A 461,373-nucleotide genomic window follows, 5' to 3' on the forward strand; every position below is an offset into this window, starting at 1 on the left:
GGAATAGGTGAGGATGAATTTTTTATTGCTAGCGATGCTTCTCCTTTCATAGAATACACTAAAAATGCCATTTATTTAGAAGACGAAGAAATGGCTATTATTAGATTCCATAAAGGCATAAAGGTTAGAAAAATAAAAGATGATTCTTTAGTAGATCCTTACATTCAAGAACTTCAATTAAATTTAGAACAAATTGAAAAAGGAGGGTATGAGCATTTTATGCTTAAAGAAATACATGAGCAACCTAAAGCTATAAATGATACTTATAGAGGGCGATTATTAAGAGATGAAGCTATTATAAAAATGGCTGGTATTGAGGATAACATGAAAAAATTCTTAAATGCTAACCGTATTATAATTGTTGCTTGTGGTACATCATGGCATGCTGGTTTAGTTGCTGAATATATCTTTGAAGATTTAGCACGTATACCTGTTGAAGTTGAATACGCATCTGAATTTAGATATAGAAATCCTGTTATTACTGAAAACGATGTACTTATCGCTATTTCCCAATCTGGAGAAACAGCTGATACTTTAGCAGCTATTAAAATGGCAAAATCTAAAGGTGCTTTTGTTTTTGGTGTATGTAACGTTGTTGGATCTTCAATAGCCAGAGAATCCGATGCTGGTGCTTATACACACGCTGGCCCTGAAATTGGAGTTGCTTCAACCAAAGCATTTACCACTCAAATAACAGTTTTATCTTTAATAGCTTTACGCCTTGCTAGAGCAAAAGGAACTATTTCAAGTTCAGACTTCCGCCATTATTTATTAGAGATGGAAATGATTCCAGAAAAAGTAGAAAAGACTCTAGAATCAGACGCTCATATAAAGGAGGTTTCTAAAATTTACAAAGATGCTGCTAACTTTTTATATTTAGGAAGAGGTTATAATTTCCCTGTTGCTTTAGAAGGTGCCTTAAAACTAAAAGAGATATCATATATTCATGCTGAAGGTTATCCAGCAGCTGAGATGAAGCATGGACCTATTGCTTTAATAGATGAAAACATGCCAATAGTAGTTATAGCTACAAAAGCAGAACACTATGATAAGGTAGTTAGTAATATTCAAGAAATTAAATCTAGAAAAGGTAAAATTATTGGAGTTATTACAGAAGGAGACACTATAGTTAGAGAGTTAGCAGATCATGTTATTGAAGTGCCCGAAACAATAGAAGCACTATCTCCACTACTAACAACCATACCTCTTCAATTGTTATCTTACCATATTGCAGTAATGCTAGAGAAAAATGTGGATCAACCCAGAAATCTTGCAAAATCTGTAACTGTAGAATAATATTTTAAACAGGGATTTTAAAACTAAAATCCCTGTTTAGTTTTCAATATTCTTTAATTTTATAACTATTTTTTGTTAAAAGCGTAAATTTTATCGCTTTTTTTTATGAAAATATACTATGCATGCATAATTTTTTCATATTTTTATTGCCAATCAAATGGTAAACCCCATTATTAAATAAACTAATTCAGATAGATGAAAACAATTCTTAAATTAATTTTATTGTTGTTTAGCGTAAGTAGTTTTGCCCAAACAACAATTAAAGGAACCGTTAAGGATGATAGCGGTCAACCTATCCCTGGAACCAATATCATAATATTAGGTACTACTGTAGGAACAGTTACAGATTTTGATGGTGGTTTTACTTTAACTACTAATCAAAACCCTCCCTTTTCCATTCAAGTAAGTAGTGTTGGTTTTGAAACAGCAACTCAAGAGATAACATCAAACAATCAAAACGTTGATATTATTTTAAAAGAAGGTAATGAACTTGATGAAGTTGTAATTTCAGCATCACGTACACCTGAGCGTATTTTTGAATCTCCTGTAACCGTGGAAAGATTTGGCATTAAAGCAATAAAGAATACTGCTTCAGCTGATTTTTATGGCGGACTAGAAAATTTAAAGGGTGTGGATATAAACACCAATAGTCTTACATTTAAATCAATAAACACAAGGGGGTTTGCAACCTTTGCTAATACACGCTTTATGCAATTAGTAGATGGTATGGACAATTCTGCTCCTGCACTTAACTTTCCATTAGGTAACCTTTTAGGAATGGTGGAAACCGACGTACAAAGTGTAGAGCTTTTACCAGGTGCATCATCTGCACTTTACGGTGCCAACGCTTTTAACGGGATATTATTTATGACTAGTAAAAACCCTTTTGACCATGAGGGTGGTGTAAAAGGTTACATCAAGCAAGGTATTACATCTCAAGAAGCAGCAGGAAATAACGATTATACTGATATAGGTATAAGTGTTTCACATAAATTTAGCGATCATTTTGCAGCCAAGGTTAACTTTGGATATTTAAAAGGAACTGATTGGTTTGCCACTAACTATGACGATAAAGATACTCCTGGTGGCACGCGAGAATCTAATATTAATTATGATGGAGTTAACGTATATGGAGATAATGTAACTACAAATATTAGAGATGCAGCACCAGCAAGTATAAAAGGTATAATACCAGATGTAAATGTTAGTAGAACTGGTTATAGAGAAATAGATTTAACTGATTATGATGCTGAAAGCGTTAAAGCTGATTGGGGGTTATACTTTCGCCCGTGGGGTAACGATTTTGAAATCCAATATGTTGGAAAAGTAGGAACTGGATCTACCATTTATCAAGGAGCGCAACGTTATAGAATAGATGGATTTTCATTACAACAACATAAATTAGAAGTTAGAACTGATGATTTTTTCATAAGAGGTTATGTGACATCTGATAAGGCTGGCGACACTTATGTAATGGATGTTGCAGGTCCAAATTTATTACAAGCATGGAAATCTCATCAAGATTGGTTTGGAGATTATATTGGCACCTATGCTGCTTCTGTTTTAGGAGGTGCTACTGATGCACAAGCCCATAATGCTGCAAGAACAGCTGCTGAAGAAGGAAGACCTGATCTAGAATCTGATGAGTTTCAACGTCTTTTCAATCAAGTCACATCAGACACTGATTTCTTGACAGGTTCTGCATTTAAAGATAATTCTAAAATTTATCACGGAGATTTAAATTATAATTTCAAGGATAAAATAGATTTTGCCGAAATACAAGTTGGTGGCTCATATAGAACATATCGTTTAAACTCATTTGGTACTATTTATGCTGATGCTAATGGTCCCATTACATATTCAGAACTAGGAATTTACACCCAACTACAACGTTCTGTTGACTTAAATGAAAGTTTGGAACTCAAATTAACAGGATCTATCAGATATGATAAATCAGAATTGTTTGACGGTTTCTTCTCTCCTAGAATCTCAGCTGGATTAACAGTCAACGAAAATCATAACTTCAGAGCTTCATTCCAAACTGGATTTAGAAACCCAGATACACAATCGTTATACATTGGATTAAGAACTGCTTTAGGAACTTTAATTGGTGGTGCAACCGATATCGGAGAACGCTATTCTAGAGATTATGACGTAAGTCAGTTTGCACAAAACAATCTTGGTCAACCATCTAGTATTACCCAAACAGGAGCAGCAGCTTACACTAATTCTCTTTTTGCTTCAATTGCCAATGGTTTAGGAACCCATGACCCATCATCTAACGGCAGTAATTTTATTGGTAACTCAAGTTTTTCGGAACCTGAGCAGGTTAGCTCTTTTGAGCTTGGATATAGAGGAAAAGTAAGTGGTTTTATAATAGACGCATCTGCCTACTATAGTACCTACAACGACTTTCTCGCCAATGAAACTGTAATTGCACCACTTTATGGTAATGTATCTAACTTTGACCTAACAGGCTATGATCCAAATAACCCAGCTTCAGTAGCTGGTCTTAATGCAGATACCCAACAAATATTAGCAGCTTTGAGTAATGGAGATGTAGTAGGGTACCAAACATATACAAATACTGAAGAAACAGTTAACTCCTATGGTGCCGCTATTGGAGTATCAACAAAAGTATTTGATGATTTTGACTTAAGCGCCAACTACACATGGGCTCGACTAGACTTTGACGTTGCTGGTAATCCAGATTTTAGAACCAATTTCAATACACCAGAACATAAAGTAAAATTAGGCTTTGGAAAAACAGAGTTATTTAAAAACTTTGGATTTAACCTTGCTTGGAGATGGAGCGACAATTACTTCTGGGAAGCTTCCTTTGGAGATGGAGAAATACCTGCATTCAATGTATTAGATGCACAAGTTAACTACAGGATACCAAACTTAAAAACGACTATTAAGGCTGGAGCCACTAATCTATTAGCGGATGAATACTTTACTGCCTTTGGAACAGGTTTCATAGGATCTCAGTATTATGTAGCGTTAACCATCAACAATCTTTAAAAATTTAAGCAATGAAAAATATAAAATACATCATTTTATCAATATTCGCACTAAGTTTTTTAGCTTGTGAAAACGAAGAGTTAGAAGAACTAAGAAATAAAAATAGTACCGAAGAAATAATACTTCCTGAATTAACTTCTGGATCTGCAGATTTTTCTAACTATGTAGCGGTAGGCGCATCATTTACAGCAGGTTTTACTGATGGCGCATTGTTTATAGCTGGTCAAGAAAATTCTTTTCCAAACATCCTGTCGCAACAATTTATGAAAGTTGGTGGTAACGAACTTACGCAACCTCTAATGAACGATAATATTGGAGGTTTACTTATAGGAGGAATGCCAAACCCTCAATTCTTACCAAGATTATTTTTTAATGGTACAGGACCTCAAAGATTACCTTCTACGCCAACAACTGAAGGTGCTGCAAATTTAGGTGGTACTTTTACTAATATGGGTGTGCCAGGAGCCAAAAGTTTTCATCTATTATTTGACGGTTATGGTAATCCTGCAAATTTATCCCTAGAATTAGCAAACCCTTACTATGTACGAATGGCATCTAGTCCAACAGCTACTGTTTTAGGTGATGCTTTGGCTCAAAACCCAACTTTCTTCACGCTTTCAGAAATTGGAGGAAATGATGTTTTAGGTTTTGCTACTTCTGGTGGAGACGGATCAAACCCTATTACAGATACCGCAACTTTTGATGCCTCTTTTAATGCTTTAGTAGGTGCTTTAACCTCAAACGGAGCTAAAGGCGTGGTAACCAATGTGCCTTATGTAACAGATTTACCGTTTTTTACAACAGTACCAAATAATGCACTTGAATTAGATGCTGCTACAGCTGCACAATTAACTGGTGTATTTCAAGCAGTAAGTGGTATTTTTCTACAAGGAGCTGTTTTGCAGGGGGTACCTATTGAACAAGCGCAAGCATTGGCTGCACAATATGCCATTACATTTAATGAAGGTCCGAACAGATGGATAATAGATGTACCAGTTACACAAACAAATCCGTTGGGCTTTAGACAAATGACAGAAGATGAGTTACTAGTTTTAACCATAGATCAAACTGCATTAGCACAAGGTTATGGTACTGTAGCTTTAACCCCTGAAGTTCTTCAAGTTTTAGGGCTATTACAACAAGGAGGAACTCCAACACCAGAACAAGCAGGATTAGTTTTAGCTGCTGTAAACGGTATTGATGATAAAGACGCTTTAGATAGTGATGAACTATCTGAAATTATAACTGCAACTGATGCGTTCAACGCCACCATAGAAAGTGTGGCTAATTCTAATGAGAGTATTGCTCTAGTTAACCTAAATACAATCCTTAGTCAAGTGGCCAGTACTGGAATTAGTTTTGATGAATTTACCTTAACGGCAGGTTTGGTTACAGGGGGTGCGATAGGCTTAGATGGTATACATCTTAATGCAAGAGGATACGCCCTTATGGCTAATAAGTTCTTAGAAGCCATTGACGAAGCTTTTGGTTCTAACTTTGTGGCATCTGGTAGTCTTGCAAAGGCAAGTAATTATCCCGTAAATTATCCCTTTTCATTACCCTAACAAATAAAAACACATTGTAACTAACCCTAAAAAACACCTTTAATTTAAAAGGTGTTTTTTTGTTCCTTAAATTTTCAAACCATTTATATGAAAATCTCTAAAATTTTAACGGTTATTTTAGTGGATTTGTTAAAACATCTCAAAGCTTTTACAAATACTTTGAAACACCTATCTTTTTTTTCTAAAAGTTGTATTTTTGAAGAATGTTTTTTCAACAAGCGATAGGATACTATAACCATGGATAAATATTCCTTCTTAAATGCTGCACATACAGCATATTTTGCAGACTTATACGATCAATATTTGCAAAACCCTGATAACGTAGAACCTAGCTGGAGAGCTTTTTTTCAAGGCTACGACTTTGGTTCAGAAAATTATGGATTAGATGGCGAGATTATTGAAGGTGTTTCAACTCAGATTCCAGAACACATTCAAAAAGAATTTCAGGTAGCCAGACTTATTGATGGTTACAGAAGTAGAGGACATCTATTTACCAAGACAAATCCTGTTAGAGATAGGAGAACTTACACTCCTACACTAGCTTTAGAGAACTTTGGCTTATCAGAAAATGATTTAGATACAGTATTTAATGCTGCCGAAGTTTTAGGTAATGGGGCACAACCTTTAAGAGAAATTTTAAAGCGCTTAAATAGTATTTACGCAGATTCTATAGGGGTTGAATATATGTATTTACGAAACCCTGAAGTTATAAAGTGGTGGCAAGACAAGCTAAATACAAATGATAATAATCCATCATATTCTCCAGAAACAAAAAAGTATATCCTTTCTAAGTTAAATCAAGCGGTTACTTTTGAGAACTTTTTACAAACCAAGTATGTTGGCCAAAAACGTTTTTCACTCGAAGGAGGAGAATCTTTAATTCCTGCCATAAGCAACGCTCTCTATATGTCAGTTGAAAAATATGGTGTTAAAGAATGTGTTTTAGGAATGGCGCATCGTGGACGCTTAAGTACACTTGTAAATATCTTTAGAAAACCGCTTCGAGAACTTTTTAGTGAATTTGACGGCAAGGATTTTGAAGATGAAAATATTGATGGAGATGTTAAGTATCACTTAGGTTTAACTTTAGATAAAACCTATCAAAACGGTAAGTCTATAAAGATGAATCTGGTACCTAACCCATCGCATCTAGAAACTGTGGGGCCTGTTGCCGAAGGTATTACACGTGCCAAAATAGATGATGACTATGATGGAGACGATTCAAAAATATTACCAATTTTAGTACATGGAGACGCTGCAGTTGCTGGGCAAGGTATAGCATACGAAGTTGGACAAATGAGCCAACTAAATGGATACAAAACTGGTGGAACAGTTCATATAGTAGTAAATAACCAAATAGGTTTTACTACAAATTACTTAGATGGACGCTCAAGCACATACTGTACTGATGTAGCAAAAGTAACCTTATCTCCTGTAATGCATGTAAATGCTGATGATGCGGAAGCTGTGGTTCATGCCGTTGAAATGGCATTGGATTATCGTATGCGTTATAAAAAAGACGTATACATTGATTTATTGGGATATCGTAAGTACGGACATAATGAAGGAGATGAACCTCGTTTTACACAGCCTAATCTATATAAGAATATTTCAAAACATCCCAATCCATTCAAAATATATTCTGATAAATTAATCGCTGAAAACACCATAGATAGTGGATATTCAAATGCGATAGTTAAAGAATTTAAAGATACTCTAGAAAAAGAATACGAAAAATCTAAAGAAGCAGAATCATCAAAAGTTCGTGAATTTATGCAGGAACGCTGGAATGGTTTTGAGCGTAAAGGCATTGATGCAATGCTTCTAAGAGAAGATACAACATACCCTGAAGAAAGTCTTAAGCATATCTCTAAAGTAGTATCTACCGTACCTGAAGGACAAAAGTTTTTACGTAAAGCTGAACGTATTCTTGAAGGAAGAGCCAAAATGGTTTTTGAAACTGATAACTTAGATTGGGGAATGGCAGAAACTTTGGCTTATGGAAGTTTGATGGAAGAAGGTTATAACATAAGAATTTCAGGTCAAGATGTAGAACGTGGTACATTTAGTCACAGGCATGCTATTCTACGCGATATCATTTCTGAAGAGCGTGTAAATTTACTTAACACCAATCCTAATAACAAGGGTAATATGGATATCTATAATTCATTTTTATCTGAATATGGTGTTCTTGGTTTCGATTATGGTTACGCCATGGCTAATCCAAATACTTTAACAATTTGGGAAGCCCAGTTTGGGGACTTCAGTAATGGAGCTCAAATTATATTCGATCAGTATTTATCTGCAGCCGAAGACAAATGGAAAGCACAAAACGGAATTGTTGTTTTATTACCTCATGGATATGAAGGTCAAGGCTCCGAACACTCATCAGCTAGAATTGAGCGTTACCTTCAATTATGTGGTAATGACAATATGATTCTAGCTGATTGTACGACACCTGCCAACTTTTTTCACTTACTGAGACGTCAGATGAAACGTGATTACAGAAAGCCTCTTATCGTTTTCACTCCAAAAAGTTTACTACGTCATCCAAAAGCTATTTCGTCTATCAATGAATTAGCTACTGGAGGTTTTGAAGAAGTTATTGACGATACTATAAATTCAGACAACATTGAAAAACTCGTTTTCTGTACTGGTAAGTTTTATTACGACCTTTTGGCAAAAAGAGAGGAATTAAAATCTACCAATATTGCATTAGTAAGAATTGAACAATTATTCCCATTACATTTAGATAAAATCCAAACCGTTATAGACCGCTATAAAAATGTTAAAACTTATGTTTGGGCACAAGAAGAACCAGAAAATATGGGCGCTTGGAGTTACATGCTACAGCGTATGCGATTAGTACCTCTTGAAGTAAATTCCAGACCTTTTGCTTCAGTACCTGCACCAGGTTCGAGCACAAGAGATAAAGCAAGACAACAACGTGTTATCAATACTGTTTTCGATATAGAATAAAAATAAATTAAAAATAATTAAAATTATTTACACATGATTTTAGAAATGAAAGTACCGTCTCCAGGAGAATCTATTACTGAAGTAGAGATTGCTGAATGGTTAGTAGAAGATGGAGATTATGTTGAAAAAGATCAAGCTATTGCTGAAGTAGATAGTGACAAAGCTACATTAGAACTTCCAGCTGAAGCTAGTGGTATTATTACATTAAAAGCTGAAGAAGGTGACGCTGTAGCTGTTGGTGCAGTAGTTTGCCATATTGATACAAGTGCAGCAAAACCAGAAGGAGGAGACACTCCAAAAGAAGAGAAAAAAGAAGAAGCACCAAAAACTGAAACAAAAGCAGCACCTGCTCCTGAAGCAAAAACGTATGCAACAGGTAGTGCTAGCCCTGCAGCCAAAAAGATTCTTACTGAAAAAGGTATAGATGCCGCATCAATAAACGGTACTGGTAAAGATGGTAGAGTAACAAAAGAAGATGCTGTAAAGGCTGTACCTTCTATGGGAACACCCTCAGGAGGTAGTCGTGGTACTTCACGCAGCAAGATGTCTATGTTACGTCGTAAAGTAGCAGAACGCTTAGTTGAAGCTAAAAATACAACGGCAATGTTAACTACATTTAATGAGGTTGATATGTCGCCCATTTTTGAGCTTAGAAAAGAATATAAAGAGACTTTTAAAGCAAAACATGGTGTTAGTTTAGGGTTTATGAGCTTTTTTACTTTGGCAGTTGTAAGAGCACTTAAAATGTACCCTGCTGTTAACTCTATGATTGATGGTAAGGAAATGTTATCTTATGATTTTTGCGATATTAGTATTGCAGTTTCTGGGCCTAAAGGGTTAATGGTTCCAGTAATTAGAAATGCTGAAAACCTAAGCTTTAGAGGTGTAGAATCTGAAGTAAAACGTTTAGCAATTCGTGCCAGAGAAGGACAAATCACAGTTGATGAAATGACGGGAGGAACATTTACCATTACAAATGGTGGTGTATTTGGAAGTATGTTATCCACACCTATTATTAACCCTCCACAAAGTGGAATTTTAGGAATGCACAATATTGTCGAGCGCCCAGTTGCTATTGATGGCAAGGTTGAAATTAGACCAATAATGTACGTTGCATTGTCTTATGACCATAGAATTATTGATGGAAAAGAAAGTGTTGGTTTCTTAGTTGCTGTTAAAGAAGCTTTAGAGAATCCAATTGAATTATTGATGAATAACGATGTTAAAAAGGCTTTAGAACTTTAAAAAAGATAATCTAGTTATAATTAAAAAGGCGAAATATTTATTGTATTTCGTCTTTTTTATATTCATTAACCACTACTATACTTTTTTTATCACATTAGTTACTATACCCCAAATGATAAAATTGTTCTCTTCTGTTATTTGTATTGGTGTATAATTAGGGTTTTCTGGTTGTAACCAAACATTGCCTCTATCCACTCTTAATCGTTTTACGGTAAATTCCCCGTCTAAAAAACATACAGCTATTTTACCATGTTCAGGTTCCAAACTTCTATCTATAACTAACAAATCGTTATCGTCTAACCCTGCTCCTATCATAGACTGTCCACTTACACGTGCAAAAAAAGTAGCTTCTTTATTTTTAATAAGTTCTTTGTCTAAAGATAATCGTTGTTCTTTAAAATCATCCGCAGGAGAAGGAAACCCAGCAGATATACCCATATCAAAAAAAGGAGCTCCCGAGTTGCCTAAAATTCTAGGGTTAAAAAAAGTAAGCTTTTCAGACTTATGTAATAACATTTGATATTGATTACGAATAAAATTATTTTATAAAGTTAACAAATATTGTATCTATTAACTAATAGTTATATATCTCGTACAAAAAAAGTCAAGATATATCTTGACTTTTTTTATAAAATATTAAGATTACTATTCTTTTATTCCATATTGGTAAGAGCATCTCCAGTACCTGTGGTGTAGTTTATTTTTAAAGCATTTACTTTTCTCAGCTCTTGCTTAACATCACCAACAATTCCCATGTTTGCATCTTTATCAACTTTAAGCGAAACCGTTAAAAAAGGAATAAGTTCTTCTCTTAACGCTGCTCGTTCAGCTGCAATAAAAGCTGCAACATCACTTACTGATGCAAAATCATCATTAAGCTGAATTCTAGCTTCTGTTCCATATTTCTTGTAGTTTTCACTAGGTTTACCCATATAAATATAACTAACAGGGTTTTTCTTATCCAACTTTTCAACTTGATCTGCAACTGGTAATGTATTCTTTATCTTAAGTGTATCTTCTCTCATTACAGTAGCTACCATAAAAAAGAATAATAACATGAAAACAATATCAGGCAAAGACGCAGTATTAATTGGCGCAAGCCCTCCATCTTTTTTCTTCTTAAACTTAGACATATTTTTAAGTTTTATTTATTCAACTACTTCCGAAAGCTTTTGCGGAATTTCAACTTTAATCTGATCGATAAGTTTCTTCAATTTTGTTTTATTTCCACTCCATCTTACATCTTTATGTAATGCTTGCATCTCTTGAAAATTCATTTTAGGAAATCCTTGAGAAGCCCCTACTTCTAGTGCTCTTCTATTCCTTAATTCATTGTAAGCAGCTACCAACTCATTTTGTACTGCTATGTATGCTGCATAAGACGTCTCACGATCGTTTTTTAAAGAAATAATTGCTTTATCTGGATTATCAGATGATTTTGGATCTTTCTTACCTTGACAAAACCCACAAGAACCATCTCCATTATTATCCAAAAACTCTATAGCAGCTTTTCTCAAATCCTTAATTTCCATAGGTTCGTCTTCAACAAGTAATCGATCTTGTTTATTTACTAAAACCGTGAAAATATTTTTCTGCTTAATGATAGGTGGTTCAGTATTATCTTCAATTGGAGGAAGTTTTCGGTTAATTCCCGAATCCTTCTCAATGGTTGTGGTTACCAAGAAAAATATCAATAATAAGAAGGCAATGTCGGCCATAGAGCCTGCATTAACTTCAGGTGCTGCTCGTTTTGCCATAATTATTTAATCATTTTTTTAATTCCGTAAAACAACATTGATCCTCCAGCAATTAATATAAGAGCATAAAATAAATATAATCCTGCTCCTAATAATTTTGACCCACTTGCAGATAATGTACCTCCATCTTTTAGTGGAGTATCTACACCCTTAGCGAGACCAAAATAACAGATAATCGCCAACAGCACAAATATCCCTAAACTTCTCAATGTGCTTTTAAGGACATCAGGGTTTGTTAAAATATTTTTTAAACTAAATATAACAACAAACGCAACAATCAATCCTAATATTATGTAGGCAATGAACATGATAGAATCAACCGATCCACTTGCTTCTCCTCCTTTTACTGCTTCATCACCTGCTGATATTATCATTGCCAGAAATGCTATAGAAAGAACTCCAACAATTGCTAATACTATGGTTAATATTTTTTTCATAATAGTTACAATTTTAAATTATTACTTTTTGTGTTTGATAAGCATATCCATTAAAGAAATAGAAGAATCTTCCATATCATTAACGATGCTATCTATTTTAGCAATAATGTAATTGTAAAATATTTGAAGAATAATTGCTACTATAAGACCAAATACAGTTGTTAAAAGTGCTACTTTAATACCTCCTGCCACAAGTGAAGGGTTCATATCTCCAGCAGCTTCAATTTTATCAAATGCTTGAATCATACCTATTACCGTACCCATGAAACCAAGCATTGGTGCTAGTGCAATAAATAAAGAAATCCAAGACACATTCTTCTCTAATTGTCCCATTTGAACACCTCCGTAAGCTACAACTGCTTTCTCAGCAGCTTCAATACCTTCATCAGTTCTATCTAAACCTTGATAAAAGATAGAAGCAATAGGTCCTTTAGTGTTTCTACAAACTTCTTTAGCAGCTTCAACACCGCCAGAAGCTAATGCGTCTTCCACGTTTTGAGTTAATTTTTTAGTATTTGTTGTAGACAAGTTTAAAAAGATAATTCTCTCTATAGCAATTGCTAATCCAAGAATTAAACACAACAATACAATACCCATAAATCCTGGGCCTCCTTCAATAAAACGCTTTTTTAATCCTTGATGAAAACCAAGTTCTTCAGCAGGTGCTGCTTGCTCGGTCTCTTGAGTAGTTACAACTGTTGTAGCTGCAGTATTTACCGTTGCGCTAGTAGTTGCATTTGCTGTTCCAAAAACCATCATTCCTGTAATGGCAAGGATAGAAAATAATCTTTTCATGTTCTAAAATCTTAATTTTATTAGTTAAAGTGTTAAAGATATAAAAAATACAATTAAATATTAAATATAATTGAGCAGAGAGGAAGGGATTCGAACCCTCGATACCCTTTTGAGGTATACACACTTTCCAGGCGTGCGCCTTCGACCACTCGGCCACCTCTCTGTGGCTTAATCGTAATTTTTAAGGGAGAGCAAATAACAAAAAAAAAACCAAACAGTAAAACCTTTCTGGTTAATTTTAGGCTATTTCTCCTCTAAGTGATGTTTCAAACTTATTTTTAAACAATTCTGCAGATTCTAACTTGCCCAACAAGTACATTGTTTTAGCTATTGCAGACTCTGTAGTCATATCTTTTCCAGATATTACACCTATCTTCTTTAAATGGCTACTTGTTTCATATTGTCCCATATTAACTCCTCCACCAATACATTGTGTAACATTTATAATATGTATATTATTGGATACTGCATCCTTCAACGCATTAAGAAACCATTCTTCTGTTGTACAGTTCCCAGATCCATAGGTTTCTAAAATTAATACTTTCAAATTAGGTATACTTAGTATATTGTTTAAATAGGATGATGTGATGCCTGGATATAATTTTAGTAACGTTATATTATTATCGAGTTTTTTATGAACTTTTAAATCGTTATTAAGTGTTGGTTTTAACAAGTAATCGTTTTTAATTTTTAAATGCACTCCAGATTCTGCTAAACAAGGATAGTTTAAGGAATTAAATGCTTGAAAATGTTCCGCATTCATTTTAGTAGTACGATTACCTCGATAAAGCTTATATTCAAAATACAGACACACTTCTTTAATTATTGGTACATTGTTCTCTTGTAATGAAGCAATTTGAATTGAGGTAATTAAATTTTCTTTAGCATCTGTTCTTAAATCTCCTATGGGTAATTGTGCTCCTGTAAAAATAACTGGTTTTGATAAGTTTTCTAACATGAAGCTAATTGCAGATGCTGTGTAGCTCATTGTATCACTACCATGTAGCACTACAAAACCATCAAAAACAGCATAATTCACTTCAATAATTTCGGCAATCTGTACCCAATAGTCTGGATTCATATTACTAGAATCTATCGGATTCTTAAACGACATAGTTTCAATATCACAATCTAACAATTGTAATTCGGGAATTTGTTTTAAAAGATTATTAAAATTAAAGGCATGCAACGTCCCTGTTTCGGCATCTTTAACCATCCCTATAGTACCACCTGTGTAGATTAATAATATATTAGGTTTTATATCACTCATATTTTAAAAACATCTTTTGAGTTTTGCGTGGTTATTTTGGCAATGTCATCTTTCGAAACTCTATATATTTCAGAAAGCTTTTCTAATACGTTGATAATATGTGCACTTTCATTACGTTTTCCTCTATATGGTACAGGGGATAAATAAGGTGCATCAGTTTCTAATACGATATGACTCAAATCTATTTGACTTAAAAACTGATCTATTTTACCATTCTTAAAAGTAACTACACCTCCAATTCCTAATTTCATATTAAAAGAGATAGCCTTGTGAGCTTGTTCTATTGTCCCAGTAAAACAATGAAAAATGCCAAACAAATCATCATCCATTTCAGCCTCTAAAACCTCAAAAATTTCATCAAAAGCATCTCTACAATGAATTACAATAGGTAATTGGTACCGTTTAGCTAGCTTTATTTGATACTGAAATGCTTTTTTTTGAATATCTAAGGTTGATTTGTCCCAATACAAATCAATACCTATTTCTCCTACTGCATAAAACTGTCGCTTTAAAAATAACGCTTCAACATGCTTTAACTCATCCATATAATTATCCTTTACATGTGTTGGATGTAATCCCATCATTAGAAAAACATGCTCGGGAAAATCTTTTTCTAGCTGTAACATAGCCTCTGTATACGTAGAATCTATAGCAGGGATAAAAAAACGAGACACCCCAAGTTGTAAAGCACGTTTAATTACACTATGTCTATCTTCATCAAATGCTTCACTATAAAGATGTGTATGTGTATCTGTAATAATCAATTCAGTAAAATGTTAAAAAAAATTATTTGTAAAAGTAATTGTTTTTATAAATTATATTTGTCTAAAACCATGACTTATGGACATCTCTCTTCAAAATTTTCTTTTAGACAAAGGATATACCAAAATAAAGCTAAAGTTTACAAAAACCAACCATTTTGAAATTAAGGCTACTATTAATGGTATAAGAGGAAATTTTATTCTCGACACTGGTGCTTCAAGTTCTTGTGTTGGCTTTGAAGGTATTGAAACTTTTAAACTTAAAGTTAAAGATTCAAATATTCTAGCTGCTGGTGCTGGAGCCACCGATATGGAAACCAAAATGTCTAAAAAAAATAAAGTAAAAATTGGCAAATGGCATCACGATAAAGTAGTTTTGGTTTTATTCAATTTAGTTCATGTGAATACTGCCTTAACAAATCATAATTCAAAACCAGTTGATGGTATTATTGGTGCAGACATTTTGAAAAAAGGAAAAGCTGTAATTGATTATGAGAAAAAATATTTATATTTAAAATTGTAATTTTATAAAATTACGTAGTTAACTAATAGCAAATTATATCCTAAGACTAAATGCATACATCCATAGTAATAGCAGATGATCATCCGCTAATGCTCAGAGGCTTAACAGATTTTCTTACTTCCAAAGGTTATAATATTTTGGGAAGTGCTGAAGATGGTAAAAGTGCTTATAATCTTATTGTAAAACTTAAGCCAAAGATTGCTATTCTCGATATTAGAATGCCACTAAAAACTGGGTTAGAGATTGCTGAAGAAGTTCAAAAAAACGAGTTACCTACTAAAGTTATCTTAATTACATTTGATAAAGAAGAAGAACTATATGATAAGGCTTTAAAATATGGCGTTTATGGCTATATTTTAAAAGAGTTTGCTATTGAAGAAATAGAAACTTGTATTGCTCATGTACAAAATAACCAAGCTTATTTCAGTGAAGAAATTGCAGAGTACCTAAATCATAATCAAAATAACAAACCCGAGCAACTTGATTTACTTACAAAATCTGAGCTAAAAATTGTAAAATTAATATCTGAAAGCAAGACATCTCAAGAAATAGCTCAAGAACTATCTATATCACCAAGAACTGTAGATAAGCATAGAAGCAATATCGTATCAAAACTAGAACTAGATAACAAACCAACTTCATTATCTATTTGGGCTAATTTAAATAAGCCCTTTCTATAAAATACGTACAACTACGTATTTTTTAATATTCAAATATAAATTACTTTTACAGGGCTATTAATTAGTTCTTAGGGAGAATTATTGAAAGTCCTAGATTGTAAAGTCTAGGGCTTTCGCATTTTATAAGCATAGCTAGTATACCAGAAAAAATACGTACAACTGCGTATTTTTTTTTAAAACTCTAACATATACTTTTACACAAGCTATTAATCAAATTCTTTTGAGAGAGAATTACCAAAACCTTGTGTTACAATAGCACAAGGTTTTTTAAAAGAAACCCTTACTTAATTATTAATCCATATGAAAACTACAGAATCCATTTTGGACACCTCATTTGCAATTGGTCTTGCAATTTTAGTGGTTGCCACTATTATTATAAACCTACTAGTTATAATCTTTTAACTCAGTTTCATTTTAGTTAGTTGAAATGAAAAACCCCGAAACGTAATGTCTCGGGGTTTTTATATTAAGTTTTAAGATACTTTTTAATCTGCTAAGACAATAATTTTGTTGTCTTTCATCTCAATGGTTCCAGAATTTATAGGTAACCAAAATCCTTTATCAGACTTTGTGAATTTTGATTCTACTTCTTTGTCTAAAGTTATGCTTCCAGACACCTTAACATTACCTTCTTTAAGTAAAGATACAACTGGCGCGTGGTCTTTAAGCATTTCAAACTCACCATTCACACCAGGAACAGCAACAGCATCTACTTCTCCACTAAATAATGTCGCTTCAGGCGATACAATTTCTAAATACATAGTTTTTCAGTTTCAGCATTCAGTATTCAGTACAGATTAGCAATGCCAACTGCGACTGTAAACTGCTTACTAATTTTAAGCTTCTGCTAACATTTTTTCTCCTGCTTCAATAGCATCTTCAATAGTTCCTTTAAGGTTAAAAGCTGCTTCAGGAAGGTGATCTAACTCTCCATCCATTATCATGTTAAATCCTTTTATAGTCTCTTTGATATCTACTAATACACCTGGAATACCTGTAAATTGTTCTGCCACGTGAAATGGCTGAGATAAGAAACGTTGTACACGTCTCGCTCTAGATACAGCTAATTTATCTTCTTCAGATAATTCTTCCATACCAAGAATAGCAATAATATCTTGTAATTCTTTATAACGTTGCAATAACTCCTTTACTCTTTGAGCACAGTTGTAATGGTCATCTCCTAAAATATCAGCAGTAAGAATTCTGGATGTAGAATCTAATGGATCTACCGCAGGGTAAATACCAAGCTCAGCAATTTTACGAGATAATACTGTTGTAGCATCTAAGTGAGCAAAAGTTGTAGCAGGTGCAGGATCCGTTAAATCATCTGCAGGTACATATACCGCCTGTACAGACGTAATAGATCCTTTCTTAGTAGAAGTAATACGTTCTTGCATTGCTCCCATCTCAGTTGCTAATGTTGGTTGATAACCTACCGCAGATGGCATACGACCTAATAATGCAGACACCTCAGAACCAGCTTGTGTAAAACGGAAGATATTGTCTACGAAGAATAATACATCTTTTCCTTGTCCGTCTCCTGCTCCATCACGGAAATACTCAGCAATAGTCAATCCAGAAAGTGCTACACGAGCACGTGCTCCTGGAGGCTCATTCATCTGTCCAAATACGAAAGTTGCCTTAGAATCTTTCATAGATTTCTTATCAACCTTGGTTAAATCCCATCCACCTTCTTCCATAGAATGGATAAAATCATCTCCGTATTTAATAATACCAGACTCTAACATTTCTCTTAAAAGATCATTCCCTTCACGAGTTCTTTCTCCTACACCAGCAAATACTGATAAACCACCGTGACCTTTTGCTATATTGTTAATCAATTCCTGAATTAATACTGTTTTACCTACTCCAGCACCACCAAATAATCCAATCTTACCACCTTTAGCATAAGGCTCAATCAAATCAATTACTTTAATACCTGTAAATAAAACTTCAGTAGAAGTTGATAATTCTTCAAATTTAGGTGCTTGTCTGTGAATAGGTAAACCTGCTTCGCCAGCTTTAGGTAAATCGCCTAATCCATCAATTGCATCTCCAATTACATTAAATAAACGACCATAAACATCATCTCCAATTGGCATTTGAATAGGAGCACCAGTAGCAACAACTTCAGTTCCTCTACTTAAACCATCCGAAGAATCCATCGCTATGGTACGTACTGTATCCTCACCAATGTGAGACTGTACTTCTAATACCAAAGTTGAACCGTCTGGTCTTTTAATTTCTAATGAATCGTAAATTTTTGGAAGTTCTGATCCTGCAGCGAATTCAACATCGATAACTGGACCTACTATTTGTGCAACTTTACCTGTAACTTTAGACATTACTTATGTGTTTAATATTATGCGATTTAATTGAGCGAAATACGTTTTAATTTCGCGCTGCAAAGATATATTTTTTAATTTAAAATAAAAGTCGATTTCAAAGGTTTTTCCCAATAAAAAAGCACCTCCAAAATGGAGGTGCTTTTTTAGTTTACTTTACAAAAAAAATTATTCTTGAGAAGCCTCTGCTGCTGGTGCTTCAGCTCCTTCAGCTGCAGCTTCTGCTCCTTCAGTTTCTTCTTCATCTTCGTCATCATCAAGAACAGCAGTTCTTGCAGTTTTAATCTGGCAAACTACCATATTATCTGAGTGTAAGAAAGAATACCCTTCTGTTGGTAAATCACCAACCGCCACTTTATCCCCAATTTTAAGAGGCGTAATATCTATCTCTATAAAATCTGGAAGATTAGCTGGTAATGCTTTTATACGTAGTTTTCTATTATTTCTTCTTAAAACACCACCATTTTTAACACCTCTTGAGTTACCAACAAGTTGTACTGGTATGTTTAATGCAATTTCCTTGTCCTCGAATAACTGATAAAAATCTACGTGTAAAATTCTATCTGTTACAGGATGAAATTGAATATCTTGAAGTACTGCGTTAAGAGTAACTCCATTATCTAGGGCAATCACAACTGTATGCGCATTTGGCGTGTATACAAGTTTAGAGAAAGCCAATTCTGGTGCAGAGAAATGCACTGGCTTGTCCCCTCCGTATAATACGCAAGGTACCTGTCCAGCATTACGTAAGGCCTTTGTTGCTTTTTTGCCCACGCTTTCTCTTTGAGATCCATTGATTGTAATTGATTTCATTCTATTTATATATAATTAATTATTAATTTACATTACAAATTTTGAACTGATAGAACGATTATGGTGTACTTTTTCCATAACTTCTGCAAATAAATCTGCACAGCTCAATACTCTAATTTTATCGTTTTCTTCTTTTAAAGGAATAGAATCTGTTGTTATTAATTCTTCTAGTTTAGATCCTGACAACCTTTCGTAAGCACTCCCAGATAATATAGGATGCGTACAAATAGCCCTAACACTTAAAGCCCCTCTTTCTATCATCAAATCTGCTGCTTTGGTTAACGTTCCAGCTGTATCTACCATATCATCAACCAACACTACATTTTTTCCTGTAACATCGCCAATTAATTCCATATGGGATATCACATTGGCTTTGGCACGTTGCTTGTAACAAATAACCACATCACTTTCTAATGCTTTAGAATATGCGTACGCTCTTTTAGAACCACCCATATCAGGAGAAGCAATAGTAAGGTTTGGTAAATTCAAACTCCTTAAATAAGGCAAAAATATAGTGGAGGCAAATAAGTGATCTACTGGCTTTTCAAAGAACCCTTGAATTTGGTCTGCATGCAAATCCATAGTTATAATTCTGGTAGCACCAGCAGATTCTAACATTTTAGCTACTAATTTTGCAGCAATTGGCACTCTAGGTTTATCTTTTCTATCTTGTCTTGCCCAACCAAAATATGGCATTACAGCTGTAATATGTCTAGCTGATGCACGTTTTGCTGCATCAATCATCAACAACATTTCCATTAAATTTCTCGGGCTAGGATGTGTAGATCCTATAATAAAAATCCTAGTACCCCTAATAGATTCTTCATAAGACGGTTGAAATTCCCCATCACTATAAGTAGAGGTTATAACATTACCAAGCTCCGCTCCAAAAGCTTTGGCGATCTTCTCGCCCAACACTGTACTTTGCGTACAAGCAAAAATTTTTGCTTCAGTATTTACAACGGCCATGGTTAACTAGTTGTTTTTTAGGATTTAAACTATTAGGTTTTTAAAACGAGGTGCAAATTTATACATTTATTTCAACCTAAAAAGTATATTGCATAGTATTTTTAATTGAAATTCAATAAAAAAAATTATTTTTGCAGTCCGAAATTGCTCAAGTGGCGGAATTGGTAGACGCGCTGGATTCAAAATCCAGTTTCTTCGGAAGTGTGGGTTCGATTCCCACCTTGAGTACTTAATTAAAACCGTAATACTTTTCCAAAAAAGTTGTTACGGTTTTTTATTTGTACTTTTCTCAATCAATAAAAGCATCAACCTCCAAACTAATGAAAACCAAAATCATTATTCTATATGTAACGTGTATCTTTTTTTCTTGTAAATCAGAGAAAAAACCACCTTTAAATAACACCAATTCTGAAACATGGATATCCCTTTTTAACGGAAAGGATTTATCAGGTTGGACGATAAAATTCACTGGAGAAGACTTAAACACCAACTATAACGAGACGTTTAAGGTTAAAGATAGCATGCTCAGAATCACCTACGATAGCTATGAGACATTTAACAATAAATTCGCCCACATATATTACAACACACCATTTTCATATTACAAACTAAAATTCGATTACAGATTTGTTGGAGAGCAGATAGATGGTGGTGCGCACTGGAATGTCCGTAACAGCGGGGTTATGTTACACTCGCAATCGGCTAAAAGCAACACATACAACCAATACTTCCCTGTATCAATAGAATTACAACTTTTAGGAGGTTTAGAAGACAAAAATAAACGTCCCACGGGTAACGTATGTACACCAGGTACGGTAGTTGTAATGGAAGACACCATTAATTACAAACACTGTATTAGGTCTAACTCTAAAACTTATTTTGGAGACCAATGGATACATGCTGAAGCCATTGTTCTTGGAGGGCAATCCATGGCTTTTATAATAGAAAAAGATACCGTTCTAAATTTTAAATTACCACAAATAGGCCCAACAAAACCTAGTAAAGATTATGAAGGCGAGAACTGGGAGGCTTGGAACATAAATCAAGAAACATGGGGAAATAGAGCAGGACAAATTTTAACCGAAGGTTTCATTGCATTGCAAGCAGAAAGTCACCCCATAGATTTTAAAAATATAGAGCTACTAGATTTGTGTGGTTGTATGGATAAAAATGCAAAAAACTACAAATCATATTACGTTAAAAATGAACCCGAATCTTGCGAATACTAAAAGGGTGACCTATACATTTCTGTTGTCAAGTTTTAATTACCTTTGCATAACTAAAAGCATGCGTTTATGATTTATTCAATGACAGGTTATGGAAAATCTGTTTTACAACTACCAACAAAAAAAATTACCATAGAGCTAAAATCTCTCAATAGTAAAAATTTAGATTTAAATGCTCGTATGCCATCCATATATAGAGAAAAGGAGCTGAGTATTAGAAAACTTTTAGCTGATAAACTAGTAAGGGGAAAAGTAGATTTTTCAATATTTGTTGAAACTACTGCAGAAGATACTTCTACTCAAATAAATACTCCTGTTGTTAAGCAATACATGTCTCAATTAAAAACTATAGCTGATGCAGAAGATGTAACCCTTTTAGAAATGGCTGTACGTTTTCCAGACGCATTAAACACGGTAAGAGAAGAAATAGACGAAACTGAATGGAATGCAATCCAAGGCGGTATAAATGATGCTGTTGAAGCGTTAACTAGCCATAGGTTAAATGAAGGCAAAGTACTTGAAAAAGATTTTAATAATCGCGTTAAAAACATTGATACTATTCTTGAAAAAGTAATTGAAATGGACCCTGAACGTGTTGATGGTGTAAGAGAACGTCTTAAAAAAGGGGTTGAAGAACTCAAGGAAAAATACGATGAAAATCGTTTTGAACAAGAACTGGTATACTATATTGAAAAGTTTGATATAACAGAAGAAAAAGTACGTTTAGAAAACCACCTCAATTACTTTATCGAGAGTATAAACTCCAAAGATTCTAACGGAAAAAAACTAGGGTTTATCAGCCAAGAAATGGGACGGGAAATAAACACCATTGGTTCCAAAAGTAATTATGCGCCAATGCAACAACTGGTGGTCCAGATGAAAGATGAACTAGAAAAAATTAAGGAACAGTTATTGAATGTACTCTAATTTAGTTAGCAGTCTCAGTATTCAATACGATTAAGTATGATTAAAGATAAAAAACAAGGTAAACTTATTGTGTTTTCAGCACCTTCTGGTTCTGGAAAAACTACCATTGTGAGACATTTATTAGGTATTGAAGATTTAAATTTAGAATTTTCTATATCTGCCACTTCAAGAGACAAACGTGGCACAGAAGAAGACGGGAAAGATTATTACTTCCTTTCAGCAAAAGCCTTCAAAACAAAAATTAAAAATGATGCGTTTTTAGAGTGGGAAGAAGTGTACCGGGATAATTTTTATGGTACATTAAAAACCGAAGTGGAGCGTATTTGGGACAAAGGAAAAAATGTAATTTTTGATATTGATGTTTCAGGTGGTTTACGTATTAAAAGAAAATTTCCAGAAGAAACACTAGCTGTTTTTGTAAAACCCCCAAGTATCGACGAATTAAAAATCAGGCTTAAAAAACGAAAAACTGAAAGTGAGGATAAAATAAATATGCGAGTAGCTAAAGCTTCAGCTGAATTAGCTACAGCACCTCTATTTGACACTATTATAGTTAACGACAATTTAGAAAACGCCTTAGAGGAAGCCGAAGAAAAGGTTAGAAAATTCATAAATTCTTAAGTATACCAAATGAAAATTGGTTTATATTTTGGTTCTTTCAACCCCATTCATATTGGGCATTTGGTTATTGCTAATCATATTGCAGAACACAGCGATTTAGACCAAGTTTGGTTTGTAGTAACACCACATAATCCTTTTAAAAAGAAAAGTTCCCTTTTAGACAATTACCAACGGTTAGAAATGGTATATCAAGCTACCAAAGATTATAAAAAATTAAAACCGAGTGATATTGAGTTTAATTTACCTCAGCCTAATTATACAGTACATACTTTAGCCCATTTACAAGAAAAATATCCTAACAATACATTTGCTTTAATTATGGGCGAGGATAACTTAAAGAGTTTTCATAAATGGAAAAACTATGATGTTATTTTAGAAAACCATCATATTTATGTGTATCCTAGAATTTCAGAAAACACTATAGAAACCCAATTCCATAACAACTCCAAGATTCACTTTGTAGATGCGCCTATTATGCAATTATCTTCTACATTTATTAGACAGTCAATTAAAGAAGGTAAAAATGTGCAGCCTATGCTACCTCATTTGGTTTGGGAATATTTGGATGAAATGAATTTTTATAAATAACCAAAAAGCTTTAAAATAGAAATACGTTAGCAACCTATTTTTATCTAAATGCACTGAATTATGAAAACAAGAAGACATTTTTTAAAAACTGCAGCTTTAACACCACTTTTATTAACTGCTAATAAACTTCTAGCATTCCCTAAAGAAAAGCCTACTATACAGAGAAACAGATTACAATACAGTGTAAATGCATACTCTTTTAATACAGAACTCCGCAGCGGAGAAATGTCTTTTTTTGATATGATGGAATTTTGTGCAGAACTAGGCATGGACGCAGTAGACTTAACAGGTTATTATTTTTCTTCTTACCCCGAAACACCATCAAACAAAGAATTATTTGCTCTAAAAAGAAAAGCATTAGATTTAGGCTTAGATATTGCTTGGACAGGTGTAAGAAATAACTTTGTTACGCCAAACATTTCTTCCCGAAACGCTGACAAAGCTCTTATAAAAGATTGGCTAGAAGTATCCTCAAAACTTGGAGCTACCATAATGCGGGTTTTTACTGGTAAAAATAAAAGCAAAGATTTCACAAAAAACGATATAAAAGAATGGCTAGTTAGTGATTACAAAACATGTGCTAAATACGGAGAAGAGCATGGGGTAATAGTAGGATTACAAAATCATGATGAATTTTTATTTACTAGTGATGAAATCATCGATATCATAAAACGAGTAAACTCTGATTGGTTTGGTTTGGTATTAGACTGTGGCAGTTTGCCATCTGAAGATCCTTATGAGGAAATGAAAAAACTGGCACCTTATGCTAATTATTGGTTTGTAAAAGAACATGTAAAAACTAAGGATAGTACTAAAGTTCCTGCAGATTTAAAACGTATAGCTAAAATTATACAGGATTCTAACTTCCAAGGCTACGTTTCTTTTGAAAGCCTTCAAGAAGGTAATACAAAAGCAATACTTAAAGATATGTTTAGTACCTTTAAATCAGCACTCTAAACTAAATAAGAGCATTATTCACACCTTTCTCATATAAAACAAAAACCCAGTTCGTAAAAACTGGGTTTTATCATAACATAACTATTTATAGGTCTTCTTTAGTCTAAGGCAGGAATACGCAATACTTGTCCTGGGTAAATTTTATCAGGATCAGTAAGCATTGGCTTATTAGCTTCAAATATCTCTGGATATTTCATGGCATTTCCATAGTAGGATTTTGCAATTTTGCCTAAAGTATCTCCACTAACTACAGTATAAAATTGTGATTCAGGCTCAATATGTTCCACTGTCATTTGGTCATCAACAAATGCAATTCCATTTGAGTTTCCAACTACTAAAATTACTTTTTCTTTAGTTTCTTGATCATAAGCAGCACCACTTATTGTTGCAATTTCATCATCTATAAATACTACTAGGTTTTCCACTTGTAGCTGTAAATCATTTATGGTTTCTTCAAGTTTTTGTCCAGCCAATTGTTCTAATTTAAGCTCTTTTTCAGCAGCCTCTGCAGCTTCTTCCGCATCAGTCTTTCCTATTCCAAATACTTTTGCTCCTGCATTCTTAATGAATGAAAATAATCCCATCCTATATTTATTTTTAAGGGTTAATATTTATTTAAGTAGTTTTTTAACTATACATTTTTTAGACACTAATTTAGCTTTAGCGTCACATTATTATTTAACTAAAAACAGAAACCGCCTAAAGCAAGTTGCCTTAAACGGTTTCTAAACTAAATAACCAACCAAAAATTTTAGTGAGACTCAAATTTGCATGGTTTGAAAAACCAATTGCAAAATTGTTTAGTTGAACTAGTCCCGCCCCAAGGCGGGATCTCACTTCATATATTTTCATATTACACCCTTGAACTCTCTCTAGGGTTTTCTACTTTTTCTTTTTTAAACTTACGCCTCTTCTCTTTATTAGTAGTAGACTTATCTTTTGTACTACCAGACTTCAAGTACTGAATATATCCTCTACCTTGAAACTCATATATTGTTTCAGAAGATGGATGGAACAACTCTATGGTTCCGTCATCTATAACGGTCAATTCAAAGAATTCATTGTCAAAGAAATCATAATCTAATGTTAAAGTTTTTAGATTCAAATTATTTGCAACATCTCCTATACCATAAACCCCCGTATAATCCCAAGTTAAATTAATTGGGTTAAATCCTAAATCATCTTGAGAGCTTCTAAATGTAGAATCGTTGCCTCCAGCTAAAAACTGTAAATAATTCTCGTTATCAAATTCATTTAACACACCCATTTCACTCGTATAGGTCTTTTCCCAAGCCTCATATTCTTGTAAGAAATAGTGAATATTATCATAGAACACAAAATCGTAATCAAAATTTCTACGCTGGTACCCCTCTAAAAAGTATGACGTATCAGTTTCAGGGTTATACAATTCTATAGTATCTCCATCAACAACAAATACATCAAAGGTTACAAATCCATCAACATCATGGTTAACATCCAAAATCATTCTGTAAGCATCATAAGTTGCAACATCTATCCCAAAACCATCACCACTACTTCCAATTCCTACTAAGTTATTGTTAGCATAAACAACCCCGTTAATAAATGAAATAGTAAATGCTTTTTGTAAAAAAGGAACTTCTCCAAAACCTAAAGTTTGATTTATATCTACATACCAAAGTTCGTGCGAATTCAATACTTGGTTTACGTTTATTACAGGTTCTTCAACAAAGTCATCCACAACAACCTCTGTGTAACACGATGTAAAAAGAGTTAATACCAATACAAAGCCAAAAAGTAATTTTACAGTCCTCATAATCATTCATTTTAAGATTTCTAATTATATGTTTTCAAACAGCGTGCCAAAAAACATATTGAAAATTTTCAACGTTTAGTTTTTCTTTATTTTACTTACTTTTGAAGGATAAATAATTTTTATGCTTACATGAGTAAATCTTTAAAATATGCAGTTTTTGGAGCAGGAAGTTGGGCTACAGCAATTGTTAAAATGCTTAGTGAAAACTTAGATGACATTGGATGGTATATGCGAAGTGCATATACTAAAGAGCATTTATTAAGGGAACAGCATAACCCTAATTATTTAAGTTCTGTAGAATTTCACTTAGAACAGCTAAAATTAAGTAACAACATTAATGAAATGGCAGATTGGGCTGATGTACTTATTTTTGTAATCCCCTCAGCCTTTATTCAAACAGAACTTGACAAGTTAACTATTGATATTTCGAGTAAAACTATTGTATCTGCAGTAAAAGGCATTGTTCCAGAAACAGGGTTATTAGTAGGCGAACATTTTAACGAACATTACAATGTCCCTTTTGAAAATATAGCTATTATCGCTGGTCCCTGTCACGCCGAAGAAGTAGCACTAGAGCGTCTCTCTTACCTCACTATTTCTTGTTGGGATTCCAAAAAAGCACAACATATCGCCAACAGTTTATCAAGCGATTACATAAACACTAAAATAAGCGACGATGTTATAGGTATAGAATACGGAGTAATGTTAAAAAACATTTATGCTATTGCCGCAGGTATAGCACACGGATTGGGGTATGGCGATAATTTTCAAAGCATTTTAATGAGTAATGCTATAAGAGAAATGAAACGCTACATTAAAAAAGTGCACAAAATGAAACGCAATATCAATAATTCTGCATACTTAGGTGATTTATTGGTTACAGGCTACTCTACATTTTCTAGAAACCGTATGTTTGGCAATATGATTGGTAAGGGTTATACCGTAAAATCTGCTCAAATGGAAATGAGCATGGTGGCAGAAGGGTTTTATGCCACAAAGAGTGCCTATTTTATTAATGAAAAAAACGAAAAAAAAGCAGATACTCCTATTATTGACGCTGTTTATGCCATACTTTACGATAACAAAAACCCAAAAAAAGTATTTAAAAAATTAACTGAAAAGTTAGATTAATTTCTTTTGGGCGTTACCACGCTTTAGCGTGTGGTCGGGCCTGCCTACCAACAAATTACTTTACCAAAACGCCCTTAACATCCAGTAAAGGTATTGGCTGTAATGCGTTTATATTAATAGTATTTTTTCTAAAAACATACGTTTTATCAAACATAGTATTTCCTTCAAAAAAAGACACTTTAAAACTGTTATTCAGTTTAAATAGGGCTTCTTGCATTAGCTCAATTTTAGCATAACTCTTAGCAGGAAGTTTATCAATGCGTTTTCTAAAAACAGCTGTTTTCTTTGTTTCAGAATACCCTTCAGAAACAATAATTACCATCTCTAAATCAGTATCCTTTTCATTTATAATGTACACATTCCAATCTTGCGATTTATATACTTCGTTATATTCGTTCACAACAGCAATATAAACACCATCCACTTTTGGAATTTCAATATCCTTTTTCAATCTCAAATAATTTTATGATACAAAAATAATCTAATTCGTAAAGTTTATGTAATTTTCACAAAACTTGATGTATTACCTATGCAAAAACAATCAACTATATCAATATGTACAGTTATTCTGTTTTTAAATTTTAGCATTTTTAGTCTAATAGCTCAAACCACAGATAACAAAGCCATAACAATAGCAAACAAAATAATAGACGCTATGGGTGGGCAAGACAATTATAACAATACTAAATTTATACAATGGGATTTTGCCAAACGTAAATTGTACTGGAATAAATGGACAGGAGATGTTCGCATTGAAAGCCCAAAAGATTCATTGATTATTTTAGTTAACATCAACACACTTAAAGGAAAAGCATACAAAAAAGGAAAGGCCGTAACAGACGACAAAAACCTAAAACAGCTTTTAAATAAAGGCAAAAACTGGTGGATTAACGACTCGTATTGGCTAGTAATGCCTTGGAAATTACAAGATCCAGGAGTAGCATTAAAGTTTCTTAAAACCAATACCTTAGAAAATGGTAATGTAGCCGATGTGTTGCAGCTCACCTTCAATGCTGTTGGTGTAACCCCAGAAAACAAATACTACGTATATGTAGACCAAACAGATAACCTTATTAAACAATGGGCCTTTTTTACAAAATTTAATGATAAAGAGCCTAGGTTTACCATGCCTTGGGATAACTACCAAAAAGCGGGGGACATCTTGTTATCCTTTAACAGAAGTAAATTCGGTCCAAAAAATGTTAAGGTAAAACAAGAGTTTAATGCAAAACTATTCACAGATTTAAATTATGAATAGCGACATTAAAAAATATATTAAGCAAAGTGTACTGTGTTGGTTAGCCACAGCTTCAAAAGACAACATACCCAATGTATCTCCTAAAGAAGTGTTTACGCATTATGATAACAATATTATTATTGCAAATATAGCCTCGCCTCAATCTGCAAAAAATATCGAAGCCAACCATAATGTTTCTGTAAGCGTACTCGATGTACTGGTTCAAAAAGGATATCAAATAAAAGGTAAGGCAGAAATTATTAGAAAAGACCATTCTGAATTTGAGGCTCTGGCACAACCATTATTAACAATTACAGAAGGTAAGTTTCCATTTTCTTCAATATTTAAAATTTCAGTGGATAGTACAAAACCTATTATAGCTCCAAAATATATTTTGTACCCAGAGACTACAGAGAAAGAACAGATTGATAGTGCTAGAAGGGCTTATGGAATATAATAATCTATCAAACACTCTTTTATCTATACCCTACATACTTTTTAGGCGGTAAACGATTAGAGTGTTTTAAGTTTAGTAAAGCTAGTCTTTAGTTCTAAAATAGATAACAACAAACTGAACAAGGCCTATAATCCAATACAAAGGAAACCTTAAATAGGTGTATAACAAATTAAATGCATCATCTCCAGAACTTGCATGTAATTTTATTTCTATAAACATTGATATCGACGGAAGCAGAAAACCAAAAAGAAAGAAAAATAAAATTGGAAAAATACAACTCTTAGAATTTGGGAATTTTTTAACTAAACGATTAGCTATAATTAGTAATAAAAAAATTACAATATCAAAATACCCAAAATAGATATGAAAGTCATCCACTTACAAAGCACTCTTAAACTGCTCTAAGAAACGTACATCATTTTCACTTAATAAACGAATATCACTTATTTGATGTAGCAAAAGTGCAATACGATCTATACCCATACCAAAAGCAAAACCGGAGTATTCTTTAGAATCAATACCACAGTTTTCTAAAACATTTGGGTCTACCATACCACAACCCATAATTTCTAACCAACCTGTACCTTTAGTCATTTTGTAATCAGTTTCGGTTTCTAAACCCCAGTACACATCTACTTCTGCACTTGGCTCTGTAAATGGGAAGTAAGACGGACGTAAACGTATTTTACTTTTCCCAAACATCTCGGTCGTAAAATGTTGTAACGTCTGTTTTAAATCAGCAAAACTTACATCTTTATCTATATACAAACCTTCTACCTGATGGAAAAAACAGTGCGAACGTGCCGAAATTGCTTCATTTCTATATACGCGTCCAGGAGAAATAGTTCTAATAGGAGGCTTATTGTTTTCCATGTAGCGCACTTGTACCGAACTGGTATGCGTACGCAATAAAATATCTGGATTGGTTTGAATAAAAAACGTATCCTGCATATCGCGTGCTGGATGATGCTCTGGTAAGTTTAAGGCTGTAAAATTATGCCAATCATCCTCTATCTCTGGACCTTCGCTTACGTTAAATCCAATTCTAGAAAATATATCAATAATTTGATTTTTAACAATAGAAATAGGATGACGTGCACCAATCTCTATAGATTGCCCAGGGCGTGACAAATCGCCGTAAATACCTTTTACCTCTTCTTTACTTTCAAGTTCGGTTTTTAAAGTATTTACTTTTTCTTCAGCTGTTTTTTTAAGCTTATTAATGGTTTGACCAAATTCTTTCTTTTGGTCGTTAGCTACATTTTTAAATTCAGCAAAATATTGATTTAATAATCCTTTTTTGCCTAAGTATTTTATACGGAATGCTTCTACCTCTTCTTTAGTTTGCGCTTTAAACGCTTCGGCTTCAGCAATGAGTTCTTGAATCTTGTCTATCATAATAGCATCAAAATGATGGCAAATTTAATCAAATTATTGGGATTAGCGTTGAGGGTGGAAGTATAGTTGAAGCTTCACTTAGAAAGTAACTAATTTGATTCTACAAGGAACGTATCATATTACAGGTTTATAAAATTTAGCTTTAATTTTATCAACTATGGTTTGCGCCAATTTTTGTTTGCTTTCTATAGTCCATCCCGCTACATGGGGAGATAATAGTACATTCTCTGCTGCTATTAAAAATTGAAATGCCTCTGGTATTGTTTTGGCAAATAAACTTTCAAACGATTTTTTTTCATACTCCAAAACATCAAGTCCTGCTCCTAAAATTTTTCTAGATTTAAGTGCAGACACTAAATCGACAGTAACAATACTTTTACCTCGGGCAGTATTTAATAACCAAAATGGTTTTTTAAATTGATTGATAAATTGGGTATTTACCATGTTTAGCGTTAATGGTGTTTGTGGCGTGTGTAAACTTAGTACATCTACTTTTTCTTGAAATTCTTGAAGTGATACCTGGGTAGCGTTTTCGTCTCCAACATTGGGTTTAATATCATAGCATAATACCTCAACATCAAATCCTCTAAGTTTTTTAGCAAAGGCTTTGCCCATATTACCATAACCTATTAACCCAACGGTTAAACCATCTAACTCAATACCACGGTTATCTTCACGTAACCATTTACCTTGTCGTACTTCTCTATCTGCTTTATTAAGTTTATTAAAGAGCGATAATAGCATCCCTAATGTATGCTCACCTACAGCATTTCGGTTTCCCTCAGGAGCAGAAATTAAGTAGACTCCTTTTTGCTCCGCATAATCACAATCAATATTTTCTAGCCCCGCTCCTACACGTCCTATAAACTTTAAGTTTTTAGCAGCATCTAAAAATTGTTTATCTATGGTAAATCTACTTCGGAGCACAATACCTTCATAATTAGCAATTTTTGCTTCAACCTCATCTTTAGATGATGTATAGTCCTCATGATTTATATAACCTAAATCGTTAAGTTGATTAATTAACAATTCGTGATTTGTATCTAGGTGTAATATTTTCATTTATATTTTAGGGTATTCCGTCTGTGTTATTTCATGTTGTTCATTTCCTGTATGCGCTGTACTTAGTTTCTCGAATAATAACACATGAACCTCTTCATTATTCTTTGTGCAAGGGTTATGCTCTACGCCTTTGGGTACAACTATAATTTCGCCTTCATTAACCACCTCTGTTCTATCTCTAAATTGCATATACAATGTGCCCTTTATAACTTGAAATAGTTCGTCCTCATCATCGTGACTATGCCATACAAATTCTCCTTTTAGTTTTGCTAAAATAACTTGCATATTGTCTACCGTAGTAATTTGATGTGGATGCCAGTTTTTACTGAACTTAGATAGCTTTTCCTTGATATTTATAGATTTCATGCTGTAAACTTACAAAGTTTTATGACTTGTATTGATGTTTTGATATGAAGTATAGCGATTTTTGACTTAAACATACGGAATCGCGTTAGGGATTGCAGCGGCATCCTTTTATGCGAAGCTTAAGAATTACTTATGTTACTTAAAAAAACCAAATAGGCTTAAATGACGAGATCCCGAAACTAGTTCGGGACTGCTTCGCAGAAAAGATATAGCGGAAAGCGCGACCCCTTGTGGGTAACGCCCAAATTAACTATTAAACCAACTGGAATATTTTATGTAGGCCTCTGCAATGCGATTAATTTCGCCAGATATCAATTCCTCGCTTATATCTTTTATTTTTTTGGCAGGTACACCTCCATAAATTGAACCTGACTTTACTATTGTATCTTTAGTAATCACAGCACCTGCTGCAATAATACAGTTAGACTCTACAACACATCCATCCATGATAATACTGCCCATGCCAACCAAAACATTATCGTGAATGGTACAGCCATGCACCAAGGCATTATGCCCTATTGAAACATTATTGCCAATTGTTGTTGGCGCTGTTTTATAAGTACCGTGGATAACTGCGCCATCTTGTACATTAACTTTATTTCCCATTTTTATGAAGTTAACATCGCCACGAACTACTGCGCTAAACCAAACACTACATTGGGTTCCCATGGTTACATCTCCAACTATGGTTGCGTTTTCGGCAACAAAACAATCGTCTGGTATTATAGGGGATTTTCCTCTTACTTTTTGGATGACTGGCATTTTAATATTAATTTTTTAGAATTATTTACTTTACTCTGGCTAATAGATTATTTGAAAAAAGATAGCAAATCAGCCTTTTTGGATGCAGAAACCATAATTTCTTTTCCATTACTTAATATTACGCTACCACCTTTTCCCTTTTGGTATTTTACTACCTCATTTACATTTACCAAATAGGATTTATGCACACGGGCAAAACTAGAAGCCTTTAATGCATCTTCAAAATATTTTAAGGTTTTACTCACTATTTTTCTCTTGTCATTATTGAGGTAAATTTCGGTGTAATTATCATCTGCTTTACAGTACAAGATATCTGCAGTGTTTAACACCTCAAAACCAGATTGTTGTGGTATAGTTATTTTACCATTTACGCTCTGAGTTTTTGGCACTAAAACTTCATCTTGTAGTGCATTTTCTTTGGTTTTTATATCAGTAACATAATCTACCGCCTTTATCAATTCGTCTATAGATATTGGTTTCATTAGGTAATATGAAGCGTGTGCATTTAAGGCATCAATGGCATAATGGTCATAAGCAGTTACAAAAATAGTTTCAAAATTAACATCGCCAACTTTCTCCAATAAATCAAAAGCGTTACCATAAGGCATTTCAACATCTAAAAACACCAGATCTAAATCGTTATTTCTTATAAGAATTAGAGCTTCATCAATATTAGCTGCCTCGCCTAATATTTCTACATTAGGGCAGTATTTCTGTAAATAATTTTTTAGAATTTGCCTACTGGTTTCTTCGTCTTCTACTATGATTGATGTTAGTTTCATGCGACTATTTATTATTCGTTATCCGTATTATTTATTATTTACTCAAAACGTTTGAGAGTGAATTACATTATATAGACTTCTAATCTTTCTTTAAGGTTACCACAACTTTTGTTCCTGTGTCTTCTTCATCTTTAAAATCATCCACAAACACATCTACCTTATCTTTATACATATCGTTTAAAATAGCAACACGCTTTTTAATGTTCCCCATTCCTTTAGAGTTTTGCTTCTTCTGATTCTTGGTTTTAAGTGCCTTTGATTTTTTACGACCAATACCATCATCAGTAATCATAATTTGTATTTCGTCTTCTTTTTCCTGAGTAATAGCAATATTTAAATGCCCTTTGTCTTTTTTATAGCGCAACCCGTGCCACACTGCGTTTTCAATATATGGCTGTAAGAGCATTGGAGGAATTACAAAATCTGCTACTTCTATTTTCTCATCTACATGAATTGTATAATCAAACTTATCTTGAAATCTAAAATGTTCTAATTGTGTGTACAATTGCAGTAATTCTATTTCTTTTTCTAACGGAATAAAATCTTCTTCGCTATTTTCTAAAACTGCTCGCATTAGCTTGGAAAAGTCTGTTAAGTATTTATTTGCTGTGCGCTCATCATTTGATGCAATAAAACTGTTTACCGAGTTTAACGCATTGAAAATGAAATGAGGATTCATTTGACTTCGTAATGATTTTAAAGCTAACAGATTATTTGCCAATCGTTGTTGCCGAATGTATTTAAACATTAAAACTGCTACGAGTAACGACAAAAACAACCCTCCTATTAATGAATAAATAATTATTTTTTGTTTTTTAGATTGCTCTGTTGTTAAAAGATATTTGCTTTCAGATAGTGCTCTATCACTTTCTAAACTAGTTATCCTATTTTGCTTAGCTGATAAGTCTTTGCGAAAACGTGTTGCTTGAGATATTTCTTGTTCTTTTTTACGTACTATTTTATCTACTACATCTACATAATTTTGGTATGCTTCTAATGCTTTTGTGTAATCTCCTGTTGTTTTAAAAACCTCTGAAAGTTTTCTAGTAGCATCCTTTTGAACAATTAAATCTTCTTTTGTTTCTGCTTCTTCAATACTCTCCTTTAAATAACCAATAGCATTTCCAAAGTCGTTTTGTTGCGCATAGGCTTTTCCTATTTTATATTTTTGTTTTTGTGGCGTAAGCGGGCTTTCATTATCTAAAACTGAGTCTGTTTCTATATCTTTAATATCTTCTAAGGCTTGTTTACGTAATACAATTTCATCGGTAAAGTTGCGTACAGTATTTTGAAAATCTGCTACCTTAACCTTTTCTTCAATTGCTCTCTTTTTAGGTTGGCTATTTGCTAATTTCAACGACTTATCAAAATACACTTCTGCTTCCTCAACTTCTCCACTATTACTTAATGCTTCGGCTATTTTAGAATTTAAATCTGTAACTTTTGGTGTAATTAAATGCCTTTTAGCTATACTTAGTCCTTTATTATAGGATGCAATAGAAGCATCAAATTCATTAATACTTTTGTATGCATCCCCTAAGCCTTCATAAAGCGATACTAATTGATAATTTGATAATACATTTTCATCTATGTTTTTATACGTTTTAATACTTTCCTGATAATTTTCGTTTAAACGATAGGCTTTTGCTAACTTTAAAAGCGTTTGGTTACTGGTTTTACTTTGAAGGCTTATTCTATAGTTTGAAACTGCTAAATCATGCTGTTTCCAATACATGTAAATATCTCCGAGTACTTCATAAGCATCTCCATTTTGCTTTTTAGACACACTTGCTTCTAAAGCATCTCCAACAAATTGAATACTTTTTTGAGCATCTTTTTTAAGATAAGTTTCAGCAGAATCTATATACCAATTAAAAGATACTCCTCTAGATTTTTTAGAACGTTTATTATTAAAAACCTCTTTGTCACTTTGTCTTACCTCAACAAGAATACGTTCATTACTTTGTATGGTATAATATATGGTTTCAAAGTCTTTATGTTTAATTATAAGCTCATCTCCTTTTCTAACTTCAATCCTAAAATCTCCAAAAGTATCTGTAGTAGTGTATGCACCTCCATTTACCATAATATTTACATCTGGCACACCATCTCTTGTATCTTGTTCTATTACAGAACCACGTACAGTAAATCTTGGCGAATTATTTAAAAGGTCTATTTGCGCTTTTGAAGTCAGTACAAAAAACAAAAGACTAAGACATATTATGTATTTAATTTGCATCTCTCTATTTAGAATAGCTAAACTTACGCACTTTAGTTGTTATATTAAAATGGGATATCTCTAAAAACTTACTTATTACTAGTAAAATATAATGCTTTACCCATTTCTATAATTCATTTACTCAATGAACTGTATGGTTTACTCATTCGCCTTTTTTTTAGAAATACTTTGGATTTAGTTTTATAGCATAAACCTCAAAAAACGAAAAAAGATCATGAAAACATTATTTAAATATTTAACACTTGCTATAGTTATTTTAAGCTTTACTGCCTGTAATGCAAATAACAAAAAGCAAAATCTTGCGGTTCATACAATTGAAACACAACACCATGAGCCCAACAAACAATTTATAAAAGTCGCACTTTTATTAGATACAAGTAACAGTATGGATGGTTTGATAGACCAAGCTAAAGCCCAACTTTGGGAAATTGTAAACGAACTTTCTTATGCAAAATGTGGTAATGGCAAACCTAATTTACAAATTGCATTATACGAGTATGGTAATGATAGATTGAATAGCGAAGAAGGACATATACGACAAGTGTTAGCCTTTAGTGACGATTTGGATGAAATTTCAAAAGAGCTATTCTCCTTAACTACTAATGGTGGTAATGAGTATTGCGGGCAAGTTATTCAAACCTCATTAAATCAATTAAACTGGGGTAAGAATCCTGATGATTTAAAATTAATATTCATTGCAGGAAACGAACCTTTTACTCAAGGTAGCGTAAACTATAAAGATGCTTCTACAAATGCTAAAGAAAAAGATGTTACAGTTAATACCATTTTTTGTGGGGATTATAATCAAGGTGTTTCTACATATTGGAAAGCTGGTGCAGATTTAACACAAGGCGATTATATGGCAATTAACCACAATAAAGCTACCGTACATATTGCTTCTCCCTATGATGATGAGATTCTTCAGCTTAATATTAAATTAAATAAAACTTACATCGCCTATGGGAGTAGAGGTAAAGAAAAGCAAATGATGCAAGCAAAACAAGACATGAACGCTAGTGGCTACAGTAAAGCCAATGCAGTAAGTAGAACAGTGAGTAAAAGTTCGCATTTATACAGAAACTCTAAATGGGATTTGGTTGATGCCGTGGCTGATGACAACCTTGAAATTAATGATCTGGAAGAAGAAGCATTACCAGATGTACTTAAAAATAAAACGCCTGAAGAGATTAAAATCTATGTTTCTAAAATGAAGCAGGAACGAGAAACTGTTCAAAAACAAATTCAAGAATTGAATAAAAAACGTAAAGCTTTTATTGCAGAAAAACAGAAAGACACTGATAATGGTTTAGAAAATGCAATGACAAAAGCTATCAAAACTCAAGCTAAAAAGAAAAAGTATACGTGGTAATTTAGCTTACAAAAACAATTCAATAAAACATAAGGGGTTGTTTATATCAATTGAATTCTATATAAGAAATGATATATAGCATGAATGAAAAAATTAACATATATGTGTTTGTAATTCCGACAGAACGAGGTACGAGCGACGAGAAATTACATAAATACAAGATTCCTCCTCATACTTTATTCTGAATTTTCAAGTCGAACTAAGGTTATATTTGTACAAATAGCCCCTTGGTTATTTTAATAGATTAGGCAATAATAGCTAGATATTACTTTTTTTAGTAACCCAAATATTAATTGTTTTACCTTCCAATTTATTTCTGGAATCAGGTTTAATTAATTCAACTTCCACAATACTATTGGTGGCTATTTTGTAGTCTTTGTCCTCAATTAAATAACCATTTAAGTAAACTTGATTATCTTTATGAATCCCAAAAAACTCATTTAGTTCAGCCTGAGTTTTAAAAGCGGGTGTTTCCTTTAATGTGACAAAAACGATTCCACCTTCGCTCAAGTTGAAGAATTTATGTTCCTTTCTATTTGGTTTTAATTTCATAACACTCATTCCAGTAATCAACGCTTTTGAGACTTCGATAGTGCTTTCGTTTGCAATAATATCTTTCTCTATAATAATTGTTGGAGAGTTGCTTTTTGCATATGGTAGTTTTACATAATCTTCTTGAGAATATGTGTTCAAAATAAAGAACATGAAGATGGATATTGATAAAATCTTTTTCATAATTGAGTTTTATATATGTTAAACAATGGTCCTTACCGTGGCAGTTATTTTTTAGCTGTATTTTTATTTTAAAATGAAAACTTTTACAAAATTGATAAGAACAAATCTAATAAGGTCTAAAAAAGGTGGCTTGATTTTTGTCTTTTATTAATAAACTGAATGATATAATCTTTGTCTGATCCTCATTTAATAAAAAGTATTGTAAAATTTCTTCTTTATCAAAATCTAACAAAACATATACACGATCTTTCAAAGAACTTATTTTATTAATTTTTAAATTATTTATATGTTCATACTTCTTATATGAATATATTACTGGCTTTTTAATTAGTTTAATCTTATTATTTGGAATCAACCAATTCCCTCTCACATTAGCATCAATTGGCTTTCTTATCTCTTCTACAAAATCTTTAGCTGCTTTCGTTCTTATATCTGTATTCATTGAATCTTTAAGTACTTCTATATATTTTGAAACGACGTATTCAGGCATTACATTATCATCAAATAAATCAACAACAAACTGCTCAATAAATTTTTCTCTTGAGGAATCTTTACAGGAAATTATTAGTAAAATATTTAGAAGAATTAACAGCAAGATTAAATAGAGGTTTTTCATTATCTTTATTATTTTTTTAACTTGAGCAGTCTCCCTTTCTATTTGGAGATTTTCCTTTTTTAGTTGTAATTGTTCTAGTTGGAGTGGATTCCATAGCTCTTATTTCTTGCCCCAACTGTCCAGGACTCCTTCCCTCAAAAAGTAAACTCCCCACAGTTGTTGAAGGTAATTTCATACCTCCTTTATTACCAACAGCTATTGCAAAATCTGTACACGCATAATCATTTGTGTTATATGTAGCAGGAAAATCTATTATATAATTTACAATACTAGTTAACTGATCTTTTGATATATCTTGCGAAATACTAACATGATACAAATAATCATAATTAGTTTTAATGGCAGAATTATAGTCATCTCCAACCCCCGTTAGACCAACTTCACTATCAGGATAAAACCCAACTTGTCTAACAATTTCTCCTTGTTCTATACCTATAAAAGCGTGACCGACTTCATTTGGACCAACGATAGCATCTGAGTTCTCCCTTGGCTGTTGTACATAAACAATAAGTTTTGCTCCTTGATTTAAATCAAAACATTCTAGTTCCTTTTCAGGGTCAATTTTTGGTTGACCAGCATCCACAATTACAATATTCGCTTTCAAAAGTGCTTCTTCAAAAGACAAACCTGTATTTTCTCTAAAAATATCAATCAATGCTTTAGCTATATTAATAGATTCATTTGAAAAATTATTATCCTTTAAAAAAAGCTGAATTCCATTTCGTATTTCAAAATTAGCAATGAGGAAGTCTTGTTCTCCAATATTCAATCCGTTCATAAAGTCCCCAAAATCACCTGAAAAGCTAATTCCAGCAGATCCTACATTCCAGCCATTAACTCCGCTACTGTTTCCGCCTCCAAGAATAGGTGGTATCACAAAGTAGTTTATCATAGGGATATCTGGGTCGCTACCACTTATAATAATTGTGGCCAGATCACATAAAGCACAATCGGAGAAAGGACATTCGTTATCACATGCCAATTTGCTCGTTGCACCTACTTTTTTTGCCTTGCCGTTTTCTGGTAAAACATATTCGCTTTTTATAAACCCATTTTGATATGTATAGGCCTTTATAAAATTACCTTCCATATCTGTAATTAATACATCGCCATCATAAGCCTCGGTATCAGGACTCTTATCGGGCATCATACCAAATACAACACTTTCTATGGCACCGTTGACCTCCAAGAGTAGTATACGACTGTATAGCTTACTGCGTACGGTAGTGGCAGGTATTACAGTAAGCAGTACATTGGTGTCAGTTAAGGGTTCATGTCTTATCTCGTCAGATATATTGGTAATGTATATACCTGTTTTATTACTTTTAGCTGATGTGTTTCTATTGGCTATTGTCTTATTATTTAAATAACTTAATGCGTCATTAATTGATACCGTTTTAATATTAGAAGTATCTTGAATACTCTCTTCATTTGTTTGACAAGAAAAGAAGCATAAAAAAAGAACAAGGATTAAAAAAAAATTGTGTTTCATAACTAGATATAAATTTAATAATTATGAAGCAACATTAAGGCTTAACAACAAACAAAGAGTACAAAATCTTTCAAATTCAATAATTTTGTACTGATTTTTTGTATTCATTAGGCGTTTTACCTGTGTGCTTTTTAAATATGGAATAAAAACTAGTTTTGGTATTAAAACCCGATTCTAGACCTAACGCTGTAATAGTATAATTTGAATACTCCTTATCCAGAAGTAGTTTTTTAGCATATTCTACTCGAAGTTCGTTAATGATAGTGCTATAGTTTTTGCCCGAATTTTGATTTATAATTTGAGATAAATAACTTTCACTAATATTTAATTCCTTTGATAAAAGCGAAAGGCTCATTTTTGAGTTAAGAAATAACCTTTTTGAAATAATTACATCGTAAATATCTTGATATTTGTCTTGATTGGTTTTTCTTTTTGCATTGCCATCATCATTATGCAAAACATGCCTTTCCCTAATTAGTAGGCGTTCTTTATAAATATTGCTCTGAAATATTGAAGCATAGGCTATCCAGTATATTAAAACGGATACACCTATCCATAATGGATAAAATTTATAATAACCACTACCAAAGATATCTCCAAAAACGTTTAGAGATACAAACCAAAAACAACAAAGCAAAATACCTATGAATAAAAGTCTCTTTAGCCAACCTATTTTGATGGGTACTTTTTGAGATTGATAGTTGAATTGTGATTTTTCATGGGAAAGCAAAATTTTAAATATTAAAACAATAATAGCAATAGTAAAAAACAACGAAACATATTCCACAATTAAATTAAATAACTTAATTACTGATATTGAGTCACTAAAATTATTTCTAATCAATACATATGTTAATGATAAGATAAATGGTAAGAACAGGAATATAACTTCATCCTTCCTGATACTTTTATTTATATAAGCTCTAACAAAAAGATAGAAAAAAGGAAGTATTAAAAATTCAAAAGGTATAAATATTAATGAATTATCATCGTATTGACTTCTCAATATCAATCCTGTATCCAAAAACCAGTACTGTAAATTACTAAAACATAGCGAAAGCACTGTTAATGCCAAGAAACTATTGACTCTAGATTTTAATTTTGGGTTTAAGAATAACACTAAGCTGAATATTATTCCATGAACAACCCCAATTAATATTACGATATTGTAAAAATTTAAATTCAACCTAGTTTTTGGAATAAAACTAAGAAATTCTAATTTATTTACAGAAAAATTTTACATGTATAATAATGCTACCCCTGAGGTATAGAATATGGGTTAATTCACCGCAGGACAATTACAATCGTAACGTTCTCTTCTACAGCTAAAGTTATAACCTAAAGTAAGTTGATGAAACCCACCATTGGTAAACACAACAGAGTTGGATTGATACGTATATGTATAGGCAAACATAAATTGATTATAGTTTATGCCTAAAATTGGTGTAAACTGTTGTAACCTTTGGCTAGTTACATTACCAGAATTATTTAAAAATTCTGCTCCATCTAAACTTTGCCTGTATGATAAACCTCCCCATAGTGTACCAAATTCCATTTGTTTGTAGGCTTTGGCGTTAAAATCCACCATAGATTCTTGCGTACCATCTCTGTATTGAAACATTACAGAAGGCTCAAAACTCCACTCACTACCATACTTACCAAAAACACCACCAACTGATAATAAATAACGTCTTAAGTTATTCGTAATTAAAATATCGTTATTAATTCCAGCGTTTTTAAGTACATTTTTTATAGTACCATGCGCATAAAAATCTAAGTAGTGGTATGAAAACCCAAAATCTATATTAAAGTTGGTAGCACTTTGTACAACTCCTTGCACTATAGGATCTTGTCCGTCAAATGGAAATGTAGTTTCATCCAATTGATATTGTATAAAACCAGCACTTAAACCAAACGACAACATATTTAAATCTACCTCACTTCTTGAAAACAATAAATGGTGCGCATAGGTTAGATATGCACCTGTTTGTGAATGAAATCCATTTTTATCTGCATATAAAATACCTCCAATACCCGATGGAGAATCGCCTATACGTCCATTAACGCTTAATGTCATTAATCTCGGCGCATCTTCATGTCCAAACCATTGTTGCCTCCCTGTTAACCGTACCTTAGCACAATTCGCAGCGCCCGCCATGGATGGATGAATTAGGTAATAATTATCCGTTAAATAATCTGTATATATAGGAAGGCCCTCTTGGGCTTTGATATTTGGAATGCATAACACACCAACCAGTAGTAAAAAAATATGCTTCAATTTCATAGGTTACAATCTAGGTAAACTGGTTTGTAGATAAACGTAGGCTTTCAAAAAAAATTACATGAAAAACGTTTAGTCTGAATCAAATATATGCATATCTCAGTTTTCTTTTAGTATTTTTGTAAAAAAATAGCTAAAATGAGCAATTTCAAGGTTTCTGTGCAAGAAACATCAAACAATACCATAGTTAAATTTGAGGTAAACCAGTTTATAACAAAACATCAAAGTTTTGAATTTAATAATATTGACGAGGCGAAACCTTCTCCTATAGCACAACAATTATTTTACCTTCCTTTTGTTAAAAAAGTATATATTTCTGGAAATTTTATAGCTGTAGAACGCTATGATATTGTAGAGTGGAACGATGTACAAGATGAAGTTGCACAGCAGATTGAAACCTACTTAAACGACGGGGGTTTAGTAATTACTGAGGAAGCTACTCCCAAAAAACAAACACCGATTACTGTTTATGCTGAAGCCACACCAAACCCTGCAGTAATGAAATTTGTTGCTAATAAAAAGATTGCAACCGCTATGTTTGAATTTACATCTATAGATGATGCTAAATTATCTCCCTTAGCTACAGAATTATTTCATTTTCCATTTATAAAAAGTGTATTTATTGAAGAAAATTATGTTTCTCTTACTAAATACGATAGAGCTGAATGGCAAGACATTACTGTTGAATTAAGAGAATTCATTAGAAATTTTATAGCAGATGGCAAAGACATCGTACTTCCAGAAGCTGCTGAAAAAATGGAAAAATCAGCACCTCAACTAGACAAAAAATTTGAAGGATTGGATGACACCTCTAAAGAAATTGTGAACATTTTAGAAGAATATGTAAAACCTGCTGTGGCTAGTGATGGAGGTAATATTCAATTCATTGGATATGATGCCGACGTTAAAAATGTAAGCGTGTTACTTCAGGGGGCCTGTAGCGGCTGTCCATCATCAACTTTCACTCTAAAAAATGGTATAGAAAATATGCTTAAGCAAATGCTTCCAGGGAAAGTTGAGACTGTTGAAGCTATTAATGGCTAAACCATTTTATCCTATCAAGATACACTTGGTATTTTAAAAATTCTTTACTCTGAAAAGTTTCAACTTTTCTCGAACAATTATTGGTTGGTTTTAAATAACATTTAAATCCATCTGAACGGTATTATTGCAATGCAAGTATTATCACAAAATATGCTTTAAATTTTACAATTCATACATAGAAAAAAGTCTAGTTTTAAAATTATAATCTACACTGTCCAAAAATATTTATGATTAAATTTAGGTGTTTTTCTAAAAGATTAAAACCAAGTACTATCATAGAGCGGCTTCAATAAAACTATAGATTTTGAATATAATTACACCTTTTTTAAAAGAAAGCACAACTCTAATTATAGAAAAAAAATACCCTAAAACTATTCTTGAAGAAGAGAAAGGTGTTATATACCAGTATATCCATTTGTTGATATTTTTTGTATGCTTGAGTCTTCATGCTCAAAATAAAGTGCAAAAATTTGATTTTATCAACGTAAATAATGGAGAATCAAAGGTTGCTGTTACTTCAATAATTCAAGATCATGCAGGTTTTATTTGGTTTGGGACAACGGGTGTAGGTATAAACCGTTTTGACGGTATCAACTACAAAAATTACAAGCACGCTTTAAACGACAGTACTTCTTTAAGTAACAACAACGTATACTGCTCCTTTTTAGATAATAAAAATAGATTATGGTTTGGTACTGAGGAAGGCCTAAATCTTTACAATAGAGATTTAGACCAGTTTATTAGAATCCCATTAGTTAGCCAGGATACAACTCAACAAATACTATCAATTAGAAGTTTATCTGGAGATAATAATAACAATCTTTTTATAGGAACTTTTGGGTTCGGCTTATATAAACTAAATCTAGACACTTTAAACGTCCAAAAAATTACCACTTCAGTCAACAATCCTTTTTTAATCATTTATGCTTTGGCTTGTAACTCAGAAGGAAAGATTTTTGCAGGCTCTAATTCTGGACTATTAGAATTTGATGCTAAGAAAAGCCATCTAAGCCCCACTAAAGTAAACACTATAATAAGCACTATTAATAACCCTATTTATTCACTACGAATTGACAACAATGATATATGGATTGGAACAGAATCTGATGGTTTAATTGTTTTAAAAGACAAAGGGAAAAGCTTAGAGGGATACAGAATTAACTATGCCGAAATCACTAAACAACGTATCTTTTCAATTGTTGAATTATTAGATGGTAGTTTTCTATGCGGCACCGAAAATGATGGTTTGATACATGTTGATGATGAAGGTAACCTATTAAAACGCTATTTATACAATAAAGAAGACGAAAACAGCTTGTTATCTGATTCTGTTTGGTCTTTATATAAAGATAAAGATAATAGAATATGGCTAGGATACTATAATAGCGGCGTAAGCATATACGATGAGTTTTACGATAAATTTTTAGACTTAAAAAGCGAACGCAACAATAAAAATTCATTATCCAGTCCATCTGTTACCGGTTTATTAAAAGATTCTAAAGACAATCTTTGGGTTTGCATGGACGGTGGCGGAGTGGATATTTATAATTTTAACACTCAAAAATTCACTCATATTAATTCATCTATTTCAAATTCCTACAAGGGTCTATCTAGCGATTATTTAGAATGTATGTTTTTAGATAGTAAAGAAAATATTTGGTTAGGTAGCTGGAATGACGGGGTATATATGCTACCAAAAGGATCTAATACATTTATAAACTACAATAAAACAAATAGTAATCTTGCTTCCAATACAATTTTAAGTATTACTGAAGATACTGAAGGTACAATATGGATAGGCACCTTCTTTAAAGGCCTTCATACCTTTAATCCAAAATCCAAAAAAATAACACGCCATACAAGTAAGTCTTTTGAAGAAAGCACCCTAATAAAAGTAGATATTAGAAAGGTTTTGGCAGACTCTAGACACAACTTATGGGTAGGTACAACACAAGGACTATATAAAGTAGTAAAAGATTTAGATGGTGTTTTTCATGTTGTATCATTTAGAGATAAAATGTCTGAGAAGTATAATAATGAAATTACAGCTAATCACATATTAACACTTTACGAAGCTACTGATAAACAAACTATTTGGATTGGAACCAGAGGCGCAGGACTATGTAAATTAGATATCACTAAAGAAATTTTTACTTGGTATAATAAAGATAACGGTCTGGATGGAGAAAATATCACAGGAATTATTGAAAGCAATGAAGGGAATTTATGGGTAAGTAGTAACTCTGGTATATATCAACTTGATGCAAAAACACAAGAATTTAAGCACTACTCCCAAAATGATGGATTACTATCTAACGACTTTAATGTAAACGCCACTTTTAAAGACAAAAATGGCAACCTGTTTTTTGGCAACTATCAAGGTGTAGATTATTTTAATCCTAATTCAATAAATACCAATACTACAGAACCCTTAGTATATCTAACTAATTTTAAACTGTTTAACGACCCAGTAATTCCTAATACTAAAAATAGCCCTCTAAATAAAGTAATCTCAGAAACTGAAGAAATCACACTTACTCATAAACAATCTGTTTTTACTATTGAATTTACGGCAATAAACTATACAAGACCAGAAAAAAATCAGTTTGCCTATTATCTTGAAGGATTAGAGAATTCATGGAATTATGTAGGAAATACTAGAAATGCCACTTATACAAACTTAGATTATGGTACATATACCTTTAAATTAAAGGCTGCAAATAATGATGGTATTTGGAATGAAGTACCAAAAAATTTAAAAATAACTATTTTACCACCATGGTGGAGAACCAAGTGGGCATTATTCGCTTATGTACTTTTATTCTTAGGAGTTTTATACTATTTAAATAGAATTACTCGTGAGCGCCTAAAGGAAAAACAACTAATTGCCTATGAGAGAGAGACAAGAAAACAAAAGGAAGCTTTAAATGAAAAAAAGTTTCAATTTTTTACCAATATTTCACACGAGTTTAGGACACCTCTAACGTTAATCATGAATCCGTTAGAAGATATATTAACAAGCAAGACGCAACAGATACCCGAACTTGTAAGAACTAAACTTAACACAGTACATAAAAACACAAGTAGATTACACAGGCTTATTACAGAACTTTTAGACTTTAGAAAGTTAGAATTAAACAAAGTTCGTATTAGAGCCCATCAATTTAACCTAGTTGAATTTATTCAAGATATTATCAGTCATTTTAAAGAAGAGGCTATCTCAAAAAATATATCCTTATCTCTTGACACTACTTTTTTAAATATTCCTATTTGGGCAGATAAAAGCATGTTGGAGAAAATAGTATTCAATTTGCTATCCAATGCTGTGAAGGTTACACCAGAAGGGGGCACCATAAACATAGATGTAAACATTCTTAAAGAAGATATTGTTTTCCCTTTAATTAATCAAGAAAAGAAATATAAAGCTATTGAAATTAATATTTCTGATTCTGGACCTGGAATTGATAAAGATCAAGTTGATAAAATCTTTGAAAGGTTTTATCAGGCAGAAAATTTAAACAAGGCGTATTACGGTGGCACAGGTATTGGTTTAGAAGTAGTAAAAAACTTTGTACATCTACATAAAGGAAATATTGATGTTAAAAGTGATTCAAATAAAGGTACCACCTTTAAAATTCAGTTACCCGAAGGACAGGTACACTTTAGTGAAAATGAGATAATAAGTGAAATTCCTGATATCAAAATAAAAGAAGAAACTTATGTAAAGGAAGAAGTGTATCTTCAATCAAAAAATCCTTCATCAATAGTTAAAACTATAGAAAACGAGCCTAAATCGCAACCTAACACCCTATTAATAGTTGAGGACAACCTAGAACTTCAATCTTACCTTTCGCAAGAACTTAAGGGAGATTACATAATACATATTGCCAATAACGGTATTGAAGGTTTAGAAATAGCAAAGAAAGTACTACCAGACATTATTATTACCGATGTAATAATGCCAGAAATGGATGGATTTGAGTTTTGTAAAAACATAAAAAGCGATATAAAAACCAGTCATATTCCTCTGCTTATGCTAACAGCAAAAGCTAGAATTGACAACCGAATGGAGGGAATTAAATTAGGTGCAGATGCCTACATGATAAAGCCATTTAATTTAAGACTTCTAAAACTTAGATTATCGCAGCTTATAACCAGTAGAAAACTAATATTCAACAAATACTTTAGTGTAATTAGTGATTTGCCAGAAAATGTTAAAACAACATCTATTGACAAAGAGTTTATTGAAAAAGTACTTAATTACATAAACGAAAATATTAGCGATCCTAACTTAAGCGTAGAGGTACTTGCAAGTCAGCTAAACTTAAGTAAGAGTCAATTTTACCGAAAAATTAAAGCTTTAACCAATCAAACTGCAAACGAATTCTTAAGAAATATTAGGCTACAAAAAGCAAAACAAATACTAGAACTTGGCAGCGCTACTGTAGGAGAGGTCTCTTATAAAGTTGGGTTTTCGTCGCATTCTTATTTTACAAAATGCTTTAAAAACTATTATGGTGTGCTTCCTACTAGTATAGAAATTAACACCAAACAATAGTGCCATTTACCCAGGCTTTACACACATTACAACTTTTATTGCTCTAAATGTTCTAATGAATGCTTAGCATTTACCAAACAAAAATTAGTTACTTATATAGTTTTGTTTGTATGGAATTTAAATATATCCGCAGAAAATCATTAATCGAAATTATTCTTATTCTCATAATTATAATTCTGATTTTATTCTTTTTCACTTTCCTAATCTAATATATCTAAACAAATAACTTAAATTAAAAATGAAATTAATCTTGTCATGTAAAGCATACCTTATAATAATCATAGGAACTATGCTTTTATTTTCATGTAACTCAAAAAACCAAACATACGCTTACAAATTCCAGAACCATGAAGTAAATACAGAAGAAAGAGTAAAAGATCTTATAGCACAAATGACACTAAAAGAAAAGGTCTCCCAAATGCGTTACGATGCTCCTGCTATCGAAAGACTTGGTATTCCAGAATACAACTGGTGGAATGAATGTTTACATGGTGTTGCAAGAGCTGGAGAGGCTACTGTATTTCCGCAAGGAATTGGTATGGGTGCTACTTGGAATGCTCCATTAATTTTTGAAATGGGAGAAGCTGTATCTGATGAAGCACGTGCAAAACACCACAAAGCAGTTTCAGAAGGGAAAAGAGGTATTTACCAAGGTTTAACATTTTGGACACCCAATATCAATATTTTTAGAGATCCACGTTGGGGAAGAGGACAAGAAACTTATGGTGAGGACCCCTATCTTACCAGTCGTATTGGTGTTAATTACATAAAAGGACTTCAAGGAGATGACAATAACCACCTTAAAGTAGTAGCAACTGCAAAGCATTTCGCAGTCCATAGCGGACCAGAAAAGTCACGCCATGAAGATAATTATCATACATCAAATAAAGATTTATATGAAACATATTTACCTGCTTTTGAGGCAGCAGTAAAAGAAGCTAAAGTGCACTCTGTAATGTGTGCTTATAACAGGTACAGAGATGAAGCTTGTTGTGGTAGTAATTTATTATTAAATAACATTTTAAGAAACGATTGGGGTTTTAACGGTTACGTAGTGTCAGACTGCTGGGCCATAAATGATTTTTGGGAACCAAATAAACATGGCTTAGTTGAAACACCAGAAGAAGCTGCAGCTCTCGCCGTTAGTCGCGGTACAGACTTAAACTGTGGTAGTGTTTACGACCCAAATTTAACCGAAGCTGTACTTAAGGAATTAGTTGATGAAAGTAAAGTAGATTTAGCATTATCACGTCTATTTACAGCACGCTTTAAATTAGGGATGTTTGATCCTGATGAGAAGGTAAAATGGTCTAAAATACCTTACAGCGTTGTAACAAGTAAAGCGCACTATCAGCTATCTGAAAAGGTAGCAAAAGAGTCTATGGTACTTTTAAAAAATGAAGGTAAAATATTACCCTTAGATGAATCCATCAAATCCATAGCAGTCATTGGACCTAATGCTAATTCAAAACAAGCATTATTAGGTAACTATCACGGCACACCAAAAAATCATATTACACCTTTAATCGCCATTCAAAAAAAGCTTCCAAATGCAAAGATTCATTATGCTTTGGGAAGTGATATTGCTGTTGGTTGGCCTAAGCTTGATGCTATTCCTTCAGATGTACTTGAAAACAATGGCATCAAAGGCTTAAAAGGCGAATATTTTAAAAACATAGATTGGAAAGGTAAGCCAGAATTTACAAGAAACGATAAAAGTGTTGACTTTACCTGGGTATCTAAAAAACCTTTAGATAGTTTAAATAAAGCTATTTTTTCGGTACGATGGACAGGGAAACTTATTCCTAAAGAAAGTGGTAGTTACCGTATTGGTTTGAGAGCTAGTAGTGGAGGGAAGATCTATTTCAACGATTCGCTTCGCTTTAAGTTTAGCGATGATCATGAACCTAAAACACGTTATTTTGATATAGATTTAATAAAAGGAAAACCGAATGATATTAAAATAGAATACTACAATTATCATGCAGATCCTCAAGCACAATTAGTTTGGGCTAAAACAGATGCAGATTTAATAACACCTGCACTAGAAGCAGCAAAAAAATCAGAAGTAGTTGTATTATGTTTAGGACTTTCTCCGTCAATAGAAGGCGAAGAAATGCCTGTACTATTAGAAGGGTTTGATAAAGGAGATCGCTCAGAAATCACATTACCAAAAACCCAAATAGAACTAATGAAGAGAATACATGCACTTGGCAAACCAACCATCTTAGTTTTAATGAATGGTAGTGCATTAGCCGTAAATTGGGCGGCAGATAATGTTCCCGCTATTTTAGAAGCATGGTATCCAGGAGAGTTTGGTGGAAACGCAATAGCTGATGTACTTTTTGGAGATTATAACCCTGCTGGACGATTACCAGTAACATTTTATAAATCTACTAACGACTTACCTCCATTTAAAGATTATAGTATGGAAAATAGAACCTACAAATACTTTAATGGGGAACCGCTATTTCCATTCGGTCATGGCTTGAGCTATACTAATTTTAAATACTCAGATTTAAATATTCAAAAAAACTCAACACCCAATGACCCAATAAAGATAAGTGTAAACGTAACAAATACAGGGAAAATGGCAGGCGATGAAGTAGTACAACTCTATTTATCTCATAAATTAACATCATCAAACCCACGAAGATCTTTAGTTGGTTTTAATCGACTTCATTTAACCCCAAACGAAACTAAAACAGTAACCTTTACTGTTACATCTAAACAGTACAGTATAATAGCATCAGATGGAACATATTCTCTGCCGTCAGAAGTATTGAGCTTTTGTGTTGGTGGAAAACAACCTGGTTTTAATGGAACCTCAGATGCAAAAACTACTAATACTTTAGAAAAAGAAATTACATTAAAGTAATTAAGATTAATAATACATGAAAAGAAAAATTAAACTAATAACATATACCGCATGTATACTTCTTACGACCTGTTTTTACGCATGCTCTAATTCAAATGAAGATATAGAAGTTACAAAAATTGAAAAAGAAGACCCTACAGATGATTCTGAAGATACTAACAACGGAGAAGATATAAATAATGCAGAATGGAATTTAATTTTTGAGGAGGAATTTGACACTAATTTAGACAAATGGAATATTTGGCTAGGTGGTGCATTTAACAATGAAATTCAACTATATAACCAAGAACAATTAAGTCTTCAAAATGGCTTACTAACCATAAATGCAGAAAAAAGGGCAGTAACTGGAGATTCCAGTCCTTTTGATGCTACCCCTAAAGATTTTAATTATGTTTCTGGTAGAATAGAATCTAAAGAAAAGTTTGGTCCTTCTGATGCAGAAGGCGAAAAAGAATATAGAATTGTATCTCGTATAAAACTACCAAACGGCAATGGTATGTGGCCAGCATTTTGGACCTACACAGACCCTTGGCCTACAAAAGGTGAGATAGATATACTGGAAGCTCGTGGTAATCAAGTTACCAAGTTTCAATCCAATATATTCTATGGAACTGAAACAGGTGTACCTCTAACTAACAATGATGACACCTCAAAATCTCATGAGCTAGGTGTTAATCTTACATCTAATTTTCATGTTTATGAACTTATCTGGAAATCTAATGCTCTAGAAATTTTATTTGATGGACAACTTTTACACACTTACAATGCTGATTCAAAAAACTTTGTAGCAGAACTATTTGGTAACAAACATCAAATTGTATTAAACCTAGCTGTAGGTGGAGGATTCTTTGAAGGCGTAAACCCTGATAGTTTTATTAACTCCTCTACAATGCAAATTGACTGGATAAAAGTTTACAAACGCTAACAATAACGCATAACACTAATAAAATCAACCTATTGCATAAAAAATACTAAATATTGCTTCAATTGTTTTAACCACAAAATGAGATTAAAACTAAATTTGATAGACAAGTATGTTTTTTCTCATAATAAAATTAACAAGACTAACTAAATTCAACTAAATTATGACATTACATTGCTCAAAAAGACTACTCTTTGTAGTTGTTTTAATGTTCACAAACCTTATAATGGCTCAAACCATTACTGGTACTGTTTCAGACGGAGTTTCGCCTTTACCTGGAGCTAGTATCATAGAAAAGGGAACAAATAACGGTACCACGGCAGATTTTGACGGTAAGTTTTCTCTAAACCTAACATCCAAAAACCCAGTGATTTCAGTTAGTTTTCTAGGATATATCTCTAAAGAAATTACTGTAAACGAAAAAACCGTGATAACTATTAAGTTAGATGAAGACTTACAAGCATTAGACGAAGTTGTTGTTATAGGGTATGGTTCTCAGCAAAGATCTACTCTTACCACTTCTATATCATCTGTGAAGTCTGAAGAACTAAACGAAATTCCAGTAGCAGATATATCTCAAACACTTCAAGGTAGAGCTGCTGGTGTTAGTATTTCAGCTGGAGGAGCTCCAGGTTCTAGAACCTTGGTTAGCATACGAGGTTTGAACACGTTTGGAGATGGAGAACCTTTATATGTAGTAGATGGTGTTTTTACTAACAGTATTAATAATATTGATCCTGCTAGTATAGAAAAAATAGATGTATTAAAAGATGCAGCAGCGGCGGCTATTTATGGTTCTAGAGGATCTAATGGTGTAATAATTGTAACTACAAAGCAAGGTGTGGTAGGTAGAACATCATTTACGTTTAGTACATACACAGGCTTTCAACAGTCTAATCAAAGATACGATCTACTAAACACAGAACAGTATGTACAATATATAAAAGAAATAAATGCACAAGATGAAGGTGGAACATTAGTAAGTGTTATCAATAATAACCCTTTATTTGATGGTAATGGTATTGAGACCGATTGGCAAGATGCATTATTTAGAACCGCTGCTTTAACAAGTTATAACTTTGGAGCTAATGGTGGTACTGAAAAAGCAAAATATAACTTCTCATTCTCAGCATTTGATCAAGATGGTATATATATAGATACTAATTTTAAACGTTATACTTTTAATGCTAATAGTGAAGCAAAAATAAATGATAACTTTAAAATTGGAGAAACATTTGCTTACGGTTACACAGAAACTATAGCACCACAAACAAGTGGTGGTCGTGTACCATTATATAATATTATTGCAGCTGCTCCATACATTCCTGTAAGAAATCCTGATGGTAGTTTTGCTGGTCCTAATGCGGGAGACGTTAATAACTCTAGAAACCAAGTTAGGGTACAAGAAACTGAGGATAACCTTAACAGAGCCACTTCTTTAATTGGAAGTTTATATGCTGAATTTAAACTACTAGAAGGTTTAACCTTAAGGTCTCAATTTGGTTTAAATGCTAGATACGACTATCAAGATAATATCTCAAGAGCATTTGTAACTACAGGTCGATTTGGACAACAAAATACTGTTATTTCTAAGAGAAGAACCAACTCAATTTCTACAATTTTAACTAATACCCTAAATTACAGTAAATCATTTGGCAATCATTATTTTAATGCAACATTAGTTGCAGAACAGCAAAAAGATAAAACTGAAGTTTTAACAGGCGATTTGTCTACCGATGTTACCTCAGAAATTCCAGAGGTGCAAAACGGTATCTCAAATAGTTTCACTATACCTGTTAAACTAGTGTCTTATTTAGGACGTTTAAGTTATAACTACAAAGAAAAATATCTTATACAAGGGTCTATACGTAGAGATAAATCTTCCTTCTTTGCACCAGAAAACAGTGTAGGATGGTTTCCAGGAGCATCTATTGGATGGATAGCATCTAAAGAAAAATTTCTTGAAAATAGCGATGTAATTAACAATCTAAAATTTAAAGCAAGTTACGGTATTACAGGAAATAATAGACTACCAAATTCAGGTTCTAGAGTAAACCAATTTCAACCATCTGTAGCCCCTAGCTTTAACTTCCCTATCGATGAGGCAAGACAAAACGGTTTTACTGTAGTTGGAGCCAACAATCGTGATTTAGTGTGGGAACAAGGTATAAATCAGAATTACGGATTCGAATTGGGCTTATGGAACAATAAAGTAACATTTGCAGCAGATTACTTTAATAACAGAAGTGATGGTTTAATAGTTGGAGAAGCTCAAAGACCTTCAGCAGGTATTCCTGGAGACGGATTAACAGGTGTAGTATTACCTAAAAATGTTGGAGATGTTGAAGTAGAAGGCTTAGAATTAACTCTAGGCTATAATGATTATGAAGGTGACTTTAAATGGAGTTTTTGGGGTAACGTATCACGATCAGAAAGTAACGTAATTACATTGGGGTCTGTGACTCAACAGTTAAGACAAGCCTCATTCAACCCACCTTTTTCAGAACAGCTAAGTAGATTAGCCCCAGGAGAACCTATATTCCATTTTTATGGTTTAGAATTTGAAGGTGTGTATTCTGATGAACAAGCTATAATTGATCACTTAGGAGCTGATAACTTAGACTCAAATTCTGGACAAGTATTCTTACCAAGACCAGGAGATGTGAGATATAGAGATGTTAATGGGGATGGTGATATTGATGAACAGGATAGATTCGTTATAGGAGATCCTAACCCAGATTTTACATTCGCTGCAAATATTAAAGCCAATTACAAAAATTTTGATTTAAGCATGTTAATTACTGGCGTTTATGGTGTAGATGCTTTAAACGCAAATATATGGTTTCTACAAGGTCAAGAAAACGTAACCAACCATAGTGTAGATGTTCTTAGGCGTTGGCAAAATCCAGGAGACATTACAGATATACCTCGATTTAGATTTGAAGGTAATAATCCTAATAATTTTATATCTACAAGATATTTACAAGATGCTTCTTATGCTAGATTAAGAAATATAACATTAGGGTATAGTTTTCCTAGTGATTTATTGAATGATACTTTTAAAGGTGTTCTGTCAAAAGCACGTCTTTATCTACAGGGACAAAATTTAGTAACTCTAACAGAATACAGCGGATTAGATCCTGAGATAGCCCCATTTTATGGTGCAAATGGTCTTCTACAAGGTACAAGTATAGACCGAGGTGAGGCACCAAGACCACAAACTTTTATAATAGGATTGCAATTAGAATTTTAAAAAAATGAGAGATATGAAAAAAACAGTTAAACTTAACACCGTTATTGTTATAATAGCATCATTATTCATGTTGTCTTGTAACGATAATGTTGAAGTAAAAAACACAAATGAGTTGTCTCCTGATAGCTTCTTTGAATCACTTGCACAAATTGAGGCAGCAGCTAATGCCGCTTATGCTCAATTACAAAACTCAGGTCTATACCAAAGGTATGGATATATTTTACCAGACACTTTTTCTGATGAATCTGAATCTGGTGGAGATCCAAATTTTATAACCTCATTCAATTTCTCAATGACGCCTTCTTTAGAGCAAACAACACGCTTCTGGAATAACTGCTACAACGGCATAGGTGCATGTAATTTTGTACTTGAAGGAGAAGAAAACATGAGAGCGAGATTAGCCACATCTAATTTTACAGAAGCAGATGTAAAGGATGCAATTGGTCAAGCCCATTTTCTTAGAGGTTTGTATTATTTCTTTTTGGTAAAGCGTTATGGAGGTGTGCCATTATTGTTAAAATCGCAGCCTACTATTACACCTCAACCTAGAAATACAGTAGATGAAGTATACGAAGCTATTATTGATGATTTTAAAATGGCTTCAGAACTTTTATTCCCTAAGGGTTCAACAGAAAATGGCAGAGCAACTAGTGGTGCTGCTCTTGGTATGCTAGGCAAAGTATATTTACACAGAGAAATGTATGACGAAGCTCAAACTACTTTTGCACAAATAACAGATTACTCGCTTTTACCATTAGAAGACTATACTGATAACTTTAATGATTCAGGAGAATACAATGATGAATCTTTATTTGAAGTATCGTTTAATGGAGATGCTACAGAACAAGATTTATGGTCCCAAACAGGTATAGGCGTATCTGAGGTTACTTTTCATGCGCAAGAATATACAGGTTGGGGTAACCTTAACCCATCAAATAAACTATTAGCTGAATTTGAAGATGACGACCCACGTCTTAATTTAACTATTCTTCAAAATGGTGTTACCTATGGACCAAACAACGATTTAATTTGGAATCAAGGTAATATTAGATGGTTTAAATTTTCACAACTTTATGATAATGCTCAAGTCGTACAAAATGGATCTACAAATGCCAGAATACTACGCTATGCAGATGTAGTGCTGATGCAAGCTGAAGTTGAACTAAGATTAGGAAATGATGCAGCAGCTTTAGAATTCTTAAATCAGATAAGAGAACGGGTAGAAATGCCATTATACGGCACACCTGAAATGGATGCTGCTGGATATCCTGTTGATACACCATCAGGAATATTTAATGCCATAGTACACGAGCGTATGATAGAACTATGTGGTGAACAGGTAAGATTTGATGATCTGGTCAGGTGGAATTTAGATGCTCAAGAAATCACAACAAATGACTCTGGACAATCCAGAGGATACAACCCTAATGTACATAGACTCATGCCTATACCACAGGTTGAAATAGATACAAATGATGGCATTGGGCCTGAGGACCAAAATCCAGGATATTAACTTTAATAGATAATTAGTCAAATTTTGAGTTGTTTGTTATAGCCAGTAAGAAGTAATGTTTATAACTGTGCTTCTTACTGCTATACTTTTTAATAAACTTTAAATTTAAACCTGATAATGAAAAGAACCTTAATAGTATTATGTAGTATGGTGTGCACTGTTTTGTTGTCTTGTTTAGATGATGCAAAAACAAAGGCGCAACCAATCACATCATATAATCAGGTTATTTTCAATGAGCTATTAAGTGATACTACTAATATTGCATTCGCAAATACACTTACCGAAAGTGATACCTTAAACTATTTTACTTACCCTTATTTATATATGGGAGGAGGCGTTTCTGCTGGAGATATTAATAATGATGGACTTACAGATCTTTTCTTTACTGGAAATATGGTAGACAATAAACTGTATTTAAATAAAGGTAATTTACAGTTTGAGGATATTACAGAGTCTGCAGGAATCTCAGGAGATAACAGATGGTACACAGGTACAACAATGGCAGATGTTAATAATGATGGGTACCTAGATATTTATTGCTTAGTTGGAGGCCAATCTACACCAAAAGAGAACCAATTATACATAAATAATGGAGACAATACATTTTCTGAACATGCTAAAACATTTGGATTAAACGACGTTGGTAATAGTGTAGATGCATCCTTTTTTGACTACGACAACGATGGAGACCTTGATGTTTTTGTAGCAAATTACCCAATTACACCATTTAATTACAATAGTTACAACTACAAAATGAGAATGGATAGGGTTACAGATGTAGAAACCGACAACCTTTATCGTAATGATGGCGGAAAATTCACTAAGGTAACTGATGAAGCTAATGTAAAAATGTACAGTTTATCACTTAGTGTTACAGTTTCAGATTTAAACAATGATGGATGGACAGACATATATGTATCTAACGATTTTGGAAGCCCTGATTGTATGTACATTAACAATAAAGACGGTTCATTTTCAGATAAAATAAAAACATCAACAAATCATACTTCATTTTATGGAATGGGAGTAGATATTGCAGATTTCAATAATGATGGATTATTAGATATTCTTCAAATGGATATGGATGCCGAATCCAATAGGCGCTCTAAAGCAAATATGGCTAGTATGAATCCTCAAATTTTTGATAACATCGAGAAAGTAGGCTTTCAATACCAATACATGCAAAACACACTGCAACTAGGCCTTGGCAACCAGGAAGATGAACTTCCTAAATATAGTGATATATCTAGACTTGCCGGGTTATCATCAACAGATTGGAGTTGGGCTCCCCTATTTGCAGACTTAGATAACGATGGATGGAAAGATGTTTTTATATCTAACGGTACTCGAAGAGAAATTAATAACAAAGACTACTTTATAGGGCTTAAAGGACAGAAAAAGCAAAAAGATAGTCTACTGTCCAAGAGTTTAAATATTCCTTCTGAAAAAATTGATAACTATGTTTTTAAAAACAAAGGCGACTTAACCTTCGAAAAGGTTAATAAAGCTTGGGGGTTACAAAAAGAAGGCTTTTCTAATGGCGCCATATATGTAGATTTAGATAATGATGGGGATCTAGAAATAGTTACCAACAACATAGATGATAAAGCTACAATTTTTGAGAATACAAGTTCAGAAACCAACAACTACTTAGTATTTAATTTTAAGGGACATTCTAAAAACACTTTCGGTTTAGGTGCAAGAGTAGATCTAGAATTAGACACTCATAACCAAACACAAGTTTTAACACTTAGCAGAGGCTTTCAATCTTCTGTAGCACCAGAATTACATTTTGGACTGGGGAAAACAAAATCTGTAAAACAAGCTAAAGTGACTTGGCCTGATGGTAAAATTCAAATTTTAAAAAATATTGATGTTAACAAGCATATAGCTATAAACTACCAAAATGCTAATACCAACCAAGAAACAGCGTCAGCTAAAACAAACACACTTTTTGAAAATGTAACAGATACTTTAGTTGTTTACAAACACAAAGAAAACATTTACGATGATTTTAAATATGAAATATTATTACCACATAAAACATCTCAATTTGGTCCGGGAATTGCTGTTGGCGACTTAAATGGAGATGGTTTAGACGATCTTTATGTTGGTGCTGCATCAAAATATCCAGGAGGTATGTTTTTTCAAAAACCAGATGGTTCTTTTAAACAGCAAAAAACTAAAGTACTCATACAAGACAGATTTCATGAAGATATTGGAGCTTTAATTTTTGATGCCGATAACGATGGAGATAATGATCTTTATATTGTAAGCGGTGGTAATGAGTTTAAGTATAACTCTAAAATGTTAAAAGACCGTCTTTATATAAATCAAGGTAATGGTAATTTTATAAAAAGTAAACTAGCGTTACCACAAATGCTTTCTAGTGGCAGTAGGGTAATTGCGGAAGATTATGACAAAGATGGGGATCTCGATCTTTTTGTAGGAGGTAGATTAATACCAGCTAACTATCCCTATCCTGCCAACAGTTATCTATTAGAAAATGTAGGAAGAAAAGGCAGTCCAAAATTCAAAATAAACACTAAGGAATCTGATCATTTCTCAAAAATGGGGTTAGTTACAACAGCATTATGGTTGGATTATGATAAAGATGGCTGGAAAGATTTATTTGTTACTGGAGAATGGATGCCAATACGAGTATTTAAAAACAATAAAGGAAGCCTAGAAGAAACCACTACTAAATTAGGATTAGACGATACAGTAGGATGGTGGTTTAGTTTATCCAATGGAGATTTTGATGGTGATGGCGACCAAGATCTAATTTGTGGCAATCTTGGTTTAAACTACAAATACAAAGCTAATACTGAAGAAACTTTTGATGTTTATTTGAATGATTTCGACGGTAATAACATCAACGATATAGTATTGAGTTACTACAATAATGGCAAAAAATATCCTGTAAGAGGTAGAGAATGCTCATCGCAACAAATGCCAAATATCAAAAAGAAATATGAAAGCTATGATGTGTTTTCTACCGCCACCTTAACTGATATTTATGATCCAAAAAAACTTAAAAATGGTATTCATTATCAAGTAAAATCTTTTGCAAGTGTTTATTTAGAAAACACGGGTAACGGATTTAATCAGCATAAACTACCTAACCCTGCACAGATAAGCCCTCTAAATCAAATATTAGTGGATGATTTTGATAAAGATGGGCATTTAGATGCCCTAGCTGCAGGAAATTTATATGCATCTGAAGTAGAAACACCCAGAGCAGATGCGGGACATGGTGTATTTCTAAAAGGCAATGGCAAGGGTAATTTTAAGGCTGTACCATCAAAAAGCAGTGGTTTTTTCAGTAGTGGAGATGTAAAAGATATTGCTGAAATAAAAATAAAAAACGATACATATATCATATCAGCTAAAAATAATGACTTCTTGCAATTTACTAAGTTAAATAAAAGCTAGTCAAGATCTAAATAATAACATATAATTAAAACCAAAACTAATCTAATAATGAAAAATCTTCTAACACTTTTAATTTCTTTCGCCCTTGTTTTGGCTACTACTTCATGTGAGGACGAAAATGATTTCAATTATGTACTATTTGCTGATGAAGCACCTACAGAAGTTCAGGCTATAATAACTGTTGCTACTGACAACTCTGGGGTTGTGACTGTATCACCAACAGCTAAAGGGGTATCTTCCTTTAGAGTATTTTTCGGTGACCCAAGCAATAACCAAGCTTTAATTGGCAGAAATAAAACTATAGAAAACGTTTATCCTGAAGGAGAGTATACTGTTAGAATAGTAGCTATATCTCCAAATGATAAAACTACAGAAACAACACAAAATATATTTGTTGAGCGCACAGCTATATTAAATATTGAGAGCGGGCTTCTGGTATCTGAAACAGCTAAAGAAGTGGAACTTACTCCTGTAGCAGATAATGCAACACAATTTGTAATTAATTTTGGTGATGGCACCCAAGAAACTGTAAATGCTGGAGACAGTATAAGACATATTTATGCAGAAGGAGGCGATTTTCAAATTAATATTGAAGCTAGTAATCCTGACACTGGAAAATCTAACCAAATTACAGAGTTTACATCAATACAAGTTGGTCCCTTAGATTTATTGTTAACGTTTGATGACCCAATAACAGATTATACTTTTAATCCTTTTGGTGGTGTATCTACAGAAATAGTAGCAAACCCTAATCTGTCTGGAACAAATGAAGAAGAAAGTAATGTTGCTGCCATAACCAATTCAGGTAATTCATTTGAAGGTTTTGTGTACGACTTACCAACACCAATAGATTTTAGCAGCAATAAAAAAACAATGTTCGTTAAGGTGTTTAACGATACAGGTAACACGATTCCTATCACATTACAATTTGTAAACGGTGTTAACGGAGAACGCGGAGTAGAGGTAGTTACTAACCATACAGGTTCTGGTTGGGAAACATTAGAATTTAATTTCTTTAACGCATCTAAAGTTTTTATTCCAAACGATCCTGAAAATTTTCAATCCATAACACCAACAGGACAATACGGTACCATTGCATTTTTTATTGACGGCCCCGGTAGTACACAAGGAACATTCTTTTTAGATGATTTTGTACAAAGCCTTGGAGACGCTCCTGCAGGACCACAATATGTATTTGATTTTGAAGATATTACATTAGAAGGCTCTTTCGACTTTGGTGCACCAATTCAAATTGTAGATAATCCATTCCCAAATGCTGTAAATAGTTCCTCTAAAGTTCTAGAAATACAGAGAGGTCCGGGTTTATTCCAAGGTTCAGGTTTTGATATTCCTCTTTTAGATTTAACAACAGAAGATAAGATTATTACAATAAAACTATATTCAGAAATACCTGCTTTACTTTCTGTAGATTTAAAAGTTTCTCCTACTGGAGCAAGGTCTGCCAACGTACAAGTTAATCATACAGGTTCTGGTTGGGAAGAACTAACGTTTGATTACTCAAACGCTACAAAAGCTTTTGAACCAAATGATCCTGAGAATTTTGCACCGCTACCAGCCAACCAAGTTGGTGCATATACACAAATTGTGTTTATAGTTAATGGGCCCAACGAAGATACAGGTACATTTTATATGGACGATATTATTAAACCTTAAGAAGGTATTAGATAAATAAAACAATTATTTAATCCAAGCTTTATTAAGATGGTATTTCTTAATAAAGCTTGGGTTTTTAAATGAATAACATTCTTCTTTTTAAACAAAACTCTTTTCACTAGCACTAGTATTTCTAGTTAAATCTGTAGCTAGAAACAGTTAATTTAATTCGTCGACAAAAAAGAATCCATATTGTGTTAGAATAATGATTGTAAAGACATCTTATTTACTTTTACTTAGATCACTCCAAATTCTAAATTGTGTCTATATAACGAAACAGCTTTTTATAGAACATACATCAAATTAAAACTGTATAGTGGGCGTCTTTTTATGGTTTCATTTATAGATAATATTAAAAAGCTCAGGATAAAATTTCATCCTGAGCTTTTTAAACTATATAATTATGTAATCTTTAAATATTAAATCTGTTATTTCTGTTTAACGTTTATGTTTATGGTCTTATCAATATTGTTTGAAGCATTACCTACATATATAATATAACCGCCTGTTTCAATACTCCAGTCTGAGGCAGACACATCATAATATGCCAAAGATGAAACAGGAACACTTATACTTACATTTTTAGATTTTCCTTTTTCAACAAAAACTTTTTTAAACCCTTTAAGCTCTTTTAATGCTCGCTTAACCTTAGAATTTTTCTTGCCAACATACACTTGAACCACCTCAGAACCGTCGATGTTGCCTGTATTACTAACATTACAAGACACTAGAATAGTTTCATCAGAAGTGTTTTTTTTCTTGTTAACAGCAATATTAGAGATACTAAAATCAGAATAGGATAACCCATATCCAAAAGCAAACTCTGGCTCTATCTTTTTAGTATCAAACCATCTATAGCCTACTAAAATATCCTCTTTGTAATATTGATTAACACCATCGCCAGGATATGATAATTCTCCATAAAAATGAGCACCATTATCCTTTAATTGTTTGGGAAATGAAAATGGAAGTTTCCCTGAAGGGTTAATATCTCCACTTACTACGTCTGCAATAGCATGCCCAGCCATACTACCTAAATACCATGTTTGAATTAAACCGTCAACTTTAGACAGCCATGGTGTTGCTACAGCATTTCCTGTAACAAGTAGCATTCCTAAATTAGAGTTAACTGCCTTCAGCTCATTAATAAAACTTTCTTGATTATATGGAAGCTCATAAGACTGCCTATCATCACCTTCACAATCTTGTAAATGGCTTTTATTTAGTCCACCTACGTACAAAACAATATCTGCCTTTTTAGCTATTTCTATAGCTTGTATTCGTAATGAATCTTGATTCAATTTAGACGGGATTATATTATCATAAACAGATGGGCCTGTATGGTATCCCATAGCATGAATAATTTTAGCCTTTTTGTAGCGTTGTTTAAGCCCCTCAAGAGGAGAGATTTCAAATTGAGGTTTTAATTCAGAAGAGCCTCCACCAGCAGTCATAGAGCGTGTTGCATTTTCTCCAATCACAGCTATAGTAATCCCTTCTTTATCTTCAATAGGAAAGAAATTATTTTTATTTTTTAAAAGTACAATGCCTTCTTGAGCAACTTTTCTAGCAACATCATGGTGTTCTTTATTATTAATTCTACCAAAGCCTCTATTTGGTTTTAATGTAGTACGATACATTAATCTTAAAATACGTCTAACTTTATCATCAACCACTGCTTCATCTATATCTCCATTTTTTAAGGCTTTCAAAAACGGAGACGCTAAATAATAGTAGTCGTAATGATTTGCTGTTGTTGTTCCTAATCCATCTGTACCTGTTCCCATTTCCATATCTAATCCGTTAAGAGCGGCTTCCATCGTGTTATGCGTAGAACTCCAATCACTAATTACAACACCATCATACCCCCAATGATCTTTTAGAATGGTTTTAGTTAATAATTCGTGATGTGTAGTATACTGTCCTCTAAATTTGTTATATGCACCCATAACAGCCCATACACCAGCTTCTTTTACAGCAGCTTTAAAGGCCGGTAAATAAATTTCATATAAAGCTCTATCACTAGCTTCAACGTTAATTGTACTTCTCCAATGCTCTTGATTATTTAATGCAAAATGTTTCACACAAGCTGCTACATTATTTGCTTGTACACCTTTAATATAGGGCACTACCATTTTTGAAGCTAAAAAAGGATCTTCTCCCATATACTCAAAATTCCTACCATTAAGTGGTGTTCTATATATATTAACTCCTGGTCCCAGTAATACATCTTTTTCTCTATAAAGTGCTTCTTCTCCAATACTTCTTCCAAATTGAGCAGATAAATCTGGATTAAAACCTGCCGCTAAACAAGTTAGTGCTGGAAATGCCGTAATAGAATCATTAGTCCAGCCAGCATAGTTCCATGAATCCCAGCCTATTTCTGCTCTAACGCCATGAGGACCATCGCTCATCCATACTTCCGGAATCCCAAGTCGTTCAACTCCTTTTGTACTAAATTTTGATTGTGCATGACACATTGCAACTTTTTCTTCTAAAGTTAGCAACTGTAAAATACTATCAATTTTTTTATTTATCTCTTTATCGTTATCAGATAAACGATCTTGAGCTAGTGAAAAATTGAATAATACGAATGAACATAAAAGTGTGAGGGTATAATACTTAATAGACATAAATGATTAATGTTTAATTTTTTTCTTTTTTATGAATGGGCATAAAATTACTTTAAGCTATTATGAGTACTTAGAACTAATTAAGCAATTATTAGAATATTTAAGCCAACCAATCATTTAAGTTTTGTAACACTAGCCTACTCAATTAAATAAGTGACCTTATTATATACCCCGTGTCTTATAAAAAAACTATTTATTAACTTAAATCTAATATATATATATATCATGGCAATATTAAAAGTTATTGAAGTATTAGCAAACTCAGAAAAAAGTTGGGAAGATGCTACTAAAAAAGCAGTAGCACAGGCGTCAAAAAGCGTTAAAAATATTCGTTCTGTTTATGTTCAAGATCAAAGCGCAAGTGTTGATGGTGGGGAAATAACAGATTTTAGAGTAAACGTAAAAATTACTTTTGAAGTGAAGTAACATAAAGCGGCACAAAATTTACCAGCGTTCATTATTTTGAACGCTTTTTTTATGCCCTTTTTTAACTAACTTTGAGTTATGAAGTATACACTACTATTATTTCTGGTAATTCTTATGAATTGTAAAAGCCAAAATCAGGAATCCAAAAATCAACATAAATACACAAATGCTTTAATAAATGAAACTAGTCCTTACTTACTACAGCATGCCCACAATCCAGTAGATTGGTACGCCTGGAATAATGAGACTTTAGAAAAAGCCAAAAAAGAAAACAAATTAATGCTAATTAGTGTTGGTTACTCATCTTGCCATTGGTGTCATGTTATGGAACATGAAAGCTTTGAGGACAGCTTGGTTGCTCAAGTAATGAATAAGGACTTTATAAATATAAAGGTAGATAGAGAGGAAAGACCAGATGTAGATCAAATTTACATGAATGCTGTTCAACTTATGAAAGGTAGTGGTGGATGGCCCTTAAATGTAGTAGCGCTACCAGATGGAAGGCCTATTTGGGGAGATACCTACTTACCAAAAGAACAGTGGATAAGTGTTTTAAATCAAATTTCTAAACTCTACAGCGAGGAACCTAACAAGCTTATACAGCAAGCAGAGAACATTCAAAAAGGGATAAACTCTATATCAGTTGTAGACGTAAATAACGATGCTCCTATTTTTGAAAAAACATTTATCTCTGAGGCTGTTGATAACTGGTCTAAACAATTTGACTACAAATTTGGTGGTACTAATCGAGAGCCTAAGTTTATGATGCCTAATAACTACCATTTTCTATTGCGTTATGCATACCAAACTGATGATAAAAAGCTTTTAGATTTTGTAAATCTTACACTTAAAAAAATTGCTTTTGGAGGTGTTTATGATCATGTTGGAGGTGGATTTTCGAGATATTCTACTGATGGTAGATGGCACGTACCTCATTTTGAAAAAATGCTGTACGATAATGCGCAATTAGTCAGTTTATATTCAGATGCATATTTACTAACTCATAATAATTTATATAAAGAAGTAGTTGAAGAAACACTAAATTTTTTAAAATCTGAAATGACAACCAGCGAAGGTGCTTTCTATTCTTCTTTTGATGCAGATAGTAAAACTCCTAAAGATGAATTAGAGGAAGGTGCTTTTTATGTATGGCAAAAAGCAGAATTAAAAACAATACTAAAAGAAGACTTTCAATTATTTTCTGATTACTATAATATTAACAATTATGGATTATGGGAAAAAAGCAACTATGTACTCATCAGAAAAGATGATAATATTAGCTTTTTGAAAAAACATGACATATCACAAGAACTACTTAATGAAAAAAAATCTATATGGAAATCTGCTCTTTCAAAAGCTAGGAATACAAGACCTAAACCAAGAATGGATGATAAAACCTTAACATCATGGAATGGCTTGATGCTCAAAGCTTATGTAGACGCCTATCGTGCATTGCAAAATAAAGCTTATTTAGATGCAGCAGAAAAGAATGCCGATTTTATAGTGTCTAAAGTGCTACGAAATGATGGTGGGTTAAATCACACCTACAAAGAAGGTAAGAGTAAAATTAACGGTTACCTTGATGATTATGCTACAGTAATTGATGCTTTTATAGCGCTTTATGAAGTTAGCTTAAATGATAAATGGTTAAAAATAGCAAACGATTTAGCAAATTATACATTCAAGCATTTTTATGAAGAGCGTAGTAAATTATTTTACTATACCTCAAACGAAGATGCTTCTTTAGTTTCTAGAAATATGGTATATCATGATAATGTTATTCCTAGTAGTAATTCCATGATGGCTAAAAACTTATTTAAGCTATCGCATTATTTTGACAACACATTATTTGCCTCATCAGCAATAACAATGTTAAACAATGTAAAACCAGAAATGTTGAAGTACCCCACTGCATATTCTAATTGGTTTGATTTGATGTTGAATTATACCAATCCGTTTTATGAAGTTGCCATTGCAGGACAACAAGCCAAAGAAAAGATTTCTGAATTAAATCAAAACTATATTCCCAACAAACTAATAGCTGGAAGCACTTCTGAAAACAACATGCCTTTACTAAAACATAGGTATACTCCAAATAAGACACTTATTTATGTTTGTGTGAATAAAGCCTGCAAATTACCAGTAGATGAAGTAGATAAAGCCATTAATTTATTAAACAAATGAGTACAATAGCAATTATTTTTACCTCAATTGTTGCATTAGAACATCTTTACTTTTTAGTGCTAGAAATGTTTTTATGGACAACCCCAAAAGGCATTAAAACCTTTGGTTTAAAATCTAAAAAATTTGCCGAAGACACCAAAGTATTAGCAGCAAATCAAGGATTGTATAACGGATTTTTAGCTGCTGGATTGGTTTATTCTAGTATTACTAAAAATAAAGAAATAGCTGTATTATTTCTAATCTGTGTGACCATAGCAGGTATTTTTGGGTCTTATTCAACAAAGCAATTAAAGCTATTTTTAATACAAGCTGTTCCTGCTATAATAGCTCTTGTTTTTTGCTTTATTTAGAATTAATTAATCATTTAATCACATAAAAACTAAGCAATAGTTTTTATTTTAGTAACTACTAAAAACTAAAAAAATTATGGAAAACGTAGACAAGTATCTTGAAATGGCACAAGGTTTCATTGTAGAATATGGTGTTAAAATTATCGGCGCAATCGCTATATGGATTATCGGTTCGTGGATAATCAAAAAAATTAACAAAGGTGTTGCCAAAGTAATGTCCAAAAAAAACTATGATGAAAGTTTACAAAAGTTCTTGCTTAACCTCATCGGTTGGATTTTAAAAATCCTTTTATTCCTTGCGATTTTATCTCAATTAGGTGTGGAAACCACATCCTTTGCTGCAATTTTAGCTGCTGCTGGTTTAGCTATAGGTATGGCTTTACAAGGATCTCTAGGAAATTTTGCTGGAGGTGTTTTAATTATGATATTTAAACCTATTAAAATTGGTGATTTAATAGAAGCCCAAGGAGAACTTGGTGTTGTAAAGGAAATTGAAATTTTTACAACTAAAATAGTATCTCCTACGAACAAAGAAATTATTATTCCTAATGGTGCACTTTCCAACGGAAATATTACAAATTATTCTACAGAAGGCAAGTTAAGAGTAGATTTAACAATAGGTGTAAGTTATGATGCCGATATAAAACAAACTAAAGATGTTTTAATGAAGGTATTAACAGATAATCCTCAAGTATTAAAAGATCCTGCACCTTCTGTAAATGTATCTGAACTTGCTGATAGCTCTGTAAACTTTGCGGTAAGACCTTATGCTACAGTTGCAGATTATTGGGATGTATATTTTGGTACTATTGAAAAATGTAAATTAGCTCTTGATGCTGCTGGCATTGAAATTCCTTACCCACACAGTGTTGAAATACATAAAGATGCTTAAAATTAAGATTTAGGCTTAATAGCTACAAAGTCTTTTAAATAATAAGGTTCAAAATAAGCGACATCTTCGGTGTCGCTTATTTTGTGCTTATCATAAGCTAAAGCTCCCATTTCATTAGCAGATGGTAACTTGTTTTCTATAAAAACAGCGTTTGGATACTCTATAATTTCTTTAGTTTTCTCCACACCACTACCAATAAAATATACGTTTCCTTGTTTTAGGAATTCACTAAAAGAGCTTTCATCCAATATTTGGGCTTGGGTATCTCTTGTTTGATTGTATTTTGCATCAAAAATAGCAGAATACACCTCCATCCGTCGCGCGTCCAACATAGGTATAATCACACCTTCTTCGATAGAAACTTGCTGTGCTAAAACCTCTAATGTAGGCAAGGAAATTAATGGTTTATCTAGAGCAAAACACAACCCCTTTGCAGCTGAAACACCAATACGCAAACCCGTATAAGAGCCAGGGCCTTTACTAACCGCAACAGCATCTATATCAGAACGCTTAACATTAGCTTCTTTTAAAACTTCATTGATAAAAACATGTAATTTTTCAGCATGGGAATAACCATTTCTAGCATCTTCTTTTAAAGCAATGGTTTGTCCATGCTTTGATAATGCCACCGAACAGTTAGTAGTAGCTGTTTCTAAACTAAGTATTATAGACATTAAGAGCTGTATTTTTCAATGATATCTTTTATAACTTCTGATGTTAATTCAAAGTCTTTTAAATCTGGCCAACCTTCCCAACGTACTATCCCATTAGGATCTATAAGTACACAATGTGGAATACCTTTTACCTTATATTTTTGTTCTAAGCGTTCTTTGGTATCTATGGCACTGTAATACTCCATCACAGGCGTTTTCATTGTTTCTACTTTAGCTTTGGTTTCATCACTTATACCAATAATCACTAAATGCTCTTTGAATTCTTTTTGGTAGTTATTAAGCTTTGGAATTGCCTTTCTGCAAGGTCCACACCAAGTGGCCCAAAAATCTAAAAGGATAAATTTTCCCTTAGTGTCTGGAGCATCGGTAAGCCATTTCTCTACAACTAATTCGGGTGCCTTTTTATTAAGAAAAGACTTCGCCCAAATTTTCTTTTTTTGTGCGTTTACAACAAAACAAGATAGGCACACAAAAACCAATACAATTTTTCTCATAATTAGAGTTTCACAGGATCTCCTAATTGGTAAGAGACTTTCCCATGTAAAAGTCTAAAACTTTTGTCTTAAAAACAAAATCATATTTAGCATTAATTAAGGCAGACTCCGCATTAATAAATCTTACCCTAGATTGCTCCAACTCAAAAGCATTCATAACACCAATATTATAACGTTCTTGAGCATTTTGGAATGCCAACTCTTGCGACTTTAGAGATTTTTTAGCTGCGTTGTATGCCTTAAATGCTGCTTGGGCATCTGTAAAAGCACGTTGGATGTTAGATTCTAAATCTAATTTTGCCTGCTCTAGGCCTAATTTTGCCTGTTCTTCTTGAATTCTAGATCTGGCAACTGCTGTTTTATTTTGAAATCTAGAAAATATAGGGATGCCTAAATTCAAGGTAAAAGCATGTGCTTTTTGGTTATTTAATTGAGAAATAAAATCTGCTTCGGTATCCAATACGTTGGTAAAAAAAGCATTTGACCCAAAACCATAATTAAACGTCAATGATGGATAATATCCTGACTTTGAAATTTCTGTACCTAATTCAGCATTTTCAATTCGTTTTTCAGCTACTTTAATCTCATTTCTATTTTCAAAAGCATGATCTACAATTGGGGAAACATTATCGTATAATAAGGTTTCTGATGGGTTATCTATTTCAATAATCTCAACGTCAAATCCGTTAAAAGGCAATTGTAACAATTGCGATAATGTAAGCAACGCTAAATTATAATTATTCTCAGCAATAGTTAAACTCTGTTCATCTGTACTTAAAGTTGCCTCGGCATCATAAATATTAACTTTTGGCTGCGTGCCTGCATCTACCAACTCTTTTACTTGTTCTACTTGCTTTTTTGAAAACTCATATTGCGCCTTAGCAGTTTCTAAACGTTCTTTATTAAATAAAACATTGAGGTATGAATTTACTACATTTAAAGAAATATCATCCTTAATTCGGCTCAGTTCCAGTTTACTGGTTTCTAAATTTAATTCTGATTGTTTATATAAATTGGTCAATCTGAAACCATTAAATATAGTTTGATTTGCACTTACTCCAATACTCGTGCTATTATCAGTTCTATCAACAAACTGTCCAGGAAACAGCTCCCTATTACCAATAGATAAATTATGCCTAATGTTACCTCCTAGAGAAGGTAAAAATTGTCCTTTAGCTTCAATAACATCTTGTTCGTTAAGAAGAATAGAATTTTCATTTTGAGATACTGTGATATTATTCTCTAAAGCATAATTAACACATTCTAGAAGTGTCCATTTTTTTTGTTGAGAAAATACAGAGATTCCAACAAAACATATACTTAATATAATTGTATTTCTAATTAACTTTTTCATTATTAATTATCGTTTTCTTCATCTTCCTTATCATCAGAAGCTTTATTCCATACTTTAATTTTATCCCCTTCTTCTATACCATCTAAAATTTCAACATTAATACCATCAGAAATTCCAATTTTCACATTTTTTCGTTTGAATTTTCCATTTTCATCCTGAATTTCTACATAAGGTTTATCACTAGATCTTTTGTATTGTAACAATGCTTCTTTTATGGCGAGTATACTGTCTTTACCTTCTAAATCTATTTCTGCATTGGCACTATACCCTGCCCTGATATTTGAGATACTATCAAGCTTTACATTAGCTTTAATGGTAAATTGAACTGCTCCATTTTCCTCTATACCCTTTGGTGCTACAAAAGTTAATTTGGCTGGAAATTCCTTATCATTAATTGCACCAAGCACAACTTTTATATCCTTACCTTCTTCTAGTTTTCCAACCTCAGCCTCATCAACCTTTCCTTCAAAAATCATGTTACTCATATCTGCTACTGTTGCAATGGTTGTACCCGCATTAAAGTTATTACTCTGAATAACTTGATCTCCTTCTCTTACAGGAATCTCTAAAATGGTTCCAGAAATTTGAGCTATGATATTGGTATTGGCGGCACTACCACCAGATATAGAGCCACGTTTTATAATTTGATAATCGTTTTGTGCTTGTCTTAGGTTTTCTAATGCTTGCTTATAAGTTAACTCGCTATTTTCAAAAGTTTGAATGGAAATAACCCCTTTTTCAAATAACTTTTTATCTCTTTGAAATTGAGTTGTAGCATTGTCTGCTGATAGTTTTGAGGTAGCGATTCTACTTTTTGCATTAGCCAAACTTTGTTCGTTGGGCACTACCCTTATTTGGGCTATTAAATCTCCTTTTTTAACCTTATCTCCCTCTTCTACAATAATCTTATCCACAATTCCTGTGATTTGAGGTTTTAACTCTATCTCTTCTTCTGGATTTAACTTACCTGTTGCTACAGCTTGTGAGCTAATAGTTGTATAAAATGGTTGAGCCACATCAAACTCCTCTATATCTTTTGAATTAGCATCCATAAAATACCTTAATACAAAGACTAAAGCGACGACCGCTAATAGAACTAAAATAATTTTTACTGTTTTATTCATTTTTTTGATTGTTTATTCTTCTCTTAATGCTTCTATGGGTTTTACACTATTTGCTTTAAAGGCTGGTATTAAACCAATTAACACGCCCAGAACTACTAAAATTATAAGTGCAAAGCCTACTACAGCAATGGAAACTGATGGATTAACTAAAGTAGCATCTGGCCCTTGACCCACTGTGGCATTTATTAGCATTAATGTTAGCCCTCCAAAGATAATCCCAATAACACTGGCTATTAAGCATAGTACTATTGCTTCGAGTATTACTTGACTCATTATTTCCAAGGGAGTAGCTCCTATGGCTCGTCTTAAACCTATTTCTTTTGTACGCTCCCTTACTGTGATTAACAAAATATTACCAATCGCAAATACACCTGCTATTAATGTAGCTATACCCACAAACCATGTTAAAAATTGCATTCCGGTTAAAAACCCTGTAACTTTTCCAAATTCTTTCCCTGCGTTTGCACTCCCAAAAGCTCTTCGATCATCAGGATGAATATTATGCATATTCTTAAGCAACAGTTTACTATCTTTTTCTACTTGAACAATATTAAATTCTGGTTTTGCGGTTATTACCATCCAACCAATTCTTCCTCCTTGATTAAAGATTTGCTGAAAAGTTGTAAATGGTATGTGCATATTAATGCGAGGCCCCATATTTATATTAGACACTTTAAATACTCCTACCACCTTAAAGTTTATACCGTTTATTTCTATATATGCTCCAATTGCTTTTTCATCTTTTTTAAATAGCTGTTTGTATACATCTTCAGAAATAACGGCTACTTTTCTTTTATTTAGCATGTCGTTTTCATTGATAAAACGGCCATGGATTAATTTTTTCTTTTCAACTTCATCTAAAAGTGGATAATCTCCGCCTATTTGAAAACTCCCAGATAAAAAACCTCTATTAACTTGGGAACCTCTTTGATTTCTAGGAACTACAAATTCTACTCCCGGAATATTCTCTTCTACCCTGTATGCATCTGTTAGTTTTAATTGCACTCTTCTTCCTTCCTGAAACCCTTTAAAAGGCTTGCTGGTACGTTGCCCCCAAATAAAAACAGTGTTCGTGGCAAAATCGCCAAACAACCTATTAAAGCTATTCTCCATCCCTTTGGCTGAACCCAATAATACTATTAACAAAAATATCCCAAAGCCAACACCAAAAATGGTAACAAGCGTGCGTAGTTTATTCTTCCGAATACTATCGTACAACTCTTGCCATGTATCACCATCAAATAAAAACTTTATCATTCTATTCGTTTCTTAATGCTACTATTGGTTTTATTTTTGATGCCTTATTCGCAGGTAAATATCCTGCTAGTGCTCCTGAAATAATTAGTAAAATTGTTGCTCCTATTACAACTGATGTATCTACTCCTGGATTAGTAATAAAATAATCTTTTAAACCAGGGCCCATAATTTTTAAAACTGCTGCTCCTATTAATAGCCCAACATAGCCTGCTAAAGATGTTATCAGGATAGATTCCAATAATATTATAGATACAATAGATCTTGGAGAAGCGCCTAAAGCTTTTCTAACACCAAGTTCTTTGGTGCGTTCTTTAACAATAAACACCATTATATTACTTATTCCCATGATGCCTGCTATTAAAGTTCCTAGTCCAACAAACAATACTATAAAGTTTAACACAAACATCATCTGGCTCACGCCTTTGGTGCCTTCTGCAAAGTTTCTTACCCTAATAGCCCTTTGGTCATCTCTTGCTACATCAAACTTCTCTTTCAATTTTAAGGTTAGTGAATTACCAAATGCAATGGCCTGATCGTAACTTAATTTTGGGTTATAGGTAAGATGAATAAAATCTATATAATCATTATTACCATAAACACGTTGTGCCGTTGTAATTGGTGTATAGATAACGTTTTCTTCACTGTCTCCTTCGTCATCAGAAAATATCCCTACAACTTTATACGGGATTCCGCTTAAGTTAATATACTTTCCTATAGCTTCTTGGTTTGCAAATAAATCTTCACTTATGGCCTCTCCAATAACTGCTACTTTAGTTCTATTCTCTAAATCGGAATTATTGATATATCGTCCTTTTTCAACAATATTATTCTCAATGTACATGTGCTCTGGATGTACCGCTCTCACTTGATAAGAATTTTTTTCTCCTTTAAAAGACGCTTCTACATTTCTATTTACTTTAGATGTGATAAACTCAACGTCGTCTCCAAACTCCTTAATTATATAGTCATAATCCTCATTTTTAAACCTTATTCTACGTCCAGATTGTAATCCTTTGTGAGCTTTACTGGTTCTACCTGGAAATACAACAATGGAATTTCGGGCATCGGTACCAAATAATTCAATAAATGTGTTTTCAAGACCATTGGCAATACCAAAAAGTATGGTAAACAATAAAATAGCAAATGCAATAGTGAAACCTGAAAGCAAACTACGCGTTCTGTTTTTATTTATACTTTGAAATATTTCCCGCCAAAGGTCTAAATCAAACATACTGATTGGCTCTTACTTGGGTTACTTTTTTATCCTCCATTATAACACCGTCGCGCAATCTTACAATACGCTTACACATATTTGCAATATCCTCCTCATGGGTTACCATTAAAATGGTTTTTCCTTCATCATTAAGCTGTTGGATAAACTCCATAATTTCGTATGACGTTTTGGTATCTAATGCCCCTGTAGGCTCATCAGCAAGAAGTAACTTAGGGTTTGCGGCTAAGGCTCTGGCAATGGCTACACGTTGTTTTTGCCCGCCAGACAGTTCTTTAGGAAGATGGTGTGCCCAGTCTGCCAAACCCACTTTCTCTAAATGAAACATCCCCAGCTCTTGACGCTTTTTACGTTTTAAACCTTGATAATATAATGGCAATGCTACATTCTCTAGTGCATTTTTGTAGTTAATGAGGTTAAAGGACTGAAATATAAACCCTAGAAACTTATTCCTATACACTGCTGCTTTTTTTTCGGTAAGATTATCAATTGGCAAACCATCTAGAATATATTCTCCAGAATCTGCAACATCCAACATTCCTATAATATTTAATAAGGTAGATTTTCCTGAACCTGAAGATCCCATAATAGCTACCATCTCACCTTCTTCTACAGATAAATCTATACCTTTTAAAACATGTAAACTGGAATCACCTATAGCATAGGACTTGTGTAATGCGTTTATTTTTAACATTTTTTGATTGATTGAGAACGTTCAATTAGTCACTTTTAACCAATGCGCTTTGCAATAAGACTAACATTACAAAGAAATGTTACAAAAAATGTGTGAAAAAACTTTTATTACTTTTTTAACTTATAGAACTTCCTGTAAATCAGGTAACCAACACCAGCAACCAATATATAAGGGATAGCCATTAAATACATAATACCATTATTAATACCCTCAGCTGCAGTTTGCCCTTCCTCACTCTCTAATACTGCGCGACACATCGCACATTGCGCATTACTTTCTAAGAACAAGAAAAAGGAAACAAGCAATAAGACAACTTTAGACTTCATCTTTTTAAAAGCATTAGGTATAGTAAGGAGAAATCATAATGTAAACCACCACACCAGTTATAGCTACATACAGCCATAAAGGAAATGTAATTTTGGCTATTTTTTTATGCCGTTCTATATTATTGGTAATAGCCCTAACGTAAGTTATCAAAACAAAAGGTATAACTGCTACAGACAATAAAATATGTGAGATCAAAATGAAATAATAGATATATGCAACTGCACCTTCGCCTCCAAATTTAGTAGAATCGCTAGTCATATGATAAGCTACATACATTACTAAAAACAACACAGATAAAACGATAGCTAACTTCATTAAGCGCTCATGTAGTTTGATCTTTTTATTTTTAATTGCTATTAAGGCTGCTATTAAAACCCCAGCAGTAACCGCATTGATAGCTGCATATATTGGCGGTAAAAATACAGGTAATGTCGCATCAATCTTAACACCAAACAAAACAGCTACTACAACAGGAATAGCTATAGACAATACAACAATTAAGGTGTTATACTTTTTTTCATCGAGTAACTTTTCTGAATTATTCATTTAGCAACTTTTTTATATCCTCTTTTAAAATACCAATTTGCTCTTTTTCTCCATTATCATCAACACCTTCCTCTTGGGAAGCAATACCTCTATAATAAATTATAGGATTTCCAAATGTATCTTTTCGCGAACGGATAAAGCCATTTTTATCTATCAACGCAAAGTTTCCAGAATGCTCAAAACCTCCTTCTACAGCACTGTTTTCGGCAGCATATATATAAAACCCTGCGTTTGCCAACTCGTATATGGTTCCTTTATCCCCAGTCATCAAATGCCAGTTAGGGTTTGTAATACCATAGGTTACGGCATATTCATTTAAGACTTCAGGAGTATCGTATTCTGGATTTATGGTAAACGATGCTACACCAAAATTCTGTAAATCCTTAAACTCGTTTTGAATTTTAACCAAGTTATTATTCATTCTTGGACAAATGGTTGGGCAGGTTGTAAAAAAGAATTCTATAACATATACCTTTCCTTCATAATCCTTATTGGTAATTAACTTACCGTTTTGATTTGTAAAACTAAATTCTGGTACTTTACGCTTTTGACCATTATTTTCAATAAATGCCAAATCAGAAGCAGTAGACGTTTTCACTTGTTCTCGTTTTTGATCGCTTCTGCTTTCGTTGCGCGACACGTCATTATTAGTTATCCTATCTACAATTCTTGGCACAAACCATATACCAAAAACAAGAATCACAAATGCTATACCTATGTAAGAGTAATTATTCTTTTGTTTCATCTCTTCCTTTTAAATCCTCTGCTCTTCGTGTATCAGAATTAAATTCGCCTTTGCGTTTTTGCCTATATTCAGTAAACAAGATACGTAAGTCCTCACTCATTTTATTTTTAATGGTAGCCACCTCTATGCAGTTGTATGAATTAAGCCCATAGATAGGTTTATCTTTTTCTATTTCACGGTCTTCCCTATCATCAATACGCCCACGTTGGCTCAAATCTTTATCAATAATAAAAACATCATCTGTGGCGTAATTTGCATCTAAAGATTGGGTATATTTTATACTATTAAACAGCTTAGTTATTTGCTGTGGTGTACCATATACTAGATGTAAGAAACGTAAATCTTCGTAAAGGCTAATCTCCTTTCGTAATTTTTCAGCATCCGCTTTACTTGCTAGAGGTGCAATTAAAACTATTTGAAACTTCTTAAAGCCCTTAAACTTATCATATACTAACTCCTTTAAATTAGAAGTCGCTGTTAATCGTTCCATAGGTTTAGCACCCAAAAAACTTAATACGGTAATATGATCTTTTAGAACAATTCTATCTTCGGTATTAGAATTAAAATCGTTTAAATCTAGCACATTTTCATTTACAATATCAAGGGGTGTATAATTATGAGTTGCTGGATATAAAAACAATAAGAAGGTAACTGGAAGAAAAAAAAGAATTCCTAAAATTGCGTATATACCTGCTTTTTTATATTTCATAAAACTTTAGATTACCCTTTTAGTAAATACTTTTGCAAAAATAAAAAAGGTGGTTCTTAAAAACCACCTTAGCTGTATATTTTTAACACTAAATTGTGCTTAAAAATCTCTTTTTATATATCCATCGTCATATACATCAAACACATAGCCTCCTTCTTGTAATAAAATGAATATTAAATATAAAATCAAGAATATAGTAGTCCAAACTACCATACGTCTTAGTGCTTTGGTTTCGTCACGCATGTGCATGAAATCCCATGTAATGTAGTAGGCTTTTACGATAGTAAGTATAATGAATATCCAGTTTAAAATCTTCATGCCTAAAAATTTAGCCATTAAACTTTCTGGTTTATAAATACCCAATATAACCTCAACTGCAGTTACTAAACTTAAAAAAACTAAAACACCCCAAATTTTTTGAGTATTAGATTTAAATTTAAGTAAACCTTGAAATATTGCTAATTTATGTTCGTGTGCCATTTTTAAAATATATTTTCATTTAATCCCAATGCCTTGGGAGATAATTTTTTTTTAAACTAAGTAGAAGAATGTAAATACAAATACCCAAACTAAATCTACAAAGTGCCAGTATAATCCAACTTTCTCTACCATTTCGTAACTGCCACGTCTTTCATAAGTACCTAACACCACATTAAAGAAAATAATAATGTTTATAACAATTCCTGAAAATACGTGAAACCCGTGAAATCCTGTTATAAAGAAAAAGAAATCAGCAAATAATGGTGATCCGTATTCATTTACATGAAGGTTAGCACCCTCAACATAAACTTTACCATTTTTCATAATTTGGTTTATAGACTCTTCTCTAGTTAAAACAGTTTTTTCGCCTTCGTCATTTATTATTTGTGTTCTTACCAAAATATCTTTGTTAGCTTGTAAGCCATGAATCACTTCATCCATAGTAAAACTCGGTAAGCTACCTTCGCTAACAAACCACAACCCATTCTTTCTCTCATGCTGTGTTCTATCTTGATGAGCTGCAGAAACAGCAAAATCTCTTACAGCAACACGCTTAAACACTTTCTCTCCATCATTATCAACGTAGTGTCCAAATTGCAAAATGTTACCACCTCTAGTTTGTACAGCACCATAATCACCTTTAATAAATGTATTCCATTCCCAAGCCTGAGACCCAACAAATATTATTCCTCCTATAATAGTAAGGAACATATATAATGTAACCTTAGCCTTATTCAGGTGGTGCCCTGCATCTACTGCCAGTACCATAGTTACAGATGACATAATAAGTACAAACGTCATAAAAGCCACGTAATACATCGGTGCATCTACACCATGTAAAAACGGAAAGTGTGTAAACACCTCATCTGCAATAGGCCATGCATCTATAAACTTAAATCTTGAAAAACCGTAGGCTGCCAAAAACCCAGAGAATGTTAATGCATCAGAAACGATGAAAAACCACATCATCATTTTACCATAACTTGCCTGTAAAGGTTTATTTCCTCCGCCCCAAGTTTTGCCTTCTGCTACTGCTGTACTCATATATAAAGGTTGTTATTTAAAAGTTGCACAAAAATAATCATTTTATTCATCTAACGAAATATCGCACTCTAAAAATAGACCTAGATTTTTTCTTTTATTGGCATTACCCTCCTTGAGTCGCGTCGGGCTTTCACTACTCAATCCCTCCTAACGTCGGGGATTTCAAACATGCCGTTCTATCCCTAATGCAGGCTTACCCGCCATCTACCAGTTAAAACACACACCATCTTACTGTATACAAGCACTTTACCCTACAAAATAGAGGAATAAAAACAAGTAAATCCACAGTATATCAATAAAATGCCAAAACGTAGCTGCTAACTCAAAGCCTAACAAATTCTCCGAATTATACTTTTGTTTAAAATGATTATAAATTACCACTAAAACACAAATCAATCCAGCCACTACATGTAAAATATGCACAGCAGCAATTAGATAAATGTAAGACATGGTAACGTTACTGGTAGGTCCTGTAAAATTATAACCCAAATCAATAATCTGGTTAAAACCATTTACCTGGTTTATAATAAACAACACACCCAACACTAAAGTAATTAACAATAAAACTGTTGCAAGAGCACGGTTACCCTTTCTTATAGCTAGCTTTGCTAAAATAAAACTAATACTGCTCAGCACAATTACCACTGTGCTAATAACAAAAGCATTAGGCAACTCAAAATCAGTAACCCAATCTGGCCTTGATCTACTTACTAAAAACGCACTCGTCCAGCCTCCAAAACTCATTATTAAAGACACAATACCAAACCAAAGCATCATTTTCTTTGCTCTGCTATTTTTATCTTTAGGTGTTCCTTGAGTTAAATCCATGTTAACTTAAAAATTTATCAATTACATAAACTATTTGCACCAATGTAATATAAGATACACTTACCAACATTAATTGTTTAGCTGCCTTTTCCGTCATTAATCTAAACAACCTTACAGCGTAATAAATCATCCATAATCCTAATCCAAAAACAATAATTGCAGCAATAATGGATAAATGTAATCGCCCCGTAAATCCAAACACGGGGATGATAGAAATTATTACTGTCCAGATACAATACATTATGGTCTGTACTGCTGTTCCTTTATCCTGTTTTCCTGTAGGCAACATAAAAAATCCACCTTTTTTATAATCATCATACAAAAACCAGCCAATAGCCCAAAAATGTGGGAATTGCCAAAAAAATTGAAGCGCAAATAAAGTTCCTGGTTCAATTCCAAAATCATCCGTTGCAGCTACCCACCCTAACATAAATGGAATAGCACCTGGTATAGCTCCTACAAAAACAGCTAAAGGTGTTTTTGTTTTTAAAGGTGTATAGGCACAGGTGTATAAAAAAATAGAAATAGCACCAAACATAGCGGTTTGCTTATTGATACTGTACAAAATAATAATACCTAAAAGCGTAAAAATAGATGAGATAATAAATGCTGTAGTAACCGACATACGACCTGCAGGTATAGGCCTGTTTTTAGTCCTACTCATCAACGCATCCAAGTCCTTCTCAATAATCTGATTAAAACCATTAGAAGCTCCCACCATAAAATAACCGCCTAAAGCAAGTAAGGCAAGTATTTTAAAATCGACTATATCAACACCCAACAAATAACCTACAAGCGAAGAAAACACAACACTAATTGATAAGCGCATTTTTGTAATTTCTTTAAAATCTGAAATTACCGAAGGTGCTGCTACTGAAGTTTTTGTGTTACTCAAGGCTATCCTATTAATCGCTTTTTATTTGCGAGTGCAAAGATACGCCTTAAAACTAATTTGAGCAATGGAAGACAAACTTTTAATATCTTTAATACACGCTCTTAAAAAAAACAAAAATCTATGAAATCTGCAACACCATACACATTTCTTTGTTTCTTCCTAATTACCCTTTCAACTTACGCACAAGGACGATTTGATAAAGTAACTATTACAACAACACAGCTTACTAATCACACTTACATGCTTGTTGGTGCAGGTGGTAACATTGGGGTTTCAATAGGAGAAGATGGTGTTTTAATAATAGATAACCAATTTGCACCTTTAACTAAAAAGATTGTGAATGCCCTAAAAAAGCTAAGCGACAAACTTGTAAAATATGTCATGAATACCCACCATCATGGCGACCACACTGGTGGCAACGAAAATTTTGGCAACATTGGAGCTACCATTATGGCACATGATAATGTAAAAAAACGACTTAAAGAAAAAAGCCCTGAAGCTGCAATACCAGTGATTACTTATAATGATAAATTAACCGTACAAATAAATGGTGAAGAGGTTATCGTAATTCATGTAGATAATGCACATACTGATGGGGATTCGCTACTGTATTTTACCCAAAGTAACGTGCTACACACAGGCGACACTTATTTTAACGGACGCTACCCTTACATCGATTTAAAATCTGGAGGCAGTGTAAACGGATACATTAATGCTGTAAAAACAGGTTTAATGTTAATAGATGAAAACACTAAAATTATCCCAGGTCATGGCGAGTTATCCAATAAAGCCGAGTATGAAACTTTTTTAAATATGCTAAAAAATGTAAAAACAAAAGTTTTAGCAGAGATAAAAGCTGGAAAAACCGAAGATGACGTTGCTGCTAATACTTCAATAACAAAAACGTATGATGATTTAGATTATGGATGTTGCTTTATTAATTCAGAAAAGATAGAAGGACGTTTTATAAGAGTTTGAAGAGGTAAACATTACTTTTTAATATCTGGATAGTTAAAAATAAATTCCTGCTTTCGCAGGAATGACAGCTACTGAGATGCTGAAAACCAGTACAACAAAACAACCCTAGTTGTCGAAATACCAATTAAACAAATCGGTTCTTAATCCAAAATTTAACCAAACAGTATTGTTTTTAAAGGTATCTATTGTAGTGACATCGGGATTAAAATTTCTAACAGTTAAATCGGTAAATAGTTTAAGGTTAGACGCTGGGTTTATTAAATATCCCACTTGTAAATTACCATAAAAGGTTTTTGTTTTTATACCTTGTCCTATTTCAATGCCTGTGTCAGCTGGTCTATCGCCTTCAACGCGATAAATATTACCACCGTAATTAAAGTTGTCTGTTCCATCTAAAACATCAAAACCTCGAGTCCCGAAAATAAGTCTTGCATCTCCAAACCAACGCTGTTTGCGATAACGCCCAATTAATATAACTTCACTAAAATTAGCACCCCATAAATGTGCTACAGGTTGATTGTTGTGCCCGTAATTTAAAACGATGGTATTGTGCGAGTAAGTATAGGGTCTTACACGGTTTAACTCCAATTGCAACAACAAGTTATCTACATTAAAAGCATTGTAGTATTTAACACCTAGCTGGTATCCAAACTTATTTTTCCAACTTTGGTTACCTGCCCTAACGTCGCCTAGGGAAAATTCATCTAGAATAAATTGTCCATAAGCATTAACATTATCACTAAATTTATATTTACCTGAGGCTCCCAAAAGTGCATTACCTGCATCTTGCCCTGTTTCAAACTCTATGGCACGGTAAAAAATAATAGGATTTAAATAATTGACGTCAAAGCCTCGGTTATTACTGTTAGTCCATAATACCGATTCAAAAAAACCTAAATTTAAACGTTTAGATACATTCCAGCTTAAATAATGGTTGGCTATATATTTAGTTAAAAAAGCACCATCTTCTTTAACTTCCGGTCTTACATCGCGCATCCACATAAAGGTGTTGGTATATTTAATCTTCCAAAAGTTGGTGTTTAATTTTAAAAATGGATGCGGACTGGTAACATCGCTTAAAATTAAGGAACGATATCCATCTCCAATAAAATTTTTACCATGTCCAAATTGAACATTTAAAAACTTTGCTGGCGAATACGACAGATATGCTTCTGCTGCTGGGTAATCGTAGCTATCGGTTTTAAACCGTTTTGAAACACCTCTCCCTGGCACTATGGGCTCAGAACCTGAGGCTCTAATACTTTCAATGTATCTATTTACATAATCAGCAAACCGCCCTTGGCTTTCAAAAATCGTAGTGTAAAAATTAAATTTTTTACCTAAACCGCCTTGAACCCAAATACCTCTGGTGTTATTGTAAGTACTTCCTCCTTCTGAGTCTGTTCCTGTTTGTAAATCAAAAATTGGGTCTATCGTGAACCAATAATCTTTACCTTCAATCTGTACCAAATGTTCATTCCATATTTTTTTTCCTGCCCAAGTCTCGGCATCCTTTGTCAATGTTTTTCTCTCTGCTTCAAAATCATAATATTTGGAAACGTTTTCATACAAGAATGGCTTTTGTGCTGTATGGCTATTCGTCCCTACAAGGTTTATTGCTCTATCAAATCTTGCATAATCACTATGTGTAAACTGAATATTTAACTGGCTCCTTAATGCTTTATTTGTATAGGATTTTAATGTACTATTTACACTATCAAATTCTTGTTTTGTTGCTAAAGCTTCTTGTTCTATTTGATTGACTTCTTGCGTGTTTTTTGAACTTGACAGCTTAAAATCTTCAATTGGGATTTGAATTGGAATGGAATATTGTCTAAAAGTCTTACGTCCACTATATGTTGCGGGTGTTATTTTTGGAAATAAATCAAAAACCCGTTGGGTTTCTTGCTTTAATTCATCATACAAAGCATCAACATACATCACTTTAAATGTACCTATAGTATCAACCTCAAAAAGCACTACTATTTTGCCTTTATAATCTTCATCAATTACATTTTGAGGCACTTTAAAATTATCTTTTACGTGCTGAAATACATGTTTATTAAAACACTGTTGCAGACTATCAATGGCTATATTAGAACATTCAGGAAAAACAGGCGGTTTTTCGTAAATGTCTTCATTTTGAGAAAAGGCAGTATGGTAACAAATAAAAAGTAGAAGGGCTACAAATTGTTTCATCTGATAAATTTTATTGTTTTTAAAAGGTCAGATGTAATTCGCTATTGGATATTTTGGCAAAAAAATCAACGTATTGCAATAGCTCATTTCATATTATAGATATGATTACATTTTGGACTGAAAGATAGTATATTTTATTAAGATGATTGAATATTCTTTATTGATATAAAAAAACCGTTATCTTAAAAGATAACGGTTTTATGCATGCTAAATTATAATTATTACTCTGCTATAAATATAATAGGGAGTGTATAGCGAACCCCAACTGGTTTATCACGTTGTTTTCCTGGTTTCATTTCTGGGATTTTATTAACTACTCTTCTCGCTTCAGCTTCTAATTTTTCGTGTGGTGCTCTAGTTTTTATATCAGAAACCTTTCCAGTTTTATCTATTAAGAACTGTACACTTATCCTTTGTTTTCCTTCTAATCCATACCTAGAAGCTATATCATACCCATTGAATTTACGTTGTACCAATTTTGTAATAGCATCAGACATACATTTTTTTCGAGCTTTGTTTCCAACTTTATCTTCGCAACCTGGATAGACAGGAACATTCTCAATTAAAATAAAATCTACTTCATCTGGAATATCTGGCTTTTCAATATTGTCTACTCCGTCTGGATTGAATAGCTGATCTGTTGTTTTCTTTGTTGGTGTTTCAACAAAATCTTCAGGTAAATCATTATCATCTTTAACTTCCTCAAATTTGTCAACAAACTTCTTGGTCACTTTTTCCTGCTTCTTTATTTGTTTTTTTTGCTCTGGTTTCACATAATGCTTATAATTAATAGCCTCCATATCAAAGACATCATTAGGATCCTCATAGTTATAAGCAACATCTACAGGTTTAGTTTCAAATCGCATTTCCAATAAACCTAAGGTTGCCAAAAGACAAACAATAAGGCCTACTTGAAAAAAGAGGGTTGAGTTTTTTTGTAAATTTGCATCATGCCGATGTGATTTTTTCACGCTATCATCGTTTTGCCGAACGATGTCGTGAGATTGTTTTGAATTTTTCATTTGTTGTGATTTTTCTAAAACTACAATGAAAAAAATTCATAAGATTAAGAACTGTTAGCATGCAAAAAACAGTGAATTGGTCTTATTCATTTCATTATCATAGTTGTGATGTTAATATTATGATAAAATCACAAGAAGCATACCAAAACAAGAAATCCCGCTACAAATAATGTAGCGGGATTTTATTTTTTATGGTTTCTGCTATGGCAGAACCAATTTAATCTTGTACTTGGAAAACGATAGGTAAAGAATAAGGCACAGTAACTGGTTTACCTCTTTGCTTTCCTGGTTTCATTTTAGGTAATTGACCAATAACACGTTTAGCTTCTTTTTCTAAGCCTGGGTGTGGTGCTCTTGCACGAATACCAGTAATATTACCCGTTTTATCAATTTTAAAAATAACATTGATACGCTGTCTTCCTGACAACCCGAGGTCACCTGCTAATTCTGTATTAAATTTTCTTTGAACAAATTTTTGAATCTTATCAGACATGCATTTCTTCTTCTTTGCATTGTTACCTTTTTCACATCCTGGGAAAACTGGAACATTTTCAATTACTGCAAAAGGTACTTCAACATCCTCTTCAACTGCATCAACTTCAATCTCTTCAACCTCTACAATTTCAGTTTCTTGATCAACTTCAGTAGATTCAATAACTGTTTCTTCAACTTCTTCTTCATCTTCAACTACTTCGATTACTTCTGGAGCTGCTGGAGGTGGAGGTGGAGGTGGAGGTGTTACAATTTGTTGTGTTAATGGTATTTCCTCTTCTAACTCTTCTTCTAGGTTTAATTGTCCTATATCAATATCAGCCTTATCGTAGGTTTTGTAATTGATAGCGGAATATGCTAAAAATAGCATTAATGCTAAACCTATAGCAAAAAACAAACCACTGTTTCTGCCTACGTTAGCTTTTGGATTTTTTTTAGGTTCCATAATTTTATTGTTTTTCCAGATTGCTAAAATAAGTACTTATTTAGGAAAAAAGCAAGTCTTTATTAATTTTTAACTTGTATCCTTCCTTTCATCAACAAAAGCGCTCCTGCCAACAATGCTCCTAAGCTATTAGCTAGGGCATCGTAAACATCAAACGATCTGTGAGATGTTATTGTTCCTTGTAATATCTCAAGAAGTATACCAAAAATTATTGACAATACTATTGCTCTTAATATTGCTTTCTTTTTGGGTAGATTTTGTTTAAAATAAAATACTATATACCATAACCAACAAAGCAGTGCATAAGCTAAAAAATGGAAGATTTTATCACCATAATCAACTTCCACATCAGGTAATTTTCCACTTAAATTAATTAAACTTACTGTTGCTAAAGCAATGGTGTAAGAAATTGCAAGGAAAAGCGCTACTTTTTTAAGCACCTATTAATGCTTTATAATCTTCATCAGATAGCAAACCTTCTATTTGTGAAGCATCAGAATACTTGATTTTTATCATCCATCCACTACCATAAGGATCTGAATTCACACTTTCTGGTTCGTCTTCTAAGGCTTCATTAAACTCAACGATTTCTCCTGATAATGGTAAAAATAAATCGGAAACTGTTTTTACAGCTTCAACTGTACCAAAAATTTCATCAGCATCCAAAGTTTCGTCTAAAGTTTCAACTTCAACATAAACAATGTCTCCTAGTTCGCTTTGTGCAAAATCGGTAATACCTACGATGGCTATGTCTCCTTCAATTTTTACCCACTCGTGGTCTTTAGTGTATTTTAATTCTGATGGTATGTTCATTATGAAAAATTAAAAATTGTTTTCACAAATGTATCTATTCGAAATTAGATTTCAAATAGGTTTGTGTTAATTAAAAAACTGTTTGATCGCGCTGTTATATCATCATTAACTCTTCTTGTCTAAATGATATTTTTATTTTATTAACTCAAAAACACCCCTAAAGCCCCCTCAAGGGGACAATCTTGTAAAAAGTACGTTCGGAGTTTATTTATAGTCATACACCTCCCTTACTCCCTCCTTTTTAGGAGGGACACTGTTACGGATATAGTTAAAGCCCGTAGGTTTAATTACCAAAATTATATCTTAGGGTAAATCCTGAACGTATGGTGGTTTGTGGAAATGCAGTGGAAATAGCATAGTCTGCAAAGGCATAATCAAAATAGAAAATGGCAGTTAGGTTTCTACTAAATGCGTAGTCTGCGGAATATTTAAGTCCCCAAATGGTTTGCCCTGAGGTTACTTGATTATTTTCTAAATCTAAATAACGTACTATGGTTTTATTATCTCTTACCGAGATATCGGCTTTCATATTTAAATCACTTACTATACGTTTTTTTGGCCCCGCTAAATTAGACTTTATCCGTACATCTTTTATACGATACCCTAAGCCTATGGCATATTCATTACCTATAACTTCGGTTAATAAATTATTGTCAAAACTTAAAGATAATAGTCTGTCTTTTCTAACCTCAGCAAGGATCTTCATGGAATTTTTCATTTCCATATCAATTCTAACCAATGGACTAAACATTTCTGTTAAGTTAATATTACTAAACAAACGCTCGTTTTTAAAATTCCCTGACTGGTCTTTAGTATCAGGATCTTGACTATCATAATCCAAATTAAAATCTGGGGACGTGAAATCTAAGTTTGTTTGAAACTGATTGATATTATAACTAGAACGATACCCATGAGTTACTGAAAAACGTCTGAAATTCTTTTTAAACCAAGCGAATTTCATAAACCCTGTGTATTTTAAATCCCAGTTTGGGATAGGTACGCTTCTAAATGCGTCTAGTTTTACATTATTTGCATCTTGCCCTGAGTAAGCTGCTAAAAATGCAGGTAATAATACAGCTTGACTATTTTTACCAAAACCTCTAGGAAAACCTTCGGCATCTACATCATTTACATCTGTACCTCTTGCGGCTGCAACTCGTCTTGCTATTGTGAGTCTGTTTGCCCTAAAATCGTTAAACGCATCAGAGCCTGTTTCGTCACTTTTACCAAAGGCTGTCTTTATTAAAACAGTAGAGATATTAAAGTTACCGAAAGTATTAGGTGTTAGCGCTATATAATCCAATGTTGCTGGATCAACTCTAAAGTTTTCAGCAAAATTCTCAAAATAGGTTTTGTTTCCTGAGATATCAATTTTCAAGTCTCTTACTGGCTCTAAACTCGCCGAGATATCTAACTGTTCACTATGGGTTTGCGTAAATTGCTGATTAAACTCTTGGAATGTTGTTAACCAACCGCGTCTCGCTGCTTCTTGCCTTATATCATTTTGTGAACCAAAGGTAAAACCAAATGATGGTTTTAATGTACCTACAAAACCAGGAGTCCTTGTGTAACCAGGTAAAAACGTACCGTTATTTTCTGAATAATTAATTTGTATACGCTTTACACTGGTTAAAATATCTATTCCTGCATTTAATAATTTTGTGCCGGGTTTATTTTTACTTCTAGTTTTTTTTGCATCATTATCTTTCGTTCCTGGAGGTCCTCCAGTACTTCTAGTGCGGGTTCTAACAGTACGTGTTGGCTTCTTCTGCAAACCAATATATTTATATAACCGCCTCATATCCAAACTTGTATTTAAGTTATGGGTATTAGAGTTTTGAACGGTATGCGCTGGTCCTCCTATACCGCCATCTTCTATTTGTCTTTCAAAAAAGTCTGAACCCTTTTGCCATTGAAAATCTCCATTGTACTGGTATGTAGCATCAATAAAACTAAAGGCTGGTATTTTGTTTAAAGGCAGTTGGTAGTTGACACCTAAACTTTGGGTTTGCCTATTGGGGTCTCCAATATCTAAAAGTCCGTCCCATACATCTAGTCTAGGGTCTTGTTCTCCTGCAATTAAATCATCGCCTAGAAAATAATTTCTAACTATATTATTATTTGCTGCTGTAAAATTAAGCTGTAATGCTTTGGTTAAGTTGTAGTTAATGGTATACTGAAAATCAAATGTGTAGTTTCTACGAAATAATTCTTCTACTCCAATATTGCCGCCCGATAAATCTATTTCTCTAAATTTTTGACGATTAAACTGTCTGTTAAGATCAGTGTTTATAGCAAAACTCGTAGGTAACAAATTCACGTTAAATTCTTTCAATAATTTCCAGTATTTCCCTGTAAATAAGGAATCGTTCTTTTTAAAAGGTTCTACTGTAATTGGATTGAAGTTGAATGCGTAATTTGCACCTGCTCTTAAGGTTTTATTTACTGAATTTTCAATTTCAAAATCACGGTGCTCCACTTTATTATAGGAATAATTAAAGGTAAAGTTTTCAACATCGTAAAACCTTGGTGTTTTATCTGTAGTTCTGTTCTTTCTTACGCCTATTAAGTTGATACTTTGACGCCTTGTATAATCTTCTGACTGTTCTTTTACACGATCTTTTCCTTCTTGAGTATCTTCTGCATCAATACGGTCTTGCAATTTTAAATCTTTATAAAACTGATCGAATTTTGGCGTCACTAATTCTTCACTTTGAGCATAATTAAAAGGAATTTGCACACCCCATTTCTTTGGTAATAACTGTCCTGCATTTATATTGGTTACTACATCATATTGCTGAACATCTTCAAGTGCGCGCTCACTTGGCCCTTGCTCTAAAGCACCAAACCCAGATGTACTTTGTCTACCTGTGGCACTTATATTTGCAAAATCTGCTATATTGGTATCCATACTTACCACTGCAGCCCAACCTCCTTCATTATCTAAATCTGACAAGCGTAATTCGTTAAACCACACATTAGCACATACATCACTGTTTGTAGCGTTTTTAACCCCTACCATCAATGTTCTTACATCCCCGAAATTTGGATTACCCTTTATGGCTACACGATGTTGCCCAGTAACATAACCTGTAAGTTCATTTACAACTTCTACTATGTTATCTCCAATAACGTCATAATATGTTGGTTCTCCATCGAGCAAAGTACCATTTGCAATACCTTCAGCTTTAATTTTGCCTAAAATATCAAGAGGTAAGTTAATTTCATTTTCTAATGGCCATACATCTTCTCGTCTTAAAGATCCATTTGGGGATTTTACTAACGGTATCTCAATTTGATAGTAGTTATCATTTAAATCATTACCAATTCTCATGAATCCCACTAAACGCTCAGCGTTAGTATCAGTAAATCCATAATCATCATCTTGAGCGTGTAAAAACATTCTTAAACGTTTATACTGACGCATATCTATATTAATATTTTTAAATACCGCTCGAGAATCTTCAGATTCTAAATCACATACATTAACCACTAGAGCTTGCTCATTTTGACGCACTACTGTATTATTATTAAATAACTGCTCTGGTTCAATCCCTGGAGGCCGTACATAAGACCCTTCGTTATCAATAGTCCCTACAATACCTACTGAAAAATCAGTATCATCATCAGTTGGGTCGTCATTATTGGCTTGTAAGGTTTGGTTATAGCGTCTCCAATCACTTCGTACTAAATCTAATGTTCCAAAACGAAATACTGTATTTTGATTAAACTCTTTCAAATAAGTTCTTACAAAACGAACCGATCTAAAATCTGTAATACCTCCAACGGCTCTAGTACTTTTTGTTACAGGAATCCTGAATAGATACCATTTTGGATATACTACTTCTCCATTTTCAAGTAAACGTCTATTGTCTTCACTTTGTGCTTCCACGTTTTTGGTGTCCACAATAAACTCATTATTAATATTTAATGTAGCTGGTGTAATATCTAGTTCATATTCAAAATAGCTATCAATAGTATTCATAGTGTTATCTCTATTGATATCCTCTACATCTGGTTGTGGATTATTTGCTCTTTGGGTATCTGTAAATACGTCTGGTGTATTCCCTTCAACACCGTTGAATTTTTTATAACGTTCAAAAATACCACCTTCGGCATCTAGGAAAAAGGTATAGTTATCGTTTGAAGGGTCATCCCCAAAAGCGGTTCCAAACTCTTGAATTTCATTAGCATCACTGTACCCGTCGTAACCTACATCTTGATTAGTTCTTTCTTGTCCAGTAGTATCAAAAGCATAAACCAAAGATTGATTTAAAGGCACTACTGTTCCCCAATCTGTTTGAGGTAATAAACTAATATCCCCATCTTCCGGTAAACCATTTTCATATAACTTCCTTCCATCTTTTACTACGTCTTCAGAAATATTCCCTAAGTTAAACACTAGTTTACCTCCTGGATTTGCAGGGTTTTCCTGGAACGGATCTTGTAACCAAAACTCGATATACTCTACATTGGCTTGTTCCAAATCTGTGGAGGTTAATTGACGTGTAATTCCCGCCCAACTCTCTTCTGGATTATCCAAAAACCCATCATTGTTAGCATCTGATTCGTTTAAAGGCTCAAAATTATATGGTCCACGTTCTTCTGGATAATAGGCTAAATCTAAAGTAAATAGAATAGAGTTTTGCCCTTGCACTAAATCTTGTTCTGGAAATAACTCATTGATAAATACACGACTGGTATACAAACTGGATAGGTCTTCATCTGATACGCCGCTTGGTCGTCTTGCACTGTAAAAAATGGGATCTACAGTATACCAATTTAGCATTCCCCTACCATAACCATTTTGGATACCAGCTTGATCTTCAATTTCATTCTCATTACCATTACCATCAACATCCACAGGTCTACTCGATAAAAACCAAGATTGTTGTGCTTTTAAATCAATAGCATTTTGCGTGCCTTCAAAGTCATCAATATACGATGTAGCTTCTCCATTAAGGTCTGTACCTTTTGGTGCACCTGGTGCTAAATAAGCAAATTCTCCACGTAACGAAATATTAGATGGTACATCTGTATCAATATTTGGTAACTTATTAACCATTCTCGTTAGGAAAGGCACTTCTGATGAAAAGTTACCATTAAATCCAAAAATAGTATTATTTATAGGTTCTGACCCAAAATTTGCCTTTTGTGTGATGGGGCGTTCGTTCAAATTTAAAAGTGTACCTGCGATTACGAAATTATCATTGAATTTGTGTTCTACATTAATCCCAGTGAAACGCCTGGTTTGTTGTCCAAATACCGCATTATTTTCAGTAGAAACCTGAATTGGGGTATTAGATGCTTTAAGTGCTTCATCTAAAATTTGTACACGTCCTAATTGATAATTTACCGTATAATCTACACCTTCAACCAGTACACGACCTCCTGCTGTAACTCTTACTGAACCTCGCGGCACATTGAATGCCCCAATAGGGATACCATCTCCGCCACCACTAGAGCTATAGCGCCCTTTTAGCTTAAACTTGTTTTTATCTGCTTCTTCTAATGCTGCAATTTTTGTACTCTTATATAAAATATCATAAACGTACTTTTCCTGATTTGGATTGGTATATACATCTGCTTCGTAGTCCGCATCATTATTATTTGGGTTATCATCATCATCTAAAACATCAAATAAGTAACGACCAAATGGTTCTACTTTAGTAAAAATAATTTTTCCATTTTGTGGTTGTACTGTGATTCCAGGAACAAAGTCAAAAAAACCATCTCCATTGCCTTGAGGGTCATTATTAAAATTCAATTTATCCCAATTAAATAGGCGTATTAAAGTAGTTTCTTCAATTTCTCTATCATCCCCTGGTGTAGTTGGTGTATGGTTATCAAATAGTGGAAACGTTGTACCTTCAACGGGTGTAATGAAATTTAACGGCGAGGCTTCATTATAGAAAATATTTAAGGAAAAATCGTCTTGACTTAAATTAAAAGCACCTGTATCGTAGATGTTTTTCATCATTAAATCCCAGATAGGATGATCAACATTGGTTACACTACTCTTCAACATTTTTAACACCAATGCTTTGTTGGTTACTTGGGTAACTTGTCCTTGGTTATTGGTATCAACTTCATTAGGATTTACACCATCATTAGCAAACTCACCAACTTGGAATACTTGTCCGCCCACTGTAAATTGATAGGCTACTGCTAAAACCTCATCGGCGGTTAAGCGTTGGTTTAATGAAATATAACCTAAATCCGTATTAAATGTATATTCTTGCCCGTTTTGTAGTTTTCTAGCATTTTCAATTTTACCGTAATCAGATCCTTCATTTACATTATTTTGTATGGCTCCAAATCCTTGTTGTGCTGTTGCAATATCACGAATGGCTTCTGTTAAAACAGATCCACTACCAATGGCTGTTGGATCTAGATTATTATTGCTGTTATCTGGAAAAGCACCGGGGCCAGTAGTAACATTTACAGATGCAGAGAACAACTTATCGCTCTCTCCTAAATCCTGTAACGCTACCACATTTCTTACATTATCTGTTCTATTACTTCGGTTAGTAATATATACTTCTAAACGCGTAATTTGTAACCCTCTATTATTGATAAAGGGATAGTTTCTTAATGCTTCATCATAAGTATCTCTAAAATATTGCGCTAAAAAGAAGTGTCGGTTTTCATCATAATCTCTTATGAAAAAATCAAATTCTTCTAAAGTACCTCCACCTTGCGCTACTACAGTATTACCTTGAGATTGTTGCTCAGAAAACACTCCTGTTACTGTTGTTCTACCAAACTGTAATTGTGCTTTTACACCAAATAAACTTTGAGCTCCTGTTATTAAAGAACTGTTTAATGGCATATTTACATTACCAACTTCTATTTTTTGAATGATATCATCCTCAGTTGGCGTGTAATCTAGTTTTATAATATTTTGAAAATCGAAAGTAGATTGCGTATCGTAATTAGCATTTACTTGAAGTCTTGTACCTACTTTACCTAAAAGGCTTAAACTGATACGTTGGTCAAAATCAAACGTAAAATTGCTACGGTTTCTTGGAGAAAAAGACGGATTATCTTGCCTTGAAAACAATACACCTAAATCCATTTCTACAGAACCTTGAGGTACAACTTCAATAGTATTACCTCCAAAAATAGTTTCAAAAAAGCCTGAGTTTACATAAAACTCTGGTAATAAATTTTTCTGTTCATCTTCAGCTCCTTTCTTTTTACCATCAAAAGCATCAATTTTTTCTTTATAATAGTTTTTCAGATTTTCTTTGGCAACTAAATCCTTAAACTCTTTTGGTGTTAAAATTATAGGGTAATTAATATTGAACTCACCAATTTTTTCGGTATAAATATACCTGTCAGTTATAGGATCATAAGTGTATTTAGACTCAATTCCGTTAAGTTTTGGAAACTTAATTTTACCTAAACTAAAACCTGTTTTTGTTGAATCTTGGGTAGGTTGTTGCGCCCATCCTGATACTGAGATAAGTAGGAGGGCTATTAGGGCAACATAGGTTTTAATCGATTTATGACAGCTATGGTTAGTTATGTTCAAAATCTCTTATAAATTTTTTAAGGCTTGTTTTATAATAGTTTCTACAGTAGCATCTGGCTGAGATATCATAATTTTGTCCACAACCCGTTCTGCCTGCTTTTTTGCAAAACCAAGAACTTCTAAAGCAGATAACGCTTCATTCTTGTTGGTATTGTCTTTAGAAACCGAAACTTCGTCAATATCGTATATTTTCAAAATTTTATCTTTTAAATCTATGATGACACGTTGTGCTGTTTTAGCCCCTATACCTTTTATGGACTGAATTAATGCCACATCTCCTGAGGCGATACCTTCTCTAACTTGTTTTGGGGTTAATGAAGATAACATAGTTCTTGCCGTACTAGCACCAATACCACTTACTGAAATTAATAGCCTAAATATTTCGCGTTCTGCTAAAGATGAAAAACCAAATAGTGTATGCGAATCTTCTTTTACTTGAAGATGCGTATACAACTTTAAATGTTCTTTATCTGGAATTTGAGAGAATGTATGTAGCGAAATATTTAACAAATACCCAACACCATTACAATCTATAACAACGTCTGTTGGGTTTTTCTCAATAAGTTTTCCTTGTATATGCGTAATCATATTAAAATCACTCTTAACCAGCCAAATGTAATGAATTTATTTACGTTTTAGCACCTATGAAATATCTTTTTCAAGCTCCCACATTTCCTTATTCTGAGCATCAATAACTGCTATTGCAGTCATGTTTACTATTTCATCAACACTTGCATCTAATTGTAATATATGCACCGGTTTTCGCATACCCATCATGATAGGGCCAATAGAATCAGCCTCATTTAACTCTTTTAATAACTTATATGTAATGTTTGCAGAATCCAGATTAGGAAAAATTAAACTATTCACTTTTCTGCCTACTAATTTTGAAAAAGGAAACTGATCTCGCAACATTTCATCATTTAAAGCAAAGTCTGTTTGTAATTCGCCATCTACCACCAAATCGGGATATTGACGATGTAATATAGCCACCGCTTCTCTTACTTTTGAAGCTCTTTCATTATCTGAGGAACCAAAATTTGAATATGACGTTAATGCCATAACTGGCTCAAAACCAAAAGTTTTTATCACTTTTGATGTCATCACTGCTATTTTAGCTAAATCTTTAGCTGTAGGATCTATATTTATGGATGTATCACTTAAGAACATAGGTCCTCTTTTTGTCATCATCACATTTGTAGTTGCGATTCTAGTTGCACCTTTAGCCATACCTATTAACTCTAACATAGGCTTAACTACTGAAGGGTAATTTCTTGAATATCCTGAAATTAAAGCATCTGCATCTCCTTCATTAACCATCATAGCAGCAAAATAATTTCGCTCACGCATCAAACGTTGAGCTGCATAATAGGTAACACCGCGCCTTTTGCGCTGTTCCCAATATACTTTGGCGTAACGGTTTTTTCGATCGTTTTCTTCTTCTGTCTTTGGATCAACAATAGTAATATCTGCTTCAAAGTCTATTTGCTTCATCAACTCTTCGATAGTTTCTCTTCTACCTAATAATATAGGAATAGCAATGCCTTCCTCATGAGCAATTTGTGCAGCTTTTAAAACAGCTAATTGATCTGCTTCTGCGTATACTACACGTTTAGGGTTTAGTTTTGCACGACTTAAAAGTAATCTTACCAGCTTGTTATCTGAACCCAAGCGTTCTCTTAGTGAATCTTTGTATTTGTCCCAGTCTGTAATTTCAAATTGAGCTACACCACTTTCCATTGCTGCCTTTGCTACAGCAGGAGGAATTTCTGCTATAAGTCGAGGATCAAATGGTTTTGGAATAATGTATTTTCTACCAAAAGCCAAACGTGTTTGCTCGTAAGCTACATTTACTTGTTCGGGCACCGGTTCCTTAGCTAAAGCGGCTAATGCTTTAACCGCAGCCATTTTCATTTCTTCATTAATGCAAGTGGCACGAACATCTAGTGCGCCTCTAAAGATAAATGGAAAACCTAAAACATTATTTACCTGGTTAGGATGATCACTACGTCCAGTAGCCATAATAATATCATCTCTTGTATCTACAGCAAGTTGATATTTTATTTCTGGATCTGGGTTAGCCATAGCAAAAACTATAGGATCTTTTGCCATAGCTTTAAGCATTTCAGGAGAAACAATGTCTGCCATTGATAGTCCTATAAATACATCAGCATCCTCCATTGCTTCATCTAAAGTATCTATTTTTCTGTGCGTGGCGAATTCTGCTTTTTGAGAGGTAAGGTTATCTCTATCATCTCTAATAACACCTTTGCTATCTAACATTACCATATTTTCCCGCCTTGCACCACAAGATTGATACAAACGTGAGCAAGAAATTGCTGCCGCACCTGCACCACTGATCACAATTTTTACATCCTCAATGTTTTTATTAGCAAGTTCTAAAGCGTTTATTAAGGCCGCTGCAGAAATAATTGCTGTACCATGTTGGTCATCGTGCATTACCGGAATATCCAGTTCTTCTTTGAGTCGACGCTCTATTTCAAAAGCTTCTGGCGCTTTGATATCCTCTAAATTTATACCTCCAAAAGTAGGCGCTATATTTTTTACCGTTTCAATAAAAGCATCTACATTTTTAGTATCTACTTCTATATCAAACACATCAATATCTGCAAAAATTTTAAAAAGCAACCCCTTACCTTCCATAACGGGTTTTGATGCTTCGGGACCAATATCGCCAAGACCTAATACTGCTGTTCCATTAGAAATTACAGCTACTAAATTCCCTTTGGCTGTGTAACGATACGCATTGTTTTTGTCTTTTTCAATCTCTAAACAAGGCTCTGCTACACCTGGAGAATATGCTAAAGACAAATCTCTCTGACTTGCGTATTTCTTGGTAGGAACTACTTTTATTTTTCCTGGAGTGGGTTTAGCGTGGTATATTAGTGCTTCTCTTCGCTTACTTTCTTCGCTCATAATAATGGATTGTCAACTAAACCAACAAATATAACAATCCTACGAAGTAAACGCCTAATCTTTTAAGAAATTGATATTTCTTTTTAAACCTAAAAAACACAACTTAGAAAGCATAAAATTTACTTTCTCCTAATTCAGTATAATCTATTGTGAAGTTATACGTGTTAAGATTTACCTTAAGGTGGGCAAACTCATTTTCATTAACCCATTTGATATCGATGATTTTGTGTGAAGACGTATTGATTTCCACAGACCCTGAAAATGCTTTTGATGTATTTCTTAACCTCAACAATTTTAACTGATTTAAAACCACATCTTTTTTAAGCCCTTCTTCTATATCTTCTACCGAAAGCGTTGTTCTGTTAATTTCCTTATGTCCACCACTGCCTGCATTATCTGCAGCTTTATAATCATTTTTACCCGCAAAAATATCCAAGTACCAAACTTGTGGTATTCCTGGCATAAACATTTGAATAGCTCTTGCCAATAATAATTTTTGCTCACTTTCTCCTAATGCACTGAAAAACGTAGCATTAACTTGGTAATAGGATATTTTTTTACCATTTGGTCCGTATAAATTTTTAACTCTCCCGCCCCGTTCAATAATAATATCCATGATGTCTTCTATATCTTCATCCAAGAGCAGCCCTTTATAATATACGCTATCTACTTCTTTTCCTTTTAAATCTAAAACAGGTATACCATCATGACACCCTAACATATTAACTGTTTTATAGCCTTTATCAATAATCTCGTTAGCCCAATTTAACAACGCATTGCTATCTTTTTTTTCGATAGTATGAATCATTAAACCTGGTAGAAAAAAATCATATATTTGATAGCCTTTTTTTGCTACCTCATCATGCAAATATGTACCATATTCTGCATGTATTTCTGGTAAAAGCGTTAAATTATTTTTATCTGCAATTTGCTTGATACGCTCAAGATAATCCCAAGTTCCTGGTTTATTAAAAAAGTTTGATGCCCCAACAGCTTTATGCAAATATGCAAAAGCATCCAGTCGCAATATTTTGCACCCGTAACTACTAACTTTTTGCAGGGTGTCCTTGTAAAAATCCCAAACCAGTTGAGATGTTGCATTAACATCCATCTGCCCCAAAACACTGTTATCTGCATTTGTCTTTTGGTAAAACGTATTCCAATAAGGCTCTTCTGATCCATCAGGAAAAGGCACTTTTAAAACTGGCAATCCTGATTTTCGCATAAATAATTTGTCTAGAAATTCTTTTTTAGGAATGACGATGCCATCCTCTCCCATAGCACCATTACCCTCCCAAAAGGTATTCCAGTTGATAAAAAAATCCTTGTATTTTGATTGATTTCCGTTTTTAAGCAGGTCTTTAAATTGAGGGGATGCCACCGATAAGTGATTTAATACAATATCCAACTTTAGTTGAATATTGAGCTGCTCTAAATCTTCCAAATCAGACTTTGACACTAATTCTTCATTACGATTATAATCAATTATAGAAAATCCCCTATCTAAATCACTATTAAAGAATGTTGGCAATATGTAAAATAACGAAAATACATCTTTAAACTCTGAGCGTTTAAGCATATTAATAGTATCGCTAAGTGTTCTGCCAATACTATCTGGGTATGCATTTAACATAACACCGTTTGCAATATTAGAGTCTTTCAACATCGTTTAATTTTATAAAAGTTCTGATAAAATATTAATGTTATCTGGTAATCTACCTACATTTTGAAGTTTTAACGCTGCCAGCTGTAGTGCTACTTCCAAGCATTTCTCTATAGGGCGTTTTTTTATGTAAGCAAACAAAAAACCAGACCAAAAGGCATCTCCAGCTCCTGTGGCATCTTGCACAACATCAATTTGTATAGCTGGTAATTGGATAATATCTTTCCCTTTTTCTGATAGCTTTACGCCTTTACTCCCTAGAGTTAAACATATCGTATCAACCCCTTCTGAATGAAAGAAATTAAAAATATCCTCATGTGGAAGTTGTTGCCCAAAGAGCCTTAACATATCATCTTCACTAATCTTTACTAAGGGATTAAATTTACAGTACGATTTTATTACCTCAATGGCTTCTTCTTGGCTGTTCCATAATTTTTCAGCGTAGTTTACATCGATACTTAATTTACAACCTAAATTGAACGCTTCTTCAGCCTTTTTTAATATGGTAACTTTCGCTGGGTTTTTACTTAAAGCAAAACATGTAGTATGAAATATGTTTGTTTTTAAAAGTAAATCTGCGGAGATTTGATGTTCAGCAATATATGCATCTGCTTTTCTAAAAGGTATGAAATCTGGTGTACTGTCGGTTTTTGATACAAAAACGACACTCGTAGGTTTGTCGTTAATTGTTGCAATGTAACTTGTGTTGACACCAACACCCGTAAGTCGCTCAAAAATATATTCTCCAAAACCATCATTGCCCACAGTTGCTACTAAAACAGACTTTAAACCTAATCTCGCTGAATTCATAGCTACATTTGCTGGCGAACCCCCTAAATACCTATGATAGTCTCTTGTATCATTTATAAGTACACCTGTTTGGTGCCCTATAAAATCTACAAGAACCTCACCTACACATAAAATGTCTATATCTTTTATATTCTCTTCCAAAATTATTTTTTCAAAAAATTAATGTCCACCACTTCCCGAAACAATTATATCTTCATCGCCTCCAATAGACTTTGGTTGTTTTAACCTCAACGCCAAAATCCCAGCTATTATGAAAAACACTCCACCTAATAGTATGGCTTTAACCGCACTATTATCTAGTAGATGTTTTACTATGGGACCAAATGTTACCGTTTGGATTCCCATTGGAATTACTATCATCATGTTTAAAATCCCCATATATACCCCACGTCGTTCTTGAGGCACAATTTTAGACACCATAGAATACGGAATACCCATCATTGCAGCCCAACCAACACCAAATAATATCATAGGTAAGATTACCAAAAGCGAATCTTGAATGTATGGAATACTTAGCATTGCTATTCCTGTTAAAAACAGACTAAACACATATACTTTTTTACCGCCAAATTTTAAAGCTAGTGGCACTAGGGCTAGCGCAAAAATTATTGTTGATATATTGTATGTAGTATTCATTTTAGCAGCCTGACTTAGGGCTTCAGAACTGTTTAACCCCATACTTTCTTTAAACATTGGCGCTATAAATTGCCAATACACAAACAAGGCATACCACTGAAATAAATATACACCAGATAACTTCCACATAAACTTGGGCATATCTTTTATAGCACTAACTATCTCTAAAAATGGTGTTTTTATCCTTTCTGAAAAGGATAGTCTATTATGCTTTTTAATAGCTTCCAATTCTTCTTCAGATGGTGGTATTTCTGGTGTTTTTAGCACTGACCATAGAATTGTTGAAATGGACAAAACAGCCCCTATAAAAAAGGAATAGTACAACCATTTTGGTATTGAGGTTACACTTTCGGTAACTTCTTCTACTCCACCAAACCAATCCTGAAAAAGAAAAATAGAGGCGTTTGCCAATACGATACCTGCACCAACAAATAAACTCTGCATTTGGTAGCCAAAACTTAATTGACGATTTGGTAATTTATCTCCTACAAAAGCTCTGTATGGCTCCATTGCCATGTTGTTCCCTACATCTAGAATCCACAGTAACCCTACCGCAAACCATAATGCCGGACTAAACGGAAAAGCGAATAAACATAAACTCCCCAACAAAGCTCCTATTAAAAAGAAAGGCTTACGTCTTCCCCATCGTGGCGACCATGTTTTATCTGAAATTGCCCCAATAATAGGCTGTATAATTAAACCTGTTACAGGGCCAGCTAAATTTAATAATGGTAACTGGTCGTGCTCTGCACCTAAAAATGAAAAAATAGGATTTACAGCTGTTTGTTGTAAACCAAAACTATACTGAATCCCCAGAAAACCGACATTCATATTAAAAATCTGCCAAAAGGATAATTTTGGTTTTGCTATTTTCATCTTATTTTGTTTTTTCTATTAAACTTTTTAGAAAGCCCTTAAAATTAGTTACATCATTCATCTTTAAGCTTCTTCCATTTATATCTACTACGGGAAGTGATATAGCATCTAGAGGTATTCCTGCATTTTGCAATTTTTCCACCATCTCTTTTTGCTTTTCTAGGCGCACATCTACATCATAATACACAAATTCTACATGCTGTTCTTTTAAAAACACTTTAGTGTCTGTGCAATAATGGCACGTATCACTACCATACACAATTACGGTATCCTGTTTTACTACTTCTTTATCTGTACGTTTATCTTGACCAAAACCTATTAAACCAAAAGTTAAACTAAATACTACACACAACACAAAACCTCTCATATTTTAACTTTTTTATTTGGATGACAAAAAGAGTTGGACCTTATTTAACTCCAACTCTTTTATTAACAACCTGAAATCAAACTAAACTAACCCATTTTTTAAAACTTATACTGTAACGACAGTGTAGTGGAACGACCACTAATTGATCTTGCTCTTACTAAACGATTTGAACCAAAAGCGCCATCTCCATTTCCTTCAACTTCTGTGATACCAACTGTATCAAAGAGATTGTTTACACTCAATACAAGAGAAAGCCCATCTGTTAAACCTGCTCTACCTATTAAGTTAAAGTAAGCATAAGCTGGCATTACTAAATCGTTATCATCTTGTGCATAAGATTTTGTTGTACCTAATATGCTTAATGCCAAACCATGCTGACTGTTTTCTCCAAAATTATATGATGGCGATAAGTTATAAACCAAATCTGCTTGTCTTCTAGGTTTGTTCCCTTTATTGTCTCCACCATCTATTTCGGCTTTTGTCCAAGTAAACGAACCATTAAAGTTGAAGTTTTCTCCAAAGGCAAGTGCTGTTTCTGCTTCAATACCTAATGCTTTAAATGGATTACCTACAGATCTGTTTAATTCATTACTCAACCCTTCATCAGTATTACTCATAAATCCTGTAAGGTTAAGCACTCCATTGTTTAATCTTTTCTTGAAACCAACTTCTAATTGTGATACTTCATCGTACTGCACATCTGCCTTACCATCTGTACCATAATTATTTCTATCTGGAGCTCTTCCTGATGCACCAGAACTATATCTTGCAAATACAGCTGATCCTTGATTCAATTTATAATTTAAACCTGCTGAGAAAGACACAAAGTTATAATCGTCATTTATTATTTGTCCCGCATTACCTGCAATTACCGGTACCACTTGCTCTATCCCTTCTATTGTACCATTTCCATCATAATCATATGAATCTTGGCTACTAGGTCCATTAGCTATTGTTCCATTTACATTTACGTTTTCAAAACGTATACTTCCATCAAAATTTAATTTTTCGGTTATCTCTGCATCAACACCTACATACGGCGAATTCACATTGTGTACAGTATTATATCTACGCTGGCAACAATTACCCCATACTGGCGTACCATAAGAGTATTGTCCGTTTCTTGAGAAACCATCAAAATCTGCCAATCTTGCTTCTCCACCACCTTTAACTTCAGAAATAAATGAACTCCATTGCCATCCTATTTTTGTGTTTTGAGTTGCCGTAAACAATCCTGCAGTTACGCCAACATTATCACTTAATTTTTTTGAGATTTTTACATCACTAAAAAAGTTACTTAAGTCATCTACCGTTACATCAAACATGTGTATAATTTGAGCCAAACCATTTGATGGGTTAAATACTTCTCTATCGCCATCAGCATATACCAAAGTACCTGTAGCATTTGAAGCGTCTCTGGCTGTAGTTTCAATTTCAGAAACTGTACCTACTGCTGCTGTAAATGGCGATACCCATTCTCCGCTATTATTAGAGTAACGCGCTTTACCTGCTATTTTCCAATCGCTTCCCAAGTCAAAAGAAAACTCAGTCCCTAATGATTTAGACACAGGATTGTTTCCATTTCTAACATCATTTACATGTCTTCCACCTCCATCAAAAGGATTTGTTCCAGCACTTTGTTGTAAGTATGCTGAGTGTTGAGAATCACTAGTAATATCAAAACCTGGTAAATTTGAAAATGTTGGATCATCATTGTTTCCTTCCAATAACATTGGCATAGGTAAATACATCACAGATCTATCATTTAATAGTTTAGCATAAACTCGCACATAACCCGCATCAAATCTTTTTGTAAGATTTGCTTTAAATTGCCCTCCTTTATTACCTTGATACCCTATATCTCTAGGACCTTCTCCTGTTCTAATAAAACCACCGAAGTGATAAGACATTCCATTTTCTAATGGTGCACCATACTCGAAATCCAACCTACTTGTTTGGTAATCTAACCCAAAAGTTGTCCCTAAAGAACCTCCTTCTGTAGCACCAGTTTTACTAATCATATTAATAATACCTGCTGGACCATTAGACGTTTGCGTAGATGCTGAACCCCCTCTAATAGCCTCAACTCTTCCTATGTTAGAATCTATTCTTAAAAAATTATCCGCATTTCCAAAAGACGTATCTCCAAATAAATTTAATGGTAATCCATCTTCTTGAATTTGAAAATATCTTGATCCCCCTGAAGAAATTGGCACACCACGTACATTAAAGTTTGCATTACCCTCACCTCCTGAAGACTCTGCACGAATACCAGGAATATTTCTAAAAAGTTCACCCGAACTCCTTGGTGCAGCCTGTTCTATCAACTCTATATCCATAGTTGAAACAGATACACTGGATTCTATTTTAGATTTAGGATTAACAACACCTGTTACAATGATCTGATCTAAAGATTGCGCATCCTCTTTCATAATAACATCTACTGTAATATCATTACCTTGTACAGTAACCTGTTGCGAAAACTTTGCGTACCCTAAAAATGTAGCAGATAATGTGTAATCGCCATTTTCTATATCGTTAATAATATAATTTCCATCAAAATCTGTAACTGCTCCTTTAGTAGTACCTTCTAAAATAACATTTACACCTGGCAATGGCACTCCTGCTTCGTCTTTAACGTTTCCCGATATTGATTGTGCGATTAATGCGCTTGTAGATAACAGCATCAATACCAATAAAAACGTACTTTTTTTAATTGCATTCATTTTTGTCTTTTTTAGTTATTCGATAAATAATTGAGTTGATTTTTGTCAAATCTATATTTATAAGCCATATAAAATATGTTTTTATTAATCGAAAACGTTTTCGAAAATAACGAAAACGTTTTCGATTTTATATTTTTAATATATTTATTACCTGAAATTAAACTCATTTTTAATGAAAATTGTTACTCTAAGAGATATTGCAGAACAATTAAACATTTCTGTAACCACAGTTTCTAAAGCACTAAAGGATTATCCTGATGTTAGCAAAAAAACTAAATTGCAGGTACGAGAACTTGCTAAAACCCTAAATTATAAGCCCAACGCTTTTGCTGTTAACCTAAGAACTAGAGAATCTAAAACCATTGGTCTAATTATCCCTGTGATTGTGCATCATTTTTTTTCGAATGTTATTAAAGGTATTATTTCCCAAGCTGAAAAAAAAGGGTACCTGGTTATTATTCTTCAATCGGATGAATCTTATGAATTAGAAAAAAAGCAAGTTGAATTATTATTAAGTCAACGTGTAGATGGTATTATTATCTCTTTAGCTAATGGCACTGCTAAGTATGATCATTTAAATGAAATTATCGCTCAAGGAAAACCTTTAGTAATGTTCGATAAAATTGCTAAAATGGTAAAGTGTTCAAAAGTTATAATAGACGATAGAAAAGCGGCTTATACCGCAACGCAACATTTAATTGATATTGGTTGTAAACGCATTGCCCACTTTAGAGGAGCTCTGTTACCACAAAACTCTATTGATAGGTTTTTAGGCTACAAAAAAGCTTTGTTAGATAATGACTTGCCTTACGATCCGTCCTTGGTGTATATCTGTGAATGCGGCGATATGAGTTTTGAAGAGGGTAAAAAAAATGCAAAACAATTGTTAGAAGATCATGATGATGTAGATGGTATTTTTATAAATACTGATTTGGTTGCTATAGGTGCCATGACTGCATTTCAGGAAATGGGCGTAAAAATTCCTGAAGACATTAGTATTGTTGGGTTTAGTAATTGGTTTATGTCGTCTGTAATATCCCCAAGTCTTACCACTATAAATCAACCAGGGTTTGAAATGGGAAAAAGGGCCTTTAAACAACTTTTTAAAGAAATTAAAGCCCGCAAAAAAGAGAAACCTTTTGAACCTAAAACCGTGGTTTTAGAAACAGATTTGATTGTTAGAACATCAACAAAAACTAATATTACTTAATCTTTTAAGAAATTGATATTTCGGTTTAATCCAGAGAATTTAGTGCGTTTTACTGCTGATTTTTTAAATACCTTTCTAAAGGTTTCTTCTGTGATGTCCTCCCAATCTTTTTTTGACATACTTAATAATTCTGGATGTGGATTGAATAGTGGCTCACTATGTGATTTTGAGAATCTATTCCATGGGCATACATCTTGACAGACATCGCAACCAAACATCCAATCATCAAACTTTCCTTTAAATTCTGTAGGTATATTGTCTTTGAGTTCTATAGTGAAATATGAAATGCATTTACTGCCATCTACAACATAAGGCTCAACAATAGCTTCTGTTGGGCAGGCGTCAATACATGCCGTACAAGTGCCACAATGATCTGTTACTGGTGTATCGTACTCTAACTCTAAATCAATAATAAGCTCAGCAATAAAATAGAAAGAACCTATTTGCTGTGTTAGTAAATTAGAGTGTTTCCCAATCCATCCCAAACCAGATTTTGCTGCCCAAGCTTTATCTAAAACGGGTGCTGAATCTACAAAAGCACGTCCATTAACTTCCCCTATTTCATCTTGAATAAAGTGCAATAGTGATTTTAGTTTGTCTTTGATAACGAAATGGTAATCTGTACCATAGGCGTACTTTGATAGTTTATAGCTTTCTGTGTTTTGTGTTTCTGAAGGAAAATAATTTAGTAACAAGGATACTACACTTTTTGAATCTTCAACTAATTTTGTGGGATCTAAGCGTTTATCAAAATGGTTTTCCATATAACGCATCTCTCCGTGCATATTTTGGTTTAACCATCGTTCTAATCGTGGTGCTTCTTCTTCTAAAAATTCGGCTTTACTAATACCACAAGACAAAAAACCGAGGCGTTTGGCTTCGGTTTTAATGATAGAAGCCCTCTCTCTAGCTCTCTCCCGAGGGGAGAGAGAACTCATACTCAAGTCTTTCTTTCTACTCATAATATTTCCTCCCCTTTGAGGAGGCAAGGTGGGTTTTAGAACAGCCCCCCTTGAATATTTCCTTTAATTTTCCCTAAGTGCTTATATGCTTGCTCTGTTACTTCGCGTCCACGAGGGGTACGCATAATGAATCCTTGCTGGATCAGAAAGGGTTCATATACTTCTTCTATAGTTTCAGGGCTTTCACTTACTGCAGTGGCAATAGTGGTAATCCCTACAGGACCTCCTTTAAATTTATCGATGATGGTAGATAAAATTTTATTGTCCATTTCATCTAAACCATGGGCATCTACATTTAATGCCTCTAATGCAAACTTTGCTATTTTTATATCAATACTACCGTTTCCTTTTATTTGTGCAAAATCTCTAACACGTCGCAATAATGCATTTGCTATACGTGGTGTCCCTCTACTTCGTCCTGCAATTTCAACAGCTGCTTCCATAGAAATTGGAACATCCAAAATCATCGCACTACGTTGAACAATAGTAGTCAATAAATCGGTTTTATAATATTGCAGCCTACTTTGAATCCCAAAACGTGCACGCATGGGAGAGGTTAACAATCCTGAACGCGTTGTTGCTCCTACTAACGTAAACGGACTTAAATTGATTTGGACTGTACGGGCATTTGGCCCTGTTTCAATCATAATATCAATCTTGTAATCTTCCATAGCGGAGTACAGGTATTCCTCAACAATAGGGCTTAAGCGATGGATTTCATCTATGAACAAAACGTCACGTTCATCCAAATTCGTTAATAAGCCAGCTAAATCTCCTGGTTTATCTAAAACTGGCCCTGAAGTTACTTTGATACCAACATCTAACTCATTTGCTAAAATATGGGCTAACGTTGTTTTACCCAATCCTGGAGGTCCATGAAATAAAGTATGATCTAAAGCTTCTCCTCTTAAATTGGCTGCTTTTACAAAAATTTGAAGATTTTCCAACACTTGGTCTTGCCCCGTAAAATCATTAAAGGCTAATGGCCTCAACTTTTTTTCTACATCAAATTCTTCCGGAGAAAAATTATCGTTTGTTGGATCTAGGTTTTCGTTCATTACAACTTCAAATAAAAGTGGGAATTGCTTTTTAAAAGATTTTTTGGCAGGTTCCTACTTTTGCAGGAGCGACAAAAATATATGCTTTCATTTAAAACAAATATAAACAAAAAGCCTTTCACATCTAACCGTAGTTAGTAGAAAGGCTCTTTCGGCTTTTGGTTGGGTTATGTTGGTTATTTTAGAATTGTAAATTCACAACGTCGGTTAATATCATATTCTTCATCAGTGCAAATACCTTCTTTAACACATTTGTTAAGCGGCTGCATTTCTCCATAACCTATGCTTTTTAATCTATCTCTGACTATGCCTTGGCTTACCAAATATTCCAAGGTTGAAGCTGCACGTTGTTTTGATAACTCTAAATTATATTGGTCTGGACCTCGTGCATCAGTATGAGCAGAAACTTCTACTTCCATAGATGGATACTTTTTCATTAAATCTACTAAAACATTAAGGGTAGTAGCAGCATCTTCTCTAATATCTGATTTATCAAAATCGAAGAAAATTTTATCCAGCTCTACTTGTACAAGATCGGTATCTTTTTCTTTAACACGCTCTTCTGCATCTGCAAAAGACTCTAAACTTAGGTAGATATTATGTTGTACTTTCCCTTTACTATCTGTAGAGAATTCTACATCTTGAGGAATGTACGCTTTTCGTGTACCTCTTACTTTATACTTTTTATTTGGCTCTATTTTAAATATATAATAGGCATCTTCTCCTACAATGGTATCCTGAATTACAGTTCCTGTCTCATCAAATAAAGTTACCAAAGCACCAGATAGCAATTCTTTACTATTTAAATCTTCTACCACACCTTCAACTTGATAGAATGTAAGCGGGTTCTTTTCTCTTTTGAAACCAAATAGTCTATCGTATCCTCCTCGGTTGGAAGACACAAAACCTTTATTATCTTTTTCTCTAACTACATAGGCAAAGTCGTCTAAAGGGCTGTTAATTGTGCTTCCTAAGTTTACAGGCTTATCAAATTCGCCGTTTACCAAATTACTTCTAAACACATCTAATCCGCCATAACCTAAATGTCCTATTGATGAAAAATACAACACATTATATTTACTTATAAATGGAAATTGTTCCCTGTGTTTGGTATTAATGGTTTCTCCTAAATTCACTGGTTCGCCATAGGTACCATCCTCATTTATGACTACTTTAAAAATATCGAAACTCCCTAAAGTCCCAGGCATATCACTAGCAAAATACAAGGTTTTCTCATCTTTACTCAACGCTGGGTGCTCTGTACTATATGCGTTTGATGTAAATGGTAGTGCGGTAACATTGGTCCACTCTCCATCTACCAATTCTGCTTTATAAATTTTAATATGCGCAATACGTTCTTCATCTGTTTTCTTTCGCGTTGTATTTGTTCTATTAAAATACATGGTTTTACCGTCTTTTGTAAACACAGCACTACTCTCATGGGATTCTGTATTTATTGATGCTGAAAATGGTTCTACATTTTCTAGTACATTTTCACTTGTTAAAGTGCCGCTATACAAATCTAAATACGGTAAGTTATTCCAAGAATATGCTGGGTTTTCTGAATTTCTTGCGGATGCAAAAGCTACTTTATCATCTCCATAAAACGACAAGCCAAAATCACTACTAGAATTTCTATTTTCTATTTGCTTTAATTTAAAGGTATGCGGAGTTGTTTTATCTGTTTCCTCAATAAAAGCTAAAGTATTTATTTGCTTATTGTAGTAGCGTCTTAAATGCTTATCTGCTTCTTTGTATTCCTTAACTCCTTTTAAAGCTTGGGCAAATCTAAAGTGATATTCAATATCAATTGAATCTCCATATTGCACAAACAGCTCCCTGTATGTTTTTATAGCTTTTTGAAGACTGGCATTATAATAATAGCTATCAGCTAAATTCTGAAGTACTTCTTGATTTCGTTCTTTGGTTTCATAAATTTCAGCTGCATCTTTATAAGCTCTCATCTCAAAAAGCTTATTTACACGCTTTAAATTTTTCTTTTGAGCAAACCCTATTCCACTAACTAATAAAAGGCTTGCAAGTATGTATATATGTTTTTTCATGTTTCCTAGTATTATATGTTAGAAGAATCTTGGGGAACGATCATACCCATTTTTAAATCCGAATAAATCCACATCAAATAAAATGAATATCTCATGGGAACCTGAATTAAAATCCCCCAAGTTATTGGTTGTATAATCGTAGGCATACCCTATTCTTAAATCTGGAGTAACTCTAAAATTTACCAGAGCACTCATTGCATCTCCTAAACGGTAGCCTAAACCTGCTTCTAATTTTTCATTTATTAAAACGTTAGCAGTAATATCTAAAGCTAATGGTGCTCCCTTAACTGATCTCGCCATAAATGCGGGCTTCAGCTTTAATTTTGAGTTAAGATCAAAAACATAACCTCCTGTAAAGAAGTAGTGTACACTCTCTACACCTGTTGCTTTGATACCGTTTTCGTTTTCAAGATGTTTTGTAGACAACATATTGGGTGCCGAAATACCTAAATAATAATGCTCTGTAAAAAAGAATGCACCTATACCTAAATTCGGGAATGCACGATTAAGGTTTTCATTAAATGCGATATCTCCACTTGCTGGTCCGTTTTGTAATTGCAAACCATTAAAGTTGGTATCAAACATGCGCACACCTGCTTTTAATCCGAAAGAAATTTTTGTTTCTATACCAACTGGTAATACGTAAGCGAAATCTGCAAAAATGTTATTCTCGTTTACTATATCTCCAATGTTATCATTAGTAAATGACACACCCATCTCTATTTTATCGTTAATGGGTGTGTGGGCAAAAAAGGTTCCGGTTCTTGGCGCTCCTTCTAAGCCTACCCATTGGGTTCTGTATAATCCACCAAGATTTAAAATACCTTCTTCTGCTGTCGCATAAGCTGGATTAATCACACTCATGTTATACATATATTGTGTGAACTGTGGATCTTGTTGTGCAAAACTTTGTAATGACAGGAACGTCAAACTTAACAAAGCAGCTATTTTATGATATATATTTAAATGTTTCATTTGTCTAAATTTTGCTTTATCTATAAACTATCTGCTTAAGTATAAGCGTCCTTGTTCTGGGGCATCCACCCCGTTATTAAATCTAAAAATATAGAAGTACACACCCACTGGTAAGTCGCCTTTTACAACAACTCGTCCTTGGTTTGATGTACCATCAAATCGTGCTGTGCTTGCATTACCTTTATATACTATATTTCCGTTTCTGTTAAATATCTCTAATTCAAAATTTGGATAAATGATACTTAAGTTGTCAATATCATAAGTGTCGTTTACACCATCTCCATTTGGCGAGAATCCATCGGGTAAACTTAATTTTCCACAAGCCGTAATATCAGGTACTACTTCTAATCTCACAGAACTCTCACATCCTGTAGCTTGGTCGATTAAAGCGGCATAATATGTAAAAGGACCCAGTTCGGTATCTTCTGAAATTTGATTTCCGCCTATTGGTGCGTCATACCACACTATATTGTCTAATGTAGCTTCGTATTCTACAATATTATCTGATAATGTACTTAGCGTTGGACCATCATTGATACAATATGTTTCTGTACTATCTTCTAATGTAGGCGTTAGTGCATCATTTATAGTAACATCAACACGTTCTGCCACTGATGATTCACACCCAGTATTATTTGTTTGTGTAGCGTAGTAATCTTCTCCGTCTACTAATGCATCTGTATCTGTAACTGGGGATGTTAGCGCTGCATCTTCGTACCAATTTACAGTTCCTGTAGCACGGATGCTATCGCTTAAATCAGCCACAACTGGCATATCCGCTAAACAAAATGTAGGGTTAGGCTCTAAAATAATTACTGGTAAACTATCATCGATAGTCACTGTAACATCGGCTGTTGCATCTAGAGAACATGGTGTGGTCGCGACTACTGTGTAAGTGTATATGCCTTCATTATCTACTGAAGGATCAAACACTCCTGTACCACTAATTAAAGCTGGAGACCAAGTTCCTCCTGTTTGTGCATCGGTTCCTAAAAGTGTAAATAGATCTGTAGTACCATCTCCAGCACATGCCGCTAGTGATGCATTAACTCCTGCATTTGGCGCTTCAACCACATTTACTTCTACATCACTACTTACTGTACCACAAGCATTTGTAATGGAATATGTGTATATTCCTGATGTATCTATTGCTGGATCGAAATCTCCCGTACCACTTGTTAGGGCAGGAGACCATGTTCCTCCTGTGTCTGCAGCACCTAATAATCCAAATAAATCTATTATCCCATCAGAGCTACAAATATCTATGTTTGCACCTGTTCCTGCGCTTTGTGGTTCTTCTATAGTTACTGTGATAGTTGTACTCATATCTAAACAAGGGGCAGAGGCAACTACATAATATGTAAATTCATAACTTCCTTCCATAAACCCATTAACATTATAAACTGTAGGGTTAGAAGCTACAGCCCCAGTATTATCTGTACCTTCGTACCAAGTTCCATTACTATCTTGAGAGCCATCTAAACCTAAGTTTAAATCTATGGTAGTATTATTACATGAAATTATAGGGTTAGCCGCTAAACCTCCTGAATTAGGGGTTTGATATACTCTTGCTGTCACAGCTGTTCTTGTCGAAGACTCACATGTTGTACCTGCAATATCGGTTTGGGACGCATAGTATATAGTATTATCAACTAAGGTATCTCCGCTAGAAAGTAAGTTTCCATCAGTTAAAGCGTCGTACCATCTGATATCAGCACCTGTAGCTACTAAATCCCCTACTGTAGCACTATCACAAAACTCTTGAGTAGCATTAGCCGTTGGTGCTGTAATATCATTTATTATAATACTTACAGTAACGTTAACATCATCACAACTTCCAATGGCGTCTACATCATAAGTAAAATTATATGTTCCTACTGTAAGACCATCAATAGTTACTAAATTTCCTGTAAGCGCCCCTGTAGTATCATCATCGTTCCAACTTCCTATTTGGTCTTCATCCGTTAATAAATCGAATAGATCATAGGTTTGTCCTGTAGTAACTTCTGATACACAAAACTCTACAGGTGTATTTACAGTTCCTGATTCTGGAGCGTCTTCCACTGTAACTGTTACGGTTGAACTATTTGTACATGTATTTACATCTGTAATAGTATATGTAAAACTGTATGTCCCTATGACCAACTGTGTTAAATCTACATCACTTCCTGTTAAAGCACCTGTTGTATCATCATCTGTCCAAGTACCTCCTACGTCTTCTCCTGTTAACTGACCGAATAGATCTAAAGGCGAATTTGCAATCAATTCGTTTTCACAAAATGTGGCGGGAGATGGTGTACCTGTATTTGGTAATGGGTTGATAATTATCTGAACCGTTACCAATGGGTCATCACAACTTCCTATAGCGTCCACATCAAAAGTATAATTATACGTTCCTGATATTAAACCAGATAAATCCACTGTATTTGGGGTTGTGGCTCCTGTATTGTCTGTACCAACATACCACGTTCCTGTTTGATCTTCATTCTCTAACAAATCGAATAAATCATAACTTGACGGTGCTGATCCTTCACAAAACTCTGGGAAAGCAGCTACTGGTGTTCCTGATTCTGGAGCATCCTCAATTGTAATAACTACTGTTGTACTATTTGTACAATTATTTACATCTGTAATGGTATAAGTAAAGTTATAGCTCCCAATGGCTAATACGGTTAAATCTACATCGCTTCCTGTTAAAGCGACTGTTGTATCATCATCTGTCCAAGTACCTCCTGCGTCTTCTCCTGTTAACTGACCGAATAAGTCTAAAGGCGAATTAGCTACTACATCATTTTCACAAAATGTAGCAGGCGATGGTGTACCTGTATTTGGTAATGGGTTGATAATTACCTGAACCGTTACCAACGGGTCGTCACAACTTCCTATAGCGTCCACATCAAAAGTATAATTATACGTTCCTGATATTAAACCAGATAAATCCACTGTATTTGGAGTTGTGGCTCCTGTATTGTCTGTACCCACATACCATGTTCCTGTTTGATCTTCATTCTCTAACAAATCGAATAAATCATAACTTGACGGTGCTGATCCTTCACAAAACTCTGGGAAAGTGGTAACCGGTGTTCCCGATTCTGGAGCATCTTCAATTGTAATTGATATTTGCTCAGCGTCTGTACATGTACCGTTATCTATTGTATATGTAAACAAATAAGGGCTACCCGCTACTGTAAAACTTGTAATGTCTATAGGATTAGTTACTGTAGTATTGGCAGCATCTGTCCATGTACCAGAATTATTATCTTGAGAACCATCTAAGGCATCAAATAAATTAAATGGTGAGTTTCCTGTTAAATCATTTTCACAAAATGTTTGATTTACTGCATTTCCAGCATTTGGGTCTACCAAAATAGTAACTTGAACCGTAGTAGATTCTTCCGGACAAGGGTTTGGTAACAGGTTGTGCGTATAGGTAAAATTATAAGTACCAGGTGTAAAAGCTCCTGTAGTTAAGTCTATTGGAGATGTAACAACTGGATCTGTACTTAATGTACCTTGCGTCCATTGTCCTCCTATATCTTCGTTATCTAGTAATGAAAATAAATCTAAATCAGTTGGTAAGCCAGATTCACAATATGAAGCAGGATTAGCTGCTGATGGTGTACCAGAGCTAAAAGTTTCAAAAATTTGAATCGTTACTGTTGCAACTGCATCTGGACAAGCTCCAGTACTTGGAACTGTGTATGTAAATATGTAAGTACCAGCCGCTAATACTGATATGTTTACTGTACCTCTAAAACCATTTGAAGTTGTTAAAGGTCCTGCCCATGTGCCCGTATTATCGGGTGTTCCTCCCAATTCATCAAATAAATCAAAAGCACCTGGTAAACTATCATCACAGTACTCTAAATTTGCTGAGCTTCCTGCTTCGGTTGGTGTATCAATAGTTACCGTAACAGCTACCGGATTACTTACACAAAATATATCATCTACTTGAACATAATACGTGTTACCATCTACCAACGGTGTTGTTGACGATAAAGCTGGAGGTATCGGATCTCCAGAACCATCTAAACTGTCATACCACAGAAAATTTGTTGATGCTGTTCCTGGATCTAAATTTCCAACCTGTGGATTAGTATCAGCACAAAATTCCTGAGGTGTGGCTGGCGTAGGATCAGTTGGTGCTGTAAAGACACCTACTTGACCTATTTCAATTTGGCTTCTACAGCCTCCATTATCTACAAAAACAATATAGTAGTTTGAGGCTCCAACGGGGATAGCATCTGTTGGATTAGCTTGATTCGTTAAATCGAAATCATTATACACTTCTACTGCGCCTCCTGAAGGAATGCTTCCCAGAAGCACATCATCAATATAGGTTTGGATTGTGGCACTTTCGTTACTACAATAAATACGATCAAGGTTTTCTCCAGAAGGATTCACTTGAAAGTCAATTGTAATAAACGGTCTAACAACACATGAACCAGAATTATTATCTGCATAGTATGTACCTTCAGATACTAGTTCATTGGTGTTAAATGGCGTGCCACCTGTAAGTGCATCATACCATACTATACCATCGCCATTATCTGTGGCAAGAGTATTCAAATCACTAAATGTATAGCCAGAAGCATCACATATTGGAGGAGGGTTTGGATCGCTTATTGTGGGACATTGTGCTGTCATTGAAAATGACACTAACAAAAACAATAAACTAAAGTATATACCTAAGTATATATTCTTTGAGATAGGTTTGTTTTTCATTTTAAATGGTTAAAAATCATATTTAATAGCAAGGAAACTTAATGATGATATTTATAAGCAAATCTTCATCTTAATATTTTTCCGACTGCAATTTAACTGATTTTTTTGTATTTCATCGATTTTTTTAAATAAAATTTACTTTTTATCGAAAAAAACAATCACTTAAACTGAAAAACCCACCAAATTAGGTGGGCTTTTTATGTAAGATATTTTTTATTTATTTAATGCTGTAACTCTTCTTCTCCGTCTTTTAGAGGTATGTGTTGAGGTACAAAATCTTCATCATGTCCTGGTTTACTATAATCATATGCCCAACGGTGTACATGAGGAATCTCTCCCGGCCAGTTACCATGGATGTGCTCTACTGGCGCTGTCCATTCTAAAGTTGTAGATCTCCAAGGGTTTTGAACAGCTTTCTTTCCAAAGAAAATACTAGCAAAGAAATTGTACAAATAAACAATTTGTACAACACCTCCAACTAAGGCAAATATAGTGATGATAACATTTACGTTGGCTACATCATCAAATAGAGGGAAATTACTATTTGTGTAATATCTTCTTGGTAATCCTGCCATTCCAATAAAATGCATTGGGAAAAACACACCATAAGCACAAACTGCTGTTACCCAAAAATGAATATAACCTAAATTTTTATTTAGCATTTTACCGAACATTCTAGGAAACCAATGATATATTCCTGCAAACATTCCATATAAAGCTGATATACCCATTACTAAGTGGAAATGTGCTACTACAAAGTACGTATCGTGTACATTAATATCAAGCGCACTATCTCCTAAAATAATTCCTGTTAATCCTCCTGTAATAAATGTAGACACAAAGCCTATAGAGAATAACATAGCTGGATTCATCTGTAGATTACCTTTCCAAAGTGTTGTTATCCAGTTGAAGGCCTTAACGGCTGATGGTATAGCAATTAATAACGTTGTAAATGTAAATACAGAACCTAAGAATGGATTCATTCCTGATATAAACATATGATGTCCCCATACAATTGTTGATAAAAATGCAATTGCTAAAATAGAGGCAATCATAGCACGATATCCAAAAATTGGTTTACGTGAATTAGATGCCATAATTTCAGAAACCAGTCCCATTGCAGGTAATATTACAATATAAACCTCTGGATGTCCTAAAAACCAAAATAAGTGTTCAAATAAAACGGGGGATCCTCCTTGATAGTGTAATACTTCACCTTGTATAAATATATCTGACAGGAAAAATGATGTTCCAAAACTTCTATCCATTATGAGTAATAAGGCTGCAGATAATAATACAGGGAATGAGATAATACCTATTACCGCTGTGATAAAAAATGCCCATATAGTTAATGGAAGTCTTGTCATAGACATTCCTTTAGTACGCAAGTTTATGACTGTAACAACATAATTTAATGAGCCAAGTAAAGATGATGCTATAAATATTGCCATTGAAACCAACCAAAGCGTCATACCCATGCCTGAACCGCCTTGTGCTAAAGGTAAAGCACTAAGTGGTGGATATATTGTCCATCCAGCAGCAGCAGGTCCTGCTTCAACAAACAAAGAAATTACCATGATAACACTCGATAAAAAGAATAACCAGTAGGATACCATGTTTAAGAAACCTGAAGCCATATCTCGTGCTCCAATTTGTAACGGAATTAATAGGTTACTAAACGTACCACTTAACCCTGCCGTTAAAACGAAGAATACCATTATAGTACCATGTATCGTAACTAACGCTAAATATATATCGGCATCCATAACACCATCAGGTGCCCACTTTCCTAATAATGCTTCAAAAAGCACATTAGGTTCTTCTGGCCATGCGATTTGCATACGGAACATTAAAGACATCATTACACCAATAACTCCCATAATAGTACCAGTGATAAGGTACTGTTTAGCAATCATTTTATGGTCTTGACTAAATATATATTTAGTTATAAACGTTTCTTTATGATGATGTCCGTGGTCGTCGTGAGCGTGAGTATCTGCGTGTGCTGACATAATCTTATATCGTTTTTCTTTTTGTATTAGTTAATTAAAGAGTTTTTGAATTCCTTTTGCTCCTTTATCCAAGCTTCATATTCTTCTTGTGTTTCTACCACAATTTTCATCTGCATATTGTAATGCGATTTTCCACAAATCTTATTACATAATAAAAGATAATCAAACTCATAGGGTTCTAGAGCATCTTCGCCTTTAGCGGTTAATGCTTTACTTTTTTCTAATCTTATATTATTGATGTTCTTAACCTTTTCCTGCATATCAGGTGTTTGCCTCATATCTGTAGTAGTCACTGTTGGAGTAAATCCAAACTGTGTGATCATACCTGGAACACAATTCATTTGTGCTCTAAAATGTGGCATGTAGGCCGAATGCAAAACATCTTGAGATCGCATTTTAAATAATACCGGTCTGCCTACTGGTAAGTGTAATTCTGTAGTAATAATATCATCCTGCGCATTAGGGTCTGCCTCATCCAAACCTAAAATATTAGCACGATCTATATCAATTAATCTAACATTGGCTTTTCCTAAAGTGTTATCTGCACCAGCATATCTTGCTTTCCAGTTAAATTGTTGAGCATATAACTCCACAACTAATGGATCATCACTCTCATCAACACCCATGATGTTAATCCAAGTATTTAAGCCATATATGATTAAACCAGCTAATACAATAACTGGAATAATAGTCCAGATAAACTCTAACTTATTATTATCTGCAAAGAATAAAGCCTTCTTTCCTTTTTCACCTTTGTACTTAAAAGCAAAATAGTGTAATAAAAACTGAGTGACTGTTTGTACAAAGAAGATAATAACTAAAGAGATAACCATTAAATTATCTATAGTTGGTCCATGCTCTGAAGCTGAATTTGATAATAGAGGCAAATCCCCCCATTTAACACAACTTATAATAGTTATTATATAGATGAAAGCTAAAAAGCCCATCATCAAATATCCATTTATGGTATTATCCTTATCTGTAGCTACACCAGCAATGTCATTTTCGTTTTTAGCTTGAGCTAAGTCGAAAATTTTAACCATCTGCCAAATGGCTATTAAAATAAATACTAAAACTATAATTGTTAATAAAGCAGTCATTGTTATCAGTCGTCTTTATTTATATCTTAATTAATAATGAAAATCTTCGCTTTCCTTTCTAAATGGGTAACCTTTTACCAATAGTGGTGCTTTTGTTAATGCCGTAAATACAATAAAAATGAATAATCCAGCAAATAATAAAATTGAACCAATTTCTGGTATACCAATAAACCATCTATCTCCAACAGTTGCAGGCATAATCATATTGAAAACATCAATGTAGTGCCCAAATAATATTACTAAACCTGTCATGACAACAAACCAAGGAATACGCTTGTAATCTGCATTCATCAACATTAATATTGGGAATACGAAGTTTAAAACCACCATGCCTAGGAACGGTAATTTGTAATCGTTAAAACGTGTAATGAAATATGTTACTTCTTCAGGAATATTTGAATACCAAATTAGCATGAATTGTGAGAACCATAGATAAGTCCAGAAAATACTTATTGCAAACATGAACTTTGCTACATCGTGTAAATGGTTTTCATTTACAAACTCTAAATATCCTCTAGATTTTAAGTAGATTGAAATTAAAGCTATTGCTGTAATTCCACTTACAAACATACTAGCAAATACATACCATCCAAATAGTGTTGAGAACCAGTGTGGATCTACACTCATAATCCAATCCCAAGACATCATAGATTCTGTATATATAAAGAATACTAAGAATCCCGCAGTCCATTTAAATAACTTTTTAAAACTTGCTTTATCTTCGGTTTCTTCGATATTTCTAGATAATTTTCTGGAAATATGTCTGTAAAAACTCCACCCAGCTATAAATATAATTCCTCTTATGGCAAATCCGTAGATATTTAACCATCCTGATTTTCCTTGAATTAACTTATCATGAGCTACAACTTCAGGATCCATCCAAATGAACAAACTATTATGTCCAAGATAATGAGATGCTAATGCTATGATTAAAACAATAACAGCGCCAGGTAACAAATACGCTGTTATACCTTCCATCACTCTAAATAATACAGGAGACCATCCTGCTTGTGATGCTATTTGTATTGCATAAAATGCTAAACAGCCTAATGCAATCATCATAAAGAAAAATGCCGCTACATAAAGTGCAGACCAAGGTCTGTTAGCTATTTGGTGTTGTACATGCTCTACATGCTTTTTATGAGCGTCTTCTCCTGCATGAGCATCGTCACTATGAGAATCTCCATGTGCTTCAGCTACCCCATGTGTATCGTGACCAGAAGTTGCATGAGCAGCTTCTTCTCCGTGTCCGCCTCCATGATGTGCTTCCTCAGCAAGTAAGTGCTCTACTTCTTCAAAAGATTTATGAGATGTCATAAAACCATATCCTACTCCTAATATTCCAAGTACAACTAGGATGATAGAAAATGTCTTTAATTTATTTGAAAATGTGTACATATCTATATAATCTTATCTTCTTACTTTTCTAAATCTGCTTTTAACTTTAAAACGTAAGATACCACTTGCCAGCGTTCTTCTTCGTTTAGTTGATTTGCGTAACTCCCCATTGAGTTTTTACCATAATAAATAGTATGATAAATACTGCCTTCATTTATAGCTCTACCAGCATCGTCATAACTAGGAATCCCTAATATTTTTTCTCGCTTTACCAACTTACCTTGCCCGTTACCTTTATTACCATGACATATACCACAGTAAATCTCATATAATTCTTTACCTCTTTCTAAATCTACATCAGTAGAATCTAAAGGGCTCTTTAGGGTCGCTTTTGCTAAATCGTAGCCTTCAGTAGAATTTTCAATATCGAAAGGAATATAGCCTCTTGGAATACTTCCTGGAGCTGGTGTCCTAGCTTCCATTCCATTTTCGAACATTTTGTTTTCTCCGTAAGTTTCATAACCAGCAGATTCATACATATTAGGCATAAATTGATAGTTTGGTGCAGAATCTTTTTTACAAGACACAGCTACAAACACTACTGCTATTACCAAAATTTTAATTAAGCTCTTCATAAAACTATATTAATGCGCTTCTTTATCTACAATATTAATTTCTACTGCTCCCGTTTCTGCTAATAAGCTTTCTAACTCATTTTCATTTCCGTGTATAGCTATTTCCATTAAGAAATGATCATCAGTTGTTCTAGGATCAGGATTTTCAGCTTTTTTAAATGGCCACATTCTACTTCTTAGATAAAATGTAATTACCATTAAATGCGCTGCAAAAAACACCGTTAACTCAAACATAATGGGAACAAATGCAGGCATATTTTCCAAGTAACTAAAACTTGGCTTTCCTCCTATGTTTTGAGGCCAATCTTTAATCATAATGAAATTCATCATTACAATTGCAACTGTTAACCCTACTAAACCATACATAAATGCAGTAATTGCAATTTTTGTTGGTTCTAGTCCCATGGCTTTGTCTAAACCATGTACAGGAAAAGGTGTATATATTTCTTCAATATGATGCTTTTCTGACTTAACCTTTTTAACGGCAGACATTAATACATCATCATCAGTATAGATAGCGTGAATAACTTTTGAAGCTTCCATTGACTATGTTTAGTTTATTAATTTTTTAGCTTGTCCTGACCAATCATCACGTTCTGCTCTTCCAGGGAATGAACCGGTAATGCTGTCTAACAAATCATATTCTTTTTTGGTCATTTTACTTACCTGAAGGAACGTATAAATACCAATACTGTTTAAAACTTCTTCCATTTTAGGACCAACACCACTAATTTTCTTTAAATCATCAGCCGTTTGAGAAGAGGCATCAAATGTCCCAATACTTTCAAGTAATGAATTTGTCATTTCAGACTTATCTTCATCAGATATATCAGTTTTTGGTGCATCTGTTTGAACATCTATTGCCTTAATTGAACTTCCTGAAGTTCTCTCATCAGCACCTGTTCCTACTAAACTTTTACCAGAATCTCTTAAATTCTTGTATCGCTCTCCTGAAGATTTCAATATAGTCTTAACTTCAGCCTGAGCAATTACAGGGAATGTTCTAGAATATAATAAGAACAATACAAAGAAGAATCCTATAGTTCCTATGAAGATACCTATATCTACAAATGTTGGTGAGAACATAGTCCATGATGATGGTAAGTAATCTCTATGTAATGATGTTACGATGATTACAAAACGCTCAAACCACATCCCTATATTTACCACAATTGAAATAGCAAAAGAGAACATGATACTTGTTCTTAATTTCTTAATCCACATAAACTGTGGAGAGAATACGTTACAAGACATCATCATCCAATAAGCCCAAGCGTAAGGACCTGTTGCTCTATTTAAGAATGCGTACTGCTCATATTCTACACCAGAGTACCAAGCAATAAATAACTCAGTAATATAGGCTACACCTACTATAGAACCCGTAATCATAATTACGATGTTCATTAACTCGATGTGCTGTACTGTAATATAATCTTCTAGGTTACATACCTTTCTCATAATAATAAGAAGTGTATTTACCATAGCAAATCCTGAGAATACCGCACCAGCAACAAAATAAGGTGGAAATATTGTAGTATGCCAACCAGGGATTACAGACGTTGCAAAGTCAAAAGATACAATAGTGTGTACAGAAAGTACAAGTGGTGTTGCTAAACCTGCAAGTACTAGAGATACTTCTTCAAAACGTTGCCAATCTTTAGCTCTACCAGACCATCCAAAACTTAATAATGCATATATTTTCTTTTGAAATGGTTTGATTGCTCTATCACGTAACATCGCAAAATCAGGTAATAAACCAGTCCACCAGAATACTAACGATACTGATAAATACGTTGAAATTGCAAATACGTCCCAAAGTAGCGGCGAATTGAAGTTAACCCAAAGTGAACCAAATTGATTTGGAATTGGTAATACCCAGTAACCTAACCAAGGACGACCCATGTGAATAATTGGGAATAAACCTGCCTGAACTACTGAGAAAATTGTCATTGCTTCTGCAGAACGGTTAATTGCCATTCTCCATTTTTGACGGAATAGTAATAGTACCGCAGAAATAAGTGTTCCTGCATGACCAATACCTACCCACCAAACAAAGTTTGTAATATCCCAGGCCCAACCAACAGTTTTGTTAAGACCCCAAGTTCCAATACCCGTTGATATTGTGTATAATATACATCCAATTCCCCAAAGAAAAGCCGCAAGTGAGATACCAAAAACTATCCACCAGTGCTTATTGGCTTTTCCTTCTACAGGTTTTGCTACATCCACAGTAACATCGTGGTATGATTTTTCGCCTGTAACTAAAGGTCTTCTAATAGGTGCTTCGTAATGAGACGCCATATTTAATTGTTTAATTGTTTATATGTTTAAAAGCTTAAAGCAATGCTACTTTTAACTTTCTAACTTTTACTTTGTTACTTAAAATTATGCTTCGGTTGTATTTCTCACTTTTGTTTGGTAGATCACATTTGGTTTTGTGCCAACATGCTCTAACAAGTGATACATACGGTTATCTTCTTTAAGTTTTGCAACTTTACTTTCCTTATCATTAATATCTCCAAATACCATTGCACCAGAGCTACATGCTGCTGAACATGCTGTTTGGAATTCTCCATCTTTAATTTCACGCCCGTCACGCTTCGCATCAAGAATCGTTTTTTGTGTTTTTTGAATACACATAGAACATTTCTCCATAACACCACGAGAACGTACCACAACGTCTGGGTTTAATACCATACGTCCTAAATCATCATTCATATGATAATCGAACTCATCGTTTCCGTTGTATAAGAACCAGTTGAAACGACGTACTTTATAAGGACAGTTGTTCGCACAATATCTTGTACCTACACAACGGTTATATGCCATGTGATTTTGACCTTGACGACCGTGAGATGTTGCTGCTACCGGACAAACTGTTTCACACGGTGCGTGATTACAGTGTTGACACATTACAGGCTGGAATGCTACTTGAGGATTTTCTGACGGATCTTCCATTTCTCCAAATCCACCTAACGAACCTTTATCTCCCCAAAGTCCTGAAAATTCTTCCTTTTTAGTATCATCTGCTTCAAATGTTTCATCTGAAGAATAATATCTATCAATACGTAACCAATGCATATCGCGGCTACGACGTACTTCTGTTTTACCAACAACTGGTACGTTGTTTTCTGAGTGACATGCAATTACACAAGCTCCACATCCTGTACATGCATTCAAATCTATAGATAAATTAAAATGATGCCCAATAGAACGATCAAACTCATCCCATAAGTCAACTTCAGGAGAAGTAACTGGAGTCTCTTCGTGATTTAATGATACTACTGGTACTGGGTTCCAGTATTTCTTATCTTTTGTATTAAATACCTCTAACGTAGTTTCTTTAACAATATCTCCACGTCCCATTAAGGTATTGTGCAATTGTACACAAGCAAATTCATGCTCTCCACCTACAGCTTCAACTGTTACATCTTGAACTGTGTTGAAGTTTTGATATAAAGGAAATGCATCAACTCCTGTTTGCATTTCTGTTTTTAACCCTAGTTTTTTTCCATACCCTAAAGCTAAACCAACAGAACCTTTTGCTTGACCTGGTTGAATAATCACAGGTGCAGTAACAGAAACTCCATTAACAGTAACTTTAGCGTAGCTACCATTTAATGCACCATTAGCAACGTTAGTATTAGTTAAACCTAGTTTTTCTGCATCAGATTTAGAAACTGTTAAATAGTTATCCCATGATGTTCTCGTAATAGGATCTGGAAATTCTTGTAACCATGGGTTATTGGCTTGTTGCCCATCGCCCATACCTACTTTGGTATATAATGTTAATTCTAAACCATTAGACTTAGCAGAGGTAGCTAATGCTCTTGCTGCATTCCCTGACGGTGCTTCAATATCTTCTTCATTTATAGCTCCAACTTCTTCAGCTAGAGTTCCAACATAAACACCATCGTGTAAAGCCTTGTTAAATGAACCGCCTCCTAAGATATCAGAACCCCAAGTTGATTTTATGTAATCGTGATATGAACTATCATTTCCAGTCCATTTTAATAAAGCTTCTTGAAATTGTCTTGTATCAAATAAAGGACGTATAGTAGGTTGTGTTAAGGCGTAATGGCCTTTTTTCAATTCTACATCCCCCCAAGATTCTAAGTAATGTGGTGCAGCTGCAGTATATTGACATTGTGAAGCTGTTTCGTCTTCTTTTAATGAAAATGCTACAGACAATTTTGTTTTCTTTAAACCTTCTAAAAAGTCTGCCGAATTTGGCAACGTATAAGCTGGATTTACACCACTTATTATAATAGCACCTACTTTACCTGCTTTCATATCAGCAATTAATTGCGCTACTGTTTTATCGTTACCTTGTCTTGTTTTTCTAGGTGTTTTAGAATCGAATGCTTTACTATTTAAAGCTTCATTTATTTCTAAAGCTACAGTTTGCGCATTCACATCCTGAATACCTGCAACTAATACACCTTTACTTCCTGCTTTCTTTAATTCTGAAGCTGCTTTTGTAGCTGCTTCATTTATATGTTCTGGTAAATCTGTAGATACAGAACCTCCAACAACTAAACTGTATAATTTAGCTAATACTTGTTTTTGTTGACTTGGCGTTAATGGCACACGTTTATCTGCATTTGCACCAGACAAACTCATGTTAGATTCAAATTGAATATGACGTGACATCTTACCATGATCTGGAATTCTATTTTTAGCATATCCAGAATCAAATCCTCCTCCTTGCCAATCGCCTAAGAAATCTGCTCCAACAGATACAATTGTCATTGCTTTAGCAAAATCGTAATTTGCTAAACCTCTTTCTCCATATTTTGTTTGAAATGCGTCTAAAGCTGCTGATTCTGAAACCGCATCATACTGCACATGACTTACATTACCATATTTTTCAGAAAATTCAGCTACTAACTTATTTGTAGATGGACTTGCATAAGTTTGAGTTAACAACACAATACTCTTATTTGCAGCTGCTATATCCGTTAAAGCTTTAGTAGTTTCAGCATCAAAATCATCCCAAGAAATAGCTTGACTACCTTTTTTTGGTCCTTGCACTCTTAAACTGTCATACAAACCTAAAACAGAAGCATGAACTCTGGCGTTCGCACTACCATTAGTAGCTGCCATTGCATTATTTTCTATTTTTATAGGACGACCTTCTCGAGTTTTTACTAAAACACTTGCAAAATCAAAACCATCTGCAATTGTAGTTGCATAATAGTTAGCAACACCTGGAATAATTTCAGTTGGTTGCACTACATAAGGAATTGATTTTTTCACTGGTCCTTCACAAGCTGTTAATGAAGCAGCAGCTGTTGTAAAACCAACATATTTTAAGAAATCACGACGTGTTGTAGATGTAGACTCCAACGTTTCCTTATCTCCTAAGAATTCATCAGTAGGAATCTCCTCTACAAATTCGTTTTGTTTTAGCGTCTCAACAATAGAGCTATTTTCGTTTAGCTCTTCAACACTTTTCCAGTATTTCTTGTTTGATGACATATTGTTTACTAGTTATTAGTTGATGGTTATTAGTTGTTAGTTTCCCTAAACTAAAACCGTTACTTTTTCGTTATTAATAATGACACTTACCACATTCAAGCCCACCCATTTGAGCCGCTGTTAAATTCTCAACGCCATACTTCTTAGACAACTCTTCATGAATCTTTTCGTAGTACGCATTATCTTTTACTGCTACATTAGTCTCTCTGTGACAATTAATACACCATCCCATAGTTAATGGCGCATGCTGATACATCACTTCCATTTCTTCTACTGGCCCATGACAAGTTTGACATTCAACACCTGCAACCGTAACGTGTTGTGAGTGATTAAAATATGCGAAATCAGGTAAGTTATGTATTCTAACCCATTTTACAGGTTTTGTTTCTCCTGTATATTTTTGATTTTCATCATCCCATCCTACCGCTTCGTAAAGTTTTTTAATCTCTGCATTATAATCGATACCATATTCACTTAAACCTTCTTGCTGTGTTTCATCAGCAACCTGGTAAATTGATTTATGACAGTTCATACAAACATTTAAAGACGGTATTCCAGAATGTTTACTTACTCTTGCAGATGAGTGACAGTATTTACAATCAATACCATTATCACCAGCGTGAATTCTATGTGAATAATGAATAGGTTGCACAGGTTCGTAACCCTGATCTACCCCGATTTGTGATAAATAACCGTAAACAAAATACGCACTAGACAACAAAAAGAAAATCGCTACAACAATCATTAAAAATTGATTTTGTACAAATGCTTTCCAAAGTGGTGTTCTCTTAGTTGCTTCTGGTAAATCTATACCTTGTGCAGAAGCAAAGCGACGTAACGTTTTATTTACTAGATATAGACCAGCAGCTAATAAAATAAATAATATAGCTAAAGCTCCTAAGATTATTTCATTTGAAATCCCTCCAGAATTACCACTTCCTCCTCCTTCAGGAGTTACAGCTACAGCAGCTGCAGCTGGTGCTTTTTTCTCCTCAGCAGTGTAAGCTAAAATATTATTTATATCATCATCCGATAATTGTGGAAATGCAGTCATTGCCGCTCCACCATATTCGTTATAGATTTTGTTTGCGTAAGCATCGCCAGATTTAATAAGAGCCGAACTATTTCTAATCCAAGCATAAATCCAATCCCTGTCAAGACCTTGCTCTTCTGACAATCTCGCTTCAACATTACGTAATGCAGGTCCTGTCATCTTTTTATCAAGCTGATGACAAGCAGCACAATTTGCGTTAAATAAAGATTTTCCTTTTGCTGGGTCTCCTTCCTGAGCCGAAAGAGAGAATGTAAATGCTAATAATACAATTAAGCTCGTGCGAAGAACATACTTGCTTAATTTACGGTGAATCACCTGTTTCATATTGTTAGTTATATTAACTTCTAAATTTTGGTACGATTTTTTCATTGAAAACACTGAAAAAACATAGTCATAAAATCTCAGGCAAAAGTAATACTTAAAGTCGATTTTCGAAATGTTAGGGAACTGTTAATTGATAATTTAGAAGGATTCTAAATAAATAAATGACCAATGTTTTCGTTTATCTCGTATATATTTGCAATAAGACAATTAAAAAGAAATTACAATGAATTTAAAAAGCGTCTATCTTACAGTTATTTGCATTGTTTTCTGCCTATTTTTAGGTAATGCGCAAGATGGAGATGTAACCATAAATCAAGACGATCGCATTCCAAAACTTCTTGAGTTAAAAAAGAAGATGAATAAGGATGAAACTAATTCTAGACGTTATAAAATTCAAGTCTATTCTGGAAATAGAAATGGTGCTAAAAATGCACAAAAAGATTTTGCTGAAGCTTTTGGCGATTGGCGACCTGTAATGCATTATGAAACACCAAACTTCAAAGTTTGGGCTGGAAATTTTAACACACGCTTGGAAGCTGATAGGGCTTTAAAACGTATAAAACGCAAATTTCCTTCTGCATTTATTTTTAAACCTAAGAAAAAGTAAGAGACATTAAAAAAGCGAATCTGATTAGATTCGCTTTTTTGTTTTATTTCAATTTCTTCTTTACTTCTACTTCATGGAAGGCTTCAATAATATCACCTTCTTTAATATCGTTGTAATTCTTCACTTGCATACCACAATCGTAACCCTTTGAAACTTCCTTAACATCGTCCTTAAATCGTTTCAATGAGGTTAATTCTCCAGTATGTACTACTACACCATCGCGTATTAAACGTACACCAGAGTTTCTAAAGATTTTACCATTGGTTACCATACAACCTGCAATACTTCCAATTTTGGACACTTTAAATACTTGTCTGATTTCAGCTGTACCTGTAACTTCTTCCTTAAGCTCTGGAGACAACATGCCTTCCATTGCATCTTTAAGATCATTGATAGCATCGTAGATAATAGAATATGTTCTGATATCAATTTCTTCTTTGTCAGCAATATCTCTTGCATTCCCAACAGGTCGCACATTAAATCCAACAATAATTGCATCAGAAGCTGACGCTAATAACACATCACTTTCAGTAATAGCTCCAACGCCTTTATGTAAAATATTTACTTGTATTTCTTCGGTAGATAATTTCTGGAACGAATCTGTTAATGCTTCTACTGAACCATCCACATCCCCTTTAAGTATAATATTCAACTCTTGGAAATCACCAAGTGCAATACGACGACCAATTTCATCAAGTGTGATATGACGTTGTGTTCTAACAGATTGCTCTCGTTGTAATTGTGAGCGCTTTGCTGCAATTTGTTTCGCTTCTCGCTCATCTTCAAATACATTGAATTTATCTCCTGCTTGCGGTGCTCCATCTAAACCAAGTATAGATACTGGTGTAGAAGGCCCTGCTGCTTCGATATCATTTCCACGCTCGTCATGCATTGCCTTTACCTTACCACTATGTTGACCTGCCAATACATAATCTCCAACACGTAGTGTACCAGCTTGAACTAGAATAGTAGACACATAACCTCTTCCTTTATCTAAGAATGCTTCTACAACTGTTCCTACAGCAGGTTTATCTGGGTTTGCTTTCAATTCTAAAAGCTCAGCTTCTAATAAAACTTTTTCTAACAATTCTTTTACACCTGTTCCCATTTTGGCAGATATATCATGAGATTGTATTTTACCTCCCCAATCTTCTACTAATAAATTCATATTAGCAAGACCTTCCTTTATTTTTTCAGGGTTTGCTGCTGGTAAATCAATTTTATTAATAGCAAATACAATAGGTACTCCAGCTGCTTGGGCATGAGAAATAGCCTCTTTGGTTTGTGGCATAATATCATCATCTGCTGCTGCAACAATAATAGCTATATCTGTAACCTGAGCACCACGAGCACGCATTGCCGTAAACGCTTCGTGACCTGGTGTATCTAAAAATGCTATTTTTTGTCCGCTATCTAAAGTTACACCATAAGCACCAATGTGCTGGGTAATACCTCCTGACTCTCCTGCAATCACATTTTCTTCACGGATATAATCTAAAAGCGATGTTTTACCATGATCTACATGCCCCATTACTGTAACGATTGGCGCACGTGCTTTTAAATCTTCTGGATTATCTTCATCTTCTACAATCGATTCTTCAATATCAGCCGTAACGAATTCTACCTGATATCCAAACTCTTCAGCAACAATAGATAAAGTTTCAGCATCTAAACGCTGATTCATTGTTACCATCATTCCTAAAGACATACATGCTGAAATAATTTCGGTAACTCCCACGTTCATCATAGTAGCTACTTCACTTGCAGTAACAAACTCTGTTACTTTAAGAATTTTACTTTCAGCTGCTTCTGCTTGTAATTCTTTTTCTGTTTGATCTCTATGTTGATCTCTCTTCTCTCTACGATATTTTGCTCCTTTACCTTTTGAAGATTTACCTTGTAATTTTTCAAGTGTTTCGCGCACTTGTTTTTTTACATCTTCTTCACTAGGTTCTTCTTTTACAACATTGCGACGCCCTTTTCCTTTAAACCTATCATTGTTACGGTTACCACCTCTCTGGTTATTACCGCCTTGCCCTCCACTAGGACCAGCTTTACTAATACGACGCCTTTTCTTTTTGTTTGCATTGCCAGTAGAAGCTCCTCCTTCTTTTTTCTCCTCTTTTTTCTTCTTTGGCTTATTAAATTGAGATAAATCTATTTTATCTCCAGCAATCTTAGGGCCTGTAAGCTTTTGGTATTGTGTTTTTACTTGCTCATCAGGAGTAACCAATTCGTCATCAACAACAATCTTCTTTGGTGTCTCCTTTTTCTCTGGTTTTACTTCTTCTTTCTTAGCTACGAGCTTTTTTTCTTCAACCTTTGCTGGTTCCTCTTTCTTGTTTACCGGTTTTTCTACAACTTCTTTTTTGGCAATAGGCTTTTCCTCGGCAACAGGCTTTTCTTCTTTCGCTTCAACCACAACCTTTTTCTTTGGTTCTAAATCTATTTTACCAACAGTTTTAGGTCCCGAAAGTGTTGATGCGGCCTTAACAACCTCAGATTTTTGCACAGCTTCTTGAGCTTTTTGCTTTTCCTCTAGCTCTTTTTCACGTTTAATACGCAAATCTTCCTTTTCCTTTAGCTTAGCTTCACTTACCTCTTGTGACTTCATCTTCTTATTTGCATCCGTCTCAAATTCATCTGAAAGCACATTATAAGTCTCCTCAGAAATTTTTGTAGTTGGACGCTTCTCTATCTCTATGCCTTTGGAATCTAAAAATTCCACAGCACGGTCTAAAGAAATGTTCAGCTCTCGTAAAACTTTATTTAATCTAATTGTTTCAGCCATAAATTGCCTTTAAAATCTCAAATATACTATAATACCTCTACTGTTAAAACTTCTTTTAAAATTTCAGTTGGTACTAATCTTCGAATTCTTCTTTAAGAATTCTAATAACATCATTTATCGTCTCCTCTTCTAAATCTGTTCTTTTTACTAAATCGTCAACATCTTCTTCTAGAACACTTTTAGCGGTATCTAATCCAGCTTTACTGAATTCTTGAATAATCCATTCTTCTATTTCGTCTGAAAATTCACTTAACTCAACATCTTCTTCAGCTCCTTCTCTGAATACATCTATTTCGTAACCTGTTAATTGACCGGCCAAACGAATGTTATGACCTCCTCTACCAATAGCTTTACTAACTTCCTCAGGTTTTAAAATAACCTCAGCGCGTTTGTTTTCTTCATCAAGTTTTATAGACGTTACACGTGCTGGACTTAATGCTCTTGTAATGAATAATTGTAAGTTATTCGTATAATTAATAACATCAATGTTTTCGTTACCTAACTCACGAACAATACCGTGAATTCTAGAACCTTTCATGCCAACACAAGCACCTACTGGATCTATTCTATCATCATAAGAATCTACAGCAACCTTTGCTTTCTCGCCTGGGATTCTTACTACTTTCTTTATGGTAATTAAGCCATCAAATACCTCTGGAATCTCCTGCTCAAATAATTTTTCTAAAAATACAGGAGAACTTCTAGACATAATAATTGTAGGTTTTGCTCCTTTAAGTTCTACTGTATCTATAACACCTCTTACATTATCTCCCTTTCTAAAAAAATCAGATGGTATTTGTCTGTCTTTTGGCAATACAATCTCATTACCTTCATCATCTAGTAAAATAACTGCTCTATGTCTTATATGATGTACTTCAGCAGTATATATCTCTCCTACTAAATCTTTAAATTGTTTGTAGATTATAGTGTTATCATGCTCATGAATTTTAGAGATAAGATTTTGGCGTAATGCTAAAATAGCGCGTCTCCCTAAATCTATTAGCTTCACTTCTTCTGACACATCTTCACCTACTTCAAAATCTGGCTCTATCTTTCTTGCATCGGTTAAAGATATTTCTTGGTTTTCGTCTTCTACTTCTCCATCAGCAACAACAATACGATTTCTCCAAATTTCTAAATCGCCTTTATCAGGGTTTACAATAATGTCAAAATTATCATCGTCTCCATATTTTCGTTTTAAGGCGCTTCTAAAAACATCTTCTAAAATCGCCATTAGCGTAACACGATCAATTAATTTATCGTCTTTGAATTCTGAAAAAGATTCAATTAACGCAACATTCTCCATAACTCTACTTGAATTAAAATTTAATCATAACTTTTGCTTCTACAATATCTTCGTAAGCCACATTGGCTTGTTTTTTTACAGTAACCTTACCTTTACCAACAGGTTTTGGTTCTCTAGCTTTCCATTCTAAAAGAATAGTGTCTTCTGATGCTTCAGTTAATACCCCTTCTAATTTATCTGATGTGGTCTTAACTTTTAAAGTACGGTTTATATGTCTTTTATACTGCCTTTTGTTTACCAAAGGCGATGAGGCTCCTGCAGACATCACTTCCAGAGAAAAATCTTGTGCTTCCCTATCTAAATTATGCTCAATAGCTCTGCTTAAAAACATACAATCTTCTACCAACACACCATTGTCCCCATCAACAATTACCTTTATGTGGTTTGCAGCGTTAACATCAAAATCTATTAAAAATAAATCTGGACGTTCGCCTAATGCATCTTCTAATAAGCTGTGTACTGTATCCTTAAACATTTTAGTATAAAAAGAGGGGACTCTCCGTCCCCTCATAATTAATTTCGCCTGTTCAACGCGGCAAATATAATATATTAAATTGGTTTTTAAACTATTTACACCTATTTTTATTAGAGTTTATATGACTTGATCTTAAACCTTAAAAATAACAAAATAAGTAACAAGCAAACACATCTTAATCATTAAATATATTTCCTCAAATTTTTATAAATAGGTAGTAACTTGATAAATATAATAGGATACTATTAAAAGGTTAAAAAATTACATACTTTAACTTTACCAAACTCAATATAAACACCTGAAAAACAAAATAATAAAACATTTACAGATGGTGAAAACTCTAAAAACAAAAAAAGCTTTCAATATATATTGAAAGCTTTTTAAATGTTGGCCTACTAGGGCTCGAACCTAGACTCTTCTGGACCAAAACCAGACGTGTTGCCAGTTACACCATAGGCCAATGCGGGTGCAAATTTAGCACAAAGTTTTGTTTGCACAAGATTTTTTTTAGAAAAATGAACTTTCTACGCGTCTAAGTTTTAAAAAAAACACATATTGTAACATAATCTTAGTTAAAGTGAAAGCGTTAATGTTAAGGGTTGTATAATATTTATCGCTGTTTGATATTTATCATTAAATTCGCCACAGCTAACAAACACAGATTTTAGATGATGGATTTTAATTTTAAAAAATGGAACACCATTTTAGGTTGGTTCTCTTTTTTAATTGCTTTAATTACATATAGCTTAACGGTAGAACCTACCGTGAGTTTTTGGGATGCAGGAGAGTATATTTTAACATCATCTAAATTACAAGTAGGGCATCCTCCTGGAGCACCACTTTTCCAAATGCTTGGCGCCTTTTTCTCAACCTTTACTTTTGGAAATAATGAGCTTATTGGTTGGATGATGAATATGATGAGCGCCGTGGCTAGTGCATTTACAATCCTATTTATGTTTTGGACCATAACATTGCTACTTAAAAAGTTAGTAGGTCATCTTAATACTGAAAAGGATGATACACTATCTAAACCGCAACTTCAAGCCATTTTAGGTAGTGGTCTAGTTGGAAGTTTAGCATTTACGTTTACAGATTCATTCTGGTTTAATGCAGTAGAGACAGAAGTATACGCCATGGCTACCTTAATCATGTCTTCGTTATTTTGGTTAGCATTGCGTTGGGAGCAAGACATGGATAAGCCTCGTGGAAACCGTTGGCTAATTTTAATTGCTTTTATCATTGGGCTTTCGTTTGGAGTACATTTTATGGGACTTCTAACTATTCCTGTAATTGGCCTTATTTATTACTTTAAAAATTACAAAACAATTACCATTAAAAACTTCATTATTGCTAATGCAGTTTCGGTAGCAATACTGTTATTTGTATTTAAATTATTAGCACCAAACATTCTTAAAATTTTCAGTGTTTTTGAAATTTTCTTTGTAAACAATGTTGGATTACCTTTTAATTCTGGGTCTATTTTAGCAGGTATCGTATTGGTTGCCATAATTTTCTATGCGTTACGCTATACCCAACAAAAAAACTATGTACATTTAAATACTGGTGTTTTGTGTTTAACATTTATTATCATTGGATTTTCTACATGGTTAATGTTACCTATTCGTGCTAATGCCAATGTTGTGATTAATGAAAACAACCCTTCTAGTGCGCGTGAACTTCTAGCATATTATAACTTAGAGCAATACCCTGAAACACACTTATTTTATGGTCCACAGTTTACAGACATGTACGCATATTTAGATAAAAACAACCCTTATATTGACGATAAGCCCAAATATGAAAAAGACGAAGAAAAAGGCGAATACGTTATTGTAAACGAATATAAAGATGCTAAACAGAATTACAATTCTGATCACGCAGCTATATTACCAAGAATGTGGAGCAGTGAGCATGCAGAAAATTACATGATATATACTGGGTTTTTAAATTTTTCAGTCAGTCCTGACATCTATAAATCTCGTTATCGAAGTGCAATTTCTGCAGGAGCTACCGAAGAGCAGGCTAATACCTATGCGCTCAACGAAGTTACACAATACAAAAGAAAAATAAATGACTTTAAAAATCAAGTCGCTCAAGGTAATGTTGATTATGAAGATTACAATGCGTTTTTAAAAAGAGAGCAATCTAATTTAGATATTGAAAAGCCCAATTGGGCAAGTAATATAAGGTATCTTTTTGAATACCAGTTAGGGTACATGTATTGGCGTTATTTTATGTGGAACTTTTCCGGGAGACAGGATGATATCCAAGGTAAATTAGATAATAACGGTAATTGGATAAGTGGTATTAAACCTATTGATGAGTTTCATTTAGGTTATTCTCAAGACAATTTACCTAGCGATGTGAAAAACAACAAAGCCAGAAACACGTATTATTTTTTACCTCTTATTTTGGGACTCATTGGTATGTTTTTCGTCCTAAACTCAGACAAAAAGCTTTTTTGGGTCATGCTAGTGTTTTTCCTCTTTACAGGATTAGCCATCCAGGTGTATACTAATGTACGCCCTTTTGAGCCTCGTGAACGTGATTACTCAGTAGTAGGGTCGTTTTATGTATTTGCCTTATGGATAGGTATTGGTGTATATGGTATTTATCATGCTTTAAAAAATAAATTACCTAAAGCTATGGCAGCACCTATTATTACAATAGTTTGTTTAGTTCTTGTTCCTGGGGTATTGGCGGCAAATAATTGGGACGATCATGATCGTTCAGGCAAGTACACCGCACAAGCTATGGCTAGAAAATACCTGGATTCTTGTGCTGAAAATGCTATACTGTTTACCATTGGAGATAATGATACGTTTGCACTTTGGTATGCGCAAGAAATTGAGGGCTACCGAACAGATGTTAGGGTAGTAAATACGAGTTTATTTCAAACTGACTGGTATATAGACCAAATGAAGCGAAAAGCTTATGAGAGTGATCCTATTCCCTCTCAGTTAAACCATAAAGATTACTTATATGGTGCTAACGATTATGTAAGGATAGAATCCCTTACCCAAGATACCATAAGTTTAAAATATGCTTTAAATTTTATTCAGGATGATGCTCCTAAAACCAAGTATAAATATTTAATGCAAAAACAAGGTTACGATATAAGTGGTATTAGAAGTCAAGATTTAAATGCTAATTATTTATTCACACGTAATATTCGCATTGATGTTAATAAAGACAATACTCTAAAAAATGGTATAGTAAAAGCCAAAGACACTGATAAAATTGTACCCTATATTGATATTGCTATACAAGGTGGTGCTATTTACAAAAACCGCTTATTGATGCTAGATATTGTTGCTAATAATGAATGGAAGCGTCCCATATACTTTACCGGAGGAAGCTTTGGTAATGATGATTATATCTGGATGAAAGATTACTTACAACTAGATGGTATGTGTTATAAACTTGTGCCAATTAAAACAGAAGTTGATAGAGCAAACCCATTTGACATGGGACGAATTGACACAGATCTTATGTACGAACAAGTAAAAACTTGGAATTGGGGTAATAGTGGCAGTCCTGATATTTATCATGATCCTGAAACACGTAAAAACTCTATTACTTATAGAGGTAATTTAGCACGGTTAGTTGAAGAACTGATAAATGAAGACAAACTTGAAAAGGCAGAAGAAGTAGCAGATATTGCTATGAAAAATATGCCTGTAGAATACTTTGGATACTACACTTTATTGGAACCCTACATAGGCGCATATTATGAAGTAGATGCAAAAGAAAAAGCCAGAGACTTATATTTTGATGTAAGTAAAAAATACCAAGAAAATCTAACTCATTATAGTGGTTTATCCGAAGAAAACCAAGAACGTTTGTTTGAGGATATTTATGTAGACATTCAACGTTATAAAGGTTTAATTGATGTGCTAGTTAAATATGACAAAGAACTAGCTGAAAAAGAAGGCGATATTTTTAATAACTATCTTAGGTTGTTCAAGTATTTTTATGGAGAGGAAGAAGAAACAGAAGTAGAAAAAACTGATATTGACATGCCTTTGGATAGTAGCACTACCATTGAATCGGTTGATTAAATACTGGCAAAACTATGCCTTTTACACCTGTAAAAACACCTAAAGTTGTAAAGTCGCTTTTTCCAAATTATGTTTGGAATGTTGATACCTTAAAAAAAGATATCTATCTTACTTTTGATGATGGGCCAACACCAGAGATTACGCACTGGACGTTAAATACGCTTACTAAGTATAATGCCAAAGCCACGTTTTTCTGTATTGGGGCGAATATAGAAAAGCACCCCAGTATTTTTCAGGACATCTTAGAAGAGGGACATAGTATTGGTAACCATACGCAACAGCATTTAAAAGGTTGGAAAACAAATACAGAAGCATACTTAAAAGATATTGAAAAAGCTCAAAAGGTAATTAAATCTAAAATTCTGAATTCTCAATTGAGAATTCAGAATTTATTCCGTCCGCCTTATGGCAAAATCACACCCAAACAAGGTAAACTACTCCTAGAAAAAGGCTATAATATTATCATGTGGGACGTATTATCTTATGATTGGGATAAAACAGTTTCAAGAGAAGATTGCTTAACGAATGTAATTTCAAAAACACAAAACGGAAGTATCGTTGTGTTTCACGATAGTATTAAAGCTTCAAAAAACATGCAATATGTACTCCCTAAAGTTTTAAAACATTATACTGAAGCGGGATATCGGTTTAAGAGTTTAAATACGTTTTGACAGAAGATTTACTGATTAGTATAAAGTTAGAAAAAATGATAACTTCGTTTAACATCTTATTACAGTTCATCAAAAACAGAATTGCATCTACACATTGTATGCTTACGAAACACAAGGCTCTGACACTAATGGCGTATGAATGACATATTAAAGACGTTATCATATATGATTAAACCAAATACTTTTACTTCAAATTAAAAACACACAGAAATGAACAATTTGAATTTAGCACAAAGAGTAAAAGATTTAAGAAATAGAAAAGGAATCTCACAAGAAAATTTGGCAGAAGAATCTGGTTTAAGCTTAAGGACAATTCAGAGAATTGAAAATAACGAAACAGTTCCTAGAGGAGATACTTTGAAAAGACTATCTATTGCTTTGGACACCTCACCTGATGAAATAGTGGATTGGAAAATACAAGAAGACCAAAACTATTTGACTTTGATGAGTCTTTCTGCACTTGGTTTTCTATTTTTCCCTATACTTGGAATAATTATTCCTTTAACAATGTGGATTTTTAAAAAAGACAAACTAAAAAATGTAAATGAACTTGGAAAATCAATGTTGAATTTTCAAATATCTTGGACTTTATTATTATTTCTATACTACTTATTTATAATAACAGGAATGTTTGGCGGTGTTTTAAATGGAATATTACCAAATTGGAATTTTGGAATATTTACAATTTTCATTCCTTTATTAGTGCTTTACGCATTCAATTTTATAGTAACTATTTATAATACAATTAGAATTTATAATAAAAAATCATTTAAGTATATACCTGCATTACGAATTTTAAAATAAAAGACACTAACCACACAACAAAGACGTATAAAATTAATTACTTGTTGCTTACGAACATACTCACGAAAATCCTCTCGAATTTTCTATTAGACCTGTATTTCTAAATCAATTTGAAACACGCAACTAATCACAAACAAGTTAAACTAACCCTTACAAAAAATACAGAAACATAGTCTAGAAAAAATCTTAGCACTCATGCCCGCATAGAGATTGAGTAGTAAAAACTTGACCACGCTCTAAACAATATCTAAAACATCTTCTAAAGTTTGATAGACCTTTTGTAATTGTGCATTTGTAATTACATAAGGCGGTTGAATATAAATGGTGTTGCCAAGGGGACGTAAAAAGATACCGCGATCCATAAAGAATTTTAAAAGTTTATCTCGTAAATCGCCATAACGCTGCATTTTGGTGTTGAGGTCTAGGGCGAAAATAACACCTAAATGTCTTGTTGTTTTAACTTTTGGGTGGTTTTGAATACGTTTTTTAAAATCGGTATGAGATTTTATAATGTTTTGGATGTTATTTTGAATTTTAGCTGAAGTTAACAATTCTATACCTGCAATTGCGGCAGCACAAGCCACAGGATTTGCAGAGTAGGTGTGGCAATGAAAAAATCCTTTGGAGATATCTTCACTTAAAAATCCTTCATAAATATCCTGAGTACACGAGGTAATGGCCATAGGTAATAAACCAGCAGTTAGAGCTTTACTTAAACAGATAATATCGGGCTTGGCTTCTAGATAGTCTGAGGCAAAATTTTTGCCTGTTTTCCCAAAACCTGTCATAACTTCATCAGCTATGGTAAGTATGTTTCGCGTTTTAAAAAAGTTTAAAATAGTATTTAGTCCATTAGCATCATGGGTTTTCATGCCTGCTGCTCCTTGAATTAGGGGTTCGTAGATAAAACCCGCTATTTTATGGTTAGAGACTAATGTTTTTAGTTGTTGTAAAATGCTATCTGTATTACTGTCGTTTGGAACAGGTATACGTTTTACGTTTATTAAAAAATCTTCGAATGGACCATTATAAACCGAAAGTCCAGAAACGCTCATAGCTCCAAAGGTGTCGCCATGAAAACCATCTTCAAACGCTATGAATAGCGAGCGTTTTTCGTCTTTGTTAAAATAGTATTGCAATGCCATTTTAATACCCGCTTCTACCGCAGTAGAACCGTTATCATTAAAATATATTTTATTTTGATTATGGGGTAATATTTTAATGAGTTCTTCGGAGAGTTTTACAGCAGGTTCGTGTGTGAAATCACTAAACATCACGTGGTCTAACCGCTGCATTTGTTTATGTGTAGCTTCAATAATATAATCATTGCAATGCCCATACATACAGGTGTACCATGATGAAATTGCATCTATATATTCGTTACCATCTTCATCTGTTAAAATACAATCTTTGGCTTGCACTATAGCTAAACTTTCTGGGTTTAGTTGATGTTGTTTTAGTGGATGCCACAGGTGTTTTTTATCGCGTTCTTGTAAACTCATATATTTTGTCATTCCTGCAAAGGCTGGAATCTATTATTTTATTATACTTTTTTCTGAATTCCTGCCTTTGCAGGAATGACAGGATTCATCAAAGCTTGTTACGGAATTTATCTGCATACTCTTTAACCACATTTTTATCAAAATAAGGTTCTTCATTTATTCTTCCAATTACAGAAACTTGTGTCATTTTTATTATGATATCTTCGGTAGATTTGTGTTCGTCTCCGCTAAAAAGAATAGACACATCAAAACCTTTTTCTTTTAATGCATTAATAGTTAAAAGCGTGTGGTTGATGCTACCTAAATAATGACGTGATACTACAATGATTTTATAATTTGGAGAAATTAAATCTAAAATGGTGTCTTTGCTACTTAAAGGCACAAGCAAACCTCCTGCACCTTCAATAACCAAATGGTTTTTAGTTTTAGGTGGTTTAATAGTTTTAACATCAATCTTAATGCCGTCTATATCTGCAGCGCCATGAGGACTCATAGGTGTATTTAAGGCATAAGTGTTAGGATGAAATTTAGATTTGGAATTAGATACTAAGCGTTCTACTTTTTTGGTATCGCAATTGTCTAAATCTCCAGCTTGTACAGGTTTCCAATAATCAGCTTCTAAAGCTTCGGTAATGATTGCTGAGGCTACAGTTTTACCTACATCGGTTGAGATTCCTGTGATGAAATATGTTGTCATTTTAAGTCAAATTCGGTTTTACAATCTTCACATCTATACTTGTGTCTTGTATAAAATGGCAGTGCAGAAAATAGCACCCCAAAAATAAAAGCAAAAAATGACTTAGCATCCTTTATTGTTGAAAATAATAAAACATGTTGCCCATTACAATTTGGACAGCTAATCGTGTTTCCATTATCATCAATAGAATATTTGTTTATAGACTCAAGAATATGTTGAGCTTTTAAGGCGTCAACAGATAAAACTTTTAGTTTTACACCACCAATGGCGTTGCTTACCAGTGGATCTGTATCTATGGTAAGGTTGTCTGATAAAAATACTTGAATGCCCTCAGCCTCCAAGCGTCCTTTTATAATTTGTGCTTCTGTAGAATACTGAAATCTGGCAATGGTTTTAAATTTACTACTCATAGCATAACAAAAGTAGCTAACAGTTGTAAAACTTTTGATATTTCATCTTGGGAATTATAGCTATGTAAACAAAAACGTAAACGTTCTTGACCTTCTGGAACCGTTGGAGACAAAATAGGTTTAACATCAAAACCATTGTTTTTAAACTGCTCTGCGATAGATTTTACCTTAGTAGTACCAGAAACAATGCAACAATGAATAGCAGAATGTGATGCAATAAAAATAGTTTCAAGCTTATTTCTTTTTATTTCAGCTTTAAAGTGGTTAATATTTTTGTGCAGTTTAGTAATATTCTTAGTGTTTTGCAATGCATTGTAGGCTGTGTATATGGTTGCTAAACTATGTGGTGGTAATGCTGTAGTATAAATAAAACTACGTGAAAAATTAATGAGGTATTGCTTTAGTTTTTCGCTGCCTAAAATAGCTGCACCGTGGCATCCCATGCCTTTTCCAAAGGTTGTAATTCGTGCAAAAATAGCATGCTCAATATTTGAATTTTGAACAAGACCTTCCCCTTGTTTCTCGAATACACCTACTGCATGCGCTTCATCAATTATTAAATAGGCTTTATGCTTTTTACTTAGTTGCGCTAAAGTGACTAGATCTGGTGTATCACCATCCATGGAAAATACAGATTCTGTAACGATGTAGATATTTGTTCCTTTTGGACTTCGGTTGTACTCAGTCTGACATCTTTTTTCTAAATCATTTAAATCATTATGCTTAAACTTGTATGCTTTCGCATAACTCATAGTGATACCATCACGAATTGAGGCATGAATATATTCATCATAAAAAATAATATCTCCCCGCTGTGGCACACTTGAGAAAAAGCCAATATTGGCATCATACCCTGAATTGAAAATTATAGCAGATGGACTGTTATGAAATATACAAAGTTGTTGTTCTACTTTGTCATATAACTTATGGTTTCCAGAAAGTAAGCGAGAACCAGTTGCACCGTTTTGTTTAATGTTGTTTTCTATCAAAAATTTATGAGCATCATCAAAAATGGTTTCGTTTTTTGAAAACCCTAGATAATCATTGGATGAAAAATCTACTAAACCATCTTGTACACCAAGTTTGCGTAAGGCATTATTCGCTTTGCGCGCTTCTAGTTTTTGATTTAGTTTTTTTGGTAAGCCTTTCATCTAAAAACAAATATAAATAATGCTTTAATCATTTAGCACTTTTAAATTTTTTAATTAAAAATTATTGTTTTTCAATAATTTTATTTAATTTTGTTATCGTAAAACAATAATTTATATAAAATGAAGACTATTGAAGTTTTGCGGAAACTAATAAACATTTACTATTATTTATTGCTATTCGTACTTGTTGGAATAGTTATTTTCATTCCAATCAAGATTCAGCAGGGAGAAGCCATGGATTTAAGAATGATTGAAGACTATGATACTTCAAGCCTAAGTATTCCCAGCTTGATTGCTATAGTAGTAGTGCTAACCATTATCTACATACTATTTATTAGAGCGGTTTATTTACTAAAAGGTACGCTAAAGGATTTATCTGAAGGCAACTATTTTTCTGAACTGATTATTAAAAATTTTAAAATGATTGGAAAGCTTATAATAATTTGTGGGGTTTCTTTTGCGGTTTTTAAATTCGTTTCCAGGTTAGTGCTGTTGAGTGATGTTAGGTTAGGTATAGATTTTTCTTTGCTTACGCCTATAGTCATTGGTTTGTTCTTTATGTTTTTAAGTGAAGCTTTTGAGAAAGCAAGATTAACCGAACAGGAAAATAATTTAACTATATAATATATGCCAATAATAGTAAATCTAGATATCATGCTGGCCAAACGTAACATGAAAAGCAAAGAATTGGCTGAAATTATTGGTATTACCACCGCTAATATGTCTATCTTAAAATCAGGTAAAGCCAAAGCGGTTCGGTTTTCTACCTTAGAGGCCATTTGTAAAGCGTTGGATTGTCAACCCGCTGATATTTTAGAGTATGTTGAAGATTAAATTGTATTTTTGAGGTATACTAATTTGTATACTTTTTTAATTATGAAATATATTTTTTCTAGTCTCTTGTTTTTAATGTCATTTTTAAGCTTTTCTCAAGACAACCATATTGTAAAAACTGATGATGGACGGCGTGTATTGTTAAAAGCTGATTTTACATGGGAGTATATAGACATACAACCTTTAACCCTTGTAGATAGTGCAAAAATAAAACAACTTAAACCCATAGTTTCAAATTCTTGTGGTATGCCAGAAGGTTTTGAGGAACCGAAATTGGATAAAAAAATACAAGCGCAACTTAAGAAAGGCAGGGCAACTATTAACCATATAAAGAAGAAAGTTTCAAAAGATTATGGTTGTACTACAGATGATGTAGTATTATTATCAGTTTCTGAAAAGAAAGCATCAGGAAATTACACGTTTTGTGCTAATGGTAAAAAGGTGTTTTATAAGCGCAATGGTCATAAAGTTGTAGAAAAAGGGAAACTCTTTTAATTAATTAGTTATTCTACATATACTATTTTACCTGTTTCTTTTGTTGCTTTTTTTCTATCCACTTGTAGTCATTAGGTACTGTAGCATCTAGTATATTAACTTCAAGAAGTTCTGAAATTTCATAGCTAATTATAAAGGCTTCTTTTAAATCGTATCTTTTGTAAAGTTCCCAATGTTTGTTTCTATCGTACCATAAATTCACTTCATAAATTTTTTCTCCATCGGCAAGTGGTTGATGAAATATAGAAACATATTCGTAATTGTTTATAGTTTTCCATTGTCCCAATTTAATAGGCCCTATTTCGAATGTAGCTCGAAATTTTGATTTTTCTACATTTATATAGACACTTTTTTGAAAAGAAAATGATATACCAGCTACGATAAGGTATATTACAATATTAAAATTGTGGCCAATACTTTTTAGGTTTTTATCTGTCCAATTGGCATTGTAAAGTATATACCCCAATAAAGCTATTGCTACAGTAAAGAAAAGAGCAGCAAGAATACGTTGCCACAATGGACGTTGATTTTCAGAAACAATTAAATTATCTTTCATGGACTAAATATAAATAAATCTGTAATTTTATCCCATGTACGCCTTAGTAGATTGTAATAACTTTTATGCCTCTTGCGAGCGGGTTTTTAACCCGAACTTACAACATAAACCCATTGCTATTTTAAGCAATAACGATGGTTGTGTTATTTCTCGTAGCGATGAAGCCAAAGCATTAAAATTGCCTATGGGGGCACCTATTTTTAAGTGGGAAAGCTTTTGCAAAGCTAATGGTATAGAAGTGTTATCTTCAAACTATCCCTTATATGGAGATATGAGCCATAGGGTAATGACTATTTTGGAACAATTTACACCTGATGTTGAAATTTATAGTATTGATGAAGCTTTTTTAGAGTTTAAGGGGTTTAAAAATCATGATTTCACAGATTATGGAAATCAAATACGGCAGCGTATTTTAAAGTGGACAGGCATCCCAACTTGTGTAGGGATTGCTCCAACAAAGGCTCTGAGTAAAGTTGCTAATAAAATAGCTCGAAAATTTCCAGAAACCACAAAGGGTGTTTATGTTATCGATTCTGAAGAAAAGCGTATCAAAGCTTTAAAATGGATTAAAATTGAATCTGTTTGGGGTATTGGTAGAGGCTTACAAAAACGTCTAAAAGCAAAAGGGTGTAAAAGTGCTATTGATTTTGTTAACTTATCAGATACTTGGGTTCGTAAGAATTTCGGTTCTACAGGTTTTAAACTAAAAAAAGATTTGGAAGGGGTGCCTCAACTGGAACTCGATGAATCTACTACCAAAAGAGCTATAGCAACAACCCGAAGTTTTGATTATTCTTATGATGACTTAAACTATATAAAAGAGCGTATTTCTACTTTCGCTACAAGTTGTGCAGAAAAACTGCGTAAACAGGGTTCTAGTTGTCACATAATATATGTAACACTACAAAGTAATAGACATAAAAGAAACATAGAGCAACATAGAGAAAGCAGGGTGGTAAGTTTACCTTATCCAACGGATTCTAGTTTGGTTATTAGTAGAGAAGCGGTTCGTATTGCCTCACAAATATTTAAAAAGGGGATTAAATACAAGCGTGCTGGCGTTATAGTAATGGGGTTAGTTCCCACAAACAATTATCAGTTGCAAATGTTTGATGCTGAAAACCCTAAACACAAACCCTTAATGACCGCTATTGATAAATTAAATGAAAAGTATGCCGATTATAAAGTAAAATTAGGTAATCAGGATTTAGAGCGCACTTGGAAAATGCGTCAAGAACGTTTGTCACCAAGGTATACAACAAATATTAATGAAATTATTGTAGTAAAATAGTATACCAATTCTACTATATTTGCTGCTAAGCTATATACAAATGAAACAGCTATCTCTATTCTTAATTTCCTTCTTGTTTACAGCTGTAACATTTTCCCAAGAGTTTACCGATAAGGTTGCTGATTCTTTGTATAAAGAAGATCAGTTCTATATAGGAACTACCTATAATTTATTGATAGATAAACCAGATGATTTAAAACAGAATAGTTTTTCATTAGGGTTTCACTTAGGCTTTATTAAAGATATGCCTATTAATAAGCGAAGAAACAAATCTATTGGTATTGGGCTCGGATATTCTACAAACTCCTATATTCAAAATATATTAATACAGCAAAATAATTCAGGGAGTTTTAATTATAGTATTATAGATACCGACATGGTAAGTTTTACTAAAAATAAATTCTCTGAGCATGTATTAGAATTACCTATTGAATATAGATGGCGAACATCAACTAAAGCATCTTATAAGTTTTGGCGTATTTACGCAGGTATAAAATTAGGTTATGTATTTGCTAATAGAAGTAAGTTTAAAGGAAGCTTAGGGGAATTAAAATATAATAACAACAGAGATTTTAATGCATTTCAATATGGGCTAACCCTAAGTGCTGGCTACAATACATGGAATATCTATGTGCACTACGGATTAAATTCCATTTTTTCCAATACAGCTCAACTAAATGGAGAAGATTTAAACATAAACGTTGTTAAAATAGGGCTGATGTTTTACATCCTCTAAAGCCACTTGGTAACTAAAATTAGTTGAGGAAATACCCCAACAAAAATACCCATAAGTAATTCTGGATACGTATGCGCTTTTAAGTGTAATCTAGACGTTGCTACAGCTCCAATAATAACACTCATTATGGCTAATGTGTTATTAATATTAATACTAAAGTGTATACTTATAGCAATAAAAAACATAAAAACACCAGAAATGGCAATCATATGTATACTAGCCTTAAACTTAAAAATAGCTAATATTAAACACGCTATGGTAGAAATTAAAACACCTACAAAAAAATAGTAAAGTTCAATATAAGGGTCTGGTCTTAATATACGTTGGATTACCAATAGTATTACAATTGCATTTAAAACTAGAGGAATAATACGCTCTTTGGTATTTTTTAGATAAATAGAGTTAACTTTTCCTAAAGTTTTTAAAAGAAAGTATAATAGAATAGGTAAAATGATGGTAAGTATAGATAGCGAAACTAATTTTGCCCAAATAACTTCTCTATCAATAAACCTAGGTGTTTTAATAAAATAGAAAATAACACCAGCAATTGGCATTAGCAACGGATGAAAAATAACCGAAACACTCTTTAAAATGTGATGCATCAAATTTTCTTTCTTAAACGTGCTACAGGAATATCCAACTGTTCTCTATATTTCGCAACTGTACGTCTTGCAATAGGGTAACCCTTTTCTTTTAAAATTTTTGCTAACGCTTCATCAGTTAAAGGCTTTTTCTTGTCTTCCTCCTCAATAACAGTCTCTAATATTTTTTTTATCTCTCGGGTAGAAACATCTTCTCCTTGGTCATTTTTCATAGACTCAGAAAAGAATTCTTTTATAAGCTTTGTGCCGTATGGTGTATCTACATATTTACTGTTGGCAACACGAGATACTGTAGAAACATCCATATCAATTTCATCAGCAATATCTTTTAAAATCATAGGTTTTAATTGACGCTCATCACCAGTTAAAAAATAATCTTTTTGGTAGTGCATTATAGCACTCATAGTCACAAACAACGTTTGTTGGCGTTGTTTTATGGCTTCAATAAACCATTTTGCAGCATCCAATTTTTGTTTAATAAAAAGCACCGCATCTTTTTGAGATTTACTTTTGTCTTTAGAGTCTTTGTAGCCTTTCAACATATTATTATACTCTCTAGACACATGTAGTTCTGGAGCATTTCGTCCATTAAGCGTTAGTTCAAGTTCTCCATCAACAATTTTAATAGCAAAATCAGGAACAACATGCTCTACAATACGATTATTACCAGCATAAGAACCACCTGGTTTCGGGTTTAGATGCTCAATTTCAGTAATGGCATCTTTAAGTTGTACTTCCGAAATATCAAATTTTTGAAGTAACTTTTTGTAATGTTTCTTGGTAAAAGCATCAAAAGCATTATCAATAATAGCAATAGCTAAATCTGTGTCAACGGTTTTCTCTTTTCTGTGTAGTTGAATACTTAAGCATTCCTGTAAATTTCTAGCACCAACACCAGCTGGGTCTAACTGATGGACTATTTTTAAAACACTCTCAATTTTATCTTCAGTAGTGTAGACATTTTGTGTAAAAGCCAAATCATCCATAATATCAGAAAGAGAGCGTCGTATATACCCACTTTCATCAACACTACCAACTAAAAACTCAGCAATATCACGTTCTTCATCAGTAAGTCTATAGGTATTTAACTGGTTTATTAAATGCTGCGTAAATGAAGTTCCCGCTGCGTATGGTATCGATTTTTCATCGTCATCACTACTGTAATTATTAGCTTGAGTACGATAATCAGGTATTTCATCATCACTTAAATATTCGTCAACATTAATATCATCAGCATTTATGGTCTCATTATCATCAAAATCGTCTGTGTTATTCTCAAAATCAGCATCAAAATCGGTATCCTTTTCTTCTTTACCACCCTCAAGCGCAGGATTTTCTTCTAGTTCTTGCTTTATACGTTGCTCAAAAGCCTGTGTTGGCAACTGTATCAATTTCATTAATTGAATTTGTTGCGGCGACAGCTTTTGCGATAATTTAAATTGTAAATGTTGTTTGAGCATGGTCATTTGGTGTTAATCAAAGATAGAAAAAGCAATATGGAAACCAAAGGTCGTGCCAAACAATTATAGTGTAAAATTATAATTTGGGCATTACCCTCCTGAGGTCGGGTCGGACCTGCCTAGAGGTAGACAGACTTTCCGCTAATAGTTTTGACTTCCCGCTGTAGCGGGACCAAAAGCTACCACTACACTCCCTAACGCATACCTGTCTGCGAACATTTAAATAATTTAGTAGTATTTGCAGTGTTCTAACTAAAAGAATTAATTAGCGTAACGTTGTTATCATCAACAGAAGGTCCATAAGTAGCAGGGATAAGTATATCTAGTATTCGTAAATACATTCCCGGTTGTGCTCTATGATGAATTAAATGGTTTAAGCAAAATTTCCGGAGCACCTCTTTTTTTATTCAGCGTAAACAAAATAGTATCCCCAATTGTTTTATTAGCATCTGTATAAAGTACATCACAATAAGCTAATAACTCATCTATAGAGTTAATTTTTTCAGGAGTAAAATAAATACATCGTTTTCAAGAACATTCTTCCACCATGCTATTAAATTGTAATAATTTAAAGTACTGTTCCTATTTGTCGTTATATATTGTTATGTATAACTTAACTAACTATATATTAATGTAAATTTCGCAAAAGTGTTTATGCACTTAAAACTCTGCATTTTGAGGTGATCTAGGGTAAGGAATCACATCTCTAATGTTATTCATGCCAGTAACGAACATAACCAAACGTTCAAAACCAAGCCCAAAACCAGAGTGTACTGCAGTACCATATTTTCGTAAGTCTAAGTACCACCACAATTCTTCTTCAGGAATATCAAGAACAGCCATTTTTTCTTTTAAAACATCTAAGCGCTCTTCACGTTGCGAACCTCCAACCATTTCGCCAATGCCAGGAAACAAAATATCCATAGCTCGTACAGTTTTGCCATCTTCGTTTAAACGCATATAAAATGCCTTGATATTTGCTGGATAGTCAAACAAAATTACAGGGCATTTAAAATGTTTTTCTACAAGAAAACGTTCATGTTCACTTTGTAAATCAGCACCCCATTCGTTAATAGGGAACTTGAATTTTTTCTTTTTATTGGGTTTGCTATTTCGAAGAATATCTATAGCTTCTGTGTAGCTTACACGTTTAAAGTTATTGTCAACAACAAATTTTAATTTCTCAATTAAGCTCATGTCACTACGCTCTGCCTGAGGTTTTGTTTTTTCCTCATTTATCAAACGTTGCTCTAGAAAATCTAAATCTTCTTTATTGTGTTCTAAAACATAATTAAGCACATATTTTAAAAAGTCTTCAGCCAAATCCATATTTCCAGGTAAATCCATAAAGGCAACCTCAGGTTCAATCATCCAAAATTCTGATAAGTGTCTGGATGTGTTAGAGTTTTCAGCTCTAAAGGTTGGTCCAAAAGTGTACACTTTTCCTAAGGACATGGCATAAGTCTCGGCTTCTAACTGTCCAGAAACAGTTAGGTTGGTTTCCTTGCCAAAGAAATCTTTAGAATAGTCAACCTTACCATTACTGTCTAGAGGTGGATTTTTAGCATCTAGTTTGGTAACGTTAAACATTTCCCCAGCACCCTCTGCATCACTTCCTGTAATAATAGGTGTGTGCATGTAATAAAATCCGCTATCATTAAAATACTTGTGTATGGCATAGGAAAGTTTAGAGCGTAAACGCATTACAGCGCTAAATGTATTTGTTCTAGTTCGCAAGTGGGCATTCTCACGTAAAAATTCAAATGAATGTTTTTTAGGTTGAATAGGATAATGTTCAGGGTCTGAATCCCCTAAAATTTCCAAATTGTTTACCAAGACTTCTACATTTTGACCCTTACCTTGGCTCTCTACCAATTCGCCTTTAATATGTAAAGCAGCACCAGTAGTAATTCGCTTCAAAAGTGCCTGATTAGTATTTTCAAAATCAACAACACATTGAATGTTATTTAAACAGGATCCGTCGTTTAGAGCAATAAACCGGTTTGCCCTAAAGGTTCTTACCCAACCTTTTACTTCAACTTCGGGTAGTTTATTTTTCTGTTTTAATAATTGAGAGACGGAATACAACTGCATATTCATGGGTTTTGAACAGTAAATATAATGGTTTCAATATTTAAAATTAAAATAATAAATAGTAAAAATTCAACAAAATTCGAATTATTTTCTTAAAAGAGATTCCAAACTGTAATTAGTATTGATTGTCAGTGTTTTTTTCATCATCATCCCCTTCTGGAATAATATTAATAGGAGGTTTTTTAAGCACTTCTTTATTGGCAATACTTCTTTCTAATGATAGTAATAGTGATGGCAATAATAATAGATTAGAGAGCATTGCAAATAGCAAAGTAGCTGAAACTAAAGCGCCTAAAGCTACGGTACCACCAAAATCTGAAATAGTGAATACCGAAAACCCAAAAAATAGCACAATAGATGTATAAAACATACTTACACCAGTTTCTTTTAAGGCACCGTAAACGGATGGTTTTATTTTCCATTTATTGGCTTGAAGTTCTTGTCGGTATTTTGCTAAAAAGTGGATAGTGTCATCTACTGAAATACCAAATGCAATACTAAACACAAGTATAGTAGAAGGTTTTATAGGTACACCAATATATCCCATAACGCCAGCTGTTACTAGAAGTGGTAAAATGTTTGGGATAAGTGATACAATAATCATTCGTCCAGATCTGAACATGTAAGCCATGAAAAGCGATATCAATAAAATGGCAAGAGATAAAGAGATCGCAAGGTTTTTTACCAAGTATTTTGTTCCTTTTTGAAATACCAGAGCTTTACCCGTCATGGTAACATTATAACGTTTCTCAGGAAATACTTTATCAATTTTATCTTGAAGATTTTCTTGTATACGTTCCATTTTATCTGTACCAATATCCTTCATAAAAGTAGTAATACGTGCATATTGCCCAGTACTATCTACAAAATTCTTAAGCAAATCTACATTTGATGACGAATTTTTCGCATAAGATAGAATGAAACTATTTTCTTGAGAGGTTGGCAGTTGGTAGTGTTTTGGGTTGCCGTTATAATAAGCCTGTTTAGAGTATTTTACCAAACCAACTACAGAAATAGGCTTTGAAAGTTCTGGAGTTTCTATAATAAATTCTTCGAGCTTATCCATTCGTTTCAGAGTAGATAGCTTCATTACTCCTTTCTTACGTTTAGTGTCTACCATAATTTCAACAGGTAAAATCCCATCAAATTCTTCCTCAAAAAAGCGTATATCATTTACAAATCCAGATTCTTGAGGCATATCTTCAATTAAACTACCAGAAACCTTAATTTGGTTAATACCTATCATACTAATGGTTAAAAGTAAAACGGAAGTGGCATAAATAGCTATACGTTTATTTTTTACCATATACTCCATCCAATTTACAAATCCACCAATCCATCGTTTATTTAAATGCTCCAGATGACGATCTTTTGGGAATGGTAAAAAGGTATATATAATAGGAATAATAAGTAAACACAGAATAAAAATGGCTAGAATACTTAGCGACGCTACAATACCAAATTCTTTTAAAAGTTTACTTTCTGTTAAAATAAATGTGGCAAATCCAGATGCAGTAGTAACGTTAGTCATTAAAGTAGCGTTTCCAATTTTTGTAATAACACGCTGTAGTGACTTTACTTTATTACCGTGAAGTTTAACTTCATGTTGGTATTTATTTATAAGAAAAATACAATTGGGAATACCAATAACAATAATTAATGGAGGTATTAAGGCTGTTAAAACAGTAATTTCATACTTCAAGAGGCCAATAATACCTAATGTCCACATAACCCCAATACACACTACTATTAAAGAAATAAATGTAGCTCTAAACGATCTAAAAAAGAAAAAGAATATAATGGAGGTAACCAATAGTGCTGCTACTACAAATTTTCCAATTTCATCAATAATATTTTCTGAGTTTTTAGTACGGATGTAAGGCATCCCAGAAATGCGAATATCTAGATTGTATTTTTGCTCAAAAGCTTCAATTTTTGGTTCTAGATCATTAAGTACAAATTCTTTTCTGGCAGAAGTATTAACTAATGATTTTTTTAAATAAAGCGCAGTACGTACTGTTTTTGTTTCGCTATTAAATAAAAAATTGTCGTAAAACGGGTATTTTTCAAAAAGCTCACTTTGAAGTGTTTTAACTTCTTGGGGACTTGAAATAGAGTCTTTTATAAAAGGTTGTAATGTAAAACGTTCCTCATCAGTGTTTTTTATAAGTTTTTGTAAATCTTTAATAGAAATTACAGCTTCTACGGCATCATAACTATTAAACTCTGACGAAAATGTATTCCAAGCATTAAGTTTATCAATATTAAAAAGCGTACTGTCCTTTACACCAATAACAATTAGGTTACCTTCCTCTCCAAAAGTGCTGAGAAAATTATTGTAAGCAATATTTGCTTCATGATCGTCTGGTAATAAATTAGCTTCGGTATTACTAAAACGCATGTATTCCCATTGTGTACTAAAGAGGTATGTTGCTATAATTATAGCAATAAGAATTGCAATTTTATTCCTTAGAATAAGTCTTGCAGTTACATCCCAAAAGTCTTTTGTAAACAATTTAAACATACGCTGTTATAAAAGCTGCGCAAAGGTAGAAAAAACAATGTATTAACCGTTGTAAATCAATTACAATGTTAGGTTAAATGTAAATTTAAAAGCAACATTATCTGCTATGGAAGGTAAATGATAAGCACCATAACGATAGGTAAAACTTAAACCAAAACCAAAGAGTAGTTTGTTAAGCTCAAAACCAGATTCTGTATATCCTTTATTTAAGGAATTAAAAGAGATATTTTGATGTCGATTAGGGTTTTCTATATCTCCAATAGCAAACCTAGAAATTAACACAAGTTGAGGTTTTAGGCGTTGGGAAACCTCAAAAGGTTTTAAAAAATGTTTAAACTGAATTGTAGTAAATTTATCAGAGAAAAATTCATTAAAGAACATAGTTTCAAAACTAGTAATACCTGCTACAGAGAAGCGTTGCAGTATGGTTTCTTTATTTATATTGTTTGGGTAAGCATGGTAAAGGTGTGTTAAGGGAGCATCTCCACTAGCTATACCAGAAACTAAGGTAAGCTCTGATACATTTTTGTTTTTGTGTAAATGACGATGTATCGTTTTAAAATCTACTTTTGAAAAATTGAAATCACTTTTAAAAATACCTTTTACGCTTTTGGTAAATTGTAGCGTGAATTTAGGATAAGCATCTTTTATGTTTTTGGGTAGGTTGTCTTCAATTTTAAATTGGCTAAACGGACTCCACTGCATAGCTATCGTAGCAGTACTAAATTGAAATGTATTGTACAACTCACCATCTAAATTAAATACATAATTATAAGTTGGATCTACATTACTAACAGCTAGTTGTGTTTCAGTAGATAATTTAGGATGGAAGAAGTGTTTTAATGAAATAGCTTGTGTAATGTGCCTGTGAAATAAATCAATATTTAATAGGCGCGGCTCAAAGAATTGAAAAAATCTGGTATCAGTTAAAAACTTAGAGCTTCCCGTTTCTTGTAAATCATCAGTATATGAAACACGTACCCATGTGTTTGTATGGTTATTTAGTCTAATGCTACCACCAATACTGTATTTGTAAGCATCATCTCTAAAACCATAAACGGTATAACCATCAATTTTAAATTTTTCGGAAAAGCTTTTACTAGTCACACCACCAAGTCCTGTTCTTAAACCTTCATATTGGTTGTACTTTACAAGATACCTTAAATCAAAATTAAAATATTTAGTTGGGAAGTAGCCATTACCAAGTTGTTTTAGAAAGAAATTCTTTTTAATGGTGTCTTGCTCAATTTGAAAAAAAATAAAAGATGTATTTTGTGCCTGTGCCACGGCAAAAGAACAACAAAAAACAAAGGCACAAAGTTTCAGCATGTATTTGAAATGGATACAAGTTTAAATTAAAAAAGCGACGTTGTTGTCGCTTTCTTCTATACTGTCATAATCTCTTTTTCCTTATTATCAAAGATATCATCTATTTTCTTAACGTAACTATCTGTCATTTCTTGTATATCAATTTCAGCATTCTTCTGTAAATCTTCAGAAACATCATCAAGTTTTTTAATATCGTTATTGGCCTCCTTACGTGCATTTCTTACACCTACTTTAGCATCTTCGGCTTCTGATTTAGCTTGTTTAGCTAAGGTTTTACGACGTTCTTCTGTTAAAGGTGGTACATTTATAATGATACTTTCTCCGTTATTCATTGGATTAAAACCTAAATTGGCAATCATAATACCACGCTCTATTTCTTGTAGCATGCTTTTTTCCCATGGCTGTACCGTAATGGTTCTACCATCTGGAGTATTTACATTTGCTACTTGATTTAGTGGGGTTTGAGAGCCATAATAATCTACCATAACACTGCCCAACATTGCAGGAGAAGCTTTTCCTGCTCTGATATTTACCAACTGTTTTTCAAGGTGTTTAAGCGCAGCATCCATTGCTTCTTTGGCTGTATCTAATATAAATTGTAAGTCTTCGTTCATCTTTTAAAATTTTAAATTATCTATAAAGATTCAAAAATTACGCCACATTTAAATGTTAACTTCTGTACCGATTGATTCTCCAGAAACTACTTTTAATAAATTCCCTTTTTTGTTCATATCAAAGACAATAATAGGTAGTTCGTTTTCTTGGCTTAAAGTAAAAGCTGTAGTATCCATTACTTTTAATCCTTTTTGTAATACTTCATCAAAAGAAATAGAATTGAATTTCACTGCACTACTATCTTTTTCTGGGTCGGTATTATAAATACCATCAACTCTTGTTCCTTTTAAAATCACATCAGCTTCAATTTCAATAGCACGTAATACTGCGGCCGAATCTGTTGTAAAATAAGGATTTCCCGTGCCACCACCAAAAATCACTACACGTCCTTTTTCTAGATGACGCATTGCTTTTCGTCGGATAAAGGGCTCTGCAACTTCATTTATTTTTATTGCTGTTTGCAAGCGTGTTGGGATATCAGCATCTTCAAGAGCACTTTGTAAAGCTAAACCATTTATTACAGTAGCTAACATACCCATATGGTCTCCTTGAACACGATCCATACCATTACTAGCGCCAGCGACACCTCTAAAAATATTACCCCCACCAATTACAATGGCAACTTCTACGCCTTTATCGGTGATGGTTTTTATATCATTTGCATATTCGGCTAAGCGTTCTGGATCTATACCATATTGGCGACTTCCCATTAAGGCTTCACCTGATAGTTTTAGGAGTATTCTTTTATATTTCATTAGGTCATTTCTGAAGTTTAGCAAAACTACATATTTTTTTATTTCTTTTGTGTAATGTTGTTCAGATTTAGGGCATAAAAAAACCACTATTCATAGTGGATAGTGGTTTTTTACTATATAAGATTTCTGTTTTCTAAGGAATTAATTACCCTAAAGTAACTCTTTTAAATCCTGTGATTTCTATTTCTCCATAAGAAGACACATAAGCTTCAACAGTTTTCTTTTCATCTTTGATAAAGTTCTGATTTAATAAACATTGCTCTTGATCAAGCGTTGTGTTATCAGACACAAAACGCTGCATTTTTCCAGGTAAAATTCTGTCCCAAATTTGCTCTGGTTTACCTTCAGCCTTTAATTCAGCTTTAGCATCTTCTTCAGCTTTAGCCATAACCTCAGGAGTTAATTGTGCTTGAGAAATATATTGAGGTACATTTTTAAGTGTTTTTCCTAAACGACCCAATTCAATGTTTTCTTTTTCAATTACAGCAATTCTAGCTTCAGTTTCAGAAGCAATATATGCTGGATCAAAATCTTTATAAGATAATGTAGTAGCTCCCATTGAAGCTATTTGCATTGCTACATCTTTAGCTAAAGCTTCGATATTATCTACAACACTAGAAAAACCAACAATAGCTGCAATTTTATTGATGTGTACGTAAGAACCAACATAAGCTGCTTCTACTTTTTCAAAAGCTTTAATATCTAGTTTCTCACCAATCACACCAGTTTGCTCAACAAGTTTGTCTGCAACAGTCATACCACCAAAATCAGCAGCTAAGAATTCTTCTTTAGAAGATGTGTTTAAAGCGATATCTCCTAATTGACTAGCTAATGCTAAGAAGTTTTCGTTTTTTCCAACAAAGTCAGTTTCACAACCTAAAACAATAGCAACACCAACAGTTTTATTAGCATTTACTTTTGCCACCGCAGCGCCTTCACTAGACTCTCTGTCTGCTCTTTTAGCAGCAACTTTTTGTCCTTTTTTACGTAAGATTTCAATAGCTTTATCAAAATCTCCTTCAGCCTCAACTAAAGCCTTTTTGCAGTCCATCATACCTGCACCAGTAGCTTGTCTAAGTTTATTAACCTCTTGGGCTGTTACTTTTACTGTAGTACTCATAGTATTTATAATTTAAAAAAGTCGTTCAATCTATTTCAGGAAAGAAAAGAACTAAACGACTTAATTATGTTGTATTATTAATGTTATTTATTCTTCTTCTTCAGCTACAACTGCTTCTGCTTTTTTAGCTTCAGCTTTTGGTGCTTCTTTTTCAGCTGCAGCAGCTTCTTTTTCAGCTTTACGGTCAGCTAAACCACCAGCAATAGCATCTGTAACATGAGTTAAAATTTTGTTGATAGATTTAGAAGCATCATCATTTGCTGGTATCACATAATCCACTTGACGTGGATCTGAGTTTGTATCTACCATTGCAAATATTGGAATATTTAATTTTTGAGCTTCTTTAATTGCGATGTGCTCACGCTTAATATCCACTACAAATAATGCCCCTGGTAAACGCGTCATATCGCTAATAGAACCTAAGTTCTTTTCTAATTTAGCTCTTAAACGATCTACTTGTAAACGTTCTTTTTTAGATAAGGTGTTAAATGTACCATCTTTCTTCATTCTATCGATAGCAGCCATTTTCTTAACGGCTTTTCTGATAGTAACAAAGTTAGTTAACATACCACCTGGCCATCTTTCAGTGATGTAAGGCATGTTAATAGCACTTGCTTTTTCAGCAACAATATCTTTTGCTTGTTTTTTAGTAGCAACAAATAAAATTTTACGACCTGATGCTGCAATTTTTGCTAATGCTGCTCCGGCTTCATCAATTTTAGCTGCTGTTTTGTAAAGGTTGATAATATGGATACCGTTACGCTCCATATAAACGTAAGGTGCCATGTTTGGGTCCCACTTACGTGTAAGGTGTCCAAAGTGTACACCTGCTTCTAGTAGTTCTTTTACTTCTACTGCCATTTTTGTAATAGTTTACGTTCTGTTGAATTAGCAATGTTCCTTTGGCTTCTAGCATAGCTATTAGCTACTGGCTTCATTTAGATGCTAAACTAAATCTTCACGCCGTGGCGTGATAGACAACAATAACTGGTTTTTAATTTTGCTGAATTTTTCAGCGATTTCAATAAAATAAAATAATTCAGAATCTGAAACTTCAGATTCTGAACTAAGAGTTTTGGAATATTAACGTTTAGAGAACTGGAATTTCTTACGCGCTTTCTTCTGACCGAATTTCTTACGCTCTACCATTCTTGGATCTCTTGTTAACAAACCTTCTGGCTTTAGGATACCTCTGTTTTCAGCATCTACTTCGCACATTGCGCGAGAGATAGCTAAACGTACAGCTTCTGCTTGACCAGTGATACCACCGCCATATACATTTACTGTAATATCAAAGTTGCCATCATTGTTAGTCAAAGCTAAAGGTTGCTTTACTTTGTACTGTAAAGTAGCAGTAGTAAAGTAACTTGCTAAGTCTTTTTTGTTTACCGTGATGTTACCCTTTCCAGCAGCAACATACACACGTGCAACAGCCGTCTTTCTACGGCCGATTTTGTGAATTACATCCATTTACTTGAATTCATTTAAATTGATTGCTTTAGGTTTTTGAGCTTCGTGTTTATGCTCAGTACCCACTACAACCGTTAGGTTACGGAATAAAGCTGAACCTAATTTGTTTTTAGGCAGCATTCCTTTTACTGATTTTTCCACTAGACGTGTTGGGTTTTTTCCAAACAACTCGTTAGCAGTTAAACTTCTCTGACCACCTGGGTAACCTGTGTGACGAATGTATGATTTATCGTTCCACTTGTTTCCAGATAAGTTGATTTTTTCAGCATTAATAACAATTACGTTATCGCCGCAATCAACGTGTGGCGTGAAGTTTGGCTTGTGCTTACCTCTTAAAAGTTTTGCAACTTTAGAAGCTAAACGACCAAGCGTTTGATTTTCAGCATCAACAACAACCCACTGCTTATCTACAGTAGCCTTGTTAGCTGAAATCGTTTTGTAGCTTAATGTGTCCACACTAAATTATTTTTCTGATTAAACATTCCTCTTTCCGAAAAAGAGTTTGCAAATGTACGATTATATATTTGATTACCAAACAGAAGAACCTGTTTTTTAAAGCAATCTAGAGTGAAAAATATATGATGTAAGAATCCTTAAGAAGTTGATTTATTACCTTGATTACTCGTGTGATAAAAAAGTAAGTTAACAGATATTGTATACATCAAAAATAAGGTTTTGATAAGTTTTGTTGTTTTTAGTCAAAATTCTCTGAAACAATTTCTAATAAATGCTCGCTTAGAAGCGGTTTATTTCTAAAATCAGATACTACATTCAATGCATCTGCTTTCGCTTTATCCTTAGGGTTTAAGGATGTAGTAAGCATAACCAATAAAAGGTTGCTTTTTTCATTTAAGTTTAGTTTTTCGTATTCCTCCAAAAATTCCCAACCATTCATAATAGGCATATTAATATCTAAAAAGATAATGTTAGGTTTAATGTAATCTTCTTTATCGGTATCTTTTAGATATTCTAAAGCATCTAAAGCTGATGAAAATACTTTTATCTGTTTTGCACAATCTGCAAGGTTTGCATTTCTTTCGTGTAAATAATTGGTGGCAAGATCATCATCAATAAAAATAATTAGGTCTAATTTATCAGTCATGGTTAAGTTGTTTTTTTATAGTTGTTTTAAATGTGCTTCCTCCATTAAAATTGGTACTTACGTTAATTTCACCTTTGTGAAGTTGGGCAACACGCAAGCAATGTGCTAACCCAATACCTGTACCTTTAAATTCTGATTTATTATGAAGTCTTTGAAAAATATCAAAAATGCGTTTTTGATGTTCTTTAGGAATTCCAATGCCATTATCGACAACAGTTATCTCCCAAAACTTTTCATTTTCTTTAGCGTCAATATGAATGTTAGGTGTTACATCAGGCGCAACAAATTTCATTCCGTTAGATAATAAATTTTGAAATAGTAGCTTTAAAGGTAAACTATAGCCATATATTGTTGGTAGGTTTCCTGTAGTAATTATTGCACTAGAATCATCAATTTTACTTTTTAAATCTAGCATACAATCGGCTACTGTTTCTTTCAAGTTTACTTGTTCTAATTCATACTCTTTACCTAGTCTAGAATAATCTAAAAGATCTTTTATTAATACTTGCATACGGTTTGTAGAATCTTTTATAAAATGTAAACTATCCTGCCCTGTAGTGTCAAGCTTATCATAATACTCTTGGTATAGCAAATCAGAAAAACTCATGATAGTTCGTAAAGGCTCTTGAAGATCATGCGAGGCTACATAAGCAAATTGTTCTAACTCATGATTGTTTTTTTCTAATTGCTTTACATATTCTGATTCTAATATATTTTGAGCCTTTTTACGCTCTGAAACATCAATTTTTATACTTAAAAATTCATATGGTTTTCCAGATTTAAGCACAAAGGGTATAATAGCTGTATTTACCCAAAAAGTATCTCCATTTTTTTTTTTATTCTTAATATCTTTAACCCATATTTTACCTGCATTAATGGTGTCCCACATCTCTTTAAAAAAGCTATCTTTATGATGTCCAGACTTTAGAATATTGATGTTTTGTCCAAGTACTTCTTTTTCCTTGTAACCTGAAACCTTTCTAAATTCCTCATTAACTGATAAAATGTTTCCTTTTGTATCTGTTGTAGAAATGATAGCTATTCTGTCCAAGGCGGTTTTAAATTGTTTTAATTCCTTGTTATTGGCTTGCAACTTATCTTCGAGTATTTTTCTGCCTTTATCCGACTTGTTTATTCTAATTGAAATAGGTGTGAAGTATAACAAACTAAAAATTATAAATGAAACACAATAGAGTACAACTCCAAAGCTTACCTTAACAATGTCATTATTTATCAAGTATAGAATTACGAAACCTAAAATAATAGGAAGTAATACTACTATAGGAAAACTAATCCACAACAATCGGTTGCCAGCATAATTACTTGTGAAGTATTTTACATAGCCTGTTTCTGGTTGTTTTAACATAATACCTATTGTCAATACAAAGAATAAAATTGAAGTATGTATTGCCATAGATTCGAAGAATGTCGCTTTATCAGAAGAATTTAAATTTAATATGTAGGAGATAATAGATACTGTAGACAATAATAGTACTATAAATAGAAGTATTTGGCTAAAGCTAATAAGACTTTTTTTATCACTTTGAAAACCGAAAACTGATAAGCCTAATAACAAAAAAGAACTACAAGTACCTAGCCCCATTCTTCCAGGAAAGGTTATTGAATAAGAATCTGATATAAAAAAAGTGTCAAGGTCAAAGCGCAATTCGGTCATGTATGATACTATTGTATATAGAGATATAAACAACAAGACGCCATTGGTTACAATATTTAAAACAAATAAAAAATCATTTTGTTTATTTATACAATACAGAGCTATTGCAGATAAAAAAAATAGTAATGCAGAATTAAATTTCATAGTAGCACTACTAGGAATAATTTCTAAAACAGGCTTAAGTTCTAAAAACCACCCAAGCATTACTGTCAAGCTAGTTATTACTACACAAATAACGATGTAAGTAATTATCTTATTAAATACGCTTTTTTTCATTTGGAGCCAATTACTTCAACCAATTCTTAGAGGGATTATTTAATTAGCTACAACTAAAGTAAGAATTATTAGTAAATTTTGACAGAAAAAGATTTTTTTTTTAAAATTATTAAGATGTAATACCGAGTATGTGTTATGTTGATTAAATCTTGAGACATAAAAACCCAACCCTAAATAAATAAATTATAATGTGGTTGGGTTTACCAAACTAAAAACATTATGATAAATTAGTTTTGGTTTTTGTCTACAAATTTAAGATTGATACCTACTGAAAATAAGAAACTCCTATCTAAAAAATATTGAGGAACGGTAAAGCTATTGCCATATTCGTTTAAAACTTTACTGGTAACAAAGTTAACTTCACTATTAAATGGTAGTTTGCCTTTAGTCCATGCGTTTAAAGGTAAATTGGCTCCAAATCCCCAAGTAAGGCCTCTTTTATTGTCTGTAACCCAAGCACCTTCTCCAACTTCTTTTGGACCTGAAGCAGGACGATTCTCAAAATAGTATCCCAATCTAAAGGCTAATGTTTTCATAAACCAAGCTTCTGCACCAATACCAAAAGCTGTATTATTCTCATGATTTGCATTTTTAATTGTTTCCTTGGGGCCAGGAAGTACATCTCTAAACTGTAAGTGCACTGCTAAATCTAATGTTTTTGGAGCACCTTTAAAAAATCCCTTTCCTTCTGTGAAGTTTGGTTGGATTGCAAGCGTTGCTTGATAAGCAGCTCCAAATGATAGGTGTATAGGTAAATCTCTAAAGTTTAAGAAATCTTGATAGGTTTGCTCCATTCTATTTTTCATTAATACATTTACTAAACTTGTTGCAAACCTTATATTTTGATTGCTGATTTTTTCGTTTTTAATCCAGTCTACTTCTTTATCATATATAGCTCCAAATGATAATATAAATTCTGTGCTAGTAACATTTTTTGGTACTGCGCGGCCTACTAAATAATTACCAGATAACCCCACATTTAATCCTGGAATTACTTCGTAAGCAGCTACTGCTGTATATGCTGATTGGCTACGTCGATCTTCATACGATTCTTCATAACCACCAATTATAGTAGACCAAGGGGAATTTTTTTCATCCACCCAATTTAAGGTACTAATACCTACGATTAGTTTGTTATTTATGCGATAAGATACGCCCAAGAAAGGATATTGTCCGCCCTTACGAACTTGACTTCCTGACGCATAATTTATATGCACGTTAATTTTCTCTTCTGTAAGCCCAATTGTAGCAGGATTGTAAAATGCATTTTCAATACCTTCTAAAGTAATGGTTGTTAAGCCCATTCCAGTTGCTCTAGCACTTGAAGGTTGCCCGTGAAAAATACCTTGATAGTGTGTTGGTACGTAATAATCTCTTATTGATTGAGAAAAACTAACGGATTGACATAGAATAGCAAATAAAGCAGCTCTTAATAACAATTTCATGATACATAATGTTTGATTAGTTGTCAATACATCGATATCAAGAAAAAATGTCATCACATTTTCACAAGCAAACGAATTGTTTTATTTATTTCTTGCCAAAAATTTTAGGGTGTCGTATATATTTCTGGGTCAGGATAAAATGCAGCAATTGCAAACCAATAACTCATTACAGATTTTACTGGCGTTAAATTTTCTCCTGCTCTAGGACCGCTTAATGCTTCTCCAAAAACAGACCATGTATTGCCTTCGTTATCTTTGAGCAAAGAAGCAGATGCGTTATTTGGATCGTATTCAAAATTTAGATTAGCATGGGCTCCATCTAGTTTAAAACCATAAATTAAGTTGTTATTTCCGTATATAACATAATCACTACCATTAAATTTATCTTTAATTACGTTACCACCTTCAAAATTGGAAAATTGATAAACTTTAGATAGCTCGTTATCTATAATAGCGTATACACGATCTTTATTTGGTAATGCAGTATTAAAAATTTCTGGTCTAAAAATAAATCTGTTATTATTCGTGGCATAATCTCCGTAAGGCGACACACCATAATTTCTAGAAAACCCTGTTTGAGTACTTAAAACCTGAGTGTTTGGGTATAGATTGCGCCATGTAGCCCAATCTGTTTCGATGGTATTATATAGTTTTGGTTCATCTCCTAATAAAGAGCCGTTAACACATTCTAATCGTAATTGAGACCAGTTACTATCTGTATTTCTGTCATACATAATTAGGTTTGCGTTATATAGTAAACCAGATACACCAAATGTACTTCTTGTGTTGTTTGTTCTACTTTCCCAAGCAAAAGCAGTACCAGTTAAAGGGCAATAGTTTAGTGTAAAAAAAGATCCGCTAATTTCGTCATTTACCACTTCATGCCAGTCTAAAACTATATGCGGATAAGCTCTGGCTACACCGTTTTGAAATATACCAACTACTAAATCATCATCGCTTAAAAATGTTGCTTCTTGAGCAGTTACAAATTGTGGATTATCAATTGAAGGTATACCATCTTTTCCGGGGCCACCATCTCTAATTTCATTTATAGGAATTGCCCATTCCGTGAATCCATTTAAAGGTCTTTCATCTTGAATACTATCATTTGTGCTGCTGCAAGCAAATAACAATACTGCTATTATACTTATTAATATATGGTTTTTCATAGCTACTTTATTTTATATTGAACAATTTTTGTTTAGGTTGAAATTTTAATAGAATACCAGTTGTAATACGATAGGTTGGCGTAAGTTGAGTACCATCTACGTTACTATATAGGGGTAGTTCTATTCTGGTTGAAAACTGCATGTTTGGTTTTAGTGCTATTGAAAAATCGGGAATAACAAATAACCAATTGCCACCAGTATTGTCTAAATCAAAACCATCAATTTGGTCTAAATCAGCATCACGATATTTAAAAGTAATACTTGGAGTTGCTAGAGTTTTAAATAATTGAAATTGATCCGAAACACCTAGAAACGCTTGAATTTCATTTCCGAATTTATAACTGGAATTTTCTAAGTATGTGCTGTTTATGCCAGTATTTCTGTAGATTATTCTACTGGATATGATCATAGATGGTCTAAATGCTGTTTGTTTACTTCCAGAGATGTAGTAAACAATATCCCAAGCGTTACTTCCTGGTTGTAAATCGGCATTTAAAACAATACCCTGATCGTTAGTTTCTGTTGATGAACCAAAAGGTATTTTAGCACCTAAACCTATTTCTGTACTACTATTTTTACCTAATAACTTTTTAAAATTGTATTTAAGTAGTAGCAATCCATCTCCTATTCCTGAAGTTACATTTAAGTTTTCATTACCAAACTGTGTTATATTTCTACGTTGGTTAACCCATGTAAATAAACCTTCTACAGACAGATGTTTTGTAAAGGTATAAGCAGCATTAATGAGTATAGAATGCGTAATTCTTAATCTTGAATTATCATTTAAAGTTTCAGAGCCATTGTTTAGTGTATTTAAATTATTATAATCGTAATTTAAACTGACTTGAAACGTGCCTTTGTCTTCAACAGACATACCAATATTATTGGACAAAGGAATACCTCCAGAGCAACAGGTTTGTGCATTTAAATTATAGACATAAACCAGAATTACACCTAAAACTATTTTTTTTAGTTGCATACGTTTCAATAGCTATATTATAATAATGTCGTTATATTTAGCGTATGCTTACTTACTATTGAAGTAAGATGTGAAAAAAGGGAAATTTAGACAAGGATTTTATTATTGGCTTGCTGCTCTTTGTAATCTGTCGTTTACAGATTTGCCTAAACCAATATCTGGTAGGGTTTCTACTATGATAATGTCTAATTTTTGATTGTCTAATTTATGTAAACTGTTATACAAGTTTGAGGCTGCCTCTGATAAATCTCCTGTTTGAGATAATATAATTTGAGAAGTAATACCATCATTTTCAATCTTTGATCTGAAGGATAATACGCCTATGCGTTTACCAATATATTTTTCTACATGCTTTATAATATTGTTTGATAGTACTGTTTTGGTTTTAGGAGCGTAGTGTTTATGCAACATTCCAGGTGCATTAGGTTTGTTTTCTTTTTTATTTTTTACAGGAACTTTACCTACTATCGCCTCAATATCTTCCAGAGCAATAGATCCTAAACGATACAGAATAGGTTCGTCATTTTCAAAACCAACTATAGTAGATTCTATACCTTTTTTACATGTACCTCCATCTAAAACCATTTTAATTTTATCTTTAAAATAATCTTCAACATGTTGCGCAGTAGTTGGACTTATTCTATTAAACGGATTGGCACTGGGTGCTGCTAATGGGAAATCTAGTGTTTTTAAAAGTTCTAAAGTTACAGGATGATTAGGTATACGTACAGCAACGGTATTTTTCCCTGCAGTAATGATATCAGGAATTACATCTTTTTTTGGGAGTACCATGGTTAAAGGTCCTGGCCAAAATTGTTCTGCCAATAATCTGGCTTTTTCGGGGATGTAGCTTACCACATTTTCAAGGTATTCTGCATTAGGAATATGAACGATAAGCGGATTAAATAAAGGGCGTTGTTTTGTATTGAAAATGGCTTTAATTGCGGTTTCACTATAAATATTACCTGCCAAACCATATACGGTTTCGGTGGGTATGGCTACCAACTCGTTATTGTTTAAAAGCGTAATGGCCTTTGATATGTCTTTAGAAATAATACTCATTATACAAAATAGGTTGCAAAACTAAATAAAATAATGCAGAACTTTTGTGGGAAACATTATGCTTGCAAGTATGCCCTGTGTTAAGGATAGTAGTGGAAAGCCCACAGGTTTTGCGCCCAAGCGTAAAAGCGAGGACTTGCAGCGGATAGCCTGACCCCGCTTTAAGCGGGGTAACGCCCAAATAAAACACACACTGTATACAAGCGTTAATTTTTGTGTATTTTTGCAACGCTATGCAGGAGTTAAAACTTTCTAGTTGGTTACCTACCACAAATAAAGAGGTGAAAATTCGCGGATGGGAAGCACTTGATGTTATTCTGTTTAGCGGTGATGCTTATGTAGATCATCCAACATTTGGACCTGCAGTTATTGGGCGCTTGTTGGAAAGTTTTGGTTTACGGGTGGCTATTGTACCGCAACCAAATGTTAATGATAATCTTCAAGATTTTGTGAAATTGGGTGCGCCAAAGTTGTTTTTTGGGGTTACAGGTGGGTGTATGGACCCTATGATTAGTAACTACAATGCTAATAAAAAACGCCGAAAAAAGGATGCTTATACGCCCAATGGCGATATTGGGTTCCGTCCTGATTATGCTACTACGGTTTATACTAATATTTTAAAAGAAAAGTGGCCAGATGTACCAGTTTTAATTGGTGGTATTGAAGCATCATTACGTCGTGTTACCCATTACGATTATTGGAGTAATACACTAATGCCTACTATTTTAGAGAGTTCTAAAGCGGATATGTTGGTATATGGAATGGGAGAACAGCCGTTACGTGAAGTGGTAAGGCTTTTACAAAAAGGAGTGCCTTTTAATAGTATTACTACCGTAAAACAATCTGCAGTTTTATTGAATGCGGATGCAAAAATCCCTAAAAATAGTAATTGGGAAGATGTTGAAATTGAATCGCACGAGGTGTGTTTAAAAAACAAAAAGGCCTATGCTTCTAATTTTAAAATAATAGAGCAGGAAAGTAACAAACTGGCGGCTCGAAGAATTTTTCAGAAGATTGGGGGTAAAACGTTGATGATTAATCCACCCTATCCTACGATGACAGAGGATGAGATTGATGCGTCTTTTGAATTGCCTTATACCAGATTACCACACCCTAAATACAATAAACGAGGCCCTATTCCTGCCTATGAAATGATTAAGTTTTCTATAAACATTCATCGCGGATGTTTTGGAGGCTGTAGTTTTTGTACCATTTCTGCGCATCAAGGGAAGTTTATAGCTTCTAGAAGTCAGGAATCTGTATTGCGGGAGGTTGATACTGTGGCAAATATGCCAGATTTTAAGGGGTATTTATCTGATATTGGCGGCCCAAGTGCAAACATGTATAAAATGAAAGGGAAAGTGCAGGAGATTTGTGATAAGTGTGTGGCGCCATCGTGTATTTCGCCTGTAATTTGTAGCAATCTAGACACGTCTCATAAACCTTTAACTGATTTATATAAAGCGGTTGACAGTCATCCTAAAGTAAAAAAATCGTTTATTGGTAGTGGTATTCGTCATGATATGTTAGTGCCAGAATTCAATAAAAATGCTGACGCTAAAGAATTGGATGATTATACTGAAGAGGTAATGACCAAGCACGTTTCTGGACGACTTAAAGTGGCTCCTGAGCATACCAGTGATCCAGTTTTGAAACTTATGAGGAAACCTTCTTTTAGTTATTTTCATAAGTTTAAGGAACGTTTTGATAGAATTAATATCAAGAAAGGACTAAAGTTACAATTGATTCCTTACTTTATTTCCAATCATCCTGCTTGTGAGGCTGAAGACATGGCAAATTTAGCTGCCGAAACCAAAGATATGGGCTTTCAGTTAGAGCAAGTACAGGGCTTTACACCAACTCCCATGACGGTAGCTACTGTGATTTACTACAGTGGTTATCATCCTTACACGCTTAAAAAGGTAAAAACACCTAAAACCCAGAAAGAAAAAGATGAGCAGCATCGTTTTTTCTTCTGGTATAAAGATGAAAATAAGACATGGATTAAGAATACACTTAATAAACTAGGGCGGCAAGATTTATTGGACGTTTTACTTCCTAAAAAGGAGCAAAAATGGCGAAAAAATAAACCCGGTAAGCCTAAGCATACGTTTGATGATGCGGTGCCTTTTAATAAGCGGAAGAAGAAGGCAAAGTTTCGTTCTAAAAATAAACGCAGATAAGTTTTTTAATTTTTAGTGATGACAATCTCTTCATATGTCGATGTGTAATAAAACACATTAATTAATTCATATGAAAACTACCAAATTTTTTTCGGCATTACTCGTTTTACTACTTACACTATCCTGTTCCAAATCCTCAGATGAGGGAGAAATACAAGATCAAGAAATAGCTATTGAGGGTGTTTGGTTGTTAAGAGATATTACCGATATTAATTTAGAGGGTAACCCTCTTCCTACTGAAGTTTCCCAGGAAATACGTGCCTTTGTTGAGTTAATATTGAATGAGGGTTGCGAAATGATGGTTTTTGAATTTAGGCCTGATAAATCAGTTATATTAGAACAATATGATGTGAACGACTTTAATCCTACTGAAGAGGAAGTGGAGTATATAGTTAATTGTGCAAATATTGACACATTTAATGGTACTTGGGATTTACAGGAGAATCAACTTACTATTTCGGGAGAAGATGATGAATCCAGCTCTTTTTCCATTAGATTACAATCTAGCATAATGATTTTAGAAGATGTTCCACTTGGAGCAATTTTACCTATAGATGGACAAGGAGATTTTGTTTTTGAAAAGCTGGGTAATGGGTAAATTAATTTAATGCGCCTCCAACCAATTATCGCCAATATCTAAATCCACATCCAGAGGTACTTCTAGTTTATAAGCATTTTCCATTTCGGTTTTTACAAGAGTTTTGATAGTCTCTAATTCTGGTTTGTACACATCAAACACCAATTCATCATGCACTTGTAAAAGCATTTTGGTTTTAAAATTACCTTCTGATAGTTTATTATGAATATTAATCATAGCAATTTTAATAATATCAGCAGCACTACCTTGTATAGGCGCATTTACGGCATTACGCTCTGCCGCACCTCGTACAACGGCGTTTCTGGAATTAATATCTTTTAAATAACGACGACGACCTAGAACAGTTTGCACGTAACCATTATCTCTGGCAAAATCTACCTGTTCGCTAATGTAGTTTCTCAGTTTAGGATAAGTAGCATAATAGGTGTCAATCAATTCTTTAGATTCTGCTCTAGACAAATTGGTTTGGTTACTTAATCCAAAAGCAGAAACGCCATAAATAATACCAAAATTTACGGTTTTTGCATTACTACGTTGCTCACGGGTAACATCTTCAATTGCTACATTAAATACTTTTGATGCAGTTGAAGCATGAATATCCTCTCCATTTTGAAATGCAGAAATCATCGTTTCTTCTTTACTTAAAGCCGCAATAATCCTTAATTCTATCTGAGAGTAATCTGCTGCTAAAAGTGTGTAATCTTCGCTTCGCGGAATAAAGGCTTTACGCACTTGTCGTCCACGTTCGGTACGAATCGGAATATTTTGAAGGTTAGGATTGTTGCTACTCAATCGCCCTGTTGCGGCAACAGTTTGCATATAATCAGTATGTACACGTCCTGTAGCATCTTCAACCTGATTTGGTAAGGCATCTACATACGTGCTTTTCAATTTTGATAACCCTCTAAAGTCTAATATATTTTGAATAATTTCATGGTCTTTTGCCAAATAGCTTAGTACATCCTCAGCTGTGGAATACTGTCCGGATTTTGTCTTTTTAGGTTTATCCACCAACTTCATTTTTTCAAAAAGGATAATACCTAATTGTTTTGGAGAAGCAATATTAAATTCTTCTCCTGCGGCTTCATAAATTTTAACTTCTAATGACTTAATGTCTTTATCAAGTGCTAGTGATAAGGTGTTTAAAAAGCCTTTATCTAAGTTAATACCTTCTAGTTCCATATCCGCTAAAACTCGAAGCAGAGGTACTTCAATATCATCAAATAGTTTTTGGGTATTGGCCTCTCCCAACTCATTTTGAAAATGTTCTTTTAATTGTAATGTGATATCAGCGTCCTCAACTGCATATTCAGTTTGTTTTTCCAGTGCAACCTCGCGCATCGATAATTGATTCTTCCCTTTTTTACCAATTAATGTTTCAATAGAAATAGGTGTGTAATTCAAATAGGTTTCGGCCAGCACATCCATATTATGACGCATATCTGGATTGATAAGGTAATGCGCTAACATAGTGTCAAAGAGTTTTCCTTTAACATCAACGCTGTATTTCGCTAAAACTTTAATATCATATTTTAAATTCTGACCAATTTTCTCAATGTTCTCACTTTCAAAAAACGGACGCAGTTGCTCTATTAATTCTTGGGCTTCGTTTTTATCTTCAGGAAATGGTACATAAAAGCCTTTGCTGACTTCCCAAGAAAAAGCAATACCTACTAATTCAGCAGTTAAGGGATTCAATCCTGTAGTTTCTGTATCAAAACATACAGAAGTTTGATTCATTAAGTTTTTAATAAACAATTTAGTCGCCATTCCAGAGGCCACACTTTGGTAGAAATGAGATGTCGTTTCTGCGGTTTTTCGTGTGTGTTCAGGTATAATTTCAGTATCGTTTGATAGATCTGCTCCAAATAAAGAAAACTGACCAGCACCAGCAGATTTTGTTTCTTTAGGTGTTGGTGTGCTTACTGTATTCTGCGTATTAGATGATTGGTTGGATGCTGTTGTAGTGTCAATATCTTGTGCAAAGGTTTTTACAAAATTTTCAGTGAGTCTCCTGAATTCTAACTCTTGAAAAATAGCTTTCACTTTTTCAACATCAGGATGATCGAGCTCAAAATCCTTTGCATTAAACTCCACAGGTACATCTAGCATTATAGTTGCCAGTTTTTTTGAGAGTAATCCTAACTCGCCATTGGCTTCTACCTTCTCTTTCATTTTACCTTTTAACTGATCGGTGTTTGCTAATAAACCTTCCATACTACCAAACTGTGCTAAAAACTTTTTCGCAGTTTTTTCACCTACACCTGGAAGCCCAGGAATATTATCACTGGAATCTCCCATCATACCTAAAAAGTCAATCACTTGCATAGGGTCTTCAACCTCAAACTTTTTTTGTACTTCAGGGATGCCCCAAGTTTCGTAACCACCTCCGAAAACAGGGCGATACATAAAAATATTTTCAGTAACTAATTGTGCAAAATCCTTATCTGGCGTTACCATAAAAGTTTTAAAACCTTCTTTTTCAGCTTGTCGAGAAAGTGTTCCAATAACGTCATCAGCTTCATAACCTTCTTTTACCATAATGGGAATGTGCATCGCTTCCAAAATATTGCAAATATGAGGAATTGCAGTCCGGATACCTTCGGGAGTTTCATCTCGGTTGGCCTTATACGCTTCGTACATTTCAACACGATCTACACTACCGCCTTTATCAAAACAAACGGCTAAGTGGTCTGGACGTTCACGTTTTATCACATCCAATAACGAATTCATAAACCCCATAATTGCAGACGTGTCTTCGCCTTTAGAATTAATGCGAGGGTTTTTTATAAAAGCATAATAGCCACGAAAAATTAAAGCATAAGCATCTACTAAAAAAAGGCGTTTTTGGTCTGACATTTTGTGTGTTTTGATAGAAAACCAAAGCTACAAAAAGTTATTGCCTAATAGAAGTATTATAGTTGAATGTTTCTATGCTTACATGAAATTTCACTAAAGTTTTACCCAAGCGCCAGCTTCAAATCCCCAAAAACCAATTGTTGTAAATGTAGCATTAGTAGAAGTTACATAAATAAAGTCTCCATCAACAGCCGTTAATGCGCTTGCTTGAGCAGCTGTAAACCTACCAGATTTAAATACATTTTGGTCTGCTACCTTTAAATCGCCATTGATTTCAATGTTATTGGTTTGAAAATCGCCATAAATTAATGGGGCAGTAGTACTAGAGTTATCAATATATAATTTATTACTTCCAGATTCTTGCATTCCAGATTGATAACCAATAAACACATTCCCCGATTTATTTTCAGCAGTTCCAGTATTGGTTTCGGGGTCATAATTGCCTCCACCAGATTCAAATCCTATGTATACATTATTTGATGAATTTATGTCAGAATTTCCTGAACTAGCTCCAATAAACACATTTCTATCATTATTTAAATCCGATGCATTGTCATCATCTAACGACCTTCCAGCATAATCTCCCACAGCAGTATTGTTATCTCCATAAATGTTAAATCTAAGCGATTGGTTTCCAGTTGAAGAATTGTTTTGTCCAAATATATTTTCTCCCAAAGAAAACGCACCTATAGCTACATTTGATGAACCAGAAGTATTGCTGTTAAGTGCATTCCCTCCAATGGCTGTATTATTTCTCCCAGAAGTGTTTGCAACTAATGTGGCAAAACCAATAGCGGTATTCCTTAAACCATCAACGTTATTAGTTAGGGCATTATGTCCTATAGCTGTATTATTTCTCCCAGAAGTGTTTGCATCTAAAGTAGATGACCCAATAGCAACATTGTAACTACCAGAAATATTTAATTGTAAAGACTGAAAACCTATAGCAATATTCTGCTCACCTTGATTAGCTGTATTTCCAATAACATTATTTAAGGTATTTAGTCCTATACCGATATTTCTATTATGAGAAGCATCATCAGCATTACCAGCACCAATACCTAAAAATATGGATGAACCATTATTTGATCCATCAATATCAGATTTTCCATCAGATAGGTCGTCTATTTGTTTAACAAACGGAATCCATGATGTTGTTGCATTGTTCCAATAGTAAAACCCTTCTATTGGTGTACCACTACCAGTTACAAAAACAAGCATGCCATTTTGATTTACACCTGGATTAGTAGCTGGAAACTCATCAATTTTAGGAATTAAAATACCATCAGTAATAGCTGGAGTAGCTTGATTACTTGAAGAAATATGTAAAGCTGAATTTGGATTAGTGGTATTTATACCAACTTGCGCTATTATGAATTGAGAAGATGAGATAAAAAAAAGTGATAATAACAATTTGATTTTCATGAATTAAGGGGTGTTTTTCACTAAAAATAGAGAGCGTTGTTTTTTTAATTAATAACAATCCTTTTAACGACTTGCTTATTCTGTTGGGATTTAATTTTTAATATATAAATTCCTGATTCTAAAGAATCAATTGATAGCTTGTTTTGGCTTTTAACAGATATTATTTTTTTGCCTTGTATAGTGTATAATTCCAATGTGTCGAACGATTTATTAGAGTGTATATTTATAATATTATTCGTAGGATTAGGAAATACCCTAACATCTGCTTTCGTAAAAGTAGTGGTGCTTAAACTATTTGTAATTGAAATATTGAAACTTGTATTTGCCGTGTTGTCTGCCAAATCAATAGTTCTAAATACTCTAATCCAATAGGTACCATTTGCTGATAAATTGGTGACAGTTCCAGATTCTTCAAAACACGCTAAGCTAGTATTGCCCATACAGTCATCGAAAATGGCAAAATTATTCCAAGTAGTATTGCCATCAATTTCAATAGCGCCATTAAGAGGCATTTCAAAACTGTACCAGACATCTACATAGTCTTCATTTATTCCAGTTGTACACCCTGTTTCATTATTAACAGTTGCGCCACCAATTTCAAAATTAATAGTAGTAATAGTGCCTTCAGTTAAAGTAAAGGTTTCTGCAGCAGCACAGGTGTCATTAGTAGCGTCTTCGAATGCCTGTATGTCGAAACTTGTAAATGAGTTGTCCGCCAGAGCGACAGTTCTAAACACTCTTAATTTGTAATTAGTTCCGCTAGTTAATCCGCTAATAAATTGATTATTAGTTCCGCATTGAATTAAATTACCGTTGCAGGCATCGTAAAGCGCAAAATTGTTCCAACTGGTAGCACTATTTATGTAGAGATTACCATTAACTGGCATGGTAAATTCGTGCCAGATATCTACATAATCTTCTGTACTATCGCATCCAACTTCGTTAAGCACCTCGGCTCCACCAATGTTAAAACTATATGTCAACGCTTCGGTTGTAACCGTAATAGTTTCTGGAGCAGCACAGGTGTCGTTAGTAACCTCTTCGAATGCTTTTACACCGAAACTTGTAAATGCGTTGTCCGCCAGAGCGACAGTTCTAAATACTCTTAATTTGTAATTGGTTCCGTTGGTTAACCCACTAATAAATTGACTGTTAGTTCCACATTGAATCCTATTGCCGTTGCAGGCATCGTAAAGCGCAAAATTGTTCCAACTGGTAAAACCATTTATATAGAGGTTGCCATTAACTGGCATGGTAAATTCGTACCAGATATCTACATAATCTTCTGTACTATCGCACCCAACTTCGTTAAGCATCTGGGCTCCACCAATATTGAAATCGTATGTCAACTCTTCGATTATTTCAACTGTAATAGGTTCTGCCGTAGCGCACGTATCATTAGTGACCTCTTCGAATGCCTGTATGCCGAAACTTGTAAATCCGTTATCAGCTAGAGTGACGGATCTAAACACTCTTAATTTGTAATTGGTTCCGCTGGTTAACCCACTAATGAATTGACTGTTAGTTCCGCATTTAATCCTATTGCCATTGCAGGCATCGAATAGCGCAAAATTGTTCCAACTGGTAGTGCCATTTATATGGAGGTTACCAGTTACTGGCATGGTAAATTCGTACCAGATATCTACATAATCTTCTGTACTATCGCATCCAATTTCGTTAAGCACTTCGGCCCCACCAATATTAAAATCGTAAGATATCGCTTCGGTTGCAACTGTAATAGGCGCTGCTGTAGCGCAAGTATCATTGGTGACCTCTTCGAATGCTTGTATGCCGAAACTTGTAAATCCGTTGCCAGCTAGAGCGACGGTTCTAAATACTCTTAATTTGTAATTGGTTCCGCTAGTTAACCCACTAATAAATTGGCTGTTAGTTCCGCATTGAATTATATTGCCGTTGCAGGCATCGTATAGCGCAAAATTGTTCCAACTACTAACACCATTTATATAAAGATTACCATTTACTGGCATAGTAAATTCGTACCATACGTCAACATAATCATCAGTGGTAGTACATCCTAATTCGTTATTGACGGAAGCATCAACAATTTCAAAGGTAAAGGATGTAAGCGAAGTGTCTATAGTAATGAGTTCTGCATTGGCACAATTGTCGTTTGCAGGTTGACCAAAGGTTATTTGTAAAGAAGCTAAACATAAAATGAGGTAGAATTGTTTCATGATATTAGTTATTTGCATTTTAATAAATGATAGAGTTCTTCATACTTATATTCATAAAATGCATACTGGTGGATATTTGATTTAAGTATAAATTGTTTTATTATAATCTCTTAATATCTGTAGTTTTTCTATTAACACAAGTATTATTATACAGTGTAACACATAATACACTAGAGTTTAATACCACTAAAGAAATTGGTAGCGTTGAAGTTTTCATAACGAATAGAATTTTTAAACTGAGTTCGATTAATTTGATAAAAGCAAACACCTCGATTATTTTTTGTTTAAATAAAATGATTATCCTCAGAGGTTTACTCCTCCCTTTTAGATTTTAAAAGACCAACCAAAGCTCTCAAAATCGTGCAGTTCATATATTTGGTTAGCGTATTATCAAATATTTAATAATCGAACTCAGGTTTGCCATTAATAGCTACGCAAATCTATCTTTGAATCGAAAAATTGACGTGGACTATTTTTTCAAAAGCGGGTAGTATTTTGTCCAATAGAAGAAATTGAAAGATTATATTCTTTCAAATAGAATAATTTAATTATTGATAATCAATTAGTTACGAAAATTAGATGGACTATCGTTAAACTCCTCCTTAAAAGCTTTACTAAACCAGTTAGGATTATTAAACCCTGTAGAGTATGCGATTTCTGAAACAGAAAGTTCAGTAGACTTGAGCAGTTTTTTGGCCTTTTCCAAACGTACTTTCCTAATAAAAATTGCTGTACTAGTATTTGTGATTGCTTTTAATTTTCGGTAGAGCTGTGAGTCGCTCATGGCCATGTATTTTGCTAATTCTTTAGCTCCAAAATTTGGGTCTTCTATATGTAGATGAATAGCATCCAAAGTAGTATTTAAGAAGATGAGGTTTTTATCTGTGGGTTGGTTGTTCTCACATGAAGATTCAACAATTTTAGTAACGGTATAACGTTCTTGTAATTTCTTTCGTTTTGCAATGAGCATTTGCATACGCAAACGCAATTCTTCTTTTTGAAAAGGTTTAGTTAAATAAGCATCTGCACCACTGGTAATTCCTTCTAATTTATCCTCTTGCATAGCTTTTGAGGTTAACACTATTATAGGAATATGATTTGTATTGTTATTAGATTGCAGTTTTTGTGTAAGTTCAAAACCATCCATAATAGGCATCATAACATCTGTAATCACAATATCTGGAATTTGTTTTGTAGCAAGTTCTAATCCTTGTTTACCATCTTTCGCAACTGTAACTTTATAATCTGGTTTTAGACAAGAAGTGATATAACGTGCCATATCGGTATTGTCTTCTACAATAAGTACGCTATTAGCATCTTCCTCTGTAACAACATCATCAATTTGAGGTACTACTGGAACAATAGTTGTTTTTTTATTGTTTACAAATGGATCTTTTAGTTCTTCATTGTTTGTAATAGGTAATGTTATTGTAAATGTAGAACCTTGTCCTAATTTTGATTGCACTTCAATCTTACCTTTAAAAAGTTCTACCAATTCTTTAGTTAGCGCTAAACCAATTCCTGTGCCTTGTGATACTTTTTGATCAGCATTTTCTACTTGGTAAAAGCGATCAAAAATAAAAGGCAATGCTTCTTCTGAAATTCCATAACCTTGATCTATCACTTCCAATCGTAGGGTTTTATTATTTAGTTTTTCTAGATTGATTGTTAACTCTGATTGCTGAGGTGAAAATTTTAATGCATTAGAAATAAGATTAGTGAGGATTTGACGCCATTTTTCGGCATCATAATCTATAATTATTTTATCTGGTTTTGAATTAAACTTTAACGTTATGAGCTTATCTGATGCGATGTTTAGAAAGCTATCTACAATATGATTCGTATAAGTTACGATATCATTCTGAATAAGATTGGTATTGAGTTGTTTCTTTTCGAGCTTTGCTAAATTTAGCATTTGGTTTACTAAATCTAGTAAATTATTACTGTTTTGTTCTATGGTTTCTAATGATGTTTTAATACCCTCTTTACTTGAAAACCCCTCTTTTAAATTATCTACATAACCATTTATTATGGTTAGGGGTGTTCTAAACTCATGAGTAATATTTGTAATAAAGCGAGATTTTAGAGTATCTAATTCTTGTAAACGTTTAGATTCTTGTCTTGCAATTTGCCGTTGCAAGCTTAACCTGTAGAATATATAAGCCAAAACTAAAAATGTTAGAATATAAAAAGCGTAAGCAATATTATTTTGATACCATGGCGGAATAACTTTAATTAGTAACTCTAAAGGTGGTTTGTTCCAAATCTTATTACGCGACTTTCCTTGTATTTTTAATTGATTTAGTCCTATAGGTAAACTTAATATTTGGAGTTCTTTAGAGTTTCTTAGTTCATTCCATTGGTTATCATTTAATGCATATATAAATTGATTGTTTTTATTGGGTCTAAGGTCTAAATCTGAAAAATTGATATAACATGGGAAATCATCATGATTTAATACAATCTCTTTAGTTTTTGTAATACTCTCCTTTGTAATTTCTGGGTAACTTAAAGCATTTATTTCTTCATCTTTAATTCGAAGAGACGTGAATGTAAGGTTTCCAGGGACGTCTAGCTCTGAAACTCTTTTCGGATTAAAAATATTAAATCCTTTTACGCCTCCAACGTAAATTTTGTTAGTCTCTTTATCGTATAAATGTCCACCAAGGTTAAACTCTGTGCCTTGTATACCATCGTGTTGGTTGTAGTTTGTAAACTCCTCAGTTAATTTATTAAACTTAAAAAGACCACCATTGGTAGTAAGCCATAAATTACGATCTACATCTTCTGTAATACTATAGACCACTGTATTGGTTAAACCTTGTGCTTTTTCGTAGCGTTTAAAAGTTTGACTTGTTGTGTTAAACTTGTTAAAACCTTCTTGGGTAGCTACCCATAAGGTTTTATCTGCATCATGCCACGTGTGTAATGTTGTGTTATTACTAAGGCTTGTGCTATCATTATCTATGTTAAAGTAATTTGTAAACTTTGGTTTTCTGTAATTGATGTCTTCAAATTGTAGCTTATTAAGTCCATTTTCAGAAGTAATCCAGTAGTTTAAATCGCTATCTTGAGACATATTATAAGTGAAGTTTGAACTAATGGAGTTTGAATTAGCATCAACTTTATAATGATCAAAAGTGAAGCTTTTGGCTTTTATGTTTCCAGTAAATCTATTAACGCCACCACCATATGTCATAATCCATATACTGCCTTTGTGGTCAACATATACGCCTCTTGTAGCATCATTGCTCAAGGATGTATTATCTTGAATGTTATTAAATAAACTTATTATTTTTGGTTGTCGAGGGTTAAAGTTATTAAGATCTATTATAGAAAGTCCTTTTAATGTGGCCACCCATAGATAGTTTTCAGGGTCTATAGCCATACCTCTAATTACATTAAATGCTAATGCGTTATTAGTGTTTTCTTTAGTAATGTAAGTGGTATTTTGATTGGAATCGATACAATTAATTCCTTTACGTGTTCCTACAAAAGTAAAATCTCTATTTTTAGCAAAAGATAAAATGAATGCATTGTTAAGCGTAATATTTGATGTTGTATTAATAGTTTTAAAGACAGGTTCTGTTGATGTAGTTACATCTAGATTATGGGTGCCAACCCATAGCATTTTTCCATCTGTAAAGGTATCGTGAACACGATCTGAAGTAATAGAATTCGTGTTTTTTTGTTTGGCTTTGTAAACTACAACATCTTTAAATTTACCAATTTCTTCATTAAACCCTTTAGCAATAAAAAGCCCATTAAAAGTGCCTATGTAAAACGTACTGTTATATGCGTCTATTGATGAGATATTTAGATTTTCATTCAGCTGTATTTCTTTTTCTAATACTATTTTAGAAAGTTTGTTCTCAATGGTATTGAAAACAAACAAACCATTTGTAGTACCTATAAAAATAGTATGGTTTTTTACAAATAAAGTAGTTATGCTTCCTAAAGCTTTGCCTAAATCTATCTCTTTAAAAGTTGGTTTATGGTTTAATGCTATTTCAGCAGTAAAAAGGCGACCATCTAAAGTACCTATACACACATCATTACCATTGGCGAAGGAGGCACTATATTGTGATTTTTTATTTGGTCTAATAATTTTTTCTGATTTGTGTATTGTGCCGTTTTTATCGAAAATAACTATGCCCTCATTCAAGATGGTGGCTATAATCATACCACTAGCAGTCTTAGATAAACTGTTACATTTGCCCTTATTTATAGAAGTGGTTTTAAAACTATTTATATTAGGATTGTAAATAGATATACCATTATTGTTAGTACCAATCCAAATATTGCCATGATCATCTTCAATTAGTGCATTTATATAATTACCAGAAATACTTGAAGCATTATTTTTTTCGCTTTTGTAGATTTTGAAAGTAGTACCATCAAATCTATTTAAGCCTTCTTGTGTGCCAATCCATAAAAATCCATTCGAATCTTTTAAAATAGACCTAATCGTTGTTTGTGATATACCATCATCTAATCCATAATGGTAAAAATTCATTTCTTGACCAGATAGGTTTGAAAAAACAATTGCTACAAATAAGGTAATTAAAATGTGTTTTAACATAGACATTACTTAATCTACAACCACAAAAAGTTAGTTTTAACTTATAATCTTAGTAAGTTACATTTTGCTTGTCTAAAACGGTTTTAGCTCTAAACGAATAGAATATAAGATAAACAAAGCAGAATACTGCAATCCAGTAGGAAGATTGAATACTAAAAACATCAGCTAATTTTCCTTGTACTGGCGGTATAATAGCACCACCAAGAATCATCATTACTAAAAACGCCGATCCTTGGGATGTATATTTTCCCAAACCAGCAATACTCAACGTAAAAATACAAGGCCACATTATAGAGCAAAATAGTCCACCAGATAAAAATGCAAATAAAGCTATATTTCCAGACGAAAATAAACCAATTAACATGGCTATTCCTCCTAATAAACTAAAAGTTTTTAATGTGGTTACAGGATTATCTTTAGCATAGAAAAACCCAAGAATTTGTACAGCGATACATATTGAGAAGAATAGAATTTCATTGGTGGTAAATGTATATTTTATAGAGTTTACCAACACAATAACGCCCAGCGCAACGTAAGGGATAATAATACGTAGCACTTTTTTAAGACCTTTACTTGGATTAAAAACTGTGATAGCGCCTACCCAACGCCCAATCATTAAACCACCCCAATAGAGTGAAATATATTTTCCTAATTCAGAATCATTTAAAATGGGCAGCCCTATACCATTTAATCCAGAATCTCCCACTGCTTTCTTTAACAGTTCGCCTAAATTACTTCCTATGGTTACCTCTGTACCCACATAAGTAAATATGGCTAACATCCCTAAAACCAGTTGCGGATATTTCATGGCACCCCAGCCCTCAGGCTTTTTGGCAGAACTAGAGTTTGCAATAAAAATTGAGGCCACTACAGCAAAAAGAGCAACAAAAAGCACTACTAAACGTTTTTGTTCTAAATCTTCTGTTGCAATAGAATTCCCAGAATATGTGCTAAAAATATAACCAAAGCAGGCTATGATGATGAGCGTTAGTATAATTAATAAATTCCTAGCTTTATTAGCTGGTTCAAAAGCGGTATCAGATTTTAAAGCAGGCAATTTTTTTGAAAAATAGAATAAAGCTGCGGCGAGTAAAAACAGTAGTCCCACACCTACATAAAGCCATTGTACCGTAATTAAGGTAATCTCGTTACTTTTTATCATGCTTGCCAGTTCGCTAGTAGACCAAGAGGCTGACCCAAATATTACCAAGCTTACTACCACAGGACCAATAGTTGTTCCAAAAGAATTAATACCACCGGCTAAATTTAAGCGATGGGAACCTGTTTTTGGGTCGCCCAAAGCAATAGCAAAAGGGTTTGCGGCGGTTTGTTGTAACGAAAAACCTAAACCAACAATAAATAGGACAATAAGCACAAAATAGAATACAGCTGTTTGCCCCTGTTCTGCACCAGAAGTCGCGGGAAACATTATAAAAGCACCAATCGCTGATAACAGTAAACCATACACAATACCGTTTTTGTAACCCCAATTATTCAAAATATCTCGTTTTACAGCGCTGGAAAGAACAAATAACAATAATGCTCCTATATAATATGCGCCATAAAATGCAAAGTCAACCAACTGCGATTGAAATTGATCAATACTAAAATACGTTTTACAAAAAGGGATAAACACGCCGTTAGAGGCAGCAATAAAACCCCAGAAGAAGAATACGGTTACTAAAGTGGCAAGAGCTGATTTGTTGTTTTTATTGTCCATTCTTAAAAGTGAGTTTTAATTTCAAAATCCCTAAGATACTAAAAGACTACTAAGCTACAACTCAAAATTAATTTAGGTTATTGACGTTGAAATTAAAAAACCATTAACATTATCATAAGATTTTAAGGTGTTTTAATCAGTATCTTTACAGCAAAAAACCTATGCTTCGCTGGATTATTTTCTTGCTTATTCTTATAGCTGTAGATGTATATGCATTTCAGGCGTTTCGTACCATATCTAAAAATGTATGGCTAAGTGTGTTGTATTGGGGTATAGCACTGTTGGTAATTGGAAATTTTGTCTACCAGTATTATGGTATAAATAGAGGCGATTTTGGGAACCCTCAAGCTTATGCGTTTGCCTTTCTCATCGCATTTTTGGTACCTAAAATGATAATATTAGGGCTTATGTTTGCCGAGGATATTTTTAGAGTACCCCAAGCTTTATTTCGATATTTTACTGAGGGATCAAACACTGGTATAAAGTATATGCCCTCTCGCAGAACCTTTATTTCTAAAATAGCCCTAGGTATTGCAGCTATCCCTTTTGGAGCTATTCTTTATGGTGTTTACAAAGGAAAATACAACTTTAAAGTGTTAAACTATACATTAACATTTAAAGATTTACCCGATGCTTTTGATGGGTATAAGCTTACACAAATTAGCGATGTGCATTCTGGTAGTTTTGATAATATTGATAAGGTGTCTTACGCTATAGATTTAATAAATGAACAAAAGAGTGATGTCATTTTGTTTACTGGAGATATGGTAAATAATGAAGCTAAAGAAATGCTCCCGTATGTTGATATTTTTAGCAAACTAAAAGCTAAAGATGGATTATATTCTGTTTTAGGTAATCACGATTATGGTGATTATTTAAGATGGGAAACTCCAGAAGCAAAGTCTAAAAATTTAGAACACCTAAAAGACATTCAAAAAGAAATTGGTTTTAATCTATTATTAAATGAAAGCAGATATATTGAAAAGAACGGAGAAAAAATAGCTCTAATTGGGGTTGAAAATTGGGGTGCAGGAGGCTTTAAAAAAGCAGGCGATTTAAAAAAAGCAACAAAAAATATCGACAAGGAAGATTTCAAGATATTATTGAGTCACGATCCATCACATTGGGAGAAACAAGTTATTAAGGATGACTACCATTACCATCTAACATTAAGCGGTCATACCCACGGTATGCAGTTTGGTATAGAAATACCAGGTTGGTTTAAATGGAGTCCTGTAAAGTGGCGTTACAAGTACTGGGCTGGTATATATCAAGAATTAGGTCAGTATATAAATGTAAATAGAGGTTTCGGGTATCTAGGCTTTCCTGGGCGCGTTGGTATTTGGCCAGAGATTACAGTTATAGAACTTAAAAAAGGCTCTGATAGTGCGTAATTGCATGGAAATGTTATATTTACTCTAAAAATTTGTTATTTTTATCAATAAAGTCAGACTAAACCTATCGAAAAAAGTAGATTTTAGATGTTTAAAATCTGCATTAGGTTTGTATATGATGTTTGAATTAAAACATTAAAAGTATGTCAAAATTTGGGGAACTAATTGATGTTGAAGTTCCAGTTCTGTTTGATTTTTATGCAGAATGGAACGAACAATCTACTGCAATGCATCCCGTTCTTCGAGATGTTGCCGCAGCCCTTGGCGATAAAGCTAAAGTCATTAAAATTGATGTTGAAAAAAATCAAGAATTGGCAGAGGCACTTCGTGTAAAAGGGTTGCCAACGCTAATTATATACAAAGATGGCGAGATGAAATGGCGACAAAGTGGAGAGCAAGACGCCAATACCTTGATTGAAATCGTACAGGATTATATTTAACTTCTATATTTTAAAGTTTTTATTGTCTACCACATTTTTCGGCGTAGTTACTCGAAAGAGGTTGAGCTTTACTCATTGATTTCTATTTTAAATTAATCAAATCGTAAATATAAATATTTCACTACTCAATCATGTAGTTCTATCCCTAAAGCACCTTCTTGCTATAGCCAGTATTAAAAACACAAAGAAAAGCATACCTGTAAAAGTATGAACAAATACATAGCAATTTAAATCAATACATTAAATTTGCACACTTAATGTAAATTGAATTTATTTTTCAGATTTATAATGAAATATGATGAAATGCTGAAATAACCCCGATAATTATCGAGACAGCATAATGACAACTATGAATAAACCAATCTCCATTACAGCCATTTCATCCCTATCCTCGCTTGGCTCCTCCCAAGAAGATATATGGAATAATTACCAAAACAGTAAACATTATATATCAGAAAAAGAAGTTTTGGACAAGCCTGTATTTGTATCACAACTTTCTAGTGAAACAAAACAAAATATTGAAGTATTACGACATTCAGATAGTAAATACAAATCTTTAGATGAAACCGTATTGTATGCCATATACGCATCAAGGCAAGCAGTAAAACTAGCCAATTGGAACGCTGCAGACAATTTTGGTGTAAACATTGGCTCGTCTCGTGGCGCTACAGGATTGTTTGAAACTTATCATCAATCATTTTTAGAAAATCATAAAGCAGAAACCTTAAGTTCTCCAACCACTACCTTAGGAAATATTTCCTCTTGGGTAGCACACGATTTACAAACCCAAGGTCCAGAAATAAGCCATTCCATAACCTGTTCCACAGCACTACACTCTGTATTAAATGGCATCGCATGGATTAACTCTGGGATGTGTGATAAGTTTTTAGTTGGCGGTAGCGAGGCACCGTTAACATCTTTTACCATAGCACAAATGCAAGCCTTAAAAATCTATTCAAAAGAAACGGGCAACTTTCCGTGTCGCGCTCTAGATTTAGATAAAACCAAAAATACCATGGTTTTGGGAGAAGGTGCTAGCATGATCTGTTTAGAAGCAGGAGAAACAAAAAACGCATTAGCTACTATAAAGGGATTTGGTTATGCTACTGAAATTTTAAAACACAATATATCTATTTCAAGTGATGCTAAATGCTTTCAAAAGTCAATGAAGATGGCTTTAGGTAGTTTAAATCCCGAGGCTATTGATGTTATAGTAATGCACGCCCCAGGCACAGTAAAAGGCGATGCTTCTGAATATAAAGCAATACAAAAACTCTTCAAGGATAAAATACCAGCTTTAACTTCCAACAAATGGAAAATTGGCCATACATTTGGCGCTTCGGGTGCCTTAAGTTTAGAACTTGCAACTCTAATGATACAAAAACAAAAATACATTGATATCCCCTATTTAAAATCCCAAAAAACTCCTAAAACCATAAAAAATATAATAATAAATGCTGTTGGTTTTGGAGGTAATGCAGTTTCTATATTATTAAGTAAAAACTAAACATTTTATCTTTTAATTACTATTTTTGATATTAACTAACTGATAGATTCATGAGCGCGACTAAACACAACTGGACGAAAGCCGAAATTCTAGATATATATAACAAACCTTTAATGGAGTTGCTTTACGAAGCCGCAACAATACATCGTGTAAATCACGACCCAAATACAGTACAAGTATCTACACTTTTATCCATAAAAACTGGTGGTTGTCCTGAAGATTGTGGCTATTGCCCACAAGCCGCACGTTACCACACTGATATTGAAGGGAATGATTTAATGAGCGTTCAGCAAGTTAAAGCGCAAGCTTTACGAGCAAAATCTAGTGGAAGTTCGCGTGTGTGTATGGGTGCTGCATGGCGTAATGTAAAAGATGGCGAAGAGTTTGATCAGGTTTTAGAAATGGTGCGTACCATTAATAAATTAGATATGGAAGTGTGTTGTACTTTAGGCATGCTTACCGAAAATCAAGCACAACGTTTGGCAGAAGCTGGATTGTATGCATATAATCATAATTTAGATTCTTCTGAGGAATATTATAAAGAAGTGATTTCTACACGTGGTTTTGAAGATCGTTTAGAAACTATTGATAACGTACGTAAAACTAATGTTACGGTATGCAGTGGAGGTATTATAGGTATGGGAGAACGTATTGAAGATAGAGCCGGTATGCTTGTGGCGCTTTCTACCTTAAATCCACAACCAGAGTCTACTCCTATTAATGCTCTAGTTGCTGTTGATGGCACACCTCTTGAAGACCAAAAACCTGTATCCATTTGGGATATGGTACGTATGGTCGCCACCACACGTATCGTTTTACCTGAAACCCAAGTACGCTTAAGTGCTGGTAGAACGCAAATGAGTAGAGAAGGACAAGCCATGTGTTTTTTTGCTGGTGCTAACTCTATTTTTGCTGGAGATAAACTATTAACTACACCTAATCCTGATGTAAACGAGGATATGGAAATGTTTAAATTACTTGGATTAAACCCACAAAAACCTTTTACTAAAAAAGTACAACCGCAAACTGTTGAGGCCAAAGACTCTGAGTTTGAAGCGTTGGGCGAAAAACCAAAATGGACAAGACCTGAGCATACCATAGCGCGTAATGAGGCTGCAAAAGTAAAGGCAAAGGCGGTTAAATAAATTTATTTGATTTATGTTGCTTTAAAGGCAGACAACCCCACTCCCTTGTGAGTAACTTGCCTGCTTGCAGGCAGGCGCCCAAAATACTATTTTACATTTTGTAACGTTTTCTTAACTTTGAATAACTAAACAAAACTTTCTTTGACGTTAAACCTACAGGACATTCCGCGCGTAAAAACGATTACAAAAGCTGAGTTTTTAAAGCACTATTTTAAACCTCAAAAACCTGTGGTTATTGAGCAGTTTATTGATGATTGGCCTGCATATAGCAAATGGAATTTAGAGTATTTTAAAACTATTGGCGGCAATTTAACTGTACCATTGTATGATGACAGACCGGTAGATTATAAGGATGGTTTTAACGAGCCTCATGCCAAAATGAAACTTAGTGAGTATGTTGATTTATTAAAGCGAGAGCCTACTAAATATCGTATTTTTCTTTGGAATGCACTAAAAGAAATTCCGAAACTACAACAGGATTTTACCTTTCCTGATTTTGGATTACGTTTAATGAAAGGTATTCCTATGCTATTTTTTGGTGGTCGTGAGTCTCATACTTTTATGCACTATGATATTGATTTAGCTAATATTTTTCATTTTCATTTTGAAGGTAAAAAAGAGTGTATTCTATTTGACCAAAAGCAGAATAGCTACCTTTATAAAATTCCGCATTCGTTAATTACTAGAGAAGATATAGATTTTAAAAACCCAGATTTTGAAAAATGGCCTATGCTTAAAAAAGCTAAGGGTTATAAAACAGAATTAAATCATGGCGAAGTATTGTATATGCCAGAAGGTTATTGGCATTATATGCGTTATGTAACGCCTGGTTTTTCTATGAGTTTGCGTGCTATTGCTAGAAACCCAAAAAACTTTAGTAAGGCACTTTATAATATTTTAATTATGCGCAATTTTGATAATGTAATGCGACGTGTAAAAGGGCAAAAATGGATAGATTGGAAAAATGAGCAAGCTATTACTCGTACTCATAAACATTTGTAAAGCCTTTGCCGTTATAAAACTTATAATATCTTTGCACGCTTTAAAACTCAAATCTTAAAAACAATTTTGAAGATGAAAAAACTAATTTTAGTACTCGCAATTTTAAGTGTTTCACTTATTAACGCACAAGCGTACACTGGTAAAAATGACAACAAATTTCAAGTTGGTTTAAATGCCCAAGACAATGGTACAGGTATTAACATCAGTTATGATTATGGCTTTGGAGAAAACATCTCTTTTGGTTTTACCTCAACCTATCTTTTAGGTGTTGAAGAGTCAATTGATGCCAGTTTCACAGACCGTTTTGATATAAGGGCGCGTTTTAATGCCAACTTAGGTAATGTAGTTAACGTTAGTGATAATTTTGATATATATCCTGGTTTAAGTTTAGGCATGAAAAATTTTGGTGGACATTTAGGGATGCGTTATTTCTTTACGGAAGGCTTTGGTATTTACACTGAATTGAATACGCCATTGGCAAAATTTAATTCGGATGGCTTAACCCCTGCTGAAATGCTTCATAACCAATTTACGGTTAATTTTGGAGCTAGTTTTAATCTATAAATACTCCAGAAAAATATAAAAAAGCGGATGATATGTAACATATTATCCGCTTTTTTATGGATTTACTCGAAAAGCTCCCTAGCTTTTTCGTACACTAAGTGCGTTTCCCAGCCTCTATATAGCAGATAATCGATAAATTTTCGCTTTTTTTTAAGTTTGTTTGGTTCCGTTATAGAATTCGCTTTTTTTTCGGCTAAATCATTGAAAACCTCGATGTAATCCGATTCTTCTATTTCTGCAAGTGCTTGATTTATATTAACTTTGCCAATGTCTTTTTGCTTTAATTCATGAGTTAATCGACGTCGGCCCCAAGCCTTAATTTTAAACTTACCGCTTACAAATGTTTTGGCAAAACGTTCTTCATTAAGAAAGTTATGTTCCAAAAGATGAACTATGATCACATCGATAGCCTCGGGTATCATGTGCATAGATTTTAGTTTTTGCCGTACTTCTTTATGACAACGTTCTTGGTACACACAATAACGCTCTAATTTTCTAGTAGCTTCTTGTACTGTATATGTTTTTTTGGTTTGCATTGCGAATTCAAAAATAACAATTGAAAACAATTAAAATTAATAGATCCAAATCTAGTTTTAAAAACTTAACATTATGAAAAAAATTACTTTAATATTACTATTGCTTTTAGGAGTTAGTTTTAGTTATGGGCAAACTATTCTAGCTAAAGAAGATATTGCTATAATTGGTGTAAATACGGATAATGAAGATTTTACGTTCTTACTAAGAGTTGGTATAACCGCAGGAACACAGATTTATTTTTCTGATAACGAAGTAAATGCAACTGGTACTGGATTACAAGATTTGAATGAAGGCGTAGTTTTATTTACTGCAGCTACAGACTACACATGTGGAACAATTATAAGTTTTTTACAGAATAATGCTGAATTTACCTCTGTTAGTGGTTTATTTATGCTGAATAATAGCGGAGATCAAGTACTAGCATTTCAAGGTTTTGATGTTACAACTAGAAATTGGACCACTTTTCTTCATGCTAATACTGATCCCCCTATTACTTTACCAGTTGGCTTTACTAGTGCTGATATTGTTGATGGAAATAGAGACAATAGAGAATATATTGGGGGTACTTCTGACCCTAGTTGGACAGATTTAAACACCTTTGCCAATTACAATCATGGGAACAATTACAGTGGAGTAACACTAAGTACCTCTCCCTTTATTTGCACTACTTGTTCTGGATCTACTGTAACTTGGATAGCTGGAGCTTGGTTACCAATAAGCGGTCCCAATCTTAGTACTCCAGTAATCATTGCGGATAACTTTGATACTACAATTGATGGGAGTTTTAGCGCCTGTTCATTAACCATTAATATTAATATTAATTTAAACGTTAATAATGGTGATTATGTTGAAGTACAAAATGATGTAACTGTAGATGGGGAACTTTTTGTGCAATCTCAAGGTAATTTTGTACAAAATAGCGACACAGCAAGTTTCACAGATAATTCTACTAATGGTGTACAAGTTCTCAAAGGTAAAACTTTTCCAAGAAAATTTTCCTATACCTATTGGAGCTCTCCAATTGTAGATGAGACAATAGAACAAGTATTCAGTACTGTTCAAGGAGACAGACGTTTTTCGTTTAATGCTGCCAACTTTGTAGATGTACAACAAGAAGATGGGAATTCAGGAGTTTTTAATCCTGGATCTGACGATATAGATGATAACGGGGACGACTGGCAAATAGCCAGTGGTACTATGCAACCAGGGGTTGGTTATGCTGCTATTGCTAGCCAACTTGGACCTGCATTTCCTCGTACTGAAAGTTTTACTTTTACAGGGGAGTTTAACAATGGTACCATTCAAGTGCCTCTTGTTAACAACAGTGGAGGTGCATATAACGATTGGAATTTTATTGGAAATCCATATCCTTGTGCTATTGATGCTGACGAATTTCTGTCAGTAAATAGTGCTTTGGTAGGAGCATTATATTTTTGGGATCAAGCAACACCTGAAAGTGATACTGCTGGAGGTAGCCAAGGACAAAATTTTTCAGTAGATGATTATGCTACATACAATGGAACAATGGGTATTGGAGCTAGAGCGGGTACTGGTGCTCAACCTAATGGCTTTGTTGCTTCCTGCCAAGGTTTCTTTGTTGAAGCACTAACTGCAGGCAATGTTACTTTTAATAATTCAATGCGTACTACAACAAATGATAATAGCCAGTTTTTTAAGAACGTAAATTCTAAAAACAATTCGTCATCTAGTTCTTTCAATAAATTATGGGTAAACCTAACAACAGATAACGGTGTTTTTAGCCAAATAGGAGTTGGGTATGTTACTGGAGCTACGGATTTTAACGATGGTGTATATTATGACGCAAAAAGAATTATTAGTTCTGGAAATGCTGCAATATTATATTCAACCATAGAAAATGATACTGATAAATTTGCTATACAAGGTAAGGCAATTTCTAGTTTAGATTCTAATGAAAATATAAGATTAGGTTTAAGTACAAATATTGAGGTAGCAACTGTATATACATTATCTATAGCACAATTTGAAGGAAATTTTATTGCCAATAACTCCGTTTATCTTAAAGATAATTTAACTAATACAATACACAATTTATCTGATGATGGCGATTATAGTTTTACATCAGAAGTTGGAGAATTTAATGACCGTTTTGAGATTGCATTTAACGCCGATGCATTATCTAATGATGGTTTTGAATTAAACACCAATGCTATTAAAATCATACAATTAGAAAATGAAGCTATTCAATTTACTACAGAAGTTTCAACATTTACATCTATTTCAGTATTTGATCTTTTAGGTAGGACACTTTATAAGCTAAATGCTAGCAGTAATGATGAGACTTATAATTTAAATACGCTTAAAAGTTCAGTATACATAGCCACAATAGAACTTGCAAACGGTAGTACTCTAAGCAAAAAATTTATTAAAAAATAAAACTAGTTTTACCTTACAGTGATTCACGCCATTCTAAAAATTAGAATGGCTTGTTTTTTATAGACTATATTTTAAAGCCAAAAGAAGATTTCGTCCCGGTGCTGCAATGCCAGAAGAATAAGGTCTGTAACGTTGGTTTGTAATATTCTCTAAAGCTACTGTTAAAATAGTTGTTTTACTTACCTTATACTGGCTTCTTAAATTTAAAGTGTACCACGATGGCGCAAAAGGATTTCCATTCTTATCTGCGGCATAAATAAAATCTTTTTCAACTTCTGAAGGTGCTAATTCATTAAAAGAGAGTTCTCCATTATACATCGTAAAAGCATCTAGCATTAAATCTTTATATTCCCATACTAAATGTGTATTCCCAAAATTTGGAGCTACATGACGTATTGGTACTTCAATATTATCATTCTCTTCTGTCCCTCCTATTACACTGTATTGAGAAGTTAACTTCAGTGCTTTGGTAAATTGCATTTTTAACCCCACTTCAAATCCATAAATCCAAGCTTTAGATGCATTTTGTATGGCTTGTATATTACTTAATGCCCCATCGTACACTATTTCGGTCTGTCCATTTAAGGTGTAATCGCGTCGTACAAGAGCATTATCCAAATACGTGTAATAGGTACTTAAATCGAGTATTAATTTCTTATTGAAATCTAATTTCAGGCCTACTTCTCCCCCATAAGCATATTCTGGTCGTAACATTTGGTTTGGTACTACTACAGATCCAGGTTCTGAGTCAAACACCTTACCTATATCATCAACATTAGGAGCTCTAAATGCTGATGCCGCATTAAGTTTCCATTGTATGGTTTCATTAGGAGACCATGTTATTCCTGCAGTGCCTGTTAAGGCCCCTGCAGTATTTTTAGAGCTTTGAAAAGGTAAATTTAAAAACCTATTATTTTCAGTAAAATCTGCCTCAGATGCTACATGATTAAATCGTAACCCCGATTGAAGTACAAATTTTGTATTTGGCTTATATTTTAAGTTGGCATAAGCTGCAGACGATGCCCAAGTAGCACCATTGGGATATCGAGACAAAGTTTCAGTTCTATTTCCATTAGAAATATTCTCAGTTACACCGCTAGAAGATACTTTATTAAACACATATTCTATTCCATAAAATAGTCGTGTTTTTTCACTTAATCGTTTTTCAAAATCTAGATTAAAGGAATAGGCGTCTACTGCCTCTTCTCGTATTCGTCGATCAGTTGTTCCAAAATCTCTATCTATCCTACTTTCTTGAAAATTTTGATAGGCTAGAGTTGCTTTTATCTTGTCATATAAATTAGAACCACTACTAAGTTTAGTAACATGAAGATTAGACATAAACCATTTTTGTGGTCCATAATTCCATTCAGCTGACCTTAAATTGTCTCCTAGATAACGGATAAGGCGATCGTACCTAGGAATATCAGATGATTTTGAATAGTGTAAACCTAGATCAAAACTCAAATTTTTATAGGGCTCAAATCTTATCTTTTGAGTGAGATTTAATTGATTATAACCTGAAAACTTTTGAACCCTAGGGTTTGGATTTTCAACCACAGCGTCATTCCCATTATCAGAAATAACAAATTCTGGTCTTAAGTAATCATCTGGTCCATGAGAACCCATTTGTAAATCATTAAAATCGGCATAAGTCACACTAGACAAAAATCCCCATTTCTTATAGCCTAAATTTAGATTTAAATGTCCTGTTTTCTCATTACTTGCCGAAGCATACCGTATTAAAGAATTTGATTTTACCAGTAATGAATCTGTATGTGATAATTCTGGGGTCTTAGTGTAAAAACTCATAACCCCACCAATAGCATCACTTCCATAGATAACAGAACCAGAGCCAAGAGTAACTTCTGTACTCTGAATTGAAAGTGGATCTACGGCAATAACATTATGCACATTGCCTCCTCTAAAAATAGCATTATTCATCCTAACACCGTCAACAGTGATAAGTAATCGATTTGTTGAAAACCCACGAATCATAGGACTACCTCCTCCCAATTGACTTCTTTGCACAAAAATGGCACCTGTATTTTGAAGTACATCTGCTGTTGTTTGTGGATTTGTAAACTCAATAATTTCAGAATTACTGTTTACAATTTTTTGTGAGATATCTCGTTTATGCTGCTCAAATTTTGAGACAGAAACCACTATTTCTTTTAGACCTCTTGTATTGGCATCGAGGTATACAATTTTTGTTTTTAAAACCTCTGCCTTAGTCAAGTATTTAGTAATATGCGATAAGTGTTGAAAGTAGAGCGTATCGGTTAACGCAAATTTATCTAAGCTGGCAATACCCTTAAAATCTGTAACTACACTCTTAGTTTTTTTTGCATCGAAAATAGCAACTCCAAAAACAGGCTCCTCAGTAATGGTATTTAATACTTTTATATCTTGTGCTTGTATTACTTTAAAAAGTAATAAAAACAGTAAAAGCATACTATTGCGCTTCATTTTCTAATTAAAAACTTGATTAAAAATCTGTAGTGACTTTGGGGTTCTAAAACTTCCCAAATGTAGTTCAAAATAAAGCAAAATCATATTTAAAAACGATTGTCTTTTTGCTGCGTTTATCTTTATAGAATAGAGTGCATCAAATTTTATACCTAACAGGTTTTTTAAAAGTATTAAATTTTCTCCTGAAATATTATGCTTTCCTGTAAGTTTATCTTGAAAATTACCGTATTCTAAATTAAAAAATGCCATCTTAATATTAGTCGTATCTGGATAAAAACCAAGATATTTAGTAAGGTTTAGCAAAAATAATAAGTGAAAGTTTGAGTATTCACTATCTGCATCAAACCATAATAGTGTAGTTTCTAAATAACTATAAAGTGCTTCGTTTTGCTCTTCTTCTTGAAGTGTTGTTGATAATATTTCAGATAAAAACATAACTACAGAACTCTTTAATATATGCGAATGTAAACTACCGTAAACAAAATTTGTTCTTACTTCTTTTATTGTATAAAGAGAACGTGTTTTTGTATAATTAAAAACTATCTGTAATTGTGATAATAGTTGAAAATACGCTGTTTTTGTATTGTTTTTTTTTGATTTTAATACGCCTCGAATCAAAAAGCTTATTACACCATGTTCTTGGGTGTAACATTTTACAATCAAATCATTATCCCGGTATTTTAATTTTGATAATACAATAGCATTTGTAGTACTTAACATTACCTTACTACCATTAATTTAACAACTTTAGTTTCAAAACTATTTAAATCTGAAAGCATAATAAGGTATACACCTGAGGCTACAATATTATTTGCGAGATTCTTACCATTCCAATATGCAATGCCTCCATCAATTTCTAAATTAAATCCTTGAAATCTTTGATTGGTTCTAGATTGTGCTTCAGCTACCAGATTCCCTTCGATATCGGTAATCTTGATATTTACATTCTCTGGTAGGTCTGTAATTTTTACTTTTTCTTCTACTATATCAAATCCTGGTCTAACTGGATTTGGGTAAGCATGCGATTTTGAAAAATCTTCAGAAGTTGAGGAACTTCCTGTTCTAAATGATACTAATCCTTTTTGTGTAGCGATATAAAGAATTCCGTTAGATTCATCTAGAGAGATGTCATTTACAATATTAGATGGCAAAGGAGAATTATCAGTTGTAAAGTGAAAAATTGTTCTTTGCCCATCAGGAGACAAGAAAAATAGTCCAGACTCAAAGGTTGAAATCCATTTATTATTCGCCCCATCCACCTCAATATCTGAAATAAATTGTTCAAATAACAGCTCTTTAGCAACACCATCTTCCTCTATAATTATCTCTTCAACTCTTGTGTTTTCTTCATTAAAAAAGTTTGCTGTGTTAAATAAAACGCGTAAACCGCTATGTGTTCCTATCCAAAGCTGATTTCGCCTATCTAAAGCAATTGATCTTACCGATTTATCTGGAAAATTTTCTTCTTCTGTTGAAATTTGCTTCAATAAAAAATTACTTCCATTTTCATTAAACCCAATTAACCCTTTAGAAAAAGAGCTAATAAATTTTGTGCCATCTGGAGCTATCACTATTTTATTAAAACCTAGATTATCAGCTAAGGGATCAGCTATTATTTCTGTAAAATCATATTTTCGCCATTGCCCTGTGGATGGGTTATATGACTTTAAAGGACTTTGAGTAAGAGATGTTATAGACCATAATAAACCTTCACTATCAAATTGTAATCCTGAAAGTCTCAAACTTATAAAACTAGGGTTGTTGGGAAGAACTAATGACTCTAAACCGCTATTGGTTTGATCGTACCTTATTGTTGGAATATCATCATTAATTTCTAATAAACCATCTTGAAATGAGCTAATAAAAACTTGATCTGTTTTAAAAGGATTTACAGCTATGGTATTCAAATTCCTTGATGAAAATATACTGTCGTAAGGAATATTTGTCCAGCCTTCTGATTTTAAATGACTAACTCCAAAACTTCTTAGTGGTGACGGATTATAAAATGGTGTAAAATCTCCGTAGGTTACCCATAAGTCATTTGAAAATGCTTTTAGTGAAAAAGGCTGGTTTAAAAGTGGTCCATCTGGATGTATTTCTTCAAAACCATCACTTTCACTTAGTGTTGTTTTTAATATGCCATAATTGGTAGTACCAATATAAATTGAATCTTCATAGAGCGAAGCCGATGTATACTCTGTTTCAAAATTTTCATCAATGCCAATTTGAGATATTAAATTAAAATTTTCATCATAAACAAAAACGGTAGTATCAGTGGTAACCAATAAATTATCATTAACTCCTTTTAATTTAAGAGGAACTCTAAGATATTGAAAACGATTAATAGCAGTAGTGCCTTGTATTTCATAAATTATTCTATTACTACCTGTAGCATATAATGTATTTGTTAAAGATTCTACACCTAAAAAATCTCCATTTACAATTGTTTCCCAGTTTTGAAAGTCAATTAAATCAGTCCCATCTAGAGGGCCTCTTCTTATTCCAGCATTTCTACATGCTGCATATATGTAATTATTAAAAATTGTGGTTTGCCCCACACTTAATTGATCTCCCTGATCGCCTATAAAATAAGTGTCTCCAAACTCTAGTCGTTCCAAATCAAAAACTGAAATACCAAAATCTGTAGAGATGTATACTAAATTATTCGAAACATTAAAATGATTTATTCCTTTACTTGAAGGCGGTATTGTTACCTTATCCTGAATGTCTACTACTGTTAATATATTTGTATCATTATCTAAAACAATTTCAATAAGACCATTTTCATAACCTATTAACAACAGTTCGTATAAATTACTATAATATAAGGTTGAAATAGTATTCCCAGATAATCCATTTATTGTAGTTTTCTCTTCAATATCTTGAGTATTTACATCATAGATAAACACCGCATTTTCAGCGGCTACATAAATTTTTGTATCACTTTCAGCTACATCTATAATATTGAAATACGAAAAATGACCCTCCCATGATGCCGAAAAGTCTTGTGCAGATTGTAAAAACGGCAGTAGAAAAATCAATAATATTAAAAACTTTTTTGCCATAGCTCTTTTTCTAGTTTCAAATATATTTATAAGTAACGAGTATTACTTAAAAAAAATATATTCTCAATAAAAAAACCAGAGAAAAGCGTTTCTCTGGTTTGATTTATTTTGAGATGTATTGCGTTAAACAACTCCCTGAGCTAACATCGCATCAGCTACTTTTACAAAACCTGCAATGTTTGCACCTTTTACATAATCAATATAACCTGTTTCATCTTTACCATAGTCAATGCATGACTGATGAATATCAGCCATAATTTCTTTAAGCTTTTTATCTACTTCTTCTCTTGTCCACTTATATCTTAGTGAATTTTGTGTCATCTCTAAACCAGATGTAGCAACGCCTCCTGCATTGGAAGCTTTTCCTGGAGCAAACAAAATTTTAGCTTTGTGGAATTCTGCAATCGCATCTTTTGTTGATGGCATATTAGCTCCTTCACTCACACACATACATCCGTTAGACAGTAAAGCTTTTGCATCATTCCCATCTAATTCGTTTTGAGTTGCACAAGGTAAAGCAATATCACATTTCTCATTCCAAGGAGTTTTACCTTTTAAAAATTTTGCGTTAGGATACTCTTCTATATATTCACTTATTCTGCCTCTTTTTTCATTTTTAAGATGCATTACAAATTTTAATTTTTCAGCATCAATCCCCTCTTCATCATAAATATATCCTGAAGAATCTGATAGCGTAACTACTTTTGCTCCTAATTGAATAGATTTTTCTGCTGCATACTGTGCAACATTACCCGAACCAGATATCACTACAGTTTTTCCTTCAAGACTATCGTCTTTAGTTCTTAGCATATTTTCAGCAAAATACACAGTACCATAGCCTGTTGCCTCTGGTCTAATTAACGACCCTCCCCAAGTCATTCCTTTACCAGTTAACACTCCTGTAAATTCATTTCTTAGTTTTCTATACATACCAAATAAAAACCCTATTTCTCGCTGCCCTACACCAATATCGCCAGCAGGTATATCGGTATTTGGTCCAATATGCCTAAATAATTCACTCATAAAAGCATGACAGAAACGCATGATTTCATTATCACTTTTTCCTTTAGGGTTAAAATCACTTCCTCCTTTACCTCCTCCCATTGGAAGTGTAGTTAAACTATTTTTAAACACTTGTTCAAAAGCCAAAAATTTCAAAATACTTGCATTTACTGTAGGATGAAAACGTAAACCACCTTTATATGGACCTATAGCAGAATTCATTTGAATACGATAGCCTCTATTCACTTGAATTTCTCCATTATCATCAACCCAGCACACTCTAAATGAAACTAATCGTTCTGGCTCTACCATGCGAAGTAGAACATTTTTGCCATAATAAATATCATGTTGAACGATATAAGGAATTACGGTTTCGGCAACTTCTTCAACTGCTTGTAAAAATTCTGGCTCATGAGCGTTACGCTCTTTTACCAAATCCAAAAAATCTGCAATAATTTCTTTCATGTATCAATAAATGTTTAATTTTTAATGAATATACAATTTAGAAGTACAAAGATACGTTATCTTTAAAAAATTTAAGTTTTTTTTTAATTTTTCGCAATATAACATAAAAGCTAAATGCGCTTCATCAGAATAATTTGGTAGTTCATCGGCTTTTTATATATTTGTTGCACTAACGCCTCGAAAATATAATATTTATGATGCTTGACTTAAAACGTTTAGCTCTTGCTCTCTGTGTGTTTGCCTTTTGGCAAACATCACACTCCCAATTAGGCTTTTCACATGAAATAGGCGTTATTACAGGTCCTGTGCAATTTAGGTCAGACTATGGCAGCCGTCAAGACGAACGTACCAATTTTGGTAATTCTGGGATTGGAATAGGGCTTGTACATTATATTAACTTTTCCTATAGAGCTGATTGTAATTGCTATTCTACGGATACGTATTTCAACGATCATTTTAAATTAAGAAATGAGATTTCATGGAATAAAACAAAACTAGAGCATCTTGGAAGATGGGTACAACCAGATAGAACTAGTGATAATGCAGATAGACTTAGAGGTCACACTGGTTATGCTAAAAACTTGGATATTGGTACTCAACTAGAATTTTTCCCTCTAAGTATTCGTTCGTTTCAAGCTTATGGTTACCGTTTAGCTCCATTTGTAAGTCTAGGTATACACTACACTTCATTTAACCCTGAGGTAATAACAACCTATGACAATGGCACTAATGATGTTGGAAATATAGGAGACCCTAATAATTTCTATTCCAGATGGGCTCCCGGATCAGTTGATCCTGCTCCTGGAAGCACATGGTCTACTGTTGCTAGTGTTGGATTTAGATATAAAGTTGGTAAACTTTCCGACCTTATGCTTGATTTAAGATGGCAATATTATTTTGATGATTGGGTGGATGGATTAAATCACAATCTTGTTGATAACAAAAATAACGACTGGCTACTCTGGTTAAATATAGGTTACATATATTATCTAAATTAATTACTTAATTTTTGATAGCTCTTAAAAGTGCCAATACATATCCATAATGTAGTCCTTCATGTATTACTATAAATTGTAAAGCTTCATCAATATTGTTTAGAGTATTTCCTGTTGTTGATACTGTATAAGTGTTATAATTCTTAAAAATACCATCATCATAATCTGTTTTGGTTTTTTCAAGTGTAGATAATAATAACATTTTAATTTCATCTACCTCATCTTGATATACTACCTGATTAGGTTTACTATCTTTTCGGTATTTATTTACCATTTCCTCAGAAAGAGATACTTTTAAACCTGATAACTTATAGGCTAATAATTGTTCAGAAACCACAACATGACCTATATTCCAAATAATGTTATTATTAAAGCCTTCAGGAACCTTATTTAAATCTTCTAATGTGTTGTTTTCAATAATTTTTTTTAAAATACTTCTTGTATTTTGTAAAACTTGAAACGTAAAGTCCATATTGTTTAAATTTTTGATAAATATAGTTTTAATTTGTTTTTTGAAATACATAAAACCATGAAAAAAGTATATTATTTAAAGACCTGTGATACTTGTAGAAGAATTTTAAAAGAACTGAATTTACCTTCTGAATTTATACTACAAGATATAAAAAGTGAAGCTATAAGTATTACTCAATTAGATGAGATGAAAGCCTTATCTGGAAGTTATGAAGCCCTGTTTAGCAAACGTTCACAGCTTTACAAAAAAATGGATTTAAAAAATCAAAATTTAACTGAGAAAGATTTTAAACATTACATTCTTGAGCATTATACTTTCTTAAAAAGACCTGTAATATTAATTGAAGACAATATATTTATTGGTAATTCTAAGAAAACCGTAGACGCTATTAAAAATGTATTAGGTTAAAATTTTATAATGAAGATTAAAAAAACAAAAAAGTCTAACATTTCTGTTAGACTTTTTTTGCTCCTCAGGCTGGGCTCGAACCAGCGACCCTCTGATTAACAGTCAGATGCTCTAACCAACTGAGCTACTGAGGAAGATTATATTTCGCTTTTGCGAGCGCAAATATATATTAAATTTTATTTACAACAAATATAAAGCCTAAAAAATTAGTCAAAAATAGCTTTGTAAATATCATTCCCATTAGCAAACAAAACTAACGCAATTAAAATGAAGAATCCTACCATCTGTGCATACTCCATAAACTTGTCTCCTGGTTTTCTCCCAGAAATCATTTCATAAAGTAAAAACATAACATGACCTCCATCTAGCGCAGGAATTGGTAATAGGTTTAATACCCCAAGCATAATTGAAAGAAATGCGGTAAGATACCAAAATGCTTCCCAGTTCCATTGCGACGGGAACATTTTTCCAATAGCAGCAAATCCTCCTATTTGAGTTGCACCTTTTTTAGTGAATATATATTTAAATTGAGCTAGATAATCTTTAACCTCCCAATATGCTTGATTAAATCCACCTTTGATACTTTCTGCTAGTGTATATTCTCTATTGTGAAAGGTGATATAATCTTCATCTGTTATTCCTCTAAAAAATCCCATTTTGTTGTCTTCATTAGGAGTAATAACCATATCAACTTTTTGATTACCTCTTAAGATTTGTAGAGAAACATCCTTCTTAGAGTTATTTTTTAGACCGTATGTGTAATCTGAAAAGTATTCAACTTTTCGTCCATTTATTGCTATAATTTTATCGCCAGAAAGCATACCTGATTTTTCAGCAGGAGATCCTTCTTCAATTGAATCAACTTCAAAAGGGTATCGCGCCTCTATTCCAGGTAAATCTCCAGCTTCAAATAATTGAGTACCTATATCTTCTGGTAATTTAATAATTTCTACTTCTCCATTAACATGCTCAACTTTCATATTATTAATATCACGAAACATGAGATATTTGTTAATAGGAATTGTAATATTCTCTATAAGTTCTCCATCAATTGAAACTATTTTGTCACCTTGCTCAAACCCATAATTTTCTAAAGTTTTTGTAACTCCATAACCATATTTTGCGCTATCCTTAGTTACATAGTTTGTTCCCCAAACAGAAAGCATAACAATGAATAGAAATATTGCTAACAAAAAATTAACTGTTACTCCACCAAGCATTATTATTAAACGTTGCCATGCTGGTTTAGAACGAAACTCCCATGGCTGGGGTGGTTTTGCCATTTGCTCAGTATCCATACTTTCATCAATCATACCAGATATCTTAACGTATCCACCAAGTGGCAACCAACCTATACCGTAAACAGTTTCGCCAATTTTCTTTTTAAACAAAGAAAACTTAACATCAAAAAACAAATAGAATTTTTCTACTCTTGTTTTGAAGACCTTAGCTGGAATAAAGTGCCCTAATTCGTGTAATACTACTAGTATAGAAAGACTCAAAAGTAATTGAGCCGTTTTTATTAAAAATACTGACATCTACATTTTTTTATAACCGCACAAAAGTAAGGTTTTCAGCCTAGTTTAAAAAGCGATTAAACAAATGCTCTAGGTTTTAACAGTAATTTAAGTTAAGGACAGGTTTTATGCGATTTAAAAACATTGTACTTTTACAAAAAATTTAATTCAAAGCGTTTAAGATGCTATCGTTTTTTAAGGGTTATAAACTATTTGCTATAGTTTTTGGTGTGATTTCCATTGTTATTATTACTTTAATTTACAACACTTTAAATGTGTACCAACCACTTCCTATTTACCAGCCAACGATGGTTAGTATAGAACTTGTAGATAGTACAATTCAATACAAAAAGAAATATCATAAAATTGCTGATTTTAGTTTAACAAATCAAAATGGAGAAATCATTACACAAAATACATATAAGGATAAAATTTATGTGGCAGATTTCTTTTTTACTACTTGCCAAACGATTTGTCCTATTATGACAAAAAATATGGCAGATATACAGAAGAAAGTTATACATGATAACGAGATAATGCTTTTATCTCATTCAGTAACACCTAAAATTGATACTGTTGAACAATTAAAACGTTATGCGATAAAAAAAGGGGTAATTGATAAGAAATGGAATTTGGTTACAGGAGATAAAAAACAAATTTATGACTTAGCGCGTAAGAGTTATTTAGCTGTTAAAAGTAATGGAAACGGTGGCCCTTTTGATATGATACACACAGAAAACTTTATGTTAATTGATAAAAAAAAGCAAATCCGTGGGTTTTATGATGGTACAAAACCTGAGGATATTGAAAAATTATTGGATGATATTGCTCATTTAAAAAATGAATATGTGCAATAAATACCGAAGTGTTCTTCTGCGCAAGGGATTGAACGGCATGTTGGAGCTCCCGACCTAAGGAGGAGCGACTAGTGAAAGCCCGACCCTTGTGGTAGCGCCCAAATAATTACACTTTAACTTTTAATCTTATGAAGTTTGCTGTATTTTTACTTCTTTAAAATCAATCTAAATAAGCTTGGAATATACTTTAGCACAATTAAAACGCGGCGAACATGCTGTAATTACTGATGTTTCTTCGAAACATATTCCTTTAAAGCTTTTAGAAATGGGATGTTTACCAGGAAGTTCTGTGGAACTTGTACAAGTAGCACCTTTGAAGGATCCGTTATATTTAAACGTAAACGGAACCCATCTTGCCATAAGAAAAGAAACCGCTGCTCTTATTTTAATTAAAAAAACCGCTACATGAGTAAAGAAATAAATGTGGCATTGATTGGTAACCCTAACACAGGTAAAACTTCGGTGTTTAATACGTTAACAGGCTTAAACCAAAAGGTAGGCAATTACCCAGGTATTACGGTTGAGAAAAAACAGGGTGTTTGCAAATTGAAAGATGGTGTAAAAGCTCGTATTATTGATTTACCTGGGACTTATAGTTTAAATGCCTCTTCTCTTGATGAAAGTGTAGTGATAGAGCTATTGCTTAATAAGAATGATAAAGATTTTCCAGATATTGCCGTTGTTGTTACAGACGTTGAAAACCTTAAACGAAACCTTTTAATTTTTACGCAAATTAAGGATTTGGAAATCCCAACGATTTTGGTAATTAATATGGCTGATAGAATGAGCTATAAGGGTATTTCTTTAGACATTCCACATTTAGAGGAAAAACTAAACACTAAAATAGCTTTGGTAAGTACGCGTAAAAACGAGGGAATAGATACGTTAAAAACTCTTATTAGCGATTACAAAACCGTTTCTACCACTGTTTGTTTAGATACTACCACTATAGATCCTGAATATTTTGGAAACCTAAAAAAAGTATTTCCAAATCAATTACTATACAAACTATGGCTTGTTATTACACAAGATGTAAATTTTGGTAAGGTAAACAGAAAAGAGTTTGATAAGGTAGCAGATTTTAAGGTGAAAAATACCACAGACTTGAAGCGTTTACAACAAAAGGAAACAATTAAACGCTACCAATTTATAAATGATGCGCTTAAAAAAGGGCAAACCATAAACCTTAAAGAAGCCAAAGATATACGCATAAAATTAGACAGAATTTTAACTCATAAATTTTGGGGCTATATTATTTTTGCATTTATCCTATTAGTTATTTTTCAAGCTATTTACAAATGGTCTGAGCTTCCTATGGACCTTATCGATAGCTTCTTTGCTTCACTAAGCGAATGGGTAGATAATACTTTACCCGCTGGTGCTTTTACAAGTTTAATTTCTGAAGGTATTATTGCTGGTTTAGGTGGTGTGGTTATTTTTATTCCGCAAATTGCCTTTTTATTCCTTTTTATTGCCGTGCTCGAAGAAAGCGGTTATATGAGTCGCGTGGTGTTTTTAATGGATAAAATAATGCGCCGTTTTGGATTGAGTGGAAAAAGCGTAGTGCCTTTAATATCTGGTACCGCTTGTGCAATTCCTGCTGTAATGGCTGCCAGAAATATAGAAAGCTGGAAAGAACGTTTAATAACCATTTTGGTTACGCCATTTACCACCTGTGCAGCAAGACTCCCAGTGTATTTAATTATTATTGCGTTGGTAATTCCCGAAGGTAGCCTTTTAGGATTTAGCTATAAAGCACTAACCTTAATGCTAATGTATTTAATTGGTTTTGCAACAGCTATTTTTTCTGCCATGTTGCTTAATAAGGTATTACATATTAAGAGCAAAAACTATTTTTTAATAGAAATGCCAACTTATAAATTGCCCTTATTTAAAAACTTAGCTTTAACAGTTTTAGAAAAAACTAAAACTTTTGTGCTAGAAGCTGGGAAAATCATTCTTGCTATTTCAATTATACTTTGGTTTTTGGCATCTTATGGCCCTGGAGAGCAGTTTAATAATGCCGAAAATATTGTAAGTAGTGCCAACCCAAACCTCCCTGAAAACGTTTTAAATAATAGAATAGACGAGCACAAATTAGAGCACTCTTACATTGGTATTATAGGAAAGAGCATTGAACCTGTTATAAAACCCTTAGGTTACGATTGGAAAATTGGTATTGGTCTTGTAACTTCTTTCGCTGCAAGAGAAGTTTTTGTAGGTACACTAGCAACTATTTATAGTATAGGAAGTGCCAACGATATGGATAATGAGGATGAAGCCACATCTATTATAAAAAATAGAGTGCAAAACGAAGTATATGCTGATGGCTCTAAAGTTTTTACATTTGCCTCTGGTATCTCGCTACTCCTCTTTTATGCTTTTGCTATGCAATGTATGAGTACGCTTGCCATTGTTAAGAAAGAAACCAACAGCTGGAAGTGGCCTATGCTTCAACTCGTAGTTATGACGTCCTTTGCGTATCTTGTAGCATTAATCGCTTTTCAGTTTTTGAAATAATATCTAAAAAAACGACCGACATTTTATGAATAGCATCATTCAAAATATATTAGTATTCACTTTAGTTGGTATAGCAGTTGTGTTTTTGATTAAAAAATTCTTTTGGAAAAAACCAAAACCCAAAAAAGCGTGTGGTAACGAAGGTTGTGGTTGCCATTAAAATCTAGTACTTTAGTCAAATATATTTCGATAATTTTTTATAATGAAAAAGAAGCCATTTCTATTGGTATTAACTTTGTTATGTACCTTTTATACTTTTGCACAAGAAGAAAAAAATACCACCCACCTTTTAGATGCTAATCTTACAAACTTTAATACCTTTATTGGTGTACCGCATAGCACAGTAGTAGGTTTACCAGAAGGCACATATCAATCTAAAGATGTTAGAAAAGGAACTCCTCTAGGACTAAACAACGACATAAAAAATATATTTACCACAACAAATATTAACGGCACAACCATATTAAACATTAGTGGTGAGATTTATGGAAGTATAACAACTAAAGCTAACTACAGCAATTATCATTTTAGCACAATGTTCAGATGGGGTAATAAAAAATGGGAACCAAGACTACAACGAAGAAAAGATACAGGTATACTATATCATAGCTACGGCGATTACGGTAGATTTTGGAATACTTGGAAAACTTGTTTAGAGTTTCAGGTACAAGAAACAGATCTTGGAGATTTTATTTCTTTACCAGGTAATAGTGCAGAACCAAAAGTTGGCGGCCCTAGTGTAGAAATTAGAGGTAGCGTTACTACTGAAACAAAACAGTACAACCCAAATTTAGACACATATTTTGAAGGTAAAGGTTATATCCATGCTTATATAGAACCTCAAAATCCTCATGGAAATTGGAACCACTTAGAGCTTTTCGTTGTTGGCAACAATGCTGTGCATGTAGTAAATGGTAAAATAGTTATGGTAGTTGAAAATGCTATGAATCCAGAAACTGGTAAACCCTTAACCGAGGGACAAATTCAAATTCAATCTGAAGCTGCAGAATGTTATTATAAAGAAATGACAATAACTCCAATTACTGAGTTTCCTGAATTTATAAAAAATCAGGTGCGGTTTAAGTAAGAGTAATTAAATTAACAGACTATTTTTTAAATAAAGCTTCTAAATAGTTTTGTGTCTCAATATATTCTATACGCATTGCTTGTAAATAACTTATAATATCTAATCTTTCTGAACACTCTTTGGAAAGTGAGTCATTAAATACTTCATCATTCACAGTTATCACAATATACCAATTACCTGTTCTTGATGCATGAATATCTTCGAACATAGGTGTTATGTTACTTTTTTCTAAAGCAACATCTAACGCAATAGGAACTAGGTTTAGTGTTTTAGTAGGTATTTCTACTTCATAAAATGAAAAATAAAAAGATTTATCATTTACTTCAAAACGGACATTGTTTTCTACATTTTGATGGGATAACTCGTATTTTGTGTTTATGTAATTGTAAAATTCATTTGCATCTTTTGGGTCTTCAAAAATAAATGCATTTTGTTTAGGTAATTTACGTTTAAACTTTTTGGCAACCATCACTTTATCAGTTTCAATACTTGGAGCAATTCTTAAAGGGATACAAGAAGAGTAAAGAAAAAAGAAAAAGAGTAGTATTTGTATTGGTTTCTTCATTGATGTAGTTTAGAAAAACGCATCAACTATTATACCAACCTCTAAGCAACCTTCACAAATAAATTATTAGCTATCATATTAGATATTGCTAATTCTTTACCTTCTATTTCAATAGTTATAGAATTATCAAAAGGTTCACGCTGCAGCAATTTTATGGCACATCCTAGGGATATCTTATGCTTATCTAAATATTGAAGGAATTCTGTAGACGAATCAATCACACCTACACAAATACAAGTATCTCCAACTTTAGCTTCGGATAATAAAATTTTATCAATCTTCTTTATTTTACCTGTTGCATCTGGAATAGGATCTCCATGAGGATCATGTGTAGGGTATCCTAAAAAAGCATCTAATTGAGTTATTAATTTTTTAGACTTAATGTGCTCTAATTGCTCAGCAACATCATGAATTTCATCCCAAGAAAAATTTAGCTTTTCAACTAAAAACACCTCCCAAAGCCTATGCTTACGTACAATATTAATGGCAATAATTTCGCCTTCTTCAGTTAATGAAACACCTTGGTATTTTTTATAATCTACATAACCTTTTTCAGATAACTTTTTTACCATATCGGTAACTGAAGATGCCTTAGTCTCCATTTCTTTAGCAATAGCATTAGTACTCACATTAGTAGCACCTTGCTTTCCTAAATGATAAATCGCCTTTATATAATTCTCTTCAGTTAGTGTAATCATTATTGCTATTTAGCTACGCAAATATAGTATAAATATAGTAGTTTAAAATAATTTTTAGGTTAATCTAAAAATATATTTATATTTGCATAAAAATATGTTTTGATGAAACATTGTATTTTCTTCATTTTAATAATGCCCTTTTTATCTTTTGGACAAAAAGAAACTGCTAAAATTTCTGGTACAGTTACTTCAAACGAATTACCTGTAGCCTATGCTAGCGTATATGTAAAAGGTGGCACACAAGGTGTTAGTACTGATGAAAATGGAGTATATGAGCTTAGTATCCCTGCTGGAAACACTACAATAATAGCAGAATCTCAAGGGTACCGTGCTACTAGCAAAAACATTTCACTATCTGTTGGCGAAAATAAAACTGTAAATTTTTCATTAGTTGAAGATGCACTAGGTTTAAATCAAATTGTAGTAAGTGCCACCAGAAATCGCATTAGTAAAAAGGAAGCCCCAGTAATTGTAAAAGTGTTAAGCCCTAAATTATTTAAAGCTACACAATCACTTTCTTTAGCAGACGGTTTAAATTACCAACCCGGGGTTCGCGTGGAAACCAATTGTCAAAATTGTGGTTTTACGCAGGTACGCTTAAATGGCTTAGAGGGGCAATACACTCAAGTATTGGTAAATAGTCGTCCTGTATTTAGCGCGCTTAATGGGGTTTATGGCTTAGAACAAATTCCTGTTAATATCATAGATCGTGTAGAAGTAGTACGAAGTGGTGGTTCTGCATTATTTGGATCAAACGCTATTGCTGGTACCATTAATGTAATTACCAAAGAACCTGTAAACGATACTTGGGAAATAAATTCTACACTAGGTATTATTGATGGTACTACGACCGATAGAAATGTAAATGTAAATGGGTCTTTAATTAGTGAAGATTTAATGAGTGGTATTACCATTTATGGTATTTTTAGAGACCGTGATGCTTATGATGCTAATGGAGATGGTTTTTCAGAAATTACCGAACTAAACAATAATTCATTAGGTGCAAAAGCATTCTTGAGACCTAATGATAATAGTAAAATTGGATTTGATTTTACAGGTATTCGTGAATACAGGCGTGGTGGAGATCGATTGGATTTAGCACCACAGTTTACAGATATTACAGAAGAGCTAGACCACAATACTGTATTTACTGGTTTAGATTATGAATTATATAATGACGAACGCACCAACACACTCAGTGTGTATACCTCTCTACAATATACTAACAGAGACAGCTACTATGGTGGTCTTGGTGGAGGCAGAACTGCTACAGACTCTATTCTGGCAAATAGCGCCTTTGGTGTAACAAAAGATATTGCGTTTGTAGGTGGAGCTAAATTTAACCACGAATTTACCAATAACGACGTTATTACTACTGGTGTAGAATATCAGGTAAATGATACAGATGACGCCATTACGGGTTACAATCGTGTAGTAGACCAAAATGTAAAAAGCCTTGGTATTTACGGGCAATACCAATGGAAACCCTCAGATAAATTTTCAGCGCTAATCGGTGCACGTTTAGATAATGTAACAGTAAATGGTTTTTATACCATACAAGATATATCGCGTCGCTCTGATGTTTCAGAAACGGTGTTAAGTCCACGTTTAACATTGCTTTACAACATCACAGAAGCCCTTCAGTTTAGAGGTGGTTATGCCAGAGGCTTTAGGGCACCACAAGCATTTAATGAAGACCTTCATATTTCTTCTGTGGGAGGCGAACAACGTTTCGTTATTTTGTCAGAAAATCTTGAAAGCGAGTTTTCAAATGCCTATACCGCATCTTTAGACTTTACAAAAGATTTCAACACTACCCAAACCAACCTTTTAGTGGAAGGATTTTACACATCATTAAAAAACCCATTCACTATAGTAAGCACAGGAAGCTCACTTCCAAATGGTTCTATTTTAGAAGAATCAAGAAATGGCTCTGGAGCCTATGTAGCTGGAGCAAATATTGAGCTAAGTGTATCGCCTAGTCCCGACTTGTTTTTTCAAGCAGGTGTCACATTTCAAAAATCTATCTACAAAGCATCTCAAATACTTTTTGAAGCAGATGGAACAATTCCAAATGAAGAAGATGTTATTTTAGATGAATTTGCGCGAGCACCTAATATGTATGGTTTTATAAACTCTAATTGGCAAATTAATGATGAATTAAAGCTTGATTTAACAGGAAGTTATACAGGTTCTATGATTGTACCTCGTGTTGTAAGTGACTCTGGTTTTATTGATTTAGTAGATTCTGAAGATTTTTTAGATATAACTACCAAGCTAACTTACCATTTTGAGCTTAAAGAAGCATTTCATGTAGAATTAAGTGGTGGCGTACAAAATCTATTTAACAGTTATCAAAATGATTTTGATACTGGTGCAGGTAGAGATTCAGATTTTGTTTATGGACCAAATCGTCCTAGAACCATATTTTTTGGATTAAAATTTGGAGATTTTTAAAAGTGTATCACATGAAATATTTTGTTTGTCTTATTTTGCTATCTGTTTCATTAAGTGCAGTTTCTGCTCAAACTAACTCTGGTATAAACTGGATGTCTTGGGCACAACTAGAACAGGCATTAAATAAAGAACCAAAACCAGTTTTCGTTTATTTTCATTCAGAATGGTGTGCCTATTGCAAAAAGATAAAGAGAAAGGTATTTACCAATCCAGAAGTTATTCAAAAGCTAAATACAGATTATTATGCAGTAGAAATGGATGTAGAATCTAAAGACACTATAGTTTTTGATGGAGTTATTTTCACTAACAAACAAGCAACAAAGAAACGTAATGGTGTGCATGAATTACCTTTATTACTGGCATCGCGGGAAAATAAAGCATTTACACTACCCGCAACTTTATTTTTTGAGAATGCTTTTAACATAAGAGAACGCGTTTTCAAATATTATACATCAAAACAACTTCTAAATAAGTTATAATTTGAGTACATAGCAACTTCCATCTAATAATGAAATAACTGAAAAACAACCATAAAGACTACGTAAATCAACCGAAAAGTCATTTTTTAGTACTTTCGTAATAAATTTTTAGAGACATGAAAAAATATATGTTTCTTTTTTGCGCCGTATTATTCTTATACAATTGTAAAAATGAAAAACAAAGTAACGGTAAGCTAAATGTAGTAACTACCACAACTATGATAACCGATTTGGTTAAAAACATAGGCGGCGATCATATTAATCTTCAAGGATTAATGGGTAGCGGTGTAGACCCGCACTTATATAAAGCCAGCGAAGGCGATGTAACCAAACTAGCCAATGCCGATATTATTTTCTATAACGGTTTACATTTAGAAGGCAAACTGGTTGAAGTTTTTGAGAAGATGAAAAACAAAAAAACCGTTGCAGTTTCTGATATTATCGATAAAAACACATTGATAGGTTCAGAATACTTTGCGTCAAACTACGACCCGCATATATGGTTTGATATTCAATACTGGATGCAAGCAACTAATTATATTGTTGAAATACTTTCAGAAGCAATTCCAGATAAAAAAGATTTTTTTCAAGCTAATGGTTTTAAATATTTACGTCAGCTAGAAGATTTGAGTAAACGGGTAAAAGTTACAATCGAAACTTTACCTAAAGAACAACGCATTTTAGTAACCGCACACGATGCTTTCAATTACTTCGGAAAGGCTTTTGATTTTGAAGTAGTAGGGCTTCAAGGCTTGTCCACCGCTACAGAAGCTGGCGTTCAAGACGTTCAAAAATTATCAACCTTTATTATAGAGAACAATGTGAAAGCCATTTTTGTAGAAAGTTCGGTGCCAAAACGTACTATCGAAGCGTTGCAAGCCTCAGTAAAATCAAAAGGTCATAACGTTACCATAGGAGGAGAATTATATTCTGATGCTCTTGGAAATGCAGGAACTCTAGAAGGTACATATATCGGGATGTTTGAATATAATGTAAATACGATAGTGGAAGCATTAGCCCTTCCTAACCTCCCCTAGGAGAGGAAATTCACTCTTGCTTAGAAAATGAAGAGTTAAAACAAATTGAAATAAAGAAATGATTTGGCAAAAAGGTCAACACCCAAGTCAATTCAAAGAATAGATCGTCAAGGCGCAGAATAGATGAAGAAAAGCTCCGAGAACAGGAGAACGATAGTTCGACGCGGAGTTTTCAAATCGGTTTTCATTCCGCCATAGCGGAATGAAAAATTCCTCGGCTTGAACTTGATTTCCTGCCGGCAAGCAGGTTTGGTTTGATGTATTTAGTTCAAAACATCCACTGGAAGTTTCAAACTAAATAGTGCATCAAGGCAAAATGAATATTTAAACAAATAAAAATGAAAAAAAAGATCGCCGTAAAAGTAGACGACCTAACCGTAGCCTACAACTACAAACCCGTACTTTGGGATATCGACTTAGAAATCCCAGAAGGGGTACTTATGGCTATTGTAGGCCCCAACGGCGCAGGAAAATCAACCCTCATAAAATCTATTTTAGGCATTTTAAAACCCATTGCAGGAAGCGTAAGTATTTATGATAAACCTTATGAAAAACAACGTCAGGTTGTTGCTTATGTTCCTCAAAAAGGTAGTGTAGATTGGGATTTCCCAACTACAGCACTAGATGTTGTAATGATGGGTACCTATGGTAGCTTAGGCTGGATAAAACGCCCTGGGCAAAAGCAAAAAAAGGCAGCCTTAGAAGCACTTGAAAAAGTAGGTATGTTGCCTTTTAAAAACCGACAAATAAGTCAGCTTTCTGGCGGACAGCAACAACGTATATTTTTAGCAAGAGCCTTAGTGCAAAACGCTTCAATTTATTTCATGGATGAACCGTTTCAAGGCGTAGATGCTACAACTGAAATTGCCATCATCAATATTTTAAAAGAATTAAGAAAAGCAGGTAAAACGGTAATTGTGGTACATCACGATTTGCAAACCGTTCCAGAATATTTTGATTGGGTTACCTTTTTAAACGTAAAAAAGATTGCCACAGGACCAGTTAAAGATATCTTTAATGATGATAATTTAACAAAAACCTATGGTATTAATTATAAAGTAAGTATACAGGAATGACAGCACTTTTAGTAATTGATATGCAAAAAGGATCTTTTACACCGAAAACTCCAAGGTATAATACAATTGGTGTCATTCAAAGAATAAATAAAATTGCTGCTCTATTTCGCTCACAAAACTTACCAGTAATTTACATTCAACATGACGGAACTGGAACTGGGGAATTTGAAAAAGGATCTATTGAATGGGAAAATTTAAATGATTTAATAGTAAAACAAAACGATATTTTAATTGATAAATATGCCAACGATGTCTTTTACAAATCAAAACTCCAATCTAAATTGATTGAGTTAAAAATTTCAGAATTGGTAATTACAGGATGTGCAACAGATTTCTGTGTTGAGTCTACAATACAATCAGCATTAACTAAAGACTATAATATAACAGTTGTTGGAGATGGTCACACTACAGGAGAAAGACCTGGCTTAAAAGCGAAACAAGTAATTGACCACTACAATTGGGTATGGCAAAACATGATTCCAACAAAAGGAAAGGTAGTTGTAAAATCCACCGAAGAAATAATTAAAAATTTGTAAAAATCATCGACTTTACAGAATACATAAAACTCGTATTTACAGACTACACACTAAGAACTATAACACTTGGTACTGCAATTTTAGGCGCAGTAACAGGAATGCTAGGTAGTTTTGCCGTGCTCAGAAAGCAAAGTTTATTAGGCGATGCGATTTCACACGCTGCTTTGCCTGGTATTGCCATAGCCTTTTTACTTACAGGCGCAAAAAACAGTAATACTTTACTAGTGGGGGCATTAGTAAGCGGCCTTTTGGGGACTTTTTGGATTAGAGGTATTATCAAAAAAACACATTTAAAATCAGATACCGCCTTAGGGTTAATTTTATCCTTGTTTTTTGGTTTTGGTATGTTGTTACTCACATTTATTCAAAAACAACCCAATGCTAATCAAGCTGGGTTAGATAAATACTTATTTGGTCAAGCAGCAACATTAATAGAAACTGATGTATGGATGATGGCTATTGTAACAGGCATTTGTTTATTCGTGTTATTACTGTTTTGGAAAGAATTCAAAATCCTTTTATTTGATGCAGATTATACCAAAACCTTAGGTTTTAACACCAAAACAATTGACATTTTAATAACCACTTTTATCGTTTTAGCCATTGTTTTGGGGCTGCAAACGGTGGGCGTTGTTTTAATGAGTGCTATGTTGTTGGCTCCAGCTGCCGCAGCAAGACAATGGACAAACAGTTTAGGAATTATGGTATTTCTAGCAGCTGTTTTTGGAGCATTTTCAGGTGTATTTGGTACTGCCATAAGCGCTACACAAAACAATCTATCAACAGGACCAGTTATCGTTATTGTTGCTAGCATCTTTGTTTTGATATCATTCATTTTTTCCCCAAGCAGAGGCTTGTTGTTTAAACAAATTCGTTTTATAAAAAATCGTCGCGATTTACAATTACATAAAACTCTAGCGTTTATGTACAACATTGTTGAAAGTCATGAAAACATATCGCATCCACACGCCATCAAAATCCTAAATAATTTTCAAGGCTACACCAAAAACACGTTACAAAAATTGGTACAAAAAAACTTTGTGAAGTTAGAAGGTAATATGTGGAGTTTAACAGAGGAAGGTTTTAAAACTGCATCAAACTTGTACAATCAACAAAGTGACAACAATGAGTAATGCCCAAATTGAAATACAATTAATTGCTAGTGTGGTCGCTATTGCCTGTGCTATTCCGGGAACATTTTTGGTTTTGAGGAAAATGGCAATGATAAGCGATGCCATTAGTCATTCTATCTTACCAGGAATCGTTATCGGATTTTTTATTACTCAGGATTTAAACTCGCCTTTGCTTATTCTTTTAGCAGCTTTAACCGGAGTATTAACTGTGGTTTTAGTAGAGTATATTCAAAAAACTGGGTTAGTAAAAGAAGATACCGCTATCGGATTAGTGTTTCCAGCGTTGTTTAGTATTGGCGTTATTATGATTGCAAAAAATGCCAACGATGTGCATCTAGATGTTGATGCTGTTTTACTGGGAGAATTGGCTTTTGCTCCTTTTGATAGATTACTCATTTCAGGTGTGGATATCGGTCCAAAGTCTTTATGGATAATTGGTAGTATTCTAATCATCACTATCGGACTCCTGTTTGCCTTTTTCAAAGAATTAAAAGTAAGTACGTTTGATGCAGGTTTAGCGGCTTCATTAGGATTTTCTCCAGCTATGATTCATTATGGATTAATGACTGTCTCATCAGTAACCACAGTAGGTGCTTTTGATGCTGTAGGTGCTATTTTAGTAGTTGCATTAATGATTGCTCCCGCAGCAACCGCATACTTACTAACCAACGAATTAAAACGTATGCTGCTTTACGCCATCTGCTTTGGAGTATTTAGTGCCATTTCAGGCTATTGGGTAGCACATTGGCTCGATGCATCTATCGCTGGATCTATTACAACTATGTTAGGATTATTATTTTTAGCAGTGTATCTATTTGCTCCAAGAAAAGGTATCATTGCTGTAATGTATAGAGAAAAACAACAACGTACAGAAGTATCATTATTAACCTTTCTTTTACACCTAAAAAACCATACAGAAGAGGAAGAACGTCATGTAAACCACCTCAACGAACATATCAATTGGCAAAAGGTGCGTTCAAAAACCGTTTTAGATTTAGCTATAAAAAACAATATGATTCAACTAGATAAAAATATTGTTTCATTGACAGAAAAAGGGGAAGATTTCACTTCGAAAGCTATTGATTATATCATCACAAATAAAGATGCACAGATTGAAGCCATGAAGGATGATTTCTTTTTGTTTAGGGGCTGATGTCATTCAGAGCGAAGCGAAGAATCTCTTTAATAAAACAGTGCTAAATTGGGAACATGAAAACAATAGGTAATCACAACTATTACGTCTATATTCTAACTAATAAATCTAAAACTGTTCTTTACACAGGAATGACTAATAATTTAAAAGAGCGACTTTACTTCCATAATAACCCAACAGCATTTTCTAAAGCATTTACAACAAAATACAGGTGTTTTTATCTGATTTATCACGAACACTTTTTTGAGATTAAAGATGCAATAACAAGAGAAAAACAAATCAAAGGTTGGAGCAGGTTAAAAAAAGAAAACTTAATAAATAGTTTTAATCCGTCATGGTCTTTTTTAAATGATGAAATTTAAAAGATTCTTCAGTCGTTCCTCCTTCTGAATGACAAAACATTTCTCTTATTTAGGAGGTAACTTTGGTATCTTTATTGTGGCTTTAGTCTTAAATATTAGCCTTTATGAAAAAATTCCTTTTCTTTTTTGCTTTAATTTTCTGTTTTCTTTCTTGTGAAAACAAAGAAAAATATAATGGTAAATGGATACTTGACATATTTAAATTAGACAATAACGAATCCGAAACTCCATCTTTTTTTAGCATTGAAAATGATTCAATAAAATTCAACTATTGGAGTTTTCATCATCCACATGAGTATCCTTTAAAAACTGGAAACAATCAGTTTGTATTTAATAATTGGACTATTGGAACAAATATTATTGATGACACGCTTTCATTAAAAAACGCCTTCTACATAAAAGACAATAACGATAGCATATATAACTGGCTATATGACAAACCTATAACCAAAATAGAGTTGCCAAAAATAAACTCTAAACACTTCACATCAAACAATTCAAATAATAAAGAGTTAAAATATTATATCTTATTTGGAAGACGTATAGATAATAATCAATTCAGTTTACAACTTAATGATAAGTATTCTGAAATAGAAGATTTACCTGCATTTATAGCTAATCAAAGAGCATCTGAAAGGCATGAAATAATTCCTTTTTACTCATCTTATTTATTCGTTGATAAGTCTACTCCAATGAAATATCTTGAAGACATATTTTTTGAACATAAAAAAGTTAATCAACTTAAATTATGTCTTATCAATAATATCCTTTTGAAATATGATAATTCACTTGGTTTATATTATGAATATGAAAAAACAACAAAAAGACTTCCTCCTTTTAGTGAGCATGACCTTTTCCAAGCCAATACTTCTACTAATAAAGATCTCATTCCTCCACCTCCACCTCTTTTAAATTATTCAGAATTCAATGGCAAGAGTCAAAAAATCAGAATAATATTGTTAAAAAAGAACACTATTTATTTTAATAATTCCATTATAAAAATAAATCATTTAAAAAAACTTATTAGACCTCACATTGAGGATAATGATGTCATCATAAGTCTTTATGACTTAGAGTCTAATTATTCAAGCTTCCTAGAAATGAATACATTAATTAACTCTGCATATCAAGAAATCAGAGAAGGAAAATCAAAAATGAAATTTAATAAAACCTTAAATAATTTGACTAGAGAAGAGCTTACTGAAATAAAAATAGGAACACCAATTAGGCATATTTGGGATTATTCAATTTCTCACTTTAATCGTATTGCTAAAAAAGGAAGTTCTTTTTATGGGTTAGAAATAGCTCCTATTGAATAATGTTAGTACTTTATATGTTTCTCAATAAAGTTAAAATAGATCCATTCCTCTTTATAATCATGTATTTCATCAAAAAAACTAATTTTTTGCCATACTCTATTGCTCTTAAATGTTAAGTTTTCGTACTTTTATTTTACTAAACAAACCCCATGAGATACATAATACTGATGGTTATATCGTTATTTGCCATCAAACTTTCTGCACAAGAAAAAATTCCTTATGTTGATTTAGATGACATTTATGAACAACTGTCTGATAAAGCTTCAAAAGAAGATTACAAAAAAAACATTGAACTATTAAATAAGATAAGTGAAAATGATTCTTCCTATTGCGATGTACTAGTCACTAAATCATACTACTTGTTAAATTCAGAGCGATACGATGAAGCCATTGATATTGTAAACGAAGGTTTAACAAGAGATTGCACCTCTTTAAACACCTCATTTTATATAAACAAAGCTCTTATTTATGTTCTTACAGAAAAATATGATGAAGCCATTAAAGTTTATGATGAAGCTTTAAAAACCTATCCTAAAAATGCAGAATTATGGTGTAATAAAGGCATAGCCCTAGAAAACGCTTCGAAAATTGAAGAAGCTGTACAAGCATATAAAACCGCAATTATATTAAAACCAACCTATGCAAGACCACATTTACAATTAGGTAATATTTGTTACCAACAAGAGCGTATTACACAAGCTCTAATGTGTTTTAATGTATATTTAATTTTAATAATAAATGAAGAGGATGCCTTTACAACCTTACAATCTTTAAATAATATTGTTGCTTCCAGAAATGAACACAAAGCAAATCCAGATATTGAAATTTCTAAGGACGATGAAGCTTTTGATGAATTAGATTTAATCTTGAATAACAAAATTGCATTAAACAAAAAATACAAAACTGGCCATAAAATTGAAATTTCGCTTACCAAACAAAATCATGCGCTATTACAACAAATACAGGATTTTGAAGGTTATGAAGGGTTTTGGGATAAAAAATATGTAATGCTTTACAAATGGATTGCAGAAAATAATCTTTTTGAAAACTTTATTTATACATTATGCTATCCAATAGAAAATGAAAAATATAAGAAGATTGTAAGTAACAATGAAAAAAACATTGTAGACTTTCTTAAAAAATTCTACAGTAAATGGCGAAGCATTCTTAAAACCAACACCATTGCGTTTGATGGCAAGTCTCAAGAAGTTTCTAATTATTATTATGATAATTATACACAAGCTGTTGGAAAAATGAATGGAGAAACGTCAGTCGGCAAATGGTTTATCTATAACGAAGATGGGCAATTATCCTCTGAAGGTATTTATGATAAAAACGGAGAGCGCGACCAAAAATGGACTTGGTATTATACAAATGGTAGAGTAAGAGAAACAGCCATATATAAAAACACAAAATTAAACGGAGAAAACCTGCATTTCTTTGATAATGGAAAACCAAAAATAGCAGCTAATTTTTTAGATGGAAAACTAGATGGTAAATATTTGGTTTATAATGATGACGGCGCACTTATTGAAGAAAAATATTTTAAAGAAGGTAAATTAGACGGACTATACCAATCGTATTTTAAAGTTGGCAAACAATTATTAGAATGGCATGTACCCTACAAAGATGGTAAAGTAGAATCTATCGCTAAGGAATATTATGCCAATGGCGATCTTTTTGCCGACATTCCTTTTGTTGATGGAAAAAGACACGGGGAATACAAAGATTTTCACTTTAATAAAAAAATAGCTTCAGAGGTAAGTTATGCCAATGGCGAATTAAATGGTGCATATAAAACATACTATACAAATGGAAAAATTCATAAAGAAGGTAATAGTATTGATGATTTTTACAACGGTCCATTTAAAACCTATTACAGAGATGGTGTTTTAGAAAGTGATGAAATTTACAGTAATGGTTCTTTAGACGGTATTAATAAATACTATGATACAGATGGTAAAATAATTAGTGAGTTTACCTATCGTAAAGGCGAAGTAATTGCATATAAATACTACAATAAAAAAAGGGAAACTATAAAAGAAGCCCGAAAAAAAGGTGGCGAATTTCAGTTCGCAGGATATTATGCTCATGGTAATAAGTTTTCGGAAGGCCTATACGATATTAAAGGAGGAAAAAAAGGGTTGTGGAAATTTTACTCAAAAAACGGAGTACTTACAAGTAAAGGGAAGTACATTGATAATAAAGCTACTGGGGAACATATTGATTATTATAACAACGGAGAAGTAAAATCAATATCTCAATATGAAAACGATTCCTTAACGGGTTACTATACCATGTACCATATAAACGGTAAATTACAAAAACAAGGGTGGTACAAAAAGAATGCAGCCCATGGCGAATGGCGTACATATTACATTAATGGTACTTTAAAAGAAATTAACTTTTACCATAGCGGAAAACTATATGGTAAACAAGAACTTTTTGCCGTAAATGGAAATCCGGAACGCACCTATTATTATAAACAAGAAAAACTATTTTCTGAAACCTATTATGACCATGAGGGAAATGTATTAGGAAAAATTAACTACCGTCCTGATGAAAACAATTATAAAGTAGTTTATAAGCAAAGTAATGGTAAAACAGGTATAGAAATAGATTATGTAAATAGCATAAAACATGGTAAATATACTAGTTATGACTATTACGGAAACACGAGATTAGAAGGATATTACAACAATGGCAGCATGGATAGTGTGTGGACATGGTACAATTCTAATGGTACTAAAAGTTATGTAAAACACTACAGAGATGGTAACCTTAATGGAGAATTATTAGATTTTCATGAAAATGGTAAGCTAGATAAAAAAGAAATGTATGAGTTTGGAAAAATAGTTGGTGTCTCTGAAGCCCATCATAATAATGGTAATAAATCCCAAACAACAGAACACTTCTATGGAAAAACCCACGGTAGAATGGAATTTTACGATTATTCAGGAAAATTGCAACTCATACGGTTTTATAACCACAACAGACTTATAGGATACAGTTATCATGACGCTGATGGAAACGAATTGCCTATAATTCCAATAAAGAATGAAACAGGTAAAATAAAATCGTTTTTCGATAACGGAAACGTTGCTCGAGAAATGGAATATAAAAATGGGAATTTAGTGAATCTTTACAAAGAATATTATTATTCAGGGCAGCTTGAAAGTGAATTAAATTTCATGGACGGGGATTACGATGGTACAATAACATACTATTACCCTAACGGAAATAAAAAAGCCATATACAATTACGAACATGGTATATTGCAGGGTTTAACTACTAAATATCACGAAAATGGCAAAGTTAAAGAAGAACGCCAGTATGTAAACGACTATTTAGAAGGCCCTAAAAAATATTACGACACAAATGGAAAGTTAACCAAAGAAGAACTTTACTTTAATGATGATATATACAAAACCCAAACTTTTTAATATGCGTATTTTATGGCTCTTTATATTTGGTTTTAGTATGACGTGTTTAGCTCAAGAGTCTGAAGAGTTTAAACGATATAAAACACTATACCCAAACGCTACAGCAGTTACATTAAACAAGGAAACCACTATAACTATAAAACTCAATGACGAAAACATAGATATTACCCAAGAACATTTTGAAGAAGATTTATATTTAGATGCAGGCGCAAGTAGAAACGCTAAAAGATCACTACACTTTTCTTCGTTTTTTGAATTAGAAGATGTTGAAGCGTCCTCTTTAGTATTTTCAGATGGAAAGTATAGAGAAATGGAAGTTAAAGAGTTTTCTGAAAAAGATGAATTAGATCAATCGTTTCATGATGATTCTAAGTCTTTAAACTTCATTTTCCCGAACCTCCAAAAAGGCTCTAAATCACGTTTAAAATATTCTGAAAATGTAAAAAACCCACGATTTTTAAGTCCGTTTTATTTTGGCGATTTCTCTCCTATTGTCAATAACAAAATTACTATTGTAGCAGATAAAAATATAACCCTAAAATTCAAAGCATTTCAAACTGAGGATTTAGACATCAAATTTAACAAACAAGAAAAACGAAATACAACTATCTACACATGGGAGTTAAAAAACATGAATAAGTTTAAGTATGAGTATAATTCCCCTACTTATAAAAAAATATTTCCGCACATAGTTCCAATAATTACGTCCTATAAAGCCAACAACAATACCATAGCATTGGCAAACAAAGTAGACGATTTATACCAGTGGTACTACTCGCTAGTAAAAGACATCAATAAAGATGAACCAAACCAGGAGTTAATAAAAGTAGTTGAAAATTTAACGGCAGATAAAACCAACGATTTTGAAAAGGTAAAAGCCATTTATTATTGGACACAAAAAAATATAAAATATATTGCCTTTGAGTATGCTTTGGGAGGCTTTATTCCAAGACAGGCAAATGATGTGTTTAATAAAAAATATGGAGATTGTAAAGACAACTCAAGCATACTATTTAAAATGCTAGAAATTGCTGGTATTGAAGGCGATCTCACATGGATAGGCACCAGAAAAATACCCTACAGCTATGATGAAGTCCCAACGCCTATCGTAGACAATCATATGATTTTATCATATACAGACAAGACAGATAACACGTATTTTTTAGATGCTACGGGAAGGTTTATACCTATAGATTACCCAACACCTTTTATTCAAGGAAAAGAAGCTCTAATCTCCAAAGGAGCATCTGGTTTCGTAATTAAAAAAGTACCTGTAGTACCTGCAGCAAAAAATGCAGTAATCGATACCACAATTGTAAATCTTGAAGAAGAAAATTTAATAGGCTCATCTAAAGTAGAAATATCAGGATATCGCAAATTAGATTGCTTTGACGCCCTAGAATATGCCAATACAGCAGAAAAACTAAAAACCTTTTACATAAAGCAATTAGAAAAAGGGAACAACAGATTTATTATTGATAATTTTACTGAAACCAACAAGTTCCACTACGATAAAAATTTAATAGTAGATTATAACTTTAATTTGAATGGCTACGCTAAAAAATTGGGCGATGAAATCTACGTCAATCTAAATTTAAATAAGGAGCTTAGCCCATACAAAATGGACAACGATCGTAAAAACGACTTAGAATATGATTACAAAAGTTATTTTGACTACACCACAACACTAAACATCCCCGAAGGTTATACCGTAGATTATATTCCGGAAAATGTTTCCATTTCCAATAACTTGATAAGTGCCAACATCAGTTATGCAGTAAGTGAAAATACAGTAACATACAAACACCATGTTACATTTAACTTCATCAATCTAACTTTAGAGGAGCAAAAAGAGATTGATAAAGTGGTAAAAACTATTGAGAAAGCCTATAAAGAAGTAATTATTCTTAAAAAATTATAACATAATGATAAAATCCAAACTACTATTTGTAATTCTTTTTGTCGTTCAGATAATCCCTGCACAAACCACCCTCTTTTTTAGTGATTACGATTGGGAAAAAACACCAAGCTATGCTGTCCCAGAAGGAACAGATGATCCTATTATTGGTATAAAAGATAAAATAGCTACCGAGTTTTATTTTGAAGACGATGGTTTGGTAGAATATTTTCTAGAGCATAAGGTGTATTGGTTAAATTCTGATGAAAAGATTGAAGCATACAACAAAGTATATTTGCCCTATAATAACTCTTCAGAATTAAAAATTAACAAGGCTAGAGTAATTACTAAAGACCATAAAATTATTGAGCTAGACGAGAGTAAAATTTTAACCGCTCAAGACGAAGAAACTGGCAGAAACTATAAATACTTTGCTTTTGAAGGCGTAACGAAAGGCAGTTTTATAGAATATTTTTACGTAGTTAAACGATACCCAAGATATAGCGGCAATCGTATTACTTTTCAAAAAAGTTACCACATAAAAGATTTGGAGTTCGATGTGTACGCCCCAAAAAACCTATTTTTCGAGTTTAAAAGCTACAATAATATTCCAGAAATAGAACGCGATACAGTAATGGAAGATAAACTGCATTGGCAATTAAAAATAAACAATCTTGGCGGACTTTTAAAAGAAGAAGTTTCAGCTTATAACGCCCTAAAAGGCTCTATAATTTATAAGTTGGATAGAAATACATATAACAATGTAAGAGACATTTCTTCATATAGCAAAGTAGCTCAGAACATTTATAACTTTTACTATCCTGAAATATCTGATAAAACTACAAAACAACTTAAAAAATTTATTGAAGAAGCCACAGATAAAAAAAGTTTAGAAGGAGAAGCGCTTATTAGAAAATTAGAGTTCTATGTAAAAAGCAACATTTTTATTTCTGAAGGCGGCAGTGAAAATTTAAAAGATCTTAATGAGGTTATAAAAAATAAAGTAGCTAATGAATCTGGTATTTTAAAACTTTATACTGCTTTATTTAAACATTTAGGTATTAAACATGAAATTGTACTAACAAGTGATAGACAAGAATTAAAATTCGATAAAGAGTTTGAAGCCAATAATTTTTTAACAGACTTTTTAATTTACTTCAATACATATAAAACTTATATCTCTCCAATAGAATTAGATTCACGTTATGGTTTCCCACCTGCAAATTTCACTGATAATTATGGCCTTTTTGTAAAAGAAGTAAAAGTTGGAGACTTCACATCTGGATTGGGTAAAATAAAATACATAAAACCTATTCCTGCTGAAAAAACCGTAGATAAAATGATACTTGATATCACTTTTGAAACAGATAATATTGCAAATTGTAACGTAAATCTAGACCGTGCAATGTCAGGATATTACGGTATGTACTTTCATCCCATAATGAATTTAATAAAAGAAGAGAACAAAGATGAATTAGTGGAAAGTTTTGCAACAAGACTACATAAAGATGTTACAATAAATAGTAAAGAAATAATAAATGAAGACCCAGAATTATTTGGTGTAAAACCTTTGCACTTTGTATTGGATTTTGAATCTGAAGCCTTTACAGAAAAAGCAGGTAAAAAATACTTGTTTAAAGTTGGGGAGCTCATTGGGAGGCAAATAGAAATGTATCAAGAAAAACAACGCGTACTGCCCGTTGAAAATGATTTTACCAGAAGCTATTTTAGAACCATAAATATTACTATCCCCGAAGGTTATAAAGTTGCAAACTTAGATGATATCAACATCAAAAACACTCATATGGAGAATGGTAAAGAAATTTTAATTTTTGATTCTTATTACGAAATAGACAGTAATCAATTAAAAATTACAGCTGACGAACATTATCGAAAAAACACTATTGAAGTTGAGCATTTTGAGGCTTACAGAGCAGTTATAAATAGTGCAGCAGATTTTAACAAGGTTGTCTTAGTATTTGAGCCTATATAAAGACTTAAGTTGTAATGGCACAACACAACGAACTCGGTAAAAAAGGCGAACAACTTGCTGTAAATTTTCTTCTAAAGAACAACTACGATATAGTAGAACGCAATTACCGTTTTGAAAAGGCCGAAGTGGATATTATTGCCCAAAAAGAGGATGTTTTAGCTATTGTTGAAGTAAAAACACGCTCTACAGCAGATTTTGGCGATCCCCAAGATTTTGTAAAGCCTAAACAAATAAAAAATCTAGTAAAAGCGGTAGACGAATATGTAACTGTAAATGATCTAGATGTAGAAGTACGTTTTGATATTATTGCCATTATAAAAGAAGGTAAAGGCTTTACTATTGAGCATTTAGAGAACGCTTTTTATCATTTTTGAAAATTGTTCCCTAAGATTCTAGCTGTTTATTTTAAACACATCTAAGCTAAACTTTTTTTAATAGCTTCTTTTAATAAAACCGGTTCACTACCTAGACCAATCGTTAAAAGTTTTGCCCCAGTAACAGGCACTCCATTAAATGGTCTAACATGAATTTGTCCATCTGGTTTACGTTCAAAATATGTGTAGTTTTCATCTTTATCTACTTTGGTACAACCTTTTACTCTAAGTATACTTTTAGGAAGTGCATTACAGATTTCATAAATACAATCTACATCAGGTAGATTAGGAAGATCTACAGAACAAGAAGCCCAATGCGATTTTAAATGATTAAACTTGTGAACCACATTATTGGATGGGATTAATTCAGGAAGGAACACCACATCTAAATCGGCCATAGTAGTAATTTTAGCCGTTGGATTAAGCTTTTTTAATTCTTCTATAACAGCAATTTGTTTATCCGAGCTTATTTCATCAAGATGTGTTAATACCAATAATGAAGATACTTGTATTTGATTAGATTCAAGAGTATTATGTTCCCCTCTTTTTTGCCAGTTTTTTACATCTATTACAGATACTTGAATAGGCGGAAGAAATCTTTCATTAATACCAACGCCCAGAAATTCCATGAGAGAACACGCATCAGAAGTTCCATTGGCTTCAATTAAAGTAATTCCGTTTTCACGCTCTGGAATTCTATTTACTATATTTCTAAGCTCTACAATACCACTGCAACAAATACAACTCCCACTAAGCGCTTTAATGGATTTTAATTCCATCTGATCTGTAAGTTGCTGTGCATCCAAATATGCATTTTCGTAGTCATTAAGAATTACAAATGGTTTCCATCCTTTAGCTTCATAATTCTTTATTAAGTATTTTAATAATGTTGTTTTCCCTGCTCCTAAAAAACCAACAATGGTAATAATTGCTTCCATATATTGGCTTTTATTTTTTCTTAGGTCTAAAAGGCTGTATTACAGCTTTATTACACTCTAAAAAAGGACCATCCATTAAATCTATACAATACGGTATAGCAGGGAAAACTGCATCTAAACATTCTCTAATCGATTTTGGCTTTCCAGGAAGATTAATGATTAAACAATTACCTCTAAGACCAGCTGTTTGTCGTGACAAAATAGCTGTTGGCACATACTTTAAAGATTCAGCCCGCATCAGTTCTCCAAAACCAGGCATCATTCTATCACACACAGTCTCAGTCGCTTCAGGTGTTACATCTCGTTTTGCTGGCCCAGTACCGCCTGTAGTAACCACTAAGCAACAATTTTCATTGTCAACCATATTAATAATGGTTTTTTCTATAAGATCTTGTTCATCGGGAACTATTTTGTATACTTCTTTCCACACTGAAGTTAAATATTCATTTAAAGTATCTATTATAGCTTTTCCGCTTAAATCTTCATAAATACCCGCACTTGCTCTATCGCTTACTGTAACAATTCCTATTTTTAGCATGTTTACTTTACTTCTGTTCTTTAAGTTTTACTTTACAATCACTAAGAATGTAATTAAAATGCTTCACATCGTTAGCATTTAACTTTAAAACACCTGTTACTGTAACTATGTCATCTGTTTTATAACCTAAATTAGAGTCTAAGTCTAGCTCTACAGCCGTTTCAGGCCCACCAACCCCACAAAAAAAACAGGAGGACATTGGACCTTTTGATAGAATATGCATTTTCCGTTCAGGATCAATATTCAAAAAATAGCCTGTTATTGATATTAATTTTCCCTCAAGGACTTTAACTGAATCTGAAAACTCTGGGTGTAAAAAAACAGCATCATATTCTGGAAAATATTTATCTGTAAATGTAACCTTTGATAAATCTTTCCAAGTCACAACTTTTTGAGCAAAACATGTAGTACTTAAAATAAAAATAAGTAGTATTAATATTCTATTTTTCATTGCTTAAAATTTCTGAGATTTTCATTTTTAAAATAGGGTAAACTGCAATTACAATAGACACGGCAATTATAGCAAAAACCACTATTTCTATTTGGAGGATATCATTTAATCCTAAGTTTTTGATGACACTTTCGCCTACATCTACATCAGTTAATTTAAATAATAAAGGTAATGCAAACTTTACTAATAAAAATCCTAACAAAAAGGCTACACCAATAATAGCAAAACCTTCGTAAGCTATCATTTGTACTAACTGAAAATTTGTTGCACCATAGGTTCGTAACAGTGCCAAATCAAACGCTCTTTCTTTTACCATTTTATATAAACTTATAAAAATTGTTAGGCCAGATATGGCGAGGATTAAATATGCAATCCAAGTAATAGTTTTAAAGCCTATTCCCATATATTCGTATAACTTATCAAGTTCGTATTTAGGCAATACTGCTTGCATATTTGTAGCCTCATTAATGGACCTTGGTAACACCAGAAAACCTGTTGGGTTTCTAAAAGAAACAAGTAAAGATGTTATATTTTTATCTGCTTCTTCATGTGTTTCGTGTTCATTTTCATGTATTTCATGATCATGTTCTTCATCGTGTCTAATATGGTTTTCTTCGTGGTGTTCATCCTGAGCTTCTTCATGGTCGTGTACTTGCCAGATACTTTCCAAATTTGTTACTATAAGCCTGTCTATAACATTTTGTGTAGGTTTTAATACGCCTACAACTATAAATTCTTGATCATGAATTTCAATATCAGCCTCTACTAATCCATGAGCACTTAAAAATGTATCTCCTATGGACAGTCCTGTTTGTTTAGCTACCTTGTGCCCTACAATAACTTCTAAAGCTTTTTTAAATTCTCTTCCCTCATTTATCTCGGCATCATAAAGCCCTTTAAATGTATTAGTAGTACCAACTATTCTAAATCCTTTATAATTGTCGCCAAAAGATATTGGAATAGCAGATTCTATAAGAGGGTTTTTTGCGATTTTTTTTGCTTCTTGATATGATATGTTCCCTGTAGGATTATCTAAGTGTAATACTGAGGCCAATATAAGTTGTAATGGACTGCCTTTAGCACCAATTACTAAATCTACACCACCTAGATTATTGTTAATTTGATGTTCAAATGACGTTTTTAGTTGCTGCATTCCTAAAAGAAGGGTAATACTTAATGCTAATGAAAAAACACCTAAAAATGTATATAGTGGTTTCGATTTTATGTTGTGTAAACTAATCTTCCAAATCGTCATAATGTTATGGTATTTTGAAAGAATGGTTTAATTCTCGAGTCGTGAGTAATAACGATTAAATTAGCATTGTTTTGGAGTGCTTGTTTTTTTAATAATTCTATAACGATACTGCAATTTTCATCATCTAAACTAGACGTAGGTTCGTCAGCTAAAATTACCTGAGGTTTATGAATTACAGCCATAGCGATATTAAGACGTTGTAACTGACCTTCACTAAGTTTATTTAATTTTTTGTGCTTATACTCTGTTAGATCTAATTCCTCTAATAAAGCATTTACCTCATCATTATTACTTGGTTTTTTACTAAAAAAAATACGTGCTTCAAGGTTTTTTAGAACACTTAAAGATTGAATAGCATATTTTTTTTGAAATACCAGCCCTATATTTTGACCTCTAAAAACATCTAACCTTCTATGAGACAGTTTATTTATTTCTACACCACCAATAGTAATCGTCCCGCTAACTGGAGTTAACAAACCTGCCAAAAGGTGTAATAAGGTTGTTTTACCAATTCCTGATTTACCTAAAATAAGTAGGTTCTCCCGTATTTTTAGACTAATATCTGGAAAACTAAAAGCGCTTTCGTTTTCTTTATAGTGAAATATAAGATTTCCTGTTTGAAGCATTATTGTACGTATGGACTCTTTATTTACAAGGTATTTCCTTTACTAATTTTTCTACAGTTGCATTAAGTACTTCTGAGGTTGTGCTTTCAGGAGTATAAACAATAGACACTTGTTTTGTATTTAAATCTAAAATAGTTTGACTAACGCCATCAACTTTTTGCAGACCGCCTTCAATAATTTTTTGACATTTGTGACACCTAGCTTTAGGCGTATTGATAACCAAAACAGCTTCTCCTTCTGGTTTTACTAATACACGTTCTTCTTTTTCTATACGATTACACGATATTACAGACACCAATATCAGTAATATAAATATACTTTTTTTCATCCTTTCAAATATTGTTATTTAGAATTATTACCTGATTATTGATAGTTTTGGATAGACCATTGATCTTCTTGAGGAAATAATTGTTTCTGCCAGTGTTGTACTTCATCTTCTGTTAGCAAACATTTACTTAATTGATCTATCATGTCTTCTTTTTCTATATACTGCCCTATAAAGACAAGTTTTATTTTTCGATCTCCAAATTGTTTATCCCAATGTGATTCAATTTCAGTTTGATTTTCAATAAACGCGGCATAGTTACTACGTTCTGAAAAAGGCATAGACGCCCACCAAACTCCAGCATTATCTGCCTTACAAGACCCTCCTGCAGAACTCCAAATAAGTGCTTGATTTGATCTTGATGCCAGCCAAAACAACCCTTTACTCCTAATTATATTTTGAGGGAAATCTTGATTGAGATAATTTAAAAACCGTTCTGGATGAAATGGTTTTTTACTTCTGAAAACAAACGAACTGATACCATATTCTTCTGTTTCCGGAACATGTTCGTTCTCTAACTCCTTTATCCAACCAGCCGAAGCTTCTGCCTTTTCATAATCGAATAATCCTGTATTGATCACTTCTTGTAGTGCGACCTTAGATTTTTCGGTAGATATAATTTTAGCATCAGGATTTAATGAATGAATCATGGCCTTAAGCTCTTCCAATTTAGCTTTAGTAACTAAATCAGTTTTATTAACTAGAATAACATTAGCAAATTCAATTTGATCGGTAAGTAGATTAACAATAGTTCTGTCATCACCTTCAATATTTGTCAATTCTCTTGAAGCTAAATAATCTGAACTAGAAAAATCCTTTAAAAAATTAAAAGCATCAACCACTGTTACCATAGTATCAACATAGCTAAATCGACTTAAATCTATGTTACCATCTTCACTTTCAAAACTAAAGGTTTGTGCTACAGGAATAGGTTCGCTTATACCCGTACTTTCAATCAATAAATAATCAAATTTATTTTGAGAAGCCAACTTTTCTACCTCTACCATAAGGTCTTCACGCAACGTACAGCAAATACACCCGTTGCTCATCTCTACCAACTTCTCTTCAGTTCTAGATAAGGTATTTTCATTTTCAATAAATTGAGCATCGATATTAACCTCACTCATATCGTTAACAATAACGGCTACTTTTAAACCTTCTTTATTGTGAAGAATATGGTTAAGTAATGTTGTTTTACCTGCGCCTAAAAATCCACTTAGTACGGTTACGGGTAATTTTTTCATTTAAAAATTCTATATAAAGATTAGACTTCAATCTGATTTAAATAGTTCATTTTCTCAATTAAATCCCCCTTTATAGCAACCACAGCTGGTTTTGGAATACCATCCTTATCAAAAGGCCATGTACTAGTTGGATTATTAATGTCAACTGTTTGTTCTCCTGGATGTTGCACGCTTAAAAACAGTGTTTTACCATCTGGCGAAAACCAAGGTCCTGTAAGTTCTGCATCTATTGGCGCAGAAGCCACCCGTATTACTTTGCCTGCTTCTTTTCCATATCTTGGAATAACAAACAGGCTATTATTTTTAAAAGGTATATAAGGTTTATCTGCATTATTCATAGCACTCCCTGACATATCAGAGGTCATCCAAAGGTTTCCTGATAAATCAAACGCTAAATTATCAGGGCACGAAAATCCGTTTACTTCTCCTCCAGCTATATATGTTGAAGCTTTGAAGGTTAATGCATCAAACTTACCATTGGTTTCTTCAATTTTCATTATAGAACCATGATAATTACCTTTGGGTTTATTATTGGTAAGCGATACAAGGATATGTCCTGTGATAGGATCTATTTCAATATCTTCTGGCCTGTTAAGTGGTGTGCCTCCTAATAGTTTAGCAGCTTCTCTAGCTCTTATTAAAACTTCGGTTTGGTTTTTAAATTTAGTTTTAAGAATGGGTTGATTTTCCCAATCTAAAGCAAGCCACTTTCCATTGATAGTATCAGCAACATACAATATACCTTCTTTAAGAGAACTTGGTTTGGAAGATACAAACTTGTATAAATGCTCATCATTTTTATCATCTCCCGTATATGCAACTACACGCTTATCTTCTAATTCATACAATGTACAGCACTCGTGAGAAAAACGCCCTAGTGCTATGTGTTTTTGAGCGCTTCCATCCTTTGGATTTACTTCTACCACCCAACCGTAATGTTCGGGTGGATGATTATAAAAATCTTCCCATCCATAATATTTACTATGTTTGTGTTCAGGAATATCTTTTTCATTATACAAGGTTTCTCCATAGAATCCATCATAATTTTCTTCACAGGTTAAAAACGTTTGCCATGGTGTAATACCACCCGAACAGTTTGCAAGTGTACCTATAACTGTAGTTTTACCTTTAATGGGTGCATCCCAATTTAATGCAATGGGCGTGTGCGCTGTTATACGTTTATTATAAGGATCGTTTTTTACTATTTTCCATTCGCCTTTTTCCTCTTTAATTCTTACAATACTACCTCCTACATTATACATTTCCTCATCGGCCAGAGCTTTTGTTTTTTCTTGTTTAGTATCAAAACTAGACAGAAATAATGGATTTACATACTCATGGTTTACCCATAATAAACCGTCTTTAGGATTATCTTTTTCAAAAGGAATAAAACAGGTAAAATCATTATTAAACCCAAATGTATCGTTATCAGTGATAGCGTCTCCCCACTTAATAATTACTTGGTAACCTAAACCTTTAGCAAGTAGCAAATCATCTTTATTAGAGGGTAGTAATGCTTCTAAGGCAACATCTTTTAATTTTTTTAAATCTTCTTTTGATAGATTTCCATTGAGTGAAGGCGTAGCGTTGTTTCCACAACTAATAAGAAAAGGAGGTGTTACTAAAGCTGCTATGCTAGCCTTACCCAAAAAAGACACAAATTCTCTTCTATTGTATTTCATATTAATTTAATCAATACTATTTTATGATTTAATTTAAATGATACTTTTCTAGATAAATTAAATCGGAATATATCGATTGAAAACTTCTATTTTTGGCGTCATAAATTTTTCCCTGAATTTTAAGTTGCTTATGTGTTACACTTCTCAGTTTTATTTGCAATTCTTTTATTTTTTTATTCAAATAGAAAGAAAGTATTCCAAACTGAAAATTGCGTTTAGCGTAAACTTCTTCTAAATATTCCTTTTGATTTATAACGTCTTGGTAAAAAGAATTTAGTCCTTTTACATCTGAGAAATTTTGCCTTTCCAAAGCGTCTAAAAGAATCCTGTTATTGTATGAAAGCACAAACCAAACCTCTTCAATACCATGCATTTCAATCATTTCAGATAAATATCCTACGGTTTCTGCATCACAAATAAGAGCATTACCTAATGAACCATAAAAGTGGTGGCCATTACCGTATTTTTTCTTTAAAAAATATTCCAAACCATCAGTTGGACAAACAAGAAAAAGACTCTTATGCATTAAAAATTAGGTTGAAATTTTTAGTATGTTTTTAAGTCAATAACTTCAAAGTTTCTTGCGTCAAAATAGTCGTCAATACCATGTCCTGTATTAATAATTACACCACCTAAGAGCGTCACTTTATCTACAGGAAATTCATCTTTACAAGTTTTAAGATGTTCGTGTATTTTCTTATCAATGATTTTGTACGTCGCGTCTGTAATTGCCTTTTGAGGTTTGTTGCTTTTTAAAATATCTTCTCTATAAGGCAATAAGCTTTCCTCTAATTTCATTTGCTGATAATCGTCCTCTTTTAACACTGGTGTATATTTCTCATTTTCTAGTCGGCTTAATGCCAGCATTAAAGCCCCACAAGAGCTTCCTTTCTCTTCCATTCTTGGTCTGTACATCTTACCAAGTTCGCCCTCAAGAGTAATCCCGATATGAGGTCCATAAAATATAAAAGCACTTCCTTCATCTGGAATATGGTGAGCAAATGCCGTCATACCAGTTTGTCCAACAAAAGGAATGCCTCCGAGCCCTCCCATAATAAATGGTCCAAATAATACATTAAAAAATGTGGTAGATGGTATATTAATGTCATCAGAACATAAGGATGTTGCCATAAGTACTTTGGAAATATCAATATTATATTCCTGTTGCATTTTCCCTAAATAATGTATTGATGTATCCTTTGCATCCTTAGCTTTAGGATATTCACTCTTAACAATTTCGTCAAATTTTCGTTGTAGCATGATATTTAAACTATTATAATAGCGTATTGCTATGTTTAGATTTGTTCAGTATAAATATAAGGCAATGTTATTTAACTGCAACTAAGTTGCAATTATTTTAACAAAAAAATCTGACTATTGAAAAGAGAATTTTAGATTTTTACAGAGATGACTATAAAATAAGATTATTGTTTTTCTTCAATAATAGGTTCTGTTGCTGAAGTTTCAAAAAACTGCTTTAACTCCTCAAAATCTTCAGGTTTAACAGCAATTGTTTTGTCATTATTTAAGATAAAATAAGTAGGAGTTGCAGTGACGCCATAGCTATTCCCTATTTCGTTGTCCCATTTCCCTTCTCCATAAACATGGATGAAATTTGAGAAGTCGTAAGTTAAATTTTTCCAAGCATAAGGTTCATCTTCCAGTCCTATGGCAATAACTTTTAACTTTTTATCATCAAACGTTTCTGAGAGTTTATGTAATTGAGGAATTTCTTCTAAACAATGAGAACAGGCACTACTCCAAAATGCAATAATATAATGTTCAGCAATGTTTAATTCGCTTAATTTTTTTGTTATCGTCTCTTCGTTTTCTTTCATTTCAAATGAAAAATCAGGAGCAGGATTTCCTAGAGATGTGTCTTGATATAAAATTAGTGCTTGTAATAATTGCTGATCGTTTAGCTTAACCGATAAATCCATTAAGTATGTTTCAGAAATAAAATTTGCTACGGATTCAAGTTTTAGATCCACCATTTGCTCCCATAAATCAGTAAATAACGATTTCTTTGTGTCGTCTGAAGCTTCTTTTATTTTCTTATAAAATTCTTGAATATTTTTCTTGTAATCTTCAATTTCGTTACCATTGTTTGAAGACATCCCAAAAATATAATTTAACATACGTTCAGTAAGGAATTTGGAACGTTGTAAGATGGCATTATTAAAATCTACATGATCAAAATAATGTGTTTTAAGTTCTTCTACATACGATTTTACATCAACAATACCTTCTGGAATATAAGGCCTATTTGCTTTTATGAAATTTGATGCTATAGTACCTTTTGATGCTTCTTCAAATCCTTGCTGGGTTTCTCTTTGCGTTTTAAAAATTGCTGCCAGAGCTAAAGTATCTTTAGTTGTACTACCATCTCTAAAATAATTACCAATACTATTAGTAATCATTAACATGCTGTTAGTGTATGATTCTAGTAACTTGTTTTCCCTTGATGCTAAAAATTCAACACCTGTTTCTGAATTAAACTTTAATTCCAAATCCTCTTCGCCATTGTATATTACATCAAAATTGTATTCTTCTTGAGGTACTGCGTAAGTAATACGATACATCCCTTTGGTTACAGTAGAGTCTAATTTAATTTCGAAACTACCATCTGCTGCAATTGGCGCATTGGTTACATAATTTGAATGTGTAGGTGTTACTTTGTAAAGTAATGCTATTTCAAAATCTCCAGCTGGAGAAAATGTCCCTTTAATACTATGTTGCCCATAAAAGACTAATGGCAATATTAAAAATAATCTTAAGAAGTACTTTAATTTCATTTTAATAGATTTCTGATAAAATTCAGAACAATGTTTTGTATTTATTCATATTAAAATCAATAATTAAGCCACAATGGGTTGTAATGCTTCTAAAGCTTTTTTTACTGATGTAATGTTTTCAAAAGTTAATAATAATCGTAAACCGTTTCTGGTTTGTTTCTCCTTCATTTTACAAACTTGGGAATTGGTTTGTACAAACTGCAATACTTTGGTAAAGTTACTACTTTGATAGAAACTACTTTGCTGGTCGTTGATAAAATAACCAATTAATTTTTGCTGTTTCATGATTACTTTTTCAAAACCAATTTTAGTAGCTAACCACTTTATTTGGACACTATTTAGTAAATCGGTCACTTGTTGTGGTACTTCTCCAAAACGATCTATTAATTCTGATTCGAATTTATGTAATTCTTCTTCTGTTTTTAAATTATTGAGTTGTGTGTATAAATTTAAACGCTCAGCAATATTATTGACATAATTGTCTGGGAATAACAATTCAAAATCGGTATCAATGGTAACGTCTTTTACATAAACTTTATCTTTACCATCATCTTGATATAACTCTTTAAATTCATTCTCTTTTAGTTCTTCAATAGCTTCGTTGAGTATTTTTTGATAGGTATCAAATCCTATTTCATTTATAAATCCACTTTGCTCTCCTCCCAATAAATCGCCAGCTCCTCTAATTTCCAAATCTTTCATCGCAATATTAAAACCGCTACCCAATTCGGTAAACTGCTCTAAAGCGGTAATACGCTTTCTAGCATCTTCGGTCATTGCTGAATATTCTGGTGTTATAAAATAGCAAAATGCTTTTTTGTTGCTTCGGCCTACACGACCACGCATTTGGTGCAAATCGCTTAGTCCAAAATTGTTTGCGTTGTTGATGAAAATAGTATTGGCATTAGGTACATCCAGTCCACTTTCTACAATAGTTGTACTTACTAAAACATCAAAACCACCATCCATAAATTGCAGCATCAACTGCTCTAATTTTTTACCTTCCATTTGCCCATGACCAATACCAATTTTAGCATCAGGAATTAAACGCTGTAACATACCAGCAACTTCTTTAATGTTCTCAATACGATTGTGAATAAAAAAGACTTGTCCGCCTCGTTGAATTTCATAACTAACCGCATCACGAATGGTTTCTTCATTAAAACGAATCACATGGCTTTCAATCGGGTATCGGTTAGGAGGCGGTGTAGTAATTACCGATAAATCCCTAGCTGCCATTAAACTAAACTGTAACGTTCTTGGTATTGGTGTTGCCGTTAAGGTTAATACATCTACATTCTCTTTTAATGTTTTTAGTTTTTCTTTTACGGCAACTCCAAATTTTTGTTCTTCATCAACAATGAGTAATCCTAAATCTTTGAATTTTACATTTTTATTGACTAACTGATGCGTACCAATAATAATATCTACTTTACCTTCTGAAAGTGCTTCTAAAGTTTCACGTTTTTGCTTTGCTGTTCTAAAACGATTCACATAATCAACTACTACTGGAAAATCTTTTAAACGTTGTTTAAATGTTCGCGAGTGTTGATAGGCCAAAATAGTTGTTGGTACTAGAACGGCCACTTGTTTTCCATTATCAACAGCTTTGAATGCTGCACGAATAGCAACCTCAGTTTTACCAAAACCCACATCACCACAGATAAGTCTATCCATAGGGCGTTCACTTTCCATATCGGCTTTAATATCAGCAGTTGCAGTACTTTGGTCTGGTGTGTCCTCGTAAATAAATGAGGCCTCCAGCTCATGTTGCATGTAACTGTCTGGATTGTATTGAAAACCTTTTTCAGTTTTTCGTTTTGCGTAAAGTTTAATAAGATTGAACGCAACGTGTTTTACTCGTGCTTTCGTTTTTTGTTTAAGGGTTTTCCAGGCATTACTTCCTAATTTATAAATTTTAGGTGGTTTGCCATCCTTACCATTAAACTTAGTAATTTTATGTAGCGAATGGATACTTAGATACAATACATCTCGTTCCCCATAAATCAGTTTTATAGCTTCTTGTTTTTTTCCTTCTACATCTATTTTTTGAAGTCCACCAAAACGACCAATTCCATGATCGATATGGGTTACATAGTCGCCAATATCTAAATTAGTCAATTCTTTTAGAGTGATAGCTTGCTTTTTAGCATAGCCATTTTTAAGGCTGAATTTATGGTAACGTTCAAAAATTTGATGATCGGTATAGCATACCATTTTAGTATCATGATCTACAAACCCTTGATGCAGTGATAAAATAACTGTTTGATAGTCTTTAACATCTAGTTGAGCATCATCAAAAATATCATGAAATCGTTTAGCTTGTTGCTCGCTTACACAGGCTATATAATTGGTATACCCTTTTTCATGATTTGCGTTTAAATCTTCAATTAAAAGATTGAATTGTTTATTGAAAGCAGGTTGCGGTGTGGTATTGAATTCGATATTATGAGAGGTCTCGACTGTGCTCGACATAACAGCAGAACTCCCAAATTCTATTATAGAAAAATCCAGTAATTGTTTTTTTAGTAATGCTGAATTACAGAATAATTCTTGGGGTTCAGCATGTTTAATGTCTTCTGAAAGTGCTTTAAATGCTTCTTCTGCTTTGGCATAAAAATCATCAATTCTTGAAAAAAGCAAATCAGCATTTTTTAAACCTATTACTGTTTTCTGAGCAATATACTTTAAAAAACTCTGTCGTTTTTCTTCAATTAATTTATTCGCTACATTGGGAATAATATTGATTTTTTTAATTTGCTCTAGAGACAATTGTGTTTCTACATCAAAGGTTCTAATAGAATCTACTTCATCTCCAAAAAACTCAATACGATAGGGCTGATCATGTGAAAATGAAAACACATCTACTATTCCACCTCGTACTGAAAACTCTCCAGGTTCAGTAACAAAATCTACGCGCTTAAACTTGTATTCAAAAAGCACCTCATTAACAAAATCTATGGATACGTTATCGCCAACACCAACTTTTAAAGTATTTCGTTCTAACTCTTTTCGCGTTACTACTTGCTCAAATAATGCATCAGGATAAGTAACAATTATTGCTGGTTTTTTTTGCGAATTAATACGGTTTAATACCTCTGCACGCAATAATACATTAGCATTATCGGTTTCCTCAATATCATAAGGTCTGCGGTAGCTACCCGGATAGAACAATACATCCTTTTCTGTGAGTAATTGTTCTAAATCGTTAAGGTAATGAGCCGCTTCTTCCTTATCATTAAACACTAATAGAAAAGGCTTTTCAGCTGCTTTAAAAATGGTAGAAATGACAAAAGAAAATGCCGACCCAACAAGTCCTTTTATATGTGTTTTACTTCCAGTTTCCGCAATAGATTTCTGCAGATTTTGCGTTTGCAAAACCTGTGCATAGGTTTGAGAGATTGTAGATTTACTCACCTAATTTTGTTTTGAGGTGCAAATATAAGGGTTCAAAATATTTTTTTGTGGTTTTACTACAAATTCATAACTATTTCTTTAGCTTAGTTTTGTAAAATACATCTTAAAATTATGACAGATAAACCATTAACAATAGTCGCTAAAATTTTAGCTAAAAATGAATATAGAGATTTAGTAAAAAGTGAACTACTAAAATTAGTTGATACCACAAAAGCAGAAGCAGGCTGTATAAATTATGATTTACACCAAGATAATACTAACAAAAATTTATTTTTATTTTACGAAAACTGGGAAAGTAAAGCTTTATGGCAACAACATATGAACAATAATCATATAGCTGCATATGCTAAAGCGACAGAGGGTGCTATAGAAGAATTTACTTTAAACGAAATGACTAGAATAGGTTAAACTTTGAATAAAACTTTAATATTTGATTTTAGTAATCTACCCACTAGGGATTGAGGCATTTGATGAAGCTCCCCGACTTAGGAGAGAGCGACTGCAGAAAGCCTGCAGGCAGGCAGGCAGGCCCGACCCTTTTAGCAACCCCCAAAAAAGTAAAATTTTCAGTTTAAACTTTTAAAAAAAAGATGTAGGTTTGCAGCACTAAAAAAGAAGTATATATGTCGTTTTCAAATTTATTTGATAGTGGGTTTAAGAAGCGTAATCAGAGCCATTTTGCTGCTATTGTTCGTGTGGCTATGGCAGATGAAGTGATTACAGATGACGAAAAAGCCTTTTTGGACAGGTTAGCACACAAGTTGGAGATTGGTGAGACTGCTTACCAAGCAATATTAAAAGATTATAATTCGCACCCAATTAACCCTCCTGTGTCTTACGATTTACGTCTAGAACGCTTATATGATTTAGTACGTATGATTCATGTAGATACAATTACTGGAGACTCAGAAATGGCACTTTTGAAAAAGATAGCAGTTGGACTTGGATTTCATGCAGTAAACGTAAAATACATCATAGATAAGGCATTAACTCTTGTGAGTAACGGTACTGATTTAGATGATTTTGTGGACCAAATAAAGAATATGAATAGATAAAAAATTAAATATTCAATATAATTTAAAAGCGTCCAACATGTTGGACGCTTTTTTTATGGCCCATAATGGGCATTTATTCAAATAAAATTAAAAATAATTTGACACAAAAATTTAAAAACTAAAATACTAAGCATTGAAACGTAAGCAACTGGGAGACAAACTTTTGCCATATAACGTAAGTATCTGTTGAAAAACGGACAGCCATTTTTATGCTTAAAATTAGTGTAAATAATTGATTTTCAATAAATTAAATTAAAATTTTATTTGGAAGTTTAAAATATTCCACTTTATATTTGCACCGCAGTTTTGAATGAAGGGCTGCGAGATGAAAATTTAAAATTGAGTTCCTGAAATACTGAAATAAATTCAGCACAAGTAAGTTCAGGATTAATAAAAACTAAAAGCCATGTTGAAGCATTATATAGCATTTCAGGATTGGAGTTGTAACCCAGAGTTATGGCTCAGGCTTCGGTTTTTTCTGTAGATTATTACTTTCCAGAAAAAAAATCCGAAGCAACACAAACTGTTTCGGATTTTTTTATTCCTAGAATATTTATATCTGATTCTATTTAAGAGGCGTCAAATACACTTCTTAAACACGTTTAATATTTAAAAATTAAAACAATGGGATTATCAATTGCTGACGCTTACTATTTAAAAGCGAAAGGAGCCTCGTGTGGAATTTTTAGTGACTGGGATGAAGTTTGCGAAGCTTTAAACTATGCATTGTCTTATGATGAAAATCATTGTCCGTCGTTATGCCTTTTAGGCGAAATATATGCAGAACATTTACATATGTATGATGAAGCATTTAACTGTTTTGATAAAGTAATAGGCATAGATCCTGGTAATACCGAAGTATATCAAATGTACGCCATGTATTTAATATGGAGAAACAAAACGGAACGCGCCGAAAAACTTGTAAAACATGCACTAAGCATTGCAGAAATAGGTAAAGCACCCTTGTTATGGTTACTGTCTTGCATCAATGAGACCAAGGGCGAGTACAAAGTAAGTTTAGAGCATTTAAAGGACGCCAAGGTAGATAGTTATAACGATAGGTATTTTAGCTATATGCAATATGAGGAAAAACGCATAAAAAAGAAGATAGAATTATCTAAACCCAAGGCTAAAAAGAAGAAAAAAAAGGCTAAAAATAAAAGAAAGAAATCGGCAAAGTAACATTTGCCGATGTATGGGAACTCGTCAACGTTGGAGAGTTGAAGCAGACTGTAAATCTGTTATCGATGGATTTAGTAGGTTCGAATCCTTCAGTTCCCACACCTGCGTTTGTGGTGTAATTGGCAGCATATAAGTCTCCAAAACTTATGGTCGGGGTTCGAATCCTTACAAACGCGCAAAATGGTTCATTGGGGTAATGGCTATCCTTCCTGATTGTCTCTCAGGGGAAACGAGTTCGATTCTCGTATGAACCACAAAAACGCTTTGTAAAAGTGCTAATGGTGCTGGTCTCTATAGGAGAGGTATAAGAGGCCATTATTTTACAGGGCGCTATTTGGAGCGTAGAGCAAATATTGGTTCGTTGCGCTTACCTGCTAAGTAAGTTTACCGTTTTGGTAATGAAGGTTCAATTCCTTTGCTCTCCGCAAAACTGAGAATAGAATCCCGAAGTTTCGGGAGTAGCTTACTCGCTTTGGAAGCTAGAGGTTGTTGGTTCGAGCCCAGCTTCTCAGATAAAAGTGTTGCTCCGTTGGTCAAATGGTTAAGACGTCTGACTTTAACTCATGCGACCATATTTGAGAAATAGGTTTCGTTGAATTCGCAAACTCATTTCTATCAGGAATTAAGAGTTCGATTCTCTTATGGAGTACAAATTGAGGCATAGCTTAATTGTTAAAGCACCGAGCTTTTAATTCAGGTGATTTAGTTTTAATTCCTAATACCTCAACAATATGCAGGAATGGCGAAATGGCAAACGCACTCGACTTAGAATCGAGAAACTGGGAGTTCGAATCTCTCTTCCTGTACAGTTTTGCTCTACTAGCCCAACTGGAAGAGGCATCGGACTTAAAATCCGTACAGTCCAAGTTCGAATCTTGGGTAGAGTACATATAAGCTTATAGTGAATAGGATAACACGCCAGAATACGACTCTGGGAATATGGGTTCGAGTCCTGTTAAGCTTACAAAAATAGCCCGTGGTGTAACGGCAACACTCAAGATTTTGATTCTTGCATTATAGGTTCGAATCCTATCGGGTTATCCAAAATGGTGTCTGTAGTGTAATGGCTAGCACAAGAGATTGTGAATCTCTTAGATCAAGGTTCGATTCCTGATAGACACCCAAATGGAACGGTAGCAAAGTTGGTCAATGCACCAGATTGAAGCTCTGGCGATATAGGTTCGAATCCTGTCTGTTCCACAATATTAAGTTCTTTTAAAAAAGATTCTTGCTTTCGTAGGAAATGGTATCAAGCTAGTCTTGTTGGGTGTTTCAGTATAGCACTATTGCATAAGGCACTGCAGCGATGCATGATGGTTTTATGTTCAACTAGACTTGAAGGTTTTTACTGTTAACCAAAAAACAGTAGCAACTCAATAGGTCGTGGGTTCGATTCCCACTTATCCGCTCATATTGGATAATAGTTCAGATGGCTAGAACAATTGATTATTTGGATGTTACCGGTTCGATTCCGGTCTAGATTTAGGATCTAGTAACTCAACGGTAGAGTACCAAACTGCACTCAAAATGTAGTGAAATGGGTTTTTTAACCCTCCCCCACCAAAGCTTATCATCTTGTAAAACTGATAGCCAACGCAGTTGCCATACTGCTCAACAAAAACAAGGCGAAAACAGTAGGATTGTAAGTTGGCTAGATTCCCGCCTTCGCGGGAACGACAGATAGCGGTCTGAAACGTACTTTGAAATACTGATTTTTAATTGCTAGATGTAATTACTGTTTTGTTTTCAGGATATAAAACATCGTATCTTAATAGAGATATAATCTTTTACTTCCACACTACATCACACTAGTTATTAAGGCTTTTAATATGAGTATTTCCGTGTGTGACAGATGACTTTCAATCTACTGTTTTCTTTAGATGAAATAGTGTAATCAGACCAGTAAGGTCTTTAAAAAGATAAAAATGAACAAGGTTTATATCAAATGATTTAGATGTAGACGATAGTTCCTAGGATCTTGATAGCTAACATCCCCTGACGGCAACGTTAGGAATACAACGGATAGCCCGACCTGAGGTCCTGAAACAAGTTCAGGATGAAGGTAGCGCTCAAAATATACTTTTGAAAGTAATGAACTCGTCGTTACTAGATAAAGTTGGTAACCCTTCCGTTACAGGTTTTACCGCGCCTTAGTTGGCAAAAAATTATTGAATAATTTAAAAATTAAAAACAATGAAACGAGTAAGAATTAATGCAGGAAAAGTAGGTTTAGTCTTTAAAGTCGGTAACTACGTACGCGTAATTACCGAGGGAACACATTGGATAGGTTTTAGCCAGCGTGTATTAGAATATAACCTAGCACTAGCTTTTGCTACTCCAGTGGCCCTAGAACTCTTACTAAAAGACGAAACGTTGGCGGCAATGCTTGATGTTATTGAAGTAAAAGACAGTGAATTGGTTTTAGTTTACGAAAACGGAAACTTTAAAACCGTATTATCTGCAGGACGTTACGTGTACTGGAAGGGTTTAATTGATCGTGAATTTACAATGGTAGATTTAAGCAAAATTTATATTACTGAAAACATCAGTAAAGCGTTGTTTAGTAAGTATGATTTGAGCAAACATATCCGCATGTTTGAAGTGGCTGCTTACGAAAATGCAGTGCTTTTGGTAGATGATGTGTACACCAAAACACTTAGTGGTGGTACGTATCGTTTCTGGAGAAACGACACAACCATTAAAATCGCTAAGGTAGATACACGACAATTGCAACTGGAAATTGCCGGACAAGAATTGTTAACTAAAGATAAAGCAGCTATCCGTATCAACTTTTACACACAGTACAAAGTTACCGATATTGAGAAAGCCCTTTTGGAAAACAAGGACTACGAAAAGCAATTGTACATTGCGATGCAGTTGGTGTTGCGTGCCTACGTGGGTGCCTACACCTTGGACGAGCTGTTAGAACGTAAAGACAACATTGCAGAGGCCGTGTTTAACGACGTAAAAACCAGCGCCACCAAACTGGGTGTAACCGTACTAAACTGCGGTATGCGCGATGTGATTTTAACAGGTGATATGAAAGACATCATGAATCAAGTATTAATAGCACAAAAGAAAGCGCAGGCCAACACCATTACCCGTCGTGAGGAAACAGCCTCTACCCGTAGCTTGCTAAATACGGCAAAGTTGATGGAAGAGAATAACATGCTGTACAAGCTAAAAGAGATGGAGTATGTTGAAAAAATCGCCGATAAAATTGGCGAAATCACGGTGGCTGGTAACGGTGGTATCGTAGCACAGTTAAAAGACATTTTCTCTGTTAGTAAATAAGGTGTTTTGGGCGTAACCCCGCCGAAAAAGGCGGGGTCGCGCTTTACGCTATATCTTTTGCTAAAAAGCAAAAGGATGCCGCTACAATCGCTTACGCGGGTGTGTTTGCTAGCAACGTGCTATATGTTTAAATACAATTTCTATCAAAAAAGAAATTATAAAGCTTAACCAAAAATTTAAAACAATACACTAACCTCAGATTCAAACAAATAAAACTAATCTATTTTTTAGTAAGTAAAATTTGACTAAATAATATCTAAATTCTAAAAAAAAGTATAAGGCTTTATTTAAAAGAAAGCTTAATTTAACCCTCTTTATATATACGCAGTACTATAGAAAAGAGGTAAGCCTCATATCTTAAAATGTGTGCCAAACTAACATAAAATGTCTGATAGAATTAAGCTTTCAATTAAAGAAAAAATAGGCTATGCTTTAGGAGATGGTGCCGCCAATATTGCATGGAGAGGTGTTGCCACATTTCTATTCATTTTTTATACTGACGTTTTTGGTCTAAATCCTGCTACAGTAGGACTTCTATTTCTTGTAACCAGATTTAGTGATGGTATAAGTGATATTTTTATGGGCGTTTTAGGAGATAGAACTAAATCTAAATATGGAAAATTTCGCCCTTGGATATTATGGACAGCTATTCCTCTAAGCGTTATTTTATCACTTCTATTTACAAGTCCAGACTTAAGTGATTCTGGTAAAATTGTTTACGCCTACACAACCTATATATTATTTACACTTATCTACACGGCTAATAATGTACCCTATGGTGCCTTAATGGGTGTAATGACTAGTGACGATAAAGAACGTGGTAGTTTAGGTTCCTACAGAATGGTTGGTGCTTTTGCTGGGGGTATGCTTGTACAAGGTATGTTACTGTTTCTGGTAGCCCACTATGGTAATGTAAACCCGAAAATAGCCATAGATCAAATCGCAGATAAAAAGTATAAAATTGAAGTATCCTCTAAAGCCAAAGTACCTAATGCCAATATAAAAACTGACAATGGTATAGCAATGTTTACTTGGGATTATACAAAAGACTCTAAACCTACTCATAGCAAAAGCTTTACTATGTTGCCTGACAAAACCTACTCATTTATTGTAGAAGGCGAAGCCAATCTAACCAAAGCCGATGTATTAATAATCGATCAAAAAAATGGGTACAGCAGATCTATATACATACTTTCCATTTTTTTAGCGTTATTTATGCTATTAACGTTCTATTTCACAAGAGAAAGAGTATATCCTCCTAAAGATCAAAAAAATAATTTATTAGCAGATTTAAAGAATTTAAAAGCAAATAAACCCTGGTTAGTACTTCTTTTTATAGGTTTATTATTTAGTACTTACAACTCTATTAAGCAGGGTATTGTGGTTATTTATTTTTCGCATTATATAAATAATCAATTATTAGCTGGCAGCTTTTTAGTGGCATTAATGCTGGCATCTATAGGAGGAGCTATGTTAACAGCTCCATTAGCAAAAAAAATAGGTAAAAAAAACTTGTTTATATATGCTCTAATTTTTTCAGGTGTCGTAAATGCATTACTGGTTTTCTGTGGTCCTGATGATATTACTGGTATATTTTCTTTAGGAATTATTTCAGAGTTTTCAGCAGCAATTTTCCCAACATTATTTTTTGCAATGCTGGGTGATACTGCAGACTATTCAGAATTTAAAAATGGAAGACGAGCCACTGGCCTAATCTATTCAGCAGGATCATTCGCAACTAAATTTGGCGGTGGTATTGCTGGTGCTATTATTGGATTTGTATTAGCTATGTTTAACTATGATGGACAAGATTTATCAACGATAAACGGAGCTATTCCTGGCATAATAATGTTAATGAGTTGGATTCCATCTATTATTGCAATAATAGCAGCTATATTGATGATAGGATACCCTCTTAATCAAGAAAAACTAAACGAGATTACACTAGAATTAAACAGACGAAGAACAACAATAAAATAAATTGAAAGCCAATAACAGGACGACTCAAAACAGTCGTACAAAAAACTCTCGAGTTAAACTCGAGAGTTTTTAATTTTTACAGGCTATCTTTAACATAATTATATCCATAATAGGGCAACATGGATATTTTAACTATTGTACAAAAAATTGAATTTTGTATTTTGATTACCGTTTTATTTAAATCACAATTTAAAAAGAAACCCCGACGCAAAACGTCGAGGAATTCTTTTGAATTAATAACCAAACAATGTCTAATTATTATAGCCTACAGTATATAGTGTTATTTCAATTCAAATTTAGCCATTAGCTCTGCTTGAGAACTACCTCCAACATACACTTCAAAATCTCCAGGCTCTATTATAAAATTACCGTTATTATCAAAAAAGCCTAAAGTGTCCTTGTTTAAAGTAAACTTTACTGTTTTTGTCTCTCCTTTATCAAGTTCAATAAGTTCAAACCCTTTTAATTCTCTAACAGGACGCGTAACACTTCCTACTAAATCGCGAACATATAACTGCACAACTTCCTTCCCTTTTAAACCTCCTGTATTGGCTACTTCTACCGATATGTTGATAGGTTCATCAATAGTAAAAGAAGATTTTTCTATTTTAATATTAGCATAATTAAATGTTGTATAGCTCAGCCCGTAACCAAAAGGATATAGAGGTGTATTTTCAATATCACTGTAATGAGACCAAAATACATTGTTAGCCTCATTAACTGGTCTTCCTGTATTCTTATAATTATAATATATTGGAATTTGTCCAACGTGCCTTGGAAACGTCATAGGCAATTTACCACTAGGGTTATAATCCCCATATAACACTTGTGTAATAGCATTACCTGTTTGGGTTCCTAACTGCCAACCTTCAACTATAGCCGGAATATGTTTATCTGCCCAAGTAATTGCAAGTGGGCGTCCATTATTAAGAACCAATACAATATTAGGATTTGCTTTATATACTTCTTCCAGTAATTCTTGTTGAACTCCTGGCAAGTTTATATCTACTCTACTTCTAGCTTCTCCAGATTGAAATCCATGCTCACCTAAAACCATAACAACAACATCAGCATTTTTAGCTGCTTTAATTGCTGCCTTAAATCCGCTTTTATCAGTAGTATTAATTTTAAGCTCATTAACAAAATGAGTGTCTCCTGTAGTAACATCGGCTCCCTTACTGTAAATCAACTCATTCCCTTTATATTGTTGCATCCCCTCTAAAACAGATACACCTGTGTTATCTTTTGAGGCTATTCTCCAACTACCTAGAGGACTGTTCTTTTCACTTGCCAAACCTCCTATGAGCGCTATTTTTTGACCTTCTTTTTTAAGTGGAAGCAATTGGTTTTCATTCTTTAGTAATACAATGGATTTTTTAGCCACATCCAGAACAGCTTCTTGATGCGCTTTAGAGTTTACAACTTCTTTTTCTCTAGCTTCATTGCAATACCTGTAAGGGTCTTCGAATAAACCTAATTCGTGTTTCACAGTTAAAATCCTTCTTACCGCATCATCAATAACAGCCTCTTCAACAATTCCTTCCTCAACAAGTGCTTCTAGTTCTGAAACATAAATATAGGATTCCATATCTAAATCTGACCCTGCTAACGCAGCAATTTTTGCAGCGTCTTTATTGTTTTTTGCATGTCCCCAAACCACCATTTCTTTAATTGATGCCCAATCTGATACAACAAAACCTTTAAAATCCCATTTATCTTTTAAAATATCTCTAAGTAAATATGTGCTACCTGTTGCTGGAACACCATTAAGATCATTAAACGCATTCATAAATGTCTTTACATTGGCATCAGCAGCTGCCTTAAATGGTGGCAACACAACATTATGCAAAGTAGAACTTCCAATATCAACTGTATTATATTCCTTTCCTGCTTCAGAAAATCCATAAGCTGCAAAATGTTTGGCACAAGCAGCTATAGTATTTACGGCTGATAGGTCTTCGCCTTGAAAACCTTTAACTCTAGCTGCTGCAATTTTACTGCCTAAGAAAGGATCCTCACCTGCGCCTTCCATAACACGACCCCAACGTGGATCTCTTGATATATCTACCATAGGAGCAAATGTCCAATTTATTCCTGCAGCTGATGCTTCAGCAGCTGCCACTTGAGCAGACTTTTCTATAGCTTCTAAATCCCAACTCGCTGCTTCTGCTAAAGGAATTGGGCTTAATGTTTTGTAACCATGAATTACATCAAAACCAATAATTAATGGAATACCTAATCTAGTTTCTTCTACAGCAATTTCCTGTACTGCCCTAACCGCTTTTGTGCCTCTTACAGACAACATAGAGCCAACCATTCCACTCTTTAAATGTTCATACTTCTTTTCGGCACTACCTTCTTCAGGAACTGGCCCTGTAACATCCCAGAAACCATTATACTGATTCATCTGACCAATTTTTTCTTTGAGAGTCATTATTTGTATAAGAGAATCTACCTTTTCCCTTATTTCAAGTTCTTCAGAAGAAATTATAGTAGTATTAGATTTATTATTACAAGACATACATGTTATTATTACTAGTGTGTAAAAAAAACGCTTCAAATTACTATTCATAATAAATGGTTTTATAAACTTCAATACTTAATATTTTAATAACAAGCATTCTAAAAAAACAATTTTATTATATAAAATTATCAATATACTATACTTTTTTAACAATTTAAGAATACAAAACAAACATGCATAAAAGAATAGCTTTACACAACATATACTATTCAAATAAGACTATTACTTCACAAAACACCTGTAATTACAATAAAAACTGACATCCAGTGAATCTTTACTATAAATATTCAGTACAAAAATAAAATCAATAAGATAAAAAAAATTATTCAAAATAGTCAATTAATAATACTATTTCATCTGAACAAATATTAAAAAATAGATAAAAAATAGAAAGAAGCCTCTTACTATAAATTACAAAACGCGCTTAATTCCTCCATTAAACTCTTCTCTAAACTCACTAGGTGTAGTGTTTTTTTCTTTTTTAAAAATGCGATTAAAATTAGCTATGTTATTAAATCCACACTTAAAACTTATTTCAGCAATACTTAAATCTGTTTCTAAAAGCAACTTACTTGCATGACTGATTCGTGTACTATTTACATAAATTACAAAAGTTTTTCCTGTTCGTTTTTTTATAAACCTATTAAACGATACCGGTGTCATATTTACCAATGATGAAATCTCATCTAAGGATATTTTCTTATCAAAATTATCCTGTATGTAATCGTAAACCTTCTTTATTTTTGAGCTATTTTCAAAATTACGTTTTTGAGCTGTAGAATTAGACAACATACGTTGATTTCTAGAATTAGCCAGATCATATAATACTGATACAAATTCTAAATAATAGTCGATACCATCAGTTTTCATAAGTTTTATAAGCCTTGGCGCTATCTCTCTAGATGTTTTTTTGGAAAATAGTATCCCATGTGCAGATTTGGCCATCATATCTCTTATAGGCTTAAAAATATTTCTTGCTAATAATTTTTCGTCTAGCAAATCATGATTTATGTGTATTGTAATTTCATGAATTCTTTTACTTGTACACTTATGGAGCTCCCATCCATGTACCAAATTAGAGCCAACAAAAACAAGCTCAATATCATCTATCTCTTCTATGCTATCACCAACTATACGTCTTACACCTTTGCCATTTTGAATGAAGTTTAATTCGTAATCTGGATGAAAATGAATCGGAAAATCAAAATCATCTTTAACCCTATCATTTACCACAAAACTATCTTCTGGGGTTAACTGGGTAACTTCCCTATGAACATTATCTAACATCTTTTAGCTTTTTTTGAAGTATTCTGAAAAATATATATTAACAATTGATAAAATCATATTATATAAGTGTTGACTTTGAAATTAATTTTGCTGCCTAACTAAACTTTAATATGATATTAAATGATACAGATTTTTAACTTCTCATTGATACAAATCTAATTTATTTAATAAAATTATTAAAAAATAATTTTTAATAAACTAATTTTCAATTACTTATGAAAAAAGAGCTACTCAAGAAATTACTATTCTTAATAGTTTTTATTACAGGCACATCTATGTATTCTCAAGAAGTGTCTGGTACTATTTCTGACTCTAATGGTCCATTGGCAGGAGCCAATATCCTTGAAAAAGGCACAACCAATGGAGCTATTGCAGATTTTGATGGTAATTATACCATCACGAACTTAAGCCCTAACGCTATACTTGTCTTCAGTTTTGTAGGATACGAAACCAAAGAAGTTGTAGTAGGAAACCAAACCACCATCAACGTTACCTTATCTGAAGATGCTAGCGTTTTAGATGAAGTTGTGGTTGTTGGTTATGGAAAAACCTCTAGACGCTTAGTTACAGGAGCAATTTCTTCTGTAAAATCTGAAGACATTACACAAACTCCTGTAATATCTGCAGATCAAGCATTACAAGGACAAGCGCCAGGGGTTACAATTATTAATTCTGGTTCTCCAGGAACAGCTCCTCAAGTGCAAATTCGTGGCTTAGGAACTTTTGGAAACAATACTCCTCTTTATGTTATCGATGGTATTGTATCTGGAGGGATTAATGAAATTAACCCTAACGACATAGAAACTATAGATGTTTTAAAAGATGCATCAACAGCAGCTATATATGGTTCTAGAGCATCAAATGGTGTAGTTATAATTACAACCAAAAGAGGTAAAGCTGGAAAAACTAAAGTAACTTTAGATTCTTACCTATCATCTCAATCTGTACCAAGAACTTTAGATTTATTAAACTCAAGTCAGTTTAGAGATTTTGTTGATGCTACCTATGGACTACCAAATAGATATACTACAGATCCAGCCTCAACGCAGCGAGATACAGACTGGCAAGATGAAATATTTAGAAATGCTATTTTACACAATACAAACATAGGTGTTTCTGGAGGTAGTGAACATGCAATTTTTAATATTTCTGCTGGTTATATTGACCAAGAAGGAATTGTTATTAATACTGGCTTTAACAGAGCTTCATTAAGAGCTAATAGTGAATTTAAAATTGGAGATAAGTTTAAAATAGGGGAAACACTTGCTATAGCAGATACAGAAATGATGAATGAAGAGCAAGCTGGAGGTAGAACACTTATTGAGCATGTTATAAAATCTTTACCCTACACTCCCGTTTTTGACGCTAATAATCCTGGTGGTTTTGGAGGAACAGACACTACACTTGATAATGGTTCTGACCCGGAAAACCCTGTAAGAGTACAAACGATAAGCAATAATATTACAGATGTTTCTAAAATATTAGGATCTTTGTATGCTTCTTATGAGTTTACCCCTGGTCTAGAATATAAGTTTCAGTATGGCTTTGAAAGAACTTCAAGTTCTACTAATATTCTTCGTCCTTCTTTTGATGAAGGTATTAATGAGCGTAACGCGGCTCAACTTGATCAAATAGCGAACATATTCAATTCCAATACATTTACAAATTCTTTAAGTTATTCTAAGGTTTTTAACGATGTGCACAACTTAGATGTATTAGCTGTTGTAGAAAAATTTGAAACAACAGCTAGAAATAACCGTTCGCAAGCATCAAATCCTTTAACAGATGCTGTGCCAGTAATACAAGGTAATGGACAAATAACCAATCAACTTTTTGAGTATGGCTTAATCTCTTATATAGGACGTTTAAACTATAACTATGATAACAAATATTTAATATCCGCATCCATTAGACGTGATGGCTCCTCTCGTTTTGGTAAAAACAACAGATGGGGAACGTTTCCAGCTTTTTCACTAGGATGGGTATTAAGCGAAGAGGATTTCTTAAAAGATTCAAATGCCATTAGCAGCTTAAAACTAAGAGGATCTTGGGGTGTTACGGGTAATGATGGATCTAACGACTATGTTTTTGAAGCTGGATTAATCCCTACTTACGGATATATTGGGCTAAACAATAATGTTGGTGTTTCTAATTTTGGTGCATCAAACCCAGATTTAAAATGGGAAGAAGCTACTATGACCAATATTGGTTTAGACGCTAGCTTGTTTAACAATGCAGTTAACATATCTCTAGAATACTATAACAACGATATTGCAGATGTAATTGTACCAATCCCTAATGTAACATCTGATGGCTTAGGTGCAGCATTTACACAACGTAACGGTGCATCTACAAACACAAGAGGTTTTGAATTTAATATTGGATATAACCATAACACAAGCAGTGATTTTAGCTGGTCTGCCAATTTAAACTTAGGTACTTCTAAAAATAAAGCTACAGACTTAGGAGACCTATCATTCATTGAAAGCTCTACATTCGAAGGCGAGAATTTATCAAGAATTGAAGAAGGTGAGTCCTTATTTTTCTTTTACGGCTTAGAAACAGATGGTTTATTCCAACAAGGCGATGATACAAGTGCACAACCAAATGCCGCTCCTGGAGATATTCGTTTTGTAGATCAAAATAACGATGGTATTATAAATAGTGCCGACAATGTTAAAATAGGTAATCCATTCCCAAAACTTACATACGGATTAAATCTATCTGCTAACTACAAAAATTTTGATGCTACACTATTCTTTAGTGGTGTAAGTGGTAATGATATTTACAATACAAATATCTATGATTTGGAGGGTATGACACGCTTATTTAATGCCGGCACCGCAGTACTTGATAGATGGACACCTACTAACACTAACACAACAGTACCTAGATTTACAGCAGATCATTCAGACAACGTAAACCGTTCTGATCGTTTTATAGAAGATGGTTCTTACGCCAAGCTTAGAAACTTAACCATTGGTTATAGCTTACCAGAAACAGTCTTATCTACGTTTGCTAAAGGATCTATATCTAAATTTAGAATTTATTTAGCCGCGCAAAACCTGTTTACAATTACAAATTACTCAGGTTACGATCCAGAAATTGGAGGAAGTACTACAGTAACACCAGGGCAACAATCTCCTGCTGCAGGAGTAGGAATCGATAGAGGTGTATATCCACAGCCTAGATCGTTCATCGCAGGTGTACAATTATCATTTTAATCTACAACAGTAAAAATAAAAAACATGAAAAAAATTAAAATCTTATTTACTGGTCTAGCATTAGTTATTGGGATATTCATTTCTTGTGATGAATCAGAAATAGAACTAGTAAACCCTAATCAATTATCTGCAGAAACATTTTTTAAATCCAGTGCTCAACTAGAATCTGCAGTTACTGCAGCTTATACCTATCTTCAAGAAGTAGGGAATTATGCAAGATATCAATACTATATTAACGATAATATTGCAGGCGAAAACTATGCTGCAGGTAATTTAGAAGCAGACAAAGTGCAAATGATTAACAGAGATGTTGATGAGGCTAACAATGGAAACAATCAGTACTGGCAACATAACTATCAGGGTATTGGTCGTTGTAACTTTGTTATTGTAAACGAAGAAAATTTCGAAAACATTCCTGATACAGAAATAGCAGCTAGATTGGGAGAAGTACGATTTATAAGAGCACTTTGTTACTTTAACTTGGTTGCTAAGTACGGAGAAATTCCATTAGTTTTAGATTTAGAGACCGTACAAGGAGGCAGACCTAAATCGTCTGTGGCCGAAGTGTACAATGCAATTATTACAGATTTACAATTCGCGGCAGCAAATTTACCTAACAAAGAGGCTCAAGAAGTTGGTAGAGCTACATCTGGTGCAGCGTGGGCGTTACTAGGAAAAGTATTACTTCAAAATGGTGATGCAGGTGGTGCTAAAACCGCCTTATCAAATGTTACAGGTTATAGCTTAATAGACAATTACAGAGACAACTTTACAGTAGCTGGAGAACACAATGAGGAGTCTATTTTTGAAGTAATGTATGATGAGTCTACTGGCGCAGGAGATTCTTGGAATCAGAACGGAAGAGGAAATTCAGAAACTACCTTTAGAGCTCAAGAATACTCTGGATGGTATAATGTAAAACCTAGTCAAGAACTTTTAGATGAATATGAAGATGGCGACACACGTTACGCAGCTAACTTTTATTCAATTGACGATAGTGATAATGGGACCATGACCAATACATTTAATAATGGCACTAGCACATTTACTTCAGGAACAATAGGTCCTGACGACAACCCTTCATGGAGAAAATATCAAAACTTAGACGACAGAAGTTCTGAAACCCCTGATAGTGGCATTAATGCTAGAGTTTTACGTTACTCTGATGTACTGTTAATGCAAGCAGAAGCAGAAATTCGTTCTGGAGGACCAGAATCTGTAGCTTTAGGTTTCTTAAACCAAGTACGCTCTAGAACTTCTGTAGCCTTACCAGATGTAAATGTATCTGGAACCCAAGCCATATTAGATGCTATTAAACACGAAAGATGGGTGGAGCTAGCAGGTGAGCAATCTAGATGGTTAGATCTACAAAGATTTGATGGAGATTCGTATTTAATGCCTATACCTAATATTGAATTACAGGGCAATACAAACCTATAAATTTTTTAGTTTTTAAGTTAGTTTGGTTTTAGTCAGAAATCCTGTATAAGTGCTATACAGGATTTTCTATATTTGTTTAACCCAGAATAAGCCAATGCAATTTTTAAGATTTTTTTCTGTGTTTATTTTTATAGTATCCTGCTCTAATGATACTGTAAAAAAACAGTTTACATTATTAAATTCAAGTCATACAAGAATTGAATTCTCTAATACATTAACAGAATCAGATACCTTAAACTATTTTAATTATCCGTACATATATATGGGAGGTGGTATTACGGTAGGTAATTTTAACAATGATGGCCTGCAAGACTTATACTTTACCGGCAATATGGTAAAAAACGCCCTGTATTTAAACAAAGGGAATTTATCTTTTGAGGACATTACAGATAAAGCAAACGCTGGTCTGGGTAAAGATTGGTTTTTAGGTGCAACTACTGTAGATATTAATAATGATGGTTGGTTGGATCTATATTTAAGTGTTTCGGGTAAAAACAAAGAATGCCCCAATAAGCTACTAGTAAACCAAGGTGTGAATGCAGAAGGACATATCACCTTTAAAGAAGAAGCAAGTAAATATGGTATTGCAGATAAAGGACATAGTACACAAAGTACTTTTTTTGATTATGATAACGACGGGGATTTAGATTTGTATGTAGCCAATTACCCTATAACTCCTTTTAATACCACACCATATATATTTAAGCAACTTATTGCACATGCTACCAACGAACATTCCAACCACCTTTATAAAAATAATGGAGATGGTACATTTACCAATGTCACAAAAACATCAGGGCTTGAGTCGTATAGCTTATCTTTAAGTGCCAGTGTAAGCGACTTAAATAACGATGGTTACAAAGATATTTATGTTAGTAACGACTTCGCCAGTGCAGACTTCTGCTACATCAATAATGGAGATGGTACATTTAAAAATACGATAGAACAATCTGTAAAACACACAGCTCTTTATGGTATGGGTGCAGATATTGCCGATTTTAATAACGATGGGTTTTTAGATATTTTTCAAGCCGATATGGATGCCTCAACCAATAAGCGATCTAAAGCAAACATGGCTAGTATGAACCCTCAAGTATTTTGGGATACCTATAACTCGGGGTTATACTACCAGTACATGCATAATTGCTTACAATTAAACACAGGGGTTTTAAATAAAGAAGGTAGTCCATTGTTTAATAACATCTCCAGAATCTCTAATACATCCAGTACAGATTGGAGCTGGGGGCCTATTTTTGCCGATTTAGACAATGATGGCTGGAAAGATTTATACGTTTCTAATGGTACTCGAAGAGAAATTAACAATACCGATTTCTTTAATGAAATTAAAAAACAAGAAAACCCATTTGGTAAAAAAGAAAAAATAGATGGCCTTAAAAACACACTAAAAATGCCATCTGAAAAAACTGATAATTTTGTGTTTAGAAACACTAAAAATTTAACCTTTAAAAAAGTAAATACAGAATGGGGCTTAGAATACAAAGGCTTCTCTAACGGTGTGGCTTATGCAGATTTAGACAATGATGGGGATTTAGAAATCATTCTAAATAATATTGACGACAAAGCAGTTATTTTTGAAAACAATAACGCTAATAACCACAGCTACTTAGATGTTGAATTTAATGGAAGTAATGCAAATTTAAAAGGCATTGGTGTAAAATGTACTATTGTGGTTAATGGTAAAAAACAATTTCAAGAGCTTACTTTAGAACATGGCTACATTTCATCAATGGCGCCAATACTACATTTTGGTTTAGGTAATGTGTCAAAAGTAGATAGCCTCTATATTGTATGGCCCGATGGCAAAAAAGAAATACAAACAAACCTTTCAGCAAATCAAAAGATTACAATAGATTATCATAATGCAAGAGCAATAAAACCACGAAAAGAATATACCCCAAATACAATTTTCAATTCTAAAACTATAGTATTAGACAGCATTTTTAAGCATGTTGAAAACGCATACGATGATTACAAAAAAGAAATTCTCCTACCTCATAAAACATCTACTTTTGGCCCATACATTTCCGTTGGAGATTTAAACAATGATGGTTTAGATGATTTTTACATTAGTGGAGCATCACAACAAAAAGGTGGTTTATTTTATCAAAATTCAGCGGGCGCTTTTATTGAAAAAACAGATATCCATACCAATGACTGTGTTCAACAAGAAGACATGGGGTCTCTTATGTTTGATGCTGATAACGATGGAGATTTAGACCTCTATGTGGTGAGTGGCGGCAATGAATTTGAGCCTAACTCTAAAATGCTACAAGACAGATTATATGTTAACGACGGAAAAGGTAATTTAACTTTATCACAGCATGCTCTTCCAGAAATCCTAACAAGCGGTTCTAGAGTATATCATTTTGATTTTGATAAAGATGGAGACCAAGATATTTTGGTATGCGGAAGATTAGTGCCTAGTAATTACCCCGCACCAGCCAAAAGTTACATACTCGAAAACATTAGCACACCATCTAAGATTCAATTTACAGACGTTACAACTACCTTGATACCAGAATTTGAAAAATTAGGTCTCGCAACAGCCATGAGTATCGAAGATATTGATAATGATGGCTGGAAAGATATTGTAGCTGTTGGGGAATGGATGCCTATAAGAGTATTTAAAAATAATAACGGAGATAACTTTACAGAAATAAGCAACGCTTTGGGGCTAAACAATACTACGGGCTGGTGGTTTAGTATTGCTAGTGGTGATTTTGATAACGATGGAGATATTGATTTTGTAGCAGGTAATCTAGGTTTAAATTACAAATACAAATCCTCAGAAAATGAAACTTTCGATATTTATTTTAACGATTTTGATAGCAACAATAAAAAAGATATTGTACTAAGTTATTATAATGAAGGTAAAAAATATCCTGTTCGTGGGCGTTCCTGCTCTTCATCACAAATTAGCGGGATTAAAGAGAAATTTAAAACGTATAACGAATTTGCCGAAGCCACACTAGTGGATATTTATAATGAAAAAGAATTAGAAAAATCATTGCATTATCAAGTAAATACTTTTGCATCAACATATATTGAAAATAAAGATGGAAAGTTTATTTTACACAACCTTCCTAATGAAGCCCAACTATCCAGTATAAATCAAATTTTGGTTAAAGATTTCAATAATGATACACATCTAGATGTTGTTATAGCAGGAAACCTATACGCCTCAGAAATAGAAACTCCTAGAAACGATGCTGGTACTGGAGTGTACCTAGAAGGCAATGGTAACGGCAAATTTAAAGCACATCCCGTTTCTAAAAGTGGATTTTATACACCAAAAGACACCAAAGATTTAGCTCTAATTAATGTAGGCAATAAACAAATGGTATTAGCCGCTAACAATAATGACTTTTTGAAGTTTATTGAAATTAATACCGACTAGATTTTTAACTCATGACGAAATACAACCTTCATTTTACATCCATTTGTACCGTGTTTTTAATACTAATCGTATTAATTGGCTGCAAAAAAGAGGAAAAACAAGTCAATGTTAAACAGGAACCACTGTTTAAAAGTCTCGATGCGAAACAAACAGGCGTTTATTTTAACAACCATATCACAGAAGACGCCAACAATTTTTTTATCGTATACAACTACGCTTATAATGGTGGTGGAGTAGCTATTGGAGATATTAATAATGATGGACTATCTGATATTTTTTTTACAGGAAATCAAGTAGCGAATAAACTCTATTTAAATAAAGGTAATTTTAAATTTGAAGATATTACAACTAGTGCAGGTATTACAAATAAAAAAGGCTGGGATAATGGCGTTGTGATGGCCGATGTAAATGGAGATAACTTTTTAGACATTTATGTATGCCGTGGCGGAAGAAAAGATACTGATGCAGCACGCACCAATTTACTTTACATAAATAATAAAGACAACACATTCACAGAACAAGCAAAAGCTTACAATATTGCAGACAAAGGCTATTCTATGATGGCCTCTTTTTTTGATATGGATAATGATAATGACTTAGACTTGTACGTTACCAACCGTCCAAGAAAATTTTTCTTGAGTCATGACGCCATTGCAAAAGGGAAAAAAGAACAAAGCGATCTACACAGAGATAAACTTTACGAAAATGTAAATGGTAGCTTTAAGGAAATAGGTTTAAAAGCTGGTATCAACAACACGTTTGCTTATGGGTTAGGACTTGCTACTTCAGATATTAACAATGATGGTTTCAGCGATATCTATGTCGCTAATGATTATTTTGAAAGCGATTACTTTTTCCAAAATAAAGGCAATAAAACATTTTCCCAAAACATACAATCATTTAGTAATCATGTGGCATTTTACGGAATGGGAATAGACGTTGTAGATTTTAATAATGATGGTCTAGAAGACTTAATTGAGCTAGACATGACCTCATCAGATCATATAAGGGCAAAAACAACCATGGCTACAATGGATGTTGGTGCTTACAAACGTATCCTAGAAAAAGGAAACCACCACCAATACATGCATAACATGTTGCAAATTAATAATGGTAATGGCTTTTTTAGTGAGGTTGCACAATATGCAGGTATAGATAAAACAGATTGGAGCTGGTCCTGCTTAGGTAGCGACTTTGACAATGATGGCTTAAGAGATATTTTTATAACTAATGGTTTTAGAAGGGATATTTTCGATAAAGATGCCTCAGCTAAATTTTCTAAATACATCAATTCAAAAGAAAAAAAGCAACGCTCCAAAAACGAAAATGTTACCCATATTGTAAACCTATTTAATGAAAACAAGATTCATAACTATATTTATAAAAATGAGGGTAATTTAAAATTTACAGACAAAATTGAGGCTTGGGGATTGGAACAAATAAGTCTCTCTAATGGTGCTGCTGTTGGGGATTTAGACAATGATGGAGATTTAGACTTAGTAGTTAATAATATTAATGATGCCGCATTCATATACAGAAACGATGCTGAAAAATTAGAACATAATTTTCTAAAGATAAAGTTAGAAGGTCCATTACACAACGGCTCTGGTTTAGGTGCCAAAATTACTGTTTATACCAAAGAAGGCATACAATACCATGAGCTTAAAAATGTACGCGGTTATCTATCATCAGTAGAGCCTATTGCCCATTTTGGTCTTGGCAAAACCAATAATATAGACTCTGTTAAAGTAATCTGGCCTGATAAGAAAACAAGTTTATCAACCAATATTGGCATTAACACCCATCAAATTATAAATTACAATACCGCTACACACAAAACACAAAAAGTAAACAAGCCTAAAGCTCCTATTTTTAAGGATATCACATCAAGTGCTTTCCCAAAACATGCGTTTACTCATAAAGAGAATACTTTTGATGATTTTGAGCAACAAATACTATTACCCCACAAACTATCAACTGAAGGCCCCTGTATTACTGTAGCCGATATTAATAATGATGGTTACGAAGATTTTTTTGTAGGAGGTGCCACCAACCAAAGTGGAGCTATATATGTCCAAAAAGCAAACAATACCTTTTATCCAACCTCTCAAACAGCTATTTTAAAAGATAAAATCCACGAAGATACAGCTGCTACTTTTTTTGATGCTAATGACGACGGATACCCAGACTTATATGTGGTTAGTGGTGGTAATGAATTTAATGAAAACTCCAAAAATTATCATGACAGGCTTTATATAAACAATGGGTACGGCAGGTTTATAAAATCTAAAAATCTTCCTAACATCAACTCAAGCGGTGGCTGCGTAATTCCCTTAGATTATGATGAAGATGGGGATTTAGATCTTTTTGTTGGTGGTCGCTTAACACCAAATCGTTATCCAAATACGCCAAAAAGCTTCTTATTACAAAACAACAACGGCACTTTTAAAGATGTAACTGTATCTCATGGTAAAGCATTAGAAGAAGTAGGCATGGTTACAGATGCTGTCTGGACAGATATTGATGGAGACTCTAAAAACGAATTATTTATAGTAGGTGAGTGGATGCCTATATCTGCATTTCACTTTAAAAATGGCGTATTTCAAGATAAAAATCTTCCAAGTTTAAATAAAACTAATGGGTGGTGGAATGCTATAACCGCAAAGGATATTGATGCCGATGGAGATATAGATCTAGTACTAGGTAACTTAGGCGAAAACTATAAGTTTAAAGCTAGTGAAAAGAAGCCCTTTTATGTTTTTGCTTCAGATTACGATAACAATGGCACTAATGATGTATTTCTTGCCAAAAATTATAAAGACAAAATTGTTCCTATAAGAGGCAAAGAATGTTCATCTCAGCAACTCCCAATTATCTCTAAAAAGTTTAAAACCTATAATGAGTTTGCAAGAGCCGATTTGGGTACTATTCTTAATGACAAAACATTAACTTCAGAAAAGCACAAAGCCTATATATTTCGAAGTATTATGCTAATAAATAACAATGGCACACTACAAGCACAAAACCTTCCTTACCAAGCGCAATACTCAACAGTACAAAGCATTGTATTAGATGATTTCTCCAATAACGACTATATCGATATAGTATTAGCTGGAAATAAATTTAATGTTGAAATAGAAACGACAAGAGCAGATGCCTCAATAGGAATGTTATTTAAAAATGAAAATAATTCAACCTTCTCTGCGTTACAACCTCAGCAGAGCGGTATTGTATTACCCTACAATGTTAAAACACTAAAAAAAATAACATTAGGGCCTGTAAATGGTAAAAACAGCAAAGGGGTTCTTGTAGGCATTAATGATGCACAAATTAAACTATTAAAAAACCAACCTTAGTTTATTTTAAAAAAACTCAGTTCGTTATCAGCATTAAAAACTACTAAATATAACTCATTATTTATCCAAATTTGCTCAATAGCTTTTGTTGCTGCATTTGAAATAGTCTGCGCTAAATTTTTAAATTTTAAATTACTATTAGTCTTTAAAACGTAGCCTTGTGATGCATCATAACGAATAGTTTCTACCTCAGCATCATGCACAGTTCCTACACCTAAAACCTCTAGAGATTTATCTTCGTCAAGATCTAAAAATTCAAAATCTAAAGTTGGTCCAAATTGAGCTTTATCAGGTAACCGATAAAATTCAAAATTGGAGTTACCTTTATTTTCTATATAATACGAACTAAATGTAGTAGCTGTTAAATGCAATGCATTATCTATACTTTCCTTTCCATAAACTTCAAAAATATTGGAATTAGCAAAGTCTTTATACGTGCCAATTTTATCCTTTAAAAATGGGGTTTGCTCTGTGGAGCATTCTTTACCACGAAGCGGAAATAAATTCCTGCCATAGGCTTTACTCAATGCGATATCATAACTGTCGTTATCATCAAAATAATTGGCATGAATATGCAATGGTTTTTCTTTAGAAAGGTTAAATTTATTGTTTTCCCCAAAATTACCTACGAAATAATCTTCGTCTCCATCGGCATCAAAATCTATATTTTTTATAGTTTGATACCAACCTATTTTAGAATTAGTAGTTAGTCCTTCTTTTGTGAAAACACCTTTTTTATTATTAAAAAATGTAACTGGTAGCCATTCTCCAACTAATATGAGGTCCTGATCTCCATCTGCATCATAATCTGAAAATATAGCATCATTTACTAATCCTAAATTTTGTAATGCTTTTGCTCTTTTATTTGTTGCATTAACAAAAAAGCCATTTCTGTTTTCTAATAAATAAGATTCTGGAGCTTGAGGATATTTGCCTGAAACCACTCTACCGCCAACAAATAGATCTAAATCGCCATCATTATCAAAATCACTTGTAGTAATAGCCTTGGTAACACTTAGCATTTTAGGAAGGTGTCCTTTTGAAAATTTGCCTTTACCATTATTAATGTATAAACGATCTTGCAGGAGCTTATCATTTTCAGGCAAACTATAGTTTCCCGAAGTGACATATAAATCTAAATCGCCATCGTTATCAGCATCAAAAAACAGAGCACTATTGTCATTATATACTTTATCTATTGCAAACAAAGCTTGATTTGTTAAAGTGAATTTACCTAAACTATTTTGAAGATACATTTGTGCGGGATAGCCAGTAGTATTACCAATAAACAAATCCTCTAAACCATCATTATTTATATCAGCTATAGCTATAGCAGCATCAATTGTAGATTGCTTTTGCGGTAATAATACTTGTAATTTGTAATCGTTAAAGTTGACTGATTTATGTCTATAATTAATTCCAAATTCTAATGCTGAAACGGGTTTAAAAAAAGATCTACTTTCTTTCTTTACTTTATAAGGTTTCTTGGCATTTTTATATTTTAACTTTACATGCTGATTTGCAGTAATTCCTGTTAAAAACTCTGTTTGCCCATCATCCCAAACTACTTTTAAACTATCAATCGTTTCAACACCTGCTAAACCAAAAATCAAATTATAACTAACCGAAGATTGATAGCCTCTAGCTGCATAAACCTGTTTTGCTTGCTTTAAACTATCTGCAAAAACTAAAACTGTAGCACCAATAGCATTTTTGTTTTTTACAGCCCCTTCTAAACTTACTTTCAAATAATTAGAAGCACTATTATTTCGATACACAGTTGCTTTATCAGTTTGGTTATTCAATACTAAATCCAAATCGCCATCATTATCTAAATCCGCATACGCGGCACCATTAGAATTTATTTTAGCATCAAACCCATAATCTTTAGAAACATCTTTAAAAGTGTAACCATTTTCATTTACAAACATGTAATTGGCTAGCTTCTCTGAAGGGATTATTTGTAATGCTGTTTCAAGGTTTTTCTTTTCATCATATCTTGACAACTTCCCTTTCATTTGCTTCCTAAAGTCTTGATTAGCAATATCTTTTTCAATACCATTGGTTACAAACAAATCATTAAAGCCATCATTGTTAAAATCTGCAATTAATGGTGCCCAACTCCAATCGGTTTTTGCCACACCAGAAAATTGTGCTATATCACTGTAAGTCCCATCTCCATTATTCAATTGTAACATATTAGACATATATTGATAATGCCAACCTCTATTTACCATACGGTTAAATTTAGCAGTACTCATAGTTGCCATGTTTTCCTTCCCTCGTTTTCTATCAGCTGCTAGCATATCTAAAACTACTAAATCTGATTTTAAATCATTATTAATATCTGCAAAATCAGAGCCCATACTATTGTTCGAAATGTGCTTGAATCGGGTTAAAATTTCATCTGTAAACGTACCATCTTGGTTGTTAATAAATAAAAAATCAGGTTCTAAAAAATCGTTTGCTACATAAACATCTGGCCAGTTATCATCATTAAAATCACCAACAGATGCGCTTAATCCCCAAGCTTTTTGGTTTTGTATCCCGGCTGATTTAGATACATCAATATATTTACCATTGTCATTTCTAAATAATCGGTCTAAATCGTCTTTTGTTAATCTGGTTTGCAGGCTAGGGCTTAATAATGTTTGCATTTTGTTTTCCAAACTATGGTTAACCAAATACATATCTAAATCGCCATCTTTATCATAATCGAAAAAATAAGCTTGAGTGGAAAACCCATTGTCTTTAAGCCCATAGTTTAAAGCTTCCTCTTTAAAAGTGCTGTTTTTTTGATTGATATACAATTTATTCTGTCTTAAGTTTCTATCTTTTATCGAAGCCGATTTACACACATAAATATCCAACCAACCATCGTTGTTAATGTCAATCATAGATACACCTGTAGACCACCCATTATCGTCTTCTACACCAGCAGATTTAGTGATATCTTTAAAAACAAAATTGCCTTTGTTGACATATAACTTATTTGAGTTTTGGTTGGATGTAAAGTAAATATCCTCCAACCCATCGTTATTAATATCTCCTACAGCTACACCTCCTCCGTTGTAGATATATGTGTAATTCAAAAAATTAAACTCTGGTGTTTCCTCAACTATATTTTTAAAATTTATATTAGAATGAGAAGATGGAATATTTGTAAACAAGGTGTTTTTACCATCAAGATAAGGTCGTGGTAATCTGTCTTTACATGATAAGAAGGCTATTACAATAAAAATGTAAGTAATCTTTCTAATACACATTAATTTCTCAACTTTTTAACCAAGATAATAAAATCCGTATGGATTAATCTAAAAGAAATAACTCTTAAGCTTAAAAAAGGATATAGAGAAAATCTCTATTTACTACCTTTGATAGTGTATGAATGATTATTTTAAATCTGCCATTTTAAAGAAAACAGGAGCTTCTTCTTTATTTGAAAAAGAAATCATCCAAGAGTTATGGAGTGGCTATGGTAAAATTATTCGTGTTTCATTAGAAAACGCTACTTTAGAAAGTGTTGTTGTAAAACATGTACAGCTACCTATAGGCAATACACATCCTAGAGGATGGAATACAGATATTGGGCATCAAAGAAAATTAAAGTCTTACGAGGTAGAAACTAATTGGTACAAGCTATACAGTAAACATAGTATGGCACGTTTACCTGAGTGTTTTACTGTTGAAACTTACCATGATGAAGTACTTATAGTTCTTGAAGATTTAGACAGAGCAGGTTTTCCATTACGTAAACATAACGTAGCATGGGAAGATATAGAGACCTGTTTAGAATGGTTGGCACAATTTCATGCAAGTTATTTAGGAGAAACCCCAAACGGACTTTGGGATATTGGAACCTACTGGCACTTAGACACTAGACCTCAAGAATTAGAAGCCTTACAAGATGAATCGCTGAAGAATTACGCTATTGCTATTGATAAAAAACTGAATTCCTGTAGCTTTAAAACATTTGTTCATGGCGATGCAAAATTGGCAAACTTTTGTTTTTCTGAAAACGGAGCAGTGTCTGGTGTAGATTTTCAATATGTGGGTGGCGGATGCGGAATGAAAGATGTTGCCTATTTTATTGGAAGTTGCCTCAATGAGAGAGATTGCGAACATTTGGAATCAAAAGTTTTGGATACGTATTTTAAACATTTACATAAAGCCCTTGGTAAAACAAATAAAGCTCTTGAAAACGAATGGCGAGGTTTATACCAAGTAGCTTGGGCCGATTTCCATCGGTTTTTAAAAGGCTGGAGTCCTGGTCACTGGAAAATTAATAGTTATAGCGAACGTATTACTACTGAAGTTATTAAAAGCCTCTAGAAATGGACTTACAACATTTAGCAAATATTGCTATTGAAGCAGCACTTTCAGCTGGAAAGATTATTCAAAAGTATAAGGATGATAATATTGCTGTAGAACAGAAAGAAGGAGGATCAACCTACGCCTCCCAAGTAGTCACAAAAGTAGATCGCGAATGTGAAAGCATCATCCTTTCACATTTAATACCAACCTGTAAAAGATTTGATATTGGTTTATTATCTGAAGAAACAAATGATGATGGAAGCAGATTTAAAAAACCTTTCTTTTGGTGTATTGACCCCATGGATGGCACACTAGCCTTTATCAATAAACACCCTGGGTTTTCTGTTGCTATTGCTTTAATTTCGAGAGATGGTATGCCAGTAATTGGCGTTGTATTTGATCCTAGTACGGAAACACTATACCATGCCATAAAGGGATATGGGGCTTATAAAAACAGAAGACGATGGAAAATTAAAAACTCAAATAAGCATCTAACTTATATAACCGATAAAAAATTAAGTGATACACCAAATTTTACCAAAATCCAGAATATACTTAACACGTATAAATCTAATTTAGCTCTAAAAAACATAAAAGAAATTTCTGGGACAGGTGCTGTAATGTGTGCAATTTTAGTTATCGAAAACGGACCTGCATGCTTTTTAAAACTACCTAAAAAAGAAATTGGAGGGGGCAGTATTTGGGATTTTGCCGCTACAGCATGTATTTACAATGAGTTAGGTATAGCTGCAACAAATTTTAAAGGGGAAATATTAGATTTAAACAAAGAAGGTAACACTTTTATGAATCATGAAGGTGTTTTTTTTGCCAACTTAATGCTGAATAGCAAAAAATAGTATATAAAATTTAGAAGAAAATCTCCTGCGCTAACCGAAATGTATTAGCATGCGCTTCAATAATAATTTTAATATCTGTAGAATAACCACCGCCCATAGAACACATCACAGGTATTTTGTTGTTTTTACAGCTCTGTAGTACAAAACGATCTCGTTCTTTACAACCTTCTAAAGTCATTCCTAATTTTCCCAATTTATCTGATGCTACTACATCAACACCACATAAATAGTAAATAAAATCAGGCTGTTCTTCTTTGATTAACCTAGGTAGTGTTTCTTTTAAAATAGATAAATAGGTGTCATCATCTGTACCATTTTCCAAAGCTATATCTAAATCACTCTGTTCTTTTTTAAACGGGTAGTTGCCTTTACCATGCATAGAAAATGTGAACACATTTTTATCATCTTGAAAAATTTCTGCGGTACCATTACCTTGATGCACATCTAAATCGACTATCAAAACTTTTGAAACTCGCTTTTCATGTAATAAATAACGTGCTCCAATAGCTTGGTCGTTCAATAAACAAAAGGCTTCCCCTCTATTGGAATATGCATGGTGTGTGCCACCAGAAATATTCATTGCTATGCCGTATTTTAATGCAAATTCACTAGCCTTTATAGTACCATCAGCAATAATAACTTCTCGTTTTACTAAAGCGTCACTTAACGGAAACCCTACCTTTCTAGCCGCTCTTGCATCTAAGCTTAAACTCTTTAAGCTATCTAAATATACTTTGGTATGCGCTCTTAAAATATGTGTATCGTCTGGAATAGTAGGTTTAAAAAAATTAGTATTACCACATGTACCTTCATACATTAATTGTTCAGGCAAAAGCTCATATTTAATCATTGGAAAACGATGTCCCTCTGGTAAAGGATGCTTGTAAATAGGGTGGTAAGCTATTTTTAGCATGCATTAATTGGTTATAATGGTTTCCCAACCGTCATATTTAGCATTGTACTTTTTAGCCATTTTTTGTAACATAGATGTAATTGGGTTAATCGTATCAATATCTGCTTTATTGTATTTGTAAAATTGTAAACTATACGGGAATTTAGCAACTCCTTTTCTTCCTGAAAACTCTATTTTAAAATTTAATTTGATAATATCTTCCGTAAAGCGGTCTAGATCTTCTTCATTTCTAAAATACATCCAATGGTCAACTCGTCTTTCCTTGGTTATATCGTCGCCAGCTTCCTTTAATTCATTTATAAGACGAACATCCAACATATAGTTCTGCGTTTTTTCATTTGGATACAAAAACTCTTTATAATACTGCCATTCTTTATCTTCCTTTATATTAAGATAATAGGTTTTATCTGGATAGTGTTCTTTATAAAAGGCCTCAACTTTTTCTTTAACATCTTCGTTAGATTTCAAATAAAAATATCCTAACCGTTCAAAATTATGAGTAAAAGATCCAACCAATATGCATTCTATCTCTTTATTCAAAAATGCTTGAAGAGCATCATCTATCGTATGTAATAATTTAAATGTTACATCGCCTTTTGGCAAACCATCTTCACGTTCACTTTCATAATTCACTCCTGTTACCAAAACATAGTTATAATCTTCAACAGGAGCTTTATCTATTAAATCCATTCTAATAGTAGTAGAACCTGGCTTTCCATTTTCGTATGAAGCCATATATGTTTCCCAATGCTCTGTTTTTACTTGAGACACTAGGTTAGCACATAAAAATAAACCTAAAATATAAACAGCACTCTTTTTTAAAATATTGGACAGAATGTTTGTCTTAGGATATAAACGCCTTAATGAATACAAAAGTAGTTTCATTATTAATGTTGAGTTAGAGTTATGTAATTAAATTGGTTGCTTTAAGCAACTAACTTATAACAAAATAGAATAAAGAACAAACATTGATTTCAAATAAATTATGTGTTACTTAAACCTCTACTTATCAGAAAAAAACGCATACTTATTTAGTTGAATATTTTGGTAAATTGGGCAGTCAATTACTTATGCAACTTTAATTGAATGCGCTTACGTGGCGCATCTATTTGCAATACTTTCACAATAACTTGTTGGTGTAAATGTACATGTTCATTAACATCTTTCACGAACGCATCTGATAGGTTGGAAACATGAATTAAACCACTTTCTTTAATACCAATATCTACAAAACACCCAAAATTGGTAATGTTATTAACAATCCCTGGCAGTAATTGCCCCTCCTGCAAATCTGTAATTGTTTTTATATTTTTATTAAAAGTAAATACTTTGGCCTGTTCCCGAATATCCAAACCTGGTTTTTCAAGCTCTTTTATGATGTCTTGTAATGTTGGTAGGCCAACGTCATCTGTGCAATAGGTATCTAAATTTATTTTTTGAAGTAGCGTTTTGTTACCAATAATATTGGATACACTTTCCCCTAAATCTTTAGCCATTTTGGTTACAATAGTATAGCTTTCAGGATGCACAGCAGAATCGTCTAACGGGTTTTTAGCATCTTTAATTCTTAAAAAGGCTGCACCTTGCTCAAACGCTTTTCCACCTAAACGAGGTACACTTTCAATAGTGTCTCGAGATGTAAACACTCCATTCTCATTTCTATAATCAAATATATTTTCTGCTAGTTTAGTACCAATGCCAGATACATAGCTTAATAACGATTTACTTGCCGTATTGATATTTACACCAACAGCATTTACACAATTTTCAACAACAATATCCAATTGTTTTTGAAGTTTAGTTTGGTCTACATCGTGCTGGTATTGCCCTACACCGATAGATTTTGCATCAATTTTAACTAATTCTGCTAATGGATCTTGTAAACGTCTACCAATAGAAATAGCACCACGAACCGTAATATCATAGTTTGGAAATTCTTCACGAGCAATTTTAGACGCAGAATAAATACTTGCTCCAGCTTCACTAACCACAAAAACCTGTACATCGTTTTTAAAATGTACTTTTCTAATTAACGCTTCGGTTTCTCTAGACGCTGTACCGTTTCCAATAGCTATTGCTTCAATTTTATAAGCATCAGCTAGTGAACTTATTTTTTTCATCGCACCTATACTATCGTTTTTTGGTGGGTGAGGATATATGGTTTCGTTATATTTTAATTGCCCTTGTGCATCGAGACATACAATTTTACATCCTGTTCTAAATCCTGGGTCTATTGCTAAAACTCGTTTTTCACCTAATGGAGAACCTAATAACAATTGTTTTAAATTTTTAGCAAATACAGAAATGGCAGCCTCATCAGCCTTTTCTTTTGCTATTTGCAAAGTTTCTTTGCTTAACGATGGAAATAGCAAGCGTTTGTAAGCATCTTCTATTGCTATTTCAATCTGTTCTGTGCAAGCATTACTATTTTTAATAATGCGTCTCTCAATGGCATCCAAAGCTCTATCTTTGTCTATTTGAATTTTCACTCTAATAAACCCTTCTTTTTCAGCTCTTAAAATAGCCAAAAGTCTGTGCGAAGGTATTCTGCTTAAGCTTTCTTCCCAATCAAAATAGTCTCTAAATTTTTGAGCATCCTCAGTGTCTGCTTTGGTCTTAATTACTTTTGTAACAATGATTGCAAAACGCCCTAATTGACGACGGAGATTATTACGAATATCTGTACGCTCATTAATCCACTCTGCAATAATATGCCTTGCGCCTTCAAGAGCATCTTCCACAGTATTTACACCTGTTTTTAAATACCTATTTGCTATAGATTCAATAGCATTTGCATTCTGGCTCATAATAATTTTTGCCAAAGGCTCTAATCCATTTTGTCTTGCTTTTTCTGCCTTGGTTTTTCGGCTTTTTTTATAAGGCAAATAAACATCTTCAAGGGTTGTTAAATCTTGAGAGCCATCTATTTTTTGTTGCAACGTCACAGTTAAAACACCTTGTTCATGTAAAGCCTTTAAAATGGCTTTTTTTCGTTTTTCTAAAGCTTCAAATTGTTCTTTAAACTTAACGATTTCAGCTATTTGAACTTCATCTAAATTCCCTGTACGCTCTTTTCTATATCTAGAAATAAAAGGGATGGTACAATCTTCGTTAAGTAATGCTATGGTATTTTTTACAGATTGCTCTGGAAGTTTCGTTTGGGTAGTAATAAATGGTATCATCTAACTAAAAACATGTTTTTTTAATCTTCTAGAATTTCTATCTGTTTAACAACCTGTATTTCAGTTACTGGATAAGGCGCCTTATTTCGAATGGTTTGATAAACGGCTTCAAAAATATTCAAATACGATGATTTTGTAGGTGCTATTTTCTCCTGAGTTTTAACTTGATCTTTTATGGTTGTTAGAATACCTTCTTTCCCAACCGCTTCAACTCCAAATAATGGATTATTAGGTTTTATTCCCGCCTGTAATTGTGTTTCTTGAACATCTGTTCTTTCTTTAATATAGGAACCTTTAGCACCATGCAACACAAAGGCAGGTTGCACATTGGCCACTAAAAGACTTGCTGTAAGAAACACTTGTAAACCACTTGGATATTTAAGATGTATGTGTGCATAATCATCAATTTGGGTTTCTGGACGATTTCCATGAAGTGTCTTTTCCCAAGCTTCAGGAATTCCAAATAAAGCTATGGCGGCATCTAAAGCGTGAGGCACTAAATTATATAAAACGCCATTACCAGGAATGGGTAATTCTTTATTGAGGTTAGCTCCAAGAGCATATTTATATCTATCATACCGAAAATGAACTTCTATTAATTTGCCTAACTTACCAGACTCTACTACTCCTTTAACAGATAAGAAATCGCTATCATAGCGTCTGTTTTGAAACGGCATTATTAAACAGTTTCTTTTTTTTGCTTCTTGATAAAGGGTTTTAGCATCAGCTGCTGTTATTGTCAATGGCTTCTCTACAAGTATATGTTTCTTGTGTTGAATTGCTTTTAAAGCAAACTCAAAATGTGTTGCGCTTGGCGTATTTATAACTACTAATTCAATAGTGGTATCGTTAAGCAGGTCGTCAAAACTATCATAGCTCTTTATGTTTGTATATTGCTTATGCGCTTGCTTTTTACTTCTTTCTACTATAGCGGTTAATTCGAAGCCAGTATGTGATTCTAAAAAAGGACAGTGAAATAAGCTTCCAGACATTCCAAAAGATAAAACTCCTGTTTTTATTTTAGTGTTCATTTTAAAAGTAAATTAAACAATAGTAGCTGAACAAATTTAAAGCTAATTACTAAAAAACGCGTAAAACCTTTGGGTATTACGCGTTTTATATAACACTCTTTTATTATTTCATTTAAGCCACTTTCTTAATCAAATCGAAGCAAGGACATTTTTTACAGCGTTTGTTTTCGCCTTTTTTAAACTTTTTACAGCAACTACTTTTTACTTTATCAGGAAGTTCAATCCCCAACTTTTGTAATTTCTTTATTGCCTTTTTCTGTTTCTTTTTTTTGCCCACGGTAAAATACAGTAATCAAATCTGCTGCAAAAATAATTTATTTTTATTAAATCTAAATAAGCTTAAATGTTAAATTTCTAAGAAGAAAAGTGTTTTAACAAAAAAGGTTGTCTTTACATAAAGACAACCTTTCTCAACTATTAATCAACTCTCACTTTACTGTACAGTAAGTGTGTATTGTGGTGTTGGATTTAGTGGACAAAAATATACATATTCGCCTTTAGTTAATTTGGTAGCTTTAGATGTTTCTACTGCACCATCTTTAACTACACTTGTTACATAAGCTGTTGCAATATGGTTTTCTGGCTTACTTGCATCTTTCCCTTTAGGTACTAAAACTAAACCTACATCTTTACCTACATGGTTGTTTGAAACAGAAAAGATATAAGTTCCTTCACTAACTGTTAAAGACTTTTGCGTAAATTCTCCCGCAGTTTGCTCTAAAGCTATAGTTTTTACAGTTTCTCCCTTCATCATCTTATCCTTTTTCATCATTTCATCTTGTGCGTTTCCATTGAAAGCGAAACCTAATGCTACTACTAAAATTGCTATTACTTTTTTCATTGTTTTAATTGTTGTGAGCTTTTAGCTCTGGTTATTTATCTATTATTAATTTTTGGGCGTTACCCTCTATTACTATTTTATTTAATATTTATGCTAACTCAGCTTGTAAAGGTTGAGCTTCAGGAAAATCTACAGGAACTTGAGTTGTACTATGAATGTAATTTGATATCGTTTTATCTCCTACCAAAGAAATCACATCAATTAAGTTTCCTTTAGAATAACCTGCGCTAAAGAAATTTTCTAAAACTGCAGCATCTGTTTTACCTCTGTTTTCTGTAATGTTTCTAGCTATTCTTGCTAAAGCATCTAACTTATCGTTAAAAGAGGCTTCTCCAGCTCGTAATTCTAAAATTTGCTCATCAGTAAAACCATTCATTTTTCCAATGGCTGTATGTGCAGATAAACAGTAAATACAATTATTTACTTCACTTACTGCTAAGTTTACCACTTCTCTTTCCTTAGCTGATAATGATGTTTTAGCGTTTGAAAAATTTAAATAGTTTTCTAAAGCTGTATCACTATACGCATAGGTTGCATATAAATTTGGTACAAACCCCAAGGCTTTGTTTAAATTATCAAAAATAACTTGGTTATTTTCACTTACTTCTTCTCTTGTTGGTACATTAAATGTGCTCATGTTTTCTAAATTTTTAATTTATTTTATTTGATGTTTTATTATTAAAATATCTTGGTACAAAAGTGCAACACTTATAAAGGCTACACCATGCAATGATTTCCTTTTAACTTGTCAATTTTTCCTTTACAAATTTGATGTTATCGAATTATCTGCTACATGTGGTCTTTCTGCATCACAATAGAAATCGTGAATATGTTTTTGCTCACAATGTGTTTTAGGCGAAATAGTATTTAACACTTTTCTTCCTTGTCCTCTAAATATTTCAATTAAATTGAAAACTGATATATGTTTTAAATTCATGATTTTGTTGTTTTAATTATACAGTACAAAGATGCATGGAAGACAAGGACAATAAAATGTAAAGAACTCCCTAGTGCATGTCAATTTTTCCCTTTATAAGTTTTAAGAGCTTTTCTCTATAGAGGAGCTAGGGTAGAATTTTCAAATTCTTGGTACTTTTCTAGTCTTTTTGTTGACAATCAAGACTAATTTTAAATTTTTAAGAAATAAGTTTATGGGATATTTAATGTAGCATGAAATTAACCTTCCTCTTAACCCCTCCAAGAGGAGGAAATACTCATGCCCAAAATCTAAGAAACTTTTTTAAGTTGTTTCTTGAAGTCTGAAGGCGATAAATCGGTATGTTTTTTAAATAACCGACTTAAATGTGAGGCATCATCAAAACCCACATCATAGGCAATTTCCTTTGCTGTTTTGTCTGTGTAGATTAGTAGTCGTTTTGCTTCAAGGATGATGCGTTCGTGGATAATTTGTAGAGGACTCGTGTTTAATTTAGCAAAATTATTGGATAATGTTTTAGGAGATTTAAATAACTTATCCGCATAAAAAGATACACTATGCTCAATTTTAAAATGAGATTCAACCAACATATTAAACTCTCGCAGTAAATCTATTTTAGTATTCTTTGCGGTTTCTACAAAACCTTCTTTGGCCTTTAGTAATCGTGTACTTATAATGATAAAACGAGCCATTAGCATTCGTAACATTTCTGCCTGAATTGTATCTTTAGTTTCTAATTCATCTAAAAACACCTCTTGTAAAACATCAAGCTTTCTACGCTCCTTAGCATCTAGCTCGATAATTGGAATATGAACATTACCAAAAAACAATAAACCTGCACAGCTTACTTCTTGATCGTGATCTTTAATACAATAAAACTCTCTATTAAATTGATACACTACCAAATCTTTACCAGAAACAAACTCAAAAAACTGTACTACAGTTAGCGCCAAAATACTATTGGGCTCAATAGTGTAAGGTATACTATCTACTATAATTTCAGCCTTAAAATTAGTGGTTCTTATAAATGTATATAAATCTGGTTGCTTAGGCGTTTTATAAGATTCTAGAAGCTCTTCGTCTCCTATTTTTAAAATGGCATTGGTTGAAAACTCAGTGAATGTTTTTTGCATGTAGAGTTAGTCTATTCTTTTTACAAACATTACATATTTAGTTTATTTTTTGATAAAATATAGGCCACAAAAAACTCACCTTTATATAAAAGTGAGTTTAAATTAACTTTATGAAGAGGACTGCTAATCTATTTGAAGCTTTGTACTTATTGCTATCCTATTCCACATATTAATAGTAGCTATTACCATCATAATAGCTATAATTGTTTGTTCATCGAATAAAGCCGTTGCTTTTTTATAAGTATCTTCTTTTAACCCATTATGATGAATCAATGTTATTTCCTCCGTAATCTTTAATAGTAATTTTTCAGTTTCATCAAATAAATTTGTGTCTTCCCAAGCAGGTAATAAATGTAGTCTTTGATGTGTTTCTCCTGCTTTTATTGCCTCATTTGAATGCATGTTTAAGCAATAAGAACACCCATTCATTTGAGATGCTCGCATCTTAATTAAAGAAATTTGCTTTTTATCCAGCGGGCTTTCCTCAATAAACTTTTCTAATGCAAATAAGCCATTGTATGCCTTTGGATTAGATTTATAAATATTAATTCGTTCCATTTTTATTGTTTTAAATTATGAAACAAATCTAGAACTGAAAAAATCTAATTTTCTTAAACTGGTTTAAGAACGCTTTTGTCTTCTAATTTTACTAACGTATTCTGGTGTTAAACCTAAAAAGGAAGCAATTAAATATTGTGGAACTCTTTGTTCAAATTCAGGAAAGCTTTCTGTAAAATGAAAATAAATATCTTCTTTGGAATAATTAAACAGGTACTTAAACTTTACCAAGGAAGCGCCATAAGCTATTTGATAAACCTTCCTAAAATAGGATTCCATTATAGGATATTCCTTCAAGAGCAATTCATAATTACTTTTAGAAATACTCATTATTTGTGATTCTTCTATAGCTTCAATATAAAAATCTGTTTTAGATGTTTTGTGAAATGCTAAAAAATCACATATCCACCAATCTTCAATAGCAAACTGAATAGTTTGTTTTACCCCATCTTCACGTATAAAATACATTTGTAAAAGACCATCAATTACAAAATAGGTACTAAAATTTGTGGTACCAGATTCAGTTAAAGTAGTTTTCTTTTTTACTGAATCAATTTCAAAAAATGATGCTATATTCTCATATATACTCTCATCAATAGTAATAAATTTATTGATATGGTTATATAACTTATGACTCACTTGATATAGGCCTTGTATTCTTTAAAGTTTTATGTAGTGCTAAAATAGTATCGCGATGAAAGTCCTTTTATAATTAGGATAATCTACACTCATGTTTGGAGTTTTATCATTATAAACGAAAGCCCGTAACAATATATTAGACCAACAACTAAAATTAAAATTGAGTAAACAGAAAATCTTGTTTTCTTTACATCATCTATTAAACTTTTAAATTTTTCTTTTTCCGAGGGTATTACTTTAGTATAGGCAAAAATATCTCCTAATCTTCTACTAGGACTTATTATGGAAACTAGAACTTCAAGAGGCCAAATAGGAGTAAATAAATTCCTTACAAAACATTGAAATGCATTTGCCGGCTCTCCCGTTTTATAATTAACCACCTGTAGCCCAATTGTACGTTTTCCAACACTCTTACCGCGATAAGAATCTTTCAGAAAATAAACAAGAAATGGAAGAAAAGCCACAGAATAACCTATTCGATTACTTTGAAACAAAAATTCTGGGTAAGATTCTTTTGCGAATAGTTGCATTACTACAAAAAAAGCAATCATCAACGGAACTAATACAAAAGACATAGTAACATGATCCAAAAACATCGATGCTAATCTATTTATTCTTTGTATCATGATAAATAACTTAACTTATTTGCAACCCATTCCCAACCTTAGCATTATCGGGGTTCACAAATACCAATTTACCTTCTGGAGTTTCCGTCATTAAAATCATGCCTTGGCTCTCAACTCCACGTAAGGCTCTTGGAGCTAGATTTACTAAAACAGTAACACGCTTCCCAATAACTTCTTCAGCAGAAAAACTTTCGGCGATACCAGAAACAATGGTACGTGTATCAATCCCTGTATCTACCTTTAGTTTTAACAACTTTTTAGTTTTAGGCATCTTTTCAGCTTCTAAAATGGTACCCACACGGATATCTAACTTTGTAAAATCTTCAAAAGTAATTGTGTCTTTTTGTGGTTCTACTTTTTTATTCGCAGCTTCATTAGCTTTTTTACTGGCTTCTAATTTATCTAACTGTTTTTGGATAGTTGCATCTTCTATTTTAGAGAATAACAATTCTGCTTTTCCTATTTTGTGGTTTGCCGGCAATAGAACTTCATTAGTTTTAATGTCATTCCATTGAGATTCTGAATCAAGTTCAGAATAACAAAGGATACGTTTTAGTTTCTCCGAGGTAAATGGTAAAAATGGTTCACTTAACGTTGCCAATGCAGAAGCTATTTGAAGCGCCACATACATAATGGTTTTTGTACGGGCTTCATCTTCTTTAATAACCTTCCAAGGTTCGGCATCTGCTAGATATTTGTTGCCTAACCGTGCTAAATTCATCAATTCTTGCCCTGCTTCTCTAAAGCGGTAACGCTCAATAGAACTCGCAATAACATCTGGGTATGCTTTTACAGCCGCCAAAGTTTCCTCATCAACGTCATTAAATTCTGAAGGTTCTGGAACTACTCCTTCGTAATACTTGTTGGTTAACACCACCACACGGTTAATGAAGTTACCAAAAATGGCTACCAACTCGTTGTTATTTCTCGCTTGAAAATCTTTCCAAGTAAAATCGTTATCCTTTGTTTCTGGTGCATTAGCATTTAAGGCATAGCGCAATACGTCTTGCTGTCCTGGAAACTCCTCTAAATACTCAGGCAACCAAACGGCCCAATTTTTAGATGTTGATAATTTATTGCCTTCTAAATTCAAAAATTCATTAGCTGGCACATTTTCTGGCAAAATATAACTGCCTTCTGCCTTCAACATAGATGGAAATATAATACAGTGAAATACAATATTATCTTTACCTATAAAATGTACCAATTTAGTGTCTTTATCTTTCCAATAGGGTTCCCAGTCTTTTCCCTCTCGCGCAGCCCACTCTTTGGTAGAAGATATATATCCAATAGGGGCATCAAACCATACGTAAAGCACTTTTCCTTCTCCTCCTTCAGCGGGAACAGGGATTCCCCAATCTAAATCACGGGTAACTGCACGTGGGCGTAATCCATCATCTATCCAAGATTTACATTGTCCATAAACATTGGACTTCCAATCTTTTTTATGTCCTTCTAAAATCCACTCTTTTAAAAACGATTCATGCTTATCTAAAGGTAAAAACCAATGTTTAGTTTGCTTTAAAGTTGGTGTATTTCCTGTAATAGCCGATTTTGGATTAATTAAATCTGTAGCATTGTGACTGGTGCCACAGTTTTCACACTGGTCACCATAACTTTCCTCAAATCCACATTTAGGACAAGTACCCACTACAAAACGATCTGCCAAAAACTGATTTGCTTCCTCATCGTATAGTTGCTCTGTAGTTTCCTCTATAAACTCGCCTTTTGCATCCAACGTTTTAAAGAATTCAGAAGCTGTGTCATGATGAATAGGAGCAGAGGTACGGGAGTAGTTATCATAAGTAATCCCAAAATCTTCAAAGGACTTTTTTATAATTGCATGATATTTGTCGACAATATCCTGTGGTGTAACACCTTCATTTTTTGCTTTAATGGTAATGGGCACACCGTGTTCGTCGCTTCCTCCAATAAACGCCACATCATTTCCTGTTAAGCGTAAATAACGCGCATAGATATCAGCAGGCACATAAACCCCTGCTAAATGACCAATATGAATTGGACCGTTAGTATAAGGAAGTGCCGTAGTAATTGTATATCGTTTTGGTTTGCTCATCAGTCTAAAATTAAGCCGTAAAAGTACACATTTTAAGGGCTTTTTAGAAAAAAAATGTACATTTACATTATGCGGAAAAACCTACTAGTCTTAAATTTATTTTGTGTTCTTTTTTTCTTAGGAATTAAAGTTAATAATGCTCAAACAACAATTGAAAAATCTAATACTGTTTTGATACAACCATCATATTTACAAAAAGGAGATACCGTAGCTATTGTAGCACCAGCAGGCATTTTAAAAAATAGAGAAGGCGAAATAAATAAAGCCAAAGCACTTTTAAAAAGTTGGGGATTACATACCGTTGTTGGCAAACATATATTTAATCAAGGAAGGCATTTTGCCGGAACTGATGATGAACGTTGTGAGGATTTCCAAAATGCTTTGGATGATAAATCAATACGTGCCATTTGGTGTGCACGAGGAGGTTATGGTAGTGCACGAATTTTAGATAAACTAGATTGGACCAATTTTAATGAAAGTCCTAAATGGATTATTGGTTATTCTGATATTACAGCAATTCATAGTGAACTACACAATCTAGGCTTTCTATCGCTTCATGCAATGATGTGCACAAGCTTACAAGATGATGTTGCAACTATAAAAGAAACTATTTCAACATTTAAAAACGCTCTTTTTGGTAAGCCTTTAAATTATACATTAGAAGGCTCTAAATACAACAACCCTGGAACTGTTTCTGCTCCTATTATTGGAGGCAACTTAACTATTTTACATACTATGTTAGGCTCTAAAACGAGCCTAGATACTTCGGGTAAAATTCTTTTTATTGAAGAAATAGGCGAGTATAAATATCATATAGATCGCATGTTACAAAGTTTAAAACGTGCTGGTTATTTTGATAACTGCAAAGGTGTAATTATTGGGGATATGACAAAAATTAAGCGTAATACGACACCTTGGGGCTCCTCGATTGAACAATTAATATTAGATGTACTTTCAGAATACAATTTCCCCATTGCCTTTAATATGAAAGCTGGTCATGAAAAAGATAATCGCGCTTTAATTTTGGGTAGAACTATTACATTAAAAGTCAACAAAACATCTAGTGAAATTTTATTTTAAATCACTTACATTGATATAAATAGAACGTACTTTTTGGGTTCTAACCTCTTTAAATTATCAATTTTCCATAGGTTACTAATCGAAAAAATTTGCTTTTCGTAGTAAAGCAATGTAATTAAACGTTTAATACTATAATGTTACCTAATAATTTTAAGAATTATTAATATCTGCGGTAAACTTGTACTCAATTAATAACCCTAAGAAAAGACCCTATTATGAAAAGAATTTTACTAGCCAGCGTAATGATTTTGTTATCTATTAGTGTAAATGCTGATGATATTATTAATACTGATTTAAACCTTTATAATCCAGATGTAAGAAAGTGTTTATTAGAATCTTCTAAAGAAGAAGGATGGACATTAAAATCTGTCTATATGAATGCTGATGATGTATTAGTTATGATATTTGATAAAGGTACTACAACTAAGATTTACAAAAGCAAATAATATAATTATCAACAACAATCCCTCAGAGCCAGCTAATCTCTCACTTAGCTGGCTTTTTTATACTCCAAATTGTGTTAAATGATGATCTAAATGTTTATAAAACATGTTATTCCATTCTTGTTTAGTTAACTTTCCAAAAGAGTGTGAGTCCCTTCCATTAAAATAATCTGCTCCTAAATTTTTAGTTTTCTCTATATAACCAATTAATCGGTTTTTCTCTTCTTCAAAATCCTTTGCATCAGTTACCAAAAATTGCGGTGCTGTTCTACCATTTCTCTTATATGGTTTTTCGTTTACCACAGTCTTTTTCACAAATAGTTTTAGCATCAACTTAGTGAACCCATTTGGTTTTTTATGTTTGTCTTCATAAGCCATTTCATAAGTTACATTACAGTGCGCTAACATTTGATCTACACTCATTTTCCCCCATTGAGGTTTTGTAGAAGACTCTAACGTATTAATACGTTTTATAACCTCATTAGTAACGTTTGTTTCGAAAATATTTTTCATAATTTTATGATTGATGAATTTTTGCTTCCCGCAAGTTATTCATTTTAGTTTTACTTTGAAAGCATTAAAATGGGGCTTTACGACTTAAATAATGCAGATAGTGGATTTTTTGACTGAAAAAAGACCTAAAACATTATATCTAGCTTCCTTAATTCTTGCTTTAGTAGTTCTATATCCATCTCCTTAAAACTAAACTCAATATCTGGGTTTTCAACTGTTTTAGTAGACAACACATCAAAATACAATTTTCTTTCCAACTTTTTTATGGCTACTATTACTACTTCTTCATTGTTAGGAACTGTTTTAAAATCAAATTCATCACCAAACCTCCAACTCGGTAATACCGATTTCCAAGACTTAAAAATCATACTTAACTTTATTTCTCCATCAGCATCATTAATTTTAAGCTTATATTTTATTTTGTCTTTTACTCTAACGAACCTATCACAGTTTATCCAACCTAAGTTTGACGTGCTTAAAACATAGTTGTTTGCCTCAGATACAGAGATATTTCTTGTATCTCTGTTTTTTAGTGTGTTTTTTATGTAGTCTGGAATAGTTACAGTATCCTGCTTTGAATTGTTGGTTGAAGAACCTGCTATTGTTTCTCCATCAACTAGAATTCTAATTGGTAGAGTATACCCTACTGAAACAACTTTACCTCTTTGCTTACCGGGGGTCATCTTTGGTAACAAACCAATAACTCTTTCGGCTTCTATTTCTAAATAAGGGTTCTTACTTCTCGCACGAATGTCTACTATGTCTCCATCTCTATTAATTTTAAAACCCCCTGTAATCCTTTGCAATCCTTTCAACCTTAAATCATTAGCGATTTTAGTATTGAAATTTTTTCTAATAAACTTATCTACAGCATCTTTAAAACATTTCTTTGCTTTGTTTTTGCTTAAGCCTTCGCAACCTGGATAAATAGGTGGTTCTTCTATCTCATAGAATGGCACCTCTACATCGTTTTCATTTGGTGTTACTTGAATATCTTCTGTAACTACTTCTGTTTCTTGTTGAGGTTTCCAGTTAATGATTTCATTTTCCAATTCCCCATAGAATAATTGCATGTTTTTCTTTTTATCGGCAAATGAAATTTCTATTGGTTTTGTGTTGGCAACTTGTAACTTTTTATCATCTTGCATAGCTTCTATATAGAGCATGCCTCCTGTTTCTAACAATTGATCATTGCAATGTGTATTTAAGTTAGCTAATAAGATATCCGACAGTTTATAATATTCCGTCACTTTTATATCAACATTTCCAACTATTTTAGTACCAACATCATCAATAAAAGAGTTTGCCTTTATTATAAGTTTTGTGCCTTCTTTAAACACTATACTAGTGTCTTTACTAGTATTAATTCTTATAGTTTCAGGTGCCTTTTTTGGAATAGTTACTATAATATTGCTTTTAGATTTTACCTCTTTTTTTGTAATATCTTTTTTTCCTTTAAGGCTTTCTGTTATTATTTTTTCAGGTTTTATCTTGTTTTCTTTTACTTCAATTTCATCAATTATTAAAAGTGATTTTATTTGAGACTCTTCAATCTTCTTATAGTTTATTTGGAAACTGCCATTTTTGTCAAACCTAACTTCTTTCTTATAACCATAAATAGTTTTTCCTTTTTGCGCTATTCCAATCAAATGGAAACTCCTGTTTACTGGTAAATCAATACTATTGTCATAAACATTTAAAATAGTGTTGTTGTTTTGATCTACAAGATACAGTTGTTCATAATCTGCATCAATGTTAGAGTGTAATGCAACCTTCACTTTTACCTCATCGCTCGTAAATTTATCAATGTTTATCCAACCTAATTTTGATAGTCTTATTGATCTATATAACTCTGTTGAAATAATCTCCTGAATCGTGTCTATTGATTCACGATAATTCAAATACTCTTCTTGAAATTTTATATAATCAGCTTTTGAAATTAGTTCCTCCCCTTTTAATTCAACAGCTTTAACTTGTTTAGTAACTTCTCCTATTAATTCTCTACATTCCGAAACAATATTAACATCTAAATCGATTAAAACAGAGTCAATGACTATCTCTTTCTTGTAATACAAAGAATCTAAAATTTTCACTTTAAAGGTTCTATCCTTATGTAACCATTTGAATTCGCAATCATATTCTTCATCTATTATGTGTACTGTTTCCTTAATTAACCTTATAGTGTCAGTATTTTTATTTTGAAAATTAATTTTATTGAATCTATCTCTTAGCTTCTCTAAACTTAAAAAACCTAAAGTATCTATTACGTTTATACTTTTGAAAGTTTCTACCCCTCCATACTTCTTAGTCAAAGTTGTATTAAAAACAAAGCCTTCTTCATATAAAATCACAAAAGGGTTTTCTTGTATTTTTAAATCAGCTTTACTCCAATTCATATCCCCAATAACGTCTCGTTTCCCATAAAACAATTCCATTCCACCTTCATTAGTACTTTTAGGGAAAATTAAATCAATGGTTTTTCTTTCTTTCAAAACCAAAGTGCTATTACCTTGTTTGATATCAATTTTAAAAGCACCTCCAGATATTAACCATTTATCCTTAGAAACGGTTTGGGCATTTGCTAAAAGTAAATCTTGTTTTGAGGTAAGTTCAATGAGTTCAATGATTAAGCTATCATTTGATAATGCTTTACCAGATTTTGTTTCTAAATCATCAGGATTGAATCGCAAAACAGTGCCTTTATCTCCTTTTACTTCAATAATTGAATCTATAGGAACTTTGATTTCTTGCAGGAATTCAGATTCAAAATTTAATTTATTTTTAAAATCGTTTTCTTCTGATTTAAAAAGATTCAAACAAACAATAATTAAAACCACAATTAAGCTCCCAAAACCTAAATAGCGTAACCATTTAGTTTGCAAATACCGTTGTTTACCTAATTTAATTTCGGTCTTAATTCTTTGCCTTTTTATACCTTCAAGAATAATTACATGTTCATCATATAAGGCTCTAAATTCATTATCCTTTTTTAATCGGTTTTCAAAATCTACTAAGTCTTTTCCTGAAAGATTTTTATTTAAATAATTATTGATTAATTCTATATTTTCAATTTGATTTTCCATGACTTCAAGAATTAAGATTGAACTGTTTTACGAGATTGATAGATGTCTTTTGCTTTTAATAAGCACTTGTACTTCTGGTTTTTTGCAACCTTTTCGGATTTGAATTGCATCTTAAGGGCTATCTCCTTAAAAGACATAGCCTTGAGATAAAACAGTTGTAAAAGTTCTTGACATCGTTTCCCTAATTCGAGAAATGCATGTTCTGCTTGTTGGTACTTCTTCTCCTCTAAAACGTTATGGAAGTGTTCAATCTCAACAGTATTTAAATCGTGAAGTTCTTGTTTTGAAAATTTCTTTTGGGTATCCTTCCAAATAAATCGAGATACCGAATATAAATAGGTGTAAAATGATGATGTAAGTTTAAAATCTGACTTTTCCAGATTTCTGTTAAGAATGATTAAAGCTTCCTGAAACACATCAGAAGCATCTTGTTTTTGCCCTCCTTTAGAAAGAACTAAGACTTCAATTTTAGGATATAAGCTATATAACCTACTAAAAGCTTTTTCGCGTTGCCCCTGCTTAAAAAGTTCTAGGATATTTTGATCGTTCATAAAACTACTTTATTACTTAATGGTAATATTGCAAAAAGGTCTCCCAGAAAATAAAATAATTTTAAAACTAAGTGGATTGCGCTTTCGCGGGAATAACTAAAAACCTAAAACCGCAGTTCCTTCTGCAACTGCTCATAAGCTTCTTGTACTTGCCTGAATTTTTCTTCAGCACCAGCTTGATGTTCTTTACCTAAATGCACCAATCTATCTGGATGGTATTTTTTAGCCATTTTTCGATAGGCCTTTTTAATTTCATCTACAGATGCATCTTTATCAATTTCTAAAATCTTATACGCATTGTCTTTACTACTATAAAACATGGCTTTAATACTCTCGTAATCTCTAGAGCTAATACCTAAATATCCAGCTATAGTATAGATTTGTCGTTCCTCATCCTGAGTTACAGTACCATCGGCTTTTGCAATGCCAAATAGAAAATGTATTAACTGCAATCTAGACGGATGATCCATCATAGATTTAATCTGTAAACACACAGGGCGAATAGAAATATTCTGCTTACTAATACCTTTAAACAATTTAAACGCGTGATTTGCACGATCTTTACCGTACATGTTAACAAATTGCTTGCGTACATAATCCAATTCACGTTGATCTTGAACACCATCAGCCTTTATAATAACTGAAGCTAATACTAATAAACTCACTTCAAAATCGCCAGATTGGGTTTGTGGACGCTGCCTTGGCTGGGTTCTATATGTAGTCCTGCCTCTTCTTCTTTTTTGTTGGTCTCCTAATAATGGTTGACCATTATCTGCCATAGAATCAATAACACTACCAATTGCCAACCCAATTATGGCACCAATGGGGCCTCCAAAAGACCATCCTAAAGCACCTCCTATCCATTTTGAAAAACTCATGTAAGAAATAGATTTTAATTATGACCAAACCTACAAACAAAATCCTTCTTTTAAAAGAAGAAATATGTAATGATAGGTTCACGCTGCCTAACTTAATAAAATGTTAACTTTCAGCGTAAATATAATATTTGTTAGTTGATTGATTCCTAATTTTGTTACACAATTGGTATCTTTGCAACTCCAAAAAATGTTAATTATTAAAATTTAAAAATATGTATCCAGCAGAATTAGTAAAACCAATGCGAGAGGATTTAACCAATGTTGGTTTTGAAGAGTTACAAACTGCCGAAGCTGTTGATGTTGCTTTAGCAAAAGAAGGTACAACTTTAGTAGTAGTAAATTCAGTTTGCGGTTGTGCAGCAGCCAATGCAAGACCAGGAGCAAGAATGAGTTTACAAAATGCTAAACGTCCTGAGAATATTACAACAGTGTTTGCAGGTGTTGACAGAGAAGCTGTTGAAAAAGCAAGAGAATATATGATTCCATTTCCTCCAAGTTCACCTTGTATGGCGTTATTTAAAGATGGAGAATTAGTACACATGTTGGAGCGCCATCATATTGAAGGGAGACCAGCAGAATTGATAGCGGAAAATTTAATGGATGCCTATAACGAGCATTGTTAAAAATCTCTCTCCTAACCCTCTCTTAAAAAAGAGAGGGGGAGCTCTCGACTCTAAAAAATTTTGAAACCACGTTTTTTGTGGTTTTTTTATGTCCTTATATCATATTACACTAATTTTGGTCCATGCAAAAATTGCTTTCATATCCTATATCCGTAGTTTACTATTTGTTTTTTGGATTAACATTGGTGGTTTTTCATCCTATTCAATGGGTTTGCTTTAATATTTTTGGGTATCAAGCCCATAAAGTAAGCGTTGATGCTCTTCAATTTTTTCTATTAAGATGTGCCAATATTTTAGGCACACGTTTCTCATTTAAAAACCCACATAACATACCTACAGATAAACCTTTAATTATTATAGCTAATCATCAAAGCTTATATGATATTTCGCCAATTATGTGGTTTATGCGAAAGCATCATACTAAGTTTATTAGTAAAATTGAATTAGGTAAGGGGATTCCAAGTGTTTCATATAACTTACGTCATGGTGGCTCAGTATTAATTGATAGGAAAAACCCAAGACAATCCTTACCTGCTATTATGAAGTTTGGTGAATATATAGAAAACAACAAACGTGCGGCGGTAATTTTTCCTGAAGGTACTCGTAGTAAAAATGGCACACCCAAACCATTTCAAACCAAAGGTTTAGAGATTTTATTTAAAAAAACACCATCTGCATTGGTTGTCCCTATCTCAATAAATAATTCATGGAAAATGCAAAGATATGGTTCATTTCCTATGGGATTAGGCACTCATATTAAATTTACAGTTCATGAGCCTATAGAATTGGCTACCTTTGCAGATAAACAAGAGCTTATTAAACGTGTTGAAAGCACAATTAAAGCCCATATTCATCCTTAAACATATATAAATGTCGTTGAAAAATGTAAGATTGGAAGTGATGCAATTCTTAGAAAAAGATGTTGCTTCCTTAATGGAAAAATACCTTATACCTATAGATAAAATTTGGCAACCTACTGATTTTTTACCTAACGCAGAAACCGATACCTTTTTTGATGAAATACATGAAATTCAAGAACTTGCTAAAGAATTACCTTATGATTTTTGGGTAGTATTGGTTGGAGATATGATTACTGAAGAGGCTTTACCTACTTACGAATCGTGGTTGATGGATGTAGAAGGTGTAGATCAAGTTGAAAACGGTGGCAATGCATGGAGTAAATGGGTAAAGCATTGGACTGCCGAAGAAAATCGTCATGGGGATGTATTAAACAAATACTTGTATTTATCAGGTCGCGTAAATATGAAAGAAATTGAAAAAACCACACAGTATTTAATTGCTGACGGTTTTGATATTGGAACTGATAGAGACCCATATAAGAACTTTGTATATACAAGTTTTCAAGAATTAGCAACATACATCTCACACAATCGTGTAGCTAAAATTGCTAAAAAAACAGGAAACAAACGTTTAGCAAAAATGTGTCAGATTATTTCAGGAGACGAAATGCGCCATCACCACGCTTATTCTGAATTTGTAGAACGTATTTTTAAAGTAGATCCTAGCCAAATGATGATGGCTTTTCATTACATGATGAAACAAAAAATTACCATGCCAGCTCATTTTTTAAGAGAATCTGGGGGAAAAATAAGTACAGCTTTCGAAGAGTTTTCCAATACCGCTCAACGCATTGGGGTGTATACATCAACTGATTATGTAGATATTTTACAAAAGTTAATTGATCGTTGGCAAATTGATAAAATCACTAACCTTTCGGAGGAAGCTGAAAAAGCACGAGATTATCTCATGAAATTACCATCTAGAATGTATCGATTATCTGAGCGTATTAAGGTTCCTGAGAATTCTTATGAGTTTAAGTGGGTAGCACCTGCTGTTATTAAATAAATCATTTTTATTTTTAAGTTGATTAATTACCATAACAAAAAATTTAAGCCAATTTCTAGTTCAGAGAATAGTGAAACTACTTCTGAAACAATTTTTTTGTATAAACAACATCAAAACATATTGACTTCAAACTACACAGGTGGTAATATTATTAAAGGACATCTTATTGGTTTGGTTGATGATGATGGTACAATACATATAAGGTATCATCAGATTAATAAAAATGGAGATTTAATGACTGGTATTTGTGTTTCCAAACCTGAAATTACCTCAAATGGAAAAATTAAGCTTTATGAAAGTTGGGAATGGACTTCGGGAGACAAGTCAAAAGGTCATTCAGTTCTAGAAGAATTATAATGTTATGAGCTCGAAAGATATCATAAACAAAACCATGGCCTTCGTAAAAGAGACGCTTAAAAATGCTGAAGGTGGTCATGATTGGTTTCATATTCAGCGTGTATACAAAAACAGTTTATTAATTGCCAAAACAGAGTCTGTAGATCTATTTATTGTTTCATTAGGCGCATTATTACACGATATTGCCGATAGTAAGTTTCATAATGGCGATGAAACTGTAGGCCCTAAAATTGCAAGGGATTTTTTGTTTAAAATGAATGTGGACTCTACAGTAATTGAACATGTTATTGCCATTATAGAAAATATATCTTTTAAATCCAGTTTGGGTGGAGAGAAAAAATTCTCATCAAAAGAGTTAGATGTGGTACAAGATGCAGACAGGTTAGATGCCATAGGTGCCATTGGCATAGCGCGAACCTTTAATTACGGTGGTTTTAAAAACAGGGCAATTTACGATCCTGAAATAAAACCTAATTTAAATATGACAAAAGAAGCATATAAATCTTCAACAGCTCCTACCATTAATCACTTTTACGAAAAACTACTACTGCTTAAAGATAAAATGAATACAGAAACAGGTAAAGCATTGGCAAAACAGCGGCATCAATTTATGGAATTATACCTAAAGCAGTTTTATTCTGAATGGGAAGGAAAGGTATAGTACTATTAATTGATTTCATTGAGATCAAAAATTAACTTATGTTAATGTTTGTCTTTTTTATTATTTTAGCTATTCACTAACTAATAATCAGAAATTATGTTAAAAGAATTCAAAGAATTTGCAATGAAGGGTAACCTTGTAGACATTGCAGTTGGTTTTGTAATGGGTGCTGCCTTTAAAGAAGTAGTAACTTCATTTACTGGAGGTATAGTATCACCATTAATTGGATTATTATTCGATACTGACTTTAAAACTTTACGTATGAAATTAAGAGATGGCGTTGCTGATGAAGCAGGCAAGATGGTAGGAGAAGTTTGGTTAGAATATGGTACATTTTTAACTAACGTATTAGACTTTATCATTGTTGCTTTTGTAATGTTTTTACTTGTAAAAGGTATTAATAATATGAAGAAAAAAGAGGAACCTGCTCCAGAAGAACCAGCAGGACCAACTCAAGAAGAATTACTAATGGAAATTAGAGATGCTCTTAAAAAATAACAATATGTTAATTAAATAACAACCTGTTATTTGTTGTTAAAAAGCCCTTATTTTCTTAAAATGAGGGCTTTTTTTGTATTGAGAATTGTAATTAATACTTAGTTTTGCGGACGCATTTATTAAAAATTTTAAACAGATGAAAGTAGCTGTAGTTGGTGCCACTGGTATGGTGGGAGAAGTGATGTTAAAAGTTCTTGCAGAACGTAATTTTCCTGTAACAGAATTAATCCCTGTAGCGTCTGAGCGCTCAGTTGGTAAAACTCTAACATACAATGGAAACGATTATACCGTTGTTGGTTTAGAGACTGCTGTTGCAATGCAACCAGACATAGCATTGTTTTCAGCTGGTGGTGGTACGTCGTTAGAATGGGCTCCAAAGTTTGCTGAAGCTGGTACTACTGTTGTTGATAATTCTTCGGCTTGGAGAATGGATCCTTCTAAGAAATTAGTAGTTCCAGAAATTAATGCTCATGAGTTAACCAAAGACGATAAAATTATAGCCAACCCTAATTGTTCTACAATACAGATGGTTATGGCGTTAAATCCGTTACACAAAAAATACAAAATGAAACGCGTTGTAGTATCAACTTATCAATCTGTTTCTGGTACTGGAGTAAAAGCTGTTCGTCAATTAGAAAATGAAATTGCTGGTGTTGAAGGCGAAATGGCTTATCCTTATCCTATAGGTAGAAATGCTTTGCCTCATTGTGATGTTTTTGAGGATAACGGTTATACTAAAGAAGAAATGAAGTTGGCTAGAGAGCCACAAAAAATAATGAATGATAGAACGTTTTCTGTATCTGCTACTGCAGTTAGAATTCCAACAGCTGGTGGGCATTCTGAATCTGTAAATGTAGAGTTTGAAAATGATTTTGATTTAGCTGAAGTACGTCAATTATTAAGTGACACTCCTGGAGTTGTTGTTCAAGATGATACAGCAAACAACAGCTATCCAATGCCTATTTTTGCACATGAAAAGGATGAGGTTTTTGTTGGGCGTATTCGTCGTGATGAAACACAACCTAATACTCTAAATATGTGGATTGTTGCTGATAACTTACGTAAAGGTGCTGCTACAAATACTGTACAAATTGCAGAATATTTAATTGAGAATAATTTAGTGTAAGTGTTAATATTTATAGTACTAAAGGCTTCTAACTATATTAGAAGCCTTTTTGCTTTAGTATGTTTTGCTTAGGTTGAACTTTATAGAACGTACTAAAACTAGTGCTATGGGCTGTTTTTAGTAGACGAGACTGCGTTAGGGATTGCAGTAGTAGCTTTTGCCGAGGCACGCATCGAGGCAAAACTTTTAACGGAAAGCCCGACCGCGCTTAAAGTGGGGTAACGCCCAAAAAACATTAACAATACCTAAACACTTTTAGGTAAAGTAATAGGCTATTTTTGTGGAAAAATAACCTGATGAAAAAAATATTACTCATCTCAGTTATAACGATTATTATAATGGGATGTAAAGAATACCAAAACAAAACAATTGTTGTGAATTACCCTAAAACTAAAACTGTTGACACCATTGATTCTTATTTTGGTGTTGCCATAAAAGACCCTTATAGGTGGCTAGAAGATGATAGAAGTGATGATACCAAGGCTTGGGTTAAATTACAAAATAAAACAACTTTTGGCTACTTGGATAACATACCATTTAGAGAAGATTTAAAAGAACGCTTGTCGAAAATTTGGAATTATGAAAAAGTGAGTGCGCCTTTTATTGAAGGGAATTATACTTATTTCTATAAAAATGATGGGTTGCAAAACCAATATGTAATTTATCGTTACAATACTGGAGAAGACCCCAATACAGCTACAATATTTTTAGATCCTAATACGTTTTCTGAAGATGGCACAACATCGTTAGGTAATCTGAGTTTTTCTAAAAATGGTAAAATTGCTGCTTATTCTATTTCAGAAGGTGGAAGTGACTGGCGTAAAATTCTAATCATGGATACTGAAAGTAAAACGATTATAGAAGATACTTTAGTTGACATAAAGTTTAGTGGCATCTCTTGGTATAAAAATGAAGGGTTTTATTATTCTAGTTATGATAAACCTAAGGGTAGCGAATTATCTGCCAAAACAGACCAACACAAAGTGTACTATCATAAATTAGGTACGTCTCAACAAAATGATGTACTTGTTTTTGGAGGCACACCAGAAGAAAAGCACCGCTATATTTATGGTACTGTTACTGAAGATGATAACTACCTGATTATTTCTCCGAGAGTTTCCACCTCTGGTAATAAACTTTATATCAAAGATTTATCTAAACCTAATAGTGAATTAATTACTGTTTTAGATCATACTGACAGTGATACTTATATTATTGATAATGTTGGTAGTAAGCTGTTTTTAGTAACCAATTTAAATGCACCTAATAAAAAAATTGTTTCCGTTGACGCATCAAACCCTAGTCCTAAACATTGGGTAGATGTAATTCCTGAAACAGAACATGTATTATTACCATCTACAAGTGGAGGTTATTTTATCACAGAATATATGGTAGATGCTATCTCTAAAGTGTTACAATATGATTATAATGGAACATTGGTTAGAGAAATTGAACTGCCTGGTGTTGGTAATGCTAATGGTTTTGGAGCAAAAAAAGAGGAGCAGCTAGATTATTACTCGTTTACAAATTACAATACGCCTTCTAGTATTTATAGATTTGATTTAAAGACTGGTAAATCTGAGCTATATTGGGAACCTTCCATCGCTTTTAATACTGAAGCCTATGAAAGTAATCAAGTATTTTTCACATCAAAAGACGGTACCAAAGTACCCATGATTATAACTCATAAGAAAGGATTAGAATTAAATGGTAAAAATCCAACTATTCTTTATGGTTATGGTGGTTTTAATATTAGTTTAAACCCATCTTTTAGTATTACAAATGCCGTTTGGATGGAGCAAGGTGGTATTCTTGCTGTTCCCAATTTAAGAGGTGGTGGTGAGTATGGCAAAAAATGGCATATTGCTGGTACCAAAATGCAAAAGCAAAATGTATTTGATGATTTTATTGCTGCTGGGGAGTATCTTATTGAAAATAACTATACCTCATCAGATTATTTAGCAATAAGAGGTGGTTCTAACGGAGGCCTTTTAGTTGGAGCGGTTATGACGCAGCGTCCAGATTTAGCCAAAGTAGCACTGCCAGCTGTTGGAGTTTTAGATATGTTGCGTTACCATACATTTACCGCTGGAGCTGGTTGGGCTTACGATTATGGTACTGCCAACGATAACAAAGAAATGTTTGAATACCTTAAAGGTTACTCTCCTGTACATAATGTAAAAGAAGGTGTAGCCTATCCTGCTACTTTAGTTACAACAGGCGATCATGACGATCGCGTAGTACCTGCACATAGTTTTAAATTTGCTGCAGAATTACAAAGCAAGCAAACTGGAGATAACCCAACATTAATACGAATTGAAACCGATGCTGGCCATGGCGCAGGAACTCCTGTGAGTAAAACTATTGAACAGTATGCTGATATTTTTGGATTTACTTTATTTAATATGGGGTTTAAAACACTACCTAATAAAGCAAGCGAAACATTAAAAGACTAATTAAATTGCATCATTTATAGCATGTTTCCTCATAAGAAGCGTATTTTTTTATAGTACTTTTGCTAAGGCTATGCTCAACGTAAAAAACCTTTCTTTTAAATACGAAACAACTCCTGTTTTAAAGGATATTTCTTTTGAAGCAAAACAAGGGGAACATATTGCTATTATTGGGGAAAGTGGTTCAGGAAAAAGTACACTTTTAAAGTTACTTTATGGAGAGTTTGATTTAAATAGCGGACAAATATTTTGGAAAGATCAAGAAATTTTAGGTCCAAAATACAATTTGGTTATTGGCTATAGTTTTATGAAGTATGTGGCACAAGAATTCGATTTGATGCCCTACACCTCTGTTGAAGAAAATATAGCAAAACACTTATCTCGATTTTTTCCTGAAGAAACACAACAACGGGTAGACGAACTTATTAAAGTGGTAGAGCTAGAAGCTTTTGCAAAAACAAAAGTAAAGTCTTTAAGTGGAGGACAAAAGCAACGTGTGGCTTTAGCTAGAGCTTTAGCTAAACAGCCCGAAATATTGTTATTAGATGAACCTTTTAGCCATATAGACAATTTTAAAAAACAAAGCTTAAGACGCAAAGTATTTAGGTATTTAAAAGAGCAAAATATTACTTGCATTATTGCAACGCACTCTAAAGAAGATGTACTAGGTTTTGCTGATAGAATGATAGTGCTAGACCATAACACAATTGTAGCAAATGCAGTACCTCAAGATCTATTTGAAATACCAAAATCGCCATTAATTGCTGCATTTTTTGGAGAGTTTAATACTATTGATGGTGCTATTATTTATGCACACCAACTTAAAGTTGTAGCTACATCTCACTTAAAAGCAATTGTAAAACAATCGTATTATAAAGGCAGATTTTATTTGATTGAAGCTGTTTTAAACAAACAAAATATATTTTTTGAGCATAGCACTTCACTAAAAAAAGATACAACGGTTTGCCTTGAAATTGACAACTAAATTTATTTGTCAAATTTCTTTAATAGTGCTGGGAGGTAAAAAATATCGGTAATTAATGCTATAGCCACTGTAATTGCACATAAAGCTCCAAAATCTCTTACTGAAGGTGTTGCGCTAGATGCAATAATTAAAAACCCTCCAACTAAAGCAATTGTGGTAGATAATAATGCACTCCCAGTGTAATGCATAGCATTATTCATTCGTTCTTCCGCTGTGCCTTGTATCCTTTTATTCTTTCTATACTTGTGTACTAAATGGATGGTGTCGTCCATAGCTATACCTAGCATAATAGGTGTAATCATGGCCGTAGAAACATCCAAAGGAATATCAAATAAACTCATAAAAATAGCTAAAATGGCTAGTGGTAAAACGTTTGGAATTAAAACTAAAATGGTGGTTTTTAAACTTCTTATAAAAAACCATAAACATAAAAAGGCCACAAAAAATGCCGCAAAAAACGACTTGAACTGCGTTTCTAAAATAAATTTATTGAGTTGAGCAAACACTACGGCAAATCCGTTAATTTTTAAATGATATTTACTGGTATCAAACGTAGATTTAAAAGTACTTTCAATATCTAAAAGCAATTGTTCCAGCTGAGATGTTTTTATATCTCTAAGGCTAATTGTAATGCCAGCTGAGCTTAAATCGTCTGCAAACAATTTAAAAAAACTATTATCTGCACTTTCAACAGAAGCTAAAGTGCTTCTTATCTTTTTTTCTGAAATATTAGATTGAAATAAAACTGGAGATCTTTTCTCTAAAAAAGATTTAATATCAACTATAGATACTGGTGCTGTAATTATTGGATTATTTTCTAATTTGTTTTGAAAATCTTCCAATCGTTTCATCGCTTCCTTATTCAATATGCTAGTACCATCCGCCATAGAGATATCTAGTTGTAATCTCGAACTGCTATTAAGTTGTTTTTCCACAATTCGTAAATCTTGTTTTGCTTTTCCTTCAGCTAGGAGATCTAAAGAATCTGTATCGATTTTTACGTTAAAAACAGAGTACAATCCATAGAATAACACTAAAGTAAATACGGCAATAATGCTTGTTTTATATTGAGAAGTTATACGATTAATCCAATTAATAAAGCCTGTTTGGCTTACTATTTTTAAGGACAAAATTGGTTTAGTAGCTTTAAAGTCGAGATTCATAAAACTAAACCCAATAATGGTAATGATATACACCAGAAAAAAACTTAACACTAAACCAATACAGGTAAAAACGCCCATATTTTTAAATGCAGGTAATGGTGATAAATACAAAGCAAAATAGCCTACAAAAGTGGTTAGTGTTGTATAAAAACATGGTGTTATACTTTTACGAACAGCCAATGCTAGAAGTTCTACTTTATTTAAGGTTTTATTAATGAGTCCTTCTTTGTGGTATATGTTTATAATATGCACTGCATCACTTACACTATATACCATTAAAATAGTGGGAATAAGCATTGATATCATATTCAATGCAAATCCTAGTGAAGTAATAATACCAAATAGCAACGATACTGGTACAGCTACAGATAAGAGAGAAACAATTAAATATCGTTTACTTGGAAGCAAGAACAATAGCATTAAAGTAATAACCAAAACCGTTAAAACTCCAAACAATAAACTCTCCTTGTAAATACCTTTACTATAGGCTTCATTTAACACTGGTGGCCCTGTTAAAAAATAATCTTTATAAAGGCTTTCTATCGTATTTCTTATTTCACTGGCAATAATTTCTCGTTTCTCTTCAATTTGCGGTGTTGGGTTTAATTGAATATAGAAAAACTGATGTTTAAAGTCTTTTGATACTAGTTGTGTGCTTATGTTAGGTAACTTTGATAATAGATTTTTTAATCCCTTTTCACTACGCTGCGTGTTATACAAATCATCAAAAACAATTTTACCACTGTTATAAATAGGATATTTGGCCTTTGCTAAACTAAACGATGTGTTCACAAAAGAAAGTGCTTCTATACGTTTATGTAATTGTAAAAGTTTTTGTCGTTCTACCTCTCCAATGGCATTTTCAACAGGAAACATGGCTATAAAAATCTCATCAGAGCCAAATTCTTCTTGAAAATCTATATAAGCTTTATAGCTTGGATCATCTTCTAAAAACCAAATAGACAAAGAATTGTCTATACTCAATTTATTGGCAGTTTGATAGCTGGCAAGTCCCATTAATAATGCTAATAGTACTATAATTGCAAGTCTAAACTTTATAATGGTTTTTATGATGCTTTGTAACCGGTTCACTGTTATAATAACATAAAATTCTAAGTAAGTATTATTCTATCTTAACAATTGCAAAGTTAAGGCTTCTAAATGTTACCTGTTCCCCAACTTTTTTAGACAATAGTAATTTTGCTATAGGTGTAGACGCAGAAATAGCATAAAACTTATCATTATTATATTTTATTTCTCCTGCACTTATCGCTATAAAATAATTAAGATTTGTAGTGTATACCAAACATCCTAAACTTATAGTTTCTGAAGTTTTTTCAATATTAATTTTAGAAAGAGTTTCCTTTACTTTTTGAATTTCAGCCAGTTGCTTTCCTGCTTTTTCTCGTTCTAATTGAAGCATTGCTCTACCTGTTTCATGCTTATCTCCAGCAGAACTTTTAGTTTCAGATAACAATGAATTTTGAATTTCAGAAATTGTATGCTGTATAGTCTCTAAACGCTGATTTAGAAAATCTTCGCATTGTTTATATAGTTGTTGTTTTATTATCATTTAAAAAAAGAAATGTCTACCAGTTAGAATGGTAAAAGTTAGTTATATCAAATCTGCTAATTCCTTTCCAATTAAGCTACCAATTGCAACACCCATTCCTCCCAAACGCACACCACAATATACATTATTTGATACTTGTTTTACAATTGCTTTTTTCTGTTTACCAACACCCATAATACCGCTCCAACGGTGCGCAATTTCAAAAGAATCATTTGGTAGAATAATAGTTTTTAAAAGTGACTCTAATGTGTTTTGAATGATTTTTGTTTCTCCAAATTCTGAAGTTTCTTCTGTTTTAAAATCTAGATGTCTACCTCCTCCAAATAAAATTCTGTTGTCAATATTTCTAAAATAATAATAGCCTCTATCTAAATGAAATGTTCCTTTTATATGAAGGTTTTTAATAGGTTTTGTAATTAATACTTGAGCACGGGCAGGTGTGACGCTTTCATTTAAAAGTTGAGAAGCAAAACCATTAGTGGCTATTACTAGTTTAGATGCTGAAAACTCAAAATAACAGGTTTTAATTTTTACTGAATTTATACCCTCTGAAAAATCTTCAACAGTTACGGTATTTAAAATCTTAATATGTTTTGATTGCACTAATTCAAGTAATGCTTCCATCATACATCCAGTATCAATTTGTCCTTCAAACTGGTTAAATATATAATCTTCTTGAATAGCTTTAAACTTGAAGATATTATCTTTTAAGCTAAAGACATCATCTTTAAAAATTGGTTTAAATAAAGCGTTAATCTGTCTTTTTTGCGCTTTACAATGGCTAAATAATTCTTCATCTTTTTTTAAAAACAGCTCATACCCTCCTAATTGTTGAAACTTTAGTTGTTTATCTCCAATTACTGTCCTTAATAATTTTAAACCCTCTACGCGTTTTTTTATTAGCTGAAACACCTCTTCTTCTGTATGGGATTTTAAATCGTCTAATATTTCGTTTAAGCTACCAAAACATGCAAATCCTGCATTTTTGGTACTCGCGCCTTGTGGTAATGTACCACGTTCTAAAATGATTATTTTTGCTTTTGGATAACGTTCTCTTAATTGTAAAGCACAATTAAGCCCTACAATACCACTGCCAACTATACAAAAGTCTACATTAGATAGCCATGTTTTTATTTCCCAATAAGAGAGTTGCATAAGTGCTAAGTTACTGCTTTATGTTTATCTAACCTGATTTAGGTTTGAGGATAAAATGCTTGTGTTTTGCCTAGCACAGTCTAAACATTTGAAATAAAAATCAATGCTTAAATTAAGTCTTAAGATTACAACATAAAAAAACTCCGAAAATAATTTCGGAGTTTTTTAGTTATGCTTTTGGCATTTCAAAGTCTTCCATAAACTTTGTAGTATAGTTACCAGCTATATAATCTGGATGATCCATAAGTGCTCTATGGAATGGTATTGTGGTTTTTATACCTTCAATAACAAACTCATCTAAAGCACGCTTCATTTTATTTATAGCTTCTTCTCTGGTTTGCGCCGTTGTAATCAACTTTGCTATCATAGAATCGTAATTTGGCGGAATAGTGTAACCTGCGTACACATGTGTATCTAAACGCACACCATGTCCTCCTGGAGCATGTAGCGTAGTTATTCTTCCTGGAGAAGGTCTAAACCCATTATAGGGATCTTCTGCATTTATTCGACATTCTATGGAATGTAATTTTGGATCGTAATTTTTACCTGAAATTGGCACACCTGCAGCTACTAAAATTTGTTCTCTAATTAAATCAAAATCAATAACTTGCTCTGTAATTGGGTGCTCTACTTGAATACGGGTATTCATTTCCATAAAGTAGAAATTACGGTGTTTGTCTACTAAAAATTCTACTGTTCCTGCGCCTTCGTAGTTAATATACTCAGCAGCTTTTACTGCAGCATCTCCCATTTTTTTACGCAATTGTGGCGTCATAAATGGCGAAGGTACTTCCTCTGTTAATTTTTGGTGGCGACGCTGTACTGAACAATCTCTTTCTGATAAATGACATGCTTTCCCACGAGAATCTCCTACAATTTGAATTTCAATATGTCTTGGCTCTTCTATAAGTTTTTCCATGTACATATCGTCATTCCCAAAAGCTGCTTTACTTTCTTGTCTTGCTGAATCCCAAGCATCCTTAAGGTCTTCTTTTTTAAATACACCTCGCATACCTTTACCTCCACCTCCAGCTGATGCTTTAAGCATTACTGGATAACCAACTTCTTCAGCTAGTTTTTCACATTCTTCATAAGATTCTATGATACCTTCACTTCCTGGAACACAAGGCACACCTGCTGCTTTCATTGTAGCTTTTGCATTGGCTTTATCTCCCATTTTATTAATCATTTCAGCCGAAGCTCCAATGAACTTGATACCATGTTCTTCACAAATCTCTGAAAACTTAGCATTTTCAGATAAGAAACCGTATCCTGGATGTATCGCATCAGCATTTGTTATTTCTGCCGCTGATATTACATTAGACATCTTTAAATATGAATCTGTACTAGAAGGTGGTCCTATACAAACGGCTTCATCAGCAAACTTAACATGTAAGCTTTCCGCATCTGCAGTAGAATATACTGCTACGGTTTTTATTCCCATTTCTTTACAAGTTCTAATTACGCGAAGCGCAATTTCACCTCTATTGGCAATCAATATTTTTTTAAACATAACGTCTTGAATTAAAAATTTCAAATTCCAATCGCCAAATTCCAAATATTGGACTTTGAGATTTGTGTATTGGAATTTTTAATAGGTTATGATGGATCTACTAAAAATAGTGGTTGATCGAATTCTACAGGAGAAGAATCATCAACTAAAATTTTAACTACTTTACCGGAAACTTCCGATTCTATTTCGTTGAAAAGCTTCATTGCTTCAATAATACAAAGTACATCTCCTTCAGCAATGGTTTGACCTACCTCAACAAATAAAGGTTTATCTGGAGATGGCTTTCTGTAGAATGTTCCTATAATTGGAGATTTTATTGTAATATATTTTGATGTATCGTCTGCAGCTGCTGGTTCTTCTGGTTTAGCAGGTTCTGCAGCTGCTGGTGCAGCAATTTCTGCAATAGGAGCAGGAGCTTGCGCTATTTGTGGTGCAGCAACAGGCGCATATTGTACTGTAGATGCGTCGTTATCTGATCCTGTTCTGATGGTAATTTTTACATCATCCATCTCTAATTTAACCTCGCTTGCTCCAGATTTAGCAACAAACTTGATTAAGTTTTGAATCTCTTTTAAATCCATAATTCAGCTATTGGTATTAATGATTAGTTTTTAGAGTTATAGGCCCATTTTAAATAAATGGCTCCCCAATTAAATCCGCCGCCAAAAGCAGCAAATATTACATTATCGCCTTTCTTAAGTTGTGATTCATAATCATTCAGTAATAATGGTAGTGTAGCAGACGTAGTATTTCCATATTTATGGATATTTATCATTACTTTTTCTTCTGCTAAATCTATACGTTGTGCTGTAGCATCAATAATTCTTTTATTGGCTTGATGTGCTGCTAGCCAATCAACTGAGTCTTTATCTAGATTATTACGTTCTAGAACTTTAGCCGTTGCATCAGCCATATTAAATACAGCATTTTTAAATACTGTTCTTCCTTCTTGAAATGCGTAATGGCCGCCTTCATCTAAAGCTTCATGTGTTAATTCATAGGCTGAACCACCGTATGTCGCCTGTAAAAACTCACGTCCTGTTCCATCACTTCTTAAATATTCATCTTTAAGCCCTACATCTTCATTAGTTGGCTCAAAAAAAGCTGCACCTGCACCATCACCAAAAATAATACATGTAGCTCTGTCCTTGTAATTAATAAGAGAAGACATTTTATCAGCACCTATTAAAAGTACATTTTTGTAGCGTCCAGATTCAATGTAAGACGCTGCTACAGACATTCCATATAAAAAACTTGAACATGCAGCATCCATATCAAAAGAAAATGCATTTGTAGCTCCAATTTTAGCTGCTGTATAGGATGCAGTAGAAGCTGCTTTCATATCTGGTGTAGCTGTAGCTACTATTACTAATTCTATATCTTTAGGGTCTATCCCCTTTTTATCAATAAGATTCTGGGCTGCTTTAATAGCTAGGTAAGACGTACCTTTGCCATCTTCTTTTAAGATACGGCGTTCTTTAATTCCAGTACGTGTGGTTATCCATTCGTCATTAGTATCAACCATGGTTTCAAGCATTTGATTGGTTAATACATACTCTGGAACATAAGCTCCTACCGCGGTAATTGCTGCTGAGATTTTACTCATACGTTTTAATAAATTTGAACGAAAAACGCTCTAAACACATCAAAATTTGCTAATTTTTGGCGAAAAATAGGGAATTTTGAACTATTTTAATGCAAATTAAGGCTTTTTTACCTTTTAGAAATACATATCATAAAAAAAACGCCCACAAGTGAGCGTTTTAATATATGCATACATAGCATTTATGCTACGTTTTCTTCTTCAGTATTATCAATTAAAACTTGACCTCTGTAGTATAATTTACCTTCATGCCAATGTGCTCTATGATATAAATGCGCTTCTCCTGTTGTAGGACATGTAGCAATCTGTGGCGCAGTTGCTTTATAATGTGTTCTTCTTTTATCTCTTCTAGTTTTAGAGATTTTTCTTTTAGGATGTGCCATTTTTTATATTATTTATCCGTTAATAGTTTTTTTAATGTATTCCAACGAGGATCAATATCCTTGTCTTCCTTTTCCTTTTTTTCTTTAGGACTTAACTCTTCGAGTTTATCAAGTATTTCAGAACTTAATGTACCGTCTTCTACTCCTGGATGAATACGTTTTGCTGGTACTGCTAACACAACAAGCTCGTAAATATACTGCTGAATATTAATTTCATACTCACCATGTGGCAAAATTAGAATGTCAATGTTTTCGTCATTGTATTCTTGCCCAAACTTTACTACCAAATCAAAACTGTTTTCGATGTTTTGGTCGTAAGGCTCATTAGTTAGGTCACAATTTATATTTACGTATCCAGAAATTTTAAAATGTAGTTCAAGTAATGTTGCCTTTTTATTTAAAGAAACATCCACTTTAACTTTTACATCATTAAAATCTTCATACTCAAAATAATCAAAGAACGTTTGGTCTATTTTGTACTCAAAATTGTGATTTCCAACCTTTAACCCAATAAATGGGATGATATATTCTTTCATTGGCTTCATTATCACATCTATTTTGAGCCTGCAAATATATAAATTTTTTAGCTTAAGCCAACTTGGAAAATATTATTTTTTCACTCCTGCTTTTCTTGGCTGTTTTTTTAAGGGGTTTGCTGTAAGTTCCTCAAAATCACGTCGATTTCTAAAAATCTTAATTCCTGTGAATAACGCTTCTTTAAATGAGCCTTCATCGGCTATACCTTTTCCAGCAATTTCGTAAGCAGTACCATGGTCTGGAGAGGTTCTAACTCGCTTTAACCCTGCTGTAAAATTAACCCCTTGCCCAAACGATAAGGTTTTAAAAGGAATTAACCCTTGGTCGTGATAAGACGCTATAATAGCATCAAAATTCTTGTAGTTGTTTGAACCAAAAAAACTATCGGCAGCATAAGGTCCGTACACTAATTTTCCTGCTTCTTTAATTTTTTTCAAAGTTGGTCGCATAACAGTGTCATCCTCATTACCAATAACTCCATTATCCCCCGTGTGAGGATTTATACCCAAAACCGCAATCTTAGGCTTTATGATATTGAAATCTTTTTTTAAGGTTTCATACACCGTATTTATTTTATCTGTAATGAGTTCTTCTGAAATATGTTCTGACACATCTTTTACAGGTACATGATCAGTTAATAAGCCAACTTTTAAGGTATCAGTTACCATAAACATTAAACTTTTTCCTTCCAATTCTTTTGCAAGATAATCTGTATGTCCTGGAAACGTAAAAGCTTCAGATTGTATATTATGCTTATTTATTGGTGCTGTTACCAAAATATCTATCTGCTCTTGCTTTAGAGCTTTAGTAGCACTCTCCAGAGATTTTAATGCATACTCTCCAATTTTGGTTTCTTCTTGCCCAAAATTAATTGTTACTGGTTCTTTCCAACAATTTAATACATTTACTTTTCCCCGGCTTATATTCTTAATGTCATGAACACTATTGAAATCTATAGATGAATTAAAATGCTTATTAAAAAAATACATTACTTTAATTGATGCGAAAATTACAGGTGTACAAAGCTCAAGAATCCTAGAATCCTTAAAGGTTTTTAAAATAATTTCACCACTTATTCCATTTAAATCTCCAACCGAAATGCCTACAACGATATTTTCTTCATTCTTCATTAATACCCTAAATTTTGTTCGTAATTTTGAGGTGCAAATTTAACCAAATAAACACATAATATTATGTTTACGGGAATTATTGAATCTCTAGGTACTATTACTAAATTGGAAAAAGATAAAGAAAACCTTCATATCTCAGTTAAAAGTAATATAGCTCATGAGTTAAAAATTGATCAAAGTGTTGCGCATAATGGCGTATGTTTAACTGTAGTACAAATTAATGATGATATATATACGGTTACAGCAATTAAAGAAACATTAAACAAAACTAATTTGCTTACTCTTAAAGTAGGGGATATTGTTAATTTGGAACGCGCTATGAAACTGGGAGATAGGCTTGATGGGCACATAGTACAAGGACATGTAGACCAAACCGCTATATGTACAAGTATTGAAAATGCAGATGGTAGTTGGTTTTTTTCTTTTGGGTATGATACTACTCTAAACAATATTACTATTGAAAAAGGCTCAATTACAATAAATGGGACTAGTTTAACTGTAGTAAATTCTGAAAAAAACACATTTAGCGTAGCAATAATTCCGTATACCTATGAAAACACTAACTTTAAAACTTTTGAAAAAGGGACGAAAGTAAATTTAGAATTTGATGTTGTTGGTAAATATGTAGCTAGACTAGTAGAAAATTACAAATAAGAAAAGTAAACTACTTTTTCAATAGTTTTTTACCACCATAAAACAAAGCAACTAGAACACCAACTAATACACCACCATCAATTGGAAGACCTACAGGAGGTGGAGGTCCAGGAGGTGGAGGTCCAGAACCTTGTGCAACACATACAACGCTTATTAATACAAATAAGATTGAGGCTAATATTCTTTTAGTTTGTATCATCATTGGGACGCAAATGTATAAAAAAAAGAGTGTTTACAAAAGGTTTATACCAAAAAAACATCCATGAAAAGCAATAAATCATCGATGAAAAGCAATTTTACTTCGTAAACTTTCTGTTTTTATAACGTTTAAATAGTCCTAAAAGTATAATTAGTTATAAATTAATCCCTTTGTTATTACAAAATAACCAAACAAATATATAAAAGATTTAAAGACCTAAATATCAACTGCACCAAGTTATTAACAAATGTATACACAATTAATTACTTCTTCTTAAAAAAAGAAATTATCAAAACAATTTATTAATTGATATACTGTACTTTTTTATTTAATTTTGGGTACTACTACTTTATCATTTATCCAACAACCTATTGCTATAACTTTACCAGAGCAGGCACATTTAAAGATTTCTTCTCTTGAGGGTGCTAAAGCATTATATCTCTCTACTAGCTGAGACGCCTTATTACGTAAAACAGGATCTAAACGCAAAGCTTTCTTTGCTTGTTCCGCAGCAAGCCAATATACTGCTCTTTTATTAAAATTTGTATCTCCACAGTTTTTAGCACTTTCTGCATACATCTTTGCAATAGCTAAGTAAGGGCTTCCGCTAGAAGGATTAAGCTTTAGTGCTTTTCTGAAATATTTACGGGCCTCCGAATATCTTTTTAACTTCTTAAGGAGAGCACCATTACTATTGGCTCTTCTTGATTTTTTAAAAGCATCAGTTTCTAAATCATAAGATTCCTTTAAATATGTTTCAGCTTCTTTAAACTTTCCCTTTTTAACTAAAATGGTAGCAACAAAATACTTTGTATCAGCAGACGGCTCAACTTCATCATAAGCTTTCACGAGTTTTTCATAAAGAGGATCTTCAGTACATTCCTTATGATACATCCTACTTACAGCTCGTTTTAACCAAAAAGAATCATTTTTATTAGCCTCAAAAGTTTTAGTATATAATGGAATTAAGTTTTCACAATCGGCAAGAATACCCAATTTTGTATTTATGTTTTTTGAAATTAAATCATAATTCTTAAGGTAGCTTTTATAAGCTTTAACTTTATCTTTTTCATTTTTTGTTAGTACTTCCCCATTTTCTTCTTTTTGAATTAAAGTATTAAGGTTCTCTGAATAATTTTTTATTTCATATTGAATTTTTTCAATAATAGCATCGTAAGTATCAAAAACATCCTGAATTGATTTTTTATCTTCTTTATATAAATCTATAACCAATGAAAAATAAGTATATAAGCTCTTAGGATGCGTAAATGTTGCTTTGTCAGTTTTATATGTTGCATCAAAACAATCAAATAATTGAGTATTATTTTTTTGAAGCAAATTTCGATAATCATACATCAGTTGACATTTTTTTGAACTAAATACCCCTACGGGTGCTTTTTTAGGAAAATTATCAATTCGCATTTGTAAAAGCTCAATTAAAGCTTCTACAAATTCTTTTTGTTCATTTTCTGAAGTGTTTGCTATTTTATATTTTAATATTTTCTCACCATCTGTATAAATAGCAATATTTAATTTAGGACAACTATCTTTAACAAAAGCCCAAGGTTTGTATGCTGCATTATAATTTTCAACCTTTACATGTTCATGAAAAATGGAGAGTTTCGTTCTGCATTCATCAGAAGTATCTTGTGAAAAAATACTGGTAATTGCTGCAAATAAAGAAATGAAAAATAGTTTTATTGATTTCATAATAGATTAGTTTTAAGAATTAGTAAATAGCTAAACCGTTATGAAATGCCACAAAACATGTACCAGAATAAAAAACAACTTTTAAATTAAGTTTAAGAAAAATTAGATCTATTCAATAATTTTAACTGTAACATTTTTCTTAAAACTTATACAGATATAATAGATTAACAATTTGTAGTATTGATAAAATCAAATAAGAAATTACTGAATGAAATTTGATTAAAATTAACTATTATTGTTTACACTTAGTGTCTTGCTATTAACACACCATCTAAAAATATAAATCTATTGAGTTCTGTTTTTGAAATTGCATTTTCATCTGTAAATATCACGCTAAGTATTCTTGTTATTTTACTGATTTTATATTGGCTTTTCAATATGATTTCTGGTATTGATTTTGACTTGGATATAGACGTTGATGTTGATGCGGATATTGATACGGCCACCAATATTACTGATCTTGCTAATGCCGAAATTAATAAAGAAGATGTTATTAGAAACCCAAGAAAGAAACTGGAATGGTGGCAGATGACACTTATCTTTTTCAACTTTGTAGGCCTACCATTTATGTTCACATTTACCTGTTGGATTTTTTTATGGTGGTTATGTACAGTAATTTCAACAAGTGTAACAGCTTCTTACAATACTAGTTTTGGTTACACTTTACTATTAGCTGGTATAATACCATCTTTAATTTTAACTAAAATTTTTACAACACCTCTTAAAAGCTTTTTTAAAAATTTGAATCCTGATGGCGATTTACCAACTGATTTAGCAGGTAGACAGGGTATGATGCTCTCTAAAATTTCAGGAGAGAAAATGGGTTCAGCAGAAGTTGTTGCAGAAGGTAATCCTATATCTATCTACGTAAAATCATTTGATGGAGAAGCACTTACATACAAGCAGAATATAGTTGTGATAAAACAATCTGACGATAAGAATTTTTATTGGGTATTGCCTTTTAAAGATGAAAATGAGGATGAATTCAATCTTAATAAAATAGAATTTTAAATAAAAACATAATAATTAAATAAAAACCAAATTCACAATGGAAAACATCTCGCAGTTTATTGGAATAGGTATCGGGCTTATTCTATTTTTAATCATTATTTACTTTGCAATTATTGCTTTATTCTACAAAAAAGTACCTCAAGGGGAAGCTTTAGTAAGAACCGGTTTTAAAGGCACAAAAGTTGCTACCGATAAAGGTTTATACGTTGTTCCTGTTTTTCACAGGGTTGAAATTATGGATATTTCGGTAAAGAAAATCCAAATAGAGCGTATTGGCGATAACGGTTTAATATGTAAAGACAATATGCGTGCCGATATTAAAGTAGCCTTCTTTGTACGGGTAAACAATGAGGTAGATTTTATTAAAAAAGTCGCCCAAACTGTTGGTTGTGAACGTGCTTCTGACATTTCTACCTTAGAAGAATTATTTGAAGCTAAATTCTCTGAAGCTTTAAAAACAGTAGGTAAAAAATTCAATTTTGTTGAATTATATGAATCCCGTAGAGAATTTCGTGATGAAATTGTAGATATCATTGGTACTGATCTTAATGGCTATACTTTAGAAGATTGTGCTATAGATTATTTAGAACAAACCTCTGTACAGTTTTTAAAAGCTGATAATATTCTAGATGCTGAAGGGATTAAAAAAATCACTGAACTTACTGCTGCACAAAATATGAAGGCCAACCTTATTAAACGTGATGAGGAGAAAGTAATTAGAAAACAAGATGTGGAAGCGCGAGAAGCTATTTTAGAATTAGATAAGCAATTAGCTGAAAAAGAAGAGCAGCAAAAACGTGAGATTGCCAATATAAAAGCACGAGAAGGAGCAGAAACTTTAAAAGTTGCTGAAGAAGAGCGGTTAAAATCTGAAAGCGCTAGAATTTCTACTGAAGAAAAAGTGAAAGTTGCAGAAGAAAATATGGCACGCCAAATTATTGTTGCTGCGAAAAACAAGCAACGTACTGATGCTGTTGAAACAGAACGTGTAGAAAAAGATAGAATGCTAGAAGCCACAGAAAGAGAACGTATCGTTACACTGGCTCAAATTGAAAAAGAAAAGGTGGTAGAAGTTGAGAAAAAGAATATTCAAGATGTTATTCGCGATAGAGTAATGCTAGAAAAAGGCGTGGTAGAAGAGCAGGAAAATATGAAAGATATTGAGGCCTTTAAAACTGCAGATAGGGAAAAGCAAGTAAAGATTACTATAGCTGAAGCTAATGCTCAAGAAGATTTAATTAAAACTATAAAAGCTGCAGAAGCTGAAAAAGAAGCCTCTAAGCAAAAAGCTGAAGAAATAAATATTGAAGCTGAAGCAAAGAAACAAGCTAGTGAAAAAGAAGCTGAAGCTAGAAAAACATTAGCCGAAGCAAAAGCAAAAGAAGAAGCTACAATTGGTATGTCTGAAGCACAAGTAATGCATGCAAAAGCAGATGCTAACGAGCGTCAAGGTTTAGTTGAAGCTTCTATTATCGAGGAAAAAGCTAAAGCGGAAGCTGCTGGTATTTTGGCTAAAGCAGAAGCGATTAAAGAAGAAGGTATTGCACAAGCTGAAGTTATTAAAGAACAAGCTCTTGCGGAAGCTGCTGGAATAGAAGAAAAAGCAGAAGCAATGAAGAAATTAGATGGTGTTGGTAAAGAGCACGAAGAGTTTAAGCTACGTTTAGATAAAGAATTACAAGTAGATTTAGCAGAAATTAATATTCAAAAAGAAATTGCAGATGCACAAGCTAACGTGATTGGAGAAGCTCTTAAAGCAGCTAATATTGATATTGTTGGAGGAGAAACAATGTTCTTCGATCAAATTATAGGGCAAATTACTAAATCTAAAGGTATAGATCGTTTAGTAAACCATTCTGACAACATTACTGAAGTTAAAGATGCTATTTTAGGAAGTGATGACGTAAAAGGTAATCTTTTAGAAAAAATTAAAGACTTTGCAACTAAATATGGTATCTCTTCAGAAGACATTAAAAACTTAACGGTTGCTAATTTATTAATGGATTTAAAATCTAAAACAACCGATTCTGGTGAGGCTACATTGTTTGATAATTTATCTAACCTTGCTAAAGGTTTAGGACTATCAAATAAGAAACTTGGGTAGTATATTTTAATCCACTCATTGAAAAAAGAAGATCAATGGGTGGATTGAAATCGATTGAAAAGGGCTTGTTTATTATATAATCAAGATACAAATATCTATAAATTCAAAATAATCAAATTTACACTCATTAGTAAATAGTAAAATAAGTCTTTTCAAAAAGTAACAAATACCATTGCATGTATTTTTCAATTTAGGCAGTTTCAATTTCAATATTAATTAAGAATGGCGGAAACCAATTCAGATAACAGAATACAACTTGATGGCGGTACTTATGAGATTATTCAAGGGCGTTTACAAAAACAAAAAAGCGAACTACTCTCAAGGTTATCTCAATTAAATGATGCTCGAAAAACTATTTTTGGTAATGTTGAAACTAAACTTATTGCCAATAACCGTATCAATACAGAAAACAACTGTATTGCACGAGATATTGTAACCATTGGCGATAAATGTTTGTTTGGTTATAATGTACATTTTGGGCTTCGTACCGATATTACGCTAGAGGATGTATTCAGCATTTATACTTATGATAATGATCATTTTTCAGATCAACCCATAAGTTTACTAGAAGATTCTACGTTTATAAATGACTTTACCAATCTTTATAAATACTACAGAAATACCATTTTCTCAAAATTTGCTATAGTTGATAATTACCTTCACATGGTATTTCAGTTAAGTGAGAATATCACAGATATAAAAACATTTAAATGGCTAATTAATGATGGTACACTAAAATATATTGATAACCGAAGTGAACATGAATTTAAATTCCCAAATCAGCATGAATTTAATTGGATAGAACCCACACGAGAACATCATGTGTATGGAGAACATCCTCACATATCAATTTTAGATAAAGTATTTGTTGAAACCATAGGTGGCGATTTAACCATTAAAATAGAAGATAATACTGATGATGGTAAAGGTATTTATGATGAACCTGTAGAGCATCCAGACCAAACTTTAGATGATGGTCAATATAGGTATGCAGACTTAGGTAATTTAATAGTTTTAGAAATTAAGCCATTTCAGGAATCGCATAGATATTTTGTTTATAATCATAAAATACAAGAGGTAAAGAAAATAAATAGTATTGCAGATGCATGTGTTCTGCTCCCTGACAATCAAGGAATTATTTTCGCTGAAGGTTATTATCTACAATCGGGAGGTTTCAAATTATTTGATAATAGTATTTCAAATGTTAAGTTTAAAAAGAAAGTAAGCTCTCCTAACGGCGAAGATTTCCTCTATGTGTTTTATGAAAGTGAAAGAGGCTTATATATTTTAATGTCTTATAATGTTATAGAACAAGAAGTAAAAATACCAATTGTCTGTAGTGGTTACACCATTTTAAATGATGGCGAATTATGTTATTTTAAAACTGAAGACGAACAAACAAAACATCACGTTATTCAAATATGGCAAACACCGTTTGTTAAAGGTGATGTTATCCCTTCAGAACACACAGATACGCTTTTATATAAAATTGGAAACAAAGATATTGTTAAAGCTATGGCAGAATGTCAAGCTTTAATCACGCTATTAAATAAAGAAGATAGTTACGATGGTTTGTATACAGATATTGCAAAAGCTTCAAGCGATATTTTAAACAGTTACTACTGGATTACTGAACCAGAAACTTTTTTAGTTAATGAACCTTTAACCGCTTTAAATGAGGCTGCAAATGCTGCGATTGATGAATTTGAAAAAGTAGTACAATTACGTAAAACAGCTGGTAATATTACTAAAGAAACCCAAGCTAAAGCAGATGGTGTTTTTGGAAAAATAAAAAGTAGCTCTTTTAAATCTATTGAAGATTTTGTGTTTGTACTATCACAATTACGTACACTTAGAGGAGAAGTTATAGGTTTAAACGATATAAGGTATGTAGATACAACATTTATCACTGCACTAGAAGAAGAAATTATAGTACAAAACGATAAAATTTCTGAACGCTGTGTTCAATTTTTATTGAATGATAAGGCACTTCTTCCATATCACGAACGTGTTACCAAAAAAGAAATAGCATTAGATAGTATAAAAAAAGTTATCGATGCAAAAACCTTAGAAGAAGAGGTTAATCAAATAGCGGCAGACTTGGAAATGTTGATTGATATTGTTTCTAACTTAGAAATAGAAGACGCTTCGCATTCTACCCAAATTATCGATAATATTTCTTTAATCTTTGCTACTATTAATCAGTTAAAAGCAGGATTAAAAAACAAACTAAAAACTTTAGGCGAAAAAGAAGCTTCGGCAGAATTTAGCGCGCAACTTAAGTTAGTAGATCAAAGTATTATCAACTATTTAGATATTGCTACCACACCAGAAAAAACCGATGAGCTTTTAAATAAAGTATCCGTACAACTAGAAGATTTAGAAGGAAGGTTTGCAGATTTTGAAGATTTCATTGCTCTAATTATTGAAAAAAGAGAAGAGGTTTATAACGCTTTTGAGGCTAGAAAAAACAGTCTTGTTGAAGCTAGGAATAAAAAAGCAATAACACTAGAAACTGCCGCAAATCGTATTTTAAAAGGAGTAGTTAAAAAAGCTTTAAGCTTTAAAACTACCGTAGAAATTAACGGCTATTTTGCTTCAGATTTAATGATTAATAAGCTTCGTGATATTATTACCGATCTTAAAGATTTAGATGATGCAGGAAAAGCAGAAGCTATTGAAACGGGACTAAAAGTTGCTAAAGAAGATGCTGTTAGAAAATTAAAAGACACCCAAGATTTATACGAAGATGGAGAAAACATCATCAAATTAGGAAAACATAAATTTGGTGTTAATAAACAACCTTTAGATTTAACTATTGTCTATAAAGACGATACGTTAAAATACCATCTTACAGGTACAGATTTTTACCAAACTATTGAGAATGAAACGCTTATTACATCTCAAAAGTATTGGAATCAAGAATTAGTTTCAGAAAATGAAACTATATACAGGTCATCGTATTTAGCTTATAAATTATTTACAACAACTACTGCTGATTTAAACAACCTCAATGAAACAGAGTTGCTTGAATTTATAAAAACAGAAAGCAGTAAAAACTATTCTGAAGGATATATAAAAGGGGTTCATGATGAAGATGCTTCAAAAATTTTAAAGACCTTGGTAAATAAGCATCACGAACTAGGTTTGCTAAGCTATCAACCTATAGTTAGAGCTTATGGCCAGCTATTTTGGAATACATTAAACCAAGACGATAAAACAGTTTGGAATCAAAAAATAAAAGCTTCAGGAGCAGTACTATCTGTTTTTCCTGATAGCAAAGAATATCAAGTTATTATTGAAGTATTAAGTTCAGCACTGCAGAGATCTGTTCTTCAAGATATCATTTCAAAAGATTATAACGGTAACATCAATAAGTTAGAATTTGAAACCGCTTCATATCTTTTTGATGAGCTACAAAGTGATGATACGTTTTGCATAAGTAAAACAGCATATGAATTACATGAAAATTTCATTAAATCTTTAGAAAGTAAAAATGCATTAACAGCATTTAAATCATCCCTCAAAATTGCGTTAAGTGATGCTTATGAAATTACTGATGCAGTACAATTAGTATTACAATGGGTAAGCTCTTTTATAAAAACACAAGCACCCGAAAGCATAGATTACACTTATGAAGTTATTGCATTAACGCTATATAAAAGAGAATCAAATTCTGGGCTTATACAGGTAAATCCTTCTACAGTTATTGAAAACTTAAAAGGGAGTCATAGTACTATTAACAATGGTAATTTCAAATTTAATTATCATCAGTTTATTAGTCAGTTACACAATTTTAAATTTACAGAAGTTCCTGCGTTTAATAGGCATCGTGAGGCAAAACATGAGGTAACCGAAACACTAAAAGCACAGTTAAAGCTTGAAGAATTTAAACCAAGAGTACTGTCTTCATTTGTGAGAAACAAATTGATTGACCAAGTGTATTTACCATTAATTGGCGATAATTTATCTAAACAATTAGGAAGCGTAGGCGATAACAAACGTACAGATCGTATGGGGATGCTATTGCTTATATCGCCACCAGGTTATGGTAAAACCACCTTAATGGAATATATGGCAAACCGCTTGGGGCTTATATTCATGAAAATAAATGGACCAGCTATAGGGCATGAAGTAACCTCGGTAGACCCATTAACAGCTAATAACTCTGCTGCAAGAGAAGAGCTTAACAAGCTTAACCTTGCATTTGAAATGGGCAACAATGTGATGTTGTATTTAGATGATATACAACATTGTAATCCTGAGTTTTTACAGAAATTCATTTCTCTTGCTGATGGTACACGTAAAATAGAAGGCGTATATAATGGCAAACCCAAAACTTACGATTTACGAAGTAAAAAGTTTTGCGTTATAATGGCTGGAAATCCATATACTGAAAGTGGTGATAAGTTTCAAATACCAGACATGTTAGCTAACCGTGCTGATATTTATAATTTAGGCGATATTATTGGCGACACAGCAGATTTGTTCAAACTAAGTTTAATTGAAAATGCATTAACATCAAACCCTATTTTACACCAATTAAGCAGTAAATTTTTTGAAGATATTTATAAACTAATTGAAGTTGTAGAATCTGGAAACCGTGAAAGTTTAGCATTAAAAGGCAACCATACGAAACAGGAAGTTGAAGATTATCTAGCTGTATTAAATAAAGTGGTTAGTATTCGAGATATAGTGTTAAAGGTAAATGAAACATATATAAAGTCGGCTGCTATGGATGATAGTTATCGTACCGAACCTTCATTTAAACTACAAGGGTCTTACAGAGATATGAGTAAATTAGTAGCCAAAGTGGTGCCTATAATGAATGCCAAAGAATTAGAAACACTTTTGCTATCGCATTACGAAAACGAATCACAAACACTTACTAGTGCTGCCGAAGCCAACTTGTTAAAATACAAAGAACTTACTGGTTCCTTAAATAAAACTGATGCAAAACGTTGGCAAGCTATTAAGGATACTTTTGTAAAAAACAATAAACTTAAAGGCTTTGGGGACAAAAATGAAATGGCACAAGTACTTGCACAAATGATGCAGTTTAGTGAGCATTTAGAAGGAATAAAAGAGGTTTTAAATAAGAAACTAGATAATTAATAGTATAAACTATTGATAACTAAATTATCATAAAGCCCTAGAGTTTCCACATTTTTTTTATTCTATTCTTTTTATTCATAATATTTGTTCCTTTTAACGTATCCCATAAAAACAAACCTGAAACTTTCTCTACTTTTGATGTTTCAACTAAAAAATCCTCTAAAGGTGCATTAGTTTTTTTATTAGGAATAATAAAAGACCACATATTAAACGTACCTGTATTCCGCTCTGTAAGAACAGATTTAAAAAAAGCATGTGGGATAGGTAACGATACATCTATTTTTGGATTATCATCACCTATCATTACTACTTCTTGATCAAAATAGAATAAGGGTCCCGAAATCACGTAGGTTTCAAATACTTTTTTATCACTATCTAAATGCCTTACTGCATCTTCTAGTTTTTTCCAAATTCCACTATTAAACTCTGGAACTTGTGGGCACATATTTGATAATAAAAACGTTTCACTATTCTGAATTTCTGTTTCTATTTGATTAGCACTAGCAACAAGATGCCCTCTATTAAAACCAGAATTTACATATACGTCTTTATCTGCTCGAAACTTTTCAGGTATTCTATAATCAGAACGGAAATAATCTTTCCGTACAACATGTGTCATATCAGGGTCCACAATCTCAAGTGCCCATTTGGCTTGCCGAAAGTAATACGAATACCCTAATACGTAGTGTCTATTATAAAGTATTTGGTCTGCCTCTGGTAAACCATATCTAGTTTCCCTTTTCAAATTTTTAGTATTCATTTTAAAACTTTGATATTTATCTATACATTGGAGCTGTTAATTTAAATACTTTATGACAAAAATAAAATACGTATAACTACTCATTTTACACAAGAAGAAAAATAAAAAAACCTAAGCTACTTCTAGCTTAGGCTTCTAAGGTGGGCCCACCTGGGCTCGAACCAGGGACTTTCTGATTATGAGTCAGATACTCTAACCAACTGAGTTATAGGCCCTATTACATAAAATGTAATTCTCTTAAAAATAAGAGTGTGCAATATTACTATATTTCTTAAAACTCTACAAGAAATTTATTCGCTAATCTCTTGACAAAGCTCTATTAATACTCCGTTTGTAGATTTTGGATGCAAAAAAGCTACCAACTTATTATCTGCGCCTTTTTTTGGGGTTTTGTTCAACACAGTAAAACCTTCACCTTGCAATCGTTTAATTTCAGTTTCTATATCATCTACATCAAATGCAATGTGGTGTATCCCTTCTCCTTTTTTTTCAATAAATTTTGCAATAGGGCTGTTTTCTTCTGTCGCTTCCAACAATTCAATCTTATTATCGCCAATCTTAAAAAAAGATGTATTTACACCTTCAGTCTCCACCTCTTCAATCTTATATTCAGGCTTACCAAAGAGTTTTGTGAATAAAGCGTTAGAGTCTTTTAAACTCTTAACTGCAATACCAATATGCTCTATTTTATTCATTAACTGCTACTTTTATAGAAAGATACAAAATATCCACTATTTTTGCATCGTAGTTACATTAAAGCTACACAAAATTTCTATGGAAGAAAGTCAAAGACAAAAAAAAATAGGCTCAGTTTTACAACGTGATTTGGTAGATGTTTTGCAAGGTGCAGCTACCCAAGGCGGCATGCATGGTGTTATCATATCTGTTTCTAAAGTAAAAGTAACGGTAGATTTATCTGTAGCAAAAGTGTATTTAAGCATTTTTCCAAATAATAAAGCAAAAGCATTAATAGAAGGTATAAGGAGCAATACCCCTTTAATTCGTCATGAAATGGCACAACGTACCAAAAACCAGTTACGCCGTATGCCCAATCTTGAGTTTTTTATTGATGATTCTTTGGAATATATAGATCGTATAGAAAAATCTCTAAAAGGGAAAGACAACCCAATTGAAAATCCCGACTTACTAGATAAAAGAAAGAAGTCTTAAGTAAGTATTGTTAAAAAAACTTCATTTAAAGATTTTATGATTCTAAATTTATTTTTCTTTTTTACATTAGAAGAATGAATTTTCCACTGTACATAGCCAAACGTTATCTCCACTCTAAGAGCAGTAATAATGCTATTAACTTTATTACCATAATCGCATTAATAGGTGTGGTTTTAGGGGCAGCTTCCCTTTTTGTAGTACTTTCTGGTTTTGCAGGGTTAAAAGATTTTACACTTCAATTTTCAACCGTGGTAGACCCAGATATAAAAGCTGAAACTGTAATAGGTAAATCATTTATTTTAACAGAAGAGCAACGTAAAACAATTAGTAATATTGATGGTATTGCACTATACTCCGAAATTATAGAAGAACGTATTATAGTATACTCTGAGGGTAAAAACTATTTAGCAACTATAAAAGGCGTAGATAAAAATTTTAATAAAGTAAGCAGTATAGATTCTGTAATTCAGTATGGAAATTGGTTAGAGCAAAAAACCAATCAGGTTGTGGCAGGTTGGGGGGTGTCACAAAGCCTATCATTTGGTGTTTTAGACTATACAAAAGGTATCAACATCTATGTGCCAAAACCAGGAAAAGGACAAATAACTTCCACAAAAAATGCTTTTAATACCGTTAGAGCTATAAACGTTGGCATTTTTGATATTAATGAGAAGTTAAACGACACTTATGTGTATGCCTCTATAAGTTTAGCACGTAGATTATTAAACTATAAGCCTAATCAAATCTCAGCTATCGAATTTAAATTGAGTAAAGACGCTGACGAAACCGCAATAAAAGCTCAACTTCAAAATATTCTAGGCAACAAAGTAGCTATTAAAAACCGTGTACAACTAAACGATGCATTATACAAAATGCTTAACAGTGAAAACCTACTTATTTACCTGTTGCTTACGTTGGTTTCAGCACTACTCATATTCAATGTTATTGGATCCATCATCATGATGATTCTAGAAAAAAAACCATCACTAAATACACTCTATAATCTAGGTGTAACCATAAAAAATATGCGAAAAATCTTCTTCCTTCAAGGCTCTGCTATTACGCTTATCGGGTGTTGTATCGGACTATTGTTAGGGTTTCTAATCGTTCTTTTACAGCAAACTTTCGGGCTTGTTCCCATTACCCCAACATTAGCATACCCCGTAAGTATAAAATTAGAAAACTTCATTTTAGTATTTTTTACTATTTCAATTTTAGGTATATTTTCCTCTAAAATAAGTGCCACAAGGGTTACAGAAAAATTAGTTACAGGTAATTAGGTGTTTATGGGCAAGTTGCCATTTCAAAAAAAATGGCAAACAGGCTTTCACTACTCGCTCTCTTCGAGGAGCTCAAACATACCGTTCAATCCTTCTCGCAAGAGTTTCTAATAATTATTATATATTTCGAAAAAAAGTAATGCAAGACTACATCGCTTTTGCACAGAAAAAAAACATTGTTCTATTAGATACAGGGAAATGCCAATTTTGTGGCGCAAGCACCAAACGTGGTATTCACGAGTGTATAAAAATCTTTAACTTAGATATTGGAATAGATGTTTCTAAACTTCAAAATCATATTTTCAAATTTTTGATTGTTGATGCACATGCGTTACAGCACCCAGAAATCCATGGTAGATGGAGTAATCATTTTCATCTAACTCGATTACATCTAATAATTAAATATGATATAAATTGGACGTACAAAATGTCTTCAAAACTTAGCAATCATCTTAACATCTATAAATCAAAAAAACAACACGAAGTATTACTTCCTCCTGAAACTATGCAACGCGGTTTAATAACTTCAACAGACATATTAGAAAAACCAAAAAATCCATCTGAAACTAAAGAATGGGTAAAAAAGTGGGCATGGAGTACCTATGACTCTTGGAGTGCAAATCATAAGGTAGTTGATGTTATAGCACATCAATTTCTAAATAACTCCCTCTAATTTTTTTGTGTATTATCAGGCTTTAGTTAATTAAAATGTAGTTGCTCCATAGTTTTTTTCCTAATAGCATCCTTATGTACCGTAATACTTATGGCTTTTAAGCGCATATAGCTTTCACTAAAATATACATAGCCACCATTAGCATTTCTGGAGGCATCGGTGCCCCAACTGTTTTTTACTTTGTAGTATTTAGTGCCGTTTTGGTCTTTTAAAACACCTGTGATATGCATTAAATGATCGTCGGTAGTGGTGTAGTTTTCAAATTCATCTTGCCTGTATTCTTGGGTAATTTGCTTTTCAGGGTAAATAGCTTCTAAAGCCTTTTTGTTGTTTTCTGGATTTTCAGGAATAACAGCAACACCGTGTTTTGATGAAAATGTACGCTCGCTAACATCGCAGTCTAATTCTACTGTAAATCCGTTTTCCAAAGCATTATCAATAGTAGTCATCATTTGATCTAAAGGTACATTATAAAAACTACCATTGCTCCAGTTGTCAGGAATGTTCAAAATAAACTTTGAATAAAATGGTGCATGGGTAAATGAGGTAATATTCACATAATCTGACGGATTAATTTTTGTCATTTCTAAAAATGATTGAGGTGTATAAGTTTTGCCTTCATACACAAAAGTCTCAGGGTTTTCGCCAATATAAGTTGAGAGTACCGCATCAATCGCAGGTTTCCACTTCTTACTTAATTTTTTTCCTGGGTTATCTACATAAGTTTCCACCATACTGCGCAAAACTGCCGACAGTTCTGCATGATTATGGTTAGCTTCGTTAAACAACAAACCACTGTAAGCCGAATTTGGTACCAAACCATACTCCGTAACAGAATTCATCACATCGTGTGCTAATCCGCCCTCACTAAATTGTGCTTTCCCTTGACGCATTACAAAGTTTTCAGCCTTCTTGGGATAGGTGTTGCGTACAGTGTACATCTCTGATAAATCAATTTGCTTTCCTGTAAGTCTGATAATTTCAGATTCTAAAAATGAGGTGCTTGAAAAACTCCAGCACGTCCCTGTACGACCTTGGCTAATAACAGGTGTAGCATCTAAATCGATTACTTCAGTGAATTTATAAGCACCTTGAGCTTGAATAAAGCTTAATAAAAATATGGTTATTAAGAAAAAAAATAGGCGTTTTAACATAGCTAATCTATTTATATATTATTTAAAGCGTTTTTCGCCATCGTTTATTTCAATCCAATAGCCATCAGGATCTTGAATGTATATTTGTTGTACTTTATCAGGTCTTACTGATACTGAACCTTTATTCCCAGGCCAATCATAATAAGTAATTTCTAACATTTCTAAATGTTTGATAAATAAGGGTACATCTGCAGTAGTTAATGCTAAATGTACGCCTTTAGGTATCTGCAATTTTAAGTTTTCTACACTTATAATATGTAATTCTTGTTGGTCTCCCAATCGAAACCATCGTATATGAGGTTTTCCTGTACCATTATGAATTTCTTTTATCCCAAATACTGATTGATAAAAATCAACGCTACGTTGTAAATTTGAAACATTAATAGCGTAATGGTCTACAGAAAATTGCATCGTATTTTCTTGCGCCTGTACACTGTAATTACATGTAAGACTTATAAGTAAAATGAAAGTATAAAAGTGACGCATGAGTTCTGATTTTAATAGTATATAGTTGCACGACTAAATGTACTAAAGATATTTGTAAATCAGCTCTAAAAGTTTCTGGGCTTTGTTTACACCAAATCTATTCTGTAAACTGATAGTCCGCAAACTTTTCAAGTACCTCATCAAAAGTAGCAAATACATCTTCAGAGTGGTCGCTAGTTACCATTTTCATACGGTAATCTTTAAAATGTGGTATCCCTTTAAAGTAATTGGTATAGTGACGACGCGTTTCAAAAACACCTAATTTTTCGCCTTTCCAGTCAATAGACATTTGTAAATGCCTGCGTGCAGCTTCTACACGTTCTTCTAATGAAATAGGCGCTAAATGTTCTCCTGTCTTAAAAAAGTGCTTTACTTGTTTAAAAAACCAAGGGTTCCCAATACTAGCACGTCCAATCATGGCACCATCTAATCCGTAATTATCACGCATTTCAGCAGCCTTTTCAGGTGTATCTACATCGCCATTTCCAAATACAGGAATATGCATTCTAGGGTTGTTTTTTACGGCAGCAATCGGTTTCCAATCAGCACTACCTTTATACATCTGCGCTCGTGTACGCCCATGAATGGCAATAGATTTTATCCCCACATCTTGTAAACGTTCTGCGACCTCCACAATTTTTATAGAATCATGATCCCAACCTAAACGTGTTTTTACCGTAACTGGTAAATTAGTACGCTTTACCATTTCAGCAGTAAGCTTTTCCATCAAGCACACATCTTTTAAAATGCCTGCGCCCGCACCTTTGCTTACTACTTTTTTTACAGGACATCCAAAATTGATGTCGATAATATCTGGTTTAGAACGCTCCACAATATCAATGGTTTGGAGCATGCTGTCTAAATTAGCTCCAAAAATTTGAATCCCAACCGGACGCTCTTTTTCATAAATATCCAGCTTCATTACACTTTTTGCGGCGTTTCTAATCAAGCCTTCACTAGACACAAACTCGGTATACACCACATCTGCGCCCTGCTCTTTGCACAGTGCACGAAACGGCGGATCGCTAACATCTTCCATAGGTGCTAAAAGCAATGGGAATTCGCCCAATTCTATGTTGTCTATTTTTACCAAGTCATCAATTTTTCAGCAAAACTACTGCTTTTCTCTATATTTATAAAAAATTCAACTGTTGCAAATTCCTTTTGAACCCCAATTATTCGGTTATAACATAAACATTCACTTGGTTTTAGAGTATTTGGCGTTCTTTTTGGCGTTTCGCTATTATGTGGTATTACGCCGAAAAAGTAAAGACCATATTTCATCCAATAATCGTTTATCTATTATACTTGGAGCTGCTTTAGGCGCATTAATTGGTTCTCGCGTAGTTGGCATTTTAGAAAATCCTGCTTTTGAATGGTCGCAACACAATATAATTCAACTACTAAACACCAAAACCATTATGGGTGGATTATTTGGTGGGCTTTTGGGGGTTGAGCTTGCTAAAAAATATATTGGTGAAACCCAATCGTCTGGGGATTTGTTTGTATTTCCTATTATTTTGGGGATTTTTATTGGACGTATTGGCTGTTTTTTATCGGGCATTAATGAATTTACTTATGGTAAGGAAACCTGTTTTTTTACTGGTATAGATTTAGGTGATGGTGTATTGCGACACCCGACTTCTTTGTATGAACTGGTGTTTTTGGTTATGCTTTTCTTTGGTTTGAAGTGGCTTCAAAAACATCGCCAATTACCAAATGGCGACCTGTTTAAATGGTTTATGGTTCTCTACTTCGGATTTCGATTCTTCATTGAATTTTTAAAACCTAATGTGTTTTTTGTGTTTGGATTGAGTACGATTCAAATTTTATGCGTAGTTTGTTTCCTCTATTACAAAAAAACTTTGATATTTTATTCAAAATAAAAAACAATATCTATGGAAAACATATCAACTATACTATTGGCTGTAGTGCTCTTTTTAATTATTACGCTTCTATGGTGGAAGCTTACTAATAGGTACGTTAAAAAAATACATGGCAAAAAGATGTTTAATCAATGGGGAACCAGAATGTTTTACTGGACTGGCAGCATAATGGTTAGTGGACTTCTTACCGTATTCGTATTAAAGCTTTTTTAATAACAAAAAAGCTAGATTATATCATTTGCAAACATACCAGTGTTAGAGATTAAGTAAGGGAAGTCCCTCCTAACCCCTCCAAAGGATAGGAACTAAAACCTGTAAAACAAACCAATCCGAGTATTTCCCTCCTTTGGAGGGGTTAGGGGAGGCTTCAAAACTAAACTATGCCAACAAGAAAATATACGTATTACGATTTTACCCTGAGCTTGTGCCCTGAGTGTTTACAGCGTGTGGATGCGAAAATTGTGTTTGAAAATGAGAAGGTGTATATGCTGAAGCGTTGCGCGGCGCACGGGAATTCTAAGGTGTTGATTGCGGACGATATTGACTATTATAAAAACATACGGAACTACAATAAGCCGAGTGAAACGCCGTATACGTTTAACACGAAAACGCATTATGGGTGTCCGTATGATTGTGGGTTGTGTCCAGACCATGAGCAGCACTCCTGTCTTACGGTGGTTGAGGTTACGGATCGTTGTAATTTAACTTGCCCTACTTGCTATGCGGGGTCTTCGCCAACTTATGGGAGGCATCGTACTTTGGAAGAAGTCAAAGAGATGTTAGACACCATTGTGAAGAATGAAAAGGAACCTGATGTGGTGCAAATTTCGGGCGGGGAACCGACGATTCATCCACAGTTTTGGGACATTCTAGATTATGCAAAAGCGTTGCCTATTCGGCATTTAATGCTAAACACCAACGGGATAAAAATTGCCAAAGATTTTGAGTTTGCAAAGCGTTTAAAAACATACTCGCCCGATTTTGAGATCTATTTGCAGTTTGATTCTTTTGAAAATACCGTATTGCAAGAATTACGTGGTGCGGATTTATGGGATATTCGTGCGCAAGCTCTGGAAAATTTGAATTCGCTGAATTTGTCGACAACCTTGGTGGTAACACTTCAAAAAGGCTTGAACGACCATGGGATTGGAAAAATAATCAACTTTGCGCTACAACAAAAATGCGTGCGAGGGGTAACCTTTCAACCTACACAAATTGCAGGACGTTTGGATAATTTTAATCCCGAAACCGATAGGATGACGCTTACCGAAGTGCGCCGTAATATCATGGAGCAAACTGATATTTTTACCTCAGACGACTTATTGCCCGTGCCTTGTAATCCTGATGCTTTGGTTATGGGGTATGCTTTAAAATTGGATGGTGAGGTGTTTCCATTAACTCGCTATATCAACCCAAACGATTTGCTGGACAATAGTAAAAACACCATTATTTACGAGCAAGATGAGCAACTGCATGGGAAAATGATTGAACTGTTTAGTACAGGAAACTCCGTTGAAGTTGCCGAGGAAAACTTAAAAAGTATTATGTGTTGCCTACCAAATATTGATGCGCCAAACTTAGGGTATGATAATTTATTTCGTATTATTATCATGCAATTTATTGATGCTTACAATTTTGATGTGCGCGCTATAAAAAAATCCTGCGTACATATTGTAGATAAGAACAACAAGATTATTCCGTTTGAAACTATGAACTTGTTGTATCGGGATGATAATCGGGAGCGTTTAGAGAAACTCAAAAAAGAAAGCACATAAATTATGTTTTTAATTGAACTTGATGGTTTAGGACTCCTTATTTTATTATGGCTTTTTGTTGCCTTCGGAGTTCCTTTGATTCTGCTAATTATTGGAATTTCTTTGAGAAATAAAAACAAGAAAAAATCAAAAGGCCTTCTTATAGCTGCTGTGGTTTATATTTTAATTGGCTTAGGCATTTGTGGAAGTATGATGATTTAAAAAATTTCAATATGATTTTTCTTTTAAGCCCAAATATGGATTTTACAGGGTTGTTCATTATAATTTTGCTGATAATGTTTGGGCCTGCTATTTTATTGACAATTATTGGGTTCGCTGTTCGAGGTAAAAACAAAAAAGCAGCTAAGGTATTGTTTATTATTGCTGCTGTATATCTTATAATTAGCTTAGGTATCTGTGGTGCTTTGGTTGCGGATTTTTAATACCCATAGCCCGTAAACTCCTAAAATCAATTCTCCAACGGTTCCAAAAACATAGGCAAATGTTGGTGTGCCATCAAAAACTAAACTTAGCAATCTGCCAAAACCTAACCCTAGCATAAAAATCATGTTGCTTACTAAGGCTAGTTTTAGATACTTCTTTTGAAAAATTCCTAAAAGCCAAAGTATTGAAAAACCTAAATACAAGCCCATAATAGCTTTAAAGGCGTTTTGTTCATCAATAGTATTAAGTTGGATATTGAACTCTGAACTTGGACTAAAACCATACAAAAACGCAACAGGTACAACAATAATAACTGAAATTAAAAGGTGGATTTTGTTGATAAAATTAGTTTTACTTAATCCCATACCACTATGCGTTTTACATCAAAAATAATGAAGATTTTTTTGAGTAATATTTCAACGAGATTCACAGCGAAAAAACAGCTATATTTGCACCCTACATTTTAGGGTAAGATTACTATATGAAGCAGATTAGAAATTTTTGCATTATTGCGCATATTGATCATGGTAAGAGTACCCTTGCAGACCGTTTGCTAGACTATACAGGTTCGGTAACCGCAAGGGAAAAACAAGACCAATTATTAGATAATATGGATTTGGAGCGTGAACGTGGCATTACCATTAAAAGTCACGCCATACAAATGGATTATGAATATAAAGGCGAAAAATATGTTCTAAATCTGATTGATACTCCTGGACATGTGGATTTCTCGTATGAAGTTTCCCGTTCCATAGCTGCATGTGAAGGTGCGCTTTTAATTGTAGATGCTGCACAAAGTATACAGGCGCAAACCATTTCTAATTTATATCTGGCTTTAGAAAATGATTTGGAGATTATTCCTGTACTAAACAAAGTAGATTTACCAAGTGCAAATCCTGAAGAAGTTACCGATGATATTGTAGATTTACTAGGTTGCGATCCTGAAGAGGTAATTCACGCTAGTGGAAAAACAGGTTTTGGTGTTGATAACATTTTAGCAGCCATCATTGAGCGTGTTCCTGCCCCTGAAGGCGACCCAAATGCACCATTACAAGCCTTGATTTTTGATTCTGTTTACAATACGTTTAGAGGGATTGAAACTTACTTTAGAGTATTTAACGGAGAAATAAAAAAAGGGCAGCATATTAAATTTGTTGCTACTGATAAAGACTATTATGCAGATGAAATTGGTACTTTAAAGCTAAACCAAGTTGCAAAACAAACCGTAAAAGCAGGCGATGTTGGTTACCTAATTACAGGTATAAAAACAGCTAAAGAGGTAAAAGTAGGAGATACTATTACCGATTTTGCAAAACCCACACAGAATGTTGTTGAAGGGTTTGAAGATGTAAAACCTATGGTATTTGCTGGTATTTACCCTGTAGACACTGAGGATTATGAAGACTTACGTGCTTCTATGGAGAAACTACAATTAAATGATGCCTCTTTAGTGTTTCAACCAGAAAGCTCGGCAGCATTAGGGTTTGGTTTCCGTTGTGGATTTCTAGGGATGTTACACATGGAAATTATCCAAGAACGTTTGGAGCGTGAGTTTGATATGACGGTTATTACTACGGTACCAAACGTATCGTACCACGCATATACCAATAAAGCACCTGATGAGATCATCATTGTAAATAACCCATCTGATTTACCTGAACCTTCCACCTTAAATCGTGTTGAAGAACCATATATAAAAGCGACCATCATTACAAAATCTGATTTTGTGGGTAACGTCATGTCGTTATGTATTGAAAAACGTGGTATTATCACGAATCAAACCTATTTAACTACAGAGCGTGTAGAATTAATTTTTGAAATGCCTTTAGCTGAAATTGTTTTTGATTTTTATGATAGATTAAAAACCGTTTCTAAAGGTTATGCGTCTTTCGATTATCATCCGATAGGCATGAAACAGTCTAAATTAGTGCGTTTAGATATTTTATTAAATGCACAACCTGTTGATGCGCTTTCGGCTCTAATTCATGCTGAAAATGCGCAGACCATTGGTAAAAAAATGTGCGAGAAGTTAAAAGAGTTAATACCTCGTCAGCAATTTGATATACCTATTCAAGCGGCCATTGGTGCTAAAATTATATCTCGTGAAACAGTAAAAGCACTTCGTAAAGATGTTACTGCTAAATGTTACGGTGGTGATATTTCACGTAAACGTAAACTTTTAGAGAAACAGAAAAAAGGTAAAAAACGTATGCGACAAGTAGGTAATGTAGAAATACCTCAGCAGGCATTTATGGCGGTATTGAAGTTGAATGATTAGCCACAGAATTTAACTGATACGTTCGTTAGAGATTGAGACATTTGTTGAAGCTCTCCGACTTAGGAGGTAGTGCCTTCCGGCGGGCAGGCATCCAAAAAAACTATTGTTCTAACCACTTTCTAAAATCAGAAGTTGTAGAAGAACTTGTCATTACTTTCTCTTTTACATGAGTCATTTTTATAAGTAACCTATTTTTGAAATGGCTTTCTATATTGTCAATATAATCGATATTTATAATTTCGCTACGATTGATTTTAAAAAATTTTGTGGGCTGCAATTGTTGATGTATTGCTCCTAAATTTTGAGAAATAGTGTGCCTCTTACCTTTGTTATCTGTTGCAATACAAAAATCTCCTGAGGCTTCGATTAGGTTAATTTCTGAAACGTTTAGCAACTGAATGCCTTTTGCTTTTTTGATAACAAAACGCTTTTTATAATTAGTGCTTTCTTCTTTTAAAGCTGATTTTAATTCTGTGATGGTTTGTTGATTTAGTGTATTGTAATCGCCTTGTTTAAATAATGCTTGGTATTTTTCTATGGCCTTTTTAAAGTCTAATTTGGTATAGGGTTTTAAAATATAAGCTATACCGTTAGTATTAAAGGCTTGGAATAAATACTCATCATGGGCTGAACAAAATATAATTGGAGAGGTTATGTTTGTTTCGTTATACAAATCGAACGAAATACCATCTAAAAGTTGAATATCAGATAATATAAAATCGTATTTGTTTTTTTGAAGAAAGGCTTTCCCATCTTTATTAGAGCGTGCCCAATCGTGCGCCACATCAGTTTCAAAATATTCGTTTACAAAGGCTTGTAATTTTTTGTATGCTGGTATTTCGTCTTCTAAAATTAAAATTTTCATCTGTTTAAAAAATTAGGCAATAAGCTTAATAATAGGAATAGAAATAGTGTATTCTTTATCTGTGTTTATGATGATAACTTCTTTATCAGATAGTAATAAATAACGCGTTTTTAAATTCTCTAAACCTGTACCGAAAGATTCGTTTTTTGGTTTTGCATTCGTTTTTGTATTGGTTACTTTTAAAACATCATCTTCAATACTAATATGCGTTTTAATGCTTTTTTCGTTTTGGGGCTTGTTATGTTTAACAACATTTTCAAGAAGTGTTTGTATAGCTCCTGTTGGGATAAATTTATCCTCAATTGGTGTTTTAATATCTAAACGAAAATCATAGTCATTTTCAAAACGCGTTTTTATTAAAAACATATAGTTTTCAGCCAGTTCTATTTCTTTAGAAAGTTCCATGACCTCTGCATCCTTGGTTTGAATAAGGTATCGGTATATTAAGGATAATCTATTTATGTATTCTTTAGCTTTTTCTGTATTACTATCTATTAAAGAATCTAGTGTGTTTAGGTTATTAAATAGAAAATGAGGGTCTATTTGCGAGCGCAATAATTTCAACTCGTTTTCTTTTTGTTGCTTTTCTATTTTCAAATATTGGTTTTGCCCTTCATAAAACTTTTTGGTAAGGAATAGCGCAAAAGGAAAGGCTGTTTGTTCAGATCCTATATTTATCATACGAATTATAAAATTTAACCCTTTAGGGTATTTATTCCAGTCGTTATTACCAGACCAAAATCCCACGGTGTACTCAAACGCAGTGAAAATTATAAGTGTTAATACGCCTAGTATCGCAAAAAGTAAGTACTTCTTTTTATTATTTACAAACCTTGGAATTAACCAAAAAACAAATATGAAAATAGTACAGAAAATAGCGATAAACTGTGCTGGAAAATCAACCAAATATTCTATTAGAAAAGCATCTCTGTTATAATATTCTATGCCTTGAATGGTAAAAGACACAAAGAAATATACTGCCAGAACTATAAAATCAGAGCTGTTTAATTTTGTATTCATAAAACAACTAAGGTATTAATTATTATCCTCAATTCTATCTTGTTCTTCTCTAGATGAGTTTCTTCTACTTTTCTTTTTCCCAAATTTAGAACCAAAACTGTAGGCTACTCTTAACTGCACATTTTGCCTGGAACCATTAGCCTCAATATCAGCATCAATATTATCATAATTAACAGTGCCCACAAAACCTCTGTTCAATACCTTATTGATACCTAAATTTACTTTTAATCTATCGTCCATAAACTTTTTACCAAAGGAGAAGCTTAAATCGCCAATCCACCCTACATCTATTTGCCCTTCTAAAGCACCTGAACCAAAGTAGCTAGACATTTCTGCGTTTATTTCCCAAGGCAATTTGTAGCTTGCTTGCGTGTACCAACCAATATTCCATTTAGAGAGTTCTAATTGCGGATCTAAATCAAAAGACATAAACTCATTGTAGTCTACTATAAAACCACTAAAACCTTCTATGCCCTTTATGAAATCTAGCGGACCAAACAGTCTAAAATTCCAATTTCTTCGTTCTGATAAATTAATTGTAGTACGATTTACTTGTGCGGTTGCATCATCCTGCGAAATAAACAAAAATAAATCGTCTTTGGTTTCGCTATAAGCTATGGTAAAAAACGGTTGACTATCGAACGTTAAATTAAACTGATAATTATTAGTAAACGATGGTTTTAAATTTGGATTTCCTACCTCTGATGTTAGGGGATCGTAAAATTGTATAAATGAATTTAAACTGTTATATGAAGGTCTTCTTATGCGGTTACTGTAAGCTATGTTAGCTCCTAAATTGTCATTTATATTTCTACTTATAGATGCACTTGGGAAAAATCTTGTGATTTTTCGTGTTCTACTATCGTTAGCGTTTGTTGAAATACCCTCTGTATTACTGTCTTCAAAGCGGACACCTCCCGAGAAAGACCACTTTCCAAATTCTACGTTTAACTTAGTGTAAAGCGCAAAAATAGTTTCATTTATTAAAAAACGGTTACTATTAGTTTCTTGGAACTCAAACACACCAGTAGCATTGTTTTCGGTAAACGCTTGCAAATCACTATCTGTGTCTACATCTGCTAGTTTACTTCCAAAACTTAATTTTAAATTATCTGAAAATGTTCTGATATAATCTATTTTATATGTGTTAATTGTAAACTTACCATCTTGTAAATAACGCTGGTTGACAAAAGGTACTGTATTGCCTGTACCTGCTAAAACCTCATCAGTATTCTTGTTTGTAAAGCTTACATAGTTAAAGTCTGCTATTAACTTATGCCCCTCTGTTTTAAATTCGTAGTAAGGATTGATGTTTAATGTGCGTCGTTCTCTATCAAAAGTGTTTCGAGACACTAACATTTCATTAAAACTTGGGGAAGATATTGCAGTGTTACTTCTAGATACTCTCTCTGAATTAGTACTGATATAGCGTGTGCTAAAACCTATAGAATGTTTGTCGTTTAAATAGTAATCTAAACCTCCACCAAATCTTAGGGTTTTAGGATCGTAAGGCTCTATAGTAGCTTGATCGTATACGGTTAATTCTTGCGTGTTTGGATCTTCAATACGCCGTGTTATAAATAAGTCTTCTCGCCATGTTGGACTGGACTGACCAACGCTTGCCTGCCAATTTAATTTGTTTTTATAACTGGCAATAGAAAAACTTGTACCATGTTCAATACCTTCATCTTCTCCAATCCATGCATTTACACTTCCATGGGTTCCTAAACGTACATTTCTCTTTAATATAATATTGATAATGGGACCAGAGCCTTCTGCATCAAATTCTGCTCCTGGTTGTTCTATGAGTTCTACTTTGGCAATGTTGTCGGCTGGTAAATCTCGTAGCAAGGTTCTCATATCCATATAATCGGTTGTTTTACCATTTATTAAAATCCTCACATCACTACGTCCAGCAAAGTTAATCCCATTATTGGTAACTAATAGCCCAGGAACACGTTTAATAACGTCTTCTAGATTGGAATTAATCATTTCAGACTTTTCTAGATCTACCACAAGTTTTTCTGCGGTTTGCCTAATTACAGGGCGTTTGCTTTTAACAACCACTTCATTTAAAACTTGTGTTTCTTCTTCTAAAACAAAATCTAGAGTTTTATCACTTTGCAATTCAAAAACTTCTGATTTATTGGTTTTAAAACCTAATGTGGATACTTCTATGTAGTATTTACCATTTGCAACGTCTTCAAAAAGATAAATACCTTTTTCATTAGATATTACCCCTGTAACCACATCATTTGTTTTTGTATTGTATAGTATAACATTGGCAAATTCTAAAACACGATTATCTGGCTCTTTAATTGTGCCGGAAATCGTGTTTTGAGCATTACCAACATAAATGCTTACTAAAAGCATTAAAATAAAATGGATAGTTGTTTTCATAATTGTTCGTTTTTTGATAATGTAAAACTCCTTAAAAAGACAGTATTAAAGAATCCCTTTTTTTTAAAATGGGCGAAAAAAGGGATGAATTGGTTGTTTTTTACTTTAATGAAATTTATAATTACGTATCTGTTGGTATCTAAATCATTAGATTACTGATGGGAAAATTCTAATGAGAAATTCAAGAAATAGGTGTTTTGATAAGCCTGCTATGATTAATATCATTAACTTTTTTGTATATTTCTTGGTGTAGATTGCTTACATGGAAAGCCAGCCAAAAAAAATCCTAATCTGCGAAGACCATCAAATTGTTATTGATGGGCTACTTTCTATATTTAAAAATCAACCTGATTATCATGTAATAGGTTATATTAATGATGGTAATACAGTAATTTCAACTATTGAAAAATATGTACCTGATGCTATTTTATTAGACCTTAACCTTCCTAATAAAAATGGGGTTGATATTTTGAAAGATATAAAACTAACACACCCAAAAATTAAGGTAATTATACTTACTATGTATAATACCGAAAGTATTATCAAAAAAGTAAAACAGCTAAATGCAAACGGGTTTTTACTTAAAAATTGCTCTTCTGAAGATTTATTTAATGCATTAGACGCTGTTTTTGAAAATAATACGTTTTACAAAGGTAAAGGTGTAAAAAATGAGGTAACAGAGACAGATGGGTTTCTTCAAAAAATTAATATTACCAGAAGGGAGAAAGAAATAATAGCCGAATTGATGGAAGGGCTTAATGTTCCTGAAATTGCTGAAAAGCTTTTTATCAGTTCCCATACCGTTGAAACTCACAAGAAGAATATTTTCAAGAAACTAAATATTCATAATTCTATAGATCTTGTAAAACTTGTAAATGAGAAAAAGTTATTATCATAACTGTGTTACTCTTTTTTTTATTTTAGGCTTAAGCTTATGCTTGAATTTAAAAGCGCAGGTAGATACTTTGTTTATTGACTCTAACTTTTCTTCAATTAACCTTAAACCTTTCTCAAAAATTAGCAAAAATAACCTTGAGAGAAATGATGAGAGAGATTATTATTACTTCAGCTTTAACAACATCTTTAATACTATTGATTTTACTTTAAAAAATGAGCTAAGCTCCCCTAAAACTATCCTGTTACAACTTTCTTATGTGTATATACAAGAAATTGTGCTCTGCAAATATGAACACAATATGCTTGTTCCTAAAGCAACCACAGGGATTGATTATAAACTAGCTACAAAACCCATTAAACATAGGCTATTTACATTACCTATTAAGTTAAACCCAAAGGAAACCGCATCGTATCAACTCAAGTTAAAAAAAGAAAAGGGCAAGCCTTTAGTTACGTCTGTATATTTAAAAAGTGAACAAACATTTGCAAAAGACAACACTATTCAACAGATTATTGTTGGTGCTTATTTTGGGGTTAGCCTCCTTTCTGTTATTTTTAGTTTATTCATTTTTTCTTTTTTAAGAAAGAGTACTTACTTAATCTATGCCGCCTATATTATTTTCTTAGGCTTATTTATTAGTGCGTACATTGGTGTGTTTTCTCAAATTTTTCTCAGCGAAAATACTACTGTAAACAAATACACCAACTATGTGGTTTTTAGTGAAATTTCATTAATTCTTTTTGCGCTATTCTCTCAAAAAATACTTGAAGCTAAAACTTATACGCCTAAGCTTAAAAAAAGTATTGAAGTCCTTTTAGGCATTGTTATCATTATAAGATTAGCCATACATTTTGTATTTACACATGTTTTTGAGAATGCTGTTGCCTTGTTTATGAAGATATGGTATGCATTTTTTATCTTTTTAATTTGCATTATAATAGTGCAAATAGCCATTTACTACAGAAAAAACAATAAGCGTACCTCTCTTTTTGCTTTAGCTTATATTTTTATGATTTTGGGAACAATGGCCAGTATTTTATACCATAGTTATGGCATAGTAAATACTTATTTTTACGATTTACCGCTTTTATTTTATACTTCGTTTTTAGAAATTTTATTCTTAACTTTTACCGTAGTATTTATGGTTAAGGATATTTATGACGAACGTAATACACTCTCTGAAAAAATAGTGTTACAAGAGAAAGAAAGCCTAACAGCATTTATAAAAGGCGAAGATCAAGAACGCAAACGTATTGGTAAAGAACTTCATGACAATATAGGTAGTCAATTAAGTTATTTAAAGCGGTTTGTTTCAGATACATTTAAAGATGAAAAAGTTACCGAAACCATTGATACTATATGTAACGACGTTAGAGATTTATCTCATGAAATTTCTCCTTCAGATTTAACAATGGTGGGGTTTAAAGATAGTGTAGAAGATTTAGCAAAAACACTATCTAGCCAAACGTCACTGAAGATAAATTTTAATAGTTATCAATTCCCTAAAACATTAGATGACAGTATTGTAACACCTTTATATCGAGTAGTTCAAGAAACATTTAATAACATCATAAAGCACGCTAATGCAACACATGTAGACGTACAACTTATGGGGCTTGAAGATGGATTTACCATTTCAATTGAAGATGACGGTAATGGGTTTGATGTTTTAAACACTAAAAATGGGCTTGGCATTAAAAATATGCAATCTAGGGTTCATCAGATAGGAGGCACATTCGCTCTAGATAGTATTCCAAATAAAGGCACATCTATTCTTATTTCAATACCAAAATAATTTAAAATCTACCAGAATTCTGGTATTGTATTCTACCCCTTAATTAATCTACTTTTAAAAATATCTTTTTAAATGCTTATATCTCAAAAGAATAATGCTATTAATCGATGTTCTCGTAACCAACCACCGAGATGTATGTTTTAAATTGATTAGGCACATATCTTGTGTTTAGAGGTTTCAGCTTTAGGTTGAAACCTCTTTTGTTTAAAAGCATAGCATGAAAATCTACCTGAACTCTGGTATTGTGCTCTAACAGCCTTTCAAGGTAATTTTACCCATAATCAATTTAAAACAATCATTATGAAAACAAAACACACTTTAACCCTACTCGCGTGTATTATTTTGTATTCCTGTTATTTTGTTGGTTTTTCTCAGCAAAATTCAAATTATAGGTACACTAAAAACCAAGAGGCAGCAGCAAACTTAATTAGTGCATTCAATACCATGCACAAAACACAGAATATAGTTAACTGGAAAGACACAAAACCTTGTAAAGTAAAAGACTTAATGGGTAAAGCCCCCACCTCAATTATAGCCATAGATACCAGTAATATTGCTTTTGCCATAAATGGCATATACAGCACCATACAACCTCCTATTACTTCGGAAACTTTTGATAAAGGCATGTTTAACACTTTAGAAGATAAAGCGCTAAACGCCATTAACAATAGTAAAAACTTCGCCGATTTCGTACATGGTTTTACGGGCAAAGATATAGGAGGCATTAAAGGGGAACGTACATCAAGTAGCGGTATGGTTTACAAGGATATCGATGAAATAAGATCCTATTATAAATCCTTAAAAAAATTCTTAAATGGTTTAGAGTTTACACCCAAACATGACAATAATTTGAATGGTAATTGCAGAACTGAAGCTACTTCTGACGTAAAAATTATAAAATTTAACTACCCAAAAATCACATGGGAAATTAGCACCTACGTAACGGTAAATTGTATTTGTAACAATGGTTTAGACCCTACAGAAATAAAAAGCGGTAGTTATGAATATACCGCAACACTAAACGGTATTTTTACACACGCAAAAATGACGTTTGACCAACCTAAAGACTCTAAAATTACCATTCATTCACTGGAATGTTGTGCTATAAAAGAAGAGTCTATTTCATCTGAACCATTAACAGATAATATTGATGACTTAATGCCAGAACAATATATAGGTGGAGGCGTAGGTATTGGTGCCCAACAAGATTTTGAAGAAATATCATACTGCGTATCTGCTGAATATTTAAAAAAATTAACCAACGGTAGTAATGAAAGTGCTTGGTACGTAGGTGCTGAAGCTGGTTATTCTGGTTGGTCTTTTAACGATTCTAAATCTAATAGAATTAAAATTGGACCCAAACTACAATATCATACTGCAGTTACCCCAAGCAAACAAACCCAACTCGTAGTAGGTCTAATGGGGAACTATAATTTTGGAACAAACGACAATGGTTTTTCCAAAGACGATGTTACAGGAATAGTAGGCTGCGCTTATGGTGGAGTAAACATCAGAGTATGTGAAAATTGGTCTTTGTTTGGTCAGTTTCCAGTTTTCATTTACGAAAGCACCACGTTTAAATCAGAAGCTGGAGGCGAGTTTAAAACCGACGGAACAAGTTTACTACTCAACAAGGATAATCCTCTTAAATTAGGTGTGAGATATAAGTTTTAGTTTAATTTTTATTCTTAAGCAAAAAGGTTTCTCTGTTTTAGAGAAGCCTTTTTCGTTAAATCTACCTGAGCTCTGGTATTGTGCTCCGATAGTACTTAAGTTAGTTTTATTCCATCAATTTAAAACTACATGTTATGATTACTAAATTATTTTTAGGAACCTTTCTATTTCTTTGTTTTCAAATAAACGCACAAAATAATAACTGGTACCAATATGCAAGACCACTATCAATAAACCAAATGGTAAAAGGGCCTAACGGAAATTATCATTATGCTACTAATATTGGTTACCAAAAGCTCGACAATAACTTTAACACTATTGAAGTAAAGAATTTAACTACTCAAAAAACAGCTATTGGGAACTGTTTTTCTATTGCCGTAAATCCGAATAATGGAAATAGTTTTGCTTTAGGTGAAAATGATCGTGTTATTATTTTTACCAATGGCGTAGAAACTAATCAAGTTAGTGTAAATGCTGTAAACCCCTTTACAGGACCCAATCTATATTACAATAACAATAATGTGTTATATATTTTTAATGAAAATGATTCTAACAATGAGTCTTATTCAATTTTTGAAAACGGTACACTTACTGAAGTGGCTACTCCCGGTATAAGACCCAAGGATATGATAGAAAACAACGCAGGCACAAAACTTTTTATTGCAGATACAAATAATGGACTATGGGAATATACAAAAGCGACTGATACATGGGTAAATTATACAAAGGATAACTCTAACCTATTAAGTAATTTTATAAATGATTTGTTTGTTGATACTAATGACAATCTTCTTGTAGGCTCATACGAAGGCATCAATAAAATAGAACCTAATGGTACTATTACATCATGTACACCACCTAGCTTTTCTCCTGTTTTTGAGCTTGATGTCCATCCTAACTCAGGAGAAATTGTAGCAAGAACTTCACAACCAAATAGTGCCAATACTTTTGGATTCTATACCGTAAACTTTAACACCTGCACATGGCAAAATTTTACAAATGATGGCAACAGCTGTATACAAGAAAATATGTTTAAAACGGTTCAGTTTTCATCCACACCTTCCGATAGTAAAATTGTAGCAAGCGGTGCTCAGTTATCTGCTGAGAATACATATGTTTTTGATCCTTCAAACCCAACGAACTCTTGTGACTATATTGATTTTAACTATATGGGAGCACCTCTGCGAGTGGATATAAACTATGTAACAGATATGAATGTACGTAAAACATCAGATGGTAAATATGATATTGGTGCTTGTAATGGAAGCGATACACTGTTCTATTTTTCTATAACACCAGAAACATTTGATGGAACTTTCTCTCCTGCTACATCAGTAACATTACCACAACCAGCATTCTCAATATTAAGTGATAATGGTTTTTTTATTGTTGATTCAAATGAAAGCTTCTCATTTATTGATGAGAATGATAATAACACATCTTTTAACCATAATTTATCAAATCATTTAGTTATTAGTTCTAAAAAAACAGCTTTGGAGGATTCAGATGATGGCATCATTAATATCCTTACCAAGGCCTTTGATGCTGCTTTTAATTATCGTGTGTATAAAACGCAGTGCGATACTAATACTGGAAACTGCTCTGTCTTAGAAGAAATTTTTACTAACGATAGAGATCTTACTAAAAATATAATTTTTGGCGCAAATGAAGACCCTGCAACAAACAAAATAGATGTAGTTGCAGTAAAAACAGATGCCTCTGGAGCATTAAAACGAACTAATGAAAGTTGGGAATCTAACCAACCAGCCGTAAGTAACTGGGATAGAATACATGATGTCTTTCCCCGTTTTGATCCTGTAGTTTTTAGTTTTGTCTTAGATGATTTAATAAATATTGCTTCATTTTTTGCACCAGCCCAAGAAGATGTTGTAAACCTAGTTGAAGATGCTAATGATGGCAATACCAAAACTACAAGTATAACAACAGATACTAATAACGATAATACCAACGAAGATGTAAAGGTAGTAACAGAATTGATCCTTACAGATGATGAAGCAACAAAATTTATTGGAGCAATTCTAATAGGTTTAGAACAATTTAATACTTCTGCACCACATACTTTTTACAGTAAATATGTTTATCTTAAAAATATTGATCCAGTAACAAAAAACTTATTACCGGAAGAAAGAGATATAACAGATGTGTCTTGGGATACGAAAGACCAACCTAAAGATTTAATCATCAAAAAAGCTAAAGCTATACAGTATGATGCCAATCATGCTTTAATGGTTTTCCTTACCAACTATGGAATCTTATTAAAAACTGATTTAAACATATCAAATTTAACTCTAAATGTAAATGACGTTTCATTTAACGAAAAACATATTACTCTTTATCCTAATCCATCAAAAGGGTTTGTTTCATTTTCGGATAAAACAGTACAAAAAATAAGTGTTTATGACACAAACGGGAGACAAGTTTTAGAATCTAAAAGCAACTCAATCTCAGTAAAAAACATATCAAAAGGTATGTATATAGTTAAGGGTACAACATCAGAAAATGTAACTATTACAAGAAAATTGATAAAAAATTAAAAGAAGCTATTAATCAATGTTTTTCAAGCTACCATTCAAGATGTATGTTTTAAATTGATGAAATATCTAATCTTGATAAAGAGAGGTTTCAATTTTTATTGAGACCTCTTTGTTTTTTTAATACCTACTATCATCCATTTCCATTTAAAATCTACCTGAACTCTGGTATTGCTTCTAAATACAGTTTCAAGCTAATTTTAGCCATAATCAATTTAAAACCATTCATTATGAAAACCAAACACCCTAATTTCGTTTGTGCTGTATTGCTTTTACTCTTTACCAGCACCATGTTTTCGCAAGAAAATATTTTTAAAGCAATTCTAGATAATACACAGGATACATTTTCTGTTGCATCTTATGAAGAAACAAATTTAGAAACCCAATCCAATGAACTCTTTGGCATTACAGACGAGTTTAGAGACTCCTATGCCATAGAAGACCAAAAACCAGAAGAGGTAGTTGCTATTTTTGCTAGAACTTTATTAGCTCTTGGTGCTGGCTTTGGGTTTGGAAGTGATGACACACTATGGTGTCTTCATGCAGCTTATTATCTAAGGGCAGCAATGTTTGCGAATTCAGCACTCTATGTTTCCATAGGTGCATTATATAGTGGGCTAAGTGGAAATACTTTTAATAGGTCTTTATTAGAAATACAATTTAGAGCACTTATGTTTACACCCATTACGCGTTATAAACAAGTTAACTTTATGTATGGGCTTATGCTTGCCTATGCTTTTGGAGCAGATAAATTTGATTCAGGAGGCCAAACAGACTTCACAAGATTAACCCTAGCTTTAGTTGTAGGATTCCAAATTATTTTAACCTCCCAACTTTCATTAATGTTACAAACCAACATGTTAGCACATATAAGAAATACATTTAAACCAGAAAGTGGTGGAGAGTTTAAAGATAATAGTACTTGGGGACTTGTTAATAAGAATAATATTTTCGGAATTTCTCTAGTATGGGCATTAGCCAACAGAAGGTAAATTGCAATTAAAAACGTCTCAAAGGCTATACTTTGTTTAAGCAAAGTGTAGCCTTTTTATTTTTTTCATTCTTTTTGAATAAATTCTTAATATTCTTCAACGGTATTTAGCATTACCACAAAATTTTTATTGATAATTTCTTGTTAATTGCAAAACACCTTTTTTTTGGCAAAAATTTTTAGCTTCAAAAATGTTAATAAATTATTTTGTACATTACCTCTCTAGCTTAGTCTATTAAAAGATAAATGGCTAAAAACCGCAAAAACACTATATTTTAATCATTTGATATTGATGTGCCTAAATTTAAAAAAGCCAAAGATTGTTATTAACAATTTCGCATTTTTAGAGGCGCAGTTTGTTATATCTCAAATGATTACAAGGTTCTAAAATCGATTTAATAATTTTTAAAATAATAACCTTAAAGACAAGTAAGGTGTTTACTAAAGTCGTTTTTTTGAAGTAAATTTTTACTAAAAATTGACAATTATATTTATATGAAAGCACTTTTTTATACCAGAGAATTTCCACCTTATGTTTATGGTGGTGCCGGAGTACATGTTGAATATTTAGCCGATGAGTTATCAAAACTCATGGATTTAGATGTAAGGTGCTTTGGTGATCAAAATTCCAAAGAAGGTAATTTAAGTGTAAAAGGTTTTCCTTTTGAAGATGGGGTTTTTAAAAGTTCTGATGACAAATTAAAATCTGTTTTTAAAACATTAGCAACAGGATTACACATGAATGCTGATGCCATAGATGCCGATGTTGTACATTGTCATACTTGGTATGCACATTTTGCAGGTATTGTTTCAAAATTGTGTTACGGTACACCATTAGTGATAACAACGCATTCTCTAGAACCTTTACGCCCTTGGAAACGTGAACAATTAGGTAGAGGTTACGATGCTTCTTCTTGGGTTGAAAAAACAGCTATTGAAATGGCTGATGCTTTAATTGCCGTTTCCGAAGAAACTAAAGAAGATGTCATAAAACATTTTAACGTTGATGAAAATAAAGTTAAAGTGATTTATAATGGGATTAACCTACAGCAGTATGTGCAAACATCAAAAACCTCAACACTAGATGAGTATGGAATAGATAAAACAAAACCTTATGTTCTTTTTGTTGGTAGAATTACGAGGCAAAAAGGTATTATTCACTTAGTTAATGCCATTAAATATATTGATCCTAATACGCAAATAGTACTATGTGCAGGTGCTCCTGATACAAAAGAGATTGGTAAAGAAATGGAGGATGCTGTTAATGCCGTTAAAAAAAATAGAAGCAATGTAATTTGGATTGATAAAATGGTTACCAAACCAGAAATAATTCAGTTGTATTCCCATGCTGATGTGTTTTGTTGTCCATCAATTTATGAACCTTTTGGCATTATAAATATAGAGGCTATGGCATGTAATACAGCCGTAGTTGCTAGTGCCGTTGGTGGTATTAAAGAAGTTGTTGTAGATGGCGAAACTGGTATTTTAGTGCCTTTAGAACAGCAAACAGAAGCTCCTTTTGAGCCTATTAATCCTGATAAATTTGCCAGAGACTTAGCAAATGGTATTAATAAAGTTATTGACGATAAAGACTTGAGAGAAGCTATGGCAAAAAAAGGAAGAAAGCGTGTAGAAGATTATTTCGATTGGGTAGCTATAGCAAAACAGGTAGAAGATTTATATAAATCTTTAATTTAACAACAAAACTAAAATAACTAGATATGATAAATAACAAAGTATTATCCATCATTTTAGGGGGCGGACAAGGGTCAAGACTATACCCTTTAACTAAAGATAGATCTAAACCCGCAGTACCTATCGCTGGAAAGTATCGCTTAGTAGATATTCCTATTTCAAACTGTATTAATGCGGATATTAAACGCATGTATGTATTAACGCAGTTTAACTCTGCCTCATTAAACCGCCATATCAAAAATACATACCATTTTAGTTTTTTTAGTAGTGCTTTTGTTGATGTTTTAGCAGCAGAACAAACCCCACAAAATAAAACGTGGTTTCAAGGTACAGCCGATGCGGTTAGACAAAGTATGCATCACTTTTTAAGACATGACTTTGAGTATTTTTTAATACTATCAGGCGACCAACTATACCAGATGGATTATGAAGAGATGATTAATGCACATGAAGAAAGCGGTGCTGAAATATCTATCGCTACTATCCCTGTAACAGCAAAAGATGCTACAGAATTTGGTATTTTAAAGTCAGATGATCAAAACATAATTACTTCATTCATAGAAAAACCAGCATCTGATTTACTACCAGACTGGACTTCTGAAGTTAGTAAAGACATGAAAAGTCAAGGACGTAATTATTTAGCTTCAATGGGCATCTATATTTTTAACAGAGACTTATTAACTAAGTTAATGGAGAATCCTGATACCAACGATTTTGGGAAAGAAATTATTCCTAATGCAATTGAAAAGCACAAAACATTAAGTTATCAATATGAAGGATATTGGACAGATATTGGAAATATAGATTCTTTCTTTGAAGCTAATATTGGACTTACAAAAGACTTACCTGAATTTGATTTATACGATAGAAAGAAGAGAATTTACACCAGAGCAAGAATGCTACCTACAACAAAGTTGGCAGGAACTATGGTAGAAAAATCTGTAATAGCCGAAGGATGTATTATTAGTGCTGCAAAAATTGAGAACTCTGTAATTGGTATAAGGTCTAGAATAGGAGACGAATCTACCGTAATAAACACCTATATGATGGGTTGTGATACTTATGAAAACCTAATTGAAATAGATCGAGATAAAATTGAAATTTTAATGGGTATTGGCGAGCGCTGTTTTATAAAAAATACCATAATTGATAAAAATTGCCGTATCGGAGATGATGTTAGAATTAATGGAGGTTCTCACTTAGAGGAGATTGAAACCGACACTTATATGGTAAAACAAGGCATTGTAGTCATTAAAAAAGGTGCTGTTATACCTAAAGGAACCGTTATATAAATCTTAACTTTTATTTTTTCTTATTAAAAAACACATGAAAAATCAAAGACGTGTAGTTGTTGATTATGTTTCTCCAAGTGTAAATGGCGGAGAATTTTATATAAAACGAATTGTTAATGAAGTTGTAAATGTAAGAGCACATATTCTTGCAGATGGTCATGATGTTTTGGGAGCATCAGTATGCTATAAACATGAAAATGGAAAAAAATGGAATGAAGCCCGTATGTCTCTCGATTTTAACAATGAGTGGCAAGCATCATTTTTTGTTGAAAAGCAAGGATATTACACTTATAAAGTTGAAGCTTGGGTAGATTATACTTTAAACTGGAGGCATGGTATTATTAGAAAAATTGATGATGGTCAATATGTGATTTCAGAACTTTTAGAAGGCGCAGATTATATTGAAGCCGTTATAAAAAAAGTGTCATCAAAAGTAGATAAAGCTTATCTCGAACATTTACAAAACCTATTTAAAGATGAAAGTAAATATGATGAAGCCGTAAAAGAAGCAACCTCAGAAAGGCTTTATCAAATATTCTATAATAACCCCATCAAACTTTTGGAAAACACCTCTACAGATTTCCAAATTTATGTTGATCGAAAAAAAGCAAGGTTCAGTACATGGTATGAGTTCTTTCCAAGATCTGCTTCAGAAAAAGAAGGAGTACATGGAACCTTTAAGGATTGTGAACGCCTTTTACCTCGTATTAAAAATATGGGATTCGATGTAGTATACCTGCCTCCTATACATCCCATTGGAGAAGTAAACAGAAAAGGCAAAAACAATACTACTGAAGCTAAAGAAGGAGATGTAGGCTCTACTTGGGGCGTTGGTTCCAAGTATGGTGGACATAAAGCCATACATCCGCAATTAGGAAACTTAGAAGACTTTAAAGCTTTAGTAAAAAAGGCAAAAGAGCAAGGTTTAGAAATTGCCATGGACTATGCTTTACAAGCAGCTCCAGATCACCCATGGGTAAAAGCACACCCAAAATGGTTTAAATGGCGTCCTGACGGAACGGTGCAATATGCCGAAAACCCGCCGAAAAAATACCAAGATATTTTACCTATTTATTGGGAAAGTGAAGAATATGAAGCGCTATGGCAAGAGTGTTTAGATATTCTACTACATTGGATAGATTGCGGTATAGAAATTTTTAGAGTAGATAACCCACACACCAAACCCTTTTATTTCTGGAATTGGATAATTACCAAAGTAAAAGAAAAACACCCTAATGTTATTTTCTTAGCAGAAGCCTTTACTGCGCCTAAAGTGATGCAACAATTAGCTAAACAGGGTTACACGCAATCTTATACATACTTTACATGGCGAAATAATAAACATGAACTCATTGATTATGTTGAAGAGTTAACAAAAACAGAACTTAAAGAATATATGCAACCTAATTTCTGGCCTAACACACCAGATATTAATCCATTTCATCTACAAGGTACCGGAGACTCTAAACACATGCAACGCTATGCCCTAGCGGCCACACTAAGTTCTTGCATTGGTATTTATGGACCTGTATTCGAATATATGTTATCAGACTCCTTACTTGGAAAAGAAGAGTATTTAAACTCTGAAAAATTTCAAATAACACATTACGATTGGACAATTCAAAATAAATTAACCACTGTTATTGCAAAAATAAATTTCGTAAGGCATCATAATGAAGCACTTCAACAAACCAATAATATCAAATTCTGTTATGTTGAAAATGATAATTTAATAGCCTTTTACAAGTGGAATGAAGCTAAAACAAATCATATCCTAGTTGTTATAAGTTTAGATCATCATAATTCTCAACAAGGCACTATACAAATGCCTCTATATGAACTTGGCGTTCATGAAGGACATCTTATGGAAATGCATGATTTAATTACAGATAATCGTTACAATTGGCATAACGAATGGAATTTTGTGGAACTGCATCCGGCATTACCTTTTCACATATTTCAAATTAATAAATAGCGTAAATAGAAACACCTATAAAACTATTATAAACAACCAATCAAAACATGGCACACGTTAAACCGCATAGTTTATTTACAGAATTCGATATCAACTTATTTAAAGCAGGAAAACATTTCAGGCTTTATGAAAAATTTGGTTCGCATATTGTTACCGTTGATGGAATTGAAGGAACATACTTTGCTGTTTGGGCTCCAAGCGCAAAACAAGTTTCTGTAATTGGAGATTTTAACTATTGGATGGAAGGCGAACATCAACTAAATGTGCGTTGGGATTCTAGTGGTATTTGGGAAGGGTTTATACCAATGGTAGGTAAAGGTGCTATTTACAAATATAAAATTCAGAGCCATCATAATGATGTAAAGACTGAAAAGGCAGATCCTTATGCAAGACGCAGTGAACACCCTCCTAAAACAGCATCCATTGTTTGGGATGATACCTATAAGTGGAAGGATAATAAATGGATGAAAAAGCGTAAAAAAAACAATGCTACAGATGCGCCTTACTCTGTTTATGAAGTGCACTTAGGCTCTTGGAAAAAGAATGTGGAAGAAAACAGATTCATGTCTTATTTTGAACTTGCCGATGAGCTGGTAAGCTATGTTAAAGAAATGAATTTTACACATGTAGAATTAATGCCTATAATGGAGTACCCTTACGATCCGTCTTGGGGGTATCAAATAACAGGATATTTTGCTCCCACATCACGCTATGGTTATCCAGAAGAATTTAAATATTTAGTGGATAAACTACACCAAAACGATATAGGGATAATACTCGATTGGGTACCATCGCACTTCCCAGAAGATGCTCATGGCTTAGGCTTTTTTGATGGCACCCACTTATATGAACATCCTGATAGACGAAAAGGATATCATCAAGATTGGAAAAGCTTAATTTTTAATTACGAACGTAATGAAGTGCGTTCATTTTTGATAAGTAATGCCATTTTTTGGTTAGACCAATACCATGCTGACGGATTGCGTGTTGATGCAGTAGCTTCAATGCTGTTTTTAGACTATTCCAGAGAAGATGGTGAATGGGAACCTAATATTTATGGCGGACGTGAAAACCTAGCTGTTATAGACTTCTTAAAACAATTAAATGAAGAAGTATACGCATCTTTCCCAGGTGTGCAAACCATTGCAGAAGAATCTACTGCATTTCCAATGGTGTCTAAACCAACATTTTCAGGAGGCTTAGGTTTTGGGATGAAGTGGATGATGGGGTGGATGCACGATACTTTAGAATATTTTAAGAAAGACCCTGTATACAGAAAATACCATCATAACGAGATAACCTTCAGTTTAGCTTACGCATTTACAGAGAACTTTATGTTGCCCTTATCTCATGATGAAGTGGTTTACGGCAAAAATTCTATTTTAGGTAGAATGCCAGGAGATGAGTGGCAGCGTTTTGCAAACTTAAGATTGCTATACGGTTATATGTTTACCCACCCAGGAACCAAATTACTATTTATGGGTGGAGAGTTTGGACAGTACAACGAATGGGATTTTCAAGGTAGCTTAGATTGGAATTTATTAGAGTTTAAACCCCATCAAGATTTACAAAACTATTTTAAACATTTAAACGGGTTGTATAAATCTACACCTGCACTATATGAAAAAGGGTTTGATCATGAAGGTTTTGAATGGATAAGCTATGACGATCACGAAAATTGTGTGATATCTTATATCCGAAAGGGTTATAATAACGATGAAAATGTAGCTGTAGTCTGTAACTTAACGCCATCGGTTCATAAAAACTATAAGATTGGTGTTAACTCTAAAGGAAAGCTTAAGGAAATTTTTAACAGTGATGCCAAAGCATTTGGAGGTAGTGGTGTTGTTAATACAAAACAAATTACTATTAAAAAAACGGAGTGGAATGGTAAGCCTTATTCTGCAGAAATTACTTTACCGCCACTAGCAATAACTGTTTTTAAATTTAAAGTTTAATATTTTTAAAACAAAACTTAGTTATACCATAAACAGAAATTATAACTAAGTTTTGTTGATTATTCTCACAAAAAGGCGGTTACGCTTTTAATTTTCTTTTTTTTCTAAAAAACTTCTATCTATTTAGTCTCTTGTTTACCTAATTTATCGCATAAAAATATATGCGTTTCACCCACAATTAATAATTCTCTAAATTTTTATCTATTTATTTAGGTTTTGTTGCCTTTTTTAATGATTTTTTTACTGAAAAGAAACTTCGTAAACACCTAAAATTTAGTACTTTCGTTGATTAATTTTAATACCAATCACATGATATTAAATACTGAATTAGAATATAAAGGAAACTTGTTTCCTTCCAAAATAGTCAAATACGAAAAAAACCTTAATGTTCTCTCATTTACTGCTGATAATGGTGTTGTTTTAGAAGTTACTGTACGACGTGACAGTATTTTACGATTTCGATTTACTACTACTGGAATCTTCGAAAATGATTTCTCTTACGCTATTACAAAATACGCGAGTAGAGGTTATAACCATCTAGAGGTTACAGAAGATGACGATAGTTATATCATTACAACTTCAAAATTAATTTGTAAAATTTCAAAAACAGACCTTAGAGCCTCAATTTTTGATGCAAAAGACAATACTTTAATTTGTGAAGACGAGCTTGGTTTCCATTGGGAAGAAAGTTATGAGTTTGGTGGCGATGTAGTAAAAATGTCTAAAACATCACAACCAGGAGAAAGCTTTTATGGTTTAGGAGATAAACCCGTAGATAACAACCTTAAAGGAAAACGGTTTGAAAACTGGGTAACAGATTCTTATGCTTACGGTAGAGAAACAGACCCTATATACAAAGCAATTCCTTTTTACACGGCGTTACATCACACAAAAGCTTACGGCATATTTTTCGATAATACGTTTAGAACATTTTTTGATTTCTGTCATGAACGCAGGAATATTACAAGTTTTTGGGCTCATGGAGGAGAAATGAATTACTATTTCATTTACGGTCCAGAAATGTCTGAAGTTGTTGCTAACTATACAGATTTAACAGGAAAACCCCATGAAATGCCTGCTTTATGGGCTTTGGGTTATCATCAATGTAAATGGAGTTACTATCCAGAATCTAATGTAAAAGAAATTACTGCAAAGTTTAGGGAATTACAAATTCCATGTGATGCCATATACTTAGACATCGATTACATGGAAGGCTTTAGATGTTTTACTTGGAGTAAGGAATATTTTCCAGATCCTAAACGCATGGTAAAAGAACTGGCTGACGATGGTTTTAAAACTATTGTGATTATAGATCCTGGGATTAAAATAGATATGGATTACTCAGTGTTTAAAGAAGGGTTAGAAAACGATTATTTCTGTAAGCGTGCTGATGGTCCTTACATGAAAGGAAAAGTATGGCCTGGTGAGTGTTATTTCCCTGATTTCACAAAACCAGAAGTAAGAGAATGGTGGTCAGATTTGTTTAAGGAACTTATCGAAGATATAGGCGTAAAAGGTGTATGGAATGACATGAATGAGCCTGCTGTAATGGATGTTCCTGGAAAAACATTTCCTAACGATGTAAGACATGATTATGACGGCAACCCCTGTAGCCATAGAAAAGCACACAATGTTTACGGTATGCAAATGGCACGTGCTACGTATCAGGGTTTGAAAAAGTTCTCATATCCTAAACGCCCATTTGTAATTACTAGAGCTGCGTATTCAGGAACACAACGTTATACCTCAAGCTGGACAGGAGACAATATAGCCACTTGGGATCATTTAAATATAGCAAACTTACAAGCACAACGCATGGCAATGTCTGGATTCTCATTCGTAGGATCTGATATTGGTGGATTTGCTGAACAACCTAATGGAGAGCTGTATGCGCGTTGGATTCAATTAGGTATTTTCCATCCATTCTGTAGAACACATTCCTCTGGAGACCATGGAGATCAAGAACCTTGGGCTTTTGGAGATACTATTACCAATGTGGTTAGGAAGTTTATTGAAATACGTTATCAATTATTACCTTATCTATATACTGCGTTCTGGCGATATGCTGAAGAAGGTATACCTATTTTAAAATCGCTAGTACTTTACGATCAAGAAGACCCACAAACACATTACAGGAATGATGAGTTTGTATTTGGAGAAAAGATTTTAGTATGTCCAGTTAACGGTCCTAACCAAAAAGGAAGACGTATGTATATACCAAGAGGTAAATGGTATAATTTCTGGACTGATGAGGTAGTTTCTGGAGGTCAAGAAGTTTGGGTAGATGCAGACTTAGATAGTATGCCAATTTTTGTAAAAGAAGGAGCTATTATTCCAAAATACCCGATACAACAATATGTTGGAGAAAAAACTATTGATGAACTTTTATTAGATGTTTACTACACAGAAGGTAAAGAAGAATCTATGGTTTATGAGGATGCTAACGATGGTTACGATTACATAAAAGGCAGATATAGCTTACGTAGCTTCAGGTTACTTGGAAAAAAGAAAGAACTGATTATCCAACAACATAAAACTGGTAAATTCATGACCACCTACAAAACCTTTAAATTGAACTTACACGGTGTACCATTTAAGATTAAAAAAGTTCAAGTGGATAATGAAGATATTCCATTAAAGGATTTAAAAATAAATGGAGACAATACATTAACACTTAAAAAGGAGTTTACCGAGTTACATATTGTTGGGTAAACAATAATCTTGAACTAAAAAACAAAAGCCTCCCAATTGGAGGCTTTTTTATTAAAAAATGTATTTTGTTTATTTTTTAGCCTTAGCAGCAACAGTTTTACTATCAATTGATTTGCCCAAATACACAAATTTGTAACCCTCACCAACGTTCTCAATCGCTTTATTATGTGAGGATATTACTTCAAGTATACCTTTTTTATCTTTTACAAGAAGAGGTATCATATCTTCCTGTGCTTTAGTTATCTCTATGAGTTCTTCATAATGCGCTCTGCTGTTAATATCTGTTTCATGTATTTCTGGGAATTTTCGGGACACCTCGGTTAAAGAGCTAAAATCATCTGTTGGAGAAAATAAGGCTTCTTTTGGTATACTGTCTGGATCATCAATTTCATCACTAGTAATCAATCTAAAGTAACCACTCTCCCCAAACTGGTCTCTAAAACGGTTTATGGCGTAATTGTTTATGTCTTTACTACCTGTTAGTGCCATTAAAAACCCTACATCACTAAGCTCTATATTGTTGTTTAATTCTTCAGAATAAATATCAGTATTAATGGCGTCTAAGCCTTGTTCTTGTGCTATTTGTATATTGGTTTGGTTACTGTCTATAAGCACTACATGCCTACCATTATTTTCTAAATAGTCACCAATAAGTCTGGCAAACGGAGATGCTCCAACTATTAAAATACCTTCAGAGCGCTTAAGGAACACACCAACTATTTTAGCAAAAAAACGTGCTGTGGTTGCATTAAGTAATACCGTTCCAAGAACAATCATAAATACTAAAGGGGTAATATATTCAGCCCCATTAACGCCCTGCTTTATAAGCTTACTTCCAAATAAAGAAGCAATACCTGCCGCAACAATACCGCGGGGTCCTACCCAACTTATAAATAGTTTTTCATTAAATTTTAGCTTAGAGCCTTGAGTACTTGCAAAAACAGCTAATGGCCTTATTAAAAACACCACTAAGCCAAATAAAGCTGCTGTTTTCCATGTGTAAAGCAAGCGCATATCTTCTATATTGATATTGGCTGCTAGAAGGATAAATAAAATTGAAATAAGCAGTACACTTAATGATTCTTTAAAATATAAAAGCTCTTTAATGCTTTCTAATTTTCCGTTACCTAACACCATACCCATTACTACCACTGCTAGTAGGCCAGATTCGTGTGCAAATATTTCAGATTCTACAAAAACCAAAAGCACTGTAGATAACGATACAACATTTAATAAATAATGTGGAATTAATTTTTTATTTACTGCAAAGGCCAAAGCATGGGCAAACGTAAAACCAAACGTTGTACCAAAAAGCAAAATTTTTCCAAACTCTATAAGTGCTGTTTTAGTAAAACCACTATCTCCTCCTACGCTAATAAACTCAAAAACTAAAACCGCTACTAAAGCACCAATAGGATCTATTAAAATACCTTCCCATTTTAAAACAGTAGAAATGTCTTTTTTAAGAGGAATATTTCTAAGAATAGGTGTAATTACTGTTGGTCCAGTAACTATAATTAGAGCAGAAAATAATAAGGATAGCTCCCAACTTAAGTTAAAAATAAAGTAGGCTAAAGCACCTGCACCAAAAAACGTTATTGCAGAACCAAGAGTAATTAATTTTGTGATTACAGGTCCAACATTTCGTATTTCAGATCGTTTAAGTGTTAACCCACCTTCAAAAAGGATAATACTAATAGCCAAAGACACAAAATAATATAGTCCTTCTCCTGGAAATAAGCCCTTTTCTCCGTTCCAAACAGGTTCTATCCATTTGCTCCCATCTTCACTTAAAAACTCAGAGGCTATAGGTCCTACCAAAAGACCAATTAAAATTAAGGGTAAAATTGCTGGAATTTTTAGCTTCCATGCTACCCATTGCGCCAAAATTCCAAGAATAATAATACCAGCTAGTTCTAGCATATATGCATTTTTAATTTAAAAACACTAATTTAAGTAAAATGAACAGATTTTAATGGTATTTATATTTTGGGCTCAAAATTAATTTTGACTATATATTTTAAAAAGGCTAAAATTTATATTCGTTTTAGTTTATTCTTTTTTATAAAAAACTCAATTAGAGTAATAAGTAAAACGCTTAATCCAAAAAGAGGAAATATAATACCAAGTAATATTATGATTATAATCACACCATAACCCACTTTAAATTTAGCAGGAACTTTTGGAGTGCCCCACTTTCCAGTAGGCTTTCTCTTTAAGTATGAAATCAAAGCTGCTATAGCAACAAAGGCCAACAAAATAGCCACAAATAGCATAACAACAAAATTCCATATTCCAAACTGTCCTTGGTGGAATGCCATAAACCACATGCGGCCTCGCATTAATATACCAACATCTTTCCATTCGTGTTTAAATATTTGTTTACCCGAATATTGATCAAAATAAAAACGCTTTTGAGTGTCTAAATCAAACGATTCGTTGTAAACAATGTATACGCCTTTTGGGCTTACAGGCAAGCCTATGTTAAGCTTACCGCTTAAACCCATCTTTTTTGCTTGAGCTACTATTTCATCTAAAGGAATTGCTTCTCCGTTTATTTCAGATTCTAAGCCTCGCCCACTCCATGTTTTTGGAAATCCTGTATTTGTAACTTTTTGTACCCATTTAAAACCATCGCCAAATACATCTGTCCATGGCATTCCCCCTGCAAGAGTCATCAATAATAAAACAGAAACCCAAAACCCTAAAATAGTATGTAAATCTCTAAAAAGAATACGTTTTCCTTGTTTGTATCTAATTGAAAAAAAGGCTTTTAAACCTTGTTTTTTATTAGGCCAAAACACATAAATACCTGTAATAATTAATACAAACATCCAGCTGGCTACTAACTCAACTATTTTAGTGCCAAATCCACCTAATAGTAATTCTCCATGCAACTTTCTTACAACATACATGTTTGAATCTTTCGGGCTGATTTTTCCAGAAATTTGAGCTGTATTAGGGTTTATAAAAACGCTTTTTTTATGGCTAAATCTCCCAGATACAAATTCTGTTGCTTGGTTTCTTTCTACTGGAATTACCATTGCATTTAATGGTTTAGATGAAGAAGATTTAGCAATTTCCCATTGCTTTTGATATGATATGGGGTTGCCATTATCATTTATATACTTAATGTGCTCTTGTTTTGGTGCTTCGTAATTATCTTTAAAGAGGTAGACTCCTCCTGTAATTGCTAGTAAAATAACAAATGGCAATGATACAAGCCCTGCAATAAAATGCCATTTCCACAACCACTGATTCAATTTTTTATGCTTCATTTTCTTCAGTAAATGAAATTGTTTATGTTAACGATCAGAGAAAAGCCAAAAGGCTTTCCTCTGATTTATAGTTAAAAATTATATTTTAACCCTAAATGAAAAGCTCTAGGGTTACCAATAGTATAGCTATTCTCTCCCCTAAACCTATTATAACTCGCTCTAGCTGCATACAAATCATTAAAAATATTAAGTGCATGTGCCCAAATTTCAAAATGACTAAACTTATAAGAGACAAGCGCGTTAAAAATATTATGACCATCATAAGTTGACGTGCTAAAAGTGCCGTCATCATTATCAACTTGCCCCTCAAAACTGGTGTTGTATTTTCCAATTAATTCATGGGTTGCACTTAATGTTAAGCCTTTAATTTTATTTGGTTTGTATATAATTCTTGATGTGCCTAAAAGCTTTGGAGCCGTTTCTCTATCAGTATCAGAGTAATCTACCCCTCTATCAAAAAACTCAATGTACCTATGTTTAGCAAAACTTCCGTTATGACTAATTGTAAGTTCTTTTAACGGTGTGTATGTAATACCATATTCTATTCCGTAAGACCTCGTTTTTCCTGCATTAGCGTTAAAAAACTCATCATTTTCATCTCTTAAGGTAATGAGTGTGTCTTTACCTTCTAATACATAAATAGCGGCATCAACTTTCAATTTATTTTGAATATTAAAATATGTACCAACCTCGAAATTATCATAATTACTTGGTTTTAAATCAAAAACTTCTTCTCCCACACCAACAAAGCTATTTCTATATAGTGTTGATGTTTGTGGAGGAGTAAATCCGTTAGAATAGTTAGCATAAAACCCAAGGTTTCTATTCATATTAAAGTTAGCTCCAAATTTTGGAGAAATATTATCATACGTGTTTTTAGAATCGCTTGGTCCTGCAATACCATCAACTAGATTGTTGTAATCGTATTTAAAACCATCGTAACGTAACGCCACTGTTAACTTTAGCTTTTTAATTGGATTTATTTCATATTGAAAATAACCTGCGTAATTAAAAATATCAGCATCATAGTTTAATATAAAATCACCAGAATTTATTGTAAAATCTGTATTTCTACCACTATCAGTATCAACAATAACAGACAACCTTTCTGCGATATAACGCTGTGGAGAGAAATCGGCTGAAGCACCTACTATTAGAGATGAATTCGCAAAATCAAAATCTATTTTGTGTTGAATTAATCCCACATAACTTGTAAATGTATTACTGTTTATTTCACCACTACCAAAGCCTGTTAATTGACCTTGATTTCTAAACTGCCTAATTCGATATGATGGGTTTTGTGCCATCTCATTCTTTCTAAAAATAAAATTGAATGTTGTTTTATTTTTAACATTCCAGCGCTTTTCCAAACTACTTCTAAAACGAAAAGCCAAGGCTTCTCGTTCTGTAAAAGTTTGATCGCTTTCATAATTTCCTCCTGAATAATCAGATTCACTTAAAGACCCTGACATATCAGACCTATAATCGATTATATCAAAAACATTAGTCCAATCTGTAGTTGAAGATAAATGACTCACTGTCTTAAATGTTACAGCAAACTTTTCATAATCACTATGCTCTACTGGTCCATCTGCTCGTTGAATATACTGTGCGCCAAGATATAAACCTGTATTTTCTCCAGCATATTGAGATAGTTCAATATCATAACGCGTTAACCCCATATCATTTGTTTGATATCCAAAACCTCCTGTGAAATTTCTAGTTGGGTTTTTAGTTAAAAAATTGAAGCTTCCACCTATGGCTTCACTTCCGTAAATACTTGATGCAGGTCCTTTTAACACTTCTACACGATCAAAAGCTACATCGTTCATTTCTAAAAGTGCATTATGGTTAAATACAGCTGTTGGGCGAATAGGTAAACCATCTTCTACATACAAAAACAAAGATCTTGTTGATATAGGAGAACGTACCGCCATAAAATGTTGCTCGTTACCTGCTGCCCTAGAAGTAGACATAATTACCCCAGGAACATCATTTACCAATTGATCGATACCCAATGCCTTAGTGTCCTCAATGTCCTTTGATGTTATTACAGAAATAGATGCAGGAACTTCTTTTCTTTTTTGTAATTCCCTACTAGCAGAAATAACTACTTCGTCTAAAACCTCATCGCTTTCTCTTAAAACTATAATATTCAAGCCTTCTGAAAGTGATTTTTCTACTGTTTTATGACCAATGAACTGAACTATCACAGTAGTGTTTTCTTTAAGTAAAATTGAAAAGTTTCCATTGTCATCAGAAACTACAGCATTGTTTAAATTATATTTTGATTGTATGGTTGCTTGGGCCAGGGGGATGCTGTCTTGATCTACAACTTTTCCCATATATTTTTTTTGCGCAAACGCACAAAAACTTGCTAACAATAAAGCAAGCATTATTATTTGTTTCATTTAATAAATTTTAATGTAATGTATTATAGGTTGCTTATAGAAAACCTCTAAAAGAACCATATATGTAATCTTAAAATGTATTAAACTACTTTTGGAGGAGGGTCTAAATTATCCTTATATAAGGAGTTAAATGCTTTTGTATAATTCCAATTATTTAAAATAAAATAATTGTTGTTGTAAGTAGTACAATTAAGTTCCAACTTTTGAAAGTAAACAGGTATAAAAGCTTCATAAAACGAGTTAAAACTTAATGCATCTTCTTTAGTATCTACATTTGATACTAAAGAAAGTTGATTAGCTAAATGACACTTACCATTACATTGCAAACTAGGTTTTTCTTTATTTACACAATACGTTTCAATAATATAGTCAATATTAAGCTCAAAATAAGCCACATAACTTATATTATACAATGGTCTAAAAGCTAAAGTAAATAGTAATATGTAAGAGAAAAGAGTTTTCAACTAAAACCTCACTAATTTTATTATGCACGCAAAGGTATAATTAATCGATTTTATTTTAGTCTTAATTTACTCTTAATATCATGTAAGATTTTAGTCTTATTTTGTAAATTCGTTCGCTATGACTTTATACCCCATAAATTCAGGAAATTTTAAGTTAGACGGAGGTGCCATGTTTGGTGTGGTGCCAAAATCGTTATGGAGCAGAACCAATCCTGCTGATGAAAAAAACATGATTGATCTTTGCGCAAGATGTTTGTTAATTGAAGATGGTAATAAGCTCATTTTAATTGACACGGGTATGGGAAACAAACAATCAGAGAAGTTTTTTGGATACTATTACATGTGGGGTAATGATAGCATTGACACCTCTTTAAAGAAGCATGGCTTCCATAGAGACGATATAACCGATGTGTTTTTAACACATTTACATTTTGATCATTGTGGTGGTGCAATTCAATGGAATAAGGATAGAACTGGTTATGAATCTGCATTTAAAAACGCTTACTTTTGGAGTAATAAGAATCATTGGGAATGGGCAACGAATCCAAACGCCCGAGAAAAAGCCTCTTTTTTAAAGGAAAATATTTTACCTATTGAACAAAGCGGCAGATTAAAATTTATTGATGTACCAGATAGTGATTTACTTCAAAACTCTGATTTAGGTTTTGATGTTTTTTTTGCAGATGGACATACAGATAAACAAATGATACCTATAATACATTATAAAGGCAAAACTATTTGTTTTATGGCAGACTTACTACCAACCGCTGGCCATACACCTTTACCTTATGTTATGGGTTACGATATGCGCCCTTTACAAACTTTAAATGAAAAAGAGAAGTTTTTAAATATGGCAGCAGATAATAGTTTTTATTTGTTTTTAGAACATGATGCGCATAACGAAATTGTAACTGTTAAGCATTCTGATAAGGGTGTGCGATTAGAAAATATTTTATCTGCCACAGAAGTTTTTAATTAAAAATAAAGTAATTCAAATTATATAATGAAAGTAATTAAACAATTAACGCTTGCCGTAATATTTTCCACACTAGTGTACGGGTGTGGAAGTACAGGAACAATTCTATTAACTCCGGAAGAAAATATTGATACAATACCGTTAAAGGTTTCTGATTTAACTGAAGCAGAAAAACAAAACTGGGGGCATTTGGATTTATTAGTGGATACGATTCCTGGGATGAGTGTTGATAAAGCTTATACTGAAATCATCAAACACAAAAAGGGTAAAAAAGTAATTGTTGCTGTAATAGATTCTGGGATTGATATTGACCATGAAGATTTAGATGCAAATATTTGGACCAATAAAGATGAAAAGCCAGGAAATGGTAAAGATGATGATAACAATGGCTACATTGATGACGTTCATGGATGGAACTTTCTAGGAGAAGGTTATAATGAGCAATTAGAATATGTTAGAATTTTAGCAAGTGGAAATACAAGCCATCCCGACTACGCATCAGCAAAAGCTGAATACGAAAAGGAATATGCTAAATGGACAGAGCGTAAAACACAATATGAGCAAATATACCAGCAAGTTAAAAATGCTGATGAAGCGTTAACAAAGCATCTTGGTAAAAAAGACTATACCCAAAAAGAAGTTGCTGGAATAAAAACAGAAGATCAAGCATTAATGCAAGCAAAACAGGTTGCTCAATTTATGTATAGCAATGATGTTGATTCTATGGCTGATGCTGTAAGCGAAATTGCAGAAGCTCTAGAAAGCATTAATGAGCGCCTAAATTATAACTTAAATAAAAATTTTAAAGGTAGAGTTAATGGAGATGACCCTGAAAATATGTCTAATAAATTCTATGGAAATGGCAACGTAAAACCAGTTAAAAAATCAGAGAGTCATGGGACACACGTAGCAGGTATTATAGCTGCAGAGCGCAACAATGGTAAAGGCGCAAATGGTGTAGCTAATAATGTTGAGATTATGAGTATTAGAACTGTACCAAACGGAGATGAATACGATAAAGATGTTGCGCTAGCTATTCGTTACGCTGTTGACAATGGGGCTTCTATAATAAACGGTAGTTTTGGAAAAAGCTTTTCCCCACATAGTGATTGGGTAAGAGACGCTATTGCTTACGCTTCTAAAAATGATGTGGTTTTTGTACACGCTGCTGGAAATGATAGTAAAAATGTTGATGTAGAACCTAACTTTCCAGATGATAATGTAAACGGACAAGAAATTTCAGATACTTATATAAGAGTTGGTGCTTTAGCTCCTAAATATGGCTCTGGACTATTAGCTGGTTTTTCCAACTATGGTATAAAAAATGTTGATGTTTTTGCACCAGGCGCAGAAGTATATTCTACTACGCCAGAAAATGAATATGATACAAAAGGAGGTACTTCTATGGCTGCTCCTGCAGTTGCTGGTGTAGCTGCCTTAATACGCTCTTATTACCCTAGTTTATCTGCTGCACAGGTAAAGAAAATCATTATGGATTCTGGTTTGGATATAAAAACAAAAGTTATTGTTGGTGGTGACTCTGGAAATATTAAACCTTTTGTTGATGTTGTTAAGTCTGGTAAAATTGTGAACGCTTATAATGCTTTAATTATGGCATCAAAAGTAGCTAATAACTAAATTTATAAAACCATTTAAGTTGCTTTTAAACATGTTTTAAAGCAACTTTTTTAATAGATATAATATGAAAAGAGTTCTTGTTTACATACTTGTTTTTTTAACAATTGTTGCGTGTTCTAGTACTAAAGATGTAATTACAACACCAAACACGCCTGAAGTACCTCAAACTATTTCAATAGCACCATCATCTACGTCTGGCTATTGGCAACAGCATGTAGACTATAAAATGGAAATTGATATGGATGTAAACACCTATCAATATAAAGGCAAACAAGAATTAGTTTATACAAACAACTCACCAGATGTTTTAGATAAGGTGTTTTATCATTTATATTTCAATGCTTTTCAACCTGGAAGCGAAATGGATGTACGTTCAAGAACAATAGTAGATCCCGATCCTAGAGTAGGAGATAGAATAAGCAAACTAAAACCAAATGAAATAGGGTATATAAAAGTAAATGCTTTAAAACAAAATGGCAACTCTATTAATTATAACACAGTAGGAACTGTATTAGAAGTAGATTTAAATACTCCTATTAAACCGGGAGAAAGCGTAACCTTTTCTATGGATTTTGATGCACAAGTGCCCGTACAAATTCGCCGTTCTGGAAGAAATAACAAAGAAGGTGTTGCGCTTTCGATGACGCAATGGTATCCCAAATTAGCAGAATATGACTTTGAAGGTTGGCATGCCGATCCATACATAGGAAGAGAGTTTCATGGTGTTTGGGGTAACTTTGAAGTAGAACTAACTATTAACAAAAACTATGTAGTTGGCGGCACAGGATATCTTGAAAATGAAAAAGAAAATGGTACTAAAAAAACACTTCTTTTTAAAGCACCGAATGTACATGATTTTACATGGGCAGCAGATCCTGATTACATCCATGATACAATGCAAGTACCTAATGGACCGCTTTTAAATTTCTATTACAAAAACACTTTAGAAAACGATAAGCTAGAAAATTGGAAAAAAATGCAACCCAAAGCTGTTGAATTAATGCAATATTTTAGTGCGCATATTGGCCAATATCCTTATAAACAATATTCTATAATTCAAGGTGGAGATGGAGGCATGGAATACGCCATGTCTACTCTAATTACAGGAAATCGAAATTTTGGTAGTCTAGTTGGAGTAACCGCACACGAAATGGCACATACTTGGTTTCAGTTTTTGTTAGCTACAAATGAAGCAAAACACGAATGGATGGATGAAGGGTTCACAAGCTACATTAGCCACTGGGCTATGAACGATATATTTAATAAAAAGAACCCTAATCCTTCAGAAAACGCATATAAAGGCTATCTTTTCTTAGCCAACTCTGGCAAAGAGCAACCACTAACTACACATGCAGATAGGTATGAGTATAATCAATCTTATGGTATTTCTGCTTACAGTAAAGGAGAAGTGTTTATGGCGCAACTAGGTTACATTATTGGTAATGAAAACCTTAAAAAAACCATTAAACAATTTTTTAAAGATTGGGCATTTAAACACCCAACACCAAATGATTTTATACGCGTAGCTGAAAAGGTGTCTGGTTTAGAATTAGATTGGTATTTAACTGATTTTGCAAAAACTACAAACACAATTGATTACGCTATTAAGGCTGTTGAAAACAATAGCATTACTTTAGAGCGTAAGGGGTTAATACCAATGCCTATAGATCTTAAAGTGGTATATACCGATGGTTCTACCGAAGATTTCTATATTCCTTTACAAATGATGCGTGGCAAAAAACCAACATCTGCCACAACAATAAAAGATTGGGCTTGGGCATATCCTACTTACGAATTTACAACCTCAAAAATTATAAAGTCAGTGCAAATTGACCCTAGTGGGTTTATGGCTGATGTAAATAAAACTGATAATACTTTAGACAAAAAATAAATCGCTATTTTGGTGGTTTGGCTTCTTAATAATACTATTTTTCTGTCTCCTTATACGATTATAATCACACTAAAAAAATCAATTGAAATTTTAAATGATTCGTTTTAATTATTGGAAATAAAGACTCTTATTTTTTGATTTCACTACCTTTAACTCCAAAATAAAGGGCTCTTGAAATTAACCTATTCAAAAAAAGAAAAACTAAAAAGCAAAAAGCTCATCGAACAATTATTTGCCGAGGGGGAATCCGTTTCTGCTTTTCCGTTACGCTTAGTGTATTTAGGCACTACTTTTGAAGATAATGTAATAGCTAAAACAGGTGTTTCGGTGTCCAAACGACATTTTAAAACGGCAGTAGACAGAAACCGTATAAAACGTTTGTTAAGAGAGGCTTACCGACTTAATAAAGCCTCTTTTTTTAACAATTTATCAACGCAATATGCGTTTATGATTCTGTATATTGGTAAAGAGAAACCTACTTATGTACAAGTTGAAAACAGCATGAAACGTTTATTTGAAAAATTTTTAAGTAAAATACATCCAGATTAAATAATTATGAGACAATTACTCAAAAAGAAAATAATCATACCAGCATTTTTATGCATCGTTTTTATAAGCACAACAGCATTTAAAAACGATTTTTTTGAAATAGCTAAGCAAATTGAAATTTTTACTACGCTATACAAAGAAATCAATATGAATTATGTCGACGAGACCAATCCTGCCGACTTGATGGATACCGCCATAAAAAGTATGCTGGATGACCTAGATCCTTACACACGTTTTATGAACGAACAAGACGTGGAAGCCGCCAGAATAAATAATACAGGAGACTATACAGGTATTGGTGCGCGCGTAAAAACACTAAAAGATAAACTTGTAATAGTAGAGCCTTATAAAGATTATCCCGCAGATAAAGCTGGTTTAAAAGCTGGAGATGAAATTATTAAGGTTGGAAACATAATGGTTTCAGATTACAAAGAAGATTCAGGTAACTTATTACAAGGCGCATCTGGAAGCACAGTGGCAGTAACATTTAAACGTAACAATCAAACTAAAACAGCAACTATTGAACGTGCTGAAGTAGAAATAAAAGCAGTGCCACATTATTCTATGGTAGATAGTAAAACAGGCTATGTGGTTTTAACTAAGTTTAATAGAAAAGCATCCGCAGAAACCAGTTATGCTGTTAGAGATTTAAAAGTCCAAGGCGCAGAACGTATTATTCTAGACTTAAGAGGTAATCCTGGTGGACTGTTAAATGAAGCCGTAAATATTGTAAACTTATTTGTACCTAAGGGACAATTAGTTGTTACCACAAAGTCTAAAGTAAAAAAATACAATAAGCAGTTTTTTACAAGTAGAGCGCCCTTGGATACAGAAATTCCTTTAGTCGTATTAATTGATGGTTCAAGTGCATCTGCAAGTGAAATAGTATCTGGAACGTTACAAGATTTAGACCGTGCTGTTATTGTTGGAAACCGAAGTTTTGGTAAAGGCTTAGTGCAACGGCCTAAGCGACTTACTTATGGCACTCAAGTAAAAATTACTATTTCTAGATATTATACCCCTTCTGGAAGGTGTATTCAATCTTTAGATTATTGGAACAGAAATGAAAATGGAGAGGCGGTAAGAGTAAAGCAAGAAAACTATAACGAATTTAAAACAAAAAACGGACGTAAAGTATTTGATGGCGGTGGTGTTTTTCCTGATGTTACCGTCAATAAAATTAAAAATACTACCATTACTAAAGCTATTCTAAAAAGCGGTTTAATTTTTGATTTTGCTACAGCTTACTATTATAAACACCCGTCTTTAAGTATGGCTAACTTTAAATTAACTGATACCGATTTTAATGATTTTAAAAGTTATTTAAAGAAAAATAATTTTTCATTTACTACTGATACGGAAAAAGCACTTTATAAAGCCTACGAAACGTCTATTAACGAAAATTTAAATGATGCTATTAAAGACGATTATGAAGTGCTTGTTTCTGCATTAAAAACATCAAAAAATGAGGCTATAAATGAACATAAAAATTTTATTTTAAAATCTCTTACAGAAGAAATTGTAAAACGTTATGCCTACCGTGAAGGTTTGTATGAATACTATAAGAATAATGACGCCCATATTCAAAAAAGTACGCAAATCCTCGGAAATACTATGACGTACATGGATTATTTAAGGTAAATTTTTAAAAAATACTATCTTTATCAATCAATAGCTCCCCAGAATGCATAGACCACTTGTAATCATATTGTTATGCTTTCAAATGAGTGTTGTGTTTTCTCAAACACAATACACTCATGACGTGTATTTTAATACAGATGAATTTGTAGTACCCAAAACCGAAGAAAATCGGTTATTACTTTTTATTTCTAAACTTCAGGATATTGAAATAGAAACTATTACTATTTATGGTTTTTGTGATGATGTAGGAGCTAATTCCTATAATATGGTATTATCTCAACAACGTGCTGATGCCATTAAAACCATTTTTGCTAATAATGAAATAAGCGAATCCCTTATTAGAAATGTTGATGGGAAGGGAGAAATATTATTAAAAATTGTCAATGAAAAAGACATTTTAAAAATAAGAGGGCTTAATAGAAAAGTAGAAATAATTGTTACAGAAAAAGTAAAAGAACCTGAGGTTAAAGTAGAAGAAATAATTGTTGAAGATCCTACGGTAACAGAGCAAATAAAAGGTAATTTAGAAATAGGCGATAAAATAATTTTTAAAGATATCCTCTTTAAGACAGGTTATAGTACTGTTGTTTCAAAATCTAAGAAAACTTTAGAGGATATCGCTAAAGCTCTTGTGGAACGCGACGATATTTACTTTACTATTCAAGGTCATGTTTGTTGTACACAATATACAAGAGACGCCGTTGATAAAAGAACTAAAAAACGCAATTTATCAGTAGCTAGAGCAAAATATGTTTACGACTATTTTGTTAAAAAAGGCGTAGATAAGAGACGTATGCGCTATATAGGTATGCGTAGAAAATTCCCGTTAGGTGGCGATCCAGAATTTGATAGACGCGTTGAAATTGTAATTACCTATGTAGGTAATAACGCAAAGTAAATGAGAATGTCTCTCAAATTATATTCACTATTATGTTGTATTACACTTCTCTTTTTTAAAACAGGGTTTACGCAAACTTTTGTTCCAGACGATAATTTCGAACAAGCATTGATTGATTTAGGTTTAGATACAGCACCATTGGATGACTTTGTACCTACCGCTAATATTACTAGTGTTACAAGTTTAACCATTGATAATAGAGGTATCCAAGATTTAACGGGAATAGAGGGTTTTACTGCTTTAAATCAACTGTTTGTTGAAAACAATTTACTTACAACTATTGATATTAGTACTAATACAAATCTTCAAATTTTATGGTGTTTTAATAATGCATTACCTAATCTAAACGTAAGTAATAATCAAAATTTAATATCGCTGCGATGTGACGGGAATAGTTTAACAACACTAAACCTATCTAACAATCCAGAATTAAATGTACTAACATGTGAAAACAATACAATTCCTAATTTAGATCTATCTTCAAATACAGAATTAAACCGCTTGGTTTGTGGTAATAACCTATTAACAAGTTTAGATATATCAAATAATCCAGAAATATCAGAACTAAATTGTAGTAATAACCAAATAGTTGATCTAGACATTTCTAATAATACCTCGATAAGTATTCTAAATTGTTCTAATAATAGTATAGGCGAACTTGACGCTTCACTACAATCAGAACTTATAGAGCTAGATTGCAATAACAATCAATTGTGTTATTTAAATATAAGCAATGGTAATAACCTTAATGTTACTGCAATGAATTTTGATGGAAATACAAGTTTAACTTGTGTAATAGTTGATAATATAATGAATAATCATTCCACATGGATACCAACAAATTATCAACATTACGTAGAATCAATAAATGCGTGTAATGAAAAAGTGCCTGTAGATGTTTTAGATAATTTTATAGGAGCTTCTTTTATATTACCGCCTTTAAATAATGGCGATTATTATACCGGAATTTTAGCAAGTGGTAACCTGCTTAACGAAGGAGATACCATTACTAAAACACAAACTATTTACATATATAATGAAGATAACTGTTTTAATAACCAAAGTAGTTTTAACATTATCATATCAAACAAACCCTATCTAATTCCAAAGTATTTTACCCCTAATAATGATGGTATTAATGATGTTTGGAAAATTACAGATCCTAATAACTTAATTAATAGTATTACTATTTATAATAGACATGGAAAACTTCTAAAATTTTTACCATCAAAAACTCAAAGTTGGAATGGTATATTTAATGGAAAGCTTTTACCTAACGACAGTTATTGGTACGAAATTGTTCTTAACAGTAGAGAAATCGTAAGAGGGTATTTTGCCTTAAAACGTTAATTATCCTTAACCATAGCAATATGCGGAATACCATCTTCCATATACTCCTCTCCTTTTTGCTTAAATCCTAAATTATTATAAAAATGTCTTAAATGCGATTGCGCAGAAATTTTTAGTTTAGTTTCCTTAAAGTGTGTTTTTATAGCCTCAATAGATGCTTCCATAATTATATATCCATATTTATGAGCTCTTTCACTATGTGTAACCACCACTCTACCAATACTAGCTTTATCAAAATAATCACCAGGTTTAAATACTCTAGTATAAGCAGCTAAAATATTGGTTTTATAACCTAAAACATGCAGTGCTTTTTGATCTTTTCCATCAATATCTTGGTAAACACAATCTTGCTCCACAACAAAAACTGCACTACGTAATTGCAAAACATCATACAATTCTTGGGTAGTTAACTCATCAAATGTTTTTACAATAACTTTCATATAAAGAAATTTCTATTTGGGCGCTACCACAAGGGTCGGGCTTTCCACTATATCTTTTTATCATACTTCAAAAAAGGATGCCGCTGCAATCCCTAGCGCAACTATCAGCTAAAATTATAGTTTAATCCTGTACAATCACTTCTTTTGCATCATCCTTACCATATTCTGGTTGAATATTTACATGGTTAATATCATATTTATCTAAAACCAATGTTTCAATATCTTTTAAAATAGCATCAAATTTTGATAACGTAATATCCTCATAAAAATCAATATGAGCTTCCAAATGAATTTCATCTTCATTAAGCTGCCACACATGTACGTGATGCGTATTTTTTACTGAATCAAATGTATTTATTTCATCTACAATCTTTTGAATAGGAATACTATCAGGAGTAAACAACATTAAAACCTTAGTAGAGTTTTTTAATAAATCCCACCCCATCCAAATTAAATATAAAGCAATAGCAAAAGTTAATACACTATCTACCCAAAACAAATCAAAATATTTCATTAACAAACCACCTATTAACACAGCTACACTAGCCATCATATCTGTTAATAAATGTAAGTAAGCACTTTTCATATTCATGTTAGCCTTAGCATCTTTTTTTAATAATAATACGCTAAAACCATTACCTAAAATAGCAATAAAAGATAGCCAAATAACTAAGTTAGATGCTATTTTTTGTGGATTTTGAAAACGCTCAACAGCTTCAATTATTAATAAAATAGCAACAATTATTAAAGTTGCAGCATTAATAAAAGCAGCTAAAATTTCAGCACGTTTATAACCAAATGTTTTTTTATTAGATGCTTTTCGTTTTGCAAGCCGGTTAGCTATATAACTAACTATTAGAGATAAAACATCACTAAAATTATGAAGTGCATCACTTAATAAAGATAAACTTCCAGATATAATACCACCAATAACCTGAGCTACAGTAATAACTATATTAAGTAAAATAGAAATAAAAAGATTACGCCCTTTTAAGTCGTTATGATGATGGTGTATGTGATTATGATCATGAGAATGACCCATCTATGTTTAATAAAAATAAATTAACAAGATAACGGAATTTTATCTATTCGATTTTGATGTCTTCCACCTTCAAAATTAGTATCTAAAAACGTTTCTACCATTTGTATAGCTTGTGGTATAGCAGTAAAACGCGCAGGAATACAAAGCATATTAGCATTATTATGTTGGCGAATAAGTTCTACAATTTCTTTTGTCCAACATAAACCAGCTCTAATCTCTTGGTATTTATTTGCTGTCATTGCTACACCATTAGCACTACCACAAATAAGTATGCCAAAATCAGCAGATTTATCTACAATAGTTTTGGCAACAGGATGCACAAAATCTGGATAATCTACACTATCATGCACATCGGTACCAAAATTATTAACAGTATGTCCCTTACTTTCTAAATAGTCTTTAATAGCGAACTTATAATCTGTACCTGCGTGATCATTTCCTATTGATATTGTCATGATAGTATTAAATAAGTAATTTTACAATGCAAAGTTACTAAATACTAATACTGTTAACTAGCCTTTTAATGACTTGTTAATATCTCTTGATGAAATTTGATAAAAATAATTAGGAAAATCATTTAAAAATTTCAATCCATAACCTTTAGTTAACATCCAAATTAGTTAATGTAAATTTTTGGTTAAGTTATCAGCAATACAACGTATAGTTTTAAGTTATGTTAATAGCCTTAAATAATAAACAATTATTGTTAGTAATGGTTTTCCACAATTGTTAATAGAAAATTGAAATCAACTAGATTTTAAGATATTACAATTATTAAAGCTGTTAATTACCTATCAACAATATTCAATAAAATATATTTCAAAATAATACCTAAAAAAGTTATACCGTTATTAACACACTATTATAATCATCATTTATTTTTTTAAATTTTAAAAAGAAAATATTTATATAATATATAATGTGGATAATTTTGAATTTAACATAAAAACTACAGTTTAATATTAAAACCGTAGTTTTGTAAAAACTTGATATCTTCACTATGCTTAATTATCAAGTTTTATAGAATGAATTCCTAACACTTTTTAGGAAATGAAATGATTACAACTATTTAAATGGCAAGAAAGAAAAAACGAAAAAGATCAAATAATAAAATATCGAATCTTACAAATACAATTTTAAGTATACTAAAAAAGGACAGAAACCAAGCCTTTAACTACAAACAAATAGCTGCTAAACTTGGTGTAAATGACGCCAGTAGCCGCAACCAAATTATAAAAACTTTAGCTAAACTTGCTGCAAAACAAGAGATAGAACAAGTAGATAGAGGTAAGTTTAAAGCAATTATTAATGCAAAATATCATACAGGGATTTTAGATATGTCTGGTAAAGGAACAGGTTATATTATCTGTGATGATTTTGATGAAGATGTATTTATAGCATCTAATAATATTAATAAGGCGTTAGATGGTGATGAAGTAGAATTCTATGCCTACAAAAGGCGTAAACGAGGAAAAATAGAAGGAGAGATTACCAACATTATAAAACGTGCTAAATCAGAGTATGTAGGGGTAATTCAAATTCAAAAGAATAGTAATTATGCGTTTGTAATACCAGATAATAATAAGATGTACAAAGATATTTTTGTACCTATCAATAAAACTTTAAAAGCAGAAGATGGCGATAAAGTATTAGTAACACTAGAAGACTGGCCAGAAAATGCAGATTCTCCTTACGGTAAAGTGAAACAAATTTTAGGTAAACCAGGAGAACATAGCACAGAAATACATGCCATTTTAGCAGAATATGGTTTACCTCAAGAATTTCCTCATGAAGTTGAAGTATTTGCAAACGAATTAGATACATCTATTACCCAGTCTGAAATAGCCAAACGTAGAGATATGCGTAAAGATTTAACCTTTACCATAGACCCTAAAGATGCTAAAGATTTTGATGATGCCTTATCTTTTGAAGTATTAGATAACGGTTTATATGAGATAGGTATTCATATTGCTGATGTATCACATTATTTACAAGAAGGTACCATTTTAGATGACGAAGCTTACGAGCGAGCAACCTCTATTTATTTGGTAGATCGCGTAGTACCAATGTTACCAGAAGTATTATCAAATAACGCCTGTTCGTTGAGACCACATGAAGAGAAGTATACCTTTTCTGCAGTGTTTCAAATAAATGATAAAGCTGAAATTAAAAACGAATGGTTTGGTAGAACAGTTACGTATAGTGATGCGCGCTATGCTTACGAAGAAGCGCAGGCAGTTATCGAACAGAATCACGATTTTGTCATTCCTGCGAAGGCAGGAATCTCATCAATTAAAACACTTATACCAAAAGAAGTTTCACTCACAGAAAAAACATATAATACTACACCAGAACTAGCAAAAGCAATTTTAACCTTAGATAGACTAGCTAAAATTATGCGCCAAAAACGTATGAGCTCAGGTGCTATCTCTTTTGATAAAGTTGAAGTGAAATTCAATTTAGATGAGGATAATAACCCTGCTGGTGTATTTTTTAAAACCAGTAAAGATGCTAATAAATTGATAGAAGAATTTATGTTGTTAGCAAACCGTAAAGTATCGGAATTTATTGGTAAACAATCTCCGAAAAAAATATTTGTATATCGTGTGCATGACGAACCAGATGAAAGTAAATTAGCATCGTTACAAAATGTAGTTAGCCGCTTCGGGTATAAACTCAATTTTAAAGACAGAAAATCTACAACGGCTTCTTTAAACAACCTTTTAAAAGAAGTAGTAGGTAAAAAGGAGCAAAATTTGGTAGATACCTTGGCGATACGCAGTATGAGTAAGGCAGAATACACTACGCATAACATTGGACATTATGGGTTGGCCTTTGATTATTACAGCCATTTTACCTCGCCTATTCGTCGTTATCCTGATGTGATGGCACATCGCTTATTACAACATTATTTAGATGGTGGAAAATCTGCTAATGAAGCTGATTATGAAGAGAAATGTCAACATTCCAGTAACATGGAAATGTTAGCCACAAAAGCAGAACGCGATTCTATAAAGTACATGCAAATTCGCTTTATGGAAGATCATAAAGACGAAGAGTTTATAGGTGTTATTTCTGGAGTAACCGATTGGGGTATTTACGTAGAAATTATTTCTAATAAGTGTGAAGGTATGGTAAGTGTGCGTGATATGACAGATGACCATTATGCTTTTGATCAAGATTTATACGCTATGGTGGGGAGAAGTACAGGAATGAGTTACCAACTAGGGGAAGAAGTGATTGTAAAAGTTAAAAACACCGATTTAGTTAAGAAACATTTGGATTTTAATTTGGTGGGGAAGGTTACTGAGTAATACTTATTCAGGTAGCGGTAGAAAATCTTTTTCTTTTAGAACCTGCATTATACCTCGCAAAAGATAATTATTATCAAACCTTAAAAAATATTTTCTTGGAGAATGTTCGAAAGGCATTAACATTTTTCTTTCGATAAGACCCTTTAGAATATTAGAAATTTGCTGAGTACTTTTATTTTTTAAAACATTTTTTCTAATATCACTATTAACGATTGTTTGACTTTTATTACTAATAGTCCATTTTAAAATACTTTCTTCTACATTAGTAATTAATTTTCTATCTAAAGATATTTTTAATGCAGGTATGACGATTTCCTCTCTAAAAAATTTATAATCAAGTAATTTATCAATTTTTTCAATTTCATTTTTTAAACCTTTAAGAACAAATTCACACCATTCAGTTAACCCTATTTCCCGTCCACTGTCGGCAATGGATAACTTTTCGTTATATAAATCTCTATCAAGGCAGAAAATAGCTGTCGGATTAATTAATTTACCTTTCTTTATATTGAAGCCTTGTTTTACTAACATAGCATAAGTTAAGAGTCTTCCTGTTCTACCGTTCCCGTTTCCGAAAGGGTGGATCCACATAAATCTGTGATGTGCAAGAGCTGTTTTAATTAAATCGTACTTTGGTGAATCATTCGTTTGTATAAAGTCTACTAGTTCATCCATGTATGATTGAATTTGACTTTCTAATTCTGGTGGTTGATGAAAAGATTTTTTAATTTGAACACTGTAATTTCTGTACTTACCAGGTGTTTTATCTCCCTCTCCTTCAGGAGGCAATGGTAAATCTTTTACTACTATTTTATGAAGCTCTCTTATGAATGAATTATTTATTGGATGGTCATCAATATTTTCATCAATAAATTCCATTGCATTTTGAAGGTTGTCTATTTCAATTTTACTTGGAGTCTTTCGTGTATTTTCTTCTTCTATTCTAGTTTCAATAATTTCAGCAATTGTGGTGTTATTTCCTTCTATTCTTGCTGAGCCCAAACTTTCTAAAAGATGAAATATTTCTTTAATTTGGAAAAACATAAAGGGTCTAGTAGTTCCTCTTAAAACTTTATTCCGTAAACCTTCTAATTCCACAACCAGATTTGTAAGTTCACTATCGAAACTTGGTTGAATTAAATTTAAATCATAATGATTGAAAGACGAAATTATTTCCATATTCAAATGTAACTATTTCATTTTAATGTTAATAACATTTCATATTAAATTATGTAATGTATTGATAGTTAAGTTTTTAAAAAGTAAAAAATGTTAAAAACATTTCATTTTTAGAGTAGAAACATTTCATTTTTTAGATTACAATAATTACATTTATTAACTTCAACTTCAAGGGTGTTTCCTCTTTTAATATTTGTATTACGAATTACCCCTTCAACTTCCCTTTCAAATACCCAAAAGCAGCATCAATATCTTCAAAAACATCTTCTTGTGGCACTAAATCTGGAATAATATCTACAGCTACCAACATGTCTTTAGGTTGCTCTTTGAGTCCAACAAGAAGCACTTCAATACCTTCATTTCGTAAATCGAAAATAGTATCTTCTAAAGCATATAAGCCAGATTGGTCCATATAAGGCACACGATCCATTCTTAAAATAACTGCTTTTACTTCATCTGGTAGCCCTTTTATTTGGTCTTTAAAGTATGAAGTAAATCCAAAAAATAAAGCGCCATACAAGTGTTTTATAATCACTTTATCTTTATAGGCTTCGTAGAATTCTATTTCATCTTGCCAAGGTTTATCGCCATCAATATCTGCCACAGCTCCTACTTCTAAACCTTGTTCGCTAATATCTCCCGATTTTTTCATGAATAGTAAACACGCTAAAGCTACACCAATACCAACAGCTTGAATTAAACTACCAAAAGTGGTAATTAATAATACCAAAATTAAAACTACAGCATCTGCTCGTGGTACTTTTAATAAGTGCTTTAGTCCTTTAAAATCCACAATTTTAAATCCTATAGGAATTAATAAACCAGCCAAAACACAAAGCGGTATATGAGCCGCTAATTGCCCTAAACCTAATAATACAGCCAAAAGAAATAGACCGTGTAAAATACCAGATAAGCGTGTTCTACCGCCAGCATTAATATTAACCACAGTACCTTTTGTAGCTCCAGCACCAGGAATACCACCAATGGCAGCAGCGAGCATGTTACCAATACCCTGTCCTATTAATTCACGATTACTGTTGTGTTTAGTCTTAGTCATATTATCTGCAATAACAGATGTTAATAAAGAATCTATACTACCTAAAACAGCTAAAACAACTGCATACTCTAAAATGGTACTGTAAGCACTAGAGTCAATATCCAAAATACCACCCAATTGAAAGGATGGTAAGCCAGAAGGAATTTCTCCAATTAGAGGCACATCCATTTTAGCAAAATAAGCGATTAGTGTTGCTACTATTAATGCAACTAAAGCACTAGGTATAGCCTTAGTAACTTTAGGAAACACAAAGTAAATTAAAATAGTAATGGCACCTAGTAGGAGTGCATTTATATTAACTTCAGTAAAAAGCCTTGGTAAATCTTGGATAACGGCTATAGTAGATTTAGCAGAACCTAACCCCACAAAAGGGAAGAGTTGCAAAATAACAATAATGAGTCCTACCCCACTCATAAAACCTGAAACTACAGGGTACGGAAAGTATTTTACATAACCAGCAATATTTAAAAACCCGAAAATAACTTGGAATAAACCACCCAATAGAAAAGCAGCAAGAATGATACCCATAGCATTTTCAAGGCTTCCTGTCATCTCAATTGCAGCTGCAACAAGAGTTGCAGAAACCACCGTCATAGGTCCTGTGGGACCACTAGCCTGGGTTTCGGTACCACCAAACATTGCAGCAAAAATACCAACAGCAATAGCACCGTATAACCCTGCAGTAGCACCCATACCAGATTGCACACCAAAAGCTAAAGCAAGCGGAAGCGCAACAACGCCGGCAACTAAACCACCTGTAAAATCTCCTTTTAAATTTTTAACATTATAGAATTTTGAAAGCATGTGTTATAATTAATTATAATGGATATCGACGAAGTTAATTCAAAATTTTTTTAAAATCAATCAATTCAAAACTGTTAATGATTATTTATATCTTAGTAACTCAACACAAAAAGTAATATGGTTTTAACAACAACAGATACAATAGAAGGTTATAAAATTCAAGATTACCTTGGAATTGTTACAGGTGTTTCTAGTAATTTAAAGAAAAAGTATTCCTTTAAAACAGAGAAAAATTTAGAAATAACCTCTTCCTTAATTAACGAAGCTAAAGAAGAAGCATTTCAAAATTTAAAATCTAATGCTTCTAAGTTAGGTGCAAATGCAATTGTAGGCATAACAGTAGATTTTGAAACATCCTCAGCAATGTATTTTTTTGTTTCTGTTGTAGGAACAGCTGTAAAAATTGCTACATAAATGTTTATGTTTTCTTAAATTAAAGCTATGATGGAATAATTATTGATAATTTTACCTTCAGAAATAAAAATATAAAACAATGAAAATAATAATGTCCCTCCTAGTTTTTATGACTTCTTTTGTAACACTAGCTCAAGATAATATTGAAAAAACAGTTGGAGAATTTACCGAATTAAAAGTATACGATTTAATTGAAGTAGAATTAATTAAGTCTGATATAGATAAAGTAGTTATTACAGGTAAAAACAAAAAAGATGTTTTAGTAAATAATAAGAATGGCACATTAAAAATAAAAATGAAACTTGAAGAAGCTTTTGATGGTAGTAATACAAAAGTAAAATTGTTTTACACTAATATTGATGTAATTGATGCTAATGAAGGTGCAAAAGTTTATTCTAAAGATACTATTGAACAATTTGAAATTGACTTAAACGCTCAGGAAGGTGCTGAAATAAAAGTTGATGTAGATGTGAAATATATAAATGTAAGAGCAGTAACAGGAGGAGATATACACACTTCAGGCAAAGCTAAACATCAAGATATATCCATTTACACAGGAGGAGATTATCATGGAGAGGATTTAAAAACTGAGCGCACAGAAGTTTCAATAAGAGCTGCTGGCGAGGCTTACATACATGCCACAAAAAAAGTCACAGCAAAAGTTCGTGCAGGAGGAGACATATATATTTATGGCAATCCTGAAGAGGTAAATGAAAGTAGAGTATTAGGAGGAAGAATTAAAAGAATGGAATAGCTTAGTTGTATAGGTTATTGTTTTATATAACAATTCTTACCATCATAAACTATACATAGTTGTTTATAACCCCTGTTTTTACTACCTTGGGAACTAAACAACCCTGTATTTGTGACAAACTCCAACTATTTTTATCTATTTCTAATATTTGGTTTCTTTTTAAAACTTGCCGCGCAAGAAAGACCTCCTATAAGTGTTTTTACTCATAAAGATTACAATGCTGCATCTCAAAATTGGTCTATTTCACAGGCGGAAAATCGTCATATTTTTGTAGCAAACAACAAAGGCTTATTGGAATATAATGGTTCCAAATGGCGCTTATACGAATCTCCAAATGAAACAATCCTTCGTACAGTTCTTGCTTTAGATGATTTAATATATACAGGAAGTTATCATGATTTTGGATATTGGAAAAGAGATAACTTTGGAAAGTTAAATTATACATCCCTCTCAAAAGAGCTTAATACAAAATTCTTTGAAGATGAAGAATTCTGGAATATTAAAGCATTAAATAATTCAATAATCTTTCAGTCATTAGATCGCATTCATATTTATAATGAAAAGACAACATCTTACAGAATAATAGATTTTGATGAAGAAATAACAAGTTTATTTCAAGAAGGTTCAAATTTCTATTTCCAAAGCTTAAATAAAGGATTATTCAAAATAGAAAGTGGAAGAGCTATTTTGGTTTCTGACGACATAACTCTTAAAGACAATGTTATTGTTAATGTTTACAATCATAAAGGCGATATACTAATATTAACCCAAGATAGCGGTTTTTTCAAACTAACAAACAATCAATTAGTACCATGGGTTATTCCAGCAAATGATTTTTTACTTGATGTAAGTGTTTTTAGCAGTGTTAAACTAAAAGACGAAAGCTATGCATTAGGCACAATATCCAATGGGATTATTATACTTTCTCCAGAAGGAGATTTAAAACTTAAAATAGATCAAACCAATGGATTAAGCAATAATACCATACTATCAATCCATGAGGATAAAGGAAGTAATCTTTGGTTAGGGCTGGATAATGGCATAAACTGTATACATTTAAATTCTCCATACAGTATTTATTTTGATAAAACAGGAACGATAGGCAGTGTTTATGCATCTGAAGTATACAACGGAAAGTTATATTTAGGCACAAATCAAGGCCTATTTTATAAGGATTTAAGTAAAAACGATAGCTTTAAATTTATTAAGGGAACCCAAGGACAAGTGTGGTTTTTAGGAATAATTGAAGGCACTTTATTTTGTGGCCATAATAACGGAACATTTACAATTAGCGATACTATAGCAACAAAAGTTGCTGAAATAAAAGGGACATGGCAATTAAAACCTTTAACTAAAGACCCTTTGGAATTAATACAAGGAAACTACGAGGGATTATGTGTTTTGCATGAGAAAAATGGACAATGGCAACTAAAACATAAAATAAAAAACTACGACCTTTCAACTAGGTATTTTGAGTTTATAGGAAAAAATGATATTTACATGAGCCATGAATACAAAGGCTTATATAAATTAAAATTAAATGATGATTTTACAGAGGTAACTTCATTTTCTCTCGATACTGAATTTGAAAAAGGCATGCATTCTAGCCTTATTAGGCACAATACAAATGTATTATATTCTACACGACATGGGGTTTTTAAGTATAATAAAGATATAAAAGGATTTGAAAGAGATAGTCTTTTAAGTGTATTAATAGATAAAGATAATTTCACTTCAGCCAAGTTGGTATCAGATTCAAAAACAAATAAGCTTTGGAGTTTTTCAACTAAAGGGCTACATTATTTAACCTCATCAAAGTTAAGTGGAGAACAAAAGATATATACATTATCCTTTCCTGAGGATGTTCGTAATGATGTAGTAGGATATGAGAGTGTTACACAAATAGATAATCAACAATTTTTATTAGGGTCTACAACAGGTTATGCTATAATAGATTTAAACAGACTTACTATTAAAGAGCCAGAAGTTAAAATTGACCAAGTAGAAGTTAGTCGATTAGGTAATAATAGTAAAGCACAATTTGTAGACACATCTAATAAATTAGAACTAGAGAATAAGGATAATAATATTCAGTTTTCATATAGCATCTCTGAATACCTTAAAACACAAAAACCAGAATACCGTTACAAACTAGAAGGGATGTATGATAGTTGGAGTAATTGGTCAACCAATGGAAGTGTACTGTTTAAAAACTTACCATACGGAAGTTATACATTTTTATTAAGTGGAAGAGTTGGAAACCAGACTACACTAAATAATGCAAGTTTTACTTTCAGAATTGAAAGACCCTGGTTTTTATCAAACCTAGCAATATCAGCTTATGTTTTAGGTGTGCTTTTATTTTCGTTATTTATGCATAACGTTTACAAACGCTACTACAGGAAACAAAGGGAACGTTTAATGCAAAAAACTACTAGGGAGTTTGAGTTAAGAGAGTTAGAAAACAAACAGCAATTAATGCGTTTTAGAAATGATAAGCTAAAAGAAGATATAGAAAATAAAAATAGAGAATTAGGCATTTCTACAATGAATCTAATTAAGAAGAACGAATTTTTAAGCAGTCTAAAACAAGAATTAGAAAGTGTTGATGATAGTAAATTAAATAAGGTTATTAAAATAATTGATAAAAACTTAAACAATACAGACGATTGGAATTTGTTTCAAGAAGCTTTTAATAATGCTGACAAAGACTTTTTAAAGAAAATAAAAAGCATCCATTCTAACCTAACATCTAATGACCTACGATTATGTGCTTATTTACGTTTAAACTTATCTTCAAAAGAGATAGCACCACTGTTAAATATCTCACCAAGAAGTGTTGAAGTTAAGCGTTATAGACTTAGAAAAAAGATGAATTTACCACATGAAGCCAGTTTATCTGACTATATACTGGAGATTTAATCCACTACACTACGCAATTATACCTATACAATACCACAACATTTTTGCTTTTCGTCTTTTTTGATACCACACAGCAATCGTCTAAAAAGCCTATAAAACCTTAAGTTTTTTAATAATTTGATAAATAATTTAACTTTTTTTTGAAGTGTATACTTTTTGTAGAGGGTAAAAATGAGAATTTATCAATCATTACTTATAATTTTATAAGACTAACTCAAAACTAATTAAACTATGAGACAATCATTAGTTAAAATACTGATGTTATTTATTGTTGGGTACGCAAGTGCCCAAAATATTGACGTCAGTGGAACCGTACTGGATAATACGGGATTTCCCGTTCCAGGTGTTAACGTGATCGTCAAAAACACAACCAAAGGAACGGTTACTGATTTTGATGGAAATTTTGCGCTCAGCGATGTAGAAAAAGGCGCTGTACTTACTTTTAGTTACGTAGGATACTTGACTAAGGAAGTAATAGTATCAGATGGAAAGAAACTTACCATTGAACTAGAAGAGGATGTAGCTAAACTTGACGAAGTTGTCGTTGTTGGTTACGGAACACAACGGAAAAAGGAAGTTACAGGAGCAGTTTCAGTTGTAGATGCTGAAGCTATTGAAAAACTTAATCCACAAAGAGTGGAGCAAGCACTGCAAGGACAAATAGCAGGTGTAAATGTAACATCCACATCAGGGTCTCCTGGTGCTGGTGCTAATATCAGGATTCGTGGTATTACTACAAATGGCGATAACAGACCATTAATATTAGTAGATGGTAACGTTATAGAAGACCTTTCCGTAATAAACCCTAACGATATTAAAAGTGTAAATGTTCTTAAAGATGCTACAGCAGGTATTTATGGTGTGCGTGGAGCAAATGGTGTTATCTTAATTACTACCAAAACAGGAAGAAAGAATTCAGAATTAAAATTTCAAGTAGATGCCTATACAGGTTTTCAAACATCTAGTAGTAAGGTTGATCTTTTAGACCCGCTTAATTTTGCAATTTATGTAAATGATGCTGCAGATGAAACGCGTTATTTTGTGTATCCTCAAGAAGGTACAGATTGGCAAGACGAAGTATTTAAAACAGCAGCAATTTCAAACATTAATTTTAGTGGTAGTGGTGGTACAGAGAAATCAGCATATACCTTTGGAGCTTCTTATTTAAATCAAGATGGTATTGTAGGAGCTGGTAAAAACAACTTTGAAAGGTTTACAGCAAGACTAGGATACCAATACGACATCTTAGACAATTTAAAGTTATCTACAACAGCATTATATACAAATTCTACCAAAAATAATTTACCAGAAGGAAGTATTGGTTCTGTTTTATACAGTGCGGTAAATATTAACCCTGATTTACCTTTAAGAGATGAAAATGGCGATTTTTCACTTGCGAATGATATTTCACAAATTGAAATAATTAATCCTTTAGCTCAAATAGCAAACACACACAATATTACAAGGGTGGATAAATATAGTGGTACTATTGGATTAGACTACACTTTTTTAGAACATTTTACTGTAAGCTCTAAATTTCAGATAAATTATTCAAATGTTTTAGATGATGTATTTTTTCCTATAGTAGATTATGGTAATGGTAAATCTTCTAACAGAGAAACTAATGAAGTACAAGATTTTAGTGATTTATACACAGATTATACTTGGGATAACTACATAAACTATACAAATACATTTGCTGAAGATCACAATGTAACGGTGCTATTAGGTATGTCAACGTTTAGAACCAGAGGTCATTTTTATGGACATAGTGGGCTTCAACTAAGAAACGCTAGTAATTCAGTAAGAGATGCTTTTGTGGATGGATGGATTGGCGATAGAGTTGAAGGTGTTATTTCAGATAGAATTAACGATGCCTCTAAAGCTTTGGGAGGAGATCAGTTCGACTCTCGATTATCATCAACATTTGCAAGAGTGCAATACAGCTACAAAGGGAAATATTTGTTATCTGGTGTGATTCGTAGAGATGTGTCTTCAAGGTTTTCTACAGAGAATAACAATAACGTAGGCTATTTCCCGTCCGGTTCGATAGGATGGAATGTCTCAGATGAAGATTTTTTTAATACAGATGGGTGGATTAATTCTTTAAAGTTAAGGGCAAGTTACGGTATTATAGGTAATGACAGAATTGATGATTTTGCTTTCTTAACAAGATTAGACGGAGAAGCAACCATAGATTCTGGAGACCCAAATGTTATTGATGAGAATGATTTGCTTAACGGTGTTGGTGCAGGAACAATAGGTAATCCTAACTTAAAATGGGAAGAGCAAGAAACAGCAAACGTGGGTTTGGATGCCAGATTATTTAATAATGCAATTAGCATTACAGTAGATGTATTTAGAAAACAAACCAAAAACTTATTGATACAACCCCAAGCGCCAGGTATAATTGGTGTGGGAGCACCAGGTGCTGCATCGCCATTTATCAATGCAGGAACAGTGCAAAACCAAGGTGTGGAGTTTATGATTGGATACAATAAAAACTTCTCAGATGATTTCTCATTCAATACAAGTTTTAATATGACTTATTTAGAAAATGAGGTAACGTCATTAAACGGAAGAGATGTGCCTCCTGGCGGAGAGTTTGGTGTAGGTATTAGCCAGAACGATATCTCTCGTATGGTAGTGGGAGAGCCTCTAGGGTATTTTCATGGATATCAAACTGATGGTATATACCAAACACAGCAAGAAATAGATATTTTAAATGCAGGATCGCCAACAGGTACATTTAGTACTGTTGGAGATATAGCTCCAGGAGATTTAAGATTTGTAGATACAAATGGTGATGGACAAATTACAGATGATGATAGAACCAATATTGGTGATGCGATACCAGATTTTACATTTGGATTCAACATTGGATTTTCTTACAAGAATCTTGATTTTAGTGCAAATGCTTTTGCTTCGGTAGGAAATGATATGATAAGAGATTATGAGCGTAAAGACTTATTTGCTAACAGAGGCACTTATGTATTAGAGCGTTGGCAAGGGTCTGGAACAAGCAATTTTGTTCCAAGAGCCGTTGCAGGAGCAAACATTAATACCGATTTGTTTTCAGATTTTGTAGTTGAAGACGCATCCTTCTTGCGCTTGCAAAATATTCAAATAGGATATACTATAAACAATGATGGTTTCAAAGAAACCGGAATTGATAAAATTAGAATCTATATATCTGGAAACAATGTATTTACATTGACAGATTACAAAGGTTATGATCCTTCTGCAACTTCAGATACTGGAATAGATGGAAACGGACCAATTGGAGCAGGAATAGATAAAGGATTCTATCCCGTAGCAGCCACTTATTTATTAGGAGTTAATTTAAATTTTTAAGCAATGAAAAAGATAAAAAAATTAAAGTACATATTTTTCACAGTGCTACTTACTTTGGCAGCATGTGATGAATTTACAGAAGTTGACCCTATAGGCCCAAATGCGGATAACTTTTTCAATACTGAAGAAGAGTATGAAGACGCATTAATTGGTGCTTATGATTTATTACAAGGAACGTTTTGGGGTAATTTATTGGCTGTATCTGCCTCTGATGATTATGGCTCTGGAGGTGATGCATTTAACTACGACCAGCCTGTTATTCAAAACATAAATTATATGATTCAAACTCCTGCAGACCAAGAGCAATTGAGAAGTGTTTGGCAGTTGATGTATGCAGGAATGAATCGGGCTAACTACTTATTAGAAAATAAAGATAAACTTGATTTTTCAGGTAAAGATGAAATTTTAGCACAAGGTTATTTTTTAAGAGCTTATTATGCATTTCAACTGGTTAAATTTTTTGGGAATATACCCTTAAAAGTTGAGGAAAGAAATGGTGTAAATAGAATTGCTGAGGCTCAAGTTTTAGCAGGAGATGAACTATCTATGGAAAGAGTAGCCAGTAAATCAGTCGCATTTGCATTAATTCAAGAAGATTTAAAAGAAGCCATCCCTAATTTACCGCCTGGGCAAGACCAACCCTATAAAGTTACAAAAGGTGCTGCCCAGGCACTTTTAGGCAAGGTATACTTGTTTGATGGCAAATATGCAGATGCAGCAACGGTGCTAAATCAAGTAATTTCAAGTAATCAATACACGCTTACAACAGGAGACGATTATGTAAATATGTTTACTACTGGTGGCGAAAATGGGCCAGAATCTGTTTTTGAAATTCAATACACTAACGTTGAAGGAGCTGATTGGGATTGTATACATTGTAGTGAAGGGTCTTACTTTGTTCAATTTAATGGTCCAAGATCCCCGTTTGACGATTCTGTTTATGCATCAGGTTGGGGCTTTTTATTACCATCACAAATGTTATATGACTTGTATGATGAGAATGATGCAAGAAGAAACGTAACAATTTTTGATTTAAGAGAGTTAAGAGATTCAGGAGGAAATTATTCAGCTCCTAGAGAAGATACAGGATTTTACAATCATAAATATATGCCTAGAAAAGCTGATAAATCAGGAAATGCCAATACTGCTGAATTAGTGCATAAAAACAATTATAGGGCAATTAGGTACGCAGATGTATTATTAATGGCAGCAGAAGCAGAAGCTCAAAGTGGAGGCTCAAATGCTGAAACATATTTGAATTTGGTAAGAGCTAGAGCTTATGGTAATAATAATATGGATTATAATTCAAGTGAAGGAGCACTATTAGACGCTATTTACCTAGAACGTAGAAAAGAATTAGCAGGAGAAGGTCATAGATTTTTTGATTTAGTAAGAACAGGTACAGCAAAAACTGCATTTGATGATTACAATGCTAATAAACCAGAGGATTTTGATGTAATCAACTTCACAGTAAATAAAAATGAAGTATTTCCTATTCCTTTGATTGAGTTAAAATTGGCTCTAGCCGAAGAAACATGGGGACAAAACCCAGGATATACAAACAACTAAACTAAACATTAAGATAAAAAATTAAAAAGATGGATTTATTAAAAAAAGGAATTTATGCTCTATCAATTTTATTGGTAGGTTTTATTACATCTTGTGAGCAAGAAGAAGATTTAAACATAATAGCAGGCTTAGATTTTGTAGTGGCCACGCTAAATGTAGAAGGTACTGAAACAGGAGTTTTACCGTCAACTGTTCCACCAGATGGAAGAATTGTATATACTGTAGATTTTGGAGATCCAAATTCTGGAGATGATGTGTTTATGACTAGTGGACCTATGGTAACCTACACCTATCCTGAAGAGTCGGCGACATATACAATAACAGTAACAGCTTCTTTATCAGGAAGAGAAGATGTAACAATAACAAAAGAACACACAGTAGTGTTTACGGTTGAGGTAGACCCTGAAGATGCGCCTCCTATTGTTGGAAGATGGAAGTTAGCTCCAGAGGCAGCAGCGTTGGGTGTTGGTCCAGCTTTAAATGATATTTCATGGTGGTCTAATTCTACAGAAGATGTAACCACAAGAGCCTGTTTATTTGATGATGAATATGTATTTAACCAAGATGGCACATTTCAAAATATTATGGGAGATCAAACATGGGTAGAGCCATGGCAAGGAGCAGCTGCAGAAGAATGTGGTGTACCTGTATTTCCTCATGATGGTTCTGCTTCAGCTACATATACTTTTGCAAGTGGTATGATTACCATAAACGGTAGAGGTGCTTTCTTAGGTTTGTCAAAAGTCGTTAATGGTGCAGAGTTGGCATCTCCTGGAGATGCTCCAGATTCGGTTACCTATATGGCTACACTTATAGATGATAATACATTAGAGTTAGATATTGAAGTAGCTGGTGGAGGACATTGGTCTTTCAAAATGATTAAGCAAGCGCCTCCTACAGAATCCCCAGTAGTAGGAACATGGAAATTAGCACCAGAAGCAGCAGCATTAGGGGTTGGTCCGGGGTTGAATGATATTTCTTGGTGGTCTAATTCCTCTGAAGATGTAACCACAAGAGCCTGTTTATTTGATGATGAGTATGTATTTAATGCTGACGGAACGTTCCAAAATGTTATGGGAGATCAAACATGGATAGAACCTTGGCAAGGTGCATCCGCTGAGGAGTGTGGAGCTCCTGTATTTCCACATGACGGTACAGCTTCAGCTACATATACCTATGATGAAAGTGCAGGTACATTAACCATTAATGGTAGAGGCGCATTTATGGGCTTAGCGAAAGTTGTAAACGGTGCTGAATTAGGAAGTCCTGCTGATGCTCCAGACTCTGTGACTTACATAGCAAGCATTGATGGAAATACAATGGAATTAGATATTGAAGTAGCTGGCGGAGGACATTGGTCTTTTAAACTAACAAAAGAAGCCCCTCCAGCAAATCCACTAGTAGGTACATGGAAAATAGCACCAGAAGCAGCAGCATTAGGAGTTGGTCCGGGATTGAATGATATTTCATGGTGGTCTAATTCTTCAGAGGATGTAACTACAAGATCGTGTTTATTTGATGACGAATACGTTTTTAATAGCGATGGTTCGTTCCAAAATGTGCTTGGAGATCAAACATGGTTAGAAGGTTGGCAAGGCAATAGTGGAGAAAGTTGTGGAAGCCCGGTATTTCCTCATGATGGTTCAGCATCAGCTACATACACTTATGATGAAGGGGCTGGAACTATAACAATAGACGGCAGAGGTGCATTTTTAGGTTTGGCAAAAGTAGTAAATGGCGCTGAATTAGGAAGTCCTGCTGATGCTCCAGACTCGGTTACTTACATCGCAAATTTAGATGGCGACACTTTGGAAATAGACATTGAAGTAGCAGGAGGAGGACATTGGTCTTTCAAATTGATACGACAATAGAAGATTACTGATAAAACAAATAAGATACAAAGTGGTATCTGGTATTGATACCACTTCTTGAATCTTAGAATATAATAATCAACCGATATCAACATAACTAGATAAAATATGAAGAACAATTTATTAAAATTAATGTTTCTCTTATTTACTTCAGCAATTTTTGCTCAAGCAAACAAAGTTGAGATAGTAAAGAATGATCAAGGAACCAAATTAGTCGTAGATGGTAAAGATTTTATGATTAATGGTATGAATTGGGATTATGTTCCAATAGGTACAGACGTAACAAATGCAAATTTTTATAAGCAATCAGACGATGTTATTAAAGCAGGTCTTGATACAGAAATGGGGCTTCTAAAAAACATGAATGTTAATGTTATTAGACAGTATACAGGTGTGCCCAAAAAATGGGTAACCTATATCTATGAAAAATATGGTGTATATACCCTGTTAAATCACACATTTGGACGCTACGGATTAACAATAAATGGTGTTTGGACACCGGTCACTATTTATTCAGACGAAAAAACACAAGCGCTATTGGTTTCTGAAATGATGCAATTGGTAGAAGATTATAAAGACGTTCCTGGGATTTTAATGTATATGATGGGAAATGAAAACAACTATGGGTTGTTTTGGCAAGGCGCAGAAACTGAAGATTTTCCCGAAGGAGAAGAACAAAAACGAGCTGTAGGAGAGAAAAGAGGAAGACCTATGTATCGCTTGATGAATGAGGTTTCCAAAAAAATGAAAGAAATGGATCCTAATCACCCTGTAGCAATTTGTAATGGGGATGTGTTATTCATAGATATCATAGCAGAGGAATGTAAAGATGTTGACGTGTATGGAACCAATACATACAGAGGAGAGTCTTTTGGAGATTTTTTCCAAGTAGTAAAAGACAAACTGGATAAACCTGTAATGTTTACTGAATTTGGAGCAGATGCATACAACGCATTAGCTCAAAAAGAAGATCAATATTGGCAAGCACATTTTAATTTATCAAACTGGAAGGAAATTTATGAAAATGCAGCAGGATTAGGAAAAGTAGGAAACTCAATAGGGGGTTTTACATTTCAGTTTAGTGATGGATGGTGGAAATTAGGATTTGATGACAGAAAAGATGCTGATACACACCAAACTGGTGCTTCATGGAGTAACGGAGGGTATTATCATGACACAAAAGATGGTTCCAATAACATGAATGAAGAATGGTTTGGTATTTGTGCCAAAGGACCAACAGATTCTCGAGGATTATACGATTTATACCCTAGAGCATCGTATTACACCTTAAAAGATGCACACGCATTAAACCCTTATGGAGAAGGTGTAGACTTAGAATTTATTGATAATTATTTTGATAATATCAATATCATGGATGCTGTCTTAAGAGCGCGTGGCGATAAAGCAGCACTATCAGGAGGCGATTCAGATAAACTAAGCATAAGCAGATTATCGGCACAGTTTACAACCTTTAATACAGGAGGAAGTTTAATCACAACCCCTGAAACAGCAGATCCCGACGATGCACAAACCTTCCCGAATCAATTAGGATTCGATCACATGCAATCTTATTTTGTTGGTATCCAAGGAAAACCATCGTCAAATATGACTGCTAATGTGGATTTCAATATTTTAGGTAATGTTGCAGCAAATCCTATAAATGAAATATTTTATGAGAATGTAGGTCGCCCAGTTAATATTATCAATGCAGAAGGAGATCCGGTAACCATTACAGATAATAACCGTGTGCGTGTGTACCAAGCAGAATTTGAATGGAAAGCAAAAGATTTTGATTTAAAAGGGTTTTACAGAACAGGGCATTACCATTGGGCTTATGAAGGTGATTTCTTTAACCTCTATCCAGAGGCCAATTACGGACCTAATTTAGATATCTATAACGGAGAAATTTTAGGAGTTGAAGTTGATGGTAAAGGAGACTTAAAAGGACTTAAAGCCGCATTTGGACCTCAATTATGGTGGGGAGCAAATCCAGGTTTTTTAATTAAATATGGCACTCAATTTAAGCATTGGGATATTACAGGTATTTACCATAGAGATTTAAATACTTCACTACGTTTTGATGAGAATGGACGCCGTGTCTTGGATTCCAATCAGATAACCAGTGGTATAATTGCGCCATGGCCAACCGAGAGAGCAACACTTGCTTTGGAGAGAGAGTTTGGACATTTTGGTGTAACATTAGGTGGAATTTGGGGAGGAAATCCATTAAACGGAAGTTCTTTTCAGATATACTCGCCAAATAATGATGCCGTAGTTATTGATAAAATACAAAGCAGTGACAACTGGGGAGCTAAAGCAAAACTTACGTATCAGAAAGGTAGTTTTAATTGGTATGCGCAAGGTTCTTACATGGGCTTGGTAGCTAATGGAGGTGTAGATCAAACAAGAACATTTACTGGTTGGAGACTTAAAGATTCCGGAAGTGGGAATATGACGAATTTCCTAACAGGTTTTGCGCTTTCAGCAGGTAATTTTCAAATCGCACCTAATTTTATGTACCAACAACCATTGGTAGATCCTATCCCAAATGGAGTGACTGGTCCAGGGAGATTAAGAAATGTTATTGATGATCCATTTGCTGTAAGAAATGGAAACAGAGAGACTACCGCGGGAGAATTATTACTAACCTTCGATCCTACTCCTGGAACATGGATGTATGAGTGGGATAATGATAGATCTGAGGATGCAAAGTTTGCTATGAATTTAGGGTTTACCTACCGCCATTTACCTACGCAAATGGATGGTCACATAGGGTTCTTAGCAGATCGTACATTCTTCGCTTTTGGAGAATCTGCACCAGCTGAAGATTTATGGGAACTGCATTCGCGTATGGTATCAAAAGTTAATTCAGATTTTGGTATTATTGGTAACTTCTACTATGGAAATGGTCAAGCCAATGGTGATTCGCAAAGAACAATTACACGTTTTGGTGGAGATGTAAGGATGATGTATAAAAACATGAAGTTAATGTCTCATGTTAAAATAAATGATTGGGGACCTTTTGACTACCATCGTGATTTCAACTTAACATACCCATTACAGTTAATGCTAGATGTATCTACAACTTTAGGTAAACCAGATTGGTTTATACTACCAAGTACACAAATTGGAATTAGAGGGATGTGGCGTTCTATGGACCAAAACTCCCCACGCTTCTTACCAAATCAAACAGCAGAGTTTCAAACGGAACCAACTGTAAGTCCTGTAGGTTTCCCTAATGGAACAGAATGGGAAATAAGAACGTATATACATATCAACATTGGTAAATAATACAGATTATATTATGAATAAAATAAAATTTAAATATTACACCACTCTCGCTTTGATGTGTGCTGTGATAATAAGTTGTGATAGAGAAATATCAGAAGATTTTGAACTAGCTACATTTCCTTCAAATGCAGATATATACACTGATGCTCCAGTAGGGCTTACAGATGAGTTTTTTGAGTCTTTTGATCCAGCTACAGGAGCCAATACTGAAGGTTTTGGTACCGACCAAAATGAAGCTTATGAAGGAAACTCTTCTATAAGAATAGATGTGCCAAGTCCAACAGATCCTAATGGAGGCTACATAGGAGGTATTTTTAGAGATAGAGGAGAAGGGAGAAATCTAACAGACTTTGATGCTCTAACATTTTGGGCAAAAGGGTCTACTACTACTACAATTGATAATGTAGGCTTTGGTACCGACTTTGGCTTAAATAGGTATGCAGTGAATTTGAAAGACATAGAGCTTTCTACCAAATGGAAAAAGTATATTATTCCAATACCAGACCCTTCAAAATTAGTTCAGGAACGTGGTATGTTTATATTCTCTGCAGGTACACAAAACACTAATGGAATTGGTTACACCTTTTGGATTGATGAACTACGTTTTGAAAAACTTGGGACTGTTGCACAACCTAGACCTTCAATTCTTGGAGGTCAAGACCAAACAGCACAAGGAAACGTTGGGATCTCTCTTCCGGTAACTGGTTTGACTCAAACTATGAATCTACCTGATGGACGAGATGTTACTGTAGAGGCAGCACCAGCATATTTTGATTTTGAAACGTCTAATCCTTTTGTTGCTTCTGTTAGTGAAGAAGGTCTTGTTTCTATTGATGGATTAGGTGAAGTTGATCCACAAACAGGTTTGGTAGATAATAAGGCTACAATTACTGCAAGTATTGCTGGAGTTGAAGCAGCAGGTTCTATGACTATTGAGGCAGTTAATATTGAAGTGATCTCTATTTTCAGTGATTTATATGCTAACATAGCTGTGGATAACTACAATGGTTTTTATGAACCATTTCAAACAACCCTTGGAGGGTTTGTAGAAGAAGATGGAAATAATATTATAGACTATACAATGCTAAATTTTGTAGCTATAGAGTTTTATGGTAGAGATGGTAGCGGAGTACCGCCTGTTGATGCAACAGACATGACACATTTACATATAGATATAAGAGTAAATGAAGCTGTAGAAGCAACAGATTATATCAATATTTCCTTGCATAATGATTTTACACAAGCCACAGAGGTTTCAGGAACATTCGCTATATCTGGTTCAGATTTAATTGCAAATGAATGGGTACAATTTGATATTCCTTTATCTAGTTTTAGTGGACTTACAGAAAGAGATGCAGTTGGTATGATGCTTTTTGTCTCTGATGCTACAATTGCTAATGCTTCTTTAGACAACATATTTTTCTATGCTGAACAATAATAAAAATTTGCTTAAAAATGATAAATAAAATTTTAAATAATAGGATGACTACCAGCCTAATAGGCGGTATGTTAAGTGTAGCTTTGGTTTTTTTAATTGCAAGTTGCGATCCAGATGAAACACAAACAGTAACTAATTTCAATACTATCGTGTTAGAAGAAGAGTTTGATGTAGATGGCGAACCAAACAGTGCTGTTTGGACTTATGATATTGGAACTGGCGATAACGGGTGGGGAAATAATGAGTTACAATATTATACAGATAGGCCTGAAAACGTAGTTGTAGAAGATGGAATGCTTAAAATTACTGCTATTAAAGAGAATTTTGAAGGCGCTAGTTTTACTTCAGCTAGGCTTTTAACAAAAGGGCTTTTTGAACAACAGTACGGTAGATTTGAGGCTCGAATGAAATTACCATTTGGTAAAGGGATGTGGCCTGCATTTTGGATGCTGGGGTCTAATATTGATGAAATAGGTTGGCCTTTTTGTGGTGAGATTGATATTATGGAAAATGCAGGATCTAAACCTACAATTGTTAGTGGAGCTGTACATGGTCCTGGCTATTCAGGAGGAAACCCAATACTAAAAAAATATGAGTTTGAAAGCACTCGTGTTGACACAGAGTTCCATGTCTATGGAATAGAATGGGGCCCACGATATATTAATTATTATGTTGATGACGTGTTATATTTTCAAATTACTCCAGAGAGTTTAAAGGATGAAGACGTTCCAGAATTCAATTGGGTTTTTGATAATGGTCCGTTTTATATGCTTATCAACTTAGCTGTAGGTGGAAATTTTGATGGAAACCCTACTGAAGATACTGTATTTCCTCAAACTATGTACATAGACTACGTAAGAGTGTATGCAGCAGAATAAATAGCTTTTATAATATAAGGGCTAGCACTAAAAGACTATAGTTAGCCCTTTAAAGTTTATACAGATTATTTTACAAACTATGATTGTTACAGAACCAAACAAAGTTTCAGACGAAACAAGGGATATAAAAGGAGAATTAATCACTTTTAATAATGAAACCTATTATAAGATTTCTAATAGTGATGAGATGCGTCCGTTTTTTATGAGTATTGTAAGTGATTCCAACCACTGGATGTTTATATCAAGCAATGGCGGTTTAACTGCTGGACGTAAAAATGCAGAATATTCATTATTTCCTTATTACACAGATGACAAGATTACCGAAATGGCTGAAACTACAGGTAGTAAAGCTATTTTCCAAATAACTAAAAACGGAAATAGACATCTATGGGAGCCTTTTTCTATTCGTCAAACAGGTATTTATAAAACACAAACAAATCTTTATAAAAACAGGTTTGGTAATAAAATAGTTTTTGAGGAAAACAACCTTGATTTAGGATTAACTTTTAGATATGAATGGAATTCTAGTAACAAATTTGGTTTTGTAAAAAAATCTACTTTAATCAATAATTCAGATGTAAACATTCAAGTAGCACTGCTAGATGGGTTACAAAATATATTACCAGCAAGTGTTACCGCTGATTTACAAAACAGTAGAAGTAACCTTGTTGATGCATATAAGAAAAGTGAGCTTCAAGAAGCAGTTGGTTTAGGAGTTTACGCATTAAGTTCTGTTATCGTTGATAAGGCAGAACCAAGTGAAGCCTTAAAATCAAATATTGTTTGGTCTACAGGTTTAGAGAATCCAACATATTTACTATCATCATTACAATTAGATAATTTTAGAAAAGGAAAAACACTTTCCCAAGAGATGGATGTGAAGGCTGAAAAAGGAGCCTATTTTGCATGTACAGAAATTGAATTATTAGCAGGACAATCCAAAAACTGGATGTTTATAGCTAATGTAAACCAATCTATTTCTGATGTGATTAAAATCTCTGAAATCATTAAAAATGAATCAGATTTAAAAGAGTTAGTTCAAAAAAATATTGATTTAGGAACAAAGAACTTAATTGGTTTAACAGCTAGTTCTGATGGGTTGCAGCAAACTGATGACCCATTGATAAGTATGAGGCATTTCTCAAATACCCTGTTCAACATTATGCGTGGTGGTATTTTTGACGATGGATATACTATTGAAAAATCAGATTTTTCAAAATATATAGCTAATGCCAACAAGGACGTTTTCAAAGAAAAAGAATCACTATTAACTAGCTTAAGCGATATATTTTCTTTAGATGAAATTCTAAATATTGCAGAGCATGATAGCAATAAAGATTTTCAACGTTTATGTTTTGAATACTTACCCTTAAAGTTTAGTAGAAGACATGGTGATCCGAGTAGACCTTGGAACAAATTTTCCATAAATACAAGAAATGAAATAGATGGTTCCAAAGTTTTAGATTATGAAGGAAACTGGCGAGATATTTTCCAAAATTGGGAAGCATTAGCACATTCATACCCCAATTACATAGAAGGTATGATTCATAAGTTTTTAAATGCAACAACTTTTGAAGGGTATAATCCTTACCGTGTAACGAAAGGAGGTTTTGATTGGGAGGTAATCGAAGAGCACGACCCTTGGTCATACATAGGTTATTGGGGAGATCATCAAATTATATATTTATTAAAATTCTTAGAGTTTATTGAGGATTATTTTCCAGGACGATTAGAGAAGCGTTTTAACCAAGATGTATTTGTATATGCTAACGTACCTTACATTATAAAAAGCTATCAAGACACTTTAAAAAACTCAAAAGACACAATTGATTTCGATCATAAATTAGACCAAACCATTCACAAGCGAAGAGATGTTTTGGGAGCTGATGGTGCTCTATTATTAGATAAAGATTCAAATATTTATAGAGTTAACTTTATAGAGAAAATACTAGCAACAGTACTTTCCAAAATTTCAAATTTTATTCCAGAAGGCGGTATTTGGTTAAATACACAACGTCCTGAATGGAATGATGCTAATAACGCATTAGTAGGTAATGGCGTGTCAATGGTAACGTTGTATTACATCTACAGATTCTTAAATTTCTTTGAAGGTATTGTTTTAAAGGCAGAAACTAAGTCTGTAAAAGTTTCCGAAGAATTAATTCTTTTCTTTAATAAAGTAACCGAAACACTTCAAAATAATGCAAATATTTTATCAGGAACTATTTCAGACAGAGATCGTAAAACAGTACTTGATGGACTAGGCAAAGCAGGAAGTAATTATAGAGCAACAATTTATAAAAATGGATTTACCAGTGCTAAAACAGAATTAAGCTTTGCAGAAATATCCAGTTTTATTGAAGTTACAAAATCTTATTTAGAACATAGTATTGATGCCAATAAGCGTGAAGATAACATGTACCATGCTTATAATTTGATGACAGTTGAGAATAACGAAGGCGTATCTATTTCTTATCTATCTGAAATGCTTGAAGGACAAGTAGCAGCTTTAAGTTCTGGTTACCTCTCCCCTATCCAAGCACTTAATTTATTAGACGGATTAAAGGCTAGTGCATTGTTTAGAGAAGATCAATATAGCTATATTTTGTATCCAGATAAAACATTGCCAAGATTTGATAAAAAAAACAATATACCTGCACATAAAGTTGCGCAATCTACACTATTAAAACAGTTGGTAGCCGATGGTAACAAACAAGTTATTGAGCAAGATGCTCGTGGAGACTACCATTTTAATGGTAATTTTAATAATGCCAATAGCCTAGTATCTGCTTTAAAGAGTCTAGATGAAAAATATCAACCGTTGGTTGAAAACGATAAAGAAGCACTACTACAAATCTTCGAAGATATTTTTGATCACAAATCATTTACAGGCCGTTCCGGCACATTTTTCGGTTATGAAGGTTTAGGTTCTATTTATTGGCATATGGTTTCTAAGTTATTACTAGCAGTTCAAGAAAACTGTTGGATGGCGATTAATAATGGAGAAGATCAAAAAATAATAGGACGATTATTAGATCATTATTATGAAATAAATGCAGGAATAGGTGTTCACAAATCACCAGAATTATATGGTGCATTTCCAACAGACCCGTATTCTCATACGCCAGCAACAAAAGGAGCACAACAACCAGGAATGACAGGTCAGGTTAAAGAAGACATATTAAGTCGATTTGGTGAACTTGGTGTTTTTGTAGAGGATGGAAAAATTACGTTTAAACCCCACTTATTGCAAGTCAAAGAATTTTTAAAATTACCATCAGTATTCAGTTTTTCAAATACTAAAAGTAAGCAGCAAGATATAGAAATGAAAGAAGATACGCTTGGTTTTACGTATTGCCAAGTACCAGTTATTTACAAATTGTCTAGTAAAGAGCAAATACAGATACAGTTTAATAATAGTAGAGTTGTTGTTTTTGATAAACTACAACTAGACTGGGAAACCTCTAAATCTATTTTCGAGCGAAAAGGAGAGGTAAATCAAATAATTGTTTCAATAAAAAAATAGAGTAACGTATTGAAAGTTAATAAGAACATAACAGCAGCAGATATTCTAGGAAACCCTAAGTATTTAGCCATATCCTATGGAGGCTATCGTCATAAAACTAGGGATATTCAACCCACCCTTGAAGAGCTTAAGGACGATATGAAACTATTGTTTGCTATGGGTATAAGAGTTTTAAGGACATACAATGTGCAGTTGCAGCAGGTACCAAACTTGTTACGGGCCATAACCGAATTGAAAAAGGAGAATAGCACTTTTGAGATGTATGTCATGTTAGGTGCTTGGATAGATTGTGCCAATGCTTGGACAGATAAAATACCCAATCATGAGGTAGAGAGTCAACAAAATGCAGGAGAAATTAAACGAGCTGTGGCTTTGGCGCAACAATATCCAGATATAGTAAAAATTATCGCAGTAGGAAATGAAGCCATGGTACATTGGGCAACAAGTTATTTTGTTCGTCCTAACGTAATTTTAAAATGGGTAAACCATTTACAGGAACTAAAGTTAAAAGGCGAATTACCTAATGATTTATGGGTTACAAGTTCTGATGATTTTTCGTCCTGGGGCGGTGGAGATCCGGTGTATCATACAGAAGATTTAAACAATCTAATCAGAGCTGTAGATTATGTTTCTATGCACACCTACCCTATGCATAACTCTCATTATAATCCTGCCTTCTGGTTAGTGCCAGAAGAAGAAGTACAGTTATCTGATAAGGAAAAAATAGAATCAGCAATGCAACGTGCTTTATCATTTTCTCAAAAGCAATACGATGCAGTAGTTAACTATATGCGAAGTTTAGGTATTAATAAGCCAGTACACATAGGCGAAACAGGTTGGGCAACCTTATCTAACGATTACTATGGGAAAAATGGCTCTAGGGCTACAGATGAATATAAATCAGGGAGATACTATGATTTAATGCGAAAATGGACCAATAAAGAAGAAATATCCTGTTTTTACTTTGAGGCTTTTGATGAGCCTTGGAAAGACGTAACTAATGAGCAAGGTTCTGAAAATTATTTTGGACTATTTACAGTAGGCGGAAAAGCAAAATATGCTATATGGCATTTAGTGGATAAGGGTGTTTTTGACGGATTAACCAGAGATGGAAATCCAATTACTAAGACGTATAACGGTAAAAAAGAAGCATTACTTAATGACGTTCTTGTGCCACCTCGTAGAGAGGAACTCACTTTAAATTATTGATTATGAAAAACTATGTGTTAATACTTTTAGCTTGTTTTATCTGGTCTTGTGGTAATGATAAAAAGAAAGACATAACTCCAATAATAGAAAATAACCAATTGACAGCTAAAGATATTTTAGGAAATAAAGAATATTTGGCCATGTCTTATGGCGGTTACAGATATGCCGATCATAACATTGAGCCAACACTAAAAGAGCTTAAAGAGGATATGTATCTCTTGCATGCCTTGGGTATTAGAATGGTTAGAACTTATAAAGTACACAAGCCTCAAGCAGAAAATCTTTTAAAAGCAATTACCGAGATAAAACAAGAAAACTCAAGTTTTGAAATGTATGTCATGCTGGGAGCTTGGATTGATTGTAAAAATGCTTGGACGGATAAAGCCCCAATACATAATGAAGAAAGTGAAGACAATAAACCACAAATGGAAAAGGCAGTAGCATTGGCAAACCAATATCCAGATATTGTAAAAGTGATTGCTGTAGGAAATGAGGCAATGGTAAAATGGGCTGCATCCTATTATGTAGAACCTTGGGTAATTTTAAAATGGGTTAATTACCTCCAAGATTTAAAGAAAAATGGAACCTTATCTAAAGACCTATGGGTAACAAGTTCAGACAATTTTGCCTCTTGGGGTGGCGGTGGTAATGAGTACCATGTAGAAGATTTAAATCAATTAATAAAAGCTGTAGACTTTCTTTCTGTACACACCTACCCTATGCATGACACACACTATCAACCAGAGTTTTGGTTAAATCAAGAAGGTTTGGAAGACAAAACGGATATAGAAAAAATAGAAATCTCTATGCTAAGAGCCAAATCCTATGCTATAATGCAAACTGATAATGTAAAGAAGTATATGGAAAGCATTGGCGTAAATAAGCCTATTCATATTGGCGAAACAGGTTGGGCTAGTTTTTCTTCAGGGCATTATGGTACCACGGGCTCAAAAGCTTGTGACGAATATAAAGAAGCCTTGTACTATAAGCATATGAGAGATTGGACTAATGAAGCAGGAATGTCTTGTTTTTATTTTGAAGGCTTTGATGAGCCTTGGAAAGGAGGCAACAATCCCGGAAACTCAGAAAAACATTTTGGGTTATTCACTGTTGATGGAAAAGCGAAACACGTGCTTTGGGATGCCGTAGACAAAGGTATATTTAAAGGACTTACAAGAAACGGTAACCCTATTACTAAAACATACAATGGGGATAATGAGGCATTAATGCAGGATGTAGAAGTGCCACCCACTGCAGAAGAATGGCATGCTAGCCAAAACAAACACTAGACCTAATAAATTAAAATGACAGGATTTAAAAACATAATACTTTTAATCTTAAGTGTAATTATCATGGGATGTAGTAATCAAGGTAAAACCCTTGCTGTGGAGGTTTTTGAAACTTCTGCTGCTGGTAATAAACTAACAAAAATTACAGCATTTAAAAATCCAAAGGATAAAGTATCTATTACTTTAAATCCAGATCAAACCCTACAAACTATAACAGGTTTTGGAGGTGCGTTTACAGAGTCATCTGCATACCTCTTAAATCAATTAAGCAAACAAAACCGAAAGAAAATTATAGATGGGTATTTCAGCAAAGAAGGGGCACACTATTCTTTAACGAGAACTCATATGAATTCCTGTGATTTTTCTTTAGGACAATACTCTTATACACCAGTAGAAGGCGATAAAACCCTTAAGTATTTTACTATTGAAGAAGATAAAGATGATTTAATCCCATTTATAAAAGATGCTATGGCAGCATCAACAGATGGATTTAAAATTTTTGGTTCTCCTTGGACTGCAGCACCTTGGATGAAAGACAACAACAAATGGGTAGGAGGAAAATTACTCCCAGAATATTATGATACCTGGGCATTATTTTTTTCAAAATATGTAGATGCCTATAAAGCTGAAGGTATAGATATTTGGGGTTTTACAGTTGAAAACGAACCATTAGGAAATGGTAATAACTGGGAAAGTATGCACTATACGCCCGATGAGATGACCAATTTTGTTCAGAACTATTTAGGGCCAAAATTGGAAGCAGATGGTAAAGGTCATTTAAAAATATTAGGATATGACCAAAACAGAGAGCATTTAAAAGAATGGATAGATTCTCAATTTAAAAATAGCGACACTTCTAAGTATTTTGATGGAACTGCCATTCATTGGTACGCTAGTACTTTTGAGGTTTTTCCAGAAGAACTACAATACGCTCACGATAAGGCACCAGAAAAACTCTTAATTCAATCTGAAGCATGTATTGATGCAGAAGTTCCTGTATGGAAAGACGATGCATGGTATTGGAAAAAAGAAGCCACCGATTGGGGTTGGGATTGGGCTCCAGAAAAAGATAAACACTTACACCCTAAATATGCGCCAGTTACTCGTTATGCCAGAGATATTATTGGTTGTTTAAATAATTGGGTTGATGGATGGGTAGATTGGAATATGGTACTTGATACTAAAGGTGGCCCAAATTGGTTTAAAAATTGGTGCATTGCCCCTGTAATTGTTAATCCTGAAACCGATGAAGTGTACTTCACTCCTATTTACCATACCATGGCACATTTCAGTAAATATATAAGACCAGAAGCTAAAGTTATTGGCTTAGAAAACCCAGATAGTAAATTAATGGCAACTGCAGCGATAAACCCAGATGAATCTATTGTAGTCGTTCTTTTCAATGAATTTAAAACCCCAAAAACTATAAACCTATCCTTAAATAAAAAACATGTAGAATTTTCAATAGATGCGCAAGCAATTCAAACTATTGTAATCCCAAAAATATAATTGCAACCTACCAACTAACTAAAAAATAACATTATGCCGAATGTAAAAACAATTTCAACAAACAAAGTGCCAATTGGACAAAAAGTAGCTTTTGGAGCAGGTCATTTGGTTTTAAACCTACTCCCAGGAGCTTTAGGTGTATTTATGTTTTTTCTGCTTACAGTCTTTGGAATGGATCCTTTACAGGCTGGAATTTTGGGAGGATTACCTCGAATTTTTGATGCTATTACCGATCCTATAATGGGCTTTATATCTGATAATACAAGTTCCAAATATGGACGTAGAAGACCTTATATTTTCGTTGGAGCTATTTTAAGCGCTATATTTTTCGTTTTGCTTTGGCAAATGGATGAGAATAACTCTGCAACGTTCAATTTTTGGTACTTTTTAATAATGTCTTTAGTTTTTTTAATAGGCAATACCATGTTTGCAACACCATTAGTAGGGCTTGGTTTTGAAATGACTACTGATTATAACGAAAGAACACGTTTAATGGCGTTCTCTCAAACGGTTGGTTTAATTGCTTGGGTTATTGTGCCATGGTTTTGGCCAATGATACCGAATGAAAACCTCTTCGAAAGCCAAGCAATTGGTATTAGAACATTAGCATTATATGTAGGTTTAGGCTGTTTGCTTTTAGGAATATTACCTGCCATATTTTGTCGAGGTATTGACGCTGCAAATATGGGTGATAGAAAGAAACTTACACTTAAGACCATATTTAGTAATTTAAAAGACCTAGTGTCAAGTATAGGCGAGGCCGTAAAAAACAAACCTTTTATGAAATTGTGTGGCGCAACATTTTTGGTATTTAATGGATTTCAAATTGTAGCCTCATTTAGTTTTTTCATTATTGTATTTTACTTGTTTAATGGCGACTACGGTGCAACAGGAACTTGGCCAGCATGGTTTAGTTCAATAAGTGCTTTAGTATCTGCTTTATTTGTTATTCCAATTGTATCACTAATGGCTAATAAATGGGGTAAGAAAAACGCCTTTATTATTTCAACAGCAATTTCAATTGTTGGTTATATCCTTAAATGGTGGACGTTTACACCAGATAATCCTTGGTTAATGTTTATTCCTATACCATTGATGTCATTTGGACTTGGAAGCTTATTTACACTCATGATGAGTATGACTGCTGATGTTTGTGATTTGGATGAATTAGTAAATGGTATGCCTCGTAAAGAAGGAACTTTTGGCGCATTGTATTGGTGGGTTGTAAAATTAGGACAAGGGTTAGCCCTAGTTTTTGGAGGTCTAGTGTTACAGCTTATTGGATTTGATGGCGGATTAGCTACACAATCAGAAGAAACCCTAGTAAACCTTAGAATTGCTGATATTGTTTTTCCTGTTGTCACAGCAGGTTTAGCAATTTGGGCAATGTGGAAATATAGCCTTTCTGAAGATAGAGCAAAAGAAATTAAGGAGCAATTAGAAGAAAGAAGAGGTGTGCTATAACAATGTTACATTGTTAGTTTAGATGTATATAACTAAAAAAATAATAGAATGTCAACCAAATTAATAATACTAATAATAGGGGTTTTGTTTATCATTATTGCCCTTCTCACTGTTAAAAAATCTAGTTCAAGTAAACTAGGAATACCTTTAGGAATCCTAGGTGTGTTAATGATGATATATGGCAGCTACTCGTCAGATTTTGTTAATTATAACACTCAAGTTGAACAGATTTCAACTGGAAACAAATTAAAAATTAGTGGACCAGTCAATGCTGTTAAAGTTGTTTCTCCGGTGGATAAAGATTCTGTTGATTGTAGAATTTTAACAATGGGAATATATCCAGAGTCTAACAAAAATGATATATGGGTTTTAATTCGTCCAACAGACGATCGTTATTATCCACAATCAGATCATACCAATACCTCATACAAAAGAGATGGAGAGTGGCAAGTTGTTACACGTTTTGGTGGAGATTTGGGAGAAGCTTATGATCTTATAATATATGAAGCGGACTCCACAGCAACATCATTCTTTAGTGAAACTATAGTAAAATGGAAAGAGGCAGATGATTATCCAGGGTTAAAACTTGAAGAATTGCCATCAGGCGCTAAAGAAGTAGACAGAATTAAAATATATACAAAGAAAAACTGTAGAGGGGTGTTTTAGATACAAACTAACACATCTAAAAAATATTAAATAGGTAAAACAGAATTAAAAAAATTAAAATACTAAAATGTCTTACAGAGAAGAATCATATTATACATCTAATTATAGTCAAATAGCAACTCAAGGAATCAATCTTTTAGATTATTCACTAGAGGATTTAAAAGTATTGTGGCATAAAACTATACAAGAAGGCTTTCATGGAATATGTTTTAGTATGTATAAAGATGGACAATCTCCTGGAGATGACATTAGCATAGAACAAGTAGAACAGCGTGTAAATATATTAAAACCTTATGTTAATGCTATTCGTTCGTTTTCCTGTATTGAAGGTAATGAATATGTACCTATGGTAGCAAAAAAGCATGGTCTTAAAACTTTAGTTGGAGCTTGGCTTAGTGATGATAAAGAAGATAACGAAAAAGAAATAGAAGGCTTAATAGCATTAGCTAAAGCAGGTAATGTAGATGTTGCCGCTGTGGGTAACGAGGTTTTGTACCGTAATGATTTGACTTTAAAAGAACTAGTAGGATACATTAATCGTGTTAAAGAAGCCTTAGTTGGATTAGATATTCCAGTGGGTTATGTTGATGCATACTATGAATTCTCTAGGCACCCCATTTTGGTTGAAAGCACAGATGTTATTCTAGCTAATCTATATCCATATTGGGAAGGTTGCCCAATAGAATATGCTTTGGGGCACATGCAGGCAATGTATGGATCTGTATTAGATGCAGCTCAAGGTAAACCAATTATTGTAACAGAAACAGGGTGGCCAAGTCAAGGTGGTGGTTTAGATAGTGCAGTTGCTACTTCAGATGCTGCTATGAAGTATTTCATAGATACGATTGAATGGACAAAAGCTAACAATATTCCAATATTCTATTTTTCATCTTTTGATGAATCCTGGAAAACAGGTGATGAGGGAGATGTAGGTGCTTATTGGGGTCTTTGGGATAAACATGAAAATTTAAAATTCTAAAAGAATGAAATGAATTTTGGATTAGATCTGAAAATAGAAATATGTCAATAAATAAAACCAGATTAATAACAAAAGTACCGTTAGGCCAAAAAATAGCCTTTGGAATAGGCATGCTAGCCAATCAAATGTTTCCTGCTATACTTGGGATATTTATGGTTGTTTTAGTACAGGATCTTGGGTTTTCAGGTTGGATGTGGTCTCTTATTTATTTTTTTCCTAGAATATTCGATGCTATTACAGATCCTATAATGGGGTATATTTCAGATAATACAAAATCCAAATGGGGACGCAGAAGACAATATGTTTTGTTAGGAGGAATAATGATGGGTATAGCTTATATATTCATGTGGCAGCTTTTTAGAGAGAACACTTTACATTTTAATTTTTGGTATTTTTTCTTATGGTCTATTGTATTTTATTTAGGACTCACACTATTCAGTGTACCTTATGTGGCCATGGGCTATGAGATGAGTGACGATTTTCATGAACGTACTAATATTATGGCAGTTGCCCAATGGATTGGACAGTGGGCTTGGGTAATTGCACCTTTATTTTGGGTTATTATGTACGATCCAGAATGGTTCCCCTCTGCAGATATAGCAGTAAGGCAGTTAGCAGTTTGGGTAGCCATTCCGTGTGCTATTTGTGCAATGGTTCCTGCAATCTTCATTAAAAGTAAATCTACGTTAAATGAAAATTATGAGCCATTGAGCTTAGCAAACATAGGAAGTGGTTTAAAAAAAATATTCGTTGATAGTTTTGCTGAAGCATTCAAGATTAAGGAATTTAGAAAACTTTGTATCGCAACGTTTTTAGTATTTAATGCGTTTAACACTGTTGCTTCACTTACCTTTTTTGTTATTGTATATAAACTTTTTAATGGCGATGCTGCTGACAGTGGTATTTGGGTTTCTTTATTTGGATGTCTAGGAGCATTAGGCACCACATTTATTGTAATACCAATTGTAACTTGGATGTCTAAAATTATGGGAAAGAAAAAAGCATTTTTGCTTTCTCAAGGCATTTCTATAATAGGTTATATCATGTTATGGTTTCTATTTATTCCAGGAAAACCATGGATGTATATAATAGCACTACCGTTTTTTTCATTTGGAATAGGCAGCTTATTTACAATAATGATGAGTATGACTGCTGATGTAATTGATATTGATGAATTAAATTCAGGTTTGCGTAGAGAAGGTATTTTTGGAGCTATTTATTGGTGGATGGTTAAAGTAGGTTTCGCTATAGCAGGAGGGTTAAGTGGTGTTATTATTGCTATTGTTGGTTTTAACCCAGATCTTGTCACAACTGATCAACAGTCTGCTGTTGATGGGCTACACGCTTTCTTTTGCTTTTTTCCTATGGCAGGTACTCTCATTGCCATGTATGTTATGCGTAATTATAATGTAACCGAGGAACGAGCAAATAAAATACGAGCAGAATTAAATAACCGAAAAAGTAAATTGTAAATAAGAAATTGTAAAGCAAATGTCGTATAAATCAGATAAAATAATGTCGTTATCTGGATATGGTTTAGATAACAAGACAACAAGAGGGTTGCAGAACTGCTTTAAAAGAGTGTTAAAAAATGGGATGCACGGTATTGGATTTAGTCCATATGTAGAAGGACAAGAACCAGGAGACCAACTATCTGAAAAACAAATTAGAAAACGCTTAAAAATAATAAAGCCTTATACAAAATGGGTACGATCATTTTCATGTACTGAAGGTAATGAATTAATACCTATTATAGCTAAAGAAATGGGTATGAAAACCATGGTAGGTGCTTGGTTGGGTAGTGATTCTCAAATTAATATTAATGAAGTTAATGGATTGAAAAAATTAGCTAGAGAAGGTGCTGTAGATATCGCAGCCGTTGGAAATGAAGTAATGTATCGAGGGGATTTGACCGAAGAAGAATTATTAAGCTTTATATATGACGTAAAAAATGAAATAACAGACATCCCTGTGGGATATGTAGATGCATACTATGAGTTTTCTCAAAGACCTCGCATTACAGAAGCCTGTGATGTTATTTTGGCAAATTGCTACCCCTACTGGGAGGGTTGTAGTATTGAATATTCTTTAATTTACATGAAAGACATGTTTAATAAAGCTGTTAAAGCAGGTAAAGGAAAGAAAGTAATAATCTCCGAAACAGGATGGCCTAGTGAAGGAGAAGGTTTAAATGGCGCATTTCCTTCTAAAGAAAACGCTATGAAGTATTTTATTAATACACAGTTATGGGCCCAAGAAGAAGGTATAGATGTTTTTTATTTTTCTTCTTTTGATGAATCTTGGAAAGTTGGTTCAGAGGGAGACGTTGGTGCCTATTGGGGACTTTGGGATAAGGATGAAAAGCCTAAGTTTTATTCTAAAGCATTGGTTAATAGAAGTCTTTTTTCCTAAGTATTAAAAAATATACTAAGATGTTGTCTAAGAACTAAATTTCTTATTCACTGTTCTACTATTTATTATTTAATCCAACAATAAGAATTTCAATTAAATTTGGTTAATTTAGAAATGGTCAATGTAATTTGAAGTATAACTAAAAGATAAATCTATGGTACAAGGATATTTTAATTTTAAAGTTACACTAATTCTATGTTTAGCTGTCCTTTTTTCATGTAAAAAGCCAATAAGAGATTTACACCCTGAGACGCTTAAAGGTGGATTCGAATTATTATCGCAAGATATAACAGGAATAGATTTTAATAATTCAATAAAAGAAACTAAAACATTCAATCATTATTTCTATAATCAAATTTACGTTGGCTCTGGAGTAGCAATAGGAGATGTAAATAATGATGGCTTACCAGATGTGTTTTTTGGAGGAAATCAAGTTGAAGATCGGTTATATCTAAATAAAGGAAATTTCAAATTTCAAAATATTACAAAAAAATCAAAGGTAGCAAGTAATAATGGGTGGACTTGGGGTGTTACTATGGCAGATGTAAATGCTGACGGATATTTAGATATTTATGTAAGCCGGAATGGTACATCAGCAAACCCATCAGATCGCAGAAATCAATTATACATTAACAACAAAGATTTAACGTTTACCGAGTCGGCTATTAAATACGGTCTTGCTGATGTTGGATTTTCTACACAAGCTGTATTTTTTGATATGGATAATGATGGTGATTTAGATATGTATCAAGTAAATCAACTTGCAGATAAAAAACTACTTCTTATTAATAAAATACCAAGAGAACAGTTTAAATATTTTAGAGATAGATTATACAGAAATAATAATGGGAAATTTGTAGATGTATCTCAAAAGGTTGGGATTTCAAGAGATGTAGCCTATGGTTTAAGTGTTAATGCTACCGATTTTAATAACGATGGATGGATGGATTTGTACGTAGCCAATGATTATGCAGAGCCCGATTTTATGTACTATAATAATGGGGATGGCACATTTACAAACGTAATTCATGATAAACTAAAGCATATTACCCAATATAGTATGGGTTCAGATACAGGAGATATTAATAACGATGGATTAATAGATTTGTTAACAACTGATATGACTCCTGAAGATCATTACAGATCTAAAACTAACATGGCATCTATGAGTACAGAAGCATTCTATAAAATGGTTGATGCAGGTGCACATCGCCAATATATGACCAACACCCTTCAAATAAATACAGGAATGGGAGTGTACTCTGATATTGCTAATATGGCTGGTATTGCTTATACAGATTGGAGTTGGGCTAGCTTGATAGCTGATTTGGATAATGATGGATGGAAAGATATAATTATTGCTAACGGTATAAAAAGAGACGTAGATAATAACGACTCAAGAAATAGAGCACGAAACTTACCCAAAGGCACTACAGCAGAAGAGTTATTTAAACTAAGTAAGGAAACACCTTCTCAACCAGTTTCCAATTATGCATTTAGAAATAAGGGAAATCTTCAATTTGAAAAGGTTTCAAAAGCATGGGGTTTTGATACACCAAGTTTTTCTAATGGTATGGCTTATGGCGACTTGGATAATGACGGCGATTTAGATATTATAACTAATAATATTGATGCACCAGCTTTTATATATGAAAATAGGACCAATGGTAATTTTCTAAAAATTAAACTTGAAGGGACGGAAAAAAATAAATTTGGAATTGGTGCAAAAGCAATAATATATTACAATAATGATAAGCAAATAGTTGAAAATACGGTAACAAGAGGTTTTATTTCATCTGTAGAACACGGTATATTTTTTGGACTTGGAAAAGAAACTCAAGTAGAAAAAGTAGAAGTAATATGGCCTAACGGGAAACATAATATTTTTAGTTATGTAGAGGCTAATCAAGTGTTAGTAGCAAAAATAAGTGAAGCCAAAGTTATTAGAAATAAAAAAGTTGAAAATAAAACATTATTAACCAAAGTTACAGGCGAGAATTTAGGAATTGATTTTTCACATACGGAAAACATATTTGATGAATTTAACGAAGAAGTTTTACTACCTCATAATATTTCACAAAATGGTCCTTTCTCAGAGAAAGGCGATGTGAACAATGATGGTTTAGAGGATGTGTTTTTTGGAGGGGCTATGGGACAAAGTGGTGTACTCTACCTTCAAAATGCTGATGGTAATTTTGTAAAAAGTTCGTCACAACCTTGGAAAGAAGATTATAAATCAGAAGATTTAGGGGCTTTATTTTTTGATTTTGATAACGATAAAGACTTAGATTTATATGTTGCAAGCGGTGGTAGTGAGTATAACAGAGGTAATCGCTTACTAAAAGACCGATTATATATTAACGACGGCAATGGAGTATTTTCTTTAAGTAATGGTTTACTTCCAGATATTAGAGAAAGTACTCAAGTAGTTAAAACTTCTGATATAGATAACGACGGAGATTTAGATATATTTGTTGGAACACGTTTAGTTCCAAAGTCTTATCCTTATCCTGCTTCAAGTTATATACTTATCAATACTAACGGAAAATTTACTGAAGCTTCAAAAGAAATTGCGCCTGCATTATCTAATATAGGAATGGTTACTGATGCAGTTTTTTCAGATATAGATAATGATAATGATCAAGATTTATTAATTGTAGGAGAATGGATGGAGATAAAAGCATTATCTAATAATGATGGGAAGTTTGAGGATGTATCAGAATCCTACGGACTTAAAGATTCTAGAGGCATTTGGTGGTCTATTACAGCAAGCGATTTGGATAATGATGGAGACGACGATTATATAATAGGTAACCTTGGTAAGAATAACAAATTCAAAGCATCCGAGGAGCACCCTTTTAAAGTTTACGCTAATGATTTTGACAATAACGGAACAAATGATGTCGTTTTAGCCAAATTCTATAAAGATGATTACGTACCTGTTCGTGGAAGAGAATGTACAAGCCAACAAATGCCCTACGTTGCTGAGAAATTTGAAAATTATCACAGTTTTGCTTCATCTAAACTTGTTGACATATTGCCAGAAGATAGACTAAATGATGCAGTCATTTATGAAATCAAAAATTTTGAAAGCATTATACTTATTAATAATAATGGTAAACTTCTTAAAAAAGCACTACCTAATGATGTTCAGGTCTCGCCTATGAAATCTACTATGGTATTAGATATTAATAGAGATGGTAATAAAGATATCATTGTAGCAGGAAATCATTATGGAGTTGAGGTAGAAACCACACGTTATGATGCAGGTTTTGGAGCTATTCTTTTAGGAAATGGAGACAATACCTTTAACTTCATACCTCCTAAAGAAAGCGGATTTTATGTACCGCATGATAGTAGAAACATTACTCACATAGAAAAATTAAATAGACCATTAATTATTGTAACTAACAACAATACTCAACCCAGTCTCTTCGAATTTAAAGATTGAAACAACTGTATAGTTTATTATATCTAGTGCTTTTTTGTCTTAAATTTTCAAAACACTGAAAATCAATAACTTATATCAATTTGTAAAAAGTTACAAAAACCTTTTTTTGTAACTGTATAGTTTTTGTATAGGTGGTTAATAGGCTGATATTCAATATTTATCACTTACTTGTATGCACAATAACTAATTATTTATAAGACATGAAAAAAATTACTTTACTACTAAGTCTATTGCTTGTATCTATTGGATATGGGCAATCAGATTTAGAAACTTTTGAAGGAGCTGCTCCTCCATTAGCAGTTGCAAATGCAACAACAGGTACCGCTGCAAATATAGTAGCGAATCCTGATTCAAGTATGGGATCAGGAAACGAATCAACTACTGTTTTAGAGTTTATTACAGGAAATGCTGGTGACCCTTGGCAACAAGCAGAGTTGACTTTACAAGGCGATTATTTAGATTTAACACCAGGTACAGCTACAACAATGACCATAGATGTGTATTCTACAGTAGCATTTGATGTATTGGTAAGAGCAACAGATGGTGTAGTATCAAGCACAGATGGTACAACAGTTGCAGATACTGCTGCTGATGCAATTCACACTGGTAATGGATGGGAAACGTTAACCTTTGATTTCAATGACCCCCAAGACGGTCAAAGTACAGGTCAAGGAATCTACGGGAGGTTATTTATTTTTAACTTATGGGATGCTAATGATTCTGGTAGTGGCGCAGGTTCTTGGTCTTGTAACCCTTTTGGTGCGCCATCAGAAGCCTGCCCAGCTACAACACGTTATTATGATAATATTAATGGAGTAGCATCTGCAAGGCCAGAAACATGTAGTGATGGCATATTAAATAACGGAGAAACCCAGATAGATTGTGGTGGACCTAATTGTGCAGCATGTCCTAACCCTCCATCAGCAGCACCTACTACACCACCTAATAGATCAGCAGCAAATGTTATCTCTGTTTACAGTAATACTTATGCTCAAGCACCTACAGATGGTTTTCAAACATTTGGAGGAGCAGTTGTAACAGAGCTAGATTTAGCAGGAAATACAATTCAATCGGTAACAACACCAGATAATGGTTCTGGTTTACAGTATCAATACTTTGGTGTTACCCCTCAGTTTCTAGATTTATCATTAATGAGTAATATGCATATTGATTTTTACTTTGAAGGAAATCCGACAGCTGCTGGTACTGTATTTATTGTTATAGCTCAATACTCAGATGGAACTAACATACAAAAGAACTTTGATGTAACAGCTTTAGCACCAAATACATGGCATGAAATGGATGTTGAATTTGATAATTTTGATGGTAATCCAACGTACGCTAGAGACCAGATTCAGCAAGTGATTGTTCAAGTAGCTGGTGATGACGGCTCTGCTACGGGTCCATTTTATTTTGATAACTTATATTTTCACAATAATATAGTATTAAGTTCAGAGGATTTCTCTAATACATCATTTAAAGCTTATCCCAATCCAACACAAGATATTTGGACTGTGAAAGGTCAAAATACCCAAATAGAAACTATTAGAGTGTATGATGTGCTAGGAAAGCAAGTACTAGCACTAACGCCAAATAGTAGTGAAGCTACAATAAGTAGCTCTGGCTTAAAGTCAGGTATTTATTTTGCTCAAATAGAAACATTATCTGGAATAGATAATATTAGGTTGATTAAGCAATAAGTAATTGCAAAGTTTAGTTTGTTTTAAGAGGCGCTTTTAATTAAAAGCGTCTCTTTTTGTTTATGCATTTATTTCTTTTCTTTGTTTAAAGATTAGTCTTTACATGTTTGATGATATAATTGCAGCGATTCCTTTTGGTATAATTTTAGCCTTTACAATAGGACCAGTTTTTTTTGTACTTCTTGAAACTAGTGCAACTAAAGGGTTTAAGAGTGCGTTAATTTTTGATTTAGGTGTAATTTTAGCAGATGTTTTATTCATTATTGTTGCTTTTTTTAGTACAAACAAGCTGTTAGATAAAATCAAGGACGATCCAAATTTTTTAGTTTTTGGCGGTGTACTTTTAGTAGCTTATGGATTAATTTCATTTGTAAAAACATCTAAGTCTTTTCGCGCAATTGTTAGAGAATATCATAAGGTTGAAATAAAAAAAGGGTATGGAAAATTATTTCTTAAAGGGTTTCTCTTAAACTTTATAAATATTGGTGTTTTATTGGGTTGGGTAGCTTTTATAGTTTTAGGTAACACATTAACCCAATCAAACGATGGTGTAATTGTTTTTCTTTCAACAATATTGGTAGTATATTTTTTGGTGGATCTATTAAAAATAGTAGTAGCTAAACAACTTAAGAGTAAATTAACACCCAGGCTTATTTTTAAAACAAAAAAAGTGGTTGCTTTAGTCATTTTTAGTTTTGGAATATTATTACTAGTTCAAGGGTTTTTTCCAAAAGAAAAGGAAATCATTAAAGAGCAACTTGAAAAAATTAATCCAATAAAAGAGAGATTTTCTAAATAAGCTAAAAGCCTACCCCCTATCCCACACTATAAAATCATTAAAAATAAAAAGCTCCCAGAGTAAACCTGAAAGCTTAATTTAAACAATTTAGAGGCGTCGAGCGGAATCGAACCGCTGTAGCAGGTTTTGCAGACCTGTGCCTAAGCCACTCGGCCACGACGCCCTATTAAAGTAAAAGGGAAATATCAAAATATTTGATAAACCTTTGAAATTCTCACTTGTAATAAGAGCTTGAAAATTAATGCTGCAAATGTAAAAAAAAATGCGACTTTTACTTACATAAAATCACTTTTTACGTTTATCAGTCATTTTTATCGTTACACTTTCAACATCACCTCCAATAGGAGGGTTTAATTTACTAATACTTATGGTAGCTTTTTTTACCATAGTATCTTCAGAAAAAATACGATTTAATATACGTTTTGCAACAGTTTCTAATAGTTTAGAAGGTATAGCCATTTCTTGCTTTATAACATTGTTTAAGAATACGTAATCTACGGTATCAGTAAGTTCATCCGTTTTGGCGGACTTTTGTAAATCGGCTTTTACTTCTATATCTACTCTGTAGTCACTACCAATTTTTGTTTCTTCTTCTAAACAACCGTGATAAGAAAAGACTCTTATATTTTCTACTTTAATTATACCCATTTAGTTTGTAAATAAATCAAAAATATTACTCAAAGCACTTGTTTTGGTTTTGTAAAATTCGGTATAAGTACAGTTTGAACAAGTTATAGATGTAAACTTTTTATTCTGTACATCAAAAATTTTAGATAAAGTACCACCTGTAGCACGCATTTCACTTACTTCATAAGTCGTATTTGAACATTTAGGACAAACATAGTTTATATTTTTCATTTTTTAAGGTTTAAAATTTATGAGATATAATCATAAGTACATAATAATTAAATTTTGTTACGCTTAGTTAGCCGTTAATAGATTAAAATAGTATGAATTTGTGTAATTTTGAAGCTTATTTGGTTGAAACACGAATAAGTATGTCAGAAGAAAGAAAATCACTCAATTTTATTGAGCAAATAATAGAAGAAGATTTGGCAAATGGAATGGCAAAGGACAATTTACGTTTTAGATTTCCACCAGAGCCAAATGGGTATCTACATATAGGTCATACCAAAGCTATTGGTATTAGTTTTGGTTTAGGCGAATATTACAATGCACCTGTAAACCTTAGGTTTGACGATACAAATCCCGCTAAAGAAGAACAAGAGTATGTAGATGCTATAAAACGTGATATTGCTTGGTTGGGGTATCAATGGGATAAGGTTTTATTTTCTTCAGATTACTTTCAGCAGTTGTACGATTGGGCTATTATGATGATTAAAGAGGGTAAAGCCTATGTAGACTCTCAGTCAAGCAAAGCTATGGCAGAACAAAAAGGTACACCCACAGAACCTGGAGTTGATAGCCCATATAGAAATAGAACAGTAGAAGAAAATCTAGAACTGTTTGATCGTATGAAAAATGGCGAGTTTAATGAAGGCGAGCATATTTTACGCGCTAAAATTGATATGCAACATACAAATATGTTGATGCGCGACCCTATTATGTATCGTGTAGTAAAAAAAGAGCACCATAGAACGGGAAATGATTGGTGTATTTACCCTATGTATGATTGGACCCATGGCGAAAGTGATTATATAGAACAAATTTCTCATTCATTATGCTCCTTAGAATTTAAGCCTCATAGGGAGCTTTATGATTGGTTTTTAGATCAAGTAGTAGATCCGAATAAGTTAAGACCAAAGCAGCGTGAATTTGCCCGTTTAAACCTAAGTTATACCATTATGAGTAAGCGTAAGTTACTCAAGTTGGTAGAAGATGGTATTGTAAATGGATGGGATGACCCAAGAATGCCGACAATTTCTGGTTTAAGACGAAGAGGCTATACGCCCAATGCATTACGGAAATTTGTAGAAACCGTTGGAGTAGCAAAGCGAGACAATGTTATAGATGTATCTCTTTTAGAGTTTTGTATTCGTGAGGATTTAAACAAAACTGCACCACGTGTAATGGCAGTTTTAAATCCCGTAAAGTTAGTAATTACCAATTATCCAGAAGATAAGGTAGAATGGTTGGATGCAGAGAATAATCAAGAAGATGAAAGTGCAGGTTATAGAAAAGTACCTTTTTCTAGAGAATTATATATCGAAAAAGAAGATTTTAAAGAAGAAGCGAGTAATAAGTTTTTCAGATTAAAATTAGGAGGAGAGGTACGTTTAAAAAATGCCTATATCATTAAAGCTGAAAGTGTGATAAAAGCCGCAAATGGAGAAGTCACGGAAATACATTGTACTTATTCTACAGATACTTCAAAGAAAGTAAAAGGCACGTTACATTGGGTGTCTATTGCTCATGCTATAAAAGCAGAGGTTAGAGAATATGATAGATTGTTTATGGATGAAGCACCAGATAGCCACCAAGACAAAGACTTTATGGAGTTTTTAAATCCTAATTCCTTAAAAACTATTCAGGTTTATGTAGAACCAAGTTTAAAAGAAGCGCAGGTAGGAGATAGATATCAATTCCAAAGATTAGGCTATTTTAATGTGGACGATGATGCTTCCACAGAGGGTTTGGTATTCAATAAAACGGTGGGTTTACGTGATACTTGGGCAAAGAAAAAACCTTCACAACCCAATAATCAAACTCAGAAACCAAAAGGGAATCAACCTAAAAGAAAAGCAATAGATATTATAAAACAATTGGGTAAAAAATACACCAATTTACCTGAAGAAAAACGATTAAAAGTACGTTCTGAAATTCTTGATTTAGCAAAAGAAGTTTCTTATGATGAAGTAGAACCACTATTTAATACTGCGGTTAAAAAGGCAGGTACTAGAATAGCAGTTACTTTAGTTTTAAATGTGATGCTTAACAATGGTTTTGAGCGCAATCAAGCTGTAGAAGATTTTCTATCAAAAGCAAAGGAAGATAAAAACGATTTATTGATTGCTGAAGCGGTGTTATTGTGACATTTTAGTACCCAAAATACGATAAAATAAGTGTTCCATTTATTTTTTAGTTATATTTAAGTACTAACTATAAAATTTTTTTAAGTCATGGAGTTTAATTTTATCGCAATTTTGGTTGCAGCTTTAGTACCGATGATTCTTGGTTTTTTATGGTACGGACCTATGTTATTTCAAAATGCTTGGATGAAAGCATCAGGGATGACAGAAGAGAAAATACAATCTGGTAATATGCCAGTTATTTTTGGTGTTTCTCTACTATTAGCCATTATTCTTGCTTTTTTCACTCAGTTTTTGGTTATTCATGAAATGGGTGTTTATGGTATGACAGAGGGGCAATTAGAAGGAGAAACTGTTCAAGCCTTTTTAGCAGAATGGGCTGGAAAATATAGAAGCTTTGGTCATGGTGCAATACATGGAGCCATGGCAGGTTTAATGTTTGTTTTTCCTCTTTTAGCGATTATCAATTTGTTTGAACGCAAACCTTTTAAACTTACACTAATTAATGCAGGGTATTGGGTTGTGGTATTAGCAATTATGGGGTCAATCATATCTGGATGGGTATAATTTTGTAAACTTTTAACATATTTAAGGACTGAAGATGTTTAATTTTCAGTCTTTTCTTTTTTGTATTGATACGATATCAAATTTATAGAAGTATAACAGATGTCCCAAAAGAATGGGATATTTTAACCGTTGATGATATTCTTTTACAACGGGCTTATTTACAGGCTTTAGAAGAAGCTTCTCCTCATAATATTCAGTGCTTTTATATAGGTGTTTTTAAAAATGAAACACTTATTGGCTTTGCTCTTATTCAACGTGTACAACTGTATTTAAAAGATATGTTTCGGGATACAAAAGTATCTTGTATAAAGACGCTTTTTAAAGATATTATTTCCAAAGTATTAAAGGGTAATATTTTGGTAGTTGGTAATTTAACACATACAGGACAACATGCACTTTATTTTGATTTTAATGCCATTTCAGTTGATATGTTTTATGCTGAAGTATTTAAAGGTGTTTCTAAGATACAGTCCATTATAAAATCTGAAACACGTAAGACAGTAAGACTAATTTTAGTAAAAGATTTTTTTACTGATGATGTACTTACAGATAGTGCTTTTTTCAAAGAAAATAAGCTCCATAAAGCAACTGTACAACCCAATATGATTATGGATATCAGGAAGGATTGGTGCGAAAACGGAGACTATATTTCCTGTATGAATAAAAAATATCGCAGGCGTTATAAACGTGCTAAAAAGAAGCTAAATAGTATTGTTTGTAAAGAATTAGACTTAGAAACGATTAAAGAAAACTCTAAATTACTTCACGAGTTGTATCTAAACGTTTCAAATAATGCAAAGTTTAATACTTTTATTTTACCAGAAAATCATTTTTATCAATATAAACTTAAATTAAAAGACAATTTTAAAGTTTTTGGGTATTATTTAAAAGATGAGCTCGTTGGTTTTTATACTTTAATATTGAATAATAAGCAATTGGAAACCTACTTTCTGGGATATAATTCTAAACATCAATACCCTAATCAGTTATACTTAAATATGCTTTACGATATGGCAAAATTTGGTATTGAATCGCGTTTTGAGACTGTTGTATATGCAAGGACTGCTATGGAGATTAAAAGTTCAGTTGGGGCAAAACCAAAAGCAATGGTTATGTATTTAAAGCACACCAATACTATATTAAATAGCATTTTAAAACAAGTTTTCCGATTTATGAACCCTACAAAAAATTGGGAAGAAAGACACCCATTTAGTTAAAAGTTTAGCTGAAAATATAAGGTTTTATAGGATTTTTCGACTGAAGACTTAAACACACTTATTATGAAAAAATTAGCTTTTCTCTTTTTACTTATTCCATTATTAGGTATGAGTCAAAATATGAACAACGAAAAACTACAAGAAATTTACACATCTGTTAGCGATTCTATTAATGGCAACCCCGGGGGCTGGCAATTTTTTATTAAAGAAGTGCCTATTATTTCTATTACAGATACTAATCATAATAGAATGCGCATTATCTCGCCAATAGCCGACTCTAATAGTTTAAATGATGAATTGATAAAAGCGGCATTGGTTGCAAATTTTCATACGGCTCTAGATGTAAAATATGCTGTATCTGATGGCGTATTATGGTCAGTTTTTATCCATCCCTTAAAAGAATTATCAGAGCATCAAGTTAAGGATGCAGTAAGCCAAGTATATTATGCCAATATTAACTTTGGCACTACATTTACAAGTACGTCTTTAACGTTTCCGGGTAACTTAAATAAAGAAGTGGAGGATGAAGCGCCTAAAGAGGAAAAAATTCAATTCAAGAAGGCATAAACATTAATAATCTTCAGTGTAGTTATACATAAAAGAAGGGTCTATAATATTATAGACCCTTCTTTTTACCTTCAATGATAGGTTATTTTTCCTTTGGAGGATTATTTTTAGCATTTTTCATAGCTTCTCCAATTTGATTACTAGCAGTAAAACTTGCCACCATATCGTTTAGCATATTGCTTCCTGCCTGAGGTGCATTAGGCAATAAAATTAAGTTGCTATTGGTTTCCTCTCCTAGAGACTGTAACGTATCATAATGTTGCGTTACAACTATAAGCGCAGAAGCCTCTTGACTGTTAATACCAACACGATTTAAAACCTCTACAGACTCTTCTAAACCACGTGCTATTTCACGACGCTGATCTGCAATTCCTTGTCCTTGCAAACGTTTACTTTCTGCTTCTGCTTTAGCCTTTTCAACTATTAAAATACGTTGTGCATCTCCTTCAAATTGTGCTGCTATTTTTTCACGTTCAGAAGCATTAATTCGGTTCATAGCTTCTTTTACTTGGGCGTCTGGATCAATGTCTGTTACAAGCGTTTTTATAATATCGTATCCATAATCTAGCATAGCATCGTTAAGTTCTGCTTTTACTGCAATTGCTATATCGTCTTTTTTAACAAATACATCATCTAATTTCATTTTTGGAACTTCGGCACGTACTACATCAAATACATAACTGGTAATTTGATCATGCGGATAATCTAATTTATAGAAAGCATCATAAACTTTGTCTCTAATTACTTTATATTGTACAGATACTTTTAAACGCACAAATACATCATCCAAAGTCTTAGTTTCGATAATTACATCTAGTTGTTGAATTTTTAAACTTAGTTTACCTGCAATTCTATCTACTAACGGAATCTTTAATTGAAGACCTGAGTGACGAATACTCTGGAAGCGCCCAAAACGTTCAATAACGGCAGCAGTTTGTTGTTTTACAATAAAGAATGATGAGATTAAAATAATTAATCCCAGAACGATAATAGGAATCAAAAAGAAGTTCATATCAGTGTTTTTTAATGGTTAAAAATATCGGATTACTAATTTACGTTATATTTGAGCATTAAACCCTATATACTATGAAAATTAATACTTACGTTTTATTAGTAGCAGTTACGCTATGTTTTGTTACAACAAACCATGCACAAAAAGGTAGGTATCCAATTACTAACGGCTTTTCGGTTTTTGGAGGGATTACAAAATTTGAGATTACTACAGATAATTTTGTAACGTCACAAGGCGATGGTTTTCTGGGTGGTATGAGTGCTACGGTTGATATTCCCTTACGTTGGTATAACATTAGTTTTGGCATGCAATTATCAGAAAACAATATTGATATTCTTGGGAGACCTAGTTTAACTAGTACTGAGAATGAGTTTATAAATTACAAAATGTTTGCAGCCCAAGTGGCTATGTTACTGCATATTAAAGCCATTAAAAATCACTTTTCAATTGATGTTGGCCCTATGTTACAGTACAATGGAAAATTGGAATTTAAAAACAAAGATCAAGAAGGGTATTTTATAAATAATTATGCCAATTTAACTGCTGAGGACATCACAACTATTTCGCAATTTAATTTTAACGGAGTAGTAGGAGCATCTTTAGGTGTTAGAAACTTTAAGCTGAAAGCGCAATACATATATGGCTTTACCAATATTTTGAATAAGTTGGAAAATGAAGGGTTAGATACTACTGGAGGCAGCGCTCGTTTTAAAGGCAATCAGAATATGTTAGTTTTAGGGGCGATAGTGTCGTTTTAATTACAATCTTCGTTGTAGAACTCAACGATATCGTAAATATCCCATTTCTTAAATTCCTTCGTCTTAATTTTTTTTACTAGAGAAGGACAATCATTAAAAACAGTTATTTGCTTTTTATTAAACTTTGAACCAACACTTATAAGGCTATCTTTTACCGAGATGTAATAGTAAGGGATTCGTTGAGGTCCAGATGAAATACCATTAGATGAATATCCGCCAGTACTAAAAGTAATGAAACTATATAGTTTTATTTTACCCTGAATCATTTCGCTCAAAAGTTTAGGTGTATCAAAATTTTTACTTTTTACATATTCATATTTGGTATTATTTACATGAACACTATTAATAGTTTCATGATTATATTCAACAGGTGTGTCTTTTCTGTTGATCTTAAAACTTACAATTTGCATATCTTTTATTTGTACAAAGCCTTCTAAGGATGTTTCATCTTTCAAATAGATTTTCCCTTTTGAATATTGAGCATTAAGAAAAGAGAATGAGAATAAAGCTAAAATAATTAGTACTGTTTTCATTTTATGCTTTTTTAATCTATAAAATATCTATTACTCTTTCAATCCGTGAAACACTCTCCAACTTCCCAATCATAAACATAATATCAAACACATCAGGACCTTGTAAAGCTCCTACTAAAGCCAAACGTAGTGGCATCATTACTTTTCCAAAACCAATATTGTTTGTTGTAATCCAACCTTTAATATTGGTTTGAAGGCTCTCTACAGAAAAATCTTCGGTGGAATTCACAATAGAAACAACTTCTTTTAAAATATCCTTTGTACCTTCCTTAAACGCTTTTTTTGATGCTTTTTCGTCATAAGAAGTTGGAGCAGTAAAAAAGAAATGACTTAAGTCCCAGAAATCTGAAATAAAAGTAGCGCGTTCTTTTACTAATGCAATTACCATTTCTATATAGTTTACATCAATATCGGACAATTCGGGTCTTAAGGCTTTAAATGCTTCTGATAATTTATCATTAGTTTGCTCTTGCATATAATGATGGTTAAACCACTTGATTTTATCAGGATCGAAACGTGCTCCAGATTTATTAACACGCTCTAAATCGAATGAGTTTATCAATTCTTCTAAACTAAAAATCTCTTGTTCTGTCCCTGGATTCCATCCTAAAAACGCTAAAAAGTTTACCATTGCTTCAGGGAAATAACCATCTTCTTTGTAACCTCTTGATACTTCCTCTGTTTTTGGGTCTTTCCATTCTAAAGGAAATACAGGAAATCCCAATTTGTCGCCATCACGCTTGCTTAATTTACCTTTACCTGTTGGTTTTAAAATTAAAGGTAAGTGTGCAAATTCTGGTGCTTCCCAACCAAATGCTGTATATAGTTGGTAATGTAATGCTAAGCTAGGTAACCATTCTTCACCACGTATTACATGTGAGATTTCCATCAAATGATCATCTACAATATTGGCAAGGTGATAGGTGGGCATCCCATCACTTTTAAATAATACTTTATCATCTAAAATATTGGTATCAATTTTAATATCTCCACGAATACTATCTTTTAAATGTAGCGTTTCGTCTTGTGGCGATTTAAAGCGAATCACATAATCTTCGCCTGCTTCTAATTTTGCATTTACTTCATCAGCAGAAAGCGATAAAGCGTTTTTTAGTTTTAAACGGTTGTGCCAATTATAGATAAAAGTTTTGCCTTTTGCTTCATGATCTTTTCTATGGAAATCTAGAGTTTCGGCAGTATCAAACGCGTAATAAGCGTTTCCTGAAGCAATAAGCTCTTCTGCATATTTCTTATAAATCTCTTTACGTTCGCTTTGGCGATATGGCCCATAATTTCCTAGGTTTACAGGACTTTCGTCTGCTGGCATACCACACCAATTTAGGGCATCAACAATGTATTGCTCTGCACCTTCTACATATCTATTTTGGTCAGTGTCCTCAATGCGTAGAATAAAGGTGCCGTTGTGTTTTTTAGCAAATAAATAGTTGAATAAAGCAGTACGAACACCTCCTATATGTAAGGGTCCTGTTGGGCTTGGTGCAAAACGCACACGAACGTTTTTGGTCATGTTTTATGTGTTTTAAAACTGAGGCAAAGATAGAGCAGTACTGAATAAAGACAAAGTGAAGCGCTCAGAACTTTAATAGAAAGGGTAAGACTTGTGTTTTTGTAACTATGCTGGCGGATAGGTGCGCTAAGGATTGCAGCGGCAGCTTTTGGCGAGGTGAGCATCGAGCCAAAACTATTAGCGGAAAGCCTGACCCACAGGGGAGCGCCCAAAACCTGATATTAGGAGTATTTTAACGAGGGGATTAAATTGAAGTAGAAAATAAAATTGTAGTTTAGTAGTTTAATAGGCTTGAAAGCCTAGTATTTATCCCCAAATCATGGATAATTTTACAAATATACAGCAGAAATTAGAGCGGTTTATAAAACGATATCACACCAACGAATTGTTGAAGGGTGGTATTTTGTTTTTTGCCATTGGCTTGTTGTATTTTTTAATTACACTTCTTATAGAACATTTTTTATGGCTAAATACTACTGCAAGAACGGTATTGTTTTGGTTATTTATTGCTGTAGAGTTAGGGTTGCTTTTTAGATTTGTTGCTGTACCACTGGCAAAATTATTTAAATTAAAAAAAGGAATTAATTACGAAAAGGCTGCTAAGATAATTGGACGACATTTTCCTGAGGTGGATGATAAGTTGTTAAATGTTATCCAACTTAAAGAGCGTAATGAGCAGTCTGAATTATTATTGGCTAGTATAGAGCAGAAGTCAGTTGAATTGAATCCTATTCCGTTTAAGCTGGCCATTAATTTCAAACAGAATTTGTCTTATTTTAAATACGCTATCATTCCTATTGCTATTTTATTGCTGGTGTATGTTACAGGTAACTTTAATTGGTTTAGCGATAGCTACAAGCGTGTTTTAGATTATAAAACAGCTTATGAACCACCAGCGCCATTTCAGTTTTTTGTTGTTAATGAAAATTTAAGCGCTATTGAAGGCGAAGATTTTAAGCTGAAGGTAAAAACAGCAGGAGATGTAGCTCCTGAAAATGCTCAAATAACTTATAATGACGAAACGTATTTTTTACAACAAACAGGTGTTGGAGAGTTTGAGTATGTATTTTCTCAACCACTACAGCCTATAACGTTTAACTTATCTGCTAATGAGGTAAATTCTAAACCTTATAAATTAGAAATAGTTGAGGTGCCGTCACTATTGAGTTTTAAGATGGTTTTAGATTACCCAAATCACACTAAAAAACGAGACGAAGTTTTAAAAAGTACCGGCAACGCTATGGTGCCAGAGGGTACAAAAGTAACGTGGCAATTGCAGACCAAATCTACAGACGAGGTGTTTTTGTATTCTAAGGATACACTAGGTTTTATTTCTGATAAAGTTGGAGTTTTTGAAGTGTCTAAAAACTTATACAAAAATTATGCTTATACGCTAAGCACTAGCAATAAGAATTTAAAGGATTATGAGAATTTATCCTTTTCTATTGATGTGGTAAAGGATGAGTTCCCAGAACTAAATGTGCAAATGAAAATAGATAGTTTGGATTTGCAAACCTTATATTTTTATGGGCAGGTAAGTGATGATTATGGTTTGAGCAAATTGCAATTGGTGTATTATCCTTATGATAATGAGAGCAATAAGAAGATAAAAGAACTCACTATTACATCATCTAACGTGCAAGATTTTATTACAGCTTTTCCTGATAATTTAGAGATAGAATCGGGTATTCCGTATCAATTGTATTTTCAGATATTTGATAATGATAAGGTTAATAAATTTAAGCATAAGAAAAGCACAGTATTTACCTATCGTAAGCGTACTGCTGATGAGGAAAAGGAAAAGCAACTTGAAGAACAGGGGGAAACTATAAAAGATTTAAATAAATCGCTCAAAACATTTGAGGAGCAAGAAAAGCGTTTAGAGGAGTTAACCAAAACTGGTAAAGAAAAAAAGAATTTAAATTTTAATGATAAAAAGAAGTTAGCATCATTTTTTAAGCGTCAGAAACAGCAAGATGATATGATTAAAAACTTCAATAAGAAATTAAAAGATAATCTTGAAGAGTTTCAGAAAGATGAGCAGAAAGAAGATGCGTTTAAGGAAGATTTAAAAAAGCGTTTAGATGAGAATGAGGAACAGCTCAAAAAGAATGAAAAATTACTTGAAGAGTTAGAGAAATTACAAGAAAAAATTAATAATGAAGAGCTGATTAAAAAACTGGATGAAGTTGCAAAACAGAATAAGAATAAAAAGCGAAGCTTAGAGCAGTTATTAGAATTGACCAAACGGTTTTATGTTGAGAAAAAGTTGGAGAAACTTGCTGATGATTTAAACGAGTTATCTAAAGAGCAAGAAGAATTGTCTAAAACTTCAGAAAAAGAAAATACTAAAGAGAAGCAGGATGCAATAAATGATAAGTTTGATGATTTTCAAAAACAAATTGAGGAATTAGAAAAAGAAAGTAAAGCATTAAAAAAACCAATTGATATTCCAAGAGATAAATTGGACGAGCAAGAGGTACATGATGAGCAGCAAAAAGCTTCAGAAGAATTAGAACAAAAAGAATCTTTAGAGAAAGAAGAGCAGCAAGAACAAGGCGAGAAAAATGATAAACAGCAATCTTCTGATAAACAACAAAAACAAAAGCATCAAAACGCACAAAAAAGCCAGAAGAAAGCAGCTCAAAAAATGAAAGAAATGAGTGGTAGTATGCAGGGTGCTATGCAATCTATGAGTGGAGAGCAAATGCAAGAAGATATAGAAATGCTACGACAGATTTTAGACAATTTAGTATTGTTTTCATTTGATGAAGAGGCGTTAATGGATCAGTTTAAATCTATAGATGTTAATCATAACAAGTATGCATCTTATTTAAAAAGACAGAACTATCTTAAGGAACATTTTGAGCATATAGATGATAGTTTGTTTGCACTGTCTTTAAGAAACCCTAAAATGTCTGAAGACATCAATAAGGAAATTTCAGAAGTGTATTTTAATATTGATAAAGCCTTAGAGCGTTTAGCCGAAAGTCAAATATATCAAGGTGTTTCTAACCAGCAATTTGCTATCACTGCAACTAATAATTTGGCTGATATGTTAAGCGATATTTTAGACAATATGCAGGAAAATATGAGTATGTCTATGGGGCAAGGAGGTCAAGGCGATATGCAATTGCCAGATATTATTATGAACCAAGAGCAGCTCAATAAAATGATGCAACAAGGTATGAAGAAGGGAGAAAAGGGTAAACCTAAAGAAGGAGAAGGCAAACAAAAAGGTAAAGGACAGAAAGAAGGAGAAGATGGTAAAGAGGGAGAAAAAGGACAAAAAGGTAAGAAAAAAGGAAATAAAGAAGGGCAGAATGGAGAGCAAACTGGAGGAGAAGGAGAAGGCTCTAGTTTTGATGAAGAAGGGCTGCTTTATGAAATTTATCAAAAGCAACAGCAACTTAGAGAAGCTCTAAATAAACAATTAGAGAAAGAAGGAAAAGGCAAAGGCGGTATTGGAGATAAGTTATCAAAACAAATGGAAGATATTGAATTGGACTTATTGAATAAAGGCTTCACTAATGAAACGCTTCAAAAAATGACTAATTTAAAGCATCAGTTGTTGAAAATGGAGAACGCTACCTTTCAACAAGGAGAAAATAATAAGCGAGAATCTGAAACAAATAATAGCGAATTCGATAACAATTCTAATAGTCAAATTCCAACCGCAAAGCAATATTTTCAAACTACAGAAATATTAAACAGACAAGCTTTACCTTTGCAGCAAGTTTACAAAAAGAAAGTGCAGCAATATTTTAAACAAGCTAATGATTAACTTCAACTACGAAACAAATTTTAATTTAGGCAATAAAGAAGTTATTTCGAATTGGATTATAGAGACTATTTCATCTGAAGGATGTAAGCTTGAAGAAATAAACTATGTATTCTGTGACGATGATTATTTACACAAATTAAATGTAGAATTTCTTAATCATGATACGCTAACGGACATCATAAGTTTTGATTATTCTATAGGAAAAATAATACAAGGAGATATCTTTATTTCTATTGAACGTGTGTCAGATAATGCTAAAGATTACGGTGTTTCTTTTGATGAGGAACTACAGCGTGTTATTATACATGGCGTGTTGCACTATTGTGGTTATAAAGATAAAACAGACAGTGAGGCTAAAGTTATGAGGGATAAGGAAAACCATTACCTTTCTTTACTTGAGTTGAATTAAAGATTTCAATGTATATTTGCAAACCAAAATCCAAAAGATGTTCCACGTGGAACATAATGATTGATAAAGAAATATATTATGTTTAACGAACATTATGATGTTATTGTTGTAGGCGCTGGGCATGCAGGAAGCGAAGCAGCAGCAGCAGCAGCTAATATGGGAAGCAAAACACTTTTAGTGACAATGAATTTGCAAAACATAGCTCAAATGTCTTGTAATCCTGCTATGGGTGGTATTGCAAAAGGGCAAATCGTTCGTGAAATTGATGCACTAGGAGGTTATAGCGGCATCGTATCTGATACTTCTGCTATTCAATTTAAAATGTTGAACAAATCTAAAGGACCTGCAATGTGGAGTCCTAGAGTGCAAAGTGATAGAATGCGTTTTGCTGAAGACTGGAGGTTGTTGTTAGAGCAAACTCCTAATCTAGATTTTTATCAAGAAATGGTGTCTGGATTATTGATTGAAAAAGATAAGGTTGTAGGAGTAAAAACATCTTTAGGAATAGAAATAAAATCTAAAACTGTGGTGCTTACCAATGGCACATTTCTTAATGGCTTAATTCATATTGGAGATAAAAACTTTGGAGGAGGTAGAGCAGGAGAAAAGGCAGCAACAGGTATTACTGAACAGTTGGTGGATTTGGGTTTTGATTCTGGGAGAATGAAAACAGGAACACCGCCTAGAGTAGACGGTAGGTCGTTAGATTATTCAAAAATGACAGTACAACCTGGGGATGATAATCCTGAAAAGTTCTCTTATTTAGATATTACAAAGCCATTAACTAAACAGCGTTCTTGTCACATGTCTTATACTAGTCCAGAAGTACATGATGTGTTACGCGAAGGTTTTGATAGGTCGCCAATGTTTAACGGAAGAATTAAAAGTTTAGGGCCAAGATATTGTCCGTCTATAGAAGATAAAATCAACCGATTTGCTGATAAGGATAGACATCAATTATTTATTGAACCAGAAGGGTGGAATACAGTTGAAGTTTATGTAAATGGTTTTTCTACATCACTTCCAGAAGATGTTCAGTTTAAAGCATTACGTTCTGTTGTTGGTTTTGAAAATGTAAAATTCTTTAGGCCTGGTTATGCAATAGAATATGATTATTTTCCACCAACGCAATTAAAGCATACTTTAGAAACTAAGCTTGTAGAAGGTTTGTATTTTGCAGGACAAATTAACGGGACTACAGGTTATGAGGAAGCAGCATCTCAAGGATTAATGGCTGGAATAAATGCTAGTTTAAAAGTTCAGGAGAAAGATGCTTTTACATTAAAAAGAGATGAAGCATACATAGGTGTTTTAGTTGATGACTTAATTACAAAAGGAACTGAAGAACCATATCGTATGTTCACATCTAGAGCTGAATATAGAACATTGTTGCGACAAGATAATGCGGATTTAAGATTAACGCCAAAAGGGTATCAGTTAGGCTTAGCTTCTGAAAAACGTTTAAAACGTATGGAGGAAAAACACAAAGCTGCAGAAAAGTTTGTTTCCTTTTTTGAAAACCAAAGTGTGAAACCCGATAAGATAAATCCTATCTTAGAATCTAAAAAATCATCTCCAGTAAAGCAATCTGGAAAGCTGTTTAAGATTTTTGCAAGACCAAATATTGAGATGGAAGATGTCAGGAAAGTAGAGTCTGTTGAAAGATATATTCAGGATAATAATTTGGATAGAGAAGTAATTGATCAAACAGAAATTCAAGTTAAATATGCCGGATATATTGCCAAGGAAAAGAATAATGCAGATAAGTTAAATAGATTAGAGTATGTAAAAATACCTGAGAATTTTGATTATTCTCAGATTAAATCTATGAGCTTTGAAGCGAGAGAAAAACTTAAAAAGATTCAGCCTGCAACAGTATCTCAAGCATCAAGAATCAGTGGTGTATCTCCTAATGATATTTCTGTATTGTTAGTTTATATGGGTAGGTAAATTAATGATGTTCCACGTGGAACATTGGGTATTGTGTTTCTGTGAAAAAGAGTATTATTAAATTATTATTAGTTTTCCTAATCGTTTTCTCTTGCGAAGAAAATAGTAAGGAAATTGATTTATCAAATCAGTATTATACTATTCTAAATAGTTCTAATTTTTCCGCAGCAAAAAACATTTTGGCCGATAGTTTATTTACTACTGAAATTAATTATGAGAAAGTTTTTTCAAAAGAAGAATATATAGAGTTATTAAAATGGGACGCTGTTTTTAAACCAAAATATAGAGTTCTTAAAGTTGAGAAAGTTACTAACGGTGTTGTGAAGGCAAAAGTATCACAAACAAATATGAGAGTTCTTTTTTTAAACGAATCTCCAATAGTGTTTAATCAAATAATTCGTTTTAAAAACAATAAGATTTCTAATATTGAGATTAAAGAATATGTTAAGTTTAACGATACTATTTTTGTTAGAAATAGAGAGAAGCTTTTAAGCTGGATAAAAATGTATCATCCAGAAATAAAAGATTTTATTCATGACCAAACAGAAGCTGGTGCATTGAATTATTTAAAAGCTATTAATTTATATAATGATGCACATTAAAGTAAAAGACCACTCTGTTTCTGGAGAAGAATTTCAATTGATAGAAAATTCAAAGTATGGTTTTTTAGAAACCACACCACAACCCTCAGAGAAAAAATTACCTGAATATTACAAGAGCGAAGATTATATTTCTCATACTGATTCACAAAGAAATGTATTTGAAAAAGTATATCATTTAGTAAGAACAGTTTCTTTAAAAAAGAAGTTACGCTTAATTACTTCTTTTACTTCTGAAGAAAAAAAAATACTAGACGTTGGTTGTGGTACAGGCGACTTTTTACAAACCGCCAAAGAAAATAATTGGAATGTTTTTGGAGTTGAACCAAATGCGCAGGCGAGAAGAATAGCTAATAAGAAAACCAACAATTCTGTTTATGATATCGAACAACTTTTAAAGTTTGACTCAAATAGTTTTGATGTGATTACACTTTGGCATGTTTTGGAACATTTACCAAATTTAGAAGATCACCTAACTCTTTTTAAAAATTTACTTAAACCAAAAGGTATATTAATCATAGCAGTACCAAACTATAAAAGTTATGATGCGAAGTATTACAAACAATTTTGGGCTGCGTATGATGTTCCAAGACATCTTTGGCATTTCAATAGAAACTCAATGTCTAATTTAGTTTCTAAATTCAATTTTCAAGTTAAAAAAATTAGTCCGATGTGGTTTGATGCATTTTATGTGAGTATGCTTTCAGAAAAATACAAGTCTGGGAAAATGAATCCAATCAAAGGTTTTTTCGTAGGACTACTATCTAATATTAAGGCATTAGGCTCAAAAGAAGTTTCTTCCTTGATTTATATTATCAAAAACAGCTAATTATAATTCTAATCAGGTTTTCTGGCTATTTAATGATTGAGACACAAATATGCTAATCAAGTTTTTTAAAACCTCTTAAAACGCTTTATTTGAATTCGTTTTGTATAGAAAATTATTATTGAATTTAAATTCAATAATAATTTTTGTTTATAAGTTAAATTCAAACCAATTTCAGTTTTCTTTTTCGCATACTTTATTACATTTGTGCGACTCTGAAAAATAGATTTAAACCAAAAACTAAAAAAATGAAAAATATATTTTATGCGCTTATAACATTGCTAGTTTTAGCATCATGCCAAAAGCCAAATAAAATTGGTTATGTAGATAATGGTATTATTGTTAAAGATTATCAAAAGGCCAAAGATTTAGAAGCAAAGTATAAATCTAAAGAAGATGCTTTTAAGAAAAAAACAGATAGTGTTAGTCAAGCTTTTCAGATAGAAGCACAAAAAGAACAATTAGAAGCACAAAAATTAGCACAAAGAAATAAAAGAAAACAAGCAGAAGAAATAATGTTAGGCTTGCAAAAAAAACAGCAATTGTTGCAACAAGAAATGCAATTTGAGCAACAACAACTTGCAAAAGCAGTTCAAGACGAAAGTGATTCTTTAATTGTAAAAATTAAAAATTTCATTAAAGACTATGGTAAAAAGAATCAGTATACTTTTATTTTAGGTACTAGCGATGGTGCCTCATCTGTAATATATGGAGAAGACCAAACAGATTTAACTCAAACTATTATTGATGCTTTAAATGCAGAATATAAAAAGGAGTAAATAGTATTTAATTGCTTAAAACATTGAAAGCCAACTACATGTTGGCTTTTTTTGTGCGTGAAAATAATTACTGTATGGTTTATATATTTGCCCTAATTATTTTATTTTTCGTAATATGGCTGTAATACAATACTTATTTTATAGTTTTGTTTAAACTAACAAAACTATACTATGACTAGGTGTTTATTCTTATTGTTTTTAGTTGCTTTTTCGATTAACTCTTACGGGCAAAAATCATTAGAATCAGGTTATTTTATCGATAACTCAAATAATAAAACAACTTGTTATATACAAAACATTGGCTGGTTAGATAGCCCTACTCAATTTAAATATAAAACTCAATTAGAAGGATCTTTAGAAATAAAAACTATTACTGAAGTTAAAGAATTTGCTATTGGTAATACCGTAAAATTTGAAAGGCATAAGGTAATGATTGATCGCTCAAGTGAAAAAGTTAGTGAAATGTCTAACCAAATAAATCCAGTTTTTAATGAAGAAACTCTTTTTTTAAAGGTGTTAGTAGAGGGCAATGCTACGCTATATTCGTATGGAGATAAAGATCTATACAGGTATTTCTATAAGACAGATGATGGTGTAAAGCAATTGGTATTTAAAAGTTATGTAACCGATGATGACCAAATAAAAGAAAACAATAGTTATAAAGGGCAGCTATGGGATAATATAAAAGTATCAGGATTATCTGAACACAACTATAAGAAAATAGATTATGAAAAAAAGGACTTAATAACATTGTTTGAACAATACAATGCAGATAAAAATTCTAATTATACGATTTACAAACAGAAAAATGCAAAAGGAAAGCTTAATATAACCCTAAGGCCCGGAATTAATCAACAAAGTTTTGAGGTCAGTAATTCTTTAATTATATGGAAATCTATGCGTTTTGATAATGAAACAAGCTTTAGAATGGGTGTGGAGTTGGAATATATACTTCCGTTTAATACCAATAAATGGGGCATAGTTTTAGAACCTACGTTCAGTTCTTATAAATCAGAAAAGACAATTCCATCTAATAGCCTATTGGTAACTGGACGTGTTGACTATAAATCAATAGAATTCCCAGTTAGTCTGCGTCATTATTTCTTTTTAAATGAGAATAACAGTTTTTTTATTAATGCATCTATAATTGTTGATACTAGCTTTGATTCCTCCCTAACGATAACGAGATCTAATGGGACAGTTGTTAACAAATTTGATGTAGCAAGTGGAGTAGATTATGCTTTGGGTGGAGGTTTTAAAACTAAAAATAAGTACAGCATAGAAGCAAGGTATTCATTTTCAAAAAATCTTATTGCTACAGAAGGTTCTTGGAACTCTAAGTTAAGTATTTTTGCGGTTATCGTTGGTTATACTTTATTTTAAATAACAATATAAGTTTACATAAAACAAATACAATAAAATTTATAAAACCCTGAATATACATGTGTTTATTCAGGGTTCTTTTTTAACTATATATAAATTGATGAGATTGCTCCTCAGTTACTACGAAATATACTTGCAATTAAATGTGTTTCAATAGTATTCGGAATAGCATGATAATTAGAAAATCAAGAATAAAACGCTCATTAATTAGCTTTTTTAGTTACTCCAATTTGTAACAAGTTCTATAAATTCCTGTCTAAATCCATTAGGATCAAAGCTAGCACCACCACTAGCTAAGTCAATTACCATTTGTTTTGAAACGTTTCCTTGGTATTCTGAATTCTTCATAAGTAAACCAAACCCAGTAACAGCAGTAGCAAATTTCATATTTACAGATGAGACACTGGGAATAGGGCTATTTATTTTATGTGTTAAAGGAATACTAACCTCGGTATTAGGTTTTTTATACCTAAAATCAAAAGTAGCATATAGCTCATCAGTATTACTATTGTTCAGAACCACTTCGTAAAGTGCAGTAATGGTTTGGGACGAACCAATTTCGCCTGCATCCTCGGTGTCATCCTCAAAATCTTCATTATCTAAAGCTCTATTTTCGTACCCAATTAAGCGATAAGATGATACTTTGTTTTCATTAAACGTAATTTGAATTTTAGAATCTTTAGCCACAGTATATAGCTTTCCTAGTTCATAAGTAAAAACCTTTTGAATCTGTTTGGCATTATCAATATACTCGTAATTACCATTACCTTTATTAGCAATTTGCTCCATACCATAATCGTTTAGATTTCCGCCCCCAACACCAAGTACAGTGAGATAAATACCAGTTTTTCGTTTTTCTTCTATAAGTTCTACAAGTGCTTCAGTAGAGGATGGGCCAACATTAAAATCGCCATCAGATCCTAAAATAACTCTATTGTTACCATCAGTAATAAAGTGTTCTTCTGCTATTTTATAGGCGGTAATAATACCCTCAGCTCCTGCCGTACTTCCTCCAGCACCAAGTTGTTCTATGGCTTGTTTTATTTTATCTTTTTCACTCCCAGAGGTTGATGGTAATAATACACCTGCACTTCCTGCGTAGGTAACAATAGCAATTCTGTCATCATCTCTAAGGTTATCTGTTAAGGTTTTGAATCCTGACTTTAAAACACCTAATTTGTCTGGAGAGCTCATAGAGCCAGAAACATCAATTAAAAAGACATAATTAGAATTTGGAAGTTCTGATTCTGGAATGGTTTTACCTTTCATACCTATGCGTATCAAGTGGTGATCTGTATTCCATGGGCAAACTGAAACTTCAGAATTTAAGCCAACATTATCATTGCCTTGTGGTTCTGGGTAATCAAAGGTAAAGTAGTTAATATATTCTTCTATTCTTACAGAAGCCACAGGAGGTGTTTGTCCTAAATTTAAAAAGCGCCTCATGTTGGCATAAGAACCACCATCTGCATCAACCGAAAATGTAGATATGGGAGCTTCACTTGTATTAATAAATGGGTTTTCTCCATGGTCTTTATAGTTTTCTTGAACTATTGGTTCAGGGTTATACGCCGAAATGTCATTAAAAGCAGTACTGTCTAAAGGAGAACATGCAACAGCGATTAATAATAGAGATAAAAAGGATAGAATTACATAAAAATTTTTCATAGCGTGGTTGTTTTAAATTTTAATAAAAGTGAATTGCAATATGTCTTTTAGATGTAGATTGTAAGAAATGGTTGCGTTAATTACTTAATGAAATTCGTAATTACAATTGCATGCGAACACATTTATTTTTAAAAAATTAAATCAAAATGCAACCCTTTATATTTTGATCTGTCAATACTAATATCAATCATAAATCACTGAATTAATTTCAGTAAAAAACGAACAGATCAAATGAAAATTAAATTATTAGGACTATGCTTATTTTTAGGTATAGCTGCAACCGCACAAAACACATTCAGTATTCGCGGTACAGTTAAAGATTCCAAAAATGGAGAAACACTACTTGGAGCTACTGTTTTTTTAAAAGGCACAACTAATGGAGCCGTTACTAACACATATGGCTTTTATTCGCTTACCGTTATAGAAGGCAATTACACACTCGTTGTGTCTTACATGGGTTACGAGGAGGTTTCAAAAGAAATTACTCTAAACGAAGATCAGGTACTAGATTTTGAACTTACCGAAGCAACAAATCAGCTGGATGAAGTAATGATAACTGCAGAAGAACCAGAACGCATCAGTATTAAAAAGCCGCAAATGAGTGTGTCAAAATTAAACGCGTCTACCATAAAACAAATACCAGCGGTATTGGGAGAAGTAGATGTAATAAAATCTATTCAAATGCTTCCTGGAGTTACAAATTCTGGAGAAGGAACAGCCGGCTTTAATGTAAGAGGTGGTGCTGTAGACCAAAATTTGGTGTTACTAGACGAAGCTATAATTTATAATACATCTCACTTTTTCGGTTTCTTCTCTGTATTTAATAATGATGCCATAAAGAATGTAAAACTATATAAAGGCGATATTCCTGCAAAGTTTGGAGGGCGAGTATCTTCAGTTTTAGATGTACATCAAAAAGATGGTAACAGTAAGCAGTTTGAGTTGAATGGAGGTATTGGTTTAATTTCTAGTAGACTTACTGCGGAAGCGCCATTATTTGGAGACAAGGGATCCTTTTTAATAGCAGGTAGATCTTCTTATGCGCATTTACTTATGAAAGCTATTCCGGAAGTAAAAGATGATAAAATATCCTTCTACGACCTTAATTTAAAGACCAATTATACTGTAAATAAAAACAACAGATTATTCCTCTCAGGATATTTTGGTCGCGATGTTTTCGATTTATCCAATGTGATTAAAACTAACTATGGAAATGCCTCTGGAAATTTAAGGTGGAATCATGTATTTAATGATAAGTTGTTTTCAAATTTATCTCTAATATATAGTAAGTATGATTACCGTATTGTGCTAGATTTTGTTGAGCTAGATTGGATAGCAGACATTAAAAATTACAATATTAAATATGATTTTGGATACTATTTAAATGATAAATTAAAAGTTGATTTTGGTATTAGTGGTATTCTTCACAATTTAAATCCAGGAGAGGTAAAACCAACCACAGAAGGTTCTCCTGTTAATTATTTAAAATTAGAACAAAAGCGAGCCTTAGAAAGTGGTATTTACGCCAGTGCAGAACATCAAATTTCTGATAAACTTACTTTAAATTACGGTTTACGGTACAGCAGATTTAATAGACTTGGTGGACAAAATATTATGAATTACGTAAACGATATGCCAGTAGTGTATAATGAAACATTAGGTGTTTATCAAGATGGAGAAGAAACAGGAGAAACCTTTTTTAAGAAAAGTGAAAGTATAGAAACCTATGATAATTTTGAGCCTCGTTTTGGATTATCTTATCAACTAAACAGTTCTTCTTCTGTAAAGGCAAGCTATACTAGATCAACGCAATATATGCATCTATTATCTAACACTACTGCTGTAACACCAGTTGATGTTTGGACACCTAGTGGAAAATATATTAAGCCCCAAAAATCTAATCAATATGCAGTAGGGTATTATAAAAATTTAAAGGATAATATATTTTCTTTTGAAGTAGAAGCCTACTATAAGACTGTAGATAATAGAATAGATTATGTTGATGGTTCCGATTTGATAGGAACAAATACAATAGAAACTGAAATTTTAAACGGGGAGGCTAGAGCCTATGGATTAGAGTTTTTACTAAGAAAAAACAAAGGACGTTTTACAGGATGGTTAGCATACACATTATCAAAATCCGAACAAAGAACTCCTGGAGGAATTGCAGGTGGATTAGGTATAAACGATGGCAAATGGTATAACACACCTTTTGATAGAACACATGATGTATCAATAACCGGAGCATACAAACTAAATGACAGATGGCGTTTTAGTGCTAATGCAGTATACCAAACAGGGCGTCCCGTAACATATCCTGATGGGCAATACTCATACGAAGGTTTATCAATAGCTAGTTTTTCAGATAGAAACGCTAGTAGATTACCAGCATATCATCGATTAGATGTATCTGCAACATATACACCAAAAAAGAATTTGAATAGAAAATGGAAAGGCGAGTGGGTGTTTGGTATTTACAACGCCTACAACCGTAAAAATGCAGCTTCAATAAGGTTTGGTCAAAATGATGACACAGCAGCGAATGAAGCAACACGAACAGCTATTTTTGGCATTATACCATCAATTACGTACAACTTCAAATTTTAAATCATAACTCTATAAAGGGTATTAAACATATACTTATGAAATCTTATATAACACTAATTTTCGCATTGCTTTTGGTTGGACTCACATCTTGTGAAGATGTTATAGATGTTGACGTTCCAACAGCCACTCCAAGACTAGTTATTGAAGCATCATTAGATTGGCAAAAAGGTACTACAGGCAACAATCAAACTATAAAACTAAGTACATCTACACCTTATTTTGAAAATACTGTAAACTCTGCAGTAACAGGTGCTTTAGTGAAAGTAACAAACAACAATAGCAATGTTGAATACACTTTTGCAGACCAAAATGATGGCACTTATACAATTTCCAATTTTATTCCAGTAATAAATGATAGTTACACACTTGAAATAGAATACAATAACGAAACGTATCGCGCTACAGAAACATTAAAATCTGTATCTCCAATAAAACGCGTAGAGCAATCTATTGAAGGAGGGTTTGATGATGAAGTTTTAGATGTTTCTGTTTTTTGGGATGACCCAGCCGATGAAGAGAATTTCTATCTCATAAAGTTTATGGAAGAAGGCATTCTTTTCCCAATTTTTGAGGACTATCCAGATGAATTTGTAAACGGCAATGAATTAAATACTTTTTTTGAAAAAGAAAGAGAAGATGATGATGACCAAGCTGAATTTAATCCTGGAGATACTGTTAGATTCACTTTATATGGCATCTCAGAACAGTATGATAATTACATTAGTCTTTTAATAGAGCAGTATGATAGTGCTGGAGACCCGTTTAGTGCAGTACCTGCAAAACTCAAAGGAAATTGTATCAATATAAATACACCAGAAAATTATCCATTAGGCTACTTCAGGTTATCAGAGTTTGATGTAGCTACATACACATTTCAGTAACAAGTAATTATAATTATTACAAAGTGTGCTTTAAAGAGAATTAAAGCGAATGTTGGTTTGATTTTTTTTGATAGAGTGATTCCATCCCGATAGTTTTCGGGGTGTAGAATCACATAAAGGCTCGTACAATTACTTCTTACAATTAACAAAAATTAGAATCTATTTTAAAAACAATATATTATGAAAACACATTATTTATTTTACTTCGTTTTTACATTTTGTATCACTTTAACGTCATGTTCTATTGACGATATAAAAGCATCAAACAATATTGTAACAGAGGAAAGAGTACTGTCTGATTTTAATGAAATAGACATATCTAGTGATATAGAAGTAGTTGTTAAACAAGGCCCATCACAATCTGTAAAAGTAACTACTAGTGATAATATTCAAGATAACGTAACCACGAGAGTTAACAACGGAAAGCTTACAGCTAGACTAACAGGCAACATAAGAAGGCTAGACGTATTACGAATAGAAATTGTAATACCAACGATTAGCAGCTTAAGAATGTCTGCAGATAGTTTTGGAACCCTTTCCGGATTTGAAAATCTAGATTCTTTTAGATTAAATGTTTCAAGCGATGCTTTTATAACGCTTTCTGGAACCGCAAATAGTATGAATATCGATGCCAGTAGTGATGCAAGAATAGAAGGGTTTGATTTTGAAACTAAAACATGTAATATAAATTGTTCTTCAGATGCAACAGTTTCTATAACCTGTACTGATGCTTTATCAGGTTCAGTAAGTAGTGATGGCATAATATTTTATAAAGGAAATCCATCGGTAAATGTATCTACAAGTAGCGATGGCGCAATAATAAATTCAAATTAAAAGATGCTGATATTAAATAAATTGTAACTTTTGTGCAACCATTTAAAATTTCTATTGTCTTTAAAAAATAGAAACTAAATCCAAAACCGATTTCACAACCAAAACGCGGTGACAAACCAAGTAGTTTTTACACATAAAGATCTTGTTGAGAAGAGCAAACTGGGCGACCGAAAAACGCAATACAAACTGTATTCGCTTTACGTAAACGCTATGTTTAATGTATGTGTAAGAATGGTAAAATCTAAAGAAGATGCCGAAGATATTTTACAGGAAAGCTTTGTAGATGCTTTTAAAAATTTGAACAGTTTTAGGTATGAAAGCACTTTTGGTTCTTGGTTAAAGCGTATAGTTATAAATAAAAGTATTAATCATTTAAAATTAAAACGTGTGCCCTTAGTCGCCATGGATGATTACGATGATTGGATTCCAGAACAACAAGAAGAAGAAATTAACGAAGAATATTTAAATGTTGATACGATAAAAACAGCAATAAAGCAGCTCCCAGAGGGCTACCAGACCATAATCAATTTATATTTAATTGAAGGATACGATCACGTTGAGATAGGAGAAATTTTAGGGATAAGCACCTCAACCTCCAAATCTCAATATCATAGAGCAAAAAAGAAATTAATAGCATTAATGAATTGAAGCCAATGGACAATTTAAAAAAATACACCAGTAAGCATCAAGCCAAATTTGATGATTTCGATTTAGACGAAGTTGATAAACTAAGGCTTTGGGGAGACATTGTTTCAGAACTACCTGAAAAAGCGGTTAAGGTTATTCCGTTATGGAAGAAAACTACTTTTAGAGTAGCGGCAAGTATTGTGCTATTAATTGGTTGCACCTTCTTTTTCTTGCAGTCTGGTGGGCAAGATCCAGAACAACAAATTGTAAATCAAGAACTGTATGATATTGATAACCACTATAAATTACTAGTAGATAATCAAGTAGCATTAATTAAGAATAACCTTAATTTATCAAAAGAAGATCAAGAAGATTTCTTGTTATTAATTGATGATTTAGATGAAGAATACAATAAACTAAAAGAAGAACTGAAATTAGGCATCAACAATGAAAAAATTATTGAAGCTATAATTAGTAATTACAGAAAGAAGATTAAACTTATGGAGGATTTATTAGAACGATCTTATCCAGTAAAAACCGATTTTGAAGATGAAGCAATTACACTATAAAATATCATTTTTTCTTGCTATCATGCTATTTTCAAGTGTGGTATTTGGGCAAGATAAATTGAGTAAGGACATAAAAAAAACGTTTTCGCTTACCAATAATGGTAGCTTGTATTTAGAAAACAAGTATGGTAATGTGTTTATCAATGGTTGGGATAAAGATTCTATTAGGTTTGAGATTTCTGTAGAAGTAAAAGGGAAAAACTTAGAAAAAGCTAAAGACCTTTTAAAACGCATAAATCCTGATTTTATAACCACAACATCACAAGTAGTTGTAAAAACCGTAATTACAGAGAAGAACCCTTCATTTTTTAATAAATACATTAAAAAAATAAGCCCATTAAATAGTGAAAAAGCCAATTCAGATATCAATTACACCATTTATCTTCCAAAGCAAGCTGCGGTTGAGGTGTATAACAAGTATGGCGATATTATAATTTTAGATTGGAACGGGAAATTAATAGCCGATGTAGAACACGGCGATCTTAGAATTACTGATGATTTGTTAGAATCTAAACTAGCCATAAAGTATGGAAAGCTAAGAGCTAATACTTTAAATAAAACAAATATTACTGCAAAAGATGCAACCATTTCTTTTGAGAAAGCAGAAACCTTAAAATTAGATTCAGATGGGGCAACAATAAGCTTAGAAGACATAGGAGAATTAGATATCAATTCCAATAAAGATGATATAGAAATAAGTACCATTAATAATATTCACGGCACTGTAAAATATTCGCAAGTAACACTAACGAATATAATCTCTAAAGTGAATTTAAGCTTAAACCTTGCAGAGTTGCGCTTAAAGCAGTTTAGTACAAATGCACCCATAGTAAACTTACATCAAAAATCATCAGAAGTATATGTAAATATCTCTAAAACTAATTTTAATTTTAGTGCAGAATTGGAGCAAGGCGTACTTAGAATACCTAAAACAATGAAAGACATTAATAGTAAGGTATTAGATGAAAAAAATAAGATAAGACAAATAAGAGCCACTTACGGCGATGGTAATCAAGGTATTTTTGACCTCACTGGGTACAAAGGCATTATCATATTTAAAGAACTTTAAAAATCAATCAAAACAATGAACAGGATAATTACAATACTATTTGTTTTAATAACAACATATTCCAGTTTCGCACAAAAAAAAGAATCTAACGAATATGTAGAATTTGACGATAGAAAAAATGTGGTACACGGTGTGTATTTGGGTTTTAATGTCCATTATGCACAATTAGATACTAGAGGCGAAAAAGAAACGGCGTTTGTAAATTTAAAATTGGCTTATGTTGCCAATCAAAAAATGGAAGTAGGCATAGGCATTACAGGTTTTTTTAATGAAAGACCCAATGATAGGCCAGATTTGTTTAACGGAGATAAAGTAGCACTTTTAGGTGGATATGTAGGTTTACATCTAGAACCCATTTTGTTTGGTAAGCGTTTTATAAGTGTCTCTTTTCCAGTGTTAGTTGGTGGTGGTGCAGTGGGGTATTTTGGCAATAGTTTTACAGATGAATACGAAGATATAAAAGAAGAAGATTTTGATGAATTTTTTATTGTAGAGCCAGGCATCAATATTCTCTATAACTTTTCAAGGTTTACGCAATTAGAAACAGGAATACGCTACAGATTTACAAGCGATTATAATTTACCACCTTATGATAGTGGAAACCTTAACGGATTTTCTGTTGGAGTAGGACTAAAACTAGGCATCTTTAATATGGGGAGAAAAAAGAAGGTAAAAGATAATTTTTAGCCCGCTTTTTTATGCAATAACCGCGTTAATTTAATAGACAAATCAGTTAAAATAATTTTAGAATTGCCATTGCGTTCAATATGGTAAATAGCATCCTGCAGTTCGTTGCTAATATCCATAATATTGTTACCATGCACAAAAGGTGCAAAATTTTCTAGTTTAAATTTGTCTGTTTTAGGCTCAAAATACACCAAATCAGTAGCATTGTAATTCAATAAAAGCGCCTGCCGGAAAAAGTCCAAACAAAAATTTAAAAACTGTTTTTGCGTTTCGCGTCCTGTTTTGGCAATATCATCACTCCACGAAATTAAATCGTGAATAGCAGCTTTGTTACCTTTAGCCTTAAAAGCACTACGTATCCAAAAAATAAACCACGTTTCAAACTGTGTGTCCTCAGAATCATGGTACACTAAATCGCAAGCCTTATTGTAATTACCATTAGCCTGATGCGCAATTTTTGTAGCAACTGAGGCCTCTAAATTGTAATTTTTAATAATAGCATTTTTAATTACTTCTTCGGCCAAAGGCGGAAAATGTAAAATTTGGCATCGCGAGCGAATCGTGTTAATAATCTGTTCCTCTTCTTCAGCAATCAGTAAAAAAATGGTTTTATTGGGCGGTTCCTCAATCAGTTTTAACAGCTTATTGGCACAAGCAATATTCATTTTTTCAGCCATCCAAATCAACATCACTTTATGGCCACCCTCATAAGATTTTAAAGTCAAGGATTTTACAATCTCATGCGCCTCATCTACACCAATTTGCCCCTGTTTATTATCCACCCCAAGCAGTTTGTACCAATCAAATAAATTGCCGTAGGGCTGTTCATTTAAAAGTTGTCGCCATTCTTCCAGATAAAAATTACTTACAGGTTTGCTCTTTACTTTACTGCTAGTTGTTACCGGAAACGCAAAATGTAAATCGGGATGCGAAACGTTGTTAAACTTTATGTTACACGCATCGTTACCCGAAGTGTTTTCGCCATTACTGTTGCCACACAAAATATATTGCGCATAAGCAATAGCCATAGGTAAGGTGCCGCTACCCTCAGGGCCAACAAACAATTGCGCATGCGGTATACGCCCGTTATCGGCACTTTGCGTTAAGTGTGCCTTTATGTGCTCTTGCCCTAAAATATCCTGAAACAGCATCGCACAAAAGTAAACCAATTTTTTAAAATATTTGGGCATTCCCCTCCTAAGGTCGGGTCGGGCTTTACGTTACAAGTCCTCGCTCCCACCTGCGGGGTCGCTGTGGGCTTTCCTCTGCAATCCCTAATGCGGGTGTGTTTGCTATGGCATTTATTTCACTATAAACTTTTTGTTTTTTTGGAGAGGTTCGTTTAACGTCTCGGTGTATGGCTTGTTGCGGAAAAATCCGCAGGATTCTTTCCGCCATAGCCCAAAGATAGCAAATAAGCGTTGAATTCCGATTAGGAATTCAACCGCAATGAGCTATACACGTTGTTGGCAGTAGTTATTATTCTTTTAATTTATTCATAGCTTGTCTTACATTTGACAATTCATATTTTTCAGAGCTTACTTTTTTAATTACATATCGTAGTAATATGTCAATTTGTTTTGCTTTTTCTAAACAGGTTTCTTCTGAATAAACGTGAATTCCACCAGATAATTGGCTATGCAATAACTTGATTGGGTTATCACCAATTTCCTTTAATGATTTTGGAATATATGGATTTATGTTATCAATCAAATTTGACATTTGATGACTTTTTTCATATTCATTCCAAGCAGTTTTAATCTGCTCAGAACCGTCAAAATCAAGTTCAGATAAATCCTTAACTATATGTTTAATTTCATTTTCGATTATTCTTCTGAAATATGCAAATGCGCCAATCCCATAGCTTAAAGAGAGATTGGAAAGCGCTTTTCGATAATTGTCTTTATCTTCATCACTCAAATAATCTAATACTTCTTTTTCTGGATTTCTTTCAACAGCAGGAAATTGGCCAATCTTTCTTATGTAAAGAGCAGGAAACTTAATGTCCTTTTTAATCTCTTTTTGCGAAAACATATTAATTAAGAAATCCATCTTAAAACCGCAAGATTGACAAACTCCAGAAAGATGAAATGAAAAATTCACTTTTCTTTCCTTATCTAGATAATAATCTGGAACATTGTTTTCGTGAATTTCATATGAATTTCCCCAATTTTCTTCAATTTGGAATGTGTGATAATCCTTTTCATTCGGACAGTAAAACTTGTAAGCTTTCTTACTAAAGTAATTGGAAAAATTGAATTTAAATCCAGTTACGAAAGTATCAAACAATTCTATTTTTGAGTATAAATGGTAATTTTCAAAAAAATCAGTTAATTTCTTATCTGCTAATACGTTCATTGTTTATGACTTTCGTTTAATTACTGCCAACTTTTCCGGATATGCGTCGTTTTAATGACTTATATCCGACGTTAAACGAAGATAGACGAAATTTTCTACAAAGTCAATAAGCGAAGCCTCATTTCCGCAAAGACATTTAATCTTCATGAAATTTTGTTTCACTTCAAACGTTTTCGTGAAAAAAGTCATTTTTTAAAGCTATTTAATTGCCTACATTTGTGTTCTAATTTGATATAAAACAATATAAATGAAGACGCTAAACGATTTTAATTTCGAAAATAAAAAGGCACTTATCCGTGTAGATTTTAATGTACCACTAAACGAAAATTTTGAGGTAACAGATGCTACAAGAATTGTATCGGCAAAACCAACCATTATTAAAATTTTAGAAGATGGTGGGAGTTGTATTTTAATGTCGCATTTAGGGCGTCCAAAAGGATTTCAAGAAGAGTTTTCATTAAAGCATATTGTATCTAAAGTAGAGGATGTTTTAGGTGTAGGTGTAAAATTTGTATCAGATTGCATTGGCGAAGATGTTGAGGCCGCTGCTGCAAGCTTACAACCAGGAGAAATTTTATTATTAGAAAACTTAAGGTACTACAAAGAAGAAACCGCAGGCGATGAAGGCTTTGCTGAAAAATTATCAAAACTTGGCGATATTTATGTAAATGATGCCTTTGGTACAGCGCATAGAACACATGCATCTACAACCATAGTAGCCCAATTTTTTGAAGGTAAAAAGTGCTTTGGTAATTTACTAGCCCAAGAAATAGATAGCATTAAAAAAGTAATGGAAACAGGAGAAAAACCTGTTTTGGCCATTCTTGGTGGGGCTAAAGTATCTTCTAAAATTACAATTATTGAAAATATTTTAGATAAAGTAGACCATTTAATTATTGGAGGAGGTATGGCATTTACCTTTGTAAAAGCACAAGGAGGAAGCATAGGGAACTCTATTTGTGAGGACGATAAAATGCCATTAGCTTTAGAAATTTTAGAGCAAGCCAAAGCTAAAAATGTACAAATACATATACCAGTAGATACCATTGCGGCTGATGATTTTAGTAACGATGCCAATACACAAATTTGTGATATCAATGCTATTCCTGATGGATGGGAAGGAGTAGATGCAGGACCAAAATCTCGCGAGCAGTTCCACAAAGTTGTAATGGAAAGTAAAACCATTCTTTGGAATGGACCACTTGGTGTTTTTGAAATGGAAAGTTTTGCAAATGGTACAATAGAGTTAGGGAACTCCATTGCTGAAGCAACTAAAAACGGTGCGTTTTCATTAGTAGGTGGTGGCGATTCTGTAGCTGCTGTTAAACAATTTGGTTTTCAAGATAAAGTAAGTTATGTAAGTACAGGTGGTGGAGCTATGTTAGAAAGCTTAGAAGGGAAAACGTTGCCAGGGATTGCTGCTATTTTAAAGTAAAATATAAGTTTTAAAGTACATCCATATGCTTTAGCAGGAAATGCAGCAAAGACGAAATTATACATAAACTAAAAAATAATAAGGCCTCATAGATTTTAAACTCTATCAGGTCTTATTTTTGTATTTCAACTAAAAAATACGATTTTAGCCTTATTATCGTTCGTTTAAATTGAATGGATACTTATGGTTTTTCGCTTTTTTATATTTTTGTTCTGTGTTACGGGAGTTTCTTTTGCCCAAATATCAGCAGAGACGACGTCTAAAATAAGAACTACGCTTGTGGGAGACACTACACTTGTAGATGTCGAACAAAAGGTCATTACTTCTATCAAGCCCATTTTAGATGATAGTCTTTCAGTAAAAAAACTAAAAGACATAGACCATTTAGCAGAAATTGACGCCAAATGGCGAAAAGAACTTTATAACAACGATTTGTTTGATACCATATACAAATCAGTAACAGAAATGAGTTTTGAGGAAGTAGATTACCCAGAACTTCCAACAGATACGTTAAAAAAACATTTAAAGGAATTAGATGCCAGAACACCTTTTAACGTAACATATAATCCATCTCTAGAGCGTGTTATAAAATCCTATTTGAAACACAGACGAAAACACTTGCAGAAACTCATGACCATGAGTGCATTCTATTTTCCAATGTTTGAGCAGGAATTAGATAATCAAAACATTCCGCTAGAAATAAAATATTTAGCTATAGTAGAATCTGCTTTAAAACCCAATGCAAAATCTAGGGTTGGTGCCACAGGCTTGTGGCAATTTATGTTTAGCACAGGTAAAATGTACGGACTAGATGTTAGCAGTTATGTAGATGAACGTAGTGATCCCATAAAATCCACAAAAGCAGCAGCTAAATATTTAGCAAAACTATACGAGATTTTTGGAGATTGGGATTTAGCTCTTGCAGCCTATAATTCAGGACCAGGAAATGTCACTAAAGCCATTCGTCGTTCAGGTGGCTATGAAAACTACTGGAATATTCGGCATAATTTACCTCGAGAAACAGCAGGATATTTACCAGTTTTTTTAGCCAACATGTATATTTTTGAATATGCAGAGGAGCACGGATTTAAACGCTACAAGCCAGAACGAGTATATTTTGAAACAGATACCGTAGTAATAAAACAAATGATAACGCTAGATCAAGTGTCTGAAGTTACAGGAACACCTGTTGAACAATTACAGTTCTTGAATCCGTCCTATAAGTTAGATATTATTCCTGTTATAAAAGGCAAAAAATACACATTGCGATTGCCAACAGATGTTATTGGTGCTTTTGTACATAATGAAGACAAAATTTATGCTTTTGCCAAAGAAGAATTGGAGAAGCGAGAAAAACCTTTGCCACAGTTTTTTAATGCAAATGATAAAATTCGCTATCGTGTAAAATCTGGAGATTATTTGGGCAAAATAGCTAGAATTTATGGAGTTAGAGTAAGCGATATTAAACGTTGGAATGGCTTGAGAAATAATAACCTAAAAATAGGACAACGTTTATCAATTTATCCCAGAAAACCTGTAGTTTCAGTACCAAAAATTGCTACTAAAAAGATAAAACCAAAACCTATTACAGGAGATATTACAATTTACACTGTAAAAAGTGGCGACTCACTCTGGAGTATTGCCCAAAAATTTTCTGGAGTTTCTATTCAAAATATTAAAGATTGGAACGGTATTAGTGGTAGTAAATTAAAACCAGGAATGAAACTTAAAATTTCCAAGGGATAACTTCAAAACATCAAAAAACAATGAAAAAAGTATTAAGCGTTCTCGTACTAGTATTTGTTCTTATATCATGTAAAGCCGATAAATCAAAAAATCAAAGAATACTTTTTGATTCACAAGGAAGAATTAACCACGTATCTGTTGTTATTGATAATGAAAACTGGAAAGGGCGTTTAGGAGAGGCTATAAGAGATGTGCTCACAGCACCAGTTTATGGTTTGCCGCAAGATGAGCCTACATTTAATATCAATCAAATACCACCTCAAGTTTTTACTGATTTTATTACAAGAACGCGTACTGTTTTAAAAATTGAAATGGGAAAAGCTGCTGGTATTGCTTTTAGAGATAATGTGTATGCGCAGCCACAAAAAGTAATTGTAATTACAGGGAAAACAAAACAAGAGGTTGAAGATGTTTTAAAAGAAAATACGCCCAAAATAATAAAAACCTTTAGAGATATTGAGCTAAGACAGAGACAACGTATTATAAGAAAGTCGCTATTTAATACACAAGTTATTAAAGATAAATTAGGTTTAAAAATAGAGTATTCAAGTGCGTATAGAATAGCTAAAAATAATGATAGTTTTTTCTGGATTAGACGAGATATCAATACAGGAACACTTAATTTAATGCTCTATGAATTACCAGAAGAAGCTATTAAGAAAGATAGTTTAATAAACCAAATAGTTGTAATAAGAGATTCTATTGGTAAACAGTATATTGAAGGACCGGTTGAGGGGTCTTACATGTCTACTGAAATGGCATACACACCGTTTCATGGAGAAACTATTTTAGATAACAAACCTACTTTAGAAACAAAAGGGATGTGGCAAGTAAAAAATGCGTTTATGGCAGGTCCTTATATTAATTATGCCATAGAAGATAAGATAAATAAACGCTGGATAATAGCTGAAGGATTTGCATTTGCACCTTCGGTTGAAAAACGCGACTATATGTTTGAATTAGAGGCGATAATTAAATCAATTAAAATTGATAAGTAAAGTATTTAAAGACTGTTTACCAAGTTGAAAACAAAAAACCAACACGTACAAGTGTTGGTTTTTTATTTTTATATAGTTTTTAAAGCTTATTCTGCTTTATCGTTTTTAGGTTCTTCCTCTTTACTGGCATCTTTAAACTCTTTAATACCGCTTCCTAAACCACGCATTAGTTCAGGAATTTTTCTTCCACCAAATAACAGTAATACCACAACAACAATTAGGATTATTTGTGGAGCGCCGATAACTAATGGTAATGTGTAAAAACTCATAACAAATATATTTAGGACACAAAGTTAATAATTAAAGTTTAATAAAACCGTTTTTAACATTAATACTAGGTGTTTATTAGGAGAAAACCAAAACCTTGAAATTATTTAATTAATTTTGCTTGCAACATGGGAAATAAAAAACCAAAAAAGATAAAAAGAAAATTACTTGACAAGTACCGTTTAGTCATACTTAATGAAAACACCTTTGAGGAAAGATTATCATTAAAACTTACCAGGTTAAACGTGTTTGTGATTGTAACACTTTCTAGTATTTTATTGGTTGGATTTACTATTCTGCTTATAGCTTACTCGCCTTTAAAAGAGTATATTCCTGGTTATTCTTCTACAGCACTAAAGAAAAAAGCAACGAATTTAAGTTTTAAAACAGATTCTTTGCAGCAAGTTTTGATAGCAAATGAATACTATTTCGCATCTATTAAAAAAGTTTTAAAAGGCGATGTTAGCTCAGAAGAGTTAAATAGAGACTCAATTGTTGAAGCTACTAAGCTTGAGGTAAGTGAGGTAGATTTGAACCCTACTAAAGAAGATTCCTTATTACGTGCTAAAGTAGAAAAAGAAGATAAGTATAATTTGTTTGAATCGGCCACATCGGTTACAAATTTTGTGCTTTTTCCTCCAGCAACAGGCACCATCAGTGAACCATACAGCATAAAAGAGAAGCATTATGCGGTAGATATAGTGGTGCCGAAGGACACACCAATAAAAGCAACAGCAGATGGTATTGTTGTTTTTGCAGAGTGGACAGCCAGCACAGGTCATGTTATTATTTTAGAGCATAGTTATGGACTAATTTCTGTTTACAAGCATAATGCTACCTTAACTAAATCTCAAGGCGATTTAGTAAAAGCAGGAGAAGTAATTGCTACCTCGGGTAACACTGGAGAATTGTCAACAGGTCCGCATTTACATTTTGAACTTTGGAGTGATGGTTATCCCATTAATCCAACTAATTTTATTGATTTCGAATAAATGGGCTCAATTAAAGCTGCTTTAGCCAAACCTTTTGCAAAATACATTCATAAAAAAATTAGAAAATGGGCTAATAATCCCATTAAAACTCAGGAGAAAGTTTTTAAAAAACTAATTTCTGAAGCGTCGCATACTGTGTTTGCAAAAGACCATAATTTTTCAGAGATACATTCTCACGAAGATTTTGTTAAACACGTACCAATAAGAGACTATGAAGCTCTAAAACCTTATGTCGAAGAAGTTGTAGCAGGTAAATCAGATATCCTTTGGAAAGGGAAACCTATATACTTTGCAAAAACTTCAGGGACGACTTCAGGTGCAAAATACATACCTATAACTAAGGAGAGTATGCCAAGCCATGTTGAAGCTGCTCGAAATGCTATTTTAATGTACATTAATGAAACAGGTAAGACCAAGTTTGTTGATGGTAAAATGATTTTTCTTCAAGGAAGCCCTATTTTAAAAGAGCAAAATGGTATTCAGTTGGGGAGACTATCAGGTATAGTTGCGCACTATGTACCAAACTATTTACAAAAAAACCGTATGCCCTCTTGGGAGACAAATTGTATAGAAGATTGGGAAACTAAAGTGGACACTATAGTCGAGGAAACACTAAAAGAAGATATGACTATCATTTCTGGAATACCATCTTGGGTTCAAATGTATTTTGAGAGGCTACAGCAAAAAACAGGACAAAAGGTTGGAGATATTTTTAAGAATTTCAATTTGTTCATTTTTGGAGGCGTAAATTATGAACCCTATAGAGCAAAATTTGAAAGTTTAATAGGCCGCAAAGTAGATAGCATAGAGCTATATCCAGCCAGTGAAGGGTTTTTTGCATTTCAAGACAAACAGAGTGAGAAGGGAATGCTACTACAATTAAACTCAGGCATATTTTATGAGTTTATAAAAGCAGAAGAGTTTTTTGAAGAGCATCCAAAACGTATCACAATTAAAGATGTAGAAGTAGGTATAAATTACGTGATGATAATTTCAACAAATGCTGGATTGTGGGCATATAATATTGGAGATACCGTTCAATTTACATCTACCAAACCTTATAGAGTTATAGTGTCTGGAAGAATAAAACATTTTATTTCAGCATTTGGTGAACATGTAATAGGCAAAGAAGTAGAACAAGCTATACAGGAAGCTTCTGAAGGAGAAGATATACAGATTTCAGAATTTACAGTAGCACCACAAATTAACCCAGAAAAAGGACTGCCATATCATGAATGGTTTATTGAGTTTGAGAAAGAACCAAAGGATATAAATGCTTTAGCTTCGAGGATAGATCAATCTTTACAGAATCAAAACACCTATTATTTTGACTTGATAGAAGGCAAAGTGCTACAACCATTAAAAATTTCAAGAGTAAAGAAAAATGGTTTTAAAAAATACATGAAGTCCTTAGGGAAACTAGGCGGGCAGAATAAAATACCTAGGCTATCAAATGATAGAAATATTGCAGATTCACTTTCTGGTTTCATTGAAAAATAATAGTACATTTGTAGCGTTTTTTAAACAAAATGAAACGAACCAAACGCCTCAAACGAACAAGAGCTCAAGAGAGTTCTAATGCTATAGAACGCATGTATATTACCATGCGTCACTTGTTTAATCGTGGGTTTTACAAACCTATGGGGATTTCTGGAGAAACTTTAAGACAATCTTTGCTTTTATTACGTCCTGAAATTTATGGTTCTGTAGCTGAAGAAAAAGTAGAATTAAACGGTCTATTATATGTGATTGATCGTCTCCCTCGTGGAATAGAAGAATGCTCTGTAATAAATCTTACTAGTGATGAAGGTTACTCTAACTCTCATTTTAAGCCTATAATCCCAGAAAAACGTCGCCGAAATTGTTACAGGATAGATGAGGAACAAATGAATATTGAAATTACCAGAGGGCGTTCTGAGATATATGATATTTTAACACACTTAACGTTTTTGTTCATTGAATCCCATAAAATCAGTAACAAAGCACTAATTGATGATAGTGGTAAAACCACAAGGGATTGGATTAAGCTAGAAAATGTAGTAAAAACCACTAAAAAATTAACTCAAAAACAGAGAGAAGTTGCTATTACTCATGCCGCAAATATTTTAGGAAGAACATTTAGTGAGATAAGCAAAATATATAATGCATTTGCAATTCCTACTCAGCCAGAACGTTTATTACATATTGTGTATTGGTTAGGGAAATTAGCTATTAAAGAGCAAATTAGTAATGATAAGCGCGAGGTAAAATTTAGCCCAGTACTACGAGAAGAAATAGGACATCATATACATGGTGAGATTTGGGCAAATACCATAAAGAGTGTATTGTACAAGCATAAACTTCTTGAAAGACCAATACATGTGATAAGTGCAAATATGCATAGTGTAATGAATACACTTTTTGCTCCGAGTGCATTAAAGTCGCTTGTAGAAAAACAAGATGTTTTTGAGGTCTATAAAGAATTAAGTAACAGTGCTAATACAGAACTTAGAAGCAAAGTAGAACGAGCAGCATTAAAAGGAGAAATGCTGTACATTGATGATATGTCAGGTGCAAACATTGATGTCCAAATATTCGATACTGAAAAAATAGATACTTCCAAGTTAGATATTAAAGTAGATGAAATTTATCTAAAGTCGAAAAAACCCGTTATATTAGTCATGGATTATGCTTTTGGAGAGCAGGCTTATGAAACTATAGATGAATTACTTAAACCTTTCAATTATAAAAAAGAAAAAATTTATTTAAATGTAGAATCTATCTCTATTATGGGTAAAGCAGGCATTTTAGAAGGAGATAAGGGAGATATAATGGTACCTTCAGCACATATTTTTGAAGGAACTGCTGATAATTATCCATTTAAAAATGAGTTAAAAAAAGAAGATTTAGAATGTAAAGGTGTAGATGTATGTGAAGGGGCAATGATAACAGTTTTAGGAACATCCCTTCAAAACAAAGATATTTTGAAGTTCTTTTTTGAATCGACCTGGAGTGTTATAGGATTAGAAATGGAAGGTGCACATTATCAAAAAGCCATTCAAGCTGCATCAAAAGTAAGGGGGAGTATAAGAGAAGATGTAAAAGTAAGGTATGCGTATTATGCAAGTGATAATCCGTTAAAAACAGGAAGTACACTTGCTTCAGGAGGGTTAGGAACCTCAGGAGTAAGACCTACATATGTAATAACAAGAACAATTTTAGAACAAATACTAAATAAAAGTAAAAATGAGTAAGGATTTGCCACAACAGCCACAACAGTCTGAAGAAGTAGATTTAGGGCAATTGTTTAAGATGATTGGGAATTTATTTGATAGATTATTTAAGTTTATTACAGGTGTCTTTAGAGAAGCATTTAATTTTGTAATAATATTACTAGTTCACTTTCACAGAAGAAAATTATGGTACATTGCATCCATATCAATAGGTTTAGTAACAGGTTATTTTCTTGATCAAGAATCTGATAAACTTTATGGGGCTAACTTATTTGTTGAAACTAATTTTGGCTCTACACGTCAAGTATATGAAAATATTCATCAGTTCAATCAGCTAACAATTGATAAAGATAGTTTAGAACTGGCAAATAGGTTAAATATAACCATAAAAGAAGCTTCAAGACTAAAAGGGTTTTATATAAAACCAGACTTAGACGAGAATACAATGGCTAAGATGTATTCAGATTTCTATCTGCAATTGGACTCCATATCTCGTTTAGATATGTCTTACAAGAAATACAAAGAATCACTAACACCATTTAACTTTAAAGTACACCAAATAGGAGTCGCAGCAACAGATAGGGTAGTTTACAAGAAGATAGAAAAAAACTTTGTTGAACAGATTTCTAGAAATGCTTACTTGAATAAACTTCTTGAATCTAATAAAGCTATCCTAAATAAAAAAGATCAAATACTACAGAAACAAATTCAAATAACTGATTCTCTTGTAGGTCAATATTTGGATATCAGAATAAAAGAATCTCAAAAGGCAGCAATTCCAAATTCTGGGACAAATTTATATATGGGGAATGCAGAGTCCACTAATCTAATTGTAGATGAGTCTAAAATAATAAAACAAAGATTGAGCTATGAAAATCAAAGAAGGAAAATAGATAGTATTTTAGTTACTAAAAACACAATAATAAATGTAATTGCAGATTTTCCAGAGTCTGGATATGATATAAGTGAATGGCATGATAAGATGAAATATTTACTTCCGATAGTGCTATTCTCAATTTTATTATTAATTTTTAGTGTTATAGGTCTTGGAAAGTTTTTAGACAAACAAAGTGGGAAATAATATATTAAATGACTATTCTTATAACAGGAGGAGCGGGTTTTATTGGGTCTAATTTCATTAAATATTATTTGTCAAAGTACTACTCTGTTAAAATAGTAAATATTGATAAATTGACTTACGCAGGTAATTTAAATAATTTAGACGGTGTTGAAACCAATCCAAGATATAGGTTTATTCATGGAGATATTTGTGATAAAGATTTAATCAATGAGTTGTTTGTCAAGTATAGCTTTAAAGGTGTCATACATTTTGCTGCTGAATCTCATGTCGATAATTCTATAGATAATCCTAATGATTTTATTCATACTAATATTAACGGAACTTTTAATTTGTTAAATGCAGCAAGGAATCATTGGATGAAGAGTTCAAATGAAATAAAGACACAGCACATAAACTCAAGATTTCATCATATATCTACTGATGAAGTTTATGGCTCTCTAGGCAAAAAAGGATTGTTTACTGAAGAAACATCGTATGCACCCAATAGTCCATACAGTGCTTCAAAAGCATCGTCTGATTTTCTAGTAAGAAGTTATTTTAAAACTTATAATATGAATGTAGTCACTACTAATTGCTCTAATAACTACGGACCAAGACAGCATGACGAAAAATTAATACCAACTGTTATTAGGAAAGCCTTGAATGGAGAGAATATTCCAATTTATGGAGATGGTCAGAATATTAGGGACTGGTTATATGTTAAAGATCATTGTTTTGGGATTGATTTAGTTTTTAATAAGGGTGTTTCTGGAGAAACATACAATATTGGTGGTAATAATGAGCACAATAACATGTATATTGCAAGTACCATTTGTTCTATTTTAGATGAACTTGCTCCTAAAAAAACATCATATAAGGACCAAATAATCTTTGTAGAAGACAGGCTTGGACATGATTTTAGGTATGCAATTGATGAGTCTAAAATAAAAAATCAATTAGGATGGAAAGCTAAAGAAAACTTTCAGACTGGATTAAAGAAAACCATAAATTGGTATATAAAAAAATATAAAAACTAATGAAGGGTATTATTTTGGCAGGGGGCTCAGGATCACGTTTGTACCCTTTAACAAAAGTTGTCAGTAAGCAACTTATGCCTATTTATGATAAGCCAATGATATATTATCCTTTAACAACACTTATATCTGCAGGAATAAATGAAATTTTAATTATAACCACGTTAAGGGATGTGGAAAAATTTAAGGACTTATTGGGTAATGGAAGTAATTATGGTTGTAATTTTGAGTATGCTGTTCAAGAACAACCTAATGGTCTAGCTGAAGCTTTTTTAATTGGAGAAGACTTTATTGGTAAAGATAGTGTAGCATTAATTTTGGGGGATAATATATTTTATGGCTCAGGATTAAGTAAAACACTTAAAGGATGTCTTAACCCTAATGGTAGTATTATTTTTGCCTATCATGTACAAAATCCTAAACGATATGGAGTAGTTAAGTTTAATGAAGATAACAAGGTAATTTCCATTGAAGAAAAACCTTCAAATCCAAAGTCAAACTATGCGGTTCCAGGAGTATATTTTTATGATAATACAGTAGTGGAAATAGCGAAAAATATAAAACCAAGCCATAGAGGAGAATTAGAAATAACAGATATTAATAAAGCTTATTTAAAAAAAGAAAAATTGAATGTCCAAATCTTGGATAAAGGGACTGCATGGTTAGATACTGGAACATTTGAATCTTTAATGCAGGCATCTCAGTTTGTTCAAGTAATAGAAGAAAGGCAAGGGCAAAAAATAGGTTGTATAGAAGAAGAAGTATATAAAATGGGCTTTATTGATAAAAATCAATTAGATAAATTGTCTAAATCATTGCTTAAAAGTGGTTATGGGCAATATCTTCAACAATTAATATAACAAATAAAAATGAAAGTTGAAGAAGTCTATTTAAGTGGATGTTATGTGATTACTCCCAATGTTTTTGAAGACAAAAGAGGTTGTTTTCATGAAAGCTTCAATCGAAAAATATTTAAAGAGTTAACAGGAATAGATGTAGATTTTGTTCAAGATAATGTATCTCAATCATTAAAAGGTGTTTTAAGAGGTTTGCATTTTCAAACAGGCATTCACTCTCAAGCAAAATTAGTTCAAGTTATAAAAGGGAGAATCTTAGATATTTGTGTGGATCTTCGACACGAATCAGAAACTTTTGGAAAACACTTTTCAATATACCTGGATAGTTTAGAAAGGAAGCAACTATATATCCCTAGGGGATTTGCACATGGATTTTTAGTATTAGAAAATAATACCATTGTTATGTATAAATGTGATAATAGTTATGCGAAGTTCGCTGAATCAGGTATAATATTTAATGATAAAGCATTAAATATTAATTGGAATTTTCCAGAAGAAAAGATGATTATATCTGAAAAAGATAAGAGTTTGCAAACATTTGAAAGTTTGTTCAATTAATGAAAAAAGTTTTAGTTACAGGGGCTAATGGTCAATTAGGAAAAACTTTTAAAGAGTTATTTCAAAAGAATGAATACCAAATTGAATTCACGTTTGTTACCAAAGAACAATTGGATATTACGGACATAGATAAACTTATAACTTTCTTTAGTATCAACTTTTTTCATTATTGTATTAATTGTGCAGCTTATACCAATGTAGATCAGGCTGAAAAAACACCTGAAATAGCATTTAGAGTTAATGCAGATGGTACTAGAAATTTAGCGGATATATGTCATAAAAAAAATATAATTTTAATACATATTTCTACAGATTATGTATTTGATGGCGAAAAAAAACTTCCGTACGAGACTAATGATAAAACTAATCCTATTAACGAATATGGGAAATCTAAATTAAAGGGAGAAGAATATGTCCAAAATATTCTAAACAAGTATCTAATTATAAGGACATCATGGTTGTATAGTAAAAAATATGGTAAAAATTTTTACAGAACAATATTAGAAAAAATTCAAAAAGAAAATAAGTTATCAATTACTGACGAACAAATAGGTTGTCCTACAGATACTACAAACCTTTCTAATTATATTTTTGAATTAATTAAAGATAATAGAAATAATTATGGAGTTCATCATTTTTGTGATGGGAAAGTAATGACTTGGTATGATTTTGCCAAAAACATTTTAAAAGAAAATGAATATCTTAATAAAATTAAACTTATTAAGGCTAATAAATATATTACTTTTGCAAGAAGACCAAAGTATTCTGTTTTAAAAATGGATAATATAGTTATGAAGTATGAATAAGAAATTATACTATGCGCATGAAACAGCAATTATCGATAGTAATTGTAGTATTGGGTTGGAAACTAAGATTTGGCATTTCTCACACATAATGTCTAATTGTATTATAGGAGAAAAATGTAATATAGGTCAAAATGTTGTTGTTTCCCCGCAAGTACTTTTAGGAAAAAATGTCAAAATTCAAAATAATGTTTCCATTTATACCGGAGTTGTATGTGAGGATGATGTTTTTTTAGGTCCTTCCATGGTTTTTACCAATGTAATTAACCCAAGAAGTGCTATTAATAGAAGAGGTCAATATACTAAAACAATAGTTCAAAAGGGAGCGTCTATAGGAGCTAATGCTACAATTGTCTGTGGAAATAGCATTGGAAAATATGCTTTGATTGGAGCTGGAGCAGTTGTTACAAAGCCAGTAAAAGCTTATGCTTTAGTTGTTGGAAATCCAGCGAAACAAATAGGTTGGGTTAGTGAATATGGACATAAATTAAATTTCAATAAAGGTATTGCAATTTGCCCCGAAAGCTACCAAGAGTATAAATTAGAAGATGCTAAAGTCTTAAGAGTAAAATAAAAATATGAATATAGATTTTGCTAATTTAACAAAGTCATATCTTGAGCATAAAAAAGGAATTGATGATGCTATAGCTACTGTTATAGAATCTTCAGCTTTTATTATGGGAAAAAAAGTAAATGATTTAGAGTTGGGTTTAGAAAAATATACAGGAGCCAAATATGCAATTAGTTGTTCATCAGGTACAGATGCTTTATTACTTGCTATGATGGCAATAAACATAAAACCAGGTGATGAAATTATAACAACTCCCTTTACTTTTATTGCTACTGCAGAAACAATTGCTTTTTTAGGAGCAACACCAGTTTTTGTAGATATCAATAATAGGAATTATAATATAAATGCTAATTTAATTGAAGAAAAAATTACTGAAAGAACTAAAGCAATTATACCAGTTTCTATTTTTGGGCAAACAGCAGATATCGATAAAATTAATGCTTTAGGAAAAAAGTATAATATACCAGTTATTGAGGATGCAGCTCAATCCTTTGGTGCTACGTACAAAGGAAAAAAAAGTTGTAATCTTTCCACTCTAGGTTGTACCTCTTTCTTTCCAGCTAAACCTCTAGGTTGTTTTGGTGATGGAGGCGCTGTTTTTACGAGTAATGAAGAATTAGCAGATAAGATTAAAAGTTTGAGAATACATGGTCAAACTAGAAGATATTATCATAAATATATAGGTATTGGAGGGCGTTTAGACACCATACAAGCTTCTGTCTTAAATGAGAAGCTAAAGTATTATGAAAATGATATTTTTCGTAGGCAAAAGGCAGCTAATCTTTATACACAAAAGCTCAAAGGTTTTATAGAGACACCAATAGTTCAAGCTGGATATACTTCAGTTTGGGCTCAATATTCTATTAGAATTGGGAATAGAGATGAAGTTCAATCAAAGTTAAAAGAAAAAGGAATTCCAACGGCAATACATTACCCTAAACCTCTTCATTTACAAGAATGTTTTGAATATTTAGGATATAATAAAAATAGCTTCCCCGTTTCTGAATTGATATCAAATGAAATTATAAGTTTACCTATGAATCCCTACATAACTGAAGAAGAAATAGAATATATAAGCGAAAATTTGAAAAAAGCAATATGAAAAACTTTGCCCTGATAGGAGCTGCTGGTTATATAGCTCCTAGACACATGAAAGCTATCAAAGACACTAAAAACACACTATTAGCAGCATATGATAAAAATGATAGTGTAGGGGTTATAGATTCTTATTTCCCAAAAGCTGATTTTTTTGTTGAGTTTGAGAGATTCGATAGACATATAGAAAAATTGAAGTATGAGCAGCAATTATATTTAGATTATGTAAGTATTTGTTCTCCAAACTATTTACACGATGCCCATATTAGATTTGCATTAAGAAGTGGTGCAGATGCTATCTGTGAAAAACCTTTAGTTTTAAATCCTTGGAATATAGATAAACTTCAAAAAGTAGAAGAAAAAACAGGAAAGAAAGTTTATAATATTTTACAATTAAGAGTGCATCCATCAATAATAGCTCTTAAAGAAAAAGTTAAAAACTCTCAAAATAAAAAAAAATTCGAAGTAGATTTGACTTATCTTACTTCAAGAGGTCATTGGTACCATACGTCTTGGAAAGGTAATAAAAGTAAATCAGGAGGAATTGCTACAAATATAGGAGTGCATTTCTACGATATGCTATCTTGGATTTTTGGAGAAATCCAACAAAACATAGTTCATGTACACGAAGAAGATAGAGCGGCAGGATATTTAGAATTTGAAAACGCTAGAGTTAGATGGTTCTTATCTATAAATTCAAAATATTTACCCACAGATATTCAGAAAAAAGAACAAACCACATTTAGATCTATTACAATTGATGGAGACGAATTGGAATTTAGTGGAGGGTTTACAGATTTACATACAATGGTATATAAAGATATTATTAATGGTAAGGGTTATGGTTTAAATGCAGCAAGAACTGCTATTCAAATTGTTCACGATATTAGAAATTCAACACCATTAGGATTAAAAGGAGACTATCACACTTTTGCTAAAAAATAACTAGAAATTATTTTCATGAAACCAAAAATAATTGTAGTAATAGGTGCAAGGCCACAATTTATTAAACATTTTCCATTTGAAAAAGCTTCTGAAAATAGGCTTAATCTAAAAACAATTCATACAGGGCAGCATTATGATAAAAATATGAGTGATATATTTTTTGAACAATTGGGTATGAATAAACCTAATTATACTTTAAATATTGGCAGTGGGAATCATGGAGAACAGACAGGCAAAATGATGATTGAAATTGAAAAAATCATTATTGATGAAAAGCCTGATGGAATAGTTGTTTTTGGAGATACAAATTCTACACTAGCTGGGGCATTGGTGGCATCAAAACTTCACATCCCTGTATTTCATATAGAATCTGGCTTAAGAAGCTATAATAAAGAAATGCCCGAAGAAATAAATAGGATACTTACTGATCATGTTTCTAATATATTATTTATTCCAAGTGAAATTGCTTCTGAAAATTTGATGAAAGAAGGAATCACTCAATGTGTATACAATGTTGGGGATATTATGAAAGATTTAGTAGAGATAGTTAAAAAGAAAGGTTTGTTTACTGATAAAAAATCAAGTATAGATAAATACTATTATGTAACAATACATAGACCTTATAATACTGATGAAAAAGATAGATTATTTGATGTTCTTTTAGCTTTAAATAAACTTAATTTTAAAGTTGTTATGACGTTGCACCCGAGAACGAAAAATTTGTCAAATAAATATCAAATAAACTTAAATTCTTTTACCAATATTGAATTTATTGAACCACAATCATATTTTGATAATTTAAACTATTTATACCATTCTAAAGGTTTAATTACTGATAGTGGAGGTATGCAAAAAGAAGCTTATTGGTTAAAAAAGAAATGTATTACTATTCGAAAAGAAACTGAATGGATCGAAACTTTAGAGTTTGATGCAAATAAATTAATTTTTGATAAATTGTCTGATATCCAAGTTGAGTTAGATGTTACACCAACTAAATGGGATGTTGCTTTATACGGTTATGGTAATAGTGCAGATAAAATAGTTACTTCTATTACTAAGTACTTTGATGAATAAAATTTTAGAAAAATTTCAATTGCTAAAATCAGAGTTTGTTAGAAATGTACTTCTAGTAATGACAGGAACTGCAATTTCTCAAGTTATTGCAATTGCTGTAACCCCCATTTTAACAAGAAATTATTCTCCTGATGATTTTGGTTTTTTATTAATATATCTTAGTATCTTAACCATAGCAGGAACTTGCTCAACAGGTAAATATGAGAAAGCTATTCTTATTGTTAAAACTGAAAGAAATGTAAAGAGTATCATATTTATATCATTAGTTATAAGTGTTATTACAGCTTTCATTCTGTTTTTGATAATTTTATTTGCAAAAGAATTTATTATTAAATCTTTTGATATAAGAGAAAATTTATATAGCTGGTTGTTTACTCTTCCCTTTTTATTAATAATTTATTCTGAATATAATGTTCTTAAAGTCGTCTTGAATTTTCAAAGAAAATTCAAGACACTTTCTTTATCGAAGGTAGTTAAAACAATTTCTAGTGTCATTATAAGTTTATTTTGTATCTTTTTTTTCAAAGATGCTAGAGGGTTAATTCTTGGTGAGATTTTTGGATTTACAATTGCATTTATTTATGTATTTGTTTTAACATTTAATTTTTATCAATTCGATAAGAATATTGTAGTTAATTCCAAAATAGTTTCGGATAGATATAAAAGATTTCCTATTTTTTCTATACCTTCAGATTTTATGAATATGGCATCTTTTCAAATGCCAGCTTTTTTTTTAACAAGTTATTTTGGTGCAGGTGTTACGGGTTTCTATTCTTTAATGAAAAGAGTTCTGGATGCCCCGATAGGTTTACTTTCTTCATCCATACTTGAAGTTTTTAGACAAAAAGCAGCTGAAGAATATTTACAAAATGGGAATTGCAAAAGTTTATTCATAAAAACTGCTAAGAACTTAGTAATTCTATCTGTAATACCATTTATAGTATTGTTTTTAACAGCGCCAAATTTGTTTTCTTTAATATTCGGAAACGAATGGTTTATAGCAGGTAAATATGCCAGAATATTATCCTTATACTATTTTTTTAAGTTTATTTCTAGTCCTTTGAGCTATATGTTTTATATAGCTGAAAAACAGAATATTAATTTTGTATTACAGCTTTATCTATTTGTTACTACTATTATTATTTTCAATTTGCCAAAATATATTTCAATATCAGAGTATTATTTATTAGGGATTTATTCTATAAATCTTGTTATATTTTACATAATACTATTTGTTTTTTCTTATAGTTTCGCAAAAAATAACGTTAAATAGCTTTAGTAATATGAGAAACATAATATTAATATCTTTTTTTTGGACAGGTATTAGAGACTTTTTTTTGAAGGGAGAATTGGAATTTAAGGGAATGCCTGCTTTTACTAATACTTTTTTAAAGTTACTACATGATGATAGAATTGGCACTATTTATGTTATTTTTTTTGGTAAACATATTGGTAATAAATATAAAATAAATAAAAAGTATTCAAATAAAATAAAAGTATACGGATTTGACCATAAAGGAGGAATAAGTACTGTAAAAGCTATAGTGAATTTATTTTGCCGCACCTTACGAATTATATGCAATAACAAAATAAATGTTATTTATGGACATGGATCGACAGCTGGTTTTGCTGGTATTATAGGTAATATTACAGGTATTCAAAATGTCAGAAGAATTTATGGTACATTTTTATGTGATAAATTAGATAAATCGAAATGGCATATTTTTTTGAATCATCCATTAGAATTTTTTGCATTTTCATTACCTGCAAAAGCAATAATATGTACTAATGATGGAACAAAAGGAGATTTAGTTTATAATAAAATAGGGCATAAAAAAAGCACATTTTATTTTTGGTTAAATGGTATAGATAAAGCCAATAACATCATATTACCTTATGAAGAGATAAATCAAAAGTATAAAATTGGTTTCACACCTCAAATTTGCTATTTGGCCAGAATTGATAAATGGAAAAGACAACATTTACTGGTTGAAGCATTAAAAAAATTACATCAAAAAAAAATTATTTACAATACAATAATAGCTGGACCAATTATTAATAAAGAATATTATGAGGGTTTAAGCTTAGATATAAAGGATAACGGTTTATCAGATTACATAAAGTTAATTCCTGGCTTCACTAAAGAAGAAAGTATAAGTGTAATTAAACATTCAGAATTAAGTGTATCTTTTTATGATTTCTCAAACTTGGGAAATGTTTTTTTAGAATCTTTAAGTTTGGGTACTGTCATGCTTTCTGAAAACATTAATAATTCACTTGAATTAATAGATGAAAAGGTATATTATAATACAAATCCTTTAAACTCTGAAGAAACTGCGAATCTTTTAGAAGATATTTTTAAAAATAAGCAAGATTTATTTTCTAAATCAGAAGAAGCCATAAAATTTTCGCATGAATACCTTTTAACTTGGCCTGAGAGGGCGGCTAAAGAGATATCACTATTAGGTTTAAGTTAAATGGCATTAATTGTAATCTGTATAAACACCTCATTGTAAATGCAATATGAATTTTTATTTTAAAATAAAACACTATCTATTCTTATACTTTAAAACAGAATATCATTATTTTTTAAAACAAGAAGAAAATGAGGAATTATGTCAAGATTACTGGATAAAGGGCTATAAGGTAAATATTGAATCTCGAAAATGGAGTATTGAAAACGGAATACCCTTAGGGTTATATAATGGAAAAATTAATGCTCCTTTAAAGTATAGAGTTCATATATCAGGTCTGTGTGAATATTGCTTCGCTTTAAGAGAAGTTGGTCAGCAATATAAACAAGAAAAAGTGGTAGATTTTTTGCTTAAAAACTTAGATACTGATAAAATTAATTTAGGCAATGATTTTTTGAAATTTTCTTTTTGGAAAACTTATGCAAATAATGATTTAGATCAATACTATGTGCATGGAATGGGGCAAGGACAAATATTATCTTTGTTAACTAGATATGCTTTAAAAAGAGAAACAGATGAAATAGAAAAGACGTTAATAGAGGTATCAAACTCTTACTTAATACCTTTTAATCATATTCATGGATTTGTTAATTTAAAAACAGATAATAATGTGATTTTTGAAGAATACCCAAAAAATGTAGATAGACCTCACGTGCTTAACGGCTGGATTTATTCTTTATTGGGTTTATATGATTATATTCAATACGCATCTCTTAAATCAATAGAGGATAACCAATTAAATAATAAAAAAAGAGTATTTAATGATTCAGTTCGAACTTTACATTATATGCTTGAGGAATATAATTTAGGTTTTTGGTCATTATATAATTTACCTAAAAAAAATGAAAATATTTGCAGTATTCACTATCAAGAACAACATATAGTTTTATTAAGGGCTATAGGTAAATTAACATCTGATAAGCATTTTATAAACTATAGTAATATATTTCAAAAACAGTATAACAATATTTTTTACAGGTTTTTAGCTTTATTTACTAAAGTTTTTATTTCTAATTTAATAAAACATAAATGGATATATAAAACTAATTAGGTTTTAGTTCATTGATCGTTTTTATATGAAAATAAAAATTTCACATAATAGTTATCAAAATATACTTTTGTCTCTTCTTCTAGTATCTGGAGTCTTAAAGGTGTTTTTAACATTTTATGAATATCCATTTGATATAACAATTCAAATATTATTTCTTATTGTTATAGATATCATTTATACGGGATTTTTTAAAGTCAAAATAGTGTTTAATAGAATAGAGTTATTCTATTTTGTTATTTTATTATTGTTTTATCTAATTGCAGTTATAAGTATTAGTTACAGCTCTTCAAGTATTTTAGGTTTTAAGAAACTTTTCTTAATGCTAATTCCATTAATTGGTTTTTCATATGTAAAATTTATTAAACAAATAAATTTAAAAATTATATACATTTTTTTAATATATGTTACTATTCCATTGGCTATTTGGTTTATACTATGTAAGTATCTTTTATGGAATGATAGTTATTTTATGGACTTTAGTAACTCAAGATTTAAATTTAAATCTCTAAGGAATTCGTATTTAAATTTTGGATATTTATTAGGAATAACTTCAATTTTATCATTAAAGTTTTCTAAAAATTCAATTGGGGTTTTAATATGCTGTTCTATTTTAATAATTGTTTTAGGTTCTAGAGGAGCTTTATTATTTTTATTTTTAAGTTTGATTGTAATTAATTTCAAACAAATTCTTTTCTTTTTAGCTAAATTTAAAGTTAGAAAGAAAACTTTTAATTTGTTGACAACTTTTCTTTTAATTCTAACTTCTTTAATTATAATTTTTATAGAAAAAATAAAGCTTATTATTAATTACGGTATGATTAGGTTTTCTTCACTAATTAACGCTTCTGAAGATGAATCTTTACTAGGAAGGTTAGACCAATACAGTTTTGTCTTAACAGAAGGAATAAAAGCTCAAGGACTAACTATTGGATATGGTTTAGGAAGTTTTAATATAGATTATACTAATGAAAGCGATCTTGGTTATCCGCATAATATTTTTTTAGAAGCATGGTATGAATTAGGTTTTATTGCTATGTGCTTATTGATAATTTTTTTCGTTACACCTTTTTTTCATTTGAAGAGAAATAATGTTGTATATACTCTAGCTTTATTTGCTTTTTTAAATGCAATGAAAACTCTTAGTTTTTCAACAGATAGAAATTTATTTATTTTTTTTGGTATTATGCTATTTTATAAAGTATATAGTTTTACAAAATGATAAAAAAAATTGCGCATATTACTACTGTTCATTATAGGTATGATGTAAGAATTCACTATAAATATTGCAAAACACTCTCAGAAGAAAAAGATTTTAAGGTTTTTCAAGTAGTATCTGATGGTTTGGGACCTGAAAACTTTGATAATTTGTCTGTGATAGATTTAGGCAGTATTAGATTTGGTCGCATAGGGAGGTTTTTTCTAGGTAATATAAAAGTTATTAACTATTGCTTAAAAACTAAAATGGATTTGTTTCATTTTCACGATCCAGAATTATTACCTTCTATTTCCTTACTAAAACTATTTGGGAAAAAAGTAGTTTTTGATATGCATGAAAACTTCCCTTCACAAATACTTACAAAGAGCTATTTACCAAAACTAATACGTGTAGCCTTAAGTAATACTGTAAAGTTTTTTCAAAATGTGCTATTCAAGTTTATACCAGTAATATTTGCAGAACATTCTTATGTCAAACATTTTAAAACAGTTAAGCATAAGGAAACAATACTAAACTATCCTTTAAAAAAGGAGTTTAATTCTATTTCAGAAGTAAAAATGTCTGAATTTACATTAGGTTATATGGGTAGTGTAACTTTCGAAAGAGGTGTTTTGGTTATGTTGGAAGTGGTTTCTGAGTTAAGAAGGAAAGGAAGAAATATAAGTATAATATTTGTTGGCCCAATGGATGATAACATAACCGATATAGATATTGTTAAGAGAGGTGTTAGTGAAGGTTGGGCGGTTTTTAAAGGAAGATTAAAGGCAAAGGATGGATGGCGTTTAATGGCGCAATGCCATATAGGAATGGCCGTGCTTAAAAACTCTCCAAATTTTATAGAATCCTACCCAACTAAACTATTTGAGTATATGTTGCTGAAATTACCAATAATTACTTCAAATTTTCCTTTGTATAAAAAAATAATTGATGATGCTAAGTGCGGTATTGTTGTAGATCCTGCTTCTAATGAAGAAATATGCAGTGCTATTTTAGAAATAGAAAATGATGAAACTAAACAAATGGTAATGGGAGAAAATGGTAAAAAAACAGCCATTGAAAAATATAGTTGGGAAACCTCTGAATTAACAAAAATAAAAACTTTTTATAATAAAGTAAATCACTCCTAATGAAAATATTTGAAGTGAATAATAATGTATTTCACATAATTATTCTATTAATATATACGTCTTGCAACCCTAATTCTAATCCCAACGAAATTGTTGAATGTACAATAGAGGTTAAGCAGGTATATACAGGTAATATTATATTGAAAACCCAAACAGATATTGATAATTTTGAACACTGTATATCAAAGCTTAATGGTTTTTTAGTTATTGATGGTACTGATGTTGAATCAGACCATATTGTTGATTTAATAGCATTAAATGATAAAATTGATACAATCACAAGAAGTTTACTTATTGGAAATTTGAAAATATTGGAAAATATTGAAGGATTGAACTCTATTAAACATATTGGTGAATCAGTTATAATCGAAAATAATGATAAACTCAAGAGTATAGAAGATTTTCCAAGTAGCATTACCTCTATAGTAGATATGGATTGGCCAGCGGGTACTCGTTTGAATAATTGGCCTAATAATAATATTTCAAAATTCGAGGGGTTATTGATAAGTAAGAATTCTAACCTAAAGTCTATAAGAGGATTAAATAACATAAAAGTTGTAGGACATTCTTTTGCTGGTGGAGGTATTCAGATTTCTAACAATGAATTACTTGAAGATTTAGGTGGACTTGAAGCTCTAGAAAAGTCGTGGTATTTAACTATTTGGGGCAATAAGAAATTAAAAAACATGTTTGGTTTAGAAAACTTAAAGCGTATTGGAGGTAGCTTAAATATAGGAAGAAATGAGAGCCTTAATAGCTTTAATGGATTAAATAATCTAGAGAGGTTAGGCAGTTTAACAATAATAGATAATCCTTTACTTTCTGATATTAGGTCTTTATTAAAAATAAAAGTAATTTCAGGTTCTCAAGAAATTAATTCTTGGGCATATTTAAGAATTATAAACAATACTTCATTGAAGAGTTTAGATGGTTTAAATAATGTTAAAAAATTAGTTAGTGGGCAGGAGGGTATTACCAAATTGATAATTGAAGATAATACCATGACAAATTTGGAGGGTTTAAACAATTTACAACAAATATCTGGAGGTTTTACAGATATAATAATTAATAACAATGAATCATTATCCTCTATAGGATTAATAAATTTAGAAGTAATAAAAAGTATCCATCCTTTATCTGATAATTCTGCTGGATATTGTAAATTTGAAATAACGAATAATCAAAGTTTAAATAATCTGGATGATTTGCTTTTGTTAGAGGTACAAAACAACAAGCATATTGAGTTTCAAATTGTTTCAAATAAATCTTTAAATAATTATTGCGGTATAAATAATCTGATTTTATCCAACACAAATTTAGATTTACTAACTTTTAGTATTTCTAATAATGCTTATAATCCCACAATGCAACAACTAGTAAATGGAGACTGCTTGCCATAAACGATTTACAATAAATTTTTTTTTAAGTAATCTTGGGCTACTAATATTTCCTTTTGTTCTGCCGCTACCTTTACCACTAAACATAAAGAGCTTAGCGTTTATTATTTTTTTAGTTACACTTTTTTTTAATAGCCCTAATGACACCCAATCAATAAAACAAGTGCTAAAAAATAAAATTGTGCTATTATTCATTATACTTTATTTATTAGATCCAATACTCTCTCTTGTTAGAGGCAATGGATTATATTTTAGAGATGTAAAAACATCTTTTTTGATAGCTCCATTTGTGTTTTTATTGGGTAAAGAGATTTTATTCTCTTTTAAAGAGAAAATACTAAAGGCTTTTACTATTGGCGTCATTCTATATATTGTTTTTTCTGTAGCATATATAATATACTTTTATTCTCAATCTAAAATGCATGATTTTGCTATAGGGTATTATTTAAAATATATTACATATCATCATATGCCTTATGCCATTCAGCATACTTATTTAGGGATATATATATGTTTTGCTTCCGCAATTATTCTCTTTAGTTTTAATTCTCAGATTATTGTTAAAATAACACTTAATATTATTCTTTTTTTATCAATATTTATACTTGCTAGTAAATTAAGTATTATTGTCTTTATATTTCTGTTTTGTTTTTATTTATCTCGAAATATAAAAGTCAAGAAAAAAACAATCTTAATTATTATAAGTTTATTAATAATTGTGGCATGTTTTATTTTGGCTTTTTTAGTTTTGAATACAGATTTATTTAGGACATTTGAAAATAGTGTAAGCAATCGATTAAATATTTATGCATGTTCTCTTAGGGGAATAAAATTAAATTTTTGGCTTGGTATAGGAAGTGGGAGTGTTAAAGAATATATTAATGGCTGTAATACTGAAATAGGGCTTATGGATACTCACAATTTGCTATTTCAAGAATTTTTATCAAATGGTATTATTGGGGTAACTATATTTATAAAGTTACTTTTAGTTTTTTTTAAAGCGTTTTTCAAATTTAATTATAACTTAGGATATGTATTAATCATTACATTGATTATTTATGGTAGTATAGAACATTTACTTAATTTACAATATGGAGTTTTATTTTATATATTTTTTCTTCTTTTTTTCTATGCTATATTGCCTATTCAAAATTTAAAAAAGCTTTAATAAATGGTAAGTATAATTACTCCAGTTTTTAATGCTAGCAGTTATATTGCTCAGAATATAGAATCTGTTAAGAATCAAACATTTATTGATTATGAGCATATATTAATCGATGATTGTTCTACCGATAATACTATTGAAATAATAGAGGAATATATTAAAGATGATAGTCGAATAAAGCTAGTAAGGTCGAAAAAGAATGGAGGTGCTGGTATATGTAGAAATAAAGGAATAGAATTATCAAGTAAAAGATTTATTGCTTTTTTAGATTCAGATGATTATTGGGCTCCGCTTAAGCTTGAGAAACAAATTTCATGTATGCTTGACAATGGATATGTTTTTTCTTGTTCGCAATATTACGAATTCGATAACATATCCGGAGACACCGATATCCATGTAAAATGCCCAGAAAAAATTAATTATAAGATGCTTTTAAAGAATGGGGGGTTTATAGGTTGTTTAACAGTCGTTTATGATACAGAAAAGTTTGGAAAAAGGTATATGCCAGAAATTAGGAAAAGACAAGATTGGGCTTTATGGTTAAAAATGCTAAGAGAAATTGATTTTGCTTATGGTATTCAAGAGCCATTAGCCTACTATAGAAGAGGAAATGTATCTCTAAGCAAAAATAAGGTTGAGCTTGTAAAACATAATTTTAATGTCTATAACAAGGTATTAGGTATGCCGTATATAGAGTGCGTTTATAGAATGTTAATATTTTTATTTCACCACTTTTTTATAAAACCGTCTTCAAAGATAAAACTATAGAGTATCCACCATACCTTATTTTATCTATATTTGTAGTATTAACAATATAAAGAAAAGAATTGCCAATCTATTATACCTTTTTTTTCTTTATTGGTGCATATGTCATTTCCTATTATACAATACCCAAAATCATTGGTCTTGTGGAGTATAAGAACTTAATGGACAATCCCAATAAGAGAAGTTCGCATTTAAAACGAACGCCTACTCTTGGAGGAGTAGCGTTTTTTTACACATTAATCTTTGCTTTGTTCTTTCTGAGAAATTGGGCGGATAATGGTGAAGCAATGTTTCTTATTCCTAGTTTGACAATATTATTTATTATTGGATTAAAAGATGATTTAGTAGTTCTATCTCCATATACTAAACTCATTGCTCAATTAATTTCTGTAGCTTTTATTTTAAGTAATGAAGCATTTATGATTAATTCTTTACATGGTTTTTTTGGAGTTCATGAAATACCATCGTTTGTTTCATATATTATTGGGGGCTTTATAATGGTTACTATAATAAATGCTTACAATTTAATTGATGGTATAGATGGACTTGCAGCCATTGTAGGTATTGTAATCTTAATAATATATTCAACTATATTCTATATGACTAAGGATTATTTTTACCTACTTCTTAGCTTAACTCTAAATGGTTGTTTAATAGCATTTTTAAAATATAATTTGTCTTCCTCCTCCGAGGAAAAGATTTTTATGGGAGACACTGGCTCACTCATAGTAGGTTTTATAGTGAGTATTTTGACTATGAAATTTTTAGCACTTCCTTCAAATAAATTAGAAGGTCTTCCTTTTTTAATTGAGAATATACCTCTGATAGCCATAGGAATTCTAATAGTGCCGTTATTTGATACTGCTAGAGTATTTACCATAAGATTAGCAAATAAGAGAAGTCCATTTTCCGCAGATCGAAATCATACTCACCACATCTTAATAGACTATTTTAATATATCTCACAAAAAAGCAAGCCTTATAATTGGAGCTTTTAATTTAATTTTTGTGTATTTGGTTATTATCTTAGGCAGTACTTCATATAATTTTTGGCTTGTAGCAGTAATTGTTTTAACAGTTGTATTATTGGGTTATTTCTTTTACAGGTATAATTATAGTTTTTCTAATATGAAACGAAAAATTAAGATTAAGCGAAAGATTAACAACGTCAAAAAAAAAGGGAAAAATATTATTAATAATAGCAACCAAGAAGAATAAAAGGCTAATATATTTTGAAAAAGGTTTTAATTACTGGAGCAGCAGGTTTTCTAGGATCGCATTTATGCGATCGTTTTGTAAAAGAGGGATATTATGTTATTGGAATGGATAACTTTATTACTGGCGAAAAGAAAAATATAGAACACCTTGTTGGTCTTGAAAATTTTGAGTTTGTTGCCCATGATGTTACCAATTTTATAGAACTAAGAGGGAACTTAGATTATATTTTACATTTTGCCTCTCCAGCAAGCCCCATAGACTACTTGAAAATCCCTATTCAAACATTAAAAGTAGGGTCTTTAGGAACCCACAATTTATTAGGTTTGGCTCGAGCAAAAAAGGCAAAAATATTAATAGCATCTACATCAGAGGTTTATGGAGATCCATTAGTACATCCTCAAACAGAGGATTATTACGGTAATGTAAATACGATAGGGCCAAGAGGTGTTTATGATGAGGCAAAGCGTTTCCAAGAATCATTAACTATGGCTTATCATAGGTTCCATGGAATAGAAACTAGGATTGTACGTATTTTTAATACTTACGGCCCTAGAATGAGATTAAACGACGGCAGAGTAATTCCTGCTTTTATGGGACAGGCATTACGTGGTGAGGATTTAACAGTTTTTGGAGATGGTATGCAAACTCGTTCTTTTTGTTTTGTCAGTGATCAAATAGAAGGTATATATAGACTTTTACATAGTGATTATGTATACCCAATTAATATTGGTAACCCTCATGAGATTACTATAA

General features: G+C 33.0%; 359 protein-coding genes and 16 tRNA genes (2 of these 375 only partly in view). 195 read left to right on the forward strand and 180 right to left on the reverse strand.

Going from position 1 to position 461,373, the window contains the following annotated elements; translation table 11 throughout:
* The 5 genes from glmS to odhB all read left to right on the forward strand — a co-directional run.
* Window positions 1–1,296 carry the 3' portion of a glutamine--fructose-6-phosphate transaminase (isomerizing) gene (gene glmS, locus EYD46_RS07070; protein WP_130936382.1) on the forward strand. 552 nt of this gene lie to the left of the window's left edge, so only the last 1,296 of its 1,848 coding nucleotides appear in the window; its start codon lies beyond the left edge, outside the window; it ends in the stop codon at window positions 1,294–1,296.
* A 195-nt stretch (window positions 1,297–1,491) separates the two neighbouring features.
* Window positions 1,492–4,320 carry a TonB-dependent receptor domain-containing protein gene (locus EYD46_RS07075; RefSeq protein WP_130936383.1) on the forward strand — a complete coding sequence of 943 codons (2,829 nt, stop codon included), beginning with the start codon at window positions 1,492–1,494 and terminating at the stop codon, window positions 4,318–4,320.
* 11 nt (window positions 4,321–4,331) lie between these two features.
* Window positions 4,332–5,885: an SGNH/GDSL hydrolase family protein gene (locus EYD46_RS07080; protein ID WP_130936384.1), complete on the forward strand. Its 1,554-nt coding sequence runs from the start codon at window positions 4,332–4,334 to the stop codon at window positions 5,883–5,885.
* Window positions 5,886–6,122: 237 nt separating this feature from the next.
* On the forward strand, window positions 6,123–8,864 hold the full coding sequence (locus EYD46_RS07085; RefSeq protein ID WP_130936385.1) for a 2-oxoglutarate dehydrogenase E1 component: 2,742 nt from the start codon (window positions 6,123–6,125) through the stop codon (window positions 8,862–8,864).
* 33 nt (window positions 8,865–8,897) lie between these two features.
* Window positions 8,898–10,109, forward strand: a complete 1,212-nt coding sequence (odhB, locus tag EYD46_RS07090; protein ID WP_130936386.1) for a 2-oxoglutarate dehydrogenase complex dihydrolipoyllysine-residue succinyltransferase — start codon at window positions 8,898–8,900, stop codon at window positions 10,107–10,109.
* A 75-nt stretch (window positions 10,110–10,184) separates the two neighbouring features.
* Here odhB and EYD46_RS07095 read toward each other — a convergent pair whose 3' ends face one another.
* The 8 genes from EYD46_RS07095 to EYD46_RS07130 form a co-directional block, all read right to left on the reverse strand.
* Entirely contained in the window at window positions 10,185–10,625 is a 441-nt protein-coding gene (locus tag EYD46_RS07095) for a LexA family protein (RefSeq protein WP_130936387.1), read from the reverse strand.
* Window positions 10,626–10,762: 137 nt separating this feature from the next.
* Window positions 10,763–11,242: an ExbD/TolR family protein gene (locus EYD46_RS07100; RefSeq protein WP_130936388.1), complete on the reverse strand. Its 480-nt coding sequence runs from the start codon at window positions 11,240–11,242 to the stop codon at window positions 10,763–10,765.
* Between the two features lie 15 nt (window positions 11,243–11,257).
* Window positions 11,258–11,866 carry an ExbD/TolR family protein gene (locus EYD46_RS07105; protein WP_130936389.1) on the reverse strand — a complete coding sequence of 203 codons (609 nt, stop codon included), beginning with the start codon at window positions 11,864–11,866 and terminating at the stop codon, window positions 11,258–11,260.
* 2 nt (window positions 11,867–11,868) lie between these two features.
* A complete protein-coding gene (locus EYD46_RS07110; protein ID WP_130936390.1) occupies window positions 11,869–12,303 on the reverse strand; it encodes a hypothetical protein in 435 nt (144 codons plus the stop codon).
* Window positions 12,304–12,324: 21 nt separating this feature from the next.
* Window positions 12,325–13,098, reverse strand: a complete 774-nt coding sequence (locus EYD46_RS07115) for a MotA/TolQ/ExbB proton channel family protein (protein WP_130936391.1) — start codon at window positions 13,096–13,098, stop codon at window positions 12,325–12,327.
* 75 nt (window positions 13,099–13,173) lie between these two features.
* A tRNA-Ser gene (locus EYD46_RS07120) sits at window positions 13,174–13,261 on the reverse strand.
* Between the two features lie 75 nt (window positions 13,262–13,336).
* A complete protein-coding gene (locus tag EYD46_RS07125; RefSeq protein WP_130936392.1) occupies window positions 13,337–14,368 on the reverse strand; it encodes an asparaginase in 1,032 nt (343 codons plus the stop codon).
* Window positions 14,365–15,132, reverse strand: a complete 768-nt coding sequence (locus EYD46_RS07130) for a TatD family hydrolase (RefSeq protein WP_130936393.1) — start codon at window positions 15,130–15,132, stop codon at window positions 14,365–14,367. The genes EYD46_RS07125 and EYD46_RS07130 overlap by 4 nt, the downstream gene beginning before the upstream one ends.
* Before the next feature lie 76 nt (window positions 15,133–15,208).
* Here EYD46_RS07130 and EYD46_RS07135 point away from each other — a divergent pair, with 76 nt between their 5' ends.
* Together EYD46_RS07135 and EYD46_RS07140 are read left to right on the forward strand one after the other, a co-directional pair.
* Window positions 15,209–15,652 carry a retropepsin-like aspartic protease family protein gene (locus tag EYD46_RS07135; RefSeq protein WP_130936394.1) on the forward strand — a complete coding sequence of 148 codons (444 nt, stop codon included), beginning with the start codon at window positions 15,209–15,211 and terminating at the stop codon, window positions 15,650–15,652.
* Between the two features lie 50 nt (window positions 15,653–15,702).
* Window positions 15,703–16,332 (forward strand): response regulator, encoded by a 630-nt coding sequence (locus EYD46_RS07140; protein WP_130936395.1) that lies wholly within the window; start codon window positions 15,703–15,705, stop codon window positions 16,330–16,332.
* 485 nt (window positions 16,333–16,817) lie between these two features.
* Here the strand turns inward: EYD46_RS07140 and EYD46_RS07145 are convergent, their stop codons facing one another.
* The 4 genes from EYD46_RS07145 to EYD46_RS07160 form a co-directional block, all read right to left on the reverse strand.
* Window positions 16,818–17,093, reverse strand: a complete 276-nt coding sequence (locus tag EYD46_RS07145) for a F0F1 ATP synthase subunit epsilon (protein WP_130936396.1) — start codon at window positions 17,091–17,093, stop codon at window positions 16,818–16,820.
* Between the two features lie 75 nt (window positions 17,094–17,168).
* Window positions 17,169–18,677, reverse strand: coding sequence for a F0F1 ATP synthase subunit beta (atpD, locus tag EYD46_RS07150; RefSeq protein ID WP_130936397.1), 1,509 nt, complete (start codon window positions 18,675–18,677; stop codon window positions 17,169–17,171).
* Between the two features lie 168 nt (window positions 18,678–18,845).
* On the reverse strand, window positions 18,846–19,490 hold the full coding sequence (locus EYD46_RS07155) for a 50S ribosomal protein L25/general stress protein Ctc (protein ID WP_130936398.1): 645 nt from the start codon (window positions 19,488–19,490) through the stop codon (window positions 18,846–18,848).
* A 27-nt stretch (window positions 19,491–19,517) separates the two neighbouring features.
* Entirely contained in the window at window positions 19,518–20,459 is a 942-nt protein-coding gene (locus tag EYD46_RS07160) for a ribose-phosphate pyrophosphokinase (RefSeq protein ID WP_130936399.1), read from the reverse strand.
* Between the two features lie 146 nt (window positions 20,460–20,605).
* Here EYD46_RS07160 and EYD46_RS07165 point away from each other — a divergent pair.
* The 6 genes from EYD46_RS07165 to EYD46_RS07190 all read left to right on the forward strand — a co-directional run bounded on the left by EYD46_RS07165 (window position 20,606) and on the right by EYD46_RS07190 (window position 24,778).
* Window positions 20,606–20,687, forward strand: a tRNA-Leu gene (locus EYD46_RS07165).
* Window positions 20,688–20,779: 92 nt separating this feature from the next.
* Window positions 20,780–21,688 (forward strand): 3-keto-disaccharide hydrolase, encoded by a 909-nt coding sequence (locus EYD46_RS07170; RefSeq protein ID WP_130936400.1) that lies wholly within the window; start codon window positions 20,780–20,782, stop codon window positions 21,686–21,688.
* Window positions 21,689–21,754: 66 nt separating this feature from the next.
* Window positions 21,755–22,612, forward strand: a complete 858-nt coding sequence (locus tag EYD46_RS07175) for a YicC/YloC family endoribonuclease (protein WP_130936401.1) — start codon at window positions 21,755–21,757, stop codon at window positions 22,610–22,612.
* A 36-nt stretch (window positions 22,613–22,648) separates the two neighbouring features.
* Window positions 22,649–23,233 carry a guanylate kinase gene (gmk, locus tag EYD46_RS07180; RefSeq protein ID WP_130936402.1) on the forward strand — a complete coding sequence of 195 codons (585 nt, stop codon included), beginning with the start codon at window positions 22,649–22,651 and terminating at the stop codon, window positions 23,231–23,233.
* Window positions 23,234–23,242: 9 nt separating this feature from the next.
* On the forward strand, window positions 23,243–23,821 hold the full coding sequence (nadD, locus tag EYD46_RS07185) for a nicotinate (nicotinamide) nucleotide adenylyltransferase (RefSeq protein WP_130936403.1): 579 nt from the start codon (window positions 23,243–23,245) through the stop codon (window positions 23,819–23,821).
* Between the two features lie 60 nt (window positions 23,822–23,881).
* The gene (locus EYD46_RS07190) at window positions 23,882–24,778 is read left to right on the forward strand and encodes a sugar phosphate isomerase/epimerase family protein (RefSeq protein WP_130936404.1); all 897 of its coding nucleotides are present in this window, start codon (window positions 23,882–23,884) and stop codon (window positions 24,776–24,778) included.
* Between the two features lie 98 nt (window positions 24,779–24,876).
* Here the strand turns inward: EYD46_RS07190 and lysM are convergent, their stop codons facing one another.
* Both lysM and EYD46_RS07200 read right to left on the reverse strand, forming a co-directional pair.
* On the reverse strand, window positions 24,877–25,362 hold the full coding sequence (gene lysM, locus EYD46_RS07195; protein WP_130936405.1) for a peptidoglycan-binding protein LysM: 486 nt from the start codon (window positions 25,360–25,362) through the stop codon (window positions 24,877–24,879).
* Window positions 25,363–25,631: 269 nt separating this feature from the next.
* Complete coding sequence (locus EYD46_RS07200; RefSeq protein WP_130936406.1) at window positions 25,632–26,573, reverse strand: nicotinic acid mononucleotide adenyltransferase; 942 nt, start codon at window positions 26,571–26,573, stop codon at window positions 25,632–25,634.
* 129 nt (window positions 26,574–26,702) lie between these two features.
* On the opposite strand from EYD46_RS07200, the gene EYD46_RS07205 reads away from it, so the two are divergent.
* On the forward strand, window positions 26,703–27,704 hold the full coding sequence (locus tag EYD46_RS07205) for an NAD(P)H-dependent glycerol-3-phosphate dehydrogenase (RefSeq protein ID WP_130936407.1): 1,002 nt from the start codon (window positions 26,703–26,705) through the stop codon (window positions 27,702–27,704).
* A 55-nt stretch (window positions 27,705–27,759) separates the two neighbouring features.
* Here the strand turns inward: EYD46_RS07205 and EYD46_RS07210 are convergent, their stop codons facing one another.
* Window positions 27,760–28,155 (reverse strand): hypothetical protein, encoded by a 396-nt coding sequence (locus EYD46_RS07210; RefSeq protein ID WP_130936408.1) that lies wholly within the window; start codon window positions 28,153–28,155, stop codon window positions 27,760–27,762.
* A gap of 78 nt (window positions 28,156–28,233) precedes the next feature.
* On the opposite strand from EYD46_RS07210, the gene EYD46_RS07215 reads away from it, so the two are divergent.
* Entirely contained in the window at window positions 28,234–28,962 is a 729-nt protein-coding gene (locus EYD46_RS07215) for a hypothetical protein (RefSeq protein WP_229731324.1), read from the forward strand.
* Window positions 28,955–29,398: a pyridoxamine 5'-phosphate oxidase family protein gene (locus EYD46_RS07220; RefSeq protein WP_130936409.1), complete on the forward strand. Its 444-nt coding sequence runs from the start codon at window positions 28,955–28,957 to the stop codon at window positions 29,396–29,398. Before EYD46_RS07215 ends, EYD46_RS07220 begins: the two co-directional genes overlap by 8 nt.
* Window positions 29,399–29,776: 378 nt before the next feature.
* On the opposite strand, the gene pheS is transcribed toward EYD46_RS07220, so the two are convergent.
* From pheS to EYD46_RS07250, 6 genes are all read right to left on the reverse strand, one after another.
* Window positions 29,777–30,796 carry a phenylalanine--tRNA ligase subunit alpha gene (pheS, locus tag EYD46_RS07225; RefSeq protein ID WP_130936410.1) on the reverse strand — a complete coding sequence of 340 codons (1,020 nt, stop codon included), beginning with the start codon at window positions 30,794–30,796 and terminating at the stop codon, window positions 29,777–29,779.
* Window positions 30,797–30,910: 114 nt separating this feature from the next.
* Window positions 30,911–31,858 carry a 2-hydroxyacid dehydrogenase gene (locus tag EYD46_RS07230; RefSeq protein WP_130936411.1) on the reverse strand — a complete coding sequence of 316 codons (948 nt, stop codon included), beginning with the start codon at window positions 31,856–31,858 and terminating at the stop codon, window positions 30,911–30,913.
* On the reverse strand, window positions 31,859–32,224 hold the full coding sequence (locus tag EYD46_RS07235) for a cupin domain-containing protein (RefSeq protein WP_130936412.1): 366 nt from the start codon (window positions 32,222–32,224) through the stop codon (window positions 31,859–31,861). It lies immediately after the preceding gene.
* A 246-nt stretch (window positions 32,225–32,470) separates the two neighbouring features.
* Window positions 32,471–32,986, reverse strand: coding sequence for a gamma carbonic anhydrase family protein (locus EYD46_RS07240; RefSeq protein ID WP_130936413.1), 516 nt, complete (start codon window positions 32,984–32,986; stop codon window positions 32,471–32,473).
* Between the two features lie 47 nt (window positions 32,987–33,033).
* Window positions 33,034–33,768 carry a LytR/AlgR family response regulator transcription factor gene (locus EYD46_RS07245; protein ID WP_130936414.1) on the reverse strand — a complete coding sequence of 245 codons (735 nt, stop codon included), beginning with the start codon at window positions 33,766–33,768 and terminating at the stop codon, window positions 33,034–33,036.
* 79 nt (window positions 33,769–33,847) lie between these two features.
* On the reverse strand, window positions 33,848–35,974 hold the full coding sequence (locus tag EYD46_RS07250; RefSeq protein WP_308807865.1) for a tetratricopeptide repeat-containing sensor histidine kinase: 2,127 nt from the start codon (window positions 35,972–35,974) through the stop codon (window positions 33,848–33,850).
* A 247-nt stretch (window positions 35,975–36,221) separates the two neighbouring features.
* Here EYD46_RS07250 and EYD46_RS07255 point away from each other — a divergent pair, with 247 nt between their 5' ends.
* Entirely contained in the window at window positions 36,222–37,376 is a 1,155-nt protein-coding gene (locus EYD46_RS07255) for a vWA domain-containing protein (RefSeq protein ID WP_130936416.1), read from the forward strand.
* Between the two features lie 258 nt (window positions 37,377–37,634).
* On the opposite strand, the gene EYD46_RS07260 is transcribed toward EYD46_RS07255, so the two are convergent.
* The 5 genes from EYD46_RS07260 to EYD46_RS07280 form a co-directional block, all read right to left on the reverse strand.
* Complete coding sequence (locus EYD46_RS07260; protein WP_130936417.1) at window positions 37,635–38,111, reverse strand: hypothetical protein; 477 nt, start codon at window positions 38,109–38,111, stop codon at window positions 37,635–37,637.
* Window positions 38,112–38,217: 106 nt separating this feature from the next.
* Window positions 38,218–38,727 carry a hypothetical protein gene (locus EYD46_RS07265; protein WP_130936418.1) on the reverse strand — a complete coding sequence of 170 codons (510 nt, stop codon included), beginning with the start codon at window positions 38,725–38,727 and terminating at the stop codon, window positions 38,218–38,220.
* Between the two features lie 16 nt (window positions 38,728–38,743).
* On the reverse strand, window positions 38,744–40,219 hold the full coding sequence (locus EYD46_RS07270) for a hypothetical protein (protein WP_130936419.1): 1,476 nt from the start codon (window positions 40,217–40,219) through the stop codon (window positions 38,744–38,746).
* A gap of 76 nt (window positions 40,220–40,295) precedes the next feature.
* On the reverse strand, window positions 40,296–41,243 hold the full coding sequence (locus EYD46_RS07275) for a helix-turn-helix domain-containing protein (protein WP_130936420.1): 948 nt from the start codon (window positions 41,241–41,243) through the stop codon (window positions 40,296–40,298).
* A gap of 255 nt (window positions 41,244–41,498) precedes the next feature.
* Window positions 41,499–42,503, reverse strand: coding sequence for a PorP/SprF family type IX secretion system membrane protein (locus EYD46_RS07280; RefSeq protein ID WP_130936421.1), 1,005 nt, complete (start codon window positions 42,501–42,503; stop codon window positions 41,499–41,501).
* Window positions 42,504–42,638: 135 nt separating this feature from the next.
* Between EYD46_RS07280 and EYD46_RS07285 the strand changes: the two genes are divergently transcribed.
* From EYD46_RS07285 to EYD46_RS07320, 8 genes are all read left to right on the forward strand, one after another.
* Complete coding sequence (locus EYD46_RS07285; protein ID WP_130936422.1) at window positions 42,639–43,544, forward strand: NifU family protein; 906 nt, start codon at window positions 42,639–42,641, stop codon at window positions 43,542–43,544.
* A 304-nt stretch (window positions 43,545–43,848) separates the two neighbouring features.
* Window positions 43,849–48,102: a hybrid sensor histidine kinase/response regulator transcription factor gene (locus tag EYD46_RS07290; RefSeq protein WP_229731323.1), complete on the forward strand. Its 4,254-nt coding sequence runs from the start codon at window positions 43,849–43,851 to the stop codon at window positions 48,100–48,102.
* A gap of 238 nt (window positions 48,103–48,340) precedes the next feature.
* Window positions 48,341–50,980, forward strand: coding sequence for a glycoside hydrolase family 3 protein (locus tag EYD46_RS07295; RefSeq protein ID WP_130936423.1), 2,640 nt, complete (start codon window positions 48,341–48,343; stop codon window positions 50,978–50,980).
* 16 nt (window positions 50,981–50,996) lie between these two features.
* A complete protein-coding gene (locus EYD46_RS07300) occupies window positions 50,997–51,905 on the forward strand; it encodes a glycoside hydrolase family 16 protein (protein ID WP_130936424.1) in 909 nt (302 codons plus the stop codon).
* A 160-nt stretch (window positions 51,906–52,065) separates the two neighbouring features.
* Window positions 52,066–55,155, forward strand: a complete 3,090-nt coding sequence (locus EYD46_RS07305; RefSeq protein ID WP_130936425.1) for a SusC/RagA family TonB-linked outer membrane protein — start codon at window positions 52,066–52,068, stop codon at window positions 55,153–55,155.
* A 13-nt stretch (window positions 55,156–55,168) separates the two neighbouring features.
* Window positions 55,169–56,668: a RagB/SusD family nutrient uptake outer membrane protein gene (locus EYD46_RS07310; RefSeq protein WP_165454356.1), complete on the forward strand. Its 1,500-nt coding sequence runs from the start codon at window positions 55,169–55,171 to the stop codon at window positions 56,666–56,668.
* 117 nt (window positions 56,669–56,785) lie between these two features.
* A complete protein-coding gene (locus EYD46_RS07315) occupies window positions 56,786–60,103 on the forward strand; it encodes an FG-GAP-like repeat-containing protein (RefSeq protein WP_229731322.1) in 3,318 nt (1,105 codons plus the stop codon).
* A gap of 48 nt (window positions 60,104–60,151) precedes the next feature.
* Complete coding sequence (locus EYD46_RS07320) at window positions 60,152–61,777, forward strand: PKD domain-containing protein (RefSeq protein WP_130936427.1); 1,626 nt, start codon at window positions 60,152–60,154, stop codon at window positions 61,775–61,777.
* 428 nt (window positions 61,778–62,205) lie between these two features.
* Here the strand turns inward: EYD46_RS07320 and EYD46_RS07325 are convergent, their stop codons facing one another.
* Window positions 62,206–64,410, reverse strand: coding sequence for a beta-glucosidase family protein (locus tag EYD46_RS07325; protein ID WP_130936428.1), 2,205 nt, complete (start codon window positions 64,408–64,410; stop codon window positions 62,206–62,208).
* 225 nt (window positions 64,411–64,635) lie between these two features.
* On the opposite strand from EYD46_RS07325, the gene EYD46_RS07330 reads away from it, so the two are divergent.
* The 4 genes from EYD46_RS07330 (at window position 64,636) to EYD46_RS07345 (ending at window position 68,262) form a co-directional block, all read left to right on the forward strand.
* Window positions 64,636–64,836 carry a dodecin family protein gene (locus EYD46_RS07330; RefSeq protein WP_130936429.1) on the forward strand — a complete coding sequence of 67 codons (201 nt, stop codon included), beginning with the start codon at window positions 64,636–64,638 and terminating at the stop codon, window positions 64,834–64,836.
* A 78-nt stretch (window positions 64,837–64,914) separates the two neighbouring features.
* Window positions 64,915–67,020 carry a thioredoxin domain-containing protein gene (locus tag EYD46_RS07335; RefSeq protein ID WP_130936430.1) on the forward strand — a complete coding sequence of 702 codons (2,106 nt, stop codon included), beginning with the start codon at window positions 64,915–64,917 and terminating at the stop codon, window positions 67,018–67,020.
* Window positions 67,017–67,370, forward strand: coding sequence for a DUF1304 domain-containing protein (locus tag EYD46_RS07340; RefSeq protein WP_130936431.1), 354 nt, complete (start codon window positions 67,017–67,019; stop codon window positions 67,368–67,370). The genes EYD46_RS07335 and EYD46_RS07340 overlap by 4 nt, the downstream gene beginning before the upstream one ends.
* 76 nt (window positions 67,371–67,446) lie before the next feature.
* The gene (locus tag EYD46_RS07345; RefSeq protein WP_130936432.1) at window positions 67,447–68,262 is read left to right on the forward strand and encodes a mechanosensitive ion channel family protein; all 816 of its coding nucleotides are present in this window, start codon (window positions 67,447–67,449) and stop codon (window positions 68,260–68,262) included.
* Between the two features lie 2 nt (window positions 68,263–68,264).
* Here the strand turns inward: EYD46_RS07345 and tsaB are convergent, their stop codons facing one another.
* From tsaB to cyoE, 15 genes are all read right to left on the reverse strand, one after another.
* Window positions 68,265–68,936 carry a tRNA (adenosine(37)-N6)-threonylcarbamoyltransferase complex dimerization subunit type 1 TsaB gene (gene tsaB, locus EYD46_RS07350; protein ID WP_130936433.1) on the reverse strand — a complete coding sequence of 224 codons (672 nt, stop codon included), beginning with the start codon at window positions 68,934–68,936 and terminating at the stop codon, window positions 68,265–68,267.
* On the reverse strand, window positions 68,936–69,430 hold the full coding sequence (locus tag EYD46_RS07355) for a TlpA family protein disulfide reductase (protein WP_130936434.1): 495 nt from the start codon (window positions 69,428–69,430) through the stop codon (window positions 68,936–68,938). Before EYD46_RS07355 ends, tsaB begins: the two co-directional genes overlap by 1 nt.
* 22 nt (window positions 69,431–69,452) lie before the next feature.
* The gene (locus tag EYD46_RS07360; RefSeq protein WP_130936435.1) at window positions 69,453–70,784 is read right to left on the reverse strand and encodes a TolC family protein; all 1,332 of its coding nucleotides are present in this window, start codon (window positions 70,782–70,784) and stop codon (window positions 69,453–69,455) included.
* A 2-nt stretch (window positions 70,785–70,786) separates the two neighbouring features.
* Entirely contained in the window at window positions 70,787–71,908 is a 1,122-nt protein-coding gene (locus EYD46_RS07365) for an efflux RND transporter periplasmic adaptor subunit (RefSeq protein ID WP_130936436.1), read from the reverse strand.
* Between the two features lie 12 nt (window positions 71,909–71,920).
* Entirely contained in the window at window positions 71,921–73,165 is a 1,245-nt protein-coding gene (locus EYD46_RS07370; protein ID WP_174719897.1) for an ABC transporter permease, read from the reverse strand.
* A gap of 1 nt (window position 73,166) precedes the next feature.
* Window positions 73,167–74,396: an ABC transporter permease gene (locus EYD46_RS07375; RefSeq protein ID WP_130936437.1), complete on the reverse strand. Its 1,230-nt coding sequence runs from the start codon at window positions 74,394–74,396 to the stop codon at window positions 73,167–73,169.
* On the reverse strand, window positions 74,389–75,090 hold the full coding sequence (locus EYD46_RS07380; RefSeq protein ID WP_130936438.1) for an ABC transporter ATP-binding protein: 702 nt from the start codon (window positions 75,088–75,090) through the stop codon (window positions 74,389–74,391). Before EYD46_RS07380 ends, EYD46_RS07375 begins: the two co-directional genes overlap by 8 nt.
* 107 nt (window positions 75,091–75,197) lie before the next feature.
* On the reverse strand, window positions 75,198–75,416 hold the full coding sequence (locus EYD46_RS07385) for a hypothetical protein (protein ID WP_130936439.1): 219 nt from the start codon (window positions 75,414–75,416) through the stop codon (window positions 75,198–75,200).
* Window positions 75,417–75,429: 13 nt separating this feature from the next.
* Complete coding sequence (locus EYD46_RS07390) at window positions 75,430–75,963, reverse strand: DUF420 domain-containing protein (protein ID WP_130936440.1); 534 nt, start codon at window positions 75,961–75,963, stop codon at window positions 75,430–75,432.
* Complete coding sequence (locus EYD46_RS07395; RefSeq protein WP_130936441.1) at window positions 75,956–76,708, reverse strand: SCO family protein; 753 nt, start codon at window positions 76,706–76,708, stop codon at window positions 75,956–75,958. The genes EYD46_RS07390 and EYD46_RS07395 overlap by 8 nt, the downstream gene beginning before the upstream one ends.
* The gene (locus tag EYD46_RS07400) at window positions 76,692–77,417 is read right to left on the reverse strand and encodes a hypothetical protein (protein ID WP_130936442.1); all 726 of its coding nucleotides are present in this window, start codon (window positions 77,415–77,417) and stop codon (window positions 76,692–76,694) included. The genes EYD46_RS07395 and EYD46_RS07400 overlap by 17 nt, the downstream gene beginning before the upstream one ends.
* A gap of 99 nt (window positions 77,418–77,516) precedes the next feature.
* On the reverse strand, window positions 77,517–77,897 hold the full coding sequence (locus EYD46_RS07405; protein ID WP_130936443.1) for a cytochrome C oxidase subunit IV family protein: 381 nt from the start codon (window positions 77,895–77,897) through the stop codon (window positions 77,517–77,519).
* A 51-nt stretch (window positions 77,898–77,948) separates the two neighbouring features.
* A complete protein-coding gene (locus tag EYD46_RS07410; protein WP_130936444.1) occupies window positions 77,949–78,941 on the reverse strand; it encodes a cytochrome c oxidase subunit 3 in 993 nt (330 codons plus the stop codon).
* 246 nt (window positions 78,942–79,187) lie between these two features.
* Window positions 79,188–79,769 carry a cytochrome c oxidase subunit 3 gene (locus tag EYD46_RS07415; RefSeq protein ID WP_130936445.1) on the reverse strand — a complete coding sequence of 194 codons (582 nt, stop codon included), beginning with the start codon at window positions 79,767–79,769 and terminating at the stop codon, window positions 79,188–79,190.
* 1 nt (window position 79,770) lies between these two features.
* Window positions 79,771–80,664: a heme o synthase gene (gene cyoE / locus EYD46_RS07420; protein WP_130936446.1), complete on the reverse strand. Its 894-nt coding sequence runs from the start codon at window positions 80,662–80,664 to the stop codon at window positions 79,771–79,773.
* Between the two features lie 120 nt (window positions 80,665–80,784).
* Between cyoE and EYD46_RS07425 the strand changes: the two genes are divergently transcribed.
* A complete protein-coding gene (locus EYD46_RS07425; protein ID WP_229731321.1) occupies window positions 80,785–81,642 on the forward strand; it encodes an MBL fold metallo-hydrolase in 858 nt (285 codons plus the stop codon).
* A gap of 105 nt (window positions 81,643–81,747) precedes the next feature.
* Here EYD46_RS07425 and EYD46_RS07430 read toward each other — a convergent pair whose 3' ends face one another.
* The 13 genes from EYD46_RS07430 to EYD46_RS07490 all read right to left on the reverse strand — a co-directional run bounded on the left by EYD46_RS07430 (window position 81,748) and on the right by EYD46_RS07490 (window position 104,165).
* Window positions 81,748–83,841: a gliding motility protein RemB gene (locus EYD46_RS07430; protein WP_130936447.1), complete on the reverse strand. Its 2,094-nt coding sequence runs from the start codon at window positions 83,839–83,841 to the stop codon at window positions 81,748–81,750.
* A 221-nt stretch (window positions 83,842–84,062) separates the two neighbouring features.
* Window positions 84,063–84,863 carry an energy transducer TonB gene (locus EYD46_RS07435; RefSeq protein WP_130936448.1) on the reverse strand — a complete coding sequence of 267 codons (801 nt, stop codon included), beginning with the start codon at window positions 84,861–84,863 and terminating at the stop codon, window positions 84,063–84,065.
* 217 nt (window positions 84,864–85,080) lie between these two features.
* Window positions 85,081–85,800: an energy transducer TonB gene (locus EYD46_RS07440; protein WP_130936449.1), complete on the reverse strand. Its 720-nt coding sequence runs from the start codon at window positions 85,798–85,800 to the stop codon at window positions 85,081–85,083.
* Window positions 85,801–85,862: 62 nt separating this feature from the next.
* Window positions 85,863–86,240, reverse strand: a complete 378-nt coding sequence (locus tag EYD46_RS07445) for a VanZ family protein (RefSeq protein WP_130936450.1) — start codon at window positions 86,238–86,240, stop codon at window positions 85,863–85,865.
* Window positions 86,233–86,613: a glycine cleavage system protein GcvH gene (gene gcvH, locus EYD46_RS07450; RefSeq protein WP_130936451.1), complete on the reverse strand. Its 381-nt coding sequence runs from the start codon at window positions 86,611–86,613 to the stop codon at window positions 86,233–86,235. Before gcvH ends, EYD46_RS07445 begins: the two co-directional genes overlap by 8 nt.
* Before the next feature lie 283 nt (window positions 86,614–86,896).
* Window positions 86,897–94,150, reverse strand: a complete 7,254-nt coding sequence (sov, locus tag EYD46_RS07455) for a T9SS outer membrane translocon Sov/SprA (protein WP_130936452.1) — start codon at window positions 94,148–94,150, stop codon at window positions 86,897–86,899.
* A 6-nt stretch (window positions 94,151–94,156) separates the two neighbouring features.
* A complete protein-coding gene (gene ruvA / locus EYD46_RS07460; RefSeq protein WP_130936453.1) occupies window positions 94,157–94,738 on the reverse strand; it encodes a Holliday junction branch migration protein RuvA in 582 nt (193 codons plus the stop codon).
* 54 nt (window positions 94,739–94,792) lie between these two features.
* Entirely contained in the window at window positions 94,793–97,087 is a 2,295-nt protein-coding gene (locus tag EYD46_RS07465; RefSeq protein WP_130936454.1) for an NADP-dependent malic enzyme, read from the reverse strand.
* A 103-nt stretch (window positions 97,088–97,190) separates the two neighbouring features.
* Window positions 97,191–98,753, reverse strand: coding sequence for a sucrose phosphorylase (gtfA, locus tag EYD46_RS07470; RefSeq protein ID WP_130936455.1), 1,563 nt, complete (start codon window positions 98,751–98,753; stop codon window positions 97,191–97,193).
* 9 nt (window positions 98,754–98,762) lie between these two features.
* Window positions 98,763–99,701, reverse strand: coding sequence for a carbohydrate kinase family protein (locus EYD46_RS07475; protein WP_229731320.1), 939 nt, complete (start codon window positions 99,699–99,701; stop codon window positions 98,763–98,765).
* A gap of 18 nt (window positions 99,702–99,719) precedes the next feature.
* The gene (locus EYD46_RS07480; protein ID WP_130936456.1) at window positions 99,720–101,072 is read right to left on the reverse strand and encodes an MFS transporter; all 1,353 of its coding nucleotides are present in this window, start codon (window positions 101,070–101,072) and stop codon (window positions 99,720–99,722) included.
* 1 nt (window position 101,073) lies between these two features.
* On the reverse strand, window positions 101,074–101,439 hold the full coding sequence (locus tag EYD46_RS07485; RefSeq protein WP_130936457.1) for a glutaredoxin family protein: 366 nt from the start codon (window positions 101,437–101,439) through the stop codon (window positions 101,074–101,076).
* Between the two features lie 98 nt (window positions 101,440–101,537).
* Window positions 101,538–104,165, reverse strand: coding sequence for a TonB-dependent receptor (locus EYD46_RS07490; RefSeq protein ID WP_130936458.1), 2,628 nt, complete (start codon window positions 104,163–104,165; stop codon window positions 101,538–101,540).
* 172 nt (window positions 104,166–104,337) lie between these two features.
* On the opposite strand from EYD46_RS07490, the gene EYD46_RS07495 reads away from it, so the two are divergent.
* Window positions 104,338–105,375 carry a LacI family DNA-binding transcriptional regulator gene (locus EYD46_RS07495; RefSeq protein ID WP_130936459.1) on the forward strand — a complete coding sequence of 346 codons (1,038 nt, stop codon included), beginning with the start codon at window positions 104,338–104,340 and terminating at the stop codon, window positions 105,373–105,375.
* Here the strand turns inward: EYD46_RS07495 and queG are convergent.
* The 13 genes from queG to EYD46_RS07560 all read right to left on the reverse strand — a co-directional run bounded on the left by queG (window position 105,372) and on the right by EYD46_RS07560 (window position 127,102).
* Complete coding sequence (gene queG, locus EYD46_RS07500; RefSeq protein WP_130936783.1) at window positions 105,372–106,313, reverse strand: tRNA epoxyqueuosine(34) reductase QueG; 942 nt, start codon at window positions 106,311–106,313, stop codon at window positions 105,372–105,374. The genes EYD46_RS07495 and queG overlap by 4 nt on opposite strands.
* A gap of 59 nt (window positions 106,314–106,372) precedes the next feature.
* Window positions 106,373–107,395: a Holliday junction branch migration DNA helicase RuvB gene (ruvB, locus tag EYD46_RS07505; RefSeq protein ID WP_130936460.1), complete on the reverse strand. Its 1,023-nt coding sequence runs from the start codon at window positions 107,393–107,395 to the stop codon at window positions 106,373–106,375.
* A gap of 176 nt (window positions 107,396–107,571) precedes the next feature.
* Window positions 107,572–109,458 carry an OmpA family protein gene (locus EYD46_RS07510; RefSeq protein WP_130936461.1) on the reverse strand — a complete coding sequence of 629 codons (1,887 nt, stop codon included), beginning with the start codon at window positions 109,456–109,458 and terminating at the stop codon, window positions 107,572–107,574.
* Between the two features lie 18 nt (window positions 109,459–109,476).
* Window positions 109,477–110,433 carry a PorP/SprF family type IX secretion system membrane protein gene (locus EYD46_RS07515; RefSeq protein ID WP_130936462.1) on the reverse strand — a complete coding sequence of 319 codons (957 nt, stop codon included), beginning with the start codon at window positions 110,431–110,433 and terminating at the stop codon, window positions 109,477–109,479.
* Window positions 110,434–110,460: 27 nt separating this feature from the next.
* On the reverse strand, window positions 110,461–115,158 hold the full coding sequence (locus EYD46_RS07520; protein ID WP_130936463.1) for a gliding motility-associated C-terminal domain-containing protein: 4,698 nt from the start codon (window positions 115,156–115,158) through the stop codon (window positions 110,461–110,463).
* A 221-nt stretch (window positions 115,159–115,379) separates the two neighbouring features.
* Window positions 115,380–117,170, reverse strand: a complete 1,791-nt coding sequence (locus EYD46_RS07525; RefSeq protein WP_130936464.1) for a cytochrome c oxidase subunit I — start codon at window positions 117,168–117,170, stop codon at window positions 115,380–115,382.
* Between the two features lie 26 nt (window positions 117,171–117,196).
* Window positions 117,197–118,270 carry a cytochrome c oxidase subunit II gene (locus EYD46_RS07530; protein WP_130936465.1) on the reverse strand — a complete coding sequence of 358 codons (1,074 nt, stop codon included), beginning with the start codon at window positions 118,268–118,270 and terminating at the stop codon, window positions 117,197–117,199.
* A 30-nt stretch (window positions 118,271–118,300) separates the two neighbouring features.
* Window positions 118,301–119,668: a quinol:cytochrome C oxidoreductase gene (locus EYD46_RS07535; RefSeq protein WP_130936466.1), complete on the reverse strand. Its 1,368-nt coding sequence runs from the start codon at window positions 119,666–119,668 to the stop codon at window positions 118,301–118,303.
* A gap of 20 nt (window positions 119,669–119,688) precedes the next feature.
* On the reverse strand, window positions 119,689–120,243 hold the full coding sequence (locus EYD46_RS07540; protein WP_165454357.1) for a c-type cytochrome: 555 nt from the start codon (window positions 120,241–120,243) through the stop codon (window positions 119,689–119,691).
* A gap of 9 nt (window positions 120,244–120,252) precedes the next feature.
* A complete protein-coding gene (locus EYD46_RS07545) occupies window positions 120,253–120,786 on the reverse strand; it encodes a DUF3341 domain-containing protein (protein WP_130936467.1) in 534 nt (177 codons plus the stop codon).
* A 9-nt stretch (window positions 120,787–120,795) separates the two neighbouring features.
* Complete coding sequence (gene nrfD / locus EYD46_RS07550) at window positions 120,796–122,544, reverse strand: NrfD/PsrC family molybdoenzyme membrane anchor subunit (protein ID WP_130936468.1); 1,749 nt, start codon at window positions 122,542–122,544, stop codon at window positions 120,796–120,798.
* A gap of 84 nt (window positions 122,545–122,628) precedes the next feature.
* Entirely contained in the window at window positions 122,629–125,724 is a 3,096-nt protein-coding gene (locus EYD46_RS07555; RefSeq protein WP_130936469.1) for a TAT-variant-translocated molybdopterin oxidoreductase, read from the reverse strand.
* A gap of 73 nt (window positions 125,725–125,797) precedes the next feature.
* Entirely contained in the window at window positions 125,798–127,102 is a 1,305-nt protein-coding gene (locus tag EYD46_RS07560; RefSeq protein WP_130936470.1) for a c-type cytochrome, read from the reverse strand.
* A 223-nt stretch (window positions 127,103–127,325) separates the two neighbouring features.
* Here EYD46_RS07560 and EYD46_RS07565 point away from each other — a divergent pair, with 223 nt between their 5' ends.
* Complete coding sequence (locus EYD46_RS07565) at window positions 127,326–127,709, forward strand: SPOR domain-containing protein (protein ID WP_130936471.1); 384 nt, start codon at window positions 127,326–127,328, stop codon at window positions 127,707–127,709.
* A 43-nt stretch (window positions 127,710–127,752) separates the two neighbouring features.
* On the opposite strand, the gene infB is transcribed toward EYD46_RS07565, so the two are convergent.
* The 4 genes from infB to EYD46_RS07585 form a co-directional block, all read right to left on the reverse strand.
* A complete protein-coding gene (gene infB, locus EYD46_RS07570; RefSeq protein WP_130936472.1) occupies window positions 127,753–130,500 on the reverse strand; it encodes a translation initiation factor IF-2 in 2,748 nt (915 codons plus the stop codon).
* 73 nt (window positions 130,501–130,573) lie between these two features.
* A complete protein-coding gene (gene nusA, locus EYD46_RS07575) occupies window positions 130,574–131,806 on the reverse strand; it encodes a transcription termination factor NusA (RefSeq protein ID WP_130936473.1) in 1,233 nt (410 codons plus the stop codon).
* A gap of 13 nt (window positions 131,807–131,819) precedes the next feature.
* On the reverse strand, window positions 131,820–132,281 hold the full coding sequence (gene rimP / locus EYD46_RS07580) for a ribosome assembly cofactor RimP (RefSeq protein ID WP_130936474.1): 462 nt from the start codon (window positions 132,279–132,281) through the stop codon (window positions 131,820–131,822).
* A 387-nt stretch (window positions 132,282–132,668) separates the two neighbouring features.
* A tRNA-Gln gene (locus tag EYD46_RS07585) sits at window positions 132,669–132,741 on the reverse strand.
* A gap of 208 nt (window positions 132,742–132,949) precedes the next feature.
* Here EYD46_RS07585 and EYD46_RS07590 point away from each other — a divergent pair.
* The 3 genes from EYD46_RS07590 to EYD46_RS07600 all read left to right on the forward strand — a co-directional run bounded on the left by EYD46_RS07590 (window position 132,950) and on the right by EYD46_RS07600 (window position 137,817).
* On the forward strand, window positions 132,950–136,342 hold the full coding sequence (locus EYD46_RS07590; protein ID WP_130936475.1) for a DUF2723 domain-containing protein: 3,393 nt from the start codon (window positions 132,950–132,952) through the stop codon (window positions 136,340–136,342).
* A 14-nt stretch (window positions 136,343–136,356) separates the two neighbouring features.
* On the forward strand, window positions 136,357–137,013 hold the full coding sequence (locus tag EYD46_RS07595) for a polysaccharide deacetylase family protein (protein ID WP_130936476.1): 657 nt from the start codon (window positions 136,357–136,359) through the stop codon (window positions 137,011–137,013).
* A 210-nt stretch (window positions 137,014–137,223) separates the two neighbouring features.
* Complete coding sequence (locus EYD46_RS07600; protein WP_130936477.1) at window positions 137,224–137,817, forward strand: helix-turn-helix domain-containing protein; 594 nt, start codon at window positions 137,224–137,226, stop codon at window positions 137,815–137,817.
* Between the two features lie 236 nt (window positions 137,818–138,053).
* On the opposite strand, the gene bioA is transcribed toward EYD46_RS07600, so the two are convergent.
* From bioA to EYD46_RS07620, 4 genes are all read right to left on the reverse strand, one after another.
* Window positions 138,054–139,319: an adenosylmethionine--8-amino-7-oxononanoate transaminase gene (gene bioA / locus EYD46_RS07605; protein WP_130936785.1), complete on the reverse strand. Its 1,266-nt coding sequence runs from the start codon at window positions 139,317–139,319 to the stop codon at window positions 138,054–138,056.
* An 88-nt stretch (window positions 139,320–139,407) separates the two neighbouring features.
* Window positions 139,408–140,016, reverse strand: a complete 609-nt coding sequence (gene bioD, locus EYD46_RS07610) for a dethiobiotin synthase (RefSeq protein ID WP_130936478.1) — start codon at window positions 140,014–140,016, stop codon at window positions 139,408–139,410.
* Window positions 140,013–140,426, reverse strand: coding sequence for a putative signal transducing protein (locus EYD46_RS07615; RefSeq protein WP_130936479.1), 414 nt, complete (start codon window positions 140,424–140,426; stop codon window positions 140,013–140,015). The genes bioD and EYD46_RS07615 overlap by 4 nt, the downstream gene beginning before the upstream one ends.
* Window positions 140,423–141,577 (reverse strand): aminotransferase class I/II-fold pyridoxal phosphate-dependent enzyme, encoded by a 1,155-nt coding sequence (locus EYD46_RS07620; RefSeq protein ID WP_130936480.1) that lies wholly within the window; start codon window positions 141,575–141,577, stop codon window positions 140,423–140,425. The genes EYD46_RS07615 and EYD46_RS07620 overlap by 4 nt, the downstream gene beginning before the upstream one ends.
* A 120-nt stretch (window positions 141,578–141,697) precedes the next feature.
* Between EYD46_RS07620 and EYD46_RS07625 the strand changes: the two genes are divergently transcribed.
* From EYD46_RS07625 to EYD46_RS07635, 3 genes are read left to right on the forward strand one after another with little or no spacing between them, the layout of a single operon-like run.
* The gene (locus EYD46_RS07625) at window positions 141,698–142,201 is read left to right on the forward strand and encodes a DUF2975 domain-containing protein (RefSeq protein ID WP_130936481.1); all 504 of its coding nucleotides are present in this window, start codon (window positions 141,698–141,700) and stop codon (window positions 142,199–142,201) included.
* A gap of 3 nt (window positions 142,202–142,204) precedes the next feature.
* Window positions 142,205–142,411 carry a helix-turn-helix domain-containing protein gene (locus EYD46_RS07630; RefSeq protein ID WP_130936482.1) on the forward strand — a complete coding sequence of 69 codons (207 nt, stop codon included), beginning with the start codon at window positions 142,205–142,207 and terminating at the stop codon, window positions 142,409–142,411.
* 42 nt (window positions 142,412–142,453) lie between these two features.
* On the forward strand, window positions 142,454–142,906 hold the full coding sequence (locus EYD46_RS07635; RefSeq protein WP_130936483.1) for a DUF3157 family protein: 453 nt from the start codon (window positions 142,454–142,456) through the stop codon (window positions 142,904–142,906).
* 22 nt (window positions 142,907–142,928) lie between these two features.
* On the opposite strand, the gene EYD46_RS07640 is transcribed toward EYD46_RS07635, so the two are convergent.
* Complete coding sequence (locus EYD46_RS07640) at window positions 142,929–143,462, reverse strand: hypothetical protein (protein WP_130936484.1); 534 nt, start codon at window positions 143,460–143,462, stop codon at window positions 142,929–142,931.
* Between the two features lie 34 nt (window positions 143,463–143,496).
* On the opposite strand from EYD46_RS07640, the gene EYD46_RS07645 reads away from it, so the two are divergent.
* Both EYD46_RS07645 and EYD46_RS07650 read left to right on the forward strand, forming a co-directional pair.
* Entirely contained in the window at window positions 143,497–144,753 is a 1,257-nt protein-coding gene (locus tag EYD46_RS07645) for a Y-family DNA polymerase (protein ID WP_130936485.1), read from the forward strand.
* 40 nt (window positions 144,754–144,793) lie between these two features.
* On the forward strand, window positions 144,794–145,489 hold the full coding sequence (locus tag EYD46_RS07650; RefSeq protein WP_130936486.1) for a porin family protein: 696 nt from the start codon (window positions 144,794–144,796) through the stop codon (window positions 145,487–145,489).
* On the opposite strand, the gene EYD46_RS07655 is transcribed toward EYD46_RS07650, so the two are convergent.
* From EYD46_RS07655 to EYD46_RS07735, 17 genes are all read right to left on the reverse strand, one after another.
* Complete coding sequence (locus tag EYD46_RS07655) at window positions 145,486–146,091, reverse strand: hypothetical protein (RefSeq protein ID WP_130936487.1); 606 nt, start codon at window positions 146,089–146,091, stop codon at window positions 145,486–145,488. The genes EYD46_RS07650 and EYD46_RS07655 overlap by 4 nt on opposite strands.
* Complete coding sequence (gene rpoN / locus EYD46_RS07660; RefSeq protein WP_130936488.1) at window positions 146,091–147,551, reverse strand: RNA polymerase factor sigma-54; 1,461 nt, start codon at window positions 147,549–147,551, stop codon at window positions 146,091–146,093. The genes EYD46_RS07655 and rpoN overlap by 1 nt, the downstream gene beginning before the upstream one ends.
* A gap of 660 nt (window positions 147,552–148,211) precedes the next feature.
* A complete protein-coding gene (gene asnS, locus EYD46_RS07665) occupies window positions 148,212–149,645 on the reverse strand; it encodes an asparagine--tRNA ligase (RefSeq protein ID WP_130936489.1) in 1,434 nt (477 codons plus the stop codon).
* Between the two features lie 115 nt (window positions 149,646–149,760).
* Window positions 149,761–152,169 carry an efflux RND transporter permease subunit gene (locus tag EYD46_RS07670; RefSeq protein WP_130936490.1) on the reverse strand — a complete coding sequence of 803 codons (2,409 nt, stop codon included), beginning with the start codon at window positions 152,167–152,169 and terminating at the stop codon, window positions 149,761–149,763.
* Between the two features lie 60 nt (window positions 152,170–152,229).
* A complete protein-coding gene (locus tag EYD46_RS07675; RefSeq protein ID WP_229731319.1) occupies window positions 152,230–153,498 on the reverse strand; it encodes a hypothetical protein in 1,269 nt (422 codons plus the stop codon).
* Window positions 153,499–153,554: 56 nt separating this feature from the next.
* Window positions 153,555–154,112 carry a ribosome recycling factor gene (gene frr, locus EYD46_RS07680; RefSeq protein WP_130936491.1) on the reverse strand — a complete coding sequence of 186 codons (558 nt, stop codon included), beginning with the start codon at window positions 154,110–154,112 and terminating at the stop codon, window positions 153,555–153,557.
* 48 nt (window positions 154,113–154,160) lie between these two features.
* Entirely contained in the window at window positions 154,161–154,868 is a 708-nt protein-coding gene (gene pyrH / locus EYD46_RS07685; protein ID WP_130936492.1) for a UMP kinase, read from the reverse strand.
* Between the two features lie 145 nt (window positions 154,869–155,013).
* Window positions 155,014–155,988, reverse strand: a complete 975-nt coding sequence (gene tsf / locus EYD46_RS07690) for a translation elongation factor Ts (protein ID WP_130936493.1) — start codon at window positions 155,986–155,988, stop codon at window positions 155,014–155,016.
* A gap of 87 nt (window positions 155,989–156,075) precedes the next feature.
* Window positions 156,076–156,849 carry a 30S ribosomal protein S2 gene (rpsB, locus tag EYD46_RS07695; RefSeq protein ID WP_130936494.1) on the reverse strand — a complete coding sequence of 258 codons (774 nt, stop codon included), beginning with the start codon at window positions 156,847–156,849 and terminating at the stop codon, window positions 156,076–156,078.
* A gap of 222 nt (window positions 156,850–157,071) precedes the next feature.
* Window positions 157,072–157,458 carry a 30S ribosomal protein S9 gene (gene rpsI, locus EYD46_RS07700; protein ID WP_130936495.1) on the reverse strand — a complete coding sequence of 129 codons (387 nt, stop codon included), beginning with the start codon at window positions 157,456–157,458 and terminating at the stop codon, window positions 157,072–157,074.
* Window positions 157,459–157,914, reverse strand: coding sequence for a 50S ribosomal protein L13 (gene rplM, locus EYD46_RS07705; RefSeq protein WP_130936496.1), 456 nt, complete (start codon window positions 157,912–157,914; stop codon window positions 157,459–157,461).
* Window positions 157,915–158,152: 238 nt separating this feature from the next.
* Complete coding sequence (locus EYD46_RS07710; protein WP_130936497.1) at window positions 158,153–158,560, reverse strand: response regulator; 408 nt, start codon at window positions 158,558–158,560, stop codon at window positions 158,153–158,155.
* Window positions 158,553–160,511: a PAS domain-containing sensor histidine kinase gene (locus EYD46_RS07715; RefSeq protein WP_130936498.1), complete on the reverse strand. Its 1,959-nt coding sequence runs from the start codon at window positions 160,509–160,511 to the stop codon at window positions 158,553–158,555. Before EYD46_RS07715 ends, EYD46_RS07710 begins: the two co-directional genes overlap by 8 nt.
* 227 nt (window positions 160,512–160,738) lie before the next feature.
* Window positions 160,739–161,956 (reverse strand): PorV/PorQ family protein, encoded by a 1,218-nt coding sequence (locus tag EYD46_RS07720; protein WP_130936499.1) that lies wholly within the window; start codon window positions 161,954–161,956, stop codon window positions 160,739–160,741.
* Between the two features lie 104 nt (window positions 161,957–162,060).
* Window positions 162,061–163,125 (reverse strand): DUF3179 domain-containing protein, encoded by a 1,065-nt coding sequence (locus EYD46_RS07725; protein WP_130936500.1) that lies wholly within the window; start codon window positions 163,123–163,125, stop codon window positions 162,061–162,063.
* Between the two features lie 7 nt (window positions 163,126–163,132).
* Window positions 163,133–164,104, reverse strand: a complete 972-nt coding sequence (locus tag EYD46_RS07730; protein ID WP_130936501.1) for a hypothetical protein — start codon at window positions 164,102–164,104, stop codon at window positions 163,133–163,135.
* A gap of 102 nt (window positions 164,105–164,206) precedes the next feature.
* The gene (locus EYD46_RS07735; protein WP_130936502.1) at window positions 164,207–165,166 is read right to left on the reverse strand and encodes an L-threonylcarbamoyladenylate synthase; all 960 of its coding nucleotides are present in this window, start codon (window positions 165,164–165,166) and stop codon (window positions 164,207–164,209) included.
* A gap of 233 nt (window positions 165,167–165,399) precedes the next feature.
* Between EYD46_RS07735 and EYD46_RS07740 the strand changes: the two genes are divergently transcribed.
* Window positions 165,400–167,349, forward strand: a complete 1,950-nt coding sequence (locus EYD46_RS07740) for a YgiQ family radical SAM protein (RefSeq protein ID WP_130936503.1) — start codon at window positions 165,400–165,402, stop codon at window positions 167,347–167,349.
* 70 nt (window positions 167,350–167,419) lie between these two features.
* Window positions 167,420–167,947, forward strand: coding sequence for a lipocalin family protein (locus EYD46_RS07745; RefSeq protein WP_130936504.1), 528 nt, complete (start codon window positions 167,420–167,422; stop codon window positions 167,945–167,947).
* Between the two features lie 6 nt (window positions 167,948–167,953).
* Here EYD46_RS07745 and polA read toward each other — a convergent pair whose 3' ends face one another.
* The 5 genes from polA to EYD46_RS07770 all read right to left on the reverse strand — a co-directional run bounded on the left by polA (window position 167,954) and on the right by EYD46_RS07770 (window position 180,728).
* Entirely contained in the window at window positions 167,954–170,806 is a 2,853-nt protein-coding gene (polA, locus tag EYD46_RS07750) for a DNA polymerase I (RefSeq protein ID WP_130936505.1), read from the reverse strand.
* Window positions 170,807–170,899: 93 nt separating this feature from the next.
* Window positions 170,900–172,231 (reverse strand): hypothetical protein, encoded by a 1,332-nt coding sequence (locus EYD46_RS07755; protein ID WP_130936506.1) that lies wholly within the window; start codon window positions 172,229–172,231, stop codon window positions 170,900–170,902.
* A gap of 44 nt (window positions 172,232–172,275) precedes the next feature.
* A complete protein-coding gene (locus EYD46_RS07760) occupies window positions 172,276–174,426 on the reverse strand; it encodes a T9SS type A sorting domain-containing protein (RefSeq protein ID WP_165454358.1) in 2,151 nt (716 codons plus the stop codon).
* A gap of 562 nt (window positions 174,427–174,988) precedes the next feature.
* Window positions 174,989–179,008: a hybrid sensor histidine kinase/response regulator transcription factor gene (locus EYD46_RS07765; protein ID WP_165454359.1), complete on the reverse strand. Its 4,020-nt coding sequence runs from the start codon at window positions 179,006–179,008 to the stop codon at window positions 174,989–174,991.
* Window positions 179,009–179,057: 49 nt separating this feature from the next.
* Window positions 179,058–180,728 (reverse strand): MFS transporter, encoded by a 1,671-nt coding sequence (locus EYD46_RS07770; protein WP_130936509.1) that lies wholly within the window; start codon window positions 180,726–180,728, stop codon window positions 179,058–179,060.
* A 161-nt stretch (window positions 180,729–180,889) separates the two neighbouring features.
* Between EYD46_RS07770 and EYD46_RS07775 the strand changes: the two genes are divergently transcribed.
* The 6 genes from EYD46_RS07775 to EYD46_RS07800 all read left to right on the forward strand — a co-directional run bounded on the left by EYD46_RS07775 (window position 180,890) and on the right by EYD46_RS07800 (window position 186,780).
* Entirely contained in the window at window positions 180,890–182,122 is a 1,233-nt protein-coding gene (locus EYD46_RS07775) for a metallophosphoesterase (RefSeq protein WP_130936510.1), read from the forward strand.
* Between the two features lie 143 nt (window positions 182,123–182,265).
* Window positions 182,266–182,562 (forward strand): thioredoxin family protein, encoded by a 297-nt coding sequence (locus EYD46_RS07780; RefSeq protein ID WP_130936511.1) that lies wholly within the window; start codon window positions 182,266–182,268, stop codon window positions 182,560–182,562.
* A 349-nt stretch (window positions 182,563–182,911) separates the two neighbouring features.
* Window positions 182,912–184,069, forward strand: a complete 1,158-nt coding sequence (locus EYD46_RS07785) for a beta-ketoacyl synthase N-terminal-like domain-containing protein (RefSeq protein WP_130936512.1) — start codon at window positions 182,912–182,914, stop codon at window positions 184,067–184,069.
* Window positions 184,070–184,119: 50 nt separating this feature from the next.
* Window positions 184,120–185,214 carry a biotin synthase BioB gene (bioB, locus tag EYD46_RS07790; RefSeq protein WP_130936513.1) on the forward strand — a complete coding sequence of 365 codons (1,095 nt, stop codon included), beginning with the start codon at window positions 184,120–184,122 and terminating at the stop codon, window positions 185,212–185,214.
* A 141-nt stretch (window positions 185,215–185,355) separates the two neighbouring features.
* Window positions 185,356–186,216, forward strand: a complete 861-nt coding sequence (locus EYD46_RS07795) for a cupin-like domain-containing protein (protein WP_130936514.1) — start codon at window positions 185,356–185,358, stop codon at window positions 186,214–186,216.
* Window positions 186,217–186,288: 72 nt separating this feature from the next.
* Window positions 186,289–186,780: a DUF6646 family protein gene (locus EYD46_RS07800; protein ID WP_130936515.1), complete on the forward strand. Its 492-nt coding sequence runs from the start codon at window positions 186,289–186,291 to the stop codon at window positions 186,778–186,780.
* 62 nt (window positions 186,781–186,842) lie between these two features.
* Here the strand turns inward: EYD46_RS07800 and EYD46_RS07805 are convergent, their stop codons facing one another.
* Window positions 186,843–187,316 (reverse strand): regulatory protein RecX, encoded by a 474-nt coding sequence (locus EYD46_RS07805; protein WP_130936516.1) that lies wholly within the window; start codon window positions 187,314–187,316, stop codon window positions 186,843–186,845.
* 73 nt (window positions 187,317–187,389) lie between these two features.
* Between EYD46_RS07805 and EYD46_RS07810 the strand changes: the two genes are divergently transcribed.
* Complete coding sequence (locus EYD46_RS07810; protein ID WP_130936517.1) at window positions 187,390–189,732, forward strand: T9SS type A sorting domain-containing protein; 2,343 nt, start codon at window positions 187,390–187,392, stop codon at window positions 189,730–189,732.
* A 57-nt stretch (window positions 189,733–189,789) separates the two neighbouring features.
* Here the strand turns inward: EYD46_RS07810 and EYD46_RS07815 are convergent, their stop codons facing one another.
* The 4 genes from EYD46_RS07815 to gdhA form a co-directional block, all read right to left on the reverse strand.
* Window positions 189,790–192,201 carry a TonB-dependent receptor gene (locus EYD46_RS07815; RefSeq protein ID WP_130936518.1) on the reverse strand — a complete coding sequence of 804 codons (2,412 nt, stop codon included), beginning with the start codon at window positions 192,199–192,201 and terminating at the stop codon, window positions 189,790–189,792.
* 3 nt (window positions 192,202–192,204) lie between these two features.
* Window positions 192,205–192,924 carry a DNA repair protein RecO gene (gene recO, locus EYD46_RS07820; RefSeq protein ID WP_130936519.1) on the reverse strand — a complete coding sequence of 240 codons (720 nt, stop codon included), beginning with the start codon at window positions 192,922–192,924 and terminating at the stop codon, window positions 192,205–192,207.
* Window positions 192,924–195,269: a type IX secretion system anionic LPS delivery protein PorZ gene (gene porZ, locus EYD46_RS07825; RefSeq protein WP_130936520.1), complete on the reverse strand. Its 2,346-nt coding sequence runs from the start codon at window positions 195,267–195,269 to the stop codon at window positions 192,924–192,926. Before porZ ends, recO begins: the two co-directional genes overlap by 1 nt.
* Window positions 195,270–195,392: 123 nt before the next feature.
* Window positions 195,393–196,736 carry an NADP-specific glutamate dehydrogenase gene (gene gdhA / locus EYD46_RS07830; protein ID WP_130936521.1) on the reverse strand — a complete coding sequence of 448 codons (1,344 nt, stop codon included), beginning with the start codon at window positions 196,734–196,736 and terminating at the stop codon, window positions 195,393–195,395.
* A 197-nt stretch (window positions 196,737–196,933) separates the two neighbouring features.
* Between gdhA and EYD46_RS07835 the strand changes: the two genes are divergently transcribed.
* Entirely contained in the window at window positions 196,934–197,734 is an 801-nt protein-coding gene (locus EYD46_RS07835; RefSeq protein ID WP_371870114.1) for a THC0290_0291 family protein, read from the forward strand.
* A gap of 4 nt (window positions 197,735–197,738) precedes the next feature.
* On the opposite strand, the gene EYD46_RS07840 is transcribed toward EYD46_RS07835, so the two are convergent.
* Entirely contained in the window at window positions 197,739–198,203 is a 465-nt protein-coding gene (locus tag EYD46_RS07840) for a DinB family protein (RefSeq protein WP_130936523.1), read from the reverse strand.
* 57 nt (window positions 198,204–198,260) lie between these two features.
* Here EYD46_RS07840 and EYD46_RS07845 point away from each other — a divergent pair, with 57 nt between their 5' ends.
* Window positions 198,261–198,611: an arsenate reductase family protein gene (locus tag EYD46_RS07845; RefSeq protein ID WP_130936524.1), complete on the forward strand. Its 351-nt coding sequence runs from the start codon at window positions 198,261–198,263 to the stop codon at window positions 198,609–198,611.
* Between the two features lie 60 nt (window positions 198,612–198,671).
* On the opposite strand, the gene EYD46_RS07850 is transcribed toward EYD46_RS07845, so the two are convergent.
* Window positions 198,672–198,745: transfer RNA gene (locus EYD46_RS07850), tRNA-Asn, on the reverse strand.
* Between the two features lie 72 nt (window positions 198,746–198,817).
* Window positions 198,818–200,149: an RIP metalloprotease RseP gene (gene rseP / locus EYD46_RS07855; RefSeq protein ID WP_130936525.1), complete on the reverse strand. Its 1,332-nt coding sequence runs from the start codon at window positions 200,147–200,149 to the stop codon at window positions 198,818–198,820.
* Window positions 200,150–200,310: 161 nt separating this feature from the next.
* On the opposite strand from rseP, the gene EYD46_RS07860 reads away from it, so the two are divergent.
* From EYD46_RS07860 to EYD46_RS07880, 4 genes are all read left to right on the forward strand, one after another.
* On the forward strand, window positions 200,311–200,985 hold the full coding sequence (locus tag EYD46_RS07860) for an SCO family protein (protein ID WP_130936526.1): 675 nt from the start codon (window positions 200,311–200,313) through the stop codon (window positions 200,983–200,985).
* A gap of 175 nt (window positions 200,986–201,160) precedes the next feature.
* Window positions 201,161–201,394 (forward strand): FeoA family protein, encoded by a 234-nt coding sequence (locus EYD46_RS07865; RefSeq protein ID WP_130936527.1) that lies wholly within the window; start codon window positions 201,161–201,163, stop codon window positions 201,392–201,394.
* Window positions 201,391–203,505, forward strand: coding sequence for a ferrous iron transport protein B (gene feoB, locus EYD46_RS07870; protein WP_130936528.1), 2,115 nt, complete (start codon window positions 201,391–201,393; stop codon window positions 203,503–203,505). The genes EYD46_RS07865 and feoB overlap by 4 nt, the downstream gene beginning before the upstream one ends.
* A gap of 202 nt (window positions 203,506–203,707) precedes the next feature.
* Window positions 203,708–204,592, forward strand: a complete 885-nt coding sequence (locus tag EYD46_RS07880) for a 3-keto-disaccharide hydrolase (RefSeq protein ID WP_130936530.1) — start codon at window positions 203,708–203,710, stop codon at window positions 204,590–204,592.
* A gap of 19 nt (window positions 204,593–204,611) precedes the next feature.
* Here EYD46_RS07880 and EYD46_RS07885 read toward each other — a convergent pair whose 3' ends face one another.
* Window positions 204,612–205,157, reverse strand: coding sequence for a hypothetical protein (locus tag EYD46_RS07885; RefSeq protein ID WP_130936531.1), 546 nt, complete (start codon window positions 205,155–205,157; stop codon window positions 204,612–204,614).
* 41 nt (window positions 205,158–205,198) lie between these two features.
* A complete protein-coding gene (locus EYD46_RS07890) occupies window positions 205,199–205,855 on the reverse strand; it encodes a metal-dependent transcriptional regulator (RefSeq protein ID WP_130936532.1) in 657 nt (218 codons plus the stop codon).
* Between the two features lie 102 nt (window positions 205,856–205,957).
* Between EYD46_RS07890 and EYD46_RS07895 the strand changes: the two genes are divergently transcribed.
* The 13 genes from EYD46_RS07895 (at window position 205,958) to EYD46_RS07955 (ending at window position 223,114) form a co-directional block, all read left to right on the forward strand.
* Window positions 205,958–208,312 carry a TonB-dependent receptor gene (locus EYD46_RS07895; protein ID WP_130936533.1) on the forward strand — a complete coding sequence of 785 codons (2,355 nt, stop codon included), beginning with the start codon at window positions 205,958–205,960 and terminating at the stop codon, window positions 208,310–208,312.
* A gap of 11 nt (window positions 208,313–208,323) precedes the next feature.
* Entirely contained in the window at window positions 208,324–208,791 is a 468-nt protein-coding gene (locus EYD46_RS07900; protein WP_130936534.1) for a thioredoxin family protein, read from the forward strand.
* Between the two features lie 116 nt (window positions 208,792–208,907).
* Window positions 208,908–209,828 carry a metal ABC transporter solute-binding protein, Zn/Mn family gene (locus EYD46_RS07905; protein WP_130936535.1) on the forward strand — a complete coding sequence of 307 codons (921 nt, stop codon included), beginning with the start codon at window positions 208,908–208,910 and terminating at the stop codon, window positions 209,826–209,828.
* A 338-nt stretch (window positions 209,829–210,166) separates the two neighbouring features.
* A complete protein-coding gene (locus EYD46_RS07910; protein WP_130936536.1) occupies window positions 210,167–210,904 on the forward strand; it encodes a metal ABC transporter ATP-binding protein in 738 nt (245 codons plus the stop codon).
* The gene (locus tag EYD46_RS07915; protein ID WP_130936537.1) at window positions 210,901–211,440 is read left to right on the forward strand and encodes an isochorismatase family protein; all 540 of its coding nucleotides are present in this window, start codon (window positions 210,901–210,903) and stop codon (window positions 211,438–211,440) included. Before EYD46_RS07910 ends, EYD46_RS07915 begins: the two co-directional genes overlap by 4 nt.
* A gap of 5 nt (window positions 211,441–211,445) precedes the next feature.
* Entirely contained in the window at window positions 211,446–212,573 is a 1,128-nt protein-coding gene (locus tag EYD46_RS07920) for a metal ABC transporter permease (protein WP_130936538.1), read from the forward strand.
* Window positions 212,566–213,726 carry a metal ABC transporter permease gene (locus EYD46_RS07925; RefSeq protein WP_130936539.1) on the forward strand — a complete coding sequence of 387 codons (1,161 nt, stop codon included), beginning with the start codon at window positions 212,566–212,568 and terminating at the stop codon, window positions 213,724–213,726. Before EYD46_RS07920 ends, EYD46_RS07925 begins: the two co-directional genes overlap by 8 nt.
* 56 nt (window positions 213,727–213,782) lie before the next feature.
* Complete coding sequence (locus EYD46_RS07930) at window positions 213,783–214,088, forward strand: GIY-YIG nuclease family protein (protein ID WP_130936540.1); 306 nt, start codon at window positions 213,783–213,785, stop codon at window positions 214,086–214,088.
* A gap of 104 nt (window positions 214,089–214,192) precedes the next feature.
* Complete coding sequence (locus tag EYD46_RS07935) at window positions 214,193–215,407, forward strand: hypothetical protein (protein WP_130936541.1); 1,215 nt, start codon at window positions 214,193–214,195, stop codon at window positions 215,405–215,407.
* Between the two features lie 149 nt (window positions 215,408–215,556).
* Window positions 215,557–218,850, forward strand: coding sequence for a tetratricopeptide repeat protein (locus EYD46_RS07940; RefSeq protein WP_130936542.1), 3,294 nt, complete (start codon window positions 215,557–215,559; stop codon window positions 218,848–218,850).
* Complete coding sequence (locus tag EYD46_RS07945) at window positions 218,819–220,771, forward strand: DUF3857 domain-containing protein (protein WP_130936543.1); 1,953 nt, start codon at window positions 218,819–218,821, stop codon at window positions 220,769–220,771. The genes EYD46_RS07940 and EYD46_RS07945 overlap by 32 nt, the downstream gene beginning before the upstream one ends.
* Before the next feature lie 4 nt (window positions 220,772–220,775).
* On the forward strand, window positions 220,776–222,740 hold the full coding sequence (locus EYD46_RS07950) for a DUF3857 domain-containing protein (protein ID WP_130936544.1): 1,965 nt from the start codon (window positions 220,776–220,778) through the stop codon (window positions 222,738–222,740).
* Window positions 222,741–222,754: 14 nt separating this feature from the next.
* Window positions 222,755–223,114 carry a YraN family protein gene (locus EYD46_RS07955; protein ID WP_130936545.1) on the forward strand — a complete coding sequence of 120 codons (360 nt, stop codon included), beginning with the start codon at window positions 222,755–222,757 and terminating at the stop codon, window positions 223,112–223,114.
* 41 nt (window positions 223,115–223,155) lie between these two features.
* On the opposite strand, the gene EYD46_RS07960 is transcribed toward EYD46_RS07955, so the two are convergent.
* The 12 genes from EYD46_RS07960 to mfd all read right to left on the reverse strand — a co-directional run bounded on the left by EYD46_RS07960 (window position 223,156) and on the right by mfd (window position 236,385).
* A complete protein-coding gene (locus EYD46_RS07960) occupies window positions 223,156–224,052 on the reverse strand; it encodes a GTP-binding protein (protein WP_130936546.1) in 897 nt (298 codons plus the stop codon).
* Between the two features lie 10 nt (window positions 224,053–224,062).
* Complete coding sequence (gene mog / locus EYD46_RS07965) at window positions 224,063–224,590, reverse strand: molybdopterin adenylyltransferase (protein ID WP_130936547.1); 528 nt, start codon at window positions 224,588–224,590, stop codon at window positions 224,063–224,065.
* 7 nt (window positions 224,591–224,597) lie between these two features.
* Window positions 224,598–225,041: a hypothetical protein gene (locus tag EYD46_RS07970; protein ID WP_130936548.1), complete on the reverse strand. Its 444-nt coding sequence runs from the start codon at window positions 225,039–225,041 to the stop codon at window positions 224,598–224,600.
* Window positions 225,031–226,296 (reverse strand): ABC transporter permease, encoded by a 1,266-nt coding sequence (locus EYD46_RS07975; RefSeq protein WP_130936549.1) that lies wholly within the window; start codon window positions 226,294–226,296, stop codon window positions 225,031–225,033. The genes EYD46_RS07970 and EYD46_RS07975 overlap by 11 nt, the downstream gene beginning before the upstream one ends.
* Window positions 226,293–226,922 (reverse strand): ATP-binding cassette domain-containing protein, encoded by a 630-nt coding sequence (locus tag EYD46_RS07980; RefSeq protein ID WP_130936550.1) that lies wholly within the window; start codon window positions 226,920–226,922, stop codon window positions 226,293–226,295. The genes EYD46_RS07975 and EYD46_RS07980 overlap by 4 nt, the downstream gene beginning before the upstream one ends.
* 19 nt (window positions 226,923–226,941) lie before the next feature.
* A complete protein-coding gene (locus tag EYD46_RS07985) occupies window positions 226,942–227,250 on the reverse strand; it encodes a heavy-metal-associated domain-containing protein (RefSeq protein ID WP_130936551.1) in 309 nt (102 codons plus the stop codon).
* A 35-nt stretch (window positions 227,251–227,285) separates the two neighbouring features.
* Complete coding sequence (locus tag EYD46_RS07990) at window positions 227,286–228,491, reverse strand: GTP-binding protein (protein WP_130936552.1); 1,206 nt, start codon at window positions 228,489–228,491, stop codon at window positions 227,286–227,288.
* 20 nt (window positions 228,492–228,511) lie between these two features.
* Window positions 228,512–230,173: a PhoX family protein gene (locus tag EYD46_RS07995; RefSeq protein WP_130936553.1), complete on the reverse strand. Its 1,662-nt coding sequence runs from the start codon at window positions 230,171–230,173 to the stop codon at window positions 228,512–228,514.
* Between the two features lie 28 nt (window positions 230,174–230,201).
* Window positions 230,202–230,699, reverse strand: coding sequence for a hypothetical protein (locus EYD46_RS08000; RefSeq protein WP_130936554.1), 498 nt, complete (start codon window positions 230,697–230,699; stop codon window positions 230,202–230,204).
* Between the two features lie 20 nt (window positions 230,700–230,719).
* The gene (locus tag EYD46_RS08005; protein ID WP_130936555.1) at window positions 230,720–231,433 is read right to left on the reverse strand and encodes a hypothetical protein; all 714 of its coding nucleotides are present in this window, start codon (window positions 231,431–231,433) and stop codon (window positions 230,720–230,722) included.
* A gap of 164 nt (window positions 231,434–231,597) precedes the next feature.
* On the reverse strand, window positions 231,598–232,968 hold the full coding sequence (locus EYD46_RS08010; protein ID WP_130936556.1) for a TlpA family protein disulfide reductase: 1,371 nt from the start codon (window positions 232,966–232,968) through the stop codon (window positions 231,598–231,600).
* A 63-nt stretch (window positions 232,969–233,031) separates the two neighbouring features.
* A complete protein-coding gene (gene mfd / locus EYD46_RS08015) occupies window positions 233,032–236,385 on the reverse strand; it encodes a transcription-repair coupling factor (RefSeq protein WP_130936557.1) in 3,354 nt (1,117 codons plus the stop codon).
* 111 nt (window positions 236,386–236,496) lie between these two features.
* Here mfd and EYD46_RS08020 point away from each other — a divergent pair, with 111 nt between their 5' ends.
* The 15 genes from EYD46_RS08020 to EYD46_RS08070 all read left to right on the forward strand — a co-directional run bounded on the left by EYD46_RS08020 (window position 236,497) and on the right by EYD46_RS08070 (window position 243,896).
* On the forward strand, window positions 236,497–236,793 hold the full coding sequence (locus EYD46_RS08020) for a putative quinol monooxygenase (protein WP_130936558.1): 297 nt from the start codon (window positions 236,497–236,499) through the stop codon (window positions 236,791–236,793).
* Between the two features lie 215 nt (window positions 236,794–237,008).
* Window positions 237,009–237,440, forward strand: a complete 432-nt coding sequence (locus EYD46_RS08025; protein WP_130936559.1) for a tellurite resistance TerB family protein — start codon at window positions 237,009–237,011, stop codon at window positions 237,438–237,440.
* Between the two features lie 624 nt (window positions 237,441–238,064).
* Entirely contained in the window at window positions 238,065–238,622 is a 558-nt protein-coding gene (locus EYD46_RS08030) for a tetratricopeptide repeat protein (protein WP_130936560.1), read from the forward strand.
* A gap of 15 nt (window positions 238,623–238,637) precedes the next feature.
* A tRNA-Tyr gene (locus EYD46_RS17740) sits at window positions 238,638–238,721 on the forward strand.
* Window positions 238,722–238,726: 5 nt separating this feature from the next.
* Window positions 238,727–238,798, forward strand: a tRNA-Trp gene (locus EYD46_RS08035).
* Between the two features lie 254 nt (window positions 238,799–239,052).
* Window positions 239,053–239,135: transfer RNA gene (locus EYD46_RS17745), tRNA-OTHER, on the forward strand.
* A 10-nt stretch (window positions 239,136–239,145) separates the two neighbouring features.
* Window positions 239,146–239,271, forward strand: a tRNA-OTHER gene (locus tag EYD46_RS17750).
* A gap of 84 nt (window positions 239,272–239,355) precedes the next feature.
* Window positions 239,356–239,428, forward strand: a tRNA-Leu gene (locus tag EYD46_RS08040).
* Between the two features lie 7 nt (window positions 239,429–239,435).
* Window positions 239,436–239,509 (forward strand) — tRNA-Leu (locus EYD46_RS08045).
* A gap of 5 nt (window positions 239,510–239,514) precedes the next feature.
* Window positions 239,515–239,586: transfer RNA gene (locus EYD46_RS17755), tRNA-Arg, on the forward strand.
* A 6-nt stretch (window positions 239,587–239,592) separates the two neighbouring features.
* Window positions 239,593–239,666 (forward strand) — tRNA-Gln (locus tag EYD46_RS08050).
* A gap of 5 nt (window positions 239,667–239,671) precedes the next feature.
* Window positions 239,672–239,744 (forward strand) — tRNA-His (locus EYD46_RS08055).
* A 5-nt stretch (window positions 239,745–239,749) separates the two neighbouring features.
* Window positions 239,750–239,822: transfer RNA gene (locus tag EYD46_RS08060), tRNA-Phe, on the forward strand.
* Between the two features lie 993 nt (window positions 239,823–240,815).
* Window positions 240,816–241,916, forward strand: coding sequence for a slipin family protein (locus EYD46_RS08065; protein ID WP_130936561.1), 1,101 nt, complete (start codon window positions 240,816–240,818; stop codon window positions 241,914–241,916).
* Between the two features lie 384 nt (window positions 241,917–242,300).
* Window positions 242,301–243,896, forward strand: a complete 1,596-nt coding sequence (locus tag EYD46_RS08070; RefSeq protein WP_130936562.1) for an MFS transporter — start codon at window positions 242,301–242,303, stop codon at window positions 243,894–243,896.
* 280 nt (window positions 243,897–244,176) lie between these two features.
* Here EYD46_RS08070 and bglX read toward each other — a convergent pair whose 3' ends face one another.
* Together bglX and EYD46_RS08080 are read right to left on the reverse strand one after the other, a co-directional pair.
* Complete coding sequence (bglX, locus tag EYD46_RS08075) at window positions 244,177–246,468, reverse strand: beta-glucosidase BglX (RefSeq protein ID WP_130936563.1); 2,292 nt, start codon at window positions 246,466–246,468, stop codon at window positions 244,177–244,179.
* A gap of 363 nt (window positions 246,469–246,831) precedes the next feature.
* A complete protein-coding gene (locus EYD46_RS08080; RefSeq protein WP_130936564.1) occupies window positions 246,832–247,707 on the reverse strand; it encodes an AraC family transcriptional regulator in 876 nt (291 codons plus the stop codon).
* Between the two features lie 215 nt (window positions 247,708–247,922).
* Between EYD46_RS08080 and EYD46_RS08085 the strand changes: the two genes are divergently transcribed.
* The 4 genes from EYD46_RS08085 to EYD46_RS08100 all read left to right on the forward strand — a co-directional run bounded on the left by EYD46_RS08085 (window position 247,923) and on the right by EYD46_RS08100 (window position 259,145).
* On the forward strand, window positions 247,923–250,931 hold the full coding sequence (locus EYD46_RS08085; protein WP_130936565.1) for a SusC/RagA family TonB-linked outer membrane protein: 3,009 nt from the start codon (window positions 247,923–247,925) through the stop codon (window positions 250,929–250,931).
* Between the two features lie 24 nt (window positions 250,932–250,955).
* Window positions 250,956–252,371, forward strand: coding sequence for a RagB/SusD family nutrient uptake outer membrane protein (locus tag EYD46_RS08090; RefSeq protein WP_130936566.1), 1,416 nt, complete (start codon window positions 250,956–250,958; stop codon window positions 252,369–252,371).
* Window positions 252,372–252,489: 118 nt separating this feature from the next.
* Entirely contained in the window at window positions 252,490–255,789 is a 3,300-nt protein-coding gene (locus EYD46_RS08095; RefSeq protein ID WP_241657676.1) for a VCBS repeat-containing protein, read from the forward strand.
* A gap of 11 nt (window positions 255,790–255,800) precedes the next feature.
* Window positions 255,801–259,145 carry a VCBS repeat-containing protein gene (locus tag EYD46_RS08100; RefSeq protein ID WP_130936568.1) on the forward strand — a complete coding sequence of 1,115 codons (3,345 nt, stop codon included), beginning with the start codon at window positions 255,801–255,803 and terminating at the stop codon, window positions 259,143–259,145.
* Here EYD46_RS08100 and EYD46_RS08105 read toward each other — a convergent pair.
* Window positions 259,142–262,411 carry a VCBS repeat-containing protein gene (locus tag EYD46_RS08105; RefSeq protein WP_130936569.1) on the reverse strand — a complete coding sequence of 1,090 codons (3,270 nt, stop codon included), beginning with the start codon at window positions 262,409–262,411 and terminating at the stop codon, window positions 259,142–259,144. The two genes, EYD46_RS08100 and EYD46_RS08105, sit on opposite strands and share 4 nt — an antisense overlap.
* A gap of 118 nt (window positions 262,412–262,529) precedes the next feature.
* Here EYD46_RS08105 and EYD46_RS08110 point away from each other — a divergent pair, with 118 nt between their 5' ends.
* A complete protein-coding gene (locus tag EYD46_RS08110; protein WP_130936570.1) occupies window positions 262,530–263,477 on the forward strand; it encodes an oxidoreductase family protein in 948 nt (315 codons plus the stop codon).
* A gap of 2 nt (window positions 263,478–263,479) precedes the next feature.
* A complete protein-coding gene (locus EYD46_RS08115; RefSeq protein WP_130936571.1) occupies window positions 263,480–264,316 on the forward strand; it encodes a 3'(2'),5'-bisphosphate nucleotidase CysQ family protein in 837 nt (278 codons plus the stop codon).
* Window positions 264,317–264,326: 10 nt separating this feature from the next.
* Here EYD46_RS08115 and EYD46_RS08120 read toward each other — a convergent pair whose 3' ends face one another.
* From EYD46_RS08120 to metG, 12 genes are all read right to left on the reverse strand, one after another.
* Window positions 264,327–265,229, reverse strand: a complete 903-nt coding sequence (locus EYD46_RS08120; RefSeq protein ID WP_130936572.1) for a histone deacetylase family protein — start codon at window positions 265,227–265,229, stop codon at window positions 264,327–264,329.
* Window positions 265,230–265,232: 3 nt separating this feature from the next.
* Window positions 265,233–266,114, reverse strand: coding sequence for a DUF695 domain-containing protein (locus EYD46_RS08125; protein ID WP_130936573.1), 882 nt, complete (start codon window positions 266,112–266,114; stop codon window positions 265,233–265,235).
* 179 nt (window positions 266,115–266,293) lie between these two features.
* Entirely contained in the window at window positions 266,294–268,411 is a 2,118-nt protein-coding gene (locus EYD46_RS08130; protein WP_130936574.1) for a Tex family protein, read from the reverse strand.
* A 20-nt stretch (window positions 268,412–268,431) separates the two neighbouring features.
* Window positions 268,432–269,442, reverse strand: coding sequence for a Gfo/Idh/MocA family oxidoreductase (locus EYD46_RS08135; RefSeq protein ID WP_130936575.1), 1,011 nt, complete (start codon window positions 269,440–269,442; stop codon window positions 268,432–268,434).
* A 433-nt stretch (window positions 269,443–269,875) separates the two neighbouring features.
* Window positions 269,876–270,283: a cupredoxin domain-containing protein gene (locus tag EYD46_RS08140; RefSeq protein WP_130936576.1), complete on the reverse strand. Its 408-nt coding sequence runs from the start codon at window positions 270,281–270,283 to the stop codon at window positions 269,876–269,878.
* A gap of 88 nt (window positions 270,284–270,371) precedes the next feature.
* The gene (locus EYD46_RS08145) at window positions 270,372–270,920 is read right to left on the reverse strand and encodes a carboxymuconolactone decarboxylase family protein (protein ID WP_130936577.1); all 549 of its coding nucleotides are present in this window, start codon (window positions 270,918–270,920) and stop codon (window positions 270,372–270,374) included.
* A 123-nt stretch (window positions 270,921–271,043) separates the two neighbouring features.
* Complete coding sequence (locus EYD46_RS17760) at window positions 271,044–271,220, reverse strand: hypothetical protein (protein WP_165454360.1); 177 nt, start codon at window positions 271,218–271,220, stop codon at window positions 271,044–271,046.
* A 290-nt stretch (window positions 271,221–271,510) separates the two neighbouring features.
* Window positions 271,511–272,353: a helix-turn-helix domain-containing protein gene (locus tag EYD46_RS08150; RefSeq protein ID WP_130936578.1), complete on the reverse strand. Its 843-nt coding sequence runs from the start codon at window positions 272,351–272,353 to the stop codon at window positions 271,511–271,513.
* 123 nt (window positions 272,354–272,476) lie between these two features.
* Window positions 272,477–272,911, reverse strand: a complete 435-nt coding sequence (locus EYD46_RS08155; protein WP_130936579.1) for a carboxymuconolactone decarboxylase family protein — start codon at window positions 272,909–272,911, stop codon at window positions 272,477–272,479.
* A gap of 63 nt (window positions 272,912–272,974) precedes the next feature.
* Complete coding sequence (locus tag EYD46_RS08160) at window positions 272,975–273,550, reverse strand: Crp/Fnr family transcriptional regulator (RefSeq protein ID WP_130936580.1); 576 nt, start codon at window positions 273,548–273,550, stop codon at window positions 272,975–272,977.
* 89 nt (window positions 273,551–273,639) lie between these two features.
* A complete protein-coding gene (locus tag EYD46_RS08165; protein ID WP_130936581.1) occupies window positions 273,640–274,176 on the reverse strand; it encodes an RDD family protein in 537 nt (178 codons plus the stop codon).
* A 10-nt stretch (window positions 274,177–274,186) separates the two neighbouring features.
* Window positions 274,187–276,253 carry a methionine--tRNA ligase gene (gene metG, locus EYD46_RS08170; RefSeq protein ID WP_130936582.1) on the reverse strand — a complete coding sequence of 689 codons (2,067 nt, stop codon included), beginning with the start codon at window positions 276,251–276,253 and terminating at the stop codon, window positions 274,187–274,189.
* 69 nt (window positions 276,254–276,322) lie between these two features.
* Here metG and EYD46_RS08175 point away from each other — a divergent pair, with 69 nt between their 5' ends.
* Together EYD46_RS08175 and EYD46_RS08180 are read left to right on the forward strand one after the other, a co-directional pair.
* Window positions 276,323–277,333, forward strand: a complete 1,011-nt coding sequence (locus EYD46_RS08175) for a S66 peptidase family protein (protein ID WP_130936583.1) — start codon at window positions 276,323–276,325, stop codon at window positions 277,331–277,333.
* 215 nt (window positions 277,334–277,548) lie between these two features.
* The gene (locus EYD46_RS08180; RefSeq protein ID WP_130936584.1) at window positions 277,549–277,779 is read left to right on the forward strand and encodes a hypothetical protein; all 231 of its coding nucleotides are present in this window, start codon (window positions 277,549–277,551) and stop codon (window positions 277,777–277,779) included.
* A 57-nt stretch (window positions 277,780–277,836) separates the two neighbouring features.
* Here the strand turns inward: EYD46_RS08180 and EYD46_RS08185 are convergent, their stop codons facing one another.
* The 4 genes from EYD46_RS08185 to EYD46_RS08200 form a co-directional block, all read right to left on the reverse strand.
* Window positions 277,837–278,289 carry a DUF1569 domain-containing protein gene (locus EYD46_RS08185; protein WP_130936585.1) on the reverse strand — a complete coding sequence of 151 codons (453 nt, stop codon included), beginning with the start codon at window positions 278,287–278,289 and terminating at the stop codon, window positions 277,837–277,839.
* Between the two features lie 125 nt (window positions 278,290–278,414).
* Window positions 278,415–281,372 carry an energy transducer TonB gene (locus tag EYD46_RS08190; protein ID WP_130936586.1) on the reverse strand — a complete coding sequence of 986 codons (2,958 nt, stop codon included), beginning with the start codon at window positions 281,370–281,372 and terminating at the stop codon, window positions 278,415–278,417.
* 11 nt (window positions 281,373–281,383) lie between these two features.
* The gene (locus EYD46_RS08195; protein WP_130936587.1) at window positions 281,384–281,923 is read right to left on the reverse strand and encodes an RNA polymerase sigma factor; all 540 of its coding nucleotides are present in this window, start codon (window positions 281,921–281,923) and stop codon (window positions 281,384–281,386) included.
* Between the two features lie 104 nt (window positions 281,924–282,027).
* A complete protein-coding gene (locus EYD46_RS08200; protein ID WP_130936588.1) occupies window positions 282,028–282,801 on the reverse strand; it encodes a TerB family tellurite resistance protein in 774 nt (257 codons plus the stop codon).
* Window positions 282,802–283,013: 212 nt separating this feature from the next.
* On the opposite strand from EYD46_RS08200, the gene EYD46_RS08205 reads away from it, so the two are divergent.
* The 9 genes from EYD46_RS08205 (at window position 283,014) to EYD46_RS08245 (ending at window position 291,370) form a co-directional block, all read left to right on the forward strand.
* The gene (locus EYD46_RS08205) at window positions 283,014–283,424 is read left to right on the forward strand and encodes a BrxA/BrxB family bacilliredoxin (RefSeq protein WP_130936589.1); all 411 of its coding nucleotides are present in this window, start codon (window positions 283,014–283,016) and stop codon (window positions 283,422–283,424) included.
* A gap of 122 nt (window positions 283,425–283,546) precedes the next feature.
* Window positions 283,547–284,284, forward strand: coding sequence for a lysophospholipid acyltransferase family protein (locus EYD46_RS08210; RefSeq protein WP_130936590.1), 738 nt, complete (start codon window positions 283,547–283,549; stop codon window positions 284,282–284,284).
* 10 nt (window positions 284,285–284,294) lie between these two features.
* Window positions 284,295–285,290, forward strand: coding sequence for an acyl-ACP desaturase (locus EYD46_RS08215; protein ID WP_130936591.1), 996 nt, complete (start codon window positions 284,295–284,297; stop codon window positions 285,288–285,290).
* Window positions 285,291–285,410: 120 nt separating this feature from the next.
* Window positions 285,411–285,647: a hypothetical protein gene (locus EYD46_RS08220; protein WP_241657677.1), complete on the forward strand. Its 237-nt coding sequence runs from the start codon at window positions 285,411–285,413 to the stop codon at window positions 285,645–285,647.
* A gap of 4 nt (window positions 285,648–285,651) precedes the next feature.
* Window positions 285,652–286,308 carry an HD domain-containing protein gene (locus tag EYD46_RS08225; RefSeq protein WP_130936593.1) on the forward strand — a complete coding sequence of 219 codons (657 nt, stop codon included), beginning with the start codon at window positions 285,652–285,654 and terminating at the stop codon, window positions 286,306–286,308.
* Between the two features lie 96 nt (window positions 286,309–286,404).
* A complete protein-coding gene (gene mscL / locus EYD46_RS08230; RefSeq protein WP_130936594.1) occupies window positions 286,405–286,806 on the forward strand; it encodes a large-conductance mechanosensitive channel protein MscL in 402 nt (133 codons plus the stop codon).
* A gap of 136 nt (window positions 286,807–286,942) precedes the next feature.
* Entirely contained in the window at window positions 286,943–287,932 is a 990-nt protein-coding gene (locus EYD46_RS08235; RefSeq protein ID WP_130936595.1) for an aspartate-semialdehyde dehydrogenase, read from the forward strand.
* A gap of 296 nt (window positions 287,933–288,228) precedes the next feature.
* Window positions 288,229–290,388, forward strand: a complete 2,160-nt coding sequence (locus EYD46_RS08240; RefSeq protein WP_130936596.1) for a prolyl oligopeptidase family serine peptidase — start codon at window positions 288,229–288,231, stop codon at window positions 290,386–290,388.
* 70 nt (window positions 290,389–290,458) lie between these two features.
* On the forward strand, window positions 290,459–291,370 hold the full coding sequence (locus tag EYD46_RS08245) for an ABC transporter ATP-binding protein (RefSeq protein WP_130936597.1): 912 nt from the start codon (window positions 290,459–290,461) through the stop codon (window positions 291,368–291,370).
* Between the two features lie 2 nt (window positions 291,371–291,372).
* Here EYD46_RS08245 and EYD46_RS08250 read toward each other — a convergent pair whose 3' ends face one another.
* The 9 genes from EYD46_RS08250 to pdxA form a co-directional block, all read right to left on the reverse strand.
* Entirely contained in the window at window positions 291,373–293,625 is a 2,253-nt protein-coding gene (locus EYD46_RS08250; protein ID WP_130936598.1) for an efflux RND transporter permease subunit, read from the reverse strand.
* A 31-nt stretch (window positions 293,626–293,656) separates the two neighbouring features.
* Window positions 293,657–294,106, reverse strand: coding sequence for a 3-oxoacyl-ACP synthase (locus EYD46_RS08255; RefSeq protein ID WP_130936599.1), 450 nt, complete (start codon window positions 294,104–294,106; stop codon window positions 293,657–293,659).
* Between the two features lie 42 nt (window positions 294,107–294,148).
* Complete coding sequence (locus EYD46_RS08260; RefSeq protein ID WP_130936600.1) at window positions 294,149–295,261, reverse strand: NAD(P)/FAD-dependent oxidoreductase; 1,113 nt, start codon at window positions 295,259–295,261, stop codon at window positions 294,149–294,151.
* A gap of 169 nt (window positions 295,262–295,430) precedes the next feature.
* Window positions 295,431–296,774 (reverse strand): acetyl-CoA carboxylase biotin carboxylase subunit, encoded by a 1,344-nt coding sequence (gene accC, locus EYD46_RS08265; protein WP_130936601.1) that lies wholly within the window; start codon window positions 296,772–296,774, stop codon window positions 295,431–295,433.
* 86 nt (window positions 296,775–296,860) lie between these two features.
* Window positions 296,861–297,355 (reverse strand): acetyl-CoA carboxylase biotin carboxyl carrier protein, encoded by a 495-nt coding sequence (accB, locus tag EYD46_RS08270; RefSeq protein ID WP_130936602.1) that lies wholly within the window; start codon window positions 297,353–297,355, stop codon window positions 296,861–296,863.
* A 23-nt stretch (window positions 297,356–297,378) separates the two neighbouring features.
* Window positions 297,379–298,380: a beta-ketoacyl-ACP synthase III gene (locus EYD46_RS08275; RefSeq protein ID WP_130936603.1), complete on the reverse strand. Its 1,002-nt coding sequence runs from the start codon at window positions 298,378–298,380 to the stop codon at window positions 297,379–297,381.
* 179 nt (window positions 298,381–298,559) lie between these two features.
* Window positions 298,560–298,760: a 50S ribosomal protein L32 gene (gene rpmF / locus EYD46_RS08280; protein WP_130936604.1), complete on the reverse strand. Its 201-nt coding sequence runs from the start codon at window positions 298,758–298,760 to the stop codon at window positions 298,560–298,562.
* Between the two features lie 8 nt (window positions 298,761–298,768).
* A complete protein-coding gene (locus tag EYD46_RS08285; protein ID WP_130936605.1) occupies window positions 298,769–299,305 on the reverse strand; it encodes a YceD family protein in 537 nt (178 codons plus the stop codon).
* Between the two features lie 63 nt (window positions 299,306–299,368).
* Window positions 299,369–300,427, reverse strand: coding sequence for a 4-hydroxythreonine-4-phosphate dehydrogenase PdxA (gene pdxA, locus EYD46_RS08290; RefSeq protein WP_130936606.1), 1,059 nt, complete (start codon window positions 300,425–300,427; stop codon window positions 299,369–299,371).
* 63 nt (window positions 300,428–300,490) lie between these two features.
* Between pdxA and EYD46_RS08295 the strand changes: the two genes are divergently transcribed.
* A complete protein-coding gene (locus tag EYD46_RS08295) occupies window positions 300,491–301,081 on the forward strand; it encodes a riboflavin synthase (RefSeq protein WP_130936607.1) in 591 nt (196 codons plus the stop codon).
* Between the two features lie 10 nt (window positions 301,082–301,091).
* On the opposite strand, the gene EYD46_RS08300 is transcribed toward EYD46_RS08295, so the two are convergent.
* Window positions 301,092–301,283 (reverse strand): PID-CTERM protein-sorting domain-containing protein, encoded by a 192-nt coding sequence (locus EYD46_RS08300; RefSeq protein ID WP_130936608.1) that lies wholly within the window; start codon window positions 301,281–301,283, stop codon window positions 301,092–301,094.
* Window positions 301,284–301,604: 321 nt separating this feature from the next.
* Window positions 301,605–302,990 carry a tetratricopeptide repeat protein gene (locus EYD46_RS08305; RefSeq protein WP_229731316.1) on the reverse strand — a complete coding sequence of 462 codons (1,386 nt, stop codon included), beginning with the start codon at window positions 302,988–302,990 and terminating at the stop codon, window positions 301,605–301,607.
* 288 nt (window positions 302,991–303,278) lie between these two features.
* Here EYD46_RS08305 and EYD46_RS08310 point away from each other — a divergent pair, with 288 nt between their 5' ends.
* The 3 genes from EYD46_RS08310 to EYD46_RS08320 all read left to right on the forward strand — a co-directional run bounded on the left by EYD46_RS08310 (window position 303,279) and on the right by EYD46_RS08320 (window position 311,220).
* The gene (locus EYD46_RS08310) at window positions 303,279–304,001 is read left to right on the forward strand and encodes a hypothetical protein (RefSeq protein ID WP_130936610.1); all 723 of its coding nucleotides are present in this window, start codon (window positions 303,279–303,281) and stop codon (window positions 303,999–304,001) included.
* Window positions 304,002–304,038: 37 nt separating this feature from the next.
* Window positions 304,039–306,105 carry a flotillin family protein gene (locus EYD46_RS08315; RefSeq protein ID WP_130936611.1) on the forward strand — a complete coding sequence of 689 codons (2,067 nt, stop codon included), beginning with the start codon at window positions 304,039–304,041 and terminating at the stop codon, window positions 306,103–306,105.
* Between the two features lie 222 nt (window positions 306,106–306,327).
* A complete protein-coding gene (locus EYD46_RS08320; protein ID WP_130936612.1) occupies window positions 306,328–311,220 on the forward strand; it encodes a DNA repair ATPase in 4,893 nt (1,630 codons plus the stop codon).
* Between the two features lie 37 nt (window positions 311,221–311,257).
* On the opposite strand, the gene EYD46_RS08325 is transcribed toward EYD46_RS08320, so the two are convergent.
* The 3 genes from EYD46_RS08325 to mce all read right to left on the reverse strand — a co-directional run bounded on the left by EYD46_RS08325 (window position 311,258) and on the right by mce (window position 312,675).
* Complete coding sequence (locus EYD46_RS08325; RefSeq protein WP_130936613.1) at window positions 311,258–311,980, reverse strand: DNA/RNA non-specific endonuclease; 723 nt, start codon at window positions 311,978–311,980, stop codon at window positions 311,258–311,260.
* 141 nt (window positions 311,981–312,121) lie between these two features.
* A tRNA-Ile gene (locus tag EYD46_RS08330) sits at window positions 312,122–312,195 on the reverse strand.
* 75 nt (window positions 312,196–312,270) lie between these two features.
* A complete protein-coding gene (mce, locus tag EYD46_RS08335; protein WP_130936614.1) occupies window positions 312,271–312,675 on the reverse strand; it encodes a methylmalonyl-CoA epimerase in 405 nt (134 codons plus the stop codon).
* A 79-nt stretch (window positions 312,676–312,754) separates the two neighbouring features.
* On the opposite strand from mce, the gene rbfA reads away from it, so the two are divergent.
* The 3 genes from rbfA (at window position 312,755) to EYD46_RS08350 (ending at window position 315,103) form a co-directional block, all read left to right on the forward strand.
* Window positions 312,755–313,150 (forward strand): 30S ribosome-binding factor RbfA, encoded by a 396-nt coding sequence (rbfA, locus tag EYD46_RS08340; protein ID WP_130936615.1) that lies wholly within the window; start codon window positions 312,755–312,757, stop codon window positions 313,148–313,150.
* Between the two features lie 74 nt (window positions 313,151–313,224).
* Window positions 313,225–314,430, forward strand: coding sequence for an ABC transporter permease (locus EYD46_RS08345; protein WP_130936616.1), 1,206 nt, complete (start codon window positions 313,225–313,227; stop codon window positions 314,428–314,430).
* A gap of 139 nt (window positions 314,431–314,569) precedes the next feature.
* Window positions 314,570–315,103: a DUF5946 family protein gene (locus EYD46_RS08350; RefSeq protein ID WP_130936617.1), complete on the forward strand. Its 534-nt coding sequence runs from the start codon at window positions 314,570–314,572 to the stop codon at window positions 315,101–315,103.
* A 26-nt stretch (window positions 315,104–315,129) separates the two neighbouring features.
* Here EYD46_RS08350 and EYD46_RS08355 read toward each other — a convergent pair whose 3' ends face one another.
* The 3 genes from EYD46_RS08355 to dusB all read right to left on the reverse strand — a co-directional run bounded on the left by EYD46_RS08355 (window position 315,130) and on the right by dusB (window position 317,836).
* Complete coding sequence (locus EYD46_RS08355) at window positions 315,130–316,257, reverse strand: C1 family peptidase (RefSeq protein ID WP_130936618.1); 1,128 nt, start codon at window positions 316,255–316,257, stop codon at window positions 315,130–315,132.
* Between the two features lie 18 nt (window positions 316,258–316,275).
* The gene (locus EYD46_RS08360) at window positions 316,276–316,743 is read right to left on the reverse strand and encodes a VOC family protein (protein WP_130936619.1); all 468 of its coding nucleotides are present in this window, start codon (window positions 316,741–316,743) and stop codon (window positions 316,276–316,278) included.
* A gap of 97 nt (window positions 316,744–316,840) precedes the next feature.
* Window positions 316,841–317,836, reverse strand: a complete 996-nt coding sequence (gene dusB, locus EYD46_RS08365; protein ID WP_130936620.1) for a tRNA dihydrouridine synthase DusB — start codon at window positions 317,834–317,836, stop codon at window positions 316,841–316,843.
* Window positions 317,837–317,894: 58 nt separating this feature from the next.
* Here dusB and EYD46_RS08370 point away from each other — a divergent pair, with 58 nt between their 5' ends.
* The 4 genes from EYD46_RS08370 to EYD46_RS08385 all read left to right on the forward strand — a co-directional run bounded on the left by EYD46_RS08370 (window position 317,895) and on the right by EYD46_RS08385 (window position 320,605).
* On the forward strand, window positions 317,895–318,629 hold the full coding sequence (locus EYD46_RS08370) for a prolipoprotein diacylglyceryl transferase (RefSeq protein ID WP_130936621.1): 735 nt from the start codon (window positions 317,895–317,897) through the stop codon (window positions 318,627–318,629).
* 12 nt (window positions 318,630–318,641) lie between these two features.
* Window positions 318,642–318,842 carry a hypothetical protein gene (locus tag EYD46_RS08375; protein ID WP_130936622.1) on the forward strand — a complete coding sequence of 67 codons (201 nt, stop codon included), beginning with the start codon at window positions 318,642–318,644 and terminating at the stop codon, window positions 318,840–318,842.
* Between the two features lie 167 nt (window positions 318,843–319,009).
* Entirely contained in the window at window positions 319,010–320,404 is a 1,395-nt protein-coding gene (locus EYD46_RS08380) for a radical SAM protein (protein ID WP_130936623.1), read from the forward strand.
* Between the two features lie 3 nt (window positions 320,405–320,407).
* Window positions 320,408–320,605, forward strand: coding sequence for a hypothetical protein (locus tag EYD46_RS08385; protein ID WP_130936624.1), 198 nt, complete (start codon window positions 320,408–320,410; stop codon window positions 320,603–320,605).
* A 185-nt stretch (window positions 320,606–320,790) separates the two neighbouring features.
* Here the strand turns inward: EYD46_RS08385 and EYD46_RS08395 are convergent, their stop codons facing one another.
* Window positions 320,791–321,192, reverse strand: coding sequence for a DUF4345 domain-containing protein (locus EYD46_RS08395; RefSeq protein ID WP_130936626.1), 402 nt, complete (start codon window positions 321,190–321,192; stop codon window positions 320,791–320,793).
* A gap of 116 nt (window positions 321,193–321,308) precedes the next feature.
* On the opposite strand from EYD46_RS08395, the gene lepA reads away from it, so the two are divergent.
* Window positions 321,309–323,105 (forward strand): translation elongation factor 4, encoded by a 1,797-nt coding sequence (gene lepA / locus EYD46_RS08400; protein ID WP_130936627.1) that lies wholly within the window; start codon window positions 321,309–321,311, stop codon window positions 323,103–323,105.
* 100 nt (window positions 323,106–323,205) lie between these two features.
* Here lepA and EYD46_RS08405 read toward each other — a convergent pair whose 3' ends face one another.
* Genes EYD46_RS08405 through EYD46_RS08415 form a run of 3 tightly spaced genes read right to left on the reverse strand, consistent with a single transcriptional unit; the run spans window position 323,206 to window position 327,390 of the window.
* Entirely contained in the window at window positions 323,206–323,970 is a 765-nt protein-coding gene (locus EYD46_RS08405) for a LytR/AlgR family response regulator transcription factor (protein WP_130936628.1), read from the reverse strand.
* Between the two features lie 12 nt (window positions 323,971–323,982).
* Complete coding sequence (locus tag EYD46_RS08410) at window positions 323,983–324,990, reverse strand: sensor histidine kinase (RefSeq protein WP_130936629.1); 1,008 nt, start codon at window positions 324,988–324,990, stop codon at window positions 323,983–323,985.
* Between the two features lie 15 nt (window positions 324,991–325,005).
* Window positions 325,006–327,390 (reverse strand): TonB-dependent receptor domain-containing protein, encoded by a 2,385-nt coding sequence (locus EYD46_RS08415; RefSeq protein ID WP_174719898.1) that lies wholly within the window; start codon window positions 327,388–327,390, stop codon window positions 325,006–325,008.
* Between the two features lie 262 nt (window positions 327,391–327,652).
* On the opposite strand from EYD46_RS08415, the gene EYD46_RS08420 reads away from it, so the two are divergent.
* From EYD46_RS08420 to EYD46_RS08465, 10 genes are all read left to right on the forward strand, one after another.
* Complete coding sequence (locus tag EYD46_RS08420; protein ID WP_130936631.1) at window positions 327,653–328,288, forward strand: response regulator; 636 nt, start codon at window positions 327,653–327,655, stop codon at window positions 328,286–328,288.
* The gene (locus EYD46_RS08425; protein WP_130936632.1) at window positions 328,266–330,083 is read left to right on the forward strand and encodes a 7TM diverse intracellular signaling domain-containing protein; all 1,818 of its coding nucleotides are present in this window, start codon (window positions 328,266–328,268) and stop codon (window positions 330,081–330,083) included. Before EYD46_RS08420 ends, EYD46_RS08425 begins: the two co-directional genes overlap by 23 nt.
* Before the next feature lie 300 nt (window positions 330,084–330,383).
* Window positions 330,384–331,757 carry a hypothetical protein gene (locus EYD46_RS08430; protein WP_130936633.1) on the forward strand — a complete coding sequence of 458 codons (1,374 nt, stop codon included), beginning with the start codon at window positions 330,384–330,386 and terminating at the stop codon, window positions 331,755–331,757.
* Window positions 331,758–331,891: 134 nt separating this feature from the next.
* A complete protein-coding gene (locus EYD46_RS08435) occupies window positions 331,892–334,312 on the forward strand; it encodes a T9SS type A sorting domain-containing protein (RefSeq protein WP_130936634.1) in 2,421 nt (806 codons plus the stop codon).
* Between the two features lie 227 nt (window positions 334,313–334,539).
* A complete protein-coding gene (locus tag EYD46_RS08440) occupies window positions 334,540–335,301 on the forward strand; it encodes a hypothetical protein (protein ID WP_130936635.1) in 762 nt (253 codons plus the stop codon).
* 494 nt (window positions 335,302–335,795) lie between these two features.
* Complete coding sequence (glgA, locus tag EYD46_RS08445) at window positions 335,796–336,998, forward strand: glycogen synthase (protein WP_130936636.1); 1,203 nt, start codon at window positions 335,796–335,798, stop codon at window positions 336,996–336,998.
* A gap of 23 nt (window positions 336,999–337,021) precedes the next feature.
* Entirely contained in the window at window positions 337,022–338,287 is a 1,266-nt protein-coding gene (locus EYD46_RS08450) for a glucose-1-phosphate adenylyltransferase (RefSeq protein ID WP_130936637.1), read from the forward strand.
* Window positions 338,288–338,321: 34 nt separating this feature from the next.
* Entirely contained in the window at window positions 338,322–340,262 is a 1,941-nt protein-coding gene (locus tag EYD46_RS08455; RefSeq protein WP_130936638.1) for an alpha-1,4-glucan--maltose-1-phosphate maltosyltransferase, read from the forward strand.
* 47 nt (window positions 340,263–340,309) lie between these two features.
* Window positions 340,310–342,220: a 1,4-alpha-glucan branching protein GlgB gene (gene glgB, locus EYD46_RS08460; RefSeq protein ID WP_130936639.1), complete on the forward strand. Its 1,911-nt coding sequence runs from the start codon at window positions 340,310–340,312 to the stop codon at window positions 342,218–342,220.
* A gap of 309 nt (window positions 342,221–342,529) precedes the next feature.
* Complete coding sequence (locus EYD46_RS08465; protein ID WP_130936640.1) at window positions 342,530–344,932, forward strand: glycoside hydrolase family 31 protein; 2,403 nt, start codon at window positions 342,530–342,532, stop codon at window positions 344,930–344,932.
* A 69-nt stretch (window positions 344,933–345,001) separates the two neighbouring features.
* On the opposite strand, the gene EYD46_RS08470 is transcribed toward EYD46_RS08465, so the two are convergent.
* The 4 genes from EYD46_RS08470 to EYD46_RS08485 all read right to left on the reverse strand — a co-directional run bounded on the left by EYD46_RS08470 (window position 345,002) and on the right by EYD46_RS08485 (window position 351,085).
* A complete protein-coding gene (locus EYD46_RS08470; RefSeq protein ID WP_130936641.1) occupies window positions 345,002–346,855 on the reverse strand; it encodes a cation:proton antiporter in 1,854 nt (617 codons plus the stop codon).
* A gap of 113 nt (window positions 346,856–346,968) precedes the next feature.
* The gene (locus tag EYD46_RS08475) at window positions 346,969–348,210 is read right to left on the reverse strand and encodes a PepSY-associated TM helix domain-containing protein (RefSeq protein WP_130936642.1); all 1,242 of its coding nucleotides are present in this window, start codon (window positions 348,208–348,210) and stop codon (window positions 346,969–346,971) included.
* A gap of 71 nt (window positions 348,211–348,281) precedes the next feature.
* Window positions 348,282–350,621 (reverse strand): TonB-dependent receptor, encoded by a 2,340-nt coding sequence (locus tag EYD46_RS08480; RefSeq protein ID WP_130936643.1) that lies wholly within the window; start codon window positions 350,619–350,621, stop codon window positions 348,282–348,284.
* An 80-nt stretch (window positions 350,622–350,701) separates the two neighbouring features.
* Window positions 350,702–351,085 (reverse strand): hypothetical protein, encoded by a 384-nt coding sequence (locus tag EYD46_RS08485; protein ID WP_130936644.1) that lies wholly within the window; start codon window positions 351,083–351,085, stop codon window positions 350,702–350,704.
* Between the two features lie 118 nt (window positions 351,086–351,203).
* On the opposite strand from EYD46_RS08485, the gene EYD46_RS08490 reads away from it, so the two are divergent.
* From EYD46_RS08490 to EYD46_RS08520, 7 genes are all read left to right on the forward strand, one after another.
* Complete coding sequence (locus EYD46_RS08490; protein WP_130936645.1) at window positions 351,204–352,064, forward strand: MBL fold metallo-hydrolase; 861 nt, start codon at window positions 351,204–351,206, stop codon at window positions 352,062–352,064.
* 24 nt (window positions 352,065–352,088) lie between these two features.
* Entirely contained in the window at window positions 352,089–353,699 is a 1,611-nt protein-coding gene (locus EYD46_RS08495) for a S8 family peptidase (protein ID WP_130936646.1), read from the forward strand.
* Window positions 353,700–353,763: 64 nt separating this feature from the next.
* On the forward strand, window positions 353,764–355,590 hold the full coding sequence (locus tag EYD46_RS08500; RefSeq protein ID WP_130936647.1) for a M1 family metallopeptidase: 1,827 nt from the start codon (window positions 353,764–353,766) through the stop codon (window positions 355,588–355,590).
* 171 nt (window positions 355,591–355,761) lie between these two features.
* On the forward strand, window positions 355,762–356,139 hold the full coding sequence (gene rnpA, locus EYD46_RS08505) for a ribonuclease P protein component (RefSeq protein WP_130936648.1): 378 nt from the start codon (window positions 355,762–355,764) through the stop codon (window positions 356,137–356,139).
* 6 nt (window positions 356,140–356,145) lie between these two features.
* Window positions 356,146–357,780, forward strand: coding sequence for a S41 family peptidase (locus EYD46_RS08510; RefSeq protein ID WP_130936649.1), 1,635 nt, complete (start codon window positions 356,146–356,148; stop codon window positions 357,778–357,780).
* Between the two features lie 43 nt (window positions 357,781–357,823).
* Window positions 357,824–358,678 carry an OmpA family protein gene (locus tag EYD46_RS08515; protein ID WP_130936650.1) on the forward strand — a complete coding sequence of 285 codons (855 nt, stop codon included), beginning with the start codon at window positions 357,824–357,826 and terminating at the stop codon, window positions 358,676–358,678.
* Window positions 358,679–358,684: 6 nt separating this feature from the next.
* Entirely contained in the window at window positions 358,685–360,028 is a 1,344-nt protein-coding gene (locus EYD46_RS08520) for a T9SS type B sorting domain-containing protein (RefSeq protein ID WP_165454361.1), read from the forward strand.
* Here the strand turns inward: EYD46_RS08520 and EYD46_RS08525 are convergent.
* The 3 genes from EYD46_RS08525 to rpiB form a co-directional block, all read right to left on the reverse strand.
* Window positions 360,025–360,468: a GNAT family N-acetyltransferase gene (locus EYD46_RS08525; RefSeq protein WP_130936652.1), complete on the reverse strand. Its 444-nt coding sequence runs from the start codon at window positions 360,466–360,468 to the stop codon at window positions 360,025–360,027. The genes EYD46_RS08520 and EYD46_RS08525 overlap by 4 nt on opposite strands.
* 121 nt (window positions 360,469–360,589) lie before the next feature.
* On the reverse strand, window positions 360,590–361,510 hold the full coding sequence (locus tag EYD46_RS08530) for a cation diffusion facilitator family transporter (RefSeq protein ID WP_130936653.1): 921 nt from the start codon (window positions 361,508–361,510) through the stop codon (window positions 360,590–360,592).
* Between the two features lie 20 nt (window positions 361,511–361,530).
* Window positions 361,531–361,965, reverse strand: a complete 435-nt coding sequence (gene rpiB, locus EYD46_RS08535; RefSeq protein ID WP_130936654.1) for a ribose 5-phosphate isomerase B — start codon at window positions 361,963–361,965, stop codon at window positions 361,531–361,533.
* Window positions 361,966–362,583: 618 nt separating this feature from the next.
* Here rpiB and rnr point away from each other — a divergent pair.
* Window positions 362,584–364,824 (forward strand): ribonuclease R, encoded by a 2,241-nt coding sequence (gene rnr, locus EYD46_RS08540; RefSeq protein ID WP_130936655.1) that lies wholly within the window; start codon window positions 362,584–362,586, stop codon window positions 364,822–364,824.
* Between the two features lie 3 nt (window positions 364,825–364,827).
* Here the strand turns inward: rnr and EYD46_RS08545 are convergent, their stop codons facing one another.
* Together EYD46_RS08545 and EYD46_RS08550 are read right to left on the reverse strand one after the other, a co-directional pair.
* On the reverse strand, window positions 364,828–366,003 hold the full coding sequence (locus EYD46_RS08545) for a Fic family protein (RefSeq protein WP_130936656.1): 1,176 nt from the start codon (window positions 366,001–366,003) through the stop codon (window positions 364,828–364,830).
* A gap of 205 nt (window positions 366,004–366,208) precedes the next feature.
* The gene (locus tag EYD46_RS08550) at window positions 366,209–367,864 is read right to left on the reverse strand and encodes a SulP family inorganic anion transporter (RefSeq protein WP_130936657.1); all 1,656 of its coding nucleotides are present in this window, start codon (window positions 367,862–367,864) and stop codon (window positions 366,209–366,211) included.
* A 117-nt stretch (window positions 367,865–367,981) separates the two neighbouring features.
* On the opposite strand from EYD46_RS08550, the gene EYD46_RS08555 reads away from it, so the two are divergent.
* From EYD46_RS08555 to EYD46_RS08655, 21 genes are all read left to right on the forward strand, one after another.
* Window positions 367,982–368,278: a heavy metal-binding domain-containing protein gene (locus EYD46_RS08555; RefSeq protein WP_130936658.1), complete on the forward strand. Its 297-nt coding sequence runs from the start codon at window positions 367,982–367,984 to the stop codon at window positions 368,276–368,278.
* Window positions 368,279–368,357: 79 nt separating this feature from the next.
* Entirely contained in the window at window positions 368,358–369,032 is a 675-nt protein-coding gene (locus EYD46_RS08560; protein ID WP_165454362.1) for a head GIN domain-containing protein, read from the forward strand.
* 111 nt (window positions 369,033–369,143) lie between these two features.
* On the forward strand, window positions 369,144–371,954 hold the full coding sequence (locus tag EYD46_RS08565; protein ID WP_229731315.1) for a helix-turn-helix and ligand-binding sensor domain-containing protein: 2,811 nt from the start codon (window positions 369,144–369,146) through the stop codon (window positions 371,952–371,954).
* A gap of 231 nt (window positions 371,955–372,185) precedes the next feature.
* The gene (locus EYD46_RS08570) at window positions 372,186–375,308 is read left to right on the forward strand and encodes a SusC/RagA family TonB-linked outer membrane protein (protein ID WP_130936659.1); all 3,123 of its coding nucleotides are present in this window, start codon (window positions 372,186–372,188) and stop codon (window positions 375,306–375,308) included.
* Window positions 375,309–375,311: 3 nt separating this feature from the next.
* The gene (locus tag EYD46_RS08575; RefSeq protein ID WP_165454363.1) at window positions 375,312–376,877 is read left to right on the forward strand and encodes a RagB/SusD family nutrient uptake outer membrane protein; all 1,566 of its coding nucleotides are present in this window, start codon (window positions 375,312–375,314) and stop codon (window positions 376,875–376,877) included.
* A gap of 29 nt (window positions 376,878–376,906) precedes the next feature.
* Window positions 376,907–378,748 carry a PKD domain-containing protein gene (locus EYD46_RS08580; protein ID WP_130936660.1) on the forward strand — a complete coding sequence of 614 codons (1,842 nt, stop codon included), beginning with the start codon at window positions 376,907–376,909 and terminating at the stop codon, window positions 378,746–378,748.
* A gap of 108 nt (window positions 378,749–378,856) precedes the next feature.
* Window positions 378,857–382,039, forward strand: a complete 3,183-nt coding sequence (locus EYD46_RS08585) for a glycoside hydrolase family 2 TIM barrel-domain containing protein (protein ID WP_130936661.1) — start codon at window positions 378,857–378,859, stop codon at window positions 382,037–382,039.
* A gap of 13 nt (window positions 382,040–382,052) precedes the next feature.
* Window positions 382,053–383,477, forward strand: coding sequence for a carbohydrate-binding protein (locus EYD46_RS08590; RefSeq protein ID WP_130936662.1), 1,425 nt, complete (start codon window positions 382,053–382,055; stop codon window positions 383,475–383,477).
* 17 nt (window positions 383,478–383,494) lie between these two features.
* On the forward strand, window positions 383,495–384,355 hold the full coding sequence (locus tag EYD46_RS08595; RefSeq protein ID WP_229731314.1) for a glycoside hydrolase family 16 protein: 861 nt from the start codon (window positions 383,495–383,497) through the stop codon (window positions 384,353–384,355).
* Between the two features lie 79 nt (window positions 384,356–384,434).
* A complete protein-coding gene (locus EYD46_RS08600; protein WP_130936663.1) occupies window positions 384,435–387,881 on the forward strand; it encodes a hypothetical protein in 3,447 nt (1,148 codons plus the stop codon).
* A 9-nt stretch (window positions 387,882–387,890) separates the two neighbouring features.
* On the forward strand, window positions 387,891–389,090 hold the full coding sequence (locus EYD46_RS08605; protein ID WP_130936664.1) for a glycoside hydrolase family 17 protein: 1,200 nt from the start codon (window positions 387,891–387,893) through the stop codon (window positions 389,088–389,090).
* Window positions 389,091–389,092: 2 nt separating this feature from the next.
* Window positions 389,093–390,379: a glycosyl hydrolase family 17 protein gene (locus EYD46_RS08610; RefSeq protein ID WP_130936665.1), complete on the forward strand. Its 1,287-nt coding sequence runs from the start codon at window positions 389,093–389,095 to the stop codon at window positions 390,377–390,379.
* 15 nt (window positions 390,380–390,394) lie between these two features.
* Entirely contained in the window at window positions 390,395–391,888 is a 1,494-nt protein-coding gene (locus EYD46_RS08615) for a glycoside hydrolase family 30 protein (RefSeq protein WP_130936666.1), read from the forward strand.
* Between the two features lie 33 nt (window positions 391,889–391,921).
* Complete coding sequence (locus EYD46_RS08620) at window positions 391,922–393,352, forward strand: MFS transporter (protein ID WP_130936667.1); 1,431 nt, start codon at window positions 391,922–391,924, stop codon at window positions 393,350–393,352.
* A 48-nt stretch (window positions 393,353–393,400) separates the two neighbouring features.
* Window positions 393,401–394,018 (forward strand): hypothetical protein, encoded by a 618-nt coding sequence (locus EYD46_RS08625; protein WP_130936668.1) that lies wholly within the window; start codon window positions 393,401–393,403, stop codon window positions 394,016–394,018.
* A 67-nt stretch (window positions 394,019–394,085) separates the two neighbouring features.
* A complete protein-coding gene (locus EYD46_RS08630) occupies window positions 394,086–394,997 on the forward strand; it encodes a glycoside hydrolase family 17 protein (protein ID WP_130936669.1) in 912 nt (303 codons plus the stop codon).
* 41 nt (window positions 394,998–395,038) lie between these two features.
* Window positions 395,039–396,469, forward strand: a complete 1,431-nt coding sequence (locus tag EYD46_RS08635) for an MFS transporter (protein WP_130936670.1) — start codon at window positions 395,039–395,041, stop codon at window positions 396,467–396,469.
* A 19-nt stretch (window positions 396,470–396,488) separates the two neighbouring features.
* Entirely contained in the window at window positions 396,489–397,409 is a 921-nt protein-coding gene (locus EYD46_RS08640) for a glycoside hydrolase family 17 protein (RefSeq protein ID WP_130936671.1), read from the forward strand.
* Between the two features lie 154 nt (window positions 397,410–397,563).
* Window positions 397,564–400,860 (forward strand): VCBS repeat-containing protein, encoded by a 3,297-nt coding sequence (locus EYD46_RS08645; protein WP_130936672.1) that lies wholly within the window; start codon window positions 397,564–397,566, stop codon window positions 400,858–400,860.
* Between the two features lie 200 nt (window positions 400,861–401,060).
* Entirely contained in the window at window positions 401,061–402,560 is a 1,500-nt protein-coding gene (locus EYD46_RS08650) for a T9SS type A sorting domain-containing protein (protein WP_130936673.1), read from the forward strand.
* Window positions 402,561–402,663: 103 nt separating this feature from the next.
* Window positions 402,664–403,359 carry a LysE family translocator gene (locus tag EYD46_RS08655; protein WP_130936674.1) on the forward strand — a complete coding sequence of 232 codons (696 nt, stop codon included), beginning with the start codon at window positions 402,664–402,666 and terminating at the stop codon, window positions 403,357–403,359.
* A gap of 91 nt (window positions 403,360–403,450) precedes the next feature.
* Here the strand turns inward: EYD46_RS08655 and EYD46_RS08660 are convergent.
* The 3 genes from EYD46_RS08660 to EYD46_RS08670 form a co-directional block, all read right to left on the reverse strand.
* A tRNA-Cys gene (locus EYD46_RS08660) sits at window positions 403,451–403,522 on the reverse strand.
* Window positions 403,523–403,644: 122 nt separating this feature from the next.
* Window positions 403,645–404,007 (reverse strand): dihydroneopterin aldolase, encoded by a 363-nt coding sequence (gene folB / locus EYD46_RS08665; RefSeq protein WP_130936675.1) that lies wholly within the window; start codon window positions 404,005–404,007, stop codon window positions 403,645–403,647.
* Window positions 404,008–404,217, reverse strand: coding sequence for a zinc ribbon domain-containing protein (locus tag EYD46_RS08670; RefSeq protein WP_130936676.1), 210 nt, complete (start codon window positions 404,215–404,217; stop codon window positions 404,008–404,010).
* Window positions 404,218–404,357: 140 nt separating this feature from the next.
* On the opposite strand from EYD46_RS08670, the gene EYD46_RS08675 reads away from it, so the two are divergent.
* From EYD46_RS08675 to EYD46_RS08690, 4 genes are all read left to right on the forward strand, one after another.
* The gene (locus tag EYD46_RS08675; RefSeq protein ID WP_130936677.1) at window positions 404,358–406,352 is read left to right on the forward strand and encodes a glutamine--tRNA ligase/YqeY domain fusion protein; all 1,995 of its coding nucleotides are present in this window, start codon (window positions 404,358–404,360) and stop codon (window positions 406,350–406,352) included.
* 87 nt (window positions 406,353–406,439) lie between these two features.
* Window positions 406,440–406,916: a DUF1761 domain-containing protein gene (locus EYD46_RS08680; RefSeq protein ID WP_130936678.1), complete on the forward strand. Its 477-nt coding sequence runs from the start codon at window positions 406,440–406,442 to the stop codon at window positions 406,914–406,916.
* Between the two features lie 65 nt (window positions 406,917–406,981).
* Complete coding sequence (locus tag EYD46_RS08685; RefSeq protein ID WP_130936679.1) at window positions 406,982–408,133, forward strand: GNAT family N-acetyltransferase; 1,152 nt, start codon at window positions 406,982–406,984, stop codon at window positions 408,131–408,133.
* Window positions 408,134–408,196: 63 nt separating this feature from the next.
* A complete protein-coding gene (locus EYD46_RS08690; RefSeq protein ID WP_229731313.1) occupies window positions 408,197–408,700 on the forward strand; it encodes a hypothetical protein in 504 nt (167 codons plus the stop codon).
* Window positions 408,701–408,782: 82 nt separating this feature from the next.
* Here EYD46_RS08690 and EYD46_RS08695 read toward each other — a convergent pair whose 3' ends face one another.
* Window positions 408,783–409,712, reverse strand: a complete 930-nt coding sequence (locus EYD46_RS08695; RefSeq protein WP_130936680.1) for an SPFH domain-containing protein — start codon at window positions 409,710–409,712, stop codon at window positions 408,783–408,785.
* Between the two features lie 74 nt (window positions 409,713–409,786).
* Here EYD46_RS08695 and EYD46_RS08700 point away from each other — a divergent pair, with 74 nt between their 5' ends.
* Window positions 409,787–410,470, forward strand: coding sequence for a hypothetical protein (locus tag EYD46_RS08700; RefSeq protein WP_130936681.1), 684 nt, complete (start codon window positions 409,787–409,789; stop codon window positions 410,468–410,470).
* Here the strand turns inward: EYD46_RS08700 and EYD46_RS08705 are convergent.
* Both EYD46_RS08705 and gltX read right to left on the reverse strand, forming a co-directional pair.
* Window positions 410,467–411,003 (reverse strand): hypothetical protein, encoded by a 537-nt coding sequence (locus EYD46_RS08705; protein WP_130936682.1) that lies wholly within the window; start codon window positions 411,001–411,003, stop codon window positions 410,467–410,469. The genes EYD46_RS08700 and EYD46_RS08705 overlap by 4 nt on opposite strands.
* A 16-nt stretch (window positions 411,004–411,019) precedes the next feature.
* Window positions 411,020–412,531: a glutamate--tRNA ligase gene (gene gltX / locus EYD46_RS08710; RefSeq protein ID WP_130936683.1), complete on the reverse strand. Its 1,512-nt coding sequence runs from the start codon at window positions 412,529–412,531 to the stop codon at window positions 411,020–411,022.
* Window positions 412,532–412,850: 319 nt separating this feature from the next.
* Here gltX and EYD46_RS08715 point away from each other — a divergent pair, with 319 nt between their 5' ends.
* From EYD46_RS08715 to EYD46_RS08745, 7 genes are all read left to right on the forward strand, one after another.
* Complete coding sequence (locus tag EYD46_RS08715; RefSeq protein WP_130936684.1) at window positions 412,851–416,315, forward strand: hypothetical protein; 3,465 nt, start codon at window positions 412,851–412,853, stop codon at window positions 416,313–416,315.
* Window positions 416,308–416,724 (forward strand): rRNA maturation RNase YbeY, encoded by a 417-nt coding sequence (gene ybeY, locus EYD46_RS08720; RefSeq protein WP_130936685.1) that lies wholly within the window; start codon window positions 416,308–416,310, stop codon window positions 416,722–416,724. Before EYD46_RS08715 ends, ybeY begins: the two co-directional genes overlap by 8 nt.
* Window positions 416,725–416,802: 78 nt before the next feature.
* Window positions 416,803–418,674: a tRNA uridine-5-carboxymethylaminomethyl(34) synthesis enzyme MnmG gene (mnmG, locus tag EYD46_RS08725; protein WP_130936686.1), complete on the forward strand. Its 1,872-nt coding sequence runs from the start codon at window positions 416,803–416,805 to the stop codon at window positions 418,672–418,674.
* A gap of 41 nt (window positions 418,675–418,715) precedes the next feature.
* A complete protein-coding gene (locus EYD46_RS08730) occupies window positions 418,716–419,276 on the forward strand; it encodes a hypothetical protein (protein ID WP_130936687.1) in 561 nt (186 codons plus the stop codon).
* Window positions 419,263–420,102, forward strand: coding sequence for a class I SAM-dependent methyltransferase (locus tag EYD46_RS08735; RefSeq protein WP_130936688.1), 840 nt, complete (start codon window positions 419,263–419,265; stop codon window positions 420,100–420,102). The genes EYD46_RS08730 and EYD46_RS08735 overlap by 14 nt, the downstream gene beginning before the upstream one ends.
* Window positions 420,103–420,347: 245 nt before the next feature.
* A complete protein-coding gene (locus EYD46_RS08740; protein WP_130936689.1) occupies window positions 420,348–420,878 on the forward strand; it encodes an OmpH family outer membrane protein in 531 nt (176 codons plus the stop codon).
* Window positions 420,879–421,049: 171 nt separating this feature from the next.
* Window positions 421,050–422,261, forward strand: a complete 1,212-nt coding sequence (locus tag EYD46_RS08745; protein WP_130936690.1) for a porin family protein — start codon at window positions 421,050–421,052, stop codon at window positions 422,259–422,261.
* 216 nt (window positions 422,262–422,477) lie between these two features.
* Here EYD46_RS08745 and EYD46_RS08750 read toward each other — a convergent pair whose 3' ends face one another.
* Window positions 422,478–423,929: a vWA domain-containing protein gene (locus EYD46_RS08750; protein ID WP_130936691.1), complete on the reverse strand. Its 1,452-nt coding sequence runs from the start codon at window positions 423,927–423,929 to the stop codon at window positions 422,478–422,480.
* A 231-nt stretch (window positions 423,930–424,160) separates the two neighbouring features.
* Here EYD46_RS08750 and EYD46_RS08755 point away from each other — a divergent pair, with 231 nt between their 5' ends.
* From EYD46_RS08755 to EYD46_RS08785, 7 genes are all read left to right on the forward strand, one after another.
* The gene (locus tag EYD46_RS08755; RefSeq protein ID WP_130936692.1) at window positions 424,161–426,536 is read left to right on the forward strand and encodes a TonB-dependent receptor; all 2,376 of its coding nucleotides are present in this window, start codon (window positions 424,161–424,163) and stop codon (window positions 426,534–426,536) included.
* 35 nt (window positions 426,537–426,571) lie between these two features.
* The gene (locus tag EYD46_RS08760) at window positions 426,572–427,417 is read left to right on the forward strand and encodes a DUF4249 domain-containing protein (RefSeq protein ID WP_130936693.1); all 846 of its coding nucleotides are present in this window, start codon (window positions 426,572–426,574) and stop codon (window positions 427,415–427,417) included.
* A 180-nt stretch (window positions 427,418–427,597) separates the two neighbouring features.
* Window positions 427,598–428,251: a head GIN domain-containing protein gene (locus EYD46_RS08765; protein WP_130936694.1), complete on the forward strand. Its 654-nt coding sequence runs from the start codon at window positions 427,598–427,600 to the stop codon at window positions 428,249–428,251.
* 108 nt (window positions 428,252–428,359) lie between these two features.
* Window positions 428,360–428,899, forward strand: coding sequence for an RNA polymerase sigma factor (locus tag EYD46_RS08770; protein WP_130936695.1), 540 nt, complete (start codon window positions 428,360–428,362; stop codon window positions 428,897–428,899).
* 5 nt (window positions 428,900–428,904) lie between these two features.
* Window positions 428,905–429,447 (forward strand): hypothetical protein, encoded by a 543-nt coding sequence (locus tag EYD46_RS08775; protein ID WP_130936696.1) that lies wholly within the window; start codon window positions 428,905–428,907, stop codon window positions 429,445–429,447.
* Complete coding sequence (locus tag EYD46_RS08780) at window positions 429,428–430,516, forward strand: hypothetical protein (RefSeq protein ID WP_130936697.1); 1,089 nt, start codon at window positions 429,428–429,430, stop codon at window positions 430,514–430,516. Before EYD46_RS08775 ends, EYD46_RS08780 begins: the two co-directional genes overlap by 20 nt.
* Before the next feature lie 15 nt (window positions 430,517–430,531).
* On the forward strand, window positions 430,532–431,203 hold the full coding sequence (locus EYD46_RS08785) for a hypothetical protein (RefSeq protein WP_130936698.1): 672 nt from the start codon (window positions 430,532–430,534) through the stop codon (window positions 431,201–431,203).
* On the opposite strand, the gene EYD46_RS08790 is transcribed toward EYD46_RS08785, so the two are convergent.
* Window positions 431,200–432,354 carry a DNA polymerase III subunit gene (locus EYD46_RS08790; RefSeq protein ID WP_130936792.1) on the reverse strand — a complete coding sequence of 385 codons (1,155 nt, stop codon included), beginning with the start codon at window positions 432,352–432,354 and terminating at the stop codon, window positions 431,200–431,202. The genes EYD46_RS08785 and EYD46_RS08790 overlap by 4 nt on opposite strands.
* Window positions 432,355–432,682: 328 nt before the next feature.
* Window positions 432,683–433,561 carry a hypothetical protein gene (locus EYD46_RS08795; protein ID WP_130936699.1) on the reverse strand — a complete coding sequence of 293 codons (879 nt, stop codon included), beginning with the start codon at window positions 433,559–433,561 and terminating at the stop codon, window positions 432,683–432,685.
* 247 nt (window positions 433,562–433,808) lie between these two features.
* On the opposite strand from EYD46_RS08795, the gene EYD46_RS08800 reads away from it, so the two are divergent.
* The 3 genes from EYD46_RS08800 to EYD46_RS08810 all read left to right on the forward strand — a co-directional run bounded on the left by EYD46_RS08800 (window position 433,809) and on the right by EYD46_RS08810 (window position 437,740).
* Entirely contained in the window at window positions 433,809–434,996 is a 1,188-nt protein-coding gene (locus EYD46_RS08800) for a phosphoglycerate kinase (protein ID WP_130936700.1), read from the forward strand.
* A gap of 183 nt (window positions 434,997–435,179) precedes the next feature.
* Complete coding sequence (locus tag EYD46_RS08805) at window positions 435,180–436,742, forward strand: LysM peptidoglycan-binding domain-containing protein (protein WP_130936701.1); 1,563 nt, start codon at window positions 435,180–435,182, stop codon at window positions 436,740–436,742.
* A 20-nt stretch (window positions 436,743–436,762) separates the two neighbouring features.
* Window positions 436,763–437,740, forward strand: coding sequence for a DUF4837 family protein (locus EYD46_RS08810; RefSeq protein WP_130936702.1), 978 nt, complete (start codon window positions 436,763–436,765; stop codon window positions 437,738–437,740).
* Window positions 437,741–437,826: 86 nt separating this feature from the next.
* Here the strand turns inward: EYD46_RS08810 and tatA are convergent, their stop codons facing one another.
* Entirely contained in the window at window positions 437,827–438,009 is a 183-nt protein-coding gene (tatA, locus tag EYD46_RS08815) for a twin-arginine translocase TatA/TatE family subunit (protein ID WP_130936703.1), read from the reverse strand.
* Between the two features lie 126 nt (window positions 438,010–438,135).
* Between tatA and EYD46_RS08820 the strand changes: the two genes are divergently transcribed.
* The 22 genes from EYD46_RS08820 to EYD46_RS08925 form a co-directional block, all read left to right on the forward strand.
* Window positions 438,136–438,999: a M23 family metallopeptidase gene (locus EYD46_RS08820; RefSeq protein WP_130936704.1), complete on the forward strand. Its 864-nt coding sequence runs from the start codon at window positions 438,136–438,138 to the stop codon at window positions 438,997–438,999.
* The gene (locus EYD46_RS08825; RefSeq protein ID WP_130936705.1) at window positions 439,000–440,499 is read left to right on the forward strand and encodes a GH3 auxin-responsive promoter family protein; all 1,500 of its coding nucleotides are present in this window, start codon (window positions 439,000–439,002) and stop codon (window positions 440,497–440,499) included.
* 29 nt (window positions 440,500–440,528) lie between these two features.
* Window positions 440,529–442,232, forward strand: a complete 1,704-nt coding sequence (locus tag EYD46_RS08830; RefSeq protein WP_130936706.1) for a DUF6909 family protein — start codon at window positions 440,529–440,531, stop codon at window positions 442,230–442,232.
* Window positions 442,225–443,292: a hypothetical protein gene (locus tag EYD46_RS08835; protein WP_130936707.1), complete on the forward strand. Its 1,068-nt coding sequence runs from the start codon at window positions 442,225–442,227 to the stop codon at window positions 443,290–443,292. The genes EYD46_RS08830 and EYD46_RS08835 overlap by 8 nt, the downstream gene beginning before the upstream one ends.
* 8 nt (window positions 443,293–443,300) lie before the next feature.
* Window positions 443,301–444,308, forward strand: a complete 1,008-nt coding sequence (gene rfbB, locus EYD46_RS08840) for a dTDP-glucose 4,6-dehydratase (protein WP_130936708.1) — start codon at window positions 443,301–443,303, stop codon at window positions 444,306–444,308.
* Window positions 444,308–445,165 (forward strand): glucose-1-phosphate thymidylyltransferase RfbA, encoded by an 858-nt coding sequence (gene rfbA / locus EYD46_RS08845; protein ID WP_130936709.1) that lies wholly within the window; start codon window positions 444,308–444,310, stop codon window positions 445,163–445,165. Before rfbB ends, rfbA begins: the two co-directional genes overlap by 1 nt.
* Window positions 445,166–445,174: 9 nt before the next feature.
* Window positions 445,175–445,720, forward strand: a complete 546-nt coding sequence (gene rfbC / locus EYD46_RS08850; protein ID WP_130936710.1) for a dTDP-4-dehydrorhamnose 3,5-epimerase — start codon at window positions 445,175–445,177, stop codon at window positions 445,718–445,720.
* Window positions 445,720–446,526, forward strand: coding sequence for a dTDP-4-dehydrorhamnose reductase (rfbD, locus tag EYD46_RS08855; RefSeq protein WP_130936711.1), 807 nt, complete (start codon window positions 445,720–445,722; stop codon window positions 446,524–446,526). Before rfbC ends, rfbD begins: the two co-directional genes overlap by 1 nt.
* Window positions 446,519–447,097, forward strand: coding sequence for an acyltransferase (locus EYD46_RS08860; protein WP_130936712.1), 579 nt, complete (start codon window positions 446,519–446,521; stop codon window positions 447,095–447,097). Before rfbD ends, EYD46_RS08860 begins: the two co-directional genes overlap by 8 nt.
* 4 nt (window positions 447,098–447,101) lie before the next feature.
* Entirely contained in the window at window positions 447,102–448,196 is a 1,095-nt protein-coding gene (locus EYD46_RS08865) for a DegT/DnrJ/EryC1/StrS family aminotransferase (RefSeq protein WP_130936713.1), read from the forward strand.
* Complete coding sequence (locus EYD46_RS08870; RefSeq protein WP_130936714.1) at window positions 448,193–449,134, forward strand: Gfo/Idh/MocA family protein; 942 nt, start codon at window positions 448,193–448,195, stop codon at window positions 449,132–449,134. Before EYD46_RS08865 ends, EYD46_RS08870 begins: the two co-directional genes overlap by 4 nt.
* A gap of 15 nt (window positions 449,135–449,149) precedes the next feature.
* Window positions 449,150–450,208 (forward strand): non-hydrolyzing UDP-N-acetylglucosamine 2-epimerase, encoded by a 1,059-nt coding sequence (wecB, locus tag EYD46_RS08875; RefSeq protein ID WP_130936715.1) that lies wholly within the window; start codon window positions 449,150–449,152, stop codon window positions 450,206–450,208.
* Window positions 450,201–451,481: a lipopolysaccharide biosynthesis protein gene (locus EYD46_RS08880; protein ID WP_130936716.1), complete on the forward strand. Its 1,281-nt coding sequence runs from the start codon at window positions 450,201–450,203 to the stop codon at window positions 451,479–451,481. Before wecB ends, EYD46_RS08880 begins: the two co-directional genes overlap by 8 nt.
* A gap of 10 nt (window positions 451,482–451,491) precedes the next feature.
* Window positions 451,492–452,685: a glycosyltransferase gene (locus EYD46_RS08885; RefSeq protein ID WP_130936717.1), complete on the forward strand. Its 1,194-nt coding sequence runs from the start codon at window positions 451,492–451,494 to the stop codon at window positions 452,683–452,685.
* A gap of 46 nt (window positions 452,686–452,731) precedes the next feature.
* Window positions 452,732–453,733 (forward strand): D-glucuronyl C5-epimerase family protein, encoded by a 1,002-nt coding sequence (locus tag EYD46_RS08890; protein ID WP_130936718.1) that lies wholly within the window; start codon window positions 452,732–452,734, stop codon window positions 453,731–453,733.
* A gap of 25 nt (window positions 453,734–453,758) precedes the next feature.
* A complete protein-coding gene (locus EYD46_RS08895; RefSeq protein ID WP_130936719.1) occupies window positions 453,759–454,952 on the forward strand; it encodes an O-antigen ligase family protein in 1,194 nt (397 codons plus the stop codon).
* On the forward strand, window positions 454,949–456,076 hold the full coding sequence (locus EYD46_RS08900) for a glycosyltransferase (protein ID WP_130936720.1): 1,128 nt from the start codon (window positions 454,949–454,951) through the stop codon (window positions 456,074–456,076). Before EYD46_RS08895 ends, EYD46_RS08900 begins: the two co-directional genes overlap by 4 nt.
* On the forward strand, window positions 456,076–457,476 hold the full coding sequence (locus EYD46_RS08905) for a hypothetical protein (protein ID WP_130936721.1): 1,401 nt from the start codon (window positions 456,076–456,078) through the stop codon (window positions 457,474–457,476). The genes EYD46_RS08900 and EYD46_RS08905 overlap by 1 nt, the downstream gene beginning before the upstream one ends.
* The gene (locus EYD46_RS08910) at window positions 457,457–458,641 is read left to right on the forward strand and encodes an O-antigen ligase family protein (RefSeq protein WP_130936722.1); all 1,185 of its coding nucleotides are present in this window, start codon (window positions 457,457–457,459) and stop codon (window positions 458,639–458,641) included. The genes EYD46_RS08905 and EYD46_RS08910 overlap by 20 nt, the downstream gene beginning before the upstream one ends.
* 3 nt (window positions 458,642–458,644) lie before the next feature.
* On the forward strand, window positions 458,645–459,406 hold the full coding sequence (locus tag EYD46_RS08915) for a glycosyltransferase family 2 protein (protein WP_130936723.1): 762 nt from the start codon (window positions 458,645–458,647) through the stop codon (window positions 459,404–459,406).
* A gap of 140 nt (window positions 459,407–459,546) precedes the next feature.
* Window positions 459,547–460,620, forward strand: a complete 1,074-nt coding sequence (locus EYD46_RS08920) for an MraY family glycosyltransferase (RefSeq protein ID WP_229731312.1) — start codon at window positions 459,547–459,549, stop codon at window positions 460,618–460,620.
* Window positions 460,621–460,634: 14 nt separating this feature from the next.
* Window positions 460,635–461,373, forward strand: the 5' portion of a protein-coding gene (locus EYD46_RS08925) for a UDP-glucuronic acid decarboxylase family protein (protein WP_130936724.1). Its footprint extends 248 nt past the window's final position; 739 of the gene's 987 nt are visible here — the first part of the coding sequence; the start codon lies at window positions 460,635–460,637; its stop codon lies off the right edge, out of view.

Source organism: Hyunsoonleella pacifica, from assembly GCF_004310335.1.
Taxonomy (GTDB): Bacteria; Bacteroidota; Bacteroidia; order Flavobacteriales; family Flavobacteriaceae; genus Jejuia; species Jejuia pacifica.

Bases quoted from the DNA above. Each gene is read 5' to 3' on its own strand.
- EYD46_RS07075 (WP_130936383.1), top strand. From the start codon at position 1,492: ATGAAAACAATTCTTAAATTAATTTTATTGTTGTTTAGCGTAAGTAGT.
- EYD46_RS07080 (WP_130936384.1), top strand. From the start codon at position 4,332: ATGAAAAATATAAAATACATCATTTTATCAATATTCGCACTAAGTTTT.
- EYD46_RS07085 (WP_130936385.1), top strand. From the start codon at position 6,123: ATGGATAAATATTCCTTCTTAAATGCTGCACATACAGCATATTTTGCA.
- odhB (WP_130936386.1), top strand. From the start codon at position 8,898: ATGATTTTAGAAATGAAAGTACCGTCTCCAGGAGAATCTATTACTGAA.
- EYD46_RS07095 (WP_130936387.1), bottom strand. From the start codon at position 10,625: ATGTTATTACATAAGTCTGAAAAGCTTACTTTTTTTAACCCTAGAATT.
- EYD46_RS07100 (WP_130936388.1), bottom strand. From the start codon at position 11,242: ATGTCTAAGTTTAAGAAGAAAAAAGATGGAGGGCTTGCGCCAATTAAT.
- EYD46_RS07105 (WP_130936389.1), bottom strand. From the start codon at position 11,866: ATGGCAAAACGAGCAGCACCTGAAGTTAATGCAGGCTCTATGGCCGAC.
- EYD46_RS07110 (WP_130936390.1), bottom strand. From the start codon at position 12,303: ATGAAAAAAATATTAACCATAGTATTAGCAATTGTTGGAGTTCTTTCT.
- EYD46_RS07115 (WP_130936391.1), bottom strand. From the start codon at position 13,098: ATGAAAAGATTATTTTCTATCCTTGCCATTACAGGAATGATGGTTTTT.
- EYD46_RS07125 (WP_130936392.1), bottom strand. From the start codon at position 14,368: ATGAGTGATATAAAACCTAATATATTATTAATCTACACAGGTGGTACT.
- EYD46_RS07135 (WP_130936394.1), top strand. From the start codon at position 15,209: ATGGACATCTCTCTTCAAAATTTTCTTTTAGACAAAGGATATACCAAA.
- EYD46_RS07140 (WP_130936395.1), top strand. From the start codon at position 15,703: ATGCATACATCCATAGTAATAGCAGATGATCATCCGCTAATGCTCAGA.
- EYD46_RS07145 (WP_130936396.1), bottom strand. From the start codon at position 17,093: ATGTATTTAGAAATTGTATCGCCTGAAGCGACATTATTTAGTGGAGAA.
- atpD (WP_130936397.1), bottom strand. From the start codon at position 18,677: ATGTCTAAAGTTACAGGTAAAGTTGCACAAATAGTAGGTCCAGTTATC.
- EYD46_RS07155 (WP_130936398.1), bottom strand. From the start codon at position 19,490: ATGAAATCAATTACAATCAATGGATCTCAAAGAGAAAGCGTGGGCAAA.
- EYD46_RS07160 (WP_130936399.1), bottom strand. From the start codon at position 20,459: ATGGCCGTTGTAAATACTGAAGCAAAAATTTTTGCTTGTACGCAAAGT.
- EYD46_RS07170 (WP_130936400.1), top strand. From the start codon at position 20,780: ATGAAAACCAAAATCATTATTCTATATGTAACGTGTATCTTTTTTTCT.
- EYD46_RS07175 (WP_130936401.1), top strand. From the start codon at position 21,755: ATGATTTATTCAATGACAGGTTATGGAAAATCTGTTTTACAACTACCA.
- gmk (WP_130936402.1), top strand. From the start codon at position 22,649: ATGATTAAAGATAAAAAACAAGGTAAACTTATTGTGTTTTCAGCACCT.
- nadD (WP_130936403.1), top strand. From the start codon at position 23,243: ATGAAAATTGGTTTATATTTTGGTTCTTTCAACCCCATTCATATTGGG.
- EYD46_RS07190 (WP_130936404.1), top strand. From the start codon at position 23,882: ATGAAAACAAGAAGACATTTTTTAAAAACTGCAGCTTTAACACCACTT.
- lysM (WP_130936405.1), bottom strand. From the start codon at position 25,362: ATGGGATTATTTTCATTCATTAAGAATGCAGGAGCAAAAGTATTTGGA.
- EYD46_RS07200 (WP_130936406.1), bottom strand. From the start codon at position 26,573: ATGAGGACTGTAAAATTACTTTTTGGCTTTGTATTGGTATTAACTCTT.
- EYD46_RS07205 (WP_130936407.1), top strand. From the start codon at position 26,703: ATGAGTAAATCTTTAAAATATGCAGTTTTTGGAGCAGGAAGTTGGGCT.
- EYD46_RS07215 (WP_229731324.1), top strand. From the start codon at position 28,234: ATGCAAAAACAATCAACTATATCAATATGTACAGTTATTCTGTTTTTA.
- EYD46_RS07220 (WP_130936409.1), top strand. From the start codon at position 28,955: ATGAATAGCGACATTAAAAAATATATTAAGCAAAGTGTACTGTGTTGG.
- pheS (WP_130936410.1), bottom strand. From the start codon at position 30,796: ATGATAGACAAGATTCAAGAACTCATTGCTGAAGCCGAAGCGTTTAAA.
- EYD46_RS07230 (WP_130936411.1), bottom strand. From the start codon at position 31,858: ATGAAAATATTACACCTAGATACAAATCACGAATTGTTAATTAATCAA.
- EYD46_RS07235 (WP_130936412.1), bottom strand. From the start codon at position 32,224: ATGAAATCTATAAATATCAAGGAAAAGCTATCTAAGTTCAGTAAAAAC.
- EYD46_RS07240 (WP_130936413.1), bottom strand. From the start codon at position 32,986: ATGCCAGTCATCCAAAAAGTAAGAGGAAAATCCCCTATAATACCAGAC.
- EYD46_RS07245 (WP_130936414.1), bottom strand. From the start codon at position 33,768: ATGAAACTAACATCAATCATAGTAGAAGACGAAGAAACCAGTAGGCAA.
- EYD46_RS07255 (WP_130936416.1), top strand. From the start codon at position 36,222: ATGAAAACATTATTTAAATATTTAACACTTGCTATAGTTATTTTAAGC.
- EYD46_RS07260 (WP_130936417.1), bottom strand. From the start codon at position 38,111: ATGAAAAAGATTTTATCAATATCCATCTTCATGTTCTTTATTTTGAAC.
- EYD46_RS07265 (WP_130936418.1), bottom strand. From the start codon at position 38,727: ATGAAAAACCTCTATTTAATCTTGCTGTTAATTCTTCTAAATATTTTA.
- EYD46_RS07270 (WP_130936419.1), bottom strand. From the start codon at position 40,219: ATGAAACACAATTTTTTTTTAATCCTTGTTCTTTTTTTATGCTTCTTT.
- EYD46_RS07280 (WP_130936421.1), bottom strand. From the start codon at position 42,503: ATGAAATTGAAGCATATTTTTTTACTACTGGTTGGTGTGTTATGCATT.
- EYD46_RS07285 (WP_130936422.1), top strand. From the start codon at position 42,639: ATGAGCAATTTCAAGGTTTCTGTGCAAGAAACATCAAACAATACCATA.
- EYD46_RS07295 (WP_130936423.1), top strand. From the start codon at position 48,341: ATGAAATTAATCTTGTCATGTAAAGCATACCTTATAATAATCATAGGA.
- EYD46_RS07300 (WP_130936424.1), top strand. From the start codon at position 50,997: ATGAAAAGAAAAATTAAACTAATAACATATACCGCATGTATACTTCTT.
- EYD46_RS07305 (WP_130936425.1), top strand. From the start codon at position 52,066: ATGACATTACATTGCTCAAAAAGACTACTCTTTGTAGTTGTTTTAATG.
- EYD46_RS07310 (WP_165454356.1), top strand. From the start codon at position 55,169: ATGAAAAAAACAGTTAAACTTAACACCGTTATTGTTATAATAGCATCA.
- EYD46_RS07315 (WP_229731322.1), top strand. From the start codon at position 56,786: ATGAAAAGAACCTTAATAGTATTATGTAGTATGGTGTGCACTGTTTTG.
- EYD46_RS07320 (WP_130936427.1), top strand. From the start codon at position 60,152: ATGAAAAATCTTCTAACACTTTTAATTTCTTTCGCCCTTGTTTTGGCT.
- EYD46_RS07325 (WP_130936428.1), bottom strand. From the start codon at position 64,410: ATGTCTATTAAGTATTATACCCTCACACTTTTATGTTCATTCGTATTA.
- EYD46_RS07330 (WP_130936429.1), top strand. From the start codon at position 64,636: ATGGCAATATTAAAAGTTATTGAAGTATTAGCAAACTCAGAAAAAAGT.
- EYD46_RS07335 (WP_130936430.1), top strand. From the start codon at position 64,915: ATGAAGTATACACTACTATTATTTCTGGTAATTCTTATGAATTGTAAA.
- EYD46_RS07340 (WP_130936431.1), top strand. From the start codon at position 67,017: ATGAGTACAATAGCAATTATTTTTACCTCAATTGTTGCATTAGAACAT.
- EYD46_RS07345 (WP_130936432.1), top strand. From the start codon at position 67,447: ATGGAAAACGTAGACAAGTATCTTGAAATGGCACAAGGTTTCATTGTA.
- tsaB (WP_130936433.1), bottom strand. From the start codon at position 68,936: ATGTCTATAATACTTAGTTTAGAAACAGCTACTACTAACTGTTCGGTG.
- EYD46_RS07355 (WP_130936434.1), bottom strand. From the start codon at position 69,430: ATGAGAAAAATTGTATTGGTTTTTGTGTGCCTATCTTGTTTTGTTGTA.
- EYD46_RS07360 (WP_130936435.1), bottom strand. From the start codon at position 70,784: ATGAAAAAGTTAATTAGAAATACAATTATATTAAGTATATGTTTTGTT.
- EYD46_RS07365 (WP_130936436.1), bottom strand. From the start codon at position 71,908: ATGAATAAAACAGTAAAAATTATTTTAGTTCTATTAGCGGTCGTCGCT.
- EYD46_RS07370 (WP_174719897.1), bottom strand. From the start codon at position 73,165: ATGATAAAGTTTTTATTTGATGGTGATACATGGCAAGAGTTGTACGAT.
- EYD46_RS07375 (WP_130936437.1), bottom strand. From the start codon at position 74,396: ATGTTTGATTTAGACCTTTGGCGGGAAATATTTCAAAGTATAAATAAA.
- EYD46_RS07380 (WP_130936438.1), bottom strand. From the start codon at position 75,090: ATGTTAAAAATAAACGCATTACACAAGTCCTATGCTATAGGTGATTCC.
- EYD46_RS07385 (WP_130936439.1), bottom strand. From the start codon at position 75,416: ATGAAGTCTAAAGTTGTCTTATTGCTTGTTTCCTTTTTCTTGTTCTTA.
- EYD46_RS07390 (WP_130936440.1), bottom strand. From the start codon at position 75,963: ATGAATAATTCAGAAAAGTTACTCGATGAAAAAAAGTATAACACCTTA.
- EYD46_RS07395 (WP_130936441.1), bottom strand. From the start codon at position 76,708: ATGAAACAAAAGAATAATTACTCTTACATAGGTATAGCATTTGTGATT.
- EYD46_RS07400 (WP_130936442.1), bottom strand. From the start codon at position 77,417: ATGAAATATAAAAAAGCAGGTATATACGCAATTTTAGGAATTCTTTTT.
- EYD46_RS07405 (WP_130936443.1), bottom strand. From the start codon at position 77,897: ATGGCACACGAACATAAATTAGCAATATTTCAAGGTTTACTTAAATTT.
- EYD46_RS07410 (WP_130936444.1), bottom strand. From the start codon at position 78,941: ATGAGTACAGCAGTAGCAGAAGGCAAAACTTGGGGCGGAGGAAATAAA.
- EYD46_RS07415 (WP_130936445.1), bottom strand. From the start codon at position 79,769: ATGGATTTAACTCAAGGAACACCTAAAGATAAAAATAGCAGAGCAAAG.
- EYD46_RS07425 (WP_229731321.1), top strand. From the start codon at position 80,785: ATGAAATCTGCAACACCATACACATTTCTTTGTTTCTTCCTAATTACC.
- EYD46_RS07430 (WP_130936447.1), bottom strand. From the start codon at position 83,841: ATGAAACAATTTGTAGCCCTTCTACTTTTTATTTGTTACCATACTGCC.
- EYD46_RS07435 (WP_130936448.1), bottom strand. From the start codon at position 84,863: ATGAAAAATTCAAAACAATCTCACGACATCGTTCGGCAAAACGATGAT.
- EYD46_RS07440 (WP_130936449.1), bottom strand. From the start codon at position 85,800: ATGGAACCTAAAAAAAATCCAAAAGCTAACGTAGGCAGAAACAGTGGT.
- gcvH (WP_130936451.1), bottom strand. From the start codon at position 86,613: ATGAACATACCATCAGAATTAAAATACACTAAAGACCACGAGTGGGTA.
- ruvA (WP_130936453.1), bottom strand. From the start codon at position 94,738: ATGATTACGCATATACAAGGAAAACTTATTGAGAAAAACCCAACAGAC.
- EYD46_RS07465 (WP_130936454.1), bottom strand. From the start codon at position 97,087: ATGAGCGAAGAAAGTAAGCGAAGAGAAGCACTAATATACCACGCTAAA.
- gtfA (WP_130936455.1), bottom strand. From the start codon at position 98,753: ATGTTGAAAGACTCTAATATTGCAAACGGTGTTATGTTAAATGCATAC.
- EYD46_RS07480 (WP_130936456.1), bottom strand. From the start codon at position 101,072: ATGAAAATAGCAAAACCAAAATTATCCTTTTGGCAGATTTTTAATATG.
- EYD46_RS07485 (WP_130936457.1), bottom strand. From the start codon at position 101,439: ATGAGAGGTTTTGTGTTGTGTGTAGTATTTAGTTTAACTTTTGGTTTA.
- EYD46_RS07490 (WP_130936458.1), bottom strand. From the start codon at position 104,165: ATGAATGCAATTAAAAAAAGTACGTTTTTATTGGTATTGATGCTGTTA.
- EYD46_RS07495 (WP_130936459.1), top strand. From the start codon at position 104,338: ATGAAAATTGTTACTCTAAGAGATATTGCAGAACAATTAAACATTTCT.
- queG (WP_130936783.1), bottom strand. From the start codon at position 106,313: ATGAGTTCTCTCTCCCCTCGGGAGAGAGCTAGAGAGAGGGCTTCTATC.
- ruvB (WP_130936460.1), bottom strand. From the start codon at position 107,395: ATGAACGAAAACCTAGATCCAACAAACGATAATTTTTCTCCGGAAGAA.
- EYD46_RS07510 (WP_130936461.1), bottom strand. From the start codon at position 109,458: ATGAAAAAACATATATACATACTTGCAAGCCTTTTATTAGTTAGTGGA.
- EYD46_RS07515 (WP_130936462.1), bottom strand. From the start codon at position 110,433: ATGAAACATTTAAATATATATCATAAAATAGCTGCTTTGTTAAGTTTG.
- EYD46_RS07520 (WP_130936463.1), bottom strand. From the start codon at position 115,158: ATGAAAAACAAACCTATCTCAAAGAATATATACTTAGGTATATACTTT.
- EYD46_RS07525 (WP_130936464.1), bottom strand. From the start codon at position 117,170: ATGTCAGCACACGCAGATACTCACGCTCACGACGACCACGGACATCAT.
- EYD46_RS07530 (WP_130936465.1), bottom strand. From the start codon at position 118,270: ATGACTGCTTTATTAACAATTATAGTTTTAGTATTTATTTTAATAGCC.
- EYD46_RS07535 (WP_130936466.1), bottom strand. From the start codon at position 119,668: ATGTACACATTTTCAAATAAATTAAAGACATTTTCTATCATCCTAGTT.
- EYD46_RS07540 (WP_165454357.1), bottom strand. From the start codon at position 120,243: ATGAAGAGCTTAATTAAAATTTTGGTAATAGCAGTAGTGTTTGTAGCT.
- EYD46_RS07545 (WP_130936467.1), bottom strand. From the start codon at position 120,786: ATGGAAGCTTCAAAAGTTATTCACGCTATCTATACTGATGATGATGTA.
- nrfD (WP_130936468.1), bottom strand. From the start codon at position 122,544: ATGGCGTCTCATTACGAAGCACCTATTAGAAGACCTTTAGTTACAGGC.
- EYD46_RS07555 (WP_130936469.1), bottom strand. From the start codon at position 125,724: ATGTCATCAAACAAGAAATACTGGAAAAGTGTTGAAGAGCTAAACGAA.
- EYD46_RS07560 (WP_130936470.1), bottom strand. From the start codon at position 127,102: ATGAAACAGGTGATTCACCGTAAATTAAGCAAGTATGTTCTTCGCACG.
- EYD46_RS07565 (WP_130936471.1), top strand. From the start codon at position 127,326: ATGAATTTAAAAAGCGTCTATCTTACAGTTATTTGCATTGTTTTCTGC.
- infB (WP_130936472.1), bottom strand. From the start codon at position 130,500: ATGGCTGAAACAATTAGATTAAATAAAGTTTTACGAGAGCTGAACATT.
- nusA (WP_130936473.1), bottom strand. From the start codon at position 131,806: ATGGAGAATGTTGCGTTAATTGAATCTTTTTCAGAATTCAAAGACGAT.
- rimP (WP_130936474.1), bottom strand. From the start codon at position 132,281: ATGTTTAAGGATACAGTACACAGCTTATTAGAAGATGCATTAGGCGAA.
- EYD46_RS07590 (WP_130936475.1), top strand. From the start codon at position 132,950: ATGATGGATTTTAATTTTAAAAAATGGAACACCATTTTAGGTTGGTTC.
- EYD46_RS07595 (WP_130936476.1), top strand. From the start codon at position 136,357: ATGCCTTTTACACCTGTAAAAACACCTAAAGTTGTAAAGTCGCTTTTT.
- EYD46_RS07600 (WP_130936477.1), top strand. From the start codon at position 137,224: ATGAACAATTTGAATTTAGCACAAAGAGTAAAAGATTTAAGAAATAGA.
- bioA (WP_130936785.1), bottom strand. From the start codon at position 139,319: ATGAGTTTACAAGAACGCGATAAAAAACACCTGTGGCATCCACTAAAA.
- bioD (WP_130936478.1), bottom strand. From the start codon at position 140,016: ATGACAACATATTTCATCACAGGAATCTCAACCGATGTAGGTAAAACT.
- EYD46_RS07615 (WP_130936479.1), bottom strand. From the start codon at position 140,426: ATGAGTAGTAAATTTAAAACCATTGCCAGATTTCAGTATTCTACAGAA.
- EYD46_RS07620 (WP_130936480.1), bottom strand. From the start codon at position 141,577: ATGAAAGGCTTACCAAAAAAACTAAATCAAAAACTAGAAGCGCGCAAA.
- EYD46_RS07625 (WP_130936481.1), top strand. From the start codon at position 141,698: ATGAAGACTATTGAAGTTTTGCGGAAACTAATAAACATTTACTATTAT.
- EYD46_RS07630 (WP_130936482.1), top strand. From the start codon at position 142,205: ATGCCAATAATAGTAAATCTAGATATCATGCTGGCCAAACGTAACATG.
- EYD46_RS07635 (WP_130936483.1), top strand. From the start codon at position 142,454: ATGAAATATATTTTTTCTAGTCTCTTGTTTTTAATGTCATTTTTAAGC.
- EYD46_RS07640 (WP_130936484.1), bottom strand. From the start codon at position 143,462: ATGAAAGATAATTTAATTGTTTCTGAAAATCAACGTCCATTGTGGCAA.
- EYD46_RS07645 (WP_130936485.1), top strand. From the start codon at position 143,497: ATGTACGCCTTAGTAGATTGTAATAACTTTTATGCCTCTTGCGAGCGG.
- EYD46_RS07650 (WP_130936486.1), top strand. From the start codon at position 144,794: ATGAAACAGCTATCTCTATTCTTAATTTCCTTCTTGTTTACAGCTGTA.
- EYD46_RS07655 (WP_130936487.1), bottom strand. From the start codon at position 146,091: ATGCATCACATTTTAAAGAGTGTTTCGGTTATTTTTCATCCGTTGCTA.
- rpoN (WP_130936488.1), bottom strand. From the start codon at position 147,551: ATGCTCAAACAACATTTACAATTTAAATTATCGCAAAAGCTGTCGCCG.
- asnS (WP_130936489.1), bottom strand. From the start codon at position 149,645: ATGCAGTTGTATTCCGTCTCTCAATTATTAAAACAGAAAAATAAACTA.
- EYD46_RS07670 (WP_130936490.1), bottom strand. From the start codon at position 152,169: ATGTTTAAATTGTTTACAAAAGACTTTTGGGATGTAACTGCAAGACTT.
- EYD46_RS07675 (WP_229731319.1), bottom strand. From the start codon at position 153,498: ATGCTGAAACTTTGTGCCTTTGTTTTTTGTTGTTCTTTTGCCGTGGCA.
- frr (WP_130936491.1), bottom strand. From the start codon at position 154,112: ATGAACGAAGACTTACAATTTATATTAGATACAGCCAAAGAAGCAATG.
- pyrH (WP_130936492.1), bottom strand. From the start codon at position 154,868: ATGAAATATAAAAGAATACTCCTAAAACTATCAGGTGAAGCCTTAATG.
- tsf (WP_130936493.1), bottom strand. From the start codon at position 155,988: ATGAGTACTACAGTAAAAGTAACAGCCCAAGAGGTTAATAAACTTAGA.
- rpsB (WP_130936494.1), bottom strand. From the start codon at position 156,849: ATGGCAGTAGAAGTAAAAGAACTACTAGAAGCAGGTGTACACTTTGGA.
- rpsI (WP_130936495.1), bottom strand. From the start codon at position 157,458: ATGGATGTAATTCACAAAATCGGCCGTAGAAAGACGGCTGTTGCACGT.
- EYD46_RS07710 (WP_130936497.1), bottom strand. From the start codon at position 158,560: ATGACTGATAAATTAGACCTAATTATTTTTATTGATGATGATCTTGCC.
- EYD46_RS07715 (WP_130936498.1), bottom strand. From the start codon at position 160,511: ATGAAAAAAAGCGTATTTAATAAGATAATTACTTACATCGTTATTTGT.
- EYD46_RS07720 (WP_130936499.1), bottom strand. From the start codon at position 161,956: ATGAAATTGTTATTAAGAGCTGCTTTATTTGCTATTCTATGTCAATCC.
- EYD46_RS07725 (WP_130936500.1), bottom strand. From the start codon at position 163,125: ATGAAAAACCATATATTAATAAGTATAATAGCAGTATTGTTATTTGCT.
- EYD46_RS07730 (WP_130936501.1), bottom strand. From the start codon at position 164,104: ATGCAACTAAAAAAAATAGTTTTAGGTGTAATTCTGGTTTATGTCTAT.
- EYD46_RS07735 (WP_130936502.1), bottom strand. From the start codon at position 165,166: ATGAGTATTATTTCTAAAGACATATCAAAGGCCATTACGCTTTTAAAC.
- EYD46_RS07740 (WP_130936503.1), top strand. From the start codon at position 165,400: ATGCAGGAGTTAAAACTTTCTAGTTGGTTACCTACCACAAATAAAGAG.
- EYD46_RS07745 (WP_130936504.1), top strand. From the start codon at position 167,420: ATGAAAACTACCAAATTTTTTTCGGCATTACTCGTTTTACTACTTACA.
- polA (WP_130936505.1), bottom strand. From the start codon at position 170,806: ATGTCAGACCAAAAACGCCTTTTTTTAGTAGATGCTTATGCTTTAATT.
- EYD46_RS07755 (WP_130936506.1), bottom strand. From the start codon at position 172,231: ATGAAAATCAAATTGTTATTATCACTTTTTTTTATCTCATCTTCTCAA.
- EYD46_RS07760 (WP_165454358.1), bottom strand. From the start codon at position 174,426: ATGAAACAATTCTACCTCATTTTATGTTTAGCTTCTTTACAAATAACC.
- EYD46_RS07765 (WP_165454359.1), bottom strand. From the start codon at position 179,008: ATGTTAAAACACATTTTAATTACCTTATTTGTAGCAATTGTTTTTTCA.
- EYD46_RS07770 (WP_130936509.1), bottom strand. From the start codon at position 180,728: ATGGACAATAAAAACAACAAATCAGCTCTTGCCACTTTAGTAACCGTA.
- EYD46_RS07775 (WP_130936510.1), top strand. From the start codon at position 180,890: ATGCTTCGCTGGATTATTTTCTTGCTTATTCTTATAGCTGTAGATGTA.
- EYD46_RS07780 (WP_130936511.1), top strand. From the start codon at position 182,266: ATGTCAAAATTTGGGGAACTAATTGATGTTGAAGTTCCAGTTCTGTTT.
- EYD46_RS07785 (WP_130936512.1), top strand. From the start codon at position 182,912: ATGAATAAACCAATCTCCATTACAGCCATTTCATCCCTATCCTCGCTT.
- bioB (WP_130936513.1), top strand. From the start codon at position 184,120: ATGAGCGCGACTAAACACAACTGGACGAAAGCCGAAATTCTAGATATA.
- EYD46_RS07800 (WP_130936515.1), top strand. From the start codon at position 186,289: ATGAAAAAACTAATTTTAGTACTCGCAATTTTAAGTGTTTCACTTATT.
- EYD46_RS07805 (WP_130936516.1), bottom strand. From the start codon at position 187,316: ATGCAAACCAAAAAAACATATACAGTACAAGAAGCTACTAGAAAATTA.
- EYD46_RS07810 (WP_130936517.1), top strand. From the start codon at position 187,390: ATGAAAAAAATTACTTTAATATTACTATTGCTTTTAGGAGTTAGTTTT.
- EYD46_RS07815 (WP_130936518.1), bottom strand. From the start codon at position 192,201: ATGAAGCGCAATAGTATGCTTTTACTGTTTTTATTACTTTTTAAAGTA.
- recO (WP_130936519.1), bottom strand. From the start codon at position 192,924: ATGTTAAGTACTACAAATGCTATTGTATTATCAAAATTAAAATACCGG.
- porZ (WP_130936520.1), bottom strand. From the start codon at position 195,269: ATGGCAAAAAAGTTTTTAATATTATTGATTTTTCTACTGCCGTTTTTA.
- gdhA (WP_130936521.1), bottom strand. From the start codon at position 196,736: ATGAAAGAAATTATTGCAGATTTTTTGGATTTGGTAAAAGAGCGTAAC.
- EYD46_RS07835 (WP_371870114.1), top strand. From the start codon at position 196,934: ATGCTTGACTTAAAACGTTTAGCTCTTGCTCTCTGTGTGTTTGCCTTT.
- EYD46_RS07840 (WP_130936523.1), bottom strand. From the start codon at position 198,203: ATGGACTTTACGTTTCAAGTTTTACAAAATACAAGAAGTATTTTAAAA.
- EYD46_RS07845 (WP_130936524.1), top strand. From the start codon at position 198,261: ATGAAAAAAGTATATTATTTAAAGACCTGTGATACTTGTAGAAGAATT.
- rseP (WP_130936525.1), bottom strand. From the start codon at position 200,149: ATGTCAGTATTTTTAATAAAAACGGCTCAATTACTTTTGAGTCTTTCT.
- EYD46_RS07860 (WP_130936526.1), top strand. From the start codon at position 200,311: ATGCTATCGTTTTTTAAGGGTTATAAACTATTTGCTATAGTTTTTGGT.
- feoB (WP_130936528.1), top strand. From the start codon at position 201,391: ATGAGTAAAGAAATAAATGTGGCATTGATTGGTAACCCTAACACAGGT.
- EYD46_RS07880 (WP_130936530.1), top strand. From the start codon at position 203,708: ATGAAAAAGAAGCCATTTCTATTGGTATTAACTTTGTTATGTACCTTT.
- EYD46_RS07885 (WP_130936531.1), bottom strand. From the start codon at position 205,157: ATGAAGAAACCAATACAAATACTACTCTTTTTCTTTTTTCTTTACTCT.
- EYD46_RS07890 (WP_130936532.1), bottom strand. From the start codon at position 205,855: ATGATTACACTAACTGAAGAGAATTATATAAAGGCGATTTATCATTTA.
- EYD46_RS07895 (WP_130936533.1), top strand. From the start codon at position 205,958: ATGAAACATTGTATTTTCTTCATTTTAATAATGCCCTTTTTATCTTTT.
- EYD46_RS07900 (WP_130936534.1), top strand. From the start codon at position 208,324: ATGAAATATTTTGTTTGTCTTATTTTGCTATCTGTTTCATTAAGTGCA.
- EYD46_RS07905 (WP_130936535.1), top strand. From the start codon at position 208,908: ATGAAAAAATATATGTTTCTTTTTTGCGCCGTATTATTCTTATACAAT.
- EYD46_RS07910 (WP_130936536.1), top strand. From the start codon at position 210,167: ATGAAAAAAAAGATCGCCGTAAAAGTAGACGACCTAACCGTAGCCTAC.
- EYD46_RS07915 (WP_130936537.1), top strand. From the start codon at position 210,901: ATGACAGCACTTTTAGTAATTGATATGCAAAAAGGATCTTTTACACCG.
- EYD46_RS07925 (WP_130936539.1), top strand. From the start codon at position 212,566: ATGAGTAATGCCCAAATTGAAATACAATTAATTGCTAGTGTGGTCGCT.
- EYD46_RS07930 (WP_130936540.1), top strand. From the start codon at position 213,783: ATGAAAACAATAGGTAATCACAACTATTACGTCTATATTCTAACTAAT.
- EYD46_RS07935 (WP_130936541.1), top strand. From the start codon at position 214,193: ATGAAAAAATTCCTTTTCTTTTTTGCTTTAATTTTCTGTTTTCTTTCT.
- EYD46_RS07940 (WP_130936542.1), top strand. From the start codon at position 215,557: ATGAGATACATAATACTGATGGTTATATCGTTATTTGCCATCAAACTT.
- EYD46_RS07945 (WP_130936543.1), top strand. From the start codon at position 218,819: ATGATGATATATACAAAACCCAAACTTTTTAATATGCGTATTTTATGG.
- EYD46_RS07950 (WP_130936544.1), top strand. From the start codon at position 220,776: ATGATAAAATCCAAACTACTATTTGTAATTCTTTTTGTCGTTCAGATA.
- EYD46_RS07955 (WP_130936545.1), top strand. From the start codon at position 222,755: ATGGCACAACACAACGAACTCGGTAAAAAAGGCGAACAACTTGCTGTA.
- EYD46_RS07960 (WP_130936546.1), bottom strand. From the start codon at position 224,052: ATGGAAGCAATTATTACCATTGTTGGTTTTTTAGGAGCAGGGAAAACA.
- mog (WP_130936547.1), bottom strand. From the start codon at position 224,590: ATGCTAAAAATAGGAATTGTTACAGTAAGCGATAGAGCAAGTGCGGGT.
- EYD46_RS07970 (WP_130936548.1), bottom strand. From the start codon at position 225,041: ATGAAAAATAGAATATTAATACTACTTATTTTTATTTTAAGTACTACA.
- EYD46_RS07975 (WP_130936549.1), bottom strand. From the start codon at position 226,296: ATGACGATTTGGAAGATTAGTTTACACAACATAAAATCGAAACCACTA.
- EYD46_RS07980 (WP_130936550.1), bottom strand. From the start codon at position 226,922: ATGCTTCAAACAGGAAATCTTATATTTCACTATAAAGAAAACGAAAGC.
- EYD46_RS07985 (WP_130936551.1), bottom strand. From the start codon at position 227,250: ATGAAAAAAAGTATATTTATATTACTGATATTGGTGTCTGTAATATCG.
- EYD46_RS07990 (WP_130936552.1), bottom strand. From the start codon at position 228,491: ATGAAAAAATTACCCGTAACCGTACTAAGTGGATTTTTAGGCGCAGGT.
- EYD46_RS07995 (WP_130936553.1), bottom strand. From the start codon at position 230,173: ATGAAATACAATAGAAGAGAATTTGTGTCTTTTTTGGGTAAGGCTAGC.
- EYD46_RS08000 (WP_130936554.1), bottom strand. From the start codon at position 230,699: ATGCATAAGAGTCTTTTTCTTGTTTGTCCAACTGATGGTTTGGAATAT.
- EYD46_RS08005 (WP_130936555.1), bottom strand. From the start codon at position 231,433: ATGCTACAACGAAAATTTGACGAAATTGTTAAGAGTGAATATCCTAAA.
- EYD46_RS08010 (WP_130936556.1), bottom strand. From the start codon at position 232,968: ATGAAATTAAAGTACTTCTTAAGATTATTTTTAATATTGCCATTAGTC.
- EYD46_RS08020 (WP_130936558.1), top strand. From the start codon at position 236,497: ATGACAGATAAACCATTAACAATAGTCGCTAAAATTTTAGCTAAAAAT.
- EYD46_RS08025 (WP_130936559.1), top strand. From the start codon at position 237,009: ATGTCGTTTTCAAATTTATTTGATAGTGGGTTTAAGAAGCGTAATCAG.
- EYD46_RS08030 (WP_130936560.1), top strand. From the start codon at position 238,065: ATGGGATTATCAATTGCTGACGCTTACTATTTAAAAGCGAAAGGAGCC.
- EYD46_RS08065 (WP_130936561.1), top strand. From the start codon at position 240,816: ATGAAACGAGTAAGAATTAATGCAGGAAAAGTAGGTTTAGTCTTTAAA.
- EYD46_RS08070 (WP_130936562.1), top strand. From the start codon at position 242,301: ATGTCTGATAGAATTAAGCTTTCAATTAAAGAAAAAATAGGCTATGCT.
- bglX (WP_130936563.1), bottom strand. From the start codon at position 246,468: ATGAATAGTAATTTGAAGCGTTTTTTTTACACACTAGTAATAATAACA.
- EYD46_RS08080 (WP_130936564.1), bottom strand. From the start codon at position 247,707: ATGTTAGATAATGTTCATAGGGAAGTTACCCAGTTAACCCCAGAAGAT.
- EYD46_RS08085 (WP_130936565.1), top strand. From the start codon at position 247,923: ATGAAAAAAGAGCTACTCAAGAAATTACTATTCTTAATAGTTTTTATT.
- EYD46_RS08090 (WP_130936566.1), top strand. From the start codon at position 250,956: ATGAAAAAAATTAAAATCTTATTTACTGGTCTAGCATTAGTTATTGGG.
- EYD46_RS08100 (WP_130936568.1), top strand. From the start codon at position 255,801: ATGACGAAATACAACCTTCATTTTACATCCATTTGTACCGTGTTTTTA.
- EYD46_RS08105 (WP_130936569.1), bottom strand. From the start codon at position 262,411: ATGTGTATTAGAAAGATTACTTACATTTTTATTGTAATAGCCTTCTTA.
- EYD46_RS08110 (WP_130936570.1), top strand. From the start codon at position 262,530: ATGAATGATTATTTTAAATCTGCCATTTTAAAGAAAACAGGAGCTTCT.
- EYD46_RS08115 (WP_130936571.1), top strand. From the start codon at position 263,480: ATGGACTTACAACATTTAGCAAATATTGCTATTGAAGCAGCACTTTCA.
- EYD46_RS08120 (WP_130936572.1), bottom strand. From the start codon at position 265,229: ATGCTAAAAATAGCTTACCACCCTATTTACAAGCATCCTTTACCAGAG.
- EYD46_RS08125 (WP_130936573.1), bottom strand. From the start codon at position 266,114: ATGAAACTACTTTTGTATTCATTAAGGCGTTTATATCCTAAGACAAAC.
- EYD46_RS08130 (WP_130936574.1), bottom strand. From the start codon at position 268,411: ATGATACCATTTATTACTACCCAAACGAAACTTCCAGAGCAATCTGTA.
- EYD46_RS08135 (WP_130936575.1), bottom strand. From the start codon at position 269,442: ATGAACACTAAAATAAAAACAGGAGTTTTATCTTTTGGAATGTCTGGA.
- EYD46_RS08140 (WP_130936576.1), bottom strand. From the start codon at position 270,283: ATGAAAAAAGTAATAGCAATTTTAGTAGTAGCATTAGGTTTCGCTTTC.
- EYD46_RS08145 (WP_130936577.1), bottom strand. From the start codon at position 270,920: ATGAGCACATTTAATGTACCAACAAGAGAAGAAGTAAGTGAAAATAAC.
- EYD46_RS17760 (WP_165454360.1), bottom strand. From the start codon at position 271,220: ATGAATTTAAAACATATATCAGTTTTCAATTTAATTGAAATATTTAGA.
- EYD46_RS08150 (WP_130936578.1), bottom strand. From the start codon at position 272,353: ATGCAAAAAACATTCACTGAGTTTTCAACCAATGCCATTTTAAAAATA.
- EYD46_RS08155 (WP_130936579.1), bottom strand. From the start codon at position 272,911: ATGGAACGAATTAATATTTATAAATCTAATCCAAAGGCATACAATGGC.
- EYD46_RS08165 (WP_130936581.1), bottom strand. From the start codon at position 274,176: ATGATACAAAGAATAAATAGATTAGCATCGATGTTTTTGGATCATGTT.
- metG (WP_130936582.1), bottom strand. From the start codon at position 276,253: ATGAGCAAACCAAAACGATATACAATTACTACGGCACTTCCTTATACT.
- EYD46_RS08175 (WP_130936583.1), top strand. From the start codon at position 276,323: ATGCGGAAAAACCTACTAGTCTTAAATTTATTTTGTGTTCTTTTTTTC.
- EYD46_RS08180 (WP_130936584.1), top strand. From the start codon at position 277,549: ATGAAAAGAATTTTACTAGCCAGCGTAATGATTTTGTTATCTATTAGT.
- EYD46_RS08185 (WP_130936585.1), bottom strand. From the start codon at position 278,289: ATGAAAAATATTTTCGAAACAAACGTTACTAATGAGGTTATAAAACGT.
- EYD46_RS08190 (WP_130936586.1), bottom strand. From the start codon at position 281,372: ATGGAAAATCAAATTGAAAATATAGAATTAATCAATAATTATTTAAAT.
- EYD46_RS08195 (WP_130936587.1), bottom strand. From the start codon at position 281,923: ATGAACGATCAAAATATCCTAGAACTTTTTAAGCAGGGGCAACGCGAA.
- EYD46_RS08200 (WP_130936588.1), bottom strand. From the start codon at position 282,801: ATGAGTTTTTCAAAATGGATAGGAGGTGCTTTAGGATGGTCTTTTGGA.
- EYD46_RS08205 (WP_130936589.1), top strand. From the start codon at position 283,014: ATGTATCCAGCAGAATTAGTAAAACCAATGCGAGAGGATTTAACCAAT.
- EYD46_RS08210 (WP_130936590.1), top strand. From the start codon at position 283,547: ATGCAAAAATTGCTTTCATATCCTATATCCGTAGTTTACTATTTGTTT.
- EYD46_RS08215 (WP_130936591.1), top strand. From the start codon at position 284,295: ATGTCGTTGAAAAATGTAAGATTGGAAGTGATGCAATTCTTAGAAAAA.
- EYD46_RS08225 (WP_130936593.1), top strand. From the start codon at position 285,652: ATGAGCTCGAAAGATATCATAAACAAAACCATGGCCTTCGTAAAAGAG.
- mscL (WP_130936594.1), top strand. From the start codon at position 286,405: ATGTTAAAAGAATTCAAAGAATTTGCAATGAAGGGTAACCTTGTAGAC.
- EYD46_RS08235 (WP_130936595.1), top strand. From the start codon at position 286,943: ATGAAAGTAGCTGTAGTTGGTGCCACTGGTATGGTGGGAGAAGTGATG.
- EYD46_RS08240 (WP_130936596.1), top strand. From the start codon at position 288,229: ATGAAAAAAATATTACTCATCTCAGTTATAACGATTATTATAATGGGA.
- EYD46_RS08245 (WP_130936597.1), top strand. From the start codon at position 290,459: ATGCTCAACGTAAAAAACCTTTCTTTTAAATACGAAACAACTCCTGTT.
- EYD46_RS08255 (WP_130936599.1), bottom strand. From the start codon at position 294,106: ATGATAATAAAACAACAACTATATAAACAATGCGAAGATTTTCTAAAT.
- EYD46_RS08260 (WP_130936600.1), bottom strand. From the start codon at position 295,261: ATGCAACTCTCTTATTGGGAAATAAAAACATGGCTATCTAATGTAGAC.
- accC (WP_130936601.1), bottom strand. From the start codon at position 296,774: ATGTTTAAAAAAATATTGATTGCCAATAGAGGTGAAATTGCGCTTCGC.
- accB (WP_130936602.1), bottom strand. From the start codon at position 297,355: ATGGATTTAAAAGAGATTCAAAACTTAATCAAGTTTGTTGCTAAATCT.
- EYD46_RS08275 (WP_130936603.1), bottom strand. From the start codon at position 298,380: ATGAGTAAAATCTCAGCAGCAATTACCGCGGTAGGAGCTTATGTTCCA.
- rpmF (WP_130936604.1), bottom strand. From the start codon at position 298,760: ATGGCACATCCTAAAAGAAAAATCTCTAAAACTAGAAGAGATAAAAGA.
- EYD46_RS08285 (WP_130936605.1), bottom strand. From the start codon at position 299,305: ATGAAGCCAATGAAAGAATATATCATCCCATTTATTGGGTTAAAGGTT.
- pdxA (WP_130936606.1), bottom strand. From the start codon at position 300,427: ATGAAGAATGAAGAAAATATCGTTGTAGGCATTTCGGTTGGAGATTTA.
- EYD46_RS08295 (WP_130936607.1), top strand. From the start codon at position 300,491: ATGTTTACGGGAATTATTGAATCTCTAGGTACTATTACTAAATTGGAA.
- EYD46_RS08300 (WP_130936608.1), bottom strand. From the start codon at position 301,283: ATGATGATACAAACTAAAAGAATATTAGCCTCAATCTTATTTGTATTA.
- EYD46_RS08305 (WP_229731316.1), bottom strand. From the start codon at position 302,990: ATGAAATCAATAAAACTATTTTTCATTTCTTTATTTGCAGCAATTACC.
- EYD46_RS08315 (WP_130936611.1), top strand. From the start codon at position 304,039: ATGGAAAACATCTCGCAGTTTATTGGAATAGGTATCGGGCTTATTCTA.
- EYD46_RS08320 (WP_130936612.1), top strand. From the start codon at position 306,328: ATGGCGGAAACCAATTCAGATAACAGAATACAACTTGATGGCGGTACT.
- EYD46_RS08325 (WP_130936613.1), bottom strand. From the start codon at position 311,980: ATGAATACTAAAAATTTGAAAAGGGAAACTAGATATGGTTTACCAGAG.
- mce (WP_130936614.1), bottom strand. From the start codon at position 312,675: ATGAATAAAATAGAGCATATTGGTATTGCAGTTAAGAGTTTAAAAGAC.
- rbfA (WP_130936615.1), top strand. From the start codon at position 312,755: ATGGAAGAAAGTCAAAGACAAAAAAAAATAGGCTCAGTTTTACAACGT.
- EYD46_RS08345 (WP_130936616.1), top strand. From the start codon at position 313,225: ATGAATTTTCCACTGTACATAGCCAAACGTTATCTCCACTCTAAGAGC.
- EYD46_RS08350 (WP_130936617.1), top strand. From the start codon at position 314,570: ATGCAAGACTACATCGCTTTTGCACAGAAAAAAAACATTGTTCTATTA.
- EYD46_RS08355 (WP_130936618.1), bottom strand. From the start codon at position 316,257: ATGTTAAAACGCCTATTTTTTTTCTTAATAACCATATTTTTATTAAGC.
- EYD46_RS08360 (WP_130936619.1), bottom strand. From the start codon at position 316,743: ATGCGTCACTTTTATACTTTCATTTTACTTATAAGTCTTACATGTAAT.
- EYD46_RS08375 (WP_130936622.1), top strand. From the start codon at position 318,642: ATGGAAAACATATCAACTATACTATTGGCTGTAGTGCTCTTTTTAATT.
- EYD46_RS08380 (WP_130936623.1), top strand. From the start codon at position 319,010: ATGCCAACAAGAAAATATACGTATTACGATTTTACCCTGAGCTTGTGC.
- EYD46_RS08385 (WP_130936624.1), top strand. From the start codon at position 320,408: ATGTTTTTAATTGAACTTGATGGTTTAGGACTCCTTATTTTATTATGG.
- EYD46_RS08395 (WP_130936626.1), bottom strand. From the start codon at position 321,192: ATGGGATTAAGTAAAACTAATTTTATCAACAAAATCCACCTTTTAATT.
- lepA (WP_130936627.1), top strand. From the start codon at position 321,309: ATGAAGCAGATTAGAAATTTTTGCATTATTGCGCATATTGATCATGGT.
- EYD46_RS08405 (WP_130936628.1), bottom strand. From the start codon at position 323,970: ATGAAAATTTTAATTTTAGAAGACGAAATACCAGCATACAAAAAATTA.
- EYD46_RS08410 (WP_130936629.1), bottom strand. From the start codon at position 324,990: ATGAATACAAAATTAAACAGCTCTGATTTTATAGTTCTGGCAGTATAT.
- EYD46_RS08415 (WP_174719898.1), bottom strand. From the start codon at position 327,390: ATGAAAACAACTATCCATTTTATTTTAATGCTTTTAGTAAGCATTTAT.
- EYD46_RS08420 (WP_130936631.1), top strand. From the start codon at position 327,653: ATGGAAAGCCAGCCAAAAAAAATCCTAATCTGCGAAGACCATCAAATT.
- EYD46_RS08425 (WP_130936632.1), top strand. From the start codon at position 328,266: ATGAGAAAAAGTTATTATCATAACTGTGTTACTCTTTTTTTTATTTTA.
- EYD46_RS08430 (WP_130936633.1), top strand. From the start codon at position 330,384: ATGAAAACAAAACACACTTTAACCCTACTCGCGTGTATTATTTTGTAT.
- EYD46_RS08435 (WP_130936634.1), top strand. From the start codon at position 331,892: ATGATTACTAAATTATTTTTAGGAACCTTTCTATTTCTTTGTTTTCAA.
- EYD46_RS08440 (WP_130936635.1), top strand. From the start codon at position 334,540: ATGAAAACCAAACACCCTAATTTCGTTTGTGCTGTATTGCTTTTACTC.
- glgA (WP_130936636.1), top strand. From the start codon at position 335,796: ATGAAAGCACTTTTTTATACCAGAGAATTTCCACCTTATGTTTATGGT.
- EYD46_RS08450 (WP_130936637.1), top strand. From the start codon at position 337,022: ATGATAAATAACAAAGTATTATCCATCATTTTAGGGGGCGGACAAGGG.
- EYD46_RS08455 (WP_130936638.1), top strand. From the start codon at position 338,322: ATGAAAAATCAAAGACGTGTAGTTGTTGATTATGTTTCTCCAAGTGTA.
- glgB (WP_130936639.1), top strand. From the start codon at position 340,310: ATGGCACACGTTAAACCGCATAGTTTATTTACAGAATTCGATATCAAC.
- EYD46_RS08465 (WP_130936640.1), top strand. From the start codon at position 342,530: ATGATATTAAATACTGAATTAGAATATAAAGGAAACTTGTTTCCTTCC.
- EYD46_RS08470 (WP_130936641.1), bottom strand. From the start codon at position 346,855: ATGCTAGAACTAGCTGGTATTATTATTCTTGGAATTTTGGCGCAATGG.
- EYD46_RS08475 (WP_130936642.1), bottom strand. From the start codon at position 348,210: ATGAAGCATAAAAAATTGAATCAGTGGTTGTGGAAATGGCATTTTATT.
- EYD46_RS08480 (WP_130936643.1), bottom strand. From the start codon at position 350,621: ATGAAACAAATAATAATGCTTGCTTTATTGTTAGCAAGTTTTTGTGCG.
- EYD46_RS08490 (WP_130936645.1), top strand. From the start codon at position 351,204: ATGACTTTATACCCCATAAATTCAGGAAATTTTAAGTTAGACGGAGGT.
- EYD46_RS08495 (WP_130936646.1), top strand. From the start codon at position 352,089: ATGAAAGTAATTAAACAATTAACGCTTGCCGTAATATTTTCCACACTA.
- EYD46_RS08500 (WP_130936647.1), top strand. From the start codon at position 353,764: ATGAAAAGAGTTCTTGTTTACATACTTGTTTTTTTAACAATTGTTGCG.
- EYD46_RS08510 (WP_130936649.1), top strand. From the start codon at position 356,146: ATGAGACAATTACTCAAAAAGAAAATAATCATACCAGCATTTTTATGC.
- EYD46_RS08515 (WP_130936650.1), top strand. From the start codon at position 357,824: ATGCATAGACCACTTGTAATCATATTGTTATGCTTTCAAATGAGTGTT.
- EYD46_RS08520 (WP_165454361.1), top strand. From the start codon at position 358,685: ATGTCTCTCAAATTATATTCACTATTATGTTGTATTACACTTCTCTTT.
- EYD46_RS08525 (WP_130936652.1), bottom strand. From the start codon at position 360,468: ATGAAAGTTATTGTAAAAACATTTGATGAGTTAACTACCCAAGAATTG.
- EYD46_RS08530 (WP_130936653.1), bottom strand. From the start codon at position 361,510: ATGGGTCATTCTCATGATCATAATCACATACACCATCATCATAACGAC.
- rpiB (WP_130936654.1), bottom strand. From the start codon at position 361,965: ATGACAATATCAATAGGAAATGATCACGCAGGTACAGATTATAAGTTC.
- rnr (WP_130936655.1), top strand. From the start codon at position 362,584: ATGGCAAGAAAGAAAAAACGAAAAAGATCAAATAATAAAATATCGAAT.
- EYD46_RS08545 (WP_130936656.1), bottom strand. From the start codon at position 366,003: ATGGAAATAATTTCGTCTTTCAATCATTATGATTTAAATTTAATTCAA.
- EYD46_RS08550 (WP_130936657.1), bottom strand. From the start codon at position 367,864: ATGCTTTCAAAATTCTATAATGTTAAAAATTTAAAAGGAGATTTTACA.
- EYD46_RS08555 (WP_130936658.1), top strand. From the start codon at position 367,982: ATGGTTTTAACAACAACAGATACAATAGAAGGTTATAAAATTCAAGAT.
- EYD46_RS08560 (WP_165454362.1), top strand. From the start codon at position 368,358: ATGAAAATAATAATGTCCCTCCTAGTTTTTATGACTTCTTTTGTAACA.
- EYD46_RS08570 (WP_130936659.1), top strand. From the start codon at position 372,186: ATGAGACAATCATTAGTTAAAATACTGATGTTATTTATTGTTGGGTAC.
- EYD46_RS08575 (WP_165454363.1), top strand. From the start codon at position 375,312: ATGAAAAAGATAAAAAAATTAAAGTACATATTTTTCACAGTGCTACTT.
- EYD46_RS08580 (WP_130936660.1), top strand. From the start codon at position 376,907: ATGGATTTATTAAAAAAAGGAATTTATGCTCTATCAATTTTATTGGTA.
- EYD46_RS08585 (WP_130936661.1), top strand. From the start codon at position 378,857: ATGAAGAACAATTTATTAAAATTAATGTTTCTCTTATTTACTTCAGCA.
- EYD46_RS08590 (WP_130936662.1), top strand. From the start codon at position 382,053: ATGAATAAAATAAAATTTAAATATTACACCACTCTCGCTTTGATGTGT.
- EYD46_RS08595 (WP_229731314.1), top strand. From the start codon at position 383,495: ATGATAAATAAAATTTTAAATAATAGGATGACTACCAGCCTAATAGGC.
- EYD46_RS08600 (WP_130936663.1), top strand. From the start codon at position 384,435: ATGATTGTTACAGAACCAAACAAAGTTTCAGACGAAACAAGGGATATA.
- EYD46_RS08610 (WP_130936665.1), top strand. From the start codon at position 389,093: ATGAAAAACTATGTGTTAATACTTTTAGCTTGTTTTATCTGGTCTTGT.
- EYD46_RS08615 (WP_130936666.1), top strand. From the start codon at position 390,395: ATGACAGGATTTAAAAACATAATACTTTTAATCTTAAGTGTAATTATC.
- EYD46_RS08620 (WP_130936667.1), top strand. From the start codon at position 391,922: ATGCCGAATGTAAAAACAATTTCAACAAACAAAGTGCCAATTGGACAA.
- EYD46_RS08625 (WP_130936668.1), top strand. From the start codon at position 393,401: ATGTCAACCAAATTAATAATACTAATAATAGGGGTTTTGTTTATCATT.
- EYD46_RS08630 (WP_130936669.1), top strand. From the start codon at position 394,086: ATGTCTTACAGAGAAGAATCATATTATACATCTAATTATAGTCAAATA.
- EYD46_RS08635 (WP_130936670.1), top strand. From the start codon at position 395,039: ATGTCAATAAATAAAACCAGATTAATAACAAAAGTACCGTTAGGCCAA.
- EYD46_RS08640 (WP_130936671.1), top strand. From the start codon at position 396,489: ATGTCGTATAAATCAGATAAAATAATGTCGTTATCTGGATATGGTTTA.
- EYD46_RS08645 (WP_130936672.1), top strand. From the start codon at position 397,564: ATGGTACAAGGATATTTTAATTTTAAAGTTACACTAATTCTATGTTTA.
- EYD46_RS08650 (WP_130936673.1), top strand. From the start codon at position 401,061: ATGAAAAAAATTACTTTACTACTAAGTCTATTGCTTGTATCTATTGGA.
- EYD46_RS08655 (WP_130936674.1), top strand. From the start codon at position 402,664: ATGTTTGATGATATAATTGCAGCGATTCCTTTTGGTATAATTTTAGCC.
- folB (WP_130936675.1), bottom strand. From the start codon at position 404,007: ATGGGTATAATTAAAGTAGAAAATATAAGAGTCTTTTCTTATCACGGT.
- EYD46_RS08670 (WP_130936676.1), bottom strand. From the start codon at position 404,217: ATGAAAAATATAAACTATGTTTGTCCTAAATGTTCAAATACGACTTAT.
- EYD46_RS08675 (WP_130936677.1), top strand. From the start codon at position 404,358: ATGTCAGAAGAAAGAAAATCACTCAATTTTATTGAGCAAATAATAGAA.
- EYD46_RS08680 (WP_130936678.1), top strand. From the start codon at position 406,440: ATGGAGTTTAATTTTATCGCAATTTTGGTTGCAGCTTTAGTACCGATG.
- EYD46_RS08690 (WP_229731313.1), top strand. From the start codon at position 408,197: ATGAAAAAATTAGCTTTTCTCTTTTTACTTATTCCATTATTAGGTATG.
- EYD46_RS08695 (WP_130936680.1), bottom strand. From the start codon at position 409,712: ATGAACTTCTTTTTGATTCCTATTATCGTTCTGGGATTAATTATTTTA.
- EYD46_RS08700 (WP_130936681.1), top strand. From the start codon at position 409,787: ATGAAAATTAATACTTACGTTTTATTAGTAGCAGTTACGCTATGTTTT.
- EYD46_RS08705 (WP_130936682.1), bottom strand. From the start codon at position 411,003: ATGAAAACAGTACTAATTATTTTAGCTTTATTCTCATTCTCTTTTCTT.
- gltX (WP_130936683.1), bottom strand. From the start codon at position 412,531: ATGACCAAAAACGTTCGTGTGCGTTTTGCACCAAGCCCAACAGGACCC.
- EYD46_RS08715 (WP_130936684.1), top strand. From the start codon at position 412,851: ATGGATAATTTTACAAATATACAGCAGAAATTAGAGCGGTTTATAAAA.
- ybeY (WP_130936685.1), top strand. From the start codon at position 416,308: ATGATTAACTTCAACTACGAAACAAATTTTAATTTAGGCAATAAAGAA.
- mnmG (WP_130936686.1), top strand. From the start codon at position 416,803: ATGTTTAACGAACATTATGATGTTATTGTTGTAGGCGCTGGGCATGCA.
- EYD46_RS08735 (WP_130936688.1), top strand. From the start codon at position 419,263: ATGATGCACATTAAAGTAAAAGACCACTCTGTTTCTGGAGAAGAATTT.
- EYD46_RS08740 (WP_130936689.1), top strand. From the start codon at position 420,348: ATGAAAAATATATTTTATGCGCTTATAACATTGCTAGTTTTAGCATCA.
- EYD46_RS08745 (WP_130936690.1), top strand. From the start codon at position 421,050: ATGACTAGGTGTTTATTCTTATTGTTTTTAGTTGCTTTTTCGATTAAC.
- EYD46_RS08750 (WP_130936691.1), bottom strand. From the start codon at position 423,929: ATGAAAAATTTTTATGTAATTCTATCCTTTTTATCTCTATTATTAATC.
- EYD46_RS08755 (WP_130936692.1), top strand. From the start codon at position 424,161: ATGAAAATTAAATTATTAGGACTATGCTTATTTTTAGGTATAGCTGCA.
- EYD46_RS08760 (WP_130936693.1), top strand. From the start codon at position 426,572: ATGAAATCTTATATAACACTAATTTTCGCATTGCTTTTGGTTGGACTC.
- EYD46_RS08765 (WP_130936694.1), top strand. From the start codon at position 427,598: ATGAAAACACATTATTTATTTTACTTCGTTTTTACATTTTGTATCACT.
- EYD46_RS08775 (WP_130936696.1), top strand. From the start codon at position 428,905: ATGGACAATTTAAAAAAATACACCAGTAAGCATCAAGCCAAATTTGAT.
- EYD46_RS08780 (WP_130936697.1), top strand. From the start codon at position 429,428: ATGAAGCAATTACACTATAAAATATCATTTTTTCTTGCTATCATGCTA.
- EYD46_RS08785 (WP_130936698.1), top strand. From the start codon at position 430,532: ATGAACAGGATAATTACAATACTATTTGTTTTAATAACAACATATTCC.
- EYD46_RS08790 (WP_130936792.1), bottom strand. From the start codon at position 432,354: ATGCTGTTTCAGGATATTTTAGGGCAAGAGCACATAAAGGCACACTTA.
- EYD46_RS08795 (WP_130936699.1), bottom strand. From the start codon at position 433,561: ATGAACGTATTAGCAGATAAGAAATTAACTGATTTTTTTGAAAATTAC.
- EYD46_RS08800 (WP_130936700.1), top strand. From the start codon at position 433,809: ATGAAGACGCTAAACGATTTTAATTTCGAAAATAAAAAGGCACTTATC.
- EYD46_RS08805 (WP_130936701.1), top strand. From the start codon at position 435,180: ATGGTTTTTCGCTTTTTTATATTTTTGTTCTGTGTTACGGGAGTTTCT.
- EYD46_RS08810 (WP_130936702.1), top strand. From the start codon at position 436,763: ATGAAAAAAGTATTAAGCGTTCTCGTACTAGTATTTGTTCTTATATCA.
- tatA (WP_130936703.1), bottom strand. From the start codon at position 438,009: ATGAGTTTTTACACATTACCATTAGTTATCGGCGCTCCACAAATAATC.
- EYD46_RS08820 (WP_130936704.1), top strand. From the start codon at position 438,136: ATGGGAAATAAAAAACCAAAAAAGATAAAAAGAAAATTACTTGACAAG.
- EYD46_RS08825 (WP_130936705.1), top strand. From the start codon at position 439,000: ATGGGCTCAATTAAAGCTGCTTTAGCCAAACCTTTTGCAAAATACATT.
- EYD46_RS08830 (WP_130936706.1), top strand. From the start codon at position 440,529: ATGAAACGAACCAAACGCCTCAAACGAACAAGAGCTCAAGAGAGTTCT.
- EYD46_RS08835 (WP_130936707.1), top strand. From the start codon at position 442,225: ATGAGTAAGGATTTGCCACAACAGCCACAACAGTCTGAAGAAGTAGAT.
- rfbB (WP_130936708.1), top strand. From the start codon at position 443,301: ATGACTATTCTTATAACAGGAGGAGCGGGTTTTATTGGGTCTAATTTC.
- rfbA (WP_130936709.1), top strand. From the start codon at position 444,308: ATGAAGGGTATTATTTTGGCAGGGGGCTCAGGATCACGTTTGTACCCT.
- rfbC (WP_130936710.1), top strand. From the start codon at position 445,175: ATGAAAGTTGAAGAAGTCTATTTAAGTGGATGTTATGTGATTACTCCC.
- rfbD (WP_130936711.1), top strand. From the start codon at position 445,720: ATGAAAAAAGTTTTAGTTACAGGGGCTAATGGTCAATTAGGAAAAACT.
- EYD46_RS08860 (WP_130936712.1), top strand. From the start codon at position 446,519: ATGAATAAGAAATTATACTATGCGCATGAAACAGCAATTATCGATAGT.
- EYD46_RS08865 (WP_130936713.1), top strand. From the start codon at position 447,102: ATGAATATAGATTTTGCTAATTTAACAAAGTCATATCTTGAGCATAAA.
- EYD46_RS08870 (WP_130936714.1), top strand. From the start codon at position 448,193: ATGAAAAACTTTGCCCTGATAGGAGCTGCTGGTTATATAGCTCCTAGA.
- wecB (WP_130936715.1), top strand. From the start codon at position 449,150: ATGAAACCAAAAATAATTGTAGTAATAGGTGCAAGGCCACAATTTATT.
- EYD46_RS08880 (WP_130936716.1), top strand. From the start codon at position 450,201: ATGAATAAAATTTTAGAAAAATTTCAATTGCTAAAATCAGAGTTTGTT.
- EYD46_RS08885 (WP_130936717.1), top strand. From the start codon at position 451,492: ATGAGAAACATAATATTAATATCTTTTTTTTGGACAGGTATTAGAGAC.
- EYD46_RS08890 (WP_130936718.1), top strand. From the start codon at position 452,732: ATGAATTTTTATTTTAAAATAAAACACTATCTATTCTTATACTTTAAA.
- EYD46_RS08895 (WP_130936719.1), top strand. From the start codon at position 453,759: ATGAAAATAAAAATTTCACATAATAGTTATCAAAATATACTTTTGTCT.
- EYD46_RS08900 (WP_130936720.1), top strand. From the start codon at position 454,949: ATGATAAAAAAAATTGCGCATATTACTACTGTTCATTATAGGTATGAT.
- EYD46_RS08905 (WP_130936721.1), top strand. From the start codon at position 456,076: ATGAAAATATTTGAAGTGAATAATAATGTATTTCACATAATTATTCTA.
- EYD46_RS08910 (WP_130936722.1), top strand. From the start codon at position 457,457: ATGGAGACTGCTTGCCATAAACGATTTACAATAAATTTTTTTTTAAGT.
- EYD46_RS08915 (WP_130936723.1), top strand. From the start codon at position 458,645: ATGGTAAGTATAATTACTCCAGTTTTTAATGCTAGCAGTTATATTGCT.